This is a genomic window from Sphingobium sp. B12D2B (genome assembly GCF_025961775.1).
Classification (GTDB): domain Bacteria; phylum Pseudomonadota; class Alphaproteobacteria; order Sphingomonadales; family Sphingomonadaceae; genus Sphingobium.
Genome location: NZ_JAOQOH010000001.1, coordinates 562,501 through 1,023,873, shown reverse-complemented (window position 1 = coordinate 1,023,873; position 461,373 = coordinate 562,501). Strand labels below are relative to the sequence as shown.

Below are 461,373 nucleotides of genomic sequence, written 5' to 3'. Positions count from 1 at the left end.
TTTTCGATGTGCTCGCGGCCGAGGAAAAGCCGGCCTCTGCCTATGATATCGCAGACAAGGTCTCGCAGAAGCGGGGGAAGCGCGTCGCGCCCAACAGCATCTATCGCATTCTCGACCTGTTCGTGGCGACCAACCTCGCCCAGCGGGTGGAAAGCGCCAATGCCTATATCGCCAACGCCCATCCCGGCTGCCTGCACGACTGCATCTTCCTGGTCTGCAAGGCCTGCGGCGAGGCCACGCATATCGACAATGACAGGCTGACCAGCGAAGTCCGCCGCATTGCCGGAGAAGATGGGTTCGCAACCGAACGTCCCGTCATCGAAGTGCTGGGCACCTGCGCCAAATGCGCCTGACCTGAGGCGCTCATAGGCACTGCGACATAGCGCCCTGCCCCTTAGACCAGTTGCCGCAATATGCGATGAGCGTATCATCACAGGTTGGATGACCGTTCGACAATGGCCGGTTAACGCACTAGATAAGAGCCGATGATGGACCAGCCCGAGACGCCCCTGCTCGATCAGGTGCGCACCCCCGCCGATCTTCGCAAGCTCGCCCCCGAACAACTGCGGCAGTTGGCCGATGAGTTGCGTGCAGAAACGATTTCCGCTGTCGGCACGACCGGCGGGCATCTGGGCTCCGGCCTAGGTGTCGTCGAGCTGACGACCGCCATCCATTATGTGTTCAATACGCCCGACGACAAGTTGGTCTGGGATGTCGGGCATCAATGCTATCCGCACAAGATCCTGACCGACCGGCGCGACCGTATTCGGACGCTGCGCCAGGGCGGTGGCCTGTCCGGCTTCACCAAGCGCGCCGAGAGCGAATATGATCCGTTCGGGGCGGCGCACAGCTCCACCTCGATCAGCGCCGCGCTCGGCTTTGCCATCGCCAACAAGCTGAGCGGCCAGCCCGGCAAGGGCATTGCCGTCATCGGGGATGGCGCCATGTCGGCCGGCATGGCCTATGAGGCGATGAACAATGCGCGCGAGGCCGGAAACCGGCTCGTCGTCATCCTCAACGATAATGACATGTCGATCGCACCGCCGGTGGGCGGGCTCTCGGCCTATCTGGCGCGGATCGTCTCCAGCCGCGAGTTCCTCTCGGTGCGCGAGGCGCTGCGCAAGCTGGCACGCAAGCTGCCCCGCCCGCTCCATCAGGCCGCCCGCAAGACGGACGAGTTCGCCCGGGGCATGGCCATGGGCGGCACGCTCTTCGAGGAGCTGGGCTTCTATTATGTCGGCCCCATCGATGGGCACAATCTCGACCAGCTGATCCCCGTGCTGGAGAATGTGCGCGACATGGCCGATGGGCCGGTGCTCGTCCATGTCGTCACGCAAAAGGGCAAGGGCTACGGCCCTGCCGAGGCGGCCGCGGACAAATATCACGGCGTCCAGAAGTTCAATGTCGTCACCGGTGAGCAGGCCAAAGCCCCCGCCGGCCCGCCGAGCTACACCAATGTCTTTGCTCAGGCACTGATGGCCGAGGCCGAGCGCGACGAAAAAATCATCGCGATCACCGCTGCCATGCCCTCGGGCACCGGGCTCGACAAGTTCCAGAAGACCTTCCCGAACCGCTGCTTCGACGTCGGCATTGCCGAGCAGCATGCCGTGACCTTTGCCGCCGGCCTCGCCGCGCAGGGGATGCGCCCGTTCGCGGCGATCTACTCCACCTTCCTGCAGCGCGCCTATGATCAGGTGGTGCATGACGTGGCGATCCAGAACCTGCCGGTGCGCTTCGCCATCGACCGCGCCGGGCTGGTCGGTGCGGATGGCAGCACTCATGCCGGCAGCTTCGACATCACCTATCTCGCCACTCTTCCCAACATGGTGGTGATGGCCGCTGCCGACGAGGCCGAACTGGTCCACATGGTCCACACCGCCGCCTGCCATGACAGCAGCCCCATCGCGCTGCGTTACCCGCGCGGCAATGGCATCGGCATCCCCCTTCCCGCCAAGCCGGAGCGGCTGGAGATCGGCAAGGGCCGCATCGTGCGCGAAGGCAAGCGCGTCGCCATCCTCTCGCTCGGCACGCGGCTGGAGGAAGCGCTCAAGGCCGCCGATGCGCTGGACGCACGCGGCCTCTCCACCACCGTGGCCGACTTGCGCTTTGCCAAGCCGCTGGATGAAGCGCTGATCCGCAAGCTGCTCACCACCCATGATGTGGCGGTGACGGTCGAGGAAGGCAGCATCGGCGGCTTCGGCGCGCATGTGCTGACTCTCGCAAGCGACGAGGGCCTCATCGACGCCGGCCTCAAGCTGCGTACCCTGCGCCTGCCGGACGTGTTCCAGGATCAGGACAAGCCGGAAAAGCAGTATGACGACGCCCGGCTGAATGCGCCGCATATCGTCGAGACGGTGCTGACGGCGCTGCGCCATAACAGCACCGGCATCGAGGAGACCGGAGCGCGGGCGTGACGGCCGGCGCTATCCGCACCGGGATCGGCGGCTGGACCTATGAGCCGTGGCGCGGCACCTTCTACCCGGGCGATCTGCCGAAGACGAAGGAACTGGATTACGCCGTCAATCATCTCGCGACGATCGAGATCAACGGCACCTTCTACCGCACCCAGTCGCCGGCGACCTTCGCCAAATGGCGCGACGCGGCGCCGGACGGGTTCGTCTATGCGGTCAAGGCGCTGCAATATTGCGTGGCGAAGAAGAAGCTCGCCGAGGCCGGCGAATCGATTGGCAAATTCCTGAACTCGGGCCTGTCCGAGCTGGGCGACAAGCTCGGGCCGATCCTCTGGCAGTTCCGCCCGACGCGTCAGTTCGATGCCGACGACATGGCCGCCTTTTTCGCCATGCTGCCGAATAAGATCGATGGCGTTCGCACCCGGCACGCCGTCGAGGTGCGTCATCAAAGCTTTGCCTGTCCCGAGTTCGTCGCCCTCGCCCGGCAACATGGCGTCGCCATCGTGATTGCGGACCATGACGAGCACCCGCAGGTCGCCGATCTGACCGCCGATTTTGTCTATGCCCGCCTGATGAAGAGTGATGAACAGGTCGAGACCGGCTACGCAGCCGCCGATCTCGATCAATGGGCTGCGATCGCCCAATCATGGGCGGCCGGACAGGCGCCAGAAGCGCTGAACTATGTCACGCCAGACAAAGCGCCCGCGCAGCCACGCGATGTCTTCGCCTACTTCATTTCCGGTGCAAAAGAGCGCAATCCCGCAGCGGCCATGGCGCTCGCCGAGCGCCTGACCGCGCGGGATTGATCCGACGGATCAGACCGGCATCTGCGCGTGATCGCCGGCTTCTTGCGGATCGATGCGGCTGCCGGTCAGCAGCTTGAGGCGGCCCTTGATGCCAAGATCGGCCGTCCAGATTTCGATGTCGCCAAGGTCCATGCGCAGCACCAGCAGCTTGGGGTCATCGCGGCCGTCGAACCACGCTTCGACCGGATTGCTCCAGAAGCGATCGATCAGTCCCTCGTCGGTTTCCTCGACAAGCTCACCTGAAACGCAGGCGAACACATCATGCCCCTTGGACATGAACTGCGCCATGGCCGGCCCGCCGGACGCAAGGCGATTGTCACGCTCGGTAAAGAACCAGACGGCGCCGCCATAAGCCGGGCCGAGATCCTTATCCAGGCAGGCATGCATAGGCAGCGCATGCTCGTCGCTGCCGTTGCGGCGGACCATCAGCACCGGGCTGGCGGCCAGCGCCTTCCAGAAATCATCCTTGATATCGTGAGACATGAGTGACTCTCCTTTCCTCCGCTCAACGAGCCGCTGAGGGGAAAGGTTGCAGCGCTGCCCTTCGGGGCGCCGCCGTCACTCATGCTGATAAGCTGCGCCTTATTGCGCGGACGCAACCACGCGCGCGAACTGGCCGTCACCCTCGGGCGCGGCAATGATGTCCTGCGTCACACGGCCCTTTTCGAGCACTTCCGTCTTGGGGTCGCCAACGACCGAGCGGATGCCGACCTCGGCCAGCGAGCGGCCGGCTTCGCGCAGCGCGGAGGTCTCCGCGCCGCTGCGCGCAGCGGTGCCGCCGAACATCGCCTCGAGCGCCTGCTGGTTGAGATTCTGCTGGCTGGCCGCCGTGCCGGGCGCCGGGGGCGAGAGCGAGAAGTCCGGCGGAATGACCAGCGGAGGCTGGCGGGAGACAGCCATTTCGTCCGGCCGGTCACGGTTGAACAGGCTCGTGCCTCCGCAGGCGGACAGCAGGGTCAGGCCGGCGAGCACAACCGGAAGACGATAAGACAGACGCATGTTAACGGGACTCCTTCGCTGCGGTCTTTTCGCGCAGCAGCAGCGCGCGTGCAAGCAGGATGACGACGCCGATACTGATTGCGGCATCGGCAAGGTTGAAAATGAGGAACGGCCGCCATTCGCCAATGTGGAAATCGGCATAGTCGATGACGTAGCCCAGGCGCACCCGGTCGATGATGTTGCCGATGGCGCCGCCCAGCACCAGGCCGAGCGCCAGCGCATCGTCGCGCTCCTTCTCGCGCCAGATCCACCAGAGCACGAAGGCGGAGACAGCCATGGTCATGGCGACCAGCGCCCAGCGCATCACATCCGTCTCGGCGTGGAAAAAGCCCATCGAAATGCCGCGATTCTCGGCATAGGTCAGCTTGAAGAACGGAATCAGCTCGATGCCGACAAGGCCGCGCTCGTGCAGTTCCAGCACCTGCGTGACGAAATATTTGACGAGCTGGTCAAGCGCCGTGACGCCGAGCGCAAGCGCCACCGCCGCCTTGCGCCAGGCCCCGGCAAGCGCCGCGCTCATGCGAGCACCTCCGCGCAGCGCCCGCACAGGTCGCCATCCGCGTCCACCTCGGGCAGATGGCGCCAGCAGCGGCCGCATTTGTGCTTGTCCGTGGCGGTGATCGCCGGGGCGGCCAGATCGGCATCCTGCGTCACGCTGGCCACGATGCACATCTCCGCAAAATCCACGTCCTCGGGCACATCGGCCATCCGCACATCCGCCGCGAGGCTGGAGCGAACGACCTTCTCGCGCCGCAGAGGCTCAATGGCTTCGTTCACCTGATCGCGCGATGAACGGATTGCCGCCCAGCGCACGCCGAGCGAGGGATCGCGCCAGAGCCGATCCACCTCGGGCCATTCGAGCAGATGCACGGAGCCATCCTCGCTTGGATAGCGAGCCTGCCAGACTTCCTCGGCCGTGAAGGGGATGATCGGCGCGGCATAGCGCACCAGCGCGTGGAAGAGATGGTCCAGCACGGTGCGATAAGCGCGGCGCTTGTCCGTCTCCGCGCCCGTCGCCGGGTTCACATCGCAATAGAGGCAATCCTTGCGGATATCGAAGAAGAAGGCCGACAGGTCATTGTTGGCGAAGTCGTTGAGCGCGCGGGTATAGCGGCCGAACTCCAGCCAGATGTCCCGCTCCTCGCCCTTGTCGACCACCGCGCGCAGCTCCACGTCCAGCTCGGCGAGGCGATGGAGCATATAGCGCTCCAGCTCCGGCATGGCAGAGGTCGCCACCCGATCCGCCGCCTCGAAGCCGGCGAGAGCGCCCAGCAGATAGCGGAAGGTGTTGCGCAGCTTGCGATAGGCATCCGAGGCGCCGGCCAGCACTTCCTTGCCGATGCGCACATCATCGAAATAGTCGGTGGAGGCCGCCCACATGCGCAAGATGTCGGCGCCGCTCTCGTCCATCACCTTGAGCGGATCGACCGTGTTGCCCAGGCTCTTGGACATCTTGCGGCCCTGCCCGTCCAGCGCGAAGCCGTGGGTGAGCACCGCGCCATAAGGCGCATGACCGCGCGTACCGCAGCTTTCCAGCAGCGAGGACTGGAACCAGCCGCGATGCTGGTCCGATCCTTCGAGATACAGGTCGGCGCGGGCACCCTCGCCATAGCGCGCCTCGACCACGAAGGCGTGAGTCGAGCCGCTGTCGAACCACACGTCGAGAATGTCGTTGACGACCTCATAGTCCGCCAGCGCATAGTCCGGGCCGAGCAGCGCCTGATGATCCGCGCCGAACCATGCATCCGCCCCGCCCTGCTTGAACGCCTCGACAATGCGGGCATTGACGGCGGGATCGTTGAGATACTGGCCGGTCTGGCGGTTCACATAGAGCGCAATGGGCACGCCCCAGGCGCGCTGGCGCGAGATCACCCAGTCCGGGCGGTCGCTCACCATGGCGTGGATGCGGTTGCGTGAGCGGGCCGGCACCCAGCGCGTCGCCTCGATGGCATCGAGCGCCACTTCGCGCAGCGTCGGGCCGTTGCTGAGCGGCGCAGCGGCGTTGACGCCCAGCGCGATGCCCGCACCGATGCCAGCGAGCGGCGCGATCTCGACGTCGGACGTTGTGCTCGCCTTGTCCATCGGAATGAACCACTGCGGCGTGCAGCGATAGATGATCCGCGCCTTGGAGCGCCAGCTATGCGGATAGCTATGCTGGAAATCACCGGCGGACAGCAGCGCCCCGGCCTCACGCAGATCGGTCAGGATCGGGCCATCGGGACCGTTGAACTTCGTATTGATGACACTGCCCTGCCCACCGAGCCACGCCCAGTCGTCACGGTAGCGGCCATCATCGGTGACGGCGAACACGGGATCGATGCCGACCGCCTTACAGGCGATGAAGTCCTCCTCGCCATGATCGGGCGCCATGTGGACGAGGCCGGTGCCGGCATCGGTGGTAACATGATCGGCCGCGATGAACGGGCGGGGACGGTCGAAGAAACCGATCTTGCCACTTCCAGCATCCCCGTCACCCCGGACTTGATCCGGGGTCCAGCTGCCTTCGGCGCCGGTTGAAGATGAAGCGGGATCCCCGCTTTCGCGGGGATGACGAAGGAGATTGGCCATCGGGTGGCGCGCGATGGCACCAGCGAGTTGCGAGCCTTTGCCGCTCCAGACAATATCGTGGGAGGTCAAGCCGATCCGTGTCGCGACCTGCTCGATCAAAAGCGTCGCAACAAGAAGATGGGAAACACCGCCCCAATGTGATCCGCGCGCAGGATCGACCCGGTTTATGTGGAGCATCGAGTACTCAATGTCCTCCCCATAAGCGATTGCCTGGTTCACAGGGATCGTCCACGGGGTCGTCGTCCAGATCACCGCATAGGCGCCGACCAGCTCCGGCGCATTCGGCGCCTCGACAATCTCGAATGCCAGATCGATCTGCGTCGAGGTGACATCCTCATATTCCACCTCGGCCTCGGCCAGCGCGGTCTTTTCGACCGGAGACCACATCACCGGCTTGGCGCCGCGATAGAGCTGGCCGCTCTCCGCGAACTTCAAAAGCTCGCCGACAATCGCTGCCTCGGCCTCGAACTTCATAGTGAGATAGGGGTCTTCCCAATCGCCCATGATGCCGAGGCGCTTGAACTGCTCCTTCTGGACGCCCACCCACTTGTCCGCATAAGCGCGGCACTGGGCGCGGAATTCCTGCGGGGGAACCTCGTCCTTGTTCAGCTTCTTCTTGCGATATTCCTCCTCGATCTTCCACTCGATGGGGAGACCGTGGCAATCCCAGCCGGGCACATAGGGCGCATCCTTGCCGAGCATGCTCTGGCTGCGCACGATGATGTCCTTCAACACCTTGTTCATCGCATGGCCCATGTGAATGTCGCCATTCGCATAAGGCGGGCCATCATGGAGGATGAAGCGGGTGCGGCCCTTCCGCTCCGCGCGCAGCTTACCGTAGAGATCCTGCGCCTGCCAGCGCGCGAGAATACCCGGCTCCTTCTGGGCGAGACCGGCCTTCATCGGGAAGTCGGTCTGCGGCAGGAAGACGGTGCTCTTGAAGTCTTCGCTCTTCTGGCTTGGCTGGTCGGTCATGGGCTTCCGGCAATCGCTATGGCGTCCGCATCGGGCGAGGCGCGGCGTCCGCCCCTGGCTGCCCTGCGCAGACGAACAGGAAATCAGCGCCCGCCCCTACGCGAGGGCGCGCGCTGGCGCAAGCGACGGGCAGCTCCACTGGCGCCGGCAAGGGCACATCGCGCCGCCCCCCGTGGAACTACACGCCGGGCCGGACGTTCCTTTGAGCAGCATCTTCGATGCGCGCGCGGGACACAGCCTGGGAGATCGCTGTCGTCCAGCCGTTTAAAAAGACCGGGAGGGTTGCATGTCGCTTCTCAACATCATCATCATCTTGATCGTCGTCGGCGTGTTGCTGTGGCTCATCAACACGTACATTCCGATGGACGGCAAGATCAAAAGCATCCTCAACATCGTCGTGGTGATCGCGGTGGTGCTCTGGCTGCTGCAGGCCTTTGGCGTGCTCGGCTCGCTCGGCGGCGTCCACGTCAACTAGCGGGCGTCGATCAGCCCTATCAAATCCCCATTTCAGCGGCGCGCAAGTCCGCCGCGCAGCAATCGAACGAGGTTATCCATGAAACTTCCCGCCACTCTCGCCAGCCTGGCCCTCATCTCGCTGCCCATCGCAGCCTGCAGTGAGAAGGCGCAGCAGGAAACCAGCGAAGCGGCCGACGCCGTCGGCAACGATGTCGAGCATGCCGGTGACCATGCCGCGCAGGAATCCCGCGAGGCGAGCCGCGAGGCCGGCGCCGCCGCCGACCGCATCGGCGACGACATCCAGCAGGGCGCGCGCGAAGCCGGCGCTGCGGCGGATCGCGTAGGCGACGACATCAGCCGTGGTGCCGATGCCGCAGCCGACCGCACGGGCGCTGCGCTGGAAAACACCGGACGCGCAATTCGCGACTGAATCTGAGGGGTAGCGCCGCCCGGCGCTGCTCCCCGCACGTCACAGAAGGGCGGCTCGGTTTACGGGCCGCCCTTTTTGCGTCTGGGCAGCACAGCCCACATTCTCATGCTTTATCAAGATGATCGACGCGCTCTTAGAAGATCGCTTGTCACGCGATCCATAATTCCGTACATCAGGAATTAACGGTCACTGAGAGCCGTCTTGGGAGAGTGAACATGAGAGCTTTGTTGTTGTGCACCGTCGCGTGCGCCGCCTTCATCCCCGCCGCCGTCGCCGCACAGGGCGCCGCGGTTTCGCCGGCCGATACGACCAATGATGGCGGCCTGGTCGACATCATCGTCACCGCCCAGCGCGTGGAAGAGAACAGCCAGCGCACCCCCCTCGCCGTCGATGTGATTCGCCCCGAGGAGCTGACCCGCCAGAATGTTGTGCGCGCGGAAGATCTCTCCCGCATCTCCCCGTCCCTCTCCGCATCCGGCGGTGGCGGGCCGACGACGGTGTTCTTCGTGCGCGGCGTGGGCAACTCCACCGTCAATGCCTATTCGGACCCGGCGATCTCGTTCAACTATGACGGCGTATACATCGGCCGCCCCACCTCGACCTCGGGCGTGTTCTACGATCTGCAGCGCGTCGAAGTGCTCAAGGGACCGCAGGGCACGCTCTATGGGCGTAACGCCACGGCGGGCGCCATCAACGTTATCCCCAACCGTCCGAAGCTGGGCGAGACATCCGGCAGCGCGACCCTGGGTTATGGCAATTACAACTGGTTCACCGGCCAGGCGGCGCTGAACGTGCCGCTCGGCGAAACCGTCGCGCTGCGCGCCGCCGGCACGTTCTCGCACCGCGATGCCTTCCAGACCGATGGCACCGGCAACCAGCGCGAGCATGGCGGGCGCCTGCAGATTTATGCCGAGCCGACGCCGGACCTCACGCTTCGTGTCGCTGCCGATTATGCCCACCAGGGCGGCGCGAGCAGCAGCGGCTATTATCTGGGCGCCGTCAACCCGACCTTCGGCCCGAACGGCCCCTCGGGCTACCAGTTCGTGCCCAGCAACTTCTCGACCCAGCAGGGCCTGCTCGATCCAGCCTCCAACGCCTATCTGGCGCCGCGCTTCTTCACGCAGGTCGGCCGGGCGGGCGCGGTCGTGGATGGCGTGCCATTCAACGACAACGATTATTGGGGCATCACCGCCGAGTTGAACTACACCACGCCCGCCGGCACACTGACGATCCAGCCCGCCTATCGTGAGGCGGACCTCGAATATGCCTTCAACGGCGTGTTCCGTCAGGGCTACACCAAGGAGAAGGACAAGCAGACCAGCGTCGAAGCCCGCTGGACCGGCGACTTTGGCCCCTCGGTGGATTATCTTATCGGCGCGATGTACTTCGACGAGGAAATCGCAGCAGTCGCCCGCTACAACCAGCAGAGCCTCTCGCCCTACCAGAACTTCCGGACGAAAACGGAAAGCTGGGCCGGCTTCGGCAAGCTCACCGTGCGCCCTGTCGAACAGCTGAGCCTGACGGCCGGCGCGCGTTACACCTCGGACAAGAAGCGGTTCGACGGCACCTCGAATGTCTACATCCTGTTCTGCGGCAATCCCGCGCCGCCGCAGGATATCTGCCCCACCCTGCCGTTCATCCCTCTGGCGGAGACGGAAGCCGATTTGCAGGCCTTCTATGGCCAGCGCGGTATCCCGATCACGCCGGTCCCGCTCTTCGCCCTGCCGCCGATCGCGGGCGGATCACAGACCGCACCTTTTGTCCTGCGCTCGCAAATCCCGATCAATTCCGGCCTGACGAACAACAAGTTCACCTATCGCCTGGCCGCGCAATATGATTTCTCGCCGCGCAACATGGTCTATGCCAGCTTCGAGACGGGCTATCACGCCGGCGGCTTCAACTTCGCACGCGGCCTTGAAACCTATCGGCCGGAAACGATCGACGCCTACACCATCGGCACCAAGAATCGGTTCCTCGACAACCGCCTGCAGGTAAACCTCGAGGGCTTCCTGTGGAAGTACAAGGACCAGCAGTTCAGCCAGTTCGGCTATGATCTCGGCACGCCGCCCTCGACCGTGTTCCTGACGCGCAACATCGGCAACAGCACGATCAAGGGGCTGGATCTCGACGTGGAGTTCATGGCCACGCCGAACACCCTGCTCTCGGCGAATGTGCAGTATCTGGACACGAAATATGACAGCTTCGTCTACTTCGCGCCGAATCAGGGCCTGCCGGCCAACACCACCTGCGCCTCCACACCGCAGCAGCAGGTGACGCCGGGCGGCACAATCAACGTGTTCCGTATCGATTGCTCGGGGAACCAAGCATTCAACTCGCCCAAATGGTCGTTCAATCTCGACGCGCAGCAGACCATTCCGCTCGGCACCTACAAGGCTGTGCTGCAGGGCGGCACGCGCTATCGTGGATCGAGCTATTCCACGGCGGACTATCTGCCCTATCTCCGGTCGGAAGCGGCGTTCGTGAGCTATGCGTCGCTGACGCTCGCAACGGAGGATGACCGGTTCTTCGTCACGGCGTACATCAACAATATCGAGAACAATCAGCGCCTCATTACCGGCAACATCACATCGGCCTCGCTGGTCACGGCCAGCGCAGAACAGCCCCGGACCTACGGTCTGCGTATCGGCGGCAAGTTCTGAGCGAGGTCAGACTCATCCAGGGAGTTATGCATGGTTAGCGTTACCGATCTTCATTATGTCGCCATGGCCGTGCCGGACCTTGCCAAGGAACGCGAGTTCTATGGCAAGACCTGGGGGCTGATCGAGGTTGCCGAGCAGGACGGCCGCGTCTACTTCGCCGCCGAAGGCATGCCCCATCCTTATGTGATCGTGCTGCGGGAAGACGTGGAGAAGAAGACCGATCTCGTCGGCTTCTCCGCCGCCTCCAAGGAGGACGTGCTCGCAATCTTCGAACAGGTGAAGGCAGCCGGCGCGAAGATCATCAGCGAACCCGCCCCGGCCAGCGGCCCGGCCGGGGGCTTCGCCTTCCGCTTCTTCGATCCTGACGGTCGGGCGATGGAAGTGATCTGCGACAGCACCCCGCGCGAGTTCCGCAAGCTCGACAAGGGCGAGGCGATCCCCATCGGCATCAGCCATGTGGTGTTCCACTCGCCCGACCATGTCGCGCTCGCAGACTTCTACCAGAAGGCGCTGGGCTTCCGCCTGTCCGACTGGATCGGCAAGTTCATGGTCTTCCTGCGCTGCAACTCGGCGCACCACCGCCTCGCGATCCTCCCCGGACCGCCGGCACTCAACCACATCGCGTTCGACGTGAGTTCGGTGGACGAGCTGATGCGCGGCCTCGCACGGATGCATGAAAGCGGCATCAAGCTGAGCTGGGGGCCGGGGCGGCACACTGCGGGCAACAACACCTTCAGCTACTTCGTCACGCCCAACGGCAACGCCGTCGAGTACACTTCCGACCTTGAGGAAGTGGACGAGGACAGCTGGCAGGTCACGCATTATGAGCCAGGGCCAAACACCATCGATCAATGGGGCACCGGTCGCATCATCACCGGCAATGTGCCCCATGCCGAAATGCAGCCCGACAAGGGCCTGTGGCAGGTTCCGGCCTAAGAAAGGCGCTTACAGCATGATCCGTACAGCATTGGTCGTCGGCGGCGGCGTCGGTGGCATGAGCGCGAGCCTGTCGCTCGCCAAACGCGGCGTCGCCGTGGAACTGATCGATATCGACCCGCAATGGCGCGCTTATGGCGCCGGCATCAGCGTCACCGGGCTGTCCTTACGGGCGTTCGATGACCTCGGCATTCTGGACGAAATCCGCGAGCAGGGCTTTGTCGGCACAGGCTTCCGCTTGCGCACGCCGGACGGCGCGGTGGTGATGGAAACGCCGCGCCATGCCGGGCTCGCTCCCATCGATTCGAGCGGCGGCATCATGCGCCCGGTGCTTCATGCCATCTTGCAGAAGCATGTTCGCAAGGCCGACGTCACCGTGACGCTGGGCGTCGACCCGCGCGGGTTCAGGGAGAGCGGCGCCGGGGTGACCGTCGCCTTGTCGGACGGCACCGAGCGCACTGTCGATCTGGTCGTGGCGGCCGATGGCATCCAGTCCAAGACGCGCAAGACCCTGTTCCCCGATGCGCCGGCTCCGCAGTTCACCGGTCAGGGCTGCTGGCGCATCGTCGCCGACCGGCCCGAGGGGCTGGACGGCGCCGAAATGTATATCGGCGGCCCGGTTAAGCTCGGCCTCAACCCGATCTCGCAGGATAAACTCTACGCATTCATCCTCGAGCATGTGCCCGACAATCCCTGGTATGCCGATGAGGACATGCTGCCGCGCGTCGCTGAGTTGCTCGCGCCTTATGGCGGGGACATCGTCAAGATCCGGGAAAGCCTTGGCGAAGACTCGCTGGTCAATTACCGCCCGCTCGAATGGCAGCTCCTGCCCCTGCCCTGGCACAAGGGGCGCGTGGTGGTGATCGGCGATGCCGCCCATGCGACCACGCCGCATATGGCCTCGGGCGCCGGCCTCGCTGCCGAGGATGGCCTCGTGCTCGCCGATGAACTGGCGAAGACCGACGATGTCGAAGCCGCACTGACCGCCTTTGGCGTGCGCCGGTTCGAGCGCGCCCGCATGGTCGTGGAAAACTCGGTGCGGATCGGCGAAATCGAGATGGCCGGCGGCAATCAGGTAGATGCCAACAAGATGCTCGGCGGAACGATGCAGAAACTCAAGGAGCCCTATTGATGACGGTTGGTTTGGCGACAGTGGGCACGGCTGCCGTGCTCGTCCGCGACGATCGCTTCGTCCCGCTGGCCCATTGGGGCGAGCAGCGCGACCTGCCCGGCCTTCTGGCGGCGTGGGACGAGATCCTGCCGCAGATCGAGCGCTGGGCCGCTGACGAGGCGGCCTTTGCCGGTGCGCAGAGCTTTGCCGAGGCGGATGTGCGGGCGCCCTATCGCCCCGGGCAGGTGTTCTGCACCGGCGCCAACTACAAGAAGCATGTCGTCGGCCTTGTCATGGGCGACCCCTCGATGCGCACGGCCGATGCCGAGGCGATGAGCGACGACGAGCGCCGCCGCAAAGTCGAGGAGATGATGGACGCCCGCGCGCAGGCGGAACCCTATTGCTTCATCAAGCTGCCCTCCTGCGTGGTCGGTCCGCGCGATGCCGTGGTGCTGCCGCGCAACGTCATCAAGCCGGACTGGGAGCTGGAACTGGGCGTGGTGATCGGCAAGCCGGCCCGCCATGTCTCCGCCGCGCAGGCCATGGACCATGTCGCCGGCTTCGTGGTGGTCAACGACGTCACCGCGCGCGAGCAGATTTTTCGCCGCGATGCCGGCGGGCTGGGCGCCGACTGGCTCTCGGGCAAATGCTTCCCGACCTTCCTGCCCTTCGGCCCGATGATCGTGCCCCGGCAGTATGTCGCCGATCCCTATGATCTGACGATCACCCTGTCGGTCAACGGCAAGGTCTACCAGAATGAGTCGACGCGCGACATGATGGTCAGCATCGAGCGGCAGATTGCCTATCTCTCCGACCGCGTGGAGTTGATGCCGGGCGACGTGATCTGCACCGGCTCGCCTTATGGCAATGGCTCCGCCTTCGGCGTGTTCCTGCAGCCGGGCGACGAGATGGAAGGCACGATCACTGGCCTTGGCACCCAGCGCAACCGCTGCGTCGCGGAAGGCGCCAGCTAGGTGCGGGGCCGCAGGCCGTTCATCAGCAGGTCGACGACGAACTCCTCATATCGACTGGTCAGCTCCTCGGCAGCGATATCTGCCGGGAAGAGCTGCCTGACCACCGGCTCGGCAGTCGCAAAGAAGTCGAACAGTCCGAGGACCGCGACGTGAAGCAGGGCGGGATCGACGTCCCTGATCGAACTGGAGTCCCGCGCGAGCACCTCGCCCAGCCAGGCGACAGCCTCGCGGTTCATCTCGCCGAGGCGCTCGCCCACGTCGGACGATTTCGCGTCGGCCAGCTCGTCGACCATCAGCCGGTGGATATGGCGGTTGGAGCGGGTGAACCGCGCCGTGCGACGAATATTGTCTTCCACCACTTCATGCGCCGGGCGCGGATCGCGCGCGCTATAGGGCACCCGGTCCATCATCGAGGTCGCAACCGCCAGAAGCAGGTTGCTGCGGTCTTTGAAGTAATAGCGCACCAGCGCCGGGTCCACGCCCGCTTCCCTCGCGATCATCGCAATCGAGATGCGCTCGGGCGGATGCTCCTTCACAAGCCGTTCCGCCGTTTGCAGTACGACCTCGCGCCCAACCCCATTTTCGGCCGGCCGGCCCTGCCCCCGTTTGCGCGGTTTTTTCGCTTCACCCATGATGCTACGCTTGGCGCGAAAAATATATTCCTGCAAATAGGAATTGCTGGACCGCGCGCAATCGCTAAGCTTTGACGGATATCGACAGGAGAGACGGATGGCCAACTGGCCTTTCACCCAAGGCATTCATGACATCGGCAATGGCCTCTATGGCTATGTTCAGCCGGACGGCACATGGGGCTGGTCCAATGCGGGCCTGATCGCCAGCGACGGCGAGACATTGCTGGTCGATACGCTGATGAGCGTGCCGCTGACGCGCGAGATGCTGGACCGGTTCAAGGCCAAGGTGCCGGAAGCCGCGAAGATCGACCGGCTGGTCAACACCCATGCCAACCCCGATCATTTCTTCGGCAATGGCCTGGTGGCGGATGCGGAGATCATCGGCACCAACGAAGCCAAGAAGGAAATGGCCGGCTTCAACCCGAAGATGCTCGCCAACCTCAAGAACGTCTACACCGAGATGGGCGATACCGGCGCGTTTCTCTATGAGACCATGGGTCGCAAGTTCGATTTCTCGGGCGTGGATGAACTGACGCTGCCGAACCGCACCTTCGACGGGCGGCTCGATCTCAATATCGGCTCGAAGGCGGTCTCGCTGATCGACCTCGGCCCGGCACACACGGATTCCGACACGATCGTGTGGGTGCCGCAGGATCGTGTGGTGTTCACCGGCGACCTGCTGTTCAACGAGGGGCATCCAATCATGTGGGCCGGTCCGGTCGAGAAATGGATCGCCGCCTGCCAATATATCGTCGATCTCGATCCGCAGGTGGTGGTGCCCGGCCACGGTCCGATCACGGACACGACGGCCGTCCGCAACATGCAGGCTTATTTCGAATATGTCCGCGATGAATCGCGCAAGCGGTTCGAGGCCGGCCTTTCCTATGAGGATGCCGCGCGCGACATCAACATGCAGGAGTTCCGCGGCTGGAGCGACCCCGAGCGGATCGTCGCCAACGTCTTCTCGCTCTACAAGCAATGGGGGGCGCAGTTCACGCCGGAGCAGCAGCGCGATCTGTTCGGCGCGATGGGCCGCTACCATCACGAAATGCAAAGCCATGCAGAAGGGTGCGACCATGCCCATTGAGATCAACGCGACGCACGACCCGCAGCGCAAGAGCTGGGTCGAAAGCGCAAACGCAGCTGACAGCGATTTCCCGATCCAGAATTTGCCCTTTGGCCTGTTCCGTCACCGGGGGGTGGCGCGGGGCGGTGTGGCGCTGGGCGAGCACATCATCGATGTGCCCCGGCTCCACGCCGCCGCCTTGCTGGATGGCGACGCGGCCGAGGCTGCCGCCGCCATGACCGGCCCCTCGCTCGCGCCCCTGTTGGCTGCCAGCCCGGCCTCGGTCAGTGCCTTGCGTGCGCGCCTGTCCGATCTGTTCCGGGTCGATGGGTCGGGTGATCGGCAGCAACTCCAGGCCATGCTGGTGCCGATGGCCGAGGCGGAGCTGCTGATGCCGCTCAAGCCCACGGCTTTCACGGATTTCTGCACATCCTACGATCATATTGCGCGGATGGCGCAGAAAGCGCCACCGCTGGCCGCGCTCTCGTTACCGGTCGCCTATAACGGCCGCGCCAGTTCCGTGCGGGAAGACGGCACGCCGGTCATCCGGCCGCAGGGCCAGTTTGAAGCCCCGCCCGGCAGCGGCAACGTCCAGTTCGCGCCGGAGCTCATGCTCGATTTCGAGCTGGAGTTCGGCGTGTGGCTGCGCGGCGGCAATCCGCTCGGGCAGCGCATCAGTATGGCGCAGGCGGAGGACCTCATGTTCGGCTGCTGTCTCGTCAATGACTGGTCCGCGCGCGGCATCCAATTCTTCGAATCCATTCTGGGGCCGCATCTGGGCAAGAGCTTCCTAACCACGATCAGCCCATGGATCGTGACCATGGAAGCGCTCGCGCCCTTCCGTGTCGCCGCGCGCGGTCGGCCGGGCGACGAGCCGGCGGTCGCCGCCCATCTGCTCGACGCGCAGGATCGCGCGGCAGGCGGCATCAACATCGAACTCACCGCCGACTTCGCCAATGCGGCCGGATCGAGCGCGCGCATCGTGCGCAGCAATCTCGCCGAACTCTATTGGACGCTGGCACAGATGGTCGCGCATCAGGCCTCCAACGGGGCGCCGCTGGAAGCGGGCGACCTGATCGCGACCGGCACCGTTTCGGGCGCCGCGCAGGAAGCACGCGGCTGCCTCGCCGAGATCGTGCTGCGCGATGGCGAAACCATCGACCTGCCCGACGGCACGACCCGCCGCTGGCTGGAGGATGGCGACACCCTCACCCTCAAGGGCCGCGCCGTGGCGAAAGGCTATGTGCCCATCGGCTTCGGCCCGTGCAGCGGCACGATCCACCCGGCAGGAGCAAACGCATGACCATCACCACCTGTGGCGATCGCCAGCCGATCAAGGTCGCCGCGCGCGGCAAGCATCTGGTGGTGGACATCCATTGCCACCTCGGTATTCCCGCTGCCGACGCCATCGTGCAGGCGCGCCACCCCGGCCCGCCGCCCGGCATCAACGATTTCACCAGTGCGAAAACGAGTGAGGTCAACCGCGCCCAGTTCGCCACGATGGGCCGCACCCTCAACACGCTCGACCAGCGGCTGGCCGACATGGACCGGCTCGGCATCGACGTGCAGGCGATCAGCCCCAGCCCCGGCCAATATTTCTATTATGCCGATGCCGATGTCGCGCGGGAGGCGGCGCGCGCCGTCAATGACGGCATGGCGGCCGCGGTCGCGCAGCACCCCGACCGGCTGGTCGGCATGGGCACGGTGCCGTTGCAGGATATCGGCCTTGCCGTCGAGGAAATGCGCCGCTGCGTGCGCGACCTCGATCTGCGCGGCATCGAGATCAGCTCCAACGTCAATGGCCGGGACTTTCACGCTGAGGAGTTCCGCCCCTTTTTCGCGGCGGCCGAAGAACTGGGCATCCTGCTCTTCATCCACCCGCTGGGCTTCACCCATGCCAACCGGATGAGCGAATATTACTTCAACAACCTCATCGGCAATCCGCTCGAATCGACGCTGGCCATTGGCCATCTGATCTTCGGCGGCGTGCTGGATCGCTACCCCGGCCTGCGCATCTGCGTGGCCCATGGCGGCGGCTACATCCCCGGCTATTGGGGCCGGATGGACCATGGCTGGCGCGCGCGTGGCGATTGCAGCGAGCATTGCCAGCACGAGCCCTCCAGCTATCTGCGCAAGCTGTGGCTGGATACGCTGGTGTTCGATCAGGACCAGCTCGACAGCCTCGTGCGCACTCATGGCGCCGACAAGCTGTGCCTTGGCACTGACTATCCCTTCGACATGTCTGAGCCCGATCCGCTGGGCTTCCACGCCCGCCTGAGCGACGAGGAGCAGCGCAAGATCCTCGGCCTCAACGCCGCTGAACTGCTTGGACTGGAGACTGCCGACAAGAGCTGACCCAGCTACACACGACCACCACCACCACCAAGGCCGCCGCACGAAGCAGACCTCCCGTAAGAGGCAGGGCCGATCAGGAGAGAAGACGGTGACGAAGACGCAGCACGGCGGGGCCTGGGTGCCCGGCTATACTCTGTTCCTGCTCTTCGTGAGCAATGTGTTCAATTACGCCGACCGGGCCTTGCTCGGCATCGTCGTCGATCCGGTGAAGGCCGATCTGCAGCTGAGCGACACGGCGATGAGCCTTGTGTCCGGCACGGCCTTCGTGCTGTTCAACCTGATCGTGGGCATCTTCATCGCCCGCTGGGTGGACCATGGCAATCGCAAGAAAATCCTGCTGCTCGGCGTCGCCATCTGGTCCGGCGCCACGGCGCTGACCGGCCTTGCCGAAGGCTTTGTGTCGCTGGCGCTCACCCGGGTTCTGGTCGGTGTCGGCGAGGCCACGGCCTTTCCGGTCGCCATCTCCGTCATTGCCGACCTGTATCCCAAGGATCGGCGGCCGCGCGCGCTGGGCATCTATCAGTCGAGCGCCTTCGTCGGCATCGTCGGCGGGTCGATCGCGGCGGGGATATTGGCCGCGATATTCGGCTGGCGGACGATGTTCTTCATCTGCGGCGGCGCGGGCCTCGCCTTCGTGCTGCTGCTCGCGCTGACCATGAAGGAACCACAGCGTGGCGTGCATGACGAGCCGGACGCGGCGGATATGGGCATGCGCAACCTCCCCCAATCCATCCGCTTCCTGCTCAACGTGCCAGGCTTCCGCATGCTCGCGGTCGGCATGGGGATCTCGGCGATGGGCGCGGGCGTGCTGCCGGTCTGGGCGCCGGCGTTCCTGCTGCGCAGCCATGGCGTCAGCCTTGCCGAAGTGGGCGCCCTCATCGCGCCCTCGGTCGGCTTGGGCGGCATCGCCGGCGCCATTGCGTCCGGTTTCATGGCCAGCTACTTCACCAAGAAGCACGGGCGGGAGATCGACAGCCTCATGGTGCCCCTGATTGCGCTGCCCCTGTCCATCCCCTTCTTCATCGCCTTCTGCTTCGCGCCGTCGTTGGCCCTGACGCTGGGCGCGGCGGCGATCATGAACTTCCTGCTCTCCAGCGGCATCACCCCCTGCTTCTCCGCAGCCATGGGACTGGCCACGCCGCAGACCCGCGCGGTGGCGTCGATGCTGTTGCTCGCTTCGTCGGGCATCATCGGCTCGGCGCTGGCGCCGCTCGTGGTCGGCGCAGCCAGTGATGCGCTGACGCCCCAGTTCGGCACCGAATCGCTGCGCTATGCCATGTCTGCCGTGACGGTCGCGCCACTGCTGGGCTGCGTCTTCCTCTGGCTCGCCTATCGCCGCGCTCGCGCGACCACCATGGCCGAGACAGCCACCGCGTGAGCACGCCGGCATCCCCGTCCGAGTTCCGCCATGGTTGGCCGGTGGTCCTCGCCGCCGCCTGCGGGTCGGGGCTGGGGATTGCGGGACTGCTGACCTATTCGGCGGGCATCTTCGCGAAAGATCTCGAGAGCGCGATCGGCCTCAGCCGCACGACGCTGGGCGCCGCCTTCTTCCTGGCGACGGTGGCGCTGGCGATCGCTCTGCCCATCGCCGGCTGGCTGATCGACCGCGTCGGCCCGCGCTGGCCTGCCGTCGCCGGCTCACTGGCGCTGAGCGGCGGATTCGCGCTGCTCGGGATCGTCGTCCATTCGGTCGCCGGCTATATGAGCGTGATGGCAGGTATAGGCCTGCTGGCTGCCTGTTCGTCACCCGTTGCCTACACACGCGCCGTCAATGCCGTCTTCGATCGGGCCCGCGGACTGGCGCTCGGCCTGACGCAGGTGGGCATCGGCATTTCCGCCGCCGTCGTGCCGCCTGTTCTGGCCATCATTGTGGCAGAACGGGGTTGGCAGGCCGGCTATCTGGCGCTCGCCGCCATTGCCGCGATAGGTGTCATCCCGGCGCTCAGCCTGCCCAACCTCCGCAGCCCCCGAACGCCCGATCGCGCAGGCGGCATGGCCCGCGCCCAGATGCGCTCGCCCCTCTACCTGCTGGTGCTGGCATCCTTCGGCATGATGGCGCTCTCCTTTGCCGGCTTGCTGCCCCATTTCGTCCCGATGCTGCGGGAATCCGGCCTGGATGCCCGCACCGCCGGATCGCTGGCGGGGCTCATCGGCGGCTCCGTGATCGTCAGCCGGGTCGTTGTCGGCTGGCTGGCAGATCGGGTGCCTGCGCCACGCATTGCGGCGGCCTGCTGCGCCTTGTGCGCGCTGGGGTGCATCGCGCTGGCGACCGGCGGCGCAACCCTCGCATGGGTCGGCGCCATCGCGCTTGGCACGGCCATGGGCGCGGAAGCCGACCTCATCGGCTATCTGACCGCCCGCTACTTTGGCATCACCCATTATGGCGCGCTGTACGCCGTGCAATATGCCAGCTTCATACTGCTGGCGGGGCTTGGCCCGCTCTGGGTTGGCGCGCTGGCCGACGCCACTGGCGGATATAATGCCCCGCTCTGGGTGGCCGCTGCCGGCCTTGGCGTTTCCATCCTGCTGTTCCTGCGCTTGCCCAACCCGCAGACGAGCCGCTAGAGGCTGTCACGAGGCAGGCCGCAACCAAACGACCGCCGCGACCATTCACCCGAGGTCGAAATGGCTTTGATCCGGCGCATGGCCGGGCCAGACTGACCGTCACCCCAAAACCGGAGGCCTGCGCCTGATGCCTTTCTGCCCGCCATCTGCTCCCTTCGCCCGTCCTGTCGCACTGGCGCTGACCCTCGGCCTCACGCTCGGCGCCTTCGCGTCGACCGCCTCGGCCAGGGAGAAGGAACCGCGCCGCGTGCGCATCGCTATCGGGCCGGAAATCCAGCCCAGCTTCCCCGGTTCAGACAGCCTGTCCGTCCGGCCCTTTCTGGAAGGCGATATTGCGCGCGGGGATGAACCATTCGAGTTCGAGGCGCCGGACGAGAGCTTCGGCATCCCGGTCGTGAGTGTCGGCGGTTTCGAGGTCGGCCCATCCATGGCCGTTGAAGGCAAGCGAAAGGCGGACGAGGTTCCCGGCTTCGTCAAGGTCAACCGTTCGCTGGAACTTGGCGGGTTCGTGCAGATGTTTCTCGCCCCTTCCTTCCGCCTGCGCGCCGATCTGCGCCAGGGCGTGACCGGCCATGAGGCGCTCGTCGGATCGGTCAGCGCCGACTGGATCATGCGCGATGGGGACCATTGGCTGGTGTCGGTCGGCCCGCGCGTGACGCTCGGCAACGGCAAGCACCAGCGTACATGGTTCGGCGTGTCACCCGCGCAAGCCGCCGCCTCGGGCCTGCCGGTGTTCGAGGCGAATGGCGGCGTCCAGTCCGTCGGTGCCGCTGCCGGCCTGATCCGCCAGCTCGATGCGCGCTGGAGCCTCCACGGCTATGCCCGTTACGACCGGCTTGTCGGCGATGCCGCCGATTCGCCGGTCGTGCGGGCCTATGGCGCGCGCGACCAGTTTTCCGGCGGATTGGCGCTGGGCTACACCTTCTGGTGGGGCAAACGCTAAGCCGCGCGGGGCGCCCTATCGCCCCTCCAGCCGCGCGTAGGCAGGCGAGTGGGTAAAAGCCTCCCAGCGCGTGCACCATTGGCGCACCGGCTTGGCCTCGGGCCAGAAGGGCGTCCAGATCTCGCCCGGCTCGGCGCCCAGGGCCTGGGCGACCTTCTGGCTCGGCACATTGTCATCGGCGATCATGTGCAGCGTCTCACTCTGGCCAAGGGCCTCGTGCGACCAGCGGAAGGCGGCGGCGGCCGCCTCCGCTGCATAGCCCTTGCCTTGTGCGGACGGAAAGATACACCAGCCGATCTCGAACGCCGGCCAACCGGGCGGGTTCATTGGCCCGACATGGCCGATGAATGCCCCGCTCGCTTTCTCTTCCACCGCGAAATTGCCATAGCCGCGCGCGACCCAATGGCCGGCGAGACTGCAGAAGCGTTGCCAGCTTTCGCCATAGGTGAGGCCCCGCCCTTCCTTGGTGATGAACCGCGCGAAGTCATCGTCGGCCATAGCCGCGCACAAGGGCTCGGCATCGGCCGCACGGAACGCCCGCAGGAGCAGCCTGGGCGTTTCGATAGTCGGTGCGCGGTCGATGGTCGGGGCAGTGCTGTTCTGTTGGGTCATCGGGGGCCTCTCCTTGTCAGCGCAAGTCTTGCCGGAGACCTGCGCGGTGACAAGGCATGATTAGGCCCCGAGGATGATCCGCGCCCGCACGACATCGGCGCTCATCTGCTCGACCAGCGCATCCAGGCTGTCGAACTTGCGCTCGCCCCGCAGCCGTTCGATGAGGGCGATCTCCAGCGTCTGGCCGTAAAGGCTGCCGGAGAAATCGAACAAATAGGTCTCCAGCAACTCGCGCGGCGGCACGAAGGTCGGGCGGATGCCGAGATTGGCCGCGCCGCAGACGATTCGCCCATCGGGCAGCCGTGCGCGCACGGCATAGATGCCATAAGCCGGGCGCAGATAATGGCCCATCTCCATATTGGCGGTCGGGAAGCCGATGGTGCGGCCGCGCTTGTCCCCATCGATGACTTCACCGGCAATCGCGAAAGGCCGGGTGAGCAGGCCCGTCGCCGTGGCGCAGTCGCCAGCCAGCAGGGCCTCGCGCACGCGGCTGGAGGAGATGATCTCGCCCTGCTCGTCGCGCACCGGCGCCACGGCCTCGGCGGCCAAGCCGTGTACCGCGCCAAGCGTGCGCAAAGCCGCGACAGTGCCCGAGCGCCCGCGCCCGAAGGTGAAGTCCTCGCCGGTCACCACCCCCGCCGCGCCAAGTTCCGTCGCCAGCATGGCCACGAAGTCCTCCGCGCTGTGCGAGGCCAGCTCAGCCGTGAAGTGAAAGACCAGCATGGCATCCGCGCCCGCCTCGCCGAACAGACGCTCGCGCTGATCGAGCGTGGTCAGGCGGAAGAAGGGCGCATCCGGCCGGAAGAGGCGCATGGGATGCGGATCGAAGGTCGCGACAATGGCCGGACGGCCCTGCGCACGGGCCAGCTCCACGGCCCGGCCGACCACGGCCTGATGGCCCCGGTGAAAACCGTCGAAATTGCCGAGGGCAATGATGGCACCGCGCAAATGTGCCGGTATCGGCTGATCGCTGCTGATCCGTTCCATGGCGGGCGCCTATAGGGGGAGCGACGCGCGGGCGCCAGCCCCGATGGCGGCTCGCATGCGCACCGCGATCAGGCTCCGCGCCGCAGGAATGTGCGGTAGCCGAAGGCGGCGACTGCGCCCTCCGCCGGGTGATCCTCGCGCATCGTCTCTTCCCACCGGGCGGGATCGGGCGCATCGATGCGCGCGTCGCCCGGCGGCGAGAGATGTACCTGCGTGATCTCCAGCCGGTCGGCCAGCGGTTCGAACAGCCGATAGACTTCCGCACCGCCAATCACCGACAGCACCGGCGCCTGCGCGGCGGCAAGGGCTTCATCGACGCTGTGGACCACCTCTGCGCCTTCCGCCTGCCACGCGCGGTCGCGGGTCAGCACGATGTGGCGACGGCCCGGCAGCAGCCCGGGGAGGCTGTCGAAGGTCTTGCGCCCCATCAGCATGGGCGTGCCCATGGTCATGGCCTTGAAGCGCTTGAGATCGCCGGGGATCCGCCAGGGAATGTCGCCCTCGCTGCCAATCACGCCGTTGTCGGCGCGGGCGAGCAGCAGCACGATTTCTGGACGCGCGTCCATCGTCATGCCGCGCTATCGCTCATGTGCACGCGCGTCACATGGCCCATCTTGCGGCCGGGGCGTGCCTCGTTCTTGCCGTAGAGATGGAGATGCGCCGTCTCGTCGGCCAGAATCGCCTGCCACTCATTGGCCTCGTCTCCGATCAGGTTCTGCATGGAGACGGCCGGCGCGGCAAGCGCCGTCGATCCGAGCGGCAGGCCGCAGATGGCGCGGACGTGATTCTCGAACTGGCTGGTGACAGCGCCCTCAATGGTCCAGTGCCCGCTATTGTGGACACGCGGCGCCATCTCGTTGAAGATCGGCCCGGCGGCCCCGGCAAAGAACTCCAGCGTAAGCACGCCAACATATTCCAGAGCCTGGGCGACGCGCGCGGCAATGGCCCGCGCTTCGGGCACCTGCGCCAGCACGACCGCCGGAGCCGGCAGCGTAGATGTCGCGAGAATGCCGTCGACATGCACATTATGCGGCGAATCCCAGAAGCGCACGGTGCCATCCTGTCCGCGCACGAGCACGACCGAAAACTCGTGGTCGAAGGTGACGAACCCTTCCAGCACCGCCGGATTGCAGCCGATTGCCTCCCAGGCGGTGTCCAGAGTCTCGGGCGCCGCATCCATCAGGCGGACCTGGCCCTTGCCGTCATAGCCAAAGCGCGTCGTCTTGAGGATGGCGGGCGCGCCGATCCGCGCGATTGCATCCTGCAGCACCGCGCCGCTGGAGACGGGCGCATAGGGAGCCGTCCGTCCGCCAAGGCCGGCGACGAAGCTCTTTTCCAGCAACCTGTCCTGCGCGACCGCCAGTGCGCGGGCATTGGGCCGGACGTGCCCGAGCTTGGCGAGCAAGGCAACGGCGTTGCTCGGCACATTCTCGAATTCATAGGTGATGATATCGACCGCGTCTGCGAAGGCGGTGAGCGCGGCGTCATCCTCATAGGGCGCCTGCGTCCACGCGCTGGCAATGTCAGACGCGGGGCCGCTCTCCTCAGGCGCGAAAATATGGACCCGATAGCCAAGCTGGATCGCGGCCATGCCGATCATCCGGCCAAGCTGGCCGCCGCCGACGATGCCGATGGTCGACCCGGGCGCAATCGTCATGGGGGAGGTCATTGCGGGCTGCCTGCCACCGAATCCGTTTGCGCCGCACGCCATGCATCCAGTCGATCGGCCAGCGCCGCGTCGCTATTGGCTAATATTGCAGCTGCGAGCAAACCGGCATTCTTGGCGCCTGCCTTGCCGATGGCCAGCGTCCCGACCGGAACGCCGCCGGGCATCTGTACGATGGAAAGCAGACTATCGAGCCCGGAGAGGGTCGCCGACTGCACCGGAACACCGAGCACCGGCACGCGAGTCATGGCCGCGACCATCCCCGGCAAATGGGCCGCTCCGCCGGCTCCGGCGATGATGACGTGCAGACCTCGGCCTGCTGCCGTCTTGGCATAATCGACGAGTCGATCCGGGGTGCGGTGAGCCGAAACAATCCGCGTTTCGCATTCAATTTCAAGGTCTTGCAGAACATCGACGGCATGGCGCATCGTGTCCCAGTCGGACTGCGAGCCCATGATCACACCGATTTTCGCCATTCTTCGCCGCCCCGTCCTCATGCTGCCTGGCGTCAACGGGAACGCCGGCCGGAAACTTCTCTTTAAGTCTCAGCCCATAGACACCAGCGCCATGGCGCACAACCGGTCAAAACGCTCTGATCATACGGCGGAACGCGGGTTCCGCAGTGCACAAAGGCAAAGCTTGGAACTATACCCAGCGCACAGGGTTACATGCTGCGGTCGCGCACAGGAGATAGAGCTTTGATGGAAGCCACTGCGCGGACGGTCGCACTCGATCTTCCCGCACCTGACATTTCAGCGCTTGAGCAGGAGTTGGATATACTCCGCCGGGAGCTGTCCCTTCTTAAAACCGCCAACAAGGAACTTGAACGACTCGTCATTCGCGATACGCTCACTCCGCTCTACAATCGGCGGCATTTCATGAACTGCCTTCGGGATCGGCTGGACCGGCTCGAACGGCATGAAGGCAAATGCGCACTCGTGTTCATCGACGTGAACTCGATGAAGCGGATCAACGATCGCTTTGGCCATGGCGCCGGCGATGCCGCTCTGGTGCATATGGCGCGCCTTCTCGCGAATGGACTGCGGTCCACCGACGTCGCGGCCCGCATGGGCGGCGATGAGTTCGCGTTGTTGCTGGACGATCTTGACCCTGAGGCCGTGGAGGAAACCACCCGGCGGCTCCAGCGCATGATCGCGGAATCGGCCTGCTTGCACGAGGGCGTGATGCTGCCGCTGTCTATTTCCGTCGGCTGGACGGCCCTCGAACAGGGCGACACGGAATTTTCCGCCCTTACTCGCGCGGATATGGCGATGTATGCTGCCAAAAGACCCGGCAGCACCTTTGCCGAGGCAGCAGAATAAGGAGCAGGTCATGGCCCACGCGGTTCAGGACAATGCCGAGCGCAACCGCTACGAGATCATAGTGGACGGCGAGATCGCTTTCGCCACCTATGAGCGCGATGGCGACACGCTGGCGATCACGCATACCTTCACGCCATCGGCGCTGCGCGGCAAGGGCGTCGCGGCCGATCTCGTCGCCGGGCTGCTCGACGATGCGCGCGCACGCGGCCTCAAGATCCGGCCGGTGTGCAGCTACGTCGTCACCTATTTCGAGCGCCACCCCGATCAACGCGACCTGCTGGCCGTCTGACGTGCGGGCCGTCCGCTCACGGTCAGGCCCCCTCTAGCTCGGCCTTCTCGCGGTCCATCATCGCCTGAAGGATACGCCGCCCCTGCACCGCCGTTCCGTCGCTTTTGAGCATCAGCTCGGGCGGGAGGACGTCCAGCGTGGAAATGATCTTCTCGATTTCCTCGGTCGCGAACTTGTCCTCATCCAGCACAGGCTCGAGACGCCGGCGGGCGTCGTCCACCCGCGCCTGTGACGGTGCGCTCATCGCGAAGAAGTAGTTGCAGCTGGTCTTCTTCGCCGGCGTGACGGCATGCCAGACCCGGCTGGTGTGGAGCACCTCGCCGGCCTTCTCATGACCCTGCGGATAGCGGGATTCGCCAATCCCTGCGTGAAAGCCGGGGAAGAAGAAATCCATGCCGGAAATGCGATCGACCAGCCCGTCATGCACGCTGCGATCATGATAAGGCGGCATCGGCGTATCGCGCATGATCCGCCGGCTCGACAAGCGGCGATCATTGAGGTCACGCACTTCGGGCGTCGCTGCATCATCGGGCGTGCCGATCGATGTGGCATGGAGATAGCCGAGATGACTCAGGTCCAGCAGATTATCGTTGAGCAGTTGATAGCGCCCATCCACATGCATGGAATAAAAGGCATCCGGGATCATGCCGGGAATGTTGAAGCCGATCTCGTCCAGCGTCGGGATGAGCGACTCGTCCGCCTTGTCGGGATCGCCTGGCCAGATCCACGCCCATAGCCCGCGCTCGATTAGTGGGTAGCTCTTGATCCGGTAGACACCGGGAATGGTGCTCTGGCTCGGCACCATCGTGCAGGCCCCAGATGAATCGAAGGTGATGCCGTGATAGCCGCATTGGATCGCATCGCCGACGCGCTTGCTCGCGCCCAGGGGATAATGCCGGTGCGGACAGCGCCCCTCCACCGCCACGGCCGTGCCATCTTCCTTGCGGTACAGAACGACCGGCTCGTTGAGAATCCACCGGCTGAGCAAATCCTCGCCGATTTCGCGCACAAATGCGGCGACGTACCAGCCGTTGCGCGGCGCGTAGCTGCCAGGGGTGAAAGGATACATGGGGCCCGCTCCTAATCGAACATCGTTCGTTTAGCGATTGATGCTTTTTCACCGGCAAACTGTCAAGGGGAGCAGCATGTCATTCGCGAAGCTGGATCAGGACGGGATCGTCGAGGAAGCCATTGCGCTGCTGAAGGAAGAAGGGCTGGCGGCGGTCAGCCTGCGGAAGATCGCCACCCGGCTCAGCGTCAGCGTCTCATCGCTTTACTGGCATGTGGAGGACAAGCAGGCCCTCCACGCACTCATGTCCATCTCCATTTTCAAGGCCTGCCTTGACTCGGTGCCGCCGGCAGAAAGCTGGTGGGCATGGCTGCATGATTTCGGCATCGCCTTATGGGACGCGCAGACATCCATACGCGATGCGCGTCAGCTCATTGCCGTCACCCGCGCGCAGCGGGGAGCTGGCAACCATCTGATCGGCCAGATCGTGAAGGAGTTGACCGCGCTCGGCCTGAGCGCGGAGATGGCCGCCGTCGCACAGCGGTCCGTCCAGGCGCTCGTCACGGGCTGGACGACGCTGCGAGCGGTTCAGGTCGAGGCGGACCGGGACAGCTTCATCCTGGCGCTGGATGTTCTCATCGACGGCTGGCGAACACGCGCAGCCACAGATCAGCCGTGACGGACACGCCAAAACGCCCGGCCAGCAACTGACCGGGCGCCTGATTGGCAGAGGCAGGGCGAAAGCGCCCCGCCGCGCGTCTTCAGCCCTGGCGGGCCTTGAAGCGACGCTGCGTCTTGTTGATGACGTAGGTGCGCCCACGACGGCGGATCACGCGGTTGTCCCGGTGACGGTCCTTGAGCGACTTGAGCGAGTTGCGGATCTTCATGATCGGGTCCAAATGATTCTTGGGTGACGGAAAATTCGAAGCCGCGCCTCTATGGGTCAGCCTCCGGAAAGTCAAGGCGGCGGTGCAAGTTTTGCGCAGCCCCGTCCCCTCATGTCGGCAACCGCTTTCCTGAACAATCGTTAAGCCATCATGCAGCATTTCCGGTGCAAACTCGACTGATGAGACGCCATTTCAGAGAGATGGCCAGATGATAAGGGATGCAAGGCCATGACGAGCAGTTTTTCCATGCCGCCGCTCCATGGGCGGGCGACTCCCTACATCGAGGGTCGTCGGCGATTCGGCGCGCGCAAGGCCGGCATCGCGGCCATTGTACTCGGCGCGCTCGCCCTGGGTGGCTGCGCGACATCCACCGGGCCTGTCGACGTCACCCGATTCCATCAGCCGGACGTCGCCCGGCAGGGCACCGTGCTCATCGTGCCCGGAAATCCGGACGATAGCGCCAGCCTCGAATTCCGCACCGCCGCCAATGCCGTGAGCGCGGCGCTGGCGCGGACGGGCTTTTCTACCCTCCAGCCCGGCGCATCCGGTGCCGGGGCAGCGCAATATGAAGCGGTTGTGGACATGGGGCGGGAAACGATCGCGCCCCTGCCCGCACGCTCCCCGGTGAGCGTCGGCGTGGGCGGATCGACCGGTTCTTATGGCAGCGGCGTCGGCCTTGGCATCGGGATCAATCTCTCCGGCAAACCCAAGCCCGTGGTCGTGAACCGGATGCGCGTGCAGTTGCGCCGCGCGAGCGACAAGGTGGTTGTGTGGGAAGGTCGTGCCGAGACGCAGGCCAAGGAAGGCACGCCGGCCGCCCAGCCCGGCCTCGTGGTCGGTCGGCTTGCCGATGCGCTGTTCCAGGGCTTCCCCGGCACGTCCGGCGAGACTATCACGGTGCCATGACCGCACCCCTTCGCATCAACAGCAGCTTCGATAGCGGCAACATCCGCGTCGAAGCGATCGACGGCACTATTGCAACGCTCTCCATCCACAAGGACCATGAGAGCGATTTCTTCCAGTGGTTCCACTTTCGCGCCGCCGCGCCGGCGGGCACGCGCCTGACCCTGCGCATCACGGGCCTCGCGCAATCCGCTTATCCCGATGGCTGGCCCGGTTATGCCGCCTGCGTATCGGAAGATCGCGAGCGCTGGGGCCGCGCCGCCAGCCGCTACGATCCGGGCGTGGATGGCGGCACCCTCACCATCGCCTACACCCTCGTCGGCGCTGCCGCATGGTTCGCCTATTTCGCGCCCTACTCGCAGGAGCGGCATCACGATCTCGTGGCGCAGGCAGCGGCCTGCGAGGGCGTGACCGTGCGCCAACTGGGCGAGAGCCTCGACGGACGCCCGATCGATTGCCTGGAACTGGGGAGCGGCGACAAACCCGTCTGGCTGATCGCGCGCCAGCACCCCGGTGAGACGATGGCGGAATGGTGGATGGAAGGCGCGCTCGACATGCTCACCGACCCCACCAATGCCCATGCCCGCGCTCTGCTTGCCGCCTGTCGCTTCTACATCGTGCCGAACATGAACCCGGATGGCGCCTTTCGCGGCCATCTGCGCACCAATGCCCGGGGTATCAATCTCAACCGCGAATGGCATGAGCCGCAAGCCGACCGCGCGCCGGAAGTGCTTTGCGTACGCAATCGCATGGACGAAACCGGCGTCGCCTTCGCCATGGACGTGCATGGCGACGAGGCAATCCCGGCCGTCTTTCTCGCCGGGTTCGAGGGCATTCCCTCGATCAAGGACGCGCAGCTCGCACTGTTCCGTCGCTATCGCGACACGCTGGCCATCCGCACGCCCGACTTCCAGACTCGCCTTGGCTATCCCGAGGCGCGGCCGGGCAAGGCCAATCTCTCCATGGCAACCGCCCAGATCGCAGAGCGCTACGGCGCGGTGGCGATGACGCTGGAAATGCCGTTCAAGGACAATGACGACCTGCCGGACACCGCCCAGGGCTGGAGCCCGGAGCGCTCCATGCAACTGGCGCGCGACTGCCTCGCCACGCTGGCGGAGATGGTCGGGGATATTTGAGAACGGTCGGGACCAGGGCGCCCGGACTGTGCCTTCCTCCACCGTCGCCCCGGGCTTGACCCGGGGTCCAGCTCACTCTTCCTAGGACGTTCGCCTGACGGGATGAGGCGTGAAAGGAAGCTGGCCCCCGGGTCAAGCCCGGGGTGACGGAAAATTGGGAGCGATCAGCGCTCTCGCTTCACCCCAGTTCATCGCCCAAAAACGCCATCGCAGCGCGCCAGCTGCGGCGGTTGGTCTCTGGCTCGAAGCCGAAGCTCCGGTCCGCATTCAGCGGCACATCGTCTGCGGTGAAGGCGTGGCCGGTGCGACTATAGGTGGTGAACTGGAAGTCCACGTCCGCAGCCGCCAGCTCCTTGCACAGGGCCAGCTTGGCATCGGGCGGGCATAGATTGTCGTTCCACCCGTCGCAGATCATCAGCTTTGCGGTGATCGGCGCGTTGGGGAATGGCGGGGCGTCGTAGACGCCGTGGAAGGAGACACCGGCCTTGATGTCCGCCCCGGCGCGCGCAAGATCGAGCACGCATTTGCCGCCTGCGCAGAAGCCGATGGCGCCGATCCGGCTGCCATCCACGCCCGGCAACCCGCGCAGCTCCGCAAGGGCATCGAGCAGCCGGGTCTTCACCGCTTGCCGGTCTGCCATCAGGTCATGCAGCAGCTTGCCCGCACTCTCCATGTCCGTACCGCGCTTGCCCTGGCCGTAATAGTCGACGACCAGCACCTTGTAGCCCTGCGCCGCCAGCGTCTCGGCCTTGGCGAAATCCCACTCCTTGGTGCCCATGAAGTTGGGGAACAGAAGCACGCCCGGCTGATCGCCTGCATCCGCATCGCCGACGAACATTGATTCAAAGGGACCGCCGGGGCCTTCATGAAGGTGGACAGTGCGGGTGATCGCCATGGTTCCTGCTCCTTTGCTGCAATGGGATGATGCGCTCATCCATGGCGAATTGTGCTCGGGCGGACAAGGGCGCTTGCGGCAGCAATCCCGGCCGAAAAGACAGCCCGCGCGGGTGGTTTCTCAACATTTAACGCAGCCGGTCGCTTTTGCCGGAACCAACCGGCCCCGGCGCAGTTTTCTGCCAGCAATATGGGAGTTTACGAGATGAAGACGTTGTGGGATCCGGGCTTTCTCCAGAGCCAGATCCAGCAATTCGAAGCGCAGGCCACGACGGCGATGCACCCGGATGAGAAAGCCGCCTATCAGAGCTATGTGCAGCATTATCAGACGATGCTGAAAGCGCTTCAAGCGCGTGGCCACGCCGCGACGCTCGAGCACGCCTGAAGCCTCTCTGCGCGTCTTCAAGACCCGCCCGAACGGATTGCGCTTACACCAAATCCCGCTATCAGGCCCGATAACGGTAAAACCGCCGAAGATCGGGAGATAAGACCTCATGCCCACCCTCGTCCTCATCCGCCATGGCCAATCGGCCTGGAATCTGGAGAACCGCTTCACCGGCTGGTGGGATGTCGACGTGACCGAGAAAGGCGCTGCCGAAGCCAAGGCGGCCGGCGCGCTGATGCGGGACAAGGGCCTCGATTTCGACCAGTGCTTCACCTCGCTGCAGACCCGCGCGATCAAGACGCTCAATCTGGCGCTTGAAGAAATGCAGCGGCTCTGGCTGCCCGTCGAAAAGGACTGGCGCCTTAACGAGCGGCATTATGGTGGCCTCACCGGCCTCGACAAGGCCGAGACGGCTGCCAAGCATGGCGATGAGCAGGTGAAGATCTGGCGCCGCAGCTTCGACGTGCCGCCGCCGCCACTGGAGGCGGGCAGCGAATTCGACCTGAGCAAGGACCGGCGCTATGCCGGCATCGCCATCCCGGCGACGGAGAGCCTCAAGGATACCATCGCGCGCGTGCTGCCTTATTGGGAGGGCCGGATCGCGCCCGAGCTGAAGGCCGGCAAGCGCGTGCTCATTTCAGCGCATGGCAATTCACTGCGCGCGCTGGTCAAGCATCTCTCGAACATCCCCGACGACGAGATTACGGGCCTCGAAATCCCGACCGGCCAGCCCATTGTCTATGAGCTGGCCGACGATCTTTCCGCGAAGGACCGTTATTATCTGTCGGAGCGGTAAGGGTTAGGCGGCCGGTCAGGCCGCCACCTTCAGCTCAAGCTGATCGACGGCGGCCAGCGCCGCCTCGATACCGGCCGCGCGATGCTCGGGACCGACAGCAGCGCCTTCCGTCACGATGAATTCGGGTGCGATGCCGATAAAGCCGAAGACGGCGCGCAAATAGCTTGCCGCATGTTCGACAGCGGCTGCAGGCGTGCCCGCACCGTAAAAGCCGCCACGCGAGAGGGCGACGATCACGCGCTTGTCACCCGCCAGGCCGATGGCATTGCCGCTTTCGTCATAGCGGAAGGTCTTGCCGGCCACCGCGATATGATCGATCCACGCCTTGAGCTGGGTGGAAATGGTGAAATTGTACATCGGTGCGCCGATCACGACCGTGTCCGCATCCAGGAATTCCGCCAGCACAGCCGCCGCCTCGTCCGTGCCGAAGCCGGGCAGCGTCAGGTGCGGCAGCGGCTGGGCGGCGAGATCGCGATAGCGCACGTCCGCGCCGGGCTGCTCCGCCTTGAGGCGCTCGACAATGGCTGCCGAAATCTGGCGGGTGATGGAGTTTTCGCCCTGAATGCTGGAATCGATATGCAACACGGTCATGGTCGGCCCTTTCGTAAAATTGCTCTTGAGAGACGGATCGGGAAGATCAGTTTCTGTTTGCAACCAGCTAGGGTGGACCTCTAGAACCAACAAGAACGCATTTTTTCGAGACCTAGTCACATGGATATGACCACCACCCGCCTCACCGTGACATCGCACAAGGAGTGCATGCGGATCACGCAGACCCTCGCGCGCTTTGGCGATCGATGGACGCTACCGGTGGTTGCGGCTCTTGGTGACGGCACGATGCGCTTCAACCAGATCCGGCGGGAGGTGAGCAGCATCTCGCAGCAGATGCTGACCCGCACGCTCCGCGCGCTGGAGCGAGACGGCATGGTCAACCGCACGGTGCACCCGACGACCCCGCCGCAGGTGGATTACGCCCTCACCCCGCTCGGCCATTCGCTGGCCCGCGAGGCGATCCGGCTCGGCAAATGGGCGCAGATGCATCGCGAGGAGATCGACGCGCATCGGGAGCGGTTCGATCGCCTGCAGGAAGGCTGAGGCGGTTTAATCAGCATAGTGCTCCTGCGAAAGCAGGAGCCTAGGGCAGCAAGGCCCGGCTTTTGCGCCCTGGGCTCCTGCTTTCGCAGGAGCACTATGGTGGTCCTATGCCTTGCTGCGGACGAACGCCACGGCGATGCCGGCGATGAACAGCGGCAGCCCGAAGGCCAGCGCCACGCCGAACGGCCCAACACCCTGCGCCAGCAGCCAGCCCCCGGTCGCCGGCCCGATGATCGCGAGCAGTCGCCCCGCCCCGGCCGTCCAGCCAAGCGCCGTGGAGCGGATCTGCGTGGGATAGGCCGCGGAGATGAAAGCATAGAGCCCGCTGATCGAGCCGACCACGAAGGCGCCGAAGGCAATCGCCATGAACGCGGCCAGTGCCGGCGTGAACGGCTGTACCATGTAGACGAGCATCGAGGTGCCGCCCGCGAAATAGCAGAAGAGCAGGGTGCGCTTGACGCCGATCCAGCCGACCAGCGCGATCATGATGAACGGCCACACGATCGCGCCGACGGAGGAAAGGGCAAACAACGCTGCCGCATCCGCCATCGGGAAGCCGGCCTGCATGTGCCAGAAGGTCGGCGCCCAGGAGGCCACGGCATTGCCGACGAACATCATCATGCCGCCCGCCAGCATGAACAAGAGCGTCATGGCCAGCCGCCCCTCGGCAAAGACGGACTTGAGTGACGCCCGCCCGGCTGGCGGTTCATCGAGAAAATAATGGGCCGTGTCGCTGACCTCGCGGGTGATGTGCCGCAGGACGCGGTTGACTTGCGCGGTGCTGCGCCCGGCGGTGACGAGAAAGCGGGGAGATTCAGGCAGGGTGAAGATCAGCACCGGCAGGAGCAGCAGCGGTGCGGCGCCACCCGCCAGAAACGCGCCCCACCAATCGAGCCGATGAACAATGAGAGGCGCAAGCGCGCTGCCCATCGCCGAACCGAATGCAAAGCAGGCGGTGACCAGAATGATCTGGCGGGGACGGATGTGGCGCGGCGAAATCTCCGCCACCATTGCGATGATGTTGGGCGTGATGCCGCCGAAAAACGCAAAGGCGACCAGCCGCAGAAGCGAGACCGCCGTCAGGGTCGATGCCAGGGCCGTGACAAGCGTGACGAGGCCGAAGCCGAGCACGCACAGAATGACGATCGGCTTGCGTCCAACCCGATCTGCCAGCGGCGCGATGAAGGCATAGCCCAGGGCTAGGCCGATGCCCTGCGCCACGAACACGGCGGAAATCGCCGCTGGCTCGACAGCAAGACCCGCAGCAAGAGCCGGCACGATGGCCCCGAGCATGTACATGTCGAAGCCCTCCATTGCCATGGCGATGCCGCAGAGCGCAAAGATGTACCACCGCCAGGCCCCGTAAGGCCGGTCCAGAATGGTCTCGATGTCGATCCGCTGCCCGTCTGTATGGGACTGCGCCATGTATCTCTCCCCCGAAGGCTGGTCGGTCTGTCTTCGAGGGTCAAATGGTGAGAACCGCCCCCGCCGCGTGTGCGCTCCTGCGGAACCGCTGCCCGTCTGGCAAGCCGGAATTCACCGTGACCAGCCGCGCCCGAGGCAAGATTTTGCGCCGGCGAACAATGCCTTGCGGCTGCCTCCCATAGAGCCGGTCGAAGGAATTCTGGCCCTGCGCGAGCACGTAACGATAGCGCGCGCGCCTGCGCTTTCATCGAAAACGGGTCCGATTGTGCGGTTGCACCAAAGTCGTGCGCCTGTAATGTCCAGCTCAGGTGCGCAATTCATCAGGCCACGAAGGGTCCCCAGTCTTGTTCGAAAAGTCCGCGACACTCATCCTGTTCGGCGCCACCGGCGATCTGGCGCACCGGATGCTGTTTCCCTCGCTCTACCATCTGCTGTGCGACGGGCTGCTGCCCGAGCCGTTCAACATCCTCGCCTCCGGTCGGTCCGAGATGGATGACGCGGCCTTTCGTGACACCATCCGCAAGGCGCTGGCGACCTATCTCGCCGACGAGCATCATGATGAGGCGCGCGTTACCGCTTTTCTCGAAAAGATCAGCTATTGCGCCGTGTCGGCCGGCGAACAGGCGCATTTCGATGCGCTGGCGAAACGGGCGAAGGCGCTCGGCGATGGTCCCATCGCAGTCTATCTGTCCACCCCGCCCTCGCTCTTTGCGCCCACCGCTCAGGGCCTCGCAGCTGCGGGTCTGGTCGATGCGCACACCCGCATTGCCATGGAAAAACCCATCGGCAAGGATCTCGCCTCGTCGAAGGTGGTGAACGACGCCATTGGCGACCTGTTCGATGAAGAGCAGATTTTCCGCGTAGACCATTATCTTGGCAAGGAAACGGTGCAGAACCTGATGGCGCTGCGCTTTGGCAACCGCCTGTTCGAGCCGCTGTGGAACGGGGGCGCCATCGATCATGTCCAGATCACCGTCGCCGAGACGGTCGGGCTGGAGGGTCGCGTCTCTTATTATGACGGCGTCGGTGCGCTCAAGGACATGGTGCAGAACCACATGCTCCAGATCCTCTCGATCATCGCCATGGAGCCGCCCGCGCGGATGGATTCCACCTCGGTGCGCGACGAGAAGGTGAAGGCGCTGCGCTCGCTACGGCCTATGACGCCCGAAACCGTCCGCACCCACAGTGTGCGCGGCCAGTATCGCGACGGCGCGGTGAAGGGCAAGATCATCGCCGGCTATGCAGAGGAATTGGGCAAGGAGAGCGATACCGAGACCTTCGTGGCGTTGAAGGCTCATATCGACAATTGGCGCTGGACCGGCGTGCCGTTCTACCTGCGCACCGGCAAGTGCATGCCCAACCGCCAGTCGGAAATTCTCATCCAGTTCAAGCCGGTGACGCACAGCATCTTCCGCCGCAACGGCTATGATCGCGCGCTGGAGCCCAATTCGCTGATCATCCGCCTGCAGCCGGACGAGAACATCCGCCTGTGCATCATGGCCAAGCGGCCGGGGCTCGACCGGGATGGCGTGAAGCTGCAGGAGGTCGGCCTCGACGTTTCGCTCACTCATGCCTTTGCCGGTGAGCGTCGCCGGATCGCCTATGAGCGGCTACTGTTGGATCTGCTGGAGGGCGACACCACATTGTTCGTGCGCCGCGACGAGGTGGAAGCGCAGTGGACCTGGATCGATTCCATCACCCAGAGCTGGCAGGAATCCGGCCAGCAAGTCGTGCACTATGCCGCTGGCACATGGGGGCCCTCGGCCGGAATTGCCTTGATCGAGCGCGATGGAGCAAGCTGGTATGACTGATCTCAATTCCACCGTCGCCGCCGTCACGCAACGCATCGTCCAGCGCAGCGCGGTCAGTCGCCGCAAATATCTCGACCTCATCGAGCGCGGGCGCGATGCCGGCACCAACCGGGATCGACTCTCCTGCGGCAACCTCGCCCATGGCTTTGCCGCGAGCGGTGAGGACAAGCCGGCGATCCGCGCCGGCAATGCCATGAACATCGGCATCGTTACGGCCTATAACGATATGCTGTCGGCGCATCAGCCCTATGGCCGCTACCCGGAGGCGATCAAGATCGCGGCGCGGGAAGTGGGCGCGACGGCGCAGGTTGCGGGTGGCGTGCCGGCCATGTGCGACGGCGTGACGCAGGGCCTCGCCGGCATGGAGCTCTCGCTGTTTTCGCGCGAAACCATCGCGCTCGCGACCGCCGTGGCGCTCAGCCATGCGATGTTCGAGGGCGCGCTGATGCTCGGCATCTGCGACAAGATCGTGCCCGGCCTGCTGATGGGCGCGCTGCGCTTCGGCCACCTCCCCACCATCTTCGTGCCCGCCGGGCCGATGCCTTCGGGCCTTGCCAACAAGGAAAAGCAGCGCATCCGCCAGCTCTATGCCGAGGGCAAGGTGGGGCGTGAGGAACTGCTGGAGAGCGAGAGCGCCAGTTACCATGGCGCGGGCACCTGCACCTTCTACGGCACGGCCAACACCAACCAGATGATGATGGAAGTAATGGGCCTGCACATGCCCGGCGCTGCCTTCGTCAATCCCGGCACCAAGCTGCGCAGCGAGCTGACCCGCGCCGCTGTGCATCGTGTCGCCTCCATAGGGTGGGATGGCGATGATTATCGCCCGCTCGGCAAGTGCATCGATGAGAAGGCGATCGTGAATGCCGCCGTAGGCCTGCTGGCGACCGGCGGATCGACCAATCATGCCATCCACCTGCCCGCCATCGCGCGGGCGGCGGGGATCGTCATCGACTGGACGGATCTCGCCGATCTCTCCGCCGCGGTGCCCTTGCTGGCGCGCGTCTACCCCAATGGCGCGGATGACGTGAACAACTTCCATGCTGCGGGCGGCATGGCCTGGATCATCACCGAATTGCTGCGCGGCGGCCTGCTGCACCGGGACGTGATGACCGTCGCCCGCGCTGATCTCACGGATTACGGGCGGATGCCGACGCTGGAGAATGACGCGCTCGTCTGGGACGAACCGCCAACCGCGCCCGGCAACGACGCGATCCTGCGCCCGCTCTCCAACCCGTTCAGCGCGGATGGCGGAATGCGGCTGCTCGCCGGCAATCTCGGCCGCTGCATCATGAAGACCAGCGCCGTGGACCGCGAGCGCTGGACCATCGAGGCGCCTTGCCGTGTGTTCTCCGATCAGGATCAGGTCATGGCCGCATTCAAGGCGGGCGAGCTGGATCGGGACGTCGTGGTTGTCGTGCGCTTCCAGGGGCCGCGCGCCAATGGAATGCCAGAGCTGCACAAGCTCACCCCGCCGCTGGGCGTGTTGCAGGACAAGGGCTTCAAGGTCGCTCTGGTGACCGACGGGCGCATGTCCGGCGCGAGCGGCAAGGTGCCGGCGGCCATTCACCTCTCGCCCGAGGCGCTGGGCGGTGGCCCCATCGGCAAGCTGCGCGATGGCGACATCGTCCGCGTCTGCGCCGAGAGCGGCACGCTGGAAGCAAAGGTGGATGCCGCGGAATGGGATGCGCGCGATCAGGCCGATGCGCCACCGCCGCCCTATGACACCGGTCGGGAACTGTTCGCCCTGTTCCGCCATAATAGCGATCTGGCGGAAGCCGGCGCCTCGCCGCTGCTGGCAGCCATGGATGCGGAACTATGACCGATCTCGTCGCCGCCGATATTGGTGGCACCAATGCCCGCTTCGCCCGTGCCACGCTCGATGCGCGCGGCGTGCCCACGCTGGGCACCGTGCGCAAATACAAGGTCGCGGATCATGCCAGCCTGCAAAGCTGCTGGCAGGCCTTTCTGGCCGATGACGATGGGCCAGCACCGGAGAGGGTCTCCATCGCCTTCGCCACGGCCATCGGGCGGGAGGTCATCAAACTCACCAACTCAAGCTGGATCATCCGTCCTGCCCAGCTGGCCGATGATCTCGGCGTTGCGGCGGTGCGGCTGGTCAATGACTTCGAGGCGGTGGCCCACGCCATTGCCCGGCTGCCGCTGAGCGATCTGCCGCTGCTGTTCGGGCCGGATGAGGCCTTTCCTGAAAATGGCTCGGTGACGATTCTCGGCCCCGGCACTGGCCTTGGCGTGGCGATGATCGCCTTTGACGAGGGCGTGCCGCATATCGTTGCGACCGAGGGCGGCCATGTCGATTTCGCGCCGCTCGACGCGCTGGAAGGCCGCATCCTCGCCCAATTGCGCACCGATCTCGTGCGGGTCTCGACGGAGCGGATCGTCTCCGGACCGGGGCTCAACACCCTCTATCGGGCGCTGGCAACGATCAGCCAGGCGCCGGTCACGCTGATGAACGACGCGGACCTGTGGGCTGCCGCGCTGGATGGCAGCAATCCCCTCGCCCGCACGGCGCTGGAGCGCCTGTGCATGAGCTATGGCGCCACGGCCGGCGACCTCGCTCTGGCGCATGGTCCGCATCATGTGGTGCTGGCTGGCGGACTGACGCAGCGGATGCGCGACTTCCTCGTGAACAACAGCGCTTTCCATGATCGTTTCACCGCAAAAGGTCGCTTTGAAGCCCTGATGAGAACCGTTCCGGTTCGCTTGGCAACCCATCCTGAAATTGGCCTTTATGGCGCCGCCGCTGCATGGCGGGAGAAGAAAGCATGAGCATGACTGTCGATGACGTAATAGCGCTGGCGCCGGTGATTCCGGTGCTGATCGTGGAGTCCGTGGCCGATGCCGTCCCGCTGGCGCAGGCGCTGGTCGCCGGGGGCCTGCCGGCCCTCGAGGTCACCATGCGCACCCCAGTCGCGCTCGAGGTGATGCGCGAAATGGCGCAGGTCCCCGGCGCCGTGGTCGGGGCCGGCACCGTGCTCAACCCCCGCCAGCTCGATCAGGCGCTGGAGGCGGGCGCGCAGTTCATCGTGTCGCCCGGCCTCACCGAGCCGCTCGGCAAGGCCGCGATCGCCAATGGGGCCACCCTGCTCCCCGGCGTCGCTACGGCGGCGGACATCATGCGCGGACTGGATCTCGGGCTTGAGCGCTTCAAATTCTTCCCGGCCTCGACCAGCGGCGGCCTGCCCGCGCTCAAAGCCTTGGCGGCGCCGTTCGGCGGCGTGCGCTTCTGCCCCACCGGCGGCATCACGGCGGCCAATGCGCCGGAATGGCTGGCCCAGCCGTTCGTCGGGTGCGTGGGCGGAAGCTGGGTCGTGCCCAAGGGGCCGCTTGACCCCGCAGCCGTAGAAGCGCTGGCGAGGGAAGCTGCGACGCTTCCGCGATAATCGGAGAGGCGCCGCTGGCGTGCCTTGATGGGCACGCCCACGCCGAGGCTTCCGTCAGTCCAGCGCGCCCCACAGGCTCGCGGCCTGCACATAGCCGCGCCGGCCGTTCACCTCCATGGCGCACCAGCCATCCGAACAGCCGGAAAGCCGCCCCACGACGCCCGGCGCCAGCCGGAACAGCAGGCGGGCGCTCTCGGAGGGGCCGTCGCGCATCTGGGCAATGCCATCCTTCACGATCGCGGTCGCTTCATCCTTGAGCAGCCGCACGTGCATCCAGCCCTGCGTGCCGTCCGGATCCTCGATCTTGCGCCAATTGGTATAGACCTCGATCACCTTCACCGGCAGGTCGCGCTGGCGGTAGATCCAGCTCGCCGGATAGTCGGCGCTCGGCCCCACGCGCATCTTGGCCTCCCCCTTGGAGAGTGAGGCCCAATAAGGCGTTGGGCGACCGGTTTGCGCCTGCGCGTCGGCAGCGCCCAATCCCAGGGCCAGCGCCGCAAAAGCCGTGAATAGCCCGCGCGCGTTCATGCCATCGATCTCCCGGAAAATGCCCACACCATAAGGCCCGCTTCTGCCACGGCCACCGCATGGCATCAACCGGAAGCAGCCTTGCGCGAATTGCCGCTTGCCTTTCCGCTCTCGCCTGAGCATTCCCGCCACATGTCCAGGCGTCCCCGGCCCGCTTCGCCCCGCGTGATCGTGACGCGGCGTCTGCCGCAAGCGGTGGAAGCCCGGCTGGGCGAGCTGTTCGACGCCCGCTTCAATGTCGACGATCATCCCATGACCCGCGCCGAGTTGCATGAAGCCATTCAGCAGTGCGACGTGCTGGTGCCCACCGTGACGGACGATCTCGATGCCGATCTGGTCGCCGGCGCAGGCGATGCGCTGCAGCTGATCGCCAATTATGGCGCCGGCGTGAACCACATAGCCCTGCCCGCCGCCCGCGCGAAGAACATCATCGTCACCAACACGCCCGGCGTGCTGACCGAGGACACGGCGGACATGACCATGGCGCTCATCGTCTCGGTGCCGCGCCGCCTGGCCGAGGGCGAGAAGCTGGTGCGCTCCGGCGAGTGGACCGGCTGGAGCCCCAGCAACATGCTCGGTCACCGCATCGGCGGCAAGGCGCTCGGCATCGTCGGCATGGGCCGCATCGGCCGCGCCGTCGCCCGCCGCGCCCGCGCCTTCGGCCTCTCCATCCACTACCATAATCGCCAGCGCCTGCCCGAGGTCGCCGAGCAGGAAGTGGATGCGATCTGGCACCCCGACCTCGACGAGATGCTGCGGAGCATTGACATCCTGACGATCCACACGCCGCGCAATGCGCAGAGCGAGAACCTGATCGACCGGCGCCGCATCGGGCTATTGCGTCCCCATGTCTACCTCATCAACGCCTCGCGCGGTGGCATCGTGGATGAAGAGGCGCTGATCGAAGCGCTGGAAGCCGGGCAGCTTGCCGGCGCCGGCCTTGATGTGTGGGAGTTCGAGCCACAGATCGACCCGCGCCTGCTCGCTCTCCCCAATGTGGTGATGACCCCGCATATGGGCTCGGCGACCTTCGAGGGCCGCATCGCCTCGGGCGAACGGGTGATCGCGAACATCCGCATGTGGGTCGGCGGCGACCGGCCGCCGGATCAGATTCTCGAAGGCTGGGTTTGAGCGAACAGCGCGCTCCTAACCTCACGTCATCCCGGACTTGATCCGGGATCCCGCTTCTTCTTCGCTCACCGCAAAGGCAGCGAGACCCCGGATCAAGTCCGGCGTGACGAGAAAGGGATAAGGTGGGGCTGGCTTCCGCTCTTTAACCCGCCAGCGCCTTTGTCGCCTCGATCGCGCTGCGATAGGCTTCCTGCCGCGCCTCGCTCCAGTAAGCGAGTTCGCCGAGGGGAACCTCCACCCCGCTCACCGCGCAGATCACGAAGCGGCCCGAGCGGACCACCTGATAATCCGCCGCGCGATATTTGAGGATGGCGAGGCCCGGCATGTCCGGCGTGCGCATCATGCTCATCAATCCCCGGTGAGGATGCGGTCGACCAGTTGCTTCACGGTCGGCACGAATCCGTTGGAGTAGAAGGGGTCCTGCTTGAAGCGATAGGCGCCATGGCCGGCGAACAGCAGGTTCTTGTCGACATCGCCGCCATGCACCGCATCCTGCAGGGTCTTCTGGATGCAGAAGCTGCGCGGATCGGCGAGGCGACCGGTCGAATAATCGTCATGGTCCTTCCACGACGAAAAACCGCAGTGCGAGAGGCAGCCCATGCAATCAGCCTGATCCTTGCGGATGACAGCCCGGTCCTCGTCGGTCACGAAGACCAGCGTGTTGTCGGGTGTCTTGAGCGCAGTCTCATAGCCCTGCAGCACCCACTCGCGAGCGCGCAGCAGATCGTTGCGGGTCACCCAGTAATTGCGGCCTTTGATGCCGACATCGAGCTGATGGTTATGGTCGCCCGCTTCCTCCATGGAGAAGGCGATCTGCCGCTCCGAGCGCGCCTCGAGATCGCGCAGGAAGGGATTGCGGATCGCGGAGGAATAGAAGCCGGTCGGCGAGAAGCGGTGGAGGAGGATGTCGCCTTCCTCCAGCGTCATCAGCTTCTCCTTCCACGCCTGCGGAATGGGGCTTTCCTGCGTGAGCAGCGGACGGGTGCCGAACTGGAAGGCAATCGCTCCCAGCTCCGGATTGTCGATCCAGTCACTCCAGTCCCGCAGATACCAGACGCCACCGGCCATCACGATCGGCACCTCGTCGCTGATGCCGCCCTCGCGCATCGTGTCGCGCAGCGCCTTCACGCGGGGATAGGGATCCTCCGGCTTGGTTGGGTCTTCCGCGTTGGACAGGCCGTTATGGCCACCGGCCAGCCAGGGGTCTTCATACACCACCGCGCCCAGCCACTCCGCAGCCTTGTGATAGGCCCGCTTCCACAGCGCGCGGAAAGCGCGGCCTGAGCTGACGATCGGCAGGTAGCTGACCTGATGCTGCGCAGCAATCTCGCTGAGCTTGTAAGGCATGCCGGCCCCGCAGGTCACGCCTGCGACCATGCCCTTGGTGCGCTCCAGCACGCCTTGCAGCACGGCCTGCGCGCCGCCCATTTCCCAGAGCACGTTGATGTTGATGGCGCCCTTGCCGCCGGCCATCTCATAAGCGCGCTTCACCTGCTCCACACCACCTTCAATGGCGTAGGCGATCAGCTCCTCATGGCGCTGCTGGCGCGTGCGGCCATGGTAGATTTGCGGGATGACATTGCCGTCGGCATCATAGCTGTCCGCATTCACGGCCGACACGGTGCCGATGCCGCCAGCGGCAGCCCATGCCCCGGAGCTCATGTGATTGGAGACCGCAACGCCCTTGCCGCCTTCGATAACCGGCCACACCTCGCGACCGCCATAGACGATCGGCTTCAAGCCCTTGAACAAATGAAACTCCTCAGTGCCCCATCGGCCAGCTTCGCAAGCCAGCCACGAGCGCCTTTACCAGCATTTTCCTCAAACCAAGTGCTAAAATGCCACAAAACTCAAAATAACGCCAGTTCGTTACCGACCGCCTCACCATAGAGCCGGGCGTAGAGCTGGATCATCACGGCTTCATCGAAACAGCGCCTCGCTCTGTCGCGATTGGCTGCGCCGATGGTCCGACGCAGATCGGCATCCCCGGCCAGTTCTGCAAGGGCAGCCTGAAAATCATCGGTCGCATCTGGGGCCACGATGAAGGGCCGGTTGTCCGGCGCGACCATGCCAAGGGTATCGCCGACGTCGGTCGCGACCACCGGTAGGCCGGCCGCCATCGCCTCCATCAGGGCCGTGGGGAACTGCTCACTATCGGAGGACAATGCGAAAATATCGAAAGCCCCGACATAATCCTGTGGGCGCGGCAGGGCTCCGGGCATCAGCAGATCGTGCATGCCCTGACGCTCCGCCTCCGCAAGGATCGCCTCCCGCTCCTCCCCGTCACCGACGATGACCAGGCGCAGCCGGTCGCGCAGCGGCGCCACCGCCCGGACGAGCCGGGGCAGGTTCTTGACCGCACGCAGATTGGCGACGGTGCCCACGATCAGCCGTCCGTCCGGTACCAGCCCGGGAATCGCAGTGACCGGCCGGGTGCCCTCATAGGCGGCGACATCCAGCCCGTTGGGGATCTGGTGGACTTTCTCGGCGGGCTGCCGCCACTCCGCCTGAGCGATATGTGCCAGCTGCGCCGAGGGGACGACGAGCGCCCGCGCGCCTTGCAAAGCGATCTGGCGGTAGCGGTTGCGAGCGGCCTGGCGGACGAACGCCTCGTCCACATCGAAGCCCTCTTCGTGGTGGATCAACGGCGGCAGGCAGCGCAGCCGGCGGAAGAGACGGTGCGCCATGACGCCATCGATCGCGCCCCAATTGAAGCTCAGGATGAGATCATAGCCGCGCATCGCCTTGGCCAGCACGTTGAACCGGGCGAAGGTCGCGGGCCCCTCCAGCGCGGGCGAATCGAGAAAGCGCACCTTCAGCGTGGGGTCGAGCAAGGCTTGCGCCCCAGTGGCACCCGGCTCGGCCAGCAGGATGTCGTGCTGCATCCGCGCGCCCCAATGATTCATCAGCCGGGCAAGGCGCGCTTCCTTTCCGCCCAGATCGAAGGTGCGGTGAATTTGCAGCACGCGCAGCGGCTCGCGGGAGAGATCGCGCCGGGCCGCCCGCCGCGTCATGGCTTCTCGCTGATCCTGGCGAGCAGCCTGTCGAGCGCCGCCACCGCTTCTGGCTCTTCCAGCGTGGGTGCATGGCCCACGCGCGGCACCGTCACCAGATCCAGCTGCGGGAGGCGCGTCTGCATCGCCTGCGCCGTCTGGACGGTCAGCAGATCGCTAAGCGCGCCACGCACCAAGGTGAGCGGGATATCGCCGATCGCCTCGAACGCCGGCCACAGGTCGACGCCCGCCGCACCGCCGGGCGCCCGGAACGGCTCGGCGAGGCGCTGGTCATAATCCAGCACGATGCGCCCCTGGCTCGTCAATCGATATAGCCGCTTGGCGATGCGCAGCCAGTCGGTCAGCTTGTAATCGGGGTAGATCACCCCCTGCACATCCGCCACCGCCCGCGCGGCGTGCACCCAGGTCGGCTGCGCGCTACCGGTGCCGACCCCTTGCCGGATGCGCTCCAGCCCTTCCTCGGCGATCTCCGGCCCGATATCGTTGAGCAGCGCGCCCGCGAGGCTCCCGCGCCGCGTCGCCGCGATCAGCATAAGCATGATCCCGCCGAGCGACGTGCCGACCCCCACGAAGCGCGGCAGGGCCAGCTCATCGATCAGCTTGAGCAGATCCTGCAGATAGACCAGCGGCACATAGCTCATCGGATCCTTGGCATAGGCGCTCTCGCCGCGCCCGCGCAGTTCCACCACGATAACGCGCCATTCGCCCGCCAGCCGCTCTGCCACCGGTTCGAAGTCGCGGACGTTGCGCGTCAGGCCTGGCAGGCACAGGATCGGCGGCCGATCCTCCCGGCCCGGATAGTCCCGGTAATGCAGCCGTAAATTGTCCTGCGACCACCAATATTTGTCTTCATAGCCCGACAAGCTTGATCCTTTCCCGGGGCGCCCCCCATATCAGAGCATGGACGCAGCGCTTAAGACAGACATATTTCATCCGGAACGCGCAATAGCTTCAATTGCGGATTTTCTGGCCGACCCCGTGCAGCCGGCGGATTTCCCGCAGACGATCCTGCGCTTCCGCAATGATCGCGCGGCCAGCACGGTGGGGCTGGCGGCACTCGACGATGCGCAATGGATCAGCCATTTCGGCCGCTTCACGCCCCTGCCCGACGCGCAGCCGACACCCTTGGCGCTGCGCTATCACGGTCACCAATTCCGTACTTACAATCCCGATCTTGGCGATGGACGCGGCTTTCTGTTCGCCCAGATCCGCGAGGCCGCGCCCGCAGGCGGCCGATTGCTGGATCTGGGCACCAAGGGCTCGGGCCGCACCCCGTGGAGCCGCACCGCGGACGGACGGCTGACCCTCAAGGGCGGCATGCGCGAAATCCTCGCGACCGAAATGCTGGAAGCGCTGGGCGTCACCACCTCGCGCACCTTCTCGATCGTCGAAACCGGCGAGCCGCTGGTGCGCGGCGACGAGCCTTCCCCCACCCGCTCGGCGGTAATGGTGCGGCTCAGCCACGGCCATATCCGCATCGGCAGCTTCCAGCGGCTCGCCTATCTCGGCCAGCGCGAGGAGAGCGCACGGCTGATCGACTACTGCCTGCGCCATCTGCTGGCGGTGGAGCCGGGCGAGGTGCCCGCGCTCACGCTGCTGGAGGCGGTCGTCGCGCGCACGGCCGATCTCGCCGCGAGCTATATGGTCGCCGGCTTCGTCCATGGCGTCCTCAACAGCGACAACATCGCGGTGACGGGCGAGAGCTTCGACTATGGGCCATGGCGCTTCACCCCGCGCTGGGAGCCGGGCTTTACCGCCGCCTATTTCGACCAGACCGGCCTCTACGCCTTCTCCCGCCAGGCCGAGGCAATCCACTGGGATGTCGCGCAACTGGCGCAATCGCTGGTGGAGCATGCGGAGACGGAGGCGCTGGTCGAGGTGCTTCGGCGTTTTCCGGCCATTTATGAGAGTCGCCTGATCGAGCGGTTCCTCTGGCGGCTGGGCCTCGACGCGCCGGACTCGGAGGCCGGCCGCGCTTTCGTGGTCGCCGCTGTCGAGGCGCTGCGCGGCAGCGATGTGCTCATCGACCGCTTCTTCTTCGATTGGCGGCGTGGCGACCGTGCCGAATCGCGTTATTCGGGCGCAGCGTGGGACAAGGTCCGGACCGCGCGCGAGCCCCTCACCCTACGGCCCGGCGCTGGTGACCATCCCTATTGGCACGGCGATGCGCCCTGCTCGATGCACATCGAGGAAGTCGAGGCCCTCTGGGCGTCCATCGCCGAGCGCGATGACTGGAGCCCGCTTTACGCCAAGATCGAGGCGATCCGCGCCATGGGGGCGGCGCACGGCCCGGTGCCCGGCCAGCCGCTCGCCTCGCGCAGCGCATAAGCCGGTGCGCGCCCCGGAGCGCGCGTCGTAAATCCGCTGGAAACTAATTGCGCCGCATAGCCGCTCCATGTTGCACGCGCCGCTTCATGCCACCGAGGCTCCGCACGAGCCTTCAGTCGTCGAATCGCTCGATCCGGCGACGGGCGAGGTCGTCTGGCAGGGGCAGGAGGCCGACCCCGCCGCGCAGATCGCGCTGGTGGCGCACCAATGGACCGCATGGGCAGGCCTCTCCTCCGCCGTCCGCATCGAGACCATGCGCCGCTTCGCCAATGCCGTGCGCGCCAGTGAGGAGGCCTTCGCGACCCTGATCTCGCGCGAAACCGGGCGACCGCTCTGGTCCACGCGGCAAGAGGTGATCAGCCTGTTCGAGCGGGTCGAGAAGGCCGTACAGGCCTATTCCGAACGCACGGGCCAGCGGCAGAGCGAAGGCGCGATGGGCGCCCGCACCGCGCTGCGCCACAAGCCGCATGGCGTGCTCGCCATCATCACCCCGCATTGCCTGCCCGCGCGCATTCCGGTCGATCATATCGTGCCGGCGTTGCTTGCAGGCAATGGCGTGCTCTTCAAGCCCTCGGAGAAGGTGCCCGCCACCGGCGAAATGCTGGTGCGTCTGCTGCATGAGGCCGGCGTGCCGCACGATCAGGTTCAATGCGTGATCGGTGGCCCGGCGACCGGCGAAGCGCTGGCCGCGGCGCCGGACGTTCACGGCGTGCTCTTCACCGGATCGACCCGCACCGGCCGCGCCATCAACCGCGCCTGCGCCGACCAGCCCGGCAAGCTGCTGGCCCTGGAAATGAGCGGCAACAATCCGATCATCGCCTGGGACACGCCGGACATCGCCAGCGCCGCCGCGCTCATCGTCCAGTCGGCCTTCGACATGAGCGGGCAGCATTGCCTGTCCGCCCGCCGCCTCATCGTGCGCGACACCCTCGCCGAGCCGCTGCTCGTTGCGGTGAAAGCGCTGACGGACCGCCTGATCGTCGGCCCGCCGACCGCCGATCCGCTCCCCTTCATGGGGCCGGTGATCGACATGGACGCTGCCGACGGCCTCACCGAAAGCTTCCTCTATCTGATGAGCCATGGCGGCCGGCCGATCCGGCACATGCAGCGCCCGGTCGAAGGCCTGCCCTTCGTCACGCCCGGCATCATCGACGTGACGGCCATGGCACCGCGCAGCGACGTAGAACTGTTCGGCCCGATCTTGCAGGTCATATGCGTCGCCAGCTTCGACGATGCGATCATCGAAGCCAACAGCACCCGCCACGGCCTGTCCGCGACGCTGATCGGCGGTGGCCCCGAACATTATGATCGCTTCTGGGCCAACAGCCGCGCCGGCATCGTCAACTGGAACCGACCCACCTATGCGCTCGCGCCCAATGCACCGGTCGGCGGTATCGGCCTGTCAGGCAATCACCGCCCCGGCGGCCATTATATGGCCGACCATTGCGCTTACCCCGTCGCTTCATCCGAAATGCCCCAGCCCCGCGCGACAATCGGCGTAGGTCTGCGCGCGATTGTGGCGGATCGGTGAAGGCTCGCGAGGGGTAAAGCCAGGGCGATAGGCCCGAGCCGTCGTGGGAGCCAGTTGTTAGCCCCTCCTCTTCAGGGGAGGGGTTGGGGTGGTGCAGCGACCGCGCCGTCATCCGCTGAACGCGCGATGCTGACGCATCGCCACCACCCCCGACCCCTCCTCTGAAGAGGAGGGAGACGTCTCCGCCAAATCAGAACGCCCGGACATCCTACTGGCGGGCAGCCTCCCCCGCTCAGATACAGCGAGTGAATGGCAAGCATAGTACGGCGCGCCCTCCCCCCAACCCTCACCGCTCGTGCTGAGTAGGGTCTGAGTAGCGCCGCAGGCGCGTACCGAAGAGCCGTATCGAAGCACTGCAGCCCGAGGGCAAGTCCTTCGATACGCCGCTTCGACAAGCTCAGCAGCTACTCAGGACGAACGGAAATACCGTCTGCAATGTCGCTGTCTCTGGCCGAGCAGCCTCCATAATCGCTGCGAGTAGCCGGCATATGCACCAGCCACGCAGCCCAAAGCTCCCTCACGCCGCCAGCGGCTGCTCGTCCCGCCGCAGCGTCAGCACCTCGACGCCGGTCGCCGTTACGGCAACCGTATGCTCGAACTGCGCGGAAAGCTTGCGGTCCTTCGTCACCACCGTCCAGCCGTCGCCCTTGGTCATCACGCCGCGCGTGCCCTGGTTGACCATCGGTTCGATGGTGAACACCATGCCCTCGCGCAGTGTGAGGCCAGTGCCCGGACGGCCGAAGTTCATCACCTGCGGGTCCTCGTGCATCTCGCGCCCGATGCCATGGCCGCAATATTCCCGCACGACCGAGTAGCCTTGCTTCTTGGCGTGGCGCTCGATGGCAAAGCCGATGTCGCCGAGGCGCGCGCCGGGGCGCACCTGGCGGATGCCCTGCCACATCGCTTGCTGGGCAACACGCACAAGCCGGCGCGCGGCGGGCGAGACCGTGCCGACGAGATAGGTCTTGCTGCTGTCGGCAATGAAGCCGTTCTTCTCCAGCGTGATATCGAGATTGATGATGTCGCCATCCGCAATGATCCGGTCGGCATCCGGCACGCCATGGCAGACGACCTCGTTGATCGAACAATTGAGCACATAGGCAAAGCCATATTGCCCCTTGCTCGCTGGACGTGCCGCCAGATCATCGACGATGAAGCGCTCGACCAGATCGTTGACCGCCATGGTGGAGCGGCCGACAAGATCCTCGCCGTCCAGCATCTCGAAGACCGATGCGAGCAAGCGGCCGGAGATGCGCATGAGGGCGAGTTCGTCCGGCGTCTTGACCATCTCAGGCGGCCTGCGCGGTGGCGAGGTCCTGCCGGTCCTTTTCCATCTTCACGATCTCGTTGAACGACAATGTGGGATGGGCCTCGGCGAGCATCCCGATCTTCATCCAGAACTCGGCCTGAGCATTGATGGAGCGGCACATGACGGCGCTGGTGCGGCGCGCTTCCTCATGCAACCCATCCTCGATCTTGACCAAACCCATGAACCGCTCCGCATATAGACAATATGCGGACCATATATGGTTCATATCGTCATACGTCAAACGATACGGTTCAGCTGGTGAGTCCCGCCAGCGTGGCCAGGCCCAGGAAAGAGAGGAAGCCCATCGAATCGGTGACCGTCGTCACGAAAATCGAGGAGGCGACCGCAGGATCGACGTTGAACCGCTCGAACAGGATGGGCACGGCGACTCCCGCAAAGCCGGCCGTAACGATATTCAGCACCATCGCGGAGCCGATGACTCCGCCCAGCAAGGGGTCCTGGAAGAACAGCCCGACCCCGATGCCGAGCACCACCGCGACCGTCGCCCCGTTCAGCACGGCCACGCGCAATTCGCGCATGATCATGCGCCAGGTGTTGGAGGCGGTGATCTGGTTGGTGGCAAGGGCGCGGACGGTGACCGCCATGGTCTGGCTGCCGGCATTGCCACCCACGCTGGCGACGATGGGCATCAGCACCGCCAGCACAACCATCTTCGCGATTGCATCCTCAAAGGCAGCGATGATGGCGGTGGCGAACAACGCGGTGATGAGATTGGCGAGCAGCCAGCGCACGCGCGCCTTGTAGCTCTCCCGCACCGGCTCGTTGATGTCGCCTTCACCGGCGCCCGACAGGCGGAGAATGTCTTCGCCGGCTTCTTCCTGGATGATGTGGACCACGTCATCCACGGTAATCATGCCGACCAGCCGCCCGCCCGGATCGACCACCGCTGCCGAGATCAGCGCATATTTCTGGAAGCGCAGCGCGACCTCTTCCTGATCCATGTCGACTGGGATCAGCGTCTGCTCGCGCTTCATCACATCGCTCATGGCGATTTCGCGCGGGCAGCGCAGCACCCAGGAGAGCTGGCAGGAGCCGATGGGCCGATGGGCCGCGTCGACGACGAAGATTTCCCAGAAATCCGATGTCAGGTCGCGGGTATCGCGCAAAAAGTCGATGGTCTGGCCGACGGTCCAATGCTCAGGCACCGCGACCAGATCGCGCTGCATGAGTCGGCCTGCGGATTCCTCGGGATAGCCCAACGCGCTCTCGATGGCGGCGCGGTCTTCCGGCTCCATCGCATCGAGGACGGTCTGCTGGTCCTCCTCGTTGAGATCCTCGATGATCGCGACGGCATCGTCGGTATCCAGTTCGCCGGCCAGTTCCGCGAGTTGCTCAAGCTCGAGCGCCTCGACGACGGTATCGCGCACATAATCGTTCAGCTCGGACAGCACTTCCGCGCCGACCAGCGAGCCCAGCGCATGAACCAGCCCGGCCCGGCGATCCTCGGGCGTCAGCTCGAGAAGATCGGCGATGTCGGCGGGGTGCAGCGTCTCGACCAACGCCTGCGCTGCATCGTCCTTGCCCTCCTCGACGGCGGACAGAACGGCAGAGACGAACTCCGGCCGAAGACGATCGTCCTCGTCCAGATTGGTATCGACGAGCGCGTCTTCCTCCTCGGGAGGGATCGCGCCGGGCTGCGATGCGGCCTCGGTCTCGCTCATGCGGCGCCTCCCTTTCCGGCTGCGGCCGCCACTGGCCACGCCTGCTCTCGATAATCGCTCCTTTTGCCCATGCCCGGGGCAAATGCAACGTCATGCAGCCTTCCCTTGACGAAAGCAGTCACTATAGAGGCGGCTCCATTCCCCCGCCCGCTTCCGCTCCGCATTGCGACCCGAGGCCGGTAGAGACAAGGAGACTGCCCCCATGGCCGACCAGACCCTTACCCTGACGCTCGACACCGGCGACGTCGTGATCCAGTTGCGCCCCGATCTGGCCCCCAAGCATGTCGAGCGCATCAGCGCGCTTGCCAAGGACGGCTTTTATGATGGCGTGGTGTTCCACCGCGTGATCCCCGGCTTCATGGCGCAGGGCGGCGACCCGACCGGCACCGGCATGGGCGGCTCGAAGCTTCCCGATCTGCCGGCCGAGTTCAACAGCGAGCTGCATGTGCGCGGCGTGTGCTCTATGGCACGCAGCTCCAACCCGAACAGCGCCAACAGCCAGTTCTTCATCTGCTTCGACGATGCGACGTTCCTCGATCGTCAATATACCGTCTGGGGCGTTGTGACCGAAGGCATGGAGCATGTCGACGCGCTGCCCAAGGGCGAGCCGCCGGCAAAGCCGGGCAAGATCGTGAAGGCTACGGTGAGTGAAGCCTAAGGCAAGATTGCCTGCGCGATTGTAATACTATCGCGAAGTCTTCAAGTAAAACTGAACGCCAAGTGAATGGCCCCGTTGTGTAGCACATGTGCAACAGCGGGGCCTTTCCACAATTGCTCCACAATTCATTCGGGAACGGTTCATCTGGCTGAGCCATTTTAGGGACAGTGATCGACGCAGGTCGGTCGCGAAACGAGGACCTAAACAGTCCTGTTCTGTTAATAGAAGGTTCAGTGTTATGAAAGCTTTTCCCCTCACCCTCGCCGTTGCTCTGGCAGCGGGTCTCTCGGCCCCGGCTCTGGCACAGGACGCGCAGGGCCTGCAGCCCTATGTCGGCGTGATGGGCGGCCTGCATGACTTCGACAACCAGCAGCCCGCAGGTGGACCGCCGAGCGGCTATCGCGGCTGGGTCGCTGAAGGCGTGGCCGGTCTGAACTACGACCTCGGCCCCGTCGTGGTCGGTGCCGAAGGTAGCGTCGCCAAGGGCTTCGACAAGGACATCGACTGGGAATATGGCGCCGCAGGCCGTCTGGGCCTCAAGGCCGGTAAGGACAGCATGTTCTTCGCCAAGGTCGGTTATCAGTGGACCCAGTTCAATGACAAGACCGTGCCGCTGGCCGACACCGATCGCCACTATCACGGCGTGACTTATGGCGGTGGCGTCGAGCTTTCGCTGGCCGACATGGGCAGCACGGCCGAGACCAGCAACATCCGTCTGCGTGCGCAGGTCGACACGCGCGGTAACTTCAACAGCTTCCGCCCGATGGTCGGTGTTGTTGCCAAGTTCTGATCACCAGTGACTGCGATCCGCTCGATCTGAGCAGATCGCATGAAAAGAAGCGGCCGGGAGTTTCCTCCCGGCCGTTTTTTTTAATGGCTTACCCTTCCGTTCGCCCTGAGCTTGTCGAAGGGCCGTCCTTTTCCTCTGGCCGGGGAAGAGGAAAGCAGACCTTCGACAAGCTCGGGCGAACGGGACGAGTGAGAGGGGGCCGCAACGCCTGCCCGCCAGCCGTTCCTTATCCGCTGTTGCGTAACGCCGTCGCAATGGCGTTGATCGAGAGTTCAATGCCTTCGCGAATGCGCGGATCGGTCTCCCCGGCGCGGTGGCGTTTGAGCAGCTCCACCTGCAGGAGATTGAGCGGCTCGATATAGGGCAGCCGCAAGCGGATGGAGGCGTCCAGCGCCGGGCTGTCCGCCAGCAGATGGGTCTGCCCGGTGGCAGCGAGCAGCTGGTCATGGGCAAGATGCCAGCCCTCGCGGATGCGCTCGAAGATCGGATCGCCCACCGCGCGATCCGAGACCAGCGGCAGATATTTGGCGGCGATCTCCAGATCCGACTTGGCGAGCACCATTTCCATGTTTGCCATGCTCGCCCGGAAGAAGGGCCAGGCCTGCGCCATGTCCTTGAGGAGCGCGTCGTCCCCGAAATCGCGCAGCGCCTGCCCGACGCCATACCAGCCCGGGAGCATCACCCGCGCCTGGGCCCAAGAGAAGACCCATGGGATCGCGCGCAAATCCTCGATGCGATTGCTCTTGGTGCGGCTGGCCGGGCGCGAGCCGATCTTGAGCCCGCTGATCTCCTGAATGGGGGTCAGCTCGCGGAAGAACTCCCGGAAGCCCTTGGTCTCGTAAACCAGCCCGCGATAGGCTTCAAACGCGAGGCCGGAAATGCGCGTCATCGCCTGAGTGAAGCGTTCGTTGTCAGCGGGGGAGAGCCGCTCGGGCTCCAGACTGGCGAGCAAAGCCGCGCTGGTGACGGCCTCAAGATTGGTGCGCGCGCTCTCCAGCGTGCCATATTTGGCGGCGATGACCTCGCCCTGTTCGGTGATGCGGATGCGGCCCTGCACCGTGCCGGGCGGCTGCGCCTGAATGGCTGCGAAGGACGAGCCGCCCCCCCGCCCGACCGCACCGCCGCGCCCATGGAAGAGCTGCATCGCAACGCCGGCTTCCTCGAACACCGGTGTGAGCGCAAGGCTGGCTTCGTACAGGCCCCACGTCGAGGTGAGATAGCCGCCATCCTTGTTGGAATCGGAATAGCCGATCATCACTTCCTGATGGCCGCGCGCCCGGACCAGCGCGCCGATCTCCGGCAGGCCGAAATAATCGCACATGATGGCAGGCGCCTTTTCGAGGTCCGCGATCGTCTCGAACAAGGGCACAGCCATGATCGGGGCATGCGGCGCGCCCTCGTCCTGCGCCGCGCGCCACAGGCCGGCTTCCTTGAGGAGGATGTTCACCTCCAGCATGTCCGACACGCTCTCCGCCTTGGAGATGAGGTAATGGCGAATGCAGGCCGCGCCATAGCGGCGATGCGCCTCTGCGGCGGCCTCCACGATGCCGAGTTCGGTGGCGGTTTCCTCGCTCCAGTCGGCAAAGCGGGAGCCGAGCGGGCGGTTGGTGGCCAGCTCGCCGCGCAGCAAGGCGACGCGCGCCTCTTCATCGAGCGCGAGATAATCCGGCTCGACACCGGCGACCTTGAGCAATTCCGCGACGACGCGCTCATGCACCGCGCTGTTCTGGCGCATGTCCAGCGTGGCGAGGTGGAAGCCGAACAGCTCGACCGCCCGGATCAGCCGGGCGAGGCCGCCGCCGCTGCCGAGCGCGCCATTGCCTTCGACGGCGAGGCCGCGCCCAAGCGTCGCGAGATCGGCGCGCAGCTCGCCCGCATCGGCATAGGGCTCGCCTGCAAGGCGTGAGGGCCGCGGCGGCGGGGTACCGATGAGCTGTTCATAGGTCGCTGCGACGCGCGCATAGATACCAGCGACGGCCCGGCGATAGGGCTCGTCGCGCCGGCTGGCAGCCTCGTCACCGCTGGCCGCTGCCAGATCGCGGACGCCGGCAGGGATGGCCGCAAGCTCGCTGGAGATGGAGAGCTGCGCGCCCAGCTCGTGCAGCGCATCCATATAGAAGCGCAGGGTCGATCCGCTCGCCCGGCCCAGCGCCGTGCGCAACTGCTCAGCCTGGACGAAGGGATTGCCGTCCCGGTCCCCACCGATCCACGTGCCGAGCCGCAGGAAATTGGGGACGCGCTGCCCCAGCACCCGGTCCCAGCGGGCGTAAAGGCTCGGCAGAACCGGCATGAAGATGTCGCGAAAATAGGAGAGCGCATTGTCGATCTCGTCGCGCACGAACAGCCGCTCACGGCGCAGTGGCCGCGTTTGCCAAAGCAGGGCGATCTGACGGCTGATCGCCTCGTCGATCGGCTCGCCATGATCCGTCTCGCTCGCGCCGGTATCGCGCAGGGCCATGAGATCGGAGATGACGTTGCGATGGTCGATCATCGACTTGCGGCGCACTTCCGTCGGGTGGGCGGTCAGCACCGGCACCACCAGCGCCGTTTCCAGCAGCTTGACGATATCGGAGGGGCTGATGCCATGCTCGCTCAGCTTGGCGGTGGCACTGGCAACGTCCGCGCCCGGTTCGGCGGCGACGCCCTGGCGGTCCTCCGCGAGATTGGCGAGCATGGAGAACAGCATGAAGCCGCGCACGAAGGCGAGCGTATCGTCCAGCGTCAGCGCATCGAGACCGCTGTCCACGCCCTCGGCCGGGGCCACGCCGCGCGCCCGGTCGACGGAGGCGGACCGGATATATTCGGTCTGCTTGAACAGGCGCTCGCCGCCATAGACACGGATGACATCCCCGAGCAGGCGCCCGAGATAGCGAATGTCAGGATTTTGGGTGATGGCGGGGCGCATGGGTGACATGCACGCCATGCTGCATTGCAGCGATCAACGGGTCAAGAACGGATTGGGCGGGCGGGCCGCAAGTTCACCCACCCGTTGGCCGGTCAGGCGTGCTCCAGCGTGCACTGGAGCGGATGCTGGTTCTGGCGGGCGTAATCCATCACCTGATTGACCTTGGTCTCGGCGACTTCGTAGCTGAACACCCCGCACACGCCGACGCCGCGCTGGTGGACGTGGAGCATCACGCGGGTCGCCTGCTCGATGTCCATGCGGAAGAAGCGCTGCAGCACATCGACGACGAACTCCATCGGCGTATAGTCGTCGTTGAGCATCAACACCTTGTAAGGCGTGGGCTTGCGGGTGCGTGCGCGGGTACGGGTGGCAACGCCAAGACCGGGATCGCCCGGCCCTTCCTCGTCGGGCCGCCCAGCCATGAGCGGCTGATTCATGATCGCGCTTCTGTCTTGCATGGCCCAAAAATAGGGCATCGCCCCCCTTGGTTGCAAGGGCACAGAGACGGACTGCCCAAAAAAGCAAAGGCGGCCCGCCGGAGCGAGCCGCCTTTTCTGAATCGGATCGGCCCGATCAGGCTGCGATCGACTTCACCTTTTCCGTCACAACCGACACGCGGTTGCTGATCGGCTGGGAAATGTCGCTCACCAGCTTGAGCATCTTTTCGCTGTTCTTGGCAGCCTCGGACGCGAAGCTGTCCATCGTCTGGCTGAGCAGCTCGCTCTGAAGCTGGAAGAACTCGGCCGGCGACTTGATCGAGGCAAAGCTCTTCATCGTGGCGCTCGACTTCTCGAAGGACTTGCGGCCGAATTCGGCGGCGTCCTGGCCCAGCGTTTCCATGCCCTTGGCAGCGATCTTGGAGGATTCGACCATCGCTTCGAGATTGCCGCGCGTCAGTTCGCCCAGCTCTTCGAAAGCCCGGCCGGACTTCTCCATGGCCGCCTTGGTCTTCTCGTTCATTTCAGTGAAGGCACTCTGCATACGGGTCTTGGCCTCCTCGGCATAGGTTTTCGCGGTGTCCATCATATCGGTCATGGTCGGTTCGCCTTTCGCTGCGGCGGATTTCCCGGTGTCGGGAAGGGGGATTGCATCCGCCAATTCTGGGTTCGAGACAGGTGAGAGGGGCGCCGGACTGGCATCAACGGCTTCAGCCTTGGGGGCAGCGCTGACGGGCCACTCAACCGGCGTTTTCACGACCGGCTTCTCCACAATCGCCGCAGTCGCAGGTGCGGCTTTAGGAGCCGCCGCGGCGACAGATTTGGGCGCGAGTGACGCCTTCGGTGTCACCGGCGCCTTGACCGGCATCGGAGCGGCGGCCGCGACCTTCTCACCCGTGGGCTTGGCCACAGGCTTGGAAACGTCGTTCTTGGCCGGACTCCGTGCAACGGACGTCGCGGGCCGGGGACCGGCTTTGGACGAACGGGACTTGCGCGGGGTTGCCAACAGACTCACTCCTCGAACTTTGCTGCGATGCAACATAAGCGAATCGGATCGAATCTGCAAGTAAAATGATGCAGTGCAACAAAACTGTCTTACAGGCGGTGAATCAACGCAAAAGCGCCGGTCAACGCTGCGTGACGTAGCGTCCGGGCGCATCCTCGATCGCGGGAAGTTTGCCTTCTCCCGGCATCCGCGCACCGCTGGCACTGACAGTCTCTGGCGACAGCTCTGCCAGCCACGCCCGCCAATCCGGCCACCAGCTCCCCTTCGTTTCCTGCGCGGCTTTGCGGAACGCGGCAAAGTCAGGCTGTGGCGCCGCGCTGGTCCAATATTGATATTTGCCTGCCGCTGGTGGATTGACCACGCCGGCAATATGCCCCGAGCCCGCCAGCACGAACCGCCGCGGCCCGGAGAACTGGTCCATCAGCTTCCATACGCTGCAGGGCGGCGCGATATGGTCCTCGATACCGGCCTGAATATAGGAAGGCGTCTCCACCTTGCGCAGGTCGATATGGATGCCATCAACCTCAAGGCCGCCCGGCACGACCAGCCGGTTATCGCGATATAATTGGGTGAGATAGGCCCGGTGCCATTTCGCCGGCAGGTTGGTGGTATCACCGTTCCAGTAGAGCAGGTCGAACTGGGGATAATCCTTCCCCAGCAGGTAGTTGTTGACCACATAGTTCCAGATCAGATCCTGCCCGCGCAGCAGGTTGAATGTTGCCGCAAGATAGCGCCCATCCAGATAACCGTCCTTCACGAAGCCATCGATCAGCGCCAGTTGCTCGTCGTCGACGAAAAGAGCGAGATCGCCGGCCTCGGAGAAATCGACCTGGGTGGTGAAAAAAGTGGCGCTGGCGACCTTGTCGCTCTCACCCCGCGCGGCCAGCCATGCAAGCGTCGCGGCAAGAAAAGTGCCCGCCACGCAGTAGCCGATGGTGTGGACGCTCGGCACATCGAGCAGATCGCGCACCACATCGATCGCGTCCACCTGCCCCTTGAGCATGTAGTCGCCCAGGTCGAAATCGGCCATGCTGGCATCGGCGGATTTCCAGCTCACCATGAACACGGTCAGCCCCTGATCCACCGCCCATTTGACGAAGCTCTTCTCCGGGTTGAGATCCAGAATGTAGAAGCGGTTGATCCACGGCGGGAAGATCAGCAGCGGGGTCTTCATCACCTGCGGCGTGGTCGGCTCATACTGGATGAGCTGGTAGAGCGGGGTCTCGTAGACCACTTTGCCCGGCGTGGTGGCGATGTTGCGCCCCAGCTCGAAGGCGGAGCCGTCCGTATGGGTGAGCTGGCCGCGATCGAGGTCGGCGAGCATATGCTCCAGCCCGGTCAGCAAGCTCTCGCCCTTGGTTTCGATCAGCCGCTGAAGCGCGGCGGGGTTGGTGAACAGGAAGTTCGCCGGGCTGGCCGCCTCGACAAACCGCTCGGTCACGAAGCGCAGCTTCTCCTTGTCCCGCACATCGAGACCATCGACGCTATCGGCCAGTTGCATGAAATAATCGGAGGCCAGCAGATACATCTGGCGAATGAGGTCGAACACCGGATTGTCGTGCCAGCTCGGATCGGCAAAGCGCCGATCACGACTGGCAGGCGCAGGTTTCGCATCGCCGTCCGGTCCTGCGCCGATGCCGTCCATCGCTCGCGCCAGCACCTGCTGCCACACCGCCATGCTGCGTTCCGCCGCCTGCGACTGGATGCGCGCAATCTTCTCCAGATTGGGCCGCGCCTCATGCCCGGGAAAGCGCGTCGCCTGCTCCGCCAGCTCGGCGCTGCGCTCCAGTATCGCCTGCTGGGCAAGCCCCACCACTCGCGTCCAGTGCTGCAGCTGAGCAAGGCCGGTCGCGTCTTTCAGGTCCTGATCCATGGGAGATGCCTCGCTCGATTGTCCGGACGGTCCGTTTTCCAGACTCGCCGCCCGTTGTTTTGGTGGCACGACTGGCTGGCGCAAGCTATATGCAGCATTGGCCGGTCCTTACCACTTGCAGTGTGACACGGCCATTTCAACCCAAATGGAGATCGACATCCCAATGTCCGACGAATTCTACCGCATCAAGCGACTGCCGCCTTATGTCATCGCCGAAGTGAATGCGATGCGGGCAGCGGCGCGCGCGGCGGGCGAGGACATTATCGATCTCGGCATGGGCAATCCCGATCTGCCGCCGCCCGATCATGTGATCGCGAAGCTGGTCGAAGTGGCGCAAAAGCCGGATGCGCATGGATATTCGCAGTCCAAGGGCATTCCCGGCCTGCGCCGTGCCCAGGCGAATTATTATGCCCGCCGCTTTGGCGTGGAGGTGGACCCGGAGACCGAAGTCGTGGTGACGATGGGTTCCAAGGAAGGTCTTGCCAGCCTCGCCACCGCGATCACCGCGCCGGGCGACGTCGTGCTGGCGCCCAATCCGAGCTACCCGATCCACACCTTCGGCTTCATCATTGCCGGCGCGACCATCCGCTCGGTGCCGACGACGCCGGACGAAAATTATTTCCGCGCGCTGGAGCGGGCGATGCACTTCACCGTGCCGCGCCCGAGCATCCTCGTCGTCAATTATCCCGGCAATCCCACGGCGGAGACGGTGGACCTGGCGTTCTACGATCGGCTGGTGGCCTGGGCGAAGGAGAACCAGGTCTGGATCCTCTCCGACCTTGCCTATTCCGAACTTTATTTCGACGGCAACCCGACGCCTTCCATTCTGCAGGTGCCGGGCGCCAAGGACGTCGCGATCGAGTTCACGTCCATGTCCAAGACCTACTCCATGGCCGGCTGGCGCATGGGCTTTGCGGTTGGCAACCAGAAGCTGATCGCGGCGATGACGCGGGTGAAGTCCTATCTCGATTACGGCGCCTTCACGCCCATTCAGGCCGCGGCCTGCGCGGCGCTGAATGGCCCGCAGGATATCGTCGAGAAGAACCGCCAGCTGTACCAGAAGCGCCGCGACGTGATGGTGGAGAGCTTTGCGCGGGCGGGCTGGGATATTCCTTCCCCGCGCGCATCCATGTTCGCCTGGGCGCCCCTGCCCCCGGCCCTCAAGGAGATGGGCAGCCTGGAATTCTCCAAGCAGCTCCTCACCCATGCCAAGGTCGCGGTCGCGCCGGGCGTCGGCTATGGCGAGGATGGCGAAGGCTTCGTGCGCATCGCCATGGTCGAGAACGAGCAGCGCCTGCGTCAGGCAGCGCGGAACGTGAAGAAATATCTGCAGTCCATGGGCGTCAATACACCGGTGACCAAAGGCGCAGCCTGATGCCGGTGCCGGTGCTGGAAGCGCCCGAGGTCAGCCTCGTCGCGCACACGATCCAGTTGGCGGTGGCGCCGGTGTTCCTGCTCGCAGGCATCGGCGGCTTCCTCAACGTCTGCGCCAGCCGCCTCGCCCGCGTCATCGACCGGGCGCGGGCGGTGGAAGCGCAGGTGATGCGCACGACGGGCGCGGAACATGATCGACTGATCGACGAGATCCGCATTCTCGACCGGCGCATCACGGTGGTGAATGCGGCGATCTTCCTCTCGGTCCTCGCCGCATTGACGATCAGCGCGGTGGTCATCCTGCTGTTCGCCTCCAACCTCATCGAGGTGAATCTGGGCACCGTCATTTCGCTGCTGTTCGTGGGATCGATGACCTCCATCGCAGCCGCATTCGCGATCTTTCTCTACGAGACCCGGCTGGGCTCACGCGTAACACACATCCGCAATGAGGTGCTGTATCACAAGGTAGAGAGCGAGCAGCTGAGCGAAGGGCCGCGCCCGAGCAAGCCGGCCATTCCCGCGCCCGAGGTCAGGCAGTCGCACTAAGCCCGATGCCCGAGCCGTTTCGCCTCGTCATGCCGGCGCCCATCTACCTGCCTGCCTATCGTGCGGCGCTGGAAGCGGGCTGGTCGCCGGATACGGTGCTGGGCAATCTGGCGACCCAGCGCGAGCTGGACCGGATCGACCGCGACGCCATGGCCTTTCTGCTGTCACTGGATGATCCCAAGGCCAAGGGGCCGCCGGTGCTGATGAGGGACGGGACGCCCCGGCCACGTCTACCGGGCTATCGCCGCTGGATGTGGGATGGCGAGTTCTGCGGCAGCATCAGCCTGCGCTGGCAGGAGGGCACGGCTGCGATACCGGATTATTGCCCCGGCCATATCGGCTTTTCCGTCGTGCCTTGGAAGCGCGGGCACGGCTATGCGGCGCAGGCGCTGGGCGCGTTGCTCCCTGAGGCACGCGGACGCGGCCTCCCCCATGTCGACCTGACGACGAACATCGACAACGACGCGGCGCGCCGGACAATCGAGCGATGTGGCGGGATTCTGGTCGACCATATCGAGAAGGACGCCGGTGACGGTGGCGGCAGCGCGGCGCGCTATCGGATCATGCTGGGATAATCGCCCGACGATCGGCAAGCCGTGCTCGCCACCCTCGCGACCAAAGAGACATAAGCCCAAATGAGAGGGGCCGCCGGAACCTCCCATCGGAGGTGCCGAGCGGCCCATCAGCATGGTCAGCGGCCGGAAGTGCCGCCACCCGGGGATTTACGCCGCGGTCCGGTTTCCCTCAGGAGACCCTCGCGCGACCCGCCACCAATGCCTTAGCGGCAGGCTCCCCGAACGGACTTGACCGACCCCATTGCTGAACCATGAGACATCGGATCACCTCCTTTCGCTTGCGTTGAAACTCTCTCGCCGGGTTGGCTGGAAGCCGTGCGTCCCTGCGATGGCTTAGATGTGAGTCATTCCGCGCCTGCGAACAAGACTTGTAATTATCTTTTTTCGAATCATAATCATGCGCTCGCCGATTTTAGGGCGACGCAGCCGGAAGGGCCTAGCTCCGGCAGTCCTCTACGACGCGCCCGATTTCCGAGACCACCGGCAGAATGATCCGTTGCCCGCCTGCGGGCTCGATGGACACGCGACCGCGCGAAAAGGCCATCCAGTCCAGCCCGGGATCGCTGGCGGGGCGCGTGATGACCAGCGCGCTGGTGCCGGCCATCGGTTGTGTGGCCCCGCTCCAGTCGAGCACGCCCTTGCTGGTGCGCAGGGTGACGCGCGGACTGGCGCTCCCCGCCAGCGTCATCGACACTTGCCGGCTGCTCTTCTGACAGCGCAGGATCACCAGCGGCGCGACAGGCGAGGCGCCGAAGCTGGCGACACTCTCGCCAGTGCGGCTTTCATAACCCCAGCTACCGGACGTCACCGGCGCCACTTCCCAGGCATCGCTCGACTGCGACGGGGCAGGGACGGGCGCGGGAGCCGGAGCAGTTGGCGCAGGCGTGGGCGCAGGCGAGGGCTGCCGGCCGCCCGTTTCCGGCACAACCTGACAGCCAGCCAGCGCGATAATAACGTGGGAAGCCGCCATATGCGGCGCGATGCTTCTACCGATGCGCATGATCAGGGTCGGACCTGACCGGTGCCGCGCACGACCCATTTGTACGTCGTCAGCCCTTCCAGCGCCACCGGCCCGCGTGCGTGCATCCGCCCCGTCGAGATACCGATCTCCGCGCCGAGGCCGAATTCGCCGCCATCGGCAAATTGTGTGGAGGCGTTCCACATGCAGATCGCGCTGTCGCAGCGGGAAAGGAACTGCTCGGCAATCGCCGCGTCCTGCGTGATGATCGCGTCGGTATGGTGACTGCCATGCACGGCGATGTGATCGAGCGCCTCATCCACGCCATCCACGAAGCGCGCCGCGATGATGGAATCGAGATACTCGGTGTTCCAGTCGCCATCCTGCGCCGGCTCGATGCGGGGGTCGAGCTTGGTGACGGCCTTGTCACCGCGCACCTCACATTGCGCATCCAGCAGCGCCGCCACCAGCGCTTGCGGCTCGGCATAGCCCTTGTCGATCAGCAGCGTCTCTGTGGCGCCGCAGATGCCGGTGCGCCGCATCTTGGCATTGACCACGATCTCGCGGGCCATTTTGGGGTCGGCGGCGGCATGGACATAGGTGTGGCAGATGCCATCGAGATGGGCGAGCACGGGCACCCGCGCCTCGTCCTGAACGCGCGCGACGAGGCTCTTGCCCCCGCGCGGCACGATGATGTCGATCAGCCCCACCGCGCGCAGCATCGCGCCCACCAGCGCACGATCGGTGCTGGGAACATATTGCACGGCATCGGCGGGCAGGCCGGCCTCGGTAATGCCGCGTACCATGGCAGCGTGGATCGCCCGGTTGCTCTCTACCGCTTCCGATCCGCCCCGCAGGATCACCGCATTGCCGGAACGCAGGCCCAGCGCAGCCGCATCAGCGGTGACATTGGGGCGACTCTCATAGATGATGCCGATGACGCCGAGCGGTACCCGTACACGGCTGAGGCGCAGGCCATTGGGCCGCTCGGATTCATCGATGACCTGCCCCACCGGATCGGCAAGATTGGCGACCTGCTCAACAGCGTCCGCAATGCCATTGATCCGCGCCTCGTCCAGCCGCAGTCGGTCCAGCATGGCGGAGGAGAGGCCATTGGCGGCGCCGCGCTCCATATCGGTGCGATTGGCGCGAATGATCTTCGGCATTGCCTCCCGCAGCGAGCGCGCCGCGGCAACCAGCGCCTGCGCCTTCAGCTCGCTCGGCGCCTGCGCCATGTCCGCAGCGGCGCGGCGAGCACGCGCACCCATCTGGGCAATGAGCATTTCAGGCGTCTGCGTGAGATCATTCATGGTAAGAGTCGTCCTGTCCGGCGGAGGGCACTCCCCATAGCATGGGGAGAGAGTCGCGCAAATGGCGGCAACCCGACGCATGGCGGAGCGTTTGCCCTTTCAGCCGAAGGGAACCGCGAGCGATGCCCAACAGGGAGACGAGCATGAACCGACTGAGCCAGATTTCCTCGATTGCCGTGCTCACCTTCATCCTTGCGGGATGCCAGGTGTCGCCCGATGCGGACAATCAGGCCAATGGCATGAACGCGGCGCAGGCGGACGAAGCCCTCGATAACGCGCTCAATGCCAATGATAGCGGGACTACTTCGGTACAGCCGGAATTTCTCGGCACGCTCGTTCCCCCTGCCCCTGGCGAGCAGGGCGGCCTGCCCGATGACCGCACCCCGCTCAACGAGGCGGCCGCGCGCGTGCCGACCAGCGTCGAGGCTTCCGGCGCGACCATCCAGCTTTGGGGCCTCGCGCTGGCGCAGGGCCGCTTTGGCGATGCCTACCGGCTCTACGCCGATTCCGGGCGCGGCAGCGGCATGACGGAGGCGCAGTTTTCGAGCGCCTATAACCGCTACAGCGATGTGCAGGTTCTGGTCGGCCGTCCGCAGTCGACCGGCAATCAGCGCGTGAAGGTGCCGGTGCAGATGTATGGCCGCATGCGCGAGGATGGTCGCCCATTCAACATGATCGGAACAATGACATTGGTGCGCAACCCCGGCGGGCAGAAAGGCGAGAGCGGCCAGATGGCCTGGCTGATCACGGAATCGGACCTCTCGCCGCGCGGCACGGTGAAGATCATCCCGCCGGGCGGCGAGACAGGCGCCGGCGCCATTCCGCAGGCCTTCCGGGGCAACTGGTCGTCCAGCACCGCGGCATGCGGCAAGCCCGGCGACAATATGCGGCTAGCGGTGGGCGCGGACGACATCACATTCTACGAGAGCGTGGGCAAGGTGACGCAAGCCCGCCCGCTCTCGCCCAATCGCCTGAGCGTCACCGCCACTTACTCGGGCGAGGGCGAAAGCTGGACGGATACTGCCGCGCTGACTCTCTCCGGCGGGGGCGACGTGTTGACCATCGGGTCCGTCAAGCGCGTGCGCTGCCCGAGCTAATGCCCCGCACGAGGCTGGCGCAATAGCAGGACATTTAGCGGCCAGCGTTTGAATAGCCGGGCAGAGAAATGTCCGGATTGATAGCCTTGCGTGTGTCTACGATCCGCTTTACGCCCGCCACCGCCGCCCTGTTTGTCAGACAGTATCCGCCTCCGAAGGGGCGGACATGCAGCGCCGGCAGGGAGAGGCGCGATGAGTCAAACTACGAGGCTGTTGGCAGGCCGGCTTCGCTGGGGCGTCCTCGCCGTGCTGTTTGGCGTCACCGTCATCAATTATGCGGACCGCGCGATCCTCTCGCTGGCCGCGCCCCTGATGACGCGCGATCTCGATATCGATCCGCTGCAACTCGGCATCGTCTTCTCGGCCTTTGGCTGGTCCTATGTCGCCGCGCAGCTGCCGGGCGGATGGTTGCTCGACCGGTTTGGCGTTCGGCGCGTCTATCTCGTTGCCATTGTGGGCTGGTCGCTGTTTACGGCCGCGCAAGGGCTGGTGGTGTTCCTCTCCGGCGCCGCCGCCATCACCGCGCTCTTTCTGCTCCGGCTCCTCGTTGGTCTGGCCGAAGCCCCGTCCTTCCCCGGTAATGCGCGGATCGTCGCCAGCTGGTTCCCGGCCAGCGAACGCGGCCGCGCCACCGCCATTTTCACCTCCGCGCAATATTGCGCCACGATCCTGTTCGCGCCCATCATGGCCTGGATCATCGGGGTCATCGGCTGGCCGGAGGTCTTCCTGTTCATGGGCGGGGTCGGGCTGGTCGCGGCCACGGCCTGGGCGCGCACGGTCCACGAGCCGCATCGTCACCCGCGCATCCAGCCCGCAGAGCTGGCACTGATCGTCGATGGCGGCGCCTTGATCGAAAAGGCCGAACCGGCAGGCCGGCCGGATGGCGAGACGGCGCGGCACGTCCGCGCCCTCATTCTCGCCCCGTCGCTCTGGGGGCTCTATCTCCACCAGTTCTGCGTGAACGCCCTTACCTATTTCTTCATTACCTGGTTCCCCGTCTATCTCGTACAAGAGCGTGGCCTCTCGATCATCGAGACCGGGCTGATGACCGCCATTCCCTCGATCTGCGGCTTTCTTGGCGGCTTGCTGGGCGGCCTGTGGTCGGACTGGCTGCTCAAGCGCGGGCATAGCCTGACGCTGGCCCGCAAACTCCCCATCGTCAGCGGAATGATGGGCTCGCTCGCCATTCTCGGCTGCAATTACACCAGCGCGCAGACCATGATCATGATCTTCATGAGCCTCGCCTTTTTCGGCAAGGGCTTCGGCGCGCTGGGATGGGCCGTCATGTCCGACATCGCGCCGCCCGGTGCGGCGGGCCTGAGCGGCGGCATCTTCAACATGTTCGGCAACATGTCGTCCATCATGACACCGATCGTGATCGGCTTCATCCTGCAGCAGACGCAATCTTTCGAGCTGGTGCTGATCTTCCTCGCCGGCTGCGGCTTCACCGCCGCCTTCAGCCTGCTCTTCCTGTTCGGCAAGGTCGAGCGCATGAAAGCGCTCGACCTTGCCGCTGGATAAATCAAAGCAATTTAGTCAGAGTTATTCCTCGATCGGCTGTGGCTCGGGCAAGGCGTTGGTCGGCTTCGCCCCCCACAACGCATAGAACAGCACGTAGAGTTCGCACGCCGCCGTCAGCAGGAAGGACATTTGCAGGCCATAGCTGTCCGCCAGCCAGCCCTGCACGATGACCAGCGCGCCGCCGGCAATTGCCATGATCAGCAAGCCCGAGCCTTCCTCGGTCAGCGGCCCCAGCCCCTTGATGCCGAGCGTGAAGATGGTCGGGAACATGATCGAGTGGAAGAAGCCCACAAGGATCAAGGCCCACATCGCCGCCGGGCCGGTGGTGAAGACCGTCACCAGCATCACCACAAAGGCACCGATGGAGAAGGCCGCCAGCACTGTCTCCGCCGGAATCTTCTGCATGATCGCCGAGCCGACGAAGCGGCCGACCATCATCCCGCCCCACAGGAAGGTGAGGTAGCGACCGGCCTGCTCATGGGTGAGGTTGGCAATGTGCGGCTGGCTGACGAAGTTGACGAACAGATTGGCGACGCCGATTTCGGCAATCAGGTAGATGAAGATCGCCGGCACGCCGAACACCAGATTGCGGTGCCGCCAGAGCGAGTGGTTGCGGCGCTCCTCCTTGCTCGCGCGATTGGCGGCTGACCCCATAGCCGGCAACGGAAAGCGCGCAATGACGATGGCGAGCACGATCAGCACGACCGCGACGAGGCCATAAGGCAGGATCACCGATTGCGCATCGGCAAGGCGCTCGGCCTGGGTGAGCACGACGCCCGCTTCCGCCGTGCCGCCCTTGGATCGACCGAGGATCAGATAGGCGCCGAACAAGGGCGCGAACATGGTGCCCGCCGAGTTCATGGCCTGCACCAGATTGAGGCGGGAGGATGCCGTTTCCGGCGAGCCGACCACTGCGACATAGGGATTGGCGGCAACCTGCAGCAGCGTGATGCCGCTCGCGATCACAAAGAGCATGACGAGGGTGACGCCATAAGACGGCAGGCTGGCAGCGAGCATCATGCCCAGCGACCCCGCCGCCATCACCAGCAAACCGACGACCAGCGACTTCTGATAACCGATCCGCTTGATCAGCCAGGCAGATGGGATCGACGCCACGAAATAGGCGATGAACCAGACCGATTCGATCAGCGTCGTCTGCGTATAATTGAGATCGAACACGCTGCGCAGATGCGGCAGCAGCGTGTTGTTGATGACGGTGATGAAACCCCACATGAAAAACAGGCTGGCCAACAGCACCAAGGCCGGGGTGTAATTGACCCCGCCGCTGTTCCTGCTCACCCCATTTGCAACCCCTGCCGGTCCGGCCATCGGCTCCATCCCCTCATCAATTTTACCGAGGCGTTTTCGCCGGAATGTCGGCTTGCGTCAATGTCATTTGTCTGACTATAAACCCGCACAGCGCGGACAGAGACAAAAGGATTGGGGCAGGGATGCGAAGTGCATATTGGATAGCGATCATCTCCGGAACACTGGCGATGGCGATGCCGGTTTCCGTGGTTCAGGCCGCCGAGGCGCACCGTGCGGCTGCCGGCACCCTCGCCGATGGCACCGCCATTGAGGCGATCACGCTCAAGAACGCGCAGGGCGTGGAAGCAAAGATCATCACTTATGGCGCCACGCTGCAGTCGCTGCTCGTCCCCGGGCGCGACGGCAAGCGGGCTGATGTCGTGCTCGGCTTCGACAGTGCGGCCCAATATGAGGCGCACCCCAATTATCTCGGTGTAACCGTCGGGCGGTTCGCCAATCGCATCGCCAACGGCCGGTTCACGCTGGATGGCAAGACCTACCAGCTGACGCAAAATGACGGGACCAATTCGCTGCATGGCGGCGGCAAGGGCTTCGATCGCGCCGTGTGGAAGATCGTCTCGGTGGAGAGCGGCCCGACCGCGCGCGTCGTGCTCGCCCATGTCAGCCCCGATGGCGATGCCGGCTACCCCGGCAAGCTGGACGTTACCACCACTTACACGCTGGATGAGAGCGGCGCGCTCGGCATTGCCTTCGAGGCCAGGACGGACAAGCCGACCATCGTGAACATGACCAACCATGCGCTGTTCAACATGGCCGGCGAGGAGTCACCCGGCGGCGCGCTCGACCAGTTGCTGACCATACCCGCCAAGGCCTTCACGCCCGTCGACGCCAAACTGATCCCGACCGGCGAGCTGCGCCCGGTGGCCGGCACGCCGTTCGACTTTCGCAAGCCGCGCCGCATCGCGCAGGACATTCGCGATGGCCGGGACGACCAGATCCGCGCCGGCCGCGGCTATGACCATAATTTCGCGCTCGACAAGGGCGTGACGGCCAAGCCCGAACTGGCCGCCCGGCTTGAAGACCCCGCCTCCGGCCGCGTGCTCGAAGTGCTGACGACCGAGCCGGGCGTGCAATTCTATGCCGGCAATTTTCTGGATGGCACGGTGCCCGGCAAGAGCAGCCGCCTGTATCGCATGGGGGATGGCATCGCGCTCGAACCGCAGAAATTCCCGGATGCGCCGAACCATCCCGATTTCATTTCCGCCCGCGTCGATCCCGGCAAGCCCTATCGGCACGCCATGATCTACCGCGTTTCAATCCAGCAGGGCACGCACCACAAATGACAGACGCCAAGGGCTCGCGCCTGCGCTCGCGCGCATGGTTCGACAATGAAGACAATATCGACATGACGGCGCTCTATCTGGAGCGTTACCTGAATTTCGGCCTCAGCCTCGAGGAACTGCGCTCGGGCAAGCCGATCATCGGCATCGCCCAGACCGGCAGTGATCTCTCGCCTTGCAACCGCCATCATCTGGTGCTGGCCGAGCGGGTGCGCGAGGGCATTCGCGAGGCAGGCGGCATCGCCATCGAATTCCCCGTCCACCCCATTCAGGAGACAGGCAAGCGCCCCACCGCCGGGCTGGACCGCAACCTCGCCTATCTCGGTCTGGTCGAGGCGCTGTATGGCTACCCGTTCGATGGCGTGGTGCTGACCACCGGCTGTGACAAGACCACGCCCGCCGCGCTGATGGCCGCAGCCACGGTGAACATTCCCGCGATTGCGCTCTCCGTTGGCCCGATGCTCAATGGCTGGCATGAGGGCGAGCGCACCGGATCCGGCACCATCGTGTGGAAAGCGCGGCAGATGCTCGCCGCCGGCGAGATCGATGATGAAGGCTTCATCAGGCTGGTCGCCTCCTCAGCCCCCTCAACCGGCTATTGCAACACCATGGGCACGGCCACGACCATGAACAGCCTGGCCGAGGCGCTGGGCATGATGCTGCCCGGCTCCGCCGCCATTCCCGCGCCTTATCGCGACCGGCAGGAAGTCGCCTGGCGCACCGGCAAGCGCATTGTCGAGATGGTGGCGGAAGACCTCAAGCCCTCGGACATTCTGACGCTCGATGCCTTCCACAATGCCATCGTGGTGAATTCGGCCATTGGCGGCTCGACCAATGCGCCCATCCACCTCGCGGCGATAGCGCGCCATATCGGCGTCGATCTGCCGCTCAAGGATTGGGAGCGGCTCGGCCACAAGGTGCCGCTGCTGGTCAATCTCCAGCCGGCCGGCGAGTATCTCGGCGAGGATTATTATCGCGCGGGTGGCGTGCCTGCCGTGGTCGCGCAGCTCATCCGCCACGGCCTGATCCGCGAAGGCGCGCTGACCGTGAACGGCGCCACCATGGGCGACAATTGCCGGGATGCACGGATCATGGACGAGCGCGTCATCCATCCATTCGAGCAGCCGCTGGTCGAGGACGCCGGCTTTCTGGTGATGAGCGGCAATCTGTTCGATGCCGCCATCATGAAGACCAGCGTGATCAGCCAGGACTTCCGCGACCGCTACCTCTCCAACCCGGACGCGCCGGGCGTGTTCGAAGGCCCCGCCATCGTGTTCGACGGCCCCGAGGATTATCACAAGCGCATCGACGATCCCGCCACCGGCATTACCGAGAACACGCTTCTATTCATGCGCGGCGCCGGTCCCATTGGCTATCCCGGCGCGGCAGAGGTGGTGAACATGCGGCCGCCGGCCTATCTCATCACGGAAGGGATCAGTGCCCTGCCCTGCATCGGCGACGGGCGCCAGTCCGGCACCAGTGCCAGCCCGTCGATCCTCAATGCCAGCCCGGAAGCGGCGGCCATGGGCGGTCTCGCCCTGCTGCGCGACGGCGACCGGGTGCGCATGGACCTGAATGCCTGTACGGTGGACGTGCTGATCTCCGACGCGGAGCTTGCCGAGCGGCGTGAAGCCCTGATAGCCAAGGGTGGCTATGCCTATCCCGCGTCCCAGACCCCATGGCAGGACATCCAGCGTTCGCTTGTCGGGCAGCTGGACAAGGGCGCGATTCTGGAAGGCAGCGAGCAGTTCCAGCGCATCGCGCAAACCCAGGGCCTGCCGCGGGACAACCACTAAGGCCGAAAGGGCAGCAGGATGACGGGCTGGCGGATCGTCGAGCGCGACGTGCGCGACGAGCTTGGCGAGGGAACGCTGTGGAGCGCGCGCGACAACGCACTCTACTGGACGGACATTCTCGCGCCGGCTCTCAACCGGCTCTCGCTCCCCGATGGCACGGTCGACCGCTGGGCGATGCCTGAGCGGCTGGGCTGGGTGGTCGAGCGCGATGAGGGCGGCTTCATTGCCGGGTTCGCGAGCGGCTTTGCGCGGCTCTCGCTCGATCCCCTCACCATCGAGCCAATTGGCAACCCCGAGCCGCATCTGCCGGACAATCGCATGAACGACGGCAAGGCCGATGCCAGCGGGACGATCTGGTGCGGCACCATGCACAGCCGGATCGAGGGCGAGACCGGCACGCTCTACCGGTTCACACCGGATGGTCGCTGGACGCCGATGGACAGCGGCTACACCGTCACCAACGGCCCCGCCTTCTCGACCTGCGGCCGCTGGCTCTACCATACGGACACGATGCGCGGCCTCATCTACCGGTTCGCGCGCACGCCCGATGGCGGCATTACCGACCGCGAGGTCTTCATTCGCTTCGGCGAGGGAGATGGCGGGCCGGACGGCATGACCGTCGATGCCGAGGACGGGCTGTGGGTCGCGCATTGGGGGGCCGGCCGGGTGAGCCGCTTCCGCCCCGATGGCACGCTGGATCACAGCATTTCGCTACCCGCATCCCAGATCACCAATGTCGCCTTTGCCGGTGAACGGCTCGACCGAATGTTCGTCACCTCTGCGGCGACCGGTCTGCCTCCGTCCGACTATGACGGCGCCCTGTTCGAGATCGAGACGCGGTTCACGGGCGTCGCGCCGGGCCTGTTTCCGGCCTGACATCGCGCCAATCCTTCATCCCTTTTGTCCCTATCACCTATTAGCGAGTGGCTATAACTTATAGCCTCACAGGCCGTTGCTTCTACCTGCCTCTCCGCATGACAAGGTGGTTCAAAATAGGGAGAGGAACGATGAGCTATTCGAGAAAAATGGCGTCAAAAGCCGCGTGGCGTGGCGCCAGCCGGCTGATTATCGCGGCATGTGCGGGCCTTGGGCTTTCCGCCGCGATGGCACAACAAGGCGCGAATTCGCAGCAGGGGTCGCCGCCGGTCGGCCCTGACTGGACCTATTATCCGCAGCCGACCAAGGCCCCCAAGGGCGCCCCCAATATCATCCTCGTGCTTATGGACGATGTGGGCTTCAGCGCCTCCACCTCTTATGGCGGGCCCATTCCGACGCCGGTGTTCGACAGTCTCGCTGCCTCCGGCCTGCGCTACACGCGCTTCCACACCACCGCCATGTGCTCGCCGACGCGCGCCGCATTGCTCACTGGCCGCAACCACCATGCCGTCGGCAATGCATCGATCTCCAACGTATCGATCGATGCGCCGGGCTACACCTCCGTGATGCCGGACAGCGCCGCGACGCTTGGCCGGGTGCTGCGCGACAATGGCTACGACACGTCTTGGTTCGGCAAGAACCACAATATCCCCGACTGGGAGACCGGGCCGATGGGTCCGTTCAAGCGTTGGCCGATCGGCCTGGGCTTCGATTATTTCTACGGGTTCAACGGAGCGGGTGCCGACCAGTTCAACCCGACCATTGTCGAGAATATCAACCCCGTGCGGCGCGACCGGACGGACGATAATTATATCTTCGACCGTGACATGACCGACAAGATGCTGGGCTGGCTGGGCGCGCAGCAGGCGCAGGACCCGAACAAGCCCTTCTTCCTGTATGTCGCGCCCGGCGCCATGCACGGCCCGCAGCAGGCCCCGGCCGATTGGGTGGCCAAGTTCAAGGGCAAGTTCGACATGGGCTGGGACAAAATGCGCGACCAGATTTTCGCGCGTCAGAAAGCCATGGGCATCATCCCCAAGGACGCCCGCATGGCACCGCCCCTGCCCGGCGTGCCGCGCTGGGATAGCCTGCCTGCCGATCAGAAGGCGCTTTACGCGCATATGATGGAAGTGGCCGCCGCGCAGCTTGCCTTCTTCGACGATCAACTGGGTCGCGTGATCGAGCGGGTGCGTCAGGATGGCGAGCTGGACAACACGCTGGTGATCTTCATCAACGGCGATAACGGCGCGGCGCTGCACAATATGTACGGCTCGATCAACGCTTACTCGCAGTTCGCCGGCATCAAGGAAACGCCCGAAACGCTGCTGCCGCAGAAGGACAAGTTCGGTACAGAGGAAAGCTTCGGAAACTATCCGGTCGGCTGGGGCTATGCGCTCAACACGCCCTACCCATGGGGTAAGACGGTCGCCTCCCAGCTCGGCGGGCTGCGTGTGGGGATGGTCGTCTCCTGGCCTGACAAGATCAAGGACAAAGGCGGCGTCCGCACCCAGTTCAGCCATGTCATCGACATCGCGCCGACCATCTATGACGTGGTGGGGATCACCCCGCCGGCCATGGTGGACGGGGTAGCCCAGCAGCCGATCGACGGCATTTCGATGAAGTACAGTTTCGATGCCCCCAAGGCCCCGTCGCAGCGGCGCGAGCAATATTTCGAGATGCTGGGGAGCCGCGGCTATTACAAGGATGGCTGGTTCGCCGGCACCGAGGTCAATTGGGAGCCATGGGGACCGAACAAGACCGACCCGACCAAGGCCGGCTGGGAGTTATATAATCTCAACGAGGACTGGTCGCAGACCCGCAACGTCGCCGCGCAATATCCCGACAAGCTGGCCGAACTGAAGGCGGACTTCGAGGCGGCAGCCCAGAAGTTCCATGTCTATCCGCTCTCGGCCGACTTCTTCGAGCGGCTGAACTACAAATATCGCCCCAACGCCCTCGCGCCCGAGCGGACGCGCACTTACTACACGAGCGACATCCGCTACCCGGCCGTGACCTTCCCGGAACTCAACCCCAACTGGACCGCCGAAGCCCGTGTCAAACTCAGCGGATCAGCGGTTAGTGGGCCGATCCTGACCCAGGGCGCCAAGTTTGCGGGTTATACGCTCGCGATGGAGAACGGCGTGCCGGTCTTCACCTACAATCCCTCGGGCCGCGCGCAGGAACGCAAGATCCTGCGTGGCAACCAGGCGCTCGGTGCGGGCGACCATGTGATCACCGCCCAGATCGCCCCGGCGAGCGAAGGGCTGACGATCTCGCTGCTGGTCGACGGCAAGTCGCAAGCAACGGCATCGATCCCCCGCGTCATCAAGATCGTGACCGGCGAGGCGATGATCGGCCATGCGCTGATCGATGATCGCACGGGGCCGCTGAACTTCCCCGATACGATCGAGAAGGTGACGATCACCAGCTACTGAAACCAGCACTTGCCCATGGCCGCCTGCCTATTGGTGGGCGGCCATGTCATTTGGTGTACGCAGGCCGCTTAGCGGCCGCTGTTGACCAGCAGCAAAATGGCCACGATCAGGATCGCGAGCGCCTGAAAGGTCACGCGGCCCATCATTGCCTTGTTCTGGCGCAGGCTAGACTGGCTCGGGCCGGTGCCATCGCCTTTCAGCTCCGCCTCGGTCGTGCGCAGGAACGTCACGATGCCGCGAACGAGCATGAAAAGTGCGCCTAGCATGGCGAGCACCAGCAGGATGATCATGAGGGCATTGCCCATAGCTTGTCTCCTTGTGGCCCCGATTTAGGAGGCTTCGACCCTGATTCCAACCGGAAAGCGGCCAGCCCGCAAATCTTCGGCGAGCGCCGGGCCGGAAAGGCCCTGATCGCGCAGCTCCGCAAGGCTCAGGCCATCGGCGCGCTTGGCAAGGCGCTTGCCTGCCGCATCCACGATCAGCCGGTGATGCCGGTAGCGCGGACTGGGCAGGCCGAGCAGCGCCTGCAGGGTGCGATGGGCGTGGGTGGAGGCGAACACGTCCCGCCCCCGAATGACATGCGTGACGCCCTGTGCCGCATCATCGACCACCACCGCGAGATGATAGCTGGCCGGCCGGTCCCGCCCCTTGATGATCAGATCGCCCAACGCATCCGGCTCGACCGGGACGGTGCCGGCAAAATCGTCCTGCCAGACCAGCGGACCAGTGCGCGCCAGCGCCGCGCCCATATCCAGCCGCCAGCTATGCGGATCACCCGCCGCGATGCGTGCGGCGCGCTCGTTCAACGACAGCGCGCGGCAGGTGCCGGGATAGAGCGGCCCGTCCGCACCGTGCGGGGCATGCAGGCTCGCGGCCAGTTCCCGCGCGATATCCCCGCGCGTGCAGAAGCAGGGGTAGACGACGCCCGTTGCCTTGAGTCGGTCCAACGCCTGCTCATAGGCATCGAAGCGCGTCGACTGGATCAGCAGCCCATCCCAGCCGATGCCGAGCCAGCGCAGGTCTTCGTAAATGCCCTCGGTAAACGCAGGCCGGCAGCGGGTGACGTCGGTATCCTCGATGCGCAGCAGGAAGGTGCCGTCCTTTTCCCGCGCGAAGTCATGGGCCTGCAGCGCCGACCAGCCATGCCCGATGTGCAGGCGCCCGGTCGGGCTGGGCGCGAAACGGGTCACCACATGTCGTGGAGAGTCGTTTTCCATCATACAAGGCCTTGACGAAGACTCATCGTCTCTGCTGTCATATGCACGTCACGCTTCTCTTGGAGAGAGTGCGGCGAAACGAAAGGGGCAAGAGCGCGCATGTATCATCCCGATCGAATACGCCATCCAGAAAATTGCCCGGCGCTCGTGCTGAACGCCGACTACACCCCGCTTTCTTATTATCCGCTGAGCCTCTGGCCCTGGCAAACCGCCATCAAGGCGGTTTTTTTGGATCGGGTGGATATCGTCTCCAGCTATGAGCAGGAAGTTCATTCGCCGAGTTTCCAGATGCAAATCCCCTCGGTGATCGCGCTCAAGCAATATGTGCGGCCGAGCGAGCACCCCGCCTTCACCCGCTTCAACCTCTTCCTGCGCGACAAATTCTCCTGCCAATATTGCGGATCGACCAAGGATCTCACCTTCGATCACGTCGTGCCACGCCGCGCCGGGGGCCGCACGACCTGGGAGAATGTCGCCACCGCCTGCTCGCCGTGCAACCTCAAGAAAGGCGGGCGCACCCCGCGCGAGGCGCATATGCCGCTGCGCCAAATGCCGATCCGCCCGACAACCTGGCAGTTGCAGGACCATGGCCGCGCCTTCCCGCCCAACCATCTGCACGAGAGCTGGCACGACTGGCTCTACTGGGATGTGGAACTGCTGGCCTGAGCCAGGGAACCCGTCTCCGCCCTGCCCCTTGCACGCGGCTCTGGAGCCGCTAAGAAGCCGCGATGGACCGTATCCTCATCCGCGGCGGCAAGCCGCTCTCCGGCAAACTCCCCATCTCCGGCGCGAAGAACGCCGCGCTGACGCTGCTGCCTTGCGCGCTGCTGACCGAGGAGCCGGTGACCCTGCGCAACCTGCCCCGTCTGGCGGACGTGGACAGCTTCGGCCATCTGCTCAACCAGCTTGGCGTATCGACCACCATCGAGGGATCCCGGCAGGAAGATTTCGGCCGGGTGATGACGCTCAAGGCCGCGCGCGTCACCTCATCGGTCGCGCCCTATGACATCGTGCGCAAGATGCGCGCCTCCATCGTCGTGCTGGGGCCACTGCTGGCGCGCACCGGCGAGGCGACCGTGTCGTTGCCCGGCGGCTGCGCCATCGGCAACCGCCCCATCGACTTCCACCTGCGCGCTTTTGAAACGCTGGGCGCGACGATCGAGATGGCCAATGGCTATGTCCGCGCCATCGCGCCGGATGGTGGCCTTAAGGGCGCGCTCGTCACCCTGCCCTTCCCCTCGGTCGGCGCCACCGAGAACACGCTGATGGCCGCCGCGCTCGCCAATGGCGAGACGATCATCGAGAATGCCGCGCGCGAGCCGGAGATTGTCGACTTGTGCGGCCTGCTCGTCGCCATGGGTTGCGAGATCGAGGGCATCGGCACGGACCGGATCGTCATCCACGGCAAGCAGCGCCTCTATGGCACCACCTATCGGGTGATGGCAGACCGCATCGAGGCGGGAAGCTATGCCTGCGCGGCCGCGATCACCGGCGGGGAGCTGGATCTGATCGGCGCCAATGCCGACGACATGCACGCGATCCTCAAGGGCCTGCGCGATGCCGGCGTCCACATCGAGGAAAGCAAGACCGGCATCAAGGTCGCGGCCGATGGCCCGCTCAAGCCGCTGACGCTGACAACGGCGCCGCACCCCGGCTTTCCCACCGACATGCAGGCGCAATTCATGGCGATGCTGACGCTGGCCGGTGGCGCGAGCGTGCTCACCGAAACGATCTTCGAGAACCGCTACATGCACGTGCCCGAGCTGGCCCGCATGGGCGCGGACATCACCGTGAACGGCCGCACCGCCGTGGTGCGCGGCGTCGAGAAGCTGACCGGCGCCCCGGTGATGGCGACCGACCTGCGCGCCTCGATGAGCCTGATCCTCGCCGGCCTCGCCGCACAGGGCGAAACCGTAGTGAGCCGCGTCTACCATCTCGACCGGGGCTATGAGCGGCTGGAAGAGAAACTGAGCGCAGTCGGCGCCGACATCGAGCGCGACAGCGACGGCTAAGCCCCCGCCGCAGGTCTGATGGGGCGGTCTGCACGGCGTGTTAATCGCTAATCTTTCGTCATTCCCGCGAACGCGGGAATGACGGTGATGGAAATCGGCGGATGACTCTGCCGCCGATCTTACCGGCAAAGGGGTAAGAGCGGCCCTCTCAGGCCGCCGTATCGATGCCCAGTTCCGCCAGCTTGCGGTAGAGGGTCGAGCGGCCGATGCCGAGGCGGCGCGCCACTTCCGTCATGCGGCCGCGATAATGGCCGATGGCGAGGCGAATGACGTCGGCCTCGATATCGGCCAGCGCGCGCAAATGGCCGTTCGGCTCGTAGAGCGTGACGCCAATGCCGCTTTCCTGCGCGTTGCGGACCATGGGCGTGACCTGCCCGTTCTCGCGCCGCACCGGCTCGCTCTGGTTGAGCTTGCCGGAGAGTTGCGGGAAATCGGCGGCCGTGAGAGCATCCCCCTCGCACAGCACAGCCGCGCGGAAGAGCGTGTTGTGCAACTGACGGACGTTGCCCGGCCAATCGTGCAGGGCGAGCAGGTTGATCGCCTCATTGGTGATGCCGAGGTTGCGCATCCCCGGCTGCGCCACCACGCGCTCCAGCAAATGACGCGCCAGCGCGGGAATATCGCCGCGACGATCCCGCAGCGGCGGAATGGTCAACTGGACGACGTTGAGGCGGTAATAAAGATCTTCGCGGAAACGGCCGGCCTCCACCTCGTCGAGCAGCCGCTTGTTAGTCGCCGCGATCACGCGGACATCGACCTGACTGGGCAGGCGCGCGCCGACGGGCTGGATCTCGCCATCCTGCAACACCCGCAACAGCTTGACCTGCGCATCAAGCGGCAATTCGCTGATCTCGTCGAGAAAGATCGTGCCGCCATTGGCGGTGCTGAACTTGCCGACATGCCGATCGAACGCGCCAGTAAAGGCGCCGCGTTCGTGGCCAAACAGGTCCGATTCGACCAGATTCGACGGAATCGCACCGCAATTCACCGTGACCATCGGCGCGCGGGCGCGCGGACTGGCGGCGTGGATGGCATGTGCGATGACTTCCTTGCCGACACCGCTTTCCCCCTCGATGAGGATGGGCACGCGGGCACGCGCCGCCTTGGCGGCGATGGCCAGGGCAGAGCGGAAGGTGGGCGAGGAGCCGACAATCTCGTCGAAGCCGAGCGGTGCCCGGTTCTTCTCGGTCAGCGGACGCAGTTCCCCTGCGCTGCCGGCATGGTTGAGCGCAGCCTGCAGCGCGCTCAGGAAACTGTCCGGCGCGATCGGCTTGATAAGGAAATCATGGGCGCCGGCCCGCATCGCATCCACCGCCCGCTCAGCAGAGCCATTGGCGGTGATGACCAGAACCGGTAATTGCGGGCGACGGATGCCGATGGCGCGGATGAGGTCGCTGGCCTCGCCTTCCTGCGTCCAGTCGTCGATCATCACGGCATTGATGCGCGCGCCTTCGCGGGACTCGAGCAGCTCGAGCGCGTCCTCCGCCGTGCTTGCGCTCATCGCGCGCCACCCTGCCCGATGCGCCATGGCAATATTGAGTCGGCGCTGCGCCGGCTCGTCGTCGACCAGCAGCAGAACAGGATTTTCGGGATCGGTCATGCTCTCTTCCGCTCGTTGCAGCCGCCGGAATTAAAGAGCGGGGGTAAAGAGGCTGTTAAGCCGACCTGTCTTTGCGGCAAGCTGCTTGAGGCCGCCAAATAATGCCGCTAGGACATTGCGAAGACGACAATCTGGAACAGGATAGCCATGGCGCACGAACAGGACATGAATCAGGCAACCGGCAGCTACAGCGGCTTCGTGGCGCTGATGAAGTGGGGCACGATTCTCAGCGCAATCGCCGCGCTCATCGTCATCATGATCATCGCCTGATCCCTCCGAACGGGGGGATGTTCATGAAAATCGCCGTCATTCGCGAGACCGCCGCTGGCGAGCGGCGCGTGGCCGCGTCGCCTGAAACCGTCCGCAAGTTCAAGGCGCTCGGTGCGGAGCTGGCGGTGGAAACGGGCGCGGGCCTTTCTGCCAGCGTCTCCGATGCGGAGTATGAGGCCGCGGGAGCGACGGTGACCGACCGGGCTGCCGCCGTGCAGGACGCGGGCATTATCCTGTGCGTGCAGGGGCCGGAGCCCGAGAGCATTGCGGGCGCGGCGCCGGGCGCATGGCTGGTCGGATCGCTCAATCCCTTTGGCGAGCGCGCGCGGATCGATCGTTATGCGGCGGCCGGGCTGGAAGCGCTGGCCATGGAGTTCATGCCGCGCATCACCCGCGCGCAGAGCATGGACATTCTCTCCTCCCAGTCCAACCTCTCGGGCTACAAGGCGGTGCTGGACGCGGCCGCGGAATATGGCCGCGCCTTCCCGATGATGATGACGGCGGCCGGCACCGTGTCCGCCGCGCGCGTCTTCGTGATGGGCGTGGGCGTGGCGGGCCTGCAGGCCATCGCCACCGCCCGCCGGCTCGGCGCGCAGGTGAGCGCGACCGACGTGCGCGCCGCGACCAAGGAACAGATCGAATCGCTCGGCGCCAAGCCGATCTTCGTCGATGCGGTGAAGGGCATCGAGGGCGAAGGCAGCGGCGGCTATGCCACCGAAATGTCGCCGGAATATCAGCAGGCCCAGGCCGAGCTGGTCTCCAGCCACATCGCCAAGCAGGACATCGTGATTACCACCGCGCTGATCCCTGGTCGTGCAGCCCCGCGCCTGATCTCGGACGCGCAGATCGCCTCGATGAAGCCGGGCAGCGTGATCGTGGACCTTGCCGTCGAACAGGGCGGCAATGTCGAAGGCGCGGTGCCAGGCGAAATCGTGGAGCGCCATGGCGTGAAGATCGTCGGCCACCGCAATGTTCCCTCGCGCCTCGCGGCGGACACCTCGGCGCTGTTCGCGCGCAATCTCTATAATTTCCTTTCCGCTTATTGGGACAAAGACGCCAATACGCCGGTGCTGCCGGATGACGACGAGATCGTAAAAGGCATCCGCGTCACCCAGGGCGGCAAGGTGGTGAATGAGAGGCTGCAGACAAGCAGCACCTAGTCTCCATGGGAGGGGACCAGAATCATGGACTTCATTGCGGTTCTTTCGATCTTCGTGCTGGCCTGCTTCGTGGGCTATTATGTCGTGTGGTCGGTCACGCCCGCGCTGCACACGCCGCTGATGGCGGTAACCAACGCGATTTCCTCGGTCATCATCGTCGGCGCGCTCATCGCGGCGGCGGAGGCTGGCAATCCGCTGGCTGAGTGGCTGGGGCTGATCGGTGTGGTGCTCGCCTCGATCAACATCTTCGGCGGCTTTGCCGTGACCGAGCGGATGCTCGCGATGTACAAGAAGAAGGAGCGCAAGTGATGCTGGCGTTCCTGCCTGTCGGCCCGCTGGCGGCCCTTGCCTATCTCATTTCCGGCGTCCTGTTCATCCTGGCGCTGCGCGGGCTCTCCAGCCCGGAGAGCAGCCGGCGCGGCAATCGCTTCGGCATGCTCGGCATGTTCATTGCGGTCGGCACCACGGTGGCGACGCACGATGCGGTGGCGATGCCGCGCATCGGCGTGGCGCTCATCATCGGCGGCGTGATCGGCTTCGTGATCGCGCGGCGGATCGCGATGACGGCGATGCCGCAGCTGGTCGCGGCGTTCCACAGCCTCGTCGGCCTCGCCGCCGTGCTCGTGGGCGTCGCGGCCTTCCTCAGCCCGGTTTCCTTCGGCATCGCCGATGAGCTGACCGGCGCGATCCATGCCGCCAGCCGCATCGAGATGGCGCTGGGCGTGGCAATCGGCGCGATCACCTTCTCCGGCTCGGTCATCGCCTTTCTCAAGCTCAACGGCAATATGAGCGGCAAGGCGATCCTGCTGCCGGGGCGGCACATCATCAACATCGGTACGCTGCTGGCGATCCTCTTCTTCACCTACGGCTTCTGGCACAGCCAGGCGCCGATGGACTTCTGGATCATCCTCGTCCTCGCCTTCGTCATCGGCTTCCTGCTCATCATCCCCATCGGCGGCGCGGACATGCCGGTCGTGGTCTCGATGCTGAACAGCTATTCCGGCTGGGCGGCCGCCGCGATGGGCTTCACGCTGGGCAACAGCGCGATGATCATCACCGGGGCGCTGGTCGGCTCATCGGGCGCGATCCTCAGCTACATCATGTGCAAGGCGATGAACCGCAGCTTCCTGTCCGTGATCGCCGGCGGGTTCGGCGCGGAAGCGGCGAGCGGCGATAGCGAGGCCAAGGAGCAGCGCCCGTGGAAGCGCGGCAGCGCGGAAGACGCGGCGTTCCTGATGAAGCAGGCGGATAGCGTCATCATCGTGCCGGGCTATGGCATGGCCGTCTCCCAAGCGCAGCACGCGCTGCGCGAGATGGGCGACATGCTCAAGGCGGCAGGCGTGAGCGTCAAATATGCCATCCACCCGGTCGCTGGCCGGATGCCTGGCCATATGAACGTGCTGCTGGCCGAAGCGAACGTGCCCTATGACGAAGTGTTCGAGCTGGAGGACATCAACAGCGAGTTCTCGCAGACCGACGTCGCCTTCGTCATCGGCGCCAATGACGTGACCAACCCGGCGGCCAAGACGGACAAGACATCGCCGATTTACGGCATGCCGATCCTCGATGTGGCCAATGCCAAGACCGTGCTGTTCGTGAAGCGCTCCATGGGCGGCGTGGGCTATGCGGGGGTGGACAATGACGTCTTCTACATGGACAACACTATGATGCTGCTCGCCGATGCCAAGAAGATGGTCGAAGAGATCGTCAAGTCGCTCGGGCACTGACACGCAAGATGGAGTTTTGATGCGCAAGCTTGGACTGATCGGTGGCATCTCCTGGACGTCCACGGCCCGCTATTACGACCTCATCAACCGCTCCGTGCAGCGCGAGCTGGGCGGGCTGCACAGCGCCACCCTGCTGATCGACAGCCTCGACTTTGCCGATGTCGCCCGCTGCGCCTCGGCCAATGACTGGGATTGCGGCGCCGGCCACATGGTTGGCGCCGCCAAACGGCTGCAGGCGGCCGGCGCGGAAGCGCTGATGATCTGCGCCAACAGCCTGCACAAGGTCATCCCCCAGATCGAGGCAAGCGTGGACCTGCCGGTCATCCACATCATCGACGAGATCGGTGCGCGGCTGAAGGCGGACAAGGTGAAATCGGTCGCGCTGGTCGGCACAAGCAATGTGATGAGCGACCGCGAATATCGCCAGCATCTGGTACAGGAAGGCGGCGTCTCCCTGCTCCCCGCAGAGGCCGATCTGGCCGAGGGCATCGACAAGCTCGTCTATACCGAGCTGGCCGCCGGCATCATCACCCGCGAGGCCGAGCGCTACATGAAGACCGAGCTGACCAACATCGCCAAGGAGGATGTGCAGGCCGTCGTTCTCGCCTGCACGGAGCTCGATCTGATCGTGGACGTGAATGCCAATGTGCTGCCGATCTACGACAGCACGACCATCCATGCCGAGGCTGGCGCCCGCTTCGTGCTGAGCAAATAGCCGGGCCGCTTTGGGCTTGTGCCGGGGTTCGCGCCGGGCGATACATACGGTTCTAATGGTTTAAAAGACCAAGCGAGAGGATCTGCCCGATGCGTGTCTCCCCGACCAAGATCTCGTTGCCTTTGATCGCCGCTGCGCTGTTGCTGGGCACGGCGCCTGCTTATGCCCAGATGCGAGCACTCAATGACGCGGTGGTGGCGCATCCCGACCCCGAATCGCTGTTCACCAGCCCGGACCCGAAGCTGCATCGCAACAAGCAGGCCGCGCTCAAGATCGTGAAGGAGCTGCTGGAGGCCAATCACTGGGACCGCGCGCCGCTCTACCTCACCGATCGCTACATCCAGCACAATCCGATGGCGGGTTCGGGCCTCAAGGCGGTGATGGACTTCTTCATGAACGTCGCCAAGCGCACGCCCACGCCGATCCCCGAAAAGATGAAGACCCCGGTGGTGGCGGTGCAGGCCGAGGGCGACTTCGTGACGGTCAGCTTCGTGCGGGAAGTGCCCTACCCCAACGATCCCTCCAAGACCTACACGACGACCTGGTTCGACATGTGGCGCTTTGTAGACGGCAAGGCCGACGAGCATTGGGACCCGGCGACGCTGCCCGCCGCCCCGCCGCCCGCCGCAGCCCCGACGGCGGCGCCCGCCGCGCCGTCCCAGCCCGTGCCGCCGCCGGCCGGCTGAACCATAAACAGGGAGAGGACAGATGACGACACGCACAACTCTGACCGGCGTGGCGCTGAGCGCACTCATGCTGGTCGCTCAGCCTGCCCCGCTGCTCGCGCAACATGCCGGGCATGGCGATCAGGCCGATCACGCCCGCATCCTTCAGGAAGTGCAGGATCGCACCCAGATCGAGAAGCTGATGTGGGATTATGTGCGCGCGGCCGACAGTCTGAATGCGGATGCCTACGCCGCGCAGTTTACGCCCGACGGCGCCTTCAACGACGTCAAGGGCAGCGAGGCGCTGCGCAAGATGATCACCGCCATGAAGACCAGCCAGGAGGAGCGCCGGGCCAAGGGCGAGCATATCGGCGCGATGCACCACATGATGAGCAACCAGACCATCACCTTCATCGACCGCGACCATGCGCAGGTGAATTATTACTGGCAGACGGTGTTCGCCGACCGCGCGCTCAATCCCCCGCCGCGGCTCGCCGCTGCCGGTCGCGGACGCGACGATGTGGTGCGCGTCAATGGCAAGTGGCTGATCCAGCTGCGCAATGTCGCGGTAAAGGACTAAGAGCGGAGGCCGCCCGTGCAGCAACAGGTCGCCGTCATCACGCTGGGCATCGGCGATCTGGCACGCGCGCGGCGCTTTTATCGCGAGGGTTTCGGCTGGACGCCGGTGTACGAGGGGGAGGACATCCTCTTCTACCAGATGAACGGCTTCGTCCTCGGGCTTTGGGCGAAGGACGCGCTGGCGCAGGACATGCGGCGCCCGGTGGCTGGTGACGGGTCCACCGCCCCTTTCGCGCTGGCGCATAATGTCGCGACGCAGGCGGAGGTCGCGCCGCTGATTGCCCGGCTTGTCGAGGCCGGCGGCGAGCTGCTGCGGCCCGCCGACGCGCCGCACCATGGCGGGATGCGCGGCTATGTTGCCGATCCGGACGGCCATGCCTGGGAGATTGCGTGGAACCCGGCCTGGCCGATCGATGCCGAGGGGCGCGTGACCTTCGCGCTATAAGCAGGGGTCGAGCCGTTCGCGGACAATTATAGCCCCTCCCCTTCGGGGAAGGGTTGGGGTGGGGCTCAACGCCTACGAATGTTCGCAAAGCGAGCGATGCTGCGCATCGCCCCCACCCCCTCCCCCTCCCCTGAAGGGGAGGGGTTGATGGAGGTCAGCTTTCGGCCGGCTCCTTCGCAAGCAGGATCGGATCGTCCAGCCCCGCCGCCAGCGCATCCTCGACCGTCTCCAGCCAGATGAACTCCAGCTTCTCCCGCGCATTCGCGGGGATGTCGTCATAGTCGCGCTTGTTGCGGGCGGGCAGCATCACGCGGGTGATGCCCGCGCTCGCGGCGGCGACAACCTTTTCCTTGATGCCGCCCACCGGCAGCACGAGGCCGCGCAGGGAGATCTCGCCGGTCATCGAGGTATCGCTGCGCACCGTGCGGCCGGTGAGTAGGGAGGTGAGCGCCATGAACATGGCGACGCCCGCGCTCGGCCCGTCCTTGGGCGTGGCGCCTGCGGGGACATGGACGTGGATGTCGCTCTTCTCCAACAGCTCCGCCGAGACGCCGAGGCTGTCGGCCCGGCTCTTGAGCAAGCTCAGCGCCGCCTGCGCGCTTTCCTTCATCACGTCGCCGAGCTGGCCGGTGAGGATGAGCCGGCCGGAGCCGGACATCTTCGTTGCCTCGATGAACAGGATATCGCCGCCGACGGGCGTCCAGGCCATGCCGGTGGCAACGCCGGGCACGCTGGTGCGCTGCGCCACCTCATTCTCGAAGATGCGGTCGCCCAGCACCTCGTGCAGATCATCGACACCTATTGAGACCTGCGCGGCGCTGCCCTCGGCAATCCGCACGGCGGCGTTGCGGATGGTTTTGCCGATCTCCCGCTCCAGGTTCCGCACGCCCGCCTCGCGGGTGTAGTAGCGGATGATCTCGCTCAGCACGGCATCGTCCACCGTCACCTGCTCGGCCGTGACACCATTGGCGGCGAGTTGGCGCGCGACGAGATAGCGCTGGGCAATCGCCAGCTTCTCATCCTCGGTATAGCCCGAGAGGGTGATGATCTCCATGCGGTCGCGCAGCGGGCCGGGGATGGTCTCCAGCATGTTGGCGGTGGCGATGAACACCACGCGCGAGAGATCGAACGGCACGCCGAGATAATTGTCCCGGAAGCTGCCGTTCTGCTCGGGATCGAGCACTTCGAGCATCGCGGCCGAGGGGTCGCCCTGCACGCCGCGGCCCATCTTGTCGATCTCGTCCAGCATGATGACGCAATCGCGCCGCCCGGCCTTGCGGATCGCCTGAATGATGTTGCCGGGCATGGCGCCGACATAGGTCCGGCGGTGGCCGCGGATCTCGGACTCGTCATGCACGCCACCCAGGCTCACCCGCTCGAACGGGCGGCCCATGGCCCGCGCGATGGACTGGCCCAGCGAGGTCTTGCCGACGCCGGGCGGGCCGGCGAAGCACAGGATCGGCGCCTTGCCGCCGGGCGCGAGCTTGCGCACGGCGAGATATTCGACGATCCTTCGCTTGATCTTGTCGAGGCCATAATGATCCGCATCGAGCGTCTCGCGCGCCTTGGCGATGTCGATGGACTGCTCCTCAGGGATGTCCCAGGGCAGTTCCGTCAACCAGTCGAGATAGGTGCGGATGATGCCATGTTCAGCGGCGGCCTCGGGCATCCGCTCGAGCCGGCGCAGTTCCTTGCGCGCTTCCTTCTCGACCGCCTCGGGCATCTTGGCGGCCTCGATCTTCTCGGTCAGCTCCGCGATTTCCGCCGCGCGGCCATCATCCTCACCCAGCTGGCGCTGGATCGCGGCCATCTGCTCGCGCAGGATCGCTTCGCGCTGACGGCTGGTCAGCGTCTCCTGCACGTCCTTGCCGATCTCGGCCGAGAGGCGCAGCACCTGCAGGCGCTGCTCCAGCAGCCGTGAGACACGGTCCAGCCGCGCCGGCAGCGAGACAGTCTCCAGCAGTTCCTGCTTCTGGGTGGTATCCACGTCCAGATAGGCGGAAACGGTATCGGCCAGCGTCGAGGCCGACGCGATGTTCTGGATCGCCTCGGCCAGACCCTGCGGCGCCTGCGGCAGCAGCTGCACCGTCTCCAGCGCCTGCTTACGGACATGGATCAGCCGCGCCTCGACGTCCGGCGTCTTGTCCTCCTGCTCGGCGAGCTTCTCGACGCGGGCGACCATGAACGGCCAGCCTTCCAGAAACTCCACGATGCGAAAGCGCGTTTCGCCCTGCAGAATCAGGTGATGGGTGTCATCGGGCGCGGTCACATAGCGCAGCACATTGGCGAGCGTGCCCATGGCGTGCATGTCCGCCGGGACGGGCGCGTCGACGCCCGCATCGCGTTGGGTGAGCACGCCAATCGGCAGGCTCTCGCGCACCGCCGCCTGTGCAGCGTTGACCGAGATCACGCGGCTGAGCGCCAGCGGCATCACCACATCGGGGAACAGCACGAAGCCGCGCACGGGGACGATGATGATCGCATCCTCCGGCAGCGTCCGGAAAGGCTGCGTCTCGCCGGGCGCGGCGCCCTGGGGCTGCGCGGCGCCGGTGGACGTGGGATTGGCGGTGTTCGTGGTCAGAACTTCCATCAGAAGCGGCCTCCATCGACCTTGCTGAGCGTAACGAGCAGGCAGCCATTCACGGCGGTGCGACGCACACCGTGATACTGGCCGCCGGGGAGCGGCAGCCGGCGCTCGAAGCGGCCCTGCGGCAGTTCGAGGCGATGAATGCGCGCGGTGCGCAGCTCCGGCGGCAGGATGCGCTGGCCGCGCACAATGAGCACGCCATCCTCGATGAACGCCTCCGCCTTCTCGGCATCGACTCCGGGCAGCGCGACTATGACCAGCACCTCAAGCGCCGTCTCGATCATGTCGGCGGGCGGCTCCCAGGCCGGCGGACCGCTGGCGGCGCGGACGGGCGCATAATTCTGCTGCTGGAGGCGCTGCATGCGATCCAGCAGGTCGACCGCATCGGCCCACATCCAGTGCCTGTTCCGCGAAGTCATGCGCGCCCTCTTCCCCATGGCTCACCGGGCGAGATGCGCGGCGTGCATCCAATAAGGTTGCTCGCCGGACCGATTTCAAGCCCGGCAGAAGGGCGCGGGAAAGCCTAGGCAGCAATCAGTCGGCAGGTAGCACCTCAGGCAGATGCACGGGCGCATTCGGCCCGAGCGGCAGGTCGAGGAGCGTCCAGCCGGCGAGCAGTGCCCCACCAAAGAGCAGCAGCCAGAGCGAATAAGGCAGCATGACCGCCGCGAGGCTGCCAAGGCCGAAGCTCGGCACCCAGCGCTGGCAATAAATGAGGATTAGCGGGAAATAGACCATCAGCGGCGAGATGATGTTGGTCGCCCCATCGCCGACGCGATAGGCGGCCGTCGTCGTCTCCGCGCTGATCCCGAGCAGCATCAGCATCGGTACCAAGACCGGGGCAAGCAGCGCCCATTTGGCGCTGGCCGAGCCGACGAACAGATTGAGCACGGTGGTGAACAGCACGATCAGAAGCAGCAGCACCGGCGTCGGCAAGGCGACGGCCTGCAGACCGCCCGCGCCGTGGATTGCGAAGATCAGGCCGAGATTGGACCAGCCGAACATCGCCACGAAATGCGCTGCGGCGAAGGCGAGGACGAGATAATAAGCAAGGTCGCCCATCGCCCCGCTCATCATCTTCACCACGTCGTGATGATCGGCGATGGTGCCCGCCGCCTTGCCATAGGCCCAGCCGCCGGCCAGGAAGAGCAGGAAGAAGCCGCCGACCAGCGACTGGTAGAAAGGCGTCAGCCGCGCCTCCGGCACCGCTGCATTTGCGTCGACCAGTGGCGCGCCCGGCATCAGCGCCATGATCGCCCAGAGCGCGACCACCGCCAGCATCGCCAGGCCGCCGTGGCGCAGGCCCTTGCGCTGGGCGGTGGTGAGGCGCTGTTCGGCGGTGGCATCCGGCGTTCCCGCGATCATCGCCGCCTCACCTTGCGGCACGTAGCCGCCAAGGCGTGGCTCGATGATCCGGTCGGTCACGTACCAGATGGCCGGGATGTAGAGGATGAGCAAAGCGGCCATGAAGAACCAGTTGCCGGCAATGTTCATCTGCCAGTCGGCATCCAGCAACTGCGCGGCCTGCTGGGTGATGCCGAAGAGTAGCGCGTCGAGCTGGCCGGGCAGGAGATTGGCCGAGAAGCCGCCGGACACGCCGGCAAAGGCGGCTGCGATCCCGGCGACGGGATGGCGACCCGCCGCCGCATAGATGATGCCGGCTAGCGGCACGAGCACGACATAGGCCGCATCCGCCGCGAGATTGCCCATCATCGCCACGAAGGCGACCATCGGCGTGAGCAGCGCGGCCGGTGCATTGGCGACGCTGGCGCGCATGGCAGTGCCGAACAGGCCGGAGCGCTCGGCCACGCCCGCGCCGAGCATCACCACCAGCACATAGCCGAGCGGATGGAAATGGGTGAAGGTGGCGGGCATCTCGACCCACAGGCGGCGGATATTCTCGGCCCCGAGCAGGCTCTGGGCGGTGATCGTTACCGGCGCGCCGGTTTGCGCATCGACCTGCGTCGGGTGCACGGCCGACAGGCCGGCCAGCGCGGCGACGAGCGAGATCAGTACCAGCGCGAGGATCAGGTAGAAGAAGATGAACACCGGATCGGGCAGCTTGTTGCCCGTCCGCTCGATCCAGCCGAGGATACCCTTTGGTGCGCTGTCCGTCCCCGCCTGTGCCACGAGCCCTCGCTATGTGATTGTGATCGCTTGGCTTGTGCTAACCCGACGGCGCGAGTGGGGCAAGGCGGGTGGTGGGCTGGAGGCGATCCAGAGCTCCTGCGAAAGCAGGAGCCTAGGGCAGTTAAGGTGGTCGGTTGGGCCCTGGCCTCCTGCTTCCGCAGGAGCACGCGTGAGACCTAATAGCGATAATCCACCGCAATGCGCACGGTGCGCGGGCGCTGGGGCGTGGTGTAGCCGCCGGTGCCGGTGCCAAAGGGCGTGCCGAGCGCGAAGCGGTTGCCGGTTGTGTCCAGCAGGTTGGTGAGCGACAGCGTCACACCCCGTCGCGCATCGCCGTAGCGGACGGTGACGCCGGTATCGACATAATCGCCCTGCTCGTCGCCCAGCACCGGCCCGATGCCAAGGCGCGAGGGGCCGATATATTTGAGCCAGCCGGCCAACCGCAGATCCGCCGCACCCAGCGGCACGCGATAGTCGATGCGCGCCTGCGCGGCATATTCCGCGACATTGGGAATGCTGCCGGGCGAGGCATCCGCGCTGAGCTGACCGAGAGAGCCCAAAGCGGGAAGCTGGGCCAGGGCGTTGGTCACGGGCAAATCGGCGGCCCGCAGCGCGGCGAGCCGGAACGCCTCAGGCGTCAGCGCGATGACGCGGCTGTGATTGTAGACGGCATTGAAATCGATCTGCAGCCCCTCGAGCGGGAAGAGCGAGAGGCTGCCGGCTATGGAGGTGATGCGGCCATTGCCGATATTGGCCGTGGTCGGCAGCCCATTGCCGTCGATGAAATCGGCCTGGATGTCGCGCCAATAGGCGTAAGCGGCCGAAAGGCTGGCCGCGAAGCCATAATAAGCGCTACCCATCCGCACCCCGCCTTCCAGGCTCTGGATGTGATCGTTGCGGAACTGGCGGACGAATTGGGATTCGATGGCAAGGCCGCCGGGGCGGAAGCCCTCCTCATAGCGGGCATAGACGGTGAGGCCCGGCACCAGATGCGCCAGCACCTCGCCGGAGGGCAGCAGCTTGGTCTCGGTCCGGCTCGCGACAATTTCGCCGCCCTGCAACGCGAACAGCGGCTGCACATCCTCCGCGCTGCCGCTCAACCGGCTGTGCGTGATCCGCCCGCCGCCGCTCAGCAAAATGCCGCGCGACACCTCGACGCTGAGCTTGCCATAGCCGGTCAGCTCCGTGACGCGATTGCGCACGCCGGTGGCAGCGGCCCGCAGCGTGGTGAGCCCGAAGGCGCGGCGCTGCTCGGCCTCATTGTCGATGGCGCTGATGCCCAGCACCCAGCCAAAGCCATTTTCGACCGGGCGCCATAGCCGGGTCTCGCTGGTCAGCATCCGCGTGCGGTTGCGCTGCTCGAACACGCGTGGGAGCGTGTCGGTCCGCGTCGCATCGAAGCGCTCGTCCAGACCGTGGCTGACATAGGCATTGGAGGATTGGAAGCGCAGCGCGCCGAAATCCTTGCGGACCACCAGCGTCGCCATGCCATAATCGGCATTGGCGTCCTCGACGACAAAGCTGTTGCGGGTGAGCGGCGGGGCGTCGCGGTCGGCATATTGGGAATCGTCGATGAGCGTCGACTGATAGATGCCACCGACATCCACCGTCCATGCATCGCCCAGGTCCAACCGCAGCACGGCGCGCCCGCCAGCAATGCGCGTGCGGTTGACGTCGTTCACGCCGCGCACCGGATTGTCGATATAGCCGCCGTCGGTGATGCCATAGCCGGTCAGGCGCAGGGCATGGCCGCGCGTACCGATGGGCATGTTGACGGTCGCGGCGACATCGGCACCCGGCTCGCCATGCTGGGTGACGCTGAGCCCAGCGCTGGTCTCAACCGTGAACCCGCGCGGATCAGGATCATTGGGCACCAGCCGGATGATGCCGCCGAGCGAGCCGGCACCATAGAGCGTGCCCTGCGAGCCCTCCAGCACCTCGACCTGCTTGATGTCCTGCAGGCGCAGATCCGGGTCCGGCGCATTATAGGTGAGGCGCAAATCGCCCAGATATTGGCCCACCGTCGCCTGCGTTGGCCCGGTGAAGCTGGAATCGGCAATGCCGCGAATAAACAGCTTGTTGCGCCCGGAGCCCAGATGCGTCGAGGCGACGCTGGCCAAGCGCGAGGCGATCGAGTCCGTTCCACGCTCACCCCCAAACCGCAGCTCTGCGCCATCCAGCAAATGCACGGCGCCCGGATAATCCTCATAGCGCTGATCGAGCTTGCTCGCGGTGACGACGAAGGATTCCACCTCGGCCGGCGGGGCCAGAGGGGGCGGCGCGGCGACCGGACGCCTCGGCCTTTGCGCCTGGGCCGCGGTAACGGGCGCGCTGACGGCATCGATCCGCCAGCTGGTCGCGCTCAACTGCACGGCCCGGCTGCGCGTGCCGGCCAGCATCCGCGCAATGGCCTCGGCCGGCGTCATGGTGCCGCGCACGGGCTTGACCTTTGTGCGCCAGAGCGCGTCGCTGGTCACACTGATGCTGATGCCCGCCTGCCGCGCGAGTTGCGGCACCCGATCGGACAAGCGCCCTGCAGGCACGTCGATGGGCCGGGTCTGCGGCGCCTGCGCGGCGGCCGGCCCGGCGACGCCCAGCAGCGCCGCCGTGGCGAACAGCGCCAGCTGGGCACGAGCTATCTTGAGAGCGTCCACCCTCCGCTTTCCTTTGTCGCAGAGGTGCCGGAAAGGGCCGCGAGATCGTTCACCAGCCGTTCCTCGGGCAGATCGGTGCGCAGGGCCCCGCGGAAGCGGATGCCTGCCGCGGCTGGCGTGGTGCGCAGGGCAATGCCGGTGGTGCGCGCGACTTCCGCCGCGACATCATCCAGATGCACACCATCATAGACGAGCTGGCCGGCGCGCCAGCCGCCTACCGCTGCGGGACTGACCGCGCTCAGGTCCGTCGCGCTGCCATCATCCCGCACGGTGAAGCGATAGCCGGCATCGACGCGGATCGCCGCGCCGCGCGGATTGTAGACCACCGCGCCTTCCGACACGGCCACGCTGATCCGCCCGTCATTGCGCGCGACATCGAACACCGTGCCGACATCGACCAGCTCGGCGCCGCCGACCGACACACGGAATGGCGCAGCATCCTTGTGGACGACGGAGACGAGCACCTGCCCTTCCTCCAGCTCGATCCGGCGCGGATCGCTGCGACTGAGCTTGACCGAGGAGCCGCCGTTCACCGCGATCTCGCTGCCATCGACAAGGGTGACCACTTGCGAGCGGCCCAATGGGGTCTTCACCCGGTAGCTATCCGACGACGCCTGAAACAGGCCGATGCCGACCATGCCGGCGATGGAAGCCGCCAGCGCGCCCCCGACCCACAGCCGACGGCTGAAGCGACGCGGCATGGACGGTGTGGCGGGAGCGGCCCGGCCCCCGTCCCGCGCCACGGCGGCGCCCTCCGGCCAGATATCCTCGGGGCGGGCGGGCAAGGTATCAAGATCGGCATCCAGCGCGGCGAGCTGGTGATAGGCGGTCGCATGGGCCGGATCGCTCTCGAGCCAGTCGGTGAAGGCCTCCCAAGCATTGAAGGCCGGATCGCGCTGGCGCATCAGCCAGTCGATGGCCGCAGCGTCCGCCGGGTTCATCCCCGCCTGCCGATCATGCGTCATCGGACTGTCTCCTCGCGGCCAGCAGGGCAGCATAAGCACGGCGCAAATCGCTCTCGACCGTGCTGAGGCTTACCTCCAGCTCGGCGGCGATCTGGCGCTGGGGCACGCCATCAAGACGATAGCGGCGGAAAACCTGGGAGGCGCGCGAGCCGAGCGCGTCCAGTGCCCGGTCGAACCGCCGCAAATCCTCGCGCGCAATCAGCTGCGCTTCCGCAGTCGGCTCGGGTACGACCTCCCCCGTGCCGCGCGCCTCCGTCCAGGCCTGATCGCGGGCCCGCGCCTGCCGCTCGGCACGATAGCGATCGACCATGAGGTTGTTGGCGGCGCGATACAGATAGCCCAGCGGATTGCCGACCGGGCCGGTAGGGCGCTGGGTGACGCGCATCCACAATTCCTGAAACAGATCCTCGGCGGCATCCCCGGCGCCATGGGCAACCAGAAAGCGGATGAGCTGGACGCGATGCGCCATCAGCGCACTGGCCAGCCCCTGCCCTTCGACAGGACCGGTATCGGTTCCCGTTTCACCTCTCATGGCCCGTCCGTTGTGGCTTCCCCGTGCCTTCATCGCCCGGCGACCTGTGTCCCGGGTCGCACCTGAAGCTCCTGCGCGGTATAGCCCGCTGACACCGACGCGCAAGGGCCGGCGCAGCCTGCTCCACACGGGCTCCACGCCCCGTGAGCGAACGGCGCAAGGGGACTGTGAGCCAGCGTGCGTGCAGCGGTCGATCGCAAGGACGGTCATCTCCATTCAACTCCGGGTTGGGCAAGAGGGAGTGGGGGGGTGGTGGGCACGGTTCCACGCTCCCTCTTGCCCGCACATCGGCCTCAAGAACCGTTTAGAGGCCGATGCGAAGACTGGCGCGCAGCGACAGAGCCCAATTGCCCTGATACTGCTCCGCGCCGAGTTCACCGCCGATCTGGAAGCCGCTGTTGCCGGCGACGCCGCGCAGGCGCCCGACCCAACCACTTTCCCGATCATCGGGCAACAGCGTGAACGCCTCGCCACCCATGAACTGCGCCACCGTGGTACCGAGATTGCCGCTCACGATCTCGCGACGACCGGCCTCTACCTCCAGCCGGGACCAGCCGGACCACTCATCCTGGCCGCCCATGTCGATGCCCAGCACTGCGGTGCCGGTGACCGCCAGCTCGTCGCTGGTCCGCGAGCGCACGATGAGGTTCATGGCATCGCCGCCGCCCGTCTCGGTGTAGCCATTCTCCTTTAGCCGGAAATAATCGAGCGACACGACCGGGCGGAAGGAGATTCCGCCCTGCGACACCCAGTCGTAGGAGAGCGTGCCCATGGCCGAATAGAGTCGGGCATTGCGATCGCTATTGGCGGTCAGCGTGGTGGCGGTGCCATCCTTCAGCCCGTCGAAGCTGCGCTTGCCTTCCAGGTCGACGAAGCCGACCGACCCTCGCGCCGTCGCCCGCAAGCGCCCGGTCTTCAGGCGCCAGTAGCCGGCGACCTCGATCTGGTTGGCGGTCACCTGATTGGCCGTGTCGCCATCGCGATTGCGACCCCACAGATAGGCTACCGACGTGCCGAAGCTGCCAAGACCGGTCTTGATTTCGGCGCCACCGCCGAAGCCCCAGCCGGAGGTCTCATAGGCCGCCGTGTCACTGCGCCCCTTTTCGACGCCCCAAACGAGCTGGTTGATCCAGTAGCCCCATTTGCCTTGATCCTTGAACGGGCCGGTGGGGTCATCCAGCATCCGACCGAAGGTGCGCGATCCTTGGGTGACGACCTGGAAGGTGCCGCCGGCATGATCGGGCAGGAGCTGGCGCAGGCTGGTGCGGAAGTCCTCACCATCGGTGATGCCGAGGAAGGTGGTTTCAACCCGCTCGTCCTTGGAGAGCGCGGCATAGATCGCATCGAAGGCAGCAGCCTCCGAACGGTTGAGGCCAAGGTCCGCAGTGGTCTTGCGGCCGAGGGTCACGCTGAGCGTGTTGGCGCTGCTGCTGAGCGTCGCCTTGTAGAGATAGGGCACCAGCGCGGTTTCGGCATTGAGGTTGCCGGCGCCGGTGAGCGTGCCGGCTGTCAGCACCAGATGATTGCCCACCGCATTCTCGATATCGCTGACCCGCAGCACCAGCCGCGAGTCCGCCGCGAAGCTCGCGGTGCCGGCGACCGAGAGATAGGCCGTGCTGTTGCCCGCCGCCCCCAGCGTGATGCCGAGCGCGCCCTTGTCGGTCACGACCAGGCTGCCGATCTGCGCCGGGCCCGTGAGATCGAGTGCGCCGCCCGCAAGGCTGAGCGCCAGTTGGCCGGCATTGGCGAAGGTGCCGGAATAGACGGCAGTGCCGCCAATCGAGAGCGTGCTCGCGGTGCTGCCGAAATCGGTCGTGCCCTTGAAGCGCGACGTGCCGGCAAGGCTCATCGTGCTCGTGCCGGTACCGAAGGCGACATTGCCGGTGTAGACCGCATCGCCGCGTAGTTGGAGCGTGTCGGCTCCGGCCCCGAAGCTGGTGTTGCCGGTGACCGTGCCGTCCGCAATGTCAAACATGTCATTGCCGCTGCCGAAGCGGACATCGCCCACAATGCTGGGCGCGGTGGCGCTGGCGGCGACCTCGGTCTGCTTGACGGTCACGCCGCTGCTATTGGCGGCGAGATCGATAGCGATGTTGCGCCCCGAATCCGCCTTGGCGCCGGTCGCCGAGATGGCGCCGCTATTCTCGATGAGCGTCAGCCCGCCCGAGGCATCGACGATGGCGACCGCGCTGCCGGCCTCGCCGGTCGTCGCCTTGATCGTGCCGGCGTTGCGGAGGGTCGGCAGGCTGGCGCCGGCATCGACGCGCACGGCGGTCGCCGTCGTGCCATCCTTGCTGGTGCCGGTCGCCTCGACCTTGCCGGTGACTTGCAGCAGCGGTGTCGATGCCCCGGCGCCGAGGCGCAGGGCCGTCGCCGAAGCATCGCGGGCGGAGGCCTCGACGCTGCCACTGATACCGATGCCTCCGGCGATGGTCACGGCGCCACCCTGTCCGCCGACGAGCAGGCCATTGCCCTGCACGCCGGTGTAAAGGCCGCTGCCGGACACGGTGCCGTCGATGATCAGGCCATAGCCGCTGCCCGTCGCCGGCACCGCACCGATGGCGATATCCCGCCCGGCCGCGCCGATCCGCATTGCCGGGGCTGCACCATAAGAGCGCACGACGGCGGAGCCTTCCTCGCTGTCCTTGATGCCGTCCTTGTCTTCATCATCATCGGTGGTGCTGGTGTCCTTTGGCGGTACGGCAAGGATGATGCCGCCCGCAACACTGCCTTCCACGATGACCGCCGAACCGCCCTGCAGCAGATCGTCTGCATCCAGCTTGGAGGGGTCGGACGGCGGCGTGGTGTAGCGATAGCCCGTGGCGCTGATCGCGCCCTGAATGGTCAGCGTACCACCGACATTGCCCAGGAACGCCGCGCCGACCGCATTGACGCCCTGCGCGCCGACCGTGCCGGCAAGGCGGACATTGCCGCTGATGTCCCCGGCCTGCACGCCGATCGCACGATCGCCCAGCACGCTGGTCGTGCCATCATGCGAGAAGGCGCCGGTGAGCGGACCGCCCAGCCGGATGCCGAAGGAATCATTGCCCTCGACCTGGATCGTGGCACCGCGCGCCACGGTGATGGCGCCGGAATAGGCGCCCAGCGTGCGGATGCCGTGGCGAGCGGTGCCGACCGCGAACGGCCCGTCGAGATCGCCGTCATTATCGCCATCGGTGGGCGTGTAGCTCTCATCAATGATGATCTTGCCGCTGTGGACGATGCCGCCCGACGTGCCGGCATTGGCGACGATGCCCGCGGCATTGTCCGCATTGCTGATCTGAATCGTGCCTTCACTGGTGATCTTGTTGGCACTGTTGACCGTGACCGCAACGCTACCTGCGCCGGTCAGTTCGATCGATCCCGCCGAGGCGATCTTGATATCGTCGGCCGCGCCATTGTTTGCGGTGGCCGTCGCGATTGCGGTGGTCCGCTTGGTCGTGATCGAGGTTTCCGCTGAGGCCGCACTGGCAAGAGCGAAGGCGCAGGTGGAAGCAAGCAGGAAATGACGCATGAATACTCCGCTGGTCGTTCAGTAACGGGGAGTGTTCCCTCCCCCCTTGACCAGCAGGACGGAGCCGAGGGCATACAGCCTTGGCTCCGACCGATATTCTGCGCCGCGTGATGCGGCGACCGGCGGACTGAGGCCCGCCGATCTGCCGCTTATTGCGGTTTTGCCGCCACGCTCATCACATAAGTGGCGACGTCGTTGATGTCCTTCTCGCTCAACTGGCCCTCATAGCCGGGCATGGCGCCGGCGCCCTTGGTGACGCGCTCGACGATCAGCGCGTGGGTGAGATTGGCATTGCCATCCAGCGAGGGGCCGATGGGGCCGCTGGCATCAGCTGCGGCCAGCGTGTGACAGGCGCCGCATACGGTGCTCTCGAACACCTGCTTGCCATGGGCAGGATCGCCGGCGGGCGCATCGGCTGCCTGCGCCGGAATCAGGGCAAGCGGTGCTGCGTCGAGCAGGGCGGCAATCGCTGCTATGCTCGACATCTTGGCGGCGTTTGCGCGTGTCACAGAAAATCCCTCCATCCGAATCATTGCCATTCTAATCATCTGCGCCCTAAGTCAGGATCGACAAAAAAGTCCAGAACCGCGCCTGACGCTCAAGGCCTTCGTCCCGACGCCTGAACCGGGGCGGCTGAACGGCGGCTGACGCGCGCGACAAGACGAGAGGAGCAGAGCCATGGGCCAGGCAAACACAACGCGCTTTTCTGACGTGCGCTTTCCCCAGAGCGGCGGGTGCCAGTGCGGCGCGGTGCGCTATGAACTGAGCGCGCCGCCGCTGGGCATCTGGGCCTGCCATTGCAGCCTGTGCCGCAAGCAGAGCGGCAGCGCCTTTGGGCTCTCCATGGGTGTGGCTATCGAGAGCCTGGCGTTGACACAGGGGACGCCGGCGATCTGGACGCGTGACACCGACGCCGGCCATCGGCTCGACTGCCTGTTCTGCGCCGACTGTGGGTCGCGGCTGGTCCATCGTCGTCATCGACATGAAGGCATGCAGACGCTCAAGCCGGGCACGCTGGACGATACGAGCTGGGTGGTGCCGGGTCGCCATTTCTTCGCGGAGACGGCGCTGGATTGGGTGAAGCCGCTGATTCAGGGCACGGACTGAAGGACGATCTAAAACCTATTTGGAATATTCTTTAAGATCAATCATTCCAAATTCGCGCTCCCTCGGCTGAGGCTGCAAACACCTCAAGTCTCTGGTGCCACCTGCACTTGCCAATATCCCCGGTCAGGCCCATGGGATGGGGATGCTTTCGCTGCTCTCCATTCTGATCGGCGCGGTCGCGCTGATTCTTGCCATTCCCGCCATCATCCCCGGCCTTGGCTGGGCCAACTGGGTGATTGTGCCGATGGCCCTGTTCGGGGCGCTGATCGGCCAGTTCGCGGCGGGCACCGGAGCGCGCAATTTCTGCCTCGCCGTGGCCGCCTTCGGCATGTTGCGCCTGTGGGCCGGCGGCGGAATTTTCTGAACGAGAGCGGCAATATGAGCAGCCAACCCACCGACATCGCGGATGCCGAACAGGCGGCCCAACGGCGCGCGGGTCTGCTCGCCGGCGTCGGCGCCTATGCGATCTGGGGCCTGATGCCGCTTTATTTCAAGCTGCTCGGCCATGTCTCTCCCTTCGAGATCGTGGCGCATCGGGTGATCTGGTCCGTCGCCTTCCTCGCCATCGTGCTGGCGGCGATGCGGCAATATCGCGCCTTCGTCGCGATCTTCAGCCAGCCGCGCATTCTCGCCGCGCTGGCGCTGAGCGCGGTGCTCATCGGCATCAACTGGCTGGTCTATATCTGGGCGGTGGATACCGACCATGTCGTGGCGGCGAGCCTTGGCTATTTCCTCAACCCGCTGGTCAATGTGCTGCTCGGCACGCTGGTGCTCAAGGAAGTGCTGCGCCGCCGGCAGGCTGTCGCCATCGGCATCGCGGCGGTGGGCGTGGCATTGCTCGCCATCGGCGAGTGGCAGACGCTCTGGATCAGCCTCGCGCTGGCGATCAGCTTTGCCTTCTACGGTCTTGTCCGCAAACTGACGCCGGTGCCCTCCACCTCCGGTCTGGCGGTCGAGACGCTCGTGCTATGCGCGCCGGCCCTCGCACTGGTCAGCTTTTATGCGGCGCAGGGCACGCTGGCGTTCGGCGACGATCGCTGGGTGACGATCGGCCTGATCGGCACCGGGGCGCTCACCTCCGTGCCGCTGATCCTGTTCGCTATTTCCGCGCGCGCCCTGCCGCTCGTGACGCTCGGGCTGATGCAGTATATCGCTCCCTCGCTGCAGTTCCTGTGCGGGGTATTCCTGTTCGGCGAGCCGATGTCCGCCGGGCGCTGGGGCAGCTTCCTGCTCATCTGGGTCGCCCTCGCGCTGTTCGTGTGGGACAGTCTGAGCGGCGCTCGCGCGCGGCGGCGCACGCTGGCATGAGCAGCGCCGCCGCTGCCGCGGCCCCCTCCGCACCCGCACGCCGCGACCGGCCCCTGTTCGCGATCATGCTGCGGCTGCTGGCGATGATGATGATCGGCGCGACCTACGCCATCGGCAAGCTGCTGATCGAGCGCGGCGCCAATCTGGCCGAAGTGGTGTTCTACCGGCAGTTATTCGCCTTCCCCGTCGCCGCGCTCTGGGCGGTCGCACTGATGGGCACGGCCCTGCTGCCCAAGGCACCGATGCGCACCCACATCACCCGCACCAGCCTCGGCATGATCGGCATGTTGCTCAACTTCGGCGCGGTCGCATTGCTGCCGCTGGCGGAAGCGACCTCCATCGGCTTTACCATGCCGATCTTCGCCACAATCCTTTCGGCGCTATTGCTGCGCGAACAGACCGGTATCCACCGCTGGAGCGCCGTGTTGCTCGGCTTTGTCGGCGTGGTCATCATGACCCATCCGGACTCCGCCAATTTCGCCTCTGCCGGCGTGTTCGTGGCGCTCGGTGGGGCGATGGTGACGGCGCTCGTTGCCATCGTATTGCGCGATCTCGGCAAGCGCGAATCGGCCCCGATCATCGTCTTCTGGTTCACCCTGCTCTCGCTGCCACCGCTTGGGCTGATGCTGATCTGGTACGGGCAAAGCCACGATCCCGTCGCATGGCTGCTGTTCGTCGGCCTTGGGCTGACCGGCGGGGCGGCGCAATTGTTTATGACCTCGGCCCTGCGCTACGGGCCGGTCTCCATCGTCATCCCCATGGATTACAGCCAGATGATCTGGGCCACGCTGGCCGGCTGGCTGCTCTGGTCCTACTGGCCGGAGCCTTCAACGTGGGTCGGGGCGGGCCTGATCGCGGCGAGCGGCCTCTACATCGCCTGGCGCGAGCATGTGCGCCGCCGCGCGCTCACCGTCAGCCCGGATGAGGACCGCGCCGGAAGATCAGGCTGAGATTATTGGCCGGCATCTCGACGACGCGCTTCAGCTCGAAGCCCTCGGACGCCGCTGCCGCCTCGACATCATGCACCCAGCGCAGGCCCCAGGCGGGGTCGCGCGCGCGCAGCGACTCATCGAAAGCGAGATTGCTTGGGGCCGTCTCCGCCTCGCGGCGGAAATAGGGGCCGTAAAGAAAGAGCGGCGCGCCTTCCGGCAACAGCATCGCCGCGCCGTGGAGCAGGCCGAGCGTCGCAGCCCAAGGCGAGATATGCACCATGTTGATGCACAGGATCGCGTCCGCCTCGCCGATCGGCCAGGCCTCGGGATCGGCAGCGTCGATCTGCAGCGGCGGAGCGAGATTGGGCAGCGCGACCTCATCCGCCCAGGCGGTGATCGAGGCGCGCGCGACAGGGTCAGGGTCGCTCGGCAGCCAGCGCAAGGCAGGGAAGCAGCGCGCGAAATGCACGGCATGTTCGCCCGAGCCGCTGGCGATCTCCAGCACGAGCCCGGTGGCCGGCAGGGTCTGCGCGAGCAATTGGGCGATGGCATCGCGGTTGCGCACCGTGGCGGGGGCATGACGCTTGCCGCCCCGTGCGGGGGCTTCACCGGTCAGCCAAGGCTTCGACCTGTCATCCATCGATCCATGCTCCCTGTTCAAGCTCACCCTCTATAACAGACCGGGCGACGAAAAGAGTCATCAAACCGACGTAAAATGGCTCAATCCCAGCGCATGACGGTCTTGCCGATCAGCGCTCCGGCCTCCAGCGCGGCGTGCGCCTCGCGCAGCGTGTCGACACTGGCGGTGAGCGTTCGGGTGCGGGTGGAAACCAGCGTGCCCGCATCGACCAGCGCCGCCACCTGCCGCAAAACCGCCTGCTGCTCGGCCATGCGAAAGCCGTTGATCGATTTGGCGAACATGAACTCCCAGTGGACCGAGAGCGCCTTCTGCTTGAACGGCAGGATGTCCAGCGCGGCGGGATCGTCGATGACCATGAGATGGCCAAAGGGGCGCAACAGCGCAGGGATGACCGGCAGATAGGCATCGGTATGCGTGGTGCTGAAGATGGCATGGAGATCATGCAGGCCCAGCGCCGCCAGTTCGGGCTGAACGTCGCGGCCGATGACATGGTCGGCGCCCATAAGCTGCGCGAAGGCGACCGTCTCCGGCCGGGACGCGGTGGCGATGACGGTGGCCGGGGTCAGCGCCTTGAGCAGTTGGATCGCCATCGAGCCGACACCCCCTGCCCCGCCGATGATCAGCACGCGGCTGTCCGCATCATAGACGATGCCGAGCTCCAGCATCGCCTCATAGGCGGTGAGCGCGGTCAGCGGCAGGGCGGCGGCATCGGCAAAATCGAGGCTCGCGGGCTTGTGCGCGACAAGGCGATGATCGACCGCTTGCAGACGGGCATAGCTGCCCGGTCGGTTGAGATCGCCGGCATAATAGACGGCATCACCAACCGCAAAGCCCTGCACCTGCGCGCCAACGGCCTCGACGATGCCGGCAGCATCCCAACCGAGCACGACCGGCGCATTCGCCGTGCCGCCGCGGCGCTGGCGGATCTTGGTATCGACCGGATTGAGCGCGAACGCCACGACCCGGACCAGCAGATCCTGTGGGCCGGGCACCGGATCGGGCAGGTCGCGCAGGGTGAGCGCGAAGTCCGTCAGCGGGTGGGCGGCGTCATAAGCAAAGGCCTTCATCGCGGGTCGACTCCTGGCTCCTGAATTGGGCATCTGGTTGGAAAGGGCGCCGTCAGTCCTTCAGGCGGACCCAGACCGGGGCGTGATCGCTGGCTTTCTCCCGCGCGCGATAAGCCTTGTCCACCTGCGCATCGACCAGCCGGTCGGCAGCAGTGGGCGAGAGCAGCAGATGGTCGATGCGGAAGCCTGCATCGCGTTGCCAGGCGCCGGCCTGATAATCCCAGAAGGTCCATATGCCGCCAAGCGGATGGCGAGTCGCGAGCGCATCGGTCCAGCCGTCGTTGAGCAGCGTCTTGTAGGCGGCGCGGCTCTCCGGCTGCATTAATGCGTCGCTGGCCATGGCGGGCGGCGACCAGACGTCGCGATCGAACGGGATGACATTATAATCGCCGGCGAGCACGGCGGGCACTTCCTCCGCCCAGATCTGCGCCGCACGGGCCCGCAGCCGCGCCATCCAGCGCAGCTTATACTCGAACTTGGGACCGGGAACGGGATTGCCATTGGGCAGATAGATGGAAGCGATGCGCACGCCGTTCACATCCGCCTCGATGTAGCGGCTGTGCTCGTCTTCCGGCTCGCCCTCCAGCCCGCGCGTCACTTCCTGCGGAGTAGCGCCCTTCGCCAGAATCGCGACGCCGTTAAAGCCCTTCTGGCCGTGCCAGATGGCGCCATAGCCGGCATCTTCGATATCCTTGATCGGGAAGCCTTCGTCCTGCGTCTTGATTTCCTGTAGGCAGGCGACGTCCGGCTGGGTTTCCGTCAGCCACTCGACCAGACGCGGCAGCCGCGCCTTGATGCCGTTGATATTGAAGGTCGCGATCCGCATGAACTAAAGCCCTTTTGCCGGCACCTGCCAGTGAGGGTCCGTCTTAGGGAGAAGCGGGGCGCTTCGACAAGCGCGTCCCGGCGCAAACGCTCAGAAAGTCAGACCGAGAAGCTGGTTCCGCAGCCGCAGCCGGCAGTGGCATTGGGATTTTCCACCTTGAAAGCCGCACCACCGAGATTGTCCACAAAATCAACCACGCAGCCGCGCACCAGATCGAGGCTCATGGAATCGACGACCAGCTTCACGCCATCCGTCTCGACCATCACATCATCCGCCTCGGGCGCATCGGCCAAGCCGAAGCGATACTGGAAGCCGGAGCACCCGCCGCCTTCCACCGCGAGGCGGAGAATGGCCGGCTTGCTCTGGCGCTCGGCGATCCAGGCGACCCGCGCGGCGGCGGTGGGAGAGAGGCTGATATCCATGGCTGCTAGATAGGGCGCACACGCCGCAACGGCAAGCGGCGGCCCGCAAGGGAGCCGCGCCGCGCTTGACGATGGAGAAAGAAACTCAGGACAGCCTGCTCACCCGAGCGGGCGAGCGGCGATCAACGATCGCGGTTGTCGGTGGGGCGGTTGGCTTCCGGGCCACCCATGGCGACCTGACGATCGCTGTGCTCCTTGGCCTCGGCCAGAGCCAGCTCGTAATTGGTGCCTTCGAGATAGGGCATCGGGTTCACGGCGCTGCCTGCGATGCGGACTTCATAGTGAAGGTGGCTGCCGGTGGAGCGACCTGTGGAGCCCATCAGGCCGATGAGCTGGCCGCGACGGACGCGCTCATTGGGCTGGGCGATCAGCTTGGACATGTGGCCGTAGCGGGTCTCGAGGCCGTTGCCATGGTTGATCTCGACGAGATTGCCATAGCCGTTCACCCACTGCGAGCGGCGCACGACGCCATCGGCCGTCGCATAGATCGGCGTGCCGATCGGGCCGGGAATGTCGATGCCCTGATGCATGCGAGCGCGGCCGTTGAACGGATCGCTGCGAGTACCGAAGGAAGAGGTGAGACGCACATCGTCGACCGGCTGGCGCGACGGGATGGAGGCCTTGCTGTCCGTGCTCTGCTCGGTGGACTGCTCCATCTGGACCATCGCCGAGAAGAGCGAGGCAAACTGGGCGTCGTGGCCGGCATCGGCCAGAGCAGGAGAGGCAACCATCAGACCGGCAATCGCCAGAACCTTCGCGGCAGCTTTGAGGACACCCTCTTTGGCGAAGGTCATAGCGCTCGAATCGATCATTTGGACCCCGTGATGGGCCGTGACCGACCCCTCAATGTTTTTGTGTTTCCGGCTCATGTGAACCGGCTGGGGCTTTTCGAGCGAAGAACGGGTTAAGGCGCAAGAGGCAGGTAGAAATCGCGCGTCAAACCGGCCTGACTCCGCGCTGAGTCGTTGAACGGCGGCTTAACGGCACCGCGAAAGTGGCGCCGAACCAACATTTGGTAGCTTTCCTGCGGGTTTGCGCCGGATCGATTCATCGACCACAGAAACCACTTCGTCCCTGCGCCGACATGACGAACTTCGTCGTCAACGATTCGGGTCAGCATTCGCGCGGTCCGCTCATCGTTGAAATGCCTGAAACGCACGATGGTTTCCGGCGTGATGTCCAGCGCCCGCGCTTCCAGCACCATCGGCACGATGGCGAGGCGGGCCGCGACGTCATGCGCGGTTTCGATCGCGGCCTCCCATAGACCATCATGGGCAGGCAGATCGCCATAGGCGCTGCCCAGTTCCTCCAGCCGGCGCGCCAGCAGCGCGAAATGCATTGCCTCGTCGGCACCCACACGCAGCCAGTCGTCGGCAAAGTCGGGCGGGAAGTCCGCGCCAAAGCGCGCGATGAGATCGAAGGCCAGGTCGATGGCGACGAATTCGATATGCGCCAGCGCGTGAATCATCGCGATGCGGGCGCGCTCCGAGCCACCCTTGCCGCGCTTGGGCATGCGGTTGGGCGGCAGAAGCTCAGGGCGCTCGGGCCGGCCGGGTCGGTCTGGCGGGGGCGTATCGAACCGGTGCGAGAGGCGCCCGAGGCGCCAGTCCCGCGCAGCCTTGCGCGCCGCCATCACCTTCTCGCGCGGATTGCTGCATTGCAGCACTGCAACGCAGGCCTCGCCCAAGGTAGCGAGTTCGGTCAGAGCCATTCCATCACCGCCTTCCCGATGTAGAGCATGCCAATCGCGGTGACGATCCACGCCGTATAGCGGCGGAAGTGGCCGTCACTGATCCGATCCAGCAATCGTCCGCCGAGCATCGTGCCGACCATGGACAGCGGCACCGCGATGGCGAACACCCACCAGGGAGGCATGGCGCTCCGCCCCGCAAGCAGCATCGGCGTTCCGAACACGCCGATCTTCGCGATATGGCTGAAAACCTGTCCCGCCGCCTTGGTCGAGACGATCTGGTGGCGGGTCAGCGGCGTGCGAACGAAGAACACGTCCATCATCGGGCCGGCAACGCCCGCCGTCAGGTTGAGGCCAGACACGGTGAACCCGGCGAGGAAGGCGTGGGAGGGCCGGGATGCATCGAGAGCGATCCAGCGGCGGGGCAGCCAGACGACCAGCGGCACCAGACCGAGCAGCAGGAACAGCAAGGGTCGCGAGGGCGAGAAGCCGACCAAGGCCACCACCGCACCCGCAGCAAAAACGCCGAGCGCATAAGTGCGCATGATCGGCCAGACGACATGTTCGCGATGCACCACCGCGCGCCAGCCATTGGCGACAAGCTGGAGGATGCCATGCGTAACGAACGCCGCCGACACCGGCAGCAGGAAGGCGAGGATGCCCATCAGCAGCAATCCCCCCGCCATGCCGAAGATGCCGGAAAGAAACGCGGTGGCGAAGGCCGCGATTATGATCAGGACGCCCGTCATCGTCGGCGCGGTTAGCCGCTTTTGGTCGGCCCGTCACCCGCCTGCTTGCCCATCACCAACGCGCCGCCGCATCAGTCTTGCCGGGCGAGAACGACGCGCCTAGGGCGAAACCGTGTGACGGATCAATGATCGCGACAGCACGGAGGGGCCAGGCATGATGAGCGCGCAGCAGATGAGGGACCAACGGCCATGAGCAGCGGGGGCACCTTTTCTCCGTTGCGCCACCGGACCTTCCTGCTGATCCTGCTCGGCAGCCTGTTCTCGCATTTCGGCAATGCCATCCAGTCCGTGGGCGCAGCCTGGCAACTCACCATCACCGGCCAGCCGGCTGACGTCATAGCCCTCGTCCAGAGCGCGACCAATCTGCCGATCATGCTGCTGGCCCTGCCGGCCGGCGCCTGGGCGGACATGTTCGACAAGCGGCTGGTGATGCTCGGCGCGCAGACGGGCATGGTCTCGCTCTCGATCCTGCTGGCCGCGCTCGCCTTTGTCGGGACGACACCTCCGGGGCTGCTCATCGGCCTCACCGCTCTGCTCGCCTGCGGCGTGGCCTGCTTCAATCCGGCGCTGGCCTCCTCCATCGGCAGCATCGTGCCGCGCAACGAACTGGCGGCGGGCGTCGCGCTCAACATCCTCGCCTTCAACATCGCCCGCAGCCTCGGCCCGGCCATCGGCGGCGGTATCGTCGCGCTGGGCGGCGCGAAGGCCGCCTTCGTCGTCAATGCCCTCTCCTATCTGATGGTCATCATCATCCTGCTGCGCTGGCGCACCCCGCCGCCGGCACCGGCCACAAGGCGCCCCCTGCTGACGGTGATCGGCGAGGGCTTCCGCTTCGCGCTCGGCTCCCCGGCGATCCGCACCGTGCTGGTCCGCGCGATCAGCTTCACGCTCGCCGGCAGCGCCGCCTGGGCGCTGATGCCGCTCGTTGCAACGCAGATGCTCGGCCAGGGATCGATGACCTTCGGCCTGCTGCTCGGCGCACTCGGCCTTGGGGCCGTGATCGGCGCGGCGAGCAGCACATGGTTCCGCCAGCGCTTCTCCAGCGAGGCGATCATCCGGGGCGCCGGCCTGCTTTATGGCGCGGTGTGCGTGTGCGTCGCGCTCGGCATCGGGCTGGTGCCCACGCTCGTACTGCTTGTGCTGGGCGGCGCCGGCTGGGTGCAGGCGCTCTCCGGCTTTGCCGTCGCCGGCCAGATGTGGTCGCCCGCCCCGCTTATCGGGCGCATTACCGCCATGGTGAGCAGCCTCACCTTCGGCGGGATCGCGCTGGGGAGCTGGCTGTGGGGCCATGTGGCGCAGGCCCATGGCGTTGCCAGCGCCCTGCTGTTCTCCGGTCTGACGATGCTGGTTCTGCCGTTCATCGGCCTGATCTGGCCGATGCCCCGGCACGAGGGCGCCAAGCCCGCCTGAGGCTCTGCGTTCTCGGAGCCTCCCCCGCCCTCCTGGCCCCACGCTCTTGCCGCCGCTGGCCCACGCGCCTAGGGAAGCAAGGGACCATGGCCGATCCCCGCATCATCGACATCGTGCTCGACGAGAAGACGATATTGTGGCGCAGCGCGGATGTGGAGCAGGAGCGACGGATCGCGATCTTCGACCTGCTGGAGGACAATCATTTCGCGCCGGTGCGCCAGCATGAGGACGGCTATGCCGGCCCTTACCGGGTGTTTCTGCGCGTGGCGGACGGGCGGCTGGTGATCGAACTGCGGCGCACGGACGACAGCGCGCTGGAAGCGATCATCCTGGGTCTCGCCAGCCTACGGCGCGCGATCCGGGACTATTTCGCGATTACGGAGAGCTATTATCAGGCGATCCGGCAAGCGACGCCGAGCCAGATCGAGACCGTCGACATGGCCCGACGCGCTGTCCACAACGATGCCGCCGAACTGCTGCGCGGGCGGCTGGAGGGGAAGATCAACGTGGATTTCGATACCGCGCGGCGGCTGTTCACGCTGATCTGCGTGCTGCATATCCGCGCATAACAGGACTGACGAAACGACATGAGCACCATAAAGGCCAAGCGCATGACCAGCGCTCCGGGCGCCCGGCGCCGGCGGATCAAGGTGACGCCGCTGCGCCTCTTCATGCTGCTGCTGGTGATCGGCGGCGGACTGGTGGCGGGCCTCTTCACGCTCGCCCGCAGCTGGACGCCCTCTGCCAAATATTTCCCCGTGCAAGGCATCACGCTGAGCGCGCAGAGCGGCACGATCAACTGGCGGATGGCCCGCGCGGCAGGTGCCGACTTCGTCTATCTGCGCGCCACTGATGGCGCGCGCGGGCGGGACAGCGCCTTTAATGATTATCTCGCCGGCGCGGTCGCCAACGACATGCGCCACGGCGCGATCCATCGCTATGATCTGTGCAGCAGCGCCTCGGCGCAGGCCACGCGGTTCATCGCCACCGTCCCGCGCGACCCACAGATGCTGCCGCCGGTGGTGGAAATGGGCTTCGACCTGCCCTGCACGGCGCGGCCCAACCGCGATACGCTGCTCGCCGAGCTGAACACCTTTCTCAACCAGATCGAAACCCACGCGGCCAAGCCCGCCGTGATCCGCACCAGCCGCGAATTCGAGGCAGCCTATGACGTGGCCGGTGGCATCAACCGCACCTTGTGGGTGGACGGCGACTTCTTCGTGCCCGATTACACCACGCGTCCCTGGACGATGTGGACCGCCTCCACCTGGAAGCGGATCAACGGCATCGAGGGGCCGATCGAATGGAATGCGGTGCGGCAATGAGCGAAGAAGCGACCCGACAAGGCCCGACGCCGCCAACCCCGGACGAGCGCGCGCTGATCGACGCCGCGCGCGGGGCCATGGCGCAGGCCCATGCGCCCTACAGCCGCTTTGCAGTCGGCGCTGCGCTGCGGCTGACCGACGGGACCATCCTCACCGGCGCCAATTTCGAGAATGCGAGCTATGGCCTGTCGCTCTGCGCCGAGACCGTGGCCATCGCTGCCGCCAATGCGCAGGGGCGGCTGCGGGACATCGCGGCCATCGCGGTGACGGGCGGTGCGATGGCGGGCGGAGATGGCGACATCATCACGCCCTGTGGCCGCTGCCGGCAGATCATCAAGGAAGCGCAGGATATGAGCGGACGCCCGCTCGCGATCCTGTGCGCCACGCCGGATGGCAGCGCCGTGCTGCGCCTTACGCTCGACGCGCTGCTGCCGCACGCCTTCGGCCCGGCCAATCTCGGCATCGGCCCGGGCTGATCCTCACCATATCATCGCCTCTGGCATTCGGCGCGGCGAGCGATTAGCAACGCCCCCATGGCCATACTCTCCGACAAATGGATTCGCCGTCAGGCGCAGGAAAACGGCATGATCGAGCCGTTCGTGGAAAGCCAGCGGCGCGAGGGCTGCATCAGCTATGGCCTCTCCTCTTACGGCTATGACGCGCGGGTGGCCGAGGATTTCAAGATCTTCACCAATGTCGATAGCGCCGTGGTGGACCCCAAGGACTTCGCCGCCAACAGCTTCGTCGACCGCAAGACGGACGTGTGCATCATCCCGCCCAACAGCTTCGCGCTGGCGCGGACCGTGGAATATTTCCGCATCCCGCGCGATGTGCTGGTGATCTGCCTCGGCAAATCCACTTATGCGCGCTGCGGGATCATCGTGAACGTGACGCCGCTGGAGCCGGGCTGGGAAGGCCATGTGACGCTGGAATTCTCCAACACCACGCCGCTACCTGCCAAAATCTACGCCAATGAAGGCGCCTGCCAGTTCCTGTTCCTGGAAGGCAATGAGCCGTGCGAGACGAGCTATGCCGACCGCGCCGGCAAATATATGGGCCAGCGGGGCGTGACTCTACCCAAGCTCTGATCGCGCCGGCATATCGCCGGAAAGCTTTTTCTAAGCACGATTGCGCTGGCCGGATCGCGCCCGCTCGTTTTATATGGAGAGGCACATGTTTGGCCTCTTCAAATCCAAGTCAAAGCCTGAACCTCTGACCCATGCGCCAGACCTGGGCGAGGGCCGCCGCGTCTACGCGATCGGCGACATTCATGGCCGGCTGGATCTGCTGCTCGAACTCATCGATCTGATCGCGGCCGACGACCATAGCCGTGGCCCGACCGGCAGCACGCAACTGGTGTTCCTGGGCGATTATGTCGATCGCGGGCAGGACAGCAGGGGCGTGATCGACTATGTGCTGCAACTTCGCGACTGGTGGCCAAACATCCTCTGCCTGCGCGGCAATCATGAGGAAGTGTTCGCCATGGCCGTAGAGGGCGATGAGAGCGCGCTGCGCTTCCTCACCCGCATCGGCGGCCGCGAGACGCTCCTCTCCTATGGCGCGAGCGAGACCGATCTCGATACGATGACGCTGGGGGAACTGCGCGACTGGCTGACGAGCGCCGTGCCGGATACGCATCGCGCCTTCCTCGCCGGCCTGACGGACAAGGCGATCATCGGCAACTACGCCTTCGTCCACGCCGGGGTCCGGCCCGAAGTGCCGCTGGACGAGCAGGACGAAAAGGACCTGCGCTGGATCCGCGAGGAATTCCTGTTCTATGACGACCCGCACGATTATTTCATCGTCCATGGCCACTCGATTACCGAGGCGGTCGAGCAGCGCGAAAACCGGATGGGAATCGACACCGGCGCGTACAAGTCCGGCGTGCTGACAGCGGCCGGACTTGAGGGCACGGAGCGGTGGTTCCTCTCGACCGGTAAATCGGGGGGCTAGGTCGGCTCCGTCAGGCACAACGCAGACATTGCGATGAGTGCAGCCGGACTGCCCTCGCTTCCCGTCACCTACGGCTCCCCACCGCTCCGTTCGTGTCGAGCGAAGTCGAGACACGGTTGGCACAGGCCTCGCGTGTCTGGACTTCAGCCAAAGGCTGAAGTTCATCCCGAGCGCTCGCCTGCGGGCAGTCGAAAGGCTCGACACGAACGGCGCGTCTGTTGTGAGGACATGATGCGATCGCACCGATGGTGCCATCGCCACGGGGTTGAGGCCGCGCGCAAGTGCTTTAAAGGCTTCCGCTCACGCACTACGAGCGCCTTGTCGGCCGCCGCGCCCGCCCGGCCGCGCGTGTCAGGAATTTGAATCACCATGAATTATCGCCATTCCTTCCATGCCGGCAACAGCGCCGATGTCGTGAAGCACAGCCTGCTGATCGCCCTTGTGCGCGCCTTGCAGCAGAAGCCCGGCGCCCTGACCCTGATCGACACCCATTCCGGCTGCGGGCTGTACGACCTTGGCGGCGAGCAGGCCCAACGCACCGGCGAGGCCATGAACGGCGTGCTGCGCGCCTTTGCCGATCCGAACCCCTTGCTGAGCGACTATCGCGCCGCCGTGCAGGCGGTGAACGTGGGAGCCGAGCCGCGCCTCTACCCCGGATCGCCGCAGATTCTGGCGCAGCTTCTGCGCCCGCAGGATTTACTGATCCTCAACGAAAAGCATCCCGAAGACGCCTATGCCCTGCGCGGTGTAATGCGCGGCACGTCCGCCGCCGTGCACGAGCGCGATGCCTATGAGCTTTGGCTGGCGATGGTGCCGCCCCGCACCGCGCGCGGCGTAGTTGTGGTCGACCCGCCCTATGAGCAAACGGACGAACGCGCCCGCATCACCGCCACCCTCGCCGCCGCTCACCGCAAATGGGCACATGGCGTGACGGTGATCTGGTACCCGCTCAAAGACCGCGCCACGCATCAGCGGTGGAGCGGGCAGCTCCGCAAGCTCCGCATTCCGAAATTCCTGCAGGTGGATCACTGGTTGTACGATGCCGACCAGCCGGGCATCTACAACGGCGCAGGGCTTTATATCGTCAACCCGCCCTACGCCTTCACGCAGGCGCTGCCGCCTCTGCTGGAAGCCCTGCGGGCCGTCTTGGCACCCGAGGGGCACAGGGGCGAGATTAAGGCCGATTGGTTGAGCGAGTAGGGCAACATTCGAGCCGGGGCGGCAGTGGGCTCGAAAGCCCCCGTTTGCCGGTGGGTCAGCGCATGGCCGGTCCTTCGATACGCTGCTTCGACAGGCTCAGCAGCTACTCAGGACGAACGGAGGAAATGAGGCTACGGTGTCGTGCCCGGACCGGCCGCTTTTAGAGCATAGGCAGTTTGCCGCCGTTCGGAAGACCGTGCTGGGTTTAGGAAGCAATCTTAGCCCCTCCTCTTCAGATGAGGGGTTGGGGTGGTGCAGCAACGCCTCGGTCACTAACTTCCATGCCGCCCCCGGCCCCTCCTGCGAGCCGTAGGCCAGCAAAGCTCCATAGGAGAGAACGATCGTCCGGATGCCGTTTTCGGTCGCAGATGACGCGGCGGCTACTCCATCCGAGACTGCATCTATCTGGGGGGTGCGCCAAGTCCAATCGAGGCGCTTGTCTGCCCTGGGCTCCTGCCTTCGCAGGAGCACGGGGTGGTTTTTGGTGGTCGGCCGTGTCCGGTATAAGGCCTATAGGCCGCCCGCATGCGGTTGGGTTCCTGCACCCCCTATCCCGCGTCTTCCAGCGCCGGCGAGGCCCGCGTAGCAAAAGCCGACGGATCGCTCCGCCGGCCTTTCCCCTAAATCCCGTTCGCAGCGTGACGTCAGGCGACCTGCGCCGTCTCCAGCTCGTCGATGATCTCGTCGGGATCGCGCAGCACATAACCGCGGCCCCAGACGGTCTCGATGTAATTGTCGCCGCTGCACGCGAGGCTCAGCTTCTTGCGCAGCTTGCAAATGAACACGTCGATGATCTTGAGTTCCGGCTCATCCATGCCGCCATAGAGATGGTTGAGGAACATCTCCTTGGTGAGCGTGGTGCCCTTGCGGAGCGAGAGCAGCTCCAGCATCGCATATTCCTTGCCGGTGAGGTGGACGCGATTGCCATCCACTTCCACGGTCTTGGCATCGAGATTGACCGACAGCTTGCCGGTGCGGATGACGCTTTGCGAATGGCCCTTGGAGCGGCGGACGACGGCATGAATGCGCGCGACCAGCTCTTCCTTGTGGAACGGCTTGGTGACGTAATCGTCTGCACCGAAGCCGAAGGAGCGGACCTTGCTGTCCATCTCCGCAATGCCGGAGAGAATAAGGACCGGGGTCTGCACGCGCGATGCGCGGAGCTTCTTGAGCACGTCATAGCCGTGCATGTCCGGCAGGTTCAGGTCCAGGCAGATGATATCGTAATCGTAGAGCTTACCGAGATCGAGGCCTTCTTCGCCCAGATCGGTCGTGTAGACGTTGAACCCCTCGGTGGTCAGCATCAGCTCGATAGCTTTGGCAGTCGTCGGTTCGTCTTCGATCAGCAACACGCGCATACACCAGCCCCTTTGCTCAGTTGGCCGGAGAGCTGCTCGTCACTCAATCCAACCACCAGTAACTATTAACCATATGAAGAGTGAACGCAAAAGGTTAATTTTACGTAAACTGGCCTGAAAGCACGAGTCGCGGGCCGTTTGCGTGCTTAATGGGGTGAGAATCAATGCGGCCCCCTCCGCCGCTGGCAAGTAAATGGAGCCCGTCCATCCCGGCGTCTTCCCCCTGCGGGCGATAGCGCCTAGGGAGGCACCATGTCCTTCACCCATGATCCCCGGAATAGCCGCAGAGGGTCGCCCGCGGGCGATCTGTCCCCCCTTACCGACCGGGTGATCTTCATGGATGGCGAGGCCATCGTGCTGGACAAGCCGGCGGGCCTGCCCGTCGACCGCCCGCGCGACGGTGCCTTGAGCCTGGAAAATCATCTCGACAGCCTGACCTTCGGCTTTCAGCGCTGGCCGGTGGCGGTGCATCGGCTGGACCGGGACACCAGCGGCTGCCTGCTGCTCGCCCGCAACCCCAAAGCCGCCAAGCGCTTCACCCAGGCCTTCGAAGCGCGGGAGGTGGAGAAGGTCTATCTTGCCGTGCTGGACGGCGTGCCGATGGCGCGCGAAGGCGTGATCGACCTGCCGCTGGGCAAGACCAGCACGCGCGAGGATGGCTGGCGGATGCAGCCGGACCCGAAGGGCAAGCCGGCCGTGACGCGCTGGCGCCTGCTGGAGGCGCGCGATGGCCGCGCCCTCGTGCAGTTCCGCCCCGAAACCGGGCGCACGCACCAGCTGCGCGCCCATGCCCTGCACGGCCTTGGCCTCGGCATATTGGGCGACCGTTATTACCCCTCTGCACCACCCGGCGCGCCATGGGATGGCCGGATGCTGCTGCACGCGGTCAGCCTCAAGCTGCCCCGCCCAGGCAAGCCGCCCGTCGAGGCCGAAGCCCCACTGCCGGCGCCTTTTGCAGCGGCGGGCTTCGCCGATGCCCAGGCGCTTAACCGGGATGCGCCCTCACCGGCCGAGGGCTAACGGGGCTGGTCAGACCTGCGCCTTGAACGGCGTGAAGTCAGTCTGCTCATCATAGACGTCCAGCCCTTCGCGCCGCTTGAAGAAATTGACGGCGAGGTAGGTGACCGGCGTCAGCACCGCTTCCCAGCCTACTTTCAGCGCCCAATTGGTGACCATCACGGTCAGCACCTGATCGGTGGACCATAGGCCATAAAAGGCCAGCGGATAGAAGAGCAGGCTGTCGACGCCCTGCCCGACGATGGTCGAGCCGATAGTGCGGGTCCACAGATGCTTGCCTTTGGTCAGCAGCTTCATCTTGGCGAGCACGAAGCTGTTGGTCAGCTCACCGGCCCAAAAGGCGAAGATCGAGGCGAAGACAATCCGCGGCACCTGGCCGAAGACCGACTCATAGGCTGCCTGCCCGTCCCAGCCGTCCGCCGGGGGCAGCGAGACGACCACCCAGCTCATCAGGGCCATGAACAGCATCGCGGCGAAGCCGGCCCAGATGCAGCGGCGGGCGCGGGCATAACCATAGACTTCGGTCAGCACGTCGCCCAGCACATAGCCCAAAGGAAAGAACAGGATGCCGGCACCGAAGGTGAAGCCCCACAGGCTCGCCAGCTTGGCGGCGCCGATGACGTTGGAGAGCAACAGCACCGCGACGAAGGCCGCCATCACGAAATCATAATATTGCAGCCGGTGGCCCGCGAGCGCGCTGGCATCGACATGAGCGATCGAATGGGGAGCGATCGAGGGCGGAGTCGCGGCGGACGCGGCGTCGGAGGGAGCAGCCATGGCGCGGGACTATGCCGCGCGATATCGCGCCCTGCAATCGATCTTGCAGCCTCCTGCTCCCGCCCAAAACCGCGCGCGGCATCGCTTTGCCATTGCCAGACGCCCGGCGATGCGGTTAGCGGATCGTTCCGTGGCCCCGTAGCTCAGCCGGATAGAGCATTCGCCTTCTAAGCGAATGGTCGCAGGTTCGAATCCTGCCGGGGTCGCCACTTCTTCCATTTCGCGTCAGCAAAGGCCGGGAAAGTTAAGCCCGCGCCGCCTGTGCCTGAGCGCGCCGTCGCTTGGCGGCATAGAGCGCCTCGTCCGCCTCGCGCATCAGCACTTCCATGTGGCTCTCCTCGGCGCGCGCGGTCGCGGTGCCGATGCAGGTGGAGATGCGGATGCGGTTGCCCTCGATGACGAAGGGCTGCGCGATGGCGCGGACCACGCGATCAGACAGCAGCGTGGCATCCTCCGCCTTATCGAGGCCGAACTGCACGATGACGAACTCATCGCCGCCCAACCGCGCCACGATATCCTCGCTGCGGATGGCACTGCTCAGCCGCTTAGCGACCATCTGCAGCAGCGTATCGCCGGCGGCATGGCCGTGGGTGTCGTTCACCGGCTTGAACCCGTCGAGATCGAGATAATGAACGGCCACGATCCCCTTTCCCCGCTTGAGGACCACGGCCTCATCGAACCGCTCGCGCAAGGCGAGCCGATTGGCGAGGTTGGTCAAAGGATCGCGCCGGGCCAATGACCCGGAGGTCAGCCGCTTGCTGATGCCTGTCACGGCAGACTCATGCCGCGTCGCCAGACTTTGCGCGCCGGCATAGAGGAAGGCGAGAATGGAGGCGCCGGTGGCGATCGACATGGCATCGGCACGGATAAAGGCGGCCAGAGCGGTGGGGAGGCTGGCCGCCAGCATGCCCGGCACGGCAACGGGGGGGCGCAGGCCCGACCCGGCGGCGAGGCCGGCACAGAAGCCGACGACCAGACACACCATCAATGGCTGCCCGTCCGACTTCTGCAGGATGACGAGCCCGCTGAACAGGCCAAGCGCGAGGGCAAAGCTGAGTTGGGGTATGAGGAACATGAGCTCGAGCTGTCTGGCTCGAACCGGGTGAAGGTCGCTGGCCAGGGCCTGCCCGCGCAAGCGTAGCGTGACGATGATCCGCACCCCCATCGCCAGCACTCCGGCCACGCCGAGCGTCAGTGTGAGCCGGTCCCGCGTCTCGTTCACAATGAGGGCGACGCTGAGGGTAAAGGCGACCGCCATGATGGCAGACGGCGTCACATTGACGAACAGGCTGCGCACCAGTTCGACATACACCTTGTCTGCGAGCAGCACCTGCCGGTTGATCATTGGCCCTCTTCCCTGCCCCTTTGTACCAGCAAAACACACGGGCGCCGAGAATGTTCGCCGGGAGCCGGAAAAGACGGGAAATGCCAAGACGGCGCAGTGGTTCCCTACGCGCGGAGTTGGCGCGTTATCCGCGGATCAAGGTTCCGGCGGCCCGCAGGCTTTCATCGCTATTGACGAGCATCGACCAGCCCTGCGCATGCTGCTGCTCCAGCAGGCGACCGATCTCGCGATAGCCCTGCGCGAGCGGGTAGCGCTCATGCGCCTCCAGCCAGAGCCGCAGGAGCAACCGCTCGCGACCGGGCGTGTTGGTAAAGCCGGTGCGCGAGTGCATTACCCGGAAATTGTGCCAGAAGATCATCTCGCCCGGCTGCAGGGTGAAGGATACCTTCAACTCCGGCCGCGCCGCCATGCGCATCAAGACGCGCAAGGCCTCCACGAAGCGCTCCGGCACCGGCTCGCCCCTGATCTGCGCGGCCTGCACGATGAAGAGCACATAATTGTAGATGCCGATATGCCCGTCGATCACGGAGAAGCTGGGCACCTTGTAATCGGTGACGCTCTCCAGGCTGGTCGGGTAATAATAGCCCTCCTCCAGCACCGCCAGAACGTCCGGCCGCTCCGCCTGGATCGCCGCATAGACGGCGGCAGCACTGACCAGCCCGCTCACCCCGCCTTCCGGCGAGGTGACGACGGAAGCCAGGCTGAGAATCTCGTGATAGTCTGTGTGCGGCCCGAGCTCGGTATCGTTAAGATAGCCGCGCCGTTCGGGATTGGGCTCCTTGCGCACCAGCCCGATGCGATCATGCCGCGCGCTCTGTTCGACCGCGCGGCCCAGATGCGTCCCAAGACCGAAGTGCAGGCGCTGGAACGCCTCCAGATCGTAGCGCGCGATGTCGATCCCGCTCAGCAACACGGCGCCGCGCCCGGCCATCAGGTCGTAATTCACCGCTGCCATCAGGCTCGCGATCTCAGGCGCGCAGAAATCCTCCCGCGTGACGGATGTTGGCGCGCGGCCCTGCGTGGCGCGGACGGCAGCGTCCAGCGCGTCGAGCTGCGCCGGTGCCAGCCGCCGGGTCAGGCCTTCGGCACCCCCGCCGAGCGTGCCGGTCCATGCGCCGGAAGGCTTGCCGAGACGGGTCAGTTCGCTCGGGTCGGGGCGGGATAGGGTCGCGCTGTCAGTCATCAATACTCTCAATTCGCAGGATCATTCCGCAACGGCGGCCTGTTCGGCTTCCGGCATCTTGCCTGCCTGGTCATGCAGGAACACGCCCTGCCTGCGCAACTCTGCCTGCAGGCTGGTCACATCGAGCGCGCGGGGCTGGACGCCGGCGTTCACACTGAGCGCGGCTGCGGCGCCAGCGGCCTGTCCGGTCAGCCAGCATTGCGGGATCTCGCGCATGAAGCCATGCGAGTTGGCATCGCAGCTGATGTGCTTGCCGCCTGCCAGCAAGCCATCGAGCTTGCGCGGCACCAGCGCGCCATAGGGCACCGAGATCACCGGATATTTGAGGCTGACCGAGGGGCTGACCCCGACCTCGTCAGGCAGCGCAATGCCATCGGCCCACTGGCTGCGCAGGATCTTGCCCATGCCGGCCAGACGCCTTGTGTGCCGCACGCCAAGCTGCGAGCCGCTCTGCAGCATATAGCATTGCTCGAACCCCGGCGCATGGGCGAGGAAGAATTCGCAATGCGTCTGCATGAACCGGTGCGAGCGGATCTCCAGCTCGGTCTGGTCGTCGACATCCAGCGCCGACAGGCCGGACTGGCGTGGGCCGAGGAACAGCGCGATGTCGTTGCGCCAGGAGACATAAGGCGGCTGGAAGAAGCCGAGCCGCTCACGGCCGAGCTTGGCGAACTCGGCATATTGCTCGGGCTCATTGGCGCGGAACGCCAGCCAGCGGTCCATGTCCACACCGCCCAGCATGAAGCCGGTGTTGGCGCTGTGGTGGACGTCGCCTTCCTCGATATCGGTGTCGAACTCGGCGCCGGCGCGCGCGAAGATGTCGCCATCGCCGGTGGTATCGACCACCACCTTGGCACGCAGCGCCTGACGCCCGGCCTTGGATTCGAACACCACCCCTTCGACCTTGCCGTCGGCGACCATCGGCACTGCTGCCCAGCTGTGGAACACCAGCCGCACGCCGGCTGCCAGCAGCATCTCCTGACTGATCAGCTTCAACCGCTCGGGATCGAGCGTGGGCGACCAGCAGACCGTGCCGTGGAACGCGGCAGTGCGCTGGCCCCAATAGCTCGCCTTCTTGGGATCGCGCGAGCCCCAGTCGGCGCGCGGTGGTCCGGCAAGGCCAGCGGCGGGCAGGCGCCCGAGCACATCATTGGCAAAGCCCTGGATGACCTGGCGACCGGTCCAGTCGGTCATCCGGTCGATCCAGATCACGAGGCCGCCGGTGGAAAGGCCGCCCAGATGATTATAGCGCTCCATCAGCACCACATCAGCCCCAGCCTGCGCCGCTGCCCAGGCCGCCGCCGTGCCCGAAGGCCCGCCGCCGACCACCAGCACGTCGCAGCTGTGATACACCGGAATCTCGCGCGCGGGCTCGACCCAGGTCCCCGTGCCATTGGCCCGCGGCAGCACCCGACCACCCGTCTCGAACACGTCAGAGGCCAGAAAACGATCCTCCGACTGGCGAACCTGACGGACCTTCGGCGTCTGCTCTTCAGCCATTGACATTCTCTCCTCACTGATTCGCCTTGCTTCATAGTCAAGGCAACAAATTTTCGCTCGTGTATAGAGAGCTTGCTAATTATTAGTTCAGATGTAGCTAAACAGGTAGCGAAATGATCGCGGTCCCGGCAAAGGACGGCGAGATATGGATAATCTGCGCGAAGAGGGAGATGCCTGCGGTATGGCCAGAGCGGCAAAAACGGTTGATCTTGCGACGTTGCTCGACGGACGCAAGCTCACGCCCTTCAACTATCTGCTGATCATGCTCTCCTGGCTCGTCACGCTGTTCGACGGGCTGGACATGATGATGATGTCGTTCACCGCCCCCTATATGCAGGACGAACTGCAACTGACCGACATCGAGATCGGCAATGCCTTCTCGGCCGGCACGGTGGGCATGGTCGTCGGCGGGTTGATCTTCACTTATGTCGGCGACCGCATCGGCCGCCGCCCGACAATCATCATGTGCACCTTCGCCTTTGGCATCCTGACCTTCCTCACCGGTTTCGCGACCAATTATCCGGCGCTGCTCACCCTGCGCTTCCTCGATGGTCTGGCCATTGGCGGCGCTCTGCCGCTCGCCTGGGCGCTCAATGTCGAATTCGTGCCACCCAAGCTGCGTGCCACAGTGATCGCCTTCATCATGATGGGCTTCAGCCTCGGGAGCGCGGCCGCTGCCCCGCTCACCAACATGATCGCACCCATCCATGGCTGGGAAGGCGTGTATTTCGCCGGCGGTATCGGCTCGGTCGTCTGCGCGCTCGCCATCGCGATTTTCCTGCCGGAATCCCCGCGCTTCCTGGCCAGTAAGGGCATCAAGCCCGAGCTGATCGTCGCGACCATCAAGCGGCTGGACAAGAGCATCGACGTGCAGGCGGACGACCAGTTCATTCTGGCCGACGAAGGCAAGCACAAGCGCAACTTCCGTTTCAGCGACCTGTTCGTCGGCAATCTGCGCCTGCTCACGCCGATCATTTGGATCGGCTATGGCGCCAGCGCCCTCGGCATCTTCTTCAAGTCCGCCTTCGGCCCCCTGGTGCTGGAGCGGATGGACGTGGCGCGGGAAACCGCCGCCAACGTTTCGGCCATCGGCGCGCTGCTCGGCGCGGTTGCCGGCGTGGTCATCATGCGCTTCTCCGCCCGCTACGGCCTCAAATTCGCGGCTGCCTGCACGCTGCTCATCGTGCCCATGGCCGTTGGCATAGGCATGGAGTGGATTCCTCGCGCGATGCTGCTGCCGACCATCGTGGTGCAGAGCATGCTGGTCGGCGGCTGCCATGCGGCGATCATCAGCCAGCTCGCGCTTTATTATCCGAGCGCGATCCGGGCGAGCGCCGGTGGCTGGGCCTCGGCGGTGGGCAAGATCGGCGGTATCGTCGGCCCGCTCATCGGCGGCGCGATCCTCGCAAGCGGCATCCCCGCCGTGCGTACCTATGCACTGGCGGCGATCTGCCCCTTCATCCTCTTCCTCTCGATCCTCGTGATCAACATGCTGCTCAAGCGGCCGGAACGCCCGGCGGCTGCGGCATAAGGACGATGACTTAGCCAGATCCTCCCCGCTTGCGGGGAGGGGGACCGCCGAAGGCGGTGGAGGGGGTTATCGTCCCCCCCTCCGTCAGCGCTGCGCGCTGCCACCTCCCCATTTATGGGGAGATTTGAGGCGCGCTTAGCCGAGCGCGCGCTCGATGAGCGCCATGGTCGAGGGGTCGAAACCCTGCGCGCCATTCTGTTCGATGGACTTGGCGATCTCCTTGCCGAGCTCCACGCCGAACTGGTCGAAGCTGTTGATCTCCATCAGCACGCCATTGGCAAAAGTGCGGTGCTCATAGAAGGCAATCAGCGCGCCCAGCGTGTGCGGGCTCAGCTCATCGATGAGGATCGTCGTTGAGGGACGGTTGCCCGGATAGGCCCGGGCCGGATCGGCAGCATTCTCGCGACCCTGCATCAGCGCGGCGCCCTGCGCGAAGCAATTGACCAGAAGCGTCTGGTGATGGGCAGGGTCGAGCGTGTCGCCCGGTTCGGTCACCGCGACGAACTCCACCGGCACGACATGCGTGCCCTGATGGAGAAGCTGGAAGACCGCGTGCTGCGCGTCCGTGCCGACACCGCCCCATGTGATTGCAGACGTCGGTCCATCGACCGGGCTGCCATCCGCCTTCACCGACTTGCCGTTGCTCTCCATCTCCAGCTGCTGAAGATAGGAAGGCAGCAGCCGCAGCCGTTGATCATAAGCGAAGACCGCGCGGGTCTGGCAGGCTAGGACGCGGGCATAGAACAGGTCGACAAAGGCAGCGCGCAGCGGGGCGTTGTCGCGAGCGTCGGCGTGGCGGAAATGCCGGTCCATCGCCGCAGCACCCTCTAGCAGCGCCTCATAGGCATCCCAGCCCAGCGCCAGCGCGGCCGGGAAGCCGATGGAAGACCAGAGCGAATAGCGCCCGCCCACGCTTTCGGAAAAGCCCAGGATGCGCGTTTCGTCCACGCCCCATTCGATGGCCTTGTCCGGCGCGGCGGTGAGCGCGATGACCTGGCCATAGGGATCGTCTACCCCGGCCTGCGTCATCCACGCGATCGCGCTGGCGGCATTGAGCATCGTCTCGGTGGTGGTGAAGGTCTTGGAGGCGATGACGAGCAGCGTGAAGGCCGGATCGAACCGGGCCATCGCATCCTCCAGCGCCACGCCATCGACATTGGAGACGATGGCGACGTCATAGCGGTCGGCATGACGAGCAAGCGCATCGACCAGCAGATCAGGCCCCAGCGCCGATCCGCCGATGCCGACGTGCAGGATGTGGCGGATATCGCCGAGCGCGCCGGCCTCGATGGCGTCGATCAGCGTGCGCATCCGCACCTTGTGCTCGCGTGCGGCGGCCACGCTGTCCGGGTTGCCCTCGCCACGCTCCGCGGTGTGCTCGACAGCGCGCCCTTCAGTCACGTTGATGACCTCGCCGGCGAACATCGCCGCGCGCTTGCCGTTAAAATCAACTGCCTGTGCCAGCGCCTCGAAGGCCGAGAGCGTCGTCTCGGTGAGGTGCGTCTTGGAGAAATCGAAGCGCAGGCCAGCCTCTTCGACCACATGGCCCGCCAGCCGATCCGCATCGTCGCGGAACAGGCTGCGCAGATCGGGAATCGGCGCCGCCTTGATGTCGGTCCAGCAAGCGGTGATGCGATCAGGGTCGGTCATGGTGCGTAAGCGCTCCGGTCTGGCGTTGCTTCATTAAGGGGCGGCATATCCAATGCGCAGGCCTATTGCACGTGCGAAGCGCGCCACAATGCTTGACGCCGCCACCCCCGCCCCGCAAAGACACTATATTCCCCGTCATCGCGACGAACCTGTCTGGAAAGCTGCCCTTCGATGTCCCACAAATCCGAGACACGGGATTTCCTGTGGTTCCTCGTCAAGCTTGTGGTGATCGTGGTGGCGATCCGCTCGCTGCTGATCGCGCCGTTCAATATTCCCTCCGAATCCATGCAGCCGCGCCTGCTGATCGGCGACTATCTGCTCGTCTCCAAATGGTCCTACGGCTATTCGCGCTACAGCTTTCCCTTCCAGCCCGCTGTGTTCGAGGGGCGAGTGATGGGCAAAGTGCCCGAGCGGGGGGACGTGGTGGTGTTCGCCTCGCCGGGCAATCCCAAGGAAGACTGGATCAAGCGCGTCATTGGCCTGCCGGGCGATACCATCCAGATGCAGGACGGCGTCGTCTATCTGAACGGCAAGGCCATTCCCAAGCGGCGAATCGATGATCTGGTGATCCCGGTGACCGCCAACATGCTGCAGGCAGCCAATACCGAGCGCAGCCCCTCGCCCTGTTTCATCGAGGAATTCGAGTTCACGGATGCCAAGGGCGAGGCCTTTTGCCGCTACCCGCGCTATCGCGAGACGCTGCCGAACGGAAAAAGCTACGAAGTGCTGGACCTTATCGACGGTCCGGCGGACAATAGCGCCGTCTCTGTTGTACCGGAGGGCCACGTCTTCGTCATGGGCGACAATCGCGACCGCAGTGCCGACAGCCGCATTCCCGTCGACGCCCGGGGCGTCGGACCGTTGCCGATCGACCATCTGATCGGGCGGGCGCTGGTCAGCTTCTTCTCCACCGACGGTTCGGCCAATCTGCTCCTGCCCTGGACATGGTTCACCGCCGCCCGGCCTGAACGTATCGGCGAAGGCTTTTGAGCACGGCCGATCTCGACGCCTGGCTCGCCGACCTTATCGGTCAGGCGCCGGGGCAGCGGGCGCTCTATGAGCAGGCGCTGACCCATGGCAGCGCCAGCGCGACCCATTATGAGCGGCTGGAGTTTCTGGGCGACCGGGTGCTGGGGCTGGTGATGGCCGATTGGCTCTACGTCCGCTTTCCCGCCGAGAAGGAAGGCCAGCTCTCCCGCCGGTTCAATCAGCTGGTGACCGGCACTAGCTGCGCGCAGGTTGCTCGCGAGATTGGCGTGCGCACGCATCTGCGCCTCGGCAAGCAGGCGCGCGACGACGGGGCGGTCGAGAGCGACAATGTGCTCGGCGATGTCGTGGAAGCGCTGATCGGCGCCATGTATCTGGACATCGGCATGGATGCCGCGCGGGCGTTTATCCACCGCATGTGGGAGCCGATGGTCGAGGGACAGGCCAGCGCGCCCAAACACCCCAAATCAGCGCTGCAGGAATGGGCGGCCGCCCATAATCGCCAGCCGCCCCATTATGAGCTGCTGGAGCGCAGCGGGCCGCAACATGCCCTGCGCTTCACCATCTCGGTGTCCATCCGCAGTGCGGGTGAGGCGCAGGGCGAGGGCCATTCCAAGCAGGAGGCCGAGACGGCCGCCGCCATTGCCCTGCTCGCCAAGCTCAAGGCATGATCCGCACCCCCTTTTCAGCCAGCGCGCGCCATGCGCCCGACGGAGTGACCAGTGACCTCAACGCCATCGCCTGACCATCAACGCTGCGGCGTCGTCGCGGTCGTGGGGGCTCCGAATGCGGGCAAGTCCACGCTGACCAATGCCCTGGTCGGCCAGAAGATCGCGATCACCAGCCCCAAGGCGCAGACCACCCGCACGCGGGTAATGGGCATCGCCATCGAGGGTCCTGCGCAGATCATCCTCGTCGATACGCCGGGCATCTTCCAGCCGGACCGGCGGCTCGACCGCGCCATGGTGCAGGCCGCGTGGGGCGGCGCGCAGGATGCCGACCTGATCGCGCTCATCGTCGATGGCCGCGCCGGCCTTGGGCCCAAGATGGAGCCGATCCTCGACGGCCTCTCCCAGCGGCGCGAAACAAAATGGCTGATCGTCAACAAGGTGGACATCGCCGCCAAGGACAAGCTGCTCACGCTGACCCAGCGCCTGCACGAGCGGGTGGATTTCGCTGAGACCTTCTTCGTGAGCGCCACCACCGCGGACGGGCTGGTCGACCTCAAGGCCGCCATGGCCGCCGCCGTGCCGGAAGGGCCATGGCATTTCCCCGAGGATCAGGTTTCGGATGCCACAGACCGCCTGCTCGCCTCCGAAATCACGCGCGAGCAGCTCTATCACCAGCTCCACGACGAACTGCCCTATCAAAGCGCGGTCGAGACCGAGCAATATAAGGAGCGCGCCGACGGGTCGGTAGAGATCCACCAGCAGATCCTCGTCGCGCGGGCAACGCAGCGCGGCATCATTCTCGGCAAGGGCGGGCAGCGGCTGAAGGAGATCGGCAGCAAGGCCCGGGCCGAACTGTCGAGCCTGCTGGGCGTGCCCGTCCACCTCTACCTGCATGTGAAGGTGAAGGAAGGCTGGGACGAGGACCGCCACGTTTATCGTGACATCGGTCTCGACTGGGTGGACTGACCCCATCCCTCGCGCAATCCCGGATTGGATCAATCCGCTCCTCGCGTCGAAACCAGTGGTTGACGCCACGACCCTGCTTTTTCATGGAGCTTAGGTCGCTACCGAACGCCGGGAGGCTCGGTCGCGGGGGTGGGAGGATTGATCGCTTTTGGGAAGAGCGCTGCCCAGTCTGACCGAAGCTATCCTGAGTGCGCCTCTCACCGAGGGCGGCTGGGAGGGCGCCTTGCGTGCGCTCGCCAGAGAGACGCGGTCCTTGTCCGGCCAGTTGCTCGGGATCGGATCGCCAACCACGCTGGCCTTCAACCTCCTCACTGATCCGGTGAACGAGCGTCTCTGCCGCCAGTTTGACAGCGAGGTTGCCAACTATTCCCATGGAAACTGGCGGGTCGCCGCTGCCAGCGGTCCGCTCGATGTGCGCCACGAATATCATTATGATGCCATCAAGGCCGCGCAGAACACCGACATCTATGACGACTTCACGCATGACGCCAACATGCCACATGGCTGCCAGGTGGTGCTCGTCAATGACGGGCAGGTGATGGTCGGACTGGCCGTTCTGCGTACCTATCAGGATGGGCGTACCACCGAGGCTGATCGCGCCGTTTTCACGCAGGCCGCGCCGCTGATGCAGTCCGCCGTCCGGATGCAGCGCACGCTGGAAGGCGAAGGCGCAAAGCTGCTCGCCGGATCGCTGGACACGATGAACACCGCCGCCTTCGTGTGCGACGGGCTGGGCCGGGTGTGCGCCACCACCCGCGCCGGCGAGGCGCTGCTCCGCGCCGAAGATCTGATCATGCTGCGCGATGAGCGGTTGACCGCGCCCAACAGCGCCGAAGCGCGCGAGCTGCGGATGCAGATCGGCGCGATGCTGCAGGCAGGTGACCTGGCGCTGCCGAGTTGCGGGGTGTGGCTGGGCCAGCAGCGCCCTATCGCCCAGCGCCGCCTGTGCGAGATCTTCCGCCTGCCGGCCAAACCCGCCGCGCTCGGTTTCGAGCCGCGGGTGCTCGTCACTGTACGCGCGGCTGGCAACATTGGCGCGATGGAGCGCCAGGCATTGCAGCGCATGATGGGCCTGACGCGGGCCGAGACCGAGATCGCCATGCTGCTGGCTGAAGGCACCTCCCGCGAAATGATCGCCCAGCAGCGCGGCACGAGCCTTGGCACGGTCAACATCCAGATCAAGCGCCTGTTCGAGAAGACCGGCACCAATCGGGAAGCCGAGCTGGTCGCGCTGATCAATCGCCTGCTCCGCTGAGCGGCTTTTCGGACTTTATCAACGTCAACCATCGCGCATGGCTTGACCGGCGGAGGACAAGCGGGCAGCAGCGGCAGCACGAGACTTTTCGAGAGGAGCCGGAATATGAGCGATCGCCGCATGGTGACCATTGCGCCCACCGGGGGCACCACCTTCAAGAGCGCCAACCCGGCGCTGCCCACCCAGCCGCAGGAAATCGCCGATGACGTCTATGCCTGCTACAAGGCCGGCGCCTCGATAGCAGCCATCCACGCGCGGCGCCCGGACGACGAGGCGACCTGCAACCCGGCCATCTATCGCGACATCAACGAGCGCATCCGCGCCAAGTGCGACATCATCCTCAACAACTCCACGGGCGGTGGCAACAGCGGGGACATGCTCATCGAGCGGCCCGACGGCATGTTCGAGAACAGCTTCGAGGAGCGTCTCAAGGGCACCGAGGGCGGCGCGGAAATGTGCACCTTCGACGGTGTGACCGTGGTCGACACGATCAGCGGCAAGGACGTGCTGGTCATCACACCACCCTCGCGCTGCGAAACGCTGGTCAAGGCCATGGTCGACAAGGGCATCAAGCCGGAGTGGGAGGTCTTCTCGCCCGACCACATCCTGCAGGACGTCACGCGCCTGATCCAGAAGGGCTATGACAAGCCGCCCTACTACATCAACATCGTGCTGGGCGGCGAGAAAGGCTTTCAGGGCGCGATGCCCTACAGCACCGACATTCTCGACTTCATGGTGAAGTGCCTGCCGCCGCAGTCGATCTGGTGTATCTCCGGCATCGGCCCGGCCCAGCTTCCGGCCACCACGCAGGCGCTGCTGCTCGGCGGTCATGTCCGCGTGGGGCTGGAGGACAATCATTATTATTCGCGCGGTGTGAAGGCGACCAATTTGCAGCTGATCGAGCGGCAGGTGCGCATCATGAACGAGATGGGCATCGAGCCGATGAGCGCGGCGGAGTCGCGGGAGTTGCTGGGATTGAAGGCGGTCTGAAGTCAGGCGGTGGGGGGTGAGTGATGTGCCGCTGCCTCGACGGCAGGCACAGGTGCGAGCTTGCTCCCCACCCCAACCCCTCCCCTGAAAGGGATGGGCTTAGGAGGGTACGCGCAGCGGTTTGACTCTGCTGCACTGACCATCCAAGGTTGCCCGGTCGATGAACGCGCGGACGGGCTGCTGAGATCTGCCTCATCGAGCATGGAACCGCCCGATTGTCCGCGCTGACCGCGCCGGCCTGACGGCTGCCGGGGATTGGGACGGACAGCATGGCGGACGCATCGATGGGTTTCGGGCTGGGGCAGGCCATCATCCTGATGGGGGCCGGCGTGATTGCGGTGCCGCTGTTCCGGCGGCTGGGTCTCGGATCGGTGCTAGGCTACCTCGCCGCCGGCCTCTCCATCGGTCCCTTCGGGCTAGGGCTGATCAACGATCCGCAAGCACTGCTGCACATCGCCGAGCTAGGCGTGGTGATGTTCCTCTTCATCATCGGCCTCGAGATGCGGCCGCGCAAGCTGTGGAACCTGCGCAAGCAGATCTTCGGCCTTGGCGCGGCGCAGGTGCTGCTGTGCGGGGCGCTGCTGACCCTGCTCGGCATGGCGGCCGGCCTGCCTCCGGCCGTAGCGGCGGCAGGCGCGATGGGCTTCGTCCTCTCCTCCACCGCTGTCATCATGCAAATGCTGAACGAAGCTGGGGACGCGGGCACCGAGGAAGGCCAGAAGGCGATCTCGATCCTGCTGCTGGAAGACCTCGCCATCGTGCCGCTGCTCGCGCTCGTCGCCTTCTGGGCGGCGTTCCATGGCGCGGCGGGCGTGGAGGACGCGCCGCCCGTCTGGCAGAGCATCGGCCTGGCGCTGGCGGCGCTCGCGGCGTTGATCGCGGCGGGGCGCTGGCTGCTCGATCCGCTGTTCGGCCTGATCGCGCGGGCCGGCGCACGCGAAGTGCTCACCGCCGCGGCGTTGCTCATCGTGTTGGGATCAGCCGTGCTGCTGGATGCCGCCGGGCTTTCTATGGCGATGGGCGCTTTCCTCGCTGGCGTGCTGCTCTCCGAATCCAGCTATCGCCATGAGTTGGAGGCCGATGTCGAGCCGTTTCGCGGCATCCTGCTCGGCCTGTTCTTCATCAGCGTGGGCATGTCGCTCGATCTCTCGACGGTGCTCCGCGAGTGGCAGCTGGTGCTGGGCGGCGTCCTCGCCTTCATGGTCGTCAAGGCGATCGGCATCTATGCCGTCGCGCGGCTGATGGGCTCGGCCCACAGCGCCGCGAGCCACCGCGCAGCGCTGTTCGCGCAGGGCGGCGAGTTCGCGTTCGTGCTCTATGGCGCGGCGCTGGCGGTCGGCCTTTTCGATGCGCGGATCGCGGCGATCATGAGCGCGATCGTCATCCTCTCCATGGCGCTGACGCCACTGGTGCTCATCGTGCAGAACCGGATGCGCCGCAACGCGACGGTTTCGCTCGACGGCGTAGACAAGGCCAAGGACCTGACCGGCCGCATCCTGTGCATTGGCTTCGGCCGGTTTGCGCAGGTGGCAAGCCAAGCGCTGCTCGCGCGGCGCTTCGAGCTGTCGCTGATCGAAAATGATGTCGAGATGATCCAGGCGGCCGGCAATTTCGGCTTCAAAGTCTATTATGGCGATGGCACGCGGCTGGACGTGCTTCATGCCTCCGGCGCCGGGCGGGCCGAGGCAATCCTCGTCTGCGTCGACAAGCCGGATGTGGCCGACAAGATCGTCGAGCTGTGCCGGCACGAATTCCCGCTCGCCAAGCTCTATGTGCGCGCCTTCGACCGCGGCCATTCGCTGCGCCTGATCAAGGCGGGCGTCGACTATCAGATCCGCGAGACGTTCGAATCCGCGCTGGCCTTCAGCGAGGCGGTGCTGACCGACCTCGGTGTCGATGAGGACAACGCACGCGAGGCAATCGAGGACGTGCGCGAGCGCGATGCGCAGCGGGTGGAGCTGCAGTTGGTCGGGGGGATCACGGCGGGGCGCTCACTGATGCGCGGCAATATGGTGACGCCGGAGCCGGAGCCGTTCTTCCCGCCGCAGCGGGCTGAGGGCAGCTAGGGGGGGTGGGCGGGCCGGAGTATCATGCCCGCGTTCCATTTGTGTCGAGCGAAGTCGAGACACGCCAGAACTGCGCATGGTGTCTCGACTTCGCTCGACACGAACGGGGGTAGGGGTGGGAGTAAATCCCGCTCTTCCCTTTTCCGTTCACCCTGAGCGAAGTCGAAGGGCCCTGCTGAGCGGAAGCCAAGCGAACCTCGCTGCGCTCGGCTTCACCCTTCGACTTCGCTCAGGGCGAACGGTGAGAGGGTAGTCGGCGCGAGAACCGCTCGCCTCAGCCCTCACTGAGGGCAGCCACTAGGGCTTTCACCTTCTTCTGGCGCCATTGCGGGAGCGGAGCGATAAGCCAGTAGCCGGGGCCGTTGCGCGGTTCCCCAAGGGCGGCCACGCGGCCGGCGGCGATGTCCGCGGCCGCCAGCAGCGCGGGTACGCAGGCGCGGCCGAGGCCGTTGGCTGCGGCATCGATGGCGAGGCCGGCGTCGGCGACGCGGACGATGGCCTTGCCGTCATCGACCGGGCAGCCGGGCCAGGCGATGGGCGACTCCAGTCCGCCGCCATCGGGCGCGCCGACCGTGACGAAGCGCGGCTCGCCGAGGGCGACGCCCTCATGCTCGCCGGCACCGTCGGTCAGGCGCAAAGCGAGATCGAGATTGGCCTCGGTGAAATCGAGCGCATCGTCGGCAGCCACCAGCATGAACTGCACGCCTGGCTCCTGCGCCGCATAAGCGGCGAGGCGTGCGCTCAGCCATTTGGCGGTGAGATCGCGCGGGGCGGCGATGGTGAGATGCTGGCTGCTCTGCCCGGCCTGCATGGCACGGACCGATTCCTCGAGTTCCAGGAAGGCGCTGCGCAGTGCGGGCAGGCCAGCCTCCGCTTCGGGCGTCAGTTCCAGCCCGCGGGGCGTCCGGCGGAACAGCACGACGCCGAGCATATCTTCCAGCGCGCGGATTTGCTGGCCGACGGCGGCGGGTGTCACCGCCAGCTCATCCGCCGCGCGGGTGAAGGAGAGATGCCGCGCCGCCGCGTCGAATACGCGCAGGCCGTTCAGCGGCAGGTGGGTGCGCTTCATCCCGAGACCGCCGGCGCCTGAAGCGCGAAGCGGGGAATACGCACATCCAGCAGGCTGCCGCCGGCATCGAGCATCTGGTAGCTGCCTTCCATCCAGCCGGTCGGCGTCGAGAGCGGGCAGCCGGAGACATAATCATAGGCCGCGCCGGGATGGATCACCGGCTCCTCGCCGACGACGCCCTTGCCCTCGCGCTTGTAGAGCGCGCCGCGTCCGTCCGCGATGGTCCAGTGGCGCGTAAGCAACTGCACCGGGGCCTTGCGGCCATTCTCGATGCGGATGTGATAGGCCCAGAACCATTTGCCCATGTCCGGCTCCGATTGCTCGGAGAGGAAGTTGACGGACACGCGCACGGTCACGTCATGCGTGGTCTCGGCATAGGCGAAAAGGGCGTTCATCAAGGCATTCATGCTACGACCCGTCCTGTGTCCTGCCTGGCCCCGAGACCGACCCTACTCAAAGGCCGACAGCGGTCAATGCCTGATCCAGATCGGCGATGATGTCCTCCGGGTCTTCCAGCCCGACATTGATGCGCACCATGCCCTCGCCCACGCCGGCCTCGGCGCGGCCCTCCGGCCCCATATTATTATGGGTGGTGGAGGCGGGATGGCACAGCAGGGTGCGGGAATCGCCGATGTTGTTGGAGATGTCGCACAACTCCATCGCATTGAGCAGGGCCATGGCCTGCCCACGATCGGCAAGATTGAACGAGAAGATCGGCCCGGCGGCGCTCATCTGCTTCATCGCGAGATTGTGCTGCGGGTGGCTGGGCAGACCGGGATACAGCACATCGACGCCGCGCTGCTCCATGAAGCGCGCGACCTTGAGCGCATTCTCGGACTGGCGATGCGCACGCAGGTCCAGCGTCTCCAGACCCTTGAGCACAACCCAGGCGTTGAAGGGCGAGCAGATCGGCCCGGTGTTGCGCTGGAAAGGCGAGAGCACGCCGTTGATCCACGCATCCGTGCCGCAAATGGCGCCGGCGAGCACCCGGCCCTGCCCGTCCATCAGCTTGGTGGCGCTGTAGGCGACGACATCGGCCCCGAAATCGAGCGGGCGCTGGAGGACGGGCGTCGCGAAGGCATTGTCCACCACCGTGGTGATGCCATGCGCACGGGCAAGGCCGCAGACATGCTCAAGATCGACAATGTCCATCGTGGGATTGGCCGGCGTCTCGAAGAAGAACACCTTGGTATTAGGCTGGATCGCCTTTTCCCACGCATCATTGTCCCGCGCGTCGACCACGCTGTGGGTGATGCCGAAGCGGTTGAGGACATTGGAGAGAATCCAGCGGCACGAACCAAAGGCAGCGCGCCCGGCAACGACATGATCGCCCGCGCTCAGCATGCAGAGCAGCGCACTGGTCATCGCCGCCATGCCGCTCGCCTGCACCTTGCACGCTTCCGCGCCTTCCATCAGCGCGATGCGCTCTTCCAGCATCTGCACCGTCGGGTTCTGGAAGCGGGAATATTGCATCCCCGTCGCTTCCCCGGCGAAGCGGGCGGCGACTTCCTCCGCGCTGTCATAGGTATAGCCCGAGGTGAGGAAGAGCGCCTCGCTCGTCTCCCCCTGCTCGGAGCGCCAGGTGCCGCCGCGCACGGCCTGTGTTGCGGGCCGCCAGCGGCTGGTGCGGGAACGATCCTGTCCGGTTTGTCTCTTCATGACGTTGCCTTCTAGACCCTGTCAGGGGTCGGTCAATCCAATGGCGTCAGAGCGCCGCGAGCACGGCATCGCCCATGGCAGACGTGCTCATCGTGCCACCAAGGTCGGCGGTGCGGGCACCACCGGCCAGCGCCTTGGCCACAGCGGCCTCGATGCGATCGGCCGCCTGTGCCTGATCGAGCGAGAAGCGCAGCATCATCGCGGCGGAGAGGATCGTCGCCAGCGGATTGGCCTTGCCCTGCCCGGCAATATCCGGCGCGGAGCCGTGGATCGGCTCATACAGCCCCTTGCCGTTGGCATCGAGCGAGGCCGAGGCCAGCATGCCGATAGAGCCGACACACATGCTCGCCTGATCGGAGAGAATGTCGCCGAACAGATTGCCGGTCACGATCACATCGAACTGCCCCGGATTGCGCACGAGCTGCATGGCGGCATTGTCGACATACATGTGGGACAGCTCGACATCGGGATATTCGGCGGCAACCTCGATCACCACGTCGCGCCACAGCTGGCTGGTTTCCAGCACATTAGCCTTGTCCACCGAGCAAAGCTTGCCCCTGCGCGCCTGCGCGGCGCGGAAGGCGCTGTGGGCGATGCGGCGCACCTCGGCCTCGTTGTAGGACATGATGTCATAGCCTTCGCGCAGGCCGTCGGCAGTCTTGCGGATGCCCTTCTCGCCGAAATAGACGTCACCATTGAGTTCGCGGACGATCAGCAGGTCGATCTTCTCGGCGACTTCCTTGCGCAGCGTGGAGGCATCGGCCAGCTCGGCGAACATCTTTGCGGGGCGCAAGTTGGAGAAGAGCGTCAGCTCCTTGCGCAGGCCGAGAATGGCCTGCTCTGGCCGCAAGGCGCGCTCAAGCGAATCGCAATCGGGATCGCCCACCGCGCCGAACAGGATCGCGTTGGCGCGCTTTGCCAGATCGAGCGTAGCGGGCGGCAGCGGATGACCCTGCGCCTTGTAGGCCGCGCCGCCGACCGGCGCTTCCTCATAGGTCAGGCCGGGGATCGCCAGCGCATCGAGCACACGCTTGGCCTGCGCGGTGACTTCCGGGCCGATGCCGTCTCCGGGCAGGATCGCAACGAGCATGGGTTTCCCTTTCTCAATCTGAAGACGGGCGGTGGCTGCGAGACAGGCGCGCCGGCCCTGAGGATGTGGGCTGAGCCATTGCCTCAAGCAGGCCGGGTCACGCAACCGCTCTTTTGAGCCGTTCGATCAGCCGCTCGCGCGCGGCCAGCACGTCAGACCGGCGTGGATCGAACAGCGACTGGGCGAGGAAATGGCCGGTCAGGTCAAATCCGGCGAGAATATCCGGCCAGCCGGCTTCGCCGCCCTCGGTGAGGAAGCCGGGCAAGGGCAGCAACCGGTCGCGGTGTGTACCGGCCGCCGCTGCCGTCACCGCGCGCCCGGTGCGCGGGCTGACATAGGCCAACCCCTCGCGCGCGCCGGTGACGGCGCATTCCGCCAGATCGAGTCCGAAGCCCAGCTCGGCGAGCAGCAACAGTTCGTAGCGCACCAGCGCCACGGCCCAGCCACGCGCGGCGGGCGCGGCTTCCACCGCGTCGAGCACCGCGCCCAGCGCGGCGAAGAGCGCCGGATAGGGATGGCCTTCCGGCAGCGTAATCGCCGTGAAGGCGCAAGCCCAGTCTATGGCGGCGGCGGGCAGCGGCTCGGCGAGCAGCGGCCCCCGGCTATGCTCCAGCTCGGCCGAGAGGCTGGCGAGCTGATCGGCCGTGCGAGCGCGGAAGGTGCCCCGCACGATATTGCCGGGCAGCAGCACCGGGCGCATCCGGCTCGAGCGGCCGCCCTGCACATAGCCCGCGACCAGCCCCGCATCCGCCGTGAGCGCCCGCACGATCGCGCCATGCTCGCCATGCGCCCGAACGGCGCAGACGATGGCAGTGGCGGCGAGCGTGGACATGGGCGCTTATCTACCGGCTCGCCACCGGTTTAGCGATGCCGATCAGGCTGCAGCGATGATCGGCCCGAATTTGGCGGCGGTGAGGCTCGCCCCGCCGACCAGCGCGCCGTCGACATTGTCGGTGTGGAGGATATCCGCGGCGTTCTCGCCGCTCACCGAGCCGCCATAGAGGATGCGCATGGCATTGCCGGCATCCGCACCCAGCGCCTTGACGAGCGCGGCCCGCAGGGCGGCGTGCATGGCGGCGATCTGCGGCGGGGTGGCGACCTTGCCGGTGCCGATCGCCCAGACCGGTTCATAGGCGATGGTCAGCCATTGCGGATCGGCGCCCTCGGGCAGCGAGGCGACAAGCTGATCGGCCACGAAGGCGTGCGCCACATCGTCGCCCTGCTCGCGCGTATCGAGCGTCTCACCCACGCACAGCACCACCGAGAGACCGCCCTTGTGCGCGGCGAGCGCCTTGGCGGCGACATCGGCATTGCTCTCCTGCTGATATTGCCGCCGCTCGCTATGCCCGACCAGCGTGCCGCGCGCGCCGGCTTCGGCCAGCATGGCGGCCGAGAGATTGCCGGTATAGGCCCCGGCCTCCGCCTGATGGCAATCCTGCGCGCCGATGAGCACGGCGCCGCCAAGCGGCGCGGCGGCCGCGATGAGGGTGGCCGGGAGATAGAGCGCCACATCGATATCGTTGCGGGCGGCGGCAAGCTCGGCAATGGCGGATACCTCGCCAAGCTGCCCCTTGAGGCCGTTCATCTTCCAGTTGCCGGCGACGAATTTGCGGCGGACGGTCATAGCTTCACTCTCCTGCACAGGTGATCAATGATCTGGCGGCCCGGATGAACGGGCAGGACGGCTTTGTCCAGCCGGCACCGCATGGCTGCGGAAGCCCCATGGACAGCCGAGCGCGCAAAGGCTTGATGCCGTCGGACGCCCGCCCTAAAGCAGCCCCCAGCCTTTCGCCGCCTTTCTGGACAAAGACCCCATGCAGATTTTCCGTCGTCTTCTCGGTTCGAAATTTGGCGGCCTGTTCGCAATCGGATTTCTCGCGATCATCGCCTTTGCCTTCATCGCCGGCGATCTCACTGGCAACAACGTCAGTTTCGGCGGGAGTTCCAAGACGGAAGTCGCCAAGATCGGCGACCGCCCGTTGACCGTCGCCGAGTTGCAGAGCCGCACGCAGATGGTGTTCGAGCGGCAGCGGCAGGAAAATCCCGCGCTGACCATCGACCAGTTCCTGGCACAGGGCGGCCTCAAGCGCGTGGCCGACGAGCTGATCTCCTCGCGCGCGCTGATTGCCTATGGCGAGAAGCACGGGATGCGGGTGAGCAAGGCGCTCATCGATGCGGAGATCGCCCGCAATTCCGCCTTCACGGACGCGACCGGCAATTTCAGCGAGACGGTATTCCGCCAGATGCTCGCCCAGCAGCGCGTCTCCGAGCAGGATCTGCGGGACGATATTGCCGCGCAGATCATCCAGCAGCAGCTGCTCCAGCCGGTGGGCGTGGGCACCAAGGCGCCGGCCAGCATGGTGCCGCCTTATGCCGCGATGCTGATCGAGGAACGCGCCGGCGAGATGTTCGCGATTTCCGCCGCCAGGTTCGCGCCGCAGACCGCGCCGACCGAGGCGCAACTGCAGGATTATTACAAGCAGCATGGCAGCCAGTTCGCGATTCCCGAGCAGCGCCAGCTGCGCTACGCGCTCGTCAATCTCGCCCGGTTCGAGCCCCAGGCGACGCCGACCGACGCGGAAATCGCCGATCTCTACAAGAGCCGCCAGAGCCAGTTCGCCGGCCGCAAGACGCGCGATTTCAGCCAGCTGATCCTCGCGACGGAAGCGCTCGCCAAGGACGCCGCCGCCAAGGCGAAGGCCGGCCAGTCGCTGCAGGATGTCGCCAAGAGCCTCGGCCTCGCCGCCTCACGCGTCGATGGCGTGGACGAGAAGCAGCTTGCCACGCAGATGAATGCGGAGATCGCCAAGGCCGGCTTCGCCGCCGCGCAGGGGGCCATCGTCGGTCCGGTCCGCTCGCCCGCGGGCTGGGCAGTGCTGCGCGTGGAAGCCCAGCGTGACGTGCCCGGCAAGACGCTGGCCGAAGCGCGCGAGGAACTGTCCGCCGAAGTGCGCCAGATCAAGGAGCGCCAGCTCTTCAGCGAATTCCTGAACGATATGGATGGCCGCCTGGGCGCCGGCGCGACGCTGACCGACATCGCCAAGGAGCACAACCTCACCATCGTCGAGACGCCGCTGATCGTGCGCAACGGCCAGTCGCTGCGCGACCCGGCGTTCAAGCCCGACGCGACGCTGCAGGCGCTGCTCGAAGGCGGCTTCGCGGCGCGGCAGGATGACGATGCGCAGATCGTGCCGGTAAAGCCCGACGAGGAAGCCGCGCTGCTGACCGTGGCCGAAGTGGTGCCCGCCGGCCCGCCGCCCTTCGCGCAGGTAAAGCCCGCTGTGGAAGCCGCCTGGAAGCTGGCGCAGGGCGTTGGCAAGGCGCGCGAAATCGCCACGCAGCTTGCGGCGCAGTTGGGCAAGGGCGCCGAACCGGGGCCGCTGCTCGCCAAGCTCGGCATCGCCGACGCGCCGCGCCAGCCGCTCTCTGCGCGCCGCGCCGACATCAACCAGCAGGGCGGTCAGATCCCGCCGCCGCTGAAGGCGCTGTTCAGCATCCGTCAGGGCGGTACGCAGATGGTACCGCTGGAGAATAATCAGGGCTTCATCGTCGTGCGCCTGGACAAGATCACGCAGAATGATCCCACACAGGTGCCCCAGCTGATGCAATCCACTGCGGCCGGCCTCAGCAATGTGCTGGGCGGGGAATATGCGCAGCAGTTCGTCACAGCGATCCAGCAGGAGCTGGGCGTCAAGCGCAGCGAGGCGGCCATGGCGGCTGTGGAGCAGGAACTGCGCCGCGCCTATGGCGGCAGCGCGGAATAAGGCGGACCCGTTGACCATCGCGCAGGACAGCATCGACGCCGCACGCGCGGCCCTCTCCGCCGGGCGCTCCGCGCTCGTGTGGGCACGGCTGATCGCCGATACCGAAACGCCGGTCTCCGCCGCGCTCAAGCTGATCGAGCCGGAACGGGGCGACTTCATTCTCGAATCGGTGGAGGGTGGCGCTGTACGCGGGCGCTACAGCCTGATCGGCATCGCGCCGGACCTCGTGTTTCGCGCCACTGGGCGCAGCGCCGAGATCAACCGCGACTGGCGGACCGACCGGACCGCCTTCACGCCGCTGGAGAGCGATCCGCTCGCCGCGCTGCGCGATCTGGTGGCGGAATGCCGGGCAGACGTCGACCCGGCGCTGCCGGCTGCGCTCGCCTGCCTTGTCGGCTATTTCGCTTATGAGACGTTCGGCCTGGTCGAGAAGCTGCCGCGTCCCGCCGACAATGGCCTCGGCACGCCAGACATGCTGTTTGTGCGCCCGACGGTGGTACTGGTGTTCGATCGGCTGGCCGATGCGCTCTACATCGTCGCGCCGACCTGGGCCGACCGGCTCGGCACCGGCGAGGCCCCCATCGACGCGCTGATCGATACGGCTGTAGGGCGCATCGAGGATGTCGCGGCGCAGCTCGCCCGGCCGCTCGCCGCGCAGACCAGTCAGGCCCCCGCCATCGATCTGGACGCGATCACGCCGACGCCGGTGATGGCGCCGGGCGCCTATGCGGAGATGGTGAGCAAGGCCAAGGACTATATCGTCGCGGGCGACATCTTTCAGGTCGTGCTGGCACAGCGCTTCACCACCCCCTTCCCGCTTCCGCCGATCGACCTCTACCGGGCGCTGCGGCGGATTAATCCCTCGCCCTTCCTCTATCATCTCGATCTGCCCGGCTTCGCGCTCACCGGCTCCAGCCCGGAGATTCTGGTCCGTGTGCGCGATGGGGAAGTGACGATCCGGCCGATTGCGGGCACCCGCCCGCGTGGCAAGACGGCCAGCGAGGATGCTGAGAATCGCGATTCGCTGCTCGCCGATCCCAAGGAGCGCGCCGAGCATCTGATGCTGCTCGACCTGGGGCGCAACGATGTCGGCCGCGTCGCCAGCGCCGGCTCGGTGAAGGTGACGGACAGCTACACCATCGAATTCTACAGCCATGTGATGCACATCGTCTCCAATGTCGTCGGCAAGCTCGACCCGAAGCACGATCCGCTCGATGCGCTATTCGCGGGCTTCCCCGCCGGCACGGTATCCGGCGCGCCCAAGGTCCGCGCCTGCGAGATCATCGCCGAGCTGGAGCCGGAAACGCGCGGGCCTTATGCGGGCGGCGTCGGCTATTTCTCGCCGGATGGAAACATGGATAGTTGCATCGTTCTGCGCACCGCGCTGGTGAAGGACGGCGTGCTGCACGCGCAGGCCGGCGCGGGCATCGTCGCGGACTCCGAGCCGGCCTATGAACAGCGCGAATGCGAGCACAAGGCCGGCGCGCTGTTTGCGGCCGCGCGGGAGGCCGTGAAGGTCGCGCAGGACGGCCGCTTCGGGCAGTAATAGCCTGTTCTCAGCAGTGTCGTGCTCCTGCGAAGGCAGGAGCCCAGGGCGGGTAGGGTCGTCCGTTGCGCCCTGGGTCCCTGCCTTCGCAGGGACACGAAGGTTCTCAAATACCCCGATCAGCCCTCTGACCGCGCGACAAACGCCCCCTTGGCACGATCCTTCACCACCTGATCCGCACGGAACACCGTGCCATTCATGGTGATATAGACGCCCGGCGGGGCGATCTGCGCCGTCGCGAAGGCCATGCCGAGATTGAAGGTGGCGTCGCTCTCGGAAAAGCGCGCCGGGGCCAGCGCGCCCACCAGCACGATGGTCTTGCCGGCAATGCCCGCCAGCGCGGCGGCCGTGTCCGTCATCGTATCCGTGCCGTGGGTGATAACGATGCGCTCGGCGGGCGAGGCCGCAACCCGTGCCGCGATCAGCGCGCGATCATCGGCGGTCAGCTCCAGACTGTCCTTGCGGCCCACTTCCTCGATCTCGACCGGCAGCTTCACCCGCGCGATCTCCAGCAGGCGCGCGAGGATCGACTCGCCGATCTGATATTCGCTCAGCGCATCGAAATAGAGCTTGTCGATGGTGCCGCCGGTGGTGAGCACATGGATGCGCGGGTCTTGCTGGGTCATGCCCGCGCTTATAACCGGTCGGTGCGGCCTTGTCCCGCTTGCGCGGTGGAGCGCCGGCCCGTAGAAGCCGGCCATGATCCTCGTCATCGACAATTATGACAGCTTCACCTGGAATCTCGTCCATTATCTGATGGAGCTGGGCGCCCAGGTCGAGGTGGTGCGCAACGATGCCATGTCGGCCGGACAGGCGATGTCCTCCGGTGCGGAAGCCTTTCTGCTTTCGCCCGGGCCCTGCACGCCCAATGAAGCCGGGATCAGCCTCGATCTCGTCGCGGCCTGCGCCGATGCCGGCAAGCCCTTGCTCGGCGTGTGCCTGGGCCATCAGACGATCGGCCAGCATTTCGGCGGCAAGGTGGTGCGTGGCGGCCTGATGCACGGCAAGACATCACCGGTCACCCATGACGGCACCGGGCTATTCGATGGCCTGCCCTCGCCCTTCACCGCCACGCGCTATCACTCGCTGATCGTCGAGGACATTCCCGATTGCCTGCTGGTCAATGCCACCAGTGAAGATGGATCGGTGATGGCATTCCGCCACGCGAGCCTGCCCATCCACAGCGTGCAGTTCCACCCGGAGAGCATCGCGACCGAGCACGGCCACGCGATGCTGGCCAATTTCATGCGCCTCGCCGGAATGCCGGTGACGGCCCGCGCAACGGCCTGACCCGAAACCGTTCGTCCCGTTTGAGGGAACGCCCATTTATCTCCCACGTTGGTCGGCCATCATGCGAATGCGCCGCAACAGTGGAGAACATAGGTGAAAATCGACCCTGCGGCCGCGCTCGCCTTGGCCCTTCTACTAGCGGCCTGCAGCGGTCGCGATGATGCGGCCAATCAGCATCCCGATGAGCCTGCCGTCCAGCTGATCGCCCACCCCGGCTCTCAGGCCGCCAAGGGCAAGGCAGCACTGAATCTGACCGAACGCGAACTGCTCGATGCCGAACTGGTTGATACCGACGGCACGGAGCTGGGGGACGTGATCGCCCTGAAGCGCGGCCCGGGCGGCGCTGTCGAGGGACTGGTGATCGCTGTCGAAGGGAGCGGGCCCGAGCAGCATGTCTATCTCCCCCTCGATGGTCTTGCGCCCCTGCGCGAGGGCGATGACTGGACGATCGTCACCAGCCTCACCCCTGCGCAGATCGCCGCGCTGCCCAAGGCCGATCCTCACCCACCGACCGGCCAGCCCGCAGCTGCCACCGCCGGTTCGGCGCCGTCTCACCAAGCAGCCAACGTCCGTTAAGGGCAAGCGTCGGCCAGGTCTGGCGCCCGCGACAATCCACCTAATATTAACGCCGGGCTGATAGAACGCCCCTGTCCGATCCCGGTGCGGCTGCCATGGTTGCCGCTTGTTCACGCTCCAGCGGCGAGTTAATAGGTGCCACAAAGTACGACGAGCCGATCCATGTTGCTCGACAAGATGAGGGGGATGTTCAGGCAGCCAATGGCCGGGCATATACTGGCCGCAATCTTCCCGCCGCACATGTAATGATTTGTAGGCATCTTGCCTCGCCCACTGCTTTCTAGGATGACAGGCTCGATCGGGGGATCGCCGGGCCTTCAACCGAGAACCGATTTTTACCACTTCACGCTTGTTCTGGAGACTATGGATGTCACTGCTGAGGAACGTCTCGCTCGTTGCGCTCGCTTCCCTTTCCCTCACGATCGCCGGCTGCGAGAAAAAAGCCGAAGGTCAGGTCGTGGCCGTGGTCAATGGTGAGGAAATCACCCTGACCGAACTGAACGCCGAGATCGCCGATCTCAACGTCCCTGCCAGCGCCGACAAGGACATGGTGCGCAGCCGCGTGCTGCAGCGCATGGTCGACCGCCGGCTGCTGGTGCAGGCCGCCAAGGAAGCCGGGCTGGACCGCGACCCGGAATATCTGACGCAGGAGCGCCGGATGCGCGAGCAGCTGCTTGTCAATCTGTACGGCCGCAAGACGATGGACACGGTGAAGGTCCCGGACAACGCTGCCATCGACAAATATATTAGCGAGCGCCCGAACGCCTTCGCGCAGCGCAAGCGCTTCGCCCTTGAGCAGCTGCAGATGGACCCGCCCTCCAAGCCGGACGGCCTCAAGGAGCTGGAAACCGCCAAGACGCTCGATGAGGTCGCATCCCGCCTGACAGCCATGGGCATCGCCTTCGAGCGTGGCCGGGGCTCGCTCGACACCGCCGTGATCGATCCGCAGATGCTCGCCCGCATCGAGGCGCTGCCCCCGGGCGAGCCGTTCATCGTGCCGGCCAATGGCAAGCTGGTCGTGAGCGTGATCACCGGCAGCGAAGCGACCCCGGTCCCGCAGGAGCAGGCCCGCCAGATTGCCGCGCAGGCCATGCGCAACGAGGAGCTGAACAAGATCGGCGAATCGCGCCTGAAGGAAGCCAAGGCCAAGGCCAAGATCGAGTATCAGCCGGGCTATGCACCCAAGGACGATGCCAAGGCCGCCGGCGCCCTGCCCGCAGCCGGCAACGCCGCGGCGCCCGCCGCCAAGTAACGGCGAGGCGTTTTCCGCACGATATGAGGGGAGGAGGCACCAGCCTCCTCTCCACCCCCTCGAAGCGTCGACGCGCCAGTCGCCAGACGCGGGAATGAAGGCATGATGACCCTCGACTCTCTGGCTTGGCTCATCATTGCCATACCCGTGCTCCTGCTGGCCGTGCTGGCCGTGGAGCTGGCCCTGGGCCTGATCGCCGGCCGCCCGGCAAGGCCGCGCACTGCCGCCCCCCACAGCGCCATCATCCTCATGCCCGCCCATAATGAGGCCGCCGGCATTGCCCGTACCATCGCGCTGCTCCAGCCGGCGCTGGATGTGCATATCCACCTCATCGTCATTGCCGACAATTGCACGGACGACACCGCCGCCGCCGCGCGCGCGGCTGGGGCACAGGTTATCGAGCGCAATGACCCGAGCCAGCGCGGCAAGGGCCATGCGCTGGCCTTCGGGCGGGACTGGATCAAGGCCGCGACCGACGCCCCGCCGCCGGATTGTATTGTCGTGCTGGACGCCGACTGCGAAATCGACGGAGCGTCTCTGCGCGCGCTGATCGACGAGACCTGCGTCCTCCAGCGCCCGGTGCAGAGCTGCTACCTGCTCCGCTCGGCCGCCGATGACGGGGCGATGACGCAGATTTCCAACTTTGCGATGCTCATCAAGAATCGCGTTCGCCAGCGCGGCGCCTCTGTTCTGGGATCGCCCGCCATTCTCGGCGGCACCGGCATGGCCTTTCCCTGGGCGCTGATCGAATCGGCGCCGCTCGCGACGAGCCACCTGGTCGAAGACCTTGTGCTCGGCCTCCATTTCGCGCGATCGGGCGCAGCGCCCCGCTATCTGGAGGCCGCGACGACCTGGAGCGACCCTGCGAGCCAGAGCGACACGCTCACACAGCGGGCGCGCTGGGAGCATGGCTATATCCAGACCGCCCTGCAGCAAGGCGCACCGGTCATGCTTGAGGGTATCGCCAAGGCCAAGCCGAGCCTCGCCTGGTTTGGCCTGAGCCTGCTCGTACCGCCGCTGGCCCTGTTGATGAGCCTGAGCCTGATGGCGCTTGTGGTGAGCGCCGGGCTCGCGCTGCTGGGCGCCACCACTGCCGCGCCTGCTACGCTGGCGGGTCTGTTGACGCTGGTCGCGCTGCTACTGGCCCTCGCCTGGATGCGCGACGGGCGCGACACGGTCTCGGCGGCAACGCTGGCGCGCATCCCGCTCTACATTCTGTGGAAAGTCCCCGTCTATCTGCGGCTGGTCAAGAAGCGCGAGACCGAATGGGTGCGCACGCGCCGCAAAGGCGAGTGATGAAGCGGGGCGCTAAACCGGTGCCCTGAACCGCTCAATAGCCTCGCATTGATGATCTTTCAACTTGCATTGGCCGCCGCAAAGCGCGCTATGATGGCGCAACGCCAGCGGGTGAAGGAGAGGTCATGACGGGGACGAGCGAAGCGACGAGCGCGCGCGGCTGGGGCGGGTTCCTGCTGATCCTCATCGCGCTGATGGTCGAAGGTTTCGACTTGCAGGCCGCAAACTTCGCTGCGCCTTCCATCCTGGAGGACTTTGGCGTCAGCCGCGCCGAGATCGGACCGCTGCTCTCCGCCAGCCTGTTCGGCGTGCTGATCGGCGCCGTGTTCATCGGTCCGCAGGGCGACCGGCTGGGCCGCCGGACGATCCTGATCAGTTGCTGCATTGGCTATGGCATCATGTCGCTGGTGGGCGCGCTGGCGACGAACCTCACGCAACTCATCGTGCTGCGCTTCCTCATTGGCATCGGCCTTGGCGCCGTGCTGCCCAATGCGTTGGCGCTGGCCGGCGAACTGGCGCCGCGCAAATATCTCGCGCGGGCGACGGCGCTGGTCGGCATCGGCATCACCTTTGGCGGGGTTCTCGCCGGGATCGCCGCCGCCAAGCTGCTTGCGCCTTATGGCTGGCAGAGCTTGTTCATCCTCGGCGGTCTCCTGCCCATCGCGATTGCGGCGCTGCTGTGGATCGGCCTGCCGGAAAGCCCGGTCCTCAACCGCGCACAGACCCATGCGCCGGGCGAGCGCGGCCTTTCGGCCATCCTTTCCCCCGCCCAGCGCGCCCGCACGATCGCGATCTGGATCATCTTCGCGCTGGTGCTGATGGTCGTCTATCTGGTGAGCGGCTGGGTGCCCCTGCTGGTCAAGGATCAGGGCTATTCGACGACCACCGCCTCGTGGATCGCCACCGGCACCCATGCCGGCGGCGTGGTCGGCGGTGTGGTCGCCAGCCTGTTGCTGGTGCGCCGCAACTGGTCGGTCGTGGCGCTGTTCGCAGGGCTTGGCGCGCTTACCTTGGCGATCATCACCGTGCATGATTGGGGCATTGTCGGCCTCACCGTGTTGCTCGTGCTGGTTGGCCTGTTCAGCACCGGCACGCAGAATGGCCTCAATGGCTCGTGCGGCGCCACCTATCCCTCGACCATGCGCGCCTCCGGCCTTGGCTGGGCGCTCGGCATGGGGCGCGTTGGCTCGATCGCCGGGCCGCTGGTCGGCTCGCTTGCGGTGCTGCTCGGCCTTTCGGCGCCGCGCACCTTCTTCATCCTGCCGGTGATTCCGCTGGTGATCGCGGCCGCGCTGGCGCTCTGGCTCGCCCGCCGGATCGGCCCCGCCGCGCCCGAGACCAGCGCTCAGGACAGCCCGGCTCCCCTTTCCGCCCCCATCATGGAGACTGCCCGATGACGAAGATGCGCAAGATCGCCACCGAAGAAGCCTGGTCGATCCCCGAGGTCGCCCATGCCCTGCGGGATGTGACGCGCGGGCCATCGCAAAGCCTCGACAAGCTGCTCGTCGGCGGCATCTACGATCCGCCCGAAAACGCGACCGGCTATGCCGCGATGAACTTTCTCGATGGCCTGCTCGATATCGAGGAAAAGCGCCTGCCGGAAATGGACGCGCTGGGCGTGGACATGCACCTGCTCTCGCTCACCGCGCCGGGCGTGCAGATGTTCGATGCCGACACCGCGACCGATCTGGCCGCGCTCGCCAATGATCGGCTGGCCGAGATCTGCCGCAAGCGCCCGGACCGTTTCGCCGGCCTCGCCAGCTTCGCCCCCCACAGCCCCAAGCGCGCGGCAAAGGAAATGGAACGGGCGATCAATGATCTGAAGCTCAACGGCTTCATCCTCAACAGCCACACCCATGGCGAATATCTGGACGATCCCAAATATTGGCCCTGCCTCGAAGCCGCCGAAGCGCTCGATGCCTGCATCTATATCCACCCGCGTGCCGCCTCGGATACCCTGAAAGGCCCGCTGCAGGATTACGGCATGGACAGCGCTATGTGGGGCTATGGCGTGGAGGTCGGCACGCATGTCGTGCGGATGATGGCCAGCGGCGTGTTCGATGCCTTCCCCAAGCTCAAGATCTGCATCGGCCATATGGGCGAGGCGATTCCCTTCTGGATCTGGCGCATCAACTTCATGAACAGCCGCGCCCAGAAGATCAGCCGTGCGCCGAAGACGAAACTGAGCATCGCGGAATATTTCCAGCGCAACTTTGTGGTGACGACCAGCGGCGTCGAGGACCCGCTGGCGCTGCGCTACACCATCGACAAGCTCGGCATCGATAATGTGCTCTGGGCAATTGATTACCCCTATCAACCGCAGCAGCCGGCAGTGGATTTCATGGATGCGGCGCCGGTGACGGAGGCGGAGCGCCACGCGCTGTACCACGGCAATGCCGAGCGCATCTTCCACATCGCGCCGCTCACCGACTGACGGCGCTCATTGAGCGCAGGAAAAAGGGCCGGGCGTCATCGACGTCTGGCCCTTTTTTGCATCTTTCAATCCGATCAGAAGTCGACCGAGAGCGACGCTTTGTAGGTGCGCGGCGCGCCCTGCAGGAGTTGGGGGCTGAACGCATCGAAGGCGGAAGCCCAGTACCGCTCATTGGCGACATTATCGACGTTGAAGCGGAAGGTGACCGGCCGCGAACCCAACACCGCGACATAGCGCGCGCCAAGATCGACGCGCGTCCATTCTGGCAGGCGCAGGGTGTTGGCATTGTCGGCCATCTGCTTGCCGGTGTGGACAACGCGCCCGGTGAGCGTGAGGCCGGGGACAAATGCGGTGTCCCACTCGAGTCCGGCATTGACGAGATAGTCCGGAATGCCCGGCACGCTGTTGCTTTCATTGACGCCATTCAGCGTCTCGCGGAACTTGGCTTCATTCACCGAGGCACCGGCAATGAGGTACAGGTCCTTCGTCAGTTCGCCATCCAGCGAGACCTCAATGCCCCGATTTCGCTGCTTGCCATAGGCGCCGTAGCGCAGCAGCCCCGACCCTTCCGGATCGGGAATCGCATAAGCGCTGGGCTTATCGGTCTGGTAAAAGGCAAGTGAAGCCGCGATGCCGCCGATGTTGAGCTTGCCGCCAAACTCATATTGGGTGGACTTGAACGGCGCCAGCACCTCGCCACGATTGATGACGGTCGCCTCGTTCGGCGCGGTGGCGCCGCGCTGCAGGCCCTCGATGCGGTTCGCGAAGAGCGACAGGCCCTCCACCGGCTTGATGACGAGACCAGCGACCGGGGTCAGCTCGCTTTCGTCATAGGTGGAGGTGAGAGCGCCGCCGAACGCAGAATAGCTCCTGCTCTTGATCGCCTGAATGCGAACGCCGCCGGTGAGCAAAACGCGGTCATCCAAGAAACCAAGCGTGTTGGATGCGAACACGCTCGCCAAACGACTGCGCTCGATCGGGAAGGGATCGTCAAGATTGCCGCCAACCGGGAAAGAAAGCGTCGAGGACCGGGGAAGCACGACCGGATTGTAGATATTCGTTGTGCCACTCGACGTATAAAACGCATAGGCGTTACGATTGGTGAGCCAGTTCACCGAGCCGCCGATATTGGCTTGACTGCTCACGACATCATTGCCGAACTTGGCGCGCAGGCCGGCCTGAACGCTCTCATTGTTATCGGTGCGGGGGATGTACGAACTCGAATAATCGGCAGCGCCGGTGACGGCGTCCGCCAAGACGATGCTGCCGTAGATGCCATGCTCGCTGCTGTCGCGCGCGCCGGCCGAGGCATAAAACAGCACGTCGTCGGCGAGGTCATATTCCAACTTGGCGATGCCGAAAATGTCGCGCGCCGTGGTGTAGGTCCATGGCTGGGCATAATTGGTGTCGGGCGCGGGTACGGCCGGAATGGCGCCAGCGAAACGCAGCTTGGGCCGCAGGCCGCGCACATGCATCCGCTGATAGGCCACATCCAGCGACATGCGCAGCGGCCCGGAACTATAGTCGAACGCGCCGCCGACCAGATAGGTGCTGCGGAACTCGTCGTCGATAGCGACATCGCCGCGACGGGCCACGGCATTCAGCCGCACGCCGAACGCACCGTCGCCAAAGCGCTGGCCAACATCGAGGCTGCCGCCAAAATGCTCGCTGGAGGTATAATTCAGCGTCGCGCGCTTCAGGCCGTCCGCCGTCGCCCGCTTAGGGACGAGGTTGACGCTGCCGCCCAAGCCACCACCACCGGGCGCCGCGCCGTTGAGGAAGGCGCTCGCCCCGTTCAGCACCTGCACTGACTCGTAAAGCTCCGGCGCGACGAGCTGGCGGGGGACGATGCCGTACAGGCCATCAAAGCCGACATCGTCGCTGGCCAGCGTGAAGCCGCGAATGACGAACACTTCCTGGGCGTTGCCAAAGCCGTAGGTCGTGCGGACCGAGGGATCGTTCTCCAAGACCTGTCCCAGCGTCTGCGGCTGCTGGTTGAGGATGAGCGCCGCGTTATAACTCTTCACGCTGAACGGCACATTCTCGGCCGGCTGATTACCGAGCACGCCGACGCTCCCCTCACGGCTGACCTGCGTGCGATTCTCGCGCTGCGCCGTGACGATGATCTCGCTGGCCTCCTGCGCCGCGGCAGGCATGGCCACCGCGGCGACCGAGGCAATCAGCGCGGCTTTCAGAATTTGGCTGGAACGATGGAAATTCATGCTTTTTCCCTTTGAAACGCGCTTGCATGCGCGGCTTGTTCTCATGATCGGCGATATCGGAAAGCCCAGAGTGTGGCAGCGAGCGGCGCGGCCAGCGCGATCCAGGACAAAGCGTCGGCCCAGCCATCGCCGGTCAGCGCGCTGACTAGGCCGACGATGCTGAGCAGGGCGAGGGCGAGCGGCATCGCGAAGATGCGGCCGAGCGGCGCGCGGCGGCTCATTCGGCTGGCGCCACAAGGCCGCCACTCTCGACCTCCCGCACGCGGGCGGCGAGCGGGGCGCGGCGCTTGCCGAGCCAGAGATACAGGCCAGAGCCGAGCACGACGATGGTGAACAGCGTCAACGCCGCCCACAGCAGCTTGAGCGGTAGCCCGCCATAATCGCCAAAGTGCAGCGGCTGCGAATAGAGCAAGGCCAGCGTGTACCAGGGCATCGGCCGCACGTCGGTCAGTTCGCCAGTCTCGGCATCGATGAGCGCCGGGGTGAGGGCGCGCTGGGTGAGCGGCGTGTTACCTTGGAAGAACACCGCATAATGGTGCTTGCTGCTGTACGAGCCGCCGGGAAAGGCGATAAATTGGGGATTGTTGCCGGGCAACGCCTGCCGGGCGGCGGCCATGGCCTTGTCCAGCGAACCATAGCGCTCGGGCCGCAAGGCCGGGCGACCGGCATAAGCGCCGGTCATCTCGGCCAGTTCGCTCATCTGCCACACCTTGATGATGGGCGTCGCCAGCGCGTTGATGACCCCGGTCAGGCCCACGACACTCATCCAGGCCAGCGCCACGATGCCGAGCAGATTATGATAATCCAGCCATTTGAGCCGGCGGCTGCGGCTGACCCGGATCGTCCCGAACTCCAGCTTGCGCATGAAGGGCGCATAGAGAACCACGCCGGAGACGATTGCGGCGAAGAACAGCACGCCCATCGCGCCGAGGAACAGCATGCCCGGCAGCCCCATGAACATGTCGGTATGGAGCTGCAGGAGGAAGTGCATCACGCCTTCCTCGACCACTTGCCCCGCCGGCTCCCCGGTCACGCGGTTGAAGAGCTGGATGGTCATGGCACTGCCCGGCGAATCCGGTGCCGGGGCAGTGGTGACCGTGAGAATCGGCGTCTCATTGTCGAAGGCCATGAATACCGGCACCTCGCCCGGTCGTGCGGCCAGTGCCTTGCCGAGCATGACGTCCAGCGGCTGCAGGCCCGGCCCGTCGCCGGACGAGCCCGCCCCCTGCATCGCCGGTGCCTCCCCGGTCATCACCTCGATTTCGTCATGGAAAATCAACGGCAAGCCGGTCAGGCAGAGCATCAGCAGGAACGCCGTGCAAATCAGGCTCGTCCATTTATGGACGAGATACCAGATGCGGAGACTGCGCGTTCTCAACGAGACACAAACCTTGATATTGCGAGCGATTTGCATGGGCGCTTAATAGGAAGCCCTCGCAATTGCAACATGAGCCGGCGGCAATTCGGCGCATAAGCCCTGCGTCGATTGGCGCGGACGGGTTGTCGCGCGAACAGCACAGCCAACCAGCCCTTGCCCCCACGCCGTCCATGGCTATGACGGCGCGGTGACCTCTTCAATCGTGATCGGGACGGATGCGCATGGCGCGCCGGTGCCCATGGACATGGAAGAACTGCTGGCCACCCGGCTGCTCGTTCAGGGCAATAGCGGGTCCGGAAAGTCGCATCTGCTGCGCCGGATGCTGGAAGAAAGCGCCGGCCTGCTGCAGCAGGTGGTGATCGACCCGGAAGGGGATTTCGTCACGCTGGCCGAGCCGTTCGGCCACATCGTCATCAACGGCGCGGCGCATAATCCCGGCGAGATCGAGACGCTGGCGGCCAAGGTCCGGGCCCGCCGCGCCTCCGTGGTGCTGGCGCTGGACGAGCTGGAGCTGGAAGCGCAGATGCGCTGCGCCGCTCAGTTCATCGCCGCCTTGTTCGATGCGCCCCGCGAGCACTGGTATCCCGCTCTGGTGGTGGTCGACGAGGCCCAGATGTTCGCCCCGGCCGCCGCTGGGGAAGTGGCTGACGACATCCGTCGCATGTCGCTCGCGGCGATGACCAACCTGATGTGCCGAGGCCGCAAGCGCGGCCTCGCCGGCGTGATCGCCACCCAGCGCCTTGCCAAGCTGGCGAAGAATGTGGCGGCGGAAGCCTCGAACTTCCTGATGGGGCGCACCTTCCTCGACATCGACATGGCGCGCGCCGCCGACCTGCTCGGCATGGAACGGCGGCAGGCCGAGCAGATCCGCGACCTAGAGCGCGGGCGCTTCCTCGCGCTCGGCCCGGCGATCAGCCGCCGCCCCGTTTCCGTGAGGATCGGCGCGGTGAAGACCAGCGCACGGACCTCTTCCCATTCCCTCATTCCCCTGCCCGGCGAGCCGACCAGCGACCTTGAGGATCTGCTCGCGCCGCAACCTGGCGAGGAGCAGCCCGAACTGTTCGCCGCGCTGATCGCGCCGCCCCCGGCCGTCGACAACAGCGCCCGGCTGGAGCGCGAAGACCCGCCCACTGCCGAGGGCCCCTTGTCTGTGGATGAAGAGTCGGCCGTCGAGACAGCCAGTCCTGCCGCCACCGAGACGCCGGACCGCCCTGCCCGCGAGCCGGTGATCCGCGCGGTTTTGGCCGACATGGCTGCGGAAGAAGACTGCACCTATCGCTCGACCGCCGCGCTATTCCAGGATTTCGCGGTGCGCTGCCGGATGCAGCGGATCGGCAATCCCGGCATCGATCTGCTCAGCTTTCGCCGGCGCTTCGCGGTCGCCGTGGCGGGTGGCGAGGAGGATGAAGACCCGCGCTGGCAGGCCGCGCTCGCGCTCTCCAGCCGGGTGCAGGACGATGTGCTCGCGCCGTTCCTGCTCATCGCCCGCGCCGCAATCAAAGGGCAGCCCTGCCCCGACGACGAAGCGCTGGCCCGCGCCTATGGCACGCGCTCGGTAGGTCGAATCCGGCGGTTGCTGGATTATCTGGAGAAGGGTGACCTCATTGTCGTGCGGACCGACTTCGGTGGGCGGCGCTCGGTTGGCATTCCCGAACTCGGACTGACCACCGCCCCCGCTGAAGGCTGACCGCCGCCAGGATGGCGCTAAGCAGCGGCTGGCGGAGACTTTTGCATCGCCTCATAGGCCCGGCGCAGCAGTTGCTGCAGCGTCTTCACCTCTTCCTCAGACAAGGCATCATGAATCGGCTGCTCGACGTCCTGGGCGCGGGCGATCATCTGCGCGGCAAGGCGCTGGCCTTCGGGCGTGAGCGACAGCGTGTTGCGCCGCCGGTCCCGCGTCGAGCGCATCCGGCGGGCAAGACCGCGGGCTTCCAGATCGTCGATGATCGCCACCATCGCCGAGTCGTCCATCGCAACTTCCCGCGCGATTTCGGATTGGGAGCAATCGGGATTCGCCTCGATCAGTGCCATGGTAGAGAGGGCGCCGTGGCGAAGGCCGAAGGACGAATAGACGTCCACGATCCGCACCGACAGCTCATTCCGTAACAGCCGAACGACTGTGCCCACTGCCTGATCGAGCGCACCCCAGTTCAGGCCGGTCTCCTCCGGCCGCTTCCCGTCTTTCATAACACTCCCCTTCGACCCGGTGCCTTATTTGGCTTGCCGCTTGTGTAACTTATAGCAATGATTGTGGTGCCCGACTATTTGGATCGTGGACCAAAGGGCTATTCAAAAAAGGCGATGCTCCGGCATTCGATGCTCTCGCGCGGCACCGGGTCGGGCAGGCTGTCATCCCAAAATGCCGTGTGCGGCACCCGCCAGGCGCCGCTGCGGTCGCTATCGTGGAATTTGAACAGCAGGGCTTCATCCCGCACCATGTTGGAGAAATACCACCAGCGGTGAGCGGGATTGTGCCGGAAGATGTGCGCAGCCGGTTGGCGGTCATCGTCCATCGGCGCGAACATGGCGTCGCCTTCGGGGATCTTGTCGACGATCCACAGGATATTGGTGGTGCCCTCATCATCGCCGACACTGCGCGCATCGCACAGGGCCAGCGGACAATCCTGTGGCGGCGGCGAATAGCTGCGCCAGAAGCTGGAGACGATGAACCGGCGGAACCCCGGCCCGTCCGGACGGGCCTTGCGATAGGCGACCTCGGCGGCGCGCTGCTGCCGGGCGGGGTCGGTATCGACGTGTACCTCGCCAGCAGGCGGCTGCACGCCCTCGGCATGGCGATAGGGCGCATCCAGCTTCTTCTGCCGGCTGGCAAGATCGCCGGACGTGCGGATCATCCAGCCACCGACGACGACGAGATCGGCGCCTGTCGCCTGTTGGACATAGCGGGAGACCTCGCCCGGGTAGACGCGATTGACCTCGTCCCGGTCGGTGAAATCGGCGACGTCACTCGGCGCATCGAGTAGCACGAAGCCCTGCCGATCGAGCGTAAAATGCGGGCGGATGGCGCGCGCGTCACGGATCGTGACGGGGAATGGCCCGTAGCGGCCGGTGTTCACTTCCACCCCGGCGGAGACGAACCGCCGATTGATCGCGGGGCCGGGCAGCAGATATTGAAGCTGCGCCTCGACGCTGCGCACCGTGGCTTCGGGATCCATGACCTCGTTACTCATAATCTGCTCTCCTACGCGACGCCCGACTCTTTTGCCGCACCATGGCAGGCTATCCCGCTCCCCCGCAAGCGCCTGCATCGGCAACTATTCTTCGGCGCCTCTTGGCGAAAGCGCGCCCGCCTGTCATGGCTGGCGCAGAATGAGTTTGACTAACAATCCATCGGAGGGAGGAGCCAGCATAGCGTCGGACGACGCCGCGGCCTTGCGTCGCTCGCGGCTGGCCGCCGTCGTCCTGGCCGCAACGTCCTTCATGGTCGCCATCGATCTGATGGTGCTACTGACCGCGCTGCCGCGCATGGCGCAGGACTTCGCCGTGCCGCTGACGTTGCTGAGCGCGACGATCACCATCTACATTCTCGTCACCGTGCTGGTGCTGCCGATCAGCGACTGGGTGGGCAAGCGCTTCGGCACGCGCCGGGTCTGCACGCTCGCGATTCTGGGGTTCGTGCTGGCCTCGCTGGGGGCTGGCCTGTCGCCCAATCTTCCGGTCTTTCTGGCGATGCGGATGTGTCAGGCGGCCTTTGGCACCTTAATCGTGCCGGTCGGCAGCATCGCCCTGCTCAGCATTACACCCAAGCGCTATCTTGTGACGGCGATGACGATCAGTTCCACCCCGGCCCTGATCGCGCCGGTGATCGGCCCGCCCATCGGCGGCCTCATCACCACCTTTCTGGACTGGCGTTGGGTGTTCTTCCTGAACGTGCCCACAGGCCTCCTCGCCTTTGTCCTCACCCTGCGCTTCATCCCCAATATCCATGCTGTCGAGCGAAGGCCCTTTGACGGGCGCGGCTTTGCGCTAGTCGGCGGGTTCCTCGCCTGCATCATTGCCGGGTTCGAGCGGCTGGGCGCCAAGGGCGGCGGCTGGCAGCAAGGGCTGCCGCTGATCGCGCTCGGGATTTTCCTGGGCTGGCTGTGCTTGCGACACATCCGTCGCGTGCCCCACCCGGTCGTTCCACTCGATGCGCTGCGCCACCGCAGTTTCTTCGTTTCCACGATCGGCGCGGGAATGCCGGCGCGTACGGCCTTCATGGCAACCGCTTTCATCATCCCGCTGATGATGCAGGTCGGCCTCGGCCTTACGGCCTTTCAGGCCGGGCTGCTGCTGCTCGCCCAGAATGCCGGTGACCTGGCGCTCAAGGCGATCGCGACGCCTTCGGTACGGTGGCTCGGCATCCGGATGGCGCTGACCAGCGGCGTGGTGACCATGGCGCTCTCCTTTGCCGCCTGCGCGCTGCTGACGCCCACCATGCCTTTCTGGCTGCTGGTGGCGATTATGGTCTTCGTGGGCATGGCCCGCTCGGTCCACATGACCGCGATCATGGCGCTGCGCTTTGCCGACGTGCCGCAAAGCGAAGTCGGCGGCGCGACGGTGCTCGGCAATATCGCCAACCAGATTTCGCAGGCGCTGGCGATTTCCGCCGCGGCCGCCCTGCTCAACCTGCTCTCGCTCGGTGTCGCGGAGCCGACCCTCGCCGATTTCCAGATCGCCATGCTCGTCTTCGCCGGCCTCGCGTTGGCCGCCGCGCCTTTCTACGCGCGCCTTGCGAAGGATACCGGCGCCGCCGTGACCGGGCGCGAGACGCGGGGCCTGCGCGCGATTCGCAGCGAGGAGGTTTAGATGAGTGCTACAGCCTCCGCGCGACCCCGCTGCTTTTCCGTCTGCGTCAAAGCGTGGCTCTATCTCAGTCAAAGCCTCGCTTCGGGCAAAAGGATAGTGAGCTTCCTAGCCAACGGACGGACGGGGCGCTCCATGAGAGCCTCGCGCCGCGTCGTCTGGCTGCCGGTCATTGCGTCTCAACGGCGACAGCCGCCCGACCTTTCCGCCTGACAGAGGCGGGCAGGCGGCTCGCGCGGGGACGAAGAAACGACCGGCAAAGCGAAGAGGAGGGGAGATTCACCAATGAACAAAGTTCGTCATAACCGCGCACGCACCGTGTCGCGCATGGCGCTGAGCGCCGGGACGATGTTGTCCTGCGCGCTGATGCTCGCAATGCCGGCAACTGCCCAGACCGCCGCGCCGCAGGGCGCCGCCGAGGGCAATGTCGACGACATCATCGTCACCGCGCAGATGCGTGCGCAGAATGTGCAGGACATTCCGCTGGCAATCACCGCCATCAGCGGCGACCAGCTCGAAGCACGCAGCCAGACGCGCCTGACCGACATCACCGCGCAGGCACCGAACGTCATCCTACAGCAGAACCCCTCGGGCTCGGGCAACTCGATGCGCGCCTACATCCGTGGCGTCGGCCAGGGCGATGCCAGCCCCTCGGTCGAGCCAGGCGTGGGTATCTATGTCGACGATATCTATTTCGGCACCGTCACGGCCTCGGCCTTCGACCTGACCGACCTCGAGCGCGTCGAAGTGCTGCGCGGCCCCCAGGGCACGCTGGCCGGCATGAACTCGCTGGGCGGCGCGGTGAAGCTCTACTCGCGCAAGCCCGAAGGCCGAGGCGGCTATGTCGAACTGACCGCCGGCTCGCTCAACCGCCGCGACATCAAGGCGAGCGCCGACTTCACCGTGGTGCCCGATGCCGTGTTCGCCCGCATCACTGGCGTGTCACGCAACCGCGATGGCCATGTCACGCGCTACGATTATGCCTGCCTCAATCCCAACGATCCCTATGTGCAGCCGGGCACCAGCGTGGTGCAGCCGGGCGGCGCGGCGATCCCCAGCCTGGCATCGGGCGGCAATTGCAAGCTCGGCACGCTGGGCGGCCAGAGCATGTACGCCGTGCGCGGATCCTTGCGCATTGCGCCGGTCGGCAGCCCGCTGGAGATCAACCTGTCGGGCGATTACACCCACGACACCTCCACGACGCAGGCCTCCGTGCTCATCGCCAGCGCCGAGCTGACTGGGCGGCAAAATAACAGCATTCCCTATCAGGGCGCGCCGTTCGACAACCGCTTCGTGACCTACGGCCAGTATCGTCGCGCCGGCGCGGTGCTGAACGATCCCTATGCGACCTACGCCAACTTCTACGATCCGGGCGTGACCTATCGCGCGGCGACGACGGCGTCTGCGGGTGGCCCCGGCACGGCCGGCGCGCCCAATGGCCCAACCTATGCCGAACCCCTGAGCGGTGTGAAAGGCTGGGGCGTGTCCGCCGAGATCAACTACACGCTGGGCGACAATCTCGCGCTCAAGTCGATCACCGGCTACCGCAAATATGATTCGCGCAGCTCGGACGACAACGACAACTCGCCGATTGCCTTCATCGGCGGCGTCTACAGCGACTTCTCGCACAAGCAGTTCAGCCAGGAACTGCGCCTCTCGGGCAAGGTGCTGGACGATGCGATCTCCTTCACCGTCGGCGGTTTCTATTATGATGCGGACACGCGCTATAACGCCCGCATCCACACGCCGTTCTCGGGCTTCGGCGAATATGCCGTTTCCCCTTGCGGTGGCGCGCTCCCGGCGTGCGTGATCGCCAAGCCGACCTTCTCGTTCATCAACGACGATACAGCCAGCCTGCGCACCTATGCCGGCTTCGGTAACGTTGCGTGGAACATCACGCCCGCGCTGACGCTGGAAGCCGGCATCCGCGTGAGCCATGAGAAGAAGGACTATCTCTACAACCGCCTCAACCCCAATGGGGTCGGCGATTATCTGCCGCTCAGCAACGCCACCAATCCGCTGACCGGCCAGGTGGGTACCTACAAGGAAACGCTGACCGACTATCGTGCGGCGCTCTCCTACAAGATCACGCCCGACATCATGGCCTATGCGCAGTTCGCGACCGGCTTCAAGGGTGGCGGCGTGGCACCCCGTCCGTACAGCTTCCAGCAGATTCGTCCGTTCGGCGCGGAAAAGCTGAAGTCGTATGAAATCGGTATCAAGGCGGACCTGTTCGACCGGCTGCTGCGGATCAACGCCAGCGGCTTCCGCATGGACTATACCGACTATCAGGGCATTCCGCAGGTCTGCCTCGACTCCAACAACAATCCGCTTCCGGTCAACCAGGGCGGCGTACCCGGCCTGTGCGGCCAGTATCTGAATATCGGCGATGCCCGCGTGAACGGCTTCGAGCTGGAAACCACGCTGCGCCCGGTCGAGGGTTTCACCATCGACGGTTCGCTCAGCCTCACCGACTTCAAGTTCACCTCCATCAACTATCCCACGACCTCCATCGTCGTCGGCGCGAGCCGGCCCGGCGTGGGCAAGTGGAAGTGGAGCCTGGGCGCGCAGTATCAGGCTGATCTGGGTAATGTTGGCACGCTGACGCCGCGCATCGACGTCTCCTATACGGACGGCTATTGCGGCGACTTCCTCTGCACGCCGATCGCCATCGTGGACAGCTACACGCTGGCCAATGCCCGCCTGACCTATGAGACAGTGGACAAGGACTGGTCGGTCGCGCTGGAAGTGACCAACCTGTTCGACAAGCTGGTCTACCTCAACAAGTTCACGAACGCCTGGTATGCGACGGCTCAGCCCGGCCTGCCGCGCCAGTGGGCCGTGACCGTGCGCCGCAAGTTCTGATCAAGCGGTGCGCAACACAGATTGATCCGATAGAAAGAAGAGGAGAGGGGCAACCCTCTCCTCTTTGTCGCTGGGGCGACGACAGAATGATAAATTGGGAGAGTGGCATGACATATTGGCGGACCGGTTCGAGCGCATTCCTTCTGTCCCTGCTGGCGATGACCGTCCCGGCGGCCCTCCAGGCCCAGCCGAGTTCAGCGCCGCCGCCGGGCGTGGGCGCCGATCTCGCCGCACAGGCCGCCGTCCAGATGATGGAAGAAAGCCGGGCGCCAGACAGCACAGGCACCGGGCCATACAAGGCCATCAAGCGGCAATATGAGAATTTCCCCGGCTTCGTCGTCTATCAGCCCGCCGACCTGAGCGCGCTGGGCGCTCGCAAGATGCCGGTCTATGTGTTCGGCAACGGCGCCTGCACCGAAGATGGCGCCTCATCCCGCCAGCATTTGCTGGAGGTCGCCTCCCATGGCTATCTCGTCATCGCGCCGGGCGGCATCTACAGCGGCCCGGGCGTGACCGTCACGCCGCAGAGCTGGGAGCAGCATCGCGACAAGACGCGCTACCAGCAGCTGGGGCAGGCCATCGACTGGGCTGCGGCCGAGAATGGCCGCGCGGGCAGCCCGTTCAAGGGCAAGATCGACACTGCGCATGTCGCGGCCTCCGGTTATTCCTGCGGCGGCATTCAGGCGCTCAAATATGCCGGCGACAAGCGCGTCAGCACCTTCGTCATCATGAACAGCGGTATCATGAACGGTCCGGTCCCGGGCGGCTCGGGCGAGATGTCTGCGCAGAAGAGCCTGCTCCAGAAGATCGACAAGCCGACCCTCTATGTGCTCGGCGGCAAGACGGACATCGCCTACCCCAATGGCATGGACGATTATGCGCGGCTCACCCACATCCCCTCCGCCGTGATCAACACCGACGTGACGCATGCTGGCACCTATGCCGAGCCGAATGGCGGACGCGCGGCGCAGGCAGTGGTGGCGTGGCTCGACTGGCAACTGCGCGGCGACAAGGCGGGGCGAGCGTGGTTCGTCGGGGATGACTGCAAGCTGTGCAGCGACCCCGCGTGGACGATCGAGAGCCGCAAGCTGGACACGCTGCCATGAGCAGCTTCCTGCGGGCAGCGCTGGCTCTGGCGCTGATCGCGCCCGGCGCGGCGATGGCGCAGCAGGGTGGTGCTCCTGACAGAGCGCTCGCCCAGCGCGTGCAAGTGCTGGAAGACCGCGAGGCGATCCGCCGCACGATCATCGCTTATGGCGAATATCTCGATGCGCGCGATTATGCCGGCTATGCCGGGCTGTTCGCCAGCGACGGGACTTGGTCCGGCGGGCTGGGCAGCGCCACTGGGCCGGCGGCGATCCAGAAGCTGCTTGAGGAGAAGCTGGGCAAGCCGGAAGCGGGCTTCGTCAACAAGCGCAGCTTCCACCTCGTTACCACCGAGGTGATCGACGTGACTGGCGACACCGCCGTCGCTCGCTCCCGCTACATGTTCTACACTGCCGATAGCGAGAACCGACCCGCGACCACGCTGGCCGGTCGCTATGTCGATCATTTCGTGCGCGAGAATGGCGCCTGGAAAATCAAGACGCGCACCAGCCATGGCGTGATCCCATGGCGCGATGGCGACAATCCAGAGCGCCCACCGCTGCCGCCGCAATTGCAGGGCGCCGTGAAGAACTGAGGGGCAGGACGACGTCGCCGGCTCGCCCTCACCCTTCGTCATTCCCGCGAACGCGGGAATCCAGTTCGGCCTCGCGTTGACGAGCAGCGTTGCAGCTGGATTCCCGCGTTCGCGGAATGACGGGGGTTAGGTGCAGAAGGCGCGCCCGGAGCGCCTCACTCCTCGCGGTGGGTGCGCAGCTCGTCGCCCCGAATGGTCGCGACATGGAGCACATTGGTGGACCCCGGCGTACCGAAGGGGACACCGGCGAGCACGATGATCTTGTCGCCCGCGCCGGCAAAGCCGTGGCGCATGGCCATGCGCTTGGCCTTGCCGATCATTTCCTCAAAGCTGCCGATATCCTTGGTGCGCACGGCATGGACGCCCCACATGAGGCCCATGCGCCGCGCGGTATCCATGCGCGGGGTGAGCGCGAGAATCGGCGCGCCCGGCCGCTCGCGCGCGATGCGGCGCACGGTGCTGCCCGAGGTGGTGAAGCACACGATCACCTTGGCCGAGACCGTGTTGGTGATGTGCTGGCTGGCGCCGGCCAGTGCGTCCGACGTTGTCGGGTCCGGCATGGTCTTGGTGAAGTGCAGCCGGTCCAGATAGCCCGGATCATGTTCGACGCTGTGGGCGATGCTGTCCATCATCGCCACGGCTTCCTCCGGCCAGTCGCCCGCCGCCGTCTCCGCCGAGAGCATCACTGCATCCGCGCCGTCATAGACCGCCGTGGCGACGTCCGAGACCTCGGCGCGGGTCGGCGTGGGCGCCTTGATCATCGATTCCAGCATCTGCGTAGCGACGACCACCGGCTTGCCCAAGCGCCGGGCGCTCTCCACGATCTGCTTCTGCAGCGGCGGCACGGCATAAGGCGGCAGTTCCACGCCGAGATCGCCCCGCGCGACCATCACCGCGTCGGACATCTCGACGATTTCCTCCAGCCGGCCAAGCGCGGCCGGCTTTTCGATCTTGGCGAGCAGATAGCCATAGCCACCCATCAGCTTGCGCGCCTCGGCGAGGTCATCGGGCCGCTGGACGAAGCTGAGCGCGATCCAGTCCACGCCGGCCTCGATGGCGAAGGAGAGATCGCGCCGGTCCTTCTCGGTCATCGCCGCCATCGGCAGCACGACGTCCGGCACGTTGACGCCCTTGCGCTCGGACAACGAGCCGCCGACCTCGACCAGCGTATCGATGACATCGTCGCGCACCGCCCGCACGCGCAGGACAAGCTTGCCGTCATCGATGAGCAGGCGCATCCCTTCCTGCGCGGCGGCGAAAATCTCCGGGTGCGGCAAAGTAACGCGGCTGCTGTCGCCGGGCGCGGGGTCGCGATCCAGCCGAAAGGCGGCGCCCTTTTCCAGAAAGACCGCGCCCTGCGCGAAGGTGCCGATCCGCAGCTTCGGTCCCTGAAGGTCCGCGAGGATGGTGGTCGGGCGGCCGAATTCCTTTTCAAGTCCCCGGATGATCGCGACATTGGCGGCATGAACGTCGTGCGTGCCGTGGCTCATGTTCAGCCGGAAGGCATCGGCGCCGGCCAGGAACAGCTTGCGGATCATCACCTCGCTGCTGCTCGAAGGGCCGAGGGTCGCCAGAATGCGAACCTTGCGGGTGCGGGGAGTGAGCTTCTTCATTTGGCCTCTTGCTTCGGTGCGTTCTCTGCCCACATGGCGAATGCCGTGGCGGCCACCGGCGTGGCCCGAGGTTGGAACCGGACATGAAGGTGCAAGCAATGACGATAGACACGCTCGATGACAAGACAGCGGCAGAAGCTTTTCGCCGGCTCGTCCACCATCTGCGTCACCGCACCGATGCGCAGAATGTCGATCTGATGGGTCTGGCGGGCTTCTGCCGCAACTGCCTGGCCGACTGGGTGGCCGAGGCCGACGGCGCGTTGGACAAGGCCGCTGCACGCGAACTTATCTATGGCATGCCGCAGGATGAGTGGAAGACGCGCTACCAGACCGAGGCGACGCCGGAGCAGCTCGCGCGGATGAAGGACAGCGTCGCGAAGAACAATCACTGAGCGACGGCAAGCCTAAAAAGCCGTTTCTCATACGCCGCGCGATCCCGTAAAGCGCGGACATGCTCGCGCGCCTGACCCGCACTGATACCAGCACTGATACCGGCACCGCGCAGGCCCGTGGCCTGATCGCCGCGTGGCTGGCGCTTGTGCTGCTCGCGCGGCTGCTGGTGCCGGCCGGTTTCATGCCCGCCGTGCAAAACGGTCCCGCGGTCGTGCTCTGCACCGGCGCCGGCATGATCACCGGCTGGATCGATGCGGACGGCACCGTCCGCAAGCAGCAGGACAAGCAGAACACCGCCCCGGATGCGCCCTGCGCCTTTGCCGGGATCGGCGCCTCGCTGGACAGCATCCCGCCCGCGATCGCGCGGGTCGCCATGACGATAGTGACGGTACCCATCCTCAGCCCGAGCACGGCCGTGAGCATCGGACGCGGTCTGGCCGCGCCGCCGCCCCCGCAGACCGGCCCGCCGCATCAGCCCTGACGCTCCCCTCGCTGTCGCCTCGCGCGACATCCCCATTTCGGCACGCGCCCGCGCGCTGCCCGTCAAGGCTGACCCTTTCATGACTCGATTGCTCTTCTGCTGCGCAGCCATGCGCCGCCCTCCCCTCGCCCGTGCGCCATTGTCCGCCGGAGGCCGCCGATGAGCGCGCGCTCCAAGACCGGCGGCGGCTTCTATCAGGCCGTGTGGCGCTGGCATTTCTATGCCGGCCTGATCGTCCTCCCGGTGCTGCTGTGGATGGCGATCACCGGCGCGCTCTATCTCTACAAACCGGAGATCGAGCGGCGGGTCTATGCGGACTGGTCGCATGTGACGCCAAAGGATGCGCCCCAGCCGCTGAGCGAGATGATCGCCACCGTCGAGCGGGAATCCGGCCAGCAGGTGAGCCAGATCCAGCGGCCTGCCGAGCCGACAGAGAGCTGGCGCATGACCCTGCAGGGCGCGGACGGCGCGCGCCGGCTCGCCTTTGTCGATCCCTATCGCGGCAAGCTGCTCGGCACCGCGCAGGCCGGCGGCATCATGCAGACCGTGCGCGATCTGCACAGCCTCATCATCACCGGACCGGTGGGCAATGCGCTGGTGGAGATCGTCGCGGGCTGGGCGATCCTGCTGGTGCTGAGCGGGCTTTACCTGTGGTGGCCCCGGCGCGGCAGCCCGGTCGTCGGCCTGCGTGGGCAGGCGCGCGGGCGGCTGTTCTGGCGCGATCTGCATGCCTCGACTGGATTGCTCGCCGGCGGGGTGATCCTGTTTCTGGCGATCACTGGCCTGCCCTGGTCCGGTTTTGCCGGCAAGCAGTTGCAGGGCTGGGTCGCCCGTGCGGAGCTGGGCCGCCCCAAGGCGCCCGGTCCCAACCCCTGGGAGGCGCCGGCGCCACGCGCGCATCACGGCCACGGCCATGACGAGGGCGCGAAGCAGAGCCTGCCCTGGTCGATGCAGGAAGCGACGCCGCCCGCCGCATCGGGCAGCGACGACATCGGCGTCGACCGGGCTGCGGAGATCGCCGGCAAGCGCGGCCTCGCCGCCCCTTGGACGCTCACCCTGCCGATGGCGGACGGCGCGCCCTATCTCATCTCGCAGACCGTACGCCGGGCGCAGGATGCGCGTGCTATCTACATCGATCCGGCAAGCGGCGCGGTGATGCAGGATGCCCGCTTTGCGCATTTCGGCATCGGCGCGCGGGCGATCGAATGGGGCATCGCCACCCATCAGGGCCAGCAATATGGCGAGATCAACCGCACGCTCATGCTGCTCGGCTGCCTCGCGCTGATGCTGCTGTGCCTCACCGCGCCCGTGCTCTGGTGGAAACGCCGCAAGAACGGCCGGCTGGAGGCGCCTGCCCGGCCCGCCGATCCCCGCAAGGCGCAGGGCGTCGCGGCGATCATGCTCGCCATCGGCCTGTGCCTCCCCCTGACCGGCCTCACGCTGGCGGCCGCCCTGGCGCTCGACATGCTGATGGGACGCTGGCGAAGCCGAGCCGCCATGGCGGGCTGATCGAGCGATGAGTCGTGATACCGCCGGAACAAGGGCGGTTGTACGGCGTTATTCAGCACGAGCCGGCGCGATACGTGCCGGTCGCTTGTTTGATATTACGAGGATGAGTCCGATGAAGAAGATCCTGCTCGCCACGGCGCTGATGGCGTTTGCGATGCCCATGGCACCGGCCATGGCCGATCCGCCACACTGGGCGCCCGCGCACGGGAAGCGCGCGAAAGACCGGGACAATGGCCGCGCCCTTTCCCATAACGACCGCATATGGCGCGGCGACGATGGCCGGTACCGCTGCAAGCGCAATGACGGCACGACCGGTCTGCTGATCGGTGCCGGCGTCGGCGCGCTCGCCGGCCGCGCGATCGACACGAAGGGTGACCGCACGGTTGGCACCTTGCTCGGTGCGGTTGGCGGTGGCCTGCTCGGTCGCTCGATCGACCGGGGCGAAGTGCGCTGCCGCTGATCCACCGAAAATCTGAAGATCATGGATGCCTGCTTTCTCCCGAGAGCAGGCATCTTTGCCATTTACAGCAGGCGCCACGCTCGCTAGAGGCGCGCGCCATGTCCATGATGATCGTTCAGCCGATTATTACCAAACCGACCCGCATCAGCGGGGCGGTTCGGATGCGCGCGGCCTAAAGAGCCACGATCAGCCGGACAGGAAGCCCCGCGAAGTGCGCGGGGCCGACTTTCCAGACGAAAGCCTGACCGCCGCGTCCTTCAATCAACAGGAAGGAACGTATAGATGGTTGCCCGCTTTTCCCCCGATGCCCGCCTGAATGTCGGCGTGGTCGGCGCCACCGGCCTCGTCGGCTCGATGATGCGCCAGTTGCTCGCCGAGCGCGATTTCCCGGTCGGCACGCTGCGTCTGTTCGCCTCGGCCCGCTCGGCCGGCTCGCAGGTCGAGTTCAAGGGCCAGCAAGTGACGGTGGAAGATGCCGCGACCGCCGACTTCGCCGGGCTCGACATTGTGTTCTTCTCCGCGGGCGGCTCCACCAGCAAGGCGCTGGCGCCCAAGGTTGCCGCAGCCGGCGCCATCGTGGTCGACAACAGCTCGGCCTGGCGTTCCGACCCGGACGTGCCGCTCGTCGTCTCCGAAGTGAACCCGCATGCGCTGGCAAACCTGCCCAAGGGTATCGTCGCCAACCCCAATTGCACCACCATGGCAGCGATGCCCGTGCTCAAGCCGCTGCATGAAGCCGCCGGCCTCAAGCGTCTGATCGTCGCCACCTATCAGGCCGTCTCCGGTGGCGGCATGGAAGGCATCGACGTGCTGGCGCGCCAGATCGCCGCCGTGGGCGACAAGGGCGCCGCGCTCGCCTTCAACGGCAAGGCCGACTTCGTACCCCAGCCCGAGAAGTGGGCGGTGCCGATCACCAACAACATCGTGCCGCTCAATTATGTGCTGGGTGAGGACGGCTATACCGAGGAAGAGCTGAAGCTGCGCGACGAGAGCCGCAAGATCCTCGAGATCCCGGGCCTGCCCGTCTCCGGCACCTGCGTGCGCGTGCCCGTGTTCACCGGCCACGGCCTCTCCATCAATGCCGAGTTCGAGCGGCCGATCGATGCGGAGACGGCGCTGGCGCTGCTCGGCAAGGCGCCGGGCGTGGTGGTAAGCGATGTGCCGAACGCGCTCGACGCGACGGGGGCCGACCCGGTGTTCGTGGGCCGCGTGCGCCCCGACCGCACGGTTGAGCATGGCCTCGCCATGTTCGTCGTCGGCGACAACCTCCGCAAGGGCGCCGCGCTGAATGCCGTGCAGATCGGCGAAGTGCTCGCCGGGCGCTAAAACCCACATCGTGCCTCCCCGGCCGCTGGTCGGGGAGGACATAGAGCGCTGCTCTCAGAGGCGCTTGCTCAGGAAGAAGCGCTGCTGGCCGACGGGATGATCGTCCAGCGTGCCGAACACGCTAAAGCCGAGCTTCTCGTAAAAGCCGCGCGCCTGGAAGGCATAGGTGTCGAGCCAGATACCGACACAGCCATGGGCCCGCGCCACCCGCTCTGCCTCGGCCATCAGCGCTTTGCCATGGCCGCCGCCGCGATGCTCCGGCGCGATGGCGAGAAGCTCCACGAACATCCAGTCATAGGAGCATTTGCCCCAGATGCCGCCCACGCGCCCGCCCTGCTCATCGGTCAGCAGAATGGCAACGGGGCGGATGTTCGGATCCCCTGCCTGCGCGATGTTATAGGCCCGCAAGGGTGCAAACACGGCATTGCGGTCGGCCTCGGAGGGCTGTTCAGGCACGGTGATATGAAGCGGCATAGGCTGATTAGTAGGCCGAATGCTGGGCATGGCAAGGCTGACGACCGGCTCGGCGGCTCGCCCGAAATCGCATGCCCACGCGAGCATACTTGCTTTTTCCACAAACGCCCTCTATGTGCATCGCAGCATTCGGCGCCAGGACTAGTGATCCGGCGCAATCCCGCGCAGCGTGAGGCCCCGCATCTTGCACAAGGGCCGCCGGGACGGACGGATGCGAGAATCGCTCAAGCTTCCTTATTCACGCAGGGTCGCCCGTTTGGAGACCACTGCTGCGCCCGCTCGCGACAGACGCGAGGGCGACGCATGTCATATCGAAAGTCTATTCATGTCTTTTTTCAATGAGCTTGGCCTTGCCGAGCCTATCCTCCGCGCCCTTGAGACCAAGGGTTATGCGGACCCCACGCCGATCCAGCAGCAGGCCATTCCGGCGCTGATGCAGGGCCGCGACCTGCTCGGCATCGCGCAGACCGGCACCGGCAAGACCGCAGCCTTCTCGCTGCCCTCGCTGCACCGGCTGTTCAACAATCCCCAGCCCCGCAAGCCAGCCTCCTGCCGGATGCTGGTGCTCTCGCCCACGCGTGAGCTGGCGGCGCAGATCGCCGAGAACATGCGCGGCTATGCCAAGTATCTCAGCCTCAACGTGCAGGTCGTCTTCGGCGGCGTGCCGGTGGGCAAGCAGGCCCGCGCGCTGGTGCCGGGCACCGACATTTTGGTCGCGACGCCGGGCCGCCTGCTCGACCTGATCGACCAGCGCGCGCTGACGCTGCGCAATGTCGAAATCTTCGTGCTCGACGAGGCCGACCAGATGATGGACCTGGGCTTCATCAAGCCGCTCACGCAGATCGCCAAGATGCTGCCGGCCGAGCGCCAGAGCCTGTTCTTCTCCGCGACCATGCCGCAGGCGATCGCCGAGCTGGGCAAGCGCTTCATCAACGATCCGGTCAAGGTCGAGGTTGCGCCGCAATCCACCACCGCCGAGCGCGTGGAGCAATATGCGACCTTCATCGACCAGAAGGAGAAGCAGGCGCTGCTCACCCTGCGCCTGCGCGATGCCATCGCTTCCGGCGCGCTCGACCGGGCACTGGTCTTCACCCGCACCAAGCATGGTGCGGACCGCGTGGCGCGGCACCTCGTCGCTGCCAAGATCAGCGCGGCGGCCATTCACGGCAACAAGAGCCAGGGCCAGCGCACCGCTGCCCTGCAGGGCTTCCGTACCGGGGGCGTGCAGGTACTGGTTGCGACCGACATTGCCGCGCGCGGCATCGACGTGTCGGGCGTGAGCCATGTCTTCAACTTCGAGCTGCCCAATGTCGCCGAGCAATATGTCCACCGCATCGGCCGCACGGCCCGTGCCGGCGCCGACGGTATTGCGATGAGCTTCGTCGCGCCGGACGAGAAGCCCTATCTGCGCGACATCGAGAAGCTGACCCGCGTCAAGCTGGCGGTGATGCCGCTGCCCGAGGACTTCGTGGTGGAAGCCCGCCGCCTGCCGCTGCCCTCCAAGGCAGCTGTGGCCGAAGCCGTCGGCGATGCCGACGGGCGCCGGCAAGGACGGGGCCAGGGTCGAGACCAGGGCCAGGGCCGTCGCCCCGCCTCGCAGCAGCGCCGCGATCGCCCGGAACGCGGCCGGTCCGACGACCGTCGCGAAGCCGGCGCCGGCGCACCGCGCCATGATGGACGGGGTGAGGGACGCGGCGAGCGCCCGGCCCGCTTCGACCACGCGCCCGGTCAGGATGGCCAGCGCCGGAATGCCGGTGAACGCGGCGAACGCCCCTTCCGTGGCGAGCGGGACGGCCAGACCGCCCGCCCGGCGCGCGCGCCTCGCGATGGGCAGGACGCCCAGCGCAGCGGCCAGCGCAATCCCGGCGGCCGCTATTATGATGGCCACGCCCCGAACCGTCCCGGCTTCGACCCGCTGGCCCAGCGCCCTGAACCTGCCGCGACCATGGATGCCGAGCGCCTGCCCAAGCGCCTGCGCCCGGTCTATGCTGCCGCATCGGGCGAACAGCGCCAGACGGACACCCGCTCCGAGGGCGACCGCTCCCGCAAGCCGGGCGGTCAGCGTCCGCGCCACTTCGGCGGCGGACGTCCGCAAGGCAATCCCGGTGGCGGTCGTCGCAGCGGCGCCGGTCGCGCGGGCTGATCCGTCAGGCCGATATCCTTGAGATCCGATGAGGGGGGAGCGCTGCTTCCCCCTCACTGCATTCCGCCTAGTGCAAGTGCCGCAATTTATCGGGATTGCGCACCACATAGATGCCAATGATGCGCCCCGCCTCGATCTCGAAGGCCGTGGTCTGCAGCTCGCCATCGGCCTCGCGCGTCACGAACCCCGGCAGGCCATTGATGAGCGCTGTGCGCACAAGCTGCGAGCCATGCTTGCGAAACAGCACCGCCAGCGCCTTGTGAAACAGCAGCACATTGCGTCGCCCGAGAACCTCGGCGACCGCTGCCGAACGCTTGCCCCCGCCATCTGCGTGCATGCTGACATCAGCAGCCAACATCGCGCTGAGCGCGGTCATGTCGCCGGTGCGCGACGCCGCAAAGAAGGCGCTCGCGATCTCCAGACCCCGCTGCTTCTCAACCTCGAAGCGCGGCCGCGACTGCCGCACGTGGTCCCGTGCCCGAGCGGCAAGCTGGCGACAGGCCGCCGGCTCCCGATCGATGGTGGCGGCGATTTCCTCGAACGAGACGCCGAACACATCATGCAGCAGGAACGCCGCTCGCTCGAGAGGTGAGAGCCGCTCCAGTGCGAGCATCAGCGGCAGGGTCACATCCTCCTGCTCCTCCTCATCCTCGATGACCGGTTCGGGCAGCCATGGCCCGACATAATGCTCCCGCTGGACCCGCGCCGACTTGGCATGATCCAGGCAAAGCCGCGTGACCGTGCGGCGGAGGAACGCCTCCGGCTCGCGCACTTCGGCACGGTCGACCCGCATCCAGCGAATGAATGCCTCCTGCACCACATCCTCGGCATCGGCGACGGAACCGAGCATTCGGTAGGCGATCCGCACCAGCCGGGGACGCAGCGGATCGAAGCTGATCGCTGCATCCTCCCGCTGATGAGGGGACATGGGATGCCCGGCGCGCATCAGGCAGCCAGCTTGCGGGTCGCCGGCGTTTCGATCCACAAGTCGAAGCCGACCGCGAGGCGGTTCCAGCCATTGATGATGTTGATCAGCAGCGTCAGCTTCACCTGCTCTTCCTCGCTGAACTGGGCCGCGAGCTGTGCATAGGCTTCGTCCTTTCCGCCATGCCCTTCCGACAGACGCGTAAGCGCCTCGGTCCACGCGAGCGCGGCCCGCTCCCGTGCGCTATAGCATGGCGCCTCGCGCCAGACCGAGAGCAAGTAGAGGCGCTGCTCGCTCTCGCCCTTTTCACGGGCTTCGGCGGTGTGCATGTTGAGGCAGTTGGCGCACTGGTTGATCTGCGAAGCGCGGGCCTTCACCAGTTCCACGAGCGCAGGCTCCAGGCTGTCGTTGATGGCGAGCGAGGTCGCCATCCATTGCTTGATGAGCGCGGGCGCGGCGGTGAAGGGATCGAGGCGTGCGGTCATGATCGTGTCTCCTGTCCATCGGGTTTGCACAGGCATGACGAGTGGGCGGACGGCGATTGTGACATGGCGGGAAATTTTTTCTGCCGCCGGCGCAATGGCTACGCCGTCCGGTGCGATCGATGCCTAGACAGGGAGGGCAGCGGCTGGCTAGGACCGCGCATTCGATTCTGACACATTCCATCCGGAGACCTTGCAGACATGAGCGACAACATCGCCGCCGACCAGTTGCGCCTTCTCATCGAGCGCATCGAGCGCCTCGAAGAAGAAAAGAAGGGCATCTCGGACGACATCAAGGATGTCTATGGCGAAGCCAAGGCAACAGGCTATGACGTCAAGATCATGCGCCAGATCGTCCGCCTGCGGAAGCTGCCGCCGCATGATCGCCAGGAGATGGAGGCAATCCTCCAGACCTATCTGGCGGCCCTTGGCATGGAATAAGCCGCACGCGCGGCGAGAGGAGCGGAGAGATGGCCGATAATCCCTGGGGCAATGCCCCGACCGAGATGATCGTCACGACCACCAACAATATCGATGGCCGTACGGTGCAGCGTTATTGCGGCGTGGTGACCGGCGAGGTGATCGTGGGTGCCAATCTCTTCCGCGATCTCTTTGCCAGCGTGCGCGATATCGTTGGCGGGCGGGCCGGCGCCTATGAAGAAGTGCTGAGCCGCGCCCGCGAGGACGCCATGGCGGAAATGCGCCAGCGCGCCGCCGCAGCCGGTGGCAATGCGATCATCGGCGTGGACCTGGACTATGAAGTGCTCGGCTCGGGCGGATCGATGCTGATGGTCTCGGCCACCGGCACGGCGGTGCTGCTCACGGACCCGGCCTGAATTGACGCCAGCCGAGGCGCCGCCGCTCAAGGCGCAGTGGGCGCCAGCGGCTTGAGCTTTCCGCGATTGAAATCCGGCACCGGAATGGGCGCATCGAGCATGGTCCACTGCGCGCCGACCAGCGCCAGCCAGCTCGTATAGGGATGCCAGTTGCCGTCCCGGCGCTGTTCCCACTGGCAATCGAAGGCGCCGGGCGCCTCGCTGGTTTCCACGCAGGTCACGGCGCGCAGATCACCGGCATCCACTTCTCCGCTGCCATGATCCCGCAAGGCATGCGAGAGTGCGTCCGGACTTGGTGCGGGTGACGCGGCAGGTGCCTGTGCCGCCAGCGGCGCCGCGACCGGCAAGGCGAGCGCGACCAGCCCGGTCAGGACCGCCATGGCCGCGCCGCGCACGACGCCTGTTACTCCGCCGCCTTGGCCACGCCGACCAGAGCCGGGCGCAGCAGGCGATCCTTGATCATGTAGCCGGCCTGCATCTCCTGCACTATGGTGCCGGGCGCAGCCTCTGCCGAGGGCATCTCGATCATCGCCTGATGCTTGTTGGGATCGAGCGGCTCGCCCACCGAGGTGAACTTCTCCACGCCGTGCTTGCGCAGCGCGCTCTCCATCTCTTTGCCGGTGGCATCGAGGCCGGCGATCAGCCCTTTCACCTTCTCGTCCGCGCGCAGCTCGGCCGGAATGGCCTCCAGCGCGCGGCTGAGATTGTCGGCCACGGAAAGAATGTCGCGGGCGAAGGCGGTCGCGGCATAGGCGCGGGTATCGGCCAGTTCCTTCTCCAGCCGGCGACGGACATTCTGGGTATCCGCGACGGCGTAGAGCGTCTCCTGCTTGGCGTTGGCCAGCTCTTCCTCCAGCGCGGCGATACGCGCGGCGGCGATCTCCTCGCGGCTCAGCGTCTCGCCCGCGCCCTCGGCGATGTCAGCGGCCAGGGTCTCATTCTCATTGTTGGTCTGGTCAGTCATGTCTTCCGTCATTTCATCAATCTGCTGAGGGTCTGTGCGGTGAAGTCCACCATGGGGACGACGCGGGCATAGTTCAACCGGGTTGGGCCGATCACACCGACCACGCCGACCACCTGCCCGCCGGGTCCGCGATATGGCGCTGCTATGACCGAAGAGCCGCTCAGGGAAAAGAGCTTGTTCTCCGAGCCGATGAAGATCTTGGTCGCGGCACCGGCGCGGGCGCTGTCCAGCAGGCGGGCGATCTCGCTCTTGCCCTCCAGCTCGTCCAGCAACTGGCGCACGCGCTCCAGATCGGCGGCGGATTGCTCGTCGAGCAGATTGGCCTGGCCGCGCACGATGAGCACGGGCCGGTCCTCGGTATCGCGACTCCACGCTGCCACGCCCCGCGCGACCAAATGGCGCGAAGCCTCATCAAGCGCCGTTTCCTCCGCTTCGATCTGTCCGCTCAGCCAGGCCTGCACCTCGCTCAGCGTGCGGCCGGTGGCGTGGGCGGAGAGATAATTGGCCGCTTCCACGAGCATCGATGGCGTCGTGCCCGGCGGCAGATCGACAATGCGGTTCTCGACGGTGCCATCCTGCCCGACCAGCACGGCCAGCGCCTGCCGGTCCGAAAGCCAGGCAAAACCGAACTGCTTGAGCAGCGTCTCGCGGCGCGGAACCATCACCAGCCCGGCGCAGGCAGACAGGCCCGAGAGCAGAGCCGAGGCGGCGTTGAGTGCTTCCTCGATCGGCCCTTCCCCGGTCAGCTGCCGCTCGATGGCGCGCTTCTCGTCCTCGGAGGGCTCGGCGACCTGCATCATGGCGTCCACGAACAGACGCAGGCCGGATTCGGTCGGCATCCGCCCGGCCGAGGTGTGCGGCGCAGCGAGCAACCCCGCTTCCTCGAGATCCTGCATCACATTGCGGATCGACGCCGGCGAGAGATTGAGCCCGCTCAACCGGCTGATCGTGCGCGAGCCGACCGGCGCCCCGGTGCCGATGTAGGATTCCACGACGACGCGAAAGATATCGCGCGCGCGATCGCTCAAAAGGTTGATGGGCGGGCCGGACATGCTCTGTATGTAGGACGGCGCGCGGCGCTGGCCAAGTCGCAACAGGGGCGCTAGAGCGCGGGCAAATTTCAGCAGACAAAAAGGACATGCTCATGCGCCCATCCGGCCGCGCCCCCGACGAAATGCGCACGATCGCCATGGAACCCGGCTTCACCGTTCATGCCGAAGGCAGCTGCCTCGTCTCCTTTGGCGACACGCGGGTGCTCTGCACGGCGAGCGTAGAAGAGCGGGTGCCCCCGTTTCTGCGCGGCAAGGGCGAAGGCTGGGTGACGGCGGAATATGGCATGCTCCCCCGTGCCACGCACACGCGTGGGTCACGCGAGGCAGCCAAGGGCAAGCAGTCTGGGCGCACGCAGGAGATTCAGCGGTTGATCGGCCGCTCGCTCCGCGCGGTGGTGGACCTTAAGGCACTCGGTGAGCGGCAGATCACGCTCGATTGCGACGTGATCCAGGCCGATGGCGGCACCCGCACCGCCAGCATCTCCGGCGCCTGGGTGGCGCTGCGGATCGCAGTGGACAAGCTGCTCGCCAGCGGCGCGCTGACCGCTGATCCGATCCAGGCCAAGGTCGCGGCGGTCTCCTGCGGCATCTATCAGGGCAATCCGGTGCTCGACCTCGATTATATCGAGGACAGCAATGCCCATGCCGACGCCAATTTCGTGCTGCTTTCCAACGGCAATATCGCCGAGGCGCAGGCGACGGCGGAAGGCGCGACCTATGACGAGGAAGCGCTGCTGCGCCTGCTGCGCCTCGCACGTATCGGCTGCACCCAGATCTTCGCCGCGCAGGACCGCGCCACGAGGCGGTGAGTTACCTCCCGTTCGTGTCGAGCGAAGTCGAGACACGGAAGGACTGTGCTGGACGTGTCTCGACTTCGCTCGACACGAACGGAAAGAGAGCGCTGAATGACCCGCAAACTCACACCCGGCAAGCTCGTCATCGCGAGCCACAATGAAGGCAAGGTGCGCGAGATCAGCGCGCTGCTCGGGCCTTATGGCATGGCGCCGGTGTCTGCCGGATCGCTCGGCCTGCCCGAGCCGGAGGAGACCGGCACCACCTTCGCGCAAAACGCCGCACTCAAGGCGCTCGCCTCCGCCACCGCCTCCGGCCTGCCTGCGCTGGCCGATGACAGCGGCCTCGATGTGGCGGCGCTGGGTGGACGGCCCGGCGTCTACACCGCCGATTGGGCAGAGCGGCAATGGTTCGAGGGCGAGCCCGGGCGCGACTGGTATATGGCGATGGGCAAGGTGGAGGGGCTGCTCTGCGCGCAAGGCCCGCAGGTGGACCGCAGCGCGGCCTTCGTCTGCACGCTCTGCCTCGCCTGGCCGGATGGCGAGACCGTTTTATTCGAGGGCCGCGTCGCCGGCAGTCTCGTCTGGCCGCCGCGCGGCGCGCAGGGCTTTGGCTATGATCCGGTGTTCCTGCCGACCGGGGCGACGCAGACCTTTGGCGAGATGCCCATCGAGGCGAAGCAGGCGGTCAGCCACCGCGCCCGCGCATTCGAGCAACTGGTCACTGCGCTGTTCTGAAAGGACGCCGCGCGCTCAGCGCCCCGCGTAATCGACCGACGCGCGGTGCCCGTAGACATTGCCCGCCGGATCGTAGCGGCAGACCAGCACGTCCAGCGTCGCCGTGGGGTGGAGCGCGCAGCCGACGCGGCGTGTGCCGGCCCAGATGATCTGTGAATAATGGCCAACATCCGCCCAATTGCCGCTGCGCGAAATGTCCGGCACCGGCGCATCTAGGTAGAGCGCGCGCTCTTCCAGCCAGCTTGCCGCCATTTCCTCATAGGCATAGGCATCGCGGGTGCCGGCCCAGAGATTCTCGCCATAGTTGCCCGCGCCGCCGGATTTGTGATGGGCCGCAATCGGGTCCGGCTCCTGCGCCAGCCGGGTGGCGCTCTGCGCCGCATCGGCCGCGAGTTCATCGCTCCACGCCAGCTTCGGCACGCCCCGCGCGGCGCGTTCGCCATTGTGAGCAGCCAGCATGATATCGCGGAAATGCGCCGCATCGCGCGGCATGGCAGCAGAAGGCGCATCGCCAGCCAGCACGGGCGCCGGCGTCAGGGTGCAGAGCGCGAGCAGGCCCATCGCCGCCCGCATACGCCGTCGCACCACTTCTCGCCCTTTGCCCGCGTCCATGTGCGTCCGCCGTTCCCCCTGCGGTTCCGGTGTGGAACCTAGCTCAGTATGAACGGTTGGGAAAACATTTTCTTCACCAATAAATTGCGTTAAATCATTGTTAATTAATATTTAACCATCAAACCGTGTCTTATTCGCCATGGGCTGACTTTGGCGCGCAGTCCGCTATAGCGGCGGCCATGGCCTCTCCCGCGCCGCTTGCCCTCTATATCCACTGGCCGTTCTGCGTGGCCAAATGTCCCTATTGCGATTTCAACAGCCATGTCCGCGATACGGTGGATCAGGAAGCGTGGCGCGCCGCGCTGCTCGCCGATCTGGCCCATGAGGCCGCGCTGCTGCCGGGGCGGACGCTGGGCAGCATTTTCTTCGGCGGCGGCACGCCCTCGCTGATGCCCCCCGAGACGGTGGCCGCCCTGATCGATGCGGCGACCGGGCACTGGGCGGTCGCGGACGACATCGAGATCACCATGGAGGCCAATCCGAACAGCGCCGAGGCCGCGCGGTTCGCGCAGGTGGCCTCTGCCGGCGTCAACCGCCTCTCGCTGGGCCTGCAGGCACTGGACGATCATGCCTTGCGCTTTCTCGGGCGGGCGCACGGCGTGGACGAAGGCCTCAGAGCGCTGGCGGCAGCGCAGGCTTGCGTGCCGCGCGTCAGCCTCGACCTCATCTATGCGCGCCCCGGCCAGAGCGAGGCGGACTGGGAGCGCGAACTGGCCCGCGCGCTCAGCTTCGGCACCGATCATCTCTCGCTCTATCAACTGACCATCGAGCCCGGCACGCGGTTCGAAACCGACGTGCGCCGGGGCACGCTGGTGCCCGCCGATGCGGACCATGCCGCGACGCTGTTCGAGTTGACGCAGGCCATGACGCTGGCGGCCCGCCGCCCGGCCTATGAAGTCTCCAACCATGCCGCGCCCGGGCAGGAGAGCCGGCACAACCTCGCTTACTGGCGCTATGCCGATTATACCGGTGTCGGTCCCGGTGCGCATGGTCGGCGCGGTGGCATGGCCACCGTGCGTCATCGCAAGCCCGAGAACTGGATGGCGGCACTGGACCGCAATGGTCATGGCCTCGCCGAGGAGCGCGTGCTGCCCGCCGGCGAACAGGCGGCCGAAGCGCTGATGATGGGCCTACGCCTTGCCGAAGGCATCGATCTGGCCGCGCTCAGCCAGCGCACCGGGTTGGACCGCCGAGCGCTGGTGGACGAGCACGCCATTGCAAAGCTGGCCGGCCATGGCTTGCTGGAGCAAACCGGTGAGCGCCTACGCGTCACCCCGGCCGGAATGCTGCTGCTCGATGCCATTCTGGCGGAGATCGTAATCGCAGGCTGAGGCGACCACCCGCCGCCCTCATTAACCATTCGACCATTTGGGTTAACTCGTGAATAATGGCCACAGTCCTTCCCACCCGAGTCAGCTCATCTGAGGGAAGGCGTCAACTTCGTGGGGGAGTAGACATGGCCTTTCCAACCATTTCCGAAATCGCATCGCGCCGGTCCGGCGTGATCATCGCTGCTTGTGCGCTGGCGCTGCAAGGGAGCGCTACGCAGGCCCTGACAATCGCCAGTCTTAAGGGCCAGGGCCTCGATCACATCTATGGCAGCTACGCGCCGCGCGGCGATTGCAGCGCGGAGCCCCGCGTCACCATCGACGACAAGGGCATGACCTTCCGCGCCCATGGCCGCACCGTCACGCCGCCGCGCGTCGAATATGCAGTGAGCTTCATGGGGCCGAGCTATGAGGGGATCACGGCCGTGTTCATGCCGTTCCCGATCAGCCCCAGCGATTCCGGGCGCGTCTATATGTACGTCAATGATGACGAAAAGGCCGGGGTCATCCGGTTCGAGGACAATCTGATGCGCGGTCAGAGACCTGACCCTTTTCATGCCGCCTTTACGGCAGGCGGATTGTTCATGCTCTGCAAGAGCAGCGCGGCCGTCGGCACGCCAGCCCCGACGCCGCCCCGACCAGCGGCAACACCGGCCGCCGCCGTAGAGGGCATCCCGGCGGAATGGACGAACCTCGCCAGCCTCGTGGGCAAATATCCGGGCAGCTACGCCAAAGATAATATCGATCTGCTGGATCGCGGCGCCGTCGCGACGGCGCTCAAGTCCCGGCTAGGGCCGAAGATGGACGTGCTGCGGACCAATCTCTCGGTCGTCACCCCGCTCAAGCGCGTCGGGAATTATTATTATCTCTCCGGCAACGCCCAGCACAAGGGCGGCGAGGAGCAGGCCTATATCATGATCGACCCCGCCCGGCGGGCGGTGCAGGTGGGCCTGTGGGAACGCGGCAAGCTGAGCGTTTACGCCCCCGCCACCGGTACACGGCTGCCCGTCGCGCCCGAGATCAAGACCCTGCTTGATAACAGTCCGCCCGAGACGGCGGTGGCCCTGCCCGGCACGCCGTGGGAAGTCGTGCCCGTCGCCGGGCGCGCGCCCATGGCCTATGTCAGCGCCGCAGCATCCCCCAACATCGAAGCCCTCAGCCTCTATTGCGAGGGCGGGAAGCCTTATATGGCGATGCTGCTCAACAAGCCGACCGCCGGCAACGCCTTGACGATGACCTGGAATTTCGCCGGCCGTCTGGTCAACATTCCCGTCCAGCGTGGCAGCGCCAACGGCACCCACTGGATCGGCGGCATCACCGGCACACCTTTGGTGCCGCTGCTGACCCAGCAGAAAGGAACGGCGATGCTGCGGATCAACGGCAGGCTGGAGGGCGAGGCATCGCTCAGCAATGCGACGATGGCGCTGCGCGCGGCCTTGCGGGGCTGCGTGAAAATGTGATCCGACAGGGGGCGGATGACCTCGCAGGCCATCACTCCCGCCACTTCCCCCGCCCGGCTTTTACCGACGCGCGCTTGGTCTTGCCCTCAACGCGGCGCACCTGCGAGGCTTTGGTGGGCTTGGTCGGCTTGCGTTTCTTGGGCACGATGGTGGCCTGTGCGATCAGATCGCACAGCCGCTGGCGCACCTCGCGGCGGTTCTCGAACTGCGAGCGCGAGCCCTCGCTGCGCAGGATGAGCACGCCCTCCCCCGTCATCCTTGCGCCCGCCAGCGCTGCGAGGCGCACCTTGACCGCCTCCGGCAGCGACGGCGAACCGGCGACATCGAAGCGCAGAATGACCGCGCTGTCGGTGGTATTGACATGCTGACCGCCAGCCCCGGATGCGCGCGTGGCGCTCTCGAGAAGCTCGTCCTCATCGATGCTGATCGATCGCGTGATCTGGATGCGCGGCATGGCCCCTCATCACCCGGCGCGGGGCACTGTCGCAAGAGCCAATCGCTGCCGGGCCTGACGATCAGTTTCCGGTGGTGGGGGCGCCGGGAGACAGCAGCGGCGCCTCACTCGGCACCGAAGGCGAGGACGCGGCGGGAGGCGGGGCCGGATTCGCAGACGCGGGCTGCGATGTGGTGCGTGCAGGCGCGGATCGGACCGGCGGCGGTGAGGCCTGCCGCTCGCTCCGCGCTGCGGGCCCAGGTGCGGCTGTCGCGGCGCGTGGCTGCGCCTGTGTTCGAATTTGGGCCGGGCGCGCGGCAGGACTAGGCGCCGGCGCAACCGCCGACGCCCGGGGCGCGGCGGCGTCAGGCAGAGAACTGGCGGGCGCAGTGCTGTTCGCGGCGGCCTCGGGCGCCGCGCCCTCCACCGCAGCGGCGGGCTCGCTCGAGGGACCGAAGGCGCCCAGCCGCTCGCCGAGCATGAGCGCCCCCGCCGCAAACAACGCCAGCGCAATCAGCCCGACCAGGCCCATTGCGGCGATCCACACCGTCCCCATCCGGCGGACGTGGCGGGCGGAGGTCATCGCCGCATCGCTCAGCTCGCCGGAGAGAGAAACCTCGGTCCAATCCGTCATTGCACGCCGCATCGCTCCAGCCAGTGGGACCGTGAGCGCAAGGCCGACGAGCGCCGCCAGCAGCGCCATCATCATGCCGCCGAAGAAGGTGAGCGCCACTTGCGGGAGGGCATCCGGCCCGAGGCTGTCCCGCGCGAGCAGGCTCAGGCACAGGCCGCCTGCATTCAGCAGAACCAGCATCGTGAGCGCCCAGCGATAGAGCGCGGAGGTCTCCTCCACCAAGCGCGTCATGCCGGTGCCAAGCCGCTCGACGCCACGGCGCCCGACGTCCCGGCCCAGCGCCCGCATCTCCTCCACTTCGCTCACGCCTGTCTGCCCGATCGGCTCCATGGCTGCTTCCCCGTTTCGTTAACCGCCCGATAATCCAGCGCCTGAAGACCATGCGGCGGCCCGATCCGCAAGAGCCAAGAGGCTGGCGCGGGGGACAAGCGGCACCTAAATGGCAGGCATGTACGATTTTTCTCCCGCGACGGGCAGCGACAAGCCCGCTCTTTATGCCGATCTCCTCGCTGCGGCGCGCGCGCTGACCGAGGGCGAGCCGGACGCCATCGCCAATATGGCGAATGTCGCGGCGCTGATCTGGCAATATGTCCCGGACCTCAACTGGGCCGGCTTCTACCGGCTGGTGGATGACGTGCTGTTGCTCGGCCCGTTTCAAGGCAAGCCAGCCTGCATCCGCATCGCGCTGGGCAGCGGCGTGTGCGGTACGGCTGCGGCGACCCGGCAGATCCAGCGCGTCGAGGATGTCCACGCCTTCCCTGGCCACATCGCATGCGATGCCGCCTCCGCATCGGAACTGGTCGTGCCGGTGATCCACGAGGGCGCGCTGATCGGCGTGCTCGATCTCGACAGTCCCCGCCCCGCCCGCTTCGACGAGGCCGACGCCGCCGGGCTGGGCGCGCTCTGCGCGGCAATCGCCCCCGCTCTGGCAGGCTGACGCACGGGCCTTTCGGCTGATCCACTTTGGGACGCGCGACGGGGCGAGCGGACTCGCCAAGCCGCTAAGGCATTGATAGCCTCCCCTTATCGCTCGCACCAAGGCGCATGGCCGCAAGGCGCAACATCGCGGCCAAACGCCAAGAGCGAACTGGAACCGGGGGGCTTTCCAGCAGGGGTCCGGCAGCTTTCGAGCGGCCGGACCCTTAGCGTTTATGGACGGGTGGCGTGCACGAGGCGCTCTTGCACGAAAGGGCGGCTTTTCGATTGTAAATGCGAAAGCTGCCCTTGCTGACACGACGCCAATGCAGCCCGAACCTCCGTTCGTCCTGAGTAGCCGCTGAGCTTGTCGAAGCGGCGTATCGAAGGACTGCCCATGCGCGGGGATACTTCGATACGGCTCTTCGATTGCGCCTGCGGCGCTACTCAGACCCTACTCAGCACGAACGGTGAAGGTCGGAGATGCCTACCTGCTCCCCATTGGCGCCCCTCCCAGCGCAAGTCGCCGCGCACCCTCGACAAGCCCCTCCAGACGGCCGCAGGCCGATTACTTAAGCACGCGCCCCTCATGGTCGCGAGTCAGGCTCTGTTCCGGGCGGCCGGCATTCGGGGCATCGGACTGGCCAGCCGGCAGCACCAGCCGCTCCCAGCCGGCACGGCCGAGCTTTTCCATCGGCTGATAGCGGACCTTGTAATTCATCCGGTCCGAGCCTTCGACCCAGTAGCCGAGGTACACATAGGGTAGGCCGGCGCGTTGGGCGCGCAGGATGTGGTCGACGATGATGTAGCTGCCGAGGCCATTGCGGCCTTCCAGCTCCGGCTCGAAGAAGCTGTAGATCATCGACAGCCCGTCGCCCTGCTTGTCGGTTAGGCAGGCGCCGATCAGCCGACCGGGGCGGCCGTCTTCCCCCGGTTCGCGATATTCGATAAGATAGGTCTCGACCGGCGTCTGCTCGACCATGTCGGCAAAATCGATCTCGTCCATCTCAGTCATTCCGCCAGTCGGGTGGCGGGCGGCGAGATAGCGCTGGAGCAGCGAGAATTGCTCGTCGGTGGACCAAGGCTTGCACGCCCGCACCACCAGGTCGCTATTGCGGCGCACGAGGCGGCGTTGGGTGGCGTTGGGCTTGAATTCGTTCGCCACGATCCGCACCGAGACGCAGGCGGTGCAATCCGCGCAGCTCGGGCGATAGGCGACGTTCTGGCTGCGGCGAAAGCCGATGCGGCCCAGCGCGTCATTGAGCTCGGACGCGTGCTCGCCGGTCAGTTCGGTAAACACCTTCCGCTCCGTGCGCCCAGGCAGATAGGGGCACGGTCCGGCATTGGTCATGAAGAACCGCGGAAAGCGGAAAGCAGCGCTCACATCAACTCCCAGCGGCCCGGCAAAGGCCCGTGATTCAATGGCTCAGGAGACTATGCCTCTATCCCCCCAGTGTGAAAAGAGCATTTACCACGGATTTTTCGGTGCCCGAAGGGGCAGGCTTCGCGTTGCGCGACAATCACGAGCCTTGCTTCTCGCGCCATCCTGATCGATAGTAAGGTAACGAATAATGGAGAGCCTGCCATGGTTATGCTGACCGATGCCGAACAAGCCATGCTGGACGGAGAGTCCGGCGCCGCGACGCAAAAGGCCATGGAACTGCTGATCCGCTATGCCGACGCGCTCGGCGCGGAGCGTTTCGTCGAGACAAACAACGTTGCCGGCGTGCCCGGCTCCGCCCCGCAATGGGTGAAGGATTATTATGCCGCAGATGGCGGAGATTATCGCGCCGTTTTTTCCCGCTTCGATCTCGACAGCGACGAAGTTGTGGAAGTGCCGCGCATGAACGCCTTTTCGTGCCATCTGCAGGGCGGCATGGACCCCACGCTCTGGCAGGAGCAGGGCATGACGACGGAGGCGCACGACAATTTCGTCTCTGACGAGGCGGAAGTCGCCGCCCACGGTATCCAGATCCTCAAGACCTGCACGCCCTATCTCGCCGGCAACGTGCCGGTGATGGGCGAGCACTGCGCGTGGATGGAATCGAGCGCGGTGGTGTTCGCCAACTCCGTCATCGGCGCGCGGACCAATTGCGAGGGACGCGAATCCACCAGCGCCGCGATGCTGGCCAAGCGCATTCCCGACTGGGGCTTCCACCGCGACGACTTCCGCAAGGGGCAGCATAGCGTGGACGTGCAGGTGCCGGTCGACAGCATCTTCGAATGGGGAATGCTCGGCTATTTCGTCGGCGATGCCGTGCAGGATACCATCCCCGTCATCACTGGCGACATCAGTGAGGCGAGCCTCATCCGCCACAAGCATTTCGGCGCGGCCGCGGCCTCGTCCGGCGGCGTCGAGATGTATCACATGGTCGGCATCACCCCCGAGGCGCCGAGCGTGGAGACGGCCTTCGGCGGCGCGGCGAAAGGCGAGCGCTTCGTCTATGACGCGGCGGCGCGGCGGCGCATCTACGAGACGCTGAACAGCGTCGGCTCCAGCGAGGATGTCGATTATGTCATGCTCGGCTGCCCGCATTATTCCATCGAGCAGATTGCGCAGGTCTGCGCTCTGATCGAGGGGCGCAAGGTGAGCGCCAACAGCGCCTTGTGGGTGTTCACCAGCCGCGCGGTGAAGGCGACGGCGGATGCCAACGGCTATTCCAAGATCCTGCGCGATGCCGGCGCCTACCTCATGACCGACACCTGCTCGGCGATCAGCCAGGCGGTGCCCAAGGGCACGAAGGTCGCGGCGCTCGATAGCGCCAAGCAGGTGCATTATCTGCCCGCGATGATGGGCATCGAGGGCTGGTACGGCACCACCGCCGACTGCGTGGACGCCGCCTGTACCGGCAAGTGGAAAGGAGCCCTGGCATGAGCGACGTTCTGGACAAGCCCCGCCTTATCATCCGGGGCCGCGCCGTGGTGCCGGGCATCGCCGAGGGCGAGGCGCTGGTGACGCGCGAGACGATCTCCGGCTGGGGCGGCGTCAACCCGATGAGCGGCACGGTGATCGAGAGCCGCCATGAGCTGAAGGGCCAGAGCTTTGCCGGCAAGGTGCTGGTCTTCCCCGGCGCCAAGGGCTCCTCGGGCTGGTCGAGCATCTTCCACATGTCCAAGCTGCGCGGCGCCTCGCCGGTGGCGATGGTGTTCAACATCATGACCACCAAAGCCGCGCTCGGCGCCGTGGTGATGCGTACGCCGACGGTCACCGAGTGCGACCAGGACCCGCTCGACGCCATCCGCACCGGCGACTGGGTGCGGGTGGATGGCGATGCCGGGACGATTATGGTTTGGGATCGCAGGCCGGGGTGAACGGCGGGTGCGGATCGGCCTTCCCGTGATCCTCATCCTTGGTCATTCCCGCGAACGCGGGAATCCAGCTTCGACACTGCCCCATAGCGCAAGCGCTGACCTGGATTCCCGCGTTCGCGGGAATGACGAAGAGGAACCGGGCGTGAAGTTATCCGCGCAGGCTTCGGCTCGCTACCTCACCGCCGCGCCGTGATGCTCTGCGCCACGGCCTCGGCGACCTTGATGCCGTCCATCGCCGCCGAGAGGATGCCGCCGGCATAGCCAGCGCCCTCGCCGGCGGGGAACAGCCGCGCGACGTTGAGGCTCTGATAATCCTTGCCGCGGGTGATGCGGATCGGCGAGGAGGTGCGCGTTTCCACGCCGGTCATCACCACATCGGGATGATCGTAGCGCGCAATCTGGCGGCCGAAGGCGGGGATCGCCTCGTGGAAGGACTCCAGCACGAACTCCGGCAGGCAGGTGGCGAGGTCCGTCATCTTGACGCCCGGCTTGTAGGAGGGGGTGATGATGCCCAGTTCCGTGGAGGCACGCCCGGCGAGGAAATCCCCCACCTTCTGCCCCGGCGCGCAATAGTTGGAGCCGCCCGCGACGAAGGCCAGCGACTCCCAATGCCGCTGCAGCGCGATGCCCGCCAGCGGCCCATCGGGATAATCGCGGGCGGGATCGATGCCCACCACCAGCCCCGAATTGGCATTGAACTCGGCGCGGGAATATTGGCTCATGCCATTGGTGACGACGCGCCCTTCCTCGGATGTCGCCGCGACCACCCGGCCACCGGGGCACATGCAGAAGCTGTAGACGGTGCGCCCGTTCGCGCAATGATGGCTGAGGCTATAGGCCGCCGCGCCCAACACCGGATGCTTGGCGTAACGGCCGTAGCGCGCCTCATCCACCCAGGCCTGCGGATGCTCGATGCGCACGCCGAGCGAGAAGGGCTTGGGCTCGATGAACACGCCGCGCTCGTGCAGCATCTCGAAGGTCGGCCGGGCGCTGTGGCCGACCGCGAGGACGACATGATCGGCCTCAAGAAAACTGCCATCGTGCAGATGCAGCCCGCGCAGGGCCATGTTGCCATCCGGGCTGCGATCCAGCTCCAGCCCGTCCACCCGCGTCTGCCAGCGATATTCGCCGCCAAGCCCCTCGATGGTGCGGCGCATGCTCTCCACCATGGTGACGAGGCGGAAGGTGCCGATGTGCGGATGCGCCTCGGTGAGAATATCCTCCGGCGCGCCGGCGCGGACGAACTCCTCCAGCACCTTGCGACCGAGGAAGCGCGGGTCCTTCACCCGGCAATAGAGCTTGCCGTCCGAAAATGTGCCCGCCCCGCCCTCGCCGAACTGGACATTGCTGTCCGGGTTCAGCTGTGAGCGGCGCCAGAGGCCCCAGGTATCCTTGGTCCGCTCCCGCACCACCTTGCCGCGATCCACGATGATCGGGCGAAAGCCCATCTGCGCGAGGATCAGCCCCGCGAACAGCCCGCACGGCCCGGCGCCAATGACCACCGGACGCAGGCCGGACCAGCCCTCCGGTGCACGGGCGACGAAATGATAATCCGTGTCCGGGCGCGGGCGCACATCCTTGTCGCCCACGAACCGCGCCAGCACGGCGGCTTCGTCGCGCAGGGCGACATCCACGGAATAGACGAGCAGGATCGCACTCTTGCGCCGCGCATCATTGCCGCGCCGCACGACCTCATGGCCGAGCAGATCGCCCTGCGAAATGCCAAGGCGCGCTGCAATGGCGGGCGCGAGTGCATCGTCCGGGTGATCGAGGGGCAGGGTGAGACCGGTCAGGCGGATCATGGCCCGGCCCTAGCGCGTGTGGCGCGGGAGGGGAATGGGGGACGGGGATTTACCCTTATTCCAACCCTCAATTCTTACAGTATTTCGGGACTCAAAATATGCACGGTTTGTCGCTAGACCTACCTAGAACTGGGGGAACTAGTAGTGTCTGAAAGTGCAATCCATATCGTCTATGATGGCGGCGATGCCGCTAACCATACGATCGACGCTCGGCTACTTGGAAAATCCCTCCAAGGGATCGGGAGGATGGTTTCAGACTGCCTCTTTATTTTTGCCTTCGAGAGATTGCCTAACCGAAACGAGAAGGTGCCCCTTCTTCTGAAAGTCCACGAGCCTAAAAGAGGTTCATATGGCATGGATGGCCTGTTCGGCGAAGTGTCTACAGCCCTGAGTTATGGCATACCAATTATCGCTGCAATTGGTCCTGATATCCTCACCCACTACGTCACTGCGATAATCGACAAGTTCCGTGGAAAGGATGACACCGTGGAATTTGCGATTCAAAAAATGGCAGAGATGCACAAGGCGGCTTTGGGCGCCATGAGCAAATCCCAGCGGATGGCACACGAGAGTGTAGATCGTTCTGACGAGCGGCGTCACCGTGAAATAATAAGCTTACATGATGTTCTTCGCGCAGCGATCTCAGGCAGTGGACAAGCAGCGACCGATTATGTGGCTCCCGTGGGCCGGTCTGTCAGCACGGCAAGCTTCGTATCCGGCGACGCCAAGCCACTCATCGTGAACGCAGATGATGCCGAGGCGATAAGAGAATCTCAAAAGCTCGACTGGACTCCTCTGGGTGACCTAACACTCCGCACGGACGGCTTTCGTTTCCACACAAACGGCCTAAGCGTAGAAAATCCGGATGGAGGCTTCCTTATGGCGGAGGTACTTGACCCAGTTTTTGAGAATGAATCCAATCCCTACACTGTAGCTGCCGGCAAGCGCGGCGCAGTTGAGGTAACGGGGCGATTAGGTCGCAAAGCCGGGCGGGTAACTCGTATTCAGATCGTAGAATTTCTGCGACCAATTGATCACTGATCTCCGGCACGCTCATATGTATTTCGGTAACAAGTTCGGCAGAGAACCAGAACCATGAAAGAGAGACGAACTGCCTTAGCACTGTTGATCAGTGCCATTCTCCCGTTGACCGCGTGCGATAGTGCGTCTGCTGAGGGAATCCGGGACGGGAAATGGGAAATAACAGTTGCGAGACTGAACGTAAAAGGTGCGCCTCCAGATATTGCCACTCATTCTTTTTGCATTACAAAGAAGGAGGCGGAGTCGATTACTGTAAAATCTCTTCTATTCCATCGCTACCCTGCCGCACCAAAACACTTTGATAGCGCTGTAATGGAGAAAGGTCGTATTACCGGATTTACACGAGTTGACACACCAGAACGTGAGATCAAGGGAATCCCCGTAGAAGTAAATGGCCACTACGGTGATAGCAGCGTCACAGTTACCGAAACCATGCGGCTATATGGGTACGAAATAATAAGGACCTTCACTGGACGCCGCTTAGGCCCTTGTTAGCCTGCGCCCTCGCCTCACGTCTATCGGTCGAGAAATGACGCTGCGGATCATCTTGCAGTCGAGATCAATTCAGTCTCGTGCCATGGATGCTGAAACAAGTTCAGCATGACGCGCATGGGATTATGGGGATGCCGCGCGTGGAGTGGCGGAACCGTCGCGCGGGTGCGCTCTACTCCCCCTCCCCCTTCAACACCCCCGCCACCAGCGGCCCAACCCGCCCCACAATCGTCTCCACGCCTTGCGGATTGGGGTGGATGCCGTCGGGGAGCATGAGGGTGCGGTTGCCGATCACGCCATCGAGGAAGAAGGGGTAGAGCGGCGCGTCGTACTTCTTCGCGAGATCGGTGAAGATCGGATCGAAGGCCTTGGCGTAGGCCGCGCCCATATTGGGGGCGGAGACCATGCCGGTGAGCATGATGGGGATGCCGCGCTTTTGCAGCTCGGCGAGGATCGCATCGAGATTGGCGCGGGTTTCCTTTGGCTCCAGGCCGCGCAGCATGTCGTTGCCGCCGAGGCCGACGATCACGAGATCCGGCTTGCGCTCCAGCCCGTCGAGCGTGAAGGCGAGGCGCTGGCGGCCGGCTGCGGTGGTATCGCCCGAGACGCCGGCATTGACCACCTGCGCGGGCACGCCCTGCCCCCCCAGCGCGCGCTCCAGCACCGGGGCAAAGCCCTCGCGTGGCCCAAGATTATAGCCGGCGTAGAGGCTATCCCCGAACACCACGACCAGCTTGCGGTCCGCGACCGGGGCGCTGCGGGCGTCAGGGCCATTTGCCGTATTGGAGAGGGCTGCGGCGGCGTTATTGCCGGCACCAGCACCCCCCTGAGTGTCGGGAGTTTGTGGAGAACAGGCGAGCAGTGCTTGGACAAGCAGCAGTGAGACACCATAACGAGTAAACGTCTTTGCCACGCGAGGCCCTTTCCGCATGCATGCACCCATCGATGCCTCCCATATCGCCATCCGCGCCCGCAATGTCACCCTCTCGCTCGGCACGGGCGAGGCGAAGGTGGATATCCTCAAGGGCGTGGACCTGGACATAATGCGCGGGGAGAGCATTGCGATCCTCGGCGCCTCGGGATCGGGCAAGTCCTCGCTGATGGCGGTGCTCTCCGGCCTGGAGCAGGCGAGCAGCGGTAGCGTGAGCGTGGCAGGCACGGATTTCAGCACGCTGGATGAGGACGGGCTGGCGCGGGCGAGACGGGGCCAGATCGGCATCGTGCTGCAGGCCTTCCACCTGCTGCCGACGATGACGGCTGTGGAGAATGTCGCGGTGCCGCTGGAGCTGGCGGGGCTTGAGGACGCCTTTGCGCGCGCGCGTGCGGAGCTGACGGCGGTGGGCCTCGGCCACCGCATCGACCATTATCCCGCGCAGCTTTCCGGCGGGGAGCAGCAGCGCGTGGCGATTGCACGCGCGGTGGCGCCGGGGCCGCAGATCATTTTTGCCGACGAGCCGACCGGCAATCTGGACGGGCACACCGGTGCGGCGATCATCGACCTTTTGTTCACGCGTCAGCAGGCGAGCGGGGCAACGCTGATCATCATCACCCACGACCCCGATCTTGCCCAGCGCTGCGACCGCATCGTGGAAATGCGCGACGGGCTGATCGTGGAGGGCGCGCCCGCATTAGGGCGGCGCGCATGAGGACTTTGGGCCTGCGGGCGAGCTGGTCGATTGCCCGGCGTGACCTCAATGCGGGGCTGCGGGGGCTGCGACTGCTCTTCGTCTGCCTGTTCCTGGGCGTGGCGACGCTGGCGGCGATCGGCAGCCTGACGACCTCCATCACCAGCGAGATTTCCGCACGGGGGCAGACGATCCTGGGCGGCGATATCGAGGCGCGGATGAGCCAGCGCGAGGCGAGCGAAGCCGAGAAGCAGACGCTGCGCGCGCTGGGGACGATGAGCGAGACCATCCGGCTGCGGGCGATGGCGAATGCAGTGGGGGCCGGCGATACGGATGGCCCGGCGGCGGTGCTGACCGAACTCAAGGGCGTTGATGGCGCCTATCCGCTTTATGGCACGCTGCTGCTCCGCGCGGGGAGCTATGCCTCGCTGCCCGCCGACCGCATCCTGATCGGCGAGGCGCTGGCGGAGCGGCTGCAGATCAAGCCCGGCAATGCGCTGCGCTATGGCACCGCGACCTTCACCATCGCCGGCATCATCGCCGAGGAGCCGGACCGGGTGGGCGAAGGCTTTACGCTGGGGCCGGTCGCCATCGTCTCGCTAGAAGGTCTGCGGCGCACCGGGCTGATCCAGCCGGGCAGCCTCTATGAGAGCAAATATCGCGTGCGCGTGGCGCCGGGCACCGATGTCGAGGCGCTGCGCACGCGGCTGGAAGACGAGCAGGCCGAAGCGGGCTGGTCGTTCCGTGACCGGGAGAATGCGGCGCCGGGCACCAGCCGCTTCATCGAGCGGATGGGGCAGTTCCTCTCGCTCATCGGCCTCACGGCGCTGGTGATCGCGGGCATCGGGGTGAGCAATGGCGTCTCCTCCTATCTCGCGATCAAGCGCGGCGGCATCGCGACCTTCAAGGTGCTGGGGGCAACCTCGGCGGATATCGAGCGCATCTACCTGATGCAGATCGGCACGGTCGCGGCGATCGCCATTGCCTGCGGGTTGATCGCGGGCGCGCTGCTGCCGCCGGCGCTGATCGCCGTGCTGGGCGATGTTCTGCCGGTGCAGCCGGGCTTCCGCATCCATCCGCTGCCGCTCATCACGAGCGCGGCTTATGGCCTGCTGATCGCCTATATCTTCACCCTTCCGCCGCTCGACCGGGCGCGGACGCTGCCGGTCGCCGCGATCCTGCGCGCGCATGTCGAGCCGCGCAGCCGGCTGGACCGGCGCAGCGTGGCGGGCGTGGTGCTGGGCGTGCTGGCGGTGCTGGCGATTGCGCTCGGCACGGCGCGCGAGCCCTTGTTCTCGGCTGCAGTGCTGGGGGCGACGGCGGCGGTGCTGGGCGTGCTGCTGCTGCTCGGCTGGGGGATCAGCGCGATTGCCCGGCGCGTGCCGCGCCCGCGTCGGCCGCTCTGGCGCCTCGCCATCGCCAATCTCTATCGCCCCGGCGCGCAGACGTCCGCGCTGGTGATCGCGCTGGGGCTGGCGCTCACGCTGTTCGTCACGCTGGCCGGCGTGCAGACCAGCCTCACCGCCGAGATCGACCGGACGGTGCCGAAGAAGGCGCCCAACCAGTTCGTGCTCGATATTCCTTCCGATCAGCAGGCGCGCTTCCGGCAAATCGTAGCGAAAGAGGCGCCGGCGGCGGAGCTGAACGTGGTGCCGGCACTGCGCGGGCGCATCGTGGCTTATGCCGGGCAGCGCGTCGCCGACATGGAGGAACTGCCCGAGGGCGCCTGGTTCCTGCGCGGCGAGCGCGGCGTGACCTATAGCGCGACGCTGCCGGAGGGAAGCGATCTGGTCGCGGGCCAGTGGTGGACGCCCGATTATGCCGGTCCGCCGCTCATCTCGCTGGACGAGGAAGCGGCGAAGACGCTCAACCTCAAGATCGGCGACAGCATGACGGTGAGCGTGCTCGGCCGCGAGATCGAAGCCAAAATCGCCTCGCTGCGCAAGGTGAACTGGGACAGCATGGGGTTCAACTATGTCATGGTCTTCTCGCCCAGCGCTCTGGCAAGCGCGCCGCACAGCCTCACCGCCACCATTACCATGGACGAGGCGCAAGGCGCGGGCGTGACGCGCGCGCTGCTCGCCGCCTTCCCGGGCGTCTCGGTGATCGCGGTGGCCGAAGTGGTCGAGCAGATCAGCGGGCTGCTGGAGCAGATGTCCGGCGCCATCGTGGCGGCGGCCTCCATCGCCATCTTCGCGGGCGTTGCGGTGCTGATCGGCGCCATCGCTGCCTCGCGGCAAGCGCGCAGCTATGACAGCGTGATTCTCAAGACGCTGGGCGCGACGCGCTGGCAGATCCTCGGCACGCAGGCCATGGAATATGCCCTGCTCGCCGCCACGCTGGCGCTGGTTTCGCTGGCGCTGGGCATGGGCGCGGCCTGGTATGTTATCGTGCAGGTCTTCGAATTCGGCTGGGCACCGGACTGGGGCGTGGTGCTGGCGACACTGGCGGGCGGCGCGATCATCACGCTGGGCATCGGGCTGGCCGGATCGATCCCACTGATGTCGCTGCGGCCCTCGCGGGCCCTGCGGGAATTGTAAGAGTCCGGAATTTTGTCCACAACTTATGTAGACTTGTAGACACAAGTCCGCTTTACAGGCACCTATGGTCCAAATTATGGTTAATGCATCTCAGAAGCATGACCATTTAACGGATCATCAAACGGCCGATGAAGCATTCCTTGAGCCATTTGACAGGTCTTTTTGCGCTCTACGGCCTGCCGCGGCCATGGGCGATCGCAAAGCAGCTTTCGAGGCAATTCGCCTCGCTGGCTGAGTTGGTCCACGCTCCACCGGACGTCCTCAAATTGCGGGGCGCTTCGGAGGCGCAGATACGCGCGATCAAGGACTTTCGGAGCCTTCATCTCAGCGTGCTGGCATCCGAAGCGTTGAAGACCACGCAGCCCCTCGATGTCGAAAAGTTGAAGCGTCACCTTGCTGCGGAAATCGGGCATTGCCGGATCGAGCACTTCCATGTGGTCTATCTGAGCCAGCTCAAACACGTCATCGAGAGCCGTACTCATTGGTCCGGGGGATATGACAGCACCCCGGTCTATGTCCGCGAAATCGTCATGACCGCGATCATCCTCGGGGCGGCGCACATCATTCTTGCCCACAACCACCCCTCCGGCATCGCCGAACCCAGCAAGGCCGACCGGATCATGACGGACCAAATCTGCAAAGCGGCGCGCCCCTTGGACATTCATGTCGCAGACCACTGGGTTTTTGCCGGTCAGGCCGTCTTCAGCTTCGCCGGACACGGCCTGTTGTAGCGGGCGGGGTTGCGGCAATGGCTCGCAGGCCTGGCACGGCTGAAGGAAGCGGCTTCAGGCCATGTCGGCTGGCAGAACCTGCTGGGGATGCAGTCAGTCCACTTTGATGCTCTGTGGCCCACAGCAATATCTCAGAAAAGGCATGGGCAGTGAACATAGTGATCGCTATGATCGGCTTATGGAAAGCCCAGAAGACCGTGTGGGCTATGACCGCCAGCCTCCAGAGGAGGGCATTCCGAAAGATCGAAGTCGTTGGCTGCTGTTAATCAAAGAAATGCGGGCCGCCCATAGTTGCGGCATTTATGAAGCCGAGTGCCGGGCTTTGCAGCAGCCTGCCTGGAAACGATGGGTCGCGCGCCAAATCAATCATGACGCCGAATGTGCAAAAATGGCGCGCAGCCATATTCGCTATAACGGCGACAGAGCTCTGATCGCGGAAGACAATGGAAAGCTGATCGTCCGCAATGGCGTGGGTTCCAAATAGGCCCCCTTTCGCTCTCACTCCGTTGAAGAGCAGCATTGATTTCCAGCCCAGTCCAACCCTCTCCTGCTGGCAGGAGAGGGCTGACGGACCAGCTCAGAACAGCTGATCGAACGCCGTTTCCAGCCGCTTGAGGCTGGCAGGCACGTCCTTGAGCTTGTCGAGGCCGAAGAGGCCGATGCGGAAGCTGCGATAATCCGGGCCTTCATCCACCATCAGTGGCACGCCGCCGGCGACCTGCAGGCCGAGCGCGGCGAAGGGCTTGCCGGTCTGCATCGCGGCATCCTCCGTGAACACCACGACCACGCCCGGCGCGGCAAAGCCATCGGCGGCGACCGACCGCACGCCGCGCTCCGCCAGCATCGCCCGCACGGCATTGCCCTGCTCCCACTGCGCGGCGCGCAGCGTTTCGAAGCCGATCTGCTTGGTCTCCATCATCGCCTTGTGGAAGGTGCGCAGCGCATCGGTGGGCATGGTGGCATGATAGGCATGGCCGCCATTCAGATAGGCTTCCATGATGCTGTTCCACTTGGCGAGATCGATCGCGAAGCTGGTCGACTGGCGGGCGCGGCAGCGCTCCAGCGCGGCGGCATTCATCATCACCAGCCCAGCCGATGGCGGCGCGGACCAGCCCTTTTGCGGGGCGGAAATGAGGATGTCGACGCCGGTCGCGACCATGTCCACCCAGATGCAGCCCGAGGCGATGCAGTCCAGCACGAAGAGGCCGCCGACCTCATGCACCGCGTCCGCGACGGCGCGAATATAATCTTCCGGCAGGATCATGCCCGAGGCGGTCTCGACATGCGGGGCGAAGACGACGGCGGGCCGCTCGGCACGGATGGCGGCGACGACCTCATCGATGGGCGCGGGCGCGAAAGGCTGGTCCGCGCCGCCATTGCCGATGCGGCGGGCCTTCATGACCGTTTCCGACGCGGGGATCGATCCCGCCTCGAAAATCTGCGTCCAGCGATAGGAGAAGAAGCCGTTACGGATGACCATCACCTTTTCGCCGGTGGCGAATTGGCGGGCGACCGCCTCCATCGCATAGGTGCCGCCGCCAGGGACGACCACCGCGCGCTCGGCGTTGTAGACTTCGCACAAGGTGGCGTGGATATCGCGCATCACGCCCTGGAAAGCCTGGCTCATGTGATTGAGCGAGCGATCCGTGAAGACCACCGAATATTCGAGCAGGCCATCGGGATCGATATCGGGGCGCAGGGCGGGCATAGATGGTTCTCCTTGCTTCAGGCAGCGCATCCTGATGCTGCCCGTTCGTGCGACGGCGCTGACTCGATGCCACGCAATCGCCGCTGGCCGCGCATAGCGGGGCATGGTGCGGGATGCCAGTTGATCCTTCGCATCACCGTTCGGTGCTTGGATGAAGCGAAAGATGCAGATCGCGCTTGACGAAGTCCACAGGGATCGGCATGACGCTGTTAATGCGATTCATTGTCATTAGCAGATCAGTGCAGTCGCAACGCCTTCACCCGCGCGAACCCCTCTTCGCGCGGCGCGGACGTTCCCGGCCTGCAGGTGCAGCGGGCCGGGGACGTCCTTCCATCGGCGATATGCGCGCTTGCCTTGCCGGCGCCAGCGCCGCCTGCCATCGCCCCTGACTGCCACGGGAGAGATTGCCCATGTATGCGTTTCTGGATTGCCCGCTTTCGTTGCTCGATCGTGGCGGCCGTTTGCTCGTCTGGGCCATGCGGCACTGGGCAAAGGCGGTCTCTTGCGGGCGTTGCCCGTGCGGCGATGTCGGCCCGGCCTTTCACAAGGCGGATCTCATGGCCGGCTTCCCGCATTTCCACATGATGATGGCCGTGGTCAACCGCCACGCGCGCGAGAAGCTGTCCTTTGCCGACGTCGATTGCCCCCGGCTCAGCGATGGCGAGGCGCTTCTGCTCAGCCTGATCCGCCTGCCCGGCGGGGCACACGCGGATCAAACGCCCGCGACGGTCGCGCTTGTCGTGCAGCCCGAGGGCGCCCCGGCGCTGCGTATGGCGCTGGATTCGCTCGGCGCGGCGCTACGGACGGTTGAACTCTGGCCCGCGCTGCCCATGTTCGATCCTGCCACTGTAAGGTTCCCCAATGAATGACATGACCCATCACGGCTTCGAGCTCGAGCCGACCGGCGCACTCAGCGTGGAATCCGTTCGCTGGGTGAAGCACTGGAACGACCATCTCTTCAGCTTCGCGATCACGCGGCCGGCGAGCTTCCGCTTCCGCTCCGGCGAGTTCGTGATGCTCGGCCTGCCGGGTGAGAATGGGCGGCCGCTGCTGCGCGCCTATTCCATCGCCAGCCCCGCTTATGCCGAGGAACTGGAATTTCTCTCGATCCGCGTCGAGGATGGCCCGCTCACCTCGCGCCTGTGCAAGATCCAGCCCGGCGACAGTCTCTATCTTGGCCGCAAGCCCACCGGCACGCTGGTGATGGACGCCCTGCGGCCCGGCAGCCGCCTGTTCCTGCTCTCCACCGGCACGGGCCTCGCGCCCTTCCTCAGCCTCGTGCGTGATCCGGATGTCTATGAGTATTTCGGCCAGGTCATGCTCGCGCACAGCGTGCGCACGGTCGCCGATCTGGCATGCCGCACCGATCTGGAAAGCCAGCTCGCCGGCGATCCGCTGGTGCAGGATCAGGCCCTGCTGCAGTTCCATTATTGCCCCACGGTGACGCGCGAACCCTTCCGCACCACGGGGCGGATCGATGCCCTGATCGACGATGGCACGCTGTTCCGCGGCCTGAGCGGCCCCGCGCGCCTGGACCCGGAAACAGACCGGGTGATGATGTGCGGATCGATGGCGATGATCCGCGACTTTTCCGCCCGCCTCGACGCGCTCGGCTTTGAGGAGGGCTCGAACGCCAAGCCGGGGGATTATGTGATCGAGCGGGCGTTCGTGGATTAGGTTTTAGGTGCAGAGGGTTAATCGCGAAGGCGCTTCACCTTCGTCATTCCCGCGAACGCGGGAATCCAGCTCGGACGTTACCTCCCGGCGCAGGCGTGGAACTGGATTTCCGCGAGCGCGGGAATAACGAAATCCTGGTCGCCCACGGCGATCAGGCGCTCCAACTGACTGCAAGCGCGCCCAGCGCCTTGAGCGCGGCTTCGTCTTGCGGGCGGACATCTTCGGCGAAGGTCGGCGTCTCGACATAACCGATCACAATCAGCGGACTGCGTCCGCCCGGCGGAACCAACACCGCCAGATCGTTGGTCTTGTTGCCGACGCCTCGGCGCATCCCGGTGCCCGTCTTGTCCATGCCCTGCCAATCGGTGGGAATGCCGGCCCTGATGCGATTGCGCCCGCTCTGGGTCTGCACCATCCACTCCCTCAGCCGGTCGCGACTGGCCGCGCTGAGCACATCGCCAAGCACGATCTTGCGCACCGTTTGCGCCATCGCCTCTGGCGTGGTGCTGTTCTGCTCTGTGCTAGGCGGGATCACATTGATCTCCGGCTCATAGCCATCCAGCCGGCTCGTGTTGTCGCCAATCTCCCGCCAGAAGCGCGTCAACGCCTCGGGGCCGCCGAGCCGGCGCATGAGGATGTTGGCGGCGGCATTGTCGCTGGTGATCTGGATCGCCTGGGCCAAGCTGAGGATCGGCAAGCGCCCTTTGGCGAGATTTTCTTCCACCACGGGCGCGTAGGCGACGAGGTCCGCCTGACTGAAGCTCAGCTCTTCCGCCAGATCGAGGCGCCCGGCGTCGCTTTCGCGCAGGGCCATCGCCGCCAAGGACAATTTGAAGGTCGAGCAGTGACAGAAGCGCTCGTCGGTCCGCCAGCCGAAGCTGCGTCCGCTGCCGGTATCGAGCACGAGCGCGCCCAGCCTGCCGCCGATCGCGCGCTCCATCGCCTGCAGGCGGGCCACCGGGTCATTCATCCCCTCCCGCTTGTCGGCACAGCCGGCCAGCAGAACACTCGCGCCCATAGCCAGGGCAAAATCGCGACGATCGATCATCCGGCTTTGATAAGCGGGACGAACCGGTTTCGCCAACCCTTCCTGACTGCGCCGCGCATTGCCTCTGCATTCTGAGCGAGAAAACGCCCCCGCGCGGCCATTGGGTGCTGCATCATCAGGCAAAACTGTGCATTAGGTTTGTCAGATGCTGACGATATTGCTGATTTCCTTCCTCGGCGCCTGCCTGATGCCGCTGCTGGCCTACGTCATTGGGCGTGGTGCGGGCATGGTGATCGCCCTCTTCCCCTTCGGCCTGCTCGCGGCGTTCGTAAACATGGCGCAGTTCGTGGAACGGGGCTGGGTGAAGGGGGAAGCAGCCGAATGGGCACCCTGGCTCGGCCTTGATTTCACGCTTCGGCTCGATGGCTTTTCTTTCCTGCTCTGCCTGCTCATCACCGGGCTGGGCGGGTTGGTGACGATTTATGCCGGCGGCTATCTCACCAACAAGTCGCCGGCCGAACGCGCCCGTTTCTTCTGCTACATCCTGCTCTTTCTCAGCGCGATGCTGGGGGCGGTGCTGGCCGAGAACCTGCTCGTCTTCCTCGTCTTCTGGGAAGCGACGAGCATTCTCTCCTTCCTCCTCATCGGCTTTGAGGGACGCAGCGCCCGCGCCCGCCGGGCGGCCCTGATGTCGCTGCAGGTGACGGCGTTCGGCGGTCTCGCATTGCTGATGGCCGTCGCGATGATCGGCCATGTGCTCGGCACCTATTCCATGGCGCAGGCGGTGGCGCGGGTTGGCGAATTGCATGACAGCCCGTGGGGCACGGCGATCGTCGTGTGCATTTTGATCGCGGGTTTCACCAAGTCCGCGCAATTCCCGTTCCACTTCTGGCTGCCCAACGCGATGCAGGCCCCAACGCCCGCCTCGGCCTATTTGCACTCGGCGACGATGGTGAAGCTGGGCATCTATCTGCTCGCCCGGTTCGAGCCGGTGATCGGCGCGGAAAGCTGGGGACGGGGCGCGCTGATCACCGTGGCCTGCGTCACCATGCTCGTCGCCGCGTTGCAGGCCCTGCGGGCGGAGAACTTCAAGTCCGCGCTGGCTTATTCCACGGTCGCATCACTCGGCATTCTCGTGCTCCTCGTCGGGTTGGACGGGCCGGCGGCATCGGTGGCGATGATCGGCTTCCTGTTCGCGCACGCCCTTTACAAGGCGGCATTGTTCTTCTGCGCGGGATCTGTGCTGCACGCGACGGGCCTCTACAGCTTGCGCGCCATGGGCGGGCTTGCCCGGCATCTGCCGCTGACGGCGCTGGCCTGCCTCGGTGCCAGCCTCTCCATGGCCGGCATCCCGCCATTCATCGGCTTCATCTCCAAGGAATTCCTGTTTCAGGCGCAGTTGGAGAGCAGTTGGGAAGTCATCCCGCTGGCCATCGCCGTGATGGTCAACGCTGTCATGGTCGGCGTGGCCGGGGTAGTGACGCTGCGTCCGTTCTTCATGGGCCGCGGCAAGGTGAACAAGGTGCAGCATGGCGAAACCTTCTCGCTGGTGATGCCGCCGCTACTACTCTCTGCCGCCGGCCTGTTCATGAGCCTCGCGCCGGACTGGATCACGCGCGTCGCCATCCGCCCGGCGGTCGCCTCGGTCTATGGCCGGGCCGTGGAAGTGGACCTGACGGTGTGGCACGGCCTCACGCCGATGCTGCTGCTGAGCTTTGTCGTCGTCTCCATCGGCGCCCTGATCGTGGCTTTCTGGCGGAAGATCCACATCTGGCTGCGGCAGACCAAGCAGTTCAACACCTATGAGATCGAGCCGCTGTGGGAAATCAGCCTGCGCGCCCTCATCCTCTCCTCCCGCAGGCTGACCGACGCGCTCCAGCATGGCGATCTGCGGCGCTATCTGCTGGCCGTGGTCGGCGGCGCCGGGTTGCTGATCGCCTGGTCGGTGGCGAAAGCCGGCGTTGGGCCTGACATCCCGTTCCCCAACGATTTCCGGCCGGGCGAGGCACTGGTCGCGCTGGTCGGGCTGGGCGGGGCCATTGCCGCCGCGCGCGCCAATACGCTGCTGAGCGGCATGATCGCCACCGGTCTTGCCGGCTTTGCCGCCGCGATCACCTTTCTGATGAACGGCGCGCCCGATCTGGCGCTCACCCAGTTCACCGTGGAAGCGCTGCTGGTCGTGCTGCTCTCCGCGCTGTTACTGGCAGTGCCGCTCGCCAGCCCGGCGACCCGCACCCGTGCGATGCGCAAGCGCGACGCCCTGCTTGCGATCAGCATCAGCGCGCTGCTGTTCCTGGCAGTGATGGACATGGCCGCGCGCGAACATGTGTCCGCCGCCAGCCACTTCTTTGGTCAGATGAGCCTCGTGGCGGCGCACGGCCATAATGTCGTCAACGTCATCCTCGTGGATTTCCGCGCCATCGATACGCTGGGCGAGACCATCGTGATTGCCATTGCCGCCGTCATGGCGCGCTCGCTGCTGCGCAGCCGGGGCAGTGAAGGGCCGGTGCCCGGTCCCGAGCCGGTCCACTTCTCCCTGCAGGTTGCCGGGCGCTGGATCAGCCTGCTGCTGCTGCTCGCCTCGCTGGTCATTCTGTTCCGCGGTCACAACCAGCCGGGCGGCGGGTTTGTGGGCGGGCTGGTCGCAGCTCTCAGCTTTGCGCTGCTGGCGCTGGCTTATGGCGTCAACCACGCCCAGCGCGTGCTGCGCCTGCGCACCCTGACGCTGGTGGGCCTTGGCATGCTATGTGTGCTGCTCGCCGGCCTGCCCGGCCTGATGACCGGGGAGCCGTTCCTGACGCATCTCTGGTGGGAGCCGGGCGGCCTCATCCCGGCCCTCTCGACCACGTTGATCTTCGATTTGGGCGTTTATCTCGTGGTGCTCGGCGCCGTGCTGGCCTTCCACTTCGGCCTCCAGCGGGAGGCAACGCGATGACGCTGCTCTATGGCGCCGTCGGCGCAGGCATCATCGCCTGCGCGCTTTACATGATCCTCTCGCGCAATCTGGTGAAGATGCTGCTTGGCTTTTCGATGCTGGCGACGGGGGTCAACATCCTCATCTTCCTTGCCGGGCGCATCCAGAGCCGGCAGCCGCCCATTGTGGGCGAAGGCCAGCGCGCGCTGGGCGAGTCCGCCGATCCGATTACGCAGGCGTTGATCCTCACGGCGATCGTCATCGGCTTCGCGCTCACGGTGATGCTCGCCGTGCTGGTGCTGCGCGCCTGGCGCCACAGCCATAGCATCGATGCGCGCAACGTCGATTCCGCCGAAGCGCTGGGCACGCCGCAGGAGCGGGAACTGACCGATGACTGATGCGCTGCTGCTGCCCGCGCCCGTCATCCTGCCCTTCATCGGGGCGGCTTTGGTGCTCATCCTGCGCGCGCGCATCGCGCTTACCCGCGCCATCGGCCTGATCACGAACGGCCTGCTGTTGGTCGTCTCGCTGCTGCTGTTCGTGCAGGCCAATGGCGGCAACCTCGTCCCGCTCACCGTCTTCGGCGGCTGGCCGCACGGCATCTCGATCAGTTTTTCGGCGACGATGCCGGGGCTGGTGCTGGTGGTCGTCACGGCACTCATCGCCTTTGCCGCCGCGATCTACGCGCTGGTCGACGTCGGCCCGCGCCGCCGCCGCGCCGGCTATGACGCGCTGATGCTGGCGATGACCGGCGCGGTGAACGGCGCGTTCCTGACGCGCGATCTGTTCAACCTCTACGTCTGGTTCGAGCTGGCCCTGATCGCCGCGCTGGGCCTGCTAACGCTGGACCGCCGCCCGGCGCAGATCGACGGCGCCATCCGTTATGCCAGCTTCTCCATGCTGGCGGCGACCTTCATCCTGCTCGGCGTCGGCATGATCTACGGGATCACCGGCACGCTGGATGTCGGCGCAGCCGCCACTGCGCTCGCCAGCCGCCCGCCCAGCTTCGCCTCCGCCACTGCGACCGCTCTGTTGATGGCCGGTTTCGCGCTCAAGGCCGGGCTGTTTCCCTTCCACCTCTGGCTGCCGGCCTCCTACCATACCGGGCCACTCACCGCCGTGGCCGTGTTTGCCGGCCTGCTCACCAAGATGGGCTTTTATGCGCTGCTGCTGGTCTTCGCCGGGGTGTTCGGCGTGGGCGCGGGCGGCATCGGCGCCGCGCAGATGGTGCCGGTGTTCGGCTGGATCGCGGCTGCGACCATCCTCATCTGCTGCGCGGGCGCGCTGGCACACACAGACATGCGCCGCATCCTCGCCTACCATATCGTCGCGCAGGTAGGGTACATGACCATCGGGCTGGCGATCGCCACGCGCGAGGGCATTGCCGGCGCGGTGTTCTATATGGTCCACTCGATCATCGTGCAGGCCAATCTGTTCCTCGGCGCAGGCCTGATCCGCCGGGCGAGCGGAAGCTGGGATCTCACGCGGGCAGGCGGCATGGCCCGCAGCAACCCGCTCTTCACGCTGGTGCTCGCAGTGCCAGTGCTGTCGCTGGCGGGCATCCCGCCCCTGTCGGGCTTCTGGGCCAAGTTCATCGTCATTCGCGAGAGCTTTGATGCAGGCATGGCCTGGCTGGGCATTATCGCGCTGATCGCCGGGCTGATGACCATCGTCTCCATGTCCATCTTCTGGTCCGATGCCTGCTGGAAGGAACCGCGCGGCAAGCCGGTGCGCAAGGTGCCGCTGGCGGGGTTGATCGCCATGGCGATCCTCTCCGGCGCGACCATCACCATCGGCCTGCTGCCACAAAGCCTGTGGACGCTCTCGCTCCTCGCCAGCCGCGCGCTGGCCGCCGTCAGTGGGGGCGGCTTATGAGACCCGCCCGCCGCCTGCGCGCCAGCCTGACGCTGGTCGCGATGTTCCTGTGGGATCTCCTCGTCGCATCCCTCGCGGTCGCCAGGATTGTCCTGTCCCCGCGCATCCGCACCGCCCCAGCGATCATCCGCGTGGAGACGGAGTTGGAGCGGCCCTGGGCCGTTGCCCTATTCGCCTATTTCATGTCGCTCACGCCCGGATCGACCTGCCTGCATGTCTCCGAGGACCAGCACAGCCTCTACGTCCATGTGCTCAACACCGCCGATGCGGCGACGACAATCGCGCGGTTCAAGCGGATCTACGAGCGCTGGATCATGGAGTTGGAGCGATGATCGATATGTCGACGCTCACCACTGTTCTCGCCGTGCCGCTGGCACTGGCCTTCCTGCTGGCCGGCTGGCGCATGGTGACCGGGCCGAGCTTTGCCGACCGGTTTGTCGCCCTCGACATGCTGACCGCCATCGCCGTCGGGTTCGCGGCACTGACCACGCTCGCGACCGGGCGCGGCGCCTTTCTGGACATTGCGCTCGGCATCTCGCTCATCAACTTCGTCGCCACGGCAGCCTTCGCCGTGTTCCTGGAACGCAAGCGGAGGCGGCAATGATGGTCCTCGCCATGGCCCTGCTGATTGCCGGCACGGCCTTTCTGCTCATCGCCGCCATTGGCATCGTACGACTGCGCGATCCCCTGCAGAGGATGCACAGCGCCACCAAGGCTGGCACACTGGGGGCAACGCTGATGCTGCTCGGCGTCGTGCTGGCGGCCGACATCGCGGAGCTGAACTGGACCAGCGGGCTGACGATCCTGTTCCTGCTCATTACCCTCCCGATCGGCGCGCAGTTGCTCGGCCGCGCTGCCTATGTTTCCGGTACGCGGCTGGAAGGGCTGGCGCATGATCCGCTCAGCGACGAGCTGGAGCGCCATCCCGGCAAGCCTGATGAGCTGACGCGGGACAGCTAGGCCTCAGCGTCCCCGAGGACGGACGAAAACCCCAAGTTCGCTCGTCCGGATATGTTGCCTATTTGCAACAATCCGGCCTCACTAGTGATGCATCGCAACCACGAGATGGTTGACCCCGTTAACCGGGCTCCATAAGCGGCCCGTCCGCCTCGTGCAGAAGGCGAGATTAAAACAAGGAAAATACAATGAAACTTGCTGTTCTGGCTTCCGCAGCCGCCGTGATCGTTGCCACCCCTGCCGCTGCGCAGGAAGGCCCCACCTTCTCCGGCCTGAGCCTCGCGGTCCTCGGCGGCTATGACTCGGTGCGGCTGAGCGACGGCGTCGACAATGGAAGCAGCGATGATTTCGCTTATGGCGTGAGCCTCGGATACAATGCCGATCTCGGTTCCGCTGTGGTTGGCGTCGAAGTGGAAGCCGCTGACTCCGAGGTCAAGGAATCGGTCACGGACCAGTTCGTGACGGGCGACGAGCTGTCCCTGTCAGCAGCGCGCGATCTGTACGTCGGCGTCCGCGCTGGCGCCAAGCTCGCCCCCAACGCGCTGATCTACGCGAAGGCCGGCTACACCAACGCCCGCCTCAAGGTGAGCTACACCGACGGCGTCGACTCCGTCAGCGACGGCGACAACCTCGACGGCTATCGTCTCGGTGCCGGCGTTGAGTACAGCTTCGGCCGCTTCGGCATCCGTGGCGAGTATCGCTTCTCCGACTATGGCAAGCTGAAGTTCGACGACGTCGACACCGGCATCAGCATGCAGCGCCATCAGGTCATGGTCGGCCTCGTCGGCAAGTTCTGATCCAGCGTTTTCGCTAAACGACAAGGGTCGGCCTAGCGCCGGCCCTTCTTTTTTGTGCGCGACATGGCCAATCCAGGCGCGCCGGTTCCGATCTAGGCGGCGACGGCGCTCACCAGCAAAGCCTTGCCGGCAAGCATGACGCCCTGGCCCGGCACATGATGCGGCGCAAAGGCCGCCGTGAGGCGAGCCTGCGCCTCAGGCATCCGGTCAGGCGCGACCTGATTGCCGATGTGCATGGCCGACAGCACGAAGGTCGCGGCATCCTGCGCGCTCGCGCCGGGTCCCCCGACCGGCAGGTCCCGCAGGCACGGCGCCGCGTCCATGTTTGCGAACCCTGCGTGCGCCAGCACCTCTCCCAGCCATGCCGTATCGGCAAAGGCAAACGGGCCGGGGGCTCTGGGGTCCGGCCGCCCATCCGGCGCCGGCAGCAGATCCTTCAGCGCCTGCTGCATCAGCTGCATCCAGGGATTTTCCGGCGGCGCCGCCCAGACCGCGAGATCGATGCGGCCGCCGTCGCGGACCTGCCCGCGCAGATTGCGAAACGCCGCCTTGGGCCCGGCAAAGAACATCGACCCGAAGCGCGAAAACAGCCGGTCGAATGGCGCGCCGTTGATCGGCGCGGCACCGGCGTCGGCACAGACGAAGCTGACATTCTGCAGGCCACTGAGCGTTGCACGCGCGCCGCAGGACAGGATGAGGTCGGACGAGATGTCGACGCCGGTGACATGCCCCTCCGGCGCCACTGCCCGGGCAATCGCAAGGCTGGTGCCACCACCGCCGCAGCCGACATCGATCACGCGCTCGCCCGGCTGGAAGTCCGCCCGAGCCAGCGCCACCACGCCAATCGGGTCAATCATCCCCTCGAGCCGATCCAGATTGGCGAGCCAGTTGCGCCCCATGTCGCCTGCCCAGCCTTCAGCAGTTTTGCTGATCCCCACCCCGCTGTTATCGGCACCCATGCCTTTGTCTCCCGACCCATGATGCGGCCCCTGCCGTCATGACTGTCCGGCAGGCCGCTTGCTCAATAGATGACAATGTCCCGTCCCTCTGTCGAGCGGTGATGCGCGCGACATCAAATGCTTTGCGCTTGCATGTTTCCACGCAGCGCAAGCTCCAGCATCCGCGCCGCCAGTTCGCGCTCGCCCATCACGACGTCACCGATCCCCAGCTTGATCAGATGATCCACCTCGCCGTCCGAATGGGCCCGCGCGACAATGCCGATCCCGGGGCGCAGCGCGCGCGCCTTCTGGGCGATGGCCCCGGCGTCGAACCCCTCGGGAATCGCAATGAGCAGGCTGGTCGCGCGGTCGATGCCGGCCGCCTCCAGCACCCGCCGGTCCAGCGCGTTGCCGGTCACGGCCTCATGACCGTCGCGCCGCGCGGCATCGGTCAGTTCGGCATTGCTCTCAATGACCACCAGCGGCTTGTTCCGCTCGCGCAGGGCCTTGGCGATCAGCCGGCCGACGCGGCCATAACCGACCAGCACGACATGCACGAGCGTGGCGGACGGAGCTGCCACCGGCGGCGCATCGACCTTGGCCGCCTCGCTCGCGCGATGGGTGATGTAGGAGAACAGGAAGGGGTGCAGGAAGATCGAGATGATCGCGCCGGCCAGAATCAGATCGCGCGCCTCGGACGGAAGGACGCCGAGCCCAAAACCCAGCGTGACAAGAATGAACGAGAATTCGCCGATCTGCGCCAAGCTGGCGGCAACCGTCATCGCCGTCTCGCGCGGATAGCCGGAAACGCGGACGATGGCATAAGCGGCGAGCGATTTGCCGATCGTAATGATCAGCACCGTGGCGAGCAGCGGCAAGGGCTGGCGAAGGATGACCATTGGATCGAACAGCATCCCAACCGACACGAAGAACAGCACCGCGAATGCATCGCGCAACGGCAGCGTCTCCTCGGCCGCGCGCCGGCTGAGCGGGGTTTCGCCGAGGATCATGCCCGCAAAGAAGGCCCCGAGCGCGAAGGACACATCGAAGATGAAGGCCGATCCCGCTGCCACGCCCAGCGCAATCGCCAGCACCGCGAGGCGGAACAGCTCGCGTGAGCCGGTATGCACCACCCAGTGTAGCGCCCAGGGAATGATCCGGCGCCCGACCAGCAACATCACCGCGACAAAGCCGCTCACCTTGATGATGGTCATCAGCACCGGCCAACCCATCGCCGAGAGGCCTTCGCTCTGCGGATCGAGCGCAATGCCGGCCAGTACCGGCAGCAGCACCAGCGCCAGGACCATCACCAGATCCTCGACGATCAGCCAGCCCACGGCGATGCGCCCGCGCTCCGTCTCGACCAGATCGCGTACCTGCAAGGCCCGCAGCAGCACGACGGTACTCGCGACAGACAAAGCGAGGCCGAAGATGAAGCCGGAAAGCACGCCCCAGCCCATCAGCCAGGCGAGTCCCATACCAAGCACAGTGGCCGTGGCGATCTGTACAATCGCGCCGGGCACGGCGATGCGGCGCACCGCCATCAGATCCTTCACCGAAAAATGAAGCCCGACGCCGAACATCAGGAGGATGACGCCGATTTCCGCAAGTTCATTGGCGAGGTTGGGATCGGCGACGAAGCCGGGCGTGAACGGCCCCACCATCACGCCGGCAACGAGATAGCCGGCAATGGGCGAGACCCGCAGCCGCATCGCCAGCGCGCCCATGAAAAAGGCCGCGACGAGGCCGGCGACGACCGTGGCGATGAGCGGCGTGTAATGCGGCATCCTTTATGGCAGCTCCTGTTGAGGCGAAATCCTATGGTGCGGAACGCGAATGTTGCAGCGTCTCTGCCAGAAAGGCATCGCACGACGCTGCAACCGTCGCTTCGTCGCAAGGACTTTAATGGCTTGACGACCATGCGCAACGATGGTCATTGCCTTCAAGCACTTAGGCTGGCCACACCGGCTGCGACGAGGCCGCGGACCATCCGCGTTGCTGGCCGTTGCGCCGAGCGCCGCTTTCCGCTAAGGGCCGCGAGAAATTCCGGCCGGATGACCCGTGTCGGCCGTCCACAAGCCCAGAGAGATTATCATGAGCCCCCGTCCCAACGCTCTGCGGAACGTTGCCATCATCGCGCACGTCGATCATGGCAAGACCACCCTCGTCGACCAGCTTTTCCGCCAGTCCGGCACTTTTCGAGACAATCAGCGCGTCGATGAGCGGGCCATGGACTCCAACGATTTGGAGAAGGAGCGCGGGATCACGATTCTCGCCAAGCCCACCTCCATCGAGTGGGAAGGCACGCGCATCAACATCGTCGACACGCCCGGCCACGCCGACTTCGGCGGCGAGGTGGAGCGCATCCTCTCGATGGTCGATGGCGTGGTGCTGCTGGTGGACAGCTCCGAAGGCGCGATGCCGCAGACCAAGTTCGTGACCGGCAAGGCGCTGGCCCTCGGCCTGCGTCCCATCGTGGTCGTCAACAAGGTCGACCGGCCCGACCAGCGCATTCAGGAAGTGCTGGACGAGGTGTTCGACCTGTTCGTGAGCCTCGACGCGACCGACGAGCAGCTCGACTTCCCCGTGCTCTATGCCTCAGGCCGCAACGGCTACGCCAGCACCGACCCGACCAAGCGCGAAGGCACGCTGACGCCGCTGTTCGAGACGATCGTGAACCATGTGCCGCCACCGGCGCTGGACATCGACGCGCCGTTCACCTTCCTCGTGACGCTGCTGGACCGCGACAACTTCCTCGGTCGTATCCTCACGGGCCGCGTGACCTCGGGCACGGTGAAGATCAACCAGCCGATCCACGCGCTGGACATGGACGGCAAGATCATCGAGACCGGCCGCGCCTCCAAGATCATGACGTTCCAGGGCCTCGACCGCGTGCCGGTCGATGAAGCGCGCGCCGGCGACATCATCAGCCTCGCCGGCCTGACCGTCGCCACCGTGGCCAACACCATTGCCGACACCTCCGTCTCCGAGCCGATCAAGGCACAGCCGATCGATCCGCCGACGCTTTCCATGCGCTTTGCGGTGAACGATTCGCCGATGGCGGGCCGTGAAGGCGACAAGGTGACCAGCCGCATGATCCGCGACCGCCTGTTCCGCGAAGCCGAGAGCAATGTCGCGATCAAGGTCACCGAGAGCGCGGACAAGGACAGCTTCGAGGTCGCCGGTCGCGGCGAGCTTCAGCTCGGCGTGCTGATCGAGACGATGCGCCGTGAAGGCTTCGAGCTCGGCATTTCGCGCCCGCGCGTGCTGTTCGGCGAGGACGAGAACGGCAACCGCACCGAGCCTTACGAGACGGTCGTCATCGACGTGGACGATGAATTCTCGGGCACGGTTGTCGACAAGATGAACCAGCGCAAGGCCGAGATGACCGACATGCGGCCCTCGGGTGGCGGCAAGACCCGCATCACCTTCTCGGCGCCCTCGCGCGGCCTCATCGGCTATCATGGCGAGTTCCTCTCGGATACGCGCGGGACCGGGATCATGAACCGGCTGTTCGAGAAATACGGTCCCCACAAGGGCAAGATCGAAGGCCGCAAGAACGGCGTGCTGATCTCCAACGGCGCCGGCGAGGCCAATGCCTATGCGCTCGGGCCCCTTGAGGAGCGCGGTGTGCTGATGGTCGGCGTGGGCGAAGCGCTCTACGAAGGCATGATCATCGGCGAGAACGCCAAGCCGGAAGACCTTGAGGTCAACCCGATGAAGTCCAAGGCGCTCACCAACTTCCGCGCCAGCGGCAAGGACGACGCCGTCCGCCTGACACCGCCGTGGAAGCTGACGCTGGAGCAGGCCATCGCCTATATCGACGATGACGAGCTGGTCGAGGTGACACCCAAGACCATCCGCCTGCGCAAGCGCTACCTCGACCCCAACGAGCGCAAGCGCGCCTCGCGGTCCAAGGCCGCTTGAGCCAAGGGGCGCTTGTCCAACCGGACGAGCGCCCTTCTTTTTGGGGGAAGAGGCGGCGTGCGCCGAACGACCCCATTCCCAGTCCCGCTCAAGGGCGTTGTGCGCGCGAGGGACAAGCTCCAAACCCTCTCCCCTTGAGGGAGAGGGATGCGCAGACTTGGCAGCCTGCTGCCTTAGTCGAAGCTGGGAGAGGGGTAAGCGATCCAAAGGATCTCGCGGATCAGAGATCCGCCACCCCTCATCCAACTCCGCCTAACCGCCAGATGGCGACAAGGCTCCGTATCCTTCTCCCTCAAGGGGAGAAGGTTGAATTTGACCCGCGCCACATCGTCCTCGCAACCTAGCGCGCAGGCGTGGGCGTTGCTGTCCCAGTCGTCCGCATCGCGGCGACAACCCGTTCCGCCTCGGCATGGGCCTCCGCCTCGACACCCTGATAATCCCGCGTGTAGCGCTGGGCGAAGCCCTGGACGCCCCATTGGCGATACTGGTGCACATGATGCAGCTCATGCGCCCAGAGGCCGACATCCGAGGCGGCATCCTCGGCGGAGCGGAACAGCACCACATCGTCCAGCGTGATCGCCGCGGCATTGCTGCGGTTGAAGGTATTGGTCTGCAGGCTGAACTCGTGACCCTGGCCGACGCGATAGCGCACGCGGTCCAGCAGGGCGTCCGGCATATGGCCGCGCAGCCGCGCGCGAATGGCGGGCGGGATCGGCTCGACGCCGGCAGCCACCGCATCGTTGCGCGAGGCGGTGATCCAGCTCGCCAGCGCCTGCGCCGCGAACAATTGCCCCGCGCCCTGCAGATCGGTCAGCAAGCGCCGGCCGGCCTCGTCAAATGCCGGGACGACCTGGCGGGCGGCGTCCTGAGCCCGCGCGGGAACGGTGAAACCGGAAGCGGGAATCAGAAGCCCCACCGCAGCAAGCGGCACGACCAGCAAGGAGGGAAAGGAGAAACGGGGCATAGAGCAGACCTCTAGGTCGTCGCGGCTGAACCGGCTTTTAACGCCTTACGTGTCCCACGCGATCCGCGACCGTCCTTCCACATATCACCGCATCCAGGGCACGCCCCATGGGCAGATGAACGGCCTGTTTCGTGGGCGTTCAGGCCGGTCTGGCAGAAAGGATGGATCGGACGAGCGAAGGCCGCGCGCAACGCCGACATTGGACATAGGAGAATGACATGCCTCTTACCCCCCGCCTCGCTTCGGTCGCCTTCGCCGTTGCGGCCACATTTGGCCTCATGCCGCTCGCTGCGGCACCGGCTCAGGCCCAGAGCAGCCTGTCGATCAGCTATCGGGATTATGATCGTGGCGCCTATCATGATGGCTACCGCGAAGTCCGCCGCGACCGCCATTATCGCGAACGGTCTTATCGCAGCGACCGCCGGGACTGGCGACGTCACGACCGCGGCTATCGTAGCGGCTATGGCTATAACGACCGCCGCCGCTGCTGGACCGAAACCCGCTGGGACCGCTGGCGCGGCGAGCGGTATCGCGTGCGCATCTGCCGCTGATCATGCCACCCGCACGACCGGGCCGGACAGTCTCCGGCCCGGTCGCCCTCGCGGACTGCCCCATGCGCGCTCCTGAGAAGCGTTGACTGGCCGAAAGCTCTTCGGCAAGGACGAGCCATGGTTGATACTCCCGCATCCGACACGCCCGCCGCACCGCAGAGCGAGACGCCGCCCGACCGCCTCTCCACCAATCCGCGCAGCCCGCATTTCGACGTGGAGACGCTGCAGCGGGGCATCGGCATCCGCTTCAAGGACCGGGTGCGCACCGATGTGGAAGAATATTGCATCTCCGAAGGCTGGATCCGCGTCGCCGCCGGCAAGACCCGCGACCGCCATGGCCAGCCGCTGACCATCAAGCTCTCCGGCCCGGTCGAGGCCTGGTTCGAAGACGCCAAGCAGGACTGAGCCATGGCCCGCACAGGCGCGCGGGCCAAACTATCGGCGTTGATGGCCCCGCCGATAGTGGCGGATGATCGCCATCCGATCGAAAGAATTGCCTTCCCGCCCGCCTCGTTTATGGTAGCGTTATCAAAACGCGAAGTTGAACGCGATTGGGGAGGATCAGATGGCGGCTACGTCCTGTCATATGCATGCAAGGGGCGTGTCGGCGTCTCGCCGTGAGTTGCTGGCTTCCGTAGCCTCGGCCACACTGGCGAGCGGGATTCTCGCGCCAGTTACCGCGCGTGCGGCCTTGCCATCAGCTCAGTCCAAGGGCGCGCTCAGCGTGGCGCCGCGTCTCCAGCCCTTCGACATGGCGGATGTGACGCTACTGGAAAGTCCGTTCCTAGCCGCGCAACGGGGCACGGAAGCCTATCTGCTTTCGCTCGAACCGGACCGGATGCTGGCCAATTTCCGCACAAATGCCGGGCTCGCTCCCAAGGCGCCGGTCTATGGCGGCTGGGAATCCGAGGCGACCTGGGCCGACATCCACTGCCACGGCCACACGCTCGGCCATTATCTCTCCGCCTGCGCGCTGATGTTCCGGTCCACCGGCGGTGGGCGATTCAAGCAGCGCATCGATTATATCGCCGACGAGCTGGATGCCTGCCAGCGCGCATCCGGCGTGGGGCTGGTCTGCGCCTTTCCCGAAGGCGCCGCGCTCGTCGCCGCGCATATCCGGGGCGAGCCGATCACCGGCGTCCCCTGGTACACGCTGCACAAGATTTTCGCCGGACTGCGCGATGCCTGGCAGCTTGCCGGCAGTGACACTGCTCGCCTTGTGCTGCTGCGCATGGCCGATTGGGCGGTGGTCGCCACCCGGCCGCTCGACGCCGCCGCCTTCGAGGCGATGCTCGCCACCGAGCATGGTGGCATGAACGAGGTGCTCGCCGATCTCTATGTGCTGACCGGCAAGGCCGATTACCGCACCCTGGCCGAGCGCTTCTCCCAGAAGGCGGTGATGGAGCCGGCCGCCAAGGGGCGGGACCTGCTGGATGGCATGCACGCCAACACACAGGTGCCCAAGTTCGTCGGCTTCCAGCGCGTCTACGAGGTGAATGGTGAGAAGGCCTATGGCGATGCCGCAGCCTTCTTCTGGCGCACAGTCGCCCGCACCCGCTCCTATGCGACGGGCGGCCATGGCGATGCCGAGTTCTTCTATCCGCCCGCCGACTTCGCCGCGCATGTCTTCTCGGCCAAGGGCTCTGAAACCTGCGGCCAGCATAATATGCTCAAGCTCACCCGCGCGCTGTTCCTGCACGATCCGCAGGTGGAGCTGGCCGACTTTTACGAGCGCGCGCTCTACAATGGCATTCTGGCGTCACAGGACCCGGAGACCGGCCTCGTCACCTATTTTCAGGGCGCGCGGCCGGGCTACATGAAGCTCTACTGCACCCCGGTCGACTCCTTCTGGTGCTGCACCGGATCGGGCATGGAGAACCATGCGAAGTATCGGGATTCGATCTATTTTCATGATGCCGAGGCGCTGGTCGTCAACTTGTTCATCCCCTCATCGGTGCGCTGGCGGGAGAAGGGCGCGGTACTGACCCAGACCACCCACTTCCCCGAAGAACCGTCCACCACCCTGCGCTGGTCTCTGGCCCGCCCCATCCGCGCGACCCTGCGCCTGCGCCACCCGCGCTGGAGCCGGACAGCGCGCGTCAGCCTGAATGGCGCCCCGTTGGCGCAATCGACGAAGCCGGGCAGCTATCTGGAGCTGGACCGCAACTGGCGGGATGGCGACGTGCTGACACTCCAACTGGACATGCAGGTGCGCGTCGAAGAATCGCCCGCGGCGCCGGGGATCGTCGCGTTCACTTATGGACCGGTCGTGCTCGCTGGCGCACTCGGGACGGAGGGGCTGGCACCGGGATCGGATGTGGTCGTCAACGAGCGCCTCTATGGCCAGTATAACGATACGCCCTTCTCCCCGCCGCAACTGGTGGGCGATGCCAAGACGATCGCGGGGCAGCTCCGCCCCGGCACCGCCCCGCTGGAATTCATCACCGCCGACCGGGAGGGCCGCCCCGTGCGGCTGATCCCTTATTATCAAATCCGCCACGAACGCTACGCGACCTACTGGCCGCCGCAGCCTGCCACCGGCTGAGGATCGCTCCAGACTCTCCCTGATCGGCCTGTGCTTCAGAGCGGCTTAGCGGTCCGATACCGCGATCTCGTCTTGCGAATGCTTCTCAATATATGCAATGGAGGCGCTCGAACATGATTCGCGCAGGCTGATCGCTGCGCGTCGCCAATCATCGTCGGGGGGCATGTGGACGGACAGCGGGTGGACAGGCAGCGGGCGGATGAGCCGGTAGCGGCAGGCGGCGGCGCGGCAGCCATCGCGCGCGGGGCGCCCGTATCGGCATCGCCTTCCAGCGCCGCTCGGCCCACGCACAAGGCCCCGGGCAAGCGCAAGGCACGCGCCTTCTGGCTCAAGCAACTGCACAGCTGGCACTGGATCAGCGCGGCGATCTCGCTGATCGGCATGATGCTGTTCGCCATCACCGGCATCACCCTCAACCACGCCGATTCCATCGGCGCCGCGCCGAAGGTCGAGGAGCGAACCGCGACGCTGCCGTCGGCCCTGCTCGCCCAGATCGAGGCGGCGCCCGATTCGGCCGATGCGCCGCTGCCCGCCCCCGTCGCCAAGCATCTGCGTCAGGCAGTCTCGCTCGACGCAACCGGGCGCGCGGCGGAATGGTCGGACGAGGAGGTCTATGTCGCCCTGCCCGGCCCCGGCAGCGATGCGTGGATCACTATCGATCGCGCGACCGGCGCCGTGACGGCCGAGCGCACCGATCGCGGCTGGATTTCCTACTTCAACGATCTGCACAAGGGCCGCAACACCGGTGGCACGTGGAGCTGGTTCATCGACATCTTCGCTGTCGCCTGCATCGTCTTCACCCTCACCGGCCTATTGCTGCTCCAGCTTCACGCCCGGCATCGCCCCTCCACCTGGCCGCTGGTCGGGCTGGGGCTGCTCATCCCGCTCGTCATCGCCCTGCTGTTCATTCACTGAGGACCCGCTCTCCAATGAAGAAGACTTCCCTCGTCCTTGCCGGTCTCGTTGCCACGCCTGCCACGGCCGGCACGATCAGCGTGACCATTCCCCGCCTCAATGTCGCCGAATATCACCGCCCCTATGTCGCGGCATGGGTGGAGCCGACCGGCGGCGGCGCGGCGCAGACCATCTTCGTCTGGTATGACGTCAAGCTGCAGGGCCGCGAGCCCGGCACCAAGTGGCTCTCCGATCTGCGCACTTGGTGGCGCAAGGGCGGCCGCAGCCTCAAGCTGCCCGCCGATGGCGTGAGTAGCGCCACCCGCGCACCGGGCACGCACAAGATCGCCCTGCCCGCCACGCTCAAGCCGGGCCAGTACACGCTCTATGTGGAAGCCGCGCGCGAGACCGGCGGGCGCGAGATCGTCTCCATTCCGCTGCAGGTGCCGGCCAAGGGCGGCTCCGCCACCGGCAAGTCCGAACTGGGCGCCATCACCATTTCCGCTCGCTGAGCTTTCCAAGACCCGAAAGGCCACGACCCCATGCGCATCAAGACCGCTCTGCTTGCCGCCGCCGCGCTGATCGCCGCCACGGCGATGCCTGCCAATGCTCACCGCCAGTGGCTGCTCCCCTCCGGCACCATCTTCTCTGGCGAAGACCCGTGGGTGACGGTGGACGCGGCCAGCTCCAACGACCTCTTTTATGCCGATCATAACGCCATGCGGCTCGAAGCCGTCAAGGCCTGGCGGCCGGACGGCAGCGAAGCGCAGATCAAGAATGCCGCCACCGGCCGCTATCGCTCCGTGTTCGACGTGCAGCTCGACCAGCCGGGCACCTGGCGGATCGGCAGCGCGCAATCGGGCGTGATGGGCACGTTCAAGGTCGATGGCGTGGAGTGGCGCCTGGGTGGACGGCGCGGACCGCCGCCGGCACCGGGCGCGCAGGCGCCCGCCAATCAGGTGAGCAGCGTCGCAGAGATTCCGGCCAATGCGACCGACCTCAAGCTGACCGAAACGAGCGGCCGCAATGAGTTCTTCGCCACCAAGGGCGAGCCGAGCGCCATCAAGCCGCTGGGCAAGGGGCTGGAGATGGTGCCGATTACCCACCCGGCGGAGCTGGTGCAGGACGAGCCGGCCAAGCTGCGCTTCCTGGTCGATGGTCAACCGGCGGCCGGCCTCAAGGTCACGCTGGTGCCGGGCGGCAAGCGCTATCGCGATAATGAGGGTGTGTTCGAGGTAACGACCGATGCCGACGGCGTGGCAACGGTGAACTGGCCGATGGCGGGCATGATCTGGCTCAACGCCTCGCTGAGCGACGACAAGCCGGCCACCCCGCGCGTCACGGCGCGGCGGATGAGCTACACCGCCACGCTGGAAGTGATGGCGCCCTGACCATGCTCGGCGCCGTCCCGCGCATCGTCGTGCCCCCGATCCAGTCCGGCGCCCTCGCCGGGATCGACCCGGGCGCGCCGGTGCGGGAGATTGGCGGTGAAACCATGGGCACCATCTGGCGGGCGCGCTTCTGCGCCCCGCCGGATGTGGATGCCGAAGGGCTCAAGCAGGATGTGCAGGCACGGCTCGATGCCATCGTGGCGGATATGAGCCATTGGGCGCCGGATTCCGCCCTCAGCCGCTTCGGCGCGGCGCCGGCTGGGCACTGGACCACCTTGTCCGCCGACTTTGCCGCCGTGATGGAGACCGGCCTCGCTCTTGCCGAGCGCACCGATGGCGCGTTCGATCCGGCCATCGGGCGTTTGACGGATCTCTATGGGCTGGGCCCCAACCCCATGCAAAGCGAGCCGACGGAGGAAGCGCTTGCGCAGGCGCTGACGCAATCGGGCTGGCGACGCCTCGCGTTCGAGCCAACGACCCGCCGGTTGCGTCAGCCGGGCGGCCTCTGGCTGGACCTCTCCGGCATCGCCAAGGGCTATGCCGTCGATGCCGTGGCGGACCTGCTGGCCGAGCGCGGCGTGGCGCATTGCCTTGTCGAGGTGGGCGGCGAATTGGTGGGCCGCGGGATGCGCCCGGATGGCGACCCGTGGTGGGTCGACCTTGAAATTCCGCCGTCCATGCGCGCCCGGCCGATCCGCATCGCCCTGCATCAACTGGCCGTTGCGACCTCCGGCAATTATGTGCGCGGCGCCCACACGCTCGATCCGCGCACCGGGCGGCGGGTGGAGAACGGCGTCGCCTCGGTCAGCGTCCTCCACGCCCGCGCCATGGATGCCGACGCCTGGGCCAGCGCGCTCACCGTGCTCGGACTGCACGCCGGCGCCGCACTGGCGATCCGCGAGGGACTGGCCGTCCACATGCTCGCCCAGGACGGCGCGACGACCCGCGAGTGGATCAGCCCTGCGCTGGCAGAGATGCTGGGCAATTGAGCCCCGCCAGTTACTTCGCCTTCATTTCCCCATTTCATTCGGGTCAAATTTCAGCATCGCCGCACTTTTGAGCGCCGGGTCCCAATGTTCGGCGATCAGGCCGTTTTCGATCCGGTACACATCGAACCAGCTGGTGACATAGGGCTTGCCCGCCTCGTCCTTCATCGGGCGCTCGCTCATCACCAGCACATAATCGCCCTCCGCCACGATCCTGATGATCGGCAGCGTGATGATCGGCAAAATCGGGCGGGCGGGGCGCGAGCCGCGCAGGAAGGCCGCCAGCGCATCCCGGCCCGAGGCGACATTGGGATTGTGCTGGATATATTCCGGCGTGAAGAAGCGCTCGACCAGATCGGCATGGCCGCCCTGCACGATATGGCGATACATGTCGTAAACGAGCTTCTTGTTGGCGGCGAGCTTTGGGTCCGGGCTGGCGAGCATCGCCTGCTGCGCCTCGGCCGAGGCCGCGACCTGCGCATGCCCCAAGCTGGTGACCATGGTCATGGCAACCAACAGCGCCGCGATGGCCGGAATACGCGCAAAAATCCTCATGCTCTCTCCCCTCTCCGTTCCGCCCGTCCATCAGTGCCAGCGGCTCTGGCCTTTGTGCCGCAAAAGTCTCATGCTGGCGAGCCTGAGGGAGAGACCGCATGGACGACCGCAACAATCGCCGGGCCGTAGACCTGCTCAACAGCTTCCCGTTGCTGCTCATTCCGGTGCTGATCTACAATCTGGTCGCGCTGTTCGCCGGCGCGCCGCAGCCGGATCAGACCGAGCCGGCGCTGGCCGCCGTGATGCGGGGCGAGGCCTTCACGCTGCCCATGCTCTCAGGCGTAGTGCTGATGCTGAGCTGGGGTGACATGCTGTTGCTGCTCACCATCGTCTTCCTGCTGGTCGAGGTGGTGCGATCGACGCGGCGCGGGCCATCCTCCATCGCCAATCTGCTGCTAACCATGGCGGTGTTCCTTTTATGCGCGGTCGAGTTCTTGCTCCTCCCGCGCTTTGTCAGCGCCACCTTCTTCCTGCTCACGATGATCGTGCTGCTCCATGGCCTGACCGGCCTGTCGCTCTGGCTGGCAGACCGGCGCCACGCCGCAGCCGCCCCGCCCGCTTAGCGCAAGGCCAGTTCCGCAGGCTTCGGCGCCGGGCCAGCCGCCGCCGCGTCGGCCGTCGCCCCGCCGCGCAGCAGCGTCCCGCAAGCCGGCGCCTGCGCTTCGTCCGGGTCGACAAAGCCGAAGATGGCCCGCACATCCGGCAGCATCATGGACAAGCCAAACAGGCGCTGGGGCCGGAACAGATCGACCGGCTCGCGCAGCACGGTCGGCGCGGCCAGCGTGCCGCCGATCAGGATCGGCGAGGGACGACCGAACCATTCGCGGCTCTTGCCCTGCGCCTGCAAGCGCAGATCGAGCCGTTCGCCGCGCAGATCGAACTCGCCGCGCCCGGTGAGGACATGACCATCGGTATCGATCAGGATCGGGTCTGCCGTCGCCAGCCCGTCGCGGACCGAAAAGGCGATCAGCCCGCAATTGAGGCGGGTCGCATTGTCGGCAGCCTCGCCATCGCCGCCGATCCCTAGGCGCTGGCCGAGGCGCCAGAATATGCCTCCCGCCGAATCCACCCCGTTGCCGCTGCGCGTGCCGAACATCGCAGCACGCAGATTGGTCATATCCAGCTCCGAGGCGCTTGCCCGCGCCATGCCCACGCGCCCGGCCGGCAGCACCAGGGCGATGCGGCCATCGGCATGACCGAGCGTCTCGCGCAGGGTCTCGCCGCGCCCGCTCAGCTGGATGCGCCCGCGCGCCAGCGCCGTTGTCTCGCGCGGGGCGAGGCCCCAGCCGGCCAGCAGCGGCCCCATCGGCGTCGGCGAGAGGCGGATATCGTAGCGGGCAAGCGCCGGGCCTTGCCGCGCATCGATGTAGATATCCGATGAGACGAAGCCGCCCGCCAGATCGACACTGGCCGGCGACAGCATGAACCGCCCATCGATCAGCGCGAGCCGCATGGCGAGATGCGCGGCCTTGAGCGCGGAGCCCGCGTCCCCGACGCCCTCGATCTGCTCGGCCTTGTAGTCGACCACAGCATCGAAACTGCGCAGCGCCCCGGGAGACAGGGTGGCATCCGGCAGCAATGAGGCGACGGGTTGAGGACCTTCGCCATCGGATGGGGACGTCGCAGTGCGCAACCCCAGCACAGCCATGCCGTCCGCCAGATGCAGGGCCTCGGACGCCAGAGACGCCACCACGCGCGGACGGGCGCCGCGTTGATCGAGCGTGAGGCTGCCGCTGAGATCGGTCTCGCCAATCTGCCCTGCGATGCGGCTGAAATGCCAGCCGCCACGCCGTTGCGCGAGCCGGGCCGTCAGCGAAAAGGAGGGCCCCGCCGGAAGATCGATGCGCGCCAGTGCCGCCAGCGCCGCAAGGTCGGGGCCGCGCGCTGCCACACGCAGGTCCGCCCCGGCCAGCCGGAACGGGCTGTCGCTTTCCCCTTCCAGCCGCAGGTCCAGTGTCTCTGCGCCCGCACGCAGGGCAAAGCGGAACGGTTGCCCTTCGGCCGAGTTGCTGGAGCCACTCATGCGGAAGGCATCGCCGGCAAGGCTGGCTCGCCCGGCGAAACGCACCGCGCCCGGACCGCTGCCGACCAGCTTGAGCCAGCTCTCGATCCCGTCACGCTCGTCCCGGTAACGCAGCACGACATCGTCCGCGTCCACCCTCTGCACTCCGGCGACGGCAAACGGACCGTCCCTGCCACCGAGTTTCCAGTTGGCCGCGCCCGTGCTCGCCTGCCGCTCCAGATCAAGCGTGCCGCCGCGCAACCCGAGCGCACGCGGGCCAGAGCGCCCGATCAGCAGATCGAATGTGGAGAAGCGCGCGGTGAGAGCGCGGACATTGAGCAGATCGGGCGCCTGCGCCCAGCCGGCATTGGCGATGCGCACATCGTCCGCAGCCAGTTGCAGGGAGAAAGGCGTCACCAGCAGGCGGACATCGCCCTCAATCGCGACGGCACGGCCCAGCGCGGCGCTCGCCCGGCGCTCGATCGGCTCGCGCAGCAGCGCGGTGCCAAGACCGGCGGCCAGCCCCGCCCAACCCAGCAGCGGCACAGCCAGCGCTGCCCAGAGCAGCGGACGGCGACGGCGGGCGGTCCGAGGCGTGGCAGGGTGAGGATCGCCAGAGGGCGGCAGGTGCAGGGGTACGGTCACGGCGCGCCTGTACTGGCGCGCCGGATCGTCAGCGCTGCCGCCGCCCCACGCTCATCCCCGGAGTTCATGCCGCCGCACTAGCGCCGGCAAGCTGAACCGCCGCTGAGCGCTGGCGCGACTTACTTCTCGAAGGCCGCGCTGATCGTCAGTTCGACCTGGTCGGAGACGATGGGGATCGCATAGGTCATGCCGAAATCCGACCGCTTGATCGCCGCCGTCGCCTCGAAGCCGAGCGTCGCCTTGCCGTTATAAGGATGCTTGCCGGCCCCGGTGAACTCTGCCTGCAGCACAACCGGCCTGGTCACGCCGTTGAGTGTCAGGTCGCCGGTGATCTTCGCGGCGGTGGCGCTCGTCGCGACGACACTGGTGGAGACAAAGCGGGCCGGCGCCGGATCGGGGCCGAAAAAGTCGGGTTTGCCGCCATCCTTGCCGGCGCGCAGCAAATGGCCGTTGAGGCCAGCACTGGCCGTCACCACGCGCGCGACCGGAATGGACACATCCACCTTCGCGGCGGAGAGCTTCGCCGGATCGATCTCCAGCGTGCCGGTGATGTCCCCGAAAATGCCGAAATAGTCGTTGAAGCCGAAGTGATTGGCGCGCCAGCCGACGAGCGTATGGCCCGGATCGGCCTTGTAGATGCCGGCCGCGACCCGGCTGGCATCCTTCTGCCCCGGCAGTTGCGCATCATTCTGCGCGGCCAGCGGCGCCACGACCAGAATGGCCGGCAGGGCCACCAATGCGGTCGCCAGAGCGATCTTCGTTCTTTTCATCATTCCACGGTCCTCCAACCAGTCAAGAAAAGGCGTAGGGATATCGGGCGCTCAGAGCGGCGAATCCGGATTGAACAAGGTCCGCCACATATGGGCGCTCGGGCTGCTATCGAATCCGAGGCCCTCCGCGGGCTGACGGAAGTGGCGGCCGATCACATCCTCGAACGGATCGAGCGAGACCTGCGCACTGGGATCGAAGGCGTAGAGATCGTTCACGGTCACAAGGCGGGCCGCCATGTACCAGCGGTGCTTGCGGACCATCGCGAATTCGCGCTGCACATGCGGCGGCGGGACATAATCCTCGCCGAACATCTCGCGGTAGATATCGGGATAGGTGTAGCCCGTCTCCGCGTCCGGGAAGAAGCGCAGCGCGGCATGATGCCGGATGGCGAAGGCGACCTTCTCGGAGACATAAGGCTCGAAAAGCTGCGCGCTCCAGAAGCCGTGATTCGCGCGCATCATCGCCATCGACAGGTCATGGACGAGGCAGGCGAAGACGATATCCTCATCCATGTTGCGCTTGCGCGCCTGCGTGGCGCTCTGCAGGCAGTGGTTGGACGTGCTCTGAAAGCGCAGGCGAATGAAATCGGCGAGCTTGGGCTTTTCCGGCATGGGCGCCAACACGTCGACAGCCCCCTGCTCGGCGATGAAGACATTGCCGACACCCCGCCGGTAGTGGCGCGTGGGGATCTGCGCATCGACCTGCGCGACGCTGGGGAAGGTGCGCCCCACTGGACCAAGATTATCCGCCAGCGCATGTTCCAGCGCATCGGCCTTAGCCTCCGCGCTCATCGCCGCGACAGCGGCCGCGCCACCGAGCGAGGCGATGAACGCACGCCGCCCGATTCCGCCGACAATATCCTCCGCTGCTCCCGATTGCATGTGATCCCTCCCCGTCTGCCCCGAGACTTTTCAATTGACTTTGTGAACTCCATTGACGGATTTGCGAACAGATTTGTATCTGGATCATGACGTTGCACTGTGTTTTTCCGTCACTCGGAAAACTGACAGGTGCTGATTGACAGTGCTATCCGAATAGCACGCGCAATGGAGGGGAATGATGGGCGGCACGCAAAGCCGGGGCCGGATCGGCGCGGCATTTTCATGTCCATGGGTTACGCAGCACCGGGCGCACGCACCAACCTCGCGCGCCGCCTGGATGCACGCGGAATGACCAGCCCGCGCGGCTCGGCAGAGCGAGTCATCTATCTCCTCAGGCTGGTGATCGAGGGCAGCGAGCAGTTCACGCTCGGCGAGCTTGCGGAGCGGTCGGGCCTGCCGCTCAGTTCCGTCCACCGCCTGCTGCGCCCCTTGCTCACCGAAGGCATCGTCGAGCGCGGCGATGGCCAGACCTACCGCACCGGGCGCGAACTCACGCGGCTGGCCTCACAGCTGATGGCACAATTCGATCCGGTGCGCAGCGCGCGGCCGCTGCTTGCCGGGCTGGTGCGCAAATGGTCGGAGACGGCCGTGCTATGCCTCTATGCCCCGGTTCGGCGCCGCGCCGTGGTCGCCGCTGTGGCCAATGCCGCCTGCGACCATTGCCCGGCGCTGGAAGAAGGCATCGAGATCGAATTGCCTTGGGGATCGCTCGGCCAAGCCATTCTCGCCAGCCTGCCACCGGGTGAGAGCGAGGCCATCTTCCGGTCCATCACCCGCAGCCCCATCGCGGGCAGACCGCCGGCAAAGCGCGCCCAATTCCTCGAGCAGATGCGGTGCATCCGCGACAAGGGCGTCGCGCGCAATCTGGATGAGGAGCTTGGCCTCGCCGGGGTCGCAGCGCCGGTTTTCGATGGCGCGGGACGGCTGATCGGCTCGCTCGGCGTCGTCATGCCCCTGCCCCGCTTCCACGCGGCGCGCGATGCCGATCTCGTCCGTGACGTGGTGAGGGCCGCGAACAGCTTCGCAGGCCGCGCTGCCGACAGCACAGGGCGCGCCCATCCCTTCCACATTCCGGAATTGCGCCCCGATGTCCATTGAGAGGATTGACGCCATGGGGGCCCCGTCCCTGTCTGGCAGGCAGAGCTGCACACTGTGCGCAATGGGGAGAGGCGGGGTGACACATATTGGCCGATTACAGGGCAAGCGCCGTGCGCCCGATTACTGAGCCGCTGCCCATCGGCCGGGAGAGCGCGGCCGGCCCATCCCCTCTGCCCAAGGAACAGCGGGCGCCCTGGCCCTGGCAATCGACCTGGCCATTCGCAATGCTGATGGTCGTCTCCATCTTCAACTATCTGGACCGGTCCCTGCTCGGCCTCGCCTTGCCGGCGATCAAGGCGGAGATGGGCGTTTCCGACACCGCGCTCGGGCTGGTTTCGGGCGTTGCTTTCATCGTGATCTATTCGCTGATGGGCCTGCCCATCGCGTGGGCGGCCGACCGGTTCAATCGCCGTACGATCATTTCCATCGGACTCGCCTTCTGGAGCGCCGTCACACTCGCGACTGGCTGGGTTACCAACATTTGGCAACTTGCTTTCGCACGCTTCTGCCTGGGCGCGGGAGAGGCCAGCAGCACGGCGCCGGCCAATTCCATGATCGCCGACCTGTTTCACCCCACCAGACGCCCGCTGGCCTTGGCGATCTACGGCGTCGCGGCGACCATTTCGCACATCGTACTGTTCCCGGTCGCCGGCTGGATCGCGGAAACCTATGGCTGGCGCGCCATGTTCATTGCCGCCGGCGTGCCGGGCATCGTGGCTGCGCTGGTCTTTCGGCTCACGGTCCGCGAGCCGGCCCGCACGGCTGTTCGGCCGGCGCACAACCGCTCGCCGATTGTCGCGATCAGAACCGACGTGCGCGCGTTGCTGGCCAACCGATGCTATGCCTGGATGCTGCTCGGCATGACGTTCATGGGATCCAACATCTGGGCGACCGGCTCCTGGACGCCGACCTTCTTCCAGCGCGTCCACGGCCTGACCATGGCGGAAGCGGCGACGATCATCGGCCCCTCACGCGGTTTTCTCGGCGCGGCGGGCATTCTCCTGGGCGGCCTGCTGGTCGATAGGCTGCGTAAGAGCCAGTTGCGCTGGCGGGTCGGCATTCCGGCGCTCGCCTGCCTGGCGATCGGCCCCGCGGAACTGCTGTTTCTGCTCGGCGAGGAGACCGCGATCTGGGTGCTGGGCTTTGCCGGCGCCAGCTTCTTCACCCTGCTGCATCAGGGGCCGATCTACGCCGCCGTCGTCAATGTGGTAGCGCCCGACCAGCGCGCGCTGGCCATCGCGATGCTGCTGCTGGGCGGCGGCCTCGTCGGCAACATCATTGGCCCGACGGCGGTCGGCATTCTCAACGATGTGCTGGCGGCGGACTTCGGCCAGTCCGCCATCCGCTATTCCCTGCTGCTCATCGCGATCACGCCGCTCTGTGCCGGCGCCTGCTTCTGGCAAGCCTCGCGCCTCTACGTGCGCACCGCGAATGAGGAGGGTTGAGCAGCACTGCGCGACGAGTTGATTTCGGAAATCGTGTTCGCTGCTCAACGCCGCCATGCCCTCCTTCCATATATTAGAAATCCTGCCTTCATCGCGTGACAAAAGAAAATTGATTTTGTATACCGAGACTCATGAAGGGGATTTCTGAAACGGCGCGCAAGAGAATGAGCGCGATGGCAGGAGAGGCAGCCCGGTTCGGCGGATCACGCCAGGGCGCTGCTGTGATTCTTGCGGCGGGCGCAGTCTATCTGGCCGCGCTCGGCGCTGCCTTCCCTGTGCAGGGCGACGAGCCGACCGCCGTGGCGGAGAATGCGCCGCACCCGATGATCGGCAAATACTGCATGTCCTGCCATGATTCGGAGGAGCGCGTGGCTGGCCTCTCCTTCGAGGGGATGGACTTCGACCATACCGGCAAGAATGCGGCCATCTGGGAAAAGGTGGTGCGCAAGGTGAGCGCAGGTGCCATGCCGCCGCTCAACAGCCCTCGGCCCGAGGCGGGCGAACTGGCCTCCTTTCTGGGCGAATTGACCGACCGGCTCGATTCCACGCCCGCGCCACTGCCCTCGGCCAACCTGCGCCGCCTGAACAGAACAGAATATGCCAATGCCGTGCGCGATCTCATCGGGCTGGAGATCAATCCGGCGGACTTCCTGCCACCCGATGCCGCGACCGGCGGGTTCGACAATATCTCCAGCGTACTGACCACCTCCCCGGCGCTCATTCAGGGCTATCTCAATGCCGGGCTCAAGATCAGCAGCATCGCCACGGGCGCTTCAACGCTCGAACTGACGCGGACTGTTTACAACGCGCCGGGCAAACTCGTGCAGACCAAGCATCTGGAAGGGCTGCCGCTCGGCACCCGGGGCGGGATGCGGGTCAACCATTTCTTCCCGGTCGACGGCACCTACGAGATCAGCGTGCGCACCAGCACCGGCGGATTCATCGCCGGACGCCGGGCGCCGGCCCCCATGCCGGCCGTCAACCTCACCATCGATGGCCGCCGGGTCGCGCTGGGCAAGGGCGACAAGGTCCGCGTGAAGCTGGGCGCCGGGCGGCGAACGATCACGGCGGCGCTGCTCGATGAGGTCGCCGGCGCGGGCGTGAACGACATCTATGCCAATTATCTAACCAAGGGCCTCGTCCTCAACGTCGCGGTCAACGGGCCATTCACGACGCAGGGGCCGGGCCGCAGCGCGCCACGCGCCACGGTCTTCTCCTGCCGCCCGAAGAGCTGGATGGAGGAAAAGCCCTGCGCCCGCGCGATCCTGACGCGCCTCGGCAGCCTTGCCTTCCGCCGCCCGCTCAAGCCGATGGGCGGCGAGGTGGACGCCATCATGAAAATGTATGACGCGGGCCGGGCGCAAGGCACGTTCGAGGACGGTGTCCGCGCGGGCCTCTCCTACATTCTCGTTGATCCCCGCTTCATTTACCGGTTCGAGCAGCCGGTCGCGCAGGACAAGTTCGCAATCAGCGATCTCGACCTCGCCTCGCGCCTCTCCTTCTTCCTGTGGAGCAGCATCCCCGACCAGCAATTGCTCGATCTGGCGGCGCAGAACAAGCTCAGCGACCCGGCCGTGCTGGACCAGCAGGTCAACCGCATGCTCGCGGACCCGAGGGCGGAAGCGCTGGTCGACAATTTCGCGACCCAGTGGCTGCATCTGCGCGAATTGCGCTCGGTCCAGCGCGAGAGCCCGGCGTTCGATGACAATCTGCGCGTCGCTTTCGAGAATGAGACCAAGGGCCTCGTTCGCTATGTGATGCTGCAGAACCGCCCGATCCGCGATCTGCTCGATGCGGACTACACGTTCGTCAACGAGCGGCTGGCCCAGCATTATGGCATTAGCGGCGTGCGCGGCGACTATTTCCGCAAGGTCAGCCTGCCCAAGGACAGCGTGCGCCGTGGCCTGCTCGGGCAAGGTGCGATCCTCACCGTCACCTCCGTCGCCAACAGAACCTCGCCGGTCATTCGCGGTGCGTGGGTGCTGGAGAACATCCTCGGCGTGAAGCCGCCGCCGCCGCCGCCGGGCGTGGAGACCAATCTCGACGCGAATGCCGAGGCCACGAGCCTGCGCCAGCGCCTTGCCGTGCATCGCGAGAACAAGGTGTGCGCCTCCTGCCATAATATGATGGACCCCATCGGCCTGGCGTTGGAGAATTACGATCTGGTCGGCCAGTGGCGGACGCGGGACGGCGCCTTCCCGGTCGATGCCTCCGGCGTGATGTCCGACGGCACCAAGATCAATGGCCCGCGCGATCTGCGCAACGCCATCCTCGCCCGCTCGGACGCCTTCACCCACACCTTCATCGAGAAGCTGATGACCTTCGCCATCGGCCGCGAACTTACCTTTGCCGACATGCCGGAAGTACGCCGGATCGCTCGGACCAGCGCCGGCAATGGCGATCGCTTCCAGACGATCCTGCGCGGCGTCGTCACCAGCCGGCAGTTCCGGATGCCGGCGGGCAGCCAGAAAGATCGGCTGCGCGTGTCGCCCAGCCAGTTGACCTGGAACACCAGCCGGCAGCCGCCCGCCATGATTGGGAGAAAGAAGTGATGAACGGCGATGACTTTTCGGGCGATGGCGCGGGCATATTCGACCGGCGCAGCGTGATCGCCGCCGGCTCGCTGCTTTCGCTGGCGCTCTCGTCGGGTGTGGCGATGGCCGCGGAAGCCCTGCGCGGTGACGAACTACCGCTGCGCACCACGGGTCTGGAACATATCGGCATGCTGGTGCCGGACGTGACGAAGGCCGCGCAATTCTATGGCCGCTTGTTCAATCCGGCGGTCCACAAGGAGGCCGATCCGCCGCTGCGTTATTATGTCGTGCTGGGCAAGGGCTATATCGCTCTGGGATCGCGCGCCACCGCGCCCGATCCGGCGATCGACCATTATTGCGTGTTGCTCGAGAAATACGACCGCAAGGCGATGGATGCGCGCCTCGAGCGTGAAGGGCTGGCCCCGGCGATGCGCGGCATCGTCTACGATCCCGATCACATTGGCCTGCAATTGCTGGAAGAACCGGCCGGCCTCGCCATCACGACGGTGCCGGCCGGAAACATCGTGGAGGGCGCGCCCCTCGTCACCCCGCTCAAGATGGAAAGCATCCTGCTGCGCGTCAGCGATCTGGCTGCGACGAGCAAGTTCATGTCGCTCTTCTTCAAGGAGATGCGCGCGCCGGTGCCGGGCCAGCGCTGGTTCGCCGCCGCGAACACCCCCATCGCCATCCGCCAGACGGTGGGCCGGGAAAAGCCGGCCGTGGATGACTGGACGGTGAGTTGCCGCCGCTTCGACAGTGGCAAGGTCGCCGCCGCGCTCGCGCAGATGGGGGCAGTCATCCTCCCTTCCGCGCCCGGCACGCTGCGCCTGCTCGATCCCAATGGTTTGCCGCTCACGATGAAGATGGCCGGCTGATGCGCCGGCCCGCCCCGCCCTTTTCCGCTTGGCTCTGAGGTCTGGAGACGTCGATGACCTACCTTACCCGCAAATCGCTTTCGCGCCGAACCGTGCTTCGCGGGGCCGGCGCCTGTCTTGCGCTCCCCTTCCTGGAATCGATGATACCCGCCGCATCATCAGGGCTGCCACCGGCGCGGACGCGGCTGGGCTTCTTCTATGTGCCCCATGGCGCGGTGATGGACAGGTTCCGGCCGGCAACGTTGGGGGCCGGCTTCGAGCTGTCGCCCACGCTGCGCCCGCTTGCGGCCTTTCACGACAAGATCAACGTCATCAGCGATCTGACGCTGCCGCTCGCTTACACGCAGGATGCCTCGGCTGCGGCCAATCACAGCAGCTCCTCCGCCGTCTACCTCTCCGGCACGGCGATGACCAAGAATGTGAACAAGCTCGGCATGACGGCGGATCAGGTCGCCGCCAAGCATCTGGGCCAGGATACGCCCCTGCCCTCGCTCGAACTCGGCATCGAGGAGCCCTCGGCGATCTGCGGCGAAGGCTGGAGCTGCGCCTATCGCGACACGATCAGCTGGCAGGACGCCAACACACCGCTGCCGATCCAGCGCAACCCGCAACTGCTGTTCGAGCGCCTGTTCGGCGCCGGTGGCACGCCGGAGGAACGCGCCGCGATCTGGAGTGAATCGCGCAGCATGCTGGACACGGTGACCGACCAGACGCGCAAGCTCTCAGCCGATCTGCCGGCCGAGGACCGGCGGCGGCTCGACCAGTATCTCACCGACGTGCGCGAGGTCGAACGGCGGCTGGAACTGACCCAGGCACAGACCAGCCACGACATCGTGGTGCCGGAAAAGCCCATCGGCATTCCCGAGGATTTCGAAACGCACATCAAGATGATGTTCGATCTGCAGGTGCTGGCGTGGCAGACGGAACTGACCCGCATTTCCACATTGATGCTGGCCGTCGAGAACAGCAACCGCATCTACCCGGGCAGCGGCGTGATGGAGAGCTTCCATCCGCTCTCGCACCACAGCAACGTGCCGGCCAATAAGGACAGGCTGGCGCAGCTCAATGCCTATCACGTCTCCATGTTCGGCTATCTGCTCGAGAAAATGGCCAGCACGCCCGATGGCAATGGCTCGCTGCTCGACAACAGCATTCTGATGTGGGGCAGCGGGATGAGCGATTCCAACGTTCATAATCACGGCCCTCTGCCGATCGTCGTCGCGGGTGGCGGCTCGGGCAAGATCGCTGGCAAGCGCCACATCAGCGGCGGCGTCGGCAAGGATCGTCCGCTCTCCAACCTGCTGCTCTCCATCCTGCAAAAGGCGGGCGCACCGGTGGAAAGCTTCGGCGACAGCGACGGCACGATCGACATCTGATGCCGGCCACAAGCAAACGCATCGCGCTGGCAGGCCTGGCGCTCCTGGCGCTCGCCCTTGTCGCCTTCCTGCTGCTGCGTCCGCAGCGCCCGGTGCTGCCGCCGGCCAAGGCGCAGGAGCTGGGCGTGCAGATGGCCTCGGCGGCGCGCGACAATCAGCTAAAGCGCATGTACGAGCTGGTCGATAGCGGCGCTAATCTCGATGCCCGCTCGCCCGACGGCACGCCTGCGCTGCATTGGCTGGCGCGGCGCAACCTCGCGGACGATGTCGACCGCCTGCTTGATCTTGGCGCCAATGCGGGGCTCGCGAACGAATATGGCCTGACGCCCTTGCATGTGGCCGCCGAATTTGGCGCGTCGGCAGTGCTGCGCCGCCTGCTCAAGGCCGGCGCGCCTGTGGATACCCTCTCCCACACCGGCCAGACCGCGCTCATGATTGCCGCAGGCGAAGGGGACGGCGCCAACGTCAAGGCGCTGCTGGCGGCCGGCGCGAACCCCAATTTCACCGACAAGGCCTATGGCCAGACCCCGCTGATGCTCGCGGTGCGCGGCGGCAGCGTGGAGGCAGTGCAGGCGCTCATCGAGGCCGGCGCCAACGTCAATGCGGCCACGAAGCTGGGCAGGAAGCCCGAGTTCCGCGCGCCCGGCGAAGGCGGCGGCTCGCATGGCGATGGCATCGTGCGCGGCGGCGTGCCGCCCGAGGGTTCGCGCGCCGAGTGGCCCGGCAAGATCACCCCGCTCCACCTCGCCGCCCGCGAGGGCACGGTCGAGATGGCCAAGGCGCTGGTCGAGGCCGGCTCGAAGATCGAGCAGCCCGAGGCCAATGATGCGCGCCCGCTGCTCGTGGCGGTGCTCAATGACAATGTGCCGGTCGCCCAATATCTGCTGGACAAGGGCGCCAATCCCAACGCCGCCGATTGGTACGGCCGCACGCCGCTCTGGGCCGCTGTCGACGTGCGCAACATGGAGCTGGATACCGACACCGCCAAACAGAAGGGCGTGGATCGTCCCCGTGCGCTCAAGTTCATCGGCGCGCTGCTCAACAAGGGCGCCAACCCCAATGCGCGGGTGATGCGCTATCCGCCGACCCGCTTCTGGCTGCTGACGGCTGGCTCCCTGTCCTGGGTCGATTTCACTGGGCAGACGGCGTTTCTGCGTGCCGCCCTTTCCGGCGATGTGGACGCCATGAAGCTGCTCGCCAGCAAGGGCGCCGACCCCAATATCACGACGAACAACGGCACGACGCCGCTGATGGCCGCCGCCGGCATCAACTGGGTGTTCTTCCAGACGTTCGACGAGGGCGAGGACAAGCTGCTCGAAGCCGTGCGCCTTTGCCACGAGCGGTTCGGGCAGGATCTGAACGCGACGAATGCCATGGGGCTGGCCGCCGTTCATGGGGCTGCCAATCGCGGATCGAACAAGATCCTGGCCTATCTGGCGAGCAAGGGCGCGCGCTTCGACATTCGGGATGCCGAGGGCCGCACGCCCTACACCTGGGCGAAGGGCGTATTCCTGGCGACGACCGCCGCAGAACCGAAGCCGGAGTCCATGAAGCTGATCGAGCAGGTCTGCGCGCGTACCGGGCAATCCTGCGGCATCAACTGACATCGTCCGGACACAGCGGACCGCATCATTCGGGGGATTTTCGTGCAGGACTTCATCTTCTTCCTCGGTCGCTTCCACGTTCTCGTGCTGCACCTGCCGATCGGCATTCTGATGCTGGCGATCGGACTGGAGATCGCGACGCGCTGGCCGCGCTTCGCCGCCCTGCGTCCTGCCGTCCCGGCGACATGGCTGATCGGCGCGCTCTGCGCCTTTCTGACCGTGACATTGGGCTATATGCACGCGAGCGAGCCCGGCTTCACCGGCGAGGCGGTCAACTGGCACCGCTGGAGCGGCGTGCTGCTGGCAGCCAGCGCGCTGCTGGTCTGGGCCTGGCAGCGCGAATTCCCGAACATCTATGACCGAGGCTGGCCGCTCGCCTGCCTGATCACCGGAGGGTTGCTCGTGGCCACCGGCCATTTCGGCGGCAATCTGACGCACGGCCCTACCTACCTCACCGAATTCGCGCCCGGCCCGCTACGCTCTGGCCCCGGTGGCCGGCCTCCGGTGACCAATGTTGCCGATGCGGACATCTTCCTCGATGTGGTCCACCCTACCCTGCAGACGCGCTGCGCCTCCTGCCACAATGATGACAAGCGCCGCGGCGCCCTCTCCATGGCGACCTACAAGAGCCTGATGGAAGGCGGCGAGAGCGGCGCGGTGATCGATCCGGGCGAGAAGCAGCGCAGCGACCTGTATCGCCGCATCACCCTGCGTGCCGACCACAAGGACTTCATGCCCAAGAACGGCCGCACGCCGCTCACCCCGGATGAAGTTGCGGTCATCGGCTGGTGGATCGAGGCCGGCGCCCTGCCGGAAGGCACGGTGGGCAAGCTGAATGCACCCGAGGACATCCGCGCCAAAATCGCCAAGGTGCTCGGCCTTTAACCGCAAGCGGCCAGGCGAGACCCGCCGGGCTTGTCTTCAAAATCTCACAACGATCCCGCTGGCGGATGTGGGCCCCTGCCGATCCACGCCCCGCCGCTCGTGCAATGGCCCAGCCGTTCCAAGCCCAGCCTCATAAAAAACGGGCGGATCGATTACCCGATCCGCCCGCCGCAATGTTGTTAGCGGGTGCGGGGGCACCCGCCCCCGTCAGAAGTCGTAACGGATCGACGCGCCGATCATGCGTGGCTTTCCGCGCACCACCGAGAGCATGTTGCGCGGCGGCGCGCCCACGCCGGTGGGCGTGAAGCTGTCGAAATAGGCCCCGCCGAAGCGGGTGGCACCGGTTGCGTAGGTCTTGTCGAACAGATTATTCGCGAAGACCGAGATCACCACCGGCACGTTCTTCGGCATGAAGCGAACGCGGGCGTTGACGAGGCTATAGGCCGGAAGCTGATACTTCGAATCTGGGTTATCGAGGTTCAGCGTGGCCTGATCGTCGGTGTAGCTCCAGTTCATGTTGACCGTGAACTCGCCGAATTCGGCTGGCACATTGAGCGTTCCGCCGAGGCTCAATTGCTTGCGCGGGATATCCGGGAAGAGGAAGGGCCCGCCATTACGAACCGGATCGAGCTTGACGCCGGTCAGCGAGCCGCTGGCATCGAGCGAGAAGTTCCGCGAGAGGCGCAGGCGGCTATCCAGTTCAAGTCCGTAAACGTCGATGTCGCCGGCGTCGACAACCTGAAGGTTGAACCCCAGCGGGCAGGACGGCCCCGTCGTGCAGGTCACGCGACGCGCTGACTGCCGGTTGCCCCATTGCATGTAGAAGACGGTCGGATTGACGATGAACGCCCGGTTGAAGAGCGCCATACGCAGGCCGACTTCATAGTTACGGACGGTCTCGGGCGGCACGGTCGGCACGCCGTCGCCGCTCTGCGCCGGGCCGGGAATGTTGTCGGCGATCGAGAAGCTATAGAGGCCCGCCTTGTACGCCTTGGAAATCGTCGCATAAGCGAGGATATCCGGCGTGATCTTGTAATCGATGGTCGCGCGATAATCGACCTGCTGCCAATGTCGCGAACTGTCCACGAAGGTCGATGTTGTGCCGGGCGCCGGCGTGAAGTCCGACGAGGCATATTCGATCGATTCGATCCGCTTGCGGTCATACGCATAGCGCAGGCCGCCCGTAAAATTGAGCCGGTCGGTCACGTGCCAGGTCGCGCTGACGAAGGCACCGAAAGAGTTGGCCACCTGCGTCGTGTCGGCGTCCTGCCGGCGGACCAGGCCGCCATCGGCATTGCCGTTAGGGCTGTTCGGATAGACGCTGGTGCCCTTGCGGGTAATGGTTAGGCCCTGCTCATCCGACTTTTCGTAGAAATAATTGAGGCCACCGACGACATCGAGCGCGCCACCGAACGGCGCCGCGTTGAGCTGCAGTTCCTGATAGAAAACCCTCGACCCGGTATCGAGCTTGCGATTTTCCGTGCCCAACTGCTGATAATCGATCACCCCGTTGAAATCGAGCTTCGACAAGCCCGAGGTCGAGGACAGGGTCACATCATCGGACAGCTCGTAGGACATTCGCAGATCGGCCTGCCAATAGACCGACGTGTTCCGCTGCACGCACTCTTCGCCGAAGTCGGGATTGAAATCATCGAGCAGGCAGATGTCGTGCTGGCGATATTTGTCGCCGGTCACCACGCGCGGATCGTTATAAGGCGCAATCGGCGCCTGACCGACGGACTTGAAGGCATCGTTGAGCCAGTCGCCATAATTGCCCTGAATGCCGACAAAGCCCGGGGCGGGCTCGATGCCCGGTCGCAGATCGAGCTCCTCGGTGACGATCGGCGACCCGTTGGCGCGGGAATCGGTGTAGAGAAAACCCAGCGTGGCACTGAAGCGGTCATTGGGTTCGTACAACGCCTGCACGCGCCCGACATAGTCCGTGGACGCGCCGTTCTTCTCGGTACCGCGCTGCACCCATCCGCCCTGATGCAGATAGGCGCCCTGCGCGCGCACGGCCAGCGTATCGCCGATGGGAATATTGATCGCGCCGACGATATCCGCCCGGTCATAATTGCCGGCCGTCACCTGCGCATAGCCTTCCGTCTCGCCGAGGCGCGGCTGCTTGGTGAAGTAGCGCACCGCACCGCCCGTGGAGTTGCGGCCGAACAGCGTGCCCTGCGGGCCGCGCAGCACCTCGATCCGGTCGATATCGATCACTTTGAGAACCGAGCCGGCGGTGCGCGGCATGTAGATGCCGTCGATATACAGGCCCACGCCGCGCTCGCCGAGTGCGCCACCGCCGCCGCCGATGCCGCGGATCGTGAAGGAGGGGGTGGATGTGCTGCCGCCGCGCTGCGGGGCGATGCTGAGATTGGGTGTCTGGTTGGCCAGATCCTCCAGATCCTCGATGCCGCGGGCTTCCACCATTTCTTCGTTCACGGCGACGATCGAGAGCGGGGTATCCTGCAGGTTCATCGCGCGCCGCTCGGCGGTGACGACGATGTCATGGATGACGGAGGTCTTGTCCTCATCGTCATTATCAACGTCTTGCGCGGAAACCGGAGAGACGCCGCCCGCCCCCATCAACGCGGCGCCAGCCAATAGCAATCCATTGCGCCGCAAGGGCGCCCGTCGAACGATCTGCATGTAACCTCCCCTAGATGGAAACCTCTGGCTTCCGGCCCCGCACCTTGTCGGTGACCGAAGCAGGGAGGGGTATTGCAGGCCAATTATCGATGCACAAGAGTTTTGTTGATTTTGATAACGAAATGGATCATCCGTTCAGGCAGATAGCTTGACGAGGTCTCGAACAGCCAAAACAGTTTCCCAGAAACCAGCGGCATTCCAGCCAGAATCAGCACGTCACGCACATCTGCGCGACGCGTTTCTGCCTAAATGCTGTTGTTGATTTGAATACCGCCGAACGATCGCCGGGGACCGGTTGATCGATCGATCAGCCGCGCGCCATCGCGCGCGCATTTTCCATCAGCAAAGTGAGGACGGCGCGATAGCGGGCCTCTTCTCCGGGCTCCAGAACCCCCAGCAACCGCGCGTCCCGATCAGCCTCCGCCGTGGTCAGCAGGCGCCACAAGCCGCGCCCCTCCGCCGAGAGATCGAGCAGGATGTCGCGGCGGCCCGGCACTTTCGTGCGGTTGACCAGCCCGATGCTCTCGATGCGCGTCAACGCGCGCACGATCTGGCTCTTGCTGGCCCCCGTCGTGCGCGTCAGGCTGAGCTGGGTCATCGGCTCGTTCTTGCCGATCAGCAGCAGCATATCCGCCTCAAAAGATGAAATCGCTCCGACCCGCTTGGCCAGCAGGGTGGCGGTGCGGTTGAGATAGGAGGCCAGCGTCGTCAATGGCGGCAGAACCATCACATGGACGCGCGCATCGGCAATGCCCGGCTCGTTTCGTTCATTGGGGCGCCGCTCCGACTTGCGCTCCGCCCCCGGCTCCTGCGTCCCGCCGGACAGCTGGATTTCCGCGTCGAGCATCGCCGCTGCCTCGTCGATCATGAAGCGGGTCGCGCGGATGAAAAAGTCCCGCGTCGGCGCATCGAGCCCGCCGCAGACCTCCACATTGCGAGCAATGGCAACCGCGAGGATTTCCTCGTAGACCGCCCGGCCCTTCTCGGTGAATTCCGCCTTGGAGCGCACGTCGGGACGGTGCACGAGGCCCTTGGCGGTCAGGTGCGCCAGCGACCGACTGATCTGCGCGCGCTGAATGCCCGAGAGGCGCGCAATCTGCGTGAAGGTCACCTTGCCCCGGCGACCGATCAAAGACAGCAGCCGCCGATCGAGATTGGCAAGATCCAGCTCGGCATCGATCTGCCGTGCGCTGGACATTTGCGCGGTCGCCAGAAGACTGTTGATCAGCCTGCCAAAAGGCGTGCGCTCGGGCGCCTTGCCAGCGGATAATTCCGGTTCTCGCGACATGATGCGCGTTATGCAATGAAACGCGCCAAAGCCAACCGGAAATCGCGAGCGCGGGGAGATCAGGGCGGGACACTAGGGTAGCGAACTGGTCACCAGCTTGCTGCGAGACCGGCTGCTTGGACCTGACTCATTGCCCCGATCCTGTCCTTCATCCGAAGGACAGACGGCGCGGCGGCGCTTCCATATGGCTCCAGACATCATCTGGAGAAAAGCGGAATGCTGGCTGACAACAAGGTCATAATTACAGTCGCGATCAACGGCGGAATGCAGCAGGACCGCGATGGAGCGGTGGTGCCCAAGCAGCCGGTCGAGATCGGCGAAGCGGCCGCGCGTTGCTATGAGGCGGGCGCGGCGATGGTGCATTTTCACGCACGCGGCCCCGATGGCATGAACAGCGGCGATCCCGCGATCTATGCCGAGGCGATCCGCGAAATTCGCGCCCGTTCGCCGATCCTTGTGCAGACCACCAACGGCATTGGCGTTCGCCGGGACAAACTGACCGGGCAGTTGCACTGGCCATCGGACAAGGAGCGGCTCGGTATTCTCTCCATTGAGCCGTCGCAGGACTTGTTCGGCATCGCCGCGGGCTCGGCGGATTTCTACAATCCGGGCGGCAATTATCCGGGCGAAACGCCCTATGTGAATTCGCCCGAACTGCTCAAGAGCACGATCAAGGCGGTCTATGAACGCGGCTCGGCACTTGAATATGAAGTGGTGGAAGCCAGCGCCCTCCATCGCCTGCTGCGCTATGCCAATGAGGGCATTTTCGATCGTGATCGGGACAATATGTGGCTGCTCCATGGCGGTGGCTTCGGGGCAACGCCGGCGATCGCTCGCAATGTGATCTTCTCGATCGATGAGGGCCTGCGGCTTTTCCCCAAGGCCATCGTCGGCGTCACCGCCACCGGGCAGGACATGTTCCGCTTCGTCACCCTGGGCATCGCCATGGGGTGCGATCTCGTGCGCGTCGGCCTGGAAGACAGCCTGTACATGCCGGACGGCTCAATCGCGCGGGACAATACCGACATGGTGCGCGCCGCGACGCAGATCGCGGCGCTCTATGGCGCAAAGCCCGCGACGGTCGAGGAAGCCCGGGCAAGGTTCGGCCTCAAATCATGAGGCCGCCTGTCCTTCGGATGAAGGACATATTTCGGCCCGCAGAGCCGCTACGTCACAAGAATAAACAGAAACAAAGGGAGATTGTATGTCGAGCCGGCTAATCGTGCTGTTATCGGGCACAGCCCTGAGCATCATGCCCGCCCTTGCGCATGCGCAAGCCGTCACGGCTGCTGCCCCACAGGATGGCGCAGCAGGGCTTGAGGATATCGTCGTCACGGCGCAGCGGCGGGAAGAGAATCTGCAGCGCGCGGCCGTCTCTGTCACCGTCCTTTCCGGCGAAAATCTGACGACGCGAGGCGTGACCACGGCAGCGGCGCTGACCCAGGTGGCTCCTGCGCTGCAGGTCACGGCCGGAACCGGGCCCTATACCGTCCTGACGGTCCGGGGCGTCAGCAACTTTGGCGGCAACGCCTTCTCCGACCCGGCCATCGCCGTCAATTTCTCAGGCGTGTATCTTGCCAGTCCCACGGCGGTGCAGGGCCTGTTCTATGATCTTGAGCGCGTCGAGGTGCTGAAAGGCCCGCAGGGCACATTATATGGCCGCAACGCGACGGGCGGCGCCATCAACATCCTGCCGCAGCACGCCCGCATCGGTGAGCGTGGCGCGCAACTCAATTTTGAGGTCGGCAATTATGCGCGGGTTGCCGCGTCCGGCGCTGTCAACCTCCCGGTCGGCGAGACCAGCGCCTTCCGCGCCGCCTTCCAAATCCTGCAACGCGATGGCTTCTTCTCGGACGGGCTCGACGATGAGCGCGGTCAGGCCGTCCGTCTCTCCTACCGGCTCCAACCGAGCAGCGCCGTCACCATCGACATCGTCGGGGATTATACCCATCAGGGCGGCCGCGGCGGCGGCTCGACGGTGCGCAAGCGCTGCGGGCCGGACATCTGCTATTTCGGCGACCCACGCACCAGCCTATCCCAACAGGATGCGGCATTTGCCCCACTCGCGCGGCAGACCGACAATTCGTTCATCGACAGCGACTATTATGGGCTGCTCGCGAACGTGAATGTCGAGACCGATGCCGGCACGCTGACGCTGATCCCCGCTTATCGAACATCCAGGCTGAGCTACAACAGCGCCCAGACCGGCTTCCAGATCATCGAGCAGCAGCAGCCCGAGCAGATCTCCATGGAAGCGCGGCTCGCCTCGCCATCGGGCAACCGCTTTGGCTGGCTCGTCGGGGGCTATTATCTCGACACGCATGTCACCGCCCGCTCCAATACGGAAAGCGCGGCCGCCCTCACCTATAGCGATCAGATCATCGACACATCGGGCAAGACCGCCGCCGGTTTCGGCCAATTGACCTTTGCGATCGTGCCCACATTCCGCGTGACCGGGGGCCTGCGCTACACCTGGGAGCGCAAGACCAGCGACAGCGAGCGGTACACCATCCGCAATGCTCCGGGGCCGGACCCGGTCATTCCCCTCGTCCCGGTCGGCGCGCCGGCATTTGTGGTCGATCGATCGCTGACCTTTGAAGCGGTCACATGGCGTGCCGGCCTTGAGTTTGATGCGGGGCCGCGCTCGCTGATCTATGCCAATGTCGGCACCGGTTTCAAAGCGGGCGGTTTCTTCCTCGGCCCGCCGGGCGCCAACAGCTTCGAGCCGGAAAAGGTGACCGCCTATACCATCGGCACGAAGAACCGCTTCCTCGACAACCGCCTGCAACTCAACGTGGAGGCGTTCCTGCTGGATTATAAGGATCAGCAGCTCGGCTATGTGAAGCTCATTCCCCCGGCGGTGGTTCTGGTGACGGAGAATATCGGCCAGGTTCGCACCAAGGGCGTGGAGGCCGAAGCAGAACTGCTGGTCTCCCCGACCACCCGGATTGGGCTGCAGGCCCAATGGCTGGATGCCCGGGTGAAAAAGCTCGTCTATAATTCGGTTTCGACCCCCGGCCCGACCTCACAATGCCGCACCGCCGGCACCACGGTCGATTGCAGCGGGCTTCGCGCGCTCAAGTCGCCGGAGTGGGTGGTCGCCGCCTCGCTGGAACAGAGCTTTACGCTCGGATCGGGCGACCGCATCATCGCGAACATCTTCAGCCGCTATGAAGGGCCGCGCGAGCTGGATCTGGCCTACACGCCGGAAACGCGCGTTGGCGGATCGACCCGGACGGATGCAGTTCTGACCTATGCGTTCGAGGGCAAGGGCATGAGCATCAGCGCATTCGTCAACAACATCGAGGATGACGTCGTCGTCAACAATGTGGCGCCAAACCCGGCCTATTCGACCATTGGTGTGGTCGCGACGTCGCTTCGCCCGCCACGGACCTACGGCGTGCGACTGTCGGGAACCTTTTGATTTCACCCGCATCACTCCAACGGCCAAGTGCGAAAGCCTCGACGCTTCTGATCGTGTCGATCTGTGCGATGGTCTATTTTCTGGACGGGCTGGTCCACACGATCATGGGGCCGCTCGCTCCCGAATTCGCGCCGATGCTCGGCCTTGGTGATGCCGATCTCGGTCCGATCTTTTCGGCCAACCTGATCGGCCAGTGCATCGGCCTGATTGCGTTTCCTCCGCTGGCCGCGAGATTTGGCGACCGGTGGACGGTGGGGCTGACCCTCGCCGGCTTTGGCGCCGCTCAGGCCTTGACGGGTCTGGCGAACAGTGGGGAGCAGTTGTTCTGGATGCGGCTGATAACCGGCGTCCTGTTGGGTGGCTGCCTGCCGAGTTGCCTTGCAATCGTCACCGCAGCCGCCCCCCTCGAACGCCGTGGCCTGGCGATCACCTTCCTGTTCACCGGCTACGGCCTCGGCGCCACCATCGCGGGCATCGTCGCCATCGCCTTTACCGGACTAGGCGGCTGGCGCGTGGCGATGGGCGCCGTGGGACTGCTCTGCCTTGCAACCTCCGTCATCACCATCATGGTTCTGCGGGACGCCGAGGCGGTAGCACCGCAAAGCGATGCGCCGCAGCCCACCGCCAGCCCCTTGAGCCTCCTGGCGCCAAACTATCGGCTGGGCACGCTGATGCTATGGCTCGTCTTCATTGCCATGCTGACCATCAGCTACTGCCTCAGCTCGTGGCTGCCGGTTCTGCTCGTCCGCCTCGGCTATGCGCCGGCCTTCGCAGCCTTGGCGCTCTCCATTTTTTCCTTCGGCGGCATCGCTGCGGCGCTCTGCATGGGGCTTTTGATCGACCGCTACGGCGCCTATCGCGTTCTCGTCTCGTCCCTGCTCATCGCAGCAGCGTTCTTCTTCGTGGCCGGCCAGATTGGGGGCGCGTCCTCGGCCTTGATCCTTCAACTCGTGCTCGCGGCATGCGGCTTCTTTGCCCTCGGCGCTTATGGCGGCGTGAATGTCATCCTCGCCAGCTTCTACCCGCCGCGCCTGCGATCGACCGGTATCGGATGGGCCAAGAGTGTCGGCCGCATCGGAACGGTCGCGGCGCCGGTCCTGATTGGCACGCAGCTCGAGGCGGGCATTGCGGAGATCACCATTCTGGCCTCCTTTGCGGTGCCGGCCATCGCGGCAGCGATTGCGTTGATCGCCATGAAGGTGTTCAAGAGGCGTGGAGTCGCGACTGAGGGGGTATAATCCCAGAGGCGGCAGGAGAGCTGAATGTCCTACATCCGCAAGATCGAGGAATGGCGCGCCCCCGTCTCCATGGGTGCCATCTATGAACGCTTGCTGGAAACCGCCGGGACCGACCAGTTCGGCACCGCCGTCCATGATTCGGTGATGACGGTCACCGGTGGGGCGCGCAGAATTTACTTGTTCGAGGCGACGGGCAGAGAAACCAGCGAACTGCAATATTTCTTCGGCGAGCCACGCGTGGAAGCGATGCTGCCGGCCTACAGCCAGCATTATCACAATATCGACCCGGTGTGCGACGCCTATAGCGCAGCGCCATGCGTGAGCGACCTTGCCATCCAGCGCATCCGGCCGCCGGACATCAGCTCCGATGAGTTCCGCAGGCGCTTCTTCGATCAGGCCGGTATCGTTGAGCGCGTCTCGATCATCCAGCGCGGACCACAGGCCTGGCGCGTCATCAATGTCGCGCGCCATCGCTCCACCGGCCTGTTTACGGATAGCGAGCTGGACGCGTTGGTGGGTCTGGCCCGCCTGGCGCTGCCGATGCTGCCCCTCAACCGCAGGCGCGCCCTTTCCTGCTTCTCCTCCGCCCAGCACATCGAAAGCCGACTGCGGCACCTCTTCCCAAATCTGACGCGGCGCGAGCGGCAAGTCTGCGCCCGCGCAACCGCCGGCATGTCGGTCGAGGCGACAGCGCTGGATCTGGGTATCGCGAAAACGAGCGTCATGACCTACCGAAAGCGCGCCTACCAGCGACTGGGGATCAGCAGCGTGCCGGAATTGTGTGCGCTGGCAGCGCATTGATCTGGGTGAGGAAAGGCGCTGGAAAAGGCTGGCGGAATTACGCGGACGTCTGTTTATGGCTGAGGGACGTGCGGAGTTGCTTAGGTCGTAGACTCACAAGCGCGCAGCCAAAGGCGCACTGAGGCGAGTTGGTCCCCAGCTAGGCCGTAGACTCGTAAGCTCGCAGCCACAGCCGCATTGAGGCGAGCTGGACCATGGCGAGGAAGTTGACTGCGAGCTTGTCGTAGCGGGTGGCGACACGGCGGAAGTACTTCAGCTTGGAGAAAAAGCGTTCGATCAGATTGCGCTCGCGGTAGAGGCGCTTGCTGAAGCAGGGCTTCCAGCGCCGGTTGCTCTTCGGCGGGATGTTGGGCGTGGCGCCCTGGTCCTGGATCAGCTCACGGATGCGGTCGGCGTCGTAGGCTTTGTCCGCGAGCACGATGGTGCGGGGCCCGAGGTGGTTGAGCAGCGTGTCAGCGATCTGCCCGTCGTGCGTCTGCCTAGCCGTCAGACCGAGCCGGATCGGGAGGCCCTGCGCGTCGACGACGACGTCGATCTTGGTCGTGAGCCCGCCGCGTGATCGACCGAGACAGTGATCTGCCCCCCTTTTTTCCACTTTCGAAAATCGAAGGTCTTGAGCGTTAGCGGCAGGGCTGCCACGTTGGGCGCCCAGAATTTGGTCGGGCCGCCGCCGAGCTTGCCCGGCGCGTAAAGAGGCATGGCGGGCAGCGTTTCCCGCGTAGCGTGGTGACCGTCTCAACGATAAGTTACCCCGAGCGCATGCGCACGGCGACCTGTAGCCTGGATAAGGGAGCCCTGACGTGATGAGGGACTCAGAGCCATAGCATGACGCCAAACTGCCTGACGGTTGCCGGATCGAGCGCGAGCAAGTCGCATCGAGACTCTCGATCAGATGCAAATATGTCGCGCATGACGTCGAAACCGTCGTGTGCGCCCCAACCGGACCCGGACCAACAAAAAGGATCGGTCACTAACACGTGAGCGGCGCGGCGATTTTCCACTTAATCTCTCGCATCGGGAAACGAGATCCCTTGATCATCCGCAAGTGAACGATAATGACGTGCGGGCCAAGGTCTTTTCGGCGGCTGCGTGGGAAAAGGTACGGCTCACCGGCATTTGACCGTAGTTAGGGTGAGGGAGGCGTTGCCGCCGCCAGCGAAATTCAATAGAGCCGCCCGGTCAGATGGCGCCGCCGTTCAACGCTAATTTAATGGAGAATTTGATGCAAGCCTATAAGCCCCTGGAACGTTGCCGCGTATCAAAGTCTGACAATCTTATATCGGTGCTGAATCTGGGCCAACAGGAACTGACCGGCGTGTTCCCAAAAAGCGCGGATGAAACGGTAACGCGCGGCCCGCTCGAGCTGGTGCTATGCCCGGAAAGCGGATTGCTGCAGCTCAATCATACCTATGACACTTCAGAAATGTACGGGGACAACTACGGCTACCGATCTGGCCTCAATAAATCTATGGTCGAGCACTTGACGGCCAAAGTCCGATATCTCGAAAAGCTCGCTGATCTGAAGGCCGGCGATACCGTTCTCGACATCGGTTCGAATGACTGCACTACGCTGAAGGCGTACGACAGGCCTTCGCTGAACCGTATTGGCATCGATCCTACCGGCGCCAAGTTTGCGGCCTACTATCCGGATGACGTCAAGCTGGTGCCAGACTTCTTCTCGGCAGCTGCATATGCCTCGACCGGTGCGCAGCCGGCGAATATCATCACCTCCATCGCGATGTTCTACGATCTCGACGATCCGATCGCCTTCGCGCAACAGATCGCCCAGTGCCTGGCGCCGGGTGGCATCTGGCATTTCGAGCAGAGCTATATGCCCTCGATGCTTCGCCTGAATTCGTACGACACGATCTGCCACGAGCATCTTGAATATTATTCGCTCGGCGTTGTGCGTCTGATCCTTGAGGCAGCGGGTCTCAAGATCGTCGACGTGGTAATGAACAACATCAACGGCGGTAGCTTCGCAGTGACTGCCGCGCACAAGTCAAACACGAGCGTCCGCGTGAATGAGGCGGTCGTGAACTGGTTGCTCGAGCAAGAAGACCGTATGGGCATCAATACGCCCAAGCCGTACCGCGAGTTCGAGGAGCGGGTGTTCCGCCATCGCGACGACCTGGTGCGCTTGATCCGCGCTCTGCGCGGCGACGGCAAGACGGTGCTAGGTTACGGTGCATCGACGAAGGGCAATGTTGTCCTGCAGTTCTGCGGTTTCACCACGGAAGATATTCCCGCGATTGCCGAGGTTAATCCCGAAAAGTTTGGAAAAGTAACGCCCGGTACGCACATCCCAATCATCAGCGAAACTGACGCTCACGCGATGAAGCCGGATTATTATCTGGTCCTGCCTTGGCACTTCAAGGACGGTATCGTCCGGCGGGAGCAAGAATACCTCAATTCAGGCGGCAAGTTCATCTTCCCCTTCCCCGAAATCGAGATCGTCTGACGCAAGATCGGACTGGTGTCGCATGTCTTAAAGGAGTCGGCGGAAACGTCGGCTGGGAGCGGAAAATGAAACATGAGCGATTGAACGTGGTGCGGGTCAGAAAGGGTCCGCGACACGTAGCCTTAAGGTATGTCGGCACATGAAGGCTTTGATCACCGGCATCGGAGGTTTCACTGGCCGTTACCTCGCGCAAACCTTGCTCGCGCGGGGCATCACCGTGGTCGGACTGTCGCACTCCGACTGTACGCTTCCCGGCGTAGAAATGATCCATGTGGGCGACATGACGGACGGCGCGATGGTCAGCGACATCGTGGCACGCGAAAAACCCAATTATGTCGTACACTTGGCCGCAATCTCCTTCATCCTCCACAGCAATGTAGAGGAAATATATCGCACGAACGTGATCGGAACGCGCAACCTTCTGGCGGCGCTTGCGGGAAGCGGCGAGCCGCTGTCCGCCGTGCTGGTGGCGAGCAGCTCGAATGTTTACGGCAACCGGACGGAAGGGATTATGCGGGAGGATTCCCCTATCGATCCAGTGAACGATTATTCGGTGAGTAAAGTGGCTACCGAACTTGTGGCTGGCCTTTTTAAAGACAAACTGCCGCTCATCGTGGCCCGCCCTTTCAACTACACCGGAATCGGTCAATCCCGGGATTTTCTCATACCTAAGATCATCGCGAGCATTCACGCCGGTGACGACACGCTGTCGCTTGGCAACCTCGACGTCGCAAGGGATTTCTCGGATGTGCGCTTCGTGTCGGAGGCCTATTCTAGGCTCCTGACTTGTCCCAACGCCATTGGTGCAACCGTGAATGTCAGTTCCGGCCGCGCATATCGGTTGTCTGCCATTCTGGAAATGGTTTCCCGGATCGTCGGCTACGACTTGAAGGTCCAGGTCGATCCGACTTTGGTTCGCGCCAACGACGTCAAGCAGTTATGGGGAGATTCATCGCGACTCGAAACACTCGTTGGCCCTCTCCAGAGGATCGAGTTGGAAGACACGTTGCGCTGGATGATTTCCGGGCCGCTGTGAGTTATGTAGCTGGTGAGTGGCGTGGCGCAACGTGATGGTTGCCGTCTGGCAGAAATGCCTTTTGGAAGCGTATAGATGGTAGAGCGATATCGACACCGGAAACCTGCAGGATCGGTGCGGCAATTACTTGGTTTGAGCGACGATGCCTTTATCGACAGCGCATACCTGACCTTACTTGGACGCCCTGCGGACGAAGTAGGACGGGCACATTATGCGGACGCCCTAAGAATGGGTGAGAGCAGGCTGCGTATCATTGTCCAGCTCCATGAATCCAGAGAAGGTAGAGCATTCGATGCTCAGATCGAAGGACTTAAACAGGCAAGGCTTTTTGCGCGACTGTCCAAATTTTCGTCGGGAATAACTTATTGGAAAAAGAGACGGAAAGCCCATAAAATTCTGTCTCTGCGTTCGTCGGCCTCCAATATCAGTTGTCGCGGGGCCAAAGTGGTTTCTGCCTACGATCTCCTCAATTTCTGGGACGAGGATTTTGTCAAGGCAGCGTATCTAGCTATTCTAAAGCGGGAAGCTGACCCGGCCGGTCTCGCGCATTACGTGCTGCAGTTGCGCGGCGGCGTCGATCGGCGCCGTATTTTAGCCGATATGGCATCCTGCAAGGAGGGCCGGGCTGCGAACCTGCCCGGCCTTAGGTCGGTGGTTCGCTCGATCGAGCCTTACGGCAAGCTGTCACGCTTAATCGGCCGGTCCAATTCCAAGCCCGCGATGCAGTTTTCCGCGCTTCAGAACGCCCTGTACGCACAAGACGCGCGCGTTCAGACGCGCCTCGAGGCCCTGAAGCGACAACTCACAGAACTTCAAGGAGCGCAAGTGGCGCTCGGCAAGAAACTCGACGCTGGATTGATCGCGGCAGAAACCGGCGGACGTAGTACATTGCATGCGCAGGTTATCGCTCGCGGTAAAGCGCTGGCCTCGGCGCAACGCCTCAGGGGCGTTACCCGGCTAAGCGCGTGGTGCTGTTCTACGTCGATCACACGATCAAATGCCCCACTAGGTCGGGAACTCATAAATTTGCCCAGTGCTTAATTTGAGGCTGCGGGCAGGTCGACCTCTACTGCATGAGTTTGGGATGGGGTGAGTAGAAAGACCGCCGCGCTTGCCAAGCCGACAATCCCTCAAGCGTACCGCTGGGCACGGAGGTCGATGGCCGCCTTGGCTGTGCAGTAAATGGCGGCGGCAAGAGCCGCAAAATTCCAGAGGTAAGAGGTCCACATGTGGTTAGGCTATCAAGCCTGACGATGGTGGGCAACGTCGGCAAGAGTGGGTTCATGCTTCCATCTCGAGGCAGTTTCTGATTCAGGCCCTTCATGAGCCGATATGACCTTACCGACTTCGAGTGGCGCGTGATCGAACCGCTACCGCCCAACAAACCGAGAGGCGTGCCGCGCGTTGACGATCGCCGGGTGCTGAACGGGCATCTTCCGGGTGTTGCGCTCTGGTCCGCCATGGCGTGATCTGCCGGAGCGCTATGGCCCGCGCACGACCTGCTACAACCGCTTCGTGCGATGGCGGAAGGCGGGCGTCTCGGATGATGGATGCCATCACGGCTGCACATGACGGCGACATACAGACGATCGACAGCACTTCAGTTCGCGCCCATCAACAAGCTGCGACGGCAAAAAAGGGGGATCGAGATCATTGTCTCGGTCGTTCCCGAGGCGGCCTCACGACCAAAATCCACGCAGTCGTCGACGCGCAAGGGCTCCCGATCCGGCTCGGCTGACCGCCGGCCAAGCGCACGACGGGCAGGTCGCTGACACGCTGCTCGATCATCTCGGTCCGCACACAATCGTGCTGGCCGACAAGGCCTATGACGCTGGCCGCATCCGCGCCTTGATCGAGGATCAGGGCGCCACGCCGAACATCCCGGCGAAAATTAATCGAAAATGGAAACCCTGCTTCAGCAAGTGGCTCTATCGTGAGCGCAACCTGATCGAACGCTTCTTCTCAAAGCTCAAGCACATCCGGCGGGTTGCCACCCGCTACGACAAGCTCGCCGCCAACTTCCTAGCCATGGTCCAGCTCGCCTCAATGCGGTCGTGGCTGCGCGCTTATGAGTCTAAGGCCTACGACGCTATCCCCTATAAGCGCCGAGATCTATATAGCAAAGGATGGCACGCTAGCCACCGAGGCTGTATGTAAAATGTCGGGAATTTCAACAAGATTTACTCTATATCAAATACGGCTGCAACCGATCTTCAAAACTTCTTTCTTTCTTTGCCTGACAAGACGAGTAGTTTTGATCATCGTTTTAAAACGATAGCGCTGGCCTGCGAACTAAACGGCTATCAACGGGATAACTCTATCAAACGGGCTCAATCGGCGGAGATCCAGATCGTGTCGGTTGGATCGATCGAGCCTCGCAAGAACCATCTTGCGCTACTGGAAGTCTTCCAGCGCGCATCAAAGGTTTCTACGAAGCGACTATCTCTGAGGCTCGTAGGTAAAGCATCGTCAGCCTGGCCGACGCTTGCCGAGGAAGTCGCTATTCGGGTGAAGGCGATTTCGGATTGCGCGTGGCTGACCGATGTCGACGTGGGAAGAGTACGCGCGGGATATCATCGCGGATATAGCGTCGGAACGGTTGTCGGAAAACCTGGTAACTTTGACGGGGTCACCGGAAAACGTATATGAGGAGTTGCCACAGTTGAAGAGCAGTCCGCTGCTTTCACTGTGCATAAGCACGTACAACCGGGCTCGTTGGCTCAGCCTCAATTTGCAAAATATCTTTTCCCAGATCGATGGAGAATTGACGGATGTAGAGGTGTTGGTGGTCGATAACGCCTCTACTGATCATACCCAAATGTGATCGAGCCGTTTCTAGGTCATCGCAATTTTCGATACGTTCGAAATATTCGCAACGTTGGTATGCTTGGCAACCTGATGGTAACGGCTCACGAGGCACGAGGAGAATATATCTGGATATTGGGCGACGACGACCTCATTTATAATCGTGCATTTTCCAAATTAATCAGTATTACAAAAAATATCCTGACGTATCTATAATTTATCATAACTATGATTACACGTCTGAAAATGACCCAAAAAAAATGCGCGATCTCTCTATTTTTAGAATAATTTTCCCCAATTGCCTCGCCTTTTCCTGATCAAATTAGCACGGTCAGGTTTCTGGATGAATAACGAAAATCTTTTTACAGCGATTTACACCCTCATTTTGCGTCGCGATCATGCGATCCGAGCCTATTCTCAGGACACAGCCGGACGCGAATTTTCATCGATGCGAACCGCGATCCCGACAACTTATTACGTCGTCAACTACATGATGGAGGAAGATGCCTATTGGATCGGGGATTCGATCATTGTGGTCAATTTGAACGTTTCCTGGACCAAGTTCGCGGCGCTATTCATTCTGGAGCGCTTTCCCGAAGCGCATGATCTTGCAGACCGGCTGGGTGCGGACGGTCGTCAGGTAGACAAATGGCGCGCGCATGTCATGCAAGGCTTCCTGCATTGGTGGAATGAAATCCTGGGCGGTGATCCGGTCGGCAATGCGCCTATTTTTCGCCAGAGACAGTGATTATGCGCGTTAGGCACTTGGAAGAGTTTGAAAAAATATCGGAACAGCTCAAGCTGATCTATCCTCAAGCGCGCGCTTCGGATAAATCCGTTGCTAAGACGCCGGTTGATATTCTCTTCGCGTCAATTCAGTGAGAATGGCCTGCGCGGCGAGCCGCATATAGGGATCAACGGCACGGCGCTGAGCTGGTCGGCTATCTTGCGCTCGTCGCAGGAACGGCGTGTGAATGGCATTCATCGCTCCAGGCAAGCCATGCAGAACGGGTTTGCGGAAAGGCCTCCAGCAAGGATGCCCCAACGAGGCGCTTCCACCTCGGGGCCCTAGGCCCGCTTCGTACTCGAGACTAGCGTCACAGGTACAATTACGTCAGACCGCAGTCGAAACCGGGCGAGAAGCCCCGCCGGGATCGCCGGCCAGCATGGTTGGGCATGCCCTAAACCATGCTGGCATCAGTCCAACGATTTATCATGAAGGAGCACCACGCTGCGCCTGGCCGGTAACGTTTAGGGGCGCACGTCAAACGCACCTTAAAACGACCACCCCGCAGTGTTGCGGCGCATGTCAGCTTCCATCATCAGCTGTGCGAGCTCCTCTAGCTTGACTTTTGGTGTCCAGCCCAGCTCGCGTTCGGCCTTTCCAGCGTCCCCAATCAACAGGTCGACCTCCGCCGGGCGGTAAAAGACGGGATTGACGCGCACGAGTGTCTTGCCGCTTTTACGGTCGATTCCTTTCTCGTTTTCTTCCTTGCCCGACCAATCGAGCTCGATCCCGACATGGGCAAAGGCGAGTTCGACGAAGCGGCGGACCGGCTCGGTGCGGTTAGTCGCCAGGACGTAGGTGCCTGGGACGTCGTGCTGGAGCATCAGCCGCATGCCTTCGACATAGTCCTTGGCATAGCCCCAGTCGCGCTTGGCATCGAGATTGCCGAGTTCGAGAAGTTGGGCCTTGCCCTGCGCTATCTTAGCTACAGTGTCGGTAATCTTGCGCGTAACGAACTCACGGCCACGCAGCGGGGATTCATGATTGAACAAAATGCCGCTGGTTCCGAAAATATCGAAACTTTCGCGATAATTGACGGTCAGCCAATGCGCATAAAGCTTCGCCACGCCATATGGGCTGCGCGGATAGAAAGGAGTATCCTCCGTCTGCGGGATCGCTTGGACCTTGCCGAACATTTCGGACGTTGAAGCTTGGTAAAAGCGGATGTCGCGATTGACGGTGCGGATCGCCTCCAGAAGATAGGCGGCTCCCAGCCCGGTAATCTGACCTGTGGCAATCGGTTGGTCAAACGAGACACCCACAAAGCTCTGCGCTGCGAGGTTATAGACTTCGGTCGCCTCGGACGTTTCGATCAGTCTGATCGCCGAACCCATGTCTGTGAGATCGTATTCCACGAGCTTGAGCCGAGGATGGTTGGTGATTCCGAGCTCGTCTATCCGCCAGAAATTAACTGAACTGGTCCGCCGATATGTACCGTAGACGGTATAGCCGCTGCTCAACAGGTTTTCTGCCAGATATGCACCATCCTGGCCGCTGATTCCCGTAACGATGGCGGTCTTTGACATATTTTCGTCCCTTAATGATGTGGCATCGCGTCGATAGTGACGTTGCGCTCCAATAACCAGAGAGTTCGGTATGTATCAGCTTGAGGTTATCCAGCTCGAGGCGTCCACGATGGGCGTCAAGCCGTTGTCGCAGAACGCCGCCGTAGCCCTGCCCTCGAAAACCGCGATCAAAACAGATAGGCAGCCCGTCTCCAATATCTTCTTGAATTAGGCCACGATCCGGGACGTACTGTTATGTTGAACGCCCTCGTCTTCGCCCGCAAGGCCGCTCCCAAAGCGCGCGGTCATCGCAATGGCTTGTCGGATTCCCACTTAGGAGATAGAGATCAACCACACATTCGTTCTAGCCAATTAAAAGTCTAACTATTGCAGGAATCTCATAAGAAATTGGAACGCTTGATCGGCTTGGTTACCATGCCCCCCTCGAAGCCATGCTGCGGTGGATGATTGGGTCATAGGCATGCGACTTGGTATAACGGTCGATCCTCTTTCGCCAAATCTCACGGGTATCGGGCGCTATACCTGGCAATTGTGTCAGGGTCTCGCGGGTCACCCTGGGATCGACGATCTAACGTATTTCCTGATGGATCATTGGCATACCGACCCAAGCGGGCTGCTCACAGGCAAGGCGCGTCGACGCGCCGGGTCATTGATCCCCCGTTTAATACGGCGGCGACGCGCGCGCCAAGGGTTCGAAGAGCGCCTGATGCACGGGACCAATTATTTCCTTCCTGTGCAGGCAGAAAAAGGCGTGATCACAGTTCATGACCTCTCGATCTATCTGCATCCCGAAACCCACCCTTCCGAACGTATCCGCGATTTCGAGAAGAACTTCGAACGCTCGCTAGATCGCGCTACCCATGTCATCACCGATTCCGAGGCTACTCGGCGCGATCTCATCACGCATCTTTCCTATCCGGCCGCAAAGGTGAGCACGGTACATTTGGGGGTTTCCGAACGCTTTCGGCCGCAAGCCAGAGCAATGCTGGATCGAGATCTGCTGCGTCTTTTCGGGCGTCCAGTCGGCGATTACATCCTGTCGGTCGCTACCTTCGAGCCGCGCAAGCGAATCGAGGCAGCAATACTCGCCCATGCGCACTATTGCGACCGGACCGGCCATGATATCCCGCTTGTGCTGGTTGGGGCAAAGGGATGGGCGAATGACCGATTGCATGCGCTGATCGAGGATGAACAGCGCAAGGGCCGGTTGCTCATGCTGGGGTTCGTCGATGACGCGGATCTCCCGGCGATTTATGCTGGTGCGCGCCTTTTCCTTTACCCATCGATCTATGAGGGCTTTGGCCTTCCGCCAATCGAAGCGATGGCTTGCGGCATCCCGACGATCGTGTCCAATCGGTCGTGCCTGCCCGAGGTCACACGCGGCGCCGCAATGATGATCGACCCGGACGACGTCGATCGCCTCAGCGCCGGCATCGAGCGAGCTTTGAATGATGACATCTGGCGCGACGGCGCCATACGAGCCGGACTGGCGGTGGGCGCGCACTATAGCTGGGCACGGTGTATCGAGCAAACCGTCGACGTGTACCGTTTATGTAATGACTTGATCGCCTAGCACTACATTGGCCCGAGTTCAGCTCGGGATTTGAACAAATACGACGTAATCGCGAGAGCGCTGGCCGCTAGTTCGAGATTGCTGGCCGGATGGCCGGCCCGCAGTGCCCGAACCTTTCTCTCGCACAAAGCCTGGCATTGCGGTGAACGAGATCGACCGCGTCATGACTGTAGGGGTCCGCTTAGGCTGCGTTTGGCCGAGAGGAGCTATGGCTTGTCGGCGCAGTCCCGGCAGGCCATTAGCGCCCGGCGCATATGCTGGGCCGTTCCCCGGCACCAGAAGGTCAATCCGGCAGACGTGCAGTCGATCTTTCCCGTCACGGGCCGCGGGGCGTGACCGCCTATACGAAATTCCCGCCGCAGCAACGTACCAAACGGCGCAGCAACAATCCCGTACGCGGGCGTTGCGATTGGGTCATGGCGCGGGCTTGGGTGGTGATTGATGAGTACAGTAACGCGGAAAAAGCGTTCGAATTCTATAAGCAGTCGCTTTACTGGAGCACCCTGGCGCATCGCCAAGGAGGTGATGTGGAAAAGAATGCAGCGGCAGGGACGACATGATCTGGTCGATGGTACGTTTTCTGCTGCCGGTTCTGTCGCCGCGTTGGCTGGAACGGCGGCGCATCGAATCGGCCCGCCGCGTCGATCCGGTCGTTTCGCCACCGGCCAAGCCGTCAGGTCGTCTTCTGGTCGATCTTACAACCATCGCGCGCCACGATGCGCGCTCTGGCATTCAGCGCGTCGTGCGATCGACCGTGACCCAGATGCGATCCCGGTCACGCGGCGCGGACATTCAGGCGGTGCGGTATGAGCGTGGCGCCTTCCGTCATACGGCATGGCCAGCCGCCGAGGTAACGCCAGACGTGATAATGAATCCGCGGCCGGGCGACATCTTTCTAGGGCTGGACCTGTCGTTCGACGCGGTTCGCCGAAACGCGAAACAATTTCTTCGATACAAGCGGTCCGGCACGCGCTTCTGGTTCGTCATTTACGACTTGTTACCGCTGCAGAGCCCGCAGTATTTCTCGGCCAAGGTAGCCGTACGCTTCCGCTGGTGGCTGGTTGCCACAGCGAGGCTGGCGGAGGGATATATCTGCATTTCGCCACACGTCGCGGACGAATTGCGCACAGTGCTGGCGCAAAGGTTCGCGATGCGCGACGAGGTCGCCATTGAGGTCATACCGATGGGTTTCGACAGTCTGTCTGCCGGGAAGCCGCCTGTGCAGGAAGCGGATCTGGCTACCGTGATCAGTGCCAAGGAAGTGGTATTAGCAGTCGGCACCCTAGAACCGCGCAAGGGGTATGGCCTGCTTATAGACGCGTTCGAATTGTTGTGGGAACGGGGTTCCGATGCGACGCTGGTTATCGTCGGCCGTAGCGGGTGGAAAACCGAAGCTCTGCGGCGACGCATCTTAAATCATCCCGATTTTGGCCGTCGGTTGCATTGGTTACCGACCTTGGACGATGCGGGCCTGGCGATATTGTATGAGTGCGCGAGTGCCCTCGTTGCTGCGTCCTATGGTGAGGGATTCGGTCTGCCGGTTTTGGAAGCGGTTGCACGCTCTTGCCCGGTTTTAGCCCGGGATATTCCAGCCTTTCGCGTTCATGCCCGACACGGTCTGCGCTATTTTCCTGCGGACGCCGGTCCCGGCCAGTTGGCCGATGCGATCGCGGAGACGCTGCACGACAGTACCGCACTGCGAACATCGGCTTCGCCAGCACCTCTTCCACAATGGCGGGAAACCGCCGACACGATACTAGGTTTGCTGGGACACGACCTCGTTACCGCCAAGCGTGAATGATTGTGCGGTGGGTCGCGGCCTGGCTAGCCTTTGATCGCAGTTGCAGGCCACGGCCTTGTTTGAGGGGGTGTCCGAGCGATACCGGTGATGGCATCGCCTTTACCTTCGAGAAGCCAAAACTTTCCAGCATCACTTCGAGCGCCGGAACGTTCGGTGCCCAGAAATTGGTTGGATCGCCGCCGAGTTCGCCGGGCTTGTAAAGCCGCATTGCGGGCAGGCTCTCAAGCGGCAATGCTGTCACGGTCTCGATAATGAGGTGATCCGAGCACATTGCAGCTGCCGCTTCGAGGCAGCTATACGGATCCTTGACGTGGTAAAGCACCCCCAAGAATAGCACGATGTCGAACTGTCCCAACACGTTAGGATCGAGCGCAAGCACGTCGACGTCCAGGCTTTCGACCTGGGAGTCGAGCTGACGATGCATGAAGTTGAAGCCATCGCGTGTCCCCCAGCCGGGGCCTGACCAGCAGAAATGATCGGTCGCCAACACGCGTGCGGCACCACGTCGTTCTGCTTCGAACGAAAAAAAGCCGTCCCAAGCGCCGATATCCAGAACCGTCTTGCCTGAGAGACTTTCGGCAAAAAACAAATCGGCTTCGGCAAGCTGGACGTCCAGCGGCTTGATCCCTTTGATATGCCGCCCCCCGGGAAGTTCGAATGAATGGAACCAGCGGATATCTTGACCATCCGAGGCGTCAACTAAGCGAGAATTTTCCATGGTCATGACTTCACCTGCTAGTACTTTGGCATGAAGCCTCTTCGACAGACCAAAGCATCGCCAGGTCTGGGTTTCTTTCAAAAACGAGTTCGAGGCTTGACCGGTATTCGGTAACTGAGTCGAGAGATCCGCCGTCCTCTGCGTTTCCAATCCGCTATCATGCTCAATATTCTATCGGAAGGTGTGCCACTGCAAGCGTGCGTCGTCGCTGTCAACTCACACCTTGATCTTGCGCCCGCAGCACATGAGTGGCGTTGACTACTTGGGCGTCTTCCCTGACGGTATGGTCTGAGCTACCCTCAAAGTCCGCCATAACATCCGCATCGTCGCAGTGGCGCTTACCGGCGCGAGGTGTTCGGCGCGCGGAAGACAGAGACATCTTGAACCGACGTTCTGTGCAGTCTGGTCGGCCGGGATCGTCATGGCGTGAAGCTCGTCCTTTCCCTTGCCTGACTTGGTGGGACACGATCGCTTTGGTTGATGACATTTGACGCAAATCAGGCTATGGGCCCAAGTTGGCGGTCGGTGCAAACTACAGCTGACAACGGTGTATTTAAGAAGGCCATCGGCCGCACTGTGCGATAAATGGGGTCGACTGAAGGAATATGATGACGAATTCTCGGCGCACCCGACGAAACAGCGTGATTTACAAGTTTGGTCCTGTCCTCCTCGGCGCTCTTTCCCTGTCAGCCTGCGCGGTGCTGCCCGGGACGGGGCCCTCGTCGCGTGCGGTGACGCGGGCTGACGGTGCGACCTTGGCGAATGCGGATATCAAAATCGTTGATGTAACTGATGACGTTGCGCGCCGGGTGATTGCGAGCCAACGGGCCACACTTTTTTCCGAATCTCTAGGGGACGGCCGTGCGGCCGGTTCGGTCATAGGACGCGGCGACGTCCTCGATATTGCGATTTGGGAAGCGCCGCCGGCAGCCTTGTTTGGGTCCGCAGGCGGGCAGGCTCAGCTGAGCCGCTCAACCCGTTCCACGGTGCTCGCACGAGCTTCATCGCTGCCGGAACAGGTGGTCGACAGCGACGGGCAGATCAACATCCCGTTTGCCGGCTCGATTGTCGCGGCAGGTCGCACCTCGACGCAGATCGAGCGAGAGATCGTCGGCCGTCTGGCCGGCAAGGCGCATTTGCCACAGGTCATTGTGCGCGTTATCAGCAACGCCAGTTCCAACGTCACGGTCGTTGGCGATGTTGCGAACAGCGCACGTGTACCCGTTACCGCCAAGGGAGAGCGACTTCTTGACGTGTTGGCGACGGTTGGTGGGGTACGCCAGCCAGTCGGAAAGGTGTCGATCCAAGTCACGCGCGGTCCGCAGGTGGCATCTATGCCCTTGGGTGCGATCATTCGAGATCCGCAGCAGAATATTCGTATGCAGCCCGACGACGTGATAACGGCTCTTTATCAGCCGTACAGCTTTACCGCGCTCGGCGCCACGACCAAAAATGATGAAATTCCCTTTGAGGGGGCGGGGTTGACGCTTGCGCAGGCGCTCGGTCGGTTCGCCGGCCTGCAAGATGCGCGCGCCGACGTGAAGGGCGTCTTCATCTTTCGGCTTGAGGAACCTGCGGCGCTTGATGCAACGGTGCGAGAAAGTGCCCACCTTACGCCTGACGGGAAGGTGCCTGTGATCTACCGGGTCAATCTCAAGGATCCATCAATCTTCTTCGTCGCGCAGAGTTTCCCGATTCGCGATAAAGACGTTGTCTACGTGTCCACTGCACCTCTCGCCGACATCCAGAAGTTTGTCGGCGTTATCTCGTCGACGGTCTTCCCGATTGCTGCGCTCAGCACAATCGGCTTGTAACGATCTTCTTACAATCAACGAACTGCGGGTGCCCGGACTTTCGGATAGGTCGCTTTAGAAAATGCGGCATTCATGATCGTTGCAGAATACGGAATTATATGCAGAACACTATTTTCAGCCGGATAAAGAACGTTGATCGATTGTTTTTGATCATAGTCATCATCCCGACTATTATTGCGACCATATATCTAGGTCTATTTGCTTCGGACGTATATATATCGGAATCGCGCTTTGTTGTTCGCAGTCCTGACAAACCCGCCTCGACCGGCTTGGGTGTTCTGCTCAAATCTTCTGGTTTCACGAGTGGAAGCGATGAAATATATGCGGCCGAAAGCTTTATAATGTCGCGTGACGCACTGGCCGCCTTGAACAAGGGTGGCCGGTTTGAAAAGGCCTATGGTGCTCCGGAAATTTCCCTGTTCGATCGTTTCAATGGGTTTGGTGGTGATCCCAGCTCAGAAGAACTTTACAAATATTATCGCAACAAGATTTCGATCGAGCATGAGACGAACGCCTCGATAACGACACTGCAGGTCCGCGCTTATTCTGCCGAGGAGGCTTATCGCATAAACGCCGCGTTGATCGGCATGGCGGAGGCGATGGTCAACCGTTTGAACGTACGTGGTCGGCAGGATCTAATACGCTTCGCATCCTTCGAGGTGGAAGAAGCAAAGGCACGGGCCGCTTCGGCGGCCTCGGCCCTGTCGGCTTTTCGCAACAGCCAAGGCGTCGTCGATCCCGAAAAGCAGGCAACCGTCCAGATCCAGATGATCTCGAAGCTTCAGGACGAAGTTATTGGGGCACGCTCCGAGTTGTTACAGCTACGGTCGTTTACCCCACAAAACCCGCAGATCGACGTTCTCGCGACGAAGGTGAAGGGCTTGGAGCGCGAAATGGAACAGCAACTCTCGCTGGTCGCGGGTGGCAGCAAATCACTCTCTTCGACCACCGCAAGGTATCAGCGCCTACAACTGGAGAGCCAGTTCGCAGATAAGCAGCTCGCCGGAGCGATGGCATCATTGCAGGACGCGTCCAATGAGGCACGTCGCAAGCAGGCATATCTGGAACGCATCGTCGAGCCGAGCAAGCCGGACGAAGCACTTGAACCCCGCCGCCTGCGCGGAATTCTCGCGACCTTCGTATTGGGTCTGATCGCGTGGGGAATTCTGTCGATGCTGTTGGCGGGTGTGCGTGAGCACAAGGGCTGACATGGCGGCTGATCGCCAATCCTGGGGGTCCTATGCATCTGCATGGGCCGTCCAGCGTCGGGTAATCCATGCGCTCTTCATGCGGGAAGTGCTGACCCGTTACGGTCGGCACAACATCGGTTTCCTCTGGCTTTTCGTTGAGCCAATGTTGTTCACGCTCGGCGTGACCGCCCTATGGAGTCTTACTAAAGCCACGCATGGGTTAGATCTGCCAATCGTTGCCTTTGCGCTGACCGGGTATTCGTCAGTGCTTTTGTGGCGTAACATGCCTGCGCGGTGCATTGATGCGATCAAGCCGAACTTGTCACTGCTTTATCACCGTCAGGTGAAGGTTCTAGATATTCTTATCGCTAGGCTCCTGCTTGAGGTCGCTGGTACTACAACGTCGTTCTTCGTATTAGGGATCTTCTTCATCACGATCGGCTGGCTGAATCCACCCGAAGATCTGCTGCAGGTGATCGGGGGCTGGCTTGCGCTTGCGTGGTTCGGTATGTCAGCTGCATTATTGCTCGGCGCTTGGTCGGAACAGTCCGAGCTTGTCGACAAATTCTGGCACCCTTCCGCTTACCTACTCTTTCCACTGTCGGGCGCGGCATTCCTCGTGGATATGCTCCCAAAGCAGGCGCAGGAGATCGTGCTGTATCTGCCGATGGTTCATTGTATCGAATACATTCGAGAGGGTTTTTTCGGAAGCAAGTTCCACGCGCATTACGACATGTCGTACGCGCTGATCGTCAGCGCCTGCATGACCCTGATTGCGCTGGCGCAATTGCGGAAGGTCAGTCGAGAGGTCATTCCCGAATGATCACGCTCCACGATGTCGATAAATTTTACCAGACGCGACGTGGGCCGCGGCAGATTCTCGACAACATCAACCTGGCGATTGCGCCCGGCGAAAAACTTGGCATCCTTGGCCGCAACGGTGCGGGCAAGTCGACCTTGATCCGCATCATCAGCGGTGCTGAACAACCGACCAGTGGCAGGGTTGAGCGGAACATGACGGCCTCATGGCCGCTCGCTTATACCGGAGGTTTCCAGTCCGCACTGACCGGCGTCGACAATATCCGCTTCATTTGCCGCATTTACGGCGTGGATATCGAGGAACGAATTCCGTTTATCCAGCAATTCTCCGATCTCGGCGAATATCTGCATGAGCCGATTAGAAATTACTCCGCCGGGATGCGCGCGCGCCTGGGGTTCGCCGTTTCGATGAGCATCGAGTTCGATTGTTTCCTCATCGATGAGGTGATCTCCGTGGGCGACTCGCGCTTTCACGAAAAGTGCCGGATCGAGTTGTTCGAAAAGCGCGCCGATCGCGCACTCGTAATTGTATCGCACGATGCAGGCTATATTCGTGCGCATTGCGACCGCGCCGTCGTGCTCGATCGTGGTCGTCTCCATAGCTTCGATGAAATCGAACAGGCTTTCGAATTCTATAATCACTCGTGACAGATGGTCAGAGGCCGTCACGCGTCGTTGCCTGACTGGTGTTCACCTCGTTCCGCTTCCAGTCATTCCAACAGCCGGGCGGGTTCAAGGACTGATCGCCAATCTACAACCGACGCTGCAACACGCTCCCGAAGATCATCAGATAAGCTCTCGCCTTCTCTTCCTCCCTCCAAGCTTATCTAGCAGTTTTAAGTACAACCGGTGAACTTGGAAACCACCCACCGATTCAATTGGGATGATCCAGACTATAGCTACTGTTCGCGCCAGGTCAATGCAGGCGATCGCCTGCTAAATTCCGAGGTCTCGCGCCGCTTGAAGCGAAATGTGCATCGCTGGTTTATCGCACGTTGACTTGCGCCGGATTGTCCCCTCCGGGTGCCTGACGTTCAGTTTATTTCTAGTGCGTATAACAGGGCGCTATCGACTCACGGGCTGACGTACTACCCGGAAACTCCTCCAGCTTGATGAGAGTCCACTTCGAGAAGGCGTGCGACGTGAAACACCGAGGGGCAGATCGTTGCGGTTCTGCGGGAGCAGGAAGCCGGAACGGCGACAGCGGATGTGTGCCGCAAGCACGGCGTTAGCAGCGCGACGTTCTACAAGTGGAAGGCAGCCTATGGCGGCATGGACGTGTCACAGGCGCGCAAGCTCAAGGTGCTGGAGGACGAGAATTCCCGGCTGAAGCGACTGCTGGCTGACGCGATGCTCGATAATGCTGTGCTGAAGGAAGTAACCTCAAAAAACTGGTGAAGCCTGCCGCTCAGCGCAAGGTGGTCGAGCATGTTCGGCGTAAGCGTGGCTTGAAGGACGCCTTGAACTTTTCGCGTGTCCTAGGCTGATTGCCGCTCTTTGGGAGCGGCGAAGTTGGACGACAAGGAGGCTGATGGAGCGGTTAGTCATACCAGCGGTCGTATGACCACTCGGATCGAAGTCGTTGGCCGGGTATCGGGCCGGCGGCGCTGGACGGTGGAGCAGAAGCTGGCGATCCTGCGATGCCTTCGGTTCGAGTGGGTCGGTTCGCGATGCGTGTGAGCGGCATGATGTGGCAGCGGTCAGCTCTACACATGGCGTCGGGAAGCAATGTCGGGCGAGTTGACCGGAGTGCAACCGCCGGCGCTGCCATCATTTGCCGAAGTTGAAGTGGCCGCGCCGCCGGTGCCGACAATGGCTTAACCGGAACCGGCACTCCCAAGTGGCCAGATTGGGATCGAGTTACCCTCAGGCGTCCGTCTGACTGTGGACGCGGCGATGGATACCGACGCCTTGGCGCGCGTGCTTGGCGTTCTGACGCGATGATCCCGCTGCCACTCCCCGGCGTTGCGGGCACAGGCTCCACCCGGATATTCTGGCCTGCGGTGCAACCGATATGCGCAAGGGGATTCGACCGGCTGGCGGTGTGGCGCAGCAGGTGCTCGAGCAGAGCCCGCATTCGGGCGCGCTGTTGCCTTTCGGGGGCGTCGCGGCGATCTGGTCAAGCTGCTCTGGTATGACGGTCAGGGCCTGTGCCTGTTCTCCAAGAGGATGGACCGGGGCAAGTTCGTTTGGCCGGCGATGAAGACGGGCAAGGTGACCCTCAGCGCGGCACAGTTGTCGATGCTGCTGGAGGGCATTGACTGGCGCCGGCCGGAACGCACGGTAGCACCATTACTGGCCGGATAATCGGCAGATTGCCGTTGGCCAGTCGTCTGAGAAGCTTTCCCTGCAGATCGAGCAGCTGGAACCGGCGCTGGAAGAACTGGAGGGGGATGCCGAGCGCGCCGACGTCCGCAAGCCCTCCGTCGACCGGGGCGACCGGCCGACACCGATCCGCTCCTTGCCGGCGCATCTGCCGCGCGAGGAGCATCGGATCGAACCGCCAGCCGGCACCTGCACCTGTCCCGACTGCGGCGGCGCGTTGCGCCCACTCGGCAAGGACAGCGATGAGATGCTCGATGTCCTGCCGGTGCAATGGCGCGTCGTGCCCACCGTGCGCCCCAAGTATAGCTGCAGGGCCTGTGAGAAGATCGTCCAGGCGCCGGCACCGCCCAAGGCCATTGCGCGCGGCAAGGCGAGCTTCGCAACGCTGGCGCATGTGGTGGTGAACAAGTTCAATCATCATCTACCGCTCTACCGCCAGGCCGAGATGATGGCGGCACAGGGCATCGACATTGACCGCTCGACCCTAGCCGGTTGGGCCGGACAGGCTGCCGCACTGCTCGATTCCATCGTTGCTCGCATTCGCAAGGAAGGACTCAAGGCCGGCAAGCTCCATGCCGACGATACACCGGTGCCGATGCTCGATCCGGGCAAGGGCAAGGCCGCCACGGCGCGGCTGTGGACCTATGCCGGCTACGATAAGCTCTACGAGGATGGCCGGGTGAGAGAGGTCGCCTGCTGGGCGCATTCCGGCCCAAGATCTTCGAGAACCACGCCACCAGCCCAACGTCGCTGACCATCGACCTGCTGGAGCAGATCGCAGCGCTATACCGGCACGAGGCCGATATTCGCGCACAACCGCCCGATGTCCGTTGCCAACACCGGCAACAGCATAGCAAGCCGCTGATCGATGACCTGCGCACAGCGATCGACGATGCGCTGCGCAGCCTGTAGCCCAAGTCCGCAATGGCCAAGGCACTCGCCTATGGCCGCAAGCGCTGGACGGCGCTCACCCGCTTCCTTGACGATGGCACAGCCGAGATTGATAACAACATTGCCCGCGGGCGATCCGGTCCATCGCGATCGGCCGCAAGAACTGGCTGTTAGCCGGATCAAAGGCCGGGGGCGAGCACGCCGCCACCATCTATTCCGTTATCGAGATGGCCAAGTTGAACGGCATCGAGCCGCAAGCCTATATCGCCGATGTCATCGCCAAGATCGCGAGCGACTGGCCAACCTCGCGCTGGGACGAGCTCATGCCTTGGACTGGCAGCCAGATCAGCAGATGATCGCCGAAGCCGCCTAGCTCCGGGCAATTCAGTCGGTGCGAACGTAAATGGCTATGGCCGTTTCGCTATCTCGTGGCCGTGGGCGAGATTGCCGGTTAGCTCCATTCGAACCGTCACAACCCAATTCAGATATTCGGCGACTGCCTCAACAGTCGTGCCAGCGGCCAGCATGCCGTGAAAGTGGAGCGCGTATGAATCATACTCATCGACCGCCTCGGGAATACCCGTCACGCCAATTGGATCCCAGTCATTTAGGAGCAAGCTTTTAAGCTCTTCGAGTTCGCCTATCATATCTGAGGTGAGACACCTCTGCCCAACCAGGGGCACGGCCTTCACGCCACGCTTACTGTTCGGCAGCTCTTTGCGATCAGCGAGCGTCGGGCATGCTCCATCCTTGCCGTGGTTGATGACTTCACGCGCGAGTGCCTGACGCTGGTGGCGGATACGTCGCTGTCAGGTGCGCGTGTCGGTCGAGAGCTTGACGCGATCATCGCAGTGCGCGGCAAGTCGTTGATGATCGTGAGCGATAACGGGACAGAGCTGACCAGCCTAGCGATTCTGCGGTGGGCCCAGGACCGACGCGTCGAATGGCATTACATCGCGCTCGGCAAGGCTCTCCTCAGCTTGTCGAAGGACCGCAGAAAACGTCTAGAGCTTCAATGGTCGCTTACGCGACGAGTGCTTGAACGAGACGCTGTTCGCGTCGCTCAGCCATGCCCGGTCGGTGCTGTACAACTGGCGCGACGATTACGACCATGTGCGGCCGCATAGCGGGATAGGCGGCAGGCGGCAGGCGCAACACCGCCTAGACGGGCACCACGACAACTCTGGACTCTAGTTATTAGTGGATGAACTTTGGGGAGCACATCACTGCCGACTGCATGAAAGAAGAAGAAATACAAGATGGTTCAGGCCCAATGGAGAATATTTTCACTAGGGTGGGGACTCATAACCACCATGTGACGGCAGCGGCGAGGTAGATGGCGCTCAGGAAGTTGGTGGCGAGTTTGTCGTAGCGGGTGGCGATGCGGCGATAATCCTTGAGGCGGCAGAACATGCGCTCGACGGCGTTACGGTTCTTGTAGAGTGTCTTGGAGAAGCAGCTTTTCCAGCGCCTGTTGGCCTTGGAGGGGATGTTTGGAACGGCACCCTGCCGCTCGATCAGGTCGCGGATCGCATTGCTATCGTAAGCCTTGTCCGCGAGCACGATGGTGCGCGGCGCAGGGTCATCGAGCAGCACATCGGCCGCGCGGCAGTCGGCGACCTGACCTCCGGTCAGCAGGAAGCGGAGCGGCGGACCTTCGCCGTCGGTGAGCGCGTGGAGCTTGCTGTTGCGGCCGCCGCGGCTGATCCCGATCGCCTGGACGAGCGCCCCCCCTTTTCCGCCGCTCGCGCAGCGGTGCGCCTTCATGTGGGTGCTGTCGATCAGAACCTCGGCGGGTGGCCCACCTGCGGCTGCCAGCGCAATGAACAGCTCCTGCCACACGCCCTTCGCCGCCCAGCGCACGAACCGGTTGTAGAGCGTCTTCCTCGGCCCATAGCAGGCCGGCGCATCGACCCATCGCCCGCCCGACTTCAAGACGTGGATGATGCCGCTGACCACGCGACGATCATCAACACGGGCAACGCCCCGCTCCTTGTCCGGAAGCAGCGGCCGAAGCCGCTCAAACTGTGCCTCACTCAAACAGAACTCGCTCAAACCCAGGCTCCTGCAGTCGCAGAGCCTGAATCACATCCGAGCCACCAAGGGAATCCCATTTATGGGTCCCGGCCCTAGTGAGTTTTGCGCTAACGTCGACCGTTACCTCAAAACGTCGTGCCTTAGTAGTCTGCCTCGCCTTTGCACATCCGCTCTCATAAGGAACTATCGCATGCGTTGGCCACTATCTCGGTTTTGCCAATTATCGCTAACACGCACAACAGACTGTTAGGTTTAGACAAGCGAATTGCGCGAAATGATGCATTGATGGCACGTCCTCAACGATTAAATGGTGGCGAACAGAACTTCCGGGGGAAGATTTGCGGCGGGATGAAGGTTTCGATAGGCATGATCATAAACTTCGCGCATTCTTGGCGCGATTTTTCTGAACCCATCTAGATGTTTATAGCGCAAGACAACGCGTTCTGGAGAAAAATGCGCGGCGTTGTTTAACGGATCATTCTCAAAGATTTCCCTCCAGTAATGACTCAGGCTCGAGAGAAAATGTTCCCGCCAGCGATCCATAGCTTCACCGTCCGACCCGAGGCGTTCGGCAAGGTCGTGCGCCTCGGGAAAACGCTCAAGGATGAAGAGAGAGGCATACGCATTCCATGATACGTTGAAATTGACCACGACTATCGGATCGCCGATCCAGTACGCTGGTTCTTCCATCATGTAATTTAAAACATAGTAGGTTGTCGGTATTGCCGTCCTCATCGTTGAAAAGGCGCGACCTGACGTATCCTGTGAATAGGCCCGCAACGCGTGATCCCTCCGCAATATCAATGAATAGATTGCGGTGAACAGGTTCTCGTTCTGACAAGCAACTACCTTGACAGGTGCATAAAGGTCTGGCCCAGCGGGCACGATCGCTGGGCAGGGCTCCAAAAACGCCTCCATGTCCTGAGCATTCGCGGGCTCTGTTTCATAAGTATATGCATAATTCGGGTAAACTAGTGCTACATCCGGATGATCCTTGAGGGCGCGTAATACCCGGTCAATTGCATCTGCTCTTGTTAGGTCGTCATCTCCCAGTATCCATATATAATCCCCGCGTGCCTCGTGTGCAGTGACGGTCAAATTCCCTAGCATGCCCACGTTTTTCAAGTTTCGGAGATAGCGGAAATCCTGTCGGTCCAAATAGGGGCGAACGATCTCACTGGTATTATCGGTGGACGTATTATCCACCACAAGTATCTCGATCTCTTCGCTAGGGTTAGGCAATTGCGAAAAGATATTCTTTAGGTTGACGCCAAGCCAGCCTGCTCGGTTATAGGTGCTAATGCAAATCGATAATTTTGGCCGCGGACGCAGATTCGGCAACTCAACACGAACATCTCTTTGGACGATACCCTCTTGTATGAGCAGAGCGTCACTCAGCCTGTCCTGTGACAGTTGTTCGATTATTTCACGGGCATATTGGTTCCATGTCTTCAGTTCACGGGTTACTGACTGGACTGCAACTTCTCGCCTGAACCTCTCATTTTCCGCCATTTCCAAAATAGCATCCGTTATAGCCTGTTTGTCTTTCATGTCGATTGTGAGGCATCCTCCCCCTTGAGCGATTTCAGCCACGGCACCAGTCTGGTGCACGATGCAGGGGCGGCCGTTCCAGAGACTTTCCGCAATCGGCAAGCCGAAGCCCTCTTCTAAAGACGGAAAAATAGTGAAATCGGCGCCCTCGTAGAGTTGGTGCAAACGATCATCATCTATGTCTATCAGCCATTCGCAATTGGGAATGGTTTCTAACTTCGTATGCATCATCTCCGTCATTTCCGGCCATGGCTGCATTGGTTTACCTACGATCGTCAGATTCAGCTCTTTGGAGCAGATGAAGGATGCACGAGAAAAAGCCTCCAAAAGAAGGAGTTGATTTTTGCGTGGTTCTATCGACCCGACCATCAGAATATTTATTTGTTCCGAATTATTCTTTTTGATCTTTCGGTTGCGTGGATACCCAACGAGTTCGCAAGGTAGGGGGAGCGTTACAACGCGATGATCAACGCTATGGGTCTTTTGTGAGGTCGAGAGGAAGAAGTTTATGAGATCTGCCCGAGCCGATGCTGATATCGCAAAGACTTTGTCGAATGCGATGAGGTCTTCCATGTATTTCCCATGATTTTTGACCCACTCTTGATTGTACATCGATCGCATTTTGTAGGGAATGGCATCATAAAAAATGGTGGCGGTTCTCAATCCCTGTTCACGGGCATAGGTAGTCACGTCATCCAGATAGATGTGTACAAGTTCGCCGACCATTATCCACTTGGGGGCTTGATGGTTTGACGGCTCGATCCATTCGGCCCAGTCGCTAACACGTGGGCCGTTCCACCTTTCGCAATGCAGCAATGCCTCTGGGTTGGCCGGTATCATACGCTTTGCTTCGGCATCCCAAACAACCGGGATGAGCTTTAAGCCCTGCTCCATGAGCCCGCGAGCGCTTTGCCGGATGACACGCTGAATGCCAGTATTGAAGACTTGCGTGGCGGTGTCGCTGATCCAGAAGTAGATTGAGTTCAGTCTTGCCGCATGGTCAGATGCTGTGGCTAAACAGGCCCCAATTTCCTGCGCGTATCCCGCCCAACTTTTTATTTCGCGCGTTGTCGCTTGTGTTCGAAGCTTCTCCCTCAGGTCGCTATCGCCGGCCAGCCTTTTCAGTGCGCTTGCAATGTCGCCCACTTCGCGCGTGTTGATAGTAAACGTTCCGCCACCTTCGGCGACTTCGGCCATGGCACCAAAGTTGGCGCAGATGCACGGTACACCATACCACAAGCTTTCTAGAATCGGTAAGCCAAACCCTTCTTCCAACGATGGAAAGACGGTGAAGCTGGCAGACCGATAAAGGCGATCTAGTTCTTCGTCAGTGGGATGTGGTACCAATTTTATGCTCGGATTCTTCTTCATTCCCGCTTTAATGAACGGGGCGACATCACTGTGGATATTGCCAGCAAGTACGAGTTGCCACTCCTTGCCCAAAGCCGTTTGCGAAAACAAATGAAACGCTTCTATCAACCGACTATGGTTTTTCCTCGGCTCCATCGATCCAACGGAAAGAATGATATTTTCGAGTGGCGTTTCAACGGCGCGAACCCGGTCTGCCAAGTTGGTTTCACCCGGCAGCAGCACACTGCGGATACTTGGTAGAGACCGAGCTCTTTGATGCTGGGCAAAAAACAACCTTAACTCTTCGGCCGACCGTTCCGATATCGGAAGAATGAGGTCAGCTAGGAGCAGGCCTTGCATATATTTTTCGTGCGCGTCTAATCCGGCCGCATATGAGGGCAGGCGCAACGGGATTGCATCATAGTAGACTGCCGCGACTTTTGCGCCGAGCGCCCGCGCTGCCAAGATCGCATCCACGGTCGGGGGTACGTCGTGGTAGGTGATGTGACTGACTTCGGGCTGCAGAAACCAACAGTCGAGTGTTTCTAGTGGATCCTGCAGATCGTTCCGAACGCTGTCAGCATCTGGATAGCGTGCAATCTCGCCATCAGACAGCTTGGGGCCGTTCCACGCTGCCAAATGATTTAGCTCAGCCTTGTTGATGAGACCGAACCGCTTGTCTTCGGGTATCCACTTTACGAAGCGAATGTTTTCGCCCGCTTCGACTAGCCCGCGCGCCAATTGCCGTACAAGACGCTGCATTCCTGTATTAGCCGGGCAATTGATCGTGTGATCGACATAGTAAATAATCAATCTGGATCCGCTGGGCAGTCTGCTGCCTCCCGCGTCCTTAGTCAGCCCAAGAAAATCGCTTTTTTCTCTGATTTGTGCATGAAGGCCGCGAAAGTCGGATCGCACTAGCGCGAAATCGCTACCAAGAGGAGGAGGCGTGAAGGCAGACCGCTCATAAGATTGCGATTTCACCAAATCGCGCAGTTCCAAGAATCTCTGTTCATTTCGCACGTCGGAAGCGTGCTGCATGTTCTCAATGGCGGCAATTCTAGTTGCTTGACTTTTGGATCGATTGAGCCGTGATTTCAGGGCTGTTGTGGCCCTGCGCAAGCCATTAAACGGCCTTATCTCGGCTTTCAGGCCGGGGAGGCTCGCATTATATTCGCGCCCTTCCTTCGAATTCGAGAGGTCAGCGAGCAACTGCCGCCGGTCGACACCGGATCGCAAAAGAAAAAGGTAATGCCGCATCCCTTTGACATCGGCAGGCCTTCCGAGAACGGACTCAAAAGCAGCGTTTACAAAAGTCTGATCATATAATTCAAGGATGTCGTAAACAGAGCTTATCTCTGGCAAGGACTCCCCGACCCGGGCTAGAATAATTGAAGATTCCATCCTCTTTGCAAGTAGCCGACGTTTTTTGAAATACCGGGGCGTGACCGGCAGTCCATTCAACTTGGAAATCCATAAAATTTTCTTCAATCCCGCAATGTTGGCATTGAAGTCCCGAGCTTCTTTGGATCTGGCAATTTGCGCTATAACATCGATTTTGTCGCCACCAAATTCGAGAAACTGCGTATAGAAATATTTACCCGTTTGATCGGCCTTTCGCCCCATTAGCGCCATATAAGCAGCATCAATAAATGCATCGTCACTTAAGGACAGGAGCGCATCAGCGGAATTAAATATTACGTCAGCCATCTTGGTTTCAAAATTCCGTTATTATGTGTTGAGCACTTAGCATACGGACCAGAATTTCGTCATGTTCTGAGGAGTGATTTTGTCCTTGAAAGTAGGTATTCTGGAATCTTACTGCTTAATCGTAACACCGTCAAAACTCGCGACGCATAGTCGACACCGTTTCTAGTTATCATATCTACCATCGAACTTGCACGGTCGAATGCATTGAAAGCTAAACGCAAGACGCGCTCGGCCAACCGTGATCCCGCCGTATTTATCAAGCGCGGCGGCGATCTGCCGCAGGACAGGGTTCGTAATTTATCCTGCATCAGATACGCGCACTGCTAAAGCTGATCTCACGGCCAAGTCCAATAATCATGTTTGGGTCATATCGCGTTTATTCACGCCGTAAAGGCGCATCGCCTCCAACGATACGGGAGCCGGCGAATGGCCCACGCTTGGTTGATGGGTCAGCAAGACGCCGCGAGGCCTGATCGCCCCATAGGCCGATCGGATCGCAGCTGATTCATCATCAGCATGGTGCAGGCAATCGCAAAATACGGCGCAGCGAAATTCCCGTTTGAACGGCAGTGTTTCATATTCTGATGTTATGAACCGTAGTGCTCTATCGGTGTTGCTCTGATGCTTGTTTTGATGCGCCAGATTGATCTTATCTGGGGCCCGATCCTTGCTGACTACGTCAAACCTGCGCCGCGCATAGAACCTGCCAATCCATCCGCTATTGCAACCCAAGTCAAGTAAACGAGCCCGAACCGGATAGATTAATGAAATTAGCGATCCTATAGATGACAAGTTGACCTCGCAATATTGATCAGAAAAGGGCTTCCTCAAAGCATGGCGGCGGCTTATTCGCCGATCATACTAAGATATGAATCTTCTGCGTCCTTAGTCATTTAATGCGACTGTCCTTTTAGCCGGCTCAGCAGCACGAAACCGTAAATCTGACTCTTAAGCGGTCACATTGACTGAGTATAGGAGAAACTGCTCTGGCCGAATTGTTCAAGCCCACGCATGCCCGTAATGTAAGTCCCCCAACATTTTAGACTCAGAACTCATTGACCACAACCAGTAGCAGCAGGTTGCGGCGATGGAGATGGCGGACATGAATGTGTGTGCAGCGATCGTAGCGGGTTGCAATGCGTCGCCAGTCCTTGATCCTACCAAAGACATTTTCGATTCTGTGACGCTGGCGGTAGAGTGTCTTGTCGTAATGGTATTGGACCTTGCGGTTTGACCGTGGCGGGATGCGCAGTGTGACGCCACGTTCGGCCAGTGCTGCCCCGAACCAATCGCTGTCGTAGCCCTTGTCCGCTAGCAGTTCCCTGGCGTTAGGTAAGGCGGGAAGCAGCAAAATGTGCTCTTGTGGTCGCTCATTTCCCCCTCGGTGAGCAGCATCATGATTGGTCGCTCCAAACCGTCGCAAACAGCTGGAGCTTCGAGTTCAGACCGCCGTTGGTGTGTCCGATAAATCGGGAAAGAGCCCCCCCCTTTTAACGGGCTGGCCGCCGTCCGGTGCGCCTTGAGGTGGGTGGTGTCGATCATAATCCGGTCGGGCTTGCCCGCCTTGGCCGCCAACTCTGCAAAGATACGGTTGAATACGCCCAAGCGGCTCCAACGGATGAAGCGGTTGTAGATCGTCTTGTGCGGGCCATAATCTGTGGGGGCATCGCGCCACATCAAGCCGTGCTTGATAACGTAGATCATGCCCGAAACGATCCGCCGGTTATCGACTCTCGGCACACTGTGCGACAACGGAAAAACTGGCTCGCTCCGGCGCATCTGCGCTTCGCTCTGCAAAAAACGGAGCACGCATCGCGGCACCTCCTCAGTGCTGCAGTTGAACCAACCGAGGACGCTTCACGCAAGCAATTTAACAGGTCCTGAGCCTAATCTCTCTTTAAGCGTTTTGGAGACCGAAAGCCACTCCGATATGTCCAACTGCTCTTACAACAGGATTATCTTAATCCAGCTTCGCTACCTCAGAGAGTCTTCGGTCCAAAATTCTGCCCAGCAGGTTCCGGATTTCTTCGCACTCTTCACGTGTTTTGCGGAGATGACATTCCTCCATAATTCGCGTGTCTGAAAGGAAATCGTCCTGTCACAATTCCATCTGTGCTCAACTAACCGCTTCTGCCGTCAATGTCGCATGAGTGAATGCTTCGGCCGTGCACGCCGTCAAATTGGTGGGCAGACTCTGGCAAGCTATTCAAAAGCAATGAATTACCCCGTTCCGTTTTTGATGCTGTCGAGATAACACCTACCAAAGCGCTGACCCTGGCCGCTGCTTTGCTGCCCGCTGCGTGCTTCACCGCAGCAGACATAAAGCTGACTCTATCGTGCCAGCAGTTGATTTTCTTGAATTCTGATAGAATTGCTTCATCTCTGACAAGCGCGAGAAAAATGGATTCAGGGGCGCTTCTGTCTCTGACCAGCTTCCCAGGCTGCGTGAGTGGATCGATCTGCTGACGTTCAGTTTAGCAGGACGCGGCGCCATCAACGCCCCGGCTAGGAATTAAGTCATACCATTGGGCATAACTTCGGCGCCGGTTTCACGCGATCTTTGGCGATCCCACATAAACTGATAATCCTGATAATTTCACTAAACTGTCTGAATTTAATCGTTTTTTGGTTCACCCCGAACCGCTGATGTTCGGAGTCTGGCGGAGCGGGAGGGATTCGAACCCTCGATACGCTTTTGACGTATACTCACTTTCCAGGCGAGCGCCTTCGACCACTCGGCCACCGCTCCGCATGCACTGGAGCCGTGCGCCCTAGCGGGGTCGCGCGGGTTTCGCAAGGTGCCTTCGCGCATCAACATTGACGAAGCAATGCCGCCCACCGGTGGGCGCCCCGGCCGGGCGGGTTCGGCAGATTTACGTAGGGATATCCGCGTGTCGCTCGTCCTCCCCCACCCCGCCGGGAACCGCCGCCCTGCGCGAGACGTTAAAACCCCTGTCAGCAACAGGAGCCCCTCATGATCCGTCTTGCCATCCTCAGCCTGCTCATCGCCGGTGCGGCCGCCCTGATGGGCTTTGGCGGCGTGGCGGGGGCGTTTGTCGGGATTGCGAAGGTACTGTTCTTCATCGCCCTCGCGCTGTTCGGGATCTTCTTGGTGCTCGGCATCCTTGCCGGGCGCCGCATGTCCCGCGTGCTCGACTAAACCGCGCTGTTATCGCCCCCCCAGGGCTTTCTGGCGGCGGCGCTGCACGGACGATCCCAGCCCGATCGCCTCGCGATATTTGGCCACCGTGCGCCGAGCGATGTCGAACCCGCGCTCGCGCAGCAGGTCTACCAAGGAGTCATCGGAGAGGATCGCATTCGGCGGTTCATCGGCGATCAACTGTTTGATGTGGCTCTTCACAGCCTCGGCCGATGCTGCCTCACCGCCATCTGCTGCGGCAATTGCGCTGGTGAAGAAGAATTTGAGCTCATAGGTCCCGCGCGGGCAAGACAGATATTTGTTGCTCGTCACCCGGCTGATCGTGGACTCGTGCAGCCCCACCGCATCGGCGACCACGCGGAGAGTAAGTGGACGCAAATGGGCCACGCCATGGCGGAAGAAGCCCTCCTGCCGCCGCAGGATTTCCTCGGTCACCCGTAGGATGGTGCGCTGGCGCTGATCGAGCGCCTTGATGAGCCAGTTGGCACTGGCAAGGCAATCCGACACCCAGGCCTTGGACGTCTTGTCCCGCGCGCCGCTCGCCAATTGGTGATGATAGCGGCGATTGACGAGGATGCGCGGCAGCGTCGCGCCGTTGATCTCCACCGACCACCCGTCCCGCACCGGCGCGATGAGCACATCCGGCACCACGGCTGCAGGCCGATCATTGGCGTAGCGCAGGCCGGGCTTTGGGTCATAGCCGCGCAGCTCGCGGATCATGTCCGCCATATCCTCCTCATCCACCCCGCAAATCCGGCGCAGATGCGCGATCTGGCCCTTGGCGAGAATGTCGAGATTGGCGATCAGCGTTGCCATGGCGGGGTCGTAGCGATCCGCCTCTTTGGCTTGCAGCGCGATGCATTCGCTGAGGCTCCGCGCCGCGATGCCGGCGGGATCGAACCCCTGGATGACGGCCAGCACCACCTCCACTTCTGCCAGCGGAACGCCCAGCCGGTAGGCGGTCTCCAGCAGGTCCGCTTCCAGATAGCCGGCATCGTCGATCTGGCCGATCAGCTGCTCGGCGATCATCAGTGCCCGGCCGGAGAGCGCTGCGCCGGCCTGATGCATCAGATGCTCGTAAAGCCCTTGCTCGGGCGCGGCGAAACTGTCGAAGTCCGGGCCTTCACTACCGAAGTCGCCGGATGTCCGGCCAGTGTCCGCCCCGCCCGGCAGCGCGCGGTCGCTTGGGCCATCATCGATGAAGGTCTCGGCGCCGTGATCGACATCCAGCGGCCCGTCCGCCTCGCCGCTGCCCTTGCCGATCAGCACGTCGGCCGGAGCGTCGGGCCCCGATTGCGGTTCTACGCCGTCCGGAAGCTCGGCCTGCTCCCGCGCGGGCAGCGCGATGTCCGTGCCGGCTTCCAGCAGCGGATTGCGCTCCAGCTCGCCGCCGATGAATGCCTCAAGCTCCAGATTGGACAGCGCCAGCAGCTTGATCGCCTGCTGGAGCTGCGGCGTCATCACCAGCGACTGGCTTTGCCGAAGATCGAGGCGAGGCGCCATCGCCATGGGTGGTGCTGCCCCTCAGCCTGTCCGCGACCGGCCCGCCATCACAGCGAGAAACTCTCGCCCAGATAGAGGCGGCGGACATCGGCATTGGCGACCAGTTCCGCGGGGCTGCCGGCAAACAACACCTTGCCATCGTAGATGATGCAGGCGCGATCGACGATCTCCAGCGTCTCACGGACATTGTGATCGGTGATGAGTACGCCGATGCCGCGCGTCTTGAGATCCTTCACCAGATCGCGAATATCCGCGATGGAGAGCGGGTCGATGCCGGCGAAGGGCTCATCGAGCAGCACGATGGACGGATTGGCCGCCAGCGCCCGCGCGATTTCGCAGCGCCGCCGCTCACCGCCGGAGAGTGCCATGGCCGAGCTGGCGCGCAGGCGGGCCAGACCGAATTCCTCCAACAGCGTCTCCAGCTTCTGTGCCCGCGCCGCCTTGTCCGGCTCGGCCAGTTCCAGCACCGAGAGAATGTTTTGCTCCACGGTCATGCCGCGGAAGATGGAGGTTTCCTGCGGGAGGTAGCCCAGACCCAGGATCGCGCGACGATACATGGGCAGGCCGGTAATATCGGTACCTTCCAGCAGGATGCGGCCCGAATCGGGCTTCACCAGCCCCATGATGGAATAGAAGCAGGTCGTCTTGCCTGCACCGTTCGGCCCGAGCAGCCCGACCACTTCGCCATGGCCGACCTCCAGGCTGACGTCGGCGAGGACGGTACGCTTGTCGTAGCTCTTGGCGATGGAAATGACCTGCAGCCGATGATCCTCTGACGCGCCGGCGGGGTCGTCCGCGACTGCGGGATCGCGCATCGTGTCTGCCTCACTCATCGCCTTGTCCTCATTTCCAGATCATCCTGATCGCCGGCCCTATCGAACCGACGTTCCTCCGCAGCTTCCACGATCTGGCAGGAAAATTGCATGGAGACCGAATCGTTCAAGGCAGCGAAAAAGGCAAGCTTTTTGGCGCTGCGTCCGGCCTTTTCCTACTGATCGCCGCTCTGGCGAACCTGGAACGTGCCGGAGACGCGACCACCCGACTGGGTGGTGCCCGGCGCGCCACCGGCGGCAGAGCCGTCCACCGTCGAGCGGCCACTGGCCAGATCGATGACGAGGCGCGAACCGGTCAGGCGGTTGCCGCCCTGATTGAGCTGCACATTGCCGATCATGGTGATCAGCCGGCGATTGAGATCATAAATGGCGACCGAGCCACTGGCCCGCTCGTTGCCGCGCGTCACGACGACACCGCCCGAGGCGTCGAGTCGGTCGATCTCGATGCCGCCGGTGTTGTGATAGGCCACGGTAAGACGTTGCGCCGTCATGGTCATGCCGGCCTGCGTCACCTGCACATTGCCGGAGACGACGACGCGGTCGGCGCGATCCTGCACCTCGATACGGTCCGCCGAGAAATCGACCGGCGCGCGTGTATTGTGCCCCCGCAGAACCTGCGCATCGGCAACGCCGGCAATCGCGACCAGAGTGGACCCGGCCAGGGCGCCGGCAGCGACAAGAAGGAAGGGTCTGCGCATCGACATGCCCTTAGCGCCCGACCTGCTCCATGCGCAAGCGGGCGTTGCCCTCCAGCGTGACGGTGCGCCCCTCCAGATCGGCCTTAAGATGATCGGCGCGGAACGTGCCGGTCGGCATCCGCCCCTCGACATCGCCCCGGCTGCGCAAGTCCCGCTCCTGCAGTCGAATGTCGACATCGCGCGTGGTCAGCCGATAGCCATTGGCGCTCTGGAACTGGATCGGCCCGTTGACCGCGACCGTCTCATTCTCGATGTTGTAATTGCCTTGCCGCGCGGTGACGACGGCGCCGCCGCCTTCCATCTGCAGCCGCGCCTCCAGCTCGTTGAGCTGCACGATCGGATCGCGCGAGGTCTTTTGCAGCGCAGAGCCGGCACGCAGCGAGAAGGGCCGGCCCTCGCCATCTTCGCCGCGATACAGCGCCTCGGTCACCTTCAACCGCTCGCTCGCGACATCGACCTTGTTCTTGTCGAGCACGAAGCTGACCTCGGTCTGGTGGGTGAACGGCGCCGCCAGCAGGAAGGCGCCCAGCACGCCGGCAGAGATCGGCAATACCCGCTTGAGCAGGGTCACCAGCCGGTCATGGCTGCCGCCGGGCGCGGCCCAGCGCTGCAGCCGGCTGTGCTCGGCCCGTGCCAGCGCCGATGGCGCCAGCTCGTCCTCGGACCCGGACGTCCCGCGCAGGGCACGCCCTTTACGCATGGGCGAAAATATCTGTCTCCGGCCAGCCGGCGAGATCCAGCAGTGCCCGGTGTGGCAGGAAGTCGAAACAGGCCTGGGCGAGCGCGGTGCGCCCTTCCCGCTCCAGCCTTATGTCCAGCTCCGCCTTCAACTGGTGGAGAAAGCGCACGTCGGACGCGGCATAATCGCGCTGCGCCTCGCTCAGCACCGGGCCGCCCCAGTCGGAACTCTGCTGCTGCTTGCTGATGTCCATGCCCAGAAGCTCGCGGACCAGCTCCTTGAGGCCGTGGCGATCGGTATAGGTACGCACCATGCGCGAGGCGATCTTGGTGCAGTAGACCGGCGCTGCCAGCACGCCGAGATAATGCTGAAGCGCCGCGATGTCGAAGCGGCCGAAGTGGAAGAGCTTGAGTCGCGTGGGATCGGCGATCACCGCCCGCAGATTCGGCGCGGCATAGCTGCTCCCCGGCGAGAAGCGGACGAGATGCTCATCGCCCTGCCCATCGCTGATCTGCACGACGCACAGGCGATCGCGCGGGGTGATCAGGCCCATCGTCTCGGTATCGATGGCAACGGCGCCCGGCGCGAGCACATCGGCAGGCAGGTCTTCTTCATGAAAATAAACGGTCATGCCGCTCCTCTTAGCTGCATGACCGGGCCAGGGAAACCTCCGAAAAAGGCAAGACGGCAGAGCGCCTCCCCAGCGCTGCGGATCGGGCCGATGTCGCCCGCGAGCGGGATCGACGTTCAGCGCGGCAATTGCGCCAAAATCATTCGCGCTTTGCGAAAAAGGCCGCTATAGCGATGCTTGGCCGAGTGTGGCCTTGGTCGAGTCCCTGTGCATGTCGTCCGGCATGGGTGCGGATCGAGAGTGGACGAGCGAAAGTGATTAACAGGGCATGAGTTTTGATAGAGGGCGCCGCGGTCGCGGCAGGGACAAGCGGGACAGCTTCGGAGAACCCCAGTTCGACGCCTTTCCGGAATATGGTGGCAGCAGTTACGGTGGACCTCGCGGCGGCGGTGATCGCGGCGGCTTCGGCGGCGGCGGCGGTTTTGGCGATCGCGGCGGCTTCGGCGGCGGCGGCGGTGGCGGCGGTTTCGGTGACCGCGGCGGTGGCGGCGGCGGTTTCCGCAGCGGCGGCGGCGGTGGCGGCGGCTTCCGTGGCGGTGGTGGCGGCGGCGGCGGTCGTGGCGGCATGCCCGCGCAGGTCGTTGGCGAAGGCTCCGGCACGGTCAAGTTCTTCAATGCCCAGAAGGGCTTCGGCTTCATCGTCCGTGACGATGGCGCGGAAGACGTGTTCGTGCACATCAGCGCTGTCGAGCAGGCTGGCCTGACCGGCCTCGCCGAAGGGCAGCAGCTCAAGTTCACGCTGGTGGACCGTGGCGGCAAGATTTCCGCAACCGATCTGGTGATCGACGGCGAGCCGCTCCCGGTTCCCGAGCGCGCTGCAGACCGCGCGCCGGCCGAGCAGCGTGGCGGACCGTCGCGTCAGCTCACCGGTGAGCGGGCCAGCGGCACGGTGAAGTTCTTCAACGCCATGAAGGGCTTCGGCTTCATCCAGCGCGATGACGGCCAGCCCGATGCGTTCGTGCACATCAGTGCTGTCGAGCGTGCCGGCATGGTTTCGCTGCAGGAAGGCGACCGTCTGGACTTCGAACTGGAAGTCGACCGTCGTGGCAAATATGCCGCCGTGAATCTCGAGCCCAAGTCCGAGTAACAGGCGACTCACTTCGCAAGAAAAAGGGCCGGGATGAAAATCCCGGCCCTTTTTGTGTGTCCATCGCCGCAACTGCAGCGCGGCGATGGCTCAGTCCAAATGGATCAGCCGTTGCGGCTCGTTTCGAACAGGAACCACGCCCGCTGCTCGGCCTGATCGGTCCAGTCGTCGATCAGCCCATCGGTTGCATTGTCGCCGGCGGCCTCGGCCAGTTCCTTGGCGGCACGCAGCGATTCCACCAGCGCCATATTGTCGGCCCGCAGCTCCGCCAGCATGTCCGCAGCGGAGACGAAGTCGTCATTGTTATCCTGAATGCTCTGCTTGCGGGCGATGTCGCCAATGGAGCGCAGCGCAGTGTTGCCGGTCTTGCGAATCCGCTCGGCGATCAGATCCGTCGTCGCAAGAATCTCGGCCGCCTGTTCGTCGAACATCAGGTGATAATCGCGGAAATGCGGGCCGGAGACATGCCAGTGGAAATTTTTGGTCTTGAGGTAAAGCGCATAGCTATCCGCCAGCAGGCCGTTCAGCGCGTCGGCGACGGCCTTGATGGCATTTCCCTTCAGGTCCGTGGGCGTCTTGAGCGCTTTGTCTGTCATGAAAGGCCTCCAATGGTTGATGTGTCTGGCGTAAATTCCGGAACGCCGAAACGTTCCCCACGCCCCGCTTATGCCAGATGGAACTCGGAATGACGAACAGATAGGCCCGCACAGATTGATCGACGAAATCAATCAATGGTGATGCGCCGGCGCAATGAAGCGATCAGCGACACCCCCGCAGGGCCGCTGCGGCAAGGTAGACGCGCGCAGTCTGCGGCGCAGCCGAATCACCCTGGGCAGCGTCCCGCATCAGCGTGAGATAGGTCTGCGCGACCTGACGGTGGCCGTTATAGGCCACGACCGACTCCAGCAGGCTGGCCAGCCCTTCCACCGCGGCAAAGTCATGCCGGCGCGCGAACAGCCGCAAATCTTCCAGCCGCTCGCACAGGGAGAAGAGGGACAGGCCCGTACAAGCCCCCTCCAGCGCCTCGATGCGGCCAAGCATCTGATCGCGAACCAGACGGTCCGAGCCTTGATACATCCCGATTCTCCCATCCCGCCTTGTCCATCGCGAATCGGTTCTTGCCAGCCTCGCGAGTCAGGCTTGTGACAACGGCACCATAAGCGCCCATCGTTAAGCTTCGGTTTTGCAGCGAAGAGCGGCGACTGCGGCGACTCCTTCCCTTGACAAGGGCCGGCTTTTCCCGCATTGGCCGCCGCCGAACGGGTCTCGCCAGAGGCGGAGCCCGTCTTTTGCATGTATGTCAGCGCACCGCACCTGCCCGCAGGGAGGTCGCTCAATTATTTGAGGAATTGGCCATGGCGAAGCCCGCCACAGTGAAGATCAAGCTGGTCAGCACCGCTGACACGGGCTTCTTCTACGTGACCAAGAAGAATCCCCGCACGCAGACCGAGAAGTTCACCTTCCGCAAATATGATCCCGTCGTGCGCAAGCACGTCGAGTTCAAGGAAGCCAAGATCAAGTAAGTGCCGCGGCGGGCCTGTCGGTCCGCTCGCTCGTGCATGACGCTTCAGGCTCGGATCGCGCGATCCGGGCCTTTTTGCGTGCGGCAGCGTGACGATGAAGTGGGGCGATGGCGCGCCGGGTGGGCTCAGCTCGCCAGCGCAGTCGGCGCGATGAGTCCGTTGACGACATTCATGAACATGAGCACCGAGATCGGCTTGGAGACATAGGCATTCGCGCCTGCCTCCCGAATCCGTGCTTCATCGCCCGGGGCGGCATAGGCCGTCACAGCCATGATCGGCGTCTCTGCCAGAGCCGCGTCCGCGCGGAAGGAGGCGATGAGGTCCAGACCGTTCACATGCGGCAACTGGATATCCGTGATGATGAGATCGGGCTGAAAGGCGGATGCGCGGGCGAAGGCCTCCCGCCCGTCCCGCACCGGCTCTGTCTCATGCCCATGCGCGCGGAGCAGGTCGCAAAAGAGCTTCATGTTGAGCTCATTGTCCTCGACAACCAATATGCGTTTTGACACGAACAGTCCTTATGCCGATGGACAAAGCCATTTTTGCAGCCGCGCAGGGGAGAACCTCCCGCTGCCCGGCATACAGGTGAACAATGCGGACCTATCCGATCCCTCAAGATGATGAAACCATGGCGCTGCGCCTCGTGGGATGGATTGTGGCTGATTCGGTCCGTGCCGAACGGATGCTCAGCCTCACCGGGCTGGAGCCGGATGCGCTGCGGCAAGCCCTGACCGACCCGGCCACGCTGGGCGCGCTGATGGATTTTGTCATCAATCACGAGCCGGACCTCCTGGCCTGCGCGGAAGCCCTGGAAGTCGCGCCGGCAGATCTCGTCGCCGCCCGCGAGCGGCTCGGCCGATGAGCCGCCCGCTTATCATCAGCGATTGCGACGAAGTGCTGATGCACATGGTCGTCCCCTTCCGGTCTTGGCTGGAAGAGCAGCACGGCATCGACTTCAGCTTCTCCGGCGGTTTCGAGCGTGCACTGCGCCACAAGACCAGCGGCGACCTGATCGAGCGCGAACTGGTCTGGACGTTGCTGGGCGCCTTCTTCGAGACGGAGATGCATCGCCAGACGCCAATTCGCGGCGCGGTGGAATCGATGGCGCGAATCGCACAGCGGGCAGACATCGTGATCGTCACCAATATCGGCGAGGAACGCGCGCAGGCCCGCGCCGACCAGATCCATGCGCACGGCCTCCCCTATCCGGTGATCGGCAATCGCGGCGGCAAGGGGCCGGCGGTGCGCAAGCTGCTGGACGAGCGCAAGCCGGGCCTGAGCATCTTCATCGACGATCTGGGTGCCAATCATGTTTCTGTTGCGCGGGACGTGCCGGAATGCTGGCGGCTGCACATGGTCGGCGAGCCCGAGTTCGCCCCCCATGTCGAGCCGGTGCGCGAGGCGCATGAGCGGATCGACGACTGGGACCGTGCCGAGGCATGGATCATGGCCCGCATCGACGAGTATGACGCGATTGCCACCGGGGCGTTGTCCTAGCCGGTCTTGACGCGTCTGCGGCCTCATGCTCTGGCTCCGCCCATGAGCAAGATCGACCAACACCTCGCCGCGGAGAACATCTCCCTTCCGCAAGCCGCCGCTCCCGTCGCCGCTTATGTGGCTGCGGTGCAGACCGGCAACCTGCTGCACATCAGTGGCCAGCTGCCCTTCGCGGCCGATGGCGCCCTGATGAAAGGCAAGATCGGCGGCGAGCGCGATCTCGATTGGGGCGTCGCGGCTGCAGAACGCTGCGCCCTGATGCTGGTGGCGCAGATGAAAGCGGCGCTGGGCGGCGATCTCGACCGGGTCGAGCGCATCGTGAAGCTCGGCGCCTTTGTGGCCAGCACCGCAGAGTTCACCGATCAGCCCAAGGTCGCCAATGGTGCCTCGGAGATGATGGTCCGCATTTTCGGCGATGCCGGCCGCCACGCCCGCAGCGCCGTGAGCGTACCAGTGCTGCCGCTGGATGCATCGGTGGAAATCGACGCCATCGTGCAGATCCGCGACTGAGCTACCGCGCCCGGCCGGCATGTTGGCGGCCCTGGGCGCGATGGACCTGCGGGCACTGGCAATTTCGCGCCAGACGCCCCATGTTCCGCACGTGCTGCACGACGTCGCTCCGTTTCGCTCTCCGCCCTCCTTGGCGCACCGAGAGGCGCCGTCCTCATGAGCGACGCGCTGACCGTCCACCTCACCCAATCCGTCGCGGCGCTGGACAAGGCGCAGTGGGACGCTTGCGCCGGCCCGGATAATCCCTTCGTCAGCCACGACTTCCTCTCCATCCTGGAAGAATCGGGCAGCGTCGGCCGCGGCACGGGCTGGTCGCCAGCGCCGATCACCATTCAAGACGGCCGTGGCACCCTGATCGCCGCAGCGCCGGCCTATCTCAAGGGCCATAGTCAGGGCGAATATGTGTTCGACCATGGCTGGGCGGACGCCTGGGAGCGCGCTGGCGGGCAATATTATCCCAAGCTGCAGATCGCCGCGCCCTTCTCCCCCGTGCCGGGCCCGCGCCTGCTGCTGCGCGACGCCGGTAAAGGCCCCTCGCTGATCGCCGGTATCGAGGCGGTGGTCGACCAGAATGAGCTGTCCTCCGCCCACGCGACCTTTATCACGCCGGAGGAATGCGACCTGTACCGCGCGGCGGGATGGCTCATCCGCCAGGGCAGCCAGTTCCACTGGGCCAATGAAGGCTATGCCAGCTTCGATGATTTTCTCGCCCGTCTCTCCAGCCGCCACCGCAAGGATCTGCGCAAGGAGCGCGCCAAGGCGCAGGCCGGGCTGGACATCCGGCACCTGACCGGTGACGCCATTGAGGAACATCATTGGGATGCGTTCTGGGAATTCTATCAGGATACCGGCAGCCGCAAATGGGGCCGCCCCTATCTCACCCGCGCCTTCTTCTCGCTGCTCGGCGCGCGCATGGCGAACCGGGTTCTGCTGATTTTCGCCTATCGTAACGGACGGCCGATTGCCGGGGCGCTCAACCTCATCGGCGGCGATACGCTGTACGGGCGTTATTGGGGTTGCAACGAGGAGGTGCCGTTCCTCCACTTTGAGCTGTGCTATTATCAGGCGATTGATGCCGCCATCGCGCGGGGCCTGGCCCGGGTCGAGGCCGGCGCGCAGGGTGAACACAAGCTCTCGCGTGGCTATCGGCCGGTGCCGACCTATTCAGCGCATTACATCCCGCATCCCGATTTCAGGCGCGCCGTGGCCGACTTCGTCGAGCGCGAGGCCGCCGCCGTCGCCGATGAACGCGAATGGCTGGATGAACGCGCGCCATTCCGCAAGGGCGGAGACGCGGGCTAAAGCCGATCAAGCCGCGACGCGCTGACTGGTCTCGATCGTCCAGGCGCGGGCGAGGCGCTGGGCCTCGGCGATTTCCCGCGCGGTCATTTCCTCGGCGATTTCAGCGCGGCAGGTCTGTGCCTCGCGGCTGCCTGCCTGCGCAGCCAGATTGAACCAGCGATGCGCTTCCACAAGATCGACGGACAGGCCGCCGGTGCCGCAACTATAGGCCACGCCAAGATCGAAACAGGCCTGCGCATTGCCGAGCGCGGCGCGCGTGCGGCTTTCGATCAGGACCCTGGCATTGTTCATGCTTGTACCCACGAATTCCCCCCAAACACAGGTTCGCGATACCGCAACCAAGCACGCCAGCTCTTGCGAAATGGTTAACGGGGCAGAAGGGATGTTAGCGCCTGGATTTGCTCGGGCATGTCTTCAGGGGTGGATGGGGATATTGTCGATCAGACGCGTGCTGCCGATCCGCGCCGCCACCAGCAGGCGCGCGGGCCGGTCCAGCCGGGTCATCGGCTCCAGCGTGTCAGCATCGCTAAGCAGGAAATAATCGACCGAATCGAAGCCCGAATCGAGCAGATAGCGGATCGCCCAGGCCTGCACGGCGGCGACATCCTCACCGGCGCTGATGCCCTCCCCTGCCCCGACCAGCGTCTCCGGCAAGGCGGCCGCACGCGCGCGCTGGTCGGCAGTGAGATAGGCGTTGCGGGACGAGAGGGCGAGGCCGTCATGGTCGCGCTGCGTCTCGACGCCGACGATCTCGACCCCCAGATCGAGGTCGCGCGTCATCCGCCGGATGATGGCAAGCTGCTGATAATCCTTCTCGCCAAAACAGGCGATGTCCGGCCGGACCTGATTGAAGAGCTTGGTGACGACCGTCGCCACGCCCTCGAAATGGCCGGGTCGCCATTCGCCATCCAGCCGGGCGGAGAGGCCATCGACATTCACATGGCTGGTGAAGCCGGCGGGATACATGGTCGCGACGTCCGGCAGCCACAGGGCGGCAACGCCCGCCTGCGCCAGCATCGCGGCATCGCTCTTCTCGCGGCGGGGATAGGCCGACAGATCTTCATTGGGGCCGAACTGGGTGGGATTGACGAAGATCGACGCGACGACATGGCTTGCCCGGCGCCGCGCTTCCGCGATCAGCGCCATGTGCCCGGCGTGCAGTGCCCCCATGGTGGGGACGAAGGCAATGCGGCCCGCATCCGCCCGCAGCGAGGCGAGACCGGTTCTGAGCGAGGGAAGGTCACGGAAGATTTGCACGCGGCACGAGGCTCCGATAAGGCCGGCGGAGAAGGTCGGGGCTGGCTTCGCTTGTCCTGACCGGACGGTCAAGAGGCCGTAACCACCCAGGAAGAGTTTCGACCCAGCCCATGTCCAGCGCCGCGCCGCATCTCATCGTCTTTGCCAATGAAAAGGGTGGCACAGGCAAATCCACCACCTGCGTCCACACCGCCGTCGCGCTGGCTGCGCAGGACGTGTCCGTGGCCCTGATCGACCTCGATCACCGGCAGCGCACCTCTGCTCGCTACCTTGAGAATCGCGAGGCGACCGCGCGCCGCCGTGAGGTGGACCTGCCCTCCCCCAGCTACGCCGTCTATGATGGCGACAGCACGGCGGGCCTCAACGAGGCGATCGCCAAGGCCGCCAGCCAGGCGCAGGTCGTCATCATCGACACGCCCGGCCGCGATGATCCGATGGCGCGTTATGCCGCGGCGGCGGCGAACACGCTCGTCACGCCGATGAACGACAGCTTTGTCGATTTCGACCTCATCGGGCAGGTCGATCCTGAGAATTTCAAGGTCAAGCGGCTGAGCTTCTACTCGGAACTGATGTGGGAAACCCGCAAGACCCGCGCGAAGGCCGACGGCGCCTCGATCGACTGGGTGGTGCTGCGCAACCGCCTGCATCACATGGAAGCGCGCAACCAGAAGCGCGTCGGCGATGCGCTCTCGGAACTCGCCCGCCGCGTGGGCTTCCGCGTCATTCCCGGCCTGTCCGAACGCGTGATCTTCCGCGAACTGTTCCCCTCGGGCCTGACGTTGCTCGATCGCGGCCATCTCGGTGAGCTGGGCGTCAGCCATCTGGCGGCACGGCAGGAACTGCGCGAGATGATCGCCGGCCTTGCGCTGCCGATGCTCGGCGGGGCTCCCCAGAAAAAGAGCGCCGCCTGAGGCATGCTGCTGCTCGCTGTCGCACTGGGCGGGCTGGGCTTCTGGTTCTGGTACCGCCTCCGCAAGAGCGGGCGCAAGGTGCCGGCGGCCTGGCTGGGCGTCGCCGGCACGCTGATCGGCACAATCATGATGACCAAGGGCATGGCGGTGACAGGCGCGCTGGTTGCGACCGTCTCCGGCCTGTGGCTGCGCTTTGGGGACAGTCTGGCAGGCGGGCGCGCGCCCTCTCCCGCTCCGCTGACTGCGCGCGATCTCAGCCGCGCGGAAGCGGCCGACCTGCTTGGCGTGTCGATGAATGCCAGCCGCGACGAGATCATCGCCGCGCATCGCAAGCTCATCGCCAGAAATCATCCGGACGCCGGCGGATCGCCCGGCCTCGCCGCGCGGATCAATGCTGCGCGTGATACGTTGCTAAAATCGCAAGAAACATAAGCTAGTCGGTTCGCTTTCCTTCGACCTTCTCCGGGACTTTTCATGACGCATCAATTCCATCCGACCACGCTGCGCGAATATGACATTCGCGGCATCATCGACGAAACGCTGGGCGAGGCGGATGCCTATGCCATCGGCCGGGGCTTCGGCACGCGTGTCGCGCGGCTCGGCGGACGGGCCGTCGCGGTCGGCTATGACGGGCGCCTCTCCTCGCCGATGCTGGAAGAAGCGCTGGTGCGCGGCCTCAATGACAGCGGCATTCACGCGGTCCGCATCGGTCTCGGCCCGACGCCGATGCTCTATTATGCCGAGGCCGTGCTGGATGTGGACGGTGGCATCCAGATCACCGGCAGCCACAACCCGGCCAATTACAATGGCTTCAAGATGGTGCTCCAGAAAGGCCCCTTCTTCGGCAAGGACATCCAGAGCCTCGGCACGATGGCGGCTTCCGGCGACTGGGTCGAGGGCAGCGCCGGCAGCGAGCAGGTCGACATTCTCGACCGCTATGTCGCCCGGCTGATGGAGGGCTTCGACGGCCAAGCCTACAAGATTGGCTGGGATGCCGGCAACGGCGCCGCCGGCCCCGTGCTCGACCGGCTGGTGAAGCTGCTGCCCGGCGAGCACCACACGCTGTTCACCGATGTCGACGGACATTTCCCGAATCACCATCCCGACCCCACCGAGGAGAAGAACCTCGTTGACCTGCGCGCGCTGGTCGCGGAGAAGGGCCTCGATTTCGGCCTCGCCTTCGATGGCGATGGCGACCGGATCGGCGCCATCGATGGCGAAGGGCGCATCATCTGGGGCGACCAGCTTCTTGCCATCCTCGCCGAGCCGGTGCTCGCCGCTGAACCGGGCGCCACGATCATCGCCGATGTGAAGGCCAGCCAGGCGCTGTTCGACCGGGTGGCGGAACTGGGCGGCAAGCCGCTGATGTGGAAAACCGGCCACAGCCTCGTCAAATCCAAGATGAAGGAGACGGGCAGCCCGCTGGCGGGCGAGATGAGCGGGCACATCTTCTTCAAGCACGAATATTATGGCTTCGACGACGCCCTCTACGCGGCCGTTCGCCTGATTCGTGCGGCCAGCACGCTGGGGCGCAGTGTCACGCAGTTGCGCGGTGCCATGCCGGCCATGGTCAACACACCGGAGCTCCGTTTCCAGGTCGATGAGAGCCGCAAATTCGCCGTGATCGAGGAAGTGCTGCGCCGACTCGCCGAATCCGGCGCGACGATCGACGCAACGGACGGCGCCCGCGTCACCACGCCGGACGGCTGGTGGCTGCTGCGTGCATCCAACACACAGGACGTTCTGGTCGCCCGCGCCGAGGCGCGCGATGCTGATGCACTGGACCGCCTGCTGGCGCAAGTCGATGAACAGCTTGCACTTTCTGGTCTGGAGCGTGGTCCTGCCGCTGGGCATTAACGTCAACCAAATGCGTAGACTGAAGAGATCGATTGCAAATTGTGCAATCAACACTCTTCATTTCGCAATTGCAGGAAATTCGTATGTAACGCATACAGTTCCTGCCTTTCAGGCATCCTCTCCTAAAACTTCCAGGCCGTCCTTCGGGGCGGCCTTTTTTTTTGGCTTACCGCCCGCCATCCGTCACCCAGCGAGGCGCGCCGAACCCGCTGCGCGGCCAGACGCGAAACTCAGGCGACGTCCATGCGTTTGATGGGTTTGGAAAATAGGAGAGAAACATGGGCAGCCTCTGGAGCCTCATGACCGTTGTCGGGCCAGTCCTGTTTGCCGCGGTGCTGGTCTACGCAATCTGGCGCAACAAGCGCGACACCAAGCCGGGCGACGAAGCGCGGAGCGACCGCGCCGCGAAAGACCTGCGCGACAGTCTCGACCGCGAAGACAAGCGCCGGGATCGTAAGGAGCCCTATTCCACCCGGGCTTGAGTAAGCATGGCGGGGCATCCACATTGAAGGCATGGCCCCGCGCGCGCACATGACCCCATCCCTGCCGCCCCTCATCACCGGATGGTTCGACCGGCGGGGTTGGTCCGTCCGTCGCCATCAAGAGGCGATGCTGGAGGCAGCGCAGGCGGGGCGCCATGCTCTGCTCGTCGCGCCCACAGGAGCCGGCAAAACGCTCGCCGGCTTCCTGCCCACGCTGGCCGACCTCGCGGAGGCGCCGACAGAAGGCCTGCACAGCCTCTATATCTCCCCGCTCAAGGCGCTGGCCGTGGATGTGCAGCGTAATTTGCTCACCCCCGTCAGTGAGATGGGCCTGCCCATCCGCATCGAGACGCGCAGTGGCGATACGCCGTCCGATCGCAAGGCCCGGCAGCGGGCCAAGCCGCCCCACATCCTGCTCACGACGCCCGAATCGCTCTCCCTGCTGCTGACCTATCCCGATGCGGACCTGATCTTCGCGTCCCTTAAAACCGTCATCATCGATGAGATCCATGCCTTCGCGAGCGGCAAGCGCGGCGATCTGCTCGCCCTGTCCCTCGCCCGCCTGCAGAGCATCGCCCCCGAACTTCGCCGCGTCGGCCTGTCGGCAACCGTGGGCGACCCCGATGCCTATCGCCGGTGGCTGGCGCCGGCCGGCGCGCAGGAAGAAGTAGCGCTGGTCGAAGGCGAGCCGGGCGCCGCGCCGGACCTCACTATTCTCATGCCGCAGGACCGCGTGCCCTGGTCCGGCCACAGCGGCAAATATGCGGCGGGGCAGGTGATCGACATCATCCGCCAGCACCGCATGACGCTGGTGTTCTGCAACACACGCGGTCTCGCCGAACTCATCTTTCAGGAATTGTGGGCGGAGAATGAGGATACGCTGCCCATCGGCATACACCATGGCAGCCTCTCCCGCGAGGCCCGCCGCAAGGTGGAGGCCGCAATGGCGGCCGGCAAGCTGCGCGGCCTTGTCGCCACCGCCAGTCTCGATCTGGGCATCGACTGGGGCGACATCGACTGTGTGATCCAGATGGGCGCGCCGAAGGGCAGCTCGCGCCTGCTCCAGCGCATCGGTCGCGCCAATCACCGGATGGATGAGCCGAGCAAGGCGATCGTCATCCCCGGCAACCGCTTCGAATATCTCGAAGCGCAGGCCGCTTGGGACGCCGTGATGAGCGGTGAGCGCGATGCCGACGATTTTCGCCCCGGCGCGCGCGATGTACTGGCGCAGCACATCATGGGGCTAGCCTGCGCCGGCCCGCTCGATCCTGCCGCGTTACTTGCCGAAATCCGCACCGCCACGCCTTATGACTGGCTGGACGCGGCCCAGCTTGAGGACATTCTCCAGTTCGTCTCCACCGGTGGCTATGCGCTGCGTGCCTATGACCGGTTCCAGCGCCTTGTCCGCACGCCCGAAGGCCTCTGGCGCATTGCCCATCCCCGCCTTGCCCAGCAGCATCGGCTGAACGCCGGCATCATCGTCGACCAGCCGGCGCTCGATGTGCGCTTCAGCAACGGCCGCAAGCTCGGGACGGTGGAGGAGAGTTTTGCCGCGACGCTCAGCCCGGGCGATCGCTTCTTCTTTTCCGGCCTCTCACTGGAGCTGGTCCGCCAGACCGAGGCCGAGCTGTTCGTCAAGGCGACATCCCAGCAGGCCCGCATTCCAAGCTGGGGCGGCACGCGCATGGCAATGTCGACGCATCTGGCCGGCCGCGTGCGCGCTTTCCTGGCCGACCCGACGCAATGGAACCGCTTCCCGCCCGATGTTCATGAATGGCTGGCGATGCAGGCGGTCCGCTCCGTCCTGCCGCAGCCCGAGCAGTTGCTGGTCGAGACCTTCCCGCATGAGGGGCTGCACCACATGGTGGTCTACAGTTTCGAGGGGTGGAACGCGCACCAGTCACTGGGCATGCTGCTCACCCGCCGCATGGAAGAGCGTGGCCTCAAGCCCGTCGGCTTCGTCTCCAACGATTATGCGCTGGCCGTCTATGGCCTGCAGCCCGTTACCGACCCCCGCCCGCTGTTTTCCGCCGACATTCTCGACCGCGAGTTCATCGCCTGGGTCGAGGAAAGCAGCCTGCTCAAGCGCGCCTTTCGCGACGTGGCGGTGATCTCCGGCCTCATCGAACGCCAGCAACCCGGCGCGCGCAAGACCGGACGGCAGGTGAGCTTCTCGACCGACCTCATCTATGACGTGCTGCGCCGCTATGAGCCGGAGCATCTGCTCCTCAAGGCCGCCTGGGCCGATGCCCGCGCGCGCATGACTGACGTGGGGCGCCTTGGTGAGCTGATCGACCGGGCCAGCGCCACCATGCTGCACAAGCCGCTCGACCGGGTGAGCCCGCTGGCCGTGCCGGTGCTGATCATGATCGGGCGCGAGCATGTGGCCGGCCCGCAGACCGACGACAGCCTGCTCGCGGAGGCCGAATCGCTCGCCCGCATTGCCATGACGCCCGACGCGCCGGCCAGCTAGCATCGCCCGCGCCCGCCTCGATCCTTTTGGCGGGACCGCAAAACCGTGATAAGCTGCCCGTCTTGGGAGACCTTGGGGATGGTTTTCGGCTCGACGCTTCGGCTGACCCTGGCAAAGGCTATAATCACGGCCGCTGCGGCTTTGACCGGGCCGTTCGGCATCGCCAGCCAGATCCCGAGCGCGAGCGACCATTTCGTCATCGCGCCGCGCGGCCCTGAGATACCGGTCGATCCCGGCACCTTCGACCTCAACGAGCCGGTCATGCCCATCGGCGGCGATCCGGGGATGCGGATGACCATGCCGGTGCGGATCGGCGAGCGCGGCCCTTATCCGTTCATGATCGACACCGGCTCCCAGCGCACCATCATCGCCACGGAGCTGGCCACCCGGCTGATGCTGCCCCAGCTCCAGCCGGTCGAGATCATCAGCATGGCCGGGCGCGTCACGGTCTCATCCGTTCAATTGAGCGATCTGCGCTTTGGCGACCATGCGGTCAGTTCGCTTGCCGCGCTCACTATCGCTCGCGCGGACATGGGCAGCCTGGGGATCATCGGGCTGGACAGCCTCGCGGACAAGCGCCTCATCCTCGACTTCAACCAGCGCCGCATGGAAGTCAGCCGCAGCCGCCGCTCATCCGCCGTGCGTGACGAGAAGGACGCCATCGTGGTGCGCGCGCGCAGCCGCTATGGCCAACTGATCCTCATGAACTCGCGGGTGGACGGGCGTAAGGTAGACGTGATCCTCGACACCGGCGCCGAGCAGAGCGTGGGCAATATGGCGCTGTTCCGCAGCCTCAAGGCCAAGCGGCTGGTGGTGCCGCCAACGCCGACCGTGCTGACCAGCGTCACCGGTGTCGATGTGCCGGCCCAGTTCGCCGTCGTGCGCCAACTCACCATCGGCGACGCGACGCTCGACAATGTGCCCATGCTGTTCCTGGATGCCGCGCCCTTTACCGAGCTTGGCCTGGGCGAGCGGCCAGCCATGCTGCTCGGCATGGGGATGCTGCGCCTGTTCGACCGGATCGCGATCGATTTCGGCCAGCGGCATGTCGATTTCCACCTCGCCGGCGGCGATGCCCGGCAACGGGGCAGGCTAGATTTCGCCGATACCGGCGCAGCGGACGCAAGCGGGCGCTGAGCCTCCTTCATCCGCACCTCCGGCAAGCGGTTGCCCGCAGGCGGGGCACAGCGCGGCCGGGACGACCCGCTCGCCATGGGTGATGCCGACGCGATCATCGAACAGGAAGCAGGCGCCGTCCCACAGGCTGGCGGCCTCCTCCACTTCCGCGAGATAGGCAAGGATGCCGCCCTTGAGGTGATAGACCTCCTCGAAACCCTGCGCGCGGGCATAAGCCGTCGACTTCTCGCAGCGTATGCCGCCGGTGCAATACATGGCGATCCGGGGCTTGCGGCCTTCCGCGCGCCACTGCGCCGCCTGCGCATCGAACCAGTCCGGGAAGTCGCCGAAGCTCGCCGTCATGGGATCGACAGCGCCGGCGAACCGCCCCAGCGCCACCTCATAATCATTGCGGGTGTCGATGAGGATCGTGTCCGGATCGCTGATCAGCGCGTTCCACTGCGCCGGCGGCACATGCGTGCCCGCGCCCTGCGCCGCATCGACGCCGGGCCGGCCCATGGTCACGATCTCGGGCTTCACCTTCACTTTCCAGCGCGCGAACGGATGCCGCTCCGTGCTGTGCAGGCGCGGCGCCAGCGGCGCGAAGCCCGGCTCGGCGCGCAGGCGCGCGAACAGGCGCTCCACCGCATCGGCCGACCCCGCGATGGTGCCATTCATGCCCTCCTGCGCGAGGATGATGGAGCCGGAGAGGCCCAGCGTCGCGCCCAACGCGCGCAGGTCGGTCGCGAGCGCCTCCGGGTCGGGCAAGGGCGCGAAGCGGTAGAAGGCGGCGACGGTCAGCAAGGATGCGGGTTCGTGCGACATGGGCGCGCGCCTACACCAGCCGAGCGGGGAGAGCCAGAGCCTGCGGGCCATCGCAAAAGTTCCACTTTTGTTCAACTGCCCGATTGCGCCATGCCCGCTGCGACGGCATAGCAAGGCCATGAGGTCGTCCCCACTCATCGATCAACCCATGCCGCGCGCGGCAGGCTGTGGCCCGGCCTTCAGCTTTGCCGGCCAAAGCTGGCAGGCTTTGCCGCAGGGCGCCTTGTTCTGGCAGGAGCGGGCCGCGCTGATCGTCGCCGATCTTCATTTCGAGAAGGCCAGTGCTTTCGCCCGGCGCGGCCAGATGCTGCCGCCTTATGACAGCCGCGCCACGCTGGATGCGCTGACGGCGGTGATCGCCCTCACCCAGCCGCGGGAGATCTGGTGCCTGGGGGACAGCTTCCACGATGGCGGCGCACACGAGCGGATGAGCGGCGAGACGCGCGCGCGGATCGCGCAGCTGACGGCCACCTATCGCTGGACCTGGATCACCGGCAATCATGATCCCCTCGGCGCCTCGGGCGTTGATTCGCCGCTGGGGGGTGAAAATCGGGCAGAAGCGCTCGTCGATGGCGTCATCTTGCGCCACGAAGCCATGCCGGGAGAGGTGCGACCGGAAATTTCCGGACATTTTCATCCCAAGTTGCGAATGAGCCTGCGCGGGCGGCATATCTCGCGGCGCTGCTTCGTGAAGGGCGGCAGCAAGATCATCGTGCCCGCCTTCGGGGCGTTCACCGGTGGCCTTGACGCAGCGTCACCGGCAATCGCCTCTCTTGTCGGCCGGAACAGCGAAGCGCTTATCGCGTTGGAGGATCGGCTGCTGCGTTTCGCTCTTTGGCGATAAGCGGCCTCCGCCGACTGTAACCCTTATGCAACAAACCGCTAAATCCCGGAAATGAGGGAGTTGCGCCCTATGGCTATTGGCATATGCTCTCGAATAACCGGCACAAATGCCGGACCGGACAAACGTGCAGGAGAGCGAATGATGCCCAAGCCATCCCTCATTGCGTCTGCCAGTGTTGCCGCACTGCTATGCGCCCTTGCGACCCCCGCCTTTGCTCAGGACGCGAGCGATGCGACCGCGCAGAGCGGCGACGAAAGCAATATGGGCGAGATCATCGTCACCGCCACGCGGCGCGCCAGCCCGCTCTCGGATGTGCCGATCGCCGTCTCAGCCGTGACCGCCCAATCGCTGCAGAACAGCGGCGCGAACGACATTCGCCAGCTCAACCAGCTTGCGCCCTCGCTGCTCGTCTCCTCCACCGGATCGGAAGCCAATGGCGCCGCGCGCATCCGTGGTGTCGGCACGGTGGGCGACAATCCGGGTCTGGAAAGCTCCGTCGCGGTGTTCATCGACGGCGTGTATCGCTCCCGCACGGGCGCGGGCTTGACCGATCTCGGCGAGATCGAGCGGGTGGAAGTGCTGCGTGGCCCGCAAGGCACGCTGTTCGGGCGCAATGCCTCGGCCGGTCTGCTCAACATCGTCAGCAAGGCGCCGGAATTCCAGTGGGGCGGCAGCGCGGAAGCCAGCTTCGGCAATTATGAAGCTTGGCGGCTCGCCGGCCGGATCACCGGCCCGCTCAGTGAGACCATCGCCGCCAGCATCGACGGCGTCTATTCGCGGCGTGACGGGTTCCTCAATATCGTAGACGGCTCGGGCGCCAAGATCGGCGACACCAATGACCGCAACCGCTACTTCCTGCGCGGGCAATTGCTCTTCGAGCCCTCGGATGCGCTCTCCGTCCGCCTGATCGGCGACTACACCAACCGCGACGAAAGCTGCTGCGGCGCCGTCTATATCGATACCGGCGAGGAAGTGGGCAGCTCGCCCACTAATTACACGCAGAACGCCACAAACCGCATCGTCACGATCCTGAGCGCGCTCGGCACGCGCTTCCCCAATGGCCCCACGCCCTATGCCCAGAATCCCTATCAGCGGAACATCAGCATCACGCCGGGCCGGGACTATGTGAGCAAGCTGGAGGATTGGGGCCTCTCGGGCGAGATCAATTATGATTTCGGCAATGCCAAGCTGACCAGCATCACTGCCTATCGCGACTACAAGTCATCCGACTATGGCGATTATGATTATTCCACCGCCGACCTGCTCTATCGCGACCCAGGCACCTTCCGGCAGTTCCGCACCTTCACGCAGGAACTGCGCCTGCAGGGTTCGGCCCTGGGCGGCATGCTCGACTGGCTGGTGGGCGGCTATTACGCCAACGAGAAGCTGACGCTGCGCGACAATATCCGCTTCGGCGCTGATTATGGCCGCTTCGCAGCCTGCCGCCTGATGGCCGGCACCGGCGCCGCCAGCAACCTCTCACCCGCCCAGCTCAGCCTGTGCGCCGCGCCGATCGACGGCAACGCGCTCACGCCGGACGTCGGCAACCTGATCAGCGCAACGCAAGCCAGTCTGAATGCCGGCCTCTATGCCTCCATCTACGCCCGGGCGATCGGCCAGGGTGCCTCGCCAACGGTGGCCAATGCGACGGCAACAGCGCAGGCGGGCGCGATTTCGGGTGGCCTCGGCACCGGCCTCACCGCGCTGGCGACCATCCCCAACGGGGCCGGCGATACCGACAGCCGCTATTATCAGCGCAGCGAGAACTGGGCGCTGTTCACCCACAACATCATCCATCTCACCGATGCGCTCGATCTGACCCTGGGCGTGCGCTACACGCGCGAGACCAAGCGCTTCTCGGGCGATCTCAACAATAACAATGCGACCTGTGCCGCCTTGCAGGCCTCCGCCCTGCCGGGCATCGCGACCAATCCGGCGCTCGGCTCGGCCGCGCAACTGGCGGGCGGCATCCTCACGCTCGGCTGCCTGGGCAATGCCAGCACCGGCCTCAACGCGCTCGACCTGCAGGACCGGCAGACCGAGGGCAAATTCTCAGGAACTGCCGTGCTCTCTTACAAGGTCGGCGGCGGCCTGATGGTCTATGGCGGCTATTCGCGCGGCTATAAGGCTGGCGGCTACAATCTGGACCGGTTCGAGTTGGGCAATACCGGGGTCGGCACCGGCATCGCGCCGATTACCTACTTCTCACCGCGCAGCAATGCCGATGCGGCGAGCCTAGCCTTCGGCGCGGAGACGGTCGACGCTTACGAGATCGGCGTCAAATATGCGCGCCGCGAATGGGGCTTCAACCTCGCCGCCTTCCGGCAGGAGTTCAGCAACTTCCAGCTCAACACCTTCAATGGCACCAGCTTCGTCGTCCAGAACATCAATGGCTGCGATGGCGCCAAGGCCGCGAACGGCACCTGTGCCAAGACCAAGCCCGGCCTCATCAGCCAGGGCGTCGAGATCGAGGCCTATGTCCAGCCGGTTCGCTCGCTGCGGGCCACGGCGGGCGTGACCTACACCCGCGCCAAGTTCGCCGACCAGCTCGTCGGCAATGCGGATGGCTCGGTGCCGCTCGACCCCGCGCTGTTCCTGCTCGAAGGGCAGGATAACAGCAACGCGCCGCGCTGGGTGGCGACCAGCAGCATTGCCTGGACACCGGAGCTGGGCGGTGGCTTCAGCGGCCTCGTCTATGTCGATAACCGGATCACCGGCGACTATAACACCGGCTCGGACCTCTATCCCGAGAAGGCGCAGGACGGCTACATCGTCACCAATGCCCGCATCGGCCTGCGCGGTCCGGGACAGGCCTGGGCCATCGAGCTGTGGGCGCAGAATCTGTTCGACAGCGATTACAGCCAGGTCGCCTTCAACAGCCCGCTGCAAAGCTCCAGCCCCAATCACCAGTCGCGCGCGCAACTGGGTCGGTTCGGCGCCATGTCGAACCAGCTCTTCTCGGCCTATCTCGCCGAGCCGCGCACTTATGGCATCACGGTGCGCAGCCGCTTCTGAGCGGGCATAGCCAGGACGACGGAAGGGCGCGGTGCGAGCCGCGCCCTTCGACGTTTTTCACAGATCAAGAACGCGGTCGCTCAGGCGGTATAGCGATGCAGGCTACGCCCTTCAGCGCGCAGCCAGGCGCGGGCCGCATCCGGGCAAACCGGCGAAATCGCCCGCACCAGCGCATGGAATTCCGGTCCATGGTGCATATGCTCCAGATGCGCGACCTCGTGCGCCACGGTGGCCAGCCGCACATGCGGGGGCGCCAGAATCAGCCGCCAACTGTAGCGGATGTTGCCGTCCACCGAGCAACTGCCCCAACGCGCGCGGGGATCGCCGATCGCCACCTGCCGCAACGGCAGGCCGTGCCGCGTGGCGAGTGCCTGCGTTTCGGTCGTTAGTGCCGTTCGCGCCTGCGCCTTGAGCCAGCGCAGCGCTCGTGCGCCGGCCAGATCGGCAGGTCCGCCCACCAGTAGCTCGCCCTGCTCGGCCAGCACATGCCGGGTACGCGCGCCGGTCGCGACGATGCGCAGCGGCGTCCCTTCGAAGGGCACAAGCGCGCCATCGGCCAGCGTCACGAGCCCGCCATTGCGACCCCGCTGCCCCTCGATCCACTCCCCTTGCGCCCGGACCCAGTCCAAGGCGCGCGGCAGGGACGCACGCGGGGGAATGGTGAGTAGGGCACGGTCGCCCAACTCATCGAACCGCAGCTTCATCCGCCGCGCCCGCCCATGGCGCATCACGACGACAGACAGCGCCGCCCCGTCCGCCAGCGTGAGCCTGTGCTCAGAGCGCGCGGTCGACAATGTGATTTTCCAGATCGCCCGCGATCGTCTCGGAGATCGTCCAGCCGCGAATGCTCTGGCCGGCACGATGCACCGCCTCGCGATCCCCGCAGATCAGATAATGCCAGTCCGGCAGGGGCTCGTCATGGGCACGCAGGCGATAGGCGCAGGTCTGCGGGAGCCATTCGATCTCCTGCAGATTGGCCCGGCTCAGCCGCAGGCAATCAGGCACGAACGCGCGGCGCTGGCGGTAATTGCTGCACTGGGCGGTGTTCCGATCCAGCAGTCGGCAGGCGACATTGGTCGGGTAGATGCGCCCGGTGTCGGCATCCTCCACCTTGTGCAGGCAGCATTTGCCGCAACCATCGCACAGCGCCTCCCACTGCGCGCGGTCAAGCGTTTCGAGAGGCTGCTCCCAGAAGCTCATCGGACATAGTGAACGAGGAAATCGTGCACGCCCTTGGCCACCGTCTCATCCGCGGAAGCCAGTTCCTCGACCGGCACAAGCGCGATGGGCTTGCCATCCGGCCCGAACAGGAACGGCGTGCGGGTGTGGTTGACAAGATAATCCTGCTTGGCGGCCTGATCGCCCTCCTTGCTGGCGACTACCACGAAGTCCGTCTTCACCTTCTCGATCTGCTCGGGCGTGCCCGTGAGGCCGATGAGCCGGGGATGGAAATGCGCGACATAGCCTTTCACCACATCGACGGTGTCACGCTCGGGATCGACGGTGATGAAGATCGGCTGGATCTTGGCCGCAACCTCGGGATGGTCCTTCTCCAGCATCCGGTAGCCGAGCATGATTCGGTTGAGATCGAGCGGACACACATCCGGGCAGAAGGTGTAGCCGAAATAGACGAGGCGATATTTACCCTGGAAATCCGCCCAGCGCACGCTCTTGCCGTTCTGGTCGGTCAGCGTGAAATCGCCACCGATGCGGGCGCCGACGAGGTTGCCCTCGGCAGGAAGCGACTCATTGCCGCCGGCCTGGTTGCCGCCGCTCTGGCCCTGGCAGGCGGCCAGCGCCAAGCCGATGGAAAGCGCGAGGATTTTTTTGCAGGCTTTATTCATGACAGGGCCAGCCATGCCCTGCTATTGGAGCCAAGGCAACTGCTTGAGACGAACGCAAGGCGAAGGGGGTACAGGGTGAAGATCGAACGGCGCAGGGGAATGTTGGTCCGCATGGGCAGCCCACTGGCGCTCGCGCTGGCGCCGCTGATCGTCGCGGTGACGGCACAGCCCGCCATGGCGCAATTCTCCGACAGCTACCGCTTCCTCGAGGCGGTGCGCAAAGGCGATACCGCCAAGATTGCCGAAGTGCTCGAAACCCCCGGCGTCACCCCGATCAACACCAAGGATCGCACCAGCGGCGAGACCGCATTGCTGATCGTGGTCGGCCAGCGCAGCGTAATGATGACCAATTATCTGCTCTCCAAGGGCGCGCGCGCGGACCTGACCGACAATAACGGCCGCACGCCCCTGATGCTCGCGGTTGAACGCCGCTTCGTGGAAGGCGCACAGCTGCTGCTCGCCCACAAGGCCGATCCCAACCAGACCAACAGCAGCGGCGAAACCCCGCTGATCCGCGCGGTGCAGATGCGCGATATGGAGATGGTGCGGCTGCTCGTCACCAACGGTGCCGACCCGCTGCGCCGCGACCGACTCGCCGGCATGTCGGCGCTCGATTACGCAAAGGCCGGCGCGCCGATGAGCGGCCTGATCGATCTGCTCAACAGCGCGGAAAAGCCCAAGGTCAGCGGCGCCGTGCAAGGCCCGCGCCTCTAGGCCACCGCCTGACGCTCACAGGCCAAGCTGCCTGGCCCGGCCCGCATCGCAAGCGGGACCGGATCGACAGGCGGTGGGGATATTACGCCATATCGGATGCTTCACCGCACGGCTTGCGCCCCGCGACCCGGCCGCGCGCATCCTATCCGCCGATCAAGCGCTATTGCATCCATTTCGGATCGGCGGGAGCTTCCGCCCAAGTCCAGATTTGTTACTTGATGGTTAACGGAACGATAATTTGAGCAGCATCCGCATGATCCAAATCATGACGGAACTGTTCCAAATTAGAATGATCATCAACGGGGGACGAAATCGATGAACTGGTCTGTATTCGACGAATATGGCTGTCGAAAATATTTGAACCGATCCGAAATGAGCTGCTTCCTCGATAGTGCAAAGACTGCCCCGCCTTCCGTCCATGCCTTCTGCCGCTTGCTCGCCGAAACCGGGTGCCGCATTTCGGAGGCGCTCTGCCTGACCTTAGGGCGGATCGACCCCGCTGCCTGTGTCGTCATCTTCGAAAGCCTCAAGAAGCGGAAGAGAGGCATTTTCCGCCGCGTGCCGATCTCGTCGGGGCTGGTGCGCCTGCTCACCGATATTGCCGGCAATGATCGCGCCGCCCCCCTTTGGCGCTGGTCCCGCACCACCGCCTGGCGCCACGTCCACGAGCATATGGACCGGACGCATATCAAAGGCCCGCAAGCCTGCCCGCGCGGCCTGCGACATGGCTTTGCCGTCGCCGCGCTCGGGGCGGGCGCGCCGCTTAATCTCGTGCAGTCATGGCTCGGCCACGCCAATATCGAAACCACGAGCATCTATGCGGTAGCGGTCGGCCCCGAGGAGCGCGAGATCGTCGAGCGTATCTGGAGCCGCATCCGCGCCGGCGACCTCGCGCAGCGCCGCGTCCCATCCGCCAACCACCGCAGTGCCGGATCGGTAGCAGCCCGGCGCAATGCCAGCCCTGCCGCAACCGAGCATTATTTCTTCTGATCACCACAATCTTAGCCCCTCCTCGTCAGAGGAGGGGTTGGGGGTGGTGCGGCAACCACCCCGTCATGCACCTTCCGCGCGATGCATCTCCCTCAGGACGGACTCTTGGTCCGCCCCAGGCTCGTCTCCTCAAGGGCGAGGCGGGAGATGACGTCCTTGATCAGCGCCGCACAATCGGCCGGCACGCAATAGCCGCGCCGATAGAAGGAGACGATCGGGTCCGGCATATTCTTGTTGCGAAACGCCTTGCGCAGCTCGGACACGAACACCTTGATCGAGCTTTCTGCAAATCCCAGGCTCGCCCGCAGTTCATGCGGCGCGTGGAACACATCCGGATTGGCCATCAGCCACATGAGCAGGCGCACGGCGCTGGGGCTGCGCAGATTCATATGCGCCTGCAGCATCCGCAGGATTTGCGTGTCGCCCTGCCGCGCGGAACGGCGGGCATCGCCTTCTCCCGTCCGGCTGTCGATCAGGTCGGTCGCAGAGGCGTGCTCCATCTTCTCGATGGCTTCCGCCAGCGCGCGCGACCAGATCAGCCGCGCATAGGCCGATTCCATCGTCCCCAGCCGCCGCACCATCAGCGCGATTCCGGCGGCCGATCGCGGTACGGCGGCCCCTACGCTCTCGAAGTCACTATCGAATATGGTCATAACCCTGCCCCCAGCATGAAGCGCGAGGCCGCTCCATTCGTCTCCCCGGTTTCAACTCTTCGCGGGTCATGCCCCCCCGGCCGCGAAGTCGGTCCACATACGGCGATAAGCGTCTTCCAGCTCGCGCGTGTATCGATCGATGTCGCCGGCCGGCGATGCGGCGAAGCGCGTGCGCAGGCTGCGCTTTTCCTCCAGCAGCGCGGCGCGGTCCGAGGCAAGGCGGACGGCGATCTCCACGAACGCATCCTCGTCCTGCGCCACCCATTCGGGCCGGCCGATGGCGCTCATCAGCCCCGCGCCCATGCGCTGCACGAAGCTCTCGCCCGCCAGCGTGATGACGGGCGTGCCCATCCACAGCGCCTGACAGCTCGTCGTGCCGCCATTATAAGGGAAGCAGTCGAGCGCGATGTCGATGTCGGCATATTCGGCCATCATCTCATCGAGGCTCGATGGCCCCCGGAATTCCAGCCGGTCAGCAGCAACGCCCGCGTCCACGAACAGATCGCCGAAGCGGTTCACCGCCACCGAATCGAGGAAGCTCGGCCCCTTGAGCACCAGCCGCGAGCCGGGCGTGGCGACGATCGCCTTGGCCCACAGGCGAATGGTGTATGGGGTGAGCTTGGAGACATTGTTGAACGACCCGAAGGTGAGCGGGCGCTCCAAATGCGTCTTGCCATAATCGGGGAACGGAAACTCCCGCTCGGGCGCGTAGCAAAACACAAAGCCCGGCACATGCTCCAGCCGCTCGGTGTAGAGATGGGCATGGTCGCTTGGTGAGGTCACCGGATCGCTGATCAGCCAGTCCATATTGGGAATGCCGGTGGTCGAGGGATAGCCCAGGAACATCGCCTGCACCGGCGCCGCACGGCGGGCGAACAGCGGCGCGCGATTGCGGCCGGTGTGGCCAATGAGGTCGATCAGCACATCGATGCCGTCATCCTCGATCATCTGCGCGAGGCGCGTATTGCTGATGCTCGCGGCATCGCGCCAGCGATCGACATGGCCGCGCGCGCGGCGGGTCATGTCGTCGGTCAGCGGGCTGAGCGAATAGACCGTGATCTCGAAGGCCTCGCGATCGTGCCGCGCCAGCACCGGCCGCATGAACAGGCTGACCGGATGCTCGCCATGCATGTCGGCGGTGACATATCCGATGCGCAGGCGACGGCTGCGCTTCCCGGCATCGGCAGCGCCGGCCCCGGTCGAGCGATCGTTGGCAAACGAGGTCGCCGCCCTCGCACCCTCGGCCAGCGGCGCGAACAGGGCCTGATGGAAGTCGCGGGTCTCCTCCGCCGTCATCGTCTCGCTGTAGAGCGCCGCCATCGCCGCCGAGCCACGGAACGGCGATTCCGGGCCTTCTTCCTCGCCCAGCTCGGTATAGATATCGCGCGCGGTGTCGACATCGCCGCGCTTGCCGGCAATCGAGCCGCGCATCGCCCGCAGGTCAGGCGCATCGTCGCCGGCAAGGTCGTCTACCCGGGCGAAGCAGGCCTCGGCCTCCTCGGTGCGCATCCCCTCAATGAGCACCTTGCCGAGGTTGAAATGGCCCCGCCAATTGTCCGGATCCTTCTCGATCCGCGCGCGCAACACCGCGTCGCACCGGTCGTACTGATTGTGCTTCATCAGCGTGCCGGCGAACTTGATCTCGTCCTCTTCCTCCAGCGCCGTCACCTCCAGCTGAGCGAACAGCGGCTCGGCCTGCTCGGTCGCGCCCATCTGCATGAGCGCATCGGCCAGATCGATGCGGGCACTATGGAACGCCGGATCGGCGGTCAGCGCATGACGGAAGGCCTCGACCGCGCGGTGCCATTCGCCCCGCTCTGCCCGGCCCAGCCCCATGCGGTGGTGGATATCGGCATGATCGTCCGGCCCCGCGCAATCCAGCGCCTTGAGCCAGGCCAGCACCGCCTCATCCTCCCGCCCGACCTGTTCGAGCGCGCGGGCAACGCTCAGATGCGCGCCATAGCGCGAGGGCGCCGCCTCGGCCGCCCGGCGATAGAAGTCGAGCGCTTCCTCCAGCGTGCCATGGTGGCGGCAGACATTGCCCGCCTCCAGCCAGGCCGTGAAGTTGTTGGGGTCGCGGCGCAGCACATCGCTGAACAGCCGCCGCGCCTCCTCATACTCGCCCTGCCGCACCGCGCAGCGGGCGAGCTGGATGGTCGCGGGCACGACGGCCGGGCCATCCGCCCGCTCCAGCGCCAGCGCCTGCGCGAAAGCCGCCTGCGCCTTCTCCCACTTGCTCTTGTCGTAGAGCACATTGCCATAGTTGAACCAGACCGCCGCCGGTGCCTCCGGGCTTTCGATCGCCCGGCCATATTGCACCAGCGCCTCATCGTCCCGGCCAAGCTTGCGCAGCACCTGGCCGTGGTTGCCGAGCAACACCGGATCGTCCGGCTGCTCGGCAAGCAGGTCTTCATAAAGCGCGGCCGCCCTGGCCCAGTCGCCACGCGACTGGGCCTTGACCGCCTGCTCCGGATCGGGTCGCTGCCCCTGGAACATGGATCAGCGACCTCAGGCTGCCAGAACGGTCGTCGTGACCGCGTTGTCGATCAACAACTGAACCGCAGCACCGTTGTAGTTGTACAGGCTGTAGCTGACACCGCCGTCGGTATAGTCCTGGCCGCTGTCTACCCACAGGCCGGCCCCGACCAGTTGTACCGAGTCTCCGGCATCGCCGTCGATCATCAACTGCTGTTTCCCAGTCGCGCCGGTGATGGATTGGAACGCGTTGAACGCGCTTTCGTCCGTATCATGCAGGTTGAGCACATCGGTCAGGTTCAGCTTCAGGGTATTGTTGCTCGCACCGGTGATGTCGATCTTCTCGATGCCCTTGATCACACCGTCCTTCAGGGTGGTGAGGTTGAGGGTGATGATGTCCGTTCCCTCCAGCGCCAGCGTGTCGATGCCCTGACCGCCCCGGATGCTGGAACCGGACTGGCCGAGTTTCACCACATTGTCGGCATTGAGTACGATCCGGTCATTGCCACTACCGCCATAGATCGTATCGATGCCGCCCTTGCCGAAGAGCACGTCGTTGCCCTGACCGCCGATCAGCGAGTCATTGATTGAGGTGCCGGTGAGCGTATCGGCACCGCTGGTGCCCATCTGGCTGACCTTGGTGGTTGAGAAGACACCCGAGGTCGAGCCGTAGACCACGAAGGCAGCACCATTGTCGGTCAGGCCATTCACATCCGCATTGCTGCTGCCGATGATCAGGTCGGCCAGGCCGTCGCCGTTGAGGTCGCTGCCGGCCACCGCGCCAAAGGTCAACGTACCGGCCTGATTGCCTTCGATGACAAAGCCCTGTGTGTTGCCAGCCACGCTGAGCGCGGAAAGATCGACCCCGCTACCGTCGGTCTTGCCGAAGACGACATAGACCTTGCCGGCATCGGTCCCCAGGCTGGTATCCGCCTGCCAAGACCCGATTGCGAGGTCGGCCAGACCATCGCCATTCATGTCGCCGATCACCGAAACTCTATTGTGCAAATCGTTCGCGCTGGACCCATTGATGATGAACCCTTGCGTGTTCGTGGCGAGTGAGAGCGCGCTCAGATTAATGCCCGCACCGCCGGTCTTGCCGTAAACGATATAGGTCTTGCCGGCGTCGCCACCGGCGGACGCATCCGCGAGACGGGCCGTCATCACGAGATCCATCTGACCGTCGCCATTGATATCGCCACTGCCGGCGATCGACCATGCTGTATGATCATTGGCAACCGAGCCGCTGATTGCGAAGCCGAGGGTGCTGGTGCCCCCCGCGGTCAGCGCGGTTAGGGCGATGGGCGTTCCGCTGGTACCTGCCCGCCCGAACACTACATAAGCCGCGCCCGCGTCCGTCGTGCCATTCGCGTCGATGTATGGCGAACCGATCAGGAAGTCGGCCAGACCGTCCCCGTTCACGTCGCCAAGTGCGGTCGTACTCCAGCCGAGTTGGTCGTTGGCGCTGGAGCCATCGATCATGAAGCCGAGCGTGTTCGTCGCCACCGTCAGCGCCGACAGGTTGATACTGCTGTTGTTGGCGCGGCCATAGACAACGTAGACCCGACCCTGAGCGCTAGCGCCGGTCGAGATCGCCCCCACCAGCAGATCTGCATAGCCATCGCCATTGATGTCGCCAGCGGCGGACACGGAGAAGCCGGCTTGTTCATTCGCCGTACCGCCCAGCAATTGGAAGCCTGCCGATACGGCAGTGGACAGGCTCGACAATGCGACCGTCGCGCCACTGGTCTTGCCATAGACGACATAGGCGGCCCCGGCATTCGTACCGACATTGTCGACACCCGTGGCGCCGACGATGAGATCGCCCAGCCCGTCACCGTTCACGTCGCCTGCAATCACCGCATTGGCAAGATAATCGCTTGCCGACGAGGCCAGAATGGCGAAGCCTGCCGTTCCGGTTGCCACCGTGTAGATGCTGTCGATCACGCTGCCGTAGATGTTGTTGGGTCCGCCAAAGACGACATAGGATTTCGAGGCGGTCTGGTTGGCGCCCCCCACCGACACGAGGAAGTCGGCATAGTCGTCCCCGTTCACATCGCCCGCCGCACTCACCGATGCCGCGAAGGACTCGGTGCCGCTGGAACCGGCGATCATATAGCCCAGCGAATTGCTGGCCTGCATGATCGCGCTCGCCTGGATGACGGGCGTCACGGTGAAGCTGTTGGCACTGGGCGAGGAGAGATTGCCCAAAGCGTCAACCGCATAGGCCTTGTACGTGCCGCTGGCCAAGCCAAGCAGGCTGAGGTTGGTGTCGGTTCCGGCCGCCGTGATGGCGACCGAGTTCCAGTATTTGCTGTCCTTGCCGGTGATGTCCGCCAGCGTGGTGACCGTGGGAATGGCCGTGGTGTTTACCAGATAGAGCGTGCCCACTTCGGTCGAGCGGACGACGGCCAAGTCCGTGCCGCTTCCGCTGACGCTTGTGTCCGCAAAGCTCGGCGCCGGAGCAGCATTGTCCTGCACCGTCACGGTGACCTGATTGTCCACCAGCAACTGCACCGCAGCCCCGGCATAATTGTAGACGCTGTAGCTGCGGGTGCCGTCCTGCACGTCCACACCGCTGTCGAGCCAGCTACCGACGAGCTGAAGGGCATCGCCGCTGTTACCATCGACCATCATCTGCTGCTTGCCGACCTTGCCGGTGAGCGCCTCGAACTCGTTGAACGCGCTCTCCTCCGGATCGTGCAGGTTGAGCACGTCCGTCAGGTTCAGCTTGAGCGTATTGTTGCCCGAGCCGGTGAGGTCGATCTTCTCGATGCCCTTGACGAAGGCATCCTTCAGCGTGGTGAGATCGAGCGTGATGCCCGCTCCGTCCAGTGCCAGCGTATCGGTACCGAGGCCGCCCTGGATGCTCGCGCCGGATTGGCCGAGCTTGGCAACGTTGTCCGCGTTGACGATGATCCGGTCATTGCCCGCACCGCCATAAAGCACGTCCGCGCCGCCATTGCCGCGTAACACGTCGTTGCCCACGGCACCGACAAGCGAGTCGTTGCCGGACGTGCCGATCAGCGTGTCGGCTCCGCTGGTTCCCATCTGGCTGACCTTGGCCGCGTTGGAAAATACGCCCGAGGTCGAGCCATAGATGACGAAGACGCCGCCGCCCTCGGCATTCCAGTAGTCGTAATAGTTCGCGCCAATCATCAGATCGACCAAGCCGTCGCCATTGAGATCGCCCGCCGACACGGACTTGCCAAAAAACGCACTCACCTGCCCCGTGCCATTGATCGCAAAACCTTGCGTATTGCCGGCAACCGAGAGGGCGGAAAGGTCCACGGCGCTGCTGTCCGTCTTACCGAAGACGACATAGGCCTTGCCTGCATCTGTGCCGCCGTTCGAATCGGAAACGCTTGAGCCGACTAGCAGATCGGCCAGCCCGTCGCCGTTCATGTCCCCGATCACCGAGATGCTGGTAGCATTATCGTCAGTGCTGGACCCATTAATGACGAAGCCAAGCGTGTTGCCGGCTACGGACAGGGCACTGGCGCCAACGCCAGCCCCGTCCGACTTGCCGAAGACTACGTAGAACTTGCCTACATTCGATGCAGACGTATCCGCATAGGCGGCGGCAAAGGCCAGATCGGACAGGCCGTCACCATTGATGTCGCCCGAGCCGGCTATGGAGAAACCCAAATAATCACCCGCACTCGACCCGCTGATCATGAAACCACGCGTATTGGTCGCAGCTGTCAGGGCCGAGACATTCAGGCTAGCGCCGCTGATACCAGTCTGGCCGAACACGACATAGGCCGCACCAGAGTTGCTCCCAGGGGTATCGGCTACGTTAGCCGAGACGATGAAGTCGCTCAGCCCATCGCCATTGACGTCCCCGGCATCGCTGACCGAGAAGCCCAATTGATCGCTGGTGCTCGACCCTTCGACCATGAAGCCGAGCGTATTGCTGGCCGCCGTGAGCGCCGAGAGGTCGATGGTGGTGTTATTTGACCGACCGTAAACGACATATGTTCTCCCGGCCTCATTGGCAGACCCGACATCCTGATAATAGGCACCGACAAGAAAATCAGCGTAGCCATCACCGTTAATATCGCCTGCGACAGAGACGGACCAACCGGCGCGACCATCCGTATTGCTGCCTATCAGAGCGAAGCCGTTCGATTTTGTCGCGCCGACCGCACCGGGCAGCTGCGCGAGATCGACGAAGGTTCCGCCGGTCTTGCCATAAACGATATAGGCACCCCCGGCCAGGTCATTGGTATTGTCGCGGCCATAGGCGCCGACCAGAAGATCGTTCAGGCCGTCGCCATTGACGTCGCCGGCATTGGACACGGTATGGCCTGCATATTCAGCATATTGAGAGGCACTGATGTAGAAGCCCAGCGTGTTGTTGCTGGCTATGAGCGAACTGACATTATACGGGCCACTCAGATTGGTCGGGCCGCCGAAGACGACATAGGCACGGGCCCAGTTGCCCGTTGCCGTAGAGCCCACGATGAAGTCGCCATAGCCATCGCCGTTCACATCGCCGGCGTAATCGATTGAGTTACCGACGAACTCGTTGGTCGACGAACCGAAGAAGCCAAAACCTATCGAATTCGACGCTTGAAAGACGGCGCCGGCCTCAACCACGGCATTCACCGTGTAGGTATTCGCGCTAACCGCAGAGATGTTCCCGGCATTATCGACCGAATAGGCCTTATAACTTCCGCTAGCCAAGCCAAGCATTTGCATGGTCGTGTTACTGTTTGCGGTGGTTATGTTGACGGAGTTCCAATATTTCCCGTCGATGCCAGTAATGTCCTCTAGTTTCGTCACCGTCGGGATCATCGCCGTATTGACGATATAGACCGTACCGAGTTCCGAGGACTGCACCGTGGCGCTGTTGGTGTTTGCACCACTACCGGTGCTTAGAACGACAGTCGGATTGACGGTATCGAGTACGAAGGTGGTGCTGGCGCTTGTCGCCGAGATGTTGCCCACGGCGTCGGTCGCTGTCGCCGTGACGGTGACAGTGCCGTTGCCCAGCGTGGTGAGCTGGGACGCATCGAGCGTCACCGCCTGTGCCGAGCCGGTGCCGATCACCGTCCGCACCACAGGGCCAAGTGTGCCGGCGAACGTCACAGTGACCACCGAACCGGCCTCGGCCGTCACGGTAACGGCACCTGCGGCATTCAACGCCTCGGCGCTCGAAGCACCGCCCGTGAAATAAGACGGCAGGGTGATAACCGGCGCGGTCGGCGCGACGGTATCCAGCAGGAAGGTCAGTGGATCGGCGGTGGTGACATTGCCTGCGGCGTCCGTCACCTGCGCCGAGACGAGCACATTGCCATTGCCCAGTGTCACGAGATCGGCCGCCGTCAACACGATCGGCTTGGCGGTTCCATCTGCGGCAACCGTCTTGGTGACCGGGCCGCTGTTACCGATGAAAACCACCTGGATCGTGCCGCCATTTTCAGCAGCCACTGTAACCACGCCGCCCGCGGCTACCGCCTCCGCAGAGGAAGCGCCATCGGCGACTCCCGCTCCGAGCGCGATGACCGGCGCTGCCGGCGCCACCCGGTCGAGCGTGAACTGACGGGTCGGTGAGGCGGCAGAAATATTACCCGCGGGGTCCCGCGCCAACGCCGAGAAGGTGATGGCACCGTCCGCAAAGCTGGCCACGTCGGTCGCCGTGAGGACGACATCCTGTGCCGCGCCCGTGCCGACCAGCGTCTTGGTGATCTCGATCGAGCCCTGGATGAAGGTCACGGTAACGGTCGCGCCCTGTTCGGCGGTCACCGTTGCCACCGTGCCGGTCGCTAGTGCCGTGTTCTTCGATGCCGTGCCAGAGAGCAGCAGCGTGGGGCTGGTCGGGGCCACGGTGTCGATGGTGAATGTGCTGGTGGCGGCTGCCGACTGGTTGCCGACCGCGTCCGTCACGAAGCTGGCGACCGACACCGCACCGTTGCCCAGCTTCACCACATCGTTCGCGGTCAGCGACACCGTCTGGGTGAGGCCATTGCCGGTGAACGTCTTGGTGACGCTGTTGGCCCCGGCGGTGAAGACGACCGTGACCAGCGCATTGGCCTCCGCCGTCACCTTGACCACACCCGTGCTCGCTAGCGCCTCAAGGGCGGTAGCGCCACCGGCGATGCCGTCCGAGAGGGTCATGGTCGGCGTCGCCGGTGGCGTCCGGTCGAGCACGAAGCTGCTGGCCGTTTCGGCCGACTCGTTGCCCGCCGGATCCTTCGCCTGCGCGGTGACGGCAATCGTGCCATCACCCAGCGCCTGCAGATCAGCCGTGGTCAGCACGACAGCCTGAGGCGAGCCAGTCGCCGTCAGCGTCTTCACGATACTGTTCGAGCCGTTCGAGAACACCACCGAGATGCTGGAACCGATTTCGCCGGTGATGCTGATCACACCGCTTGCCGCGGTGGCCTCCGCCGCCGAAGCGATGTCGGCGACGCCCGTGCCGAGCGTGATCGTGGGTGCACCCGGCGCTGCACGGTCCAGCGTGAACTGGACCCCCGAGGCAATAGACGAAGCGTTGCCCGCCGGGTCAGTCGCCACGGCCGTGATGGCCACGGTGCCATCGCCCAGGGCGACCACTTCGGCCGCCGAGAGCGCGACGCTTTGTGCGGTCCCAGTTCCTGTGAGGGTCTTCACGACCGTGTTGCTGCCACGCGCGAAGGTGACCTTCACCACGGCGCCGGCTTCCGCCGTCACCGTCACCACGCCCGAAGGGGCCGCAGCGCCGGTGGACGACTTGGTGGCATCACCCAGCAAGGCAAGCGTCGGCGATGTCGGAGCGACCATATCCAGCGTGAAGCTGGCGGTCATCGGCGTCGAGGCGTTGCCCACCGCATCCTTGGTCACGGCGGAAACCGAAATCGTGCCGTTACCGAGCAACGTGAGATCCGATGCCGAGAGCGTCACCGGGTTCGGACCGCTGGCGGCCACGATCGACTTTTCGACGCTCGCACTGCCGTTGGTGAACGTCACCGTGACCGTCGTGCCAGCTTCCGCTGTCACGAGCACGGCGCCGGTCGCCGCTCTGGCTTCCGCCAGCGTGGCCCCGTCGCTCATGCCCGTACCGAGCACAAGGGTAGGCGAAACCGGCGCGATGCTGTCCAGCGTGAAGCTGCTGGTGCTTGCGGGCGATGTGTTCCCGGCGGCGTCCTTGGCGCTCGCACTGATGGCAATCGTGCCATCTCCCAGCGTCGCAAGATCAGCGGCGCTCAGCACCACGGCCTGCGCCGATCCCGTGCCGGTCAGCGCCTTGGTGACGCTCTTGCTGCCATTGGTGAAGGTCACCGTGATGGCGGCGCCGGCTTCCGACTGCACAGTGATGAAGCAGGTCGGATACACGAGACTCCTAACAAATCAGGAATTTCCAGTAAAATTAAATAGAATTAATTATAGTTTAAATATTGCGTACTAACCATTATTGTTGACTATTTTAAACGTTTCCTTCTTCAATCATCAATCTCCTTCCTTTCCAAGATTCCCTTACGTCCGTAGCCATTTTTTTGGACGCCCTGCTTACGCAAGAGGGCAATTAACGCCAAGCTCTTCTCGGTCGTCATCCGCCGGACAAAGCCGCGTCCGCCTGCCGAACTGGAACCGAGTCCCCTTGCCGCTGTCACGAAGATGACGATGCTAGAGAGGCGAATCCCTTAAACCGCTTTCGCCGGACGGCTCTTTCCCCAAGCTCAATGGCCCTGCGGGCGTCAGGTTCCCGTCTCCACTTGCCCTTTGCGGCCAACCCCGCTTCAACGCTCTGGAGAGACGAACAAAAAGAAATTGATCCCGCTTTCGCATCTGCTATCGGTTTCGTTGATTACTCAACGAGGGACGGATGACTGACACCGAAGTTCTGATTATCGGCGCTGGGCCCGTGGGGCTGCTGCTCGCGCTGGACCTGGCGTCGCGGGGGATCCAGGTCGTCGTGGCCGAGACGCGCCCAGCCGGCCAGCCACCCAGCGTGAAATGCAACCACGTGTCCTCGCGCACGATGGAGACGCTGCGCCGCCTCGGCCTGTCGCGGGAGGTGCGCGCGGTCGGCCTGCCGCACGATTACCCCAATGACATCGTGTTCCGCACGCGGATGACCGGCACCGAACTCGCGCGCATCCCCATCCCGTCGCGGCGCAACCGCTATCAGGACAGGAGCGGGCCGGATGGCTGGTGGCCCACCCCCGAACCGCCGCACCGGGTCAACCAGATCTATTTCCAGCCGATCTTTTTTGCCCATGCCGCGCAGCACCCGAACATCACGCTGCTCAACGAGACGCGGTTCGACAGCGTGCAAGACGAGGGTGAGAGCGTGTACGCGCAACTGACCGACCTGCCCGCCGGTACGCCCCGAGAAATCCGCTGCCGCTACATGGTCGGCTGCGACGGGGGCAGTTCAGCGGTGCGCAAGCAGATCGGCGGAAAGCTTGAGGGCGATGCCGTTGTCCAGCGCGTGCAATCCACCCTGATCGACGCGCCCGAACTTCTCGATGCGCTGGGCAGTGGCCCGGCGTGGATGAACTATAATTACAATCCCGATCGCGCCGGGACCGTGCTCGCCATTGATGGCGAGCGGCGGTGGCTCGTCCACAATTATCTGCGGCCCGATGAGGAGACGTTCGAGGAGTGGGACCGGGACCGGTGCATTCGGCACATCCTGGGCGTCGGGCCGGACTTCCCTTTCACGCAACTCTCCAATGAGGACTGGATCGGCCGGCGACTGGTCGCCAACCGCTTCCGCCAAGGCCGCGTCTTCATCGCCGGCGATGCCGCGCATTTGTGGGTGCCTTATGCCGGCTATGGCATGAACGCCGGCATCGCCGATGCCATGGACCTCTCCTGGATGCTCGCCGCCACCTTGCAGGGCTGGGCGCCCGAGAACATTCTCGACGCCTATGTCGCAGAACGCAAACCCATCACCGAACAGGTTTCCCGCTTTGCGATGGGTCATGCCAGCGGCGCCATCAAGGAGCGTAATACCTTGCCGCCGGAGATCGAGGACGGCACGCCCGAAGGCGAGGCGGCGCGGCGGGCCGTGGGCGCCGCTGCCTATGCGCTCAATGTCCAGCAATATGCCTGCGCCGGGTTGAACTACGGCTATTTCTACGATGCTTCGCCGATCATCGCTTATGATGGCGAAGCCGCGCCCGCCTACACCATGCACGATTATACGCCATCAACCGCGCCGGGGTGCCGCGTGCCGCATTTCTTCCTCGCGGACGGGCGCTCGCTCTATGACCTCTGCGGGCCGGGCTACACGCTGATCTGCATTGAAGACGAGGGTGAGGCCGCGCCGGACGTCGAGCCGCTGGTTGCAGCGGCGCGGGCTTGCGGGATGCCGCTCACGGTCCTCGCCGTGGATCGCGCGCTCGATAATGTGCCGGAGGTCTACCGCCACCGCCTGCTGCTGGCCCGGCCGGACGGCCATGTCGCTTGGCGCGGCGATGCTATCGACGATGCAGCCTCGCTCGTGGATTTGCTGCGCGGCGCACGAGTGGCAGCGTGAAGCGCGACCTTAAGGGGTCGCACTGTCGCCCGCCTGCTCTATAAGTTGATCTATCAACACAAGCCGCAAGGACATCCATGACTGACGATCCCCTCGCCCTTCGCTACGATCATGTCTTCGATATCCGCATCAATTTCGACAAGCGCTGGGCGACTGGCGCCATCCATGCGGGCGGCCCCAATCACGGCTACACGTCCGTAGGGGAAGGCAGCACCGTCGAGGGGCCGCGGCTCAATGGCAAGCTGGTCGATTATAGCGGCGCAGACTGGCCGGTGGTCCGCACCGACAAGGTGGTGGAGCTCAATGCCCATTATATGATCGAGGCGGATGACGGCGCGCTGATCTATATTCGCAACCTTGGCTATGTGCACGGTCCGCTGGATTTGCCGGATGGCACCAAGACATCGTCCTACTTCCGCTGCACGCCCTATTTCCGCGCGCCGGACGGGCCGCATGGCTGGCTCAACCGCACCGTGATCGTCGGCGTTGGGCAGCGTCGCCCGAAACTGACGCCCGACGACGCGCCGGACCATTCGCTGTTCCGCTATTACGCGATCATTTAACCGCGTCGGTCGACACCGGTTGCGAAAGCACGACCAGCTGCTCGCCGATCTTGGCGAGCAGCTGGTTGAGCGTCTCACACTCCTTGTCGGAGAGTTTCGCGGTCAGCAGTTCGTGGAAGGCTTTCCGTTCGGCCAGCGCCGCGCGGTATCGCTCCAGCCCCACGGCAGTCATCTTGAGAATGGGCGCCCGCCGGTCATGGGGGTTCTCCATGCGCAGCGTATAGCCCTTCTCTTCAAGGGTGCTGACGGCGCGGCTGACTTCAGCCCGGTCGACCCAGGCCATCTCGGCCACCTGCCGCACCGTTCCCCCCTGGTGCATCGTGGCGAGCCGCGCCATCACCCGCCATTCCGCATAGGTGATGTCCTCAATCTCGGCGAGATTGCGAATGGTCAGGCGATCCATGATCTTGGCGATCAGCGTCATCCGGAACGTCGGATAGTTGAGCTCATCAAGGTTCCAGCCGGGGAGTTGGACCTCGTCCGCCGGGCCTGCTTTACGACCGCTCACCTTCGACTGCACTTTCTCATCGCTCATCTTTCAAATCGCTGCCCCCTTGCTCGGCCCACGCCCCAGCGGTCAAGCTGCGGGCTACGCGCCCCAAGCCACGTCGCGAAACTCTTCCACTGCAACAATTGCATCCCAAAAGCAATTCATTGAGTCATCAACAGTCTTGCGTCGCCGACTGGCCGGTCTATACCGTCTGCGCGCCGTCAAGCGCCCTTCGTCCCCCCCTATTGCGCAGGCCCCATGACCAACGACGCCTCGACCACCCCATCGCAGCGACATTATGGCCCCGGCTATCGCGCCATGCTGCTGGCGCTGATCATGCTGGTCGCCGCCTTCGCCTATGTCGACCGGGTGATCGTGCAGACGCTGGGCCAGCCGATCAAGGAGGATCTTGGCCTCACCGATTTCCAGCTCGGGCTGCTGGGCGGGCTCGGCTTTGCCATTCTCTATTCGACGCTGGGCTTGCCGATCGCGCGCCTTGCGGAACGACGCGACCGGATCACGATCATTTCCGTCTCGGTGGGGCTGTTCTCGCTGATGAGCGCGCTGTGCGGGCTATCCGCGAATTTCTGGCAGCTCTTCCTGTGCCGGATCGGCGTCGGCATCGGCGAGGCAGGCGTGCAGGCACCCAGCACGTCGCTCATCGGCGATCATTTCCCGCCGCATCAGCGCGGCTTTGCGATCACCATGATGCGGCTCGGTTCTCCGCTCGGCTCGTTCATCGGCGCGCTGGCGGCGGTGTGGATCGCCAAGGACCATGGCTGGCGGACCGCGATGATCGCGGTATGCGGCCCCGGCCTCATCGTCGCCCTCCTCTTCCGCCTGCTGCTGCGCGATCCGCCCAGAGGTTTAAGCGATGGCCTGAACAACGGCGCCCGGCCGACCAGCAAAGCCGCGACGCCGCCCCCGCCGATGGGAGAGGTCATGAGCATGATGGCGCGCAAGGCGGTGTTCCGCAATCTGCTCATCGGACTCGCCCTCTCCAGCATGGCGCTCTACGCCGGCGGCGCTTTCACGGCGCCGTTCTTCATGCGCGTCCATGATCTCTCGATTACGCAGGCCGGCGTCTATGTGGCGATCATCTCGTCCACGGCGGCCACGGCCGGCATGGTGCTGGGCGGCGTCGGGATCGACTTCATCGCCCGGCGCGGACAGCATTGGTATGCGCTGCTGCCCTTTTGCGGCATCGCCACCAGCGTGCCGCTCTATCTGGTCGGTTATTCGCTGGGCAGCCCGCTGCCGGCGCTCGTCTGCCTGACCGTGGCCGGGGTCTTCCTGTTCTTCTATTCGGTGCCGACCTTGGTCGCCCTGCAGAACCTCGTCGCGCCCAACGCGCGGACGACGGCGGCCTTCATCTACTTCTTCATCGCCACGCTGGTCGGCGTTGGCCTCGGCCCGCCGATCATCGGCCTGGCGAGCGACATCTTCGCAGGTCTTGCAATGCCCGGCTTCAAGAGCGTCTGCACGGATGCCCGCCTCACCGGCGCCTGCGCCACCGCCTCGGCCTGGGGTGTGCGCCACGCCCTGCTGGCCAGCATCGCGCTCTATGCGCTGGCTGCCTTCCATTATTGGCGCGCGGCCTGCGCGCTCAAGCGGGACGCCAGCCTATCGGCCTGATCGGACGTAGCCCTAAATCCTGAACCGAGCGCAACCCTCCTTTTCTTGCGGCAAGGGATTGCATCGCCCGAACAATCGACATAGTTGCGACTTACTCGCATTATCGATTCATTCAGGGGGCTTTCTTGTCTTTTCTCCGATCCGTTCTGCTCGCGTCCGTGGCGCTGTCCGCTGCCCCCGCTATGGCCCAGATGGAAGGCGCCCCGGCGGAGGCTGGCGCGGATGGGGAAGACACGATCATCGTGACGGGCCGCGTCCAGCGCCTGTACCGCGCGGATGAGACGACAGTCGGCAAGGCCGCCGAAGACCCCATGAATATCCCGCAGGCCGTGCAGGTCATCAAGTCCGAGCTGTTTGCCGATCAGGGCGCGCGCGATGCGACCGACATCTATCGCAACATCTCCGGCGTGAGCGCCTTCAGCTATGCCGGCGTCACCTTCCGGGGCTTCCGTCAGGACCAGTCCTTCTACGATGGGCAGCGCGGCAACCCGTTCATCGGCTTTTCCGTGCCGCAATTGTTCAACATCGAGCGGGTGGAAGTGCTCAAGGGGCCATCCGGCCTGTTCTTCGGCCCGGGCTCCCCGGGCGGCATCATCAACTATGTCTCCAAGACACCATCCGACAAGCGCGGGCTGCGTATGGTCGTGACCGGCGGCAATTACGACCGCGTCGGCATCTCCGCCGAGGCGACAGGGCCGATCGACGCCGAAGGCATCGTCACCTATCGCGCGGGTGGCTTCTATGAGTCCATGGACCCTTACCGGCTCAACACTCAGAACAAGTCGCGCGTCGCCGACGCCGGCATCGCCATCAAGACCAATGAAGGCGGCAAGCTAACGCTGCAGGCGACCATCTATGACAATGAGCTGCGCGCCAATCGCCTACGCGGTGTCCTTGTCGATAATGCCGGCAATTTCCTCACCGACATTCGCTGGAATGCCAATGAGCCAACCGACTTCCTGCACCTGACGAGCGAAGCCTATCAGGCGCGCTATCAAACCGCGATCGGCGAGCGGGTCACCTTCGATGCCGGCGTGCGTTACTTCACCGCGCGCGAGGTCCAGCAATATCATGAGCCGCGTGGGCTGGACCCCAACAATTCCGATCTTGTCCGCCGCGAGTTTCGCGACCAGATCCGCCCGGTCGACGGCCTGTCCTTCATGACCAACGCCACCGCGCGCGTGGATCTGTTTGGCGTGGAGCACAAGTTCCAGGCTGGAGCGGACTGGTATGACGAGACGAATATTCTCGATTCGCGCATCCTGCGTACCGGGGTCAGCTCGCTTAGCCTCTCGAACCCGGTCTACGGTGCAGGCAAGGGGGACGCCGCCCGGGCCGCACTGCTTGATTTCGACACAAGCGACACGCGCTCGAAACGGCGCGGCGCCTATCTGCAGGACCAGATCAGCTTAACCGACGCATTCCTGCTGGTTGGCGGGATGCGCTACGACTGGTTTGAGGACAAGACGACGACGAGCACGGGTAGCGCAACCCAATCCCCAAAATCCTACAAGGGTAGCGATGTCACCTTCCGTGCCGGCCTGATCTTCAAACCCCGGCCTGACATTTCCACTTATGTGAGCTGGTCTGAAAGTTTCGAGCCGCAGAGTACTGCCAGTCAAAATCCAGATGTCGGCGGTCCTTTCGCACCGGTGACTGGCAATCAAATCGAAGGCGGCATCAAGACTCAGTTGTTGGACGGCAAGCTGCAGGCCAACATGGCAATCTATCGCATCGTGAAACGCAATATTTTGCAGCCGGATCCTAAAGATCTCAACATGTTGACACCGGTTGGCGAAGTCACCAGCAAGGGGTTCGAGATCGACCTCGCGACGGACATCACGCCTAACTGGGTGTTGCTGGTCAATTATGGCTATAACGATGCCCGGATCACTGACACGGCCCCTAACCAGACCATCACCAACGCGTTTGGCTCGCGCTTCGCTAATGCCCCACGCCACAAGGTGGGCTTCTGGACGCGGTATCAGCTGCCCGTCATCGACACCGCCTTCGCTTTCGGTGGCGAGCATGTCTCGCGCCGCATCAGCCTATCCGGGCAGACGGTGAAGCCCTACACGATCTTCGATGCCTCGATCACCAAGGGGCTGGGCTTTGCCGAGGTGTTGCTGCGGGTGGATAACATCTTCGACACGGTCTACGCCGCCTCGGGCTTCAGCGCGCAGAGCGGGCACTTTCCCGGCGAGCCGCGCACCTTCCTCGCCGAGCTGCGGTTCAAGTTCTAAGCGCGTCCATGACAGTCGCCCGGAAGCCCAAACCCCGTTCGATCTGGTGGCGCGTCCATAGCTGGGCTGGGCTGAAGCTCTCGATTTTCCTGACCTTCATTCTCGCCACCGGCACGCTGGCGGTGTTTGCGCATGAGATCGACTGGCTGGTGACCCCGGCCATGCGCGTCACCCAGCAGGATGGGCCCGTGGCAAGCTGGGGCGCGATTGCGCAGGCGGCCGCCCGCGCGGAGCCGGAGGGGCGGCTGCAGATGGTCCACGCCCCACTCGATCCCTGGTTCGCCGCGGAGGCGTGGGTGGACATGGGCAAGGGTTCGCCCCGCCGCGTCTATGTCGATCCCTGGGAAGCGCAGGTAACCGGCACCCATGGCTGGGCCAATGTCCACCGCTTCCTACGGCAGGTGCATCGCCACCTCATGCTGCCGACCAAGATCGGCATTCCCATCGTCAGCGCGCTCTCGCTGCTGCTACTGGCATCGCTCGTCACGGGTATCGTGACGTACAAGAAATGGTGGCGCGGCTTCTTCCGCGCGCCAAGACGCGGGGACTCACGACGCTTCCATGGCGACCTGCACCGCCTTGCCGGCCTGTGGTGCCTGTGGTTCGTCGCGCTCATCACGTTGACCGGGCTCTGGTATCTGGTCGAAACGCTCGGCGGTCGGGCGCCGGTGCCGGAACTGCCCGAGATCGCCGCCGCCACTGCGCCGCCGCCGACCGGCGCCGCGCTGGATCGACTGGTAGCGGTCGCCCATGCGGCCAAGCCGACACTCTCGATCAGGGAAATCCGCTTCACGCCGGACAATGGCGTCATCTTCCTCGGGCAGGATCAGGCCTGGCTGGTGCGGGACCGCGCCAATGGCGTCGCCGTCGATCCCGCGACCGGCCGCGTGACCGCCCTGCTGGATGGGCGCGACCTCGACGTGCATCAGCGCATCTCGGAAATGGCCGACCCGCTCCATTTTGGCGACTTCGGCGGCCTGCCGACCAAGCTCGTCTGGTTCCTGTTCGGCGTGCTGATGACCGGCCTCGCGGTCACCGGGACAATCATCTACGCCCGCCGGCTGCAGAAGGCCGACGGCATGGAGGGCGGCGCCCTGCGCGCGGCCTGGGCCGGCATGGGCGTCTGGGCCTATATCGCCACCGCGCTCATCCTGCTGGCGCTGGTGCTGACGCCCGGAGCAATCGGCGGCGCAAGCTGAAGACGACCTGCATTGCCTAACAATTTTATGTAGCCAATGCCCGCCCCGCGCGGCACTGTGCGCCCTATGAAGATCGTGAGAACAAGGGCGTTGCGAGTGAAGGCTGTTCGGAAAATCATCCTCTCCGGCATGATGGCTTTAGCGGGCGTCGCTGGCCTCAGCGCCTGCGCGACCAGTGGTCTGCCAAAGGCAGTGTCGAACGAGACGCCCCTCGGCTCCGGCCCTTTTCCGGTGACCCCGTCCACCGATGCGCGCCTGCCCGATCACACGATCTATGATCCCCTGCGCGGGCGTACGCCGCCAAAGCAGAAGCTCCCCATCGTCGTGTGGGGCGTTGGCGGCTGTCTGGACAAGGGCACGTGGTTCCGCTGGTTCCTCAGCGAGGTCGCCTCCCACGGCTATCTCGTGGTGTCGAACGGCAAGATCGGCGCGCTGGAGGATCAAAGCTGGCGACCCGAGCCTGCGCCCAACCAGGGCCCGCCCGATCCGGCAACGGCGCCGCCCGCCCCGACATCGGCCCGGCAGTTGATTGCCGCCATCGACTGGGCCATCGCCGAGAACAGCCGCGCCGGCAGCCCCTACCAGGGCCGCATCGACACGGCGAACATTGCGGTGATGGGCATGTCCTGCGGCGGCGTGCAGGCGATCGAGGCGGGCGCCGACAGGCGCGTAACCACCACCGTCGTGTGGAATATGGGCCTGTTCCCTGACGAGTCCGGCCTCAATGCCACCGCCGGCGGCAAGGCGCTGGTCAAGGCCGACCTGGCGAAGCTGCACGGTGCGGTCGCCTATATTAGCGGCGATGAGATGGATGTCGCCTTCCCCAACGCCAATGACGACTTCGCCCATCTGCCGAACATTCCGGCCCTGCGCGCCTATCGCAAGCAGACCCCGCATGAGGGCACCTATTGGGAGAAGAATGGCGGCGAGTTCGGCAAGGTGGCTGTCGGCTGGCTGGACTGGCGCCTCAAGGGCGATCCACAGGCGCGCGCCATGTTCGTCGGCACCGATTGCGGCCTGTGCCGCAACCCGCGCTGGGTCGTGCGGCAGAAGAACTTGCAATAGCGCAGGCGCCCGCCTGAGACGGGCAGCAGACTTTCAGATTCTGAGGAAAGTGGTGCCCGGGGACGGAGTCGAACCGCCGACACTGCGATTTTCAGTCGCATGCTCTACCAACTGAGCTACCCGGGCACGGGGATCGCCTTTGGTGCAAGACCCGGCGAAAGAGCGTGCGCTATAAGCATGGTCGCGGGGGCATGTCCAGCCCCGTTTCGCCCTTTTCCGTTCAAGAAAGTGACGGGAGCCGAAGATGCGCATTCCGCCCGCATTTGGCGGGCGTTGCGCGCCGGTCAGCCCCGCGAAGCGTCCTCATTGGCCGGCCCGGCACTGCCGCCTTCGCCATCCTCGTCATCATCGGCACGGACGGGGACGCGATAGCCCTCATCCATCCAGCCGATCAGATCGCGGTCGCGGCAGCCGCGCGAGCAGAAGGGGCGAAATTCCTGCACGCTCGGCTGGCGGCACAAGGGGCAGACATTCTTAATGGGCATGATGCGCCCCCAGCGGCAAGGCGTCGTCGATGCGCAGGTCCAGCGACCCGCCGCGCCGGCGCTCCAGCAGCTTGATCCAGTCCGGATGAGTGCGGATATCCTTGGCCACCGCAGCCGGCACCGTCAGCACGACCGGCCCGCCTCCGCCGCCAGCAGTCTCCTGCCGCTCGGCCGCGCGCAGCGCCGCCAGGCTCGCGGCGCGGACCGGATCGGCGCGCAGCAGTTCCATGAGCGAGGGCCGTTCGCGCTTGCGGATGATCTGCACGAAGCCAAAACCGTTGACCGCCGTGCGCTCGAAGGGCTGGGGCAGATATTTGTCGATCTGCGCCGCCGCGATCAGGCGCTCGTCCTTGTTATTCATCGTCGGCAGATCGATGCCGATGGAGCCGGCTATGCCCATGCGCGCAATGGCCTGCGCCGCGAGCTTGGCGCCCTTGGGGCCGAGCTGGGCGGGCGGCGCGGCGCCGTCGACATCGATGAGTGTCATCGCCGGCGTCGGGAAGATGCGCAACGCGGCATCCTCGGCGCCGACCTCACCGCTCATCGCCTCGGCCAGCAATTCGCTCCAGCCGGCCGCTTCCATCCGGTCGGCCTCATGCGCGGGGCATGGCACGATGGGCACGCCGCTCGCCTGCAGGCGCTGGAGCAGGCTCGGCCCGGGACCGGCCTGTACGCCGGGCTGCGCGATGCGCCCCTTGGCCAGCTTCTCGCGCGCCTCGTCCAGCCCCGGCTCGGCTATGGCCTCGCGCAGGATCTCGATGCGCACCGGCGCGCCCTCTGCGACCTTGGGCGGGATCGGCTCGATCAGGACCATCTCGCCGTTATCCAGCCGCGCGATGCCGCGCTTGCGGGCAATGAGCGTGCGCACCAGCCGCCCGGAATGAATGCCGCCAGCGCGGGCGCGCTTGTCTTCCCGCTCGATCTGCGCCTCGACGATCCGCCCGCCCCTCACCAGCGCGGCGCGGGCCTCGCCAATGCCCTCTTCATAGAGCCAGTGGAGCGTCGTGGGTGTATCAGTCACAAGAATAGCCTGCTGAAAGGAGGAGCGTGCGCGTTTCGTAGAGCGGCAGGCCGATCACGCCGGACGGGCTGCCGGAGAGGGCGCGAATCAGTCCCGCCGCGCGTCCCTGAATGGCGTAGCCACCCGCCTTGCCGTCCCACTCGCCGCTGGCGAGATAGGCGTCGATCTCCTGCGGATGCAAGCGCTTGAAGGTGACGGTGCTGGTCGAGAGCTTGTGGCGTGCCTTGCCCTCGGCGTCGATCAGCGTGACCGCACTCAGCACGCGGTGTCGCCGGCCGGAAAGGAGCGTCAGGCAGGCGCGGGCCGTGGCTTCATCCTCCGCCTTGGGCAGAATGCGCCGCCCGCAGGCCACCACCGTATCGCCGCTCAGCACCAGCGCGCCGGGATGACGCGCCGCCACCGCCGCGCCCTTCTGCGCGGCCATGCGCGCGGCATAGGGCGCGGGCAGTTCGGTCTTGCCCGGCGTTTCATCGATGTCGGCAGGGTCCACGCCATCGGGCGTCACGCCGATCTGGGCGAGAAGGTCCAGTCGGCGCGGCGAGGCGGATGCGAGAATGAGGCGCATGGAATCGCCTGTCCGGCTATCGCGGGGCGGAGACGCCACCGCGCTGCCGATCAGGGCTGGCCGGGGCCAGGGCCGCCGCGGCCGGGCATGTAGCGATAGGTGATCCGGCCCTTGGTCAGGTCATAGGGCGTCAGCTCGACCAGCACTTCGTCACCGACGAGCACGCGGATGCGGTTCTTGCGCATCTTGCCTGCGGTGTGACCGAGGATTTCGTGATCATTTTCCAGACGGACGCGGAACATGGCGTTGGGCAGCAGCTCAACCACCTGCCCGCGCATCTCGAGGAGTTCTTCTTTGGCCATAATCTTCCAGTTTTTCGCGAATGGCGCCCCATAGCCGCAAAAGGGCGGATTGGGAAGCGATTGAGCCGTCCGGTGAATTTCAGCGCGCTTGCCAGTTCGGGCGGGTATCCACCGCGTCCGCAATGACGGAGAAAGCCTGCGCAATCTCGGCCGGCGTCGTGCAATAAGGCGGCATGAGATAGATGGTGTTGCCGAGCGGCCGTAGCAAGAGCCCCCGCGCCAGCGCATGCGCCCGCAAGCGGGGCGCGACGTCCGACAGATAGCCGCCATCGGGCACCACCATGTCGATTGCCGCAATGGCACCGATCCGCCGGGGGTTGTGCAGGCGGCCATGGCCGGCGAGCGTTGCCAGCCCTTCATCGAGGGCCGAACCCAGCGCGACGATGCGCCCCGCCACATCCTCGTCCCGCCAGATCGCCAGATTGGCATTGGCTGCCGCACAACAGATGGGGTTGGCGGTGAAACTCGATGAGTGGAAGAACATCGCCGCGCGGTCCGTGCTGCGGTGCGACTCGAAAATTGCTGCGCTGGCCAACGTCGCCGCTAGGGGGACTGCGCCCCCGGTGAGCCCCTTCGCCAGGCAGAGGATATCCGGCGCCACGCCGGCCTGTTCGCAGGCAAAGAGCGTGCCGGTGCGGCCCCAGCCGGTCATCACTTCATCGACGATGAAGAGCACATCATGCTGCGCACAAATTTCGGCAAAGGCGCGGAGAGTTTCGGGCGGATAGAACAGCATCCCGCCGGCCCCGAGCACCAGCGGCTCGACAATGAACGCAGCGGGCTTCTCGCCCGTCCGGCACAGCCGCTCCAGCGCATCGAGGCTGGCCTGTGCCTGCCCTCGCGCGGGGAAGGGCACCGTCTCCACGTCGAACAGCAGCGGTGCATAAGCGCGATTGAACACGCCGCGCTCGCCCACCGACATCGTGCCAATGGTATCGCCATGATAGCTATGCTCGAGCACCAGCAGGCGGTGCCGCGCCTCGCCGCGATTGTGCCAATGGCCGAGCGCCATTTTGAGCGCCACCTCGACCGCGGTCGACCCACTGTCCGAGAAGAATACATGGTCGAGGCCAGCCGGCGTGAGCGACACCAGCGACCGGGCCAGCGCCTCCGCCTGCGGGTGGGTATATCCAGCGAAGATCATCTGATCGAGCGTGCCCGCCTGCGCCGCGATGGCCGCCGCGATGCGCGGTTCGCAATGGCCGTGGGTGATGACCCACCAGCTTGAGATGCCGTCGAGCAGCCGATGGCCGTCATCGCAGGTCAGCCACGCGCCGCAGGCCGAGACGATCTGCGGGATCGGCTCGCCAAGCCCATGCTGGGTAAAGGGATGCCAGACCGGGGAGGTCATGACGGCCCACCCAGGGCCATCCGCACGGCAGCCAGATCGATATGCGCGTGCATGGCCTGCCGCAGATGCGCCGCATCGAGCGGGTCCAGCATCGGCAGACGGCCGAAGCTGCGCACGCCCGTCAGCGCCGGCACGATCGCCTCATTATCAGGATGTACCTCCCCGACGAAGATCAGCCCGGCAATGGCGATGGACCGCGCTTTCAGCGCCTCGATGCTCAGCAGGCTGTGGTTGATCGTGCCGAGCCCCGTCCTCGCGACGAGCAACACCGGCGCGCCCCAGCCCGCGAACAGGTCGATCATCAGCATCGACGGATCGCGGCGGACGGGCACCATCAGGCCCCCGGCCCCCTCGACGATCAGGGGACGCGCAGGTGGGAGGGTTAGACGGGACGGGTCCAGCACAAGCCCCTCCCGCTCGGCGGCCAGATGCGGCGAGGCCGGGAGCGCGAGCCGATACGCCTCCGGGAGGCACTGGCCCGGCGCAACGCCGAGCGTCACCGCATCCGAACTGTCCGTGCCATCGGCCGTGCCGGCCTGGATCGGCTTCCAGTAGGAAGCGCCCAGAGCCGCAGCGAGACCGGCCGCAACCACCGTTTTGCCGATGCCGGTATCTGTGCCCGAGACGATGAGGGCGCCGCTCATGCCGGCACCTGTCCGAGCGCTTGCTGCAACGCTTCCCCCAGTTCTGCGATGATCTGCTCATCGACATTCAGCGTGAGCGACACGCGCAGGCGCGCGGTGCCGCGCGGCACCGTGGGCGGGCGAATACCGCGCACATCGAACCCGGCCTGCTGCAGCAAGGCCGCAACCTGCATCGTCCGCGCATCGTCCCCCAGCACGATCGGCAGGACCTGGCTGGCAGGCGCGGGAAGCCCCAGCGGCGCGCATAAATGCTGCGCAGCATGGTCGATCAGATCGCTCAGGCGCGCGCGCAGATCGTCGCCCTCCAGACCGCGCGCCAGCGCGGCCTGCACCGCAACCGCCATCAGCGGCGATGGCGCCGTCGAGAAGACGAAGCTGCGCCCGCGATTGACCAGCAGATCGATGATCGGCCGGGCGGCCGTCACCAGCGCCCCCTCCGCGCCCAGCCCCTTGCCGCAGGTGTGGAGCGCAATGACATTTTCCGCCGGCTCAAGATGCGCGCCCAGGCCCCGCCCGCCCGGCCCGTGAACGGCGGTGGCGTGCGCCTCGTCCAGCACCAGCATCGCATCATGCCGCGCAGCGACGGCAGCAAGGTCATCGACCGGCGCCCTGTCACCGTCCATGGAATAGAGCGTTTCGGCGACGATCCACACCCGCCCAGTGCCCCCCTCGCGCCGCCAGCCGGCAATGGAGTCGGCAAAGGCGTCGGCATCGTTATGCTGCGCGAGCACGGAGCGGGCCTTGCCGAGCTTCATCCCGTCATGGGCACTGGCATGAATGAGCGAATCCGCGACGACAAGATCGCCTGGCCCCGGCAGGCCGGCAAGAATGGCGATGTTCGCGGCAAAGCCATTGGCCAGAAACAAAGCCGCCTCGCTGCCGAATATCTGCGCGGCCTGCGCCTCCAGCGCCTCATGCTCCGGCGCATTGCCGCGCAGCAGCCGCGACCCGCCCGACCCGACCGGCACACCCCGCGCCAGCGCATCGGCCACCGCAGCCGCAATCGCCGGGTCGCTAGCAAGGCCGAGATAGTCGTTAGATGCAAAATCATGGCCCGCGCGCGGCATAAGGCGCCGCCGGCGCGCGCGACGCTCCAAAGCGTCAAGCTGGGACTGGAAGGAGGCAAGCGCAGAAGACATGGCGGGCGCTATAGCGTCGGCGCCTCCGGCTCGCCAGCATCGCGGAGAGGGCCCATCGGCCAAGACGTGAAAAGCCCGCCCGGACAAGATCCGGACGGGCTTTCCTCCTCTCCCGTTTCCGGGATGTGCGCCGGGATCTTTACATCGCCCCGTGCGCCAGTGCGGCGAGCAGAAGCAGCGCCACGATATTGGTGATTTTGATCATCGGGTTGACCGCCGGGCCGGCCGTATCCTTGTAGGGATCGCCGACCGTGTCGCCCGTCACGGCAGCCTTGTGGGCCTCGGAGCCCTTGCCGCCATGATGGCCATCCTCGATATATTTCTTGGCATTGTCCCAGGCGCCGCCGCCACTCGTCATCGAGATCGCGACAAACAGCCCAGAAACGATCACGCCAAGCAACAGCGCGCCCAGCGCCGCGAAGCCCTGCGCCTGCCCGGCCACGGCGGTGATGATGAAGTAGACCGCAATGGGCGTCAGCACCGGCAGCAGCGAGGGAATGATCATTTCCTTGATCGCCGCCTTGGTCACGATGTCCACGGTTCGGGCATAATTGGGCCGGGACGTGCCGGCCATGATGCCCGAATCGCTGCGGAACTGCTCACGCACGTCCTCGACCACCGCGCCCGCTGCCCGGCCCACGGCAGTCATGCCGAATGCGCCGAACAGATAGGGCAGCAGCGCCCCCAGCAGCAGACCCACGATGACGTAGGGATTGCTCAGGGAGAAATCGACCGCGATGCCCGGGAAGTAGATTTCCAGATCCGCCGTGTACGCCCCGAACAGCACCAGTGCCGCCAGCGCCGCCGAGCCGATGGCATAGCCCTTGGTCACCGCCTTGGTGGTGTTGCCCACGGCATCGAGCGCATCGGTGCGGTGGCGCACATCATCGGGCAGGCCCGCCATTTCCGCGATGCCGCCGGCATTGTCGGTCACCGGGCCATAAGCATCGAGCGCGACGACCATGCCGGCCAATGCGAGCAGCGAGGTAGCCGCGAAGGCCACGCCGATGATCCCGGCGATCTGGTAGGTCGCGATCACCGCGATGGTGATGACCAACGTCGGCAGCGCCGTCGATTCAAGGCTGATCGCCAGACCCTGGATCACATTGGTGCCATGGCCCGTGACGCTTGCCTTGGCGATGGACTTGACCGGTCGATAATTGGTGCCGGTGTAATATTCGGTGATCCACACCAGCAGGCCGGTGACGATCAGGCCGATCAGCATGCACCAGAACAGCGCCATGCCGGTATAGCCGCCGGTGCCATCCAGCCCCGCGCCGATCGCGACATCCATGTCGCCCAGCACGCGGTTGGTGACATAATAGATGCCGAGCACCGAGAGGCCCGCCGTCACCCAGAAGCCCTTGTAGAGCGCGCCCATGATGTTCTGCGACTTGCCCAGCCGCACGAAATAGGTGCCGATGATCGAGGTGATGATGCAGATGCCGCCGACCACCAGCGGCAGTGACATCAGCGCCATGAGTTGCGCGGAGGGCGCATCGACCAGCAGCGCGATGGAAACCATGGTGAGGCCGAGCGTCACCACATAGGTCTCGAACAGGTCGGCCGCCATGCCGGCGCAGTCGCCGACATTGTCGCCGACATTGTCCGCAATGACCGCCGGATTGCGCGGATCGTCCTCTGGGATGCCGGCCTCGACCTTGCCGACGAGATCGGCGCCAACATCGGCGGCCTTGGTGAAGATGCCGCCCCCCAGCCGCGCGAAGATGGAGATGAGCGAGGCGCCAAAAGCCAGCGCCGTCAGCGCGGCGATGATCGAGCGATCATTGGGCGCGAGGCCGCCCGGCCCGGTCAGATACCAGAACGTCCCGGCGATGGAGAGCAGGCCGAGGCCCGCCACGAGCATGCCGGTGACCGCGCCGGACCGGAAGGCCAGCGTCAGCCCGCCCTGCAGGGATTCGCTCGCGGCCTGCGCGGTGCGGACATTGGCCCGCACGGAAATGTTCATGCCGACATAACCGGCGACGCCCGAGAGCACCGCACCGATCAGGAATGAGACGGTGGAGAGCAGACCGAGCGTGAAGAAGAGAATGATGGCGACGATGACGCCGACGATAGCGATGGTGGTATATTGTCGCCCGAGATAGGCTTTGGCGCCTTCCTGAATGGCACCCGCAATTTCCTGCATCCTGGCACTACCGGCCGGCGCGCTCAGCACCTGGCGACTGGTCACCAGACCATAGATCACGGCAAGCAGGCCGCAACCAATGGCGATCAAGACCGAGGTCATATCGCGTTCTCCCCTGTGACGGTGCCCGGGCGTTGACCGCCCATGTTCGGCTTTGGAGCGGAAGGTAAAGCGCTCTCCCGTGCCGTCAAGCGGTTAAAAGGAGGGGCGGGATCGGGGCTACGCGTCCGTTCGCATCGAGCGAAGTCGAGATGCCGCAAGCGCCGCCCTGCTGTGTGTCGACTTCAGCTTACAGCTGAAGTTTATCCTGAGCGCCCGCCCTACGGGCAGTCGAAGGCCTCGACACGAACGGGGCCAGGAATAAGGCCGTAACAGCTCACGAACAGGTCGCCGGCCTTGCGATCCGCCCAACGGCCGCACTCCCCTAATCCGTTCGTCCTGAGTAGCCATTGGGCCTGTCGAAATGGCGTATCGAAGGACTGCTCGCGGCGCGATGCTTCGATACGCGCCACCGCGCTACTCAGAGCCTACTCAGCACGAACGGACGAGAGCGACCGTCACCCCCTTCTAACCGTGCTCGTAGCCCAGCCGCGCCGGCAACGGCACTGCCTTGCCATCAAGGCGCACCGTCAACCCGTCGCCGTGCTTGAACCGCCCGACCTCCAGCAGTCCGCGCGGCGGCGCCAGCGTGCCGGGCAAGGCAACGAGTAGCACATAATCATCGCCGGCCGTCGCAGCAGCCAGCCGCGCCTCGATGCCGTTCCCGCGCAGCGACACATAGGCGTCCGACAGCGGCACCTGATTGATTTCCACCGCGCAGTCGCTGGCCAGCGCCATGCGCTGCGCATCGATCAGCAACCCGTCGGAGACGTCCATCATCGCATGCGCCTGCGACGAGAGCGTCTGCCCGAGCGTGATATGCGGCGTTGGCACCCGATAGGCACGGATCAGTTCCGCCGGCTCCTTGAGCCCTTCATCGAGCAAGGCGAGACCCGCTCCTGCATCGCCGATCGGGCCGGAGACGAACAAGCGGTCGCCCGGTCGCGCGCCGGTGCGTGCCGGCACCTGTTCATGCGCGGGCACCTCGCCCATGGCGGTCAGGCTAAGCACGCGCGGCGCGCCCGCCGGCAGCTTTACGGTATCGCCGCCGATGAGGTGCATGCCGAAGCTGCGCAGCGCTCGACCCAGCCCATCGAGGAACCCCTCGTCCCAGCCGGGCTGACCGGTCAGTCCATAGTTCAGCAGGCAGGAGACCGGCACCGCGCCCTTGGAGGCGAGATCGGAGAGATTGACCGCCGCGAGCTTCCAACCAACGGTTTCGGCCGGATCGTCGGCGCGGAAATGCACGCCTTCGACCATCGTGTCGCTGGTGATGACGAGTTGCTGCCCCATGGTGGGCATCACCGCGACATCGTCCATCAGGCCGCGCGCCGCGGGGTCGCTCGCCATGGCGCGCAGACGGCGGAGAAGGTCCGCCTCCGCGCTCATCTTAGCTGCGCACGCTCTTGGCGATGCCGTCGAGCAGGCCGTTGACGAAGCCGGCCTCGCGCTTGTCGTAGAAGGCGTGAGCGACATCGACATATTCGCTGATGACGCTCGCCGTGGGCACGTCGGCGCGGGCCAGCAGCTCATAGGTGCCGGCGCGCAGGATCTGCCGCATCGGCTTGTCGAGGCGCTCCATCGACCAGCCCTTGGCCAGCCGGTCGATGATATGCTGGTCGATCTCGTCGCGGCGCGCGTCCACGCCCTTCACCACATCATCGAAGAAAGCCTGTTCGGCGGGGTGATAGGTCACGTCCTCGATGGTTGCGCCAAGGCGGTGCTGATGGAACTCATGGAGGAGCAGCGGCAACGGCGTGCTTTCCATCTCCTGCTGGTAGAGCGCCTGCACGGCCGCGAGCCGCGCCGCAGAGCGGGACTTTGATTTCGTTGGCTTCATTGCGTCCTTCATATCGGTTCGGGCGCGCGATGGATACGGGATTTCACCATCCCGTTCCGCGCGCCTCTGCATCGGGTCTGTCTATTTCAGCCGCACCGCCACACTGGCCGCGTGGGCCGGCAGCCCCTCCGCCTGCGCCAGCGCCAGCGCTGCCGGGCCGATGGCGCCGATGGCGCGGGCATCGAGCTGCAGGAAACTGGTGCGCTTCATGAAATCCAGCACGGAAAGCCCGGAGGAGAAGCGCGCGCGGCGCCCGGTCGGCAGCACATGGTTCGGCCCGGCGACATAATCGCCGATTGCCTCCGGCGTCATCCGGCCCATGAACACCGATCCGGCATGGCGCACCTTGTCGAACAGCGGCTGCGGATCGTCCACGGCCAGTTCGAGATGCTCGGGCGCCAGCCGGTCGACCAGCGGCAGCGCGGCCTCAAGGTCCGGCACTAGGATGATCGCGCCATTGTTGGTCCAGCTCACCCGCGCGCGAGCGCCGGTTTCGAGCCGATTGAGCCAGCCCTCGACCGACGCAGCCACGGCCTTTGCAAAGGCCGCATCATCGGTGAACAGGATCGACTGGCTGGTCTCGTCATGCTCGGACTGGCTGAGCAGATCGGCGGCGATCCATTCGGGATCGTTCTTGCCGTCCGCGACGACCACGATCTCGCTCGGCCCCGCCACCATGTCGATGCCGACCACGCCGTAAACCTGCCTCTTGGCTTCCGCGACCCAGGCATTGCCCGGCCCGACGATGACGTCCACCGGCTTGATCCGCTCCGTGCCATAGGCCAGCGCCGCCACGGCCTGAGCACCGCCGACGCGCCAGATTTCGCTCACGCCGGCGATGTGCGCCGCCGCCAGCACGGCGGGATTGAGCTGCCCGCCCGGCGTCGGCGACATCATCACGATGCGCTCGACCCCGGCGACCTTGGCTGGAATGGCATTCATCAGCAGCGAGCTGGGATAGGCAGCCAGCCCGCCCGGCACGTAGATGCCCGCCGCTTCCACGGCGTTCCACCGCGCGCCGAGCCGCACGCCGGCCTCGTCGGTCCAGCCGGCATCTTCGGGCTTCTGCTTCGCGTGATAGGTCGCGATCCGCTCGGCGGCGAGGTTGAGCGCATCGCGCAGCGGCGCGTCGATCTGCGCATAGGCCTGCGCGCATTGTTCGGCGCTGATCGACCAGCCCTGCGCATTAAGATCGAAGCGGTCGAACCGCGCGGTCAGGTCGGCCAGCGCTGCGTCGCCCTCGCCTCGCACGCGCCGGACGATATCGCGCACAGCCTGTGCGACATCCTCATCCGCCTCGCGCCGGGCGTTGACCAGCGCCTCGAACTGCGCAGCGAACCCCGCATCACGGGCATCCAACTCAAGCGGCACGGCTGGCCTCCACGGCAGCGCGGAAGCGCTCGACCATTGGCACCAGCTCGGCAGCGCGCATCTTCATCGCCGCCCGGTTGACGATGAGCCGCGCGGAAATGTCCATGATCTTCGCGGTTTCAACGAGGCCATTGGCCTTGAGCGTCGCGCCGGACGAGACGAGATCGACGATCCGCCGCGCCAGCCCGAGCGAGGGCGCCAGTTCCATCGCGCCATTCAGCTTCACGCACTCGGCCTGCACCCCCAGCGCCTCATAATGAGCGCGGGTGAGATGCGGATATTTGGTGGCGACGCGGACATGGCTGGCAGCCCCCAGCACCTCGGGCACGGCATCGGCCGGCTCGGCGATGGACAGGCGGCAATGGCCGATATCGAGATCGACCGGCGCATAAAGCTCGGAATAGCCGAACTCGGCGATCACGTCCGACCCCACGATGCCGACCTGGGCTGCGCCATGCGCGACGAAGGTCGCCACATCGAATGCGCGCACGCGGATGATGGACAGGCCCTCGACATTGGTCGCGAACCGCAGCGCCCGGCTTTCCTTCTTATGGAACTCCGCCTCGGGCTCGATGCCCGCGTGCGCCAGCAGCGGCAGGGCCTCTTCGAGAATGCGTCCCTTGGGAATGGCGAATGTGATGGAGCGGCTCATAGCCGGCGCGCTTTAGGCCCTCACGCGCGAAACTGCAATTGCGGGCCGCATTCGCCCATCAAGGCAACGGATTGGCGCGCGAGGCATTGGTCAAGGAGACAAGAAGGAGACTGATGACATGGGTAAAGGCATCTTGCTGTGGCTGATCGGGATCCCGATTCCCATCATCATCCTGCTCTATTTGCTCTTCTGACCCGAAGACCGCGAAGGCGGACCGATGCCGGACAGGAAGCTCCGTCCGGCGTCGATCCGCCTTTTTCCTTGCGAAAGCATGCTGGCGCGCCAACGCGCGCCCCGCCTGTCCTCAATCCTCGAACGGATCGCGCACCAGGATCGTGTCCTCACGCTGTGGAGAGGTTGAGACGCTGGCGACCGGGCATTCGATCAGCTCTTCGATGCGGCGGATATATTTGATGGCCTGCGCCGGCAGGTCCGCCCAGGAGCGGGCGCCGACGGTGGTGCCTTCCCAGCCATCCATCTCTTCATACACTGGCTCAACGGCGGCCTGATCGGCCGCGTGCGCGGGCAGATAATCGATGATTTCGCCATTCAGCCGGTAGCCGGTGCAGATCTTGATCGTCTCGAACCCGTCGAGCACGTCGATCTTGGTGAGCGCGATGCCCGTGACGCCCGAAAGCGCGCAGGTCTGGCGGACCAGCACCGCGTCGAACCAGCCGCAGCGGCGCTTGCGGGCCGTGACGGTGCCAAATTCATGGCCGCGCTGGCCGAGGCGCTCGCCGGTCTCGTCCACCAGCTCGGTGGGGAACGGCCCGGAGCCGACGCGGGTGGTGTAGGCCTTCACGATGCCGAGCACGAAGCCAGCCGCACTCGGCCCCATGCCGGAGCCCGAGGCGACCGTACCGCTCACCGTGTTGGAGCTGGTGACGAACGGGTAGGTGCCGTGGTCCACGTCGAGCAGAACGCCTTGCGCGCCCTCGAACAGGATGCGCTTGCCGCCCTTGCGCACATCGCGCAGGCGCTTCCACACCGGCTCGGCGAACTGCAGCACGAAGGGCGCGATCTCGCGCAGATCGGCGATCAGCTTGGCCCGGTCGATGGGCGGCTCGCCAAAGCCGGCGCGCAACGCGTCATGGTGGGCGCACAGCCGATCGAGCTGCGGCTCCAGCGAATCAAGATGAGCGAGATCGCAGACCCGGATCGCACGGCGACCGACCTTGTCCTCATAAGCCGGACCAATGCCACGGCCCGTGGTGCCGATCTTGCCCTTGCCGGCGGCCGTCTCGCGCAGGCCGTCAAGATCGCGGTGGATCGGCAGGATGAGCGGGCAATTGTCGGCGACGGCGAAATTGTCGCGCGTCACATGCACGCCCTGACCCTGCAGCTTCTCGATCTCGGCCTTGAGCGCCCAGGGATCGAGCACCACGCCATTGCCGATGATGGAGAGCGTACCCGTGACGATGCCCGAAGGCACGAGGCTGATCTTGTAGACCTGCTCGCCGACGACGAGCGTGTGCCCGGCATTGTGACCGCCCTGGAAGCGCACGACGCAATCGGCGCGGCTGGCCAGCCAATCGACAATCTTGCCTTTGCCTTCATCGCCCCACTGGGCGCCGATCACGGTTACATTTGCCATGGATACACGTCTCCGCCTGCCGGGCGGATCGCGACCACCCTTCGACAGGACTCGGTGGTCGGACTGGATCAAAGCGGGCGCGCCATCGCACCCGGTCCGGGGCGCCCGTTAGCCGCTCGATGGACCTTCCGTCAAGGCAGGTGCGGCGAGCAGGCATGTCAGGAGATGGGACCATTCACCAGCAGCAAACTTCCGTTCATCGCATTGTAAGGCAAAGTTCCCAATCAAAAGGCCTGGCGTTTTCGAAAGTCAGGCTCATGATTCGCTCTCATTTACCTCGCGTCACGCTCATCGCCGCAATCGTGGCCACGGTCGGTGTTACCAGCCTGCCCGCCGATGCAAGCCTGCGCGATCGCATTCGCGAGCGCATGGCCGGACGGATGCAGCAGGATATCGCAGCCGACAAGACGGTGGACGGGCGCGAAATGGCCTATGGGCGCGACCCGGCGCAGACCCTCGCCTTCTGGCCCGCTGTTGGGCAGAGGTCCGCGCCGGTGCCACTCGTCATCTTCGTGCATGGCGGCGGATGGCAGCATGGCAACAAGACCAATGCCACGGGCCAGCGCAAGGTCGCGCATCTGACGGCGCAGGGCTATGCGCTCGCCTCCATCGACTACCGGCTGGTGCCGCAGGCGACGGTCGAGCAGCAGGCGGCGGATGTGGCCAGCGCCCTCGCCTATGTCATCGCCAACGCGGACAAGCTGAACATCGACCCCCGGCGGATCCTGCTGATGGGGCACAGCGCGGGCGCGCATCTCGTCGCTTTGGTGGGCACGGACCCGCGCTATCTGCGCGAGGCCGGTCTGGCACCAGATGCCGCCGCCGGCATCGTGGCGCTGGATGGCGCCGCATATGACGTGCCGGCCCAAATGAAGTCCGGGCCGCGCATCATGGGCAAGACCTACACAGAGGCCTTCGGCAACGATCCGGCCCGGCAGCGGGCTCTCTCTCCGACGCTGCACGCCGCTGCGCCCAATGCGCCGGCCTTCCTCATCTTCCATGTCGACCGCGAGGATGGCACCGCGCAGGCCCGCGCGCTGGCCGAGGCTCTGCGAAAGGCCGGAACGCCGGTGCAGGTCGACCGGTTCGAGGGCAAAGGCCTGCAGGGCCACATGGAAATCAATCGTCGGCTGGGCGACCCGGATTATCCCGCCACGCCGGTGCTCGACAAGTGGCTCAAGGCGCTCTTCGCGCGCTGAGCGCGCCATAAGCCGGCGATAAGGGTCGCAATCGCGGTTGCGCCGGCCTATCATGCCCGCCCCAGCAAGAACGCCCCGGAGATAGACCCATGCGTGTTTTCCTGATCGGCCTGGCCACGCTCTCGCTCGCTGCCTGTGGCGGCGGCGCCAGCCAAGAGAATAGCGCAGGCGCAGCCAACAATGCCGCGCTGGCCCGCAATGCGATGGACAACGCCGCCAACGCGATCGACCATGTCGCGGCCATCGAAAATCTCTCCGAAACGCAGCAGCAGGCGGTCTTCCTGCGCGCCATTCGCGATGCCGATATTTCCTGCCGCGACGTCACGAAGGTCGAGCGGCTCGAGCCGGAAGGCGGCGTGCCCACCTGGCGCGCCCAGTGCGATCAAGGGGATGCTCATCTCATCATGGTCCAGCCGGACGGCAATGCGCAGGTCATGTCGCGCCCCACGCGCTGACCGCGCCCTGCCGGCGGGGTCGTCAGTCAGGCCATTGCACTTTGCCGATGAGTCTCTAGCATCCTGAGCGGCCGGACAATCAAGCCGCAGGGGACGCGTCATCAGCCTGATATTGAGCGAGAGCAAGCGGCTGCGCATCGGCAGCATGATGACCTTCTACGTGGCGCAGGGGCTCCCGCTCGGGCTTTTCCTGACAGCGGTGGCAGCCTGGCTTGCCTCGAACCAGATGCCGCCTGCCGCCATCGCCTCGCTGGTGGCGACCGCCTATTTGCCGTGGAGCTTCAAGTTCATCGGTGCGGCGCTGATGGATCGTTATGCCTATCTGCCGATGGGGCGGCGGCGCGCCTGGCTGATCGGATCGCAGGCTGTCATCCTGATCGGCCTCACCGTTGCCGCGATTGCCGCACCGGGACCGCAGGATCTCGGCCTCATCACCGTGCTCGGCGTGCTGATCTTCTCCGGCGGTGCCATTCAGGACGTAGCGGTCGATGGCCTCGCGGTCGATATCCTTCCAGATGAGGAACAGGGAACGGCCAGCGCCTTCATGTTCGGCGGACAGGCGCTGGGCATGGCCATTGGTGGCGCGATGGGGGGCTATCTGCTCCAGCATTATGGCGCCGCGATCGCCTTTGCCGCCTTCCTGCCCTTCAATGCCGGCTTCCTGCTGCTCGCTCTGGTGCTGCGCGAGCGGCCGGGCGAGAAGCTGCTGCCATGGACAAAAGGCCGGGCCTCGGCCGAGGCGCTGAGCGCCCACGGCCTGCCCTGGCTGCGCATCCTCGCCATCACCTTCCGCTCGATGATCAAGCGCGACAGTCTGGTGCTGCTCGCCGCCAGCGTGCTCGGCCGCGCGGTGGGCGGGGCATTCACTGCCTTCTGGCCGGTCTTCGCGACCACACAGGCGAATTTCAGCACCAGCAGCTATTCGGGGATGGTCGCCACGGTCGGCCTGTTGGTGTCGATCTCCTGCATGGGCGTCGGCTCCCTCCTCGTCGGGAAGATCGGGCCGCGCCGCGCGACCGTCATCACCTATGCCGGCTATGCGGTCATGTCGCTGGTCTTCCTGCTCTCGCCCGAGGTCGCGATGATCGGCACCGTCTTCGTGTTGCTCTCCATCGGGCGCGAGGCGACGGACATTCTGACGTCGATCAGTTCCAACCCGCTGCGGATGCGTCTGTCCGACAAGCGGGTCGGCGCCACCCAGTTCACGATCTATAATTCGCTGTCCAACCTGCCGGTCGCGCTGGGCGCCAGCCTTTATGCGTGGATCTATGGCGCGAGCGGCCTTGCCTGGCTGATGGTCATCCTGATCGCGATGACGGTGCTGAGCTGCGTCATCTTCGCCATGCTGCGCATCGGTGAAGTGGCTGACACGCCCGCCTCCAATGAGGACGACCTCATCCCGGTGATTAACTAGCCGGCGAGGGACGGGCCCGCTAGATCGTCAGCCGGCCTCGCAAAATGTCCGGTAGGTATGCAGCTCATGCACGCCGGTAACGATGCCGAAGCGGTTCATATACTCTTCCGCCTCGCGCGCCGCCTCGCGGAAATCATAGGTCGCGCCGATGGGCTTGGTGTGTCGGAGCGCCGTTCCGTCGACGACGCCCGTCTTCCAGCCTTCTTTCTCCGCGAGCACCGGCCACACCGGGTCCAACCCCCAGCCATATTTCAGCGAGGGGAAGGGAAAGACGATGTCGAACACTTCGCGGCGAAAGGCGACCAAAGGGCCGACCTCCGTAAAGTTCGTCTCACGCACCAACACGCCCTTGCGCCGCCGCATGATGTCCCACCCCCAATAAGAGTAGGCGCGCTGCGCGGGGCCGCAGATCTTCAGCTCGGCATATTCGGCGAGCGCAAGGAAAGTGTCCATGAACTGGTCGGGCAGTTCGACATCGTCGTCGGTCATTACCACCCAGTCGAATTCGCTAAGGTCATGCCGCGCCAGGAGGACGTTGGTGTTGTCCAGCTTGCCGAGATTATCGACGCCCTTGCTGTCAAAGGTGATGCGGTGTCGCTCGCTCTGCATCCGAGCATAGATTTCGCCCAGCGATTGCGGCGAGCGGTTCGATTGAACGCCAACCACGAGAACCCGCAAGCTCGGCAGGGACTGGAAGTGCTGGGAAGCCCGAAAGCGGGCAATTTTGGGATCGATGGCGCGATCGTGGAAAACGTCCACCACCCGGCCTGAGAGATTCCTCGCGGTTCGACTCGCCCGACCCTTGATCCTTTTCAAAATTGCCATGAACGCACTCCCGCAAACCGTCACTCGCCCTACGACATGGGAGTTGACGTTTTATTCACGGCAAAGCGCACAGGATCGTCAGCCCGCCTCGTAAAATGTCCGGTAGGTATGCAGCACATGCACGCCGGTGACGATGCCGAAGCGGTTCATATACTCTTCCGCTTCGCGCGCCGCCTCGCGGAAATCATAGGTCGCGCCGATGGGCTTGGTGTGCCGGAGCGCCGTGCCGTCGACGACCCCGGTCTTCCAGCCTTCCTTCTCCGCAAGCACCGGCCAGACGGTGTTGACGCCCCAACCGTATTTCAGCGAGGGGAAGGGAAAGACGATGTCGAACACCTCGCGGCGGAAGGCGACCAGCGGGCCGACCTCCGCAAAGTTCGTCTCGCGCACCAACGCGCCCTTGCGACGGCGCATGATCTCGCGGCTCCAATAAGAATAGCCGCGCTGCGCGGGACCGCAGATCTTCAGCTCGGCATATTCGGCGAGCGCAAGGAAAGTGTCCATGAACTGATCGGGCAGTTCGATATCGTCATCGGTCATCACCACCCAGTCGAACGCGTTGAGATCATGCCGCGCGAGGAGGACGTTGGTGTTGTCCAGCTTGCCGAGATTATCGACGCCCTTGCTGTCAAAGGTGATGCGGTGGCGGTCGCTTTGCATCCGGCCATAGATTTCGCCGAGCGATTGCGGCGAGCGGTTCGATTGAACGCCGACCACGAGAACCCGCAGGCTCGGCATGGACTGGAAGTGCTCGGAGGCCCGAAAGCGGGCGATTTTGGGATCGATCGCCCGATCATGGAAAACATCCACCACCCGACCTGAAAGGTTCCTTGCGATTCGATTCGCCCGACCCTTGATCCTTTTCAAAATTGCCATGGACGCACTCCGCAAGCCGCCACTCACCTCTAAGCCATGGGAGTTGACGTTTTGTTTCACGGTAGGGCTCGCGGCCCTTACGCGATGGCCATCTCCGCGCCTTCCGTTTCCGCGATCCAGCCGCCGCCGAGCACCCGGTCTCCATCGTAGAGCACTGCCGCCTGACCCGGCGCCACGCCAAATTCTTCGCTCTCGAAGATCAGCCGGTCGCCATTCAGCCGGGCGGGAACGGGACGGGCCATGGACCGCACCTTCGCGCTCAAGCTTCCATGGAACGTCCCGCCGAGCCAGTTGATCTCGTCAAGGCGCGCGGCGCGCACGGCCAGTGCCGCCTTCGGCCCCACCACCACCCGGCGCTGCTCGGCATCCAGGCGCACGACATAGAGCGGCTCTGCGAGGCCGCCGATCTCCAGCCCACGCCGCTGCCCGACCGTATAATGGATCAGGCCCTTGTGCGGCCCCAGCACGCGACCATCGATATGGACGATATCCCCCGCATCATCGGCTTCGGGCCGGATTTTCCGCACCACGCCGGCATAGTCGCCATCCGGCACGAAGCAGATGTCCTGACTGTCCGGTTTGAGCGCAACCCCAAGCCCCAGTTCTGCCGCGATCTGCCGGACGACCGGCTTTTCCATGCCGCCGAGGGGAAAGCGCAGATAATCGAGCTGATCCTGCGTCGTTGCGAACAGAAAATAGCTCTGGTCTCGCGCGGGATCGACGGCGCGATGCAACTCAGCCCCGGCCGGGCCTTCAACGCGCCGGACATAATGGCCGGTCGCCAGGCAATCGGCACCCAGATCGCGGGCCAGCGCGAACAGGTCGGTGAACTTGACGCCCATATTGCAGCGGACACACGGAATCGGCGTGCGGCCGGCCAGATACTCATCGGCGAAGCGGTCCATCACGCTTTCGCGGAAGCGGCTTTCATAATCGAAGACATAATGCGCGATGCCGAGCTTATCTGCGACCGCCCGCGCATCGCGAATATCCTGCCCGGCGCAGCAGCTTCCCGTCCGCCCCACGGCGGCGCCATGATCGTAAAGCTGCAGCGTGACGCCGATCGTTTCCGCGCCCGACCGTGCGGCCAGCGCCGCAACCACGCTGGAATCCACGCCGCCGGACATGGCAACGACGATGCGCTTGCCCTGCAGAGGCGTTGGAAGCTGAAAAAGTCCGTCCATTGGCACCATATAAGCGCATTGGGGCGCAGCGACCAGCACCCGCAACCGGTGACCAGCGAGTAAAGACCGTCCGTCGCGGTCTATGCACCGGTAATCTCACCTAACAACCTGTCACCACGGCCTTTACGAGCGCTTATCTTTTGGCTGCTAGCAGGGTGGCCATGGACATAAGTGCCAACCTCGATGATCAGGCCCTGCCTGTCGCCCTGGCAAGTGGACGCAGCCCCCGGATTCCGGATCTGCGCCTGCTGCTCACGGTTCACGCCGCGCGCCAGGATACGACACCGACGGCCCGGGCCATTCGTGAAGCCGATCTTCCGGTCGTGCTTGCGGATGAGCCGTCACGGCTGAGCCTGATCTTTGCATCGAACACACCGAGCCCCGCAACGCTGCGACGCGCGGCGGGATCGTTCAATGCATCCGTGGCGGCATTCATGGCGGTGGGGACCAATGGTGAAGGCGCCGTTCACTCTGGCGGTTAGCCGGAGTGAAAAGCTTTTGGGGTCAACATCATGAGCAAGAAGACCGTGTCAGACCGATCCCCGTCGGTGAATGAGGAAAGAATGATCGAGAACCAGAAGATTCGCCCTGCTCAAGTTGTCGGCCCTCTCGGTGAGCCGCTGACGCTTGACTCGCTGCCGCCCCCGTCGACCACCCGTTGGGTGGTGCGTCGCAAGGCGGAAGTCGTGGCGGCCGTCAATGGCGGCCTGCTGACAGTGGACGAAGCCTGTGCGCGTTACGATCTGACGCTCGAGGAATTCGCCAGCTGGCAGCGCGCGGTGGACCGGTCCGGCATGCCGGGGCTGCGGGTCACGCGGATCCAGCATTACAAGTCGCTTTACGAGCGCCAACAGCGCTTCTGAGGCAGCGCGGCGCCTAGCCCCCCGCGCTCAAAGAAACAGGCCCGCCCGAGCCATCGGCGCGGGCCTTTCTTTATGCGCGATTGTGGGACGACTTTGCTTTGAGGCGGCGCCAGCGGCGCCAAAGCCACGCGGCGGTCATCATAGCCAGTCCGGGCAGCCAGATCAGCAGCAGTTCGGAGTAGACCGTCTCCAGCCCGCGTGCCGAGAAGAAGCGCGCGCCGATCGGAGAGACGCGGATCGGCTGCCAGTCGAGGAACAGCCGCTGATGGTCGAACGGCCATAACAGCATCACGCCCTGCCCTCCGTCGGTCAGCATATCGAGCAGAGGATGGGACACTGCGCAGGCGAACAGAAAGGCAAAGGCCGCTGGACGTCGCGCGCGCGGCCAGACCAGCGCGATCAGGCCGACCACGCCGAATGCAAACGCCAGCGAATGGGTAAAGCCCCGATGCCCCCATTGGCTGGCGTAGCCGACGCCGAGGGGAAAGCCGATCACATCGAGGTCCGGCAGGGCAGCGAGCGCACCACCGATGATGGCAAGGGTTGGCGCAATCCGGCACCGGCCCAGCGCACCGCCGGCGAACAGGGATATGGCGGCGTGGCTGAAAATGGTCGGCATGTCGTCTTTCTGCGCGACTTTCGGCTGTCAGCCAACCGCCATCGTCGACGCTCAGTAGCCGACCGTCAGCCCCACGGACACATAACGGTCGCCGACATTGCCCTTCACGGCAATGCGGGGCAGCAGGGGCATGGCGATGGTGCCATAGACGCGCGGCTCTTCGCCGCTGATCCGCGCGCCGATGCCGATGCGCAGGGACATAGGGATCTGATAAGCCGCTTCCACCCGGCCATAGGCTGCCGTGCCGCCATCGCGCAGATAAACCCCGGCGCCCGGCGTGAGGCTGAAGCCTGCAAAGTCCACCGCATAACCAGCGCCCAGTTCAGCACCCCAGCGCCCATTGGCACGGGCATAGTTGCCCTCCGCCCCCAGCCCTTCTGCCTGCGCGGGGACGGCAAGGCCCGCCAGCGCAAGCGCTGTGCAGGATATCAGGGCGGTGCGAATGGTCGTCATCTTGAAAACTCCGGAGACTGGGCTCGCGTTGGCTAAGCGTGCGGTTCCGCAGCAGCAACGTTGCGGGGACGAACCGAGTCCCCGGCGCGACGGACAGACTCCGCCCCCCCGCGAGCCATCGCGCACAGTTCCGCGCGAAAAGTGGCAAGGCTCCGGGCACGCTTTTGCGTTGCAACCGTAATGATAGCCGTTACGCCTCAGGGTTCCGATGGCGATTTGAAACGGGGAAAGCATGATCGAAGCAGGCCGCCTACAGCCCCACCCTCGCGGACACGTCGAGGCGGGGGTCGCGGGGAGCGCGTCGGCATGAAGGGCAATTATTGGCGGGCTGCCAAGGCCGCGAAAGCCTGCGTGATCGTCGACGCGGAGGATTATTTCCGGTTCGCGCGGCAGGCCATGATCCGCGCCCGCAAGCGCATCATGCTGGTCGGCTGGGACTTCGACGCGCGGATCGAACTCGCACACCAGGAAGAGGGGCAACCCGATGGACCGGAACCGACCACCATCGGGGATCTCATCTACTGGCTGGTCGAGACCAATCCCGAGCTCGAAGTCTATCTGCTGCGCTGGGATCTCGGGGCCATTGGGTCGCTGTTCCGGGGCAAGACCATCTTCACCGTGGCCAAATGGGCCATCCATCCGCGCATCCATGTGAAGCTGGACGCTCATCACCCCACCGGCGGGTCGCATCATCAGAAGATCGTCGTGATCGACGATTGCTTCGCCTTTTGCGGCGGGATCGACATGACCGGGGACCGGTGGGACACGCGCGCGCATCGCGATGAGGAACCCGAGCGGCATCGCCCCGGCAAAGGGCCGGCCTATATGCCCTGGCACGATGCGACGACCGCTCTGCAGGGGCCGGCAGCGGCGGCGCTGGGCGAGCATTCGCGCGACCGCTGGAAGCGGGCGACGGGGCAGACCATTGCCGGCATCCGCGGCAAGCATGACGTCTGGCCGAAAGCGCTGCCGGTGCAATTCGAGGATGTAGAGGTTCTCATCGCCCGCACGGCACCCAAAATGCCGGACCAGCGCGAGGTAACCGAGATCGAGCAGCTCTACATCGAGCAGATCGGACGCGCGAAGCGGTGGATCTATGCCGAAAGCCAGTATTTCGCCTCCCGGCGGATCGCCGAAGCCATGGCCCGGCGACTGGACGAGCCGGACGGGCCAGAGATCGTGATCGTCAATCCCGAGGCCGCGCAAGGCTGGCTCGAACCGCTGGCCATGGATACCGCGCGCGCCCGACTGGTGGCCGCGCTGCGGCGGCGGGACAAGCATGGCCGGTTCCGGCTCTACCACCCCGTCACCCGCGATCAGGAGCCGATCTACGTCCACGCCAAGGTGATGATCGTGGATGATATGATCCTGCGCGTCGGCTCATCCAACATGAATGCCCGCTCCTTGCGGCTCGATACGGAATGCGACGTGGCCGTGGACTGCTCGCGGCCGAGCAATTCTGGATGCAGCGCCGCCATCGCGGAGGTTCGCAACGATCTGCTGGCCGAGCATCTCGATGCCAGCATCTCACAGGTCGAGAAAAAGCTAGCCGCCAGCGGATCGCTGATCGAGACGATCGAGGCGCTCCGCTTCAAGGGCCGGAAAAATGCAAAGAGCCGCCGGCGCACGCTGGTGCCCTATGAGATTCCCGACCTCACAGGCGTCGAGGCTTGGCTGGCGGACAACCAGATCCTCGACCCCGAAGGGCCGGACGACATGTTCGAAGCCCTCAGCAACCGCGGCCTGCTGCGCCGCCTCTCCGGCTGGCGCCGTAGCAGGGGCTGATCCTCCCCAACGATCAAGCGGGTAGCGCGGCACAGCCCGATTGTGGGCCTCACCCGGCTTGCTTCCGCGCGCGAAGGGCCTAAACCTGTAATCGATTGCGAAGACCTTAGGGCAAGGAGAGGAACATGACAGGTTCGCGCGGAGAGGGCGCAAGTCGTCGGGCGCTTCTGCAAGGGCTTGTCGCCACCGGTGCCTTAGCCAGCGGGGCGCGACCGGCGCAGGCGAGTCCCGGAGCCATCGGCGGGCGAGGTCCCATTCTTACCGGCACAGGCATGGCGGATGTCGAGACCGCCAGCGGCCGGGTGCGCGGCTTCATGCGGGGCGGGATCACCATGTTTCGCGGTATCCCCTATGCCGACACGACCGGCGGCGCCAATCGCTTCCTTCCGCCCAAGCCAGCCAAGCCCTGGACCGGCGTGCGCAGCAGCCTCGCCTATGGGCCGATCTGCCCGCAGGACAAGGGCACAGGCCGCCAGAATGACGAAGAGGCCTTCATTTTCCAGTGGAATGACAGCTTCGACGGCGAGGATTGTCTGCGCATCAATATCTGGACGCCCGGCACGGACAATGCCCGACGACCGGTGATGGTCTGGCTCCACGGCGGCGGGTTTGTCGCCGGCTCCGGGCACGACGTCCCCGCCTTCGAGGGCTATAATCTCGCCCAGCGGGGCGACGTGGTGGTCGTCACGCTCAATCAACGTCTCAACCTGCTCGGTTTTCTCGACCTCTCCTCCGTGGACCCGGCCTATGCGCAGTCCGGCAATGTCGGCATGCTGGATATCGTCGCGGCGCTGCAATGGGTGAAGCGCAATATCGAAGCCTTTGGCGGCGATCCCGGTCGGGTCACGATCTTCGGCCAGTCCGGGGGCGGCGCCAAGGTTTCGACGTTGATGGCCATGCCCGCCGCGCGCGGCATGTTTCACCGTGCGATTGTTCAGAGCGGCTCCTTCGCCAAGGCCACGCCCCACGCTCAGGCCCGTAAGCTGGGGGAACTCATGCTGGCGGAGTTGGGCATCGGCAAAACCGATCTGCGTGCCTTGCACTCCCTACCCTATGATCGCTTGCTGGCGGCGAGCTCGGCCATCTTCCGCCGGGAGAATCCGCCACTGCCCGAAGGCGGCTCTATGGAGGCTCGGACCCGCGGCCGCTACGGCTTTACCCCGGTAGTGGATGGCGCGGTGCTGCCCGCCAATCCCGACGCACCGCAGTCCCTTGCGCTGTCGGCCGATGTGCCGCTGATCGTCGGCACGACCCTCAACGAGTTCACCACCGGGATCAACCAGCCCGACTTTTTCACGATGAGCGAGGCGGAGCTGCTGAACCGGGCTGATCGCTACACGGGAGGGCGCGGCGCGGCGGTGGTGGCCGCGTTCCGCCGGACGACGCCGGAGGCCCTGCCCTGCGACATCTGGTCACGCATCGCCACCGCACCGATCCGCCAGACCGCCATCGATCAGGCGAGCGGGAAGGCCGCGCTGCGTCGTGCCCCGGCATGGCTTTACAGCTTTGATCGGAGCACGCCCGTGCTGGACGGGCGTCCGCGCGCCTTCCACTGCGCGGAAATCCCCTATGTCTTCGCCAATGCCGAACGATGTGCCAGCATGACCGGCGGCGATGCCGAGGCCCTCAAGCTGGAGGCCGAGATGGCCGATGCGTGGATTGCTTTCGCGCGGACGGGCAACCCCAATCATGGCGGGCTGGCGCAATGGGACCCTGTGGTGGGCCATGGCGCACAGACCATGCGGTTCGACACCGTCTCGGCCATGCGAACTGGTTGGGACGAGTCCGAGCTCGCCGCGATGAAAGGCTGACACCCACGCCCGGTCGACGGTAAGGAAAAGGGGGCGACCTTGCGATCGCCCCCTTGTGCTCTCCGACCGGTAAGGGCCGGAAGACGCTGTAGATCAAGCTATAGCTTATTTCTCCGGCGTCGCCAGAGCGCGGCGCAGGGCCTCGATGCGGGCCTTGTTGAATTGCTTGGCCTGCGGCGAGTCCGGCGCCATGGCGTCAAAGCCGTGATAGGCGGAGGGCACGACGAGCAGCTCGGTCGGCACGCCGGCCTCGGTCAGGCGACGGGCATAGTCGATGTCTTCGCTCACGAAGAGATCGACACCGCCGACAGCGATGAACGCGGGCGGCAGACCCTTGAGCGAAGCAGCGCGTGCCGGCACGGCGGTGGCCGGCACCTTGTTCGTGCCCGGCTGCTGGCCGAGGAACGCCTTCCAGCCGAGCTGGTTCTGCTGCGCGTCCCAGCCGACTGTGGCGATGTGCGAAGGCACCTTCACCACGCCGCCGGTGCGATCATCCAGCATCGGGTAGATGAGCACCTGGAAAGCAACCGGGATTTCGCCGCGGTCGCGCGCGGTCAGCGCCAGCAGCGCCGCATGGCCACCACCGGCGCTCTCGCCCATCACGGCGATCCGCTTGGGATCGAGGCCGAGCTTGGCGGCATTGTCATGCATCCAGCGCAGGCCGGCATAATTGTCTTCGATGGACCCGGCATAGGTCGTTTCCGGCGCGAGGCGATATTCGACGGAGACGATGACCACGTTCAGTTCCTTGGCCATCTCCTGCAGGCGACGCACGTCGGTCGCGGCCGTGCCGAGAATATAGCCGCCGCCATGGGTGTGCAGGATGCCGCCGCGCCAGGCGCCTTCCTGCGCGTTGATCACGTACAGCTTCACCTGCGGCGCGCCGGCCGCACCGGGGATCATCTGCTCGACGACCGGAACGTCGCGGTGATGCGGCGGCGGGGGCGGCCCCATATTGCCCGACTTGCGCGACGCGCGCACCGAGTCCTCGGTCATTTGCCCCATCAGCGTCGAATAATAGAGCGCCATGCGGGCGGCGCCGTGCAGTTCCGGCGCGACGGGCGCGAGCTTGGCTGCGTCCTCAGCGCTCAGCGGGGCCGCAGCGACGGCGGCGGGATCGGGCAGGGGCTGGGCGCTGGCCATGTGGGCCGGGCCGGTCGTGGCGAGCAGCGTCGCCACCAGCCAGGCCGAGGATCGGTTCAGAAACTTCATGAATGCGTCTCCTGTCGCATGAGTCAGATCAATGATCGCTGGCGCCGGCGGCGCCGATGCCGGTCTCGGACCGGATGCGCTGGGCGGTGTAGCCGGCGCGGTCCACCTGCGCCCGCGCGCTGCGGTCGAGCGTCGAGATCAGCCAGATGGTGAAGAAGGCCAGCGGCATCGACACCAAAGTGGGCGAGGCGAGCGGGAAGATGGCGTGCGCAGCGCCAAGCTGGCCGACCCAGATCACCGGCGAGAGGATCGTCAACGCCAGCGCGGTCAGCGTGCCGATGGCCGATCCCCAGGCAACGCCGCGCGTCGTGCAATCCTTCCACAGGATGGAGAGCAAGAGGGCAGGGAAATTGCCCGAGGCAGCCACGGCGAAAGCCAGGCTCACCATGAACGCGACATTCTGCTTTTCGAACGCGATCCCCAACCCCACCGCGATCAGGGCGAGCACCAGCACGGTGATCCGCGACAGGCGCAGTTCGGTCGCCTGGTCGACATTGCCCTTGCGGATGACCGAGGCGTAGAGATCATGCGCGATCGTCGAGGCGCCGGAAAGGGTGAGCCCGGCCACCACTGCCAATATGGTGGCGAAGGCGACCGCCGAGACGAAGCCCATGAACACCTCGCCGCCCACCGCGTCCGCGAGATGGACGGCAGCCATGTTGCTGCCGCCACGTAGCCCGCCGCTCAAGGCATCGAGATAGGCCGGGTTGCTGCCGACGAACACGATCGCGCCAAAGCCGATGATGAAGGTGAGCACATAGAAATAGCCGATCCAGCCCGTCGCCCACAGCACGGAGGCGCGCGCCGTGCGGGCATCGCGCACCGTGAAGAAGCGCATGAGGATATGCGGCAGGCCAGCGGTGCCGAACATCAGCGCCATGCCGAGCGAAATCGCCGAAAGCGGGTCCTTGATGAAGCCGCCGGGTGCGAGAATGCCCCGCGCGCTCGCCGCCGCGGCATCGGCGCTGGCGCCTGCGGCCAGGGCAATCGCCTGCTTGGCGGCGACGGCCTGCTCGAACAGCGTGTCCAGCGAGAAGCCGACGCGATACAGCACGGCGAGCGACATGAAGGTGGCGCAGCCGAGCAGCATGACTGCCTTGATGATCTGCACCCAGGTCGTCGCGATCATCCCGCCGAACAGCACATAGGCCGTAATCGCGAGGCCGATGATGCCGACCGCATAAGGATAGGGAATGCCGAACAGCAGCTGGATGAGCTGCCCCGCGCCGACCATCTGCGCGATCAGGTAAAAGAGCACGACGATGAGCGAACTGAAGGCGGACGAAATCCGCACCGGCGTCTGCGCGAAGCGGAACGCGACGGCATCGACAAAAGTGTAGCGCCCGAGATTGCGCAGCCGCTCGGCGAGCAGGAACAGGATGATCGGCCAGCCGACCAGAAAGCCTGTGGAGTAGATCAGCCCATCATAGCCATCGGCATAAATCTGCGCGGAGATGCCGAGGAACGAGGCGGCGGACATATAGTCACCGGCGATGGCCAGACCGTTCTGCCGACCGCTGATGCCGCCGCCAGCCGTATAGAAATCGCTCGTCGTGCGCGTCCGCCGTGCAGCCCAGGCCGTGACGCCCAATGTGACGATGATGAACAGGCCGAAGGTGACCACGGCCGGCATGTTGGGGCCGGCATTGCCCGGCGTGGCCGCGCGGGCGATGCCGGGCATCAACGCGCCGATGGTCACCATGAGGGCGAGCGCCGCCCAGCGCGAACCGCTCACAGGCGATGCTCCGCCCGCAACGCATCCAGCTCGGCATCGAACCGGCGGTTGGCAATCCACACATATAGGCTGGTCAGCGCGATGCCCGAGAGGATCACCGCCATGCCCAAAGGCACGCCAATGGTCGTCGTCATGCCCGGCAGCGGTTGGCCAAGGATGGTCCGCCCGAACGCCACCAGCAGGATGAAGCCGAAGAAGATCGCCATCATCACGCCGCTCAGAATCCAGCCGAGGCGGCCACGGGCCTGGACGAGAGCCTGATAGTGCGGATCGCGACTGATGGCCGCAAGTTCATGATCGCCATCCAGATCCATCAGCCACTCCCCTCGCCCGCCGCATTTATGTGCGACAGGCTATTGTCCATCGATTGCAAGTCAATCCCTCATCCGGCGGCTAGGGACTTTATCCGCATGGGTCGCCCAACTCTGCCCGGCCAGGTGTGCAGGATGGCCGGGCAGAGGGTTCGGGCGACCCGAACTCGTAGGTCCGAAAGCAATTTTGCAATCGATTGCCATTCAATACACGGGAGGTTCGGCTGTGACAAGCGTGGGTTGAAATCGGCGATGGGGCCAATTTTTATTGGAAGGTTGGCGATACGTTCGTCGGGCGATATGAGCCTCGGCTTCATCAACTGCTCTCTTTCAGGCTGATGAACCCATCTGCCCCAGAATTTCGACGGTGCGTTCGTCAGGGCTGTCAAACCAGCGCTCGATCGCGGCACGGAAAATCGGCCTGTCCTCAGCGCTGTTAAACAGCGTCAGTGATGACCTGAGCTTGATCGCGTCGATGGCGCCAAAGACCTGCTCAGCGCTGGAGCCATGCAGCTCCTGTAATGCGATGACGCATTCCTCATAGCGCGGGCCGAGGACCGGATGCGCCAGATAGGCTTTGGCTTCGGCGCGCGAGCGGATCGCGAAGTGCTGCGCCGTGGGGCTGGTCCCCAGGCCCGCAATCTGCGGAAAGATGAACCACATCCAGTGCGTTCGTTTTGCACCGCTGCGGATTTCCGCCAGGGCCTGCGCGTAGCGTCCCTGCTGGGCGTCGACAAATCGGTTCAGATCGAATGGATCACTGGTCATCCCGCAACATTGGCAGTGGGAGCCTGTAAAGCCAACCTGTCCCGAGCGGTGCTGAACAGGCCGGGCAGTGCCGCGCCTGTCCGCCACTCACGATAATTTGGAAGCCAATTCGCAGCTGCTGCGTTCGGCCAGCATGGGATTATCCAATCAGCAGGTGCGAAGGACGACGATGCCATGGATCGATCGGAGGAGTGGCACGTCTCTCGACGCGGCGTGCTGGTTGGCGGCTCGGCCACGGCGGCGACCATGAGCCTGAACAACGCCGATGCTCGGCAGCCCTTGCCGCAACCACGCGAGGCGATGGTCGAGGTTACCCTGAGCGTGAATGGTCAGCCGCACAGGTTCCAAACCGACACGCGCACCACATTGCTCGATGCGCTGCGCGAAGAGCTCAAACTCACCGGCACGAAAAAAGGCTGTGATCATGGTCAGTGCGGCGCCTGCACCGTGCTGGTCGACGGTGTCCGGATCAACAGCTGCCTGACGCTCGCGGTGATGCATGATGGCGACAAGGTCACCACCATCGAAGGACTGGGCACGCCAGACCAGCTCCACCCGATGCAACGCGCCTTCGTCAAGCATGATGGCTATCAGTGCGGCTATTGCACGCCGGGCCAGATCTGCTCTGCGGTCGCCATGCTGGATGAGATTGCCGCTGGCGTGCCGAGCCATGTCACCGATGATCTGTCGGCTAAGCCGCAACTCAGCAACGCGGAACTGCGCGAGCGGATGAGCGGCAATATCTGCCGCTGCGGCGCCTATTCCAACATTGCCGAGGCGATTACCGAAGTCGCGGAGGCCAAGGCATGAGGCCGTTCACCTATGAGCGCGCGACCTCGCCCGCTCAAGCCGCGACGGCCGTCTTGAGCCATCAGGGGGCGCGCTTCATTGCCGGCGGCACGAACCTGCTGGACCTCATGAAGCTGCAGATCGAAACGCCGACCCATCTGGTCGATGTGCAGGATCTGAAGCTCGATCAGATCACGCAAGAGACCGATGGCGGCCTGCGGATCGGCGCGCTCGTCACCAACACGGCGCTGGCGGCGGATCGGCGCGTGCGCAGCGATTATGCTGTCCTGAGCCGGGCCATTCTGGCCGGCGCGTCCGGGCAACTGCGCAACAAGGCGACCACCGGCGGCAATCTTCTGCAACGGACCCGCTGTCCCTATTTCTACGATACCAACCAACCCTGCAACAAACGTCAGCCCGGGACCGGCTGCGCGGCGATCGAGGGCGCCTCCCGCCAGTTGGCAGTGATTGGCGGCAGCGCTGCCTGTATCGCGACGAACCCCAGCGACATGGCCGTTGCGATGCGGCTGCTGGATGCGCGCGTGGAGACGGTCGATGCACAGGGCAATGTCCGGTCGATCGACATTGCCGACTTCCACAAATTGCCCGGCGACACACCGCATGTGGAAACCGCGCTGGCGCCTGGCGAACTGATCACGGCCGTGCTGCTGCCCAAGCCTATTGGCGGCCAGCATGTCTACCACAAGGTGCGTGACCGGGCCTCTTATGCCTTTGCGCTCGTGTCGGTGGCGGCGATCCTCCAGCCGGATGGCTCTGGCCGCGTTGCGGTGGGCGGGATCGCGCCCAAGCCCTGGCGCATGGACGCTGCGGATGCCGCGCTCCCGCAAGGGGCGGAGGCGGTGGCCCGGCACCTCCTCGCCGGCGCCGCGCCGACCAGGGACAATGCATTCAAGATCGAGCTGGTCGAGCGGACGCTCGCCGGCATCTTGCACGACGCGAAGGGTTGATGCCGTGAAGTTCGATGCCCCCGCCACCCAGAACCCGATCGACCAGCTCAAGGTCGTCGGCAAGTCCACCGATCGCATCGACGGGCCACTCAAGACGACGGGGCGCGCACCCTATGCCTATGAGCGGCATGATGTCGCCGCGAACCAGGCCTATGGCTTCGTCGTCGGCGCGGCCATCGCCAAGGGGACGATCCGGTCGTTCGACCTGGTCGACGCCAAGGCCGCGCCTGGCGTGCTCTCGATCATCACCACGTTGGACCATAAGCCCCTGCCGCTCGGCGACCAGAACACCGCCAATCTGTTCGGCGGAGCGAAGATCCAGCATTATCATCAGGCGATCGCGCTGGTGGTCGCCGAGACCTTTGAGCAGGCCCGCGCGGCCGCATCGCTGATTCAGGTCGATTATGTCCGGGAGGATGGCAAATTCGATCTCCAGCGTGAGGCGTCCCGGGCCGAGCCCGTTCCGGACGAGGACGAAACCAACAAAGCCGGCGATTTCGCAGCCAGCTACGCCAAGGCTGAGGTCAAGCTTGACCAGCGCTACAGCACGCCGGACCAGAGCCATGCGATGATGGAGCCGCATGCCACCATCGCCGCATGGGAGGGCGAGAAGCTCACCGTCTGGACGTCGAACCAGATGATCGCCTGGGGCAAGCGCGATCTTGCCAAGGCCCTGTCGCTCAAGCCTGAGCAGGTGCGGCTCGATTCCCCCTATGTCGGGGGCGGCTTCGGCGGAAAACTGTTTCTGCGCTCCGATGTCGTCCTTGCGGCGCTGGGGGCCAAAACGGTCGGGCGGCCGGTGAAAGTCGCGCTCACGCGTCCGCTCATCATCAATAACACGACCCATCGGCCCGCGACCCTGCAGCATATCCGGATCGGCGCGAACAAGGATGGGCGCATTCTTGCGATCTCGCACGAGAGCATTTCGGGAAATCTGCCGGATGGCGAGCCGGAGACCGCCGTCCAGCAAAGCAAGCTTTTCTACGCGGGGGAAAGCCGGGAAGTCGCCATGAAACTGGCGCAGCTCGATCTCCCGGAAGGCAACGCAATGCGCGCGCCTGGCGAAGCGCCGGGGCTGATGGCGCTGGAGATCGCCATGGATGAAATGGCCGAGAAGCTGGGGATGGACCCGGTGGAATTTCGTATCCTGAACGATACGCAGGTCGATCCGATGAAGCCCGAGCGTCCCTTTTCGGCGCGTCATTTCGTCGAGTGCCTCAGGACCGGCGCGGAGCGGTTCGGATGGTACAAGCGCAAGACGACCCCGGGGTCGGTGCGTGACGGTCGCTGGCTGATCGGCATGGGCGTGGCCGGCGGCTTTCGCAACAATCAGCTGACCAAATCCGCGGCACGGGTCCGGCTGTCGGGCGACGGTAAGGTCACCGTCGAGACCGATATGACCGATATCGGCACCGGCACCTACACGATCATCGCCCAAACCGCCGCCGAGATGATGGGCGTGGACCTGGGCGATGTCATCGTGAAATTGGGCGATTCTGATTTCCCCGCCGCAGCCGGCTCCGGCGGCCAATGGGGCGCTGCCAACTCGACGGCTGGCGTCTATGCCGCCTGCATCAAGATGCGCGACCAGGTGGCGGCGCGCTTGGGGCTGAACAATGCAGATGTGACGTTTACCGACGGCGAGGTCCGCTCGGGCGATCGCGCCGTCCCCTTGCGCGACGCGGCGCGCGATGGGGAGGTCGTCGCCGAGGATGGCATCGACTATGCCGACGACTTCGCCGACCGGGCGCAGCAATCCACCTTCGTTGGTCATTTCGTGGAGGTCGGGGTCGACGCCTTCACGGGCGAAACCCGCATCAGGCGAATGCTCGCTGTGTGCGATGCCGGTCGCATCCTCAATCCCAAGTCAGCGCGAAGCCAGGTGATCGGCGCCATGACCATGGGCGCAGGCGCGGCCCTGATGGAGGAACTCGTCGTCGACAAGCGGTTCGGCTTCTTCGTCAATCACGACCTCGCGGGTTACGAAGTACCGGTCCATGCCGATATCCCGCATCAGGACGTCATCTTTCTCGATACCACCGACCCCTGGTCCACGCCGATGAAGGCGAAAGGCGTTGGGGAACTTGGGATTTGCGGCGTGGGAGCCGCGGTCGCCAACGCCATCTACAATGCCACCGGCGTGCGGCTGCGGGATTATCCGATGACCTTGGACAAGCATCTCTCGCGCTTACCGAAGGCGGTTTAGGCTGGCGCCGACGAGGTTTTAGTGCGGTAGCGCAGGACTGCCTAAGATAAGGCGCGAGGAAGACATGTCGTGGAGGCCAAGCAATGGTTGCGAGGCATTCTGCTCTCATCGAGGCCGCGCTCTGCTCCAACTGAGGATTGGACGATGAGTGTCAATCGTCGGCGCCCAAGATGACTATTCGGGCTTCCTACGAGGAAACATGCGGGTGGTTCCTGAGCTTGGATCCGCTAATCACGAATGTTGGTGGTTTCTCAGGCCGGCTGACTTTGGGATTTAGCGAAACCGCTGAAATAGGCTTTCAGATTTGCGTCGGTGACAGGTTCCAGCAAGCTTGCCACCTGCTCTTCAAGGGTCGAGCCCTCGTTGACGTCGCCACCCCGCTGAAATCCCATCTCCCAACGCGCGAACGACCGTGCGGCGATCGTCTTGTTATTCAGTTGGACCACGGCATAGTGACGCTGATCCTTTGAAATGCGCGCGAACGTCGAGTTGACGGCATCTTCCGGGCCTTCGAGAACCTGGAGGAAGCGCCGATTCCCGACCACGAGCAAGCCCGTTATATCAGCGAGCCGGTTATTCCGTCGGGACGCAACCAAAATGTCCCCAAGCTCCGCATCCGAAAGCGTTCGACGGACAGTGCTGATATATAAAATGCGATGCATGGCAGGCTCCTTAGCGACCGGGCTAGGGATGCGATGTTAATCAAATACTTCCAGCGCGGTGAGCCGAGTGGAGACCCCATGATCGGCGGCGATTTAAATGGTGAAAATCCGTGCTCCGCTGGGTCGCACGCTGACGCTGATTGAAGTCCGCGGTGCCCAAATCAGGGTCATTCACCGCGCATGTTGGCTATGTGGGACTGGGCCGAGTTCGGGCATGAGGCGACCTTAGCTCCTGACCAAGAGGAATTACACTCGCCAAGCTTCTGACCAGCGCCGCAGGCCGGCCACGTGACCGCGCGAAGGGCGTCAAGGCAAGCATTGCTTGACCGATAAAACATGTAAACATATGTTTAAAGTGATCCCGCAACGCTGCGTCGTACCAGCCCAAGATGCAGAGAGCTGGCCGTGACAACCGCTCCTGGCCTGACGATCAGAGAGGATACAGATATGAAGATGCGATTGTTGGGTGGTCTTGGCCTTGTCACTGCCTCGGTGGCTGCCGGCGCCGCGCCCGCCGCTCCATCGATCGCAAGCCAGGCCGAAGCCCCCAACACCCAGGTTCGGGTGGAGCGACGGTTGGTGCACTCGCAAGCCATTGCCGGCAATCTTCTCAGAACCTCCGCCGAGCGCGAGGTCTTTGTCGTTCTTCCCCCGAGTTATGGCCGCGACATCAAGCGGCGATACCCCGTGGTTTACGCCCTGCACGGCTTCTCCATCGACGCGGCGAGCTGGATGCAGAAACTCGATGCGGCCAGGCGGATCGCTGCAGCTTTTGCTGCGGGGGTGCCGGAGGTCATTGTCGTGTTCCCCGATGGGAGCAATGAGTATGGCGGGTCCTTCTATGGCAGTTCCATCGTCACCGGCGACTTCGAGACATTCGTTGCGGACGAATTGCCTGCCTATATCGACCGGGAGTTCCGCTCGATTCCAGAGGCGGCCGCGCGTGGCTTGATGGGGCATTCCATGGGCGGCTACGGCGTCGCGCGCATTGGCATGAAGCGCCCAGGGCGGTTTGGCGTTCTCTACATGATGTCGCCCTGTTGCCTGAGCGCTCTCGGAACGCAGGGATTGACCGCAAAAGAAGTGAGGGAGATCAACGATCTTGCATCCCCTCAGGCAGCCCGGGGGCTTCCGTTCAAATATGCAGGGCCACTTGCGACAGCGGCGGCCTTCTCGCCCAATCCGGCGAAGCCGCCGCTCTTTGTCGATCTGCCGATTACGGAACAGGGCGAGTCGCGCGAGGCGATCATGGCCAAGCGCGCAGCCAATGCCCCGCTCAGTTTCATCGACCAGTACGTCTCTGCTCTCAGGACCTATCGCGCCATTGGCATCGACGTCGGCGATCAGGACACGATCGTCACCGCAGCAACCGAGCTCCATAAAAACCTAGATAACTATGCTATAAGCAATCAACTGGACATTTATCCGGGCGATCACAGCAGTAAAGTTCCGGAAAGACTGCAAAAAGAAGTCCTCCCATTCTTCGGAAAACATCTGAAAATTGTCGTAGATCGATAAACATATACATGAACTCTCTCAGCGAGATCATACATGTAGACAAGACATATCTGTAGTTGATCACTTATTTTATCGCCCGACTCATCACAGTCCTGTCTCATTTTTACAAAATAGATACATCGCACCTCCGCCAAATTCCTCTGGAGTTCGCCGATTATTAGGATTGCAGCTGCCGAAAATGCGCGCTAGATCGCTAACCGGAAAAATATCCGGAAATATGGCGAGCATCGCGAGAGGCGACGAGAGGGTCTCCATTTCGCTAGAATTCGCCCGAGGGAGACTGAGATGAAAAACCTGGAATTGGCAACCATAAGCTCGGCAGCGCTGGTTCTCGCTTTGTTAGCAGGGCCGGCAAGCGCACAGGTTGGATCGGCATCGGCGGCCCCGCAAGCGACGCCACAGGACAGCCGGGCAGGCGGCCTTGAGGACATCGTGGTTACCGCCACGCGCCAGTCGACGAATTTGCAGGATACGCCGATCGCCATCACCGCGGTCACGGCCGAGGCGATCGAGCAGAAGGGCATTACCAGCGTCGGCGAACTGACCGCTGTGGTTCCCAACACGCAATTCCGGAAGTCACAGGGTGCATTCGGGCCCGGTATCGATGCGACGATCCGGGGGATCGGCAATCGGGATACGAGCCTCGCCAGCGAGCCTGTCGTCGCCTTCTATCTCGACGACGTCTATTTCCCGACGCTGCTCGGGTCGAACTTCGATCTTCTGGATATCGAGCATATCGAGGTGCTCCGGGGTCCGCAGGGCACCCTGTTTGGGCGGAATTCGCTCGCCGGCGCCGTCAACATCATCAGCAAGCAGCCCTCCACCAGCGATGTTTATGGGCGTATTCAGATCACGGCGGGATCCTATGACCGCATGGACTTCCGCGGCTCGCTGAATCTGCCGCTGAACGAGCAGCTCGCCCTTTCCGTTTCTGCGCTTTCGAAGAAGCGGACGGGCTATCAGAAGATCCTCGATTTCACCTGCGAGATGCGCGCGCGCGGCACGCCTGCGCTATCGGGCTCCTTGCCTTATGCCTCGACCCTCAACATGCCGACCGCCGGGTTCACGCCCGAGGATTGCGTCGTCGGCCATCAGGGCGGCGAAGATGTGCAGGCCTACCGGGGGTCCTTGCTCTGGAAGCCGTCCGAGGATCTGCGGTTCACGGTGACGGGCGACTATATCCGCGATACGAGCGAGAATAACGCCGATAGCATCGTCGGGATCATCAACAACCGGGTGTCCGGGACGGTCGTGTCCGCCGCCAACACCTTGGGTCTGGCCTATGACACTCGCTTCCTGACGGGCGATCCCTATAGCACCTATGCCAGCTTCAGCGATCCCATCGCCGCAGGCACGGTCATCCCGGGCAACACATTCTATAATGGTTTGCGGATCAATGGTGTGGCCGTGCGCGGCGGCGCCAGCTTTTCGCCGTTCATCGACCTCAAGAACTGGGGCGTCTCAGCCAAGATGAGCTGGGACATCAATCCCGACATCAATTTCCTCGCGGTGGTCGCGCACCGTGAGATGGTCGAGACCCATTCCTATGACGATGATGGCTCGCCGCTCAATGTGGTGTTGCGGTCCAATACCTTCTCGGAGGAATATTGGACGGCCGAAGCGCGCCTGTCCGGCAAGTCATCGTTCATCGACTGGGTCGTGGGCGGCTTCTACTTCACGGCCGATGGCTCGCAGCACGCCGCCTTCATCTCGCCCCAGAGCTCGTTCCAGCGGCTGATCGATTCTGAGTTCAACCCGACGAGCAAGGCGGTCTTCGCCAACGCCACGATCCGGCCATTTGGTGAAGCGCTCAGCTTCGTGGGCGGCCTGCGCTATTCGGACGACAAGAAGGTCGTCGACTTTTATAACGTCCTCGACACCTCACCCAGCGCCAGCGACACGGTCTTTTACGTCGTTCCGCAGCAGACGCGGTTCGACTGGAAGGCCGGCGTCAATTACCAGCTGGCGTCCAACGCGCTCATCTATGTGTCCGCTGCGACCGGCAACTCGCTTCCCGGCTTCGATCCGCGCCCGCAACAGCCCTCGCAGATCGCGCAATATGATGGCAATGACGACATCGCCTACGAAATCGGCGCCAAGCTCGATCTCTTCGATCGTCGGGTGCGCCTGAATCTCGCGGCCTTCTATACCGACTTCAAGAACCGCCCGACTTCGATTTCAGGATCCGAGGCCCTGCTGGACGCAAATGGTCAGCCCGTGCCCGGAAATCGCACGCTCGTCCCACTCGCGGGAGGCCCTGCGGGGTCGACCACCTGCGGTGCGGTCGTGGCGGCAGGCACCGGCATTACCTGCCTCGGACGGACCTACTATCGCAATCAGGCCGCAAAAATCCGCGGCTTTGAAGCCGAGTATACCATCAATCCCGTCGATGGCCTGCTCATCAATGGCTCGGTGGGGTACACCAAGCTGACGGCGCCGGACATTCGGGAGCGCGCAGTCAACCGGCGGCAGAATTCGCCGTTCTGGACGGCAAACGCGGGCGTGCAGTACACGGCGGAGCTTCCGTCACTGGCCGGATCGATCACGCCCCGGGTGGACTGGATCTATGAATCGAGCCAGGTGGTGTCTGGCACGTCGACCACCTTTGATAACCTTATGCCGGCGCGTTCGGTCTTCAATGCCCGCCTGACCTACGACAACGACGAATATGACTTCTCGATTGCGGTGGGAGCCACGAACCTGTTTGACAAGGTTTATTATTATAACGTGTTCGACTCCCAGGCGTTGGGGGCGGCCTACACCAACGCTCAGCCGGCAGCGCCGCGCCAGTTCTACCTGACTGTGGAGAAGAGCTTCTAATAATGCGCTGAGCCGAGCATTCGGCTTACCCCAAAGCAACACAGGGCTGTCGGCTGGCGCCGGCGGCCCTGTCTGCTTCTGGCTCTGTCCGCCATGCAGGATCGGCTAAGGACGTCAGCTTGATTCTGACCGCCAGCCGTGGAAAGCAGAGCAGCATCATTCCCCGCGAAAAAGTCGGAATATTGAACATGGCCAAATCGAAAACGCAGACCGGGGAGCAGGAGGGCGTGCGCGCGGTGGATGACGACTTCATTCCCTCGCTGGAAAAAGGGCTAGCCGTCCTGGAGTTGTTCGGATCGGACAATCCTGACTGGACCTTGAGTCAGATTGCGCGGGAGCTCAAGCTCACCCCCGGGACCACCCGCCGTATTCTGCGGACTCTGGAGAAGTTGGGTTATGCCGTAGCCGACGAAGGCCGGTTCTGCCTCACCCCCCGGGTTCTCAAACTCGGCTTTTCCTACCTCTCGTCGCAGCCATTCGCCGCCATCGCGAAACCTCTTCTCACCCAGCTTGCGCGCAGGCTGAATGCGACGTGCTGCATCACGGTGCTGGACGAGCGGGATGTGGTCTATATCGCGCGGGGCACGCATAAGCCGATCGAGCCCTTTTACGTGCATGTCGGCGCGCGACTACCGGCCTATGCGACGGCGCCCGGCAAGGTCCTGCTCGCCGGATTGGCGCCGGACGTCTTGGACGAGCGCCTGATAGGCTGGGACTTCCAATCCTTCACGCCTAACACCCTTTCGAGTGCCGCAGCGCTGAAGGCCGATGTGAAAGAGGCGCGGAGCAAAGGCTATGCCTTGAACGATCAGGAGATCTTCCTCGGCCAACGCTCCATTGCCGTCCCCCTGTCGCTGGGCGGGGTTCAGGCGGCTTCGATTGTCGCAGCCGCCTCGGTCAGCAGTGCGTCCCTGGATCGGCTGGTGGCCGATCTGCTTGGCCCATTGCAGGAGGCTGCGATCGAGATCGAACAGGCGGCGTCTTCGCTGCTCTGAGGGCAGCTGCACCGGCGCAACTAATCCTTCCAGGAAGCTTTCCAGGTCGCGCAGACTTTGTTGCCGTCAGGATCACGCAGATAGGCGATATATGGCTGGCCGTAACTGCCCGGCCGCGTGCCAGGCGCGCCATCGTCTACCCCTCCATTGGCCAACCCGGCACGATGAAACGCATCGACATGTTCCGGGCTTGGCGCCCGAAAGCCGATCGTGCCGCCGTTCGCGAAGGTTGCCGGATCGCCATTGCGGGGCGCCCTGACGGCGAACCCTTGCTCGCCACAGCGATAAGAAAGCAGGGGCGCGTCCGGGGCGGCGGCATTGGCATGCCCCAGTGCCCCCATCACGGCATCGTAAAACTGCCGCGCTCTCTCCAGGTCGTTCGTTCCGACAAAGATGTGATTGAACATCATGGCTGGGACACGCAGGCCGCTGCTGTGCACCCCGCCCGATCGAGGCGAATGCCCGAAACGGAGACCCGCTGCATGACCCGCCGCTCGCCGTGATAATCATTGACGGCATAGTGCAGGACTTGGAGATTGTCCCAGAACGCTACCGTTCCCGGGCGCCACTTGAGACGGACCTGATATTCCGGTCGTTCGCACTTCTGGAACAGATATTGGAGCAAGGGCGCGCTCTCTTCCTGCGTCCAGCCCTCGAAATGGGTCGTGTAGCCGCGGTTGACGAACAGCGATTTACGGCCGGTGATCGGATGCCGGATGACCACGGGATGGGTCGCCTTCACGACCTTCGCCTTGGCGCCTGCATATTGGGGCAGCAGGGACATCGACGTGACGACCCGCTCGTTATTATGCTCTGCGCGCATCGTCTCGAGCTGGGTCTTCATGCCCTCGGAGAGATCATCATAAGCGGCAGCGAGGCTCGCAAACACCGTGTCGCCGCCGGCTGACGGCAGCACCTTCGCCGCGAGGATAGAGCCCCAGGATGGAATCTCGTTGAACGTCTGGTCGGCATGCCAGCCGCCGCCCACATTCTTGAGCTGCTGCTCTTCCTTCTCGATCATCGTGATCTGCGCGTCCGCCACCGGCGCGCGCTTTGCGCCCGGCAAGGCAAAGCGGCCTGCAAATGCGCGTTGCCGGTCGGCGCTGAGATCCTGATCGCGGAAAAAGATGACGCCATTCTCGGCGAGAGCTTTTGTGATCTGCTCGATCGTCCGGTCATCAAGATCCTTGGACATGTCCACATTGCCAATCTCGGCGCCGATGAGACCGTTGATCCGCGTGACTGAAATGTCGTCCAAATTTCCTCTCCGAACCCCGCGATGCATTGCTCTTGTCTGGGCGGATGCCTGTTCAAGACGCCGCTGGGACGCTCCTGAAACCTGCCCGCGCCGCAATAAGCCGGAAAATATTCCGGATTCACAAATTGCATGGCTTTGTCTGCAGCGCAAGCCATCCTCCGGCCTTGAGAAGCGGAAATTTCTCCGGTAGCATCTGCGGATCAATGGATGATGCAAGACCGGCGGTGGGAAACTGCCTCCGCGCCCTGCGAGCCTCCTGACATTCTTCATCTGCCTTTCCGGGGAAGACCGAATCCATGAGAAGATCACTGCGCCGATTGCTAACGTTGGCGAGCATCGGCAGCTTGTGCGTCGCCGCGAGTCCGTTCAAGGCAACTCCGGCATTCGCTGCGCCCATCGTCCTTGAGCGGCAAGGTTCGTTTTCGGTCGGAGGTGCGCTGCTGGGTGACGCCGCATCGGGACATCTGTCGTGCGATCACGGTTTCGTGGAATATCAGATCCCCCGGCGGGCGCGGAAGACAGCGCTGCTGCTGTGGCACAGTTCCAGCGTGGCCGTGTGGCAAAACCGGTGGGATGGCGGCGAAGGCTTCCAGAGCATCTTCCTGCGCCGCGGCTTCCCGATCTACCTCTGGGATGGCCCGCGTGTTGGCCGCGCGAACTGGGGCTGCGAGGACTATACCTACAAGGCAGTGCCCGGCCGAGATGAGGGGAATTTCAAGGCCTGGCGCCTGGGGGAAGCCTACCCCAACTGGTTCCCGGGCATCCAGTTCCCCAAGGACGACCCGCAAGCCTGGGATCAGGCGATGCGCGCGCGGTACGATGAGTTCGACACTGTGCCTAACGCCCAGTTGCAGAGCGCGGCAGCGGCGAAGGCTGTCGACCGGATCGGCCCAACGGTGCTTGTCACCAATTCCGGCGGCGGTTTCCGGGCCTTCATGACCGCGCTCGAGAGTGACAATGTCAAAGGCATCGTCGCTTACGAGCCGCCCGGGTTCGTGTTTCCTGAAGGGGAAGGCCCGCCGGCTGGAAAGGGACCGTTCGGCCCGGTCAAGGTGTCCGCCGAGCAATTCAAACGGCTCACGCGCATTCCGATCCAGATCGTGTTCGGCGACCACATTGCGCAGTCGACGAACTGGAGTGCGGCCTATCGCGCGGCGACGACCTTTGTAGCGATCGTCAACGCCCATGGCGGTAAGGCGGAAATCCTGTCCTTGCCGGCCGCCGGCCTCTCGGGGAACACCCACCTCCCCTTTGCGGACCTCAATAATGTGGCCGTGGCCGACCTCCTCTCGGCCTTCCTTCACCGGCACGGGCTGGACGAGCGCTGACCACCGCCGTCGCCGGAAAGCCGGACTTAGGACGGGCGCGGCGGCATGGTCAGCCCGCGCTGAACTGCCGGCCGCGCCAGTCCTTGTTCGAGCCATCGCGCGACGTGGGGCATTGATCCGAAGTCAACCAACTCTGCCGCGTCGAACAGGCCGACAATATTGCGGATCCATCCGAGCAGCGAGATGTCAACGATCGAATAATCTTTACCGAGAAACCACTCCCGATCTGCGAGCCGCGTGTTCATGACGCTGAGCAGCCGAGCCGCTTCCGCCGCATAGCGGTCTCTGGGGCGCTTGTCCTCCCAGTCCTTGCCCGCGAACTTGTGGAAAAACCCCAGCTGCCCGACCATCGGACCGACGCCCCCGACCTGGAACATCAACCACTGCAGCGCTTCCCAGCGACCGGATGCGTCGGTGGGTATGAACTGCCCCGTCTTGTCGGCAAGGTAGAGCAGAATGGCACCGGACTCGAACAGCGCGATCGGGGCTCCTCCCGGGCCGGAGGGATCGACGATCGCCGGAATCTTCCCGTTCGGGCTGATCGAGAGAAACTCCGGGCTCTTTTGCTCGTCCGTCGAAAAGGCGACGAGATGCGCCTCGTACGGCAGCCCCGTCTCTTCAAGCATGATGGAGACCTTCACGCCATTGGGCGTGGAGACGGAATAGAGCTGAATCCGATCGGGATGTTCGGCCGGCCAACGCCGGGTGATTTCCATCTCAGACAGGCTGGGCATCGCAATTCTCCGCTATGTTGGGGCCTGGGAAGCATCAACGCTCGAAAAGTAGGTTCTTGCCGCGTCCATCAGGTGATCGATGACCGCCTGCCGCGCTTCGAATGTGAAGCTTGCGGCGTGCGGCGTCAGGATCACATTCTCGAGGCGGGCCAAGCGCGGGTCGAAGTCCGGCTCCTTGTCGAACACATCGAGCGCCGCGCCGGCGATGGTGCGATCTTGCAGGGCGTCGATCAACGCCTCTTCATCGATCACGGCGCCGCGCGCGATGTTGACGACAATGCCTTGCGGGCCAAGCGCGTCCAGGACCTCGCGGGTGACCACGCGCCGCGTCCGATCCGTCACCGCGCAGGCCAGCACCAGAATGTCGCACGCGGCAGCGAGCGCGGTTACGTCGGAATGATAAGTGTAGGCGCAAGCCGCGACCGGGGCGCGCGCGTGGTAATCGACAGACATGCCCAGGCTGGCACATTTCTGGGCGAGCCTCCGCCCGATCCGACCCAGCCCGACAATGCCGACCCGCCGGGCGCTCACGCGACGGCCATTCATGAAGCGGTTCTCCGCCCAACGTCCGCTGCGCGTGAACCGGTCCGCCGCGACGATGTTGCGCTCGGCGGCGTAGATGAGCCCGAGTGCAAAATCGGCGACATCCTCCGTGAACTGGTCGGGGGTGTGCGCGAGGACGATCTGGCGTGCGGCCAGCGCCTCGACGTCGATATTGTCCAGACCCGCGCCGAGGGAGAGCACGAGTCCTAAATCCGGCAGCGCTTCCAGAAGGCCCGAGGGAATGCCAAGGACCGCCCGCGTGGCCACAGCGCGCACAGTCGATGGAATTGCCGTGACTGGCTGCGCATTCGCGCCTTCGAGCGGGACGGGGATCAACCGAAAATCGCGTTCGAGCGCGGTTCGCAGGTCTGCGGGCAGCTCGGCGATGACAGCAATTTCGGGTCGCTCGTTCATAGTCGCTCCTTCTGGCCGACTTGCATGACCTAAAGAAATAGGTCAATAGCGCTAACCCGGCCGTCGTCCGACGGTGAAAGCACGTCAGGAGGCAGAAGCATGACCAGCAACTCCGGAATGTCCGGCGACGGTCGTCCTCCGCACATCCTGCCGGCCAGCGCCTGGGATTTCCACACCCATGTTTTCGGGCCGCGTCCGCACTTTCCGCTCGCAGCAGGCGGCGCTTACGAGCCTCCGTCCGCCGACCGCGACCTGCATCTTGCGACGCTCGACCGGCTGGGGTTCGATCATGCGCTTCTCATCCAGCCCTCCCTCTATGGCGACGATCATAGCGCCCTGCTGGATGCTTTGCGCCACGGCCAGGGCCGGCTGCTGGGAGTCGGCTCTGTCAGCGCGACGATCGATCGGGATAGACTGGCAGCATTAAGAAGCGCAGGCGTCGTCGCCCTTCGCTTTGTCGGCGTTCCGGGGCCGGACGGCGGCCCCTATCCGGGGACGCAAGGCTTTGATCAGCTTGAGGATCTGCGCAGCGATATGCGCACTCTCGGGCTTCACGCCCATGTGTGGGGAAGTTTGGAGCAATGCGCTGATCTGGCGCTTGGCGACGCTGGGAGCGATATGCCGTTGGTGTTCGATCACCTCGCCGGTCTCTACCCGGATGACCGTCCGGGCACCTATCGCTTCGACCGGCTGCTGGATGCCGTCGCCACCGGCATGGCCTGGGTCAAGCTGACTTATTTTCGGCGGTCGGCACTGCCGGGCGACTATAGCGACATGCAGCCGGTCGTATCCGCACTTGTAGACGCGGCACCCCACCGGGTGATCTGGGGATCGGACTGGCCCTTTGTACGGACCGCTCAGGTGCCCGACCCGTCAGCCCTGCTCAATCAGCTCCGGTCCTGGATGGGAGAAGAGGCTTTCCGTCGCTGCCTTTCAGACAATCCTGCCGCCCTTCTCGGGATGAAAATGCCTTGACCGTGCCAATCCCGACTCCTAGAACTAAAACCTAGTTATATGGGTATTCTCTTGTCATGATTACCGAGGATCTGGTCCAGGAGATATCGGAATCCCTCTACTCAGCCGCATTGCGGAGGGTTCCGCCGGATACGGTCCAGGCGCTGGAAGCAGCACGGGAACACGAGGCGCAGGAGGGCGCCAGGGCAACGCTCGATCTCATGGTGCGGAGCGCGCGCCTGGCAGAGGCGAAAGACACGTTCGTCTGCTCGGACAGTGGTGTGCCGACCTATTTCGTCGAAATCGGCGGGGCGGCACAGTGGCAGGGCGACCTCAAGGCCGCCATTACCCGCGGCTTCGATCATCTTGTCGAGACCATTTCACCGCCCCTTCTCAAACACGTCAATAATCCCCTGACGAACGAGCGCGGCGGGCCGGGCAAGGACATGCCCGCTATTACCGTCGATCTGCTCGGCAATGCCGATTATATCGACATCACCTGCGTGCCCAAGGCGCTCGGGTCGGGACGCTGGGCATCATTGCGCACGTTGATCTCGCCTTCGCTGGAAGACATCGAAGCCTGCGTGCTGGATGCCATCATCGAAGCGGGGTCTCAGCATTGCCCCCCCGTCGTTGTTGGCGTGGGAATTGGCGGAAATTTCGACCTGACGGCCAAGCTCGCCAATCGCGCGACCTATCGTGAGATCGGCTCTCTCAACCCCAATCCAACGCTCGCGGCCATGGAAGACCGGCTGACTGAGGCGGCCAATGCAACGGGTTTCGGCCCGATGGGGGTTGGCGGCAGCACCACCGCTCTTGCCGTCCACATCGATTACGCTTTCGGTCATGGCTACACGCCGGTCGCGGTCTGCTTCAATTGCTGGATCAACCGGCGGGCGAAGGCGCGGCTCCATAGCGATGGCCGCGTGGAACGACTGCTCTGATGGCGGTCGTCTCGATCACATGCCCGCCTTCCCGGGAAGCGGTGGCCGCGCTCAATGTTGGCGATCTGGTCTTTTTGAGCGGCGACATCGTCGTCACCGGCGGCCTGCCGGCCCACAAGCGGATGATCGACTGTCTTGATCGCGGCTTGCCACTGCCGCTCGCGATAGAAGGTGTTTTCATCCATCTCCCGCACATGATCGAGGCGCGGCCCGACGGCGGTTATGATGTGCAGTACGTCAATCCCACGACCAGCCGCCGCTTCGATGCCTTTATGCCGCAGCTTATCCGGGATCTGGACCTGCGCATTGTTGGCGGCAAGGGCGGCCTGGGCGCGGACGTCGCCAAGGTCATGGCAGAAACAGGCTGCGTCTACCTGTCGCTGCTTGGCGGCGGGAGCCCGATCCTGTCCGAAGCGATCAAAGAGGTTCTCGCCGTCGAATGGCGGGATTTTCCATCGCATTTCAGGCTGAGCAAGATGAGAGTCGAAAATCTCGGCCCTCTCACCGTCGGCATCGATGCCCGGGGCCGCTCCATCTACCAGTCTCTTGAAGATCAGGCGCGCAGTCGCCTGCCCGCAATCATGCAGACGCTCAAGCAGCGTCGCGTAGCAGCCGAAAGATCGGAATAATCATGGCCAATGTTCAGCCCCTCTTTTTCGATCCGAAGGACAGCGCGTCGTTCAAACGCGGTATCTTCAACGCCATTGTGGCGCCCCGGCCCATCGGCTGGCTGAGCACGGTCGACGAGCACGGCAAGTCCAATCTGGCGCCCTTCTCCTATTTCAATATCGTCTCGAACCTGCCGCCCATCCTCATGTTCTCCTGCAACACGCCGGAAGATCGGCCGGCCAAGGACACGTTGGCGAACGTCAGGAAGACTGGCGAGTTCGTCTTCAATCTCGTCGCTGCCAGTCAGCTCGAAGCGATGAACGATACCTCCTCGCCGGTGCCTTATGGCGTCGACGAATTCGAACATTTCGGGATCGAGAAAGCGCCCTGCCGGGTCGTCGCCGCGCCCCGCGTTGCCGCCTCGCCCTGCAGCCTGGAATGCCGGGTCATCAAGGTGATCTCGTTCGGCGGCGGCGATCTGGGACCGGAGACGAATGTCACGTTCGGCGAGGTGGTGGGGATGCATATTGCGCCCGGCTATCTGCACGAAGACGGGCATTTCGACACGCTCGCGGCCCGTCCGGTGTCGCGACTGGGCGGCGCCGAATATGCGGTAACGCAGGAGAGCTTCGAACTGGCGCGCAAGTTCAAGCGCGCCAATGAAGCAACCTATTGAGGGCCGAACACATGAACAAGCCAGTGCGAACGCCCATGCTCGTGGACCTGATGCCCGCTCCTGCCGATGAGCTTGGCCGCACCGCTGCCAGAGCGCAGAATTTCTCCATCGAGCGGGTCGAGAGCGGCCCCGCTGCATCGCATCGCTTCGCTTCGGAGCGGGAGATCATCCTGCTTCTTCCGCATGCTGGCGGAACGCTGAGCGGAGATCGGGCCATGGCGCTCCCCGGCCATAGCGTGGTCATCATCCCGGCCGGCGCCTATGCCTTCGAGTTGGACCGGCCCGCGGCCTTCTATCTTCTCGCGACCCATCGTGAGCAGGCCGACATGGCGATGCCCCGCAATGCCGACGCCTACGCTTCGCATGACGCGCGGGTGCGTCCCGTGGGCAAGGCTTATGAGCGCATCGCGCATGGGGGGGATGTCCGCATTCACCGGATCGAGGATGTGACCATTCCGCCCGACAATGGCAGGCTGCGTTTCCTTCAAAGCGAAACCATGAGCATCAACTGGGTCGAATATGACGGGCTGCGGGACAATAGCGCGCTAAGCCCCCATGCCCATGCCGATCTGGAGCAGGCAAGCCTGGCCATCGAAGGCCAGTTCACCCACCATCTGCGGACCCCTTGGGGCCGCGATGCGCGGCTCTGGCAGGAGGATCAGCATCTGCCTGCCGGCCCTTCCAGCGTGGTCGTCATTCCGCCCGAGATCATCCACACCACGGAGGGCGTGGGGGATGGCAAGCATGTGCTGGTCGACGTGTTCGCGCCCCCTCGCGCCGACTTCATTGCGAAGGGCTGGGTGTTCAACGCGCACGAATATCATGCCGAGGCGGAGCCTGCGGCATGAGCCGGGAAGCGCCTCGCGGGCTGTTCATCAAGACTCCGGCGCCCCAGATTGTCGAGATCCTGGCGCTGGAGAAGCCGGACTTCGCGGTGATCGATGCGGAGCATGGCCCTTTCGACCGGGGCATGCTCGATCTCATGATGCTGGCAGGACGCGCGGCGCAGTTGCCCTTGTTGGTGCGGGTTGCCGACGCCCAGAGCAGCTCGATCTGCAGCGCTCTGGATCTTGGGGCCGCCGGGATCATGGTTCCCCATGTCGCGTCGGTGGAGATGGCACGCGCCGTGGTCGCGAGCGCCCGCTATAAGGGCGGCAAAAGAGGCTATTCGAGCGCGCCGCGCCACGCAAATTACGGCTCGGGCTCGATGCGCGACGTCATCGATGCCGCGGACGATGTCCTTGTTCTGGTGCAAATCGAACATCCGGACGCGGCACTTGAGGCGAAAGCGATTCTGGAGCTTGAGGGCGTCGACGGGATCGTAATCGGTCGGGCGGACCTCGCCGTCGCCTTGGGCGAAAGCGACGCCTCCTCCCCTGCTGTCGAAGCGATCGTGACCTCGATTTTTCAGGCCGTGGCAGACAGCGAAAAGATCAAGGGCGTCGTCGTCTCCAGCGAGGCGGAGCGCCGTTACTTCTCGGACATGGGTGCCAATTGGTATATCATGGGGAGCGATCAAAGCCTTTTACGGAAGGCAGCCCGGCAGCTAATGGCGGACTCTTTGTAACGGAGACAGGCTGTGAGCACGCATTCAACCCGGTCCAATCCGAAAGGCCCCGGTGGCCGGCCCGCAGGAGCCGCCGATCTCGGCAGCCGGGGCATCGCGCGCTATCATCAACTCGCGGCCGTCTTCCGCCGCCATATCGAGACGGGCGTGTGGGAAGTCGGCAGCCAGATACCGACCGTCGTTGAGCTGGCCCTGTCCTATGATGTGGCGCGGGAGACGGTGCGGCAGGCCCTCGGCATGTTGGCCGAGGAAGGTCTGATCCGCCGATACCGCGCCAAAGGCACGTTCGTCACCGGCGCACCGCGCGATCAGATCTGGTGCCAGTTGGAGACCAACTTCCTCGGCCTGCTCCAGGCGCGCGAAGGCGCGCAGATCGAACTGATCGGCGAAGAGCGCAAGGTCGGCATCGCTGGAACGATCGAGTTTGGCGTTGCCGACGGGGCCTATCGCAAGCTCAGCCGCCGGCATTGGCGCGATGACCAGCCCTATATGATCGCCGAGGTCTTCATTTCCGAGCGCTGGGCGAACAAGATTCCGCGCGCGGCGTTCACAAGCAAGACGGCGTTGAAGCTGGTCGCCGACATCGATGGCCTCGCCATTGCCGATGTGGAGCAGATCATGACCATCGGCGTGGCGGATCTCGACGCGTCGATCTCTCTCCAGATCCCGCTCAACGCCCCTGTCGCGCAGATCGAGCGCTATGTGGTCGATGCGGACGGCATTCTCGTTCTGTTTGCGCGGAACACCTATCGAGGGGACGTCGTTCGCCTCAACATCAAGTCCAAATAGCCTTGAAACGGTCATTTCGTGGCCATTTCCTCCCAATCTCCGCTTTACTAGGCCGTTAATCTGGATATATAGGTTTTGTGTGAGAGAGAGCGTGCGCTGATGAGGGCGCGCTGTCGAGCCGGAGGGATGCAATGAACTGGCCACAGTTGATCGGCATAGGTTGCGCAGTGACATCGTCATGCGTCGGCGCCTTCGGGCTCTTCACGCTCAAGCCATTACCGCCATCAGCCCGGCTGGGCGCCCTCGCGACGCTGGATAGCGACGGAAACGGCCAGCTTTCGCGCGCGGAATGGGCATCTGGCGGTCGAAAGGCTGCCGCTTTCGATGCCCAGGATACCAACCGCAACGGCACCCTTGAACCCGCCGAGGTCCGGTCTCGGCGCGGCGCTGCTCGGAAGGATTGATTATGGATGCTCGGCCGGGCCTTGCCGGTGGCGCTCTCAAGCCAGCCGCCACCAAATTCTCCAGTCACCAGCTCTGGGCACTGACGATCCTGGGGATTTTCAGCGGCTTTAACATGGTCGATCGCGGCTTGCTGGCGCTCAATCTGGAGCCGATCAAACTCGAGCTCGGTGCGACCGATACCCAGATGAGCCTGGCCGCGGGCATCGGCTTCTTCCTGCTGAATGCCGTCGCCGGCGTGCCCCTGGCGCGTCTGGCCGATCGCTACAGCCGTCGCGACATCATCGCCATCGGTTTCGGCTTTTACAGCCTCATCATCGGCTTGATGGGGATGGTCACCAGCTTTGTCGGCCTGCTGTTCACGCGCATGCTGCTGGGGATCGGCGAGGCATCGGGTAACGCCCCTTCCAGCGCGATGGTCAACGATCTGGTGCCGCCGCAAAACCGCCGGATGGCCCTTGCGAGCCTGCGGATTTTCGGCGCGATCATCGTTCTCGTGATGATGAGCAGCCTCGGCTACGTCACGGATCGCTACGGCTGGCGTGCGTCTTTCTACGTTCTGGCTTTGCCGGCGATCATCCTCGTGCCGTTGGCCATCTTCACCGTGCGCGAGCCGGAGCGCGAGAAGGACGCCCAGGGCAAGGCCATTGCACCGGTCAGCCTGAAAGCGGCCTGGGCTCAGTGGCGCCGCTCACCGGCTTTCCTGCTTGTGATCACCGGGTTCGCGCTGGCTGGCGTGACGTTGCAGGCCAACAGTGTATGGGCGCCGGCCTTCCTGGTCCGGGTTCGGGAACTGTCTCCCACGGAAATTGGCGTGCTTTCGGGAATTTCGCGCGGCCCGGCCTTGCTGATCGGCGCGCTTGTCGGCGCATGGGTCACCGACCGACTTGCCCGGCGTGACCATCGCTGGCGCTTCTGGGTGCCGGGGATCATGCTGATGCTGGGCGCGCCCGCCGAAATGACCTATCTGATGGCAGACGACTATTGGGTGTGGATGCCCGCCTATCTGCTGACCGGAATGCTGATCATGGGGTCGCAAGCGTCGACGGTTGCCATCTGCATGGACGTATCGGGCGCCGGTCTGCGCGCGACAGGGTTGGCCTTCGCGCTCCTCGCCAGCAATTTCTTAGCCGATCTCATCGGGCCGACCAGCATCGGCCTGATGAACGATACGATCTTCGCCGATCTTGGCGTCCACGCATTGCGCTATTCGATGGGAATCGTGGCGTGCTCGGCGGCCGTTGGCGGCTTTCTGATCTTCGTCGCCTCCCGGTTTGAGACGGAGCAAACCCGCTCCGGCTAGCCGATGGCGGCGGGACATGGGCGCCTTGGGCGGATCGGCGTTCGCCCCCTGCCCTACCCCGCGTGATCCACTCGGTTTTGGCCTCCTGGATTTAACATCATGATCGACAAGACCTTTGCATCCCTGATCGAGGCGACAGCGGATATTCCTGATGGCGCCTCGGTGATGATCGGCGGGTTCGGAACCGCTGGCATGCCGGACGACCTCGTCGACGCGCTGATTGCGCGGGGCGTGGGCAACCTCACCATCATCAGCAACAATGCGGGCAATGGCGAATCCGGCCTCGCAGCATTGATCCGGGCCGGATGCGTCGCGAAGATCATCTGTTCCTTCCCGCGCCAGGTTGATTCCCACCATTTCGACGCGCGCTATCGGGCCGGAGAGATCGAGCTCGAACTCGTGCCGCAAGGCAATCTGGCAGCACGGATACAGGCCGCCGGTGCGGGCCTTGGCGCAATCTTCACGCCCACCGGCTTTGGCACGCAACTCGCAGAGGGCAAGGAAACCCGCCGCATCGGCGAGCGCGATTATGTGCTGGAATATCCGATCTCGGCGGACTTCGCGCTGATCAGGGCACACCGCGGCGACCGCTGGGGCAATCTCGTCTACAGCAAGACGGCCCGCAACTTCGGCCCGATCATGGCGATGGCGTCCAGAACATGCATCGCTCAGCTGTCCGAAATCGTCCCGCTGGGAGCCCTCGATCCTGAAGCGATCGTGACGCCCGGCATCTTTGTCCAGCGAGTGGTGCAGGTCGATCGCCGGAACGTGGCCGCCGCATGAGGAGAAGCCTGCCATGAACCGACGCGATCGCAATCAGCTTGCCCAGCGCGTGGCGCAGGACATCCCGGAGGGCGCCTACGTCAATCTCGGCATCGGACTGCCAACCAAGATCGCGGACTATCTGCCAGCAGACCGCGACATTTTCCTCCAGAGCGAAAATGGACTGCTCGCCATGGGGCCTGCGCCAGCGCCGGGCGAGGAGGATTGGGAACTGATCAACGCAGGCAAGCAGCCGGTCACCCTGCTACCCGGCGGCGCCTATTTTCACCATGCGGACAGCTTCGCGATGATGAGGGGCGGCCATATCGATATATGCGTGATGGGCGCCTATCAGGTGTCCGTGACCGGCGATCTCGCCAACTGGCATACCGGCGAGGAAGGCGCGATCCCGGCTGTCGGAGGCGCGATGGATCTGGCAATCGGCGCCCGGCAGACCTTTGTGATGATGGACCTGCTGACCCGCCAAGGGAAAAGCAAGCTCGTGGCCGAGTGCAGCTATCCGCTGACAGGGCTGGCCTGCGTGTCCCGCGTCTATACCGATCTTGCCACCTTCGAAGTGGGGCACGCAGGCGCCCGCGTGATCGACATGGTGGATGGCCTCGGCCTTGACGATCTCCGTGCGCTCACCGGAGTGCCCTTGGAACTCACGGCCGGAGCGCGAGGCCTCTGCGGATCGGGGCAAGAGGCATGAGAGAGGCCTTCATCTGCGATGCCATCCGCACCCCGATCGGGCGCTATGGCGGGAGCCTCTCCGGCATAAGGGCGGACGATCTGGGCGCGTTGCCTATCAAGGCGCTGCTCGAACGCAATCCGCAACTCGACCCAGCCGCGATCGAGGAGGTGTTCTACGGATGCGCCAATCAGGCGGGCGAGGACAATCGCAATGTCGCGCGGATGAGCCTCTTGCTTGCCGGGCTACCTGTGACGGTGCCGGGCGTCACCCACAACCGCCTGTGCGCTTCGGGGCTGGAGGCCGTCAGCGCGGCCGCGCGCGCGATCGGCACGGGGGAGATGCAGCTTGCGCTGGCTGGCGGTGTGGAGAGCATGAGCCGCGCGCCGCTTGTCATGGGCAAGGCCACAAGCGCTTTCGACCGCGATCAGCAGTTGATGGATACAACGATGGGCTGGCGCTTCATCAATCCGGCACTGGATGCCGCCTATGGCACGGAGACGATGCCGCGAACGGCCGAGAATGTCGCATCGGCATACAAGATCAGCCGCGCGGATCAGGATGAATTTGCGCTCCGCAGCCAGCAGCGCGCCGCCGCGGCAAGAAGCAGCGGCTTCCACGACGGTGAAATTCTGCCCGTCGCGGTGCCGGGAAAGGTGCGTGGAGAGACGGATCTCGTGTCCTTCGACGAGCACCCGCGCCCTACCACCTCCCTTGAAACGCTCTCGCGGCTCAAGCCCTTGTTCGGTGCCGAAGGCACCGTCACCGCCGGCAATGCGTCCGGCATCAATGACGGCGCGGCGGCGATGATCATCGCGAGCGAACAGGCCGCGAAGACCTTCGGGCTGACGCCGCGTGCGCGCATCCTCGGCGCGGCCGCAGCGGGCGTAGAGCCCGGGCTAATGGGAATCGGCCCGGTGCCGGCCACGCAAAAGCTGATGCAGCGGCTCGATCTCACCATCCGTGACTTCGACGCGATCGAGCTGAACGAAGCTTTTGCCAGCCAGAGCCTGGCGGTCCTCCGGTCGCTCGGGCTGGAAGACGATGCGGCGCACGTCAATGCGCATGGCGGCGCCATCGCGCTGGGGCATCCGCTCGGTATGTCGGGCGCGCGCCTCGCGCTGACATTGGTGCGTCAACTGGAACAGACCGGTGGCCAACGCGGGCTCGCCACCCTTTGCGTGGGCGTGGGCATGGGTCTGGCGCTGGCGGTGGAGCGCGTCTGAACAGGCGGTTTCAGAACTTGCACGAAACACCGCACGCTAGGCGCCCCAGCCTTGCACGGGAGGGCCGGAGACCGGCCCTCCCTCAGCCTCAGTATCTCACCCGCACACCGGTCTGGAAGCGAGCGCCCAGCGTGTCGAAGAACACAGGGTTCGTGGGGTAAGGCGAGCCGCCGCTCCCGCCGGTAGCAACCGCAATCGGCGGAGATTTATCGAACAGATTTTCGATCTTTCCGAAAATCTCGAAGTTCTGATCGCCCGAGCCGAAGGGGATGCGATAGGTCATCGCCAGATCCACATAGGTCGCCCCGTCGAAACGGTTGACGCTGATGCTGTTGGGGAGAGAAGGATCATAGCCCTCGTCCTCAGGACCGACCTTGGTCACGTCGCCAATGCCGGAGCCGATCCGCCGCACCTGCAAGACACTCGTGAAGCCACCCTGATTGTAAGTGACCGATGCATTCCACCGCCATGCGGGTGCCGGATTGAAGTCGGCTCGGCCCACGAGAGGCCCGGTCATGCCGGCATAATCGAGGGCACGGACATTGGGATCGGGTTGGACCTTGAGATCATATTGATGCGCCGCAAGTACCCGCAGGGTCAGCGCGCCGTCCCAATTGCTTGCCACGTCGGACAGCGGGAGATTGTACTCCAGTTCGAAATCAAGGCCGCGATAAGTGATCAGGCCCAGATTGACCTGACGGGCATCGATGAAGCTGATGTCGGCTAGATTGCCGCCGCTGAATGTTATGCGGTCGCAGAAGGTGTCGAACTGATCGCACAGATCGACAATCGACTGCCCGGACAGCGTGGTGACCGCATCCTTGAGCTTGATCTCGAACCAGTCCGCCGAAAAGCGCAGGCCCGGGACGAAGGCAGGTTGCAGCACGATCCCCGCTGTCGTCGTGTCCGCCTTCTCAGCGCCCAGCTGGAAGCTGCCGCCGCTCAGGATCGGCGTGGCATCATTAGCGTTGCCGCCGGGCCCATTGGGATTGCGGACGGTGCCCTGCGAGGTGCCAGGGTCGGTCGGCACCTGCTGCAGGAACAGCTCCCGGAAGCCCGCAGCGCGGATATCGCGCGACCGCGATCCACGAAACCGCACGCCCCTTAGTGGCTCGTAAATGGCGCTGAGCTTCCAGCTGGTGGCTGTCGTCGACTTCGCTTCGTCGGTGATGCGGTTCTTGGCGCTGTTGCGCGTGTACCGGATCGCGCCGTTCAGATCGAGCCGCTCGGCTCCTGGCAGCCCGGCCAGCAAAGGCGCGTTGAGTTCCGTAAAGCCTTCAAGAACCTTGATGCTTCCGCCGTAATCGAGGCCGAAGGTGAAGGCGTAATCAAGATAGTTGGGAATGTCGCCATGGGTGACATTGCCGCTTTCCGTCCGGTACTCGCCGCCCGCCGCAAAGCCGATCGGCCCCGCGCCAATGCCGCCAAACAGATCGCCGGTGATGCTGGCGGCCAGGACGTGCTGATCATAGACGAAGTCTTCGAACACCGGCCGATAGACATAATCGATCGCGGCTTGCGTTAGATTGTCGAGGCCGAAGAAGTTTGCCGGAGAGCAACCGACCGCAATGGGGTTGGGGTTCGGTTTCAACAACTCGGCGCATACGATCGTGCCAGGAGCCACCCCCAGCACATTGCCCGCCGGCGCGCGAACGGCATCGAGAGCGAAAATGAAAGGCGTGTTGACGCGCGAGCGATTGCGCATCTGATTACGCTCATTGTGCCCATATTGGTAATAGGCATCCCATTTCCAGCTGCCGCCGAGATCGCCCGAGAGGGCAATCACGCCCCGGTACACTTCCACCTCCGCGCGGCTGTAGGACGGGATCTGACCGTCAAGATCCTTGCCGAAACTGAATGAGGCACCGCCCAGCAGAGCGGCAAGCTCGGGCGGAACATAAGGGTTGGTGGCTTTCACGAAGAAGGTGGATCGCGGACCTGCCGTCAGCGTGGCGGCCCGGGCGATCCGCTTGCCATAGTTGAACTCTCCGGAAAGCGTCAGGCTATCGCTGAGCGCAAATTCCGCGGCCGTATAAGCGACAATGCGCTCCAGCCCGGCCTGAAGGCTGGCATCGTCATAGTTCGAAATGCCATCGCTGCCTTGGACCTGGCCGATGGTGCTGTTGTTGACGAACTCGCCCTGATCGAAGGGCACGATTCCCCTGCCATCAGCCGTGAACCGATAGTTGCGTGCCGCGAGCGGGGCGGGCGCGCGATTGCGCACGACGCCATAAGGTGTGTTGAATGCCAGCGCGGAATCCCGGCCCAAAACATAGTTGGGCAGCCCGAAGCCCGGCGAGCCCGGAACATTGTATCCCGACGGTTGGCCATTGGGCAGGATATTATTGGCGTTCTCGAAGATATCCCAGCCGGCCTGACACCAGCGACGGGCATTGAAACAGCTCTCGATCTCGTCCTGATCCTGATATTCGACCCCGAGGATGATGTGACCGCGATCCCCCGCGAAAGAGGTGCCATAGGCCAGCGACCCATGGATCTTGCGCCCGTCGCCACGAAAGGTGAGGCCGGAATCAACCTGTGCGCGAAGGCCCGTCATCTTATTGTCCAGGATGATGTTCACGACCCCCGCGACAGCATCCGAGCCATAGGCGGCCGAGGCCCCACCCGTCACGGTCTCCACCCGCGCAATCAGGGCGCTGGGAATGAGGTTGAGGTCAACGGCCCCGCCGTCCCCGGTCGGCACGAAGCGGCGGGTGTTCACCAGCGTGAGCGTGCGTGTTCCGTAAAAAGGGTTCAGGCCACGGAGGTTCGCCGTCGCGGACCCCACCTCCGCGCCAGACGCATTGCCCGGGTTGGTGTCCGAAATGGCACTGGTGATCTGAGGGATGCTGTTGAGAACATCCTGCGAATTGGTCTGCACGAGGTTCCTGATCTGCTCGGCGCCAATCACGGTAAGCGGCTGAGGGGAGTTGAAACCGCTGGTACGGATGCGTGATCCGGTGACGACGATCGACTCCTGCTCCGCAGCGGCCCGCGCTTCAGGGGACCCTGCCCCCTCCCCGTCTTGCGCATGCACAGGCGCTGCTGAGCAAATGCATCCTAGGGCGACCGCCCCAACAGATGCCAACAAGTGATTCCGCGATATGTTCTGCCTCACCGTCTATCTCTCCCCATCGCCCGATTAGATTACCGGTAACTTTTCCGGTAAATCCTAGAATGGAGATTGGGCCTTGGCAAACCAACTATCGGCAATTGGGTCAGTATGCCTTTTTAGGCAAGCAACTGAGCCGTTCGGATCAAAGCAGGTAACCGCGTCGGGAGCGCCACCTATCGCGGCCTTGTCAGAACCCGCACTCTCCTGGAGTGCCAGCTCCACCGTGGCAACCTCGTGACGTCCCACATGGTCGAGCGCTCAAAGCGGCCCGTCTGCGGCAATAATTCACCGCTTCGATGAAGCCATGTGCGCATATTGATCAATGAAGTGATCGTCGGCGAGAGTAGCGAATCCCACGTCATCGGGCATGGCGCACACGCTGCCATCGAAACGGCAGCGATTTCCGCCGCCGCCTCAAAGAAGGCCTAAATGCTCATCTTTGACTGGGAATGGTGCGTAGCGCAGTCCTGAGCGAACGCGTCTGGGAGCCTGTTTCCCTGCCAGCAGGGTATTTTGCAGGGAAATTAAGGAGAATCTGCTCATCAAGCGGATCCTGCAGTCGTGAGACGCCCGGAATGCCAAGTGCGCGAGACCAAATTCCCTACTGCGGTGAGCAGGGAATAATTTTGGCGGAGCAGGGAAACGTAAGTGAGCGCCAACCTTGATGACGCGGATTTGCGTTGGCCAGCGTCAATCGCCTTCATAGTAAATGATATCGAGCAACGCGACGCGACCTTCCCAAATTTGTCGCTCGCGTCGGCCGGCAGGCTTTGGGGATTGATACCAAGGTGCGCTGCGAACAGGTTCGATCACCCTTTCCCAATAATTCTTGATACTTATGGTGCTGGGCTTGAAGTCCAAGTCCTGTGCGAGGCCCCGGCGATTTGCGCCATCTACGCAGACAAACGCATCGGGCCGCTTCATTGCCAGGAGGCGTGATGCTGTAGGGATGCCTCCGCCTCTGGTTCTCAGCGCGAATGCCTCATGGAAGCGCACGACGAACTCATCAAAATGCCCGCGCGTGATCTCGCCTCTTGCGGGGATAAGGTCGATCGCTGCGGCTAGTCCCTGTGCGCCCTCGCTCGTTCCGACTAGGCCAGCAAAATCACCGGCTCCGCGCATGGTGCCGAACTGCCCGAAATCCAGTGTGTGTGCTAAGGTCATCTGCAGGTTTTTCATGTCGGGCCGGCCGATCACACCGGAAATAGCTTTCCGTTCTGGGGCGGGCAGGTCGGCAAAGGAAGCCACGCCTGCGAACATGGTTTGCGCGGCTTGCAGAACTTGCAGGCCGTTTTCCAATCGCCTGTGTCCATTGCCAATGGCAGTGGTGGCGAAGCTGTTGATGTGCCGCAGGTATTCCTGCCACGTCCAACTGGCTATCTCCGAATTGAGTCCCTTCCAGTCCCGCGCTGGTGCCCCAAGATTAGGGTTGTCGAGCTTGCGACGCCCGCCACGCAGCTTGAATTTTGCGCGATATTCGTCCGCAAGCACTTTTGTCAGCGGTTTGGAGTGCCTCTCGTACCCCCGAATCTCGGCAAGGATCTGTTGGAAGACATGTTCGCTCGCGCTGCCTGCAATCAGCAACCCCGCTTCTGTGTTCCGCCCCATCCCGCCATTGGTGAAATTCGCACTTCCGACGATGGCTTCCGCTAAGTTGCCGGTCTGAAAGTAGTAGATTTTGGGATGGAAGATTGCTGGCGGCCCTCTTTCCGCGACATATGCGTTGGCGATGCTTGCGGCACGGTCGAGGAAGTCGGGGTGCGTGCCGAATCCATCGACGCCAACGATCAGCTCGCGGACTTTCTTGGCGTTTGCCTTGTTGGTGAGCGCCCTGGCCAGATCGTGATCCGAAGCCCAGGCTACGGCGATATGAATCTGGTCGTGCTCGTCGATTAAGCGCACAAGCTGGGTCGGAATATCTTCTCCAGTTATCAGTTCAACTTGCACGCGCCTCACTCCTTAACGTCGAACGCCACGCTAACGTTTTCAATCAAACCGACGGGTCTGGTCTAACCGTTGCCCTTCAGTCTTCGGGGGGCGGCAATTGCGGTGGGTGCAGGTGCTTCAGTACTTGACCCGACAGGATCGGATCGAGCGCGTCCGCTTCCCGCAACGCCCAACTCGCCCATGCTTCCAGCGTTTCAGCGTCCACAACCACTCGATCCCGCATGGCTTCACGGACTTCCGCTATCAGAGTGCGCAGGTCCCGTGCGGCCCGGAGGAGTTCCCCGCTCGTTCGCAGGTCCGTTACGCGCTGCTCGTTCAATTCGCGGGTCCGTTCGAGACGACGCCTTTCGCGTTCGCGTCGTGCCTCTTCGGCTTCCCGCTCCCGCTCGATGCGTTCCTGTTCCGCGCGTTCCTCGTCTTCGCGGAGGCGCTGCCTGAATTTGGCTTCGCCGGCGACGATGAGCGCCGCCGTGATTTCGGCGATCCTGCTTTCCAGCCTGTTGCCGTCCTCATCCTGCCATGTGTCACCGATTTCCCGATCGAATCCCGGCTTCACGCGCAGGATGAGAGGTGTGCCGACGGGGAGGGCGGGGTCTGGGCGGCGGTATCCGTGGCTGACAATCGTTCGGTGCTTACCCGCGATCTCCAATGAAAGGCCGAGCCACGTCGATCCTATCCTAGCCCGCGCGCTTATTTCGGTGTCGGTCGCGCTCGCGTCTCCGCTATGACCACGCTTCGCCAGAGCGAGGAGGATTCCGTTGAACAGTTTCAGGCGGCGCTGGTCGACCGGGTTATCGAATCTCGGTGCATCCCAGTGCCACGAGCTGGTTGCCGCCTTCTGGCGACGGCGCTCCTCCTTCCCAGTGATGTCGTTGAGCCCGGGATGATGGCTTTCGAGGGTTCGAGGCACGGTCACCCTGCCCAGCGCCTTCAATTCTCTCTCCCGCAGTGCCCCCAGATCTCCCGGAACTTCCGGAGTTTCGAACGGTCCGTCTGCGGAAATTGGAAGTGCTTGCGCGATGAAGGACGAGAAGCGGGAGTCGACCATTAGCCGACCGCTTTCACCGGGACGGCGGTGAGGCGCTCTCGGCGGTGCCGGCACTTTCCTGCCCGCGTGGACCCGGTTCCAGTGCCCCTGAGGCGGCGTGACTACGCCGAATCCCTTGAGCAGCTTTTTCAGGCCGACATCGCTCAGGCCGACCTTGGCGGCGAGGTCGCGCATGGGAGCGGACCAAGCGAACGCGATGAGGTCATCAGGCAGGACCATGATTTCGTTTCTGTGGTACCAGTAGTTCAACGCCCGCCTCCGGCTCGCTGCCTGTGTCTGCTCGCGGCTCCAATCCCAATCGGCTTAAAGAATCCCGAGCCCGCCATTCGTTGTCTGCCTGTACTCTCAGGATTTCAATCAGCTGAGCGGACACAAACTAGTCGAGATCGTGCCACTCGATATGCACCTCTCCCTGGAGCAACGCGGCCGCACGAGTGATCGGCTTGAGCATCGGCTGGCGGCGGGATTTCTGAAAGAATTTTCCGGTCCGCGCCTGCCGGTCGAGCTCGACATAGGAAAGGCCGTGGACCTTGGCACGGTGGCGAATGGCGTTCAACGCCTGCACCTCGAAGATTGCCGGTGGAGCGCGGCGATGGGGTGCCCGGACGTGCCCGGCTTTGGACTTGATCTGGCTTAGCCGAAGCCCGGGGAAGAGGGATTCGAGTTCCTTGTCGGGGACATGGTTCTCGAAGGCCTCGCGCAGACGCCTGACCTCGATGTTCGTCCAAACGTGACGACGGATTACGATGCCGAGGCATCGTACGCGGTGCTTTAGTGCGGCGAGCGAGCGGTACGGCAAGGCCGCCCGCAACTGGTCGTAATGGGGATACAGGCTCCGCAGCTGTTCGTCCTCTTCAGCGGTCCATCTCACCGCTTGCCCCAAGGCGTCCGGGGGCTTGCTCATGGCTCCCGCCATCGAACGACAGGCGTTCCGCCCAACAGCGTCATCGCGCGCTGGAGCGCGGTCCAGTCCATGTGCCGCGGGCTCACAAAATACTGCTTTCGCGCCACGTACGAGTCGAGCTCTGGCATGGTGATGCGAAGGTCAAAAGCCCGTGCGCGAATACTATCGACCAAAGGCATACCAGTCGACTTCGGCGGGCGCCGTGGGCGACGATACCCCATCGCGGAGGCCTTGCCCCAGATCTGCCTTTTCGATTTGCCGGGGAACATCTCCGTGAGCGCGGCTACAGGCACACCGGCCACGTAGGGACGCCGAAGTTGCGCGGCGTCGCCATCGGTCCAAATCCGCAGGGGCGGCACCAGTCCAATCGTTCGAGCCTTATGGGCGATAGCACCTTCGGTCCGGCGAGGCAGTGCCACCTTGAGCGCCTGCTTGTCGGGGTAGAGCAAGCGAAGTGCCTCCAACTCAATGGCTGTCCAAACGGGCTGTCCGGCAATGGTGCAACCGGTCCGTTGGATGTGTCCGACGAGCGTGTCTCGTCCTTGAAGTCCGCGTAGTTGCGCTCTTGTGAGAAGCATGTCGTCTTTTCTGTCCTGTCCGGCCGGGGGGTGCCCTACGCGTTGAATAGCGCGCATTTTACGGAATGGCTGGCGCTTCGACCGACTACAGCTTCCGCGAAGGGATGATTGACCAGGAGTGAGAGAGGATATATGGGTGTAAAAAGTCACTCTATAGGCTCTACCCATGCCGACCGTGTTGCCCGACCTTGATCTAACCCTTGGCCAGATGCTCTGGGCGGTTCGTTATGGGCACGAACCCGACCAGCATTTCCGGGATGAGATCCGCTATCTTCGACTCCTTGATATCCCGGGGGCATCGGCAACCCAGGCCAGCGGTCCCGGCAAGCGTATTCGCTACGGTTTCGCCGATCTGGTCGAGCTCGGACTGGCGGTCACGGGTCTGGATCTCGGCTTCCGGCCCAAGGATATCGCGGTGGTGCTGGTCGGTCAGCGCGAGGGGATGCATCGGCTCTATGCGAACGCCTGGCTGGACCTGCCCGATGCCGCGCTTGTCGCGGACTGGATCAAAAGCCGGGGGCGGATCAAGCCCCTGATCGCGGATGAGATATTCGTCCGTCTGCATGATCGGCGCGGGGAAAAATGGGGGCAGATCGATCTCATCGGTGCGCAAGAAGCAGATGACGCGCTGCCCATGCTCGAACCCGTGGAGCGGTTCGGCAGCGTAGCGCCGCGTCGCCTGATTCCGCTCAAACGGCTCATGCTCCAGTGGGTCGCCTGGGCGCTAGAAGCCCCCGATATCAAGCCAGGTCGCAGGTAGCCTGCGATCGTTTCCGGTAAGCAAGGAAGCCAAACCAGAGCTTTATAAGTGATAAATTACATTCGGAGGAGTGATCGCGATGCGGTATGATCAACGTTTCTCGAATATCAGGCTGCGCATCGAGTATGTGTCGCCTTCGGTCCTCGTGGCGGCGAAGCACAACCCCCGGGTTCACGGGGTGCGCCAGATCAAGGCGCTAGCGAAATCGATCGACGCTTTCGGTTTTGTCGCGCCGGTCATCGCGGACGAGAACGATGTGCTGATTGCCGGTGATGCGCGTGTCGAGGCCGCCAAGCGGGTCGGCCTTGCAGAAGTGCCGGTCGTGCGCGTCGAACACCTCGACGAGCACCAGAAGCGTGCCCTGATGATTGCCGACAACCGGCTCACCGACATGTCGAGCTGGGATGACGCACTGCTCGCGGAGAACCTCAGGCTTCTGGCCGAGGTCGAGCTTAATTCGACATCGAGGCGACGGGCTTTACCATGGGCGAGATCGATCTGCGCATCGAGGGCGTTGAATCGCTGCCGGATGATGACCCCGACGATGCCGTGATTGATGACGTGTCAGGGCTCGCAGTCAACCAGGTCGGCGATCTCTGGCAGCTGGGTAATCACCGTCTCCTGTGCGGTGACGCGCTCGACGAGGCAAACTGGGCCAAGCTGATGGGCGGCAAGAAGGCCGCAATGACTTGCAGCGATTTTCCCTACAACGTGAAGATCAACGGCCATGTCTCCGGGCTTGGCGAGGTCCGCCACGCGGAGTTTCCCATGGCCGCCGGCGAGATGGACAAGGCCGAGTTCACGGCGTTTCTGCACCAAACGTTCGGCAACATTGTCCGCCATAGCCGCGCGGGCTCGCTGCACTACATCTTCATGGATTGGCGTCACCTCGGCGAGATGCAGACCGCCGGCGACGCGGTTTTCAGCGAGCTCAAGAATGTTTGCGTATGGGCCAAGGACCGCCCGGCGATGGGTTCCCTCTACCGCTCCCAGCACGAGATGATCTTCGTCTGGAAAGCGGGCCGCGAGCGCCACCGCAACAATGTCGAGCTGGGCCGCAACGGCCGCAACCGCAGCAATGTCTGGGAGTACCCGGGTATTGGCGGCTTTCGCCACTCGGACGAAGGCGATCTGCTCCGACTTCATCCGACCGTGAAGCCGGTACGGATGATCGCCGATGCCATCCTCGACGTGACCGCGCGCGGCGATATCGTACTCGATCCTTTCATCGGCTCGGGCACCACCATCATCGCCGCCGAACGGGTCGGCAGGCGCGCTCACGGCATGGAACTCGACCCGGTGCACGCCGATACCGCGATCCGTCGCTACGAGCGGCACAGCGGCCAGGATGCAATCCATGTCGAGACCGGCCTCACCTTCTCCGAACTCGCGGATCAGCGCGCCGCCGCAATGGACGCCCACCATGGCTGACGATGACGGTTATGAGGTGGGCTATGGCAGGCCGCCCAAGCATACGCGCTTTCAGAAGGGCAGGTCCGGGAACCCGTCAGGCAAGAAACGGCCGCAGGAGGGGCCCGGCCAGATTTTTCACCGGCTGCTGCGGGAAAGCGTGACCGTCTCCGAAAATGGTCGCAAGCGGACGATGGCGAAGCTGGAAGTCGTGTTGAGTCAGATCATCAACAAGGCAGCGAGCGGCAGCGACAAGCACTTCAAGCTCTTCCTGGAGATGATGACCCGTTTCCCGCCCGAGGCCGTGACGATGCGGCTGGACCGCGAGGACGAACAGTTCCTCGCCGATTTCCTGGCGGCGGCTAAAGCTCTCGATGACGAATATTGAAGCGCTAGCCCACCCGGGCGGTGGCGTCCCCGACACTCAGGCGAGCAGCTCGCCCGCAGTCACGCCGAGCCCATGCGCCAGCTTCTCCACGACGGTGATCGTCGGATTGCGGGCGCCCCTCTCCAAGTCACTCACATAGGTTCGGTGAATACCCGCCAGATCGGCAAAAGCCTCCTGGCTTAAGCCCTTGGCAGTGCGCAGTTTGCGCAGATTTCCCGCGAGGCGCTGGCGAACATCATCCATCGCCAGAGAAACACGCTGATGCAGCCGATCCGTCTACAGACGATCAGTGACATTCTGCTTGACTTGCCGGCTCTCGTCCGGCTTCACGATGTCACTGATCGTATGCATAGGATCGAGTCATGCCCCGTGGCACCCACCACATTCTCACCGGAATACTGCTGACCGGCAGGCGGGGATTCGAACTGCATGTCGATGGTGGTGGCGTTTGGGCGCTCGATGTCTTGTCCTGGCGCAGGTCCCGGCGAATGCTCGGCAGGCGGATTACCGTTGAAGGAACGCGTGCCGGGTTCGACCTTCTCGACGTACATGCGATGTGGATCGGCGCGCGCCGCCCAGCCTCCGCAAGTGGCTGGGTAAGTCGGTTGTTCGGCTGAACGGACATCATGACGGCGAATTGTTCTTCGCCGATCGCCCATCTATCACCGGGCCATGACCACGCCGACCTTATCGCCGCCGCGCAAGTTCACTTCGAAGCAGATGGGCGACGCCTGCGAGATGCTCGTCGCGGCCGAACTGACCCTGGCCGGCGTGCCGGCACTCAAGGTCCCAGACAATTGGCCGCACTACGACGTGATCGCTCAGCCGGTCGCCGGCCCACCCCAGCGCGTCTCGGTGAAGTCCCGCACATGGAAGCGGGGCGCGGCCTATCTGGACTATAATAGCCACGACGAGTTCGAGTGGTCGTGCGCGGTAATACTGGAAGCAGGGAAGCGCCGACTGTTCCTCATTCCACGCGAGGTCGCCGATAGCAAAGCGCGCAAGGACCGAAGCCCAAGGACTGCGCATCTGCGCTATTTTCGGGTCGATCAGGTCGCTGGCATCTTCGCGGAGTGGGAAAACAACTTCGCCCTTGATCGCCGGCCAGCCGTCGCGGGAGAGGAGCCCGATGACCGCGGTTGACGGGCTCGACGCGCTGCGCCTCGAAATCGGTGTGGCCGAGATCGCGCGCCTTATCGAGCGTACCGCGCGCTGGGTATCGCCCGAGACCTTCAGTCTGCTACCGCTCTGGTATCCCGAGCATGCGCGCCGCCGCCACTTCTACAAGGGTGGCTGGTCTGCCCCGCAGATGAACCGGAACCGGACGACGGGTGTGACGGTCCACAAAACCGAGGGCAACGTCTACGCCAACAAGGCACTGACTCTCGCGCTGGGGCTTCGGCAGGCAAACCGCCCGAACTGGTCATGCTGCCACATCTGGGGCGTCGATGACGCGACCTACCAGACCGGCAATGCCGTCGTTTCCGACCATCGCTTTTATTCGTGCGTCGGCAACATGGTTCTGCTTCCGACGCCGCTCAAGGCGTTCACCGACACCATGCCTGAGATCAAGGCGATGCTGCGGATCTGCGCCCGCAACCTGTATGGATGGCAATGCGACCACGAGACCATGGAGGTGGTCAACGCCGCGCTGGACCAAAGGTGCGACTGGTCGGCGTATCCGGAAAGCTGGCCACGCGAGGCCGGCGCACGGAGACCTCTCGGGGTGGTCGATCTGACGCCAGACATTGAGAGGCAGGCGACGAGGAGGCTGGCCACAATTCGGCAGGAATTCGCGACGGCTGGCGAATACTATCCCAGGGAAGAGGTGGCGCGGGCACTCGACTACTGGAAAATCCCCCTTCAGACCGGTTGAAAGGCAAGCGAATGCGCATCATCTTCAGCCGCAAGGGCTTCGATACCGGTTCGGGTGGCGCGCCTTCGCCGATCATTGATGGCCGGCCCATTTCCCTGCCCATCCCGACGAAACGGCGCTCATCCACCTGCTATGGCGACCTCGGGCTTGGCGAAACGGTGGCCAATGTGACCAAGGGCCGGATCTGTGCGGACCACCTGTGTCACGAGGACCCCATGTTCTTCGATGGTCGCTGCCTGTTCGGGCAATGCGGCGCCGCCCAGTCGCACCTGCGACGCCAGGGCGTCGGGCCGGGCGACGTTCTCCTGTTTTTCGGCCTGTTCTCGGAGGATGACGGCCGCGAACGTCATCACCGTCTGTATGGCTATATGCGCGTCGACAGCGTGATCGAGGGGGATGGCCTGAGTGCCGGGCACCCCCGGGTCGCGGCAGCCCCCCGGCCGCATCCCCACACCATCGGTGAGTGGAACGCGAACAATTGCCTTTATGTCGGGCATGGCAGACTCGCGGGCAGTGCCGACCCGCGCCTGCGGCTAACCACTGCGGGCGGGCCGCTGCGGTTATGGGATGTTCCCGCCTGGCTGACCGAAACCGGGCTCAGCTACCATGGCCGCGCGGACCGCTGGCACGATGGTAATCGCCTCGAGATCGTCTCGCGCGGGCAGGAATTCGTGGCGGATATTGGCGATCGAGAGGAGCCGCGCCGCTGGCTAGAAGACATCATTGGGATAATCGCGGGATGACGCGGATCTTCCGGTACATTCTGCAAACCGACACCGGGATGGCACCGTGCATTGATCGCGGCCGCCTTACCCTGGCGACCTGCAAACCCAAAATCCGGTCCAGCGCCCAGCCCGGCGACTGGGTGCTCGGCTTCTATCCACGTCCGTTCGAGCCGGGCCTCGTGGCATGGGCCGGGCGTGTCGCGCGAAAGCTCGAGACGGGTGATTACGAACGCGAATTCCGCAGGCGCTCGGATGCCGTTTACCGTCAGAAGGCCGACGGCAACTTCAAGCGCCTCCAGCCCCATTATCATTCGGGTGCCAGCGAGATCCGAAAAGATCTGTCGGCTCCAGCGCTTGTCTTTGACGAACAGGCGACCTGGTATTTCGGAGATGAGCCACGGCTATTGCCGGATGCTTTGATTCATCTCGCCGCTGGCGGACAAGGGCATCGTGTGAACGGAACTCGCGAAGACGATCTGCCCACTTTATCGGCTTGGCTGCGCTCATGCTCGTCACCGGGAATCGTTGGTCGCCCCCGTCATGCGCCCGCTACCCAGGTGCTGTCGTGCGGATGCGCGGGGACGAAATGCTGAGGGGCACTTAGGAGGTCGAACGACGGCTATGAGCGTCATTGTCGGATCATGTCAGCATGGGTGACATTCACCTTATCGCCACCTCGATCCTTGCTCGCGCTGAAGCACTCAGACGGCGCACCCCGAACATGCGGGCGATTTCCACGGGGTCGTCGCAACCCGTCGCGCGAAGCTCGGCCGAGGCGATGTCCTCTATTTGTCTGATATGATCCTCGCTGGCGGGAAAGCGGGCCGTCACACCCATTGCCTGCGCCTTCACGCTGTTCCAGACAAAAGCCTCGCGACCGCCATCGGACGCCAAATGGTGCTGCTGGCGGGCGAGGTGCATGACCCTGTTATGAATCCGGTTCCCGGAGCGCTGAAAGCCATGAGCCCTGGCGATCCGGTTGACGAGCTGGCTTTCGGCGATGGGACCTTCGCTTTCGACCACGCGAGCGACCAGCTTGCGCAACGTCGGATAGTAGTTGGCCTCATAGAAGTTAGCGGGATCGATCAGGCTGGTCAGATCCCCGAAATCGGTGAACCTGTAAATGCCGGGTTCTGAACCCGCTGTCGCTGGAAACGCCATGGGCAAGAGGTCATCGACCGTCGCGCGCTCCGCGTAAACAACGGTTTCGCTGTCCTCGGTAGCGTGCTCGTCAATATCCGCTTCCACGTTCGGGGAGGCCTGATCCTCGCTGGCCGCCGCCATCTCGGCTGACTCAGCCCTGATTTGGCGGTCACTTTCCAGCGCCTGTAGCAGGGCTTCATGCAGCTGATCAGCGGCGCGTTCACGATTGAACCACCACTCGGTTGACCAGATGCGCAGCAGCTTCCAGCCCAATCCCTCCAGGATGGCGGCGCGTACCTTGTCGCGATCACGCGCGGTCGCGGCGCGATGGTATGCCGCGCCGTCGCACTCCACGCCGACCAGAAAATCGCCCGGCCAGTCGGGATGGACGATGCCAAGGTCGATGCGGAACTTGGAAACGCCCACCTGCGGCACGACCTGCCAGCCGCGCCGCTGAAGTTCCTGGGCGACCGCCTCCTCGAATGGGGAGTCATAGCCGCCCTGCGATCCCCGATCGGCCGATGCGATGGCATCCTTGCCGCGATGGGCGAATTCGATGAATGCCTTGAGATCGCGCACGCCGTCGGCGTTCGTGCGGGTGAGGTCGATCATTCCTGGATCAAACGAGGTGAACACCTGCATCTCGCGCCGCGCCCGTGTGACCGCCACGTTGAGGCGCCGCCAGCCGCCGTTGGGATTCAGCTTGCCGAAATTCATCGACATGGTCTTGCCGCCTGGTTCGGTCGGGCCAAAGCTCACGCCCAGCAGAATGATGTCGCGTTCGTCGCCCTGGGCGGTCTCCAGATTGCGGACACAGACCGGTTCCAGCGTGGCTTCGGGGTTGAAGTGCCTCTCGATCGCCGGATACCTGCCGCGGGCCTTGTCGAGCAGGTCTTCCACCAGCTTCATCTGCTGGATGTTCATGGTGATGATGCCGAGGCTGAGTGGCCGGCCCTGTTCGTCGATAAAGGCCGGATCGCGTAGCAGCCGCACGGCCTCGTCGACGATCGCCTGAGCCTCGACACCATTGGTGCGCTCCTTGCCCTTCGCGAAGATGCCATCGACACGGCGCCACTTGACGGCGCTCGGCCGCGTATCGGGGGCGGGGAAGGTGACCAGCCGGTTCTGGTAATAGCGGACGTTCGAAAAGGTGATCAGGCTCTCGTGCCGGCTTCGATAGTGCCAGTCCAGGTTGATCTGCGGCACTCCGGCGCCGAGGCACTCGTCGAGGATGCTTTCCATGTCCTCCTCGGTGTCGTCGTCGTCGATGGCCGCGTTGCCCTGACGCTCGAAGTTGTTGCTCGGCGGCATCTGGCGGGGATCACCGGCGATAATGACCTGCTTTCCCCGCGCCATGGCGCCGATGGCATCCCAGGGCGTGATCTGGGACGCCTCGTCAAAGATGACGATGTCGAACAGGGCCTGATCGGGCGGAAGGTACTGGGCGATCGAAAGGGGGCTCATCAACATGCACGGCGCAAGGCGCGTGAAGGCGTCTCCCATGTCGCTCGCCAACTGCCTTATCGGTTTGCTCGGCCGCTGGAGCTGGAGCTGGTGGCGAAGCACGCCATAGCCGCTGCTTTTGCCGACCCCGTCCTTGTCCGGGATCGAGCCACAGATTTTCGCGCGAATGTACTGCGAAGCCAGCTCACTCATGCGGTCGTCGATCGCCCGGAAGCGCTCGATGCAATCCGCGTGCTCGCCCGGCATGAAATTGCGCAGCAGAGGCTCGGCGTCCATGCGATGAAACGCGAACCATCTCGCATAACCAGTCTCGAATTCGCGCACGACGTCGGTCGCCGCGAAGTCGTCGTTTTCCAGCCCCTCGACCAGCGGCGACAGGTCCAGCCGGATCGCTTCCTCGACAACCCGTTGCCAGTTCGCCCAGTCCCGCAAGCGTCGCTCATGCGAAACGATCGCGGACGCGCGGGCTCGAAGCTCGGGGAGACCAGCTTCGCCTTCCGCTCGGCTGAGGCGATCAAACGCGTCCACCGCCTCGGCCATCGCGATGGTCGCGCGATCAAGGCGCTTGGCGGCACGGTCTATGGCGCCATTGGGTCCCAGAAGTTCGTTGGCGTCCACCACGAGCCGGGTAACGGCGCCACGCAGGGCAATCAGATCCTCTGTCCCGTCAGCCTCGGCGGCAAGAGCATGCCGGAGCTCTTCGCCGCGCCGGGTCGCGGCTTCGACATCCTCTCTTTTCGTGGCCAATCCCCGCCATCCGGGTATCGATGATGCCTGTCCGGCCAATGCCTCGATCCGTTCCAGCAGATCATGCATGGCGGTCAGCCGTGGCAGGTCGTTTTCCGGATCGACCTTGCCAGTCGCGCCGCCCGCCTGAGCAAGACCGCGCGCGACCTTGCGCTTCGCCAACGCCGAGAGGAACCAGAATTTCGTGCCAGCCTGCGTCCAGGCCTCCCGAAGCTCCGCAAGATCAAGGCGCCTCGCGATCTCGGGGGCGTAGCTGGCGCTCAGGGCCTGCTCCTCGGCGAGATAAGCCTCGACGAGATCGATCCCCTTTCGGGCCGCGTCCACCTTTTCCGCCATGTCCGGCGCGAAGGCGAAACGCAGATCGTGCCCGTGCGCCGCGAGGCAGGCATTCGCCAGCACCGTCAGGCGTTTGCCATCCTTCCGGCTGTCGCCATTCGTGGGAAGCTGACTGGCTTTTGCGAGCCCCGCCACTGCTTCCTCGAAATCATCGAGGACGGCTGGCATCGCCCGGGCGGATGCGACGATCTGTTCCTGCCAGCCATTGGTCCAGTCGGCGTGCGTTACGTCATCCAGTTCCACTGGAAGATCGCTCACGGACTGATAGGCGATGCCGAGCCGCCGCGCGACATCGCGCATGGAGTCCATGTCCGCCCTGGAATGCCGGGTTGCTGGCGGGAACCCAAATCGCGGTGTGTATGCCTTGCCGTCGCGAACGACCCGGCCAATGGCCTGATGGATGGTGTAGCCGCACTCTTCCTCTCGGTGGAGCAGGGCAACGGTCTCGTTCAACCGGTCTCTCAGCGATTTCGCCTGATCCGCCCGCATTTCCCAGACGGCGGCGGAGAGCTCATCGCGGGTATCCCACGCCGTGCCCAGCTGTTTGAGGACAGCCGACTTGGTAGCCTTTGCGGAGTGCAACTCGAGGCAGAACGAGGCGAGTCCCTTGTCGGTCAGGCGCCGGTGGACGACATCCAGCGCGGCCTTCTTTTCCGCGACGAAGAGCACCCGTCGCCCGAGAGCCAGATTGTGCGCGATCATATTGGCGATGGTCTGCGACTTGCCGGTGCCCGGCGGCCCATCGAGCACGAAATTGTGGCCCCGCGCCGAGGCGATGACGGCGCGAAGCTGTGAGCTGTCCGCCGGCAAGGGGGTGAACAGCTCCGCCGGCGTGATCTCGCGGTCGAGATCCTCGACACGCGGCAGACCGCCCTGATCGAGGTTCACCGCGCCATCGCGGTCAATGAGATGCCGCACAAGCGGGCTTTCGCGAAGCAGTGCCTCGCGATCGACGAGGTCCTTCCACATGAGGTACTTGGCGAAGGAGAAGGTTCCCAACGCCACGTCCTCGACGACCTCGAATCCCGGCATTTCCTTGACGGCATGGCGCACGGAGCGCCAAATCCGGGCCACGTCGATACCCGAGTGGTCGCGCGGCAAATCGCCTTCCAGTTCGGGAATGGTCAGCTCGAAATCCTGCCGCAGCAACTCGAGCAGGGTGAGGTTGAATCTCGGTTCATCCTCGTGCTGGACCATGACCACGCCGGACAGGGCGCTCTTGCGTTCCAGCTTGACCGGCAACAGGATCAGCGGCGCGCGGTAGACCTTGGTCTCCTTGTCGGACTTCTTCCATTTGAGAAAGCCCACCGCGAGGAACAGCGTGTTGGCGCCGCCTTCCTCGATATCGGAATTGGCCTTGCGGTAGAGATCGATCAGCTGACCATCGAGCTTGTCCCTAGGAAGAAGCGCCAGCACCTCGCTGCGGTCCAGCGCCTCCGATGCGACCTCCCGCCTTAGGCTGGAGCTGTTCTGCTGATTGTAGAGTTCCTCGTCGCGGTCACCGGTATCGAGATCCGGCATGGGGCGGATGCGGACCTTCTTGCCAGCGGCGAGCAGGTCTTCCAGCCTGCCGGAATCTGGACAAAAGAGCCGAACGGCCTTGGCGGTATCCGACAGATGCAGCAGCCGGTTCGCGGTCGTCAGGTTCAGCAGCTTGCGTTGCCACTGGCGCACCCGCCCACCCGGCGTGACCACCTCCTCCACGATTTCGGCGTCGAATGATGGCAGCGATGGCGCTTCCTCTACCGCCTCCGCCACAGACACGGCCGGCTCCGCTGATCCCCTTGGCGCGAGGGCAACGCCCAAGGGCCGGATTTTCTGCATCCGGGCGCGGCGGATATCGACCGCCATCTCAAATTCGCCATCCAGTCTTTCGTTGAGCTTCCCATGGCCGGCCGCGATTGCCTGCGAAAAACTGGGTGGGTTTTCCTGAGTGACCAACGTGGTCTCGAAGACGACTAGCTCGTCCAGATCGAACCGCCGCCGGATTGCCGCAGCTTCATCCATGATGAGCGAGCTGAACTCGGTCGGCTGCAGCCAAACGCCAACGAAGGCATGGCCCTTGGTCAGGATCACCAGGGGATTGAGGCTCGCCTGCTCCAGGGCGGCGGCGAAGAGCAGGGTCGTGTCGAGGCAGGTGGCCATCCCGCCATCCAGAATCTGGGATGGTGTCCTGACCTTCTGTCCGCTGCGCTCGAAACTTGCCGGCGGCAAGGCATAGGAGAGCCGGAGGCCCGCGACCGCCGACCATATCGCCGCGGCGAGCTGCCACACCCGGGTCCGCTCACGGCTTTGGTATCCATCGATCGTGTCGGGCTTACCCGTCCGACGCAGACAGTCCGACGCGGCCTTGAGTACCTGGTCCACGGCCGGATCATTCGGCATCACGAACGCGGGAATCAGGTCGGCCATGGTGCCCACGCCGCCCCACTCGTTATGAGCAAGAAGTTCCACCGGCTGGCGGAACGAAGCGAGTTCCTGATCGGTGGGGTCGAGCAGTGTGAGAATCGCGGATGCGGTCATCGCCTCGGTGAGGCCCGACAGCAAGGTGCCATTGAGATGAACATCGCGGTCGGAAATCACGATTTCGTCCAGCGGGGAAATTCTGTCGATGCGCCAGGATTTCTCGGTCAGGAATGGCGGGTCCGCCCGCAAGACCAGTCGACATCCTTCAATCGCCACGTCCCCGCCATTGCGGACGGCGAGTTCCCGGACGACCGGCGCCGAATTCTGGTGCGAGGCAAAGCCGATTTTGCCCGAAACGGTAGCCTCGATTGATAACGTCATGCCGTGCCCCCTGCTTTCCGTAGGTCATTCGAACGCGGCCGTAAGTAAAGGGGCTTTCGCTATCGCGGTCACAAGTCCATCGTTGTGATCAAAAGCTGATCCATTTTGATTGGCATCGCACTCAACCCTTGAAGACTTCGCGCCTGTGATACTCGAGGAATTTGGGATGGGGTAGCAGATCCGGTCGGTTGGGTAGCCTGAGCTTGCCATCCCGATTGAGCAGTCGCGTCGCGGTATTGGGCAAGCGATCCTGGGCCACGAGGAGCGCATAGTCGTCGTCGATCGAGATAAGGCCACGATCGAACATCCAGTGCACGGTACCCGACAGGGCGATGCCGTTGCGCACGCTGTCGGGACCGCGATGCTCGACAGGGCGAATGTGCGCCGCCTGGACCTCTGATCGCCCGCCGCCGTTGATGATCTTGAGGCCGGTCATCGCGCAGGTGTCATTGTAAGCGCTCTTTACCGCCGCCGTGAATGCACGATCGCGAAAGGGCCTGGAAATCAGCTGCTCGACGATCCGGCGATCGACTTCTTCCGGAACATCGAACTGGAACGGAACGCGCTCCTCGGTGACCTTGTTCGCCGGACGCCAGGGGTCCTCGGGAACGTCGGGTTCGGGGCGGGGACGCGGATCGAGCCCGATGACGTGGCCGAAGCCGGAGCGCCAGATCAGGTCGTATTCCTGGTCGGGAATGTTTCGCACCGCCCGACCGAATGCACCCTTGTTCGTGGAGCCGTCCGGCTTTTCGAGCCTGCTTTCATAGGTATTGCCGCCCTCGCGAAATGGCACCGGCCGCGTGAACGGCAGGAAGTTCGAGACTTCGGCGTAGTAGTGGTCAGCGCGGACCAGGTGCGGGATGATCCGATCCACGCGAGCCGTCGCGAAGTAGACCTGGCGTCCGCCGGTGCTCGACAGATCGCCGGTCGCGCGGCGGGGCTCATAGTAGACGATCCAGTCGCCCACCGCTTGCTCCACCTGTCTGAGATAGCTCCGGGGGAAGTGATAGCGGTGCTCGGGCAGGTCATCGTAGACCGGCGACACTTTGGTCGTGAACACCGCCTTGGTCATCGCGAGTTTAACCTACTCTTCTTTGAGTGGATGCGCGATCAGATAGTCGGCGAGTTTTTGCTCGATATCGGCGATGGCCTCGGTCCGCATGGCGCAGCGCGTCGCCCATTGCCGGCCGGGATGCAGGTGATCCCAGAGCGGGCGGAGGCCGTTGTAGCGTCCGCTACCGGGGTCGTGATTGCCGAAACCGTCGAGTTCGCGGTTCCAGATCGGACGGAACCGGGCGATGAGCAGGCTTTCGCCAAGTGGGATCCAGATGTCATCGACGGTCAAATAGCGCGCCTGGAAGTCCGCGACCGTTAGCGTGCCCGATCCCTTCTCCACATCGCGGATGCTGTCGCGGTGTTCGGCGAGACGGTTGTAGAGTGCCTTGCCGCGCGCGCTGGCGGTCAGGCTCGCGCCCTTGCGCCCACCCGAGGGAATGGCCTTGCCGATATAGATAGGCCAGCGCGCTTCTTGCGTGTTGGCTTCGGCGATCGGCTGGTAGGCGGGAAAAGGCCCTCGATAATAGATGACGTATATGCCCGCGCCCTCGAATGGCGGGATGTCGCCCAGCGCGTGAACCGGCTGAGCGAGCAATGCATCGGCGACGGATTTGCCGAGATTTATCTTGTCGAGCGGATTGTAGACGTCGATCATCAGGCGCGGCCGGAACGCGCCTGAACGACATCCAATTCCTCGCGCACGGACCGCGCAACCACTTCGGCGAGTTTCACCGGCACGGCATTCCCGAGCTGACGCATGGTCTCGGACCAAGCGCCATGAAACACGAAATCGTCGGGGAAGGTCTGTAGGCGCGCGCTTTCCCGGATCGTGAAGTAGCGTACCGAGCCATCGGGCCGTCGCAGCATGTTCTCGCCGCCGGGTACGCCGTGAACGCCGGCCTTGAGCGTCTTGGCCGGCTCGTCGAGCGGGCTGCCGGTGTGTCCCGGATAAGAGCGGGCACCGGGCTGGAAACGATGATCGGCGAAATTCGTCGATCCTCGGCTCTGAAATGTGGGCTCCGGCAAGCCGACCAGCGCGTCACGCGTGGTGTGCCAGGGGAGAGTGTCGGGGTATTCGCGGACTCGGCTTGCCGCCAGACTTGCTTTCGAGTCCAGGGGGCGAGCATTTCGGGGAATGGAATGCCGATCCCAATAAGTCCCGCCCCGATATTGATCCCACAGCAGCGCCTCGCGCGAATGGGTTGGGAGCGGGAACGACCAATTGGCGCCGAGGTCCGTTCGGAAACCAACGAAGAACACCCGTTCGCGCTTCTGTGGCACCCCGAAATCAGCGGCATTTAGCACTTCGGGGGGTAAAACCTGATAGCACAGCCCCGAGCGGCTGCCCGACGTGTGGTGACGTTCGAGCCGTGCGCGGTGATCGATCCAGCTCTCTCCGTCGCGCAAGATGATTTCGGGGTAAGAGAGCTGGAGGAAGATATAGGTGAAATAAGTCTGGAAGGTCGCCCGTGTCAGGCCCTTCACGTTCTCGAAAATGAAGGCTTGGGGCCGCGTCTCGCGCACCACGCGCACGGCTTCCGACCACATGTCGCGATGATCGTGTTGAGCCCTATGACGACCGCCTAGCGAAAATGGCTGGCACGGCGGGCCACCTGCGACGAGATCGACCTTGTCCTCGAAGTCCTGGAACGAGAAACCGCGCACATCGCCTTCGCGTGGGCTTGGCCAATGGCGGATGATTTCAGCGCCGCGCGCGCGGTTTTCGCGCAATGTATCGCAACACCACCGATTCCATTCGACGACGTCAACGGCGGTGAAACCGGCGCGTCCCACGCCCAGTCCCAGTCCCCCGGCGCCGGCGAAAAGTTCGATGGCTCTCATGAATCCCCTGTGATGAATCGGCGAAGCGTGTTTCTCAATTGTTCCTTATTTCCTAACTCGCACTCCCACACAAGCAAGACCCGCCAGCCAGCAGCTTCGAGCTTCTCCACATTGGCGAGATCGCGCGCACGATTACCCTCGGGTTTGGAGAGCCAGAAGTCCAGTCGGCTTTTTGGCAGACGCGCGAGTTTGCAGTTCGGGTCGGGATGACGGTGCCAGAAGCAGCCGTGGACGAAGATCGCGATACGGCGCTTGCGGAACACGATGTCCGGCCGCCCGGGTAGCTCTTTGGCATGTAGCCGGTAGCGGTAGCCCATGCCGTGAAGCAGCCGACGAACCACCATCTCTGGCCCGGTATTGCGCCCGCGCACCCGACTCATGCGCTCCGCGCGAGCATCGGGAGAGAGGGTGTCGGTCATTCTTGCTAACCCTCCGCTAAGGCCTCTATTGAAAGCCCCGGTTGCGTCGTCACCGTTCAATTCTTGTCCATGCTTCGTTTCGGCAGGATCGAAAGGTGGACAGTTGTGCCGAATTCGCGCTCGAACCGCTCGGCTTGATCCAGTGGAACCTGAAGCGGCAGAACCGATACGCCATGATCGCGCAGCCAGGAAAATCGATGGCGACCATCGGTAAAGCCGAACGCGTTGCCATCAAAACTAGCGAAACCCATGTTGCAATGTCGGTTGCGGTCGAACCATGCCCCGACCTTGGCGTAGCGATTATCCTGCCCATTGGCGCCACCGGGCTCGATATATTGGTCGGTGGTACGCCAAGCCGCGTCAAGCGCGACTACATCGATCCATACCACGGCATCCGGCTCGATCTCCCAGCCGTCCGCTGGGTGGACAAATCTCCAGTCGATGATGTGGTTCGTCATGGAACCGGAATAGCATGTGCCGCCCTCCTTGCCGATCTCAGCGAATATCAGGGCAGAAGCACCTTGGCGGTGGCCAGTAACGCGGCCATTTGGTTGACGGCTTCGCCCAGATCCTTGACCGCCTGCGTCAGTTCCTCGCGATCCATTCCCCTGAGTGACAGGGCCTTATCACAATGATCTTCCATGATCATGGCGACGCGGGTTCCGAGCCGCGCGATCAGGTCAATAGTCTCTTCGTCCATGAAGATGACCCAAGCCGTCACGGGCCCGCGAAGTCCAGACGCAGCTTTGAACCGTGGGCCGATATTCCGCTCGACTTCGTTGTCAGCGCAAGCATTGCTGTGCCCGTGAATCGCGGCCGGTGAACTGGCCGCCGCCCCGACCGGCGCCTGCCTGCGGGGCCTTGGGTGGTGGGAGCGACATCATGCCGGTTCCCGAGGAGAACCACCCATGACCAAGTCCACACGCCTCACCGACCTACAGCTGATCTTGCTGTCCACCGCCAGCGCGCGGCCCGACGGCAATCTACTCCCACTGCCCGACAGCATCGGTGGCGACCGCGACCGGGCGGACAAGGCCATTGTCCCGCTGTTCGAGCGTGGCCTAGTCGAGGAGCGCGCGATCGAGGAGCGCGGCCACTGCTGGCGCGAACATGACGATGAGCGCATCGGACTGTTCATCAGCCATGCTGGCATCGCCTTGATCGCGCCCGAGGCGGACAACACGCCGCCCGACAATTCCGAGGCCGCAGATCCCAGGTCTCTCGCACCCACCAAACCCAGCAAGACTGCCTTGGTGCTGGACCTGTTGCGGCGCGAGGGAGGTGCCAGCATCGACGAGCTCATCGCCGCGACCGGCTGGTTGCCGCACACGACGCGGGCGGCGCTGACTGGCCTGCGGAAAAAGGGCCATGCTGTCGTCCGGGACAAGATCGACGGCGCCACCTGCTATCTGATCATGCCGGTACTAGCGGAATGACCCGGTTGGCAAACGAACTGGCTCGGGTGGCGGCGATGTCGCCATCCGAACTGCGCGAGGCTTGGGATGCCTTGGGTGTGGGACCATGCCCAAAGCTGCCGACGGGACTGCTGCGGCGCCTGCTCGCGCAGCAAATTCAGGAACGGCGGCTTGGGCGCCTGCCGGCTGTGGTAACACGCGAGCTGGAGCGCATCGCCGCTGGTGGAAGCCCTGCGGAGATGCCGTCGCGCGCGACGGTGCTTTCTCCAGGCACGCGGTTGATCCGCGAATGGAACGGCAAGACAATCGCCGTCGAGGTACTCGACGAAGGGTTCGGCTGGGACGACCGAGTCTGGCGCTCGCTCAGCGAGATCGCCCGCGCGGTCACCGGTGCCCACTGGTCTGGGCCGCGCTTCTTCGGGGTGAACCGCCATGGCTGAGAAGCGCCTCCGCTGCGCGGTCTATACCCGCAAGTCGACCGAGGATGGACTCGAACAGGAGTTCAACAGTCTCGACGCGCAATATGAGGCATGCGCGGCCTATGCCGTGAGCCAGCGGCACGAAGGCTGGACTCTGCTGCCTGAGCGTTATGACGATGGCGGCTTCTCGGGCGGCAACATGGCTAGACCGGGACTGACCCGGCTGCTGGCCGATGTCGCCGCTGGTAAAGTCGATATCATCCTCGTCTACAAGATCGACCGGCTGACCCGGGCGCTCTCCGACTTCGCCAAGATTGTGGAGATACTTGACAAGGCGGGTGCCAGTTTCGTGTCGATCACCCAGTCGTTCAACACGACTACCAGCATGGGGCGACTGACCCTCAACATGCTTTTGTCCTTCGCCCAGTTTGAGCGCGAAGTCACCGGCGAGCGCATTCGCGACAAAATCGCCGCCTCGAAACGCAAGGGCCTATGGATGGGCGGCCCCGTGCCGTTGGGCTATGATGTAGATGCCCGCAAGCTGGTCGCGAACGAGGTTGAGGCTGGGCTCGTTCGGCACATTTTCCAACGCTATCTGGCCTTGCCTTCGGTCGAAAACCTCGCTGATGAGCTCAATCGACAGGGGCACCGCACTAAGATCCAGCACCGCGCCAGTGGTCCGCATCGTGGCGGCTGCGTGTTTCGCCGGGGCACGCTCTATCACATGCTGGCGAACCCGATTTACATCGGGCGGCTAACGCACAAGGGCGAATCCTTCCCCGCCGAACATGCGCCGATCGTGTCCATGGATCTGTGGAGCGAAGTACAGGCCAAGCTTAAGGACCGCGCTCAGGGCACTTCGCGGCGGCTTCGCATCCAGCAACCGAGCCTGCTAATCGGTCTCATCTTTGACGGCGATGGCCGGGCTATGACGCCCAGCCATGCGACTAAGCCCGGCAAGCGCTACCGCTATTATATCACACGGCCTGATCTGATCGACGGATCGCCAGCATGGCGCGTGTCGGCGCCCGATGTCGAGAAGTTGGTCTGCGACAGGCTTGCCGATTTCCTGAGCGATCGGCATGCGCTCTGCGCGTTCGCCGAGGGCGCGACTGCGGAGTCCATACAGCGCATGCTTGGCAAGGCCGACCTTGTTGCGTCTACGATACGCAGCGGATCGACCTTCGATCGCAAGGAAATCATCGCAAAAACCATTGAAGGTGTCGAGGTGGGCGACGAGAACATCACCTGAAGGTGCCGCCGACCATGCTGGCGCATGCATTGGAACTGGATGACGCCGCTGGGAATGGCGAGACGGCAACCGCATCCATAACACTGTTGCTGCCCATCGTTCGTGTACGGCGGGGACATCAGCTCCGGCTCGTCATTCCTGGGCCGACATCGCTGTCGGTGCAGCAGGCGCAGCGGGACCCGAAACTTCTGGCTCTGCTTGCCGAGGCCATGGCTGCGCGCAAAATCGTGCTGGCCAACCCCGACAAATCCTTGAACGCCCTCGGCGCCGAGCATGGCCGATGCCGGACTCGGCTGGGCAGGCTCGCGGCCATATCCTGCTTGGCGCCCGACTTGGTTACAGCGGTCGTCGAGGGCAAGCAGCCGCCAAGGCTAACTGCAAAGGCCTTACTCGACAATGAGCTGCCTTCAGATTGGCAGGCACAGCGAGTGGTGCTGGGAATAGCGTGAATAGGAATTTTACTGCCGCTTCCTGGCAACTTGTGGAACAGGAGCTCTGGCCAGCAGCGACGTCAGTGACAGCATAGAGCGTGCGGTGGCGGGCGCGCGGCGTGAGCGCCGGATCGCGCTTACGCTTACTTCGCTCTTAAGCGTCGTGACCAGTGTCGTTCAGGTGGAGTACGACGGCCGGCGCATCGGCGAGGCCGACGAGGCGCATCGATCCGACCGCGCGAACCGCCGTGCGATTGACGGGATCGAGGATGAGCCTAACCTTGGTCTGCTCGCCTTCCTCCAGTCCCGACACGAGGGCGAGCATGAAGTTGATGCCTTGCTCGCGCGCCCGCTCGTATTCGGTGGCGGACAGCTCGACCGAAGCTTGCGGTCCGCGTCCGGTCGCCTTCAGCTCGACGAAGGTCTTCCAGTCGATTACGCCATCGGCGCCGATATGATGGTGCTTGCGGAAATCGACGATCTCCGGCGAGGTCGAATTCTTGAGAACATCGCGCAGGATCTCCCAGCCGCGCTGCTCGAGATCGCGGGTGTCATATTCGACCGGACCCGTGGTCGGCGGAACCGGGGGCACTGGCTGCGTCCAGGGGGGCGGCACCGTCGCCAGCGGGCTCTTGGGCGGCGCTGGCTTCGGGGGGACGCCCTTGACGATCTCGACCTTGGCGACGCCGCCATGCGCCGCTTTGAGCCGTCGAGGCGGCAGGGTGACGGTCTTGCGGCTCGCCGGCGGGGTCACCTTGATCTTGGCGCCCGGGGCGACGGTCGCGGCGGCGGCCTGGGCCGCCATCGCCCGGGCATGCTCTTCATCGGAAGCGAGGGTCATCCGCTCGACCGACGTTTCGCCGCTCGCGACCCAGGATGCCACCCACTCGGCTTCGATCCGGTGGCGTGCATCGGGCGCGAACAAAGAGGCGATGACGCGGCCGCAGCGGTTTCGCTGCTGAAACGCGTTCTCCGCGATGGTCAGCAGCGGCGGGTCGCGATGCAGCACCGCCTGCATTTCGACCTGGATCGGCACGGACGCGATGCGCTCGTCGAGCACGCGGACCTGGAACGGCCCGGGGTGGACCGCGAGGGGTATGTCGCGCAGCGTTGCCCAAGCCATGCCGATCCGGTCGCGCGCTGCCGGGTCGTGACGCGCGAGCTCGTTGGAGAGATGGTCGACGCAGGCCTGGAAGCGCGGGGCGACGCCGTCGCCCTGTGCGCGGGCGGCGGCATCCTCGGTGACGACCAGCCTGGGGCTGGTCGCTGTCAGGCCGAGCGCCCCGACGACATTGGGCAGCGCATGCGTGTCGCAGGGCGGGCTCCAGAACCGGAGGTCCGGCCGCGCCAGCGCCAGCTGGTCGCGCAGCTCGCGATCCTCGACATGGTGGATCGGGCGCGCTTTCGCCCAGCCCGCAGTGGTGCCGAGCGGTAGCGACCGCAGCCGGTCGCGCTGCGCGCGGGTCGCCTTGGGTAGCAGCGGCTCGATATAGCGATAGATGTCAATCAGGATCGCCTCGGCGGATACGGAATAGGGCTCAGCCGCGAGGCTGCGCAGCACGTCGATGCACTCGTCCAGCCCCGGGCGGGTCACGCCCAGCGCCCCCCACAAGGCCGAGCTGCTCGGGCCGCCCGGCACGAAGCGGCTCGGGTCGTGGAAGATGTCCTTGCCGCTCAAAAGCTGCGCCGGCCGGCGCCAGTCGCCGCGGCCATGCCGGTCGAGCACCCAGATCAGGCCGGTTCCCGCCGAGAAACGCTGCTTCAGCGCATGAAGCGCCATGTCGCCGATCTTCGACGTCCAGCCGATCGGGAACGGGCAGAATTTGGAGAGCGCGCGGTAGGCCTGCAGCACCCGCTCGCCATCGACAGCGCCGGGCGTGGCCTTCACGGTCTCGAGCAGGGTCACGAGATCGCTGACGCGCACGTCGGTGATCAGCTTCAACGCGCTGGCGAAGTCGCCGCGGAGATCCTCGGCGCTGATGCCGGCGATGAAGGTCTTCGGCGAATAGAGGGTCTGGGTCTGCGAGGTGCGAACCACGGCACGCTCAGGGGTCGTCAGCTCACCGGTGCCGACCGCGACCCACTCGGTCTCGCGCAGACGGCAGAGCCAGTCCGCCTCGATCTTGGCTTTCTCATATTCGTATTTGATCGCCATGTGGAATGCCGGCGTCGTCATCTTGTCGGCATAGCTCGGCCAGTGGCGCGACAATGCCTTGAGCAGCGCGGCGCTTCTCGGCTTGCGCTCCTTCTTCGGCAAACGGCGCATGCCCGCCAGCACGCGGTCGAGATCCGGCGAGGTGAAGTCCTGCTTCACATATTCGGCGCCGTTTGCGTGAAGCGCGTCTTTCCTGACCCCGGTGCCGCCGTCGCGCCGACCAACGGCAACGACCCGAGGGGCGGAGGCAGCGCCGAGCAGCGTCAGGAACTTGCGCGCCGCGCGCGAGATCGTCCCGTCCGAACGCTTGCGCGAGCTTCGCGTGGCGCCGGTCTTCAGGCGCTCTTCATAGGACGACGCGATCCAGGCGATCTCGGGCAGCTGGCAGGCGGCATCGGGCCAATAGGGATGATCGCTGTCAAGCGTTCGGGACAGATATGCCGATGCCGGCGAGACCTTGATCTCGCTCCTTTTGCCGTTGAGGTAGACGAAGCCGTCGATCAGCAATGCGGCCCCGACCCGTGGTCCAAGCGGCTCGGCGCGGCGGTCGGTCAGCAGGTCGAAACGATCGCGGATGGTGCGTAACTCGAGATCGGTCACGGCGATCGGGCGGTCGCGATACGCCTCCGCAAAGGCGGCGAGCTCGTCGGCCGCGTCGACAAGCGCCGCGACCGATGCATGGGTGTTGAGCCAGGCAAGCACGCGCTTGCCCTCGTCCAGTTCAGCGTATCGATCGTGCAGGCGCTCGAAGAGGCTCCAGCTGCGGGCAAAGTCCGACAGCGGCTCGCCGATGAGCAGCGGGCGCGCGGTCTCGCCCTTGGCCGCGACGCTGACCGGGGACATCTGGTCGGTCAGGCAGCAGGGCGTGTTCTTGAGCGCGGCGATCGTCAGGTTCCGGGTCAGGCGATCGGCAGCGCCCACCCACCAGTCGACATCGCGGTCACCGAAGCGGCTGTCGCGGAAACCGCCGGCGAGCGCGTCGACGCCCACGACCTTTGAAACGCCGATCGCGTCGAGCACGCGGCGCCAGCGGCCGGCCTGATCGCGTGGGCCAGCCCCCAGCGCGGTGGCGTCTTCGGCAAGCCGCCGGACATCATTGTCGTCCAGAAAGCCTTCGAGCGCGCTGCTTTCATAGGCGATTGAGTCGAGGGCGATCCTCTGCCCATCGATGAGCAGCGAAGCGGCGCCGACTTCGCTTCGAGCCTGCTGAAACGCCGAAGCAAAGGCAGCGTGCGGCCAGACATCATCGGCGAGACCAACATATTCATCGGGGGTCGGCACGAAGCTCCAGGCGCTTGCCGGTTCGGTCGCGAGCAGGTGCCGCGCGACGGCCGAGAGCATCGTGCCGCATTGGCCAATCAGCCACTTGTTCCAGGCGTTGTCGATCAGCCCCTCGCGCGCGGTACTCGGATCGAACTGCGCATCGATGCTGAACGGCAGCACGACAGGAATCCGTGTGCGAAAGCCGATGAAGAGGCCGCCGGGATGGGCGTGGGCGGGCAGCGCGACCGAGATGCCGGTGGTGTCGCCAGTCGCCTTGTGCGATCGGTCGATCCCCGCCGCGCGCGGGACCTTGGCGCGGTACACCGTCCAGCTGCCGGCTGAGCCGGTGATGGTCCGGGTTTCAAGGCTGAGCCCGGACGCGCTCTCGACCGCGATCGGCGTCCATTCCAGCGGCGTAACCAAACGTTCGCGCGTCGTGCCCGCATCGAGATCGACAAAGGCGAAGCGGTGCACCGACTTCAAGAACAAGAGTCCGTCCTCGTCCCAATCGTCGAACCAGGTGTCGAGGGCGGCAGGATTGAACTCAGGAACGAGATCGAGCGCCAGCATCGTGTCGATCGCAGGATCGTAGAAGTCGGGAATCGCCTCCGCCGCAGCCTTGGCGTGGATGTCCAATCCTTCGGCGCTGAAATGATAGGGATCGCCGTGGATCGCGATGCGCGAGGAGATGCGCCGCAATGTCTTCAGACCGATGCCGAACCGGCCTTTCTGCTCGGCATCGCCCGACTTGGTTGTGAGATAGGGCAAGGTCATTGCGAGGACGTGATGGCATGTGACCGGGCTGCCGTTATGGACGATGAGCAGCTGGCGCTTGTCGTCCACCGTCCGGAGCGCGATGCGGACGTTTGTCGCGCCCAGATCGTCGGCATTCTGCAGCACTTCGACGATGCCTTGAAAGGCCTCGACGTTCAGATCCTCGGCGGCGGCGGCGGCATGGCGGACGACCTTGCGCATGAGCCCCGGCGCCTTCGCCATGGCAAGCGAGAGGCCGGCCATTACGCCCGCCGAGAAGTCGGGGTCGCGTGGATCCTCGATCGAGGGCGCGGCTTCATCGTCATCCCAAATCAGCAGCGCAGCCTGGCGACCTGCTTTATGGAGATCCCGCTGCGGCTCGGCCGCTTCGACTGTTGAAATATCTGCCACGGCGAAGATGTGCCCTTTCCTGTAGTTAGAGCCAGCGGCTACAGGGGCGTTCACGTTGTGCTGTAACTGCGATATCGCCCCTAACGATCACGATGAGTAGCCTCCGGATACGCTCTCCGATTCAAACGAGCAGGTCCAGCGACAACATAACCTAATCGCAGATTGCAGGCATTGCCGGGCACTTCCACTGGCGACTCATGCAAGGGTCAAATCGATTTAGGCAAGTGGCAGACAGGATAAGTTGCCGCACGCAAAATCAACGCGATACGCTAAGCGCGAAGTGTCCGACAACTGACGTAGGATCGTCCGTCAGATCGATAAACGATAGGCGCCGGGGTGCCCTACCGATGCTCCGATTCCAAGTGCCCCCAGGCAGTTCTGCCAGAAGCGGGCATCCATGGCGGCCGATTTGAACAACGGGCTTTGGTCAGGAGCGGACGTGTGCGAAAGCTATGGCATCTGGCTCCAGAATGAGCGAAGTGAACGATCCGGCACTACGATGATTGTAGTAGCTTGCAGACCGCGGCCGTCGAGTAGATCCTGTACCGGTATCCAGGGGTGAGGTAGCGAATGACTCTGATGAGAAATAGGTTCTGCGTCAAACAGACCTGATCTCTATCCTGCTGCCATTCACACCCTTGCATACAGAGAATCCATTGGGGACGGCTTGTTGAACCAGTGGCACGTGGGAAATCAGTCCCACGGCACGTCGCTCCCCGACGATGTTCTGGAGGACCTGCAGAACCTGATCTAAGGTGCCGGCATCGTTTTCCGTGTCAAGGCTGCCAAAGCCTTCATCGATGAAGATTGTGTCGAGCCTGATGGTCCCGTTTGTCATTTCCACGATGTCGGAAAGGCCGAGTGCCAAGGACTGGGCAGCGATGAAGGTCTCGCCGCCGGACAGTGTGATGATCTCGCGGGCACGTCCGGTCTCGATGTCGTGGACGCGAACGTCCAGCCCTCGCTTTGAGCGTCCTCCGATGCTTTCGGTGTCGCGCTCGAATCGGTATCGGCCGCTGGTCATAGGATCGAGGCGCAGGTTTGCTGCTTCGAGAACCTGATCGAACATCGCACCGATGGCGAATGTCTCCAGAGTGGTCCGCGTTTCGTTCTGACCGTCGAAGGCTTCCGCAATACCCCGCAGCGGCCCCGAGGATAGCCTCGGCCCCCTCAGCTTCCTGTTCCTGAGCGCGCCGACGCTGCGTGAAGCCTTCTCTAGCTTCACGCGCTATCTGGAAACGATGCAGCAGGGCTCGCGCAATCTCTTCGTGGCACATCAGGATCTTGCAACCTTCGAATATGGCGTCACGCATGAAGCCCCGAGCCAGCGGCGACAAGATACCGAATACTCGATCGGGGCGACCTACACCCTGGCCCGGCAGTTCGTCGGCGGACCGTTCTCGTTACGGGAGGTTCGTCTCGAACATGACATGGTCGGGGACTATGCGCGCTATCGCGATTACTTCGACTGTGATGTGTTCTTCTCACAGGACCGAAACTCCTTTTCCTTCGATGCCGCTTTGCTCGACTGCCCGGGGAGGGTGCTCAGTCAGACGCTCCATCCGATTCTGGAAGATCATCTCCGCCGAAAGGCCGAGGAACATTACAACGGCGGCACGACGGTCGGACAATTGCGCGCCCTCATCGAAGCTTTGCCTCTCGATCAAAGGCCTTCCATTTCGGACGCCGCAGCCGGCATCGGCGTGTCCGTTCCGACCTTGCACCGGCGGCTGCGGGCCGAAGGGATGGTGTGGAAGACGATGGTACGGGAAGGCCGCATGCAAATCGCAGCGCGGCTGCTGCAGGAGAGCCGCAGGAAGATCGCGGATATTGCGCTGGCAACGGGCTTTTCGGAAAGCGCCAGCTTCACCCGCAGCTTCCACAAACATTTTGGCGTCACACCCAGCAGGTATCGGCGCGCGCATGCGCTGCGGAGAACGGAGTCTGACGGCACGGCTTAAGCGCAGGTCGCCAGAATAATGCTCCAAACATAACAGGCCTATCGCAACACGGCCCACTGGCAGAAGGATGACAAACTGATCTGCCCCGCTAAGTGGCTCAGAGACTATGATAGCCTAAACCACGAACGGTTGTTGAAGGCTTTCGCTTGCCTCCCGACAGGCTGCGGATGCCGATGAGCGACTTACTCACCGTGAGGAGCAGCCGACCATGACCGGAACAAGCCCGCATGCGGACTATTCCGAGGGCATCTTTGAGTCCGATGATCCCTGGGACCTAGCGAGAAGCGACAATGAGGCCGCCAAGTTCGAACAGCATAGCCTTAATGCGGTTACTTCCCCTGCTCCCAGAGCCGCCCTGCCTAATTTGCACCCAATGCATATTATCTTGAACGCCCTAAGGTGACACAGAATTCGTTTGAAACACCAATTTCTCCTCTGCGGTGCAGCGATGGCAATTGCCAAGGTTGCGGACGTTCGCATGCCGCCTGTGGCATCTTGTTAGCGGCCATTTGTTCACACGGCCCTCGGTGGACAAAGCGTGATCACATCCTAAATTTACCTGATGCGGATTTTCATCAGCTCACTCATCACTGGATTCGAAGCTCAACGGGCGGCTGCCCGTAGGGCTTCCACCACGCTCCGCCACGAGCCAGTGATGGCAGAGGACTTTGGTGCCCAGCCAAACTCACCCCAGATCGCTTGTCTGCAGGGCTTGCGAGCGAGTGACGTCGTGGTTCTGATCCTTGGGGAGCACTATGGGTTTGTGCCACCAAACTCGACCCTATCGGCGACCCATCAGGAATACCGCGAGGCGCGCGAAACCAAGCCTGTTCTCGCATTCGTTCAAGAAGGGATTTCTCCCGGGCCAGAACAGGCGGCTTTCATAGCGGAGGTACAGGCTTGGGAGGGGGGCTGTTTCGCGGGAGTTTCGTAAACGCTGACGACCTTCAGGACAGTGTGACGCGAGCGCTTCACGACGTGACATTGGCAAACGCGACAGGGCCTGTCGATGAACAGGAAATGGCTGCTCGTGCTTTGGCTATGCTTCCAGCTGAAAGTCGAAATCACGTAACGTCCGCCATGCTCGAGTTGGTGATCGTCGGAGGGCCGCAGCAGCGAATATTACGGCCCGCCCAACTTGAAGACCAGACACTCATAGAGCGATTGGAGCAGTCGGCGCTTTACGGAAAGCAGCGGGTATTTGATCGTTCGATTGGAACCACCAGCAGTCTTGACGGGGCCGACCTCGTGGTTCGCCAAGAGCGTGGGGCCAGCACACGTCTGACTGAGAATGGGTCGGTCGTTGTAAGAATTCCTCTAGACGAGGCTCGCTCGCAAGGGCGAGGTATGGATTACATGAGCGGGATGGTGATTGTTGAGGAGACGGTTCATCATCGCCTCGGCGTCGCATTCGATTTCGCTGCAGAAACCATCGATCACATCGACCGTACCCAGCGGTTTACGCATCTGATTATCGCGCTGCGCTTGACCGGGGTAGAGCACCGCGGCTGGCGAACACAGGCGCAGCATGCGGCAAGCCCGAATTCCGTCCAGATGGGGATAGGAGGGGAGCGCGAGCGGCTGCCTATCATTCTCACGGTCCGTCGTGCGGCCTTAAGTCTGGATCGGAACATATTAATCGAAGATCTTCTCGTACCTCTAAGGCGTCAGTTTCCATCAGCGACTTAACCTGGTCTCCATCGTGGTGGAAACCGCCATCAAAGGCGACATTCGCCGACTCAAAACTGCTCGTTAAACCGGTCTTTCGTTCATCCAACTGTCGCGGCCCGCAACCGACCGCCCTGGGACTAAGCTGCTGTTCGCAAAATCATAAAAAATGTCGTCTTTTGGTGAGCGAGCGGACTTTGGAGCGTCGTATTCTACTGCATAAAAAACTCAACCGGCAGGACCAGTTCGAGCGTGTCGCCGAGCCGCTCTGAAGGCGGTTTGGGAAGTGGGGAGGCTCTCTTCGCGAGAGCGACCGCTTCCCGATCGAGCTCGAAGAAATGCGATGAGCGTTCCAGACGTGACGAGAGCACCTTTCCTTCCCGGTCAATGATGATGCGGACGTAGGGCACCCCTTGCTGCCGCAGGCGGGCCGCGCCGGGCGGATAGCGGCGTCGCTTGTTCAGGGCTGCCAAGATGCGCCCTTCCCAACTGTCCGGCGCGTCACTCGACAGCTGCGGTACCGGGGGAGCAGGCGCGGTTTTCGGTGCAGCGCTTTGATGATCGGCAGGTGCAGGATCGGATCGCGTGGGCTCCAAAGGCGGAATGGGCGCGATTGTTTGAGCTGTCGGGATCATGGAGAGCTCCAAATGCGCCGGGCGTGGCTGAGGAGGATCAATCTTCTTTTCGACTGGCTTGGGAGCCTCCTCTTCCAGCGGAGGCGTCTCGGGCGGCGATGCCTCGGACCTTAAGCTGACAACCGTCAAGGAAGACCGCGACGGCTTGGGCGGCAACACGGTTTTAATGGTGAGAAAGGCAAGCGCGAGGATGAACGCGTAGAGCGCGATCGTAAAGCTCATGCCCATCCAGCGGCTTCCATGCGTCGCGCGATATCCCTGACGCTCTGCGTGGGAGCTCGCTTCATCAGGAGCACTGTCGGGCCTGGCGGGTGCATCTGATACCGTTGCATGATAACGGTTTGAGGGCTTATTCATTAGCACGAAGTTCGTCCCTGCGTAGTGCGTTGGAAGTGTTGCGCACTGGTCGCCGCCATGTGCGAGCTGCCCGCTTCTTCCACCACAGATAGACGCCGGTGACGGACAGCATCGTGACGACGAGGCCAGCGAGGCAGATGAGGATGCGCCCAGGGAGGCCGGCGACTTGTCCTGAGTGGATGGGAAGCATCAGCCCGGCGACCACATCGCCTGCTTGTCCAGCCCCAGCTTCCTCCACCGAGACTATGCCGCCATGCACGGCTGATACGAAGATATCGGAGGCACCGAAGCCCGGCTCATGAGGTGCTCCGAAGCGCACCATGTAGAAGCCGAGCGAGCGATCCCTGTAAAGCTGACGCACCGGCATCTCCCATGACCGCCGGGCTGCCTCCGCTTTTGCGGCTGCGGCGGCAGCGTCCCAGCCGACTGTAAGGCTCGGAGTATGCGCCGGTGCCGGACGGTCCCAGATACTGGGGCTGGTTGGCAGAAGAGCAGTCAGCACGGGTCGGAAAAGCTCGCGATTGAGATTGAACGACATGCTGGTGAAGGCGATCAGAAAGAGGACTGCCCAGAGCCAAAGGCCGAAGGCCCGGTGCAAATCGAGATTGAACCGGTAGGCGCCTGCCTTGCGTTTGATCTTCCAAGCTGGAAGCCACTTCTTCCAGAATGGCTCGCCGCGCGGGAGCGTTAGGTAAAAGCCGACGAAGCAGTCCATCATCCAGGCGACAGCGACCCCGCCGAGGAGCCAGACACCCCACCCTCCGGGTATCGTGAGTGTGTAGTGCAGACGATACAGGAAGGGGATGATGTGCTCGCGGTCGAGACGGAACGCGCCGTTCATCCGCTTGTCGAGGATCGAGCCATCCGCCGGATCGACGAAGAGCTGATTGTGATCAAGATCAGGGGCGCCATCTCGAGGGCCGACATAGACTACGGCGCTCTGCCCAGGCTTGGAAGGTGGAACGATGGTGAAGACCTGGGCGCCCTGATCGGCCTGCTCGACCCGGTCGGCGATATGCGCCAGCGAGAGGGATGGCCGTCCCGCCTCCACCTGGAAGAGATGCGGGTTCAGCAGGGCGTCGAGTTCCTTTTCGAAGGCAAGGACGCTTCCGGTAAGACCGGCGATCGCGAGAAAGCCCGCGATCGCCAGACCCGTGTATCGATGCAGGGCAACAAGAAGCAGTCGCATCGCGATTTACCAGCGGTAGCGCAGGCTCGCGATCACTCTTCTCGGTTCGCCGAAGAAGCACGACCAGTTGCAGGTGATATAATAGTCCTTGTCGAACAGGTTGGTCGCATTGACCGCGAGGCGCCATTCATCGGTCAGATTGTAGGCGATCATGGCATCGAACACCGTCACGGCAGGCGTTTTCTCGGGGCCGACCGGGACCGTCTGGGGCTTGGAACTCGTATGACGGGCGCCGCCGCCGAATGACAAGCCGTTGAGGCCGCCGCTTTGAACGTCATATCCGGCCCAGAGTGAGACCTGATGACGTGGAACATTGTCGGTCGCGCGCCCTGCCTGTCCGGGCACATTGCTCTTCGTCGTCTTGGCGTCGGTATAGCTGTAGGCGCCGATAACATTGAGACCCTGAACAAGCTGGGCTCGAGCCTCGACCTCAACGCCGCGCGAGCGCACCTCGCCTTGTTGGATAGAAAATGTGCCAGTGGGGTCGACGGGATCGGGGGTCAGGACATTGCGTTGCGTGAGCCGATACAACGCGATCGATGCCGACAGGTTGGCGCCAGTCGGCTGATAGCGCAGACCGACTTCATACTGATTGCCTGATGTCGGCTTAAACCGTGCATTCTGACGGTCGCGACCCGGCGTCAGTTCATAGGAGGTCGAATAGCTTAGATAGGGAGCGAGGCCACTGTCATCGACATAGGCGAGGCCTGCCCGCCAGGTGAAGGCGTCAGTACGTTCATCGACCTTCGGATAGACTGGCAGGAACTGCTCGAAATAAGGTTTGTCGCGCATCCGCGACCATTCTTGCCGGCCGCCAAGCACAACGTTAAGCCGCTCGGCAATCTTGATCTGGTCCTGCGCATAGACGCTGATGCGGTTTGTGCGAGAAATGCCGCCGAAATTATTAGGCCGTATATTGGTCGCCTGCCCGCCATAGACGGGTCGATAAAGATCGATCGAGCCGATGTCGAAGTCCTGACGGAATTGCGACATATATTGATAGGTGTAGTCGGTGCCGATCAGAACACGATGTTCCATCCCACCAACGTCCTGGCGCAGTTCGAGCGACGTGTCGGCGGTAATGGCGTCGGCCTTGTCCAGTCGATACTGACCATAGCGCGAGGCGGTGCGTCCGTCCGCGGCGATGCTCTCAACGGATACGATGTCGTAGCGCGTATTGGCTTTGTAATAGTTGAGCGCGTGGCGCAGCTTGAGCCGATCCGACAAACGATGCTCAAAGAGGTAGCCGGCCACATAGCGATCGCTCTGATAGCCCATGGCGGGCTCGCCATAGAAGCTGCTGCGGCTGGGCCGGCCAAGCGGTCCGGGTGTCAGAAACGCGGCTGTCGGAACGCCATAGGTATAATCGGTATCGTCTCGCTGAAAATAACCGAGCAATGTGAGGCTCGTATCCAAACTTGGCCGCCAGGTGATCGCCGGCGCAAAAAACAGGCGATTGTCCTTCACATGATCGGCATTGGTGCCGCCATCTCGTGCCACGACAGTCATGCGCGCGGACCATTTGCCATCGCTGGTCAGCGCGCCGCTGAAGTCCGCCGAGATCTGCTTGCGATCGAAAGAGCCGCCATCCACGATGATCTCGCGCATCGGCGTGAGGGTGGGCAGCTTGCTGACCGAGTTGACGATGCCGCCCGGTGCGGTTGCGCCATAGAGGACGGAAGCGGCGCCCTTGAGCACCTCAACTCTCTCCAGGCCATAGGGCTCCTGCCGGCCTTCGAAGAAATTAACGGTGAACTTCATGCCGTTGCGATAGAGGCTGCCATAATAGGCAAGCGCCCTGAACCCGCGCAGCACCAGGCCGTCACCGGTGGAATCATGGCCAACGTCGAGTGAGACGCCCGCCGTATAGTTGAGCGCGGCGATGAGCGAAGGCGGCTTGAGCAACTCCATCTCCTCCGCGCTGACCACGCTCACGCTTTGCGGGATCTCAATGAGCGGGGTATCGGTCTTCGATCCCGTAGCGGTCCTCCGCGCAACGATCCCGCCTACCGGGCCGACACCGCCGGCTTCGCTGACCGGCGCATCAACGGCTGTTCCGGCGCTGCCTCGGCCTTCAACGCGAACCGGTCCAAGCTGGACGGTGCCTTGAGCGGCCTGCGGAGCCGTCTCAAGCGTCACCATGGTTGCCGTAACGAAGCGGTATGTAAGACCGCTACCGGATAGAAGGCGGCTCAAAGCCTCGCCTGAGCCCATGCTGCCCACCACCGCGCTGGAGGTGCGGCCGTCCGCCAGAGCGGACGGATAGGAAATCTGGATACCGGACTGCTGCATGAAGCGCTGGAGCGCTGCAGCGAGCGTTTGTGCCGGTATGTCGAACTGTCGAGCGGAAGGCGAAGGGGTTTGAGCGATCGAAGGCGTCGGCAGCAGAGCGGAGCCACTGATGGTCGTGAGGAGAACGGCTCGACACGCGTTACGAACGAGGAAGCCGTTAAGCGGCAAATTGATCATCAAAAACCCCCAATGGTCTGGTGCGTCATCCTCTGACGCAAACTGCTGTTGCGACGCACTAGCATCGTTCGCAGTGGGTAGACTCGCGAGTGAGCCGTCTTGGCTAACCCCGATTTGAAATAATTAGTGCGACGGCCGGATGGCGCGAATGATTGCGATGTTGCCCGGTGCCCATGTGATGGTGAGGCCTTGGACGGCCGCAAGATCGTCAAGCGCCCGATCTGCGTCGTCGACGCGATATGCACCATTGACCATCAGAGTCTCGGGCAGGTCGGCCCAAATCCAGGTCTGTCCCTTACGATAGCGGGCGATTTCACGGATGACCTTGGCAATGGGCTGCCGGTCGATCATGAGCTCGGCGCGGCGCCAGGTTGCGACGCTGGCGGGATGTGGCTCGGATCGGCTGAGAAGTCGGCCGGATGAGCCATAGGCGAGGCCTTCACCCTCGCGCAGCATGACACCGCTCCGGCCATCTCTGGCGGGTGAAACACGAACGGCACCTTGTGTCACAGCCACATCGACCTGCGCATCGCTTCGGCGCACCTCGAAGCTTGTGCCGATATCCTGCACTTCGCCGTCTAGGGCGGCCACTTTGAATGGCCGCCTTTCTCCATGACGCACGGTGAAGAAGGCATTGCCGCGCAGAAGCGTCACGCGGCGTTCGCGATCGTCATAGTTCACGCTGATCGCCGATCCGGCATCGAGCCAGGCGAGGGAGCCATCGGGCAATTCATACCTCGCGATCGTCGAGCTGGTGAGATGATCGGCGCGCAACCAGAGCGATGCCTGAGGGACGAGAAGGAGGATCAGCAGGCTCGCGGCAATCGCGGAAATGCCGATGCCGACGCGTCGAGGTGAGGTCAATCGTGCCCATGAACGACAATGGCGACGCGGTGGCGGAACGAATGTGTTGGCGCGGAAGAGATCAGGCTGGTCGCCCAGCTGAAGCCACAGCAATCGGTTCTGCTCGAAAGCGCGGACATGCTCCTCGTTCTGAGCAAGCCACGCTTTCAGGCTATCCATCTCCGCCTCATCCATCTCACCGGACGATAGACGCAAAACCCAGTGCCGCGCCTGGCTAGCAACAGCCTGTGATGGTGTTGTGGCGTCGTTGGTCATCCAGCTTCCTGTGGCCTGGCGTGAAGCACCCTACCTCTCCAAGCCTAGACTTGCAGGAGACGTCCTTGGCCAACCCCTGTCGAGAATTTTCAACGTTCGCTCGATAAAAATGGCTGCCACAGCATCAAATGCACGGCACAGATGCTTCTCCACGGTCGGTCGCGACACACCGAGGCGCGCAGCGATTTCACGTTGGGGAAGGCCTTCCAGCCGGCTGAGCAGGAATATCTCGCGCGTGCGGTCCGGAAGGCTGGCAATCATCGACTGCACGCGCATCAGGTCATCGCGCGCGAGGGCAATGCGCTCGCCCGAGATGCCATCGACGCCGTCATGCAACAATGCCGCTGCTTCCGCCTGGATGTCGCGTTGCCGCTGCTCGCCTTTGATATGATCAAAGGCCACATTATGGGCGAGACGATGAAGATAGGCGGTCTTGTCAATGATGGGCGGATCGTCTCTGATCGCCTGCACCTTGAGCCAGATTTTCTGGGCAACGTCTTCTGCGCTGTCTGCGCCAACCAAACGCCCTACGCGCCGAAGGAGCGAAGGGCGTTCGCTCAGCATCAGGAGGGATAAGGCAGCAGAATTGGTCAGCACGCGGCAGCGAATATAACAACTGAGAACAGTTCGCAATTGAAGTTGGCTTATTATCGTTCGCAACACCCCACATGGGGCGCTCGTCTATCCCGCGAATTATGGCAAGATTTGGGACATTGCTGTCGTTCCCAAGCCGATCATCGAACGGCAGAGTTGGCCAACAGCCGACCTCCGATGGTGAGGCTCTGAGTGGCCATGATGTCGGACGATCCGGACAGTCCGCTTATGATAACGATAAAGCGCAAGCAGACGTTCTGACGTGGCAAGAAAAGGAACCGGTTTGCAAAATTCAGGTCATTCCCGGCTCTTTCGCTGAATGCGGGTTTGCGCTTTATCGTTTCATGCTTTGCCAACGTCGGCACCGGCACGCGAGCCGCGCAGAGCAAGTCGGTGAACCAGCAGGACAACTTATTCCCCCCCCCCGCCGGGACTGAAAGACCGCGAGCGATGTTCAGCGGCAGAATTTGGTTCGCATCTGCTCGGCGACACGCACCTTATTGTCCAGCAGCGCCAAATTGTCCCCGCCATCACTCATTTCTACGATTGGTCGGGCGCTGGTGAACTGTTTCAGGCTTTCCTGCACATCCGGACAACTCTGCGCCCAAAGGGCTCTCACTTGAAGTGCAGAGCCAACCCCCATCGCCCCCCTCGCCCAATCGGTCGGATCGACGCGCTTCACCTCTGCGGTGACGGCATTCCTGTAAAATGGCATCGACTGCGTGATGTCTCGGGCCGATTTTATGCGCAATGCCGCGCTGGAAGAGGACGTCGGCCAAATCCATGGCAGAACGACGCCCGCCATCGCTAACGAGGCCTTGGACATCTACGGCCAGACGCAATGTCATCTCTGCTTCATCCAACTGCGCAATGTCTTTGGTCAGCGTCCATAATTTCGTCTGGGCGATCCCTTTCAATTGGAGAGTGGGCCCATGCATGATTTTATATTGGTCATCGGCAAAAACCTGCAACGCCTCGTCATATTGCCAATGGCCGCCTTGATCTGCGCTGCGTTGCCTGTCTTCGTGCCCAATATCACTTCGACCTGGGCAAGCTTCACCGCTGCCATCTGGTCGTTATACGCCTTGTGCTCGGAATTGCTGTTCGCTGCACTGAGCGCTTGGGCCTCGCGCTGTAAAGCGACGGCCTTCATCCCGGCTCGCGCAGCTTCGAACTGAGACCGCATCTCGGCAAAACGGATTGGGGACCGGTTGCAACTTCAAGCCGCTTCTGCGGCTGCCAGTCGTCGGGGGCTGCCTCGTCGAGTCCGAGCAGCCACGGCGATGTCGTCGGGCATTCGCGCAGTAGGTCGCGATGGCAGTAGAATGCCGTGTAGCAGGCGCAGAGCCTCGAGGCATACAACGCGTTCGGCAGTGAGCCGCCATTGACAACAACGGGGAGCGCTAAATCCGCCTCCCTGTTTCCCATATTAATGAGGGCCACTGAGCCAATGATCTCCAGCGCTATCTGTGGGTAGGCGGCTCTAAAGGTCGTAAGCCCCAGCAGCCCAAGTAATAGACGGCCGATTTTAGGGATCCGCTTCGGATGGTCGGATGCGGTCATGTTGGCGATCGATCGTCAACATCACCAACCAATCCGCACGCCAAACGCACCATTGATGCCTTCGCCGATGTTGGTCTGGGTCCAGTATTTTTCATTGAACAGGTTGTTGACGTTGCCCAGGAACGTCACCTTGCGGCGACCGACCAGCGTCTCATACTGAAACCCAGCATTGGCCACAGTGTAAGACGGAATGACGAGACTGTTAGCGTCGTTTGTCGGAGCCTTGCCAATGTACCGCACATTGCCGTGCAAGCTGAGGCCTGGAACCCCGGGGACATCATATTGCGCGTTGCCAGTTACCTGCCATTTGGACGCGCCGCCGGGTGCATTGCCCAGCAGCGTTTCATTTCCCGCCGATACATCGCGGATGGACGGATCGAGCCGAAGAACGCCGAGACCCAGCTTAAGGTTTGGCATGAACCGATAGTTCGCGACAGCTTCAATGCCCTTGTAGAGCGTCAGGCCGTCCTGTGTCAGGCGGCGAGCACCGTCAAGGATCTGGTCGATGGTGGCAGCCCGTTCGATGCGGAAGCCTGCGAGCGACATGCTCAGACCTTCATGCTCATATTTCGCGCCGAGCTCATATTGGCGGCTGCGGGTTGGCATCAGCACCTCGCCGGCGTTGGCGTATTCGCCGCCGACACGACTGCCCGGCTCCATCGCCTCGGCGTAGCTGCCGTAGATCGACACATAAGGTGCTGGCTTGTAGATGAGCGCGAAAGTGGGGGTCACTGCAGACGTGCGATAGGATGAATCCACTGACGGATTTCCATCCACATCAAGCAGCTTGTACCGGGTATAGCGCGCGCCGATTACAGCCTGCACCTGCTCGCCGAAATGCACAGTGTCACTGAGAAACAGACCGCGCTGACGGTCCTTCGTAGGCCAACCCTCGGTATCAAAGTACAAAGCGCGCGTTACCAGAAACGGCTGATCCTGGTAGACCGATCCGTTGAAGTCATTGCCCCAGTAGTAATTTCGGTCGTTGAATCCGAACAGGCTGTCGGTCGCGAGATAGGATGCCCCAGCGACGATCTCGTGGCGGATCGATCCTGTCGTAATATCGCCCTGCGCGAGAAACTGAGCAAAGTGATTCCTGTCCAGTTCGGCGAAGTTATAGGCGTAGCCGTTATAGTCACCGTCCGCGTTCTGCATGTACACGAACATCTTGTTCGAATGATGCCGCTTGCTGGTATATCCATAGGTCAGTCGAGCAGACCAGCCGGGAGCGAAGGACCAATCAAGACCCGTAGCCGTCGCGAGTGTCCGCGCCTTGTAGAAGCTGTTGGCGACATTCAAGTTATCATAATCGTAGGTAGGCCGGGGGAGCTTGTTCCCGACATACTCGTCCCAGTAAAACTGGAATGGCTCGTGCTCTAGATTGCTGTCTTCATAGGTGGCGCTGGCGTACCATTTGAGATCGGGGCTGAACGCATAATCGAGCGCCAGAGATGCGACAAAGCGATTGACCCCTGCCTTATTGTAGGCCGTGCCTTTTTCTCCGGCCAGATTGACGCGATAGCCAAGGCGGCCGTCTTGTGTGAGCGGCCCACCCGCATCGGCTTTTGCATAAAAGACACTGTTGGTGCGGTAGCCGACTTCCGTGGTCAGCACCGCTTCGGCCGTAGGGCGCTTGGTGCGATAGGCGATGACGCCACCTGGCGCGCCGATGCCGTACATGAAGCCGGTGAGGCCCTTGAGCGCTGAAACGCTTTCGATCGGTTCCAGCGGAAAGTCCCCGCCCCAGTAGAGCAGGAGGGGAACATCATCGATATAATAGTTACGAACGCCTAATCCTCTGATTTGAGTCCCCCACCAGTTGACCGCTCCCGATGGCGCAGAGGAATAAACCGACGGATCGTTCTGGAAGACTTGCCCGATGCTCGTGACCTGACGGCGGGCGATATCCGACTGATCGACAAGGGTTATGGAATAAGGCGTGTCGAGCAGCGTTTTCGCGCCCAAGGCGCCATTGCTGGCCGATCGAATCTGGTCTTCGTCAGAGCGATGACCGGTAACGAATATCGTTCTTCTCGCGTCCTCCGCCGCTTCTTCATCCGGCGCCGCAGCCTCGGCGGCATGCGCGCGCGGCGCGATTACAGAAACCAGCACCAGCGACAGAGAGAAAATTGGCGCAATAAACTTTGGCATTAGAACCCCCTACAGATGCAGGGCGCCGTAATATTATGTCTATTGCGAGTCAATATCATTATCTCGGAGTGGGATACTGATGGTTCTCCCGTCTCCTGCGGGATTGGATGTCTGACACCAGGCCTGCGAACGGCCTTCTTATGCGATCCGCTGCTTGCTGGCAGAACATGACCGCCCTGGCCGGACAAAACCCGGTCAGTGACAGCGTGCAGCGCGTGCTGCGCCCTCGCCGTGGAGTATCACCTCCCATCCAGTCTCAATTCCAACGGTTCCTGCTACTTGCAAACTATTGCAACTCATTATCGATTAAGCGATAGGATGCAGGCGGGATCGCGGCTACTCCGACGGAGAGGCTCAAAACAGCAGGATTCTTAGATCGTGAGTGCTAACGTCATGGCGAGAAATGGTGGGGCAAAGGCTTCGGTCTCACGGGCCCAAGCGGTTAGAACGGCTAACCGTTTCGCAGCCGCAATCCTTGGTGGCTATCTGTTTGCTTATGGATTCACTGCGCTGGCGACGTTCATTGGCTTTGGTCTGGGCCTCCCGTTTTCGGAGGCACAGGTGCTCGCATGGATGCTTGGAGCCTTAGTCTATCTGGGCGCGATGCTGTGGGGTTTCGTGCCGCGCACCGCAGCAACGGCCTGGGCCGTTCTTGCAGGCGGCGGTGCAGCAATGGGATCGGCCGCCTGGGCGCTTTCGCGTCTGACAGTCTGAGCGGGAAGGAACAATCGATGCGTGAGACATTCCGGCTATCGATGGCCTATCTGCACACCTGGCTCGGCCTTGTGGTTGGCTTCGTACTGATGGCCGTCTTCTTCTTTGGGTCGCTTTCCGTGTTCGACCGCGAGATCGACCGGTGGAGCGTGCCGGAGACGCGCGCACAGGCAGCGCCCTTTCCCTCGTTTGATCGGTCCGTGCTGCCCGTCATTGCAGCGGTAAAGCCCGATGCCGAGAGCATCGAGCACACGGCCGCAGAGGTCATCGGCGCCTTGCCTCCGGCCGATGCGATGAAGGTCGGCGATGTCGGTGTTTATACCAATCACCGTGACCCCATTTTGCGGATGTACGTGGCCTTTGATGTGCCCAACAAGCCGCGCGACGCCAACCTGGATCATGCCCATGTGTATGGCTTTGCGGCGGTCGATCCACAGACAGGCGAACGTCTGCCTGCCGATGTTCAGGATCGGCTCAATCTTGGCACCGGCTTCTTCTTCCCCATGCATTATATGCTCCACCTTGACTGGATGGAGATCGGCTACTGGATTGTCGGTCTGGCGGGCATGGTCATGATGGCGTTGCTCGTCTCCGGCGTGGTGATGCATCGCAAGATCTTTCGCGAGTTGTTCACCTTCCGCCCGGAAAAGGCGCGACTGCGCTCGATGCTCGACCTTCACAACATGACGGGCGTTCTGGCGTTGCCATTCCTCTTCGTCATCACGCTGTCGGGCCTGCTCATCTTTGCCTATATGTATCTGCCATCTCCCACGAGCCTCATGCGCCCGCTGGCGAAGGCTCAGGAACTGGTGGAAGCGTCCGGAACAGGACTGCCCGTCGACCCGTCAGGCCGGCCCGGTGAACTCGCATCCGTCGATGCGATGATGGACGCTGCAAAGGCGCGCTGGACGGCCAAGGGTGTGCCCGGCGAAGTCGGATCGGTGGTGATCGTCCATTATGGCGATGCCGATGCTTATGTCTCGATCGCGCGTGACAATGTCGATCGTGTTGCGACGAGCGAGACCCTTCACTTCAAGGGAAGCACCGGGGCGCTGCTTTACGAGGATCCGCCAGCGAGCGGCATCCGCACGACGGAAGGATTCCTCTACGGGCTGCACTTCCAGCAGTTCCGCCACTGGCCGCTGCGCTGGCTGTTATTCGCGGGCGGTCTGGCAGGCTGTGCCTGCATTGCGAGCGGCTTTTTGTTCTTCGTCGAGAAGCGCAAGAAGAAGCATGCGGCCACCGGCGCTCCCGGTGCGCGCATCGCGGAGGCCGTCGCCGTCGCCAGCGTGACCGGCATGCTGATCGCGACCGGCACGATGATGGTGGCGAACCGATTGCTCCCCACAAGCCTGCCGGGGCATGACGCCTGGCAGGAGGGCATTTTCTGGCTGACGTGGCTCGCGACGCTGGGCCATGCCGCTCTGCGGTCCCGCGCGTCGGCCCATATCGGCGTTTCGCCAGCATGGGCCGAACAATGCTGGCTGGTGGCGCTGCTGGCTGTGGGTGCAGCCATTGCTAACTGGGCGACGACCGGCGATCATCTTATCGCGACGATCGCAAATGGATATTGGCCAGTGGCGGGCGTCGACCTCGTCCTTCTCGCGACAGCAGGTGTCGCTGCCTACACGGCAGTTCGCCTGAGCGCCCGTGCTGAACGGCTTGCGCGGATGCCATCGGCGATCGGGAAGCCAGCCCATGTCTGACGGCGTTCTGCTCACTCTCGCGCTGCTCGCTGCCATCATCGGCATGGCTGGCTTTGCGGCAGCGAACGACACGCACTGGCGACAATTGTTCCGCGAACGCCCGCAGTCAGCCGGCGCGCGCGCATTTTGCCAAGCTTCTGGTGTGCTGCTGCTCGGCATTTCCTTTGCGTTTTGTGCAATGGCCGACCCTATCTCGATGGCGTTTCTGGTCTGGCCGATGCTGCTCGGCGTTGCCGCCGCCACCGTGGCGGCGTACCTGACGTTCAAAGGGCGCTCTCAGCGCGGATAGAAGAAGAGCGGCTTCGGGCCGGTCGCTTCCGGGCAGCGGGTGACATTGGCCCGTCGTTCAACGGCGCGGCCATCACCCGTTCGGTTTGCGCCGCCCAAGGCTGTTTAGCACCGCCAGTTTGGCAGCGGTGGAAGTTGCGGAGCGTTGCATCGGGGGTGGGTCTGGAAGATCGCCGCATTCGCAAAGGCGCTCTAGGCAGCCTGCGCTCATCGCCTCGCGACTCCCTATGAGCCGCTCAGTTGCCCGACGGTCAAGGTCAGGGACGCCCCATGTTCACGTCTGCCGCGCTCCGAGCCGGACAGCACCGCCGATCAAGTCCGGGAATGGTTTGAGAGACTATTTTCCCGCCTTCAATACGGGGAACATTGCTCGTGAGCAGCGCGCTCTGACCGGCAAGTGCTTGGTAGCGAAGGCCCGCACACGCTGAGCTTTTCAGTCACATCCCGTGGCACGAGACGCTTTGCCGGCCATCGCAACGGATGAAACGACCGGGAAGGCCAGGGTCGGAGCGACGCAGCGTCGCAACAGGACCAAAGCCTTCCCGGATTTTCCAATGAGCGACGCGCCTCCGCGCCGCTCCCTCTTGTCAGAAACGCACGCCCAGAGTTGCCATGACGTTACGCGGTGCGCCGACGAAGCAGTCGCCGCGCGCCAGACAGGACGCGAAATATTTTTCGTTGAGAAGGTTGGTGGCGTTGAGGGAAATGCGCCAATTGTCTTTGCTGATTTCCGCCAGCGCGTCCACAGTGGTGCGGGACGGCGTGACGATCGACCAGATCGCGCTGGTTGAAACACTCTTGCCGCTATGCACGACGCCGGCGCCCAAGCGCAGTTGCGCCTCACCAGCCAGCCCGAAGGTCTTGGTGGACCACAGCGACGCGGTGTGACGGGGCATATAGTCGAGGTCGGTATTGGTTTCGGACTCGAGCTTGGAATAGCCATAATTGGCCAGCAGCTCGAAATTACCGGGCAGGGTGTGGCTGGCCTCGATCTCAAAACCCTCTGTGTTGAGTTCACCCGACTGGGCCGTGCCGCCTGCTGCGAGATAGAGAACGCGGTTGCGCTCCTTGATTTTGAAGACCGTGGCCGTGACCAGCGTGCTGGGAGCCGGCTGCCACTTCACGCCGGCCTCAAATTGCGTGCCGGTCTGCGGGCGATAAGGTGCGCCAAACGTGCCGTCGCCATTGTCGATGGAGCCCGCGACAGGCAGGAAGCTTTCCGTATAGCTGAAGAAGGGCGAGATGCCGGCGCCGATCTCGCCGATGATGCCAGCGCGGAAGGTGGTGGCCTTGTCCTCCTGACCCGCAGAGTTCGTGACGCGGTCACGGCGAGCCCCCAGCACAACCGAGACGCGATCAAAGAAGCGGATCTGATCCTGGACATAGATGCCCAGTTGCTTCTGCGACTGCGCGGTGAACGGGCCGGACGGCTCGTAAGTCAGGAGCGCATCATAGTCGATGTCGTAGAGATCCACGACCTCCACACCGGCAGCATAGCGCTTGGCGACCTCGTTCCAGCTATAATCAATGCCAACGAGCAGCTTATGCTCGATATTCGCGCCTGTGTTGAAGTTGAATTGCAGGTTATTGTCGGTGGAGAAGACATTCATCCGCGCGTCGCTGGCATCGGCATAAAGACCAATAGTCCGCCCGTCGGTGCCGTAGACCGAGAAGGGATCGGTCGGATTGCTATAGCTGTCGGCGTAGTGGGTCTTATATTCAAGATTGCTATCGATATAGCGGGCCTTCAGGCTCAGCGTGATCTTGTCAGAGAAGTTGTGCGTGATGAAGCCGCCGCCTTGCAAGGAGCGTCCGGCGTAGCGGTCCCACCCGGCCTTACCGACAAATGTATATCGATCCAGCTTGCCAGAGGGATTGGCAGCATTGGGCAGAAACGTGCCGACGATCGGCAGAAACTGGGAGGTCGATCCGGTATCGTCCTCCTGATAGAGGCCTGTCAGCACGATATCCGTGTCAGGGGTAGGCTGCCAGCGGATCGAAGGCGCGAACATCACGCGATCGTCGGGAACATGATCGACATAGGTGTCGGCATCGCGGACGCGGCCCACGGCGCGGATCGCCAGATTGTCGGCCAGCGCGATGTTGACATCGCCCAGCGCCTCCTTGCGGTCGTAGCTACCATATACCAAGCTCAGTTCGCCACCCGTCCGGAACTCCGGCGTCTTGGATACGAGGTTGACCAGGCCGCCGATCGATCCCTGGCCAAACAGCACCGACGCCGGGCCGCGGACGATTTCCACGCGGGAGAAGTTGTACGGGTCCGCGGTGATGCTGGCATAATAAGAAAAGATGTCGCGCATGCCGTCGCGGAACTGGAGCGCATCCAGCCCGCGCACGTTGAAGCCGTCTACGCGCGTATCGCGGCCATAAGGATTGGCAAGGACACCTGCGGCATATTTTACCGTGTCGGAAATGCTGATTGCGCCCTGCGCGAGATATTGCTCAGATGTGATGACCTTGATCGGCTGAGGCAGCTCGATGAGCGCTGTATCGGTCTTTGTACCGGTTCTAGCGGCGGTCACGATAATCGCATCGCCATTCTCGTCCGCTGGCGCGACTTCGTCGGCCCATGCCGCCTGGCTCGCGCAAAGGCCCGCCAGTCCCACCATCATAATCATCTTCGCCATTGTACGCCCCTTCACTGTCGCTGCGCTTCTTGCGTGCAAGCCCCTAGAGTTTATGCGACTGCCTATCAATAGCGTTTTTGATCCGGGAGCGAGGGGTGATGGATGGAAATATCGTCTGTTTTTACAGCAACTCGTGATGAATGCCGTTCGACACTGTACCTGCTACGGGTCCCATGAGGCACACCTTGACCCTGCTTGGATCAAGAGGGTCGGCATTGAAGTCCCTCGTTTGACCGCACCAGCAGGCGATGCGGGCTGCCGAAGCAGCGGATGTCGAGACGGACTGCGGCACGGCGTGAGTTCCGGCATCTCTTGATGCCGCGAGAAGTACGCAGCCAGCGAGCCTTCGCTCTTCCTTATTTCTACCGCGCGCCGGGGGCTGTTGATAGTCCGGGAGACAGGAAGAACTCGACCGGGACCACAAATTCAATAGTCTCCCCTGCCTTGTGGGCTGGTGGCTGAGCACGGCGAGGCAGCGCGACGACCTTACGGTCGAGGTCAGTAATGCCGCTGGAACGTCCAAGGCGAGCAGCCAGCACCCGACCCTCTCTATCCATGATAAAATGCACCCCAGGCACGCACTGCATTCCAATTCAGTTGCGAATTATGATACATGATAACATATCATAGCCCAAGAGCCGCCCTGCGGATGGGTGGGCGCCAGCAGCAACGGCCGAACATCAAACGGAATTGGGGGAACAATGAGATTTCTGGAAACTGCGGCTGTGGCTGCCGGTATCGTCGTCAGCGCGCCAGCCTGGGCGCAGTCCATCGACACGCCCGACCAGACCGAGGGGGCCAAAGATCAGGCGACGGCGGCGGCGAGCGATATCGTCGTCACCGGCTCGCTCATTCGCGGCCTTCCAAGAGAATATGTCGCCAGCCCGGTATTCACTTATGGGCAGGCGGACATTGTCCAAGCCGGTGCCGGATCGGTGTCGGAATATATGCTTACCATTCCCCAGAACTTCACCGCGGACCTGAGCGATTTCGGCAGCACGGCCGCAGGTGTGGGATCCACTCTCAGCACGGGCACGACCTATAATCAGTATGACGGCTTTGCCAGCTTCGCGTTGCGCGGCCTTGCCTCCGATGCGACGCTCACGCTCCTGAACGGGAGGCGAATGGCGTCAGTGGGCATGGTCGAGGCGCCAACCGTTTCGGTCATCCCAGCGGGATTGATAGAGCGCATCGACGTCATCTCTGACGGCGCCTCAGCCACCTATGGCGCGGATGCGGTGGCGGGCGTGGTCAACATCGTCACGCGAAAGCCCAAGGGCGGTCTTGAATTGCGCGTGCGCGGGGCGACCATGACCGACACCGGCGCCAAGAACTGGGAAGCGAACGCGCTCGCCGGGCATAGCTGGAGCACGGGCAGCGTATATGGCATGGCGATGTATCAGCAGCGCTCGGCTTTCCTCGAAGAGCCGATCGTGGCGAGCGGGACGCGCCTTCAGCAAAGCCAGTTGCCCGACGAGCAGGTGAGCGGCTTTTACGGCGGCGTTCGGCAGGAGGTCGGCGACCTGACCTTGTCGGTCGATGCCTCTCGCTTCCAGCGTGATCGCGAGGCGATTAGAAACTATCCGGACTTTCCCAGATATAACCGTTTCTTCAAGACCCACACCACCGGATATGCCGTGAATGGCAATGCCCATTGGCAGGGCGACAGCGCAACTTCGATCGACCTCAATATCGATTATGGGCGCAACAAGACCAGCAGTAACGTATTCAGCGGCTTGCCGCCTTTCGCCGCGGCGAGCACGCATTATAGCGATACCAACACGCTCTTCGTCGCCGAGCTGACCGGCCAGACGGCCCTGGCGACGCTTCCGGCGGGACCGGTCCTCGTCGCCGGCGGCGTTCAGTATCGCAAGGAAACGCTGCGAACCGACGCCAAGATCTTCTTCAATCTCAACGGCGGCGAGCGCACGGCAAAATCCGCTTATGGCGAAGTGAACGTGCCGATCGTGGGCGCCGAGCAGGGCATTGCGCTTATCCGCTCCCTGACGCTTTCGGCGGCGGCGCGCTATGAGGATTTCGGCTTTGACGACGCATTGGCGCCCAAATTCGGGCTCCGCTGGCAGATCGATCGTTCCGTCGCGCTGCGCGGCACCTATGCCCGCTCCTTCCTCGTCCCGCGCTTTCGGAATACAATCGGCATCGCCGAGCAGGTCTCGTTCTGGAACTACCCCTACGCCTTCCTGGGCGCAGGAGAGCAGAATCCGGCGCTACCGACCGGCAATGCGATCGTCATGTTTCGCGCAGGCGCCAATCCCGACCTGAAAACGCAGAAGGCCGACACGTTCACGCTCGGCCTCGATCTGACCCCCACCTTCATTCCCAACCTGACGATCAGGGCGGGCTATTATCGCATCAAAATCGCGGGGCGGGTCGTGACGCCATCGCAGGACGACAGCGTGTCGCTTCCCGAGCTTCAAGGGTTCAACATCCGCAATCCCAGCCTCGCCCAGATCGAGAGCATCATCAACAATCCTGCAGTGTTCCGGTGGTTCACGGCAGATATCCCGTTCATCGGTGGTGGCGGAACGGAAATCTACAGCAGCGCGAACCAGATTCCCCAAGGCCTGATTTCGCAGGTGCAAGCCGTGGCGGATATTCGCCCGCAGAACTTCGCGGTCGAGAAAACCGACGGCATCGATCTCGATCTCCGCTATCGCACGCCGCTGCTGGGTGGCGATGCCTCCGTGCACCTGACCGGCCAATATATCCTCAATCTCACGCTGGGCGCCGGTACCGGCAGCGCAGTCTCGCGGCTGGACGGCTATGCGCAGCCGGCCGACCTCCGACTGAACGGGACCTTCATCTGGGGACGCGACGGCGTGTCGGTCGGCTCGGTCGTCAACTATGTCGACGGGTTCACCGATAATCGCCCCGGCCGGCCCCCGCGCAAGGTCGCGGCCTATACCACGGCGTCTCTATTCTTCGGTTTCGACCTCGGGCGCCTTACATCCACACCTACGCTCGACCAGAGCGAGGTGCAGCTTGTCATCGCCAACCTGTTCAATAACCGCCCCCCAAATATCGCAGACTCTGTGCTCGGCTACGACCCATATAATAATCCCCCCAATCCGCGCACGATCGGCCTGGTGCTCACAAAGCGATTCGGACAGCTTTGAGCCATGTCGGTCGATCGCTGCTGCGGGAGCGGGGCGATGAATGGAAGGCAGCTTTCAGGGAGGCGTTTTGCATGATCGAACGACCGCTCTGTCGGCGAAGTCGGTCGTATCTGTGCGCGCTGGCTGAGTTCAAGGGATTAAAAGAGCTATGCTCTGCCATGGGTAACGGCAGCAGAAGCTGACATGCTATGTCGAGCTGCGCCGCTCGGACATCCGCAGCTGCATTTGCTCTGACAGACCCCATTGTTGTAGGTAATTGAGCACCCGAGGCGTATCGTGTTTCTGATCGGTGATCTTGCGTCGCCGCGGAGCGCTTCAGGCCATGCTCGTCACAATCTTTGCCCCAAGCAACGTACATCTGCTGGAAATAGCCGGTGTACGAGACGCGCTGTTTGAAGCGAACTGCAAAATGGGGTCCAGTAATCGCTATCGCGTCAAGCTGGTGACAGAACGGGGCATGCCGGAGGAAAGCGCCTCCGGCATCGTTTATCTGCCTGACGCCAGCATCCACGACGAGACAGAGCCGTGCGACACCTTGATTGTAGCAGGGCCATATGGCGTCCCGTCGCCCCAAAGCGAAGCAGTCAATGATTGGTTGCGGGAGCAGTCACGGCAGTCCCGGCGTCACGGATCGACGTGCACCGGGGCCTTCCTGCTGGCTCATGCCGGATTGCTGGCGGGTCGTCGTGCGACAACCCACTGGGAGTATGCTGCACGCCTTGCCGCCGACTTTCCGGACATTCTGGTGGAACCCGACCTCATCTTCGTGCGCGACGGACCAGTGTTCAGCTCCGCAGGGGTAAGCGCAGCGATAGACCTCGCATTTTCGTTGATCGAGGAGGATCACGGGCGGGCACTGGCGCTTTGGGTGGCACGGCGGCTGGTCGTCTTCTTGAAGCGACCCGGCGGTCAGTCGCAATTCAGCGCACTGTTGACCGCACAAACTGTTTCCAACAGCCCGATCGACAAGATAAGACTTCACATCCTCGAACATCCCCGCGCGAAGCTGACCCTTGAAACCCTTGCAAAGATTGCTGGCGTAAGCTCGCGCCATCTCTCCAGGCTGTTCCGCGCCGAACTCGGCATGAACCCAATCGCATATGTCGAATTGACCCGGATCGATATTGCGCGACGACTGCTGGAAGAAAGTTCCGCTCCGATAAAAGCGATTGCCTACACTGCCGGGTTCGGCTCGACGACTACGCTCAGACGGGCATTCCTGCGCAGGATGGGCGTCACGCCCCTGGAGTATCGCATGCGCTTTCACAGCAGCGGAGGCGGAGAGCCGATCAACGTCGAAAGAGCCGCTATTCTGTCCTGAATGGTCGCATCAGCGAAGTTGAAAACAGCGCTGCGGGACGACATCGTGGTGCCAAGAGGCGATGGCAACTCGTTCCCGCAGGCTCACGATAAGTGAAAAGACATAAAGCGCGGCAGTCTCGCCACCCCAGCGTGGAGATTTCAGCAAATGATACAAAACGCTGTTGAGCAATGGCAAAATGTTCCGCTCCGCAAGGACTCTCTTTTCGATACTTACTTCCACACTTTGTCGCATGATCTCAGGACACCGCTCACCCACATCACGGGATTTGCTGAGCTTCTCAAGCTCGATGGAAACCTTGGGGCAACCCAGCAGGAATATGCCTCTGCAATCGTGTCGGCATGCAGCGAGCTGCAAAATACGGTCCTGGCGCATCTTCGCCTCATAGAAAGTAGCCTTCAGGCTGCATGTCAGATGCCTCCGCTTGCTGACGACGCGTCTTCGCCCGCACCTCAGAGCGACACGTAAATCCAAAAATATCTTTACCGGATATCGCAGCTTGGTGACCCGCTCGACCAGGCCACGAGACGTTTGCCGTACCCCGACGAAACTGGCGTCGATTTGTCTCGAAACGCCGCGCCGCTGAAATTGAAACGTCGGCACCACGGCATCATCCTCTAGCACGGAGGCATGGGATGAGATCTGATCTTTACGCGCTCATCGCGATGAAACTCGAAAGCCCGTTTGCGAGATGACTCCCGATGCGGCCGACGGCACGATCGTGGAGCCCGGTAGAACTGGTTCCCCGTTGCTGCGATGGCCTCGCCTCCTCGGTGGGCGCAGAGGCCAGTGTGTAACAGAGCTCTTTTCCAAACTTGCGCTCGATCATGTCAGCGATGGCCTGCTCGTCGCGGACATGCGCCTCCGGGGGCAGCCCATAGTCCTGGTAAACCCAGCATTCGAAAAAATTACTGGCTATTCTGTTGACGAAGTCATCGGCAAGAACTGCCGCTATCTCCAGGGAAGCGATCGGTTGCAGCCGGAACTTACGGAAATACGGGCTGCGCTTGCGGAGGCGCGCGCCTGCTCGGTGACACTGCGCAACTACAAGCGGGACGGAACGATGTTTCGCAATGCTTTGCGTCTGGAGCCGTTTCGGGACTACCTAGGGCGCCTCACGCATTTCGTGGGCCTGATCCGGGATGTCACGCACGCACCGGGTGTCGATCGGCTTACCGGACTGCTGGATCGTTATGGGTTGCTCGACCGGCTGGCACAGATCGAAATGTCGGCGAACTCCGCCTTGCTGGTCATCAAGCTCGACGTCCTGCGGTTCCGTGACGTCAACAACGGTTTCGGTTACGATGTCGGTGATGCGCTGCTTCGTTCGGCGACAGCGCGTCTGGCTGTTGTGCCAGCCCTGGCTATCGCTCGCGTCGGCAGCAATAACTTCATCCTGGCCTTCGCGCTCGATGATGCCAGCCGTGCGGGCAAGATCGTCAATGAGGTCCTCGACTTGCTGAGACCCCGATTTGTCCTGCCTGGCGCATCGCTTACAGTGCAGTTTGCCGCTGGCTTCGCTGTCGGGCTCGCCGGAACCGATCCTCTTCTACTGGTCCGGCATGCAGGTGCGGCGATGCAACGATCCAAAGCGACGCCCGACCACGGCCCCCATCCGTTTGAGGAAGCAGATGACCGAGACGCGCGTAATCGCATTCGGCTCGCGAACGAACTGCAATCCGCCGTTTCCAATGACGAGCTGCTGTTTCATTATCAGCCCCAGGTCGATCTGCAATCCGGTGACCTGATCAGCGCTGAAGCTCTGCTCCGTTGGGACCACGGCGCATTCGGCCTCCAGCTACCCGGCCGGTTCATCGCCGTTGCTGAAGAGACCGGCGCCATGATGGAGATCGGAGCGTGGGGCCTGCGTACGCTCGCGACGTATGCAGCGCGGGTCAATCAAAACCGTCGGATACCGCTCCGGTTCGCTTTCAACATGTCGGTGATGGAGTTCACGCGAAGGGACGTCGTCGCCTTTGTCGAACAGGTGCTCAACGAAACCGGGTGCAAGGCCGAATGGCTGACGCTGGAGCTTACCGAAGAGCTGATGGCCCCTGAGTCGGACGATATACGCCGATCCTTCGAACATATGCGGCGCCTGGGGGTCGGCATTTCGATCGACGATTTCGGCACGGGCTATTCCAACCTACGCTATCTCGAACGGTTTCCACTCAGCGAGATAAAGATTGATCGTAGTTTCGTGCGGGAAGTGGCGCACAACCATGTCAAGCACGTCATCGTTGAAAGCATCGTGAAGCTCGGAGTGGCGCTCGACGCGCGCGTCGTCGCGGAAGGCATTGAGACTGAGGCCGATCGAGTGATGATGCGGACACTGGGCTGTTCGGTGGGACAAGGCTACCTCTTCGCGCCGCCGCTCGACGAACAGCGCTTCGAAATCCTACTCAATCAAGGAATTGTAATGCGCGAGGACCGTCTGTCTAAGAGTTAAAGCGAATGTGCGCCCCCAATGCCATCGTGCACCTCGCAGGCGAACAAGACGCAGCCCATTTGTGAACAAATATGACGATGGCTTCTTTGCCACCTGACCGTTTCACATTTGGTGAGTAATGCTCACCTGAATGAGCGGCAGCTATTGGGTCACCGAAACCTTGCTTCCAACGACCGCTTTGTTGGCGCGTTCCGCCGGATGGGCTGAAGAGGATCGAGTGGCTGCTATTGTTCGGATCAGACGCTAGCTTCGCTCGCTCTGAACGACGGAGTTTGGTTGGCATCGGACCCAGGTATTGTCGGTCGCGGACCCCGACAGGTGGATGAAAGCAGGACGGGTTTCGACGAGCAGCTTTGGCCCACCGAATGTCGTTTTTGAGGGCGTAGACGGCAATCTTCCTAATGGCTGAGCCCCCCGCACTTATCTTAGGGATTGGAGCCGGCCCTTCGCCCGCACCCAAACTTTGCCGTGGCAAAAGCAAAACTTGCCTTGACGAAATCATATTCTATCGATTAGGTTGAAATACCTCGAGCGGGATGGCTGGTCAGGCCCCTCCCGCATCATCACGAGTGTCTGACCCGCGGCTTTTGATAGGGATGCAGCTTGCTCCGCGTGACCAACCGCTAAAGCGCACGATGCTCAGGCGACCGCGCCAGGCGTCGTGTTCCCCTCTCTAACGATGAGGTGATCCGATGCGCATGACCCACCAGCTCTGTTGACCTAGCCCGCACGCAGTCGCGTGCCGGTTATCGCGAGCCAGCGCCCGAAACGGCCTATGCCGTCCGGAAGCACTCGGGACCGGCGCGTGATGATGTCGCGCCCACCATCCGGTGGCTGCGCCTTTCGCTCTGCGAGGATCATCATGATTAGGCTCACCAGTTCCGATTTGGCGGACCTGGCGCGCTACCCCCTGTCTCTTCAGCAATCGGCGCTGGCCATCTGGTCGCAGCTGCCGGGGGGAAGCCTGCGCTCTGTCCGCCCCGAAGACCGTGACGGCGAAAACCGACGGTCGACCAAATACAGTCACGCTCAGGGACAACCATAATAATGACACTTAATCAGTATATTATCGGGCTATATACAGGCGAGCGCTTCTCGCCTACCGGCGCGCTCCGGACGATGCTGCGTGCAACAGCTGCAGCCCTGTCGCTCGCAGTGCCGATCAGCGCCCATGCGGCCGAAGAGCCATGGCAGACCGAGCCGACCGCAGCGGAGGAGGACGCAGGCTCGCCGATCATCGTCACGGCCTCCCGCCGCCGGGAGGAAGCCGTGCAGGACGTGCCGATCGCCATCAGTGTGATCGACGCGGCGACGCTTGATCGTCGCGGCGACTTCACCCTCGGCCAGATCCAGCAACAAGTGCCGGCGCTGCAGGTATTCAGTTTCAACCCGCGCAATACCAACATCAACATTCGCGGCCTCGGCAGCAATGTCGCATTGACCAATGATGGGCTGGAGAACGGCGTCGGCTTCTATATCGACAATGTCTACTATGGCCGCGTCGGCCTTTCGCAGTTCGATCTGGTCGATCTCGAACAGATCGAGGTGCTGCGCGGCCCGCAGGGCACGTTGTTCGGCAAGAACACGACCTCGGGCGTCATCAACATCAGCACCCGCAAGCCAAGTTTCGAGCCGGACGCTTCCGGCGAGGTGAGCATCGGCAATTATGGCTATCGGCAAGTTCGCGGCTCGGTATCCGGCCCGATCGTCACCGATCGTCTCGCTGTGCGCCTGAGCGGTGCCTACACCAAGCGCGATGGCCTCCTCTTCAACACCACCACCGGAGAGGAAGCGCAGGACTATGAGAATGCGAGTTTACGCGGCCAACTCCTCGTCAAGCCGACAGACGATCTCTCGGTCCGGCTGATCGGCGACTATGCCAGCCAGAAGCAGAATTACGCCCTTAACGTCTTTGCCAACTATGTCGGCACCTACGACAATGGCGCGACGATCCCGAACAATTTCGCGGCGCGCCTGGCGCGGTTCAACCGGTCACTGCCGGCCATCGATCCGTTCGCGCGACGGGGCGAGTCCGACAGTCATTACCAGTCCAACATGGATGGCTATGGGGTGTCCGGTCAGGTCGACTGGGATCTGGGCGGCGCCGCGCTCACTTCCATCACTGCCTATCGCTGGTGGGACTGGAACCCGGCCAATGATGGCGATTCCACTGCGCTGCCTGTCGTCACCAAGGCGCAGCAGGCTAACCGCCAACGCCAGTTCAGTCAGGAAATCCGCCTTGCGTCCAAGGATGATGGCCCAATCGATTATGTGATCGGCGGCTATTATTTCTGGCAGATCATTCGCGGTTATGGCGCAAGCCGCTACGGCTCGGCGGCGGCGGCCTGGAACTTGCCGGCAGTCGATCCCGTGGTCGGCAACGCAGCGCTTGACGGGTTCGAGGCGAACTCCACCTCTACGCCGCAGACGAGGAGCCTCGCCCTGTTCGGGCAGGCGGACTGGTCGATCAGCGATGCGCTGACGCTTACCGCCGGCCTGCGCTACACCCACGAGAAGAAGGAAGGCGCGTTCCGCCAATATTGGGTGGCGGGCAATGATCTCTCCGGCCTCACGCCCGCACAGCAGGCGACAGCGAACGCCATCCGCGCCCAGTTCAACCCGGTGCAGACCTTCGCGACCGCTTTCTCGGATGACAGCCTTTCCGGCCTCGTTACCCTTCGCTGGCAACCGACGCGCGACGCGATCATTTATGGCACCTATTCGCGCGGCAACAAGTCAGGCGGGCTCAATCTGACTGCCTTGCCGGCGGGTATCGCGCCAGAGGTCGCGCCGGAGCGAGTCGACGCCTATGAGGTCGGCTTCAAGTCGCAGCTGTTCGATCGCGCGTTGACCTTCAACGGCGCCCTCTACTGGATCGACACCGCCAATTATCAGACGGCGATCACCGAGCAGGTGGCGAACACGGTCACCTACCGGCAGTATATCGCGAACATTCCCAAGGTACGCTCACGCGGCTTCGAGCTGGACACGGTTTACGCTCCCTCGCAGCACTTCAGCCTCAATGCGTCGCTGGCTTATGCCGACACCAGCTATCGCGATTACAGGAACGCGCCGCAGGCCGTCGAACGCCTGAACATTTCTGCCGTACAAGACCTCACCGGCCAGCAGCTCCCTGGCGTGCCGAGGTTCACCTACACTTTGGGCGCAGATGTCTCGACACCGGTTCCCGCATTGGGCAGCACGGGCGAGATTTACGGCCACGCCGACTGGTCGCACCGGTCGAGCTTCAACACCTCCGCCTCCAACTCGCGGCTGGCGATCGTGGACGGCTACGGCCTGCTCAACGGGCGGATCGGCTTGCGGTTCGACGACGGCCGCTACGACCTCTCGATCTGGGGCAAGAACCTGCTCGACGAGAATTATTTCCAGACGCTGTCGGCCGGGAACACCGGCCTGGTGACGGGGCTGATCGGCGACCCACGCACCTACGGCATCACACTCCGCGCAAAATTGTGAGGCACGCCATGACCGCACTCACTGCAATCCCCTCGTCCTCATTGTCGCCGCCGCAGAGCAAGGGCGACGAGCGCTCCAGCGCCTTTCGGCTCATCCGATTCTCGGCGGTTGCCGTGCCGATCGCCGCCGCGACCATGCCCATCGGCGTCTACCTCCCCGCTATTTTTGCACGGGACTTTGGCCTGTCGCTCGGCATGATCGGCTTCATCTTTCTGATCGGCCGCTTGTGGGATGCCATTTCCGATCCGCTGATCGGCTCCCTGAGCGACCGTACCCGCAGCCGCTTCGGGCGGCGTAAGCCATGGATGGCGGCAGGGGCCGTGCTGTTCACCCTGTCCTCCATCTTCCTGTTCTTTCCGGTCGCGAAAGTCACGCCGCTCTATCTTGGCGGCGTCCTGTTCGCTTTTTACCTAGGCTGGACGGCGATCCAGATTCCCTTCCTGGCCTGGTCCGGCGAGATCTCCGGGCATTATCACGAGCGGACCCGCATCGCGACCTACCAGACGGTCGTGGGTTCGGCGGCGTTATTCGTCACGCTGCTGCTGCCCGCGCTCGCCGATCAACTGCGGCCGGGCGACGGGCACCTGCAAATGTCCCTGATGGGCGCGCTGGTGCTTGCCACCGTCATCCCCGGCGTCTTTCTGTCGCTTACGGCTTTCCCGGAAGTTCCGGCTCCGGCCGGGCCAGCGGAGACGCTGTCGATCAAGCACACATTGCGCGCGGTGTTCGCCAATACCCTGCTTCTGCGCGTGCTCGCCTCGGACTTCGCCGTGACGCTCGCTCAGAGCATTCGCGCCGCGCTCATCGTCTTCTACGTCAGCTTCTATATGGGCCGGCCGGACTGGGCAGCGGCGCTGTTCCTCTTCCAGTTCATCTTCGGCATCTTCGCGGGTCCCATCTGGCTGCGCATCGGCCTCAAGCTCGGCAAGCACCGAACGGCGGTCTTGGGCGAGCTGGTGCAGGTCGCGGTCAATCTCAGCCTGCTGCTGGTCACGCCGGACACCTTCGGTCTGCTGCTGGCGCTGACCTTGGTGCAGGGGCTCGCGCAAGGCTCCGGCAACCTCATGCTGCGCGCCATCGTCGCCGATATCGCCGACAAGCACCGCTTCGAAACCGGTGAGGAGCGCACCGGGCTTTATTATTCGGTGTTCAGCCTCGCGGGCAAAGGCGCCTCGGCCATCGCTATCGGTGTGGCCCTGCCGCTCGTCGCCTGGCTGGGCTTCGATCCCCGGGGCAGCAACAGCCCGCAAGCGCTGCTTGGCCTTGCCTATGTCTTCGCGCTTGGTCCTGCGCTGGGCCACGCCTTTTCCGCACTGCTCCTCGCCCGCTTCCCGCTCGACGAAGCCGCCCATTCCGAAATCCGCCGCCAACTGGACGACCAGCCCCTCGCTCTCGCCCCAGCCGAATGACCCGCACTGAATGAAATCCCTGAAAGGAGATGCACGTCATGACCGTCCTCGAAGAGACCCTCATTGCTTCCGATACCGACCTGTTCGAAATCACGCCGCTTCAGCCCAGTCTGGGCGCGCAGATCAGCGGGATCGATCTCTCCCAACCCCTGACCCGGCCTTTGCATGCCGCGCTCCACGCCGCCCTGCTGCAGTACAAGGTGCTGTTCTTCCGCGATCAGCATCTGACGCATGAACAGCATATCGCCCTGGGCGCAGCGTTTGGTGATCTGGAGACCCACCCGGTCTTCGCGCACCCCGATCATCCGGAAATTCTGCCTCTGCGCTCCAAGGAGTTCGCCGGCAAGTATCGCAGCACCACGGACAGCAACTGGCACGCGGACACCACCTTCCGCGCTGAACCGTCTGCGGCATCCATCCTCATCCAGCGCGTCTCGCCGGGTCTGGGTGGCGATACCGTCTTTGCCAACGCAGTCGCAGCCTATGAAACGCTCGACGAGGAGACCAAAGCCCGGATCGACGGGCTGAGCGCCATCCACGACACGCGCGTCTTCCTGCAGTTCATCGAGTCCGCTGAAAAGCGGGCCGCCTTGCAAGCGCAATATCCGCCGGTCGAGCATCCGGTGGTGCGCATCCATCCCGAAACTGGCGAGAAGCTGCTCTACGTCAATTCCGTTTTCACCCGCGAGATCGTCGGACTTGCACCAGGCGAGAGTGAAGCGCTGCTCGCCCGACTCTTCGACCAGGTGAAGCGGCCGGAATTCCAGGTGCGTTGGAGCTGGCAGCCCGGCTCGATCGCTTTCTGGGATAATCGCGCGACCCAGCACTACGCGGTGCCCGACTATCGCGGCAATCGCGAGATGGAGCGCGTGACCATCGTCGGCGAGCGCCCGCGCGGCCCCCAATCGCCCAACTGAAATTCCCCCCAGCACCCCCAAGGCAAGGAGCCTCATCATGTCCATCACGACCTATGCCAATGCCGCAGACCTCAATAGCCCGCTCGACATCAAGCCGGTAACAGGCACGATCGGCGCCGAAATCCGGGGCGTCGTGCTCTCCGGCGATCTCGACGCTGCGACCGTACAGGCGATCCAAGACGCGCTGGTTCGCCACAAGGTCATCTTCTTCCGTGGCCAGCATCATCTCGATGACGCTGAGCATGAGAATTTCACGGCACTCTTCGGCGATCCGGTTGCGCATCCCACCGTGCCGGTCGCAGAAGGATCGCGCTACCTGCTGGAGTTGGACAGCCGCGAGGGATACGCCGCCTCGAGCTGGCATACTGACGTCACCTTCGTCGATGCCTATCCGAAGGGCTCGATCCTGCGTGGCATCACCATCCCGGAGGCGGGCGGCGATACGCTCTGGGCCAATGGCGAGACCGCCTATGAGGCGTTGCCGGAATCCCTGCGCCAGCTCGTCAACAATCTCTGGGCCGTCCATACCAATTTGTACGATTATGCCGCGATCCTGGGCAATGCGCCGAAGGACAACGCGTCAGCGCGTGAGCAGATCAAGCGGCACCGCAACGTGTTCGCTTCCACGGTGTACGAAACCGAGCATCCGGTGGTCCGCGTCCACCCCGTCTCCGGTCAGCGCAGCCTGCTGCTCGGACATTTCGTCAAGAACTTCGTCGGTCTCAATCAGGCGGATTCCCAGCGGCTGTTCAGCATTCTCCAAGACCATGTCACCCGGCCGGAGAACCTCGTGCGGTGGCGCTGGCAACCCGGTGACGTCGCCTTCTGGGACAATCAGGCGACCCAGCACCGCGCCGTCGCCGACTTCGGACTGCAGCGCCGCACCCTGCGCCGCGCCACCATCCATGGCGAGGCACCGGTGAGCATCGATGGCCGCACCAGTCGCATCGTCCGGCAGGAAAAGGCGGTGGAATACGAAGCGGCCTGAGCAGCACCGTTACCCGCGTCACGGCTGAGGGAGAAACTGTGGCGCGGGTGACGTTGGATAATCGATTGTACAAGTCCTCGATCAGCAGTGCCAATCGGCCGCTTTGACGAAGAGGAATTGCGGGGCATTTCGCATCTCACGCTCTGGTTGAGATGGATGATTACCGTCAACGAATGTCCTGTCATTAGATGAATGAAAGGCAGGTTTCGGGAACCGGTTCGAACGATTGCACGTCGGGTTTGAGGGCGGGTCCCGTCGGATGGGCCAAAGTAACTCAATGACTGCTATCGTCTGGAGCAGACATTAGCGCTTTTCAATCTGAACGACCGGCATTGGTCGGAAGCGACCAATGCATAGCCGGCCAGCGGACTGGCAGGTGCCGCCGCCTTAGCGGCCATTCGCGGCGCTTGAACGGCTCCTTGGAGCTGGTTTTTGTTCATGAGGGTGTAGCGACACAGGGGAGCAGTCGAAGTTGTGCAACACCAGTACCTTTGTTGGTGAGAAAGTGGGTCACCCCCATCGACTGGACAAGAGCGCGCTTAAGTACTGCGCCGCTCCACAAGGGTAAAACCGATGTCCACGCGCGCTGCTTTGGTGCGATCACGCTGGTTCTTGGACAAGGCCTTGAGCATGAGGGCCGCTGCCTGACGCCCCATCTTGGCGCCGTCGATCCGGACGGACGTCAAGGATGGCTCCAACTCCTGGGCGAAATCGAAATCGCCAAAACCCATCACGGCAAGATCATCGGGAACGCGGACGCCGCGGACGGCTGCCTCGATCAGCACGCCTTGCGCCAGCCAATCAGAAGAGCAGACAATCACATCCGGTCTCTCGCCCGCCTCCCATATACGGCCGAAGCTGCGCCGGCCTTCGCCGATGGTGCCGGGCAGGCTGTGGTCGATACTGCGAGGCTCCGGCCGCCCTGCTTCCATCAACACCCTCGAAATTCCATAGCGACGGATGTGCCCTCTGCTGCTGTCCGTTGAGAAGATCATCGGGCGCTGATAGCCCTTGCGCATCAGGAAGTTGCCCACTGCGATGCCGATATCATGGTGAGAAATTCCCGCCACCATATCGATGGGACTGATCGGGGTTTCCCACGTCTCGACGATCGGCAGGTTGGATTCGACCAGCAAAGCGCGCACGTCTGGCGAAATGGGGAGGCCGATGAGAATGAGACCGCCAGGGCGGCGGCTCAGAATTTGGGTCACGATCTTCTCTCGGGTCGCATCTCTCTCGTAAATCCCGAGCAACGTCTGATAGCCGCCATCATCGAGCGCCGCGACCGCAGCCCGCACCGTCGTGTCGAACAGTTCGAGCGGGGTCGGCGGCGCCATGATCGCGATGAGCCGGCTGCGGTTGGTGATCACCGTCCCGGTCGTCAGCGACGGGATATAGCCCGTTTCCGCAATGGCGGCATGAACACGCCCGAGCGTTTCCTTGGTGAGAAGATCGGGGGTATTCAACGCCCTTGAGACGGTGGCCGTCGAGACCTGCGCTGCCTTGGCAACGTCGGCGAGGGTTGCGCCCGCACGGCGGCGGACCGTTCCTTCACTCGACACCGTTACCATTTATTCCGTCACTCCTTGAACCGGCTCTGATAGGCGAGGAGCTTGAGCGATCCGCGCCGCTTAGGCAATGGCCCAGGACCACAGGACTCCCTTGCGCTTTTCTCTGTCTCGCTCCGGCAGGCGGCTGTCAATTGGAGCGTCGGCACGGTTGCTCATCATCGTCCAGAGCGCATGGGGCCATTGCTTGCCTGCAGCCTCCAGCACATCCGCTTGCGCGGCCGGACCGATGGATACGCGATGTGCAGCACGCTCATCCACTGTTTGATGCGACATGCACAATCGCAGCGTGCCGCGCATCTCTGCCGCGATGCCACGGGCGACGACCATATCGGCATAGCCTGTCAAACCCATCAGGCTACCAGACCATGTCTCGCGCAACGCTCCATACCAGAGCGTCGCAAGATCGCCGTGGCTGTGCAAAATCTGAGCCTTGGCACCGATTGCCGCCGCAGCAAAAGCGCTCGTGGCAGCGAAACGGGGGTCCACGATCACATGTCGCATCTGCGCTCTGACCTGCGCAGCCCGAAGAGGCGGCGGGAGGATAAGGCTAGCGGTGGCCAGGCCGCCGAGCTTCAGAAGGTCTCGCTTTATCATCGCGCCTGCGCCTTGTCCTTATTGGGCATGGCCAGAAATGCCGCGAGCTTCTCAAGCTCATCGTCCGTCACTTCCACTCGTGTGATCGGTGGCATGCTGAACAAGCCGTGGCGTGCGACCGCCTTCACATAGTCCGCCGGAAGATCGGTCCGTTCAGCAAGAAGCGCGCGCTCCTTGCCCCAGCGCCGTTCGAGCTGGATGGTGCCCGTGCCTCCAGGCAAATGACAGTAGCCACAATGCTGGAGGAACAGCGCTCTCCCGTCTTTCACGGTCGAAGCCGTAGCCGATGCCGTGGTTGATGCCGACACAGGCGCGGCCGCATCAGACGATGCAAAGGCAGCAGCCGTGCTCGCAATAATCAGCGCCGCAACGGCACTCCAGTGGATGGCATTCACGCTTCCTCTCCCTGACCGTGGGCTTTGTAGGCTGTTGGCCAAATGCCGTTTTTACCGGGTGCAATGATGCCATTGGGATCGATCGCATTCTTCACGGTCTCGTTGAACCGCGCCAAGGCGCCGCCGTTGAAATCGAAGCTCTTCGCGACCGGATCCATGAAATCGAGATGGGTGCGGTATTCGCCGAAGCCGGCCGCTTTGGCGTCGGCGATCAGCACGTGGAACAGCCTGTTGGCCCGAGCCACCATGTCGGCGTCGTCACGGTCATAAAGCAGGATGTTCACATTGTTGATGTGGCGATGGCCCATGGTGAAGGAGGTGTAATAGTCCAGACCATGTTCCTCGAAGCGCGCTTTCATCGCGCGGAAGGTCTTGCGGGCCAGGGCGCCATCGGGCGGCATGACCGGGGAGAAGCCCATATGGCCGCCGCGGCCACCCCACCAATTGACGATCTGGAGAGACGTCGCGCTCGGCGCCCGCGCGGCCGCCTTGTCGAGAGGATCGCCCCGCCGCCATACCTCGAACTCGATGGCCTTACCGAGATGGGGCTCAAGAGCTTTGCGGATCAGTTGCTCCTTGGCGCGGACAATGCCTTCGTGGCCATAGACGCCGAGATTGAAGCGCCACCATCCGATGTCATAATGTTTCATCATCTTCTCGGCGATGGCATCGGTGAGGGCGCCCTTGCCGTCGTACCACTCGCTGCGCTGGGACAGCACGGCCGCGTCGTGAAGATAATTGCCGAACACGAAATTGTGGTCGACGACGTTGTTTACGCGTAGTTGGTGGAGTTCGCGAATGGCCCATTCGATGTCGTCGGCCTGAGGTAGCTCGACTTTCGCTCGCAAGGTCATTTCCGGTTCGGGCATCAGCCACAGGCCCATCTTGGTGACCACCCCGAAGTTCGACTGAACGAAGGCCTGATCCCAGGAGGGGCCGAAGCCGTGCTGATAGGCCTGCCAGGTTTTACTCCCGGCCATCGCGCCCATACCGGTCCGGAGCAGATCGCCTGTGGGCGTAACTACCTCCATACCGCAGATTTTCGCCGCGTGATCGCCATAGGGGGTGTAGCCCAAGCCTCGCTCCAGGGCGTTGCCCATCACGCTGCCCCAGGCATTGCCTGGCGTCGACATCCAGAGCGGAATATTGTTCTGCCGGAGGTAGTTGTAGAGATCGTAGAAGCCTACGCCCGGCTCGAGAAGGCAGTGGCCATATTTCACATCCACGTCCAGGATGCGGTTCATGCGGCCGAGGTCCAGAACGACCGATCCCGGCATCGCCGGCGCTGCCCAGCCATAGCCCAGATTTTTCCCACGGGCAGTGGGCCACAGCGGGACGCGATATTCATTGGCGAGGCGGACGAGGGCGCGCACTTCTTCCGCGCTGGCTGGCGCAACGGCGGCGGACGCTTCATGGTTCAGCCCATCGCCGAGCGCATAGGGGTCTATATAGGTCGCGCGATCCTCATCGCTTGAAAGGACCCACTGCGATCCCACGACTGCCTCGAACGCGCGCAAGGCCTTGGAAAAAGCGGCATTGCCAAGATTGGGGGGGGCTTTGACGGACATCATTCTCTCCTTGATGAGAGAATAGCCCGGGCTGAAATTCAATGCAAGAATTACATCATGATGACGATCATATCAGGACTAATATGAAATAATTTCATTCAGTCGATGTCCGCGCTAGGCGTTCTGCAGAAAGCTTCAGACGGCATGTGCCTTACGGTTCTCCTTCCCTTGGCTGGGCCGATAGTTCGAAGCGGCTTCGAAAAGGAGGGGATGCCGCTTGGGCGACATCCCCTTGAGCGAAGGAAGCGTTCAGAAGCGGCGGCCCACCGTCACTGCCCATTCACGCGGGCGACTGGGCTGGCCGGTAAAGATGTAGCTTCCCGACTGGATGAACTTGTTCACATAATAGAACTGATCGAACAGGTTCGTGACCGAGACGGCCGCGTACCATTCGTCATCCGGGGCATTATAGCCAAGGCGGGCGTTGGCCACTGCATAGCCTTCCTGCACCGCACGGGGATTGTTGGTCCACTCGTTGAAAACCTTGGACTGGTAGTAGACGTCGAAACGCGGCGTCAGCGTGCCGCCATTGCCCAGATCGGCGCGGTACTGGATGCCCGCATTATACTTCCATTCCGGCGAACCGGGCGCTTTGCTGGCGAGCGACGGGCCGCCTGAAACGCCTGCCGCAGCGCCGAGATCCTTGATTTTGAAGTCCGTGTAACTGCCGGACATATCGATTTGCAGCCCCCGCGCCGGCCGGATCTCCAGTTCAGCTTCCAGGCCGTTGATGCGCGCGCTACCGGCATTGGCAACCACGATGCTGGGGACACCATTGATATCATACCCATTCGCGCTCAACTGCAGGTTGGAATAGTCGCTGTGATAGGCGGCCAGGTTGAGCCGAACCAGTCGATCGAACAGGTCGCTCTTGAGGCCGATCTCGTAAGCATTCAGCGTTTCAGGCCCGAACGGCACTGCCGTGGCGGGCGTGAAGGGGCGAGGATTGATGCCGCCGCCCTTGAAGCCGGTCGAAAACTGGCCGTAGACCATGACATCGCTGGTCAACTGGTAATCCATCCCGAGCTTGTAGTCGACGCGTTCCATCTCCGACTTGGGAGAGGTGAAGGGGCCGCCTGCAAAGAAGGACGTGCCCGACGGCACATTGACCCGGTCAAAGCGATAGGTCTTGGATTCCTTGGTGTACCGCAGGCCGGCCGTCACGGAAAACTGCTCGGTCAGATGCAGCGTGCCATGCGCGAAAGCGGAGCGGTTGGTGGCGTGGGTGCTGTCATTCTGGTCGAAGGCGATGTTGGAGGCCGCAAGATAGGCGCCGCCGCCCAAGGAGCTGTCCCCCTCAAAATAGAATACGCCCGTTGCCCAATCCAGCATGTCGTTGAACGAGGTGCCCACCAGGCGGAATTCCTGGGTAAACTGATCGAACCCCGCCAGATTGTCGGTCAGTGCGACCGGGAGCGGCGCGTTATTGGCGTTCTGGGTGAAGCGGCCGCTGAACGTCTGGTAGGCGGTAATCGATTTGAACTGCACGCCCTCTGCAAGTGTCCAGCTGATATCGCCCGAGTAACTTTCCGAGTGAACGGTGTTCACGGCCGGCACGGCCCGCCCGAGGAACTTGCTGTCGTAGCTCGCGAAGGTGACATAGGGGTCGACAATGAACCGCTGATCGAAGGGGATGCCGAACGCCGGGATCAGGCGATTATTGTTATGGTTGACCAGCGCCGCCGCTGCCGTGTTCACATAAATGAGCGAGTCAGCTGCGCCCTCTGAATTGTCACGGATGATCTCTGCAGCGACATTGACCTCGATGTTAGGCGAAGGCGTCCAGCGCAGCGCGGCGCGTCCTGCGCGCACGCTTTCGCCGCCCAAGGTCCCGAGCTTGCAACTGTTGCCGTGATTGGAAACCGTCGGCGTGAGATTGCCTGCCAGGGCCGGATAGGCGCAGGCAAAATCTACCCTGTCCACATAGCCGTTCCGTTCCTTTGACGCGAAGGATACGCGCAAGGCCAGCTTGTCCGCGACAAGCGGCACGTTCAACATGCCCCGCAGGTCGATGCGATCATAGCTGCCATAGGTGCCTCCGACCGAGGCGCCGAACGAGTCCTGCGGCTTCTGGGAAATGAGGCGAACAGCGCCGCCGATGGAGTTCTTGCCGAACAGAGTCCCTTGCGGGCCGCGCAAAATCTCGACCCGCTCAAGGTCCAGAAGGTCGAAGGACGTGCCGAACAGTGACGCATGATACACGTCATCGACATAGAAGCCCACGGCCGGCTCCAGTGCAAAGTTGAAATCGGACTGGCCGATGCCGCGAATATAGGCCTGCGTGGACTTGCCGTAGCCTGAGCTGCCAAGGCGCAGGGTGACGCTGGGCGCGGCCTTGCCAACATCGGCGATGTTGCCGAAGCTGCGCTCGCTGAGCTGTTCCCCCGTCATCGCGGTGATCGCGAGCGGGGTGTCCTGCAGATTGGTCGATCGAAACTGCGCGGTCACGACGATGTCCTGCGCGTCGTTGTCCTGCGCATGGGCTGCGGTCGCAAGCGCACTCAAAGCGAGCAGCGATGCGCTGCTCAGCGCGCTTTGCTTCAGAATTTCACGAAAGATCATGTCGTCTCCTCTCCCTGTTGATGGTGGGCGTTCCCCAATGAGGAACGGACCGGATTCACGCCGGTTTGATGTATGCTGATACAGTTAGGTCGCTGCGAAATGCAACATATAATGCAAACTTTACATATGGTGTTGGTTCTGCTTGAAGGGGATTCGGCACTTAAGATCGCTAAAACAAAGGCGATCGTGGAAATGTTCAGGAGGGCGAATGCCGGCAAAAATGAAAATATATCAGCAGTTGAACCACGGGGTGAATGCGGCATGAGCGGCCAGTTCGACGGCATCTCCATTCGTGATCGGCTTATGATTTCCGACCGCATGGCGCGCTATTCTTGGGCGATCGACTCAGGCGATCTGCCTGCCTACCTGGATTGTTTCACGCGCGATGGCGTACTTCGCCATCCGCTGCGGGATGGGAGCCCCGGCGTGTTTATGGGCCGAGAGGGGATTGAGGCTTTCATCGGTGGCAGCATCAGTCAACGCGCTACGCAAAGCTATGGCCATCAACACCAGTTCAACGCCCCCCAGCTCAGCAAGGAAGGGGATGACATCCACGTGGCAGCGTATTGCATGATCTTTCGGCATGAGTTCCACCGGCAATATTGGCCGCGCGGTGCCTCCTGGCGGATGGGCACATGGCATGCCCTGTTTAGGTTTGCCGAGGATGGGTGGAGGATCGCGGACCTGGACGTGCGGATGTGGACGGATACCGCACTCGGAGCCGGAACCGCATTGGTAGAGCGCGGACCGGGGATGCCGGGCACAAAGGACTGACAGAGAAAAGAAACGGACCGGGAGGGGAGAGACAAGATGGACGATAAAGAAACGCAGGCAGCAGAGCATTCGCCCTATCCATACTGGATGATGTTCATCCTTCTGCTGGTCGCGCTGTCCTGTTTCATCGACCGGGTGATCGTCGCCGCGCTCGGCCCGGCCATCAAGGCCGACCTCGGCATCAGCGATGCACAGTTCGGCCTGTTGACGGGTCTGGCCTTTGCTTTGCTTTACACGACTGCAGGTATCCCGGTGGCCCGCTTGGCCGATCAGGGCAGGCGGGTGACGTTACTCGCCGTCGCGACGACCATCTGGTCGCTCATGACGATGGCAAGCGCTTACGCGGCCAGCTACTGGCACCTGCTCCTGTTGCGGCTGGGCGTTGGCATCGGAGAGGCGGCCGCCAGTCCCTGCACGGTGTCCATGGTCTCGGACAAATTCCCCCGTAACAAGCGGGCGACTGCGCTTGCCGTGGTGGCGCTCGGGGCTTCGTTCGGTTCGCTCATCGGCGGATTTGGCGGCGGCTGGCTTGGCGAGACCGTGGGGTGGCGGCACACCTTCCTGATCGTCGGAGCTCCCGGCCTGCTGCTCGCGCTCCTCATCCTGACCGTCAAAGAGCCCATCCGTGGCCGTTTTGACGACCCTGCCAGCATGGCGCGGGAAATGCCCAGCTTTGTGGCGATGCTGGGCATTTTGCGGGCAAAGCGCACATTCCTGCATCTCGGCATGGCCTGCGGTCTCAACAGCTTTGTTAACTTCGGCATTCTGCTCTTCCTGCCGATGTATTTCGGGCGGGCCTATGAGATGAGCATGACGCAGGCCGGCCTGCTGTTCGGCATCGTCACCGCCATTTCAAATGGCACCGGCACGTTGCTGGGTGGCATGGGAGCCGACTGGGCAGGCAAGCGGGACGAGCGCTGGTACGCCTGGTTGCCCGCGCTCTGCCTTCTGTGCGCAGCGCCGCTCTACATGATCGGGCTGTCGATGCCGAACTGGCAGACTGCCATGCCTCTGGTGGTGATCGGCGCGACGCTCGCCTTCACCTATTACGCGCCCACCTTCGGCGCGATCCAGAACATGGTGGAGCCGCGTATGCGCGGGACCGCGTCGGCGATCATCATATTCTTCCAGAATCTGGTCGGAATGGGGATTGGCCCCCTATTCGTGGGATTTCTCAGCGACACCTTTGCCGCCCGGGCTTATGCTGGCAATTATGCGGCAGAATGCCACGGCGCAGTAGGGCAGGCCGCTATCGATTGCGCGGCGGCCGGAACCGTCGGCATCCGCTATGGGATGATCATCTGTGCGTCCTTCGCCATTTGGGCTGGCTTTCATTACTGGAGAGCATCGCGCACGCTCAAAAACGACGTTATCTGACGCTTGTTGTGCTGCCTAGGTTCAAAGAAGGACGGCGACATGCGCCGCCAAAGAGGTCATTCGGCTCCCCTTCTAGTCTGTCTGAAAGCCGACATTCGTTCATGTGCTGGAGCCTGGACAATTTTGATGCGGGCTCGGTTAATTACCGAGCCCGCACCGAGGCCAGGGTATGTCCGCCCCCATCAGATGTTTGCGGGACAGATGTGGCACCAGTCCCGCCGCATTCTGCGTGGTTGAGGTGGCATTTCGACCACTCCAGCAATCGCTTTTAGCGCGCCCTAAATCCGGCTCGGGCATCAGATGCGCACGATGATCACGCAACAGCTGGCGTAGGTCTTCGCGGAAGGTGACTGCCCACAGAAGGGCCACCAGAAGGCCAATCGGCGCTGATAGGCCTCACGGCATCAGAACTTTGTCGACGACATGGATGACGCCATTGGACTGGTTGACGTCTGCAATGGTGATGCGGGCCTTGCCGCCTTTCGTATCTGTCACCCACCAGGCACCCTTAGGGTCCTGAGAGAGGGTGATGTTCTCCCCCTCGACGGTTTTAAACACCGCTTTTCCGCCGTGCCTCTTCGCCATGGACGCGATTTCCTTGGCGTTATGCCTGCCTGGCACAACATGATAGGTCAGCACCTTGGTCAGTGTCGCCTTGTTCTCGGGCTTTAGTAGATTGTCGACGGTGCCGGCAGGGAGCTTGGCGAAGGCGGCATTCGTGGGTGCGAACACCGTGAACGGGCCTTTGCCGTTGAGTGTGTCAACGAGGCCCGCGGCCTTGACGGCGGCGACGAGGGTCGTGTGATCCTTCGAGTTGACCGCGTTGTCGACGATGGTCTTGGTCGGATACATTGCCGCCCCGCCGACTATTGGATTGGTTGCTGCGACGGCAAGCGTACCTATCGACGTCAAGGCAAGGATGCTAGCGATCCGCAGGGCTGTGCTGGATTTACGCATGAAGACATGTCCTCTCTCAAACTCCCGTCCCCGATGGTGGAGACGGGACATTTACGAGAGGATGGCGGCCACGGATGCAGTCGGGCTCAGATTATGTTGATCGAGCCGGTGGCCACAGGGGCAGAGCTTGGCGCCTTGTGCGGGACGCCCTCACTCTTTTCGAGCGTGATGGCGAGTGTGGCGCCGTCTTTCAACAAGGGACGCAACTGCGGTGCGACGATGATGCGCTTTGAACCCGTCGCTGAGACGAGGCCGAGCGAGCGTGGTACATTGTCGGTCGGGATAATCCAAAGCTCGGGCGAGAGCGGGCTTGACGGCATCTTGAGCGTTCGAATGCTGAGCTCGCCGCTGCTCGTGTCGTAATTGACGGCGAATTGGTGCGCGTCCTCACCCGTGCCCAGCTGTGCGATGGCGGGCTGGCCAACACGGGCGACCTGAGTTTGGGTCCGTACGGGGGGTGGCGCAGGACGGACCAGCGGGAATATTGCTAGGCAAGCGGCGATGGCGCCCATTGAGAATGTACCGAAGCGCCAAGCCGCCAATTTGCGCCGGATTGCTTCGGGCTGGCTTGATCTTGCCGCTCCGCCGGTCTGCAGCCGCTTCTCGATCGCGTGCCAGAGATTTGGCGCTTCGGTGTCTTCATAGTCGTCGAGCAGCGGCTCGAAGCGCGCCTGCCAAGCGAGCACATCGGACCGGAACGCCGGATCGGACACCTGCAGTCGAAGCGCGATGGCGCGTTCGTCCCCGTCGAGGATGCCGAGCGCCAGTTCTGCGGCGAGCATGTCGCGCTCTTCCGGAGTGAGCGCTGCGTCAGCCATCGCCGATGCACTCCTTGAGCTGCGCGAGCCCGCGGCGGATCCAGCTCTTCATCGTGCCGAGTGGGACATTCATGCGATGAGAGAGCTGCACATAGGTGAGACCGCCGAAGAAGGCCGCGCGGATCGCTTCGGCTGGATTACCGCCGAGTTCCTCCAGACAATGGACGATGCGGGCCTGGCTCTGCGCCTCTTCGATCTGTTGCGGGGCGCTGGCGCGCGTATCGGCAATCGTGCCGGCGTCATCGATGACGATGATCATCCGACGATTCGCACGACACCAGTCTATCGCCCCATTGCGCGCAATGGCGCACAGCCATGTGATCGGGCTTGCCTTGGCCGGATCGAAACGTCCGGCGCGCTGCCATATCTTGAGGTAGGTTTCCTGCACGATATCCGCAGCAATGTCTCGATCCTGGCAGATACGGAGGCAGACGCCGAATAGTTTCGCACTGGTCATTTCATAAACCTGCCGCAGCGCAGCTGGATCGGCACGCGCCACTTGAGCCAGTGCTGCCACCAGCTTCTCGCGGTTACGATCGGCGGCCTCGGTCATATCGTTCGGCGGTTTTCCCAGAGCGCGGGAGCATAGCGGCCTGTCAGGTTATGCATAGGGAATTCATATTGCAGCCGGCCGGACGCACCGGTGAGGCAGCGTCCGACCAACCGCGGCATGTTCAGGCCGTGAGTGCCACGAGATATGGCCGGCGCGTGCGTAATGCTGTACCTACAAGTGCAAAGCCGACAATGAACAGTGCCCAGCTGACCGGTTCGGGGACTGGTGCCACTGCGCTGGAACTGGCGGTCACGAAAGACGAGCTACCAGGCGAGAAGGTGTTCACCCGGTAGATGCCGTTGCTGCTCTGGTTGAAGAAAGTGACCGTATTCTGGTTGTTGCTGCCGGTGGTCCTGAATGTGACGCCGGTGCCATCAAGAAAACTTGGGCCGGTTGTGAAGTAATTGCCGTAGCTGCCGGTCGGAGCGATGATGTCGAAGCCGTTCACCTGGCCGGTGATGCTGGTGACGGCGTAGGCCGTCTGCCCCCCGACGATCATCGGGGTGTCAGACGTTGTGAAAACTCCGCTGCCGGTCACCGAACCACCGAATAGGGGAGTGCTTGTCGTGAAGTTGAACATATACTGCGCGGCGTGAGCCGGCAGGCTAAATGAAAGCGCCGCAATCGCGATGAGCCCGCTTGCCTTTTTGAACATTAATCGTCTCCCACATTTCTCTTCATGCAGGCGACAGAAATGTGCCCGCGCGCGAGATACGGGCGGGGAGCTCAAGTGGACGCAGGCGTGGTAAAATAAGTGTTAATGACGCTCGTTCCCCTGGCACCTGCTTCCGAGCTTCGCAAATCGCCCTAAAATGGGACATTAGACGGCCCGAAGCTTCTCGTTGAAAGCCGCCGCTCGTTCATCCGGCTGCTGGGGTACAACGACCCGACCAGCACTGGGACTTTGCGGCCGTTCCAGAAGACTGCAAGGAGCGACAGCTCTCGTCAAAACTCAATATTTAACTGGCCAGGATGCCACTTCCATGTGGAGTGCACCGGCTGATCCGCGTGGCATCGCCGGGATCTCTGACAGTTAAATGGTGGGGGCTGTTGTTGAAAGGATTTCGAGAGCACGCCGGCACTCACCCTGCTACTTGGCTCAACGATCTTGAAATTGGACGTTTGGTGGACAGCAGAACCTGACGGACTGGCCTTTGGGGGCTAGTCATCTCGCAGGAATACATCTTCGACTTTTAGCGCGAAGGCGTCTCCGATACGAAAGGCGAGCGGCAACGACGGATCGAATTTTCCGTTTTCAATCGCATTTATCGAGTTGCGGGAAACGCCGACCTTTTCTGCAAGCTCGGCCTGGCTCCAGCCCTTTTCTGCCCGGAGAACGCGAATCCGATTCCTCATCAAACGACCCTGGATTACCGCTTCCTCGACCACCAGACCGCGCTCATAATCAATGTTCCGATGGATTGTAGCAACACGACCCCACACAATCCCAAAGTCATTGCGAGCACGACAATCTTTTCGCCAACAGCCGGGCGCGGAACGCTCATGAAGTTCCAGACGAAGGAAGCCGCCATGTTCTGGAAGATGGGCACCATCAAAAGCAGTATGAACGCGACCGTACCAACCCACATGCCCCACTTCACGGAGAAACCGATACTCGCCCGCTCCACCTCATCAGCCTTGCGCTGCCAATGATGCGTTATGAATGTGGCATAGGCCAAGGCGTATCCGGGGCCAGCTACGGCTATCAAACCAAGAGTTTTGGCGTCGTGCGTTCTGAGCCAAAGCCCGGTGGCCAACAGAACGATCGGTGCGATGGCCAGTGGGAGGGCGGCAAGAGCAAGCCACACTTTTATGCGGTTAGTGGTCATCGGCGCGTTTCCAGCCATGACAAGCATCCTTTTCGTAATGACAAGGAAACCTGTCATACTGTATCAGTGGCGTCAAGCCGTGATGTTGACTGAGGCGGTAAGAACTACGGTCACGTTGCCGGAAGGCTGTTTAGAAACCACCGTATACCTCTCGCGCAAGCGCTGCCCCTCGAGACAGACCTTGCGCGGGAGCCCGGAACGCTGGGCTTGCCGAATGGGCATCCGAAAACCCACCTCGAAATCTATGTTGCAACAATGGGCGTGACGGTTGATTCAACTTTCCGGCAGACGAACGTCCAGTTTGCCTCAGCGACGGCTGCTTTCGTTGGGAGCGGTCGCCCGCGAGCTCTATCAGGAACGGCGTATGTTGGTGGGGCGTCGCTAGTCCGGAAGAAATTGACGCCGGTCTACAGCCGCCCAGCTCAGGACATTCAACGCTCTGCCTCGCCCGTGGTGAAAATCTGCGAAGCGCTTTCGCCGTCGATGAATCCAGCCCGCTTGGTCAGCGCAAGCTCCGCAATGCGCTAGAGCATTACGACGAGTATCTGGACGAGTTTTTGCTTCAACGTCGCGTCGGGCATTTTTTCCCTTCGCCAATCGTCGTTCACCATGAGCTGGCCGATGACGCGTTGGGCAATATTTTCAAGCTGGTCGATCCCGACAACGGAATCTGCGTCATTCTCGGTGAAAAGTACGAGTTCGCTCTGATTCGTGATGAGGTGAGGCGCATCCTCGGAATTGCCACCACCATGGACAGTGGCGGCTCTCGGTTGCGGCCCTATCGGCGAACATCGGGGCAGTGTTAACACCGCGCCAACGACTGCTCTCCGCGTTGCGTGTCGCAAAGCTGTCAGTCCGCAACCGGCCAGCTTCTGACGTTCCCAGATGCCGGTCGGGCGAACGTTGAACGTTGGCTTCTTAACAAGAGGCGCCGTTCGACACGCCGCACGCGAACGGCAGCAAAGTCCGATTAAACGGACATTGGATTGGCGGGCTGAACGAACGTCGACTTGCAGCCTGGACAGGTTTAAAAGCGGACAGTTCGGACCGTCCCCATTAGCCGACGTTCAGCAGCGCGCGTGAAGGAAGGGCAGCTTGCGGCCACTGGCGCCCTGCATCTGCCTTTCCAGACCGTCCCCAATACGGAAATCGCCAGCCGTGTTCGCGGAGCTATAAATGAACGGCCGCTTCCCGGTTTTCCTACGTAGAAGACGCGTGTCGAAACTGTCTGACCTTAACCCCCTCGATATCCAGCTTTGCCAGGCGTGCACTTTCCAGTCGACTTCGCCCACGAACCGAGCATTGCTATTCGCAGAGCCGGAAAAGCCTGCGGCCTAGCCCTGGAGGATGTGATTCCCGGGGCCTTGGGTGGTGGGAGCAGCACGTCGCTGCTCACAACCAGGAGACCACCCATGACCGAGGCTAATACTGATAAGCTTATTCCGCTCGCCTCTAAGATAGCGCAGGTCATTTCGATTCTGCAGCGCACTCAAAGCGCCAGCCTCGAAGAGATGATCCAGCTGACGAGCTGGCAGCCCAACACCACCCGGGCTGCGCTGACCGGCCTGCGTAAGAAACGATATGAAATCGCTCGCACGTCGGTCGATGGTATCACTCGTTACACAATCATCGGTCGCTCGGAGCCCGAGGAGCAATGAGCAAGCTCGACAAGGAGCTTGCTGCCCCGCCCTCGCTCGACGCCGCTCAACTGCGCGAACGATGGCAACAGCTGTCCAAGATGGACCCGCCTAACGTGCCAGTCGCTCTGCTCAGGCGGCTGGTGGCACAGGTCGCCCAGGAACGACGCCTGGGTGGTTTGCCAGTGTTGGTTGCACGGGAGCTGACGAGAGCAGCGGCCTCTTCCGGTGCTGCTACTCGTTCAAAGCCCCCTGCCCCTGTGCTGGCGCCGGGTACACGCTTGATCCGTGAGTGGAACGGCCAGACCATCGTGGTCGAGGTCCAAGAGAAGGCATTCGTCTGGCAGGAGCGCCCCTATCGCTCGCTCAGCGAGATCGCCAAATTGGTGACCGGTGCACACTGGTCCGGCCTGAAGCGGGGTGGCTGAGAAGCGCCTGCGCTGCGCGGTCTATACCCGCAAGTCGACCGAGGACGGGCTCGATCAGGAGTTCAACAGCCTCGACGCGCAATATGAAGCATGCGCTGCCTATGCGCTGAGTCAGCGTCACGAAGGCTGGACGCTGGTTCCGGACCGGTATGACGATGGCGGGTTCTCGGGTGGCAATATGCAGCGCCCCGGCCTCAAGCGGCTGCTGGCCGACATCGCGGCTGGTAAGGTCGACATCATCCTGGTGTACAAGATCGATCGTTTGACCCGCAGCCTTGCCGACTTTGCCAAGATCGTGGATGTGCTCGATACCGCAAAGGCCAGCTTTGTCTCGATCACCCAGTCGTTCAACACCACGACCAGCATGGGGCGGCTTACGCTCAACATGCTGCTCTCGTTCGCGCAGTTTGAGCGCGAGGTCACCGGCGAACGCATTCGTGACAAGATCGCAGCGTCGAAGCGCAAAGGGCTTTGGATGGGTGGCCCAGTACCGATGGGATATGCGGTCGATGATCGCAAGCTCGTTGCTCACCTGGGGGAGGCAGAGTTAGTCCGGCATATCATGCAACGCTATCTCGAGCTGAGCTCGGTTGTCCAACTTGCAGAAGAGTTGAATGCGCAAGGATATCGCACCAAGGTCCAGCGCCGCACTAGCGGTCCTCATCGCGGCGGCTGCATCTTCCGCCGTGGCACCTTGTTCCACATGCTCTCCAACCGCATTTATATAGGAGAGCTCTCGCACAAGGGAGCATGGTTCGATGGTGAGCATGAGGCGATTGTCCCGACCTCGCTCTGGGAAGCCGTTCAGGAGAAGCTGAAGGCCAACGCTTCGGGCAGCTCGCGACGAATCAGGGCGATCCAGCCGAGCCTGCTCATTGGCCTCCTATTCGATGGTGAAGGTCGCGCTATGACCAGCAGCCACGCGACCAAGCCGGGCAAGCGTTATCGCTATTATGTTACCCGGCCGGACCTGATCGACGGGACACCGGCCTGGCGGGTCGGCGCCCACGATCTTGAGAAGTTGATCCTGGGTCAGCTATCGACGCATCTCATGGACCGTCACGCGGTCATGGCGTTGGCTGGCGAGGTCTCAGCGGACGTGCTTGATCGCGCGCTAAAGACCGCAGCGCTTAAAGCGAGCGCGATCACCAGTGGGTCCAACGCCGACAAGCTACCGATCCTCGCCGCGATCGATCGGATCATGATGCGCGAAGACCGCATCGAGCTGTTGATCCATCAAAACCGCTTCGCGGCGCTGCTCGGCCTCGATCAGTCGAGCGAACGAGAAGCATTAGAGCTGATCCTCCCGGTGCTGAAGGTGCGGCGAGGACATCAGCTGCGTCTCATTATTCCAGGCCCGGAAATGCTCCGCCCCACCAAAGCCAATCGAGACGAGAAGCTGGTCACGCTGCTGGCTGAAGCACATTGGGCACGCCAGCTCATCCTCGGTAGTCCGGATCGATCCATCGCTGCCATCGCGTCCGAGCAGGGACGCTGTCGCACGCGGCTCGGAAAGCTGGTCGCCCTCTCCTGCCTAGCACCTAATATCGTCACGGCTGTTCTCGAAGGTCGGCAGCCGGCCAACTTCACCGTGCGTTCGCTCACCAGCACCGATCTTCCACTCGACTGGGCTGATCAGCGCCGCGCGCTCGGGTTCACCTGAACCCACACCCCACTGCAGTCAGAAAGTCAGGGCCAGAGACGGCCCTGATTTGTTGCACCCGGAAAATGCAGAGTTTGCGCGTCTCTGACCGCACCTTTGCGTGATCATCGCACTCAGAGTCGCAGAACTGCGCGACAAATGGGGCCAGGCTGCTAGCCTGCCCGATTCTACTGGTTTTTCATGGACTGTATGGTGCGGTCGAGAAGACTCGAACTTCCACGGGCTTTCGCCCACAACGACCTCAACGTTGCGCGTCTACCAGTTCCGCCACGACCGCACATCAGGGAGGTGGGAGCCGATGGCCCCCGGGTAGGCGGCGGCCTTTAGCAAAGGGATTCGGGGCATGCAACCGTCCTTCGCACTTCATCGTGATATAGCGTGAAACGCGGCGTGGGATTGGGCTGTTGGCTTGACTTGCACGCCCCTGCAGGCGATCCAGCAGGGCGCTGACGTGCCCAATGCACGCGCTTTTATCACGATTTTCGCAGTCCTTGTGTCGCGGGCGCTAAAAGCCCGACCATGGCTGCGCCGGAAGGACCGATCCGATGCCACGCGGCTGTGCTGACTATGCGTTTCGTCACTTCGATACTCCGCAGCCTGCGCCGCGCGAATCAGTATGCCCCACGCGTGCGCGGAGTGCATAACTTCCGGTCCCGCTCGCTCTTTCCCCTCCTCTCCTGATCAAGCAGCTTCATGTCCGACACTGACACCATCCTTCCACCCCGCCACACCGGCCTGCTGAGCGAGGCCCGCCGCATCGCGTGGCTAGCCTGGCCGATCGTGCTGACCAATCTCAACTGGACGATCATGCACCTCGTCGATGTCGCGGTGGTGGGCTATGCCGGCACCGGCGAACTGGGCGCTCTGGCAGCCGGCCGGGTGGTGATGTTCGTCATCCTGATGCTGCTGCTGGCCGGCATGTCCGGCGTGATCGTCTTCGCCAGCCGCGCCGATGGCGGCGGGGATCTGGCACGCACCGGGGCGCTATGGCGGGAAGCGGTGCTGACCGGGCTGTTGCTCGGCGTGCCCAGCGCCATCGTCATCGCCCTGTTCGCCCGCCCCCTGCTGGCGCTGACCGGCGTCGCCGATGCACTGGTCGATCCCGGCGCCTATGTGCTGGCCGCAATGATGCTGGGGCTGCCCGGCCAAATGCTCTCCATCGGCTGCGCCTATTTTCTGGAAGGGGTGAGCGCGCCGCGCCGGGTGCTGATCGTCAACCTCGCCACCCTGCCGGTCAATGCCGTGCTGACCTGGGCCATGGCGCTCGGGCATCTCGGTTTCCCGGCGATGGGCGCGTTCGGCGCCGCGCTGGCGACATCGCTGACCTCGCTGGGCGGCGGCCTGGCCATGGCCTATATGGCGTGGACGCTGCCAAGCGCGCGCGAGCGCGGATTGCGCCGTCTCGACCTGGCGGCCTGGCGCAGCGCGCTGAGCGGCATCGGCGCGATCGTCCGCTTCGGCGCCATGCCCGGCATTGGCGCCGCCATGGAAGTGCTCGGCTTCTCCTATCTCATGATCCTCTCCACGCAGATGGGCGAGATCGTGGCCGGCGGCTTTCAGGTGATGCTCTCGCTGCATAATCTCGGCTTTGCGCTGGCGCTGGGGCTGGGTTCTGCCGCGGGCGTGCGGGTCGGCAATGCGGTGGGCGCGGGCGAGCCATGGGAAGCGCGCAGCCGCACCATGATCGCGTGCGGCCTCTCCATCCTGTTCATGGGTGCGGTGGTGCTTGCCTATCTGCTCTTCGGCCGGCCGATCGTTGCTGGGCTGACCGCGCAACCCGCCGTGGCGCGGGAAGCGCTGGTCATGCTGCTCATTCTGGCACCGTTCATCCTGTGCGACGGCATCCAGGCGATCTTCGTCGCCGCGCTGCGATCACTGGGCGACCAGGTGGTGGCCAGCATCAATGGCATCATCGCCTTCTTCGGCGTGATGGGCGTGATGGGCTGGTACGGCCATGCGCAGGGCTGGGGATCGGCGGGACTGGCGTTCGCCGCGGCGCTCGGCATGGCGGCGGCGATGGTGCTGCAGGCAGCGCGCTTCTGGCAGGTCAGCCGGCGTTATCGGCGAACCTGAGTTCCAGGTTGCGCGCGTTCTTGGGGATGTCCAGCCGGCTCTCGGACACGCGCGCTTCCTCATTGGGCTTGAGCGTCGACTTGTCCGCCTTGGTCATCCAGCTGAACACCAGCCGGCCCTGATCGTCGCGCAGTTCGACCACCACCGGCGGAACGGTCTGTTCCTGGTCGCTATCGTTGAGGATGCGGGCGCTGAACGCGAAATATTCCTCGCCGGTCGGCAGGTTGCGGCGCTCGGGAGGCTTGGGCAGGTAGAAATTGAGGCCGGAGGTCGCAGGCGCTCCGCCAAAGCCGAGCGCAACGGCCCAGTTGGGCGGGCCGAAATAAGCGAGCGCACCGCCGGCAAGGCTCACGGCGACGAAGAAGGCGAGCGCCGCAGCCGTCCAGAGCCTGGCGGGATTGCGACGCGGACGGGTGGGCGCCTCGGCTGGCTCGTCGGGATAATGGACGAACTCCTGCGCCGGCGCGGCAGCAGGCGGCGGATCGATCGGGTCGTGACGCGGTTCAGCCGGGGGCGCTGCGGCGGCGGTTTCCTCAGTGCCGACCGCGACCGGCGCCACAGGAGCATGCGCTTCTGCACTCTCGACGGGTGCGGATGCGGGGGCCTCATGCGGCGCAAGGCCGGCGTCCGCCGTAGCATCGGCCATCGCCGGCTCGGGGCGCTCCACTGGCGCGCCCTCCTGAAACCAGCTGTGGCGGCAAGACGCGCACCGGACCTGACGGCCCGCAGCACCAATCGCGCTATCGGGCACAACATAGCGTGTGGCGCATTGAGGGCAGACGAGGATCATCGCGCTCCATAAACACCGGTTTCCCGCAGAGGGCAAGCGGGCGTTTGAACGTGGCCGGGGATATCCCCACAGCGACGGACGACAGGGCCCGCGGGACGCGCGCGAGGCCGGCGCACCATCCGCCACCTTGCCCGCAATGGGGGCCTGTGCCATGCACGGCGCGGCAGATCATCGGCGGGCGTGGCCGCGCGCCAATAATGGGGACATGCAATCGCGGCGATGGCTAGAATAGTCCAGTTCGAGAATGTCGGGCTGCGGTACGGGCCCGGCCCGGAGACGCTGTCCGACCTCAGCTTTTCGCTCGACGAAGGGGCCTTCTATTTCCTCACGGGCGCGTCCGGCGCGGGCAAAACCTCGCTGCTCAAGCTGCTCTATCTTGCCCAGCGCCCCAGCCGCGGCGCGATCCGGCTGTTCGATGCCGATATCGTCACCTTGCCCCGCGCCCGTCTGCCGAGTTTCCGCCGCCGCATCGGCGTGGTGTTTCAGGATTTCCGGCTGGTCTCGCACCTCTCGGCCTTCGATAATGTCGCGCTGCCGCTGCGCATCGCCGGCGTGAACGAAGACCAGATCCGTCCGCCCGTGGAGGAGATGCTGCATTGGGTCGGCCTGTCCGACCGCGCCCATGCCTTGCCCGCCACCCTCTCGGGCGGAGAGCAGCAGCGCGTCGCCATTGCACGCGCCGTGATCGGCCGGCCGGAACTGCTGGTGGCCGACGAGCCGACCGGCAATGTGGACCGGGACATGGCGACCCGGCTCATCACCCTGTTTGAGGCGCTCAACAAGCTCGGCACCACCATCGTCGTCGCCACGCACGACACTGCCCTGCTCGGCAAGGTCTCCGGCGCGCGGACCATGCGGCTGGAGGGTGGACGCATGGCGCCGATCGAGGGGCAGGATGGCGTCAGCGCGTTATCCTCCCCCTATCGCCCCGCGCCCCATCAGCCGGGGCCAGCCTGAGCCATGGCGCGCAATCCGCTCGAAGGCATGAGCCGCCCTTATCGCCCTGGCCCGCTGCTGCCGCAGGGCCGGCTGACCGGTCCGATGCCGTGGGTGATCGCGATCATGATGTTCCTGACCGTGCTGGCAACCGCCGCCGGCCTCGCCCTCAATCAAGGCGCGCGGGCGCTGGTGGATGAGGTCTCCGGCCGCGTGACCGTGCAGGTGGCCGAGGCCGATCCGCGGGCGCGCGGCGAGGCGGTGCGCCGCATCGTGGGCCTGCTCGATCGAGCCGAGGATGTCGGCACCGTGCATGTCGTGCCGGAGAGTGAACTGGCGGCGCAACTCGCGCCCTGGCTCGGCAACGACCTCAAGCTGGCTGACGTGCCGCTGCCGGCGCTGATCGATGCCGAGCTGCTGACCCCGGAGAGCGCGCGGACCGAGCGCCTCGCTGTGCTCGACAAGGCAGTGAAAGAGATCAACGCCCATGCCCGCGTCGAGCCGCATGGCGATTATCTCTCGTCCCTCGCCCAGCTTGTCTGGTCCATCGGCCTCGTCGCCTTCGCCGTGGTCGCGCTGATGGCCTTTGCGACCGGCGCCGTGGTCGTGCTGGCCGCGCGAGGCGCGCACGCCACCCATCGCGGCACCATCGACATCATGCACATGCTGGGCGCCACCGATGCGCAGGTGGTGCGCCTGTTCCAGCGGCGGATGATGCTCGATGCGCTGTTCGGCGGCGTGGTGGGCTATGCGGCGGCGACGCTCGTCATCATCCTTGTCGGCCGCTCGATGGCGGCCGTGGCGTCCGATCTCATGAGCAGCGCCTCGCTGCCCGGCATCGCGTGGATCATCTTCCCGCTGCTGCCGGTGGCGGGCGTGGGCGTCGCGTCGCTATCGGCGCGCCTCACCTTGCGGCGAGCGCTGGAGCGCTCCTTGTGATCCGGCGGTTTCTCTCGATCATCCTGCTAATCTGGGCGTTCGGCTTTGCCTGGTTCGCCCTGCTGCTGCCCCAGCCGCAGGACGATGAAAAGACCGACGCCATCGTCGTGCTCACCGGTTCGGCAGGACGCATCGAGCGCGGGCTGGCCCTCCTCCGCCGCGACCAGAGCCGCCATCTGCTGGTCTCGGGCGTGGACCGGGACGTGCGGCGCGGCGAATTTGCTGCGCTCTACAGGGTTTCGCCGACGCTGATGAGCTGCTGCATCACCTTGGGTCGTGAGGCGATCGACACCCGCTCCAATGCCATCGAGACGGCGCAATGGCTGCGCCGCAACCGTTACACCTCCGTGCGGATTGTCACCACCGACTGGCACATGCGCCGCGCGCAATATGAACTCTCGCGCCAGATCGATCCTTCGGTCCGCATCGTGCCGGACGCCGTGCGGTCTCACCCGAGCCTGACCGTGCTGTTCCGCGAATATCACAAATTCGCCCTGCGGCGGATTGCCGGTCTCCTCGGCATTTGAGCGGGAACGGACAGCCTATGCCGCCCCTGTCCCCGCTCGGCACGCTGGTCACGGCGCTGCGCTCGGCGCTGTTTTCGGTGCTGTTCTACGGCATGACCGTCTTCCTGCTGCTCGCCTGCCTGAGCGTGATGCCGTTCGGGGCGCGCAAGGTCGTGCCGCTCGCGGCGGTGTGGTCGCGCATTCACCGGTTTCTGGCGCGCTGGGTGCTTGGCCAGAAGATCGTCGTGGAGGGCGCCTTCCCGGACGAACCGGTGTTCATTGTCTCCAAGCATGAATCGATGTTCGAGACGCTGGACGCCGTGATCCTCTTCCATCGCCCGGTGATCGCCGCCAAGCGCGAGTTGGGGGACATCCCGGTCTGGGGCGCGGTGGCGCGCGCTTATGGGCTGATGATCGTCGATCGGGCAGGCGGTGCCAGCGCGCTGCGCGGCATCCGTGCCGAAGCGCGCTCCGCCTTTGCCGAGGGCCGCCCCGTGCTGCTCTACCCGGAAGGGACGCGCGTGCCGCATGGCGAGCGTGCCCCGCTCAAGGCTGGCTTTGCCGGGCTCTATACCATGCTCGGCGTGCCCGTGCTGCCGGTGGCGCTGGATACGGGCCGGCTTTCCCCTCGCAACAGTTTCCTGAAGCGCTCCGGCGTCATCACCTACCGGCTGGCGCCGCTCATTCCGCCCGGCCTGCCTCGCGCGGAAGCGGAACGCCAGCTGTTCGAGGCGATCAACAGCCTCAATGGACCAGCGGCCGAGCGGGAAATCGATTCGGTTTGACGCGAAATCGATTCGACTCACCGTTCGTTCATTGTCGTTTCATCCGGGCGAACGGATAGCTAAGCTCGAGCGGGGGTCTGATCGTGCCAGCGATATTGCGGCACGACCGCTGGCCGATCTGCGATTGCGGGAGACATTTGAATGAACCGGACGAGAGCACCGATCCAGCCTCTCATCACTTGGGCGATCGGGCTGGTGGCCAGCGCGGCACTGGTGGCGGCGCCTGCCGCGGCCCAGATCAACACGGTTGATCCCAACACGCAGATCGACGCAGATCTCGCGCCCGGCGCGCCGGCGAACCAGACGCCGCTGCCATCCGAGCCTGCGCCGTCCTACCCGCCAGCCGATCCGGTCTATAACGATCCGGCAACCAGCCCGCCTCCCGCGCCCCCGGCGAGCACCACGGCCCAGACCGCGACCACACCGGCCGAGGCCGCCGGCGTGCCCGAGAATGCCGCCGCAAACACCTACAAGAAGGACGATCTGATCGGCGCGGCCGAGGGCGTCTTCGGCAAGGGCGCCGAAGGGCTCGCCGGCATCATCGAGAACATCCTCAAGGATCAGGGCGAGCCGATCGCCTACATCGCCGGGCGCGAGGCCTCGGGTGCCATTGGCATCGGCCTGCGCTACGGATCGGGTACGCTGTTCCACAAGATCGAGGGCCAACGCGACGTCTACTGGACCGGCCCGTCCATCGGCTTCGACCTCGGCGGCAATGCCGCGAAGACCTTCGTGCTTGTCTACAATCTCTATGACAGCCAGGAGCTCTACAAGCGCTTCCCGGCCGGCGAGGGCGCCGCCTATCTCGTCGGCGGTTTCAACGCGAGCTACATGCGCTGGGGTGATATCGTGCTCATCCCCATCCGGCTGGGCGTCGGCTATCGGTTGGGCGTCAACGCCGGCTACATGAAGTTCAGCGAAAAGCGCAACTGGCTGCCCTTCTGAGCATCCACGCGAGCGGCGCTCGACCGATCGGGTAAAGCGCCGCTTTGCGCGGGCAGAGACAAACTCATCCCACGCAGCGCTGGTCTGTGCGCGCGCAGGCGCTAGATTGGCGGCATAACACCGCGCACAGGAGACAAGACCATGGCCGACAGCGACCCCGCCAACAATCTGCCCGCCGGATATGTTCCGCCCAAGGTGTGGCGCAACGAGACGGAGAATGGCGGGCAGTTCGCCAGCATCAATGCGCCGACGGCGGGCGCGCGGCAGGACATCACCCTGCCCATCGGCGAACATCCGCTCCAACTCTATTCGCTGGGCACACCCAATGGCCAGAAGGTCACGGTGATGCTGGAGGAGCTGCTGGCCGCGGGCTATGACGCGGAATATGATGCCTGGCTGATCAAGATCTACACCGGCGAGCAGTTCGGCAGCGATTTCGTGAAGATCAACCCGAACAGCAAGATTCCGGCGATGATGGATTACAGTCAGAACCCGCCGCTGCGCCTGTTCGAGAGCGGATCGATGCTGGTCTATCTGGCCGAGAAGTTCGGCGCCTTCCTGCCGACCGACCTGCGCAAGCGCACCGAGACGTTCAACTGGCTGATGTGGCAGATGGGCTCCGCGCCGTTCGTCGGCGGCGGCTTCGGGCACTTCTATGCCTATGCGCCGATCAAGATCGAATATGCCATCGACCGCTACGCCATGGAAACCAAGCGTCAGCTCGACGTGCTCGACAAGCAATTGGCCGACAATGAATTCATCATCGGCGACGAGATCACCATCGCCGATTTCGCGATCCTGCCCTGGTATGGATCGATGATGCGCAGTGCCTATGATGCGCAGGAGTTCCTCTCGGTCCATGAGTATCGCAATGTCGACCGCTGGGTGACGCAGCTCCATGCCCGCAAGGGTGTGAGCCGCGGCCTGCTCGTCAATGCTGCAGGACGCCCGGGCGGCGGCATTGCCGAGCGACACAGCGCCAAGGATCTCGACGACGCCATCGCCGCAGCGGCGGAAAGCGCGCCCGCATGAGGCGGCTTTAAACGCACAACGCGCATGGCCGGGTCAGCCAGGCCCGGCCATGCGCATCATCCTGCCTGTCCGGATTCCCCGGTTATCAAGGCGCCGAACAGCCCCGCCGAGAAATTTCTTCACGCATTTAAACGGTGCGGGAACCAAAATGCCTGATTGGCGTTCCCCTCGGGGGTCTGAGCTATCTGCCCTTTTGGCATCTGAAAGGGCGGGCATTAAGTGCTTCATAATAATCGCGAAGTGTTTCTCTATGCCGCCATCGCCTTTCTTCTGGCGATCCCGTTCGCCGGAGACCTGATCTTTCCCCTCGGTACCGCTGTCTGGGTCATCTACCTCCTCCCTACCGTTCTCGCCTTCCTGGCGTCTGCTCCCCTCGCGCCGCTCGTCACCGCGTCGCTGGCGACGCTGTTGACGATCATGGGCTTCTTCTTCGCGCGCGATGGGGTCGATCCGAACATCGCCATCGTCAACCGCGTCATCGGCGCCTCCGTGAACTGGCTGCTGGCTGCCGTTGGCGTCATGTTCATCCGCAGCAAGCTGGAAATCGCCCGGCAGGATTGGCTGCAGGCCGGGCAGGTCGGGCTTGGAAATGCCGTTGCTGGCGACCTGTCGATCGAAGAGGTCTCCCAGCGGGCCTTGCGCTACCTGGCCGAATATCTCGGCGCGCAAGCGGCTGCCCTGTTCGTGCGCGAGCAAGCGAGCTTTCAGCGCCGTGCCGTCTATGGCGTTCCGCAGGACGCCCCCATTCCGCAAGAGATCACGCCAGACGATGGGTTGCTCGGTCAGGCCGTACGCGACAAGCGCAGCTTTCTGCTGACCGAGGTGCCGGAAAATTATCTCTATTACGGCTCGGCGTTCGGCCGGGCGGTCCCGCAGCAGATTCTGGTCGCGCCCGCGCGCGCCGATGGCGAAGTCAACGCCGTGATCGAACTGGGATTGACCGGCAAGACCACGCAAGATGCCGAAGCTTTCATGACGCGGATCGCCGCGCAGCTTGGCGTCTCGATCCGCTCAGCAGCCTATCGGTCGCAGCTTCAGGCGCTGTTGGAGGAAACCCAGCATCAGGCCGAGGAACTGCAGGCGCAGGGCGAAGAGCTGCAAGCCAATAATGAGGAGCTGGAAGCGCAGAGCCAGCGGCTGCTGGAATCCCAGGCGCGGCTGGAAGCGCAGCAGGCCGAGCTGGAGGAGAGCAACGCCTCGCTGGAAAATCAGGCCCATGAGCTTGAGGCCCAGCGCGACGAGCTGGAACAGGCCCAGGCCTCGCTTGAGGAGCAGACCGCCGAGCTTGAGAAGGCCAGCCGCTACAAGTCCGAATTCCTCGCCAACATGTCTCACGAGCTGCGCACGCCGCTCAATTCGCTGCTCATCATGGCGCGGCTGCTCGGGGAGAACCGCGCCGGCAATCTCTCGGCCGATCAGGTCAAGCACGCCCGCACGATCGAATCCTCCGGCAATGATCTGCTGGCGCTGATCAACGACATTCTCGACATCTCGAAGATCGAGGCGGGCAAGGTGGAGCTGGACATCCGCCCGGCCAAGCTCTCGACCATGTTCGAGCGCCTGAGCGCGACCTTTTCCGCAGGCGCGACCTCGAAGGGGCTTGCGCTGCGGACAGAAATCGACCCCGGCCTGCCAGCCGACATCCGCACCGACGCCCAGCGCGTCGAGCAGGTGCTTAAGAACTTCCTCTCCAACGCGATCAAGTTCACCGCCGCCGGTGAGATCACGCTGCGGGCATCGGCCGCGCCGGGCGGCGGGGTCGCGCTGAGCGTGCGGGATACCGGCATCGGCATCCCGGCAGAGAAGCTCGGCATCATTTTCGATGCCTTCCGTCAGGCGGACGGGACGGTCAGCCGCAAATATGGCGGCACCGGCCTTGGCCTGTCGATTTCTCGCGAACTGGCCGGGCTGCTCGGCGGCTCGGTCGGCGTCGAGAGCGCCGCCGGCGAAGGCAGCGTGTTCACGCTGACGCTGCCGCTCGAGCTGGAGCCATCCGCGCTCGATCAGGGCCGCTCGCAATCCCGCCCTGCCCTGCCGGAACCCGCGCGTGGGCCGGCGATGCCAGCCTTGCCGCGCCAGTCGCCGGTGGCGGATGATCGCGAGGTGCTTTCCGGCGATTCCCGCTTGATCCTGGTGGTTGAGGATGATGCGCGTTTTGCGGAAATCCTCGCCGACCTCTCGCACGAACTCGGTTTCCAGTGCCTCGTCGCGGGAACGGCGGACGAAGGCGTCTTGCTGGCCCGGCAATATCTGCCCCACGCCATCATCCTCGACATGAACCTGCCCGACCACACTGGCCTCTCCGTGCTCGACCGGTTGAAGCGCGACGTGCGCACGCGGCACATCCCGGTGCATATCGTTTCGGTGAGCGAGGATGCACAGGCGGCGCTGGCCAATGGCGCCGTGGGCTATCTGCTCAAGCCGGTGCGGCGCGAGCAACTGGTCGACATGCTCGAAGCGCTGGAGACGCGCATTTCGCAGCGCGTGCGCCGGGTGCTGGTGGTGGAGGACGATGCCCGCCAGGCCGAGAGCATCGGCCTGCTCTTGGGCTCGCGCGATGTCGAGACGGTGGCCGCACACAGCGCGGCCGAATGCCTCGACCAGCTGGGCACGACCAGCTTCGACTGCATGGTGCTGGACCTCAATCTCCCCGATACGCCGGGCCTCGATCTGCTCGAACGGCTGAGCGAGGATGAGACGATCGGCTTCCCGCCGGTGATCGTCTATACGGGCCGCGACATCTCCCCCGAGGAAGAGCTGCGCCTGCGCCGCTACTCCAAGTCGATCATCGTCAAGGGCGCAAAGTCACCCGAGCGGCTGCTCGATGAGGTGACCTTATTCCTGCACCAAGTCGTTTCCGAACTGCCCGAGGCGCAGAAGGAGATGGTCGTCCGCTCGCTCAACCGGGATGTCGCGCTGGACGGCAAAACCATCCTCGTGGTCGAGGACGACATTCGCAATGTCTATGCACTGACCAGCATTTTCGAGCCGCATGGCACCACCATCCGCATCGCCCGCAACGGCCGGGAAGCGCTCGACGCGCTGGACCAGTCCGCAAAGGGCGAGGCGCCGATGGTCGATCTGGTGCTGATGGACGTGATGATGCCGGAGATGGATGGCCTGACCGCCACCCGCCACATCCGCGGGCAGAACCAGTGGCGCAACCTGCCGATCATCGCCCTGACCGCCAAGGCCATGGACCGCGACCAGCAGGAATGTCTGGCAGCGGGCGCCAATGATTATCTCTCCAAGCCGCTCGACGTGGACAAGCTATTGTCGCTGGTGCGCGTGTGGATGCCGCGATGACCCCCGAAGCCGAGCTTGCCCCGCTGGACGTGCTGGAAGCCGATCTGCTCATCGAGGCGATCTGGCGGCATTATCATTATGACTTCCGCGGATACTCGCGCAATTCGCTCCACCGCCGCCTGCTGCGTGCCCAGCCGCATCTTGGCTGCGAGAGCTTCTCCCAGATGCAGCATATCGTGCTGCGCAGCCCCGCCGCCTTTGGCGAGCTGATGCGCTACCTGACCATCCAGGTGAGCGAGATGTTCCGCGATCCCGATTATTTTCGGGCCCTGCGCGAGCAGGTGATCCCGCATCTGCGGACCTACCCCTCGATCAAGGTCTGGATCGCCGGCTGCGCCAATGGCGAGGAATTCTATTCCATGGCCATCCTGTTCCGGGAAGAAGGGCTGGAGGAACGCACGATCTTCTACTGCACGGACATCAGCCCCGGCGCCCTCAACAATGCGCAGAGCGGCGTCTACGAGCAGAGCCGCATCGCGAAGTTCACCGAGAACCACCGGCTGTCCGGCGGGCATACATCCCTCTCCGATTATTATACCGCAGCCTATGGCGGCGTGGTGTTCGACAAGTCGCTGCGGTCGCGCGCGGTGTTCGCCGAGCACAGCCTTGCGACGGATCAGGTGTTCGCCGAGGCGCATCTGATTTCCAGCCGCAACGTGCTCATCTATTTCGACCGCGACCTGCAGGACCGCGCGATCGATCTCTTCGCCAATTCGCTGGTGCGCGGCGGCTATCTCGGCCTAGGCTCGCGTGAGACGCTGCGCTTCTCGCGGACGTCAGGCTGCTTTGATGACTTCGTGCCTCAGGAAAAAATCTATCGCCGCAACCTCGTCCCGTCACAGGAGCCCGGCCATGTCGCCTGATCCGGTCCGCATCCTCATCGTCGATGACGTGGTGGAAAATCTCGAAGCGCTCGAAGCGCTGCTGGCTCATGACGGCGTGGAAACGGCCCGCGCCGGTTCGGGCGCCGAGGCGCTGGAGCTGTTGCTGGTGAACGAGTTCGCCCTTGCCCTGCTCGATGTGCAGATGCCGGGCATGGACGGGTTCGAACTGGCCGAGCTGATGCGCGGCACCGAGCGGACCCGCCGGATCCCGATCATCTTCCTCACCGCCGTCGCAACCGACGAGACGCGGCGCTTCCGCGGCTATGAAGCCGGCGCCGTCGACTATCTGCTCAAGCCGATCGATTCGCTCGTTCTGCGCAGCAAGGTGGAGGTGTTTGTCGAGCTGCACCGGCATCGGCAGGCACTGGCGCGCCATGGCGATGAATTGAGCCGCGCACTGGGCCGGCTGCAGGCGCACCGCGACAATAGCCCGCTCGCCATCGTGGAGTTCGATGACAGCGAGCGGATCGTCGGCTGGTCGAAGGGCGCCGAGCGCATGTTCGGCTGGAGCGAGCGGGAAATGCTGGGCGGCGACCTCGCCACGACAGCCTGGAGCGATGCCGATGGCACTGCCCCCCTGCACAGCCTGTTCGCGGACTTCCGCGCCGGCGTGAAACAGCGCGACATGCTGAGCCTCGTGCTGCACAGCCGCCAGGGGACGGACATCGACACGGAATGCTATTGTTCCGCGGTCCATGGCGCCGGCGGGCGGCTGCTCTCGGTGGAAGTACAGATTCTCGACGTCACCGAGCGCCGGCGGGCCGAAAAAACCCAGCGGCTTCTGGTGGGCGAGCTCAACCACCGGGTGAAGAACACCATGGCCTCCGTGCAGGCCATCGCCTCGCAAACATTGCGCCATTCGGCCGATCCCGCCGATTTCGCGCCGACCTTTATTGGTCGCATCCATGCGCTGAGCAAGGCGCATTCGCTGCTGAGCGAAGCGACATGGAAAGCCGCGAGCCTGCGCGAGCTGATCCACGGCCAGTTCGATATGGGCGTGGTCGGTCCCGACCGCCTCTCCGCGTCCGGGCCCGACGTGGACCTGGAGCCCGAGCCGTCCCTGCATCTCTCCATGGTCCTGCACGAACTGGTGACCAACGCCCTCAAATATGGCGCGCTATCCACCGCAGAAGGCCACGTCGCGCTGAACTGGACGCTGGAGGATGAGCAACTGCATCTGGAATGGGTGGAGCGTGGCGGGCCGCCCGTCTCGCCGCCATCGCGCACCGGTTTCGGCAGCATGTTGATCGAGCGCAGCCTGCGCAGCGAGGGCGGGGCTTCCACCGCCACGTACGAGCCGGAAGGCCTGCGCTGGACCCTGACCCTGCCCTGTGCCGTCGTGAGGAAGTCTGCCCCCGCCGCGATCCCACGGACGGCGCCCCAGCCCGTCCTCCAGGTTACCACCGAAGGCTCGCTGGACGGCAAGTCCGTGCTCGTCGTGGAGGACGAGCCTCTGGTCGCGCTGGATATCCTGACTGTGCTGGGCGAGAGCGGCGCGCAGGTCATCGGGCCGGTCACCACGCATGACCAGGCACTGGAGCAGGCCCGGACCGGCCAGTTCGACCTCGTGCTGCTGGATGGCAATCTGCAGGGCGAGACGGTCGAGGACATCGCAGCGCTGCTGCAGGCCCGCGCCATCCCGTTCCTGATGGTCAGCGGCTATGGTGCGGCGCAATTGCCGGACCTGCTCGCGCGCCAACCGATCGTGACCAAGCCGTTCAGCGCGGAGGAATTGCTCCGGGCTGCACGATCCCTGCTCGCGCCCAGCCCCGCCATGGATATCGCGGTCTAGCGCCGCGATCAAAGGAATGCCTCGGGACGTGGGCAAGGTTAGTGAAATCTCCCACACGTCGGGAAAATTTTCATACCTTTCTGCCATGTCCGTTCCGCTGACGTTCAGCGAAATGGCGTAAAAGCAGCCCCAGCCACAAATTGGCACGACACATGCTTTGGAGAGGACAGCGGGTCGAACGGATCGGCCCGCCTTCAAGGAGCCAACCGATGTCCGCCTCACACCCCTCGATGCTCGCACGCCCCGATACGCTGCTGGGAATCTGCCAGGCCATTGGCGAGGATCTCGGCATCAACCCGACCTGGGTGCGCGCGGCGCTTGCCTGTGGTGCCTTCTTCAATCTCGCTGCAACGGTTGGCATTTATCTTGGCGTCGGGCTTGTCGTCGCCGTCAGCCGCTGGCTGTTCCCTGCACCCTCGCGCCCAATCGCAGATGTCGTGGTGGTCGACGCAGAAGCCGCCCACGCCGAGCTGGCTGCAGAGCCCATCGATCAGGGCACCCACGCGCCACAGCCCCTGCCCCTAGCCGCCTGACCCCATTGGGCTCCCGCGCCTGCCTGACGATCAGTGCAGGCGTTGGCTCCCTTGGCCATCGCCCCGCCGCGCGAATTGCATGAGCTGGATGATCAGTTCGTTGCGGTCACTTAGCGCATCGGCTTCGAGCAGGGCCTGTTTGGCCGCCGGATCGAAGGGCGCGATCTGAGCGATGGCATTCACCAGCATTTCGTCGTCCAGCGTCTCGACCGCATCCCACTCGACCTCATAGCCAAGCGACGCCGCGAACGCCCGGGCCTCATCCTCCAGCGCCGCGCGCTCGCTGGGCGCCAGCACGCCGGGTTCATCCTCGACGCCTTCGATGATCTCGACTTCCACCTGACGGAAGGCGGTCGGCACATCCAGCTCCCGCTGCACGCGAAAGCGCGCCTCCCCGGCCAGGATGATGTTGAAGCGCCCGTCATCCAGCGCCTCGATCTCGGTAATCCGCCCCATGCAGCCGATGGAGAAGAGCGGCGCCGGCTCGCCCGGTCCGCTCGGCTGGATCATGCCGATGCGCTGGTCCTTGGCCATCGCCTCCGAGACCATCGCCCGATAGCGCGGCTCGAAGATGTGCAGCGGCAGGTGCATGCGCGGGAACAGCAGCGCCCCGCCCAGCGGGAAGATGGCCAGCCTGCGCTGCATCACAGCCTCAGGCGAAGAGAATTTGCGAAAGGCGACGGCGCTGGCCGGCAACCCAGGGATCTTCCAGCCCGACCACCTCGAAGAGCTGGAGCAGCTGCGTCCGCGCCTTGCCATCCTCCCAACTGCGGTCGCGCGCGATGCTGGTCAGCAGCGCCTCGGCGGCGGCATCCCGGTCGCCATTGGCCATATGGGCGGCCGACAGCTCGAACAGCGCGTCATGATCGTCCGGATTGGCCTGGATGCGGGCCTGCAGCGGTGCCACGTCCACGCCCGGCGTGGCGGACCGCGCCAGCGCGATGGCCGAGCGTCCGCGCTCGATGGCCTTGTCGTGCGCCAGTGCCTCGGGCAGGCTGGCCACGAGCCCGTCCGCCTCATCGAGATGACCGGCCGCCACCAGGGCGCGGATCTGCCCGCCCAGGGCCTCGGCATTGTCCGGCGCCATCTCGCTAATCTGGGCGAAGATGGCGATCGCCCGCTCCGCATCGCCGCCCGCAAGCACGTCTTCTGCCATGGCCAGCAACGGCGCGATATCCTGCGCACGCT

Annotated in this window: 420 protein-coding genes, 4 tRNA genes and 6 pseudogenes (2 of these 430 cut by a window edge); 246 read left to right on the top strand and 184 right to left on the bottom strand. The window is 64.0% G+C overall.

The features are described from left to right. The 3 genes from M2335_RS04910 to M2335_RS04900 all read left to right on the top strand — a co-directional run. Nucleotides 1-353: the 3' portion of a Fur family transcriptional regulator gene (locus tag M2335_RS04910; protein ID WP_264571155.1), read on the top strand. 121 nt of this gene lie to the left of the window's left edge; only the last 353 of its 474 coding nucleotides appear in the window; the start codon falls outside the window, past its left edge; it ends in the stop codon at nt 351-353. 132 nt (nt 354-485) lie between these two features. Beyond that, a complete protein-coding gene (gene dxs / locus M2335_RS04905; RefSeq protein WP_264593967.1) occupies nt 486-2,414 on the top strand; it encodes a 1-deoxy-D-xylulose-5-phosphate synthase in 1,929 nt (642 codons plus the stop codon). Continuing rightward, a complete protein-coding gene (locus M2335_RS04900) occupies nt 2,411-3,217 on the top strand; it encodes a DUF72 domain-containing protein (protein WP_264593966.1) in 807 nt (268 codons plus the stop codon). The genes dxs and M2335_RS04900 overlap by 4 nt, the downstream gene beginning before the upstream one ends. A 9-nt stretch (nt 3,218-3,226) precedes the next feature. Here M2335_RS04900 and M2335_RS04895 read toward each other — a convergent pair whose 3' ends face one another. From M2335_RS04895 to ileS, 4 genes are all read right to left on the bottom strand, one after another. Continuing rightward, entirely contained in the window at nt 3,227-3,700 is a 474-nt protein-coding gene (locus M2335_RS04895) for a pyridoxamine 5'-phosphate oxidase family protein (protein WP_181560471.1), read from the bottom strand. Nucleotides 3,701-3,799: 99 nt separating this feature from the next. Further along, complete coding sequence (locus tag M2335_RS04890; protein WP_181560472.1) at nt 3,800-4,216, bottom strand: DUF3035 domain-containing protein; 417 nt, start codon at nt 4,214-4,216, stop codon at nt 3,800-3,802. Between the two features lies 1 nt (nt 4,217). Beyond that, a complete protein-coding gene (gene lspA / locus M2335_RS04885) occupies nt 4,218-4,736 on the bottom strand; it encodes a signal peptidase II (protein WP_264571159.1) in 519 nt (172 codons plus the stop codon). Next, a complete protein-coding gene (gene ileS, locus M2335_RS04880) occupies nt 4,733-7,759 on the bottom strand; it encodes an isoleucine--tRNA ligase (RefSeq protein ID WP_264593965.1) in 3,027 nt (1,008 codons plus the stop codon). The genes lspA and ileS overlap by 4 nt, the downstream gene beginning before the upstream one ends. Nucleotides 7,760-8,045: 286 nt before the next feature. Between ileS and M2335_RS04875 the strand changes: the two genes are divergently transcribed. From M2335_RS04875 to M2335_RS04850, 6 genes are all read left to right on the top strand, one after another. Then, complete coding sequence (locus tag M2335_RS04875; protein ID WP_181560474.1) at nt 8,046-8,234, top strand: Thivi_2564 family membrane protein; 189 nt, start codon at nt 8,046-8,048, stop codon at nt 8,232-8,234. Between the two features lie 78 nt (nt 8,235-8,312). Further along, nucleotides 8,313-8,645, top strand: coding sequence for an entericidin EcnAB (locus M2335_RS04870; RefSeq protein ID WP_181560475.1), 333 nt, complete (start codon nt 8,313-8,315; stop codon nt 8,643-8,645). Between the two features lie 215 nt (nt 8,646-8,860). Further along, nucleotides 8,861-11,305 carry a TonB-dependent receptor gene (locus M2335_RS04865; RefSeq protein WP_264593964.1) on the top strand — a complete coding sequence of 815 codons (2,445 nt, stop codon included), beginning with the start codon at nt 8,861-8,863 and terminating at the stop codon, nt 11,303-11,305. 30 nt (nt 11,306-11,335) lie between these two features. Then, a complete protein-coding gene (locus tag M2335_RS04860) occupies nt 11,336-12,241 on the top strand; it encodes a VOC family protein (protein WP_264592477.1) in 906 nt (301 codons plus the stop codon). 16 nt (nt 12,242-12,257) lie between these two features. Next, a complete protein-coding gene (locus M2335_RS04855) occupies nt 12,258-13,373 on the top strand; it encodes an FAD-dependent oxidoreductase (RefSeq protein WP_264593963.1) in 1,116 nt (371 codons plus the stop codon). Further along, on the top strand, nt 13,373-14,326 hold the full coding sequence (locus tag M2335_RS04850) for a fumarylacetoacetate hydrolase family protein (protein WP_181560479.1): 954 nt from the start codon (nt 13,373-13,375) through the stop codon (nt 14,324-14,326). The genes M2335_RS04855 and M2335_RS04850 overlap by 1 nt, the downstream gene beginning before the upstream one ends. Here the strand turns inward: M2335_RS04850 and M2335_RS04845 are convergent. Next, nucleotides 14,323-14,958, bottom strand: coding sequence for a TetR/AcrR family transcriptional regulator (locus M2335_RS04845; protein ID WP_264573482.1), 636 nt, complete (start codon nt 14,956-14,958; stop codon nt 14,323-14,325). The two genes, M2335_RS04850 and M2335_RS04845, sit on opposite strands and share 4 nt — an antisense overlap. 97 nt (nt 14,959-15,055) lie before the next feature. Here M2335_RS04845 and M2335_RS04840 point away from each other — a divergent pair, with 97 nt between their 5' ends. From M2335_RS04840 to M2335_RS04815, 6 genes are all read left to right on the top strand, one after another. Continuing rightward, nucleotides 15,056-16,045, top strand: coding sequence for an MBL fold metallo-hydrolase (locus M2335_RS04840; RefSeq protein ID WP_264593962.1), 990 nt, complete (start codon nt 15,056-15,058; stop codon nt 16,043-16,045). Further along, entirely contained in the window at nt 16,035-17,327 is a 1,293-nt protein-coding gene (locus tag M2335_RS04835; RefSeq protein WP_264593961.1) for a fumarylacetoacetate hydrolase family protein, read from the top strand. Before M2335_RS04840 ends, M2335_RS04835 begins: the two co-directional genes overlap by 11 nt. Further along, entirely contained in the window at nt 17,324-18,379 is a 1,056-nt protein-coding gene (locus tag M2335_RS04830) for an amidohydrolase family protein (RefSeq protein WP_264593960.1), read from the top strand. The genes M2335_RS04835 and M2335_RS04830 overlap by 4 nt, the downstream gene beginning before the upstream one ends. A gap of 88 nt (nt 18,380-18,467) precedes the next feature. Beyond that, on the top strand, nt 18,468-19,757 hold the full coding sequence (locus M2335_RS04825) for a spinster family MFS transporter (RefSeq protein ID WP_264593959.1): 1,290 nt from the start codon (nt 18,468-18,470) through the stop codon (nt 19,755-19,757). Beyond that, nucleotides 19,754-20,944 (top strand): MFS transporter, encoded by a 1,191-nt coding sequence (locus M2335_RS04820; protein ID WP_264593958.1) that lies wholly within the window; start codon nt 19,754-19,756, stop codon nt 20,942-20,944. The genes M2335_RS04825 and M2335_RS04820 overlap by 4 nt, the downstream gene beginning before the upstream one ends. Before the next feature lie 127 nt (nt 20,945-21,071). Then, nucleotides 21,072-21,887 carry a MipA/OmpV family protein gene (locus tag M2335_RS04815; protein ID WP_264593957.1) on the top strand — a complete coding sequence of 272 codons (816 nt, stop codon included), beginning with the start codon at nt 21,072-21,074 and terminating at the stop codon, nt 21,885-21,887. Between the two features lie 15 nt (nt 21,888-21,902). On the opposite strand, the gene M2335_RS04810 is transcribed toward M2335_RS04815, so the two are convergent. The 5 genes from M2335_RS04810 to purE all read right to left on the bottom strand — a co-directional run bounded on the left by M2335_RS04810 (nt 21,903) and on the right by purE (nt 25,628). Then, nucleotides 21,903-22,499: a GNAT family N-acetyltransferase gene (locus tag M2335_RS04810; RefSeq protein ID WP_264593956.1), complete on the bottom strand. Its 597-nt coding sequence runs from the start codon at nt 22,497-22,499 to the stop codon at nt 21,903-21,905. Nucleotides 22,500-22,559: 60 nt separating this feature from the next. Beyond that, nucleotides 22,560-23,486: a bifunctional riboflavin kinase/FAD synthetase gene (locus tag M2335_RS04805; RefSeq protein WP_264579652.1), complete on the bottom strand. Its 927-nt coding sequence runs from the start codon at nt 23,484-23,486 to the stop codon at nt 22,560-22,562. 68 nt (nt 23,487-23,554) lie between these two features. Further along, nucleotides 23,555-24,052 (bottom strand): dihydrofolate reductase, encoded by a 498-nt coding sequence (locus M2335_RS04800; RefSeq protein WP_264595358.1) that lies wholly within the window; start codon nt 24,050-24,052, stop codon nt 23,555-23,557. Between the two features lie 2 nt (nt 24,053-24,054). Then, nucleotides 24,055-25,143, bottom strand: a complete 1,089-nt coding sequence (locus tag M2335_RS04795; protein ID WP_264593955.1) for a 5-(carboxyamino)imidazole ribonucleotide synthase — start codon at nt 25,141-25,143, stop codon at nt 24,055-24,057. 8 nt (nt 25,144-25,151) lie between these two features. Then, a complete protein-coding gene (purE, locus tag M2335_RS04790; RefSeq protein ID WP_264572299.1) occupies nt 25,152-25,628 on the bottom strand; it encodes a 5-(carboxyamino)imidazole ribonucleotide mutase in 477 nt (158 codons plus the stop codon). 225 nt (nt 25,629-25,853) lie between these two features. Between purE and M2335_RS04785 the strand changes: the two genes are divergently transcribed. After that, nucleotides 25,854-26,474: a GGDEF domain-containing protein gene (locus M2335_RS04785; RefSeq protein WP_264585657.1), complete on the top strand. Its 621-nt coding sequence runs from the start codon at nt 25,854-25,856 to the stop codon at nt 26,472-26,474. A 10-nt stretch (nt 26,475-26,484) separates the two neighbouring features. Next, a complete protein-coding gene (locus M2335_RS04780; RefSeq protein ID WP_264593954.1) occupies nt 26,485-26,763 on the top strand; it encodes a GNAT family N-acetyltransferase in 279 nt (92 codons plus the stop codon). Between the two features lie 22 nt (nt 26,764-26,785). Here M2335_RS04780 and M2335_RS04775 read toward each other — a convergent pair whose 3' ends face one another. Then, nucleotides 26,786-27,832, bottom strand: coding sequence for an aromatic ring-hydroxylating dioxygenase subunit alpha (locus tag M2335_RS04775; protein ID WP_264593953.1), 1,047 nt, complete (start codon nt 27,830-27,832; stop codon nt 26,786-26,788). Nucleotides 27,833-27,908: 76 nt separating this feature from the next. Between M2335_RS04775 and M2335_RS04770 the strand changes: the two genes are divergently transcribed. Beyond that, nucleotides 27,909-28,451: a TetR family transcriptional regulator gene (locus M2335_RS04770; RefSeq protein WP_264573495.1), complete on the top strand. Its 543-nt coding sequence runs from the start codon at nt 27,909-27,911 to the stop codon at nt 28,449-28,451. 82 nt (nt 28,452-28,533) lie between these two features. Here the strand turns inward: M2335_RS04770 and ykgO are convergent, their stop codons facing one another. Beyond that, nucleotides 28,534-28,659: a type B 50S ribosomal protein L36 gene (gene ykgO / locus M2335_RS04765; RefSeq protein ID WP_008069451.1), complete on the bottom strand. Its 126-nt coding sequence runs from the start codon at nt 28,657-28,659 to the stop codon at nt 28,534-28,536. A gap of 228 nt (nt 28,660-28,887) precedes the next feature. On the opposite strand from ykgO, the gene M2335_RS04760 reads away from it, so the two are divergent. Both M2335_RS04760 and M2335_RS04755 read left to right on the top strand, forming a co-directional pair. After that, nucleotides 28,888-29,565, top strand: a complete 678-nt coding sequence (locus M2335_RS04760) for a DUF4136 domain-containing protein (protein WP_264593952.1) — start codon at nt 28,888-28,890, stop codon at nt 29,563-29,565. Beyond that, the gene (locus M2335_RS04755; protein WP_264593951.1) at nt 29,562-30,698 is read left to right on the top strand and encodes a M14-type cytosolic carboxypeptidase; all 1,137 of its coding nucleotides are present in this window, start codon (nt 29,562-29,564) and stop codon (nt 30,696-30,698) included. Before M2335_RS04760 ends, M2335_RS04755 begins: the two co-directional genes overlap by 4 nt. 178 nt (nt 30,699-30,876) lie before the next feature. Here the strand turns inward: M2335_RS04755 and M2335_RS04750 are convergent, their stop codons facing one another. Beyond that, nucleotides 30,877-31,593: a dienelactone hydrolase family protein gene (locus M2335_RS04750; protein ID WP_264593950.1), complete on the bottom strand. Its 717-nt coding sequence runs from the start codon at nt 31,591-31,593 to the stop codon at nt 30,877-30,879. A 204-nt stretch (nt 31,594-31,797) separates the two neighbouring features. On the opposite strand from M2335_RS04750, the gene M2335_RS04745 reads away from it, so the two are divergent. Together M2335_RS04745 and gpmA are read left to right on the top strand one after the other, a co-directional pair. After that, nucleotides 31,798-31,977: a hypothetical protein gene (locus tag M2335_RS04745; protein WP_264575083.1), complete on the top strand. Its 180-nt coding sequence runs from the start codon at nt 31,798-31,800 to the stop codon at nt 31,975-31,977. Nucleotides 31,978-32,086: 109 nt separating this feature from the next. After that, nucleotides 32,087-32,773: a 2,3-diphosphoglycerate-dependent phosphoglycerate mutase gene (gene gpmA / locus M2335_RS04740; protein WP_264573500.1), complete on the top strand. Its 687-nt coding sequence runs from the start codon at nt 32,087-32,089 to the stop codon at nt 32,771-32,773. A gap of 15 nt (nt 32,774-32,788) precedes the next feature. Here gpmA and M2335_RS04735 read toward each other — a convergent pair whose 3' ends face one another. After that, nucleotides 32,789-33,364, bottom strand: a complete 576-nt coding sequence (locus M2335_RS04735) for an FMN-dependent NADH-azoreductase (RefSeq protein WP_264593949.1) — start codon at nt 33,362-33,364, stop codon at nt 32,789-32,791. Between the two features lie 120 nt (nt 33,365-33,484). Between M2335_RS04735 and M2335_RS04730 the strand changes: the two genes are divergently transcribed. After that, on the top strand, nt 33,485-33,868 hold the full coding sequence (locus M2335_RS04730) for a winged helix-turn-helix transcriptional regulator (RefSeq protein ID WP_181560501.1): 384 nt from the start codon (nt 33,485-33,487) through the stop codon (nt 33,866-33,868). A 105-nt stretch (nt 33,869-33,973) separates the two neighbouring features. Here M2335_RS04730 and M2335_RS04725 read toward each other — a convergent pair whose 3' ends face one another. Then, nucleotides 33,974-35,293, bottom strand: coding sequence for an MFS transporter (locus M2335_RS04725; RefSeq protein WP_264593948.1), 1,320 nt, complete (start codon nt 35,291-35,293; stop codon nt 33,974-33,976). Nucleotides 35,294-35,637: 344 nt separating this feature from the next. On the opposite strand from M2335_RS04725, the gene zwf reads away from it, so the two are divergent. From zwf to eda, 4 genes are read left to right on the top strand one after another with little or no spacing between them, the layout of a single operon-like run. After that, a complete protein-coding gene (gene zwf, locus M2335_RS04720; RefSeq protein ID WP_264587768.1) occupies nt 35,638-37,104 on the top strand; it encodes a glucose-6-phosphate dehydrogenase in 1,467 nt (488 codons plus the stop codon). Continuing rightward, nucleotides 37,097-38,926: a phosphogluconate dehydratase gene (gene edd / locus M2335_RS04715; RefSeq protein ID WP_264593947.1), complete on the top strand. Its 1,830-nt coding sequence runs from the start codon at nt 37,097-37,099 to the stop codon at nt 38,924-38,926. The genes zwf and edd overlap by 8 nt, the downstream gene beginning before the upstream one ends. Next, a complete protein-coding gene (locus M2335_RS04710; RefSeq protein ID WP_264593946.1) occupies nt 38,923-39,894 on the top strand; it encodes a glucokinase in 972 nt (323 codons plus the stop codon). Before edd ends, M2335_RS04710 begins: the two co-directional genes overlap by 4 nt. After that, the gene (gene eda, locus M2335_RS04705) at nt 39,891-40,508 is read left to right on the top strand and encodes a bifunctional 4-hydroxy-2-oxoglutarate aldolase/2-dehydro-3-deoxy-phosphogluconate aldolase (RefSeq protein ID WP_264593945.1); all 618 of its coding nucleotides are present in this window, start codon (nt 39,891-39,893) and stop codon (nt 40,506-40,508) included. The genes M2335_RS04710 and eda overlap by 4 nt, the downstream gene beginning before the upstream one ends. A 54-nt stretch (nt 40,509-40,562) precedes the next feature. Here the strand turns inward: eda and M2335_RS04700 are convergent, their stop codons facing one another. Continuing rightward, complete coding sequence (locus M2335_RS04700; protein ID WP_264593944.1) at nt 40,563-41,036, bottom strand: SH3 domain-containing protein; 474 nt, start codon at nt 41,034-41,036, stop codon at nt 40,563-40,565. 132 nt (nt 41,037-41,168) lie between these two features. Here M2335_RS04700 and M2335_RS04695 point away from each other — a divergent pair, with 132 nt between their 5' ends. Then, entirely contained in the window at nt 41,169-42,167 is a 999-nt protein-coding gene (locus M2335_RS04695; RefSeq protein WP_264593943.1) for a 2-hydroxyacid dehydrogenase, read from the top strand. Nucleotides 42,168-42,309: 142 nt separating this feature from the next. Here the strand turns inward: M2335_RS04695 and M2335_RS04690 are convergent, their stop codons facing one another. The 4 genes from M2335_RS04690 to M2335_RS04675 all read right to left on the bottom strand — a co-directional run bounded on the left by M2335_RS04690 (nt 42,310) and on the right by M2335_RS04675 (nt 46,044). Then, nucleotides 42,310-42,516, bottom strand: coding sequence for a DUF2093 domain-containing protein (locus M2335_RS04690; RefSeq protein ID WP_264593942.1), 207 nt, complete (start codon nt 42,514-42,516; stop codon nt 42,310-42,312). Continuing rightward, nucleotides 42,516-43,919 carry an NAD(P)H-dependent flavin oxidoreductase gene (locus M2335_RS04685; RefSeq protein WP_264571194.1) on the bottom strand — a complete coding sequence of 468 codons (1,404 nt, stop codon included), beginning with the start codon at nt 43,917-43,919 and terminating at the stop codon, nt 42,516-42,518. The genes M2335_RS04690 and M2335_RS04685 overlap by 1 nt, the downstream gene beginning before the upstream one ends. 98 nt (nt 43,920-44,017) lie before the next feature. Further along, nucleotides 44,018-45,181, bottom strand: coding sequence for a glycosyltransferase family 4 protein (locus tag M2335_RS04680; RefSeq protein ID WP_264593941.1), 1,164 nt, complete (start codon nt 45,179-45,181; stop codon nt 44,018-44,020). After that, the gene (locus M2335_RS04675) at nt 45,178-46,044 is read right to left on the bottom strand and encodes an alpha/beta fold hydrolase (protein WP_264593940.1); all 867 of its coding nucleotides are present in this window, start codon (nt 46,042-46,044) and stop codon (nt 45,178-45,180) included. The genes M2335_RS04680 and M2335_RS04675 overlap by 4 nt, the downstream gene beginning before the upstream one ends. A 37-nt stretch (nt 46,045-46,081) precedes the next feature. Here M2335_RS04675 and M2335_RS04670 point away from each other — a divergent pair, with 37 nt between their 5' ends. Both M2335_RS04670 and M2335_RS04665 read left to right on the top strand, forming a co-directional pair. Further along, entirely contained in the window at nt 46,082-47,509 is a 1,428-nt protein-coding gene (locus M2335_RS04670) for a protein adenylyltransferase SelO family protein (protein ID WP_264593939.1), read from the top strand. A gap of 67 nt (nt 47,510-47,576) precedes the next feature. Then, nucleotides 47,577-49,040 carry a succinylglutamate-semialdehyde dehydrogenase gene (locus M2335_RS04665; RefSeq protein ID WP_264593938.1) on the top strand — a complete coding sequence of 488 codons (1,464 nt, stop codon included), beginning with the start codon at nt 47,577-47,579 and terminating at the stop codon, nt 49,038-49,040. 517 nt (nt 49,041-49,557) lie between these two features. Here the strand turns inward: M2335_RS04665 and map are convergent. The 3 genes from map to mgtE form a co-directional block, all read right to left on the bottom strand. Continuing rightward, nucleotides 49,558-50,328, bottom strand: a complete 771-nt coding sequence (gene map / locus M2335_RS04660) for a type I methionyl aminopeptidase (protein WP_264575070.1) — start codon at nt 50,326-50,328, stop codon at nt 49,558-49,560. Nucleotide 50,329: 1 nt separating this feature from the next. Further along, the gene (locus M2335_RS04655) at nt 50,330-50,530 is read right to left on the bottom strand and encodes a ParD-like family protein (RefSeq protein WP_181560517.1); all 201 of its coding nucleotides are present in this window, start codon (nt 50,528-50,530) and stop codon (nt 50,330-50,332) included. Nucleotides 50,531-50,600: 70 nt separating this feature from the next. Then, a complete protein-coding gene (mgtE, locus tag M2335_RS04650; protein ID WP_181560518.1) occupies nt 50,601-52,031 on the bottom strand; it encodes a magnesium transporter in 1,431 nt (476 codons plus the stop codon). Between the two features lie 202 nt (nt 52,032-52,233). Here mgtE and M2335_RS04645 point away from each other — a divergent pair, with 202 nt between their 5' ends. Both M2335_RS04645 and M2335_RS04640 read left to right on the top strand, forming a co-directional pair. Continuing rightward, the gene (locus M2335_RS04645) at nt 52,234-52,689 is read left to right on the top strand and encodes a peptidylprolyl isomerase (RefSeq protein ID WP_264593937.1); all 456 of its coding nucleotides are present in this window, start codon (nt 52,234-52,236) and stop codon (nt 52,687-52,689) included. A gap of 238 nt (nt 52,690-52,927) precedes the next feature. Next, nucleotides 52,928-53,479: an outer membrane beta-barrel protein gene (locus M2335_RS04640; RefSeq protein ID WP_181560520.1), complete on the top strand. Its 552-nt coding sequence runs from the start codon at nt 52,928-52,930 to the stop codon at nt 53,477-53,479. A 226-nt stretch (nt 53,480-53,705) separates the two neighbouring features. Here M2335_RS04640 and ppc read toward each other — a convergent pair whose 3' ends face one another. The 4 genes from ppc to M2335_RS04620 form a co-directional block, all read right to left on the bottom strand. Further along, a complete protein-coding gene (gene ppc, locus M2335_RS04635) occupies nt 53,706-56,393 on the bottom strand; it encodes a phosphoenolpyruvate carboxylase (protein ID WP_413716102.1) in 2,688 nt (895 codons plus the stop codon). Between the two features lie 83 nt (nt 56,394-56,476). Next, a complete protein-coding gene (gene clpS / locus M2335_RS04630) occupies nt 56,477-56,821 on the bottom strand; it encodes an ATP-dependent Clp protease adapter ClpS (protein WP_264571201.1) in 345 nt (114 codons plus the stop codon). A 136-nt stretch (nt 56,822-56,957) separates the two neighbouring features. Further along, nucleotides 56,958-57,863 carry a phasin family protein gene (locus M2335_RS04625; RefSeq protein ID WP_264593935.1) on the bottom strand — a complete coding sequence of 302 codons (906 nt, stop codon included), beginning with the start codon at nt 57,861-57,863 and terminating at the stop codon, nt 56,958-56,960. Between the two features lie 85 nt (nt 57,864-57,948). Beyond that, entirely contained in the window at nt 57,949-59,700 is a 1,752-nt protein-coding gene (locus M2335_RS04620; protein WP_264593934.1) for a PHA/PHB synthase family protein, read from the bottom strand. A 163-nt stretch (nt 59,701-59,863) separates the two neighbouring features. Here M2335_RS04620 and M2335_RS04615 point away from each other — a divergent pair, with 163 nt between their 5' ends. From M2335_RS04615 to M2335_RS04605, 3 genes are read left to right on the top strand one after another with little or no spacing between them, the layout of a single operon-like run. Continuing rightward, a complete protein-coding gene (locus M2335_RS04615; protein WP_264593933.1) occupies nt 59,864-61,075 on the top strand; it encodes an LL-diaminopimelate aminotransferase in 1,212 nt (403 codons plus the stop codon). Continuing rightward, the gene (locus tag M2335_RS04610; protein WP_181560524.1) at nt 61,075-61,620 is read left to right on the top strand and encodes a DUF2721 domain-containing protein; all 546 of its coding nucleotides are present in this window, start codon (nt 61,075-61,077) and stop codon (nt 61,618-61,620) included. The genes M2335_RS04615 and M2335_RS04610 overlap by 1 nt, the downstream gene beginning before the upstream one ends. A 5-nt stretch (nt 61,621-61,625) precedes the next feature. After that, a complete protein-coding gene (locus M2335_RS04605; protein ID WP_264593932.1) occupies nt 61,626-62,195 on the top strand; it encodes a GNAT family N-acetyltransferase in 570 nt (189 codons plus the stop codon). A gap of 436 nt (nt 62,196-62,631) precedes the next feature. Here M2335_RS04605 and M2335_RS04600 read toward each other — a convergent pair whose 3' ends face one another. Both M2335_RS04600 and M2335_RS04595 read right to left on the bottom strand, forming a co-directional pair. Beyond that, nucleotides 62,632-63,165: a hypothetical protein gene (locus M2335_RS04600; protein ID WP_264593931.1), complete on the bottom strand. Its 534-nt coding sequence runs from the start codon at nt 63,163-63,165 to the stop codon at nt 62,632-62,634. A 32-nt stretch (nt 63,166-63,197) separates the two neighbouring features. Further along, nucleotides 63,198-64,463 carry a glutamate-5-semialdehyde dehydrogenase gene (locus M2335_RS04595; RefSeq protein WP_264593930.1) on the bottom strand — a complete coding sequence of 422 codons (1,266 nt, stop codon included), beginning with the start codon at nt 64,461-64,463 and terminating at the stop codon, nt 63,198-63,200. Nucleotides 64,464-64,606: 143 nt separating this feature from the next. Here M2335_RS04595 and M2335_RS04590 point away from each other — a divergent pair, with 143 nt between their 5' ends. Next, nucleotides 64,607-65,560, top strand: a complete 954-nt coding sequence (locus tag M2335_RS04590) for a hypothetical protein (RefSeq protein ID WP_264593929.1) — start codon at nt 64,607-64,609, stop codon at nt 65,558-65,560. 192 nt (nt 65,561-65,752) lie between these two features. Beyond that, nucleotides 65,753-67,081 (top strand): MFS transporter, encoded by a 1,329-nt coding sequence (locus M2335_RS04585; protein WP_264593928.1) that lies wholly within the window; start codon nt 65,753-65,755, stop codon nt 67,079-67,081. 21 nt (nt 67,082-67,102) lie between these two features. Here the strand turns inward: M2335_RS04585 and M2335_RS04580 are convergent, their stop codons facing one another. Next, the gene (locus tag M2335_RS04580) at nt 67,103-68,410 is read right to left on the bottom strand and encodes a sugar MFS transporter (RefSeq protein WP_264593927.1); all 1,308 of its coding nucleotides are present in this window, start codon (nt 68,408-68,410) and stop codon (nt 67,103-67,105) included. Nucleotides 68,411-68,577: 167 nt separating this feature from the next. Between M2335_RS04580 and M2335_RS04575 the strand changes: the two genes are divergently transcribed. The 4 genes from M2335_RS04575 (at nt 68,578) to M2335_RS04560 (ending at nt 74,797) form a co-directional block, all read left to right on the top strand. After that, nucleotides 68,578-69,693 (top strand): aldose epimerase family protein, encoded by a 1,116-nt coding sequence (locus M2335_RS04575; protein WP_264593926.1) that lies wholly within the window; start codon nt 68,578-68,580, stop codon nt 69,691-69,693. Beyond that, nucleotides 69,690-71,486 (top strand): IlvD/Edd family dehydratase, encoded by a 1,797-nt coding sequence (locus M2335_RS04570; protein WP_264593925.1) that lies wholly within the window; start codon nt 69,690-69,692, stop codon nt 71,484-71,486. Before M2335_RS04575 ends, M2335_RS04570 begins: the two co-directional genes overlap by 4 nt. Nucleotides 71,487-71,504: 18 nt before the next feature. Further along, a complete protein-coding gene (locus M2335_RS04565) occupies nt 71,505-72,362 on the top strand; it encodes an SMP-30/gluconolactonase/LRE family protein (protein ID WP_264593924.1) in 858 nt (285 codons plus the stop codon). A gap of 131 nt (nt 72,363-72,493) precedes the next feature. Next, the gene (locus M2335_RS04560) at nt 72,494-74,797 is read left to right on the top strand and encodes an arylsulfatase (protein WP_264593923.1); all 2,304 of its coding nucleotides are present in this window, start codon (nt 72,494-72,496) and stop codon (nt 74,795-74,797) included. A 68-nt stretch (nt 74,798-74,865) separates the two neighbouring features. Here M2335_RS04560 and M2335_RS04555 read toward each other — a convergent pair whose 3' ends face one another. Together M2335_RS04555 and gluQRS are read right to left on the bottom strand one after the other, a co-directional pair. Beyond that, the gene (locus M2335_RS04555; protein WP_181560534.1) at nt 74,866-75,102 is read right to left on the bottom strand and encodes a twin transmembrane helix small protein; all 237 of its coding nucleotides are present in this window, start codon (nt 75,100-75,102) and stop codon (nt 74,866-74,868) included. A 24-nt stretch (nt 75,103-75,126) separates the two neighbouring features. Next, nucleotides 75,127-76,017 (bottom strand): tRNA glutamyl-Q(34) synthetase GluQRS, encoded by an 891-nt coding sequence (gluQRS, locus tag M2335_RS04550; protein WP_264593922.1) that lies wholly within the window; start codon nt 76,015-76,017, stop codon nt 75,127-75,129. A gap of 96 nt (nt 76,018-76,113) precedes the next feature. Between gluQRS and M2335_RS04545 the strand changes: the two genes are divergently transcribed. Together M2335_RS04545 and murA are read left to right on the top strand one after the other, a co-directional pair. Next, nucleotides 76,114-76,680: an HNH endonuclease gene (locus tag M2335_RS04545; RefSeq protein ID WP_264571216.1), complete on the top strand. Its 567-nt coding sequence runs from the start codon at nt 76,114-76,116 to the stop codon at nt 76,678-76,680. Nucleotides 76,681-76,742: 62 nt separating this feature from the next. Beyond that, nucleotides 76,743-78,026, top strand: coding sequence for a UDP-N-acetylglucosamine 1-carboxyvinyltransferase (gene murA, locus M2335_RS04540; protein ID WP_264573530.1), 1,284 nt, complete (start codon nt 76,743-76,745; stop codon nt 78,024-78,026). A 148-nt stretch (nt 78,027-78,174) separates the two neighbouring features. Here the strand turns inward: murA and M2335_RS04535 are convergent, their stop codons facing one another. Beyond that, nucleotides 78,175-79,626, bottom strand: a complete 1,452-nt coding sequence (locus M2335_RS04535; RefSeq protein ID WP_264593921.1) for a sigma-54-dependent transcriptional regulator — start codon at nt 79,624-79,626, stop codon at nt 78,175-78,177. A 147-nt stretch (nt 79,627-79,773) separates the two neighbouring features. On the opposite strand from M2335_RS04535, the gene M2335_RS04530 reads away from it, so the two are divergent. The 8 genes from M2335_RS04530 (at nt 79,774) to M2335_RS04495 (ending at nt 85,187) form a co-directional block, all read left to right on the top strand. After that, nucleotides 79,774-79,896 carry an aa3-type cytochrome c oxidase subunit IV gene (locus M2335_RS04530; RefSeq protein ID WP_264573531.1) on the top strand — a complete coding sequence of 41 codons (123 nt, stop codon included), beginning with the start codon at nt 79,774-79,776 and terminating at the stop codon, nt 79,894-79,896. 23 nt (nt 79,897-79,919) lie between these two features. Then, entirely contained in the window at nt 79,920-81,056 is a 1,137-nt protein-coding gene (locus M2335_RS04525) for a Re/Si-specific NAD(P)(+) transhydrogenase subunit alpha (protein ID WP_264593920.1), read from the top strand. A gap of 24 nt (nt 81,057-81,080) precedes the next feature. Then, entirely contained in the window at nt 81,081-81,365 is a 285-nt protein-coding gene (locus M2335_RS04520) for an NAD(P) transhydrogenase subunit alpha (protein ID WP_181560541.1), read from the top strand. Beyond that, a complete protein-coding gene (locus tag M2335_RS04515) occupies nt 81,365-82,783 on the top strand; it encodes an NAD(P)(+) transhydrogenase (Re/Si-specific) subunit beta (protein WP_264593919.1) in 1,419 nt (472 codons plus the stop codon). Before M2335_RS04520 ends, M2335_RS04515 begins: the two co-directional genes overlap by 1 nt. Nucleotides 82,784-82,802: 19 nt before the next feature. Further along, nucleotides 82,803-83,498 carry an aspartate/glutamate racemase family protein gene (locus M2335_RS04510; RefSeq protein WP_264593918.1) on the top strand — a complete coding sequence of 232 codons (696 nt, stop codon included), beginning with the start codon at nt 82,803-82,805 and terminating at the stop codon, nt 83,496-83,498. Between the two features lie 89 nt (nt 83,499-83,587). Further along, on the top strand, nt 83,588-84,184 hold the full coding sequence (locus tag M2335_RS04505) for a nuclear transport factor 2 family protein (RefSeq protein ID WP_264593917.1): 597 nt from the start codon (nt 83,588-83,590) through the stop codon (nt 84,182-84,184). A gap of 22 nt (nt 84,185-84,206) precedes the next feature. Further along, a complete protein-coding gene (locus M2335_RS04500; protein WP_264579693.1) occupies nt 84,207-84,743 on the top strand; it encodes a nuclear transport factor 2 family protein in 537 nt (178 codons plus the stop codon). A 15-nt stretch (nt 84,744-84,758) separates the two neighbouring features. After that, nucleotides 84,759-85,187, top strand: a complete 429-nt coding sequence (locus M2335_RS04495) for a VOC family protein (protein WP_264593916.1) — start codon at nt 84,759-84,761, stop codon at nt 85,185-85,187. Nucleotides 85,188-85,341: 154 nt separating this feature from the next. Here the strand turns inward: M2335_RS04495 and lon are convergent, their stop codons facing one another. From lon to M2335_RS04455, 8 genes are all read right to left on the bottom strand, one after another. Continuing rightward, the gene (gene lon / locus M2335_RS04490) at nt 85,342-87,777 is read right to left on the bottom strand and encodes an endopeptidase La (protein ID WP_264593915.1); all 2,436 of its coding nucleotides are present in this window, start codon (nt 87,775-87,777) and stop codon (nt 85,342-85,344) included. Continuing rightward, a complete protein-coding gene (locus M2335_RS04485) occupies nt 87,777-88,193 on the bottom strand; it encodes an Hsp20/alpha crystallin family protein (RefSeq protein ID WP_264593914.1) in 417 nt (138 codons plus the stop codon). The genes lon and M2335_RS04485 overlap by 1 nt, the downstream gene beginning before the upstream one ends. Before the next feature lie 115 nt (nt 88,194-88,308). Then, entirely contained in the window at nt 88,309-89,904 is a 1,596-nt protein-coding gene (locus M2335_RS04480) for an AbgT family transporter (RefSeq protein ID WP_264593913.1), read from the bottom strand. A 176-nt stretch (nt 89,905-90,080) separates the two neighbouring features. Continuing rightward, nucleotides 90,081-92,558 (bottom strand): TonB-dependent receptor, encoded by a 2,478-nt coding sequence (locus tag M2335_RS04475; RefSeq protein ID WP_264593912.1) that lies wholly within the window; start codon nt 92,556-92,558, stop codon nt 90,081-90,083. Further along, a complete protein-coding gene (locus tag M2335_RS04470; RefSeq protein ID WP_264571229.1) occupies nt 92,540-93,523 on the bottom strand; it encodes a FecR family protein in 984 nt (327 codons plus the stop codon). Before M2335_RS04470 ends, M2335_RS04475 begins: the two co-directional genes overlap by 19 nt. After that, complete coding sequence (locus M2335_RS04465) at nt 93,513-94,055, bottom strand: sigma-70 family RNA polymerase sigma factor (protein WP_264593911.1); 543 nt, start codon at nt 94,053-94,055, stop codon at nt 93,513-93,515. Before M2335_RS04465 ends, M2335_RS04470 begins: the two co-directional genes overlap by 11 nt. A gap of 304 nt (nt 94,056-94,359) precedes the next feature. Next, the gene (locus tag M2335_RS04460; RefSeq protein WP_264593910.1) at nt 94,360-97,569 is read right to left on the bottom strand and encodes an autotransporter domain-containing protein; all 3,210 of its coding nucleotides are present in this window, start codon (nt 97,567-97,569) and stop codon (nt 94,360-94,362) included. Between the two features lie 149 nt (nt 97,570-97,718). Further along, on the bottom strand, nt 97,719-98,078 hold the full coding sequence (locus M2335_RS04455; protein WP_264593909.1) for a c-type cytochrome: 360 nt from the start codon (nt 98,076-98,078) through the stop codon (nt 97,719-97,721). Between the two features lie 169 nt (nt 98,079-98,247). Between M2335_RS04455 and M2335_RS04450 the strand changes: the two genes are divergently transcribed. The 4 genes from M2335_RS04450 (at nt 98,248) to M2335_RS04435 (ending at nt 100,934) form a co-directional block, all read left to right on the top strand. Next, a complete protein-coding gene (locus M2335_RS04450) occupies nt 98,248-98,676 on the top strand; it encodes a GFA family protein (RefSeq protein ID WP_264593908.1) in 429 nt (142 codons plus the stop codon). Nucleotides 98,677-98,812: 136 nt separating this feature from the next. Continuing rightward, entirely contained in the window at nt 98,813-99,040 is a 228-nt protein-coding gene (locus M2335_RS04445; protein ID WP_413715145.1) for a hypothetical protein, read from the top strand. A 14-nt stretch (nt 99,041-99,054) separates the two neighbouring features. Beyond that, nucleotides 99,055-99,984: an EamA family transporter RarD gene (rarD, locus tag M2335_RS04440; RefSeq protein WP_264593907.1), complete on the top strand. Its 930-nt coding sequence runs from the start codon at nt 99,055-99,057 to the stop codon at nt 99,982-99,984. Then, nucleotides 99,981-100,934: a DMT family transporter gene (locus tag M2335_RS04435; RefSeq protein ID WP_264593906.1), complete on the top strand. Its 954-nt coding sequence runs from the start codon at nt 99,981-99,983 to the stop codon at nt 100,932-100,934. The genes rarD and M2335_RS04435 overlap by 4 nt, the downstream gene beginning before the upstream one ends. On the opposite strand, the gene M2335_RS04430 is transcribed toward M2335_RS04435, so the two are convergent. The 7 genes from M2335_RS04430 to M2335_RS04400 form a co-directional block, all read right to left on the bottom strand. After that, entirely contained in the window at nt 100,897-101,556 is a 660-nt protein-coding gene (locus M2335_RS04430; RefSeq protein WP_264577419.1) for a class I SAM-dependent methyltransferase, read from the bottom strand. The genes M2335_RS04435 and M2335_RS04430 overlap by 38 nt on opposite strands. An 80-nt stretch (nt 101,557-101,636) precedes the next feature. Continuing rightward, entirely contained in the window at nt 101,637-102,623 is a 987-nt protein-coding gene (locus M2335_RS04425; RefSeq protein WP_264593905.1) for a zinc-binding alcohol dehydrogenase family protein, read from the bottom strand. Nucleotides 102,624-102,675: 52 nt separating this feature from the next. Beyond that, nucleotides 102,676-103,449: an exodeoxyribonuclease III gene (xth, locus tag M2335_RS04420; protein WP_264593904.1), complete on the bottom strand. Its 774-nt coding sequence runs from the start codon at nt 103,447-103,449 to the stop codon at nt 102,676-102,678. Nucleotides 103,450-103,547: 98 nt separating this feature from the next. After that, the gene (gene erpA / locus M2335_RS04415) at nt 103,548-103,871 is read right to left on the bottom strand and encodes an iron-sulfur cluster insertion protein ErpA (protein WP_181560559.1); all 324 of its coding nucleotides are present in this window, start codon (nt 103,869-103,871) and stop codon (nt 103,548-103,550) included. Between the two features lie 122 nt (nt 103,872-103,993). Next, nucleotides 103,994-104,683 carry a M23 family metallopeptidase gene (locus M2335_RS04410; RefSeq protein ID WP_181560560.1) on the bottom strand — a complete coding sequence of 230 codons (690 nt, stop codon included), beginning with the start codon at nt 104,681-104,683 and terminating at the stop codon, nt 103,994-103,996. Nucleotides 104,684-104,775: 92 nt separating this feature from the next. Next, entirely contained in the window at nt 104,776-105,582 is an 807-nt protein-coding gene (locus M2335_RS04405; protein WP_264593903.1) for a ferritin-like domain-containing protein, read from the bottom strand. After that, nucleotides 105,573-106,310, bottom strand: coding sequence for a sulfite exporter TauE/SafE family protein (locus tag M2335_RS04400; protein WP_264593902.1), 738 nt, complete (start codon nt 106,308-106,310; stop codon nt 105,573-105,575). Before M2335_RS04400 ends, M2335_RS04405 begins: the two co-directional genes overlap by 10 nt. A 189-nt stretch (nt 106,311-106,499) precedes the next feature. Between M2335_RS04400 and M2335_RS04395 the strand changes: the two genes are divergently transcribed. The 7 genes from M2335_RS04395 (at nt 106,500) to M2335_RS04365 (ending at nt 112,198) form a co-directional block, all read left to right on the top strand. Beyond that, nucleotides 106,500-107,720, top strand: a complete 1,221-nt coding sequence (locus M2335_RS04395) for an MFS transporter (RefSeq protein ID WP_264593901.1) — start codon at nt 106,500-106,502, stop codon at nt 107,718-107,720. 86 nt (nt 107,721-107,806) lie between these two features. Next, a complete protein-coding gene (locus M2335_RS04390) occupies nt 107,807-108,289 on the top strand; it encodes a UPF0262 family protein (RefSeq protein ID WP_264593900.1) in 483 nt (160 codons plus the stop codon). Nucleotides 108,290-108,307: 18 nt separating this feature from the next. Continuing rightward, nucleotides 108,308-109,045: a glycoside hydrolase family 25 protein gene (locus tag M2335_RS04385; protein WP_264593899.1), complete on the top strand. Its 738-nt coding sequence runs from the start codon at nt 108,308-108,310 to the stop codon at nt 109,043-109,045. After that, nucleotides 109,042-109,521 (top strand): cytidine deaminase, encoded by a 480-nt coding sequence (locus tag M2335_RS04380; RefSeq protein ID WP_264593898.1) that lies wholly within the window; start codon nt 109,042-109,044, stop codon nt 109,519-109,521. The genes M2335_RS04385 and M2335_RS04380 overlap by 4 nt, the downstream gene beginning before the upstream one ends. A gap of 57 nt (nt 109,522-109,578) precedes the next feature. After that, entirely contained in the window at nt 109,579-110,133 is a 555-nt protein-coding gene (gene dcd, locus M2335_RS04375; protein ID WP_181560566.1) for a dCTP deaminase, read from the top strand. Nucleotides 110,134-110,218: 85 nt separating this feature from the next. Further along, entirely contained in the window at nt 110,219-110,998 is a 780-nt protein-coding gene (locus M2335_RS04370; RefSeq protein ID WP_264593897.1) for a metallophosphoesterase family protein, read from the top strand. Nucleotides 110,999-111,367: 369 nt separating this feature from the next. Beyond that, the gene (locus tag M2335_RS04365; RefSeq protein WP_264593896.1) at nt 111,368-112,198 is read left to right on the top strand and encodes a 23S rRNA (adenine(2030)-N(6))-methyltransferase RlmJ; all 831 of its coding nucleotides are present in this window, start codon (nt 111,368-111,370) and stop codon (nt 112,196-112,198) included. A gap of 644 nt (nt 112,199-112,842) precedes the next feature. Here M2335_RS04365 and ctrA read toward each other — a convergent pair. Beyond that, the gene (gene ctrA / locus M2335_RS04360; protein ID WP_181560569.1) at nt 112,843-113,556 is read right to left on the bottom strand and encodes a response regulator transcription factor CtrA; all 714 of its coding nucleotides are present in this window, start codon (nt 113,554-113,556) and stop codon (nt 112,843-112,845) included. A 336-nt stretch (nt 113,557-113,892) separates the two neighbouring features. On the opposite strand from ctrA, the gene M2335_RS04355 reads away from it, so the two are divergent. Beyond that, nucleotides 113,893-114,576, top strand: a complete 684-nt coding sequence (locus tag M2335_RS04355) for an RluA family pseudouridine synthase (protein ID WP_264595357.1) — start codon at nt 113,893-113,895, stop codon at nt 114,574-114,576. A 9-nt stretch (nt 114,577-114,585) separates the two neighbouring features. Here the strand turns inward: M2335_RS04355 and M2335_RS04350 are convergent, their stop codons facing one another. Further along, nucleotides 114,586-115,350: a queuosine precursor transporter gene (locus M2335_RS04350; protein ID WP_413714709.1), complete on the bottom strand. Its 765-nt coding sequence runs from the start codon at nt 115,348-115,350 to the stop codon at nt 114,586-114,588. A 132-nt stretch (nt 115,351-115,482) separates the two neighbouring features. On the opposite strand from M2335_RS04350, the gene M2335_RS04345 reads away from it, so the two are divergent. Further along, nucleotides 115,483-115,559: transfer RNA gene (locus M2335_RS04345), tRNA-Arg, on the top strand. A 35-nt stretch (nt 115,560-115,594) separates the two neighbouring features. On the opposite strand, the gene M2335_RS16510 is transcribed toward M2335_RS04345, so the two are convergent. From M2335_RS16510 to M2335_RS04330, 3 genes are all read right to left on the bottom strand, one after another. Further along, nucleotides 115,595-116,695 carry a diguanylate cyclase domain-containing protein gene (locus M2335_RS16510; protein ID WP_181560572.1) on the bottom strand — a complete coding sequence of 367 codons (1,101 nt, stop codon included), beginning with the start codon at nt 116,693-116,695 and terminating at the stop codon, nt 115,595-115,597. A gap of 124 nt (nt 116,696-116,819) precedes the next feature. After that, entirely contained in the window at nt 116,820-117,878 is a 1,059-nt protein-coding gene (locus M2335_RS04335) for a TauD/TfdA family dioxygenase (RefSeq protein ID WP_264585711.1), read from the bottom strand. A gap of 21 nt (nt 117,879-117,899) precedes the next feature. After that, complete coding sequence (locus M2335_RS04330) at nt 117,900-119,378, bottom strand: FAD-dependent oxidoreductase (RefSeq protein ID WP_264585712.1); 1,479 nt, start codon at nt 119,376-119,378, stop codon at nt 117,900-117,902. Between the two features lie 181 nt (nt 119,379-119,559). Between M2335_RS04330 and M2335_RS04325 the strand changes: the two genes are divergently transcribed. After that, nucleotides 119,560-120,909: an MFS transporter gene (locus M2335_RS04325; RefSeq protein ID WP_264593895.1), complete on the top strand. Its 1,350-nt coding sequence runs from the start codon at nt 119,560-119,562 to the stop codon at nt 120,907-120,909. A 135-nt stretch (nt 120,910-121,044) separates the two neighbouring features. Here the strand turns inward: M2335_RS04325 and pgi are convergent, their stop codons facing one another. Then, nucleotides 121,045-122,559 carry a glucose-6-phosphate isomerase gene (gene pgi / locus M2335_RS04320; RefSeq protein ID WP_264593894.1) on the bottom strand — a complete coding sequence of 505 codons (1,515 nt, stop codon included), beginning with the start codon at nt 122,557-122,559 and terminating at the stop codon, nt 121,045-121,047. Between the two features lie 171 nt (nt 122,560-122,730). Here pgi and lepB point away from each other — a divergent pair, with 171 nt between their 5' ends. The 6 genes from lepB to M2335_RS04290 all read left to right on the top strand — a co-directional run bounded on the left by lepB (nt 122,731) and on the right by M2335_RS04290 (nt 129,494). After that, nucleotides 122,731-123,549, top strand: coding sequence for a signal peptidase I (lepB, locus tag M2335_RS04315; protein WP_264593893.1), 819 nt, complete (start codon nt 122,731-122,733; stop codon nt 123,547-123,549). Next, nucleotides 123,546-124,217 (top strand): ribonuclease III, encoded by a 672-nt coding sequence (rnc, locus tag M2335_RS04310; RefSeq protein WP_264579713.1) that lies wholly within the window; start codon nt 123,546-123,548, stop codon nt 124,215-124,217. Before lepB ends, rnc begins: the two co-directional genes overlap by 4 nt. A 51-nt stretch (nt 124,218-124,268) precedes the next feature. After that, the gene (era, locus tag M2335_RS04305) at nt 124,269-125,183 is read left to right on the top strand and encodes a GTPase Era (RefSeq protein ID WP_181560578.1); all 915 of its coding nucleotides are present in this window, start codon (nt 124,269-124,271) and stop codon (nt 125,181-125,183) included. Between the two features lie 223 nt (nt 125,184-125,406). Continuing rightward, nucleotides 125,407-126,438: a helix-turn-helix transcriptional regulator gene (locus tag M2335_RS04300; protein ID WP_181560579.1), complete on the top strand. Its 1,032-nt coding sequence runs from the start codon at nt 125,407-125,409 to the stop codon at nt 126,436-126,438. Nucleotides 126,439-126,543: 105 nt separating this feature from the next. Next, nucleotides 126,544-127,428, top strand: a complete 885-nt coding sequence (locus M2335_RS04295; protein ID WP_181560580.1) for a 3-keto-5-aminohexanoate cleavage protein — start codon at nt 126,544-126,546, stop codon at nt 127,426-127,428. A 269-nt stretch (nt 127,429-127,697) separates the two neighbouring features. Beyond that, entirely contained in the window at nt 127,698-129,494 is a 1,797-nt protein-coding gene (locus tag M2335_RS04290; RefSeq protein WP_264593892.1) for a monovalent cation:proton antiporter-2 (CPA2) family protein, read from the top strand. A 274-nt stretch (nt 129,495-129,768) separates the two neighbouring features. On the opposite strand, the gene M2335_RS04285 is transcribed toward M2335_RS04290, so the two are convergent. The 6 genes from M2335_RS04285 to tpiA form a co-directional block, all read right to left on the bottom strand. After that, entirely contained in the window at nt 129,769-130,563 is a 795-nt protein-coding gene (locus tag M2335_RS04285; protein ID WP_264571256.1) for a LysR family transcriptional regulator, read from the bottom strand. After that, on the bottom strand, nt 130,560-130,958 hold the full coding sequence (apaG, locus tag M2335_RS04280; RefSeq protein ID WP_181560583.1) for a Co2+/Mg2+ efflux protein ApaG: 399 nt from the start codon (nt 130,956-130,958) through the stop codon (nt 130,560-130,562). Before apaG ends, M2335_RS04285 begins: the two co-directional genes overlap by 4 nt. Before the next feature lie 58 nt (nt 130,959-131,016). Next, entirely contained in the window at nt 131,017-132,222 is a 1,206-nt protein-coding gene (metZ, locus tag M2335_RS04275) for an O-succinylhomoserine sulfhydrylase (RefSeq protein ID WP_181560584.1), read from the bottom strand. A 46-nt stretch (nt 132,223-132,268) separates the two neighbouring features. Continuing rightward, the gene (leuB, locus tag M2335_RS04270) at nt 132,269-133,312 is read right to left on the bottom strand and encodes a 3-isopropylmalate dehydrogenase (RefSeq protein ID WP_264593891.1); all 1,044 of its coding nucleotides are present in this window, start codon (nt 133,310-133,312) and stop codon (nt 132,269-132,271) included. A gap of 97 nt (nt 133,313-133,409) precedes the next feature. Next, nucleotides 133,410-134,144, bottom strand: coding sequence for a DNA repair protein RecO (recO, locus tag M2335_RS04265; RefSeq protein ID WP_264585723.1), 735 nt, complete (start codon nt 134,142-134,144; stop codon nt 133,410-133,412). Nucleotides 134,145-134,186: 42 nt separating this feature from the next. Then, nucleotides 134,187-134,936 carry a triose-phosphate isomerase gene (tpiA, locus tag M2335_RS04260; RefSeq protein WP_264585724.1) on the bottom strand — a complete coding sequence of 250 codons (750 nt, stop codon included), beginning with the start codon at nt 134,934-134,936 and terminating at the stop codon, nt 134,187-134,189. Nucleotides 134,937-135,126: 190 nt separating this feature from the next. Between tpiA and M2335_RS04255 the strand changes: the two genes are divergently transcribed. Beyond that, the gene (locus M2335_RS04255) at nt 135,127-137,076 is read left to right on the top strand and encodes a peptidylprolyl isomerase (RefSeq protein WP_264593890.1); all 1,950 of its coding nucleotides are present in this window, start codon (nt 135,127-135,129) and stop codon (nt 137,074-137,076) included. 10 nt (nt 137,077-137,086) lie between these two features. Beyond that, nucleotides 137,087-138,622, top strand: a complete 1,536-nt coding sequence (locus tag M2335_RS04250; RefSeq protein ID WP_264593889.1) for an anthranilate synthase component I family protein — start codon at nt 137,087-137,089, stop codon at nt 138,620-138,622. A gap of 119 nt (nt 138,623-138,741) precedes the next feature. Here M2335_RS04250 and M2335_RS04245 read toward each other — a convergent pair whose 3' ends face one another. Continuing rightward, nucleotides 138,742-139,248: an asparaginase gene (locus M2335_RS04245; protein WP_264593888.1), complete on the bottom strand. Its 507-nt coding sequence runs from the start codon at nt 139,246-139,248 to the stop codon at nt 138,742-138,744. Between the two features lie 73 nt (nt 139,249-139,321). Between M2335_RS04245 and M2335_RS04240 the strand changes: the two genes are divergently transcribed. From M2335_RS04240 to M2335_RS04215, 6 genes are all read left to right on the top strand, one after another. Next, nucleotides 139,322-139,912, top strand: a complete 591-nt coding sequence (locus M2335_RS04240) for an anthranilate synthase component II (protein ID WP_264593887.1) — start codon at nt 139,322-139,324, stop codon at nt 139,910-139,912. Nucleotides 139,913-140,005: 93 nt separating this feature from the next. Next, nucleotides 140,006-140,488, top strand: coding sequence for a PRC-barrel domain-containing protein (locus tag M2335_RS04235; RefSeq protein WP_264593886.1), 483 nt, complete (start codon nt 140,006-140,008; stop codon nt 140,486-140,488). 367 nt (nt 140,489-140,855) lie between these two features. Further along, the gene (locus M2335_RS04230; RefSeq protein ID WP_181560593.1) at nt 140,856-141,740 is read left to right on the top strand and encodes an EpsD family peptidyl-prolyl cis-trans isomerase; all 885 of its coding nucleotides are present in this window, start codon (nt 140,856-140,858) and stop codon (nt 141,738-141,740) included. Between the two features lie 102 nt (nt 141,741-141,842). Continuing rightward, nucleotides 141,843-143,036 carry a glycosyltransferase family 2 protein gene (locus M2335_RS04225; protein ID WP_264593885.1) on the top strand — a complete coding sequence of 398 codons (1,194 nt, stop codon included), beginning with the start codon at nt 141,843-141,845 and terminating at the stop codon, nt 143,034-143,036. Nucleotides 143,037-143,161: 125 nt separating this feature from the next. Next, the gene (locus tag M2335_RS04220) at nt 143,162-144,433 is read left to right on the top strand and encodes an MFS transporter (protein ID WP_264593884.1); all 1,272 of its coding nucleotides are present in this window, start codon (nt 143,162-143,164) and stop codon (nt 144,431-144,433) included. Beyond that, on the top strand, nt 144,430-145,470 hold the full coding sequence (locus M2335_RS04215; RefSeq protein ID WP_264593883.1) for an amidohydrolase family protein: 1,041 nt from the start codon (nt 144,430-144,432) through the stop codon (nt 145,468-145,470). Before M2335_RS04220 ends, M2335_RS04215 begins: the two co-directional genes overlap by 4 nt. 74 nt (nt 145,471-145,544) lie before the next feature. Here M2335_RS04215 and M2335_RS04210 read toward each other — a convergent pair whose 3' ends face one another. From M2335_RS04210 to M2335_RS04200, 3 genes are read right to left on the bottom strand one after another with little or no spacing between them, the layout of a single operon-like run. Next, a complete protein-coding gene (locus tag M2335_RS04210) occupies nt 145,545-147,692 on the bottom strand; it encodes a TonB-dependent receptor (protein WP_264593882.1) in 2,148 nt (715 codons plus the stop codon). A gap of 41 nt (nt 147,693-147,733) precedes the next feature. Continuing rightward, complete coding sequence (locus tag M2335_RS04205; RefSeq protein WP_264573580.1) at nt 147,734-147,913, bottom strand: hypothetical protein; 180 nt, start codon at nt 147,911-147,913, stop codon at nt 147,734-147,736. Further along, the gene (locus M2335_RS04200) at nt 147,910-149,070 is read right to left on the bottom strand and encodes a PepSY-associated TM helix domain-containing protein (protein WP_264593881.1); all 1,161 of its coding nucleotides are present in this window, start codon (nt 149,068-149,070) and stop codon (nt 147,910-147,912) included. Before M2335_RS04200 ends, M2335_RS04205 begins: the two co-directional genes overlap by 4 nt. Before the next feature lie 187 nt (nt 149,071-149,257). Between M2335_RS04200 and M2335_RS04195 the strand changes: the two genes are divergently transcribed. Further along, the gene (locus tag M2335_RS04195; protein WP_264571269.1) at nt 149,258-150,757 is read left to right on the top strand and encodes an ATP-binding protein; all 1,500 of its coding nucleotides are present in this window, start codon (nt 149,258-149,260) and stop codon (nt 150,755-150,757) included. Between the two features lie 17 nt (nt 150,758-150,774). Here the strand turns inward: M2335_RS04195 and M2335_RS04190 are convergent, their stop codons facing one another. After that, a complete protein-coding gene (locus tag M2335_RS04190) occupies nt 150,775-151,257 on the bottom strand; it encodes a MarR family winged helix-turn-helix transcriptional regulator (protein ID WP_264571270.1) in 483 nt (160 codons plus the stop codon). 98 nt (nt 151,258-151,355) lie between these two features. Beyond that, a complete protein-coding gene (locus M2335_RS04185) occupies nt 151,356-152,258 on the bottom strand; it encodes a CmcJ/NvfI family oxidoreductase (protein ID WP_264593880.1) in 903 nt (300 codons plus the stop codon). A 139-nt stretch (nt 152,259-152,397) separates the two neighbouring features. Here M2335_RS04185 and M2335_RS04180 point away from each other — a divergent pair, with 139 nt between their 5' ends. From M2335_RS04180 to M2335_RS04165, 4 genes are all read left to right on the top strand, one after another. Then, nucleotides 152,398-153,876: an MFS transporter gene (locus tag M2335_RS04180; protein ID WP_264593879.1), complete on the top strand. Its 1,479-nt coding sequence runs from the start codon at nt 152,398-152,400 to the stop codon at nt 153,874-153,876. A gap of 282 nt (nt 153,877-154,158) precedes the next feature. Then, nucleotides 154,159-156,738: a TonB-dependent receptor gene (locus M2335_RS04175; RefSeq protein ID WP_264593878.1), complete on the top strand. Its 2,580-nt coding sequence runs from the start codon at nt 154,159-154,161 to the stop codon at nt 156,736-156,738. 107 nt (nt 156,739-156,845) lie between these two features. Beyond that, nucleotides 156,846-157,844 carry a hypothetical protein gene (locus M2335_RS04170; protein WP_264593877.1) on the top strand — a complete coding sequence of 333 codons (999 nt, stop codon included), beginning with the start codon at nt 156,846-156,848 and terminating at the stop codon, nt 157,842-157,844. Further along, a complete protein-coding gene (locus M2335_RS04165) occupies nt 157,841-158,419 on the top strand; it encodes a nuclear transport factor 2 family protein (protein ID WP_264593876.1) in 579 nt (192 codons plus the stop codon). Before M2335_RS04170 ends, M2335_RS04165 begins: the two co-directional genes overlap by 4 nt. A 155-nt stretch (nt 158,420-158,574) precedes the next feature. Here the strand turns inward: M2335_RS04165 and pyk are convergent, their stop codons facing one another. Further along, nucleotides 158,575-160,032: a pyruvate kinase gene (pyk, locus tag M2335_RS04160; protein WP_264571276.1), complete on the bottom strand. Its 1,458-nt coding sequence runs from the start codon at nt 160,030-160,032 to the stop codon at nt 158,575-158,577. A 98-nt stretch (nt 160,033-160,130) separates the two neighbouring features. Between pyk and M2335_RS04155 the strand changes: the two genes are divergently transcribed. The 5 genes from M2335_RS04155 to M2335_RS04135 all read left to right on the top strand — a co-directional run bounded on the left by M2335_RS04155 (nt 160,131) and on the right by M2335_RS04135 (nt 164,201). Then, the gene (locus tag M2335_RS04155; RefSeq protein ID WP_264571277.1) at nt 160,131-160,424 is read left to right on the top strand and encodes a DUF1244 domain-containing protein; all 294 of its coding nucleotides are present in this window, start codon (nt 160,131-160,133) and stop codon (nt 160,422-160,424) included. A gap of 59 nt (nt 160,425-160,483) precedes the next feature. Continuing rightward, a complete protein-coding gene (locus M2335_RS04150) occupies nt 160,484-160,906 on the top strand; it encodes a hypothetical protein (RefSeq protein WP_264593875.1) in 423 nt (140 codons plus the stop codon). A 159-nt stretch (nt 160,907-161,065) separates the two neighbouring features. Further along, the gene (locus M2335_RS04145) at nt 161,066-162,415 is read left to right on the top strand and encodes a PepSY-associated TM helix domain-containing protein (protein ID WP_264593874.1); all 1,350 of its coding nucleotides are present in this window, start codon (nt 161,066-161,068) and stop codon (nt 162,413-162,415) included. A 112-nt stretch (nt 162,416-162,527) separates the two neighbouring features. Beyond that, nucleotides 162,528-162,875: a glycine zipper 2TM domain-containing protein gene (locus M2335_RS04140; protein WP_181560607.1), complete on the top strand. Its 348-nt coding sequence runs from the start codon at nt 162,528-162,530 to the stop codon at nt 162,873-162,875. Nucleotides 162,876-163,157: 282 nt separating this feature from the next. Next, entirely contained in the window at nt 163,158-164,201 is a 1,044-nt protein-coding gene (locus M2335_RS04135) for an aspartate-semialdehyde dehydrogenase (RefSeq protein ID WP_181560608.1), read from the top strand. Nucleotides 164,202-164,255: 54 nt separating this feature from the next. Here the strand turns inward: M2335_RS04135 and M2335_RS04130 are convergent, their stop codons facing one another. Next, the gene (locus M2335_RS04130) at nt 164,256-164,762 is read right to left on the bottom strand and encodes a GNAT family N-acetyltransferase (RefSeq protein WP_319801188.1); all 507 of its coding nucleotides are present in this window, start codon (nt 164,760-164,762) and stop codon (nt 164,256-164,258) included. Between the two features lie 238 nt (nt 164,763-165,000). Here M2335_RS04130 and M2335_RS04125 point away from each other — a divergent pair, with 238 nt between their 5' ends. Further along, nucleotides 165,001-166,818 (top strand): DEAD/DEAH box helicase, encoded by a 1,818-nt coding sequence (locus tag M2335_RS04125; protein WP_264593873.1) that lies wholly within the window; start codon nt 165,001-165,003, stop codon nt 166,816-166,818. Between the two features lie 67 nt (nt 166,819-166,885). On the opposite strand, the gene M2335_RS04120 is transcribed toward M2335_RS04125, so the two are convergent. After that, nucleotides 166,886-167,746, bottom strand: a complete 861-nt coding sequence (locus M2335_RS04120; protein WP_264593872.1) for a sigma-70 family RNA polymerase sigma factor — start codon at nt 167,744-167,746, stop codon at nt 166,886-166,888. A gap of 17 nt (nt 167,747-167,763) precedes the next feature. Beyond that, on the bottom strand, nt 167,764-168,228 hold the full coding sequence (locus M2335_RS04115) for a carboxymuconolactone decarboxylase family protein (RefSeq protein ID WP_264577375.1): 465 nt from the start codon (nt 168,226-168,228) through the stop codon (nt 167,764-167,766). 198 nt (nt 168,229-168,426) lie between these two features. On the opposite strand from M2335_RS04115, the gene M2335_RS04110 reads away from it, so the two are divergent. Both M2335_RS04110 and M2335_RS04105 read left to right on the top strand, forming a co-directional pair. Then, nucleotides 168,427-168,666, top strand: a complete 240-nt coding sequence (locus tag M2335_RS04110) for a DUF2312 domain-containing protein (protein WP_181560613.1) — start codon at nt 168,427-168,429, stop codon at nt 168,664-168,666. A gap of 65 nt (nt 168,667-168,731) precedes the next feature. Then, nucleotides 168,732-169,061 (top strand): heavy metal-binding domain-containing protein, encoded by a 330-nt coding sequence (locus M2335_RS04105; protein WP_264595355.1) that lies wholly within the window; start codon nt 168,732-168,734, stop codon nt 169,059-169,061. A gap of 26 nt (nt 169,062-169,087) precedes the next feature. On the opposite strand, the gene M2335_RS04100 is transcribed toward M2335_RS04105, so the two are convergent. From M2335_RS04100 to hrcA, 3 genes are read right to left on the bottom strand one after another with little or no spacing between them, the layout of a single operon-like run. Continuing rightward, on the bottom strand, nt 169,088-169,441 hold the full coding sequence (locus M2335_RS04100; RefSeq protein WP_264593871.1) for a hypothetical protein: 354 nt from the start codon (nt 169,439-169,441) through the stop codon (nt 169,088-169,090). A gap of 23 nt (nt 169,442-169,464) precedes the next feature. After that, nucleotides 169,465-170,025 (bottom strand): nucleotide exchange factor GrpE, encoded by a 561-nt coding sequence (gene grpE, locus M2335_RS04095; RefSeq protein WP_413715579.1) that lies wholly within the window; start codon nt 170,023-170,025, stop codon nt 169,465-169,467. Between the two features lie 8 nt (nt 170,026-170,033). Then, entirely contained in the window at nt 170,034-171,077 is a 1,044-nt protein-coding gene (hrcA, locus tag M2335_RS04090; RefSeq protein ID WP_264572305.1) for a heat-inducible transcriptional repressor HrcA, read from the bottom strand. A 92-nt stretch (nt 171,078-171,169) separates the two neighbouring features. Between hrcA and rph the strand changes: the two genes are divergently transcribed. Beyond that, nucleotides 171,170-171,886, top strand: a complete 717-nt coding sequence (gene rph, locus M2335_RS04085; RefSeq protein WP_264593870.1) for a ribonuclease PH — start codon at nt 171,170-171,172, stop codon at nt 171,884-171,886. Nucleotides 171,887-171,982: 96 nt separating this feature from the next. Then, nucleotides 171,983-172,606 (top strand): RdgB/HAM1 family non-canonical purine NTP pyrophosphatase, encoded by a 624-nt coding sequence (gene rdgB / locus M2335_RS04080; RefSeq protein ID WP_264593869.1) that lies wholly within the window; start codon nt 171,983-171,985, stop codon nt 172,604-172,606. Nucleotides 172,607-172,621: 15 nt separating this feature from the next. Here rdgB and M2335_RS04075 read toward each other — a convergent pair whose 3' ends face one another. Continuing rightward, on the bottom strand, nt 172,622-173,218 hold the full coding sequence (locus tag M2335_RS04075; RefSeq protein WP_264593868.1) for a CAP domain-containing protein: 597 nt from the start codon (nt 173,216-173,218) through the stop codon (nt 172,622-172,624). A gap of 179 nt (nt 173,219-173,397) precedes the next feature. Between M2335_RS04075 and hemW the strand changes: the two genes are divergently transcribed. Beyond that, complete coding sequence (gene hemW / locus M2335_RS04070; RefSeq protein WP_264593867.1) at nt 173,398-174,549, top strand: radical SAM family heme chaperone HemW; 1,152 nt, start codon at nt 173,398-173,400, stop codon at nt 174,547-174,549. Between the two features lie 125 nt (nt 174,550-174,674). Beyond that, nucleotides 174,675-176,006 carry a hypothetical protein gene (locus M2335_RS04065; RefSeq protein ID WP_264593866.1) on the top strand — a complete coding sequence of 444 codons (1,332 nt, stop codon included), beginning with the start codon at nt 174,675-174,677 and terminating at the stop codon, nt 176,004-176,006. A gap of 31 nt (nt 176,007-176,037) precedes the next feature. On the opposite strand, the gene arfB is transcribed toward M2335_RS04065, so the two are convergent. Both arfB and M2335_RS04055 read right to left on the bottom strand, forming a co-directional pair. After that, a complete protein-coding gene (gene arfB / locus M2335_RS04060; RefSeq protein ID WP_264593865.1) occupies nt 176,038-176,460 on the bottom strand; it encodes an alternative ribosome rescue aminoacyl-tRNA hydrolase ArfB in 423 nt (140 codons plus the stop codon). 61 nt (nt 176,461-176,521) lie between these two features. After that, the gene (locus M2335_RS04055; protein ID WP_264593864.1) at nt 176,522-177,403 is read right to left on the bottom strand and encodes a hypothetical protein; all 882 of its coding nucleotides are present in this window, start codon (nt 177,401-177,403) and stop codon (nt 176,522-176,524) included. Between the two features lie 118 nt (nt 177,404-177,521). Between M2335_RS04055 and M2335_RS04050 the strand changes: the two genes are divergently transcribed. Further along, complete coding sequence (locus tag M2335_RS04050; protein ID WP_264595354.1) at nt 177,522-178,010, top strand: GAF domain-containing protein; 489 nt, start codon at nt 177,522-177,524, stop codon at nt 178,008-178,010. Nucleotides 178,011-178,556: 546 nt separating this feature from the next. Here the strand turns inward: M2335_RS04050 and M2335_RS04045 are convergent. Beyond that, nucleotides 178,557-179,372 carry an arginyltransferase gene (locus tag M2335_RS04045; protein ID WP_264585756.1) on the bottom strand — a complete coding sequence of 272 codons (816 nt, stop codon included), beginning with the start codon at nt 179,370-179,372 and terminating at the stop codon, nt 178,557-178,559. A gap of 201 nt (nt 179,373-179,573) precedes the next feature. Here M2335_RS04045 and M2335_RS04040 point away from each other — a divergent pair, with 201 nt between their 5' ends. Continuing rightward, complete coding sequence (locus tag M2335_RS04040; protein ID WP_264593863.1) at nt 179,574-180,863, top strand: aconitase X catalytic domain-containing protein; 1,290 nt, start codon at nt 179,574-179,576, stop codon at nt 180,861-180,863. Continuing rightward, complete coding sequence (locus M2335_RS04035) at nt 180,860-181,300, top strand: aconitase X swivel domain-containing protein (RefSeq protein ID WP_264593862.1); 441 nt, start codon at nt 180,860-180,862, stop codon at nt 181,298-181,300. The genes M2335_RS04040 and M2335_RS04035 overlap by 4 nt, the downstream gene beginning before the upstream one ends. A gap of 176 nt (nt 181,301-181,476) precedes the next feature. Here M2335_RS04035 and M2335_RS04030 read toward each other — a convergent pair whose 3' ends face one another. Beyond that, nucleotides 181,477-183,102 carry an NAD(P)/FAD-dependent oxidoreductase gene (locus M2335_RS04030; protein WP_264593861.1) on the bottom strand — a complete coding sequence of 542 codons (1,626 nt, stop codon included), beginning with the start codon at nt 183,100-183,102 and terminating at the stop codon, nt 181,477-181,479. Nucleotides 183,103-183,246: 144 nt separating this feature from the next. On the opposite strand from M2335_RS04030, the gene M2335_RS04025 reads away from it, so the two are divergent. Continuing rightward, nucleotides 183,247-184,143: a hypothetical protein gene (locus M2335_RS04025; protein WP_264593860.1), complete on the top strand. Its 897-nt coding sequence runs from the start codon at nt 183,247-183,249 to the stop codon at nt 184,141-184,143. A 664-nt stretch (nt 184,144-184,807) separates the two neighbouring features. Here M2335_RS04025 and M2335_RS04020 read toward each other — a convergent pair. Beyond that, nucleotides 184,808-185,566, bottom strand: a complete 759-nt coding sequence (locus M2335_RS04020; RefSeq protein WP_264593859.1) for an arylesterase — start codon at nt 185,564-185,566, stop codon at nt 184,808-184,810. On the opposite strand from M2335_RS04020, the gene M2335_RS04015 reads away from it, so the two are divergent. The 4 genes from M2335_RS04015 (at nt 185,565) to M2335_RS04000 (ending at nt 190,015) form a co-directional block, all read left to right on the top strand. Continuing rightward, a complete protein-coding gene (locus M2335_RS04015; RefSeq protein ID WP_264593858.1) occupies nt 185,565-186,281 on the top strand; it encodes an ABC transporter ATP-binding protein in 717 nt (238 codons plus the stop codon). The two genes, M2335_RS04020 and M2335_RS04015, sit on opposite strands and share 2 nt — an antisense overlap. After that, a complete protein-coding gene (locus M2335_RS04010; RefSeq protein ID WP_264593857.1) occupies nt 186,278-188,800 on the top strand; it encodes an ABC transporter permease in 2,523 nt (840 codons plus the stop codon). Before M2335_RS04015 ends, M2335_RS04010 begins: the two co-directional genes overlap by 4 nt. A gap of 128 nt (nt 188,801-188,928) precedes the next feature. Continuing rightward, nucleotides 188,929-189,531 carry a JAB domain-containing protein gene (locus M2335_RS04005; protein ID WP_264593856.1) on the top strand — a complete coding sequence of 201 codons (603 nt, stop codon included), beginning with the start codon at nt 188,929-188,931 and terminating at the stop codon, nt 189,529-189,531. Nucleotides 189,532-189,673: 142 nt separating this feature from the next. Next, a complete protein-coding gene (locus M2335_RS04000; RefSeq protein ID WP_264577355.1) occupies nt 189,674-190,015 on the top strand; it encodes a hypothetical protein in 342 nt (113 codons plus the stop codon). 93 nt (nt 190,016-190,108) lie between these two features. On the opposite strand, the gene M2335_RS03995 is transcribed toward M2335_RS04000, so the two are convergent. Further along, nucleotides 190,109-191,239 (bottom strand): aminotransferase class V-fold PLP-dependent enzyme, encoded by a 1,131-nt coding sequence (locus tag M2335_RS03995; protein WP_264593855.1) that lies wholly within the window; start codon nt 191,237-191,239, stop codon nt 190,109-190,111. A 410-nt stretch (nt 191,240-191,649) separates the two neighbouring features. On the opposite strand from M2335_RS03995, the gene M2335_RS03990 reads away from it, so the two are divergent. Next, a complete protein-coding gene (locus M2335_RS03990; protein ID WP_264571302.1) occupies nt 191,650-192,108 on the top strand; it encodes a hypothetical protein in 459 nt (152 codons plus the stop codon). Continuing rightward, nucleotides 192,101-192,916 (top strand): ferredoxin--NADP reductase, encoded by an 816-nt coding sequence (locus tag M2335_RS03985; RefSeq protein ID WP_264593854.1) that lies wholly within the window; start codon nt 192,101-192,103, stop codon nt 192,914-192,916. The genes M2335_RS03990 and M2335_RS03985 overlap by 8 nt, the downstream gene beginning before the upstream one ends. A gap of 151 nt (nt 192,917-193,067) precedes the next feature. On the opposite strand, the gene bla is transcribed toward M2335_RS03985, so the two are convergent. Then, the gene (bla, locus tag M2335_RS03980; RefSeq protein ID WP_264571304.1) at nt 193,068-193,964 is read right to left on the bottom strand and encodes a class A beta-lactamase; all 897 of its coding nucleotides are present in this window, start codon (nt 193,962-193,964) and stop codon (nt 193,068-193,070) included. 145 nt (nt 193,965-194,109) lie between these two features. Between bla and mbhE the strand changes: the two genes are divergently transcribed. The 7 genes from mbhE to M2335_RS03945 all read left to right on the top strand — a co-directional run bounded on the left by mbhE (nt 194,110) and on the right by M2335_RS03945 (nt 200,447). After that, nucleotides 194,110-196,839 carry a hydrogen gas-evolving membrane-bound hydrogenase subunit E gene (gene mbhE / locus M2335_RS03975; RefSeq protein ID WP_264571305.1) on the top strand — a complete coding sequence of 910 codons (2,730 nt, stop codon included), beginning with the start codon at nt 194,110-194,112 and terminating at the stop codon, nt 196,837-196,839. Then, nucleotides 196,836-197,216, top strand: a complete 381-nt coding sequence (locus tag M2335_RS03970) for a sodium:proton antiporter (RefSeq protein ID WP_264571306.1) — start codon at nt 196,836-196,838, stop codon at nt 197,214-197,216. The genes mbhE and M2335_RS03970 overlap by 4 nt, the downstream gene beginning before the upstream one ends. After that, the gene (locus M2335_RS03965; RefSeq protein WP_264593853.1) at nt 197,209-198,693 is read left to right on the top strand and encodes a proton-conducting transporter membrane subunit; all 1,485 of its coding nucleotides are present in this window, start codon (nt 197,209-197,211) and stop codon (nt 198,691-198,693) included. Before M2335_RS03970 ends, M2335_RS03965 begins: the two co-directional genes overlap by 8 nt. Continuing rightward, entirely contained in the window at nt 198,690-199,025 is a 336-nt protein-coding gene (locus tag M2335_RS03960) for a Na+/H+ antiporter subunit E (RefSeq protein ID WP_264593852.1), read from the top strand. Before M2335_RS03965 ends, M2335_RS03960 begins: the two co-directional genes overlap by 4 nt. After that, nucleotides 199,022-199,297 (top strand): monovalent cation/H+ antiporter complex subunit F, encoded by a 276-nt coding sequence (locus M2335_RS03955; RefSeq protein WP_264577347.1) that lies wholly within the window; start codon nt 199,022-199,024, stop codon nt 199,295-199,297. The genes M2335_RS03960 and M2335_RS03955 overlap by 4 nt, the downstream gene beginning before the upstream one ends. Beyond that, the gene (mnhG, locus tag M2335_RS03950; protein WP_264593851.1) at nt 199,294-199,653 is read left to right on the top strand and encodes a monovalent cation/H(+) antiporter subunit G; all 360 of its coding nucleotides are present in this window, start codon (nt 199,294-199,296) and stop codon (nt 199,651-199,653) included. Before M2335_RS03955 ends, mnhG begins: the two co-directional genes overlap by 4 nt. A gap of 185 nt (nt 199,654-199,838) precedes the next feature. Continuing rightward, nucleotides 199,839-200,447: an outer membrane protein gene (locus tag M2335_RS03945; protein ID WP_181560639.1), complete on the top strand. Its 609-nt coding sequence runs from the start codon at nt 199,839-199,841 to the stop codon at nt 200,445-200,447. Between the two features lie 92 nt (nt 200,448-200,539). Here the strand turns inward: M2335_RS03945 and M2335_RS03940 are convergent, their stop codons facing one another. Then, entirely contained in the window at nt 200,540-201,406 is an 867-nt protein-coding gene (locus M2335_RS03940) for a class I SAM-dependent methyltransferase (RefSeq protein ID WP_264593850.1), read from the bottom strand. Nucleotides 201,407-201,519: 113 nt separating this feature from the next. Next, entirely contained in the window at nt 201,520-203,172 is a 1,653-nt protein-coding gene (gene ybaL, locus M2335_RS03935; protein ID WP_264593849.1) for a YbaL family putative K(+) efflux transporter, read from the bottom strand. Nucleotides 203,173-203,479: 307 nt separating this feature from the next. Here ybaL and typA point away from each other — a divergent pair, with 307 nt between their 5' ends. Beyond that, a complete protein-coding gene (gene typA, locus M2335_RS03930; RefSeq protein WP_264571312.1) occupies nt 203,480-205,312 on the top strand; it encodes a translational GTPase TypA in 1,833 nt (610 codons plus the stop codon). 340 nt (nt 205,313-205,652) lie between these two features. Here typA and M2335_RS03925 read toward each other — a convergent pair whose 3' ends face one another. Continuing rightward, entirely contained in the window at nt 205,653-206,276 is a 624-nt protein-coding gene (locus M2335_RS03925; protein ID WP_264585776.1) for a DUF4157 domain-containing protein, read from the bottom strand. 218 nt (nt 206,277-206,494) lie between these two features. On the opposite strand from M2335_RS03925, the gene M2335_RS03920 reads away from it, so the two are divergent. The 7 genes from M2335_RS03920 to M2335_RS03890 all read left to right on the top strand — a co-directional run bounded on the left by M2335_RS03920 (nt 206,495) and on the right by M2335_RS03890 (nt 212,646). After that, nucleotides 206,495-206,827, top strand: a complete 333-nt coding sequence (locus M2335_RS03920; protein ID WP_264593848.1) for a hypothetical protein — start codon at nt 206,495-206,497, stop codon at nt 206,825-206,827. A 117-nt stretch (nt 206,828-206,944) separates the two neighbouring features. Beyond that, nucleotides 206,945-207,232: a DUF3297 family protein gene (locus tag M2335_RS03915; protein WP_264571315.1), complete on the top strand. Its 288-nt coding sequence runs from the start codon at nt 206,945-206,947 to the stop codon at nt 207,230-207,232. A 196-nt stretch (nt 207,233-207,428) separates the two neighbouring features. Beyond that, nucleotides 207,429-209,372 carry a glycoside hydrolase family 127 protein gene (locus M2335_RS03910; RefSeq protein WP_319801187.1) on the top strand — a complete coding sequence of 648 codons (1,944 nt, stop codon included), beginning with the start codon at nt 207,429-207,431 and terminating at the stop codon, nt 209,370-209,372. A gap of 234 nt (nt 209,373-209,606) precedes the next feature. After that, a complete protein-coding gene (locus tag M2335_RS03905; RefSeq protein WP_413716135.1) occupies nt 209,607-210,287 on the top strand; it encodes a PepSY-associated TM helix domain-containing protein in 681 nt (226 codons plus the stop codon). 14 nt (nt 210,288-210,301) lie between these two features. Beyond that, a complete protein-coding gene (locus tag M2335_RS03900) occupies nt 210,302-210,778 on the top strand; it encodes a DUF2271 domain-containing protein (protein ID WP_181560645.1) in 477 nt (158 codons plus the stop codon). 30 nt (nt 210,779-210,808) lie between these two features. Further along, complete coding sequence (locus M2335_RS03895; protein WP_264593847.1) at nt 210,809-211,657, top strand: DUF4198 domain-containing protein; 849 nt, start codon at nt 210,809-210,811, stop codon at nt 211,655-211,657. 2 nt (nt 211,658-211,659) lie between these two features. Next, on the top strand, nt 211,660-212,646 hold the full coding sequence (locus tag M2335_RS03890) for an FAD:protein FMN transferase (RefSeq protein WP_319801186.1): 987 nt from the start codon (nt 211,660-211,662) through the stop codon (nt 212,644-212,646). Nucleotides 212,647-212,667: 21 nt separating this feature from the next. On the opposite strand, the gene M2335_RS03885 is transcribed toward M2335_RS03890, so the two are convergent. After that, nucleotides 212,668-213,198 carry a nuclear transport factor 2 family protein gene (locus M2335_RS03885; RefSeq protein ID WP_264593846.1) on the bottom strand — a complete coding sequence of 177 codons (531 nt, stop codon included), beginning with the start codon at nt 213,196-213,198 and terminating at the stop codon, nt 212,668-212,670. A 98-nt stretch (nt 213,199-213,296) separates the two neighbouring features. On the opposite strand from M2335_RS03885, the gene M2335_RS03880 reads away from it, so the two are divergent. Next, on the top strand, nt 213,297-213,761 hold the full coding sequence (locus M2335_RS03880; RefSeq protein WP_264593845.1) for a hypothetical protein: 465 nt from the start codon (nt 213,297-213,299) through the stop codon (nt 213,759-213,761). Here M2335_RS03880 and M2335_RS03875 read toward each other — a convergent pair. From M2335_RS03875 to M2335_RS03865, 3 genes are all read right to left on the bottom strand, one after another. After that, complete coding sequence (locus M2335_RS03875; RefSeq protein WP_264593844.1) at nt 213,758-215,845, bottom strand: AsmA family protein; 2,088 nt, start codon at nt 215,843-215,845, stop codon at nt 213,758-213,760. The two genes, M2335_RS03880 and M2335_RS03875, sit on opposite strands and share 4 nt — an antisense overlap. Nucleotides 215,846-215,964: 119 nt before the next feature. Then, the gene (locus tag M2335_RS03870) at nt 215,965-216,618 is read right to left on the bottom strand and encodes a YceI family protein (RefSeq protein WP_264593843.1); all 654 of its coding nucleotides are present in this window, start codon (nt 216,616-216,618) and stop codon (nt 215,965-215,967) included. A 48-nt stretch (nt 216,619-216,666) separates the two neighbouring features. After that, the gene (locus tag M2335_RS03865; RefSeq protein ID WP_264593842.1) at nt 216,667-217,497 is read right to left on the bottom strand and encodes a hypothetical protein; all 831 of its coding nucleotides are present in this window, start codon (nt 217,495-217,497) and stop codon (nt 216,667-216,669) included. A gap of 288 nt (nt 217,498-217,785) precedes the next feature. Between M2335_RS03865 and M2335_RS03860 the strand changes: the two genes are divergently transcribed. From M2335_RS03860 to M2335_RS03830, 7 genes are all read left to right on the top strand, one after another. Beyond that, the gene (locus M2335_RS03860) at nt 217,786-218,595 is read left to right on the top strand and encodes an IclR family transcriptional regulator (RefSeq protein WP_264593841.1); all 810 of its coding nucleotides are present in this window, start codon (nt 217,786-217,788) and stop codon (nt 218,593-218,595) included. A gap of 110 nt (nt 218,596-218,705) precedes the next feature. Beyond that, nucleotides 218,706-220,040, top strand: a complete 1,335-nt coding sequence (locus tag M2335_RS03855) for a spinster family MFS transporter (protein ID WP_264593840.1) — start codon at nt 218,706-218,708, stop codon at nt 220,038-220,040. Between the two features lie 173 nt (nt 220,041-220,213). Then, entirely contained in the window at nt 220,214-222,592 is a 2,379-nt protein-coding gene (locus tag M2335_RS03850; protein WP_264585785.1) for a DUF1592 domain-containing protein, read from the top strand. Next, entirely contained in the window at nt 222,592-223,449 is an 858-nt protein-coding gene (locus M2335_RS03845) for a VOC family protein (protein ID WP_264593839.1), read from the top strand. Before M2335_RS03850 ends, M2335_RS03845 begins: the two co-directional genes overlap by 1 nt. Nucleotides 223,450-223,502: 53 nt before the next feature. Beyond that, the gene (locus M2335_RS03840) at nt 223,503-224,825 is read left to right on the top strand and encodes a DUF1552 domain-containing protein (protein ID WP_264579780.1); all 1,323 of its coding nucleotides are present in this window, start codon (nt 223,503-223,505) and stop codon (nt 224,823-224,825) included. Beyond that, a complete protein-coding gene (locus M2335_RS03835; protein WP_264593838.1) occupies nt 224,825-226,429 on the top strand; it encodes an ankyrin repeat domain-containing protein in 1,605 nt (534 codons plus the stop codon). The genes M2335_RS03840 and M2335_RS03835 overlap by 1 nt, the downstream gene beginning before the upstream one ends. A 42-nt stretch (nt 226,430-226,471) precedes the next feature. Beyond that, nucleotides 226,472-227,314 (top strand): c-type cytochrome domain-containing protein, encoded by an 843-nt coding sequence (locus M2335_RS03830; protein ID WP_264593837.1) that lies wholly within the window; start codon nt 226,472-226,474, stop codon nt 227,312-227,314. A 207-nt stretch (nt 227,315-227,521) separates the two neighbouring features. Here M2335_RS03830 and M2335_RS03825 read toward each other — a convergent pair whose 3' ends face one another. Both M2335_RS03825 and M2335_RS03820 read right to left on the bottom strand, forming a co-directional pair. Next, nucleotides 227,522-229,963, bottom strand: a complete 2,442-nt coding sequence (locus M2335_RS03825; RefSeq protein ID WP_264593836.1) for a TonB-dependent receptor — start codon at nt 229,961-229,963, stop codon at nt 227,522-227,524. A gap of 307 nt (nt 229,964-230,270) precedes the next feature. After that, complete coding sequence (locus tag M2335_RS03820; protein ID WP_264571331.1) at nt 230,271-231,161, bottom strand: MarR family winged helix-turn-helix transcriptional regulator; 891 nt, start codon at nt 231,159-231,161, stop codon at nt 230,271-230,273. 306 nt (nt 231,162-231,467) lie between these two features. On the opposite strand from M2335_RS03820, the gene M2335_RS03815 reads away from it, so the two are divergent. From M2335_RS03815 to M2335_RS03800, 4 genes are all read left to right on the top strand, one after another. Beyond that, nucleotides 231,468-232,370, top strand: a complete 903-nt coding sequence (locus M2335_RS03815; RefSeq protein WP_264585791.1) for a 3-keto-5-aminohexanoate cleavage protein — start codon at nt 231,468-231,470, stop codon at nt 232,368-232,370. Between the two features lie 85 nt (nt 232,371-232,455). Further along, nucleotides 232,456-234,675, top strand: a complete 2,220-nt coding sequence (locus M2335_RS03810; protein ID WP_264593835.1) for a TonB-dependent receptor — start codon at nt 232,456-232,458, stop codon at nt 234,673-234,675. Nucleotides 234,676-234,743: 68 nt separating this feature from the next. Continuing rightward, complete coding sequence (locus tag M2335_RS03805) at nt 234,744-235,913, top strand: MFS transporter (protein WP_264593834.1); 1,170 nt, start codon at nt 234,744-234,746, stop codon at nt 235,911-235,913. Nucleotides 235,914-235,937: 24 nt separating this feature from the next. Beyond that, nucleotides 235,938-236,714, top strand: coding sequence for a helix-turn-helix transcriptional regulator (locus M2335_RS03800; protein WP_264571334.1), 777 nt, complete (start codon nt 235,938-235,940; stop codon nt 236,712-236,714). Between the two features lie 139 nt (nt 236,715-236,853). On the opposite strand, the gene M2335_RS03795 is transcribed toward M2335_RS03800, so the two are convergent. Beyond that, the gene (locus tag M2335_RS03795; RefSeq protein ID WP_413716134.1) at nt 236,854-237,366 is read right to left on the bottom strand and encodes an IS5 family transposase; all 513 of its coding nucleotides are present in this window, start codon (nt 237,364-237,366) and stop codon (nt 236,854-236,856) included. Nucleotides 237,367-237,897: 531 nt separating this feature from the next. Here M2335_RS03795 and M2335_RS03790 point away from each other — a divergent pair. From M2335_RS03790 to M2335_RS03765, 8 genes and pseudogenes are all read left to right on the top strand, one after another. Beyond that, nucleotides 237,898-239,175, top strand: coding sequence for a class I SAM-dependent methyltransferase (locus M2335_RS03790; RefSeq protein ID WP_264593832.1), 1,278 nt, complete (start codon nt 237,898-237,900; stop codon nt 239,173-239,175). 139 nt (nt 239,176-239,314) lie between these two features. Continuing rightward, nucleotides 239,315-240,211, top strand: a complete 897-nt coding sequence (locus M2335_RS03785; protein WP_264593831.1) for a GDP-mannose 4,6-dehydratase — start codon at nt 239,315-239,317, stop codon at nt 240,209-240,211. A gap of 75 nt (nt 240,212-240,286) precedes the next feature. Continuing rightward, on the top strand, nt 240,287-241,252 hold the full coding sequence (locus M2335_RS03780; RefSeq protein ID WP_264593830.1) for a DUF4214 domain-containing protein: 966 nt from the start codon (nt 240,287-240,289) through the stop codon (nt 241,250-241,252). Nucleotides 241,253-241,533: 281 nt separating this feature from the next. Next, nucleotides 241,534-242,272, top strand: a pseudogene (locus M2335_RS03775) (IS5 family transposase); the annotation flags it as partial. Nucleotides 242,273-242,443: 171 nt separating this feature from the next. Further along, nucleotides 242,444-242,860 carry a hypothetical protein gene (locus M2335_RS03770; protein ID WP_264593829.1) on the top strand — a complete coding sequence of 139 codons (417 nt, stop codon included), beginning with the start codon at nt 242,444-242,446 and terminating at the stop codon, nt 242,858-242,860. After that, complete coding sequence (locus M2335_RS16540; RefSeq protein ID WP_413716101.1) at nt 242,754-243,035, top strand: glycosyltransferase; 282 nt, start codon at nt 242,754-242,756, stop codon at nt 243,033-243,035. Before M2335_RS03770 ends, M2335_RS16540 begins: the two co-directional genes overlap by 107 nt. Next, nucleotides 243,032-243,232, top strand: a complete 201-nt coding sequence (locus M2335_RS16535; RefSeq protein ID WP_413716100.1) for a glycosyltransferase — start codon at nt 243,032-243,034, stop codon at nt 243,230-243,232. The genes M2335_RS16540 and M2335_RS16535 overlap by 4 nt, the downstream gene beginning before the upstream one ends. A 127-nt stretch (nt 243,233-243,359) precedes the next feature. Continuing rightward, nucleotides 243,360-243,764: a hypothetical protein gene (locus tag M2335_RS03765; RefSeq protein WP_264593828.1), complete on the top strand. Its 405-nt coding sequence runs from the start codon at nt 243,360-243,362 to the stop codon at nt 243,762-243,764. 527 nt (nt 243,765-244,291) lie between these two features. Here the strand turns inward: M2335_RS03765 and gmd are convergent. After that, nucleotides 244,292-245,329 carry a GDP-mannose 4,6-dehydratase gene (gene gmd, locus M2335_RS03760; protein WP_264593827.1) on the bottom strand — a complete coding sequence of 346 codons (1,038 nt, stop codon included), beginning with the start codon at nt 245,327-245,329 and terminating at the stop codon, nt 244,292-244,294. Between the two features lie 706 nt (nt 245,330-246,035). Here gmd and M2335_RS03755 point away from each other — a divergent pair. The 3 genes from M2335_RS03755 to M2335_RS03740 all read left to right on the top strand — a co-directional run bounded on the left by M2335_RS03755 (nt 246,036) and on the right by M2335_RS03740 (nt 248,703). Beyond that, a complete protein-coding gene (locus M2335_RS03755; RefSeq protein ID WP_264593826.1) occupies nt 246,036-246,902 on the top strand; it encodes a glycosyltransferase family 4 protein in 867 nt (288 codons plus the stop codon). 332 nt (nt 246,903-247,234) lie between these two features. Further along, complete coding sequence (locus M2335_RS03745) at nt 247,235-247,462, top strand: hypothetical protein (protein ID WP_264593825.1); 228 nt, start codon at nt 247,235-247,237, stop codon at nt 247,460-247,462. 8 nt (nt 247,463-247,470) lie between these two features. Beyond that, entirely contained in the window at nt 247,471-248,703 is a 1,233-nt protein-coding gene (locus M2335_RS03740; RefSeq protein ID WP_264593824.1) for a glycosyltransferase family 4 protein, read from the top strand. On the opposite strand, the gene M2335_RS03735 is transcribed toward M2335_RS03740, so the two are convergent. Beyond that, the gene (locus M2335_RS03735; RefSeq protein WP_264593823.1) at nt 248,684-249,571 is read right to left on the bottom strand and encodes a class I SAM-dependent methyltransferase; all 888 of its coding nucleotides are present in this window, start codon (nt 249,569-249,571) and stop codon (nt 248,684-248,686) included. The genes M2335_RS03740 and M2335_RS03735 overlap by 20 nt on opposite strands. A gap of 455 nt (nt 249,572-250,026) precedes the next feature. On the opposite strand from M2335_RS03735, the gene M2335_RS03730 reads away from it, so the two are divergent. From M2335_RS03730 to M2335_RS03695, 10 genes and pseudogenes are all read left to right on the top strand, one after another. After that, the gene (locus M2335_RS03730; RefSeq protein ID WP_264593822.1) at nt 250,027-251,235 is read left to right on the top strand and encodes a polysaccharide biosynthesis/export family protein; all 1,209 of its coding nucleotides are present in this window, start codon (nt 250,027-250,029) and stop codon (nt 251,233-251,235) included. A gap of 98 nt (nt 251,236-251,333) precedes the next feature. Beyond that, entirely contained in the window at nt 251,334-252,443 is a 1,110-nt protein-coding gene (locus M2335_RS03725; RefSeq protein WP_264593821.1) for a hypothetical protein, read from the top strand. 1 nt (nt 252,444) lies between these two features. After that, nucleotides 252,445-253,248, top strand: coding sequence for an ABC transporter permease (locus M2335_RS03720; protein ID WP_264593820.1), 804 nt, complete (start codon nt 252,445-252,447; stop codon nt 253,246-253,248). Beyond that, complete coding sequence (locus tag M2335_RS03715; protein WP_264593819.1) at nt 253,245-253,892, top strand: ABC transporter ATP-binding protein; 648 nt, start codon at nt 253,245-253,247, stop codon at nt 253,890-253,892. Before M2335_RS03720 ends, M2335_RS03715 begins: the two co-directional genes overlap by 4 nt. A gap of 513 nt (nt 253,893-254,405) precedes the next feature. Beyond that, nucleotides 254,406-254,701, top strand: a pseudogene (locus M2335_RS03710) (transposase); the annotation flags it as partial. A 483-nt stretch (nt 254,702-255,184) separates the two neighbouring features. Beyond that, nucleotides 255,185-255,551, top strand: a pseudogene (tnpB, locus tag M2335_RS03705) (IS66 family insertion sequence element accessory protein TnpB). Between the two features lie 7 nt (nt 255,552-255,558). Then, entirely contained in the window at nt 255,559-256,323 is a 765-nt protein-coding gene (locus tag M2335_RS16505) for an IS66 family transposase (RefSeq protein WP_319801206.1), read from the top strand. Then, a pseudogene (locus M2335_RS16500) lies at nt 256,263-256,634 on the top strand (IS66 family transposase). Before M2335_RS16505 ends, M2335_RS16500 begins: the two are co-directional and overlap by 61 nt. 53 nt (nt 256,635-256,687) lie before the next feature. Then, a complete protein-coding gene (locus tag M2335_RS16495) occupies nt 256,688-256,816 on the top strand; it encodes a transposase domain-containing protein (protein ID WP_319801185.1) in 129 nt (42 codons plus the stop codon). Between the two features lie 366 nt (nt 256,817-257,182). Next, nucleotides 257,183-257,654, top strand: a pseudogene (locus M2335_RS03695) (integrase core domain-containing protein); the annotation flags it as partial. Nucleotides 257,655-257,762: 108 nt separating this feature from the next. Here the strand turns inward: M2335_RS03695 and M2335_RS03690 are convergent. From M2335_RS03690 to M2335_RS03675, 5 genes and pseudogenes are all read right to left on the bottom strand, one after another. Continuing rightward, entirely contained in the window at nt 257,763-258,515 is a 753-nt protein-coding gene (locus M2335_RS03690) for an IS5 family transposase (RefSeq protein WP_264593818.1), read from the bottom strand. Between the two features lie 285 nt (nt 258,516-258,800). Then, nucleotides 258,801-263,108, bottom strand: a complete 4,308-nt coding sequence (locus M2335_RS03685; RefSeq protein WP_264593817.1) for a glycosyltransferase — start codon at nt 263,106-263,108, stop codon at nt 258,801-258,803. Between the two features lie 354 nt (nt 263,109-263,462). Continuing rightward, nucleotides 263,463-263,900, bottom strand: coding sequence for a class I SAM-dependent methyltransferase (locus tag M2335_RS16530; RefSeq protein WP_413716133.1), 438 nt, complete (start codon nt 263,898-263,900; stop codon nt 263,463-263,465). Nucleotides 263,901-264,107: 207 nt separating this feature from the next. Further along, nucleotides 264,108-264,887: pseudogene (locus tag M2335_RS03680) on the bottom strand (IS5 family transposase). Nucleotides 264,888-265,766: 879 nt separating this feature from the next. Next, nucleotides 265,767-265,857: transfer RNA gene (locus M2335_RS03675), tRNA-Ser, on the bottom strand. Nucleotides 265,858-266,082: 225 nt separating this feature from the next. Here M2335_RS03675 and M2335_RS03670 point away from each other — a divergent pair. Further along, nucleotides 266,083-266,268: a DUF1328 domain-containing protein gene (locus tag M2335_RS03670; protein ID WP_264571939.1), complete on the top strand. Its 186-nt coding sequence runs from the start codon at nt 266,083-266,085 to the stop codon at nt 266,266-266,268. 9 nt (nt 266,269-266,277) lie between these two features. Here M2335_RS03670 and rpoN read toward each other — a convergent pair whose 3' ends face one another. From rpoN to M2335_RS03645, 5 genes are all read right to left on the bottom strand, one after another. Next, nucleotides 266,278-267,777 (bottom strand): RNA polymerase factor sigma-54, encoded by a 1,500-nt coding sequence (gene rpoN, locus M2335_RS03665; protein WP_264593816.1) that lies wholly within the window; start codon nt 267,775-267,777, stop codon nt 266,278-266,280. Between the two features lie 41 nt (nt 267,778-267,818). Continuing rightward, complete coding sequence (gene lptB, locus M2335_RS03660; protein ID WP_264595350.1) at nt 267,819-268,586, bottom strand: LPS export ABC transporter ATP-binding protein; 768 nt, start codon at nt 268,584-268,586, stop codon at nt 267,819-267,821. Nucleotides 268,587-268,759: 173 nt separating this feature from the next. Beyond that, nucleotides 268,760-269,302, bottom strand: a complete 543-nt coding sequence (locus tag M2335_RS03655) for an LptA/OstA family protein (protein WP_264574928.1) — start codon at nt 269,300-269,302, stop codon at nt 268,760-268,762. A 10-nt stretch (nt 269,303-269,312) separates the two neighbouring features. Then, nucleotides 269,313-270,002: an LPS export ABC transporter periplasmic protein LptC gene (gene lptC, locus M2335_RS03650; RefSeq protein WP_181558578.1), complete on the bottom strand. Its 690-nt coding sequence runs from the start codon at nt 270,000-270,002 to the stop codon at nt 269,313-269,315. Then, on the bottom strand, nt 269,995-270,612 hold the full coding sequence (locus M2335_RS03645) for a ribonuclease D (RefSeq protein WP_181558577.1): 618 nt from the start codon (nt 270,610-270,612) through the stop codon (nt 269,995-269,997). Before M2335_RS03645 ends, lptC begins: the two co-directional genes overlap by 8 nt. A 268-nt stretch (nt 270,613-270,880) precedes the next feature. On the opposite strand from M2335_RS03645, the gene M2335_RS16490 reads away from it, so the two are divergent. Further along, complete coding sequence (locus M2335_RS16490; protein ID WP_319801100.1) at nt 270,881-271,699, top strand: cold-shock protein; 819 nt, start codon at nt 270,881-270,883, stop codon at nt 271,697-271,699. Nucleotides 271,700-271,803: 104 nt separating this feature from the next. Here the strand turns inward: M2335_RS16490 and M2335_RS03630 are convergent, their stop codons facing one another. Then, nucleotides 271,804-272,295, bottom strand: coding sequence for a Dps family protein (locus M2335_RS03630; RefSeq protein WP_181558575.1), 492 nt, complete (start codon nt 272,293-272,295; stop codon nt 271,804-271,806). 163 nt (nt 272,296-272,458) lie between these two features. Continuing rightward, entirely contained in the window at nt 272,459-272,776 is a 318-nt protein-coding gene (locus M2335_RS03625) for a hypothetical protein (RefSeq protein WP_181558574.1), read from the bottom strand. Between the two features lie 278 nt (nt 272,777-273,054). On the opposite strand from M2335_RS03625, the gene rpmG reads away from it, so the two are divergent. Then, on the top strand, nt 273,055-273,222 hold the full coding sequence (rpmG, locus tag M2335_RS03620) for a 50S ribosomal protein L33 (RefSeq protein ID WP_181558573.1): 168 nt from the start codon (nt 273,055-273,057) through the stop codon (nt 273,220-273,222). 125 nt (nt 273,223-273,347) lie between these two features. Here rpmG and M2335_RS03615 read toward each other — a convergent pair whose 3' ends face one another. Next, entirely contained in the window at nt 273,348-273,731 is a 384-nt protein-coding gene (locus M2335_RS03615; RefSeq protein WP_181558572.1) for a response regulator, read from the bottom strand. An 83-nt stretch (nt 273,732-273,814) separates the two neighbouring features. On the opposite strand from M2335_RS03615, the gene M2335_RS03610 reads away from it, so the two are divergent. The 4 genes from M2335_RS03610 (at nt 273,815) to M2335_RS03595 (ending at nt 276,531) form a co-directional block, all read left to right on the top strand. Then, on the top strand, nt 273,815-274,084 hold the full coding sequence (locus M2335_RS03610) for a DUF3572 domain-containing protein (RefSeq protein WP_264593815.1): 270 nt from the start codon (nt 273,815-273,817) through the stop codon (nt 274,082-274,084). Continuing rightward, nucleotides 274,081-274,719: an HAD family hydrolase gene (locus M2335_RS03605; RefSeq protein WP_264593814.1), complete on the top strand. Its 639-nt coding sequence runs from the start codon at nt 274,081-274,083 to the stop codon at nt 274,717-274,719. Before M2335_RS03610 ends, M2335_RS03605 begins: the two co-directional genes overlap by 4 nt. Before the next feature lie 42 nt (nt 274,720-274,761). Next, complete coding sequence (locus M2335_RS03600) at nt 274,762-275,229, top strand: RidA family protein (protein WP_264571932.1); 468 nt, start codon at nt 274,762-274,764, stop codon at nt 275,227-275,229. 156 nt (nt 275,230-275,385) lie between these two features. Further along, nucleotides 275,386-276,531: a GNAT family N-acetyltransferase gene (locus M2335_RS03595; RefSeq protein WP_264593813.1), complete on the top strand. Its 1,146-nt coding sequence runs from the start codon at nt 275,386-275,388 to the stop codon at nt 276,529-276,531. A 6-nt stretch (nt 276,532-276,537) separates the two neighbouring features. Here M2335_RS03595 and M2335_RS03590 read toward each other — a convergent pair whose 3' ends face one another. Next, nucleotides 276,538-276,834: a hypothetical protein gene (locus M2335_RS03590; RefSeq protein WP_264571930.1), complete on the bottom strand. Its 297-nt coding sequence runs from the start codon at nt 276,832-276,834 to the stop codon at nt 276,538-276,540. Nucleotides 276,835-276,945: 111 nt separating this feature from the next. Next, the gene (panC, locus tag M2335_RS03585) at nt 276,946-277,788 is read right to left on the bottom strand and encodes a pantoate--beta-alanine ligase (RefSeq protein WP_264593812.1); all 843 of its coding nucleotides are present in this window, start codon (nt 277,786-277,788) and stop codon (nt 276,946-276,948) included. Between the two features lie 110 nt (nt 277,789-277,898). On the opposite strand from panC, the gene M2335_RS03580 reads away from it, so the two are divergent. The 6 genes from M2335_RS03580 to M2335_RS03555 all read left to right on the top strand — a co-directional run bounded on the left by M2335_RS03580 (nt 277,899) and on the right by M2335_RS03555 (nt 284,648). Then, on the top strand, nt 277,899-278,699 hold the full coding sequence (locus M2335_RS03580; protein WP_181558565.1) for a division plane positioning ATPase MipZ: 801 nt from the start codon (nt 277,899-277,901) through the stop codon (nt 278,697-278,699). A gap of 3 nt (nt 278,700-278,702) precedes the next feature. Then, nucleotides 278,703-279,131, top strand: coding sequence for a molecular chaperone DnaJ (locus M2335_RS03575; RefSeq protein WP_264593811.1), 429 nt, complete (start codon nt 278,703-278,705; stop codon nt 279,129-279,131). Between the two features lie 42 nt (nt 279,132-279,173). Further along, nucleotides 279,174-280,556: a phosphoglucomutase/phosphomannomutase PgmG gene (gene pgmG / locus M2335_RS03570; protein WP_264593810.1), complete on the top strand. Its 1,383-nt coding sequence runs from the start codon at nt 279,174-279,176 to the stop codon at nt 280,554-280,556. Nucleotides 280,557-280,834: 278 nt separating this feature from the next. Further along, on the top strand, nt 280,835-281,038 hold the full coding sequence (locus tag M2335_RS03565; RefSeq protein WP_264585803.1) for a hypothetical protein: 204 nt from the start codon (nt 280,835-280,837) through the stop codon (nt 281,036-281,038). A gap of 49 nt (nt 281,039-281,087) precedes the next feature. Continuing rightward, nucleotides 281,088-283,511, top strand: a complete 2,424-nt coding sequence (locus tag M2335_RS03560; protein WP_264593809.1) for a ligase-associated DNA damage response DEXH box helicase — start codon at nt 281,088-281,090, stop codon at nt 283,509-283,511. 78 nt (nt 283,512-283,589) lie between these two features. Beyond that, a complete protein-coding gene (locus M2335_RS03555; RefSeq protein WP_264593808.1) occupies nt 283,590-284,648 on the top strand; it encodes a retroviral-like aspartic protease family protein in 1,059 nt (352 codons plus the stop codon). Here the strand turns inward: M2335_RS03555 and M2335_RS03550 are convergent. Next, a complete protein-coding gene (locus M2335_RS03550) occupies nt 284,604-285,452 on the bottom strand; it encodes a rhodanese-related sulfurtransferase (RefSeq protein ID WP_264593807.1) in 849 nt (282 codons plus the stop codon). The two genes, M2335_RS03555 and M2335_RS03550, sit on opposite strands and share 45 nt — an antisense overlap. 118 nt (nt 285,453-285,570) lie before the next feature. Here M2335_RS03550 and pdeM point away from each other — a divergent pair, with 118 nt between their 5' ends. Together pdeM and M2335_RS03540 are read left to right on the top strand one after the other, a co-directional pair. Then, on the top strand, nt 285,571-286,296 hold the full coding sequence (pdeM, locus tag M2335_RS03545; protein ID WP_413715149.1) for a ligase-associated DNA damage response endonuclease PdeM: 726 nt from the start codon (nt 285,571-285,573) through the stop codon (nt 286,294-286,296). A gap of 138 nt (nt 286,297-286,434) precedes the next feature. Next, the gene (locus tag M2335_RS03540; protein WP_264593806.1) at nt 286,435-289,311 is read left to right on the top strand and encodes a TonB-dependent receptor; all 2,877 of its coding nucleotides are present in this window, start codon (nt 286,435-286,437) and stop codon (nt 289,309-289,311) included. Between the two features lie 80 nt (nt 289,312-289,391). On the opposite strand, the gene M2335_RS03535 is transcribed toward M2335_RS03540, so the two are convergent. The 3 genes from M2335_RS03535 to M2335_RS03525 are packed head-to-tail and all read right to left on the bottom strand — an operon-like array spanning nt 289,392 to nt 291,155. Then, on the bottom strand, nt 289,392-290,105 hold the full coding sequence (locus M2335_RS03535; RefSeq protein WP_264593805.1) for a M48 family metallopeptidase: 714 nt from the start codon (nt 290,103-290,105) through the stop codon (nt 289,392-289,394). Next, nucleotides 290,086-290,511, bottom strand: a complete 426-nt coding sequence (locus M2335_RS03530) for a YcgN family cysteine cluster protein (RefSeq protein ID WP_264579843.1) — start codon at nt 290,509-290,511, stop codon at nt 290,086-290,088. Before M2335_RS03530 ends, M2335_RS03535 begins: the two co-directional genes overlap by 20 nt. After that, nucleotides 290,508-291,155 (bottom strand): SCO family protein, encoded by a 648-nt coding sequence (locus M2335_RS03525; RefSeq protein WP_413716061.1) that lies wholly within the window; start codon nt 291,153-291,155, stop codon nt 290,508-290,510. Before M2335_RS03525 ends, M2335_RS03530 begins: the two co-directional genes overlap by 4 nt. A gap of 111 nt (nt 291,156-291,266) precedes the next feature. Between M2335_RS03525 and M2335_RS03520 the strand changes: the two genes are divergently transcribed. Both M2335_RS03520 and M2335_RS03515 read left to right on the top strand, forming a co-directional pair. Then, complete coding sequence (locus tag M2335_RS03520; RefSeq protein WP_264593804.1) at nt 291,267-291,869, top strand: ankyrin repeat domain-containing protein; 603 nt, start codon at nt 291,267-291,269, stop codon at nt 291,867-291,869. Nucleotides 291,870-292,184: 315 nt separating this feature from the next. Next, nucleotides 292,185-292,859: a tyrosine-type recombinase/integrase gene (locus tag M2335_RS03515; protein ID WP_264593803.1), complete on the top strand. Its 675-nt coding sequence runs from the start codon at nt 292,185-292,187 to the stop codon at nt 292,857-292,859. 92 nt (nt 292,860-292,951) lie between these two features. Here the strand turns inward: M2335_RS03515 and M2335_RS03510 are convergent, their stop codons facing one another. From M2335_RS03510 to M2335_RS03500, 3 genes are all read right to left on the bottom strand, one after another. Next, entirely contained in the window at nt 292,952-293,512 is a 561-nt protein-coding gene (locus M2335_RS03510) for a helix-turn-helix domain-containing protein (protein ID WP_264593802.1), read from the bottom strand. Between the two features lie 66 nt (nt 293,513-293,578). After that, nucleotides 293,579-296,008: a tetratricopeptide repeat protein gene (locus M2335_RS03505; protein ID WP_264593801.1), complete on the bottom strand. Its 2,430-nt coding sequence runs from the start codon at nt 296,006-296,008 to the stop codon at nt 293,579-293,581. A gap of 12 nt (nt 296,009-296,020) precedes the next feature. Continuing rightward, entirely contained in the window at nt 296,021-303,307 is a 7,287-nt protein-coding gene (locus M2335_RS03500) for an FG-GAP-like repeat-containing protein (RefSeq protein ID WP_264593800.1), read from the bottom strand. A gap of 490 nt (nt 303,308-303,797) precedes the next feature. Here M2335_RS03500 and M2335_RS03495 point away from each other — a divergent pair, with 490 nt between their 5' ends. Both M2335_RS03495 and M2335_RS03490 read left to right on the top strand, forming a co-directional pair. Next, nucleotides 303,798-305,459, top strand: a complete 1,662-nt coding sequence (locus M2335_RS03495; RefSeq protein ID WP_264593799.1) for an FAD-dependent oxidoreductase — start codon at nt 303,798-303,800, stop codon at nt 305,457-305,459. Between the two features lie 77 nt (nt 305,460-305,536). Next, nucleotides 305,537-306,022 carry a DUF3237 domain-containing protein gene (locus tag M2335_RS03490; RefSeq protein ID WP_181558549.1) on the top strand — a complete coding sequence of 162 codons (486 nt, stop codon included), beginning with the start codon at nt 305,537-305,539 and terminating at the stop codon, nt 306,020-306,022. On the opposite strand, the gene M2335_RS03485 is transcribed toward M2335_RS03490, so the two are convergent. Then, complete coding sequence (locus M2335_RS03485) at nt 306,015-306,557, bottom strand: MarR family winged helix-turn-helix transcriptional regulator (RefSeq protein ID WP_264593798.1); 543 nt, start codon at nt 306,555-306,557, stop codon at nt 306,015-306,017. The two genes, M2335_RS03490 and M2335_RS03485, sit on opposite strands and share 8 nt — an antisense overlap. 213 nt (nt 306,558-306,770) lie before the next feature. Between M2335_RS03485 and M2335_RS03480 the strand changes: the two genes are divergently transcribed. From M2335_RS03480 to M2335_RS03465, 4 genes are all read left to right on the top strand, one after another. Then, nucleotides 306,771-308,147, top strand: coding sequence for a spinster family MFS transporter (locus tag M2335_RS03480; protein WP_264593797.1), 1,377 nt, complete (start codon nt 306,771-306,773; stop codon nt 308,145-308,147). 125 nt (nt 308,148-308,272) lie between these two features. Further along, nucleotides 308,273-310,390: a TonB-dependent siderophore receptor gene (locus tag M2335_RS03475; protein ID WP_264593796.1), complete on the top strand. Its 2,118-nt coding sequence runs from the start codon at nt 308,273-308,275 to the stop codon at nt 310,388-310,390. Nucleotides 310,391-310,398: 8 nt separating this feature from the next. Continuing rightward, complete coding sequence (locus tag M2335_RS03470) at nt 310,399-311,589, top strand: PepSY-associated TM helix domain-containing protein (RefSeq protein WP_264593795.1); 1,191 nt, start codon at nt 310,399-310,401, stop codon at nt 311,587-311,589. A gap of 96 nt (nt 311,590-311,685) precedes the next feature. Beyond that, a complete protein-coding gene (locus M2335_RS03465) occupies nt 311,686-312,654 on the top strand; it encodes a hypothetical protein (protein ID WP_264593794.1) in 969 nt (322 codons plus the stop codon). A 50-nt stretch (nt 312,655-312,704) separates the two neighbouring features. Here the strand turns inward: M2335_RS03465 and M2335_RS03460 are convergent. From M2335_RS03460 to M2335_RS03395, 14 genes are all read right to left on the bottom strand, one after another. Further along, nucleotides 312,705-312,780 (bottom strand) — tRNA-Phe (locus M2335_RS03460). 158 nt (nt 312,781-312,938) lie between these two features. Beyond that, nucleotides 312,939-313,139 (bottom strand): DNA gyrase inhibitor YacG, encoded by a 201-nt coding sequence (locus tag M2335_RS03455; protein WP_264579861.1) that lies wholly within the window; start codon nt 313,137-313,139, stop codon nt 312,939-312,941. Further along, entirely contained in the window at nt 313,129-314,166 is a 1,038-nt protein-coding gene (locus M2335_RS03450; protein ID WP_264595349.1) for a ribonuclease, read from the bottom strand. Before M2335_RS03450 ends, M2335_RS03455 begins: the two co-directional genes overlap by 11 nt. Beyond that, nucleotides 314,153-314,725 (bottom strand): Maf family protein, encoded by a 573-nt coding sequence (locus tag M2335_RS03445; protein ID WP_181558543.1) that lies wholly within the window; start codon nt 314,723-314,725, stop codon nt 314,153-314,155. Before M2335_RS03445 ends, M2335_RS03450 begins: the two co-directional genes overlap by 14 nt. A 50-nt stretch (nt 314,726-314,775) precedes the next feature. Next, a complete protein-coding gene (infA, locus tag M2335_RS03440; RefSeq protein WP_181558542.1) occupies nt 314,776-315,027 on the bottom strand; it encodes a translation initiation factor IF-1 in 252 nt (83 codons plus the stop codon). A 79-nt stretch (nt 315,028-315,106) separates the two neighbouring features. Then, nucleotides 315,107-316,378 (bottom strand): adenosylmethionine--8-amino-7-oxononanoate transaminase, encoded by a 1,272-nt coding sequence (locus M2335_RS03435; RefSeq protein WP_264593793.1) that lies wholly within the window; start codon nt 316,376-316,378, stop codon nt 315,107-315,109. After that, nucleotides 316,375-317,022, bottom strand: coding sequence for a dethiobiotin synthase (gene bioD, locus M2335_RS03430; protein ID WP_181558540.1), 648 nt, complete (start codon nt 317,020-317,022; stop codon nt 316,375-316,377). Before bioD ends, M2335_RS03435 begins: the two co-directional genes overlap by 4 nt. Beyond that, nucleotides 317,019-318,161, bottom strand: coding sequence for an 8-amino-7-oxononanoate synthase (locus tag M2335_RS03425; protein ID WP_264577268.1), 1,143 nt, complete (start codon nt 318,159-318,161; stop codon nt 317,019-317,021). Before M2335_RS03425 ends, bioD begins: the two co-directional genes overlap by 4 nt. A 139-nt stretch (nt 318,162-318,300) precedes the next feature. After that, entirely contained in the window at nt 318,301-320,412 is a 2,112-nt protein-coding gene (locus M2335_RS03420; protein WP_264593792.1) for a sodium-translocating pyrophosphatase, read from the bottom strand. Nucleotides 320,413-320,877: 465 nt separating this feature from the next. Then, nucleotides 320,878-321,798 (bottom strand): thiamine-phosphate kinase, encoded by a 921-nt coding sequence (gene thiL / locus M2335_RS03415; RefSeq protein WP_264593791.1) that lies wholly within the window; start codon nt 321,796-321,798, stop codon nt 320,878-320,880. Nucleotide 321,799: 1 nt separating this feature from the next. Next, nucleotides 321,800-322,249 (bottom strand): transcription antitermination factor NusB, encoded by a 450-nt coding sequence (gene nusB / locus M2335_RS03410; protein ID WP_264571892.1) that lies wholly within the window; start codon nt 322,247-322,249, stop codon nt 321,800-321,802. A gap of 81 nt (nt 322,250-322,330) precedes the next feature. After that, the gene (hisD, locus tag M2335_RS03405) at nt 322,331-323,620 is read right to left on the bottom strand and encodes a histidinol dehydrogenase (protein ID WP_264593790.1); all 1,290 of its coding nucleotides are present in this window, start codon (nt 323,618-323,620) and stop codon (nt 322,331-322,333) included. Continuing rightward, the gene (gene hisG / locus M2335_RS03400) at nt 323,610-324,272 is read right to left on the bottom strand and encodes an ATP phosphoribosyltransferase (RefSeq protein WP_181558534.1); all 663 of its coding nucleotides are present in this window, start codon (nt 324,270-324,272) and stop codon (nt 323,610-323,612) included. The genes hisD and hisG overlap by 11 nt, the downstream gene beginning before the upstream one ends. Nucleotides 324,273-324,576: 304 nt before the next feature. Continuing rightward, nucleotides 324,577-325,866: an adenylosuccinate synthase gene (locus M2335_RS03395; RefSeq protein ID WP_181558533.1), complete on the bottom strand. Its 1,290-nt coding sequence runs from the start codon at nt 325,864-325,866 to the stop codon at nt 324,577-324,579. 368 nt (nt 325,867-326,234) lie between these two features. Here M2335_RS03395 and M2335_RS03390 point away from each other — a divergent pair, with 368 nt between their 5' ends. The 3 genes from M2335_RS03390 (at nt 326,235) to M2335_RS03380 (ending at nt 328,934) form a co-directional block, all read left to right on the top strand. Continuing rightward, the gene (locus tag M2335_RS03390; RefSeq protein ID WP_264580067.1) at nt 326,235-327,065 is read left to right on the top strand and encodes an alpha/beta hydrolase; all 831 of its coding nucleotides are present in this window, start codon (nt 326,235-326,237) and stop codon (nt 327,063-327,065) included. Between the two features lie 89 nt (nt 327,066-327,154). Then, nucleotides 327,155-327,520 carry a hypothetical protein gene (locus M2335_RS03385; protein ID WP_264577265.1) on the top strand — a complete coding sequence of 122 codons (366 nt, stop codon included), beginning with the start codon at nt 327,155-327,157 and terminating at the stop codon, nt 327,518-327,520. Nucleotides 327,521-327,632: 112 nt separating this feature from the next. Further along, nucleotides 327,633-328,934: an MFS transporter gene (locus M2335_RS03380; protein ID WP_264593789.1), complete on the top strand. Its 1,302-nt coding sequence runs from the start codon at nt 327,633-327,635 to the stop codon at nt 328,932-328,934. Between the two features lie 27 nt (nt 328,935-328,961). Here M2335_RS03380 and M2335_RS03375 read toward each other — a convergent pair whose 3' ends face one another. The 3 genes from M2335_RS03375 to mnmA form a co-directional block, all read right to left on the bottom strand. Further along, nucleotides 328,962-329,693 (bottom strand): hypothetical protein, encoded by a 732-nt coding sequence (locus tag M2335_RS03375; RefSeq protein WP_264585836.1) that lies wholly within the window; start codon nt 329,691-329,693, stop codon nt 328,962-328,964. 144 nt (nt 329,694-329,837) lie between these two features. Next, nucleotides 329,838-330,569, bottom strand: coding sequence for a hypothetical protein (locus tag M2335_RS03370; protein ID WP_264593788.1), 732 nt, complete (start codon nt 330,567-330,569; stop codon nt 329,838-329,840). Between the two features lie 143 nt (nt 330,570-330,712). Further along, nucleotides 330,713-331,819: a tRNA 2-thiouridine(34) synthase MnmA gene (gene mnmA, locus M2335_RS03365; RefSeq protein ID WP_264593787.1), complete on the bottom strand. Its 1,107-nt coding sequence runs from the start codon at nt 331,817-331,819 to the stop codon at nt 330,713-330,715. 161 nt (nt 331,820-331,980) lie between these two features. Here mnmA and M2335_RS03360 point away from each other — a divergent pair, with 161 nt between their 5' ends. Together M2335_RS03360 and M2335_RS03355 are read left to right on the top strand one after the other, a co-directional pair. Continuing rightward, entirely contained in the window at nt 331,981-332,301 is a 321-nt protein-coding gene (locus M2335_RS03360) for a hypothetical protein (protein WP_181558526.1), read from the top strand. 81 nt (nt 332,302-332,382) lie between these two features. Next, nucleotides 332,383-332,682 (top strand): DUF1153 domain-containing protein, encoded by a 300-nt coding sequence (locus tag M2335_RS03355; protein WP_181561284.1) that lies wholly within the window; start codon nt 332,383-332,385, stop codon nt 332,680-332,682. A 70-nt stretch (nt 332,683-332,752) separates the two neighbouring features. Here the strand turns inward: M2335_RS03355 and M2335_RS03350 are convergent, their stop codons facing one another. Both M2335_RS03350 and M2335_RS03345 read right to left on the bottom strand, forming a co-directional pair. Then, nucleotides 332,753-333,301: a metal-dependent hydrolase gene (locus tag M2335_RS03350; protein WP_264593786.1), complete on the bottom strand. Its 549-nt coding sequence runs from the start codon at nt 333,299-333,301 to the stop codon at nt 332,753-332,755. 51 nt (nt 333,302-333,352) lie between these two features. Further along, nucleotides 333,353-333,754, bottom strand: coding sequence for a hypothetical protein (locus tag M2335_RS03345; protein ID WP_264593785.1), 402 nt, complete (start codon nt 333,752-333,754; stop codon nt 333,353-333,355). Between the two features lie 306 nt (nt 333,755-334,060). Here M2335_RS03345 and M2335_RS03340 point away from each other — a divergent pair, with 306 nt between their 5' ends. Further along, nucleotides 334,061-335,539 (top strand): phospholipase D-like domain-containing protein, encoded by a 1,479-nt coding sequence (locus M2335_RS03340; protein WP_264593784.1) that lies wholly within the window; start codon nt 334,061-334,063, stop codon nt 335,537-335,539. A gap of 125 nt (nt 335,540-335,664) precedes the next feature. After that, nucleotides 335,665-337,350: a carboxylesterase/lipase family protein gene (locus tag M2335_RS03335; protein WP_264593783.1), complete on the top strand. Its 1,686-nt coding sequence runs from the start codon at nt 335,665-335,667 to the stop codon at nt 337,348-337,350. 105 nt (nt 337,351-337,455) lie between these two features. Here the strand turns inward: M2335_RS03335 and M2335_RS03330 are convergent, their stop codons facing one another. The 4 genes from M2335_RS03330 to M2335_RS03315 form a co-directional block, all read right to left on the bottom strand. After that, nucleotides 337,456-338,562 carry an alpha/beta hydrolase gene (locus M2335_RS03330; protein WP_264593782.1) on the bottom strand — a complete coding sequence of 369 codons (1,107 nt, stop codon included), beginning with the start codon at nt 338,560-338,562 and terminating at the stop codon, nt 337,456-337,458. Nucleotides 338,563-338,590: 28 nt separating this feature from the next. Continuing rightward, entirely contained in the window at nt 338,591-340,297 is a 1,707-nt protein-coding gene (gene actP, locus M2335_RS03325) for a cation/acetate symporter ActP (RefSeq protein WP_264593781.1), read from the bottom strand. Next, nucleotides 340,294-340,611 carry a DUF485 domain-containing protein gene (locus M2335_RS03320; RefSeq protein WP_264593780.1) on the bottom strand — a complete coding sequence of 106 codons (318 nt, stop codon included), beginning with the start codon at nt 340,609-340,611 and terminating at the stop codon, nt 340,294-340,296. The genes actP and M2335_RS03320 overlap by 4 nt, the downstream gene beginning before the upstream one ends. 327 nt (nt 340,612-340,938) lie before the next feature. Further along, entirely contained in the window at nt 340,939-341,463 is a 525-nt protein-coding gene (locus M2335_RS03315) for a DUF1810 domain-containing protein (protein ID WP_319801184.1), read from the bottom strand. Between the two features lie 87 nt (nt 341,464-341,550). Here M2335_RS03315 and paoA point away from each other — a divergent pair, with 87 nt between their 5' ends. Genes paoA through paoC form a run of 3 tightly spaced genes read left to right on the top strand, consistent with a single transcriptional unit; the run spans nt 341,551 to nt 345,339 of the window. Beyond that, complete coding sequence (paoA, locus tag M2335_RS03310; RefSeq protein WP_181558519.1) at nt 341,551-342,186, top strand: aldehyde dehydrogenase iron-sulfur subunit PaoA; 636 nt, start codon at nt 341,551-341,553, stop codon at nt 342,184-342,186. Then, nucleotides 342,183-343,133: an FAD binding domain-containing protein gene (locus M2335_RS03305; RefSeq protein ID WP_264593779.1), complete on the top strand. Its 951-nt coding sequence runs from the start codon at nt 342,183-342,185 to the stop codon at nt 343,131-343,133. Before paoA ends, M2335_RS03305 begins: the two co-directional genes overlap by 4 nt. A 4-nt stretch (nt 343,134-343,137) precedes the next feature. Further along, on the top strand, nt 343,138-345,339 hold the full coding sequence (paoC, locus tag M2335_RS03300; RefSeq protein ID WP_264593778.1) for an aldehyde oxidoreductase molybdenum-binding subunit PaoC: 2,202 nt from the start codon (nt 343,138-343,140) through the stop codon (nt 345,337-345,339). A gap of 251 nt (nt 345,340-345,590) precedes the next feature. Here the strand turns inward: paoC and M2335_RS03295 are convergent, their stop codons facing one another. Further along, entirely contained in the window at nt 345,591-346,001 is a 411-nt protein-coding gene (locus M2335_RS03295) for a BLUF domain-containing protein (RefSeq protein ID WP_264593777.1), read from the bottom strand. A 447-nt stretch (nt 346,002-346,448) separates the two neighbouring features. Here M2335_RS03295 and M2335_RS03290 point away from each other — a divergent pair, with 447 nt between their 5' ends. From M2335_RS03290 to M2335_RS03280, 3 genes are all read left to right on the top strand, one after another. Next, on the top strand, nt 346,449-347,519 hold the full coding sequence (locus M2335_RS03290; RefSeq protein WP_264593776.1) for an alpha/beta hydrolase: 1,071 nt from the start codon (nt 346,449-346,451) through the stop codon (nt 347,517-347,519). A gap of 285 nt (nt 347,520-347,804) precedes the next feature. Next, nucleotides 347,805-350,339 (top strand): TonB-dependent receptor, encoded by a 2,535-nt coding sequence (locus M2335_RS03285; protein ID WP_264593775.1) that lies wholly within the window; start codon nt 347,805-347,807, stop codon nt 350,337-350,339. Between the two features lie 188 nt (nt 350,340-350,527). Continuing rightward, entirely contained in the window at nt 350,528-351,334 is an 807-nt protein-coding gene (locus M2335_RS03280) for an IclR family transcriptional regulator C-terminal domain-containing protein (protein WP_264593774.1), read from the top strand. A gap of 20 nt (nt 351,335-351,354) precedes the next feature. Here M2335_RS03280 and M2335_RS03275 read toward each other — a convergent pair whose 3' ends face one another. Both M2335_RS03275 and M2335_RS03270 read right to left on the bottom strand, forming a co-directional pair. Further along, on the bottom strand, nt 351,355-351,741 hold the full coding sequence (locus M2335_RS03275; RefSeq protein WP_264580007.1) for a VOC family protein: 387 nt from the start codon (nt 351,739-351,741) through the stop codon (nt 351,355-351,357). Further along, nucleotides 351,741-352,592 (bottom strand): TauD/TfdA dioxygenase family protein, encoded by an 852-nt coding sequence (locus tag M2335_RS03270; protein ID WP_264593773.1) that lies wholly within the window; start codon nt 352,590-352,592, stop codon nt 351,741-351,743. Before M2335_RS03270 ends, M2335_RS03275 begins: the two co-directional genes overlap by 1 nt. 485 nt (nt 352,593-353,077) lie before the next feature. Between M2335_RS03270 and M2335_RS03265 the strand changes: the two genes are divergently transcribed. Further along, nucleotides 353,078-353,920, top strand: a complete 843-nt coding sequence (locus tag M2335_RS03265) for an alpha/beta hydrolase (protein WP_264593772.1) — start codon at nt 353,078-353,080, stop codon at nt 353,918-353,920. A gap of 26 nt (nt 353,921-353,946) precedes the next feature. Here the strand turns inward: M2335_RS03265 and M2335_RS03260 are convergent, their stop codons facing one another. Together M2335_RS03260 and M2335_RS03255 are read right to left on the bottom strand one after the other, a co-directional pair. Next, a complete protein-coding gene (locus M2335_RS03260) occupies nt 353,947-354,654 on the bottom strand; it encodes a glutathione S-transferase N-terminal domain-containing protein (protein ID WP_264593771.1) in 708 nt (235 codons plus the stop codon). 12 nt (nt 354,655-354,666) lie between these two features. Further along, a complete protein-coding gene (locus tag M2335_RS03255; RefSeq protein WP_264593770.1) occupies nt 354,667-355,611 on the bottom strand; it encodes a 2-hydroxyacid dehydrogenase in 945 nt (314 codons plus the stop codon). 99 nt (nt 355,612-355,710) lie between these two features. Here M2335_RS03255 and M2335_RS03250 point away from each other — a divergent pair, with 99 nt between their 5' ends. The 11 genes from M2335_RS03250 to pcaF all read left to right on the top strand — a co-directional run bounded on the left by M2335_RS03250 (nt 355,711) and on the right by pcaF (nt 365,534). Further along, nucleotides 355,711-356,586, top strand: a complete 876-nt coding sequence (locus tag M2335_RS03250; protein WP_264593769.1) for an amidohydrolase family protein — start codon at nt 355,711-355,713, stop codon at nt 356,584-356,586. 56 nt (nt 356,587-356,642) lie between these two features. Next, complete coding sequence (locus M2335_RS03245) at nt 356,643-357,509, top strand: fumarate hydratase (RefSeq protein ID WP_264593768.1); 867 nt, start codon at nt 356,643-356,645, stop codon at nt 357,507-357,509. Beyond that, on the top strand, nt 357,509-358,138 hold the full coding sequence (locus M2335_RS03240; RefSeq protein ID WP_264593767.1) for a fumarate hydratase C-terminal domain-containing protein: 630 nt from the start codon (nt 357,509-357,511) through the stop codon (nt 358,136-358,138). The genes M2335_RS03245 and M2335_RS03240 overlap by 1 nt, the downstream gene beginning before the upstream one ends. A 2-nt stretch (nt 358,139-358,140) precedes the next feature. Further along, a complete protein-coding gene (locus tag M2335_RS03235) occupies nt 358,141-358,794 on the top strand; it encodes a flavin reductase family protein (protein ID WP_181558506.1) in 654 nt (217 codons plus the stop codon). 11 nt (nt 358,795-358,805) lie between these two features. Then, nucleotides 358,806-359,642, top strand: coding sequence for a hypothetical protein (locus tag M2335_RS03230; protein WP_264593766.1), 837 nt, complete (start codon nt 358,806-358,808; stop codon nt 359,640-359,642). Next, nucleotides 359,639-360,361: an HpcH/HpaI aldolase family protein gene (locus M2335_RS03225; protein ID WP_264587976.1), complete on the top strand. Its 723-nt coding sequence runs from the start codon at nt 359,639-359,641 to the stop codon at nt 360,359-360,361. Before M2335_RS03230 ends, M2335_RS03225 begins: the two co-directional genes overlap by 4 nt. Before the next feature lie 12 nt (nt 360,362-360,373). Beyond that, on the top strand, nt 360,374-361,150 hold the full coding sequence (locus M2335_RS03220; protein WP_264577239.1) for a GntR family transcriptional regulator: 777 nt from the start codon (nt 360,374-360,376) through the stop codon (nt 361,148-361,150). Between the two features lie 406 nt (nt 361,151-361,556). Further along, complete coding sequence (locus M2335_RS03215) at nt 361,557-362,855, top strand: MFS transporter (protein ID WP_264587978.1); 1,299 nt, start codon at nt 361,557-361,559, stop codon at nt 362,853-362,855. A 99-nt stretch (nt 362,856-362,954) separates the two neighbouring features. Then, nucleotides 362,955-363,638, top strand: coding sequence for a 3-oxoacid CoA-transferase subunit A (locus M2335_RS03210; RefSeq protein WP_264593765.1), 684 nt, complete (start codon nt 362,955-362,957; stop codon nt 363,636-363,638). A gap of 13 nt (nt 363,639-363,651) precedes the next feature. Continuing rightward, nucleotides 363,652-364,329: a 3-oxoacid CoA-transferase subunit B gene (locus M2335_RS03205; RefSeq protein ID WP_264593764.1), complete on the top strand. Its 678-nt coding sequence runs from the start codon at nt 363,652-363,654 to the stop codon at nt 364,327-364,329. Continuing rightward, nucleotides 364,326-365,534 carry a 3-oxoadipyl-CoA thiolase gene (pcaF, locus tag M2335_RS03200; RefSeq protein WP_264593763.1) on the top strand — a complete coding sequence of 403 codons (1,209 nt, stop codon included), beginning with the start codon at nt 364,326-364,328 and terminating at the stop codon, nt 365,532-365,534. The genes M2335_RS03205 and pcaF overlap by 4 nt, the downstream gene beginning before the upstream one ends. A gap of 88 nt (nt 365,535-365,622) precedes the next feature. On the opposite strand, the gene M2335_RS03195 is transcribed toward pcaF, so the two are convergent. From M2335_RS03195 to M2335_RS03175, 5 genes are all read right to left on the bottom strand, one after another. Then, nucleotides 365,623-368,571 (bottom strand): TonB-dependent receptor domain-containing protein, encoded by a 2,949-nt coding sequence (locus tag M2335_RS03195; protein ID WP_264593762.1) that lies wholly within the window; start codon nt 368,569-368,571, stop codon nt 365,623-365,625. A 768-nt stretch (nt 368,572-369,339) separates the two neighbouring features. Continuing rightward, nucleotides 369,340-370,596 carry a phospholipase D family protein gene (locus tag M2335_RS03190; RefSeq protein WP_264593761.1) on the bottom strand — a complete coding sequence of 419 codons (1,257 nt, stop codon included), beginning with the start codon at nt 370,594-370,596 and terminating at the stop codon, nt 369,340-369,342. Between the two features lie 76 nt (nt 370,597-370,672). Beyond that, nucleotides 370,673-371,893 carry a hypothetical protein gene (locus M2335_RS03185; RefSeq protein ID WP_264593760.1) on the bottom strand — a complete coding sequence of 407 codons (1,221 nt, stop codon included), beginning with the start codon at nt 371,891-371,893 and terminating at the stop codon, nt 370,673-370,675. A 127-nt stretch (nt 371,894-372,020) separates the two neighbouring features. Then, the gene (locus M2335_RS03180; protein WP_264593759.1) at nt 372,021-372,548 is read right to left on the bottom strand and encodes a hypothetical protein; all 528 of its coding nucleotides are present in this window, start codon (nt 372,546-372,548) and stop codon (nt 372,021-372,023) included. After that, nucleotides 372,545-372,997: a hypothetical protein gene (locus M2335_RS03175; RefSeq protein ID WP_264593758.1), complete on the bottom strand. Its 453-nt coding sequence runs from the start codon at nt 372,995-372,997 to the stop codon at nt 372,545-372,547. Before M2335_RS03175 ends, M2335_RS03180 begins: the two co-directional genes overlap by 4 nt. Before the next feature lie 295 nt (nt 372,998-373,292). Here M2335_RS03175 and M2335_RS03170 point away from each other — a divergent pair, with 295 nt between their 5' ends. From M2335_RS03170 to M2335_RS03155, 4 genes are all read left to right on the top strand, one after another. Continuing rightward, a complete protein-coding gene (locus M2335_RS03170; RefSeq protein WP_264593757.1) occupies nt 373,293-373,886 on the top strand; it encodes a hypothetical protein in 594 nt (197 codons plus the stop codon). 79 nt (nt 373,887-373,965) lie between these two features. Beyond that, nucleotides 373,966-374,439 (top strand): ParB/Srx family N-terminal domain-containing protein, encoded by a 474-nt coding sequence (locus M2335_RS03165; RefSeq protein WP_264593756.1) that lies wholly within the window; start codon nt 373,966-373,968, stop codon nt 374,437-374,439. Beyond that, nucleotides 374,370-375,317, top strand: coding sequence for a DNA-methyltransferase (locus M2335_RS03160; protein ID WP_264593755.1), 948 nt, complete (start codon nt 374,370-374,372; stop codon nt 375,315-375,317). Before M2335_RS03165 ends, M2335_RS03160 begins: the two co-directional genes overlap by 70 nt. Further along, complete coding sequence (locus tag M2335_RS03155) at nt 375,310-375,684, top strand: DUF5681 domain-containing protein (protein WP_264593754.1); 375 nt, start codon at nt 375,310-375,312, stop codon at nt 375,682-375,684. Before M2335_RS03160 ends, M2335_RS03155 begins: the two co-directional genes overlap by 8 nt. A 36-nt stretch (nt 375,685-375,720) precedes the next feature. Here the strand turns inward: M2335_RS03155 and M2335_RS03150 are convergent, their stop codons facing one another. Continuing rightward, a complete protein-coding gene (locus M2335_RS03150; RefSeq protein WP_264593753.1) occupies nt 375,721-375,927 on the bottom strand; it encodes a helix-turn-helix domain-containing protein in 207 nt (68 codons plus the stop codon). A 119-nt stretch (nt 375,928-376,046) separates the two neighbouring features. Here M2335_RS03150 and M2335_RS03145 point away from each other — a divergent pair, with 119 nt between their 5' ends. From M2335_RS03145 to M2335_RS03125, 5 genes are read left to right on the top strand one after another with little or no spacing between them, the layout of a single operon-like run. Continuing rightward, the gene (locus M2335_RS03145) at nt 376,047-376,301 is read left to right on the top strand and encodes a DUF5818 domain-containing protein (protein ID WP_264593752.1); all 255 of its coding nucleotides are present in this window, start codon (nt 376,047-376,049) and stop codon (nt 376,299-376,301) included. Nucleotides 376,302-376,356: 55 nt separating this feature from the next. Further along, entirely contained in the window at nt 376,357-376,827 is a 471-nt protein-coding gene (locus M2335_RS03140) for a hypothetical protein (RefSeq protein ID WP_264593751.1), read from the top strand. Continuing rightward, complete coding sequence (locus M2335_RS03135) at nt 376,814-377,560, top strand: hypothetical protein (protein ID WP_264593750.1); 747 nt, start codon at nt 376,814-376,816, stop codon at nt 377,558-377,560. The genes M2335_RS03140 and M2335_RS03135 overlap by 14 nt, the downstream gene beginning before the upstream one ends. Nucleotides 377,561-377,571: 11 nt before the next feature. Further along, nucleotides 377,572-378,303 (top strand): hypothetical protein, encoded by a 732-nt coding sequence (locus M2335_RS03130; protein WP_264593749.1) that lies wholly within the window; start codon nt 377,572-377,574, stop codon nt 378,301-378,303. Then, the gene (locus M2335_RS03125) at nt 378,300-378,878 is read left to right on the top strand and encodes a hypothetical protein (protein ID WP_264593748.1); all 579 of its coding nucleotides are present in this window, start codon (nt 378,300-378,302) and stop codon (nt 378,876-378,878) included. Before M2335_RS03130 ends, M2335_RS03125 begins: the two co-directional genes overlap by 4 nt. 67 nt (nt 378,879-378,945) lie before the next feature. Here M2335_RS03125 and M2335_RS03120 read toward each other — a convergent pair whose 3' ends face one another. From M2335_RS03120 to M2335_RS03090, 7 genes are all read right to left on the bottom strand, one after another. Continuing rightward, nucleotides 378,946-384,657 carry a DUF3320 domain-containing protein gene (locus M2335_RS03120; RefSeq protein ID WP_264593747.1) on the bottom strand — a complete coding sequence of 1,904 codons (5,712 nt, stop codon included), beginning with the start codon at nt 384,655-384,657 and terminating at the stop codon, nt 378,946-378,948. 226 nt (nt 384,658-384,883) lie between these two features. Next, nucleotides 384,884-385,834 carry an HNH endonuclease gene (locus tag M2335_RS03115; RefSeq protein WP_264593746.1) on the bottom strand — a complete coding sequence of 317 codons (951 nt, stop codon included), beginning with the start codon at nt 385,832-385,834 and terminating at the stop codon, nt 384,884-384,886. Between the two features lie 12 nt (nt 385,835-385,846). After that, nucleotides 385,847-386,473: an Eco29kI family restriction endonuclease gene (locus M2335_RS03110; protein ID WP_264593745.1), complete on the bottom strand. Its 627-nt coding sequence runs from the start codon at nt 386,471-386,473 to the stop codon at nt 385,847-385,849. Next, entirely contained in the window at nt 386,473-387,660 is a 1,188-nt protein-coding gene (locus M2335_RS03105) for a DNA cytosine methyltransferase (protein WP_264593744.1), read from the bottom strand. Before M2335_RS03105 ends, M2335_RS03110 begins: the two co-directional genes overlap by 1 nt. After that, nucleotides 387,657-388,079 carry a very short patch repair endonuclease gene (locus tag M2335_RS03100; RefSeq protein WP_264593743.1) on the bottom strand — a complete coding sequence of 141 codons (423 nt, stop codon included), beginning with the start codon at nt 388,077-388,079 and terminating at the stop codon, nt 387,657-387,659. The genes M2335_RS03105 and M2335_RS03100 overlap by 4 nt, the downstream gene beginning before the upstream one ends. A 56-nt stretch (nt 388,080-388,135) precedes the next feature. Next, nucleotides 388,136-388,537 (bottom strand): hypothetical protein, encoded by a 402-nt coding sequence (locus tag M2335_RS03095; RefSeq protein ID WP_264593742.1) that lies wholly within the window; start codon nt 388,535-388,537, stop codon nt 388,136-388,138. A gap of 47 nt (nt 388,538-388,584) precedes the next feature. Further along, entirely contained in the window at nt 388,585-388,779 is a 195-nt protein-coding gene (locus M2335_RS03090) for a hypothetical protein (RefSeq protein ID WP_264593741.1), read from the bottom strand. A 208-nt stretch (nt 388,780-388,987) separates the two neighbouring features. On the opposite strand from M2335_RS03090, the gene M2335_RS03085 reads away from it, so the two are divergent. Genes M2335_RS03085 through M2335_RS03070 form a run of 4 tightly spaced genes read left to right on the top strand, consistent with a single transcriptional unit; the run spans nt 388,988 to nt 391,614 of the window. Then, on the top strand, nt 388,988-389,515 hold the full coding sequence (locus M2335_RS03085) for a DUF3489 domain-containing protein (RefSeq protein ID WP_264593740.1): 528 nt from the start codon (nt 388,988-388,990) through the stop codon (nt 389,513-389,515). Continuing rightward, nucleotides 389,512-389,934 carry a DUF2924 domain-containing protein gene (locus tag M2335_RS03080; RefSeq protein WP_264593739.1) on the top strand — a complete coding sequence of 141 codons (423 nt, stop codon included), beginning with the start codon at nt 389,512-389,514 and terminating at the stop codon, nt 389,932-389,934. The genes M2335_RS03085 and M2335_RS03080 overlap by 4 nt, the downstream gene beginning before the upstream one ends. Continuing rightward, nucleotides 389,927-391,165, top strand: coding sequence for a recombinase family protein (locus M2335_RS03075; RefSeq protein ID WP_264593738.1), 1,239 nt, complete (start codon nt 389,927-389,929; stop codon nt 391,163-391,165). Before M2335_RS03080 ends, M2335_RS03075 begins: the two co-directional genes overlap by 8 nt. Before the next feature lie 14 nt (nt 391,166-391,179). Further along, the gene (locus M2335_RS03070; protein WP_264593737.1) at nt 391,180-391,614 is read left to right on the top strand and encodes a hypothetical protein; all 435 of its coding nucleotides are present in this window, start codon (nt 391,180-391,182) and stop codon (nt 391,612-391,614) included. 136 nt (nt 391,615-391,750) lie between these two features. On the opposite strand, the gene M2335_RS03065 is transcribed toward M2335_RS03070, so the two are convergent. Next, on the bottom strand, nt 391,751-396,178 hold the full coding sequence (locus M2335_RS03065; protein WP_264593736.1) for a sacsin N-terminal ATP-binding-like domain-containing protein: 4,428 nt from the start codon (nt 396,176-396,178) through the stop codon (nt 391,751-391,753). Nucleotides 396,179-396,776: 598 nt separating this feature from the next. Then, a complete protein-coding gene (locus M2335_RS03060; protein ID WP_264593735.1) occupies nt 396,777-397,403 on the bottom strand; it encodes an SbcC/MukB-like Walker B domain-containing protein in 627 nt (208 codons plus the stop codon). Here M2335_RS03060 and M2335_RS03055 point away from each other — a divergent pair. The 3 genes from M2335_RS03055 to M2335_RS03050 all read left to right on the top strand — a co-directional run bounded on the left by M2335_RS03055 (nt 397,312) and on the right by M2335_RS03050 (nt 399,828). Then, nucleotides 397,312-398,139 carry an AraC family transcriptional regulator gene (locus tag M2335_RS03055; protein ID WP_319801204.1) on the top strand — a complete coding sequence of 276 codons (828 nt, stop codon included), beginning with the start codon at nt 397,312-397,314 and terminating at the stop codon, nt 398,137-398,139. The genes M2335_RS03060 and M2335_RS03055 overlap by 92 nt on opposite strands. 562 nt (nt 398,140-398,701) lie before the next feature. Beyond that, nucleotides 398,702-399,073 carry a DUF4062 domain-containing protein gene (locus tag M2335_RS16525; protein WP_413716099.1) on the top strand — a complete coding sequence of 124 codons (372 nt, stop codon included), beginning with the start codon at nt 398,702-398,704 and terminating at the stop codon, nt 399,071-399,073. A 413-nt stretch (nt 399,074-399,486) separates the two neighbouring features. Beyond that, on the top strand, nt 399,487-399,828 hold the full coding sequence (locus tag M2335_RS03050) for a hypothetical protein (protein ID WP_264593734.1): 342 nt from the start codon (nt 399,487-399,489) through the stop codon (nt 399,826-399,828). Between the two features lie 191 nt (nt 399,829-400,019). Here M2335_RS03050 and M2335_RS03045 read toward each other — a convergent pair whose 3' ends face one another. The 8 genes from M2335_RS03045 to M2335_RS03010 form a co-directional block, all read right to left on the bottom strand. After that, on the bottom strand, nt 400,020-400,664 hold the full coding sequence (locus M2335_RS03045; RefSeq protein WP_264593733.1) for an energy transducer TonB: 645 nt from the start codon (nt 400,662-400,664) through the stop codon (nt 400,020-400,022). Between the two features lie 127 nt (nt 400,665-400,791). Then, on the bottom strand, nt 400,792-401,988 hold the full coding sequence (locus tag M2335_RS03040; RefSeq protein WP_264593732.1) for a PepSY-associated TM helix domain-containing protein: 1,197 nt from the start codon (nt 401,986-401,988) through the stop codon (nt 400,792-400,794). Between the two features lie 6 nt (nt 401,989-401,994). Beyond that, nucleotides 401,995-404,280, bottom strand: a complete 2,286-nt coding sequence (locus M2335_RS03035; RefSeq protein WP_264593731.1) for a TonB-dependent siderophore receptor — start codon at nt 404,278-404,280, stop codon at nt 401,995-401,997. 300 nt (nt 404,281-404,580) lie between these two features. Continuing rightward, nucleotides 404,581-405,576, bottom strand: a complete 996-nt coding sequence (locus tag M2335_RS03030) for a FecR family protein (RefSeq protein WP_264593730.1) — start codon at nt 405,574-405,576, stop codon at nt 404,581-404,583. Nucleotides 405,577-405,606: 30 nt separating this feature from the next. Then, nucleotides 405,607-406,173 carry an RNA polymerase sigma factor gene (locus M2335_RS03025; RefSeq protein ID WP_264593729.1) on the bottom strand — a complete coding sequence of 189 codons (567 nt, stop codon included), beginning with the start codon at nt 406,171-406,173 and terminating at the stop codon, nt 405,607-405,609. A gap of 451 nt (nt 406,174-406,624) precedes the next feature. Further along, nucleotides 406,625-406,975 carry a hypothetical protein gene (locus tag M2335_RS03020; RefSeq protein WP_264593728.1) on the bottom strand — a complete coding sequence of 117 codons (351 nt, stop codon included), beginning with the start codon at nt 406,973-406,975 and terminating at the stop codon, nt 406,625-406,627. Nucleotides 406,976-407,083: 108 nt separating this feature from the next. Then, on the bottom strand, nt 407,084-407,323 hold the full coding sequence (locus M2335_RS03015) for a hypothetical protein (RefSeq protein ID WP_264593727.1): 240 nt from the start codon (nt 407,321-407,323) through the stop codon (nt 407,084-407,086). A gap of 431 nt (nt 407,324-407,754) precedes the next feature. Further along, nucleotides 407,755-409,884 carry a TonB-dependent siderophore receptor gene (locus M2335_RS03010; protein WP_264593726.1) on the bottom strand — a complete coding sequence of 710 codons (2,130 nt, stop codon included), beginning with the start codon at nt 409,882-409,884 and terminating at the stop codon, nt 407,755-407,757. A 378-nt stretch (nt 409,885-410,262) separates the two neighbouring features. Between M2335_RS03010 and M2335_RS03005 the strand changes: the two genes are divergently transcribed. From M2335_RS03005 to M2335_RS02995, 3 genes are read left to right on the top strand one after another with little or no spacing between them, the layout of a single operon-like run. Continuing rightward, complete coding sequence (locus M2335_RS03005; RefSeq protein WP_264593725.1) at nt 410,263-410,598, top strand: hypothetical protein; 336 nt, start codon at nt 410,263-410,265, stop codon at nt 410,596-410,598. Between the two features lie 17 nt (nt 410,599-410,615). After that, nucleotides 410,616-412,304: a PepSY-associated TM helix domain-containing protein gene (locus M2335_RS03000; protein WP_264593724.1), complete on the top strand. Its 1,689-nt coding sequence runs from the start codon at nt 410,616-410,618 to the stop codon at nt 412,302-412,304. Next, complete coding sequence (locus tag M2335_RS02995) at nt 412,297-412,593, top strand: DUF3325 domain-containing protein (RefSeq protein WP_264593723.1); 297 nt, start codon at nt 412,297-412,299, stop codon at nt 412,591-412,593. The genes M2335_RS03000 and M2335_RS02995 overlap by 8 nt, the downstream gene beginning before the upstream one ends. Nucleotides 412,594-413,179: 586 nt before the next feature. Here M2335_RS02995 and M2335_RS02990 read toward each other — a convergent pair. Together M2335_RS02990 and M2335_RS02985 are read right to left on the bottom strand one after the other, a co-directional pair. Next, complete coding sequence (locus M2335_RS02990; RefSeq protein WP_413716132.1) at nt 413,180-415,231, bottom strand: TonB-dependent siderophore receptor; 2,052 nt, start codon at nt 415,229-415,231, stop codon at nt 413,180-413,182. Between the two features lie 371 nt (nt 415,232-415,602). Continuing rightward, complete coding sequence (locus M2335_RS02985; RefSeq protein WP_264595347.1) at nt 415,603-415,797, bottom strand: energy transducer TonB; 195 nt, start codon at nt 415,795-415,797, stop codon at nt 415,603-415,605. 144 nt (nt 415,798-415,941) lie between these two features. Between M2335_RS02985 and M2335_RS02980 the strand changes: the two genes are divergently transcribed. From M2335_RS02980 to M2335_RS02945, 8 genes are all read left to right on the top strand, one after another. Further along, nucleotides 415,942-418,377 (top strand): TonB-dependent receptor plug domain-containing protein, encoded by a 2,436-nt coding sequence (locus tag M2335_RS02980; RefSeq protein ID WP_264593721.1) that lies wholly within the window; start codon nt 415,942-415,944, stop codon nt 418,375-418,377. Nucleotides 418,378-418,699: 322 nt separating this feature from the next. Continuing rightward, nucleotides 418,700-419,698: a GlxA family transcriptional regulator gene (locus M2335_RS02975; protein ID WP_264593720.1), complete on the top strand. Its 999-nt coding sequence runs from the start codon at nt 418,700-418,702 to the stop codon at nt 419,696-419,698. Between the two features lie 147 nt (nt 419,699-419,845). Continuing rightward, complete coding sequence (locus tag M2335_RS16520; RefSeq protein WP_181558473.1) at nt 419,846-420,166, top strand: histidine kinase dimerization/phospho-acceptor domain-containing protein; 321 nt, start codon at nt 419,846-419,848, stop codon at nt 420,164-420,166. A 223-nt stretch (nt 420,167-420,389) separates the two neighbouring features. Beyond that, nucleotides 420,390-422,147, top strand: coding sequence for a GGDEF domain-containing phosphodiesterase (locus tag M2335_RS02965; RefSeq protein WP_264593718.1), 1,758 nt, complete (start codon nt 420,390-420,392; stop codon nt 422,145-422,147). Nucleotides 422,148-423,194: 1,047 nt separating this feature from the next. Continuing rightward, entirely contained in the window at nt 423,195-425,624 is a 2,430-nt protein-coding gene (locus tag M2335_RS02960; RefSeq protein ID WP_264593717.1) for a TonB-dependent receptor, read from the top strand. An 8-nt stretch (nt 425,625-425,632) separates the two neighbouring features. Further along, nucleotides 425,633-427,033 carry an MFS transporter gene (locus tag M2335_RS02955; RefSeq protein ID WP_264593716.1) on the top strand — a complete coding sequence of 467 codons (1,401 nt, stop codon included), beginning with the start codon at nt 425,633-425,635 and terminating at the stop codon, nt 427,031-427,033. A gap of 38 nt (nt 427,034-427,071) precedes the next feature. Next, nucleotides 427,072-427,950 (top strand): TauD/TfdA dioxygenase family protein, encoded by an 879-nt coding sequence (locus tag M2335_RS02950; protein WP_264593715.1) that lies wholly within the window; start codon nt 427,072-427,074, stop codon nt 427,948-427,950. A 37-nt stretch (nt 427,951-427,987) separates the two neighbouring features. After that, entirely contained in the window at nt 427,988-428,938 is a 951-nt protein-coding gene (locus M2335_RS02945) for a TauD/TfdA dioxygenase family protein (protein WP_264593714.1), read from the top strand. Nucleotides 428,939-429,477: 539 nt separating this feature from the next. Here the strand turns inward: M2335_RS02945 and M2335_RS02940 are convergent. From M2335_RS02940 to M2335_RS02920, 5 genes are all read right to left on the bottom strand, one after another. Then, nucleotides 429,478-430,509, bottom strand: coding sequence for a LacI family DNA-binding transcriptional regulator (locus M2335_RS02940; protein WP_264593713.1), 1,032 nt, complete (start codon nt 430,507-430,509; stop codon nt 429,478-429,480). Between the two features lie 60 nt (nt 430,510-430,569). Beyond that, nucleotides 430,570-431,010: a hypothetical protein gene (locus tag M2335_RS02935; protein ID WP_264593712.1), complete on the bottom strand. Its 441-nt coding sequence runs from the start codon at nt 431,008-431,010 to the stop codon at nt 430,570-430,572. A gap of 89 nt (nt 431,011-431,099) precedes the next feature. Further along, the gene (locus M2335_RS02930) at nt 431,100-431,498 is read right to left on the bottom strand and encodes a c-type cytochrome (RefSeq protein ID WP_264593711.1); all 399 of its coding nucleotides are present in this window, start codon (nt 431,496-431,498) and stop codon (nt 431,100-431,102) included. Then, nucleotides 431,495-433,066 (bottom strand): FAD-binding oxidoreductase, encoded by a 1,572-nt coding sequence (locus M2335_RS02925; protein ID WP_264593710.1) that lies wholly within the window; start codon nt 433,064-433,066, stop codon nt 431,495-431,497. The genes M2335_RS02930 and M2335_RS02925 overlap by 4 nt, the downstream gene beginning before the upstream one ends. Before the next feature lie 249 nt (nt 433,067-433,315). Further along, on the bottom strand, nt 433,316-435,628 hold the full coding sequence (locus tag M2335_RS02920; RefSeq protein ID WP_264593709.1) for a TonB-dependent receptor: 2,313 nt from the start codon (nt 435,626-435,628) through the stop codon (nt 433,316-433,318). Between the two features lie 111 nt (nt 435,629-435,739). On the opposite strand from M2335_RS02920, the gene M2335_RS02915 reads away from it, so the two are divergent. Then, a complete protein-coding gene (locus M2335_RS02915) occupies nt 435,740-436,402 on the top strand; it encodes a nuclear transport factor 2 family protein (protein WP_264593708.1) in 663 nt (220 codons plus the stop codon). Between the two features lie 36 nt (nt 436,403-436,438). Next, entirely contained in the window at nt 436,439-437,779 is a 1,341-nt protein-coding gene (locus tag M2335_RS02910; RefSeq protein WP_264593707.1) for a spinster family MFS transporter, read from the top strand. A gap of 396 nt (nt 437,780-438,175) precedes the next feature. Here M2335_RS02910 and M2335_RS02905 read toward each other — a convergent pair whose 3' ends face one another. From M2335_RS02905 to M2335_RS02880, 6 genes are all read right to left on the bottom strand, one after another. Then, the gene (locus tag M2335_RS02905) at nt 438,176-438,736 is read right to left on the bottom strand and encodes a fasciclin domain-containing protein (protein WP_264593706.1); all 561 of its coding nucleotides are present in this window, start codon (nt 438,734-438,736) and stop codon (nt 438,176-438,178) included. Nucleotides 438,737-438,822: 86 nt separating this feature from the next. Next, a complete protein-coding gene (locus M2335_RS02900) occupies nt 438,823-439,518 on the bottom strand; it encodes an anti-sigma factor domain-containing protein (protein ID WP_264593705.1) in 696 nt (231 codons plus the stop codon). A gap of 28 nt (nt 439,519-439,546) precedes the next feature. Then, entirely contained in the window at nt 439,547-440,107 is a 561-nt protein-coding gene (locus M2335_RS02895) for a sigma-70 family RNA polymerase sigma factor (protein WP_264593704.1), read from the bottom strand. 121 nt (nt 440,108-440,228) lie between these two features. Next, nucleotides 440,229-440,762 (bottom strand): PEPxxWA-CTERM sorting domain-containing protein, encoded by a 534-nt coding sequence (locus tag M2335_RS02890; RefSeq protein ID WP_264593703.1) that lies wholly within the window; start codon nt 440,760-440,762, stop codon nt 440,229-440,231. A 506-nt stretch (nt 440,763-441,268) separates the two neighbouring features. Next, nucleotides 441,269-441,463, bottom strand: coding sequence for a helix-turn-helix transcriptional regulator (locus M2335_RS02885; protein ID WP_264595346.1), 195 nt, complete (start codon nt 441,461-441,463; stop codon nt 441,269-441,271). Nucleotides 441,464-441,477: 14 nt separating this feature from the next. Further along, nucleotides 441,478-441,993 (bottom strand): hypothetical protein, encoded by a 516-nt coding sequence (locus M2335_RS02880; protein ID WP_264593702.1) that lies wholly within the window; start codon nt 441,991-441,993, stop codon nt 441,478-441,480. A 500-nt stretch (nt 441,994-442,493) separates the two neighbouring features. Here M2335_RS02880 and M2335_RS02875 point away from each other — a divergent pair, with 500 nt between their 5' ends. From M2335_RS02875 to M2335_RS02860, 4 genes are all read left to right on the top strand, one after another. After that, nucleotides 442,494-442,742: a hypothetical protein gene (locus tag M2335_RS02875; protein ID WP_264593701.1), complete on the top strand. Its 249-nt coding sequence runs from the start codon at nt 442,494-442,496 to the stop codon at nt 442,740-442,742. A gap of 606 nt (nt 442,743-443,348) precedes the next feature. Further along, nucleotides 443,349-443,594 carry a DUF3489 domain-containing protein gene (locus tag M2335_RS02870; protein ID WP_264593700.1) on the top strand — a complete coding sequence of 82 codons (246 nt, stop codon included), beginning with the start codon at nt 443,349-443,351 and terminating at the stop codon, nt 443,592-443,594. Continuing rightward, a complete protein-coding gene (locus M2335_RS02865) occupies nt 443,591-444,001 on the top strand; it encodes a DUF2924 domain-containing protein (protein WP_264593699.1) in 411 nt (136 codons plus the stop codon). Before M2335_RS02870 ends, M2335_RS02865 begins: the two co-directional genes overlap by 4 nt. Next, on the top strand, nt 443,994-445,664 hold the full coding sequence (locus M2335_RS02860) for a recombinase family protein (protein ID WP_264593698.1): 1,671 nt from the start codon (nt 443,994-443,996) through the stop codon (nt 445,662-445,664). The genes M2335_RS02865 and M2335_RS02860 overlap by 8 nt, the downstream gene beginning before the upstream one ends. A gap of 190 nt (nt 445,665-445,854) precedes the next feature. Here M2335_RS02860 and M2335_RS02855 read toward each other — a convergent pair. Next, nucleotides 445,855-445,941 (bottom strand) — tRNA-Leu (locus tag M2335_RS02855). A gap of 416 nt (nt 445,942-446,357) precedes the next feature. Here M2335_RS02855 and M2335_RS02850 point away from each other — a divergent pair. After that, the gene (locus M2335_RS02850; RefSeq protein WP_264593697.1) at nt 446,358-447,737 is read left to right on the top strand and encodes an MATE family efflux transporter; all 1,380 of its coding nucleotides are present in this window, start codon (nt 446,358-446,360) and stop codon (nt 447,735-447,737) included. Here the strand turns inward: M2335_RS02850 and M2335_RS02845 are convergent. Beyond that, entirely contained in the window at nt 447,712-448,527 is an 816-nt protein-coding gene (locus tag M2335_RS02845) for a zinc-ribbon domain-containing protein (RefSeq protein WP_264593696.1), read from the bottom strand. The two genes, M2335_RS02850 and M2335_RS02845, sit on opposite strands and share 26 nt — an antisense overlap. A 219-nt stretch (nt 448,528-448,746) precedes the next feature. Between M2335_RS02845 and ftsE the strand changes: the two genes are divergently transcribed. The 10 genes from ftsE to M2335_RS02795 all read left to right on the top strand — a co-directional run bounded on the left by ftsE (nt 448,747) and on the right by M2335_RS02795 (nt 460,185). Then, entirely contained in the window at nt 448,747-449,484 is a 738-nt protein-coding gene (ftsE, locus tag M2335_RS02840) for a cell division ATP-binding protein FtsE (RefSeq protein ID WP_264593695.1), read from the top strand. Nucleotides 449,485-449,487: 3 nt separating this feature from the next. Continuing rightward, nucleotides 449,488-450,402, top strand: a complete 915-nt coding sequence (locus M2335_RS02835; protein WP_264593694.1) for a cell division protein FtsX — start codon at nt 449,488-449,490, stop codon at nt 450,400-450,402. Continuing rightward, nucleotides 450,399-450,929, top strand: coding sequence for a YdcF family protein (locus M2335_RS02830; RefSeq protein ID WP_264593693.1), 531 nt, complete (start codon nt 450,399-450,401; stop codon nt 450,927-450,929). The genes M2335_RS02835 and M2335_RS02830 overlap by 4 nt, the downstream gene beginning before the upstream one ends. 17 nt (nt 450,930-450,946) lie before the next feature. Beyond that, entirely contained in the window at nt 450,947-451,693 is a 747-nt protein-coding gene (locus M2335_RS02825) for a lysophospholipid acyltransferase family protein (protein ID WP_264593692.1), read from the top strand. 141 nt (nt 451,694-451,834) lie between these two features. After that, on the top strand, nt 451,835-452,638 hold the full coding sequence (locus M2335_RS02820; RefSeq protein WP_264593691.1) for a DUF1134 domain-containing protein: 804 nt from the start codon (nt 451,835-451,837) through the stop codon (nt 452,636-452,638). A 141-nt stretch (nt 452,639-452,779) separates the two neighbouring features. Further along, nucleotides 452,780-453,670, top strand: a complete 891-nt coding sequence (yghU, locus tag M2335_RS02815; RefSeq protein ID WP_264593690.1) for a glutathione-dependent disulfide-bond oxidoreductase — start codon at nt 452,780-452,782, stop codon at nt 453,668-453,670. Nucleotides 453,671-453,889: 219 nt separating this feature from the next. Next, nucleotides 453,890-456,976 (top strand): response regulator, encoded by a 3,087-nt coding sequence (locus M2335_RS02810; RefSeq protein ID WP_264593689.1) that lies wholly within the window; start codon nt 453,890-453,892, stop codon nt 456,974-456,976. Continuing rightward, nucleotides 456,973-457,839, top strand: coding sequence for a CheR family methyltransferase (locus tag M2335_RS02805; RefSeq protein ID WP_264571847.1), 867 nt, complete (start codon nt 456,973-456,975; stop codon nt 457,837-457,839). Before M2335_RS02810 ends, M2335_RS02805 begins: the two co-directional genes overlap by 4 nt. Next, nucleotides 457,829-459,652 (top strand): response regulator, encoded by a 1,824-nt coding sequence (locus tag M2335_RS02800; RefSeq protein WP_264593688.1) that lies wholly within the window; start codon nt 457,829-457,831, stop codon nt 459,650-459,652. The genes M2335_RS02805 and M2335_RS02800 overlap by 11 nt, the downstream gene beginning before the upstream one ends. A gap of 209 nt (nt 459,653-459,861) precedes the next feature. After that, complete coding sequence (locus tag M2335_RS02795) at nt 459,862-460,185, top strand: PspC domain-containing protein (RefSeq protein ID WP_264593687.1); 324 nt, start codon at nt 459,862-459,864, stop codon at nt 460,183-460,185. Nucleotides 460,186-460,215: 30 nt separating this feature from the next. Here M2335_RS02795 and M2335_RS02790 read toward each other — a convergent pair whose 3' ends face one another. Both M2335_RS02790 and M2335_RS02785 read right to left on the bottom strand, forming a co-directional pair. After that, nucleotides 460,216-460,830 carry an LON peptidase substrate-binding domain-containing protein gene (locus tag M2335_RS02790; RefSeq protein WP_413716098.1) on the bottom strand — a complete coding sequence of 205 codons (615 nt, stop codon included), beginning with the start codon at nt 460,828-460,830 and terminating at the stop codon, nt 460,216-460,218. A gap of 7 nt (nt 460,831-460,837) precedes the next feature. Then, on the bottom strand, nt 460,838-461,373 hold the 3' portion of the coding sequence (locus M2335_RS02785) for a tetratricopeptide repeat protein (protein ID WP_181558439.1). 376 nt of this gene lie beyond the right edge of the window; 536 of the gene's 912 nt are visible here — the last part of the coding sequence; its start codon lies beyond the right edge, outside the window; its stop codon occupies nt 460,838-460,840.

Coding starts and splice junctions, on each gene's coding strand:
- M2335_RS03295 (WP_264593777.1), bottom strand. CDS start 346,001: ATGCATCGCATTTTATATATCAGCACTGTCCGTCGAACGCTTTCGGAT.
- M2335_RS03470 (WP_264593795.1), top strand. CDS start 310,399: ATGACAGTCGCCCGGAAGCCCAAACCCCGTTCGATCTGGTGGCGCGTC.
- M2335_RS03180 (WP_264593759.1), bottom strand. CDS start 372,548: ATGAGCAAGCCCCCGGACGCCTTGGGGCAAGCGGTGAGATGGACCGCT.
- M2335_RS04230 (WP_181560593.1), top strand. CDS start 140,856: ATGTCACTGCTGAGGAACGTCTCGCTCGTTGCGCTCGCTTCCCTTTCC.
- M2335_RS02980 (WP_264593721.1), top strand. CDS start 415,942: ATGAGATTTCTGGAAACTGCGGCTGTGGCTGCCGGTATCGTCGTCAGC.
- grpE (WP_413715579.1), bottom strand. CDS start 170,025: ATGACTGACCAGACCAACAATGAGAATGAGACCCTGGCCGCTGACATC.
- M2335_RS04285 (WP_264571256.1), bottom strand. CDS start 130,563: ATGAAGCGCACCCACCTGCCGCTGAACGGCCTGCGCGTATTCGACGCG.
- M2335_RS03940 (WP_264593850.1), bottom strand. CDS start 201,406: ATGGGTGCCGATAACAGCGGGGTGGGGATCAGCAAAACTGCTGAAGGC.
- gluQRS (WP_264593922.1), bottom strand. CDS start 76,017: ATGATGGAAAACGACTCTCCACGACATGTGGTGACCCGTTTCGCGCCC.
- M2335_RS04840 (WP_264593962.1), top strand. CDS start 15,056: ATGGCCAACTGGCCTTTCACCCAAGGCATTCATGACATCGGCAATGGC.
- M2335_RS03565 (WP_264585803.1), top strand. CDS start 280,835: ATGGGCAGCCTCTGGAGCCTCATGACCGTTGTCGGGCCAGTCCTGTTT.
- bla (WP_264571304.1), bottom strand. CDS start 193,964: ATGATCGATCGTCGCGATTTTGCCCTGGCTATGGGCGCGAGTGTTCTG.
- M2335_RS03720 (WP_264593820.1), top strand. CDS start 252,445: ATGGCGGCTGATCGCCAATCCTGGGGGTCCTATGCATCTGCATGGGCC.
- infA (WP_181558542.1), bottom strand. CDS start 315,027: ATGGCCAAAGAAGAACTCCTCGAGATGCGCGGGCAGGTGGTTGAGCTG.
- M2335_RS03965 (WP_264593853.1), top strand. CDS start 197,209: ATGACTGATGCGCTGCTGCTGCCCGCGCCCGTCATCCTGCCCTTCATC.
- M2335_RS04670 (WP_264593939.1), top strand. CDS start 46,082: ATGGACGCAGCGCTTAAGACAGACATATTTCATCCGGAACGCGCAATA.
- M2335_RS03810 (WP_264593835.1), top strand. CDS start 232,456: ATGTCGAGCCGGCTAATCGTGCTGTTATCGGGCACAGCCCTGAGCATC.
- M2335_RS03070 (WP_264593737.1), top strand. CDS start 391,180: ATGCTGGCGCATGCATTGGAACTGGATGACGCCGCTGGGAATGGCGAG.
- M2335_RS04745 (WP_264575083.1), top strand. CDS start 31,798: ATGAAGACGTTGTGGGATCCGGGCTTTCTCCAGAGCCAGATCCAGCAA.
- M2335_RS04290 (WP_264593892.1), top strand. CDS start 127,698: ATGGCGGACGCATCGATGGGTTTCGGGCTGGGGCAGGCCATCATCCTG.
- M2335_RS04125 (WP_264593873.1), top strand. CDS start 165,001: ATGTCTTTTTTCAATGAGCTTGGCCTTGCCGAGCCTATCCTCCGCGCC.
- M2335_RS03305 (WP_264593779.1), top strand. CDS start 342,183: ATGAGGCCGTTCACCTATGAGCGCGCGACCTCGCCCGCTCAAGCCGCG.
- M2335_RS03505 (WP_264593801.1), bottom strand. CDS start 296,008: ATGTTCCAGGGGCAGCGACCCGATCCGGAGCAGGCGGTCAAGGCCCAG.
- M2335_RS03865 (WP_264593842.1), bottom strand. CDS start 217,497: ATGCAATCGGGAGCAGCGGAGGATATTGTCGGCGGAATCGGGCGGCGT.
- M2335_RS03290 (WP_264593776.1), top strand. CDS start 346,449: ATGAAGATGCGATTGTTGGGTGGTCTTGGCCTTGTCACTGCCTCGGTG.
- rpoN (WP_264593816.1), bottom strand. CDS start 267,777: ATGGCGATGGCGCCTCGCCTCGATCTTCGGCAAAGCCAGTCGCTGGTG.
- M2335_RS04010 (WP_264593857.1), top strand. CDS start 186,278: ATGAGGACTTTGGGCCTGCGGGCGAGCTGGTCGATTGCCCGGCGTGAC.
- M2335_RS04410 (WP_181560560.1), bottom strand. CDS start 104,683: ATGATCGATTCGAGCGCTATGACCTTCGCCAAAGAGGGTGTCCTCAAA.
- gpmA (WP_264573500.1), top strand. CDS start 32,087: ATGCCCACCCTCGTCCTCATCCGCCATGGCCAATCGGCCTGGAATCTG.
- lepB (WP_264593893.1), top strand. CDS start 122,731: ATGTCCCACAAATCCGAGACACGGGATTTCCTGTGGTTCCTCGTCAAG.
- M2335_RS04105 (WP_264595355.1), top strand. CDS start 168,732: ATGATCGTCACGACCACCAACAATATCGATGGCCGTACGGTGCAGCGT.
- ileS (WP_264593965.1), bottom strand. CDS start 7,759: ATGACCGACCAGCCAAGCCAGAAGAGCGAAGACTTCAAGAGCACCGTC.
- M2335_RS04655 (WP_181560517.1), bottom strand. CDS start 50,530: ATGGGTTTGGTCAAGATCGAGGATGGGTTGCATGAGGAAGCGCGCCGC.
- M2335_RS03520 (WP_264593804.1), top strand. CDS start 291,267: ATGGGCAGCCCACTGGCGCTCGCGCTGGCGCCGCTGATCGTCGCGGTG.
- M2335_RS04775 (WP_264593953.1), bottom strand. CDS start 27,832: ATGTATCCTTTCACCCCTGGCAGCTACGCGCCGCGCAACGGCTGGTAC.
- thiL (WP_264593791.1), bottom strand. CDS start 321,798: ATGAGCGCGGAGGCGGACCTTCTCCGCCGTCTGCGCGCCATGGCGAGC.
- M2335_RS03035 (WP_264593731.1), bottom strand. CDS start 404,280: ATGCAGCAGTCCGGTATCCAGATTTCCTATCCGTCCGCTCTGGCGGAC.
- M2335_RS03920 (WP_264593848.1), top strand. CDS start 206,495: ATGCCTCTTACCCCCCGCCTCGCTTCGGTCGCCTTCGCCGTTGCGGCC.
- M2335_RS03915 (WP_264571315.1), top strand. CDS start 206,945: ATGGTTGATACTCCCGCATCCGACACGCCCGCCGCACCGCAGAGCGAG.
- M2335_RS04795 (WP_264593955.1), bottom strand. CDS start 25,143: ATGACGATTGCGCCCGGGTCGACCATCGGCATCGTCGGCGGCGGCCAG.
- M2335_RS02915 (WP_264593708.1), top strand. CDS start 435,740: ATGCAAACTTTACATATGGTGTTGGTTCTGCTTGAAGGGGATTCGGCA.
- M2335_RS16490 (WP_319801100.1), top strand. CDS start 270,881: ATGAGTTTTGATAGAGGGCGCCGCGGTCGCGGCAGGGACAAGCGGGAC.
- M2335_RS03540 (WP_264593806.1), top strand. CDS start 286,435: ATGATGCCCAAGCCATCCCTCATTGCGTCTGCCAGTGTTGCCGCACTG.
- M2335_RS03600 (WP_264571932.1), top strand. CDS start 274,762: ATGAGCAAGATCGACCAACACCTCGCCGCGGAGAACATCTCCCTTCCG.
- M2335_RS03040 (WP_264593732.1), bottom strand. CDS start 401,988: ATGCGACTGCTTCTTGTTGCCCTGCATCGATACACGGGTCTGGCGATC.
- M2335_RS04500 (WP_264579693.1), top strand. CDS start 84,207: ATGACGACACGCACAACTCTGACCGGCGTGGCGCTGAGCGCACTCATG.
- M2335_RS03490 (WP_181558549.1), top strand. CDS start 305,537: ATGACTGACGATCCCCTCGCCCTTCGCTACGATCATGTCTTCGATATC.
- M2335_RS04130 (WP_319801188.1), bottom strand. CDS start 164,762: ATGCTCGCGTGGGCATGCGATTTCGGGCGAGCCGCCGAGCCGGTCGTC.
- M2335_RS04735 (WP_264593949.1), bottom strand. CDS start 33,364: ATGACCGTGTTGCATATCGATTCCAGCATTCAGGGCGAAAACTCCATC.
- M2335_RS04485 (WP_264593914.1), bottom strand. CDS start 88,193: ATGACTTCGCGGAACAGGCACTGGATGTGGGCCGATGCGGTCGACCTG.
- M2335_RS03115 (WP_264593746.1), bottom strand. CDS start 385,834: ATGACCAAGGCGGTGTTCACGACCAAAGTGTCGCCGGTCTACGATGAC.
- erpA (WP_181560559.1), bottom strand. CDS start 103,871: ATGGATATCAGCCTCTCTCCCACCGCCGCCGCGCGGGTCGCCTGGATC.
- M2335_RS03130 (WP_264593749.1), top strand. CDS start 377,572: ATGCGCATCATCTTCAGCCGCAAGGGCTTCGATACCGGTTCGGGTGGC.
- M2335_RS03145 (WP_264593752.1), top strand. CDS start 376,047: ATGCCCCGTGGCACCCACCACATTCTCACCGGAATACTGCTGACCGGC.
- M2335_RS04120 (WP_264593872.1), bottom strand. CDS start 167,746: ATGTCCCCTCATCAGCGGGAGGATGCAGCGATCAGCTTCGATCCGCTG.
- M2335_RS04870 (WP_181560475.1), top strand. CDS start 8,313: ATGAAACTTCCCGCCACTCTCGCCAGCCTGGCCCTCATCTCGCTGCCC.
- M2335_RS03970 (WP_264571306.1), top strand. CDS start 196,836: ATGACGCTGCTCTATGGCGCCGTCGGCGCAGGCATCATCGCCTGCGCG.
- M2335_RS04465 (WP_264593911.1), bottom strand. CDS start 94,055: ATGAGAGGTGAAACGGGAACCGATACCGGTCCTGTCGAAGGGCAGGGG.
- M2335_RS04155 (WP_264571277.1), top strand. CDS start 160,131: ATGACGATAGACACGCTCGATGACAAGACAGCGGCAGAAGCTTTTCGC.
- M2335_RS04335 (WP_264585711.1), bottom strand. CDS start 117,878: ATGACTGACAGCGCGACCCTATCCCGCCCCGACCCGAGCGAACTGACC.
- M2335_RS04400 (WP_264593902.1), bottom strand. CDS start 106,310: ATGACGGGCGTCCTGATCATAATCGCGGCCTTCGCCACCGCGTTTCTT.
- M2335_RS03725 (WP_264593821.1), top strand. CDS start 251,334: ATGCAGAACACTATTTTCAGCCGGATAAAGAACGTTGATCGATTGTTT.
- M2335_RS03595 (WP_264593813.1), top strand. CDS start 275,386: ATGAGCGACGCGCTGACCGTCCACCTCACCCAATCCGTCGCGGCGCTG.
- M2335_RS04355 (WP_264595357.1), top strand. CDS start 113,893: ATGGATGGCGAGGCCATCGTGCTGGACAAGCCGGCGGGCCTGCCCGTC.
- M2335_RS03445 (WP_181558543.1), bottom strand. CDS start 314,725: ATGCGCCTCATTCTCGCATCCGCCTCGCCGCGCCGACTGGACCTTCTC.
- M2335_RS03800 (WP_264571334.1), top strand. CDS start 235,938: ATGTCCTACATCCGCAAGATCGAGGAATGGCGCGCCCCCGTCTCCATG.
- M2335_RS04510 (WP_264593918.1), top strand. CDS start 82,803: ATGCGCAAGCTTGGACTGATCGGTGGCATCTCCTGGACGTCCACGGCC.
- M2335_RS04585 (WP_264593928.1), top strand. CDS start 65,753: ATGAGTCAAACTACGAGGCTGTTGGCAGGCCGGCTTCGCTGGGGCGTC.
- M2335_RS03835 (WP_264593838.1), top strand. CDS start 224,825: ATGCCGGCCACAAGCAAACGCATCGCGCTGGCAGGCCTGGCGCTCCTG.
- M2335_RS02910 (WP_264593707.1), top strand. CDS start 436,439: ATGGACGATAAAGAAACGCAGGCAGCAGAGCATTCGCCCTATCCATAC.
- M2335_RS03075 (WP_264593738.1), top strand. CDS start 389,927: ATGGCTGAGAAGCGCCTCCGCTGCGCGGTCTATACCCGCAAGTCGACC.
- M2335_RS03820 (WP_264571331.1), bottom strand. CDS start 231,161: ATGTCCAGCGCACGGCAGATCGATGCCGAGCTGGATCTTGCCAATCTC.
- mgtE (WP_181560518.1), bottom strand. CDS start 52,031: ATGAGCGAGACCGAGGCCGCATCGCAGCCCGGCGCGATCCCTCCCGAG.
- M2335_RS03985 (WP_264593854.1), top strand. CDS start 192,101: ATGAATGACATGACCCATCACGGCTTCGAGCTCGAGCCGACCGGCGCA.
- M2335_RS04150 (WP_264593875.1), top strand. CDS start 160,484: ATGCTCGCGCGCCTGACCCGCACTGATACCAGCACTGATACCGGCACC.
- M2335_RS04180 (WP_264593879.1), top strand. CDS start 152,398: ATGAGTTTGACTAACAATCCATCGGAGGGAGGAGCCAGCATAGCGTCG.
- lptB (WP_264595350.1), bottom strand. CDS start 268,586: ATGCGCGATCCCGCAGTCGCGGACGACCCCGCCGGCGCGTCAGAGGAT.
- M2335_RS02850 (WP_264593697.1), top strand. CDS start 446,358: ATGTCCGACACTGACACCATCCTTCCACCCCGCCACACCGGCCTGCTG.
- M2335_RS04760 (WP_264593952.1), top strand. CDS start 28,888: ATGACGAGCAGTTTTTCCATGCCGCCGCTCCATGGGCGGGCGACTCCC.
- M2335_RS03390 (WP_264580067.1), top strand. CDS start 326,235: ATGGCCGGACGGATGCAGCAGGATATCGCAGCCGACAAGACGGTGGAC.
- M2335_RS04040 (WP_264593863.1), top strand. CDS start 179,574: ATGGTTATGCTGACCGATGCCGAACAAGCCATGCTGGACGGAGAGTCC.
- M2335_RS03085 (WP_264593740.1), top strand. CDS start 388,988: ATGACCAAGTCCACACGCCTCACCGACCTACAGCTGATCTTGCTGTCC.
- M2335_RS04665 (WP_264593938.1), top strand. CDS start 47,577: ATGTTGCACGCGCCGCTTCATGCCACCGAGGCTCCGCACGAGCCTTCA.
- M2335_RS04405 (WP_264593903.1), bottom strand. CDS start 105,582: ATGGCTCTGACCGAACTCGCTACCTTGGGCGAGGCCTGCGTTGCAGTG.
- M2335_RS03140 (WP_264593751.1), top strand. CDS start 376,357: ATGACCACGCCGACCTTATCGCCGCCGCGCAAGTTCACTTCGAAGCAG.
- M2335_RS04835 (WP_264593961.1), top strand. CDS start 16,035: ATGCCCATTGAGATCAACGCGACGCACGACCCGCAGCGCAAGAGCTGG.
- M2335_RS04015 (WP_264593858.1), top strand. CDS start 185,565: ATGCATGCACCCATCGATGCCTCCCATATCGCCATCCGCGCCCGCAAT.
- M2335_RS04470 (WP_264571229.1), bottom strand. CDS start 93,523: ATGACGCATGATCGGCAGGCGGGGATGAACCCGGCGGACGCTGCGGCC.
- lon (WP_264593915.1), bottom strand. CDS start 87,777: ATGGAAGTTCTGACCACGAACACCGCCAATCCCACGTCCACCGGCGCC.
- M2335_RS03840 (WP_264579780.1), top strand. CDS start 223,503: ATGACCTACCTTACCCGCAAATCGCTTTCGCGCCGAACCGTGCTTCGC.
- M2335_RS03015 (WP_264593727.1), bottom strand. CDS start 407,323: ATGAAGGCCGTCGCTTTACAGCGCGAGGCCCAAGCGCTCAGTGCAGCG.
- M2335_RS03555 (WP_264593808.1), top strand. CDS start 283,590: ATGGTTTTCGGCTCGACGCTTCGGCTGACCCTGGCAAAGGCTATAATC.
- M2335_RS03480 (WP_264593797.1), top strand. CDS start 306,771: ATGACCAACGACGCCTCGACCACCCCATCGCAGCGACATTATGGCCCC.
- M2335_RS04620 (WP_264593934.1), bottom strand. CDS start 59,700: ATGGATCAGGACCTGAAAGACGCGACCGGCCTTGCTCAGCTGCAGCAC.
- M2335_RS04830 (WP_264593960.1), top strand. CDS start 17,324: ATGACCATCACCACCTGTGGCGATCGCCAGCCGATCAAGGTCGCCGCG.
- ybaL (WP_264593849.1), bottom strand. CDS start 203,172: ATGCCGCATTACACGCCGCTCATCGCCACGGTCGTCGCCGGCCTCGTC.
- M2335_RS04865 (WP_264593964.1), top strand. CDS start 8,861: ATGAGAGCTTTGTTGTTGTGCACCGTCGCGTGCGCCGCCTTCATCCCC.
- M2335_RS03630 (WP_181558575.1), bottom strand. CDS start 272,295: ATGACAGACAAAGCGCTCAAGACGCCCACGGACCTGAAGGGAAATGCC.
- M2335_RS04535 (WP_264593921.1), bottom strand. CDS start 79,626: ATGACCGATCCCGAAAATCCTGTTCTGCTGCTGGTCGACGACGAGCCG.
- M2335_RS04605 (WP_264593932.1), top strand. CDS start 61,626: ATGCCCGAGCCGTTTCGCCTCGTCATGCCGGCGCCCATCTACCTGCCT.
- M2335_RS04385 (WP_264593899.1), top strand. CDS start 108,308: ATGAGCACCATAAAGGCCAAGCGCATGACCAGCGCTCCGGGCGCCCGG.
- M2335_RS03240 (WP_264593767.1), top strand. CDS start 357,509: ATGGCGGTCGTCTCGATCACATGCCCGCCTTCCCGGGAAGCGGTGGCC.
- pdeM (WP_413715149.1), top strand. CDS start 285,571: ATGAGGTCGTCCCCACTCATCGATCAACCCATGCCGCGCGCGGCAGGC.
- M2335_RS04115 (WP_264577375.1), bottom strand. CDS start 168,228: ATGACCGCACGCCTCGATCCCTTCACCGCCGCGCCCGCGCTCATCAAG.
- M2335_RS04700 (WP_264593944.1), bottom strand. CDS start 41,036: ATGAACGCGCGCGGGCTATTCACGGCTTTTGCGGCGCTGGCCCTGGGA.
- M2335_RS03010 (WP_264593726.1), bottom strand. CDS start 409,884: ATGCCAAAGTTTATTGCGCCAATTTTCTCTCTGTCGCTGGTGCTGGTT.
- M2335_RS04695 (WP_264593943.1), top strand. CDS start 41,169: ATGTCCAGGCGTCCCCGGCCCGCTTCGCCCCGCGTGATCGTGACGCGG.
- M2335_RS02925 (WP_264593710.1), bottom strand. CDS start 433,066: ATGTCCGTCAAAGCCCCCCCCAATCTTGGCAATGCCGCTTTTTCCAAG.
- M2335_RS16525 (WP_413716099.1), top strand. CDS start 398,702: ATGCGGATTTTCATCAGCTCACTCATCACTGGATTCGAAGCTCAACGG.
- M2335_RS04245 (WP_264593888.1), bottom strand. CDS start 139,248: ATGACCCAGCAAGACCCGCGCATCCATGTGCTCACCACCGGCGGCACC.
- M2335_RS03670 (WP_264571939.1), top strand. CDS start 266,083: ATGATCCGTCTTGCCATCCTCAGCCTGCTCATCGCCGGTGCGGCCGCC.
- pcaF (WP_264593763.1), top strand. CDS start 364,326: ATGAGAGAGGCCTTCATCTGCGATGCCATCCGCACCCCGATCGGGCGC.
- M2335_RS03925 (WP_264585776.1), bottom strand. CDS start 206,276: ATGCCCCGTTTCTCCTTTCCCTCCTTGCTGGTCGTGCCGCTTGCTGCG.
- M2335_RS03350 (WP_264593786.1), bottom strand. CDS start 333,301: ATGCCGACCATTTTCAGCCACGCCGCCATATCCCTGTTCGCCGGCGGT.
- M2335_RS02880 (WP_264593702.1), bottom strand. CDS start 441,993: ATGACAGGTTTCCTTGTCATTACGAAAAGGATGCTTGTCATGGCTGGA.
- M2335_RS04595 (WP_264593930.1), bottom strand. CDS start 64,463: ATGAATGATCTCACGCAGACGCCTGAAATGCTCATTGCCCAGATGGGT.
- M2335_RS04210 (WP_264593882.1), bottom strand. CDS start 147,692: ATGAATTTCCATCGTTCCAGCCAAATTCTGAAAGCCGCGCTGATTGCC.
- M2335_RS04390 (WP_264593900.1), top strand. CDS start 107,807: ATGGCCGATCCCCGCATCATCGACATCGTGCTCGACGAGAAGACGATA.
- pgi (WP_264593894.1), bottom strand. CDS start 122,559: ATGACCGACCCTGATCGCATCACCGCTTGCTGGACCGACATCAAGGCG.
- M2335_RS03250 (WP_264593769.1), top strand. CDS start 355,711: ATGACCAGCAACTCCGGAATGTCCGGCGACGGTCGTCCTCCGCACATC.
- M2335_RS04215 (WP_264593883.1), top strand. CDS start 144,430: ATGACGAAGATGCGCAAGATCGCCACCGAAGAAGCCTGGTCGATCCCC.
- M2335_RS02795 (WP_264593687.1), top strand. CDS start 459,862: ATGTCCGCCTCACACCCCTCGATGCTCGCACGCCCCGATACGCTGCTG.
- M2335_RS03420 (WP_264593792.1), bottom strand. CDS start 320,412: ATGACCTCGGTCTTGATCGCCATTGGTTGCGGCCTGCTTGCCGTGATC.
- M2335_RS04450 (WP_264593908.1), top strand. CDS start 98,248: ATGGGCCAGGCAAACACAACGCGCTTTTCTGACGTGCGCTTTCCCCAG.
- M2335_RS04065 (WP_264593866.1), top strand. CDS start 174,675: ATGGCCTTTCCAACCATTTCCGAAATCGCATCGCGCCGGTCCGGCGTG.
- M2335_RS03510 (WP_264593802.1), bottom strand. CDS start 293,512: ATGACCATATTCGATAGTGACTTCGAGAGCGTAGGGGCCGCCGTACCG.
- M2335_RS04615 (WP_264593933.1), top strand. CDS start 59,864: ATGTCCGACGAATTCTACCGCATCAAGCGACTGCCGCCTTATGTCATC.
- M2335_RS04570 (WP_264593925.1), top strand. CDS start 69,690: ATGACAGACGCCAAGGGCTCGCGCCTGCGCTCGCGCGCATGGTTCGAC.
- M2335_RS04710 (WP_264593946.1), top strand. CDS start 38,923: ATGACCGATCTCGTCGCCGCCGATATTGGTGGCACCAATGCCCGCTTC.
- mbhE (WP_264571305.1), top strand. CDS start 194,110: ATGCTGACGATATTGCTGATTTCCTTCCTCGGCGCCTGCCTGATGCCG.
- M2335_RS04555 (WP_181560534.1), bottom strand. CDS start 75,102: ATGGGCAATGCCCTCATGATCATCCTGCTGGTGCTCGCCATGCTAGGC.
- M2335_RS04530 (WP_264573531.1), top strand. CDS start 79,774: ATGGCGCACGAACAGGACATGAATCAGGCAACCGGCAGCTACAGCGGC.
- metZ (WP_181560584.1), bottom strand. CDS start 132,222: ATGAAGAGACAAACCGGACAGGATCGTTCCCGCACCAGCCGCTGGCGG.
- M2335_RS03225 (WP_264587976.1), top strand. CDS start 359,639: ATGAGCCGGGAAGCGCCTCGCGGGCTGTTCATCAAGACTCCGGCGCCC.
- M2335_RS02940 (WP_264593713.1), bottom strand. CDS start 430,509: ATGGTAACGGTGTCGAGTGAAGGAACGGTCCGCCGCCGTGCGGGCGCA.
- M2335_RS04445 (WP_413715145.1), top strand. CDS start 98,813: ATGGGGATGCTTTCGCTGCTCTCCATTCTGATCGGCGCGGTCGCGCTG.
- M2335_RS03045 (WP_264593733.1), bottom strand. CDS start 400,664: ATGAGCTTTACGATCGCGCTCTACGCGTTCATCCTCGCGCTTGCCTTT.
- M2335_RS03215 (WP_264587978.1), top strand. CDS start 361,557: ATGGATGCTCGGCCGGGCCTTGCCGGTGGCGCTCTCAAGCCAGCCGCC.
- M2335_RS03235 (WP_181558506.1), top strand. CDS start 358,141: ATGGCCAATGTTCAGCCCCTCTTTTTCGATCCGAAGGACAGCGCGTCG.
- M2335_RS03125 (WP_264593748.1), top strand. CDS start 378,300: ATGACGCGGATCTTCCGGTACATTCTGCAAACCGACACCGGGATGGCA.
- M2335_RS04600 (WP_264593931.1), bottom strand. CDS start 63,165: ATGGCGGCTTCCCACGTTATTATCGCGCTGGCTGGCTGTCAGGTTGTG.
- M2335_RS03090 (WP_264593741.1), bottom strand. CDS start 388,779: ATGGACGAAGAGACTATTGACCTGATCGCGCGGCTCGGAACCCGCGTC.
- M2335_RS16520 (WP_181558473.1), top strand. CDS start 419,846: ATGATACAAAACGCTGTTGAGCAATGGCAAAATGTTCCGCTCCGCAAG.
- M2335_RS04350 (WP_413714709.1), bottom strand. CDS start 115,350: ATGGCTGCTCCCTCCGACGCCGCGTCCGCCGCGACTCCGCCCTCGATC.
- M2335_RS03455 (WP_264579861.1), bottom strand. CDS start 313,139: ATGCCCATTAAGAATGTCTGCCCCTTGTGCCGCCAGCCGAGCGTGCAG.
- M2335_RS04370 (WP_264593897.1), top strand. CDS start 110,219: ATGTTTGGCCTCTTCAAATCCAAGTCAAAGCCTGAACCTCTGACCCAT.
- ftsE (WP_264593695.1), top strand. CDS start 448,747: ATGGCTAGAATAGTCCAGTTCGAGAATGTCGGGCTGCGGTACGGGCCC.
- M2335_RS04425 (WP_264593905.1), bottom strand. CDS start 102,623: ATGAAGGCCTTTGCTTATGACGCCGCCCACCCGCTGACGGACTTCGCG.
- M2335_RS03740 (WP_264593824.1), top strand. CDS start 247,471: ATGGTACGTTTTCTGCTGCCGGTTCTGTCGCCGCGTTGGCTGGAACGG.
- M2335_RS03765 (WP_264593828.1), top strand. CDS start 243,360: ATGAATAACGAAAATCTTTTTACAGCGATTTACACCCTCATTTTGCGT.
- M2335_RS03955 (WP_264577347.1), top strand. CDS start 199,022: ATGATCGATATGTCGACGCTCACCACTGTTCTCGCCGTGCCGCTGGCA.
- M2335_RS03260 (WP_264593771.1), bottom strand. CDS start 354,654: ATGCCCAGCCTGTCTGAGATGGAAATCACCCGGCGTTGGCCGGCCGAA.
- M2335_RS04855 (WP_264593963.1), top strand. CDS start 12,258: ATGATCCGTACAGCATTGGTCGTCGGCGGCGGCGTCGGTGGCATGAGC.
- rarD (WP_264593907.1), top strand. CDS start 99,055: ATGAGCAGCCAACCCACCGACATCGCGGATGCCGAACAGGCGGCCCAA.
- M2335_RS04565 (WP_264593924.1), top strand. CDS start 71,505: ATGACGGGCTGGCGGATCGTCGAGCGCGACGTGCGCGACGAGCTTGGC.
- M2335_RS04325 (WP_264593895.1), top strand. CDS start 119,560: ATGGCCAGAGCGGCAAAAACGGTTGATCTTGCGACGTTGCTCGACGGA.
- M2335_RS03525 (WP_413716061.1), bottom strand. CDS start 291,155: ATGAATAAAGCCTGCAAAAAAATCCTCGCGCTTTCCATCGGCTTGGCG.
- M2335_RS02960 (WP_264593717.1), top strand. CDS start 423,195: ATGACACTTAATCAGTATATTATCGGGCTATATACAGGCGAGCGCTTC.
- M2335_RS02935 (WP_264593712.1), bottom strand. CDS start 431,010: ATGCGACATGTGATCGTGGACCCCCGTTTCGCTGCCACGAGCGCTTTT.
- M2335_RS04205 (WP_264573580.1), bottom strand. CDS start 147,913: ATGAGCCGCCGCGCGCCGCTCGGCCGCATCTTCGCGATGCCGCTCGCC.
- M2335_RS02825 (WP_264593692.1), top strand. CDS start 450,947: ATGCCGCCCCTGTCCCCGCTCGGCACGCTGGTCACGGCGCTGCGCTCG.
- M2335_RS04435 (WP_264593906.1), top strand. CDS start 99,981: ATGAGCAGCGCCGCCGCTGCCGCGGCCCCCTCCGCACCCGCACGCCGC.
- M2335_RS03205 (WP_264593764.1), top strand. CDS start 363,652: ATGAACCGACGCGATCGCAATCAGCTTGCCCAGCGCGTGGCGCAGGAC.
- M2335_RS03885 (WP_264593846.1), bottom strand. CDS start 213,198: ATGAGGATTTTTGCGCGTATTCCGGCCATCGCGGCGCTGTTGGTTGCC.
- M2335_RS02835 (WP_264593694.1), top strand. CDS start 449,488: ATGGCGCGCAATCCGCTCGAAGGCATGAGCCGCCCTTATCGCCCTGGC.
- M2335_RS03030 (WP_264593730.1), bottom strand. CDS start 405,576: ATGACCAACGACGCCACAACACCATCACAGGCTGTTGCTAGCCAGGCG.
- M2335_RS02805 (WP_264571847.1), top strand. CDS start 456,973: ATGACCCCCGAAGCCGAGCTTGCCCCGCTGGACGTGCTGGAAGCCGAT.
- M2335_RS04645 (WP_264593937.1), top strand. CDS start 52,234: ATGGCCGACCAGACCCTTACCCTGACGCTCGACACCGGCGACGTCGTG.
- M2335_RS04800 (WP_264595358.1), bottom strand. CDS start 24,052: ATGGACGCGCGTCCAGAAATCGTGCTGCTGCTCGCCCGCGCCGACAAC.
- M2335_RS04730 (WP_181560501.1), top strand. CDS start 33,485: ATGGATATGACCACCACCCGCCTCACCGTGACATCGCACAAGGAGTGC.
- M2335_RS03105 (WP_264593744.1), bottom strand. CDS start 387,660: ATGAGAGCCATCGAACTTTTCGCCGGCGCCGGGGGACTGGGACTGGGC.
- M2335_RS03575 (WP_264593811.1), top strand. CDS start 278,703: ATGCTGCTGCTCGCTGTCGCACTGGGCGGGCTGGGCTTCTGGTTCTGG.
- typA (WP_264571312.1), top strand. CDS start 203,480: ATGAGCCCCCGTCCCAACGCTCTGCGGAACGTTGCCATCATCGCGCAC.
- M2335_RS04845 (WP_264573482.1), bottom strand. CDS start 14,958: ATGGGTGAAGCGAAAAAACCGCGCAAACGGGGGCAGGGCCGGCCGGCC.
- M2335_RS04860 (WP_264592477.1), top strand. CDS start 11,336: ATGGTTAGCGTTACCGATCTTCATTATGTCGCCATGGCCGTGCCGGAC.
- M2335_RS02965 (WP_264593718.1), top strand. CDS start 420,390: ATGACTCCCGATGCGGCCGACGGCACGATCGTGGAGCCCGGTAGAACT.
- M2335_RS03625 (WP_181558574.1), bottom strand. CDS start 272,776: ATGTATCAAGGCTCGGACCGTCTGGTTCGCGATCAGATGCTTGGCCGC.
- M2335_RS04560 (WP_264593923.1), top strand. CDS start 72,494: ATGAGCTATTCGAGAAAAATGGCGTCAAAAGCCGCGTGGCGTGGCGCC.
- M2335_RS04430 (WP_264577419.1), bottom strand. CDS start 101,556: ATGGATGACAGGTCGAAGCCTTGGCTGACCGGTGAAGCCCCCGCACGG.
- M2335_RS03355 (WP_181561284.1), top strand. CDS start 332,383: ATGATCGAGAACCAGAAGATTCGCCCTGCTCAAGTTGTCGGCCCTCTC.
- M2335_RS03945 (WP_181560639.1), top strand. CDS start 199,839: ATGAAACTTGCTGTTCTGGCTTCCGCAGCCGCCGTGATCGTTGCCACC.
- hemW (WP_264593867.1), top strand. CDS start 173,398: ATGGCCTCTCCCGCGCCGCTTGCCCTCTATATCCACTGGCCGTTCTGC.
- M2335_RS04515 (WP_264593919.1), top strand. CDS start 81,365: ATGCTGGCGTTCCTGCCTGTCGGCCCGCTGGCGGCCCTTGCCTATCTC.
- M2335_RS03870 (WP_264593843.1), bottom strand. CDS start 216,618: ATGATGAAAAGAACGAAGATCGCTCTGGCGACCGCATTGGTGGCCCTG.
- edd (WP_264593947.1), top strand. CDS start 37,097: ATGACTGATCTCAATTCCACCGTCGCCGCCGTCACGCAACGCATCGTC.
- M2335_RS04005 (WP_264593856.1), top strand. CDS start 188,929: ATGAAGCATTCCTTGAGCCATTTGACAGGTCTTTTTGCGCTCTACGGC.
- M2335_RS03560 (WP_264593809.1), top strand. CDS start 281,088: ATGACCCCATCCCTGCCGCCCCTCATCACCGGATGGTTCGACCGGCGG.
- M2335_RS04750 (WP_264593950.1), bottom strand. CDS start 31,593: ATGGCGATCACCCGCACTGTCCACCTTCATGAAGGCCCCGGCGGTCCC.
- M2335_RS04895 (WP_181560471.1), bottom strand. CDS start 3,700: ATGTCTCACGATATCAAGGATGATTTCTGGAAGGCGCTGGCCGCCAGC.
- M2335_RS02990 (WP_413716132.1), bottom strand. CDS start 415,231: ATGATTATGATGGTGGGACTGGCGGGCCTTTGCGCGAGCCAGGCGGCA.
- M2335_RS03165 (WP_264593756.1), top strand. CDS start 373,966: ATGCGGTATGATCAACGTTTCTCGAATATCAGGCTGCGCATCGAGTAT.
- M2335_RS03880 (WP_264593845.1), top strand. CDS start 213,297: ATGGACGACCGCAACAATCGCCGGGCCGTAGACCTGCTCAACAGCTTC.
- M2335_RS04110 (WP_181560613.1), top strand. CDS start 168,427: ATGAGCGACAACATCGCCGCCGACCAGTTGCGCCTTCTCATCGAGCGC.
- M2335_RS16540 (WP_413716101.1), top strand. CDS start 242,754: ATGTCGACGTGGGAAGAGTACGCGCGGGATATCATCGCGGATATAGCG.
- M2335_RS03825 (WP_264593836.1), bottom strand. CDS start 229,963: ATGCAGATCGTTCGACGGGCGCCCTTGCGGCGCAATGGATTGCTATTG.
- M2335_RS04770 (WP_264573495.1), top strand. CDS start 27,909: ATGTCATTCGCGAAGCTGGATCAGGACGGGATCGTCGAGGAAGCCATT.
- M2335_RS02955 (WP_264593716.1), top strand. CDS start 425,633: ATGACCGCACTCACTGCAATCCCCTCGTCCTCATTGTCGCCGCCGCAG.
- M2335_RS04610 (WP_181560524.1), top strand. CDS start 61,075: ATGCCGGTGCCGGTGCTGGAAGCGCCCGAGGTCAGCCTCGTCGCGCAC.
- M2335_RS02845 (WP_264593696.1), bottom strand. CDS start 448,527: ATGATCCTCGTCTGCCCTCAATGCGCCACACGCTATGTTGTGCCCGAT.
- M2335_RS02995 (WP_264593723.1), top strand. CDS start 412,297: ATGTCTGACGGCGTTCTGCTCACTCTCGCGCTGCTCGCTGCCATCATC.
- M2335_RS04520 (WP_181560541.1), top strand. CDS start 81,081: ATGGACTTCATTGCGGTTCTTTCGATCTTCGTGCTGGCCTGCTTCGTG.
- M2335_RS04050 (WP_264595354.1), top strand. CDS start 177,522: ATGTACGATTTTTCTCCCGCGACGGGCAGCGACAAGCCCGCTCTTTAT.
- M2335_RS03790 (WP_264593832.1), top strand. CDS start 237,898: ATGGCGCCGCCGTTCAACGCTAATTTAATGGAGAATTTGATGCAAGCC.
- M2335_RS04220 (WP_264593884.1), top strand. CDS start 143,162: ATGACGGGGACGAGCGAAGCGACGAGCGCGCGCGGCTGGGGCGGGTTC.
- M2335_RS04225 (WP_264593885.1), top strand. CDS start 141,843: ATGATGACCCTCGACTCTCTGGCTTGGCTCATCATTGCCATACCCGTG.
- M2335_RS04330 (WP_264585712.1), bottom strand. CDS start 119,378: ATGGCTGAAGAGCAGACGCCGAAGGTCCGTCAGGTTCGCCAGTCGGAG.
- M2335_RS04525 (WP_264593920.1), top strand. CDS start 79,920: ATGAAAATCGCCGTCATTCGCGAGACCGCCGCTGGCGAGCGGCGCGTG.
- M2335_RS02890 (WP_264593703.1), bottom strand. CDS start 440,762: ATGTTCAAAAAGGCAAGCGGGCTCATCGCGATTGCGGCGCTTTCATTT.
- M2335_RS04575 (WP_264593926.1), top strand. CDS start 68,578: ATGGCGATGCCGGTTTCCGTGGTTCAGGCCGCCGAGGCGCACCGTGCG.
- M2335_RS04030 (WP_264593861.1), bottom strand. CDS start 183,102: ATGATCCGCCTGACCGGTCTCACCCTGCCCCTCGATCACCCGGACGAT.
- M2335_RS04640 (WP_181560520.1), top strand. CDS start 52,928: ATGAAAGCTTTTCCCCTCACCCTCGCCGTTGCTCTGGCAGCGGGTCTC.
- M2335_RS03425 (WP_264577268.1), bottom strand. CDS start 318,161: ATGTCTTCTGCGCTTGCCTCCTTCCAGTCCCAGCTTGACGCTTTGGAG.
- M2335_RS02820 (WP_264593691.1), top strand. CDS start 451,835: ATGAACCGGACGAGAGCACCGATCCAGCCTCTCATCACTTGGGCGATC.
- M2335_RS02870 (WP_264593700.1), top strand. CDS start 443,349: ATGACCGAGGCTAATACTGATAAGCTTATTCCGCTCGCCTCTAAGATA.
- M2335_RS03530 (WP_264579843.1), bottom strand. CDS start 290,511: ATGAGCTTCTGGGAGCAGCCTCTCGAAACGCTTGACCGCGCGCAGTGG.
- M2335_RS04580 (WP_264593927.1), bottom strand. CDS start 68,410: ATGGCCGGACCGGCAGGGGTTGCAAATGGGGTGAGCAGGAACAGCGGC.
- M2335_RS03230 (WP_264593766.1), top strand. CDS start 358,806: ATGAACAAGCCAGTGCGAACGCCCATGCTCGTGGACCTGATGCCCGCT.
- M2335_RS04145 (WP_264593874.1), top strand. CDS start 161,066: ATGAGCGCGCGCTCCAAGACCGGCGGCGGCTTCTATCAGGCCGTGTGG.
- M2335_RS03900 (WP_181560645.1), top strand. CDS start 210,302: ATGAAGAAGACTTCCCTCGTCCTTGCCGGTCTCGTTGCCACGCCTGCC.
- M2335_RS03645 (WP_181558577.1), bottom strand. CDS start 270,612: ATGACCGTTTATTTTCATGAAGAAGACCTGCCTGCCGATGTGCTCGCG.
- M2335_RS03785 (WP_264593831.1), top strand. CDS start 239,315: ATGAAGGCTTTGATCACCGGCATCGGAGGTTTCACTGGCCGTTACCTC.
- M2335_RS03320 (WP_264593780.1), bottom strand. CDS start 340,611: ATGGATCTGGATGGCGATCATGAACTTGCGGCCATCAGTCGCGATCCG.
- arfB (WP_264593865.1), bottom strand. CDS start 176,460: ATGCCGCGCATCCAGATCACGCGATCGATCAGCATCGATGAGGACGAG.
- M2335_RS03100 (WP_264593743.1), bottom strand. CDS start 388,079: ATGACCGACACCCTCTCTCCCGATGCTCGCGCGGAGCGCATGAGTCGG.
- M2335_RS03715 (WP_264593819.1), top strand. CDS start 253,245: ATGATCACGCTCCACGATGTCGATAAATTTTACCAGACGCGACGTGGG.
- M2335_RS03730 (WP_264593822.1), top strand. CDS start 250,027: ATGATGACGAATTCTCGGCGCACCCGACGAAACAGCGTGATTTACAAG.
- M2335_RS02865 (WP_264593699.1), top strand. CDS start 443,591: ATGAGCAAGCTCGACAAGGAGCTTGCTGCCCCGCCCTCGCTCGACGCC.
- M2335_RS04850 (WP_181560479.1), top strand. CDS start 13,373: ATGACGGTTGGTTTGGCGACAGTGGGCACGGCTGCCGTGCTCGTCCGC.
- M2335_RS03275 (WP_264580007.1), bottom strand. CDS start 351,741: ATGTTCAATCACATCTTTGTCGGAACGAACGACCTGGAGAGAGCGCGG.
- M2335_RS04780 (WP_264593954.1), top strand. CDS start 26,485: ATGGCCCACGCGGTTCAGGACAATGCCGAGCGCAACCGCTACGAGATC.
- mnhG (WP_264593851.1), top strand. CDS start 199,294: ATGATGGTCCTCGCCATGGCCCTGCTGATTGCCGGCACGGCCTTTCTG.
- mnmA (WP_264593787.1), bottom strand. CDS start 331,819: ATGGACGGACTTTTTCAGCTTCCAACGCCTCTGCAGGGCAAGCGCATC.
- ykgO (WP_008069451.1), bottom strand. CDS start 28,659: ATGAAGATCCGCAACTCGCTCAAGTCGCTCAAGGACCGTCACCGGGAC.
- M2335_RS04755 (WP_264593951.1), top strand. CDS start 29,562: ATGACCGCACCCCTTCGCATCAACAGCAGCTTCGATAGCGGCAACATC.
- M2335_RS02985 (WP_264595347.1), bottom strand. CDS start 415,797: ATGGATAGAGAGGGTCGGGTGCTGGCTGCTCGCCTTGGACGTTCCAGC.
- M2335_RS02975 (WP_264593720.1), top strand. CDS start 418,700: ATGCTCGTCACAATCTTTGCCCCAAGCAACGTACATCTGCTGGAAATA.
- M2335_RS03255 (WP_264593770.1), bottom strand. CDS start 355,611: ATGAACGAGCGACCCGAAATTGCTGTCATCGCCGAGCTGCCCGCAGAC.
- M2335_RS03515 (WP_264593803.1), top strand. CDS start 292,185: ATGAACTGGTCTGTATTCGACGAATATGGCTGTCGAAAATATTTGAAC.
- M2335_RS03895 (WP_264593847.1), top strand. CDS start 210,809: ATGCGCATCAAGACCGCTCTGCTTGCCGCCGCCGCGCTGATCGCCGCC.
- M2335_RS03995 (WP_264593855.1), bottom strand. CDS start 191,239: ATGCCCGCCCTGCGCCCCGATATCGATCCCGATGGCCTGCTCGAATAT.
- M2335_RS04875 (WP_181560474.1), top strand. CDS start 8,046: ATGTCGCTTCTCAACATCATCATCATCTTGATCGTCGTCGGCGTGTTG.
- M2335_RS04100 (WP_264593871.1), bottom strand. CDS start 169,441: ATGGCGGTCCTGACCGGGCTGGTCGCGCTCGCCTTGCCGGTCGCGGCG.
- M2335_RS03110 (WP_264593745.1), bottom strand. CDS start 386,473: ATGATCGACGTCTACAATCCGCTCGACAAGATAAATCTCGGCAAATCC.
- M2335_RS03095 (WP_264593742.1), bottom strand. CDS start 388,537: ATGACGAACCACATCATCGACTGGAGATTTGTCCACCCAGCGGACGGC.
- M2335_RS03245 (WP_264593768.1), top strand. CDS start 356,643: ATGATTACCGAGGATCTGGTCCAGGAGATATCGGAATCCCTCTACTCA.
- M2335_RS03345 (WP_264593785.1), bottom strand. CDS start 333,754: ATGACGACCATTCGCACCGCCCTGATATCCTGCACAGCGCTTGCGCTG.
- recO (WP_264585723.1), bottom strand. CDS start 134,144: ATGTCCACGCTCGCCGCCACTGCCATCGTCTGCGCCGTTCGGGCGCAT.
- M2335_RS04035 (WP_264593862.1), top strand. CDS start 180,860: ATGAGCGACGTTCTGGACAAGCCCCGCCTTATCATCCGGGGCCGCGCC.
- M2335_RS04000 (WP_264577355.1), top strand. CDS start 189,674: ATGGGCAGTGAACATAGTGATCGCTATGATCGGCTTATGGAAAGCCCA.
- M2335_RS02895 (WP_264593704.1), bottom strand. CDS start 440,107: ATGACCGAGGCCGCCGATCGTAACCGCGAGAAGCTGGTGGCAGCACTG.
- M2335_RS04395 (WP_264593901.1), top strand. CDS start 106,500: ATGAGCAGCGGGGGCACCTTTTCTCCGTTGCGCCACCGGACCTTCCTG.
- M2335_RS04805 (WP_264579652.1), bottom strand. CDS start 23,486: ATGGAACGGATCAGCAGCGATCAGCCGATACCGGCACATTTGCGCGGT.
- leuB (WP_264593891.1), bottom strand. CDS start 133,312: ATGCTCGTTGCGATCCTGCCCGGAGACGGCATCGGCCCGGAAGTCACC.
- M2335_RS16510 (WP_181560572.1), bottom strand. CDS start 116,695: ATGATCAACCGGCAGGTGCTGCTCGCAGACAAGGTGTATGTCGAACTG.
- M2335_RS04055 (WP_264593864.1), bottom strand. CDS start 177,403: ATGGAGCCGATCGGGCAGACAGGCGTGAGCGAAGTGGAGGAGATGCGG.
- M2335_RS04545 (WP_264571216.1), top strand. CDS start 76,114: ATGTATCATCCCGATCGAATACGCCATCCAGAAAATTGCCCGGCGCTC.
- M2335_RS03580 (WP_181558565.1), top strand. CDS start 277,899: ATGTCCAGCGCCGCGCCGCATCTCATCGTCTTTGCCAATGAAAAGGGT.
- rpmG (WP_181558573.1), top strand. CDS start 273,055: ATGGCGAAGCCCGCCACAGTGAAGATCAAGCTGGTCAGCACCGCTGAC.
- M2335_RS03435 (WP_264593793.1), bottom strand. CDS start 316,378: ATGACCTCCCCGGTCTGGCATCCCTTTACCCAGCATGGGCTTGGCGAG.
- M2335_RS03890 (WP_319801186.1), top strand. CDS start 211,660: ATGCTCGGCGCCGTCCCGCGCATCGTCGTGCCCCCGATCCAGTCCGGC.
- M2335_RS03385 (WP_264577265.1), top strand. CDS start 327,155: ATGCGTGTTTTCCTGATCGGCCTGGCCACGCTCTCGCTCGCTGCCTGT.
- M2335_RS03605 (WP_264593814.1), top strand. CDS start 274,081: ATGAGCCGCCCGCTTATCATCAGCGATTGCGACGAAGTGCTGATGCAC.
- hisG (WP_181558534.1), bottom strand. CDS start 324,272: ATGAGCCGCTCCATCACATTCGCCATTCCCAAGGGACGCATTCTCGAA.
- M2335_RS03150 (WP_264593753.1), bottom strand. CDS start 375,927: ATGGATGATGTTCGCCAGCGCCTCGCGGGAAATCTGCGCAAACTGCGC.
- M2335_RS03655 (WP_264574928.1), bottom strand. CDS start 269,302: ATGCGCAGACCCTTCCTTCTTGTCGCTGCCGGCGCCCTGGCCGGGTCC.
- lptC (WP_181558578.1), bottom strand. CDS start 270,002: ATGCGTAAAGGGCGTGCCCTGCGCGGGACGTCCGGGTCCGAGGACGAG.
- M2335_RS04810 (WP_264593956.1), bottom strand. CDS start 22,499: ATGACCCAACAGAACAGCACTGCCCCGACCATCGACCGCGCACCGACT.
- M2335_RS03485 (WP_264593798.1), bottom strand. CDS start 306,557: ATGAGCGATGAGAAAGTGCAGTCGAAGGTGAGCGGTCGTAAAGCAGGC.
- M2335_RS03280 (WP_264593774.1), top strand. CDS start 350,528: ATGGCCAAATCGAAAACGCAGACCGGGGAGCAGGAGGGCGTGCGCGCG.
- M2335_RS03990 (WP_264571302.1), top strand. CDS start 191,650: ATGTATGCGTTTCTGGATTGCCCGCTTTCGTTGCTCGATCGTGGCGGC.
- M2335_RS04185 (WP_264593880.1), bottom strand. CDS start 152,258: ATGAGTAACGAGGTCATGGATCCCGAAGCCACGGTGCGCAGCGTCGAG.
- M2335_RS02920 (WP_264593709.1), bottom strand. CDS start 435,628: ATGATCTTTCGTGAAATTCTGAAGCAAAGCGCGCTGAGCAGCGCATCG.
- M2335_RS03860 (WP_264593841.1), top strand. CDS start 217,786: ATGACCAGCCCGCGCGGCTCGGCAGAGCGAGTCATCTATCTCCTCAGG.
- M2335_RS03805 (WP_264593834.1), top strand. CDS start 234,744: ATGGTCTATTTTCTGGACGGGCTGGTCCACACGATCATGGGGCCGCTC.
- M2335_RS04625 (WP_264593935.1), bottom strand. CDS start 57,863: ATGTTGCATCGCAGCAAAGTTCGAGGAGTGAGTCTGTTGGCAACCCCG.
- xth (WP_264593904.1), bottom strand. CDS start 103,449: ATGCGGATCGCGACCTTCAATATCAACGGCATCAAGGCGCGGCTGCCG.
- M2335_RS04255 (WP_264593890.1), top strand. CDS start 135,127: ATGCAGATTTTCCGTCGTCTTCTCGGTTCGAAATTTGGCGGCCTGTTC.
- M2335_RS02800 (WP_264593688.1), top strand. CDS start 457,829: ATGTCGCCTGATCCGGTCCGCATCCTCATCGTCGATGACGTGGTGGAA.
- dxs (WP_264593967.1), top strand. CDS start 486: ATGATGGACCAGCCCGAGACGCCCCTGCTCGATCAGGTGCGCACCCCC.
- apaG (WP_181560583.1), bottom strand. CDS start 130,958: ATGAACGCCCTTTTCGCCTATGCCGAGACCACGCATGACGTGACCGTG.
- pgmG (WP_264593810.1), top strand. CDS start 279,174: ATGACGCATCAATTCCATCCGACCACGCTGCGCGAATATGACATTCGC.
- M2335_RS03000 (WP_264593724.1), top strand. CDS start 410,616: ATGCGTGAGACATTCCGGCTATCGATGGCCTATCTGCACACCTGGCTC.
- M2335_RS16495 (WP_319801185.1), top strand. CDS start 256,688: ATGGCCAAGTTGAACGGCATCGAGCCGCAAGCCTATATCGCCGATGTC.
- M2335_RS02900 (WP_264593705.1), bottom strand. CDS start 439,518: ATGCTCGCCGCAGAACTGGCGCTCGGCATCCTCGACGGGGACGAACGC.
- M2335_RS03335 (WP_264593783.1), top strand. CDS start 335,665: ATGACAGGTTCGCGCGGAGAGGGCGCAAGTCGTCGGGCGCTTCTGCAA.
- M2335_RS04295 (WP_181560580.1), top strand. CDS start 126,544: ATGAGCGATCGCCGCATGGTGACCATTGCGCCCACCGGGGGCACCACC.
- murA (WP_264573530.1), top strand. CDS start 76,743: ATGGACCGTATCCTCATCCGCGGCGGCAAGCCGCTCTCCGGCAAACTC.
- M2335_RS04190 (WP_264571270.1), bottom strand. CDS start 151,257: ATGAAAGACGGGAAGCGGCCGGAGGAGACCGGCCTGAACTGGGGTGCG.
- M2335_RS02945 (WP_264593714.1), top strand. CDS start 427,988: ATGTCCATCACGACCTATGCCAATGCCGCAGACCTCAATAGCCCGCTC.
- gmd (WP_264593827.1), bottom strand. CDS start 245,329: ATGTCAAAGACCGCCATCGTTACGGGAATCAGCGGCCAGGATGGTGCA.
- M2335_RS04725 (WP_264593948.1), bottom strand. CDS start 35,293: ATGGCGCAGTCCCATACAGACGGGCAGCGGATCGACATCGAGACCATT.
- paoA (WP_181558519.1), top strand. CDS start 341,551: ATGGATCGATCGGAGGAGTGGCACGTCTCTCGACGCGGCGTGCTGGTT.
- bioD (WP_181558540.1), bottom strand. CDS start 317,022: ATGAGCGGCGCCCTCATCGTCTCGGGCACAGATACCGGCATCGGCAAA.
- M2335_RS04680 (WP_264593941.1), bottom strand. CDS start 45,181: ATGACGCGGCGGGCGGCCCGGCGCGATCTCTCCCGCGAGCCGCTGCGC.
- rph (WP_264593870.1), top strand. CDS start 171,170: ATGCGCCCATCCGGCCGCGCCCCCGACGAAATGCGCACGATCGCCATG.
- hrcA (WP_264572305.1), bottom strand. CDS start 171,077: ATGTCCGGCCCGCCCATCAACCTTTTGAGCGATCGCGCGCGCGATATC.
- M2335_RS03610 (WP_264593815.1), top strand. CDS start 273,815: ATGCGGACCTATCCGATCCCTCAAGATGATGAAACCATGGCGCTGCGC.
- clpS (WP_264571201.1), bottom strand. CDS start 56,821: ATGAATCAGCCGCTCATGGCTGGGCGGCCCGACGAGGAAGGGCCGGGC.
- M2335_RS04785 (WP_264585657.1), top strand. CDS start 25,854: ATGGAAGCCACTGCGCGGACGGTCGCACTCGATCTTCCCGCACCTGAC.
- M2335_RS03210 (WP_264593765.1), top strand. CDS start 362,955: ATGATCGACAAGACCTTTGCATCCCTGATCGAGGCGACAGCGGATATT.
- M2335_RS03285 (WP_264593775.1), top strand. CDS start 347,805: ATGAAAAACCTGGAATTGGCAACCATAAGCTCGGCAGCGCTGGTTCTC.
- M2335_RS04380 (WP_264593898.1), top strand. CDS start 109,042: ATGAGCGAAGAAGCGACCCGACAAGGCCCGACGCCGCCAACCCCGGAC.
- M2335_RS04135 (WP_181560608.1), top strand. CDS start 163,158: ATGGTTGCCCGCTTTTCCCCCGATGCCCGCCTGAATGTCGGCGTGGTC.
- M2335_RS02790 (WP_413716098.1), bottom strand. CDS start 460,830: ATGCAGCGCAGGCTGGCCATCTTCCCGCTGGGCGGGGCGCTGCTGTTC.
- M2335_RS03050 (WP_264593734.1), top strand. CDS start 399,487: ATGGATTACATGAGCGGGATGGTGATTGTTGAGGAGACGGTTCATCAT.
- M2335_RS04165 (WP_264593876.1), top strand. CDS start 157,841: ATGAGCAGCTTCCTGCGGGCAGCGCTGGCTCTGGCGCTGATCGCGCCC.
- M2335_RS04020 (WP_264593859.1), bottom strand. CDS start 185,566: ATGCGGAAAGGGCCTCGCGTGGCAAAGACGTTTACTCGTTATGGTGTC.
- M2335_RS03845 (WP_264593839.1), top strand. CDS start 222,592: ATGAACGGCGATGACTTTTCGGGCGATGGCGCGGGCATATTCGACCGG.
- M2335_RS03495 (WP_264593799.1), top strand. CDS start 303,798: ATGACTGACACCGAAGTTCTGATTATCGGCGCTGGGCCCGTGGGGCTG.
- M2335_RS03780 (WP_264593830.1), top strand. CDS start 240,287: ATGGTAGAGCGATATCGACACCGGAAACCTGCAGGATCGGTGCGGCAA.
- rdgB (WP_264593869.1), top strand. CDS start 171,983: ATGACCCGCAAACTCACACCCGGCAAGCTCGTCATCGCGAGCCACAAT.
- M2335_RS03755 (WP_264593826.1), top strand. CDS start 246,036: ATGCACGGGACCAATTATTTCCTTCCTGTGCAGGCAGAAAAAGGCGTG.
- M2335_RS03685 (WP_264593817.1), bottom strand. CDS start 263,108: ATGGCTGACGTAATATTTAATTCCGCTGATGCGCTCCTGTCCTTAAGT.
- M2335_RS04890 (WP_181560472.1), bottom strand. CDS start 4,216: ATGCGTCTGTCTTATCGTCTTCCGGTTGTGCTCGCCGGCCTGACCCTG.
- M2335_RS04140 (WP_181560607.1), top strand. CDS start 162,528: ATGAAGAAGATCCTGCTCGCCACGGCGCTGATGGCGTTTGCGATGCCC.
- M2335_RS03340 (WP_264593784.1), top strand. CDS start 334,061: ATGAAGGGCAATTATTGGCGGGCTGCCAAGGCCGCGAAAGCCTGCGTG.
- lspA (WP_264571159.1), bottom strand. CDS start 4,736: ATGAGCGCGGCGCTTGCCGGGGCCTGGCGCAAGGCGGCGGTGGCGCTT.
- M2335_RS02885 (WP_264595346.1), bottom strand. CDS start 441,463: ATGAGGAATCGGATTCGCGTTCTCCGGGCAGAAAAGGGCTGGAGCCAG.
- eda (WP_264593945.1), top strand. CDS start 39,891: ATGAGCATGACTGTCGATGACGTAATAGCGCTGGCGCCGGTGATTCCG.
- tpiA (WP_264585724.1), bottom strand. CDS start 134,936: ATGACCGTCCGCCGCAAATTCGTCGCCGGCAACTGGAAGATGAACGGC.
- M2335_RS03395 (WP_181558533.1), bottom strand. CDS start 325,866: ATGGCAAATGTAACCGTGATCGGCGCCCAGTGGGGCGATGAAGGCAAA.
- map (WP_264575070.1), bottom strand. CDS start 50,328: ATGGTCAAGACGCCGGACGAACTCGCCCTCATGCGCATCTCCGGCCGC.
- M2335_RS03960 (WP_264593852.1), top strand. CDS start 198,690: ATGAGACCCGCCCGCCGCCTGCGCGCCAGCCTGACGCTGGTCGCGATG.
- M2335_RS04170 (WP_264593877.1), top strand. CDS start 156,846: ATGACATATTGGCGGACCGGTTCGAGCGCATTCCTTCTGTCCCTGCTG.
- M2335_RS04590 (WP_264593929.1), top strand. CDS start 64,607: ATGAACCGACTGAGCCAGATTTCCTCGATTGCCGTGCTCACCTTCATC.
- M2335_RS04240 (WP_264593887.1), top strand. CDS start 139,322: ATGATCCTCGTCATCGACAATTATGACAGCTTCACCTGGAATCTCGTC.
- ctrA (WP_181560569.1), bottom strand. CDS start 113,556: ATGCGCGTGTTGCTGATCGAAGACGAACCGACGACTGCCAAAGCTATC.
- M2335_RS03850 (WP_264585785.1), top strand. CDS start 220,214: ATGGCAGGAGAGGCAGCCCGGTTCGGCGGATCACGCCAGGGCGCTGCT.
- M2335_RS03160 (WP_264593755.1), top strand. CDS start 374,370: ATGGGCGAGATCGATCTGCGCATCGAGGGCGTTGAATCGCTGCCGGAT.
- M2335_RS02905 (WP_264593706.1), bottom strand. CDS start 438,736: ATGCGTAAATCCAGCACAGCCCTGCGGATCGCTAGCATCCTTGCCTTG.
- M2335_RS03170 (WP_264593757.1), top strand. CDS start 373,293: ATGCCGACCGTGTTGCCCGACCTTGATCTAACCCTTGGCCAGATGCTC.
- M2335_RS03360 (WP_181558526.1), top strand. CDS start 331,981: ATGGACATAAGTGCCAACCTCGATGATCAGGCCCTGCCTGTCGCCCTG.
- M2335_RS03080 (WP_264593739.1), top strand. CDS start 389,512: ATGACCCGGTTGGCAAACGAACTGGCTCGGGTGGCGGCGATGTCGCCA.
- M2335_RS03155 (WP_264593754.1), top strand. CDS start 375,310: ATGGCTGACGATGACGGTTATGAGGTGGGCTATGGCAGGCCGCCCAAG.
- M2335_RS03815 (WP_264585791.1), top strand. CDS start 231,468: ATGCTGGCTGACAACAAGGTCATAATTACAGTCGCGATCAACGGCGGA.
- M2335_RS03020 (WP_264593728.1), bottom strand. CDS start 406,975: ATGGCGGGCGTCGTTCTGCCATGGATTTGGCCGACGTCCTCTTCCAGC.
- dcd (WP_181560566.1), top strand. CDS start 109,579: ATGGCCATACTCTCCGACAAATGGATTCGCCGTCAGGCGCAGGAAAAC.
- M2335_RS04175 (WP_264593878.1), top strand. CDS start 154,159: ATGAACAAAGTTCGTCATAACCGCGCACGCACCGTGTCGCGCATGGCG.
- nusB (WP_264571892.1), bottom strand. CDS start 322,249: ATGAAGCCAACGAAATCAAAGTCCCGCTCTGCGGCGCGGCTCGCGGCC.
- M2335_RS03135 (WP_264593750.1), top strand. CDS start 376,814: ATGACCGCGGTTGACGGGCTCGACGCGCTGCGCCTCGAAATCGGTGTG.
- M2335_RS03330 (WP_264593782.1), bottom strand. CDS start 338,562: ATGAAGTTTCTGAACCGATCCTCGGCCTGGCTGGTGGCGACGCTGCTC.
- M2335_RS04690 (WP_264593942.1), bottom strand. CDS start 42,516: ATGAGCATGATGCGCACGCCGGACATGCCGGGCCTCGCCATCCTCAAA.
- purE (WP_264572299.1), bottom strand. CDS start 25,628: ATGGCGAAAATCGGTGTGATCATGGGCTCGCAGTCCGACTGGGACACG.
- M2335_RS04365 (WP_264593896.1), top strand. CDS start 111,368: ATGAATTATCGCCATTCCTTCCATGCCGGCAACAGCGCCGATGTCGTG.
- pyk (WP_264571276.1), bottom strand. CDS start 160,032: ATGAAGAAGCTCACTCCCCGCACCCGCAAGGTTCGCATTCTGGCGACC.
- M2335_RS02950 (WP_264593715.1), top strand. CDS start 427,072: ATGACCGTCCTCGAAGAGACCCTCATTGCTTCCGATACCGACCTGTTC.
- M2335_RS04815 (WP_264593957.1), top strand. CDS start 21,072: ATGCCTTTCTGCCCGCCATCTGCTCCCTTCGCCCGTCCTGTCGCACTG.
- yghU (WP_264593690.1), top strand. CDS start 452,780: ATGGCCGACAGCGACCCCGCCAACAATCTGCCCGCCGGATATGTTCCG.
- ppc (WP_413716102.1), bottom strand. CDS start 56,393: ATGTCACCCATGCGCCCCGCCATCACCCAAAATCCTGACATTCGCTAT.
- M2335_RS03550 (WP_264593807.1), bottom strand. CDS start 285,452: ATGTCGCACGAACCCGCATCCTTGCTGACCGTCGCCGCCTTCTACCGC.
- M2335_RS04505 (WP_264593917.1), top strand. CDS start 83,588: ATGCGTGTCTCCCCGACCAAGATCTCGTTGCCTTTGATCGCCGCTGCG.
- M2335_RS04075 (WP_264593868.1), bottom strand. CDS start 173,218: ATGGACGCGGGCAAAGGGCGAGAAGTGGTGCGACGGCGTATGCGGGCG.
- M2335_RS04460 (WP_264593910.1), bottom strand. CDS start 97,569: ATGCGTCATTTCCTGCTTGCTTCCACCTGCGCCTTCGCTCTTGCCAGT.